This window comes from Janthinobacterium sp. 35, assembly GCF_002754575.1.
Taxonomy (GTDB): Bacteria; Pseudomonadota; Gammaproteobacteria; order Burkholderiales; family Burkholderiaceae_D; genus Janthinobacterium; species Janthinobacterium tructae.
Window position 1 is genome coordinate 4,237,215 of sequence record NZ_PEFN01000001.1, and the last position, 459,960, is coordinate 4,697,174.

406 protein-coding genes, 12 tRNA genes, 1 pseudogene and 2 riboswitches (2 of these 421 running past the window's edge) are annotated in these 459,960 nt (G+C 62.7%); of the genes and pseudogenes, 302 read left to right on the plus strand and 117 right to left on the minus strand.

Going from position 1 to position 459,960, the window contains the following annotated elements:
- From CLU93_RS18895 to cueR, 7 genes are all read left to right on the plus strand, one after another.
- On the plus strand, positions 1–21 hold the 3' end of the coding sequence (locus CLU93_RS18895; protein ID WP_099762860.1) for an HD domain-containing phosphohydrolase. The gene continues 1,623 nt to the left of window position 1, outside the view; only the last 21 of its 1,644 coding nucleotides appear in the window; its start codon lies beyond the left edge, outside the window; the stop codon is at positions 19–21.
- 17 nt (positions 22–38) lie between these two features.
- Positions 39–2,270, plus strand: coding sequence for a CHASE2 domain-containing protein (locus tag CLU93_RS18900; RefSeq protein WP_257225015.1), 2,232 nt, complete (start codon positions 39–41; stop codon positions 2,268–2,270).
- Positions 2,271–2,386: 116 nt separating this feature from the next.
- On the plus strand, positions 2,387–3,973 hold the full coding sequence (locus CLU93_RS18905; RefSeq protein ID WP_099762862.1) for a ShlB/FhaC/HecB family hemolysin secretion/activation protein: 1,587 nt from the start codon (positions 2,387–2,389) through the stop codon (positions 3,971–3,973).
- Positions 3,974–4,000: 27 nt separating this feature from the next.
- Positions 4,001–13,867 carry a YDG domain-containing protein gene (locus CLU93_RS18910; protein WP_099762863.1) on the plus strand — a complete coding sequence of 3,289 codons (9,867 nt, stop codon included), beginning with the start codon at positions 4,001–4,003 and terminating at the stop codon, positions 13,865–13,867.
- A gap of 4 nt (positions 13,868–13,871) precedes the next feature.
- On the plus strand, positions 13,872–14,609 hold the full coding sequence (locus CLU93_RS18915) for a FecR family protein (protein WP_099762864.1): 738 nt from the start codon (positions 13,872–13,874) through the stop codon (positions 14,607–14,609).
- A 72-nt stretch (positions 14,610–14,681) separates the two neighbouring features.
- Positions 14,682–17,069, plus strand: a complete 2,388-nt coding sequence (locus CLU93_RS18920) for a heavy metal translocating P-type ATPase (protein WP_099762865.1) — start codon at positions 14,682–14,684, stop codon at positions 17,067–17,069.
- 180 nt (positions 17,070–17,249) lie between these two features.
- Positions 17,250–17,669, plus strand: a complete 420-nt coding sequence (gene cueR / locus CLU93_RS18925; RefSeq protein ID WP_099762866.1) for a Cu(I)-responsive transcriptional regulator — start codon at positions 17,250–17,252, stop codon at positions 17,667–17,669.
- Positions 17,670–17,797: 128 nt separating this feature from the next.
- Here the strand turns inward: cueR and CLU93_RS18930 are convergent, their stop codons facing one another.
- Positions 17,798–17,998 (minus strand): heavy-metal-associated domain-containing protein, encoded by a 201-nt coding sequence (locus CLU93_RS18930; RefSeq protein WP_099762867.1) that lies wholly within the window; start codon positions 17,996–17,998, stop codon positions 17,798–17,800.
- Positions 17,999–18,080: 82 nt separating this feature from the next.
- Positions 18,081–19,022 (minus strand): bestrophin family protein, encoded by a 942-nt coding sequence (locus CLU93_RS18935; RefSeq protein WP_099762868.1) that lies wholly within the window; start codon positions 19,020–19,022, stop codon positions 18,081–18,083.
- Between the two features lie 330 nt (positions 19,023–19,352).
- On the opposite strand from CLU93_RS18935, the gene CLU93_RS27905 reads away from it, so the two are divergent.
- Together CLU93_RS27905 and CLU93_RS18940 are read left to right on the plus strand one after the other, a co-directional pair.
- The gene (locus tag CLU93_RS27905) at positions 19,353–19,553 is read left to right on the plus strand and encodes a hypothetical protein (protein ID WP_133250811.1); all 201 of its coding nucleotides are present in this window, start codon (positions 19,353–19,355) and stop codon (positions 19,551–19,553) included.
- A 156-nt stretch (positions 19,554–19,709) separates the two neighbouring features.
- A complete protein-coding gene (locus tag CLU93_RS18940) occupies positions 19,710–21,077 on the plus strand; it encodes an NAD-dependent succinate-semialdehyde dehydrogenase (protein ID WP_099762869.1) in 1,368 nt (455 codons plus the stop codon).
- Between the two features lie 24 nt (positions 21,078–21,101).
- Here the strand turns inward: CLU93_RS18940 and CLU93_RS18945 are convergent, their stop codons facing one another.
- The 10 genes from CLU93_RS18945 to CLU93_RS18990 form a co-directional block, all read right to left on the minus strand.
- Entirely contained in the window at positions 21,102–21,776 is a 675-nt protein-coding gene (locus CLU93_RS18945; protein ID WP_099762870.1) for a site-2 protease family protein, read from the minus strand.
- Positions 21,777–21,924: 148 nt separating this feature from the next.
- The gene (locus tag CLU93_RS18950) at positions 21,925–23,745 is read right to left on the minus strand and encodes a PhoH family protein (RefSeq protein ID WP_099762871.1); all 1,821 of its coding nucleotides are present in this window, start codon (positions 23,743–23,745) and stop codon (positions 21,925–21,927) included.
- Between the two features lie 300 nt (positions 23,746–24,045).
- Positions 24,046–24,516, minus strand: a complete 471-nt coding sequence (locus CLU93_RS18955) for a peroxiredoxin (protein WP_165829515.1) — start codon at positions 24,514–24,516, stop codon at positions 24,046–24,048.
- A 75-nt stretch (positions 24,517–24,591) separates the two neighbouring features.
- Complete coding sequence (locus CLU93_RS18960; protein WP_099762872.1) at positions 24,592–25,551, minus strand: polysaccharide deacetylase family protein; 960 nt, start codon at positions 25,549–25,551, stop codon at positions 24,592–24,594.
- Positions 25,551–26,603, minus strand: coding sequence for a bifunctional UDP-4-keto-pentose/UDP-xylose synthase (locus CLU93_RS18965; protein WP_099762873.1), 1,053 nt, complete (start codon positions 26,601–26,603; stop codon positions 25,551–25,553). The genes CLU93_RS18960 and CLU93_RS18965 overlap by 1 nt, the downstream gene beginning before the upstream one ends.
- Before the next feature lie 21 nt (positions 26,604–26,624).
- Positions 26,625–27,542: a formyltransferase gene (locus CLU93_RS18970; protein ID WP_099762874.1), complete on the minus strand. Its 918-nt coding sequence runs from the start codon at positions 27,540–27,542 to the stop codon at positions 26,625–26,627.
- A complete protein-coding gene (locus CLU93_RS18975; protein WP_099764475.1) occupies positions 27,542–28,537 on the minus strand; it encodes a glycosyltransferase in 996 nt (331 codons plus the stop codon). The genes CLU93_RS18970 and CLU93_RS18975 overlap by 1 nt, the downstream gene beginning before the upstream one ends.
- A gap of 11 nt (positions 28,538–28,548) precedes the next feature.
- Positions 28,549–29,685 carry a DegT/DnrJ/EryC1/StrS family aminotransferase gene (locus CLU93_RS18980; protein WP_099762875.1) on the minus strand — a complete coding sequence of 379 codons (1,137 nt, stop codon included), beginning with the start codon at positions 29,683–29,685 and terminating at the stop codon, positions 28,549–28,551.
- A gap of 205 nt (positions 29,686–29,890) precedes the next feature.
- Entirely contained in the window at positions 29,891–31,564 is a 1,674-nt protein-coding gene (locus tag CLU93_RS18985) for a glycosyltransferase family 39 protein (protein WP_099762876.1), read from the minus strand.
- Positions 31,561–31,953 (minus strand): Mth938-like domain-containing protein, encoded by a 393-nt coding sequence (locus CLU93_RS18990; RefSeq protein WP_099762877.1) that lies wholly within the window; start codon positions 31,951–31,953, stop codon positions 31,561–31,563. Before CLU93_RS18990 ends, CLU93_RS18985 begins: the two co-directional genes overlap by 4 nt.
- A 420-nt stretch (positions 31,954–32,373) precedes the next feature.
- On the opposite strand from CLU93_RS18990, the gene CLU93_RS19000 reads away from it, so the two are divergent.
- Both CLU93_RS19000 and CLU93_RS19005 read left to right on the plus strand, forming a co-directional pair.
- Positions 32,374–33,603, plus strand: coding sequence for a pyridoxal phosphate-dependent aminotransferase (locus CLU93_RS19000; RefSeq protein ID WP_099762879.1), 1,230 nt, complete (start codon positions 32,374–32,376; stop codon positions 33,601–33,603).
- A gap of 74 nt (positions 33,604–33,677) precedes the next feature.
- On the plus strand, positions 33,678–35,000 hold the full coding sequence (locus CLU93_RS19005; protein WP_099762880.1) for a homoserine dehydrogenase: 1,323 nt from the start codon (positions 33,678–33,680) through the stop codon (positions 34,998–35,000).
- Between the two features lie 156 nt (positions 35,001–35,156).
- On the opposite strand, the gene CLU93_RS19010 is transcribed toward CLU93_RS19005, so the two are convergent.
- From CLU93_RS19010 to CLU93_RS19020, 3 genes are read right to left on the minus strand one after another with little or no spacing between them, the layout of a single operon-like run.
- Positions 35,157–35,510 (minus strand): ribonuclease E inhibitor RraB, encoded by a 354-nt coding sequence (locus CLU93_RS19010; RefSeq protein WP_099762881.1) that lies wholly within the window; start codon positions 35,508–35,510, stop codon positions 35,157–35,159.
- Between the two features lie 36 nt (positions 35,511–35,546).
- The gene (locus tag CLU93_RS19015) at positions 35,547–37,049 is read right to left on the minus strand and encodes a sensor histidine kinase (RefSeq protein WP_257225016.1); all 1,503 of its coding nucleotides are present in this window, start codon (positions 37,047–37,049) and stop codon (positions 35,547–35,549) included.
- The gene (locus CLU93_RS19020; protein ID WP_099764477.1) at positions 37,046–37,768 is read right to left on the minus strand and encodes a response regulator; all 723 of its coding nucleotides are present in this window, start codon (positions 37,766–37,768) and stop codon (positions 37,046–37,048) included. The genes CLU93_RS19015 and CLU93_RS19020 overlap by 4 nt, the downstream gene beginning before the upstream one ends.
- A 202-nt stretch (positions 37,769–37,970) precedes the next feature.
- Here CLU93_RS19020 and CLU93_RS19025 point away from each other — a divergent pair, with 202 nt between their 5' ends.
- The 26 genes from CLU93_RS19025 (at position 37,971) to CLU93_RS19150 (ending at position 63,097) form a co-directional block, all read left to right on the plus strand.
- A complete protein-coding gene (locus tag CLU93_RS19025) occupies positions 37,971–39,032 on the plus strand; it encodes a porin (RefSeq protein ID WP_099762882.1) in 1,062 nt (353 codons plus the stop codon).
- A gap of 3 nt (positions 39,033–39,035) precedes the next feature.
- Complete coding sequence (locus CLU93_RS19030; RefSeq protein WP_373629855.1) at positions 39,036–40,022, plus strand: Bug family tripartite tricarboxylate transporter substrate binding protein; 987 nt, start codon at positions 39,036–39,038, stop codon at positions 40,020–40,022.
- Between the two features lie 46 nt (positions 40,023–40,068).
- Positions 40,069–41,166 (plus strand): ABC transporter substrate-binding protein, encoded by a 1,098-nt coding sequence (locus CLU93_RS19035; protein ID WP_099762883.1) that lies wholly within the window; start codon positions 40,069–40,071, stop codon positions 41,164–41,166.
- Between the two features lie 78 nt (positions 41,167–41,244).
- Positions 41,245–43,035: an ABC transporter permease gene (locus CLU93_RS19040; RefSeq protein WP_096237142.1), complete on the plus strand. Its 1,791-nt coding sequence runs from the start codon at positions 41,245–41,247 to the stop codon at positions 43,033–43,035.
- Between the two features lie 22 nt (positions 43,036–43,057).
- On the plus strand, positions 43,058–44,131 hold the full coding sequence (locus CLU93_RS19045; RefSeq protein WP_099762884.1) for an ABC transporter ATP-binding protein: 1,074 nt from the start codon (positions 43,058–43,060) through the stop codon (positions 44,129–44,131).
- 565 nt (positions 44,132–44,696) lie between these two features.
- Positions 44,697–45,458: a beta-ketoacyl synthase chain length factor gene (locus CLU93_RS19050; RefSeq protein WP_099762885.1), complete on the plus strand. Its 762-nt coding sequence runs from the start codon at positions 44,697–44,699 to the stop codon at positions 45,456–45,458.
- Positions 45,451–46,242, plus strand: coding sequence for a lysophospholipid acyltransferase family protein (locus CLU93_RS19055; RefSeq protein ID WP_099762886.1), 792 nt, complete (start codon positions 45,451–45,453; stop codon positions 46,240–46,242). Before CLU93_RS19050 ends, CLU93_RS19055 begins: the two co-directional genes overlap by 8 nt.
- Complete coding sequence (locus CLU93_RS19060; protein WP_071322591.1) at positions 46,235–46,489, plus strand: phosphopantetheine-binding protein; 255 nt, start codon at positions 46,235–46,237, stop codon at positions 46,487–46,489. The genes CLU93_RS19055 and CLU93_RS19060 overlap by 8 nt, the downstream gene beginning before the upstream one ends.
- Before the next feature lie 29 nt (positions 46,490–46,518).
- Positions 46,519–46,776: an acyl carrier protein gene (locus tag CLU93_RS19065; protein WP_034750398.1), complete on the plus strand. Its 258-nt coding sequence runs from the start codon at positions 46,519–46,521 to the stop codon at positions 46,774–46,776.
- Between the two features lie 3 nt (positions 46,777–46,779).
- Positions 46,780–47,325, plus strand: coding sequence for a hypothetical protein (locus CLU93_RS19070; RefSeq protein WP_099762887.1), 546 nt, complete (start codon positions 46,780–46,782; stop codon positions 47,323–47,325).
- Positions 47,318–49,162 (plus strand): AMP-binding protein, encoded by a 1,845-nt coding sequence (locus tag CLU93_RS19075; RefSeq protein WP_099762888.1) that lies wholly within the window; start codon positions 47,318–47,320, stop codon positions 49,160–49,162. Before CLU93_RS19070 ends, CLU93_RS19075 begins: the two co-directional genes overlap by 8 nt.
- On the plus strand, positions 49,156–50,244 hold the full coding sequence (locus CLU93_RS19080; RefSeq protein WP_099762889.1) for a class I SAM-dependent methyltransferase: 1,089 nt from the start codon (positions 49,156–49,158) through the stop codon (positions 50,242–50,244). The genes CLU93_RS19075 and CLU93_RS19080 overlap by 7 nt, the downstream gene beginning before the upstream one ends.
- Entirely contained in the window at positions 50,237–50,992 is a 756-nt protein-coding gene (locus CLU93_RS19085) for a glycosyltransferase family 2 protein (protein WP_257225017.1), read from the plus strand. Before CLU93_RS19080 ends, CLU93_RS19085 begins: the two co-directional genes overlap by 8 nt.
- Positions 50,989–51,960, plus strand: coding sequence for an LpxL/LpxP family acyltransferase (locus CLU93_RS19090; protein ID WP_099762890.1), 972 nt, complete (start codon positions 50,989–50,991; stop codon positions 51,958–51,960). The genes CLU93_RS19085 and CLU93_RS19090 overlap by 4 nt, the downstream gene beginning before the upstream one ends.
- Positions 51,947–53,515, plus strand: a complete 1,569-nt coding sequence (locus CLU93_RS19095) for an HAL/PAL/TAL family ammonia-lyase (protein ID WP_099762891.1) — start codon at positions 51,947–51,949, stop codon at positions 53,513–53,515. Before CLU93_RS19090 ends, CLU93_RS19095 begins: the two co-directional genes overlap by 14 nt.
- Positions 53,508–53,963, plus strand: a complete 456-nt coding sequence (locus tag CLU93_RS19100) for an acyl-CoA thioesterase (protein WP_099762892.1) — start codon at positions 53,508–53,510, stop codon at positions 53,961–53,963. The genes CLU93_RS19095 and CLU93_RS19100 overlap by 8 nt, the downstream gene beginning before the upstream one ends.
- A complete protein-coding gene (locus CLU93_RS19105) occupies positions 53,960–54,571 on the plus strand; it encodes a LolA family protein (RefSeq protein ID WP_099762893.1) in 612 nt (203 codons plus the stop codon). Before CLU93_RS19100 ends, CLU93_RS19105 begins: the two co-directional genes overlap by 4 nt.
- A gap of 5 nt (positions 54,572–54,576) precedes the next feature.
- Positions 54,577–56,961, plus strand: a complete 2,385-nt coding sequence (locus CLU93_RS19110; RefSeq protein WP_099764480.1) for an MMPL family transporter — start codon at positions 54,577–54,579, stop codon at positions 56,959–56,961.
- Positions 56,961–57,515 carry a DUF3261 domain-containing protein gene (locus tag CLU93_RS19115; RefSeq protein ID WP_099762894.1) on the plus strand — a complete coding sequence of 185 codons (555 nt, stop codon included), beginning with the start codon at positions 56,961–56,963 and terminating at the stop codon, positions 57,513–57,515. Before CLU93_RS19110 ends, CLU93_RS19115 begins: the two co-directional genes overlap by 1 nt.
- A complete protein-coding gene (locus CLU93_RS19120) occupies positions 57,516–58,706 on the plus strand; it encodes a beta-ketoacyl-ACP synthase (RefSeq protein ID WP_180287883.1) in 1,191 nt (396 codons plus the stop codon). It abuts the gene before it with no gap.
- A complete protein-coding gene (locus CLU93_RS19125; protein WP_099764482.1) occupies positions 58,703–59,176 on the plus strand; it encodes an ApeP family dehydratase in 474 nt (157 codons plus the stop codon). Before CLU93_RS19120 ends, CLU93_RS19125 begins: the two co-directional genes overlap by 4 nt.
- Complete coding sequence (gene fabG / locus CLU93_RS19130; protein WP_180287884.1) at positions 59,169–59,894, plus strand: 3-oxoacyl-ACP reductase FabG; 726 nt, start codon at positions 59,169–59,171, stop codon at positions 59,892–59,894. Before CLU93_RS19125 ends, fabG (CLU93_RS19130) begins: the two co-directional genes overlap by 8 nt.
- Positions 59,891–61,123 (plus strand): beta-ketoacyl-ACP synthase, encoded by a 1,233-nt coding sequence (locus CLU93_RS19135; protein ID WP_099762896.1) that lies wholly within the window; start codon positions 59,891–59,893, stop codon positions 61,121–61,123. The genes fabG (CLU93_RS19130) and CLU93_RS19135 overlap by 4 nt, the downstream gene beginning before the upstream one ends.
- Positions 61,124–61,196: 73 nt before the next feature.
- The gene (locus tag CLU93_RS19140; protein WP_099762897.1) at positions 61,197–61,646 is read left to right on the plus strand and encodes an excinuclease ATPase subunit; all 450 of its coding nucleotides are present in this window, start codon (positions 61,197–61,199) and stop codon (positions 61,644–61,646) included.
- A gap of 99 nt (positions 61,647–61,745) precedes the next feature.
- Entirely contained in the window at positions 61,746–62,342 is a 597-nt protein-coding gene (locus tag CLU93_RS19145) for a hypothetical protein (protein ID WP_099762898.1), read from the plus strand.
- A gap of 131 nt (positions 62,343–62,473) precedes the next feature.
- Complete coding sequence (locus CLU93_RS19150; RefSeq protein ID WP_143451770.1) at positions 62,474–63,097, plus strand: 4'-phosphopantetheinyl transferase family protein; 624 nt, start codon at positions 62,474–62,476, stop codon at positions 63,095–63,097.
- Here the strand turns inward: CLU93_RS19150 and CLU93_RS19155 are convergent.
- The 3 genes from CLU93_RS19155 to CLU93_RS19165 are packed head-to-tail and all read right to left on the minus strand — an operon-like array spanning position 63,094 to position 64,743.
- Complete coding sequence (locus CLU93_RS19155) at positions 63,094–63,879, minus strand: DUF2145 domain-containing protein (RefSeq protein WP_099762900.1); 786 nt, start codon at positions 63,877–63,879, stop codon at positions 63,094–63,096. The two genes, CLU93_RS19150 and CLU93_RS19155, sit on opposite strands and share 4 nt — an antisense overlap.
- A gap of 5 nt (positions 63,880–63,884) precedes the next feature.
- A complete protein-coding gene (locus CLU93_RS19160; RefSeq protein ID WP_099762901.1) occupies positions 63,885–64,295 on the minus strand; it encodes a hypothetical protein in 411 nt (136 codons plus the stop codon).
- A gap of 25 nt (positions 64,296–64,320) precedes the next feature.
- Positions 64,321–64,743, minus strand: a complete 423-nt coding sequence (locus CLU93_RS19165) for a hypothetical protein (protein WP_099762902.1) — start codon at positions 64,741–64,743, stop codon at positions 64,321–64,323.
- Between the two features lie 160 nt (positions 64,744–64,903).
- Here CLU93_RS19165 and CLU93_RS19170 point away from each other — a divergent pair, with 160 nt between their 5' ends.
- Positions 64,904–65,647 (plus strand): helix-turn-helix domain-containing protein, encoded by a 744-nt coding sequence (locus CLU93_RS19170; RefSeq protein ID WP_257225018.1) that lies wholly within the window; start codon positions 64,904–64,906, stop codon positions 65,645–65,647.
- 28 nt (positions 65,648–65,675) lie between these two features.
- Here the strand turns inward: CLU93_RS19170 and CLU93_RS19175 are convergent, their stop codons facing one another.
- Together CLU93_RS19175 and CLU93_RS19180 are read right to left on the minus strand one after the other, a co-directional pair.
- Positions 65,676–67,130 carry a DUF3999 domain-containing protein gene (locus CLU93_RS19175; RefSeq protein ID WP_099762903.1) on the minus strand — a complete coding sequence of 485 codons (1,455 nt, stop codon included), beginning with the start codon at positions 67,128–67,130 and terminating at the stop codon, positions 65,676–65,678.
- Positions 67,127–70,330 carry a DUF2339 domain-containing protein gene (locus CLU93_RS19180; RefSeq protein WP_099762904.1) on the minus strand — a complete coding sequence of 1,068 codons (3,204 nt, stop codon included), beginning with the start codon at positions 70,328–70,330 and terminating at the stop codon, positions 67,127–67,129. Before CLU93_RS19180 ends, CLU93_RS19175 begins: the two co-directional genes overlap by 4 nt.
- Positions 70,331–70,565: 235 nt before the next feature.
- Here CLU93_RS19180 and CLU93_RS19185 point away from each other — a divergent pair, with 235 nt between their 5' ends.
- Positions 70,566–72,452, plus strand: coding sequence for an MFS transporter (locus CLU93_RS19185; RefSeq protein ID WP_099762905.1), 1,887 nt, complete (start codon positions 70,566–70,568; stop codon positions 72,450–72,452).
- 3 nt (positions 72,453–72,455) lie between these two features.
- Here CLU93_RS19185 and CLU93_RS19190 read toward each other — a convergent pair whose 3' ends face one another.
- Complete coding sequence (locus tag CLU93_RS19190) at positions 72,456–73,997, minus strand: hybrid sensor histidine kinase/response regulator (RefSeq protein ID WP_099762906.1); 1,542 nt, start codon at positions 73,995–73,997, stop codon at positions 72,456–72,458.
- An 8-nt stretch (positions 73,998–74,005) separates the two neighbouring features.
- A complete protein-coding gene (locus tag CLU93_RS19195) occupies positions 74,006–75,538 on the minus strand; it encodes an ATPase domain-containing protein (protein WP_099764484.1) in 1,533 nt (510 codons plus the stop codon).
- 424 nt (positions 75,539–75,962) lie between these two features.
- Between CLU93_RS19195 and CLU93_RS19200 the strand changes: the two genes are divergently transcribed.
- From CLU93_RS19200 to CLU93_RS19220, 5 genes are all read left to right on the plus strand, one after another.
- Positions 75,963–77,174, plus strand: coding sequence for an efflux RND transporter periplasmic adaptor subunit (locus CLU93_RS19200; RefSeq protein ID WP_099762907.1), 1,212 nt, complete (start codon positions 75,963–75,965; stop codon positions 77,172–77,174).
- Between the two features lie 15 nt (positions 77,175–77,189).
- A complete protein-coding gene (locus CLU93_RS19205) occupies positions 77,190–80,354 on the plus strand; it encodes an efflux RND transporter permease subunit (protein ID WP_099762908.1) in 3,165 nt (1,054 codons plus the stop codon).
- Between the two features lies 1 nt (position 80,355).
- Positions 80,356–81,804 (plus strand): AdeC/AdeK/OprM family multidrug efflux complex outer membrane factor, encoded by a 1,449-nt coding sequence (adeC, locus tag CLU93_RS19210; protein ID WP_099762909.1) that lies wholly within the window; start codon positions 80,356–80,358, stop codon positions 81,802–81,804.
- 68 nt (positions 81,805–81,872) lie between these two features.
- Positions 81,873–82,487, plus strand: coding sequence for a TetR/AcrR family transcriptional regulator (locus CLU93_RS19215; RefSeq protein ID WP_099762910.1), 615 nt, complete (start codon positions 81,873–81,875; stop codon positions 82,485–82,487).
- Positions 82,488–82,591: 104 nt separating this feature from the next.
- A tRNA-Pro gene (locus CLU93_RS19220) sits at positions 82,592–82,668 on the plus strand.
- A 171-nt stretch (positions 82,669–82,839) separates the two neighbouring features.
- Here the strand turns inward: CLU93_RS19220 and CLU93_RS19225 are convergent.
- The 3 genes from CLU93_RS19225 to CLU93_RS19235 all read right to left on the minus strand — a co-directional run bounded on the left by CLU93_RS19225 (position 82,840) and on the right by CLU93_RS19235 (position 84,200).
- Positions 82,840–83,244 carry a BrnA antitoxin family protein gene (locus CLU93_RS19225; RefSeq protein WP_257225020.1) on the minus strand — a complete coding sequence of 135 codons (405 nt, stop codon included), beginning with the start codon at positions 83,242–83,244 and terminating at the stop codon, positions 82,840–82,842.
- The gene (locus CLU93_RS19230) at positions 83,225–83,512 is read right to left on the minus strand and encodes an ADP-ribosyl-(dinitrogen reductase) hydrolase (protein WP_099764486.1); all 288 of its coding nucleotides are present in this window, start codon (positions 83,510–83,512) and stop codon (positions 83,225–83,227) included. Before CLU93_RS19230 ends, CLU93_RS19225 begins: the two co-directional genes overlap by 20 nt.
- Before the next feature lie 286 nt (positions 83,513–83,798).
- Positions 83,799–84,200 (minus strand): hypothetical protein, encoded by a 402-nt coding sequence (locus CLU93_RS19235; protein WP_143451771.1) that lies wholly within the window; start codon positions 84,198–84,200, stop codon positions 83,799–83,801.
- 127 nt (positions 84,201–84,327) lie between these two features.
- Here CLU93_RS19235 and CLU93_RS19240 point away from each other — a divergent pair, with 127 nt between their 5' ends.
- From CLU93_RS19240 to CLU93_RS19265, 6 genes are all read left to right on the plus strand, one after another.
- Entirely contained in the window at positions 84,328–85,059 is a 732-nt protein-coding gene (locus tag CLU93_RS19240) for a TonB C-terminal domain-containing protein (RefSeq protein ID WP_143451772.1), read from the plus strand.
- A 2-nt stretch (positions 85,060–85,061) separates the two neighbouring features.
- Positions 85,062–85,577 carry an RNA polymerase sigma factor gene (locus CLU93_RS19245; protein ID WP_099762913.1) on the plus strand — a complete coding sequence of 172 codons (516 nt, stop codon included), beginning with the start codon at positions 85,062–85,064 and terminating at the stop codon, positions 85,575–85,577.
- A gap of 123 nt (positions 85,578–85,700) precedes the next feature.
- Complete coding sequence (locus tag CLU93_RS19250) at positions 85,701–86,699, plus strand: FecR family protein (RefSeq protein ID WP_099762914.1); 999 nt, start codon at positions 85,701–85,703, stop codon at positions 86,697–86,699.
- Positions 86,700–86,944: 245 nt separating this feature from the next.
- Positions 86,945–99,217: a filamentous haemagglutinin family protein gene (locus CLU93_RS19255; RefSeq protein ID WP_099762915.1), complete on the plus strand. Its 12,273-nt coding sequence runs from the start codon at positions 86,945–86,947 to the stop codon at positions 99,215–99,217.
- Positions 99,218–99,365: 148 nt separating this feature from the next.
- On the plus strand, positions 99,366–100,049 hold the full coding sequence (locus CLU93_RS19260) for an RNA polymerase sigma factor (RefSeq protein WP_099762916.1): 684 nt from the start codon (positions 99,366–99,368) through the stop codon (positions 100,047–100,049).
- A gap of 208 nt (positions 100,050–100,257) precedes the next feature.
- Positions 100,258–102,270, plus strand: a complete 2,013-nt coding sequence (locus CLU93_RS19265) for a S9 family peptidase (protein ID WP_099762917.1) — start codon at positions 100,258–100,260, stop codon at positions 102,268–102,270.
- 157 nt (positions 102,271–102,427) lie between these two features.
- Here the strand turns inward: CLU93_RS19265 and CLU93_RS19270 are convergent, their stop codons facing one another.
- The 11 genes from CLU93_RS19270 to CLU93_RS19320 all read right to left on the minus strand — a co-directional run bounded on the left by CLU93_RS19270 (position 102,428) and on the right by CLU93_RS19320 (position 113,069).
- Complete coding sequence (locus CLU93_RS19270; protein ID WP_099762918.1) at positions 102,428–103,144, minus strand: glycosyltransferase; 717 nt, start codon at positions 103,142–103,144, stop codon at positions 102,428–102,430.
- A complete protein-coding gene (locus tag CLU93_RS19275; RefSeq protein WP_099762919.1) occupies positions 103,141–103,785 on the minus strand; it encodes a class I SAM-dependent methyltransferase in 645 nt (214 codons plus the stop codon). The genes CLU93_RS19270 and CLU93_RS19275 overlap by 4 nt, the downstream gene beginning before the upstream one ends.
- On the minus strand, positions 103,782–104,552 hold the full coding sequence (locus tag CLU93_RS19280) for a PIG-L deacetylase family protein (RefSeq protein ID WP_218968344.1): 771 nt from the start codon (positions 104,550–104,552) through the stop codon (positions 103,782–103,784). Before CLU93_RS19280 ends, CLU93_RS19275 begins: the two co-directional genes overlap by 4 nt.
- Position 104,553: 1 nt before the next feature.
- A complete protein-coding gene (locus CLU93_RS19285; RefSeq protein WP_218968345.1) occupies positions 104,554–105,582 on the minus strand; it encodes an acyl-CoA dehydrogenase in 1,029 nt (342 codons plus the stop codon).
- Between the two features lie 144 nt (positions 105,583–105,726).
- A complete protein-coding gene (locus CLU93_RS19290) occupies positions 105,727–106,347 on the minus strand; it encodes a hypothetical protein (RefSeq protein ID WP_099762921.1) in 621 nt (206 codons plus the stop codon).
- Between the two features lie 145 nt (positions 106,348–106,492).
- On the minus strand, positions 106,493–108,571 hold the full coding sequence (locus CLU93_RS19295; protein WP_099762922.1) for a methyl-accepting chemotaxis protein: 2,079 nt from the start codon (positions 108,569–108,571) through the stop codon (positions 106,493–106,495).
- 56 nt (positions 108,572–108,627) lie between these two features.
- Positions 108,628–109,419 carry a TorF family putative porin gene (locus CLU93_RS19300; RefSeq protein WP_243420313.1) on the minus strand — a complete coding sequence of 264 codons (792 nt, stop codon included), beginning with the start codon at positions 109,417–109,419 and terminating at the stop codon, positions 108,628–108,630.
- A 241-nt stretch (positions 109,420–109,660) separates the two neighbouring features.
- Positions 109,661–110,074 (minus strand): hypothetical protein, encoded by a 414-nt coding sequence (locus tag CLU93_RS19305; RefSeq protein ID WP_099762924.1) that lies wholly within the window; start codon positions 110,072–110,074, stop codon positions 109,661–109,663.
- A gap of 63 nt (positions 110,075–110,137) precedes the next feature.
- Positions 110,138–111,157 carry a helix-turn-helix transcriptional regulator gene (locus tag CLU93_RS19310; RefSeq protein ID WP_099762925.1) on the minus strand — a complete coding sequence of 340 codons (1,020 nt, stop codon included), beginning with the start codon at positions 111,155–111,157 and terminating at the stop codon, positions 110,138–110,140.
- An 82-nt stretch (positions 111,158–111,239) separates the two neighbouring features.
- A complete protein-coding gene (locus CLU93_RS19315; RefSeq protein ID WP_180287885.1) occupies positions 111,240–112,262 on the minus strand; it encodes a GGDEF domain-containing protein in 1,023 nt (340 codons plus the stop codon).
- Positions 112,263–112,370: 108 nt separating this feature from the next.
- Positions 112,371–113,069, minus strand: coding sequence for a FadR/GntR family transcriptional regulator (locus CLU93_RS19320; protein ID WP_257225021.1), 699 nt, complete (start codon positions 113,067–113,069; stop codon positions 112,371–112,373).
- 154 nt (positions 113,070–113,223) lie between these two features.
- Between CLU93_RS19320 and CLU93_RS19325 the strand changes: the two genes are divergently transcribed.
- From CLU93_RS19325 to CLU93_RS19340, 4 genes are all read left to right on the plus strand, one after another.
- Positions 113,224–114,015: a (Fe-S)-binding protein gene (locus CLU93_RS19325; protein WP_099762928.1), complete on the plus strand. Its 792-nt coding sequence runs from the start codon at positions 113,224–113,226 to the stop codon at positions 114,013–114,015.
- On the plus strand, positions 114,012–114,728 hold the full coding sequence (locus CLU93_RS19330; RefSeq protein WP_099762929.1) for a LutC/YkgG family protein: 717 nt from the start codon (positions 114,012–114,014) through the stop codon (positions 114,726–114,728). Before CLU93_RS19325 ends, CLU93_RS19330 begins: the two co-directional genes overlap by 4 nt.
- A complete protein-coding gene (locus CLU93_RS19335) occupies positions 114,725–116,170 on the plus strand; it encodes a LutB/LldF family L-lactate oxidation iron-sulfur protein (RefSeq protein WP_099762930.1) in 1,446 nt (481 codons plus the stop codon). The genes CLU93_RS19330 and CLU93_RS19335 overlap by 4 nt, the downstream gene beginning before the upstream one ends.
- A gap of 93 nt (positions 116,171–116,263) precedes the next feature.
- The gene (locus CLU93_RS19340) at positions 116,264–117,970 is read left to right on the plus strand and encodes a lactate permease LctP family transporter (protein ID WP_099762931.1); all 1,707 of its coding nucleotides are present in this window, start codon (positions 116,264–116,266) and stop codon (positions 117,968–117,970) included.
- A gap of 58 nt (positions 117,971–118,028) precedes the next feature.
- On the opposite strand, the gene CLU93_RS19345 is transcribed toward CLU93_RS19340, so the two are convergent.
- The gene (locus CLU93_RS19345; protein ID WP_180287886.1) at positions 118,029–118,556 is read right to left on the minus strand and encodes an NADPH-dependent FMN reductase; all 528 of its coding nucleotides are present in this window, start codon (positions 118,554–118,556) and stop codon (positions 118,029–118,031) included.
- Between the two features lie 111 nt (positions 118,557–118,667).
- The gene (locus CLU93_RS28835) at positions 118,668–118,901 is read right to left on the minus strand and encodes a DUF3563 family protein (protein WP_096236965.1); all 234 of its coding nucleotides are present in this window, start codon (positions 118,899–118,901) and stop codon (positions 118,668–118,670) included.
- 304 nt (positions 118,902–119,205) lie between these two features.
- Between CLU93_RS28835 and fucP the strand changes: the two genes are divergently transcribed.
- On the plus strand, positions 119,206–120,507 hold the full coding sequence (fucP, locus tag CLU93_RS19355; RefSeq protein WP_099762932.1) for an L-fucose:H+ symporter permease: 1,302 nt from the start codon (positions 119,206–119,208) through the stop codon (positions 120,505–120,507).
- Positions 120,508–120,558: 51 nt separating this feature from the next.
- Here the strand turns inward: fucP and CLU93_RS19360 are convergent, their stop codons facing one another.
- On the minus strand, positions 120,559–121,452 hold the full coding sequence (locus CLU93_RS19360) for a LysR substrate-binding domain-containing protein (protein WP_099762933.1): 894 nt from the start codon (positions 121,450–121,452) through the stop codon (positions 120,559–120,561).
- A 159-nt stretch (positions 121,453–121,611) separates the two neighbouring features.
- Here CLU93_RS19360 and CLU93_RS19365 point away from each other — a divergent pair, with 159 nt between their 5' ends.
- A complete protein-coding gene (locus CLU93_RS19365; RefSeq protein WP_099762934.1) occupies positions 121,612–123,105 on the plus strand; it encodes an acetyl-CoA hydrolase/transferase family protein in 1,494 nt (497 codons plus the stop codon).
- A 90-nt stretch (positions 123,106–123,195) separates the two neighbouring features.
- Here the strand turns inward: CLU93_RS19365 and CLU93_RS19370 are convergent, their stop codons facing one another.
- Complete coding sequence (locus tag CLU93_RS19370; RefSeq protein WP_099762935.1) at positions 123,196–123,858, minus strand: TetR/AcrR family transcriptional regulator; 663 nt, start codon at positions 123,856–123,858, stop codon at positions 123,196–123,198.
- Between the two features lie 301 nt (positions 123,859–124,159).
- Here CLU93_RS19370 and CLU93_RS19375 point away from each other — a divergent pair, with 301 nt between their 5' ends.
- Positions 124,160–125,281: a M14 family metallopeptidase gene (locus CLU93_RS19375; RefSeq protein ID WP_099762936.1), complete on the plus strand. Its 1,122-nt coding sequence runs from the start codon at positions 124,160–124,162 to the stop codon at positions 125,279–125,281.
- Positions 125,282–125,293: 12 nt separating this feature from the next.
- Positions 125,294–125,758 carry a CYTH domain-containing protein gene (locus tag CLU93_RS19380; protein ID WP_099764489.1) on the plus strand — a complete coding sequence of 155 codons (465 nt, stop codon included), beginning with the start codon at positions 125,294–125,296 and terminating at the stop codon, positions 125,756–125,758.
- Between the two features lie 173 nt (positions 125,759–125,931).
- Here the strand turns inward: CLU93_RS19380 and CLU93_RS19385 are convergent, their stop codons facing one another.
- From CLU93_RS19385 to CLU93_RS19405, 5 genes are all read right to left on the minus strand, one after another.
- Entirely contained in the window at positions 125,932–127,185 is a 1,254-nt protein-coding gene (locus tag CLU93_RS19385) for a DUF2863 family protein (protein WP_099762937.1), read from the minus strand.
- A gap of 214 nt (positions 127,186–127,399) precedes the next feature.
- A complete protein-coding gene (acnA, locus tag CLU93_RS19390) occupies positions 127,400–130,120 on the minus strand; it encodes an aconitate hydratase AcnA (RefSeq protein ID WP_099762938.1) in 2,721 nt (906 codons plus the stop codon).
- A gap of 88 nt (positions 130,121–130,208) precedes the next feature.
- A complete protein-coding gene (locus CLU93_RS19395) occupies positions 130,209–130,763 on the minus strand; it encodes a hypothetical protein (RefSeq protein WP_099762939.1) in 555 nt (184 codons plus the stop codon).
- Positions 130,764–130,776: 13 nt separating this feature from the next.
- Positions 130,777–131,775 carry an HpcH/HpaI aldolase/citrate lyase family protein gene (locus CLU93_RS19400; protein WP_099762940.1) on the minus strand — a complete coding sequence of 333 codons (999 nt, stop codon included), beginning with the start codon at positions 131,773–131,775 and terminating at the stop codon, positions 130,777–130,779.
- Between the two features lie 111 nt (positions 131,776–131,886).
- Positions 131,887–132,876 (minus strand): malate dehydrogenase, encoded by a 990-nt coding sequence (locus CLU93_RS19405; protein ID WP_099762941.1) that lies wholly within the window; start codon positions 132,874–132,876, stop codon positions 131,887–131,889.
- 304 nt (positions 132,877–133,180) lie between these two features.
- On the opposite strand from CLU93_RS19405, the gene CLU93_RS19410 reads away from it, so the two are divergent.
- The 9 genes from CLU93_RS19410 to CLU93_RS19450 all read left to right on the plus strand — a co-directional run bounded on the left by CLU93_RS19410 (position 133,181) and on the right by CLU93_RS19450 (position 140,692).
- Complete coding sequence (locus CLU93_RS19410) at positions 133,181–134,065, plus strand: GntR family transcriptional regulator (protein ID WP_099762942.1); 885 nt, start codon at positions 133,181–133,183, stop codon at positions 134,063–134,065.
- 306 nt (positions 134,066–134,371) lie between these two features.
- Positions 134,372–134,794 carry a succinate dehydrogenase, cytochrome b556 subunit gene (gene sdhC / locus CLU93_RS19415; RefSeq protein ID WP_096236932.1) on the plus strand — a complete coding sequence of 141 codons (423 nt, stop codon included), beginning with the start codon at positions 134,372–134,374 and terminating at the stop codon, positions 134,792–134,794.
- Positions 134,794–135,159, plus strand: a complete 366-nt coding sequence (sdhD, locus tag CLU93_RS19420) for a succinate dehydrogenase, hydrophobic membrane anchor protein (RefSeq protein ID WP_071076254.1) — start codon at positions 134,794–134,796, stop codon at positions 135,157–135,159. The genes sdhC and sdhD overlap by 1 nt, the downstream gene beginning before the upstream one ends.
- A 2-nt stretch (positions 135,160–135,161) precedes the next feature.
- Positions 135,162–136,943: a succinate dehydrogenase flavoprotein subunit gene (gene sdhA, locus CLU93_RS19425; RefSeq protein WP_099762943.1), complete on the plus strand. Its 1,782-nt coding sequence runs from the start codon at positions 135,162–135,164 to the stop codon at positions 136,941–136,943.
- 9 nt (positions 136,944–136,952) lie between these two features.
- Positions 136,953–137,663, plus strand: a complete 711-nt coding sequence (locus CLU93_RS19430) for a succinate dehydrogenase iron-sulfur subunit (protein ID WP_034752075.1) — start codon at positions 136,953–136,955, stop codon at positions 137,661–137,663.
- Positions 137,664–137,780: 117 nt separating this feature from the next.
- A complete protein-coding gene (locus CLU93_RS19435; protein WP_034752073.1) occupies positions 137,781–138,062 on the plus strand; it encodes an FAD assembly factor SdhE in 282 nt (93 codons plus the stop codon).
- 122 nt (positions 138,063–138,184) lie between these two features.
- Positions 138,185–139,486: a citrate synthase gene (gene gltA, locus CLU93_RS19440; RefSeq protein ID WP_071076256.1), complete on the plus strand. Its 1,302-nt coding sequence runs from the start codon at positions 138,185–138,187 to the stop codon at positions 139,484–139,486.
- Positions 139,487–139,583: 97 nt separating this feature from the next.
- Entirely contained in the window at positions 139,584–139,925 is a 342-nt protein-coding gene (locus tag CLU93_RS19445; protein WP_099762944.1) for a winged helix-turn-helix transcriptional regulator, read from the plus strand.
- A 224-nt stretch (positions 139,926–140,149) separates the two neighbouring features.
- Complete coding sequence (locus tag CLU93_RS19450; RefSeq protein ID WP_099762945.1) at positions 140,150–140,692, plus strand: NAD(P)H-dependent oxidoreductase; 543 nt, start codon at positions 140,150–140,152, stop codon at positions 140,690–140,692.
- Between the two features lie 11 nt (positions 140,693–140,703).
- Here the strand turns inward: CLU93_RS19450 and CLU93_RS19455 are convergent, their stop codons facing one another.
- Complete coding sequence (locus tag CLU93_RS19455; protein ID WP_099762946.1) at positions 140,704–141,159, minus strand: hypothetical protein; 456 nt, start codon at positions 141,157–141,159, stop codon at positions 140,704–140,706.
- Positions 141,160–141,276: 117 nt separating this feature from the next.
- Between CLU93_RS19455 and CLU93_RS19460 the strand changes: the two genes are divergently transcribed.
- From CLU93_RS19460 to CLU93_RS19555, 20 genes are all read left to right on the plus strand, one after another.
- Positions 141,277–142,251 carry a LysR family transcriptional regulator gene (locus tag CLU93_RS19460; RefSeq protein WP_099762947.1) on the plus strand — a complete coding sequence of 325 codons (975 nt, stop codon included), beginning with the start codon at positions 141,277–141,279 and terminating at the stop codon, positions 142,249–142,251.
- Between the two features lie 256 nt (positions 142,252–142,507).
- Positions 142,508–145,360: a 2-oxoglutarate dehydrogenase E1 component gene (locus CLU93_RS19465; RefSeq protein ID WP_099762948.1), complete on the plus strand. Its 2,853-nt coding sequence runs from the start codon at positions 142,508–142,510 to the stop codon at positions 145,358–145,360.
- Between the two features lie 117 nt (positions 145,361–145,477).
- Positions 145,478–146,734: a 2-oxoglutarate dehydrogenase complex dihydrolipoyllysine-residue succinyltransferase gene (gene odhB, locus CLU93_RS19470; RefSeq protein WP_096236911.1), complete on the plus strand. Its 1,257-nt coding sequence runs from the start codon at positions 145,478–145,480 to the stop codon at positions 146,732–146,734.
- A gap of 94 nt (positions 146,735–146,828) precedes the next feature.
- Positions 146,829–147,200 (plus strand): PspC domain-containing protein, encoded by a 372-nt coding sequence (locus tag CLU93_RS19475; protein ID WP_071076263.1) that lies wholly within the window; start codon positions 146,829–146,831, stop codon positions 147,198–147,200.
- Complete coding sequence (gene lpdA / locus CLU93_RS19480) at positions 147,190–148,620, plus strand: dihydrolipoyl dehydrogenase (RefSeq protein WP_099762949.1); 1,431 nt, start codon at positions 147,190–147,192, stop codon at positions 148,618–148,620. The genes CLU93_RS19475 and lpdA overlap by 11 nt, the downstream gene beginning before the upstream one ends.
- A gap of 70 nt (positions 148,621–148,690) precedes the next feature.
- Complete coding sequence (gene zapE / locus CLU93_RS19485) at positions 148,691–149,788, plus strand: cell division protein ZapE (protein ID WP_099762950.1); 1,098 nt, start codon at positions 148,691–148,693, stop codon at positions 149,786–149,788.
- A gap of 19 nt (positions 149,789–149,807) precedes the next feature.
- Positions 149,808–150,518 (plus strand): hypothetical protein, encoded by a 711-nt coding sequence (locus CLU93_RS19490; RefSeq protein WP_099764490.1) that lies wholly within the window; start codon positions 149,808–149,810, stop codon positions 150,516–150,518.
- A gap of 145 nt (positions 150,519–150,663) precedes the next feature.
- The gene (locus CLU93_RS19495) at positions 150,664–150,864 is read left to right on the plus strand and encodes a YdcH family protein (protein ID WP_034752051.1); all 201 of its coding nucleotides are present in this window, start codon (positions 150,664–150,666) and stop codon (positions 150,862–150,864) included.
- 61 nt (positions 150,865–150,925) lie between these two features.
- Positions 150,926–152,962, plus strand: a complete 2,037-nt coding sequence (locus tag CLU93_RS19500) for an ATP-dependent DNA helicase (RefSeq protein ID WP_373629856.1) — start codon at positions 150,926–150,928, stop codon at positions 152,960–152,962.
- Between the two features lie 284 nt (positions 152,963–153,246).
- Positions 153,247–153,852: a toll/interleukin-1 receptor domain-containing protein gene (locus tag CLU93_RS19505; RefSeq protein ID WP_099762952.1), complete on the plus strand. Its 606-nt coding sequence runs from the start codon at positions 153,247–153,249 to the stop codon at positions 153,850–153,852.
- A 19-nt stretch (positions 153,853–153,871) separates the two neighbouring features.
- Complete coding sequence (locus CLU93_RS19510) at positions 153,872–156,340, plus strand: tetratricopeptide repeat protein (protein WP_180287887.1); 2,469 nt, start codon at positions 153,872–153,874, stop codon at positions 156,338–156,340.
- A gap of 94 nt (positions 156,341–156,434) precedes the next feature.
- The gene (surE, locus tag CLU93_RS19515) at positions 156,435–157,172 is read left to right on the plus strand and encodes a 5'/3'-nucleotidase SurE (protein ID WP_099762953.1); all 738 of its coding nucleotides are present in this window, start codon (positions 156,435–156,437) and stop codon (positions 157,170–157,172) included.
- Between the two features lie 9 nt (positions 157,173–157,181).
- A complete protein-coding gene (locus tag CLU93_RS19520) occupies positions 157,182–158,072 on the plus strand; it encodes a protein-L-isoaspartate(D-aspartate) O-methyltransferase (RefSeq protein ID WP_099762954.1) in 891 nt (296 codons plus the stop codon).
- 42 nt (positions 158,073–158,114) lie between these two features.
- Positions 158,115–159,029, plus strand: a complete 915-nt coding sequence (locus CLU93_RS19525) for a peptidoglycan DD-metalloendopeptidase family protein (protein WP_099762955.1) — start codon at positions 158,115–158,117, stop codon at positions 159,027–159,029.
- A gap of 8 nt (positions 159,030–159,037) precedes the next feature.
- Complete coding sequence (rpoS, locus tag CLU93_RS19530; protein WP_099762956.1) at positions 159,038–160,069, plus strand: RNA polymerase sigma factor RpoS; 1,032 nt, start codon at positions 159,038–159,040, stop codon at positions 160,067–160,069.
- 132 nt (positions 160,070–160,201) lie between these two features.
- Positions 160,202–161,542, plus strand: a complete 1,341-nt coding sequence (rlmD, locus tag CLU93_RS19535) for a 23S rRNA (uracil(1939)-C(5))-methyltransferase RlmD (RefSeq protein ID WP_099762957.1) — start codon at positions 160,202–160,204, stop codon at positions 161,540–161,542.
- Positions 161,543–162,083: 541 nt separating this feature from the next.
- The gene (locus CLU93_RS19540; protein WP_257225022.1) at positions 162,084–164,000 is read left to right on the plus strand and encodes a glycosyl hydrolase family 18 protein; all 1,917 of its coding nucleotides are present in this window, start codon (positions 162,084–162,086) and stop codon (positions 163,998–164,000) included.
- A gap of 78 nt (positions 164,001–164,078) precedes the next feature.
- Entirely contained in the window at positions 164,079–165,128 is a 1,050-nt protein-coding gene (locus CLU93_RS19545; RefSeq protein WP_099762958.1) for a cupin-like domain-containing protein, read from the plus strand.
- 296 nt (positions 165,129–165,424) lie between these two features.
- Positions 165,425–166,582, plus strand: a complete 1,158-nt coding sequence (gene cfa, locus CLU93_RS19550) for a cyclopropane fatty acyl phospholipid synthase (RefSeq protein ID WP_207781101.1) — start codon at positions 165,425–165,427, stop codon at positions 166,580–166,582.
- Positions 166,583–166,610: 28 nt separating this feature from the next.
- Complete coding sequence (locus CLU93_RS19555; RefSeq protein ID WP_099762960.1) at positions 166,611–167,456, plus strand: LysR family transcriptional regulator; 846 nt, start codon at positions 166,611–166,613, stop codon at positions 167,454–167,456.
- A 60-nt stretch (positions 167,457–167,516) separates the two neighbouring features.
- Here CLU93_RS19555 and CLU93_RS19560 read toward each other — a convergent pair whose 3' ends face one another.
- Positions 167,517–168,203 (minus strand): Bax inhibitor-1/YccA family protein, encoded by a 687-nt coding sequence (locus tag CLU93_RS19560; protein WP_034752039.1) that lies wholly within the window; start codon positions 168,201–168,203, stop codon positions 167,517–167,519.
- Between the two features lie 221 nt (positions 168,204–168,424).
- On the opposite strand from CLU93_RS19560, the gene ndk reads away from it, so the two are divergent.
- The 19 genes from ndk (at position 168,425) to CLU93_RS19655 (ending at position 187,068) form a co-directional block, all read left to right on the plus strand.
- A complete protein-coding gene (gene ndk, locus CLU93_RS19565) occupies positions 168,425–168,841 on the plus strand; it encodes a nucleoside-diphosphate kinase (protein WP_071076275.1) in 417 nt (138 codons plus the stop codon).
- A 125-nt stretch (positions 168,842–168,966) separates the two neighbouring features.
- Positions 168,967–170,142 carry a 23S rRNA (adenine(2503)-C(2))-methyltransferase RlmN gene (rlmN, locus tag CLU93_RS19570; protein ID WP_071076956.1) on the plus strand — a complete coding sequence of 392 codons (1,176 nt, stop codon included), beginning with the start codon at positions 168,967–168,969 and terminating at the stop codon, positions 170,140–170,142.
- An 11-nt stretch (positions 170,143–170,153) separates the two neighbouring features.
- Positions 170,154–170,930, plus strand: coding sequence for a type IV pilus biogenesis/stability protein PilW (gene pilW, locus CLU93_RS19575; protein ID WP_165829513.1), 777 nt, complete (start codon positions 170,154–170,156; stop codon positions 170,928–170,930).
- Positions 170,931–170,997: 67 nt separating this feature from the next.
- Positions 170,998–171,897 (plus strand): helix-turn-helix domain-containing protein, encoded by a 900-nt coding sequence (locus tag CLU93_RS19580; RefSeq protein WP_306594914.1) that lies wholly within the window; start codon positions 170,998–171,000, stop codon positions 171,895–171,897.
- Positions 171,898–171,935: 38 nt separating this feature from the next.
- A complete protein-coding gene (gene ispG, locus CLU93_RS19585) occupies positions 171,936–173,198 on the plus strand; it encodes a flavodoxin-dependent (E)-4-hydroxy-3-methylbut-2-enyl-diphosphate synthase (protein WP_099762963.1) in 1,263 nt (420 codons plus the stop codon).
- Positions 173,199–173,249: 51 nt separating this feature from the next.
- Positions 173,250–174,611, plus strand: a complete 1,362-nt coding sequence (gene hisS / locus CLU93_RS19590; RefSeq protein WP_099762964.1) for a histidine--tRNA ligase — start codon at positions 173,250–173,252, stop codon at positions 174,609–174,611.
- 54 nt (positions 174,612–174,665) lie between these two features.
- Positions 174,666–175,334 carry a tetratricopeptide repeat protein gene (locus CLU93_RS19595; protein WP_099762965.1) on the plus strand — a complete coding sequence of 223 codons (669 nt, stop codon included), beginning with the start codon at positions 174,666–174,668 and terminating at the stop codon, positions 175,332–175,334.
- Positions 175,335–175,419: 85 nt separating this feature from the next.
- Positions 175,420–176,565: an outer membrane protein assembly factor BamB gene (gene bamB / locus CLU93_RS19600; RefSeq protein ID WP_099762966.1), complete on the plus strand. Its 1,146-nt coding sequence runs from the start codon at positions 175,420–175,422 to the stop codon at positions 176,563–176,565.
- A gap of 4 nt (positions 176,566–176,569) precedes the next feature.
- Entirely contained in the window at positions 176,570–177,916 is a 1,347-nt protein-coding gene (gene der, locus CLU93_RS19605) for a ribosome biogenesis GTPase Der (RefSeq protein WP_034752028.1), read from the plus strand.
- A 240-nt stretch (positions 177,917–178,156) separates the two neighbouring features.
- The gene (gene hfq, locus CLU93_RS19610; protein ID WP_008450615.1) at positions 178,157–178,393 is read left to right on the plus strand and encodes an RNA chaperone Hfq; all 237 of its coding nucleotides are present in this window, start codon (positions 178,157–178,159) and stop codon (positions 178,391–178,393) included.
- Positions 178,394–178,507: 114 nt separating this feature from the next.
- Positions 178,508–179,731 carry a GTPase HflX gene (gene hflX, locus CLU93_RS19615; protein WP_099764492.1) on the plus strand — a complete coding sequence of 408 codons (1,224 nt, stop codon included), beginning with the start codon at positions 178,508–178,510 and terminating at the stop codon, positions 179,729–179,731.
- Between the two features lie 2 nt (positions 179,732–179,733).
- Positions 179,734–181,017, plus strand: coding sequence for an FtsH protease activity modulator HflK (gene hflK, locus CLU93_RS19620; RefSeq protein WP_099762967.1), 1,284 nt, complete (start codon positions 179,734–179,736; stop codon positions 181,015–181,017).
- Positions 181,017–181,904 (plus strand): protease modulator HflC, encoded by an 888-nt coding sequence (hflC, locus tag CLU93_RS19625; RefSeq protein WP_099762968.1) that lies wholly within the window; start codon positions 181,017–181,019, stop codon positions 181,902–181,904. Before hflK ends, hflC begins: the two co-directional genes overlap by 1 nt.
- A 272-nt stretch (positions 181,905–182,176) precedes the next feature.
- The gene (locus tag CLU93_RS19630; RefSeq protein WP_071076284.1) at positions 182,177–183,337 is read left to right on the plus strand and encodes an ATP phosphoribosyltransferase regulatory subunit; all 1,161 of its coding nucleotides are present in this window, start codon (positions 182,177–182,179) and stop codon (positions 183,335–183,337) included.
- 3 nt (positions 183,338–183,340) lie between these two features.
- A complete protein-coding gene (locus tag CLU93_RS19635; protein ID WP_071076285.1) occupies positions 183,341–184,654 on the plus strand; it encodes an adenylosuccinate synthase in 1,314 nt (437 codons plus the stop codon).
- A 66-nt stretch (positions 184,655–184,720) separates the two neighbouring features.
- Positions 184,721–185,266 (plus strand): phosphoribosyltransferase, encoded by a 546-nt coding sequence (locus CLU93_RS19640; RefSeq protein WP_034752020.1) that lies wholly within the window; start codon positions 184,721–184,723, stop codon positions 185,264–185,266.
- 67 nt (positions 185,267–185,333) lie between these two features.
- Entirely contained in the window at positions 185,334–185,843 is a 510-nt protein-coding gene (locus CLU93_RS19645) for a GNAT family N-acetyltransferase (RefSeq protein ID WP_099762969.1), read from the plus strand.
- A gap of 5 nt (positions 185,844–185,848) precedes the next feature.
- Positions 185,849–186,766: a WD40 repeat domain-containing protein gene (locus tag CLU93_RS19650; RefSeq protein ID WP_099762970.1), complete on the plus strand. Its 918-nt coding sequence runs from the start codon at positions 185,849–185,851 to the stop codon at positions 186,764–186,766.
- The gene (locus CLU93_RS19655) at positions 186,763–187,068 is read left to right on the plus strand and encodes an NIPSNAP family protein (protein ID WP_099762971.1); all 306 of its coding nucleotides are present in this window, start codon (positions 186,763–186,765) and stop codon (positions 187,066–187,068) included. Before CLU93_RS19650 ends, CLU93_RS19655 begins: the two co-directional genes overlap by 4 nt.
- A 30-nt stretch (positions 187,069–187,098) precedes the next feature.
- Here the strand turns inward: CLU93_RS19655 and CLU93_RS19660 are convergent, their stop codons facing one another.
- Complete coding sequence (locus CLU93_RS19660; protein ID WP_099762972.1) at positions 187,099–187,806, minus strand: hypothetical protein; 708 nt, start codon at positions 187,804–187,806, stop codon at positions 187,099–187,101.
- A 30-nt stretch (positions 187,807–187,836) separates the two neighbouring features.
- A complete protein-coding gene (locus CLU93_RS19665) occupies positions 187,837–188,898 on the minus strand; it encodes an AI-2E family transporter (protein ID WP_099762973.1) in 1,062 nt (353 codons plus the stop codon).
- A gap of 203 nt (positions 188,899–189,101) precedes the next feature.
- Between CLU93_RS19665 and CLU93_RS19670 the strand changes: the two genes are divergently transcribed.
- Entirely contained in the window at positions 189,102–189,728 is a 627-nt protein-coding gene (locus tag CLU93_RS19670; RefSeq protein WP_099762974.1) for a flavin reductase family protein, read from the plus strand.
- 157 nt (positions 189,729–189,885) lie between these two features.
- Here CLU93_RS19670 and CLU93_RS19675 read toward each other — a convergent pair whose 3' ends face one another.
- On the minus strand, positions 189,886–190,728 hold the full coding sequence (locus tag CLU93_RS19675) for a helix-turn-helix domain-containing protein (RefSeq protein WP_257225023.1): 843 nt from the start codon (positions 190,726–190,728) through the stop codon (positions 189,886–189,888).
- A gap of 56 nt (positions 190,729–190,784) precedes the next feature.
- On the opposite strand from CLU93_RS19675, the gene CLU93_RS19680 reads away from it, so the two are divergent.
- The 4 genes from CLU93_RS19680 (at position 190,785) to CLU93_RS19695 (ending at position 193,263) form a co-directional block, all read left to right on the plus strand.
- Entirely contained in the window at positions 190,785–191,285 is a 501-nt protein-coding gene (locus CLU93_RS19680; RefSeq protein WP_257225024.1) for a DUF3224 domain-containing protein, read from the plus strand.
- A gap of 93 nt (positions 191,286–191,378) precedes the next feature.
- Positions 191,379–191,663 carry an autorepressor SdpR family transcription factor gene (locus tag CLU93_RS19685; protein WP_099762976.1) on the plus strand — a complete coding sequence of 95 codons (285 nt, stop codon included), beginning with the start codon at positions 191,379–191,381 and terminating at the stop codon, positions 191,661–191,663.
- Positions 191,660–192,319: an SdpI family protein gene (locus CLU93_RS19690; RefSeq protein ID WP_257225025.1), complete on the plus strand. Its 660-nt coding sequence runs from the start codon at positions 191,660–191,662 to the stop codon at positions 192,317–192,319. Before CLU93_RS19685 ends, CLU93_RS19690 begins: the two co-directional genes overlap by 4 nt.
- Positions 192,316–193,263 (plus strand): alpha/beta hydrolase, encoded by a 948-nt coding sequence (locus CLU93_RS19695; protein ID WP_257225026.1) that lies wholly within the window; start codon positions 192,316–192,318, stop codon positions 193,261–193,263. Before CLU93_RS19690 ends, CLU93_RS19695 begins: the two co-directional genes overlap by 4 nt.
- 124 nt (positions 193,264–193,387) lie before the next feature.
- On the opposite strand, the gene uvrB is transcribed toward CLU93_RS19695, so the two are convergent.
- Positions 193,388–195,475: an excinuclease ABC subunit UvrB gene (gene uvrB, locus CLU93_RS19700; RefSeq protein ID WP_096236805.1), complete on the minus strand. Its 2,088-nt coding sequence runs from the start codon at positions 195,473–195,475 to the stop codon at positions 193,388–193,390.
- A 112-nt stretch (positions 195,476–195,587) separates the two neighbouring features.
- On the opposite strand from uvrB, the gene CLU93_RS19705 reads away from it, so the two are divergent.
- The 6 genes from CLU93_RS19705 to CLU93_RS28250 all read left to right on the plus strand — a co-directional run bounded on the left by CLU93_RS19705 (position 195,588) and on the right by CLU93_RS28250 (position 199,213).
- On the plus strand, positions 195,588–196,802 hold the full coding sequence (locus CLU93_RS19705; RefSeq protein ID WP_180287888.1) for an amino acid aminotransferase: 1,215 nt from the start codon (positions 195,588–195,590) through the stop codon (positions 196,800–196,802).
- Between the two features lie 131 nt (positions 196,803–196,933).
- A tRNA-Asn gene (locus CLU93_RS19710) sits at positions 196,934–197,009 on the plus strand.
- Between the two features lie 135 nt (positions 197,010–197,144).
- Positions 197,145–197,220, plus strand: a tRNA-Asn gene (locus tag CLU93_RS19715).
- Positions 197,221–197,343: 123 nt separating this feature from the next.
- Positions 197,344–197,670 (plus strand): Dabb family protein, encoded by a 327-nt coding sequence (locus CLU93_RS19720; RefSeq protein ID WP_099762977.1) that lies wholly within the window; start codon positions 197,344–197,346, stop codon positions 197,668–197,670.
- 88 nt (positions 197,671–197,758) lie between these two features.
- Positions 197,759–197,834: transfer RNA gene (locus CLU93_RS19725), tRNA-Asn, on the plus strand.
- A 548-nt stretch (positions 197,835–198,382) separates the two neighbouring features.
- Positions 198,383–199,213 (plus strand): hypothetical protein, encoded by an 831-nt coding sequence (locus CLU93_RS28250; protein WP_180287889.1) that lies wholly within the window; start codon positions 198,383–198,385, stop codon positions 199,211–199,213.
- Here CLU93_RS28250 and CLU93_RS19735 read toward each other — a convergent pair.
- Positions 199,188–199,466, minus strand: a pseudogene (locus CLU93_RS19735) (integrase core domain-containing protein); the annotation flags it as partial. The gene CLU93_RS28250 and the pseudogene CLU93_RS19735 overlap by 26 nt on opposite strands.
- Before the next feature lie 117 nt (positions 199,467–199,583).
- Between CLU93_RS19735 and CLU93_RS19740 the strand changes: the two are divergent.
- On the plus strand, positions 199,584–199,841 hold the full coding sequence (locus CLU93_RS19740) for an alpha/beta fold hydrolase (protein WP_133250809.1): 258 nt from the start codon (positions 199,584–199,586) through the stop codon (positions 199,839–199,841).
- Between the two features lie 16 nt (positions 199,842–199,857).
- Here CLU93_RS19740 and CLU93_RS19745 read toward each other — a convergent pair whose 3' ends face one another.
- On the minus strand, positions 199,858–200,766 hold the full coding sequence (locus tag CLU93_RS19745; protein WP_099764497.1) for an alpha/beta fold hydrolase: 909 nt from the start codon (positions 200,764–200,766) through the stop codon (positions 199,858–199,860).
- A gap of 545 nt (positions 200,767–201,311) precedes the next feature.
- Between CLU93_RS19745 and CLU93_RS19750 the strand changes: the two genes are divergently transcribed.
- The 5 genes from CLU93_RS19750 (at position 201,312) to CLU93_RS19770 (ending at position 207,020) form a co-directional block, all read left to right on the plus strand.
- On the plus strand, positions 201,312–201,971 hold the full coding sequence (locus CLU93_RS19750; RefSeq protein WP_099762979.1) for a sugar dehydrogenase complex small subunit: 660 nt from the start codon (positions 201,312–201,314) through the stop codon (positions 201,969–201,971).
- A complete protein-coding gene (locus CLU93_RS19755; protein ID WP_099762980.1) occupies positions 201,968–203,626 on the plus strand; it encodes a GMC family oxidoreductase in 1,659 nt (552 codons plus the stop codon). The genes CLU93_RS19750 and CLU93_RS19755 overlap by 4 nt, the downstream gene beginning before the upstream one ends.
- Positions 203,623–205,101 carry a c-type cytochrome gene (locus CLU93_RS19760; RefSeq protein ID WP_257225027.1) on the plus strand — a complete coding sequence of 493 codons (1,479 nt, stop codon included), beginning with the start codon at positions 203,623–203,625 and terminating at the stop codon, positions 205,099–205,101. The genes CLU93_RS19755 and CLU93_RS19760 overlap by 4 nt, the downstream gene beginning before the upstream one ends.
- Positions 205,102–205,244: 143 nt before the next feature.
- Positions 205,245–205,646 (plus strand): GtrA family protein, encoded by a 402-nt coding sequence (locus CLU93_RS19765; RefSeq protein WP_099762981.1) that lies wholly within the window; start codon positions 205,245–205,247, stop codon positions 205,644–205,646.
- A 75-nt stretch (positions 205,647–205,721) separates the two neighbouring features.
- Complete coding sequence (locus CLU93_RS19770; RefSeq protein ID WP_099400337.1) at positions 205,722–207,020, plus strand: NCS2 family permease; 1,299 nt, start codon at positions 205,722–205,724, stop codon at positions 207,018–207,020.
- Positions 207,021–207,102: 82 nt separating this feature from the next.
- On the opposite strand, the gene CLU93_RS19775 is transcribed toward CLU93_RS19770, so the two are convergent.
- A complete protein-coding gene (locus CLU93_RS19775; RefSeq protein ID WP_099762982.1) occupies positions 207,103–207,810 on the minus strand; it encodes a GntR family transcriptional regulator in 708 nt (235 codons plus the stop codon).
- Between the two features lie 258 nt (positions 207,811–208,068).
- On the opposite strand from CLU93_RS19775, the gene CLU93_RS19780 reads away from it, so the two are divergent.
- Positions 208,069–208,144 (plus strand) — tRNA-Asn (locus CLU93_RS19780).
- A 151-nt stretch (positions 208,145–208,295) separates the two neighbouring features.
- Here CLU93_RS19780 and CLU93_RS19785 read toward each other — a convergent pair.
- On the minus strand, positions 208,296–208,679 hold the full coding sequence (locus CLU93_RS19785) for a hypothetical protein (protein ID WP_243136511.1): 384 nt from the start codon (positions 208,677–208,679) through the stop codon (positions 208,296–208,298).
- A 338-nt stretch (positions 208,680–209,017) separates the two neighbouring features.
- Between CLU93_RS19785 and CLU93_RS19790 the strand changes: the two genes are divergently transcribed.
- Positions 209,018–209,809, plus strand: a complete 792-nt coding sequence (locus CLU93_RS19790; RefSeq protein ID WP_099762984.1) for an alpha/beta fold hydrolase — start codon at positions 209,018–209,020, stop codon at positions 209,807–209,809.
- Between the two features lie 5 nt (positions 209,810–209,814).
- Here CLU93_RS19790 and CLU93_RS19795 read toward each other — a convergent pair whose 3' ends face one another.
- Positions 209,815–210,486: a hypothetical protein gene (locus CLU93_RS19795; RefSeq protein ID WP_243420304.1), complete on the minus strand. Its 672-nt coding sequence runs from the start codon at positions 210,484–210,486 to the stop codon at positions 209,815–209,817.
- Between the two features lie 138 nt (positions 210,487–210,624).
- On the opposite strand from CLU93_RS19795, the gene CLU93_RS19800 reads away from it, so the two are divergent.
- From CLU93_RS19800 to CLU93_RS19815, 4 genes are all read left to right on the plus strand, one after another.
- Positions 210,625–211,464, plus strand: coding sequence for a M15 family metallopeptidase (locus CLU93_RS19800; RefSeq protein WP_099762985.1), 840 nt, complete (start codon positions 210,625–210,627; stop codon positions 211,462–211,464).
- 195 nt (positions 211,465–211,659) lie between these two features.
- The gene (gene tssM, locus CLU93_RS19805) at positions 211,660–215,472 is read left to right on the plus strand and encodes a type VI secretion system membrane subunit TssM (protein WP_099762986.1); all 3,813 of its coding nucleotides are present in this window, start codon (positions 211,660–211,662) and stop codon (positions 215,470–215,472) included.
- Positions 215,469–216,449: a type VI secretion system-associated protein TagF gene (gene tagF / locus CLU93_RS19810; protein WP_099762987.1), complete on the plus strand. Its 981-nt coding sequence runs from the start codon at positions 215,469–215,471 to the stop codon at positions 216,447–216,449. Before tssM ends, tagF begins: the two co-directional genes overlap by 4 nt.
- Positions 216,450–216,458: 9 nt before the next feature.
- The gene (locus CLU93_RS19815) at positions 216,459–217,238 is read left to right on the plus strand and encodes an OmpA family protein (RefSeq protein WP_099762988.1); all 780 of its coding nucleotides are present in this window, start codon (positions 216,459–216,461) and stop codon (positions 217,236–217,238) included.
- Positions 217,239–217,288: 50 nt separating this feature from the next.
- On the opposite strand, the gene icmH is transcribed toward CLU93_RS19815, so the two are convergent.
- From icmH to tssJ, 3 genes are read right to left on the minus strand one after another with little or no spacing between them, the layout of a single operon-like run.
- Positions 217,289–218,074, minus strand: a complete 786-nt coding sequence (icmH, locus tag CLU93_RS19820) for a type IVB secretion system protein IcmH/DotU (RefSeq protein ID WP_099762989.1) — start codon at positions 218,072–218,074, stop codon at positions 217,289–217,291.
- Positions 218,071–219,441: a type VI secretion system baseplate subunit TssK gene (gene tssK, locus CLU93_RS19825; protein WP_099762990.1), complete on the minus strand. Its 1,371-nt coding sequence runs from the start codon at positions 219,439–219,441 to the stop codon at positions 218,071–218,073. Before tssK ends, icmH begins: the two co-directional genes overlap by 4 nt.
- A gap of 36 nt (positions 219,442–219,477) precedes the next feature.
- Complete coding sequence (gene tssJ / locus CLU93_RS19830; RefSeq protein ID WP_099762991.1) at positions 219,478–220,065, minus strand: type VI secretion system lipoprotein TssJ; 588 nt, start codon at positions 220,063–220,065, stop codon at positions 219,478–219,480.
- Between the two features lie 278 nt (positions 220,066–220,343).
- Here tssJ and CLU93_RS19835 point away from each other — a divergent pair, with 278 nt between their 5' ends.
- From CLU93_RS19835 to CLU93_RS19890, 12 genes are all read left to right on the plus strand, one after another.
- The gene (locus CLU93_RS19835) at positions 220,344–220,946 is read left to right on the plus strand and encodes a hypothetical protein (RefSeq protein ID WP_257225028.1); all 603 of its coding nucleotides are present in this window, start codon (positions 220,344–220,346) and stop codon (positions 220,944–220,946) included.
- A 37-nt stretch (positions 220,947–220,983) separates the two neighbouring features.
- Positions 220,984–221,493 (plus strand): type VI secretion system contractile sheath small subunit, encoded by a 510-nt coding sequence (gene tssB, locus CLU93_RS19840; protein WP_099762993.1) that lies wholly within the window; start codon positions 220,984–220,986, stop codon positions 221,491–221,493.
- Between the two features lies 1 nt (position 221,494).
- Positions 221,495–222,994, plus strand: coding sequence for a type VI secretion system contractile sheath large subunit (gene tssC, locus CLU93_RS19845; RefSeq protein WP_099762994.1), 1,500 nt, complete (start codon positions 221,495–221,497; stop codon positions 222,992–222,994).
- 31 nt (positions 222,995–223,025) lie between these two features.
- A complete protein-coding gene (locus CLU93_RS19850; RefSeq protein ID WP_034750126.1) occupies positions 223,026–223,517 on the plus strand; it encodes an Hcp family type VI secretion system effector in 492 nt (163 codons plus the stop codon).
- 67 nt (positions 223,518–223,584) lie between these two features.
- A complete protein-coding gene (tssE, locus tag CLU93_RS19855) occupies positions 223,585–224,058 on the plus strand; it encodes a type VI secretion system baseplate subunit TssE (RefSeq protein ID WP_096236750.1) in 474 nt (157 codons plus the stop codon).
- Positions 224,055–226,694, plus strand: a complete 2,640-nt coding sequence (gene tssH / locus CLU93_RS19860) for a type VI secretion system ATPase TssH (RefSeq protein ID WP_099762995.1) — start codon at positions 224,055–224,057, stop codon at positions 226,692–226,694. Before tssE ends, tssH begins: the two co-directional genes overlap by 4 nt.
- 20 nt (positions 226,695–226,714) lie before the next feature.
- A complete protein-coding gene (gene tssA / locus CLU93_RS19865) occupies positions 226,715–227,746 on the plus strand; it encodes a type VI secretion system protein TssA (RefSeq protein ID WP_099762996.1) in 1,032 nt (343 codons plus the stop codon).
- 42 nt (positions 227,747–227,788) lie between these two features.
- On the plus strand, positions 227,789–228,580 hold the full coding sequence (locus tag CLU93_RS19870; RefSeq protein WP_243420302.1) for a substrate-binding periplasmic protein: 792 nt from the start codon (positions 227,789–227,791) through the stop codon (positions 228,578–228,580).
- Positions 228,581–228,614: 34 nt separating this feature from the next.
- Entirely contained in the window at positions 228,615–229,127 is a 513-nt protein-coding gene (locus CLU93_RS19875; RefSeq protein WP_099762998.1) for a lipocalin family protein, read from the plus strand.
- Between the two features lie 264 nt (positions 229,128–229,391).
- Entirely contained in the window at positions 229,392–231,143 is a 1,752-nt protein-coding gene (locus tag CLU93_RS19880) for a methyl-accepting chemotaxis protein (protein ID WP_099762999.1), read from the plus strand.
- 71 nt (positions 231,144–231,214) lie between these two features.
- Positions 231,215–231,922, plus strand: coding sequence for a tRNA-uridine aminocarboxypropyltransferase (locus CLU93_RS19885; protein ID WP_099763000.1), 708 nt, complete (start codon positions 231,215–231,217; stop codon positions 231,920–231,922).
- Positions 231,923–232,050: 128 nt separating this feature from the next.
- A complete protein-coding gene (locus CLU93_RS19890; RefSeq protein WP_099764500.1) occupies positions 232,051–233,190 on the plus strand; it encodes a PA0069 family radical SAM protein in 1,140 nt (379 codons plus the stop codon).
- On the opposite strand, the gene CLU93_RS19895 is transcribed toward CLU93_RS19890, so the two are convergent.
- Together CLU93_RS19895 and CLU93_RS19900 are read right to left on the minus strand one after the other, a co-directional pair.
- Positions 233,187–233,846: a gamma-glutamylcyclotransferase gene (locus CLU93_RS19895; protein ID WP_373629857.1), complete on the minus strand. Its 660-nt coding sequence runs from the start codon at positions 233,844–233,846 to the stop codon at positions 233,187–233,189. The genes CLU93_RS19890 and CLU93_RS19895 overlap by 4 nt on opposite strands.
- A 28-nt stretch (positions 233,847–233,874) precedes the next feature.
- Complete coding sequence (locus CLU93_RS19900; protein WP_099763001.1) at positions 233,875–234,840, minus strand: LysR family transcriptional regulator; 966 nt, start codon at positions 234,838–234,840, stop codon at positions 233,875–233,877.
- A gap of 126 nt (positions 234,841–234,966) precedes the next feature.
- Here CLU93_RS19900 and CLU93_RS19905 point away from each other — a divergent pair, with 126 nt between their 5' ends.
- From CLU93_RS19905 to maiA, 3 genes are read left to right on the plus strand one after another with little or no spacing between them, the layout of a single operon-like run.
- The gene (locus CLU93_RS19905) at positions 234,967–235,500 is read left to right on the plus strand and encodes a VOC family protein (protein WP_070311278.1); all 534 of its coding nucleotides are present in this window, start codon (positions 234,967–234,969) and stop codon (positions 235,498–235,500) included.
- Between the two features lie 50 nt (positions 235,501–235,550).
- A complete protein-coding gene (locus CLU93_RS19910) occupies positions 235,551–236,573 on the plus strand; it encodes a fumarylacetoacetate hydrolase family protein (protein WP_099763002.1) in 1,023 nt (340 codons plus the stop codon).
- Positions 236,574–236,593: 20 nt separating this feature from the next.
- Entirely contained in the window at positions 236,594–237,244 is a 651-nt protein-coding gene (gene maiA, locus CLU93_RS19915) for a maleylacetoacetate isomerase (RefSeq protein WP_099764502.1), read from the plus strand.
- Between the two features lie 27 nt (positions 237,245–237,271).
- Here maiA and CLU93_RS19920 read toward each other — a convergent pair whose 3' ends face one another.
- Positions 237,272–239,011, minus strand: coding sequence for a GGDEF domain-containing protein (locus CLU93_RS19920; RefSeq protein WP_257225029.1), 1,740 nt, complete (start codon positions 239,009–239,011; stop codon positions 237,272–237,274).
- Between the two features lie 265 nt (positions 239,012–239,276).
- Here CLU93_RS19920 and CLU93_RS19925 point away from each other — a divergent pair, with 265 nt between their 5' ends.
- The 12 genes from CLU93_RS19925 to CLU93_RS19980 all read left to right on the plus strand — a co-directional run bounded on the left by CLU93_RS19925 (position 239,277) and on the right by CLU93_RS19980 (position 248,448).
- On the plus strand, positions 239,277–240,056 hold the full coding sequence (locus CLU93_RS19925) for a uracil-DNA glycosylase (RefSeq protein ID WP_099763003.1): 780 nt from the start codon (positions 239,277–239,279) through the stop codon (positions 240,054–240,056).
- 38 nt (positions 240,057–240,094) lie between these two features.
- Positions 240,095–240,646 (plus strand): NADAR family protein, encoded by a 552-nt coding sequence (locus CLU93_RS19930; RefSeq protein ID WP_099763004.1) that lies wholly within the window; start codon positions 240,095–240,097, stop codon positions 240,644–240,646.
- Positions 240,647–240,835: 189 nt separating this feature from the next.
- Positions 240,836–241,312 carry a Fe-S cluster assembly transcriptional regulator IscR gene (gene iscR / locus CLU93_RS19935; RefSeq protein ID WP_034779566.1) on the plus strand — a complete coding sequence of 159 codons (477 nt, stop codon included), beginning with the start codon at positions 240,836–240,838 and terminating at the stop codon, positions 241,310–241,312.
- A 42-nt stretch (positions 241,313–241,354) separates the two neighbouring features.
- Positions 241,355–242,611: an IscS subfamily cysteine desulfurase gene (locus CLU93_RS19940; RefSeq protein ID WP_099763005.1), complete on the plus strand. Its 1,257-nt coding sequence runs from the start codon at positions 241,355–241,357 to the stop codon at positions 242,609–242,611.
- A 54-nt stretch (positions 242,612–242,665) separates the two neighbouring features.
- Positions 242,666–243,055, plus strand: coding sequence for a Fe-S cluster assembly scaffold IscU (gene iscU / locus CLU93_RS19945; RefSeq protein WP_010399775.1), 390 nt, complete (start codon positions 242,666–242,668; stop codon positions 243,053–243,055).
- Positions 243,056–243,106: 51 nt separating this feature from the next.
- Positions 243,107–243,427, plus strand: a complete 321-nt coding sequence (gene iscA / locus CLU93_RS19950; RefSeq protein WP_010399774.1) for an iron-sulfur cluster assembly protein IscA — start codon at positions 243,107–243,109, stop codon at positions 243,425–243,427.
- A gap of 66 nt (positions 243,428–243,493) precedes the next feature.
- On the plus strand, positions 243,494–244,009 hold the full coding sequence (gene hscB / locus CLU93_RS19955) for a Fe-S protein assembly co-chaperone HscB (protein ID WP_099763006.1): 516 nt from the start codon (positions 243,494–243,496) through the stop codon (positions 244,007–244,009).
- A gap of 88 nt (positions 244,010–244,097) precedes the next feature.
- The gene (gene hscA, locus CLU93_RS19960; protein ID WP_099763007.1) at positions 244,098–245,978 is read left to right on the plus strand and encodes a Fe-S protein assembly chaperone HscA; all 1,881 of its coding nucleotides are present in this window, start codon (positions 244,098–244,100) and stop codon (positions 245,976–245,978) included.
- A 71-nt stretch (positions 245,979–246,049) separates the two neighbouring features.
- The gene (fdx, locus tag CLU93_RS19965; protein ID WP_035820570.1) at positions 246,050–246,391 is read left to right on the plus strand and encodes an ISC system 2Fe-2S type ferredoxin; all 342 of its coding nucleotides are present in this window, start codon (positions 246,050–246,052) and stop codon (positions 246,389–246,391) included.
- Positions 246,392–246,404: 13 nt separating this feature from the next.
- A complete protein-coding gene (iscX, locus tag CLU93_RS19970; RefSeq protein ID WP_070288776.1) occupies positions 246,405–246,599 on the plus strand; it encodes a Fe-S cluster assembly protein IscX in 195 nt (64 codons plus the stop codon).
- Positions 246,586–247,503, plus strand: coding sequence for a class I SAM-dependent methyltransferase (locus tag CLU93_RS19975; RefSeq protein ID WP_099763008.1), 918 nt, complete (start codon positions 246,586–246,588; stop codon positions 247,501–247,503). The genes iscX and CLU93_RS19975 overlap by 14 nt, the downstream gene beginning before the upstream one ends.
- Positions 247,504–247,689: 186 nt before the next feature.
- Positions 247,690–248,448: an rRNA pseudouridine synthase gene (locus CLU93_RS19980; RefSeq protein WP_099763009.1), complete on the plus strand. Its 759-nt coding sequence runs from the start codon at positions 247,690–247,692 to the stop codon at positions 248,446–248,448.
- On the opposite strand, the gene CLU93_RS19985 is transcribed toward CLU93_RS19980, so the two are convergent.
- From CLU93_RS19985 to CLU93_RS20005, 5 genes are all read right to left on the minus strand, one after another.
- Complete coding sequence (locus CLU93_RS19985; protein WP_099763010.1) at positions 248,445–248,873, minus strand: group III truncated hemoglobin; 429 nt, start codon at positions 248,871–248,873, stop codon at positions 248,445–248,447. The two genes, CLU93_RS19980 and CLU93_RS19985, sit on opposite strands and share 4 nt — an antisense overlap.
- Positions 248,874–248,936: 63 nt before the next feature.
- Positions 248,937–249,479 carry an RDD family protein gene (locus CLU93_RS19990; protein WP_099763011.1) on the minus strand — a complete coding sequence of 181 codons (543 nt, stop codon included), beginning with the start codon at positions 249,477–249,479 and terminating at the stop codon, positions 248,937–248,939.
- Positions 249,469–250,230, minus strand: coding sequence for a DUF3106 domain-containing protein (locus tag CLU93_RS19995; RefSeq protein WP_099763012.1), 762 nt, complete (start codon positions 250,228–250,230; stop codon positions 249,469–249,471). Before CLU93_RS19995 ends, CLU93_RS19990 begins: the two co-directional genes overlap by 11 nt.
- A 2-nt stretch (positions 250,231–250,232) precedes the next feature.
- On the minus strand, positions 250,233–250,637 hold the full coding sequence (locus tag CLU93_RS20000; protein ID WP_034750051.1) for a DUF3619 family protein: 405 nt from the start codon (positions 250,635–250,637) through the stop codon (positions 250,233–250,235).
- On the minus strand, positions 250,634–251,203 hold the full coding sequence (locus CLU93_RS20005) for an RNA polymerase sigma factor (RefSeq protein WP_034750048.1): 570 nt from the start codon (positions 251,201–251,203) through the stop codon (positions 250,634–250,636). Before CLU93_RS20005 ends, CLU93_RS20000 begins: the two co-directional genes overlap by 4 nt.
- A gap of 494 nt (positions 251,204–251,697) precedes the next feature.
- Between CLU93_RS20005 and CLU93_RS20010 the strand changes: the two genes are divergently transcribed.
- The 9 genes from CLU93_RS20010 to CLU93_RS20050 all read left to right on the plus strand — a co-directional run bounded on the left by CLU93_RS20010 (position 251,698) and on the right by CLU93_RS20050 (position 261,398).
- A complete protein-coding gene (locus CLU93_RS20010) occupies positions 251,698–253,428 on the plus strand; it encodes an acetolactate synthase 3 catalytic subunit (RefSeq protein ID WP_099763013.1) in 1,731 nt (576 codons plus the stop codon).
- 2 nt (positions 253,429–253,430) lie between these two features.
- Positions 253,431–253,922 (plus strand): acetolactate synthase small subunit, encoded by a 492-nt coding sequence (ilvN, locus tag CLU93_RS20015; protein WP_010399754.1) that lies wholly within the window; start codon positions 253,431–253,433, stop codon positions 253,920–253,922.
- A 76-nt stretch (positions 253,923–253,998) separates the two neighbouring features.
- Positions 253,999–255,015, plus strand: a complete 1,017-nt coding sequence (ilvC, locus tag CLU93_RS20020) for a ketol-acid reductoisomerase (protein WP_096236700.1) — start codon at positions 253,999–254,001, stop codon at positions 255,013–255,015.
- A gap of 95 nt (positions 255,016–255,110) precedes the next feature.
- Positions 255,111–255,560 carry a hypothetical protein gene (locus tag CLU93_RS20025; protein WP_143451773.1) on the plus strand — a complete coding sequence of 150 codons (450 nt, stop codon included), beginning with the start codon at positions 255,111–255,113 and terminating at the stop codon, positions 255,558–255,560.
- Positions 255,561–255,737: 177 nt separating this feature from the next.
- The gene (locus CLU93_RS20030; RefSeq protein ID WP_099763015.1) at positions 255,738–256,964 is read left to right on the plus strand and encodes an MFS transporter; all 1,227 of its coding nucleotides are present in this window, start codon (positions 255,738–255,740) and stop codon (positions 256,962–256,964) included.
- 206 nt (positions 256,965–257,170) lie between these two features.
- Positions 257,171–257,926, plus strand: a complete 756-nt coding sequence (locus CLU93_RS20035; RefSeq protein ID WP_099763016.1) for an SIMPL domain-containing protein — start codon at positions 257,171–257,173, stop codon at positions 257,924–257,926.
- Between the two features lie 102 nt (positions 257,927–258,028).
- Positions 258,029–258,796 (plus strand): SIMPL domain-containing protein, encoded by a 768-nt coding sequence (locus CLU93_RS20040; protein WP_099763017.1) that lies wholly within the window; start codon positions 258,029–258,031, stop codon positions 258,794–258,796.
- 157 nt (positions 258,797–258,953) lie between these two features.
- Positions 258,954–259,805, plus strand: a complete 852-nt coding sequence (gene pssA / locus CLU93_RS20045) for a CDP-diacylglycerol--serine O-phosphatidyltransferase (protein ID WP_099763018.1) — start codon at positions 258,954–258,956, stop codon at positions 259,803–259,805.
- 48 nt (positions 259,806–259,853) lie between these two features.
- A complete protein-coding gene (locus tag CLU93_RS20050; RefSeq protein ID WP_099763019.1) occupies positions 259,854–261,398 on the plus strand; it encodes a 2-isopropylmalate synthase in 1,545 nt (514 codons plus the stop codon).
- A gap of 7 nt (positions 261,399–261,405) precedes the next feature.
- Here CLU93_RS20050 and bamE read toward each other — a convergent pair whose 3' ends face one another.
- Positions 261,406–261,903: an outer membrane protein assembly factor BamE domain-containing protein gene (gene bamE, locus CLU93_RS20055; RefSeq protein WP_099763020.1), complete on the minus strand. Its 498-nt coding sequence runs from the start codon at positions 261,901–261,903 to the stop codon at positions 261,406–261,408.
- A 185-nt stretch (positions 261,904–262,088) separates the two neighbouring features.
- On the opposite strand from bamE, the gene rpsO reads away from it, so the two are divergent.
- The 34 genes from rpsO to CLU93_RS20225 all read left to right on the plus strand — a co-directional run bounded on the left by rpsO (position 262,089) and on the right by CLU93_RS20225 (position 292,607).
- Positions 262,089–262,358, plus strand: coding sequence for a 30S ribosomal protein S15 (gene rpsO / locus CLU93_RS20060; protein ID WP_071076969.1), 270 nt, complete (start codon positions 262,089–262,091; stop codon positions 262,356–262,358).
- 221 nt (positions 262,359–262,579) lie between these two features.
- The gene (gene pnp / locus CLU93_RS20065; protein WP_071076349.1) at positions 262,580–264,697 is read left to right on the plus strand and encodes a polyribonucleotide nucleotidyltransferase; all 2,118 of its coding nucleotides are present in this window, start codon (positions 262,580–262,582) and stop codon (positions 264,695–264,697) included.
- A gap of 214 nt (positions 264,698–264,911) precedes the next feature.
- Positions 264,912–265,607, plus strand: coding sequence for a hypothetical protein (locus CLU93_RS20070; RefSeq protein ID WP_099763021.1), 696 nt, complete (start codon positions 264,912–264,914; stop codon positions 265,605–265,607).
- 6 nt (positions 265,608–265,613) lie between these two features.
- Positions 265,614–265,913 (plus strand): hypothetical protein, encoded by a 300-nt coding sequence (locus tag CLU93_RS20075; protein WP_218968346.1) that lies wholly within the window; start codon positions 265,614–265,616, stop codon positions 265,911–265,913.
- 121 nt (positions 265,914–266,034) lie between these two features.
- Positions 266,035–267,981 carry a methyl-accepting chemotaxis protein gene (locus tag CLU93_RS20080; protein WP_165829511.1) on the plus strand — a complete coding sequence of 649 codons (1,947 nt, stop codon included), beginning with the start codon at positions 266,035–266,037 and terminating at the stop codon, positions 267,979–267,981.
- Positions 267,982–268,135: 154 nt separating this feature from the next.
- A complete protein-coding gene (locus CLU93_RS20085; RefSeq protein ID WP_099763023.1) occupies positions 268,136–268,345 on the plus strand; it encodes a hypothetical protein in 210 nt (69 codons plus the stop codon).
- Between the two features lie 121 nt (positions 268,346–268,466).
- Positions 268,467–269,228: a GIN domain-containing protein gene (locus CLU93_RS20090; RefSeq protein ID WP_099763024.1), complete on the plus strand. Its 762-nt coding sequence runs from the start codon at positions 268,467–268,469 to the stop codon at positions 269,226–269,228.
- Positions 269,229–269,290: 62 nt separating this feature from the next.
- Positions 269,291–269,899 carry a tetratricopeptide repeat protein gene (locus CLU93_RS20095; protein WP_071076354.1) on the plus strand — a complete coding sequence of 203 codons (609 nt, stop codon included), beginning with the start codon at positions 269,291–269,293 and terminating at the stop codon, positions 269,897–269,899.
- A 70-nt stretch (positions 269,900–269,969) separates the two neighbouring features.
- Positions 269,970–270,950, plus strand: coding sequence for an NAD(P)H-quinone oxidoreductase (locus CLU93_RS20100; protein WP_099763025.1), 981 nt, complete (start codon positions 269,970–269,972; stop codon positions 270,948–270,950).
- A 72-nt stretch (positions 270,951–271,022) separates the two neighbouring features.
- A complete protein-coding gene (tpiA, locus tag CLU93_RS20105) occupies positions 271,023–271,772 on the plus strand; it encodes a triose-phosphate isomerase (protein ID WP_099763026.1) in 750 nt (249 codons plus the stop codon).
- Between the two features lie 28 nt (positions 271,773–271,800).
- Positions 271,801–272,205: a preprotein translocase subunit SecG gene (secG, locus tag CLU93_RS20110; protein ID WP_071076357.1), complete on the plus strand. Its 405-nt coding sequence runs from the start codon at positions 271,801–271,803 to the stop codon at positions 272,203–272,205.
- Positions 272,206–272,407: 202 nt separating this feature from the next.
- Positions 272,408–272,492 (plus strand) — tRNA-Leu (locus tag CLU93_RS20115).
- A 177-nt stretch (positions 272,493–272,669) separates the two neighbouring features.
- Positions 272,670–273,029 carry an NADH-quinone oxidoreductase subunit A gene (locus tag CLU93_RS20120; protein WP_071076971.1) on the plus strand — a complete coding sequence of 120 codons (360 nt, stop codon included), beginning with the start codon at positions 272,670–272,672 and terminating at the stop codon, positions 273,027–273,029.
- Positions 273,030–273,032: 3 nt separating this feature from the next.
- Positions 273,033–273,509, plus strand: coding sequence for a NuoB/complex I 20 kDa subunit family protein (locus CLU93_RS20125; RefSeq protein WP_010399733.1), 477 nt, complete (start codon positions 273,033–273,035; stop codon positions 273,507–273,509).
- A 17-nt stretch (positions 273,510–273,526) separates the two neighbouring features.
- Positions 273,527–274,120, plus strand: a complete 594-nt coding sequence (locus CLU93_RS20130) for an NADH-quinone oxidoreductase subunit C (RefSeq protein WP_099763027.1) — start codon at positions 273,527–273,529, stop codon at positions 274,118–274,120.
- Entirely contained in the window at positions 274,120–275,373 is a 1,254-nt protein-coding gene (locus tag CLU93_RS20135; protein WP_010399731.1) for an NADH-quinone oxidoreductase subunit D, read from the plus strand. Before CLU93_RS20130 ends, CLU93_RS20135 begins: the two co-directional genes overlap by 1 nt.
- A gap of 12 nt (positions 275,374–275,385) precedes the next feature.
- Entirely contained in the window at positions 275,386–275,865 is a 480-nt protein-coding gene (gene nuoE / locus CLU93_RS20140) for an NADH-quinone oxidoreductase subunit NuoE (protein ID WP_071076360.1), read from the plus strand.
- Complete coding sequence (nuoF, locus tag CLU93_RS20145; RefSeq protein WP_096236670.1) at positions 275,862–277,157, plus strand: NADH-quinone oxidoreductase subunit NuoF; 1,296 nt, start codon at positions 275,862–275,864, stop codon at positions 277,155–277,157. Before nuoE ends, nuoF begins: the two co-directional genes overlap by 4 nt.
- Positions 277,158–277,179: 22 nt before the next feature.
- A complete protein-coding gene (nuoG, locus tag CLU93_RS20150) occupies positions 277,180–279,513 on the plus strand; it encodes an NADH-quinone oxidoreductase subunit NuoG (protein WP_099763028.1) in 2,334 nt (777 codons plus the stop codon).
- Positions 279,513–280,595, plus strand: coding sequence for an NADH-quinone oxidoreductase subunit NuoH (nuoH, locus tag CLU93_RS20155; RefSeq protein ID WP_099763029.1), 1,083 nt, complete (start codon positions 279,513–279,515; stop codon positions 280,593–280,595). The genes nuoG and nuoH overlap by 1 nt, the downstream gene beginning before the upstream one ends.
- 14 nt (positions 280,596–280,609) lie before the next feature.
- Positions 280,610–281,098 carry an NADH-quinone oxidoreductase subunit NuoI gene (gene nuoI, locus CLU93_RS20160; protein ID WP_096236664.1) on the plus strand — a complete coding sequence of 163 codons (489 nt, stop codon included), beginning with the start codon at positions 280,610–280,612 and terminating at the stop codon, positions 281,096–281,098.
- Positions 281,099–281,164: 66 nt separating this feature from the next.
- A complete protein-coding gene (locus CLU93_RS20165; RefSeq protein ID WP_071076364.1) occupies positions 281,165–281,797 on the plus strand; it encodes an NADH-quinone oxidoreductase subunit J in 633 nt (210 codons plus the stop codon).
- Positions 281,794–282,102: an NADH-quinone oxidoreductase subunit NuoK gene (gene nuoK / locus CLU93_RS20170; protein ID WP_010399724.1), complete on the plus strand. Its 309-nt coding sequence runs from the start codon at positions 281,794–281,796 to the stop codon at positions 282,100–282,102. Before CLU93_RS20165 ends, nuoK begins: the two co-directional genes overlap by 4 nt.
- A 46-nt stretch (positions 282,103–282,148) precedes the next feature.
- Positions 282,149–284,263 (plus strand): NADH-quinone oxidoreductase subunit L, encoded by a 2,115-nt coding sequence (gene nuoL, locus CLU93_RS20175; protein ID WP_099763030.1) that lies wholly within the window; start codon positions 282,149–282,151, stop codon positions 284,261–284,263.
- Between the two features lie 29 nt (positions 284,264–284,292).
- Complete coding sequence (locus CLU93_RS20180) at positions 284,293–285,792, plus strand: NADH-quinone oxidoreductase subunit M (RefSeq protein WP_099763031.1); 1,500 nt, start codon at positions 284,293–284,295, stop codon at positions 285,790–285,792.
- 16 nt (positions 285,793–285,808) lie between these two features.
- A complete protein-coding gene (nuoN, locus tag CLU93_RS20185) occupies positions 285,809–287,311 on the plus strand; it encodes an NADH-quinone oxidoreductase subunit NuoN (RefSeq protein ID WP_096236656.1) in 1,503 nt (500 codons plus the stop codon).
- A gap of 3 nt (positions 287,312–287,314) precedes the next feature.
- Positions 287,315–287,638: a DUF2818 family protein gene (locus CLU93_RS20190; RefSeq protein ID WP_099763032.1), complete on the plus strand. Its 324-nt coding sequence runs from the start codon at positions 287,315–287,317 to the stop codon at positions 287,636–287,638.
- A gap of 75 nt (positions 287,639–287,713) precedes the next feature.
- Positions 287,714–288,271, plus strand: a complete 558-nt coding sequence (locus CLU93_RS20195; protein WP_099764505.1) for an NUDIX domain-containing protein — start codon at positions 287,714–287,716, stop codon at positions 288,269–288,271.
- A gap of 8 nt (positions 288,272–288,279) precedes the next feature.
- A complete protein-coding gene (locus tag CLU93_RS20200) occupies positions 288,280–288,978 on the plus strand; it encodes a hypothetical protein (protein ID WP_243420299.1) in 699 nt (232 codons plus the stop codon).
- A 16-nt stretch (positions 288,979–288,994) separates the two neighbouring features.
- Positions 288,995–289,705 carry a 2-C-methyl-D-erythritol 4-phosphate cytidylyltransferase gene (gene ispD, locus CLU93_RS20205; RefSeq protein WP_099763034.1) on the plus strand — a complete coding sequence of 237 codons (711 nt, stop codon included), beginning with the start codon at positions 288,995–288,997 and terminating at the stop codon, positions 289,703–289,705.
- A gap of 17 nt (positions 289,706–289,722) precedes the next feature.
- Positions 289,723–290,223: a 2-C-methyl-D-erythritol 2,4-cyclodiphosphate synthase gene (gene ispF, locus CLU93_RS20210; RefSeq protein WP_099763035.1), complete on the plus strand. Its 501-nt coding sequence runs from the start codon at positions 289,723–289,725 to the stop codon at positions 290,221–290,223.
- A gap of 37 nt (positions 290,224–290,260) precedes the next feature.
- Positions 290,261–291,424: a PQQ-dependent sugar dehydrogenase gene (locus tag CLU93_RS20215; RefSeq protein WP_099763036.1), complete on the plus strand. Its 1,164-nt coding sequence runs from the start codon at positions 290,261–290,263 to the stop codon at positions 291,422–291,424.
- Positions 291,425–291,481: 57 nt separating this feature from the next.
- A complete protein-coding gene (locus CLU93_RS20220; protein WP_165829510.1) occupies positions 291,482–291,784 on the plus strand; it encodes a hypothetical protein in 303 nt (100 codons plus the stop codon).
- Between the two features lie 211 nt (positions 291,785–291,995).
- A complete protein-coding gene (locus CLU93_RS20225) occupies positions 291,996–292,607 on the plus strand; it encodes a PEP-CTERM sorting domain-containing protein (RefSeq protein ID WP_218968347.1) in 612 nt (203 codons plus the stop codon).
- 7 nt (positions 292,608–292,614) lie between these two features.
- Here CLU93_RS20225 and CLU93_RS20230 read toward each other — a convergent pair whose 3' ends face one another.
- A complete protein-coding gene (locus CLU93_RS20230; RefSeq protein WP_099763039.1) occupies positions 292,615–293,823 on the minus strand; it encodes an MFS transporter in 1,209 nt (402 codons plus the stop codon).
- A 92-nt stretch (positions 293,824–293,915) separates the two neighbouring features.
- On the opposite strand from CLU93_RS20230, the gene CLU93_RS20235 reads away from it, so the two are divergent.
- Complete coding sequence (locus tag CLU93_RS20235) at positions 293,916–294,536, plus strand: TetR/AcrR family transcriptional regulator (RefSeq protein ID WP_099763040.1); 621 nt, start codon at positions 293,916–293,918, stop codon at positions 294,534–294,536.
- Here the strand turns inward: CLU93_RS20235 and CLU93_RS20240 are convergent, their stop codons facing one another.
- Complete coding sequence (locus CLU93_RS20240; protein ID WP_096236640.1) at positions 294,537–294,875, minus strand: MmcQ/YjbR family DNA-binding protein; 339 nt, start codon at positions 294,873–294,875, stop codon at positions 294,537–294,539.
- A 460-nt stretch (positions 294,876–295,335) separates the two neighbouring features.
- Between CLU93_RS20240 and CLU93_RS20245 the strand changes: the two genes are divergently transcribed.
- Positions 295,336–295,992: a CCXG family PEP-CTERM protein gene (locus CLU93_RS20245; protein WP_099763041.1), complete on the plus strand. Its 657-nt coding sequence runs from the start codon at positions 295,336–295,338 to the stop codon at positions 295,990–295,992.
- 89 nt (positions 295,993–296,081) lie between these two features.
- Here the strand turns inward: CLU93_RS20245 and CLU93_RS20250 are convergent, their stop codons facing one another.
- From CLU93_RS20250 to CLU93_RS20270, 5 genes are all read right to left on the minus strand, one after another.
- A complete protein-coding gene (locus tag CLU93_RS20250) occupies positions 296,082–297,062 on the minus strand; it encodes an FHA domain-containing protein (protein WP_099763042.1) in 981 nt (326 codons plus the stop codon).
- Positions 297,059–298,438 carry a S1 family peptidase gene (locus CLU93_RS20255; protein ID WP_099763043.1) on the minus strand — a complete coding sequence of 460 codons (1,380 nt, stop codon included), beginning with the start codon at positions 298,436–298,438 and terminating at the stop codon, positions 297,059–297,061. The genes CLU93_RS20250 and CLU93_RS20255 overlap by 4 nt, the downstream gene beginning before the upstream one ends.
- A gap of 74 nt (positions 298,439–298,512) precedes the next feature.
- On the minus strand, positions 298,513–299,166 hold the full coding sequence (ribA, locus tag CLU93_RS20260) for a GTP cyclohydrolase II (protein ID WP_035820484.1): 654 nt from the start codon (positions 299,164–299,166) through the stop codon (positions 298,513–298,515).
- 220 nt (positions 299,167–299,386) lie between these two features.
- Complete coding sequence (locus CLU93_RS20265) at positions 299,387–301,630, minus strand: PhoX family protein (RefSeq protein ID WP_099763044.1); 2,244 nt, start codon at positions 301,628–301,630, stop codon at positions 299,387–299,389.
- A gap of 223 nt (positions 301,631–301,853) precedes the next feature.
- Entirely contained in the window at positions 301,854–302,555 is a 702-nt protein-coding gene (locus CLU93_RS20270) for a pirin family protein (protein WP_099763045.1), read from the minus strand.
- Positions 302,556–302,722: 167 nt separating this feature from the next.
- Here CLU93_RS20270 and CLU93_RS20275 point away from each other — a divergent pair, with 167 nt between their 5' ends.
- Positions 302,723–303,649, plus strand: coding sequence for a LysR family transcriptional regulator (locus CLU93_RS20275; protein ID WP_099763046.1), 927 nt, complete (start codon positions 302,723–302,725; stop codon positions 303,647–303,649).
- Between the two features lie 165 nt (positions 303,650–303,814).
- On the plus strand, positions 303,815–305,974 hold the full coding sequence (locus CLU93_RS20280) for a putative bifunctional diguanylate cyclase/phosphodiesterase (protein ID WP_099763047.1): 2,160 nt from the start codon (positions 303,815–303,817) through the stop codon (positions 305,972–305,974).
- On the opposite strand, the gene CLU93_RS28255 is transcribed toward CLU93_RS20280, so the two are convergent.
- A complete protein-coding gene (locus tag CLU93_RS28255) occupies positions 305,971–306,129 on the minus strand; it encodes a hypothetical protein (RefSeq protein ID WP_180287890.1) in 159 nt (52 codons plus the stop codon). The two genes, CLU93_RS20280 and CLU93_RS28255, sit on opposite strands and share 4 nt — an antisense overlap.
- Before the next feature lie 69 nt (positions 306,130–306,198).
- On the minus strand, positions 306,199–307,089 hold the full coding sequence (locus CLU93_RS20285) for an EamA family transporter (RefSeq protein WP_099763048.1): 891 nt from the start codon (positions 307,087–307,089) through the stop codon (positions 306,199–306,201).
- Positions 307,090–307,166: 77 nt separating this feature from the next.
- Between CLU93_RS20285 and CLU93_RS20290 the strand changes: the two genes are divergently transcribed.
- Together CLU93_RS20290 and CLU93_RS20295 are read left to right on the plus strand one after the other, a co-directional pair.
- Positions 307,167–307,655 (plus strand): Lrp/AsnC family transcriptional regulator, encoded by a 489-nt coding sequence (locus tag CLU93_RS20290; RefSeq protein ID WP_099763049.1) that lies wholly within the window; start codon positions 307,167–307,169, stop codon positions 307,653–307,655.
- 123 nt (positions 307,656–307,778) lie between these two features.
- On the plus strand, positions 307,779–308,162 hold the full coding sequence (locus CLU93_RS20295; protein WP_099763050.1) for a glutaredoxin: 384 nt from the start codon (positions 307,779–307,781) through the stop codon (positions 308,160–308,162).
- A gap of 17 nt (positions 308,163–308,179) precedes the next feature.
- Here the strand turns inward: CLU93_RS20295 and CLU93_RS20300 are convergent, their stop codons facing one another.
- Positions 308,180–308,416: a DUF3820 family protein gene (locus CLU93_RS20300; RefSeq protein WP_071076391.1), complete on the minus strand. Its 237-nt coding sequence runs from the start codon at positions 308,414–308,416 to the stop codon at positions 308,180–308,182.
- A 144-nt stretch (positions 308,417–308,560) separates the two neighbouring features.
- Here CLU93_RS20300 and CLU93_RS20305 point away from each other — a divergent pair, with 144 nt between their 5' ends.
- The 17 genes from CLU93_RS20305 to CLU93_RS20390 all read left to right on the plus strand — a co-directional run bounded on the left by CLU93_RS20305 (position 308,561) and on the right by CLU93_RS20390 (position 339,669).
- Positions 308,561–309,772, plus strand: coding sequence for an MFS transporter (locus CLU93_RS20305; RefSeq protein WP_099763051.1), 1,212 nt, complete (start codon positions 308,561–308,563; stop codon positions 309,770–309,772).
- A 61-nt stretch (positions 309,773–309,833) separates the two neighbouring features.
- Positions 309,834–311,051, plus strand: coding sequence for a YeeE/YedE family protein (locus tag CLU93_RS20310; protein WP_099763052.1), 1,218 nt, complete (start codon positions 309,834–309,836; stop codon positions 311,049–311,051).
- A gap of 81 nt (positions 311,052–311,132) precedes the next feature.
- Positions 311,133–312,611: a sodium:solute symporter gene (locus CLU93_RS20315; RefSeq protein ID WP_099764506.1), complete on the plus strand. Its 1,479-nt coding sequence runs from the start codon at positions 311,133–311,135 to the stop codon at positions 312,609–312,611.
- A gap of 63 nt (positions 312,612–312,674) precedes the next feature.
- Positions 312,675–314,549 (plus strand): signal peptide peptidase SppA, encoded by a 1,875-nt coding sequence (sppA, locus tag CLU93_RS20320; RefSeq protein WP_099763053.1) that lies wholly within the window; start codon positions 312,675–312,677, stop codon positions 314,547–314,549.
- A gap of 100 nt (positions 314,550–314,649) precedes the next feature.
- Positions 314,650–314,931, plus strand: coding sequence for a GNAT family N-acetyltransferase (locus CLU93_RS20325; RefSeq protein ID WP_257225030.1), 282 nt, complete (start codon positions 314,650–314,652; stop codon positions 314,929–314,931).
- Between the two features lie 409 nt (positions 314,932–315,340).
- Positions 315,341–316,705, plus strand: a complete 1,365-nt coding sequence (locus tag CLU93_RS20330) for an efflux RND transporter periplasmic adaptor subunit (RefSeq protein ID WP_099763055.1) — start codon at positions 315,341–315,343, stop codon at positions 316,703–316,705.
- Positions 316,702–319,821 (plus strand): efflux RND transporter permease subunit, encoded by a 3,120-nt coding sequence (locus CLU93_RS20335; RefSeq protein WP_099763056.1) that lies wholly within the window; start codon positions 316,702–316,704, stop codon positions 319,819–319,821. The genes CLU93_RS20330 and CLU93_RS20335 overlap by 4 nt, the downstream gene beginning before the upstream one ends.
- The gene (locus CLU93_RS20340; RefSeq protein WP_099763057.1) at positions 319,818–323,054 is read left to right on the plus strand and encodes an efflux RND transporter permease subunit; all 3,237 of its coding nucleotides are present in this window, start codon (positions 319,818–319,820) and stop codon (positions 323,052–323,054) included. Before CLU93_RS20335 ends, CLU93_RS20340 begins: the two co-directional genes overlap by 4 nt.
- A complete protein-coding gene (locus tag CLU93_RS20345; protein WP_099763058.1) occupies positions 323,051–324,475 on the plus strand; it encodes an efflux transporter outer membrane subunit in 1,425 nt (474 codons plus the stop codon). Before CLU93_RS20340 ends, CLU93_RS20345 begins: the two co-directional genes overlap by 4 nt.
- 115 nt (positions 324,476–324,590) lie before the next feature.
- Positions 324,591–327,185 (plus strand): chemotaxis protein CheB, encoded by a 2,595-nt coding sequence (locus CLU93_RS20350; RefSeq protein WP_099763059.1) that lies wholly within the window; start codon positions 324,591–324,593, stop codon positions 327,183–327,185.
- Positions 327,182–329,311 (plus strand): PAS domain-containing sensor histidine kinase, encoded by a 2,130-nt coding sequence (locus CLU93_RS20355; protein ID WP_257225031.1) that lies wholly within the window; start codon positions 327,182–327,184, stop codon positions 329,309–329,311. Before CLU93_RS20350 ends, CLU93_RS20355 begins: the two co-directional genes overlap by 4 nt.
- 87 nt (positions 329,312–329,398) lie before the next feature.
- Positions 329,399–331,546, plus strand: a complete 2,148-nt coding sequence (locus tag CLU93_RS20360) for a S46 family peptidase (protein ID WP_373629858.1) — start codon at positions 329,399–329,401, stop codon at positions 331,544–331,546.
- A 107-nt stretch (positions 331,547–331,653) separates the two neighbouring features.
- A complete protein-coding gene (locus CLU93_RS20365) occupies positions 331,654–334,461 on the plus strand; it encodes a type VI secretion system Vgr family protein (RefSeq protein ID WP_257225032.1) in 2,808 nt (935 codons plus the stop codon).
- Between the two features lie 25 nt (positions 334,462–334,486).
- Positions 334,487–336,544, plus strand: coding sequence for a phospholipase D-like domain-containing protein (locus tag CLU93_RS20370; protein ID WP_099763062.1), 2,058 nt, complete (start codon positions 334,487–334,489; stop codon positions 336,542–336,544).
- A gap of 2 nt (positions 336,545–336,546) precedes the next feature.
- Complete coding sequence (locus CLU93_RS27910) at positions 336,547–338,139, plus strand: tetratricopeptide repeat protein (RefSeq protein ID WP_143451774.1); 1,593 nt, start codon at positions 336,547–336,549, stop codon at positions 338,137–338,139.
- A 130-nt stretch (positions 338,140–338,269) separates the two neighbouring features.
- Entirely contained in the window at positions 338,270–339,022 is a 753-nt protein-coding gene (locus CLU93_RS20385) for a substrate-binding periplasmic protein (RefSeq protein WP_180287891.1), read from the plus strand.
- A gap of 113 nt (positions 339,023–339,135) precedes the next feature.
- Positions 339,136–339,669 (plus strand): hypothetical protein, encoded by a 534-nt coding sequence (locus tag CLU93_RS20390; protein ID WP_099763066.1) that lies wholly within the window; start codon positions 339,136–339,138, stop codon positions 339,667–339,669.
- Positions 339,670–339,672: 3 nt separating this feature from the next.
- Here the strand turns inward: CLU93_RS20390 and CLU93_RS20395 are convergent, their stop codons facing one another.
- On the minus strand, positions 339,673–340,164 hold the full coding sequence (locus CLU93_RS20395; protein ID WP_143451775.1) for a hypothetical protein: 492 nt from the start codon (positions 340,162–340,164) through the stop codon (positions 339,673–339,675).
- Positions 340,165–340,200: 36 nt separating this feature from the next.
- Positions 340,201–340,842, minus strand: coding sequence for a TetR/AcrR family transcriptional regulator (locus tag CLU93_RS20400; protein ID WP_099763068.1), 642 nt, complete (start codon positions 340,840–340,842; stop codon positions 340,201–340,203).
- Between the two features lie 67 nt (positions 340,843–340,909).
- Between CLU93_RS20400 and CLU93_RS20405 the strand changes: the two genes are divergently transcribed.
- From CLU93_RS20405 to CLU93_RS20415, 3 genes are all read left to right on the plus strand, one after another.
- Positions 340,910–341,434, plus strand: a complete 525-nt coding sequence (locus CLU93_RS20405) for a DUF2867 domain-containing protein (RefSeq protein WP_257225033.1) — start codon at positions 340,910–340,912, stop codon at positions 341,432–341,434.
- 85 nt (positions 341,435–341,519) lie between these two features.
- Positions 341,520–342,131, plus strand: coding sequence for a nicotinamide riboside transporter PnuC (gene pnuC, locus CLU93_RS20410; protein WP_099763069.1), 612 nt, complete (start codon positions 341,520–341,522; stop codon positions 342,129–342,131).
- Positions 342,131–342,679 carry an AAA family ATPase gene (locus CLU93_RS20415; protein ID WP_099763070.1) on the plus strand — a complete coding sequence of 183 codons (549 nt, stop codon included), beginning with the start codon at positions 342,131–342,133 and terminating at the stop codon, positions 342,677–342,679. The genes pnuC and CLU93_RS20415 overlap by 1 nt, the downstream gene beginning before the upstream one ends.
- Here CLU93_RS20415 and CLU93_RS20420 read toward each other — a convergent pair.
- Both CLU93_RS20420 and CLU93_RS20425 read right to left on the minus strand, forming a co-directional pair.
- Complete coding sequence (locus CLU93_RS20420) at positions 342,676–344,820, minus strand: TonB-dependent siderophore receptor (protein WP_099763071.1); 2,145 nt, start codon at positions 344,818–344,820, stop codon at positions 342,676–342,678. The genes CLU93_RS20415 and CLU93_RS20420 overlap by 4 nt on opposite strands.
- Positions 344,821–344,905: 85 nt before the next feature.
- Positions 344,906–345,003, minus strand: a riboswitch (TPP riboswitch).
- A gap of 66 nt (positions 345,004–345,069) precedes the next feature.
- On the minus strand, positions 345,070–346,227 hold the full coding sequence (locus tag CLU93_RS20425; protein WP_096236574.1) for an iron-containing alcohol dehydrogenase: 1,158 nt from the start codon (positions 346,225–346,227) through the stop codon (positions 345,070–345,072).
- Between the two features lie 142 nt (positions 346,228–346,369).
- Here CLU93_RS20425 and CLU93_RS20430 point away from each other — a divergent pair, with 142 nt between their 5' ends.
- Positions 346,370–346,675, plus strand: coding sequence for a ferritin family protein (locus tag CLU93_RS20430; RefSeq protein ID WP_257225034.1), 306 nt, complete (start codon positions 346,370–346,372; stop codon positions 346,673–346,675).
- Positions 346,676–346,768: 93 nt separating this feature from the next.
- Positions 346,769–347,251, plus strand: coding sequence for an Imm26 family immunity protein (locus tag CLU93_RS20435; RefSeq protein WP_099763073.1), 483 nt, complete (start codon positions 346,769–346,771; stop codon positions 347,249–347,251).
- Between the two features lie 148 nt (positions 347,252–347,399).
- On the opposite strand, the gene CLU93_RS20440 is transcribed toward CLU93_RS20435, so the two are convergent.
- Together CLU93_RS20440 and ompR are read right to left on the minus strand one after the other, a co-directional pair.
- A complete protein-coding gene (locus CLU93_RS20440) occupies positions 347,400–348,758 on the minus strand; it encodes a sensor histidine kinase (protein WP_099763074.1) in 1,359 nt (452 codons plus the stop codon).
- Between the two features lie 13 nt (positions 348,759–348,771).
- On the minus strand, positions 348,772–349,473 hold the full coding sequence (gene ompR, locus CLU93_RS20445; RefSeq protein WP_232730910.1) for an osmolarity response regulator transcription factor OmpR: 702 nt from the start codon (positions 349,471–349,473) through the stop codon (positions 348,772–348,774).
- 264 nt (positions 349,474–349,737) lie between these two features.
- Between ompR and CLU93_RS20450 the strand changes: the two genes are divergently transcribed.
- Together CLU93_RS20450 and CLU93_RS20455 are read left to right on the plus strand one after the other, a co-directional pair.
- Positions 349,738–350,127, plus strand: coding sequence for a hypothetical protein (locus CLU93_RS20450; protein ID WP_099763075.1), 390 nt, complete (start codon positions 349,738–349,740; stop codon positions 350,125–350,127).
- A gap of 160 nt (positions 350,128–350,287) precedes the next feature.
- Positions 350,288–352,147, plus strand: coding sequence for a flagellar assembly protein A (locus CLU93_RS20455; protein WP_099763076.1), 1,860 nt, complete (start codon positions 350,288–350,290; stop codon positions 352,145–352,147).
- Positions 352,148–352,150: 3 nt separating this feature from the next.
- Here CLU93_RS20455 and arfB read toward each other — a convergent pair whose 3' ends face one another.
- Complete coding sequence (arfB, locus tag CLU93_RS20460; protein WP_034749850.1) at positions 352,151–352,549, minus strand: alternative ribosome rescue aminoacyl-tRNA hydrolase ArfB; 399 nt, start codon at positions 352,547–352,549, stop codon at positions 352,151–352,153.
- Between the two features lie 195 nt (positions 352,550–352,744).
- Here arfB and CLU93_RS20465 point away from each other — a divergent pair, with 195 nt between their 5' ends.
- The gene (locus tag CLU93_RS20465) at positions 352,745–353,227 is read left to right on the plus strand and encodes a chemotaxis protein CheW (protein ID WP_099763077.1); all 483 of its coding nucleotides are present in this window, start codon (positions 352,745–352,747) and stop codon (positions 353,225–353,227) included.
- Between the two features lie 40 nt (positions 353,228–353,267).
- On the opposite strand, the gene CLU93_RS20470 is transcribed toward CLU93_RS20465, so the two are convergent.
- From CLU93_RS20470 to dapC, 7 genes are all read right to left on the minus strand, one after another.
- Entirely contained in the window at positions 353,268–355,262 is a 1,995-nt protein-coding gene (locus tag CLU93_RS20470; RefSeq protein WP_099763078.1) for an ATP-binding cassette domain-containing protein, read from the minus strand.
- Between the two features lie 104 nt (positions 355,263–355,366).
- Positions 355,367–356,257, minus strand: a complete 891-nt coding sequence (gene prmB / locus CLU93_RS20475; protein WP_099763079.1) for a 50S ribosomal protein L3 N(5)-glutamine methyltransferase — start codon at positions 356,255–356,257, stop codon at positions 355,367–355,369.
- Between the two features lie 56 nt (positions 356,258–356,313).
- On the minus strand, positions 356,314–357,450 hold the full coding sequence (gene dapE / locus CLU93_RS20480) for a succinyl-diaminopimelate desuccinylase (RefSeq protein ID WP_099763080.1): 1,137 nt from the start codon (positions 357,448–357,450) through the stop codon (positions 356,314–356,316).
- A gap of 34 nt (positions 357,451–357,484) precedes the next feature.
- On the minus strand, positions 357,485–357,841 hold the full coding sequence (locus CLU93_RS20485; RefSeq protein ID WP_099763081.1) for an ArsC family reductase: 357 nt from the start codon (positions 357,839–357,841) through the stop codon (positions 357,485–357,487).
- A gap of 133 nt (positions 357,842–357,974) precedes the next feature.
- Positions 357,975–359,522, minus strand: a complete 1,548-nt coding sequence (locus CLU93_RS20490; protein WP_099763082.1) for an FAD-dependent monooxygenase — start codon at positions 359,520–359,522, stop codon at positions 357,975–357,977.
- Between the two features lie 122 nt (positions 359,523–359,644).
- A complete protein-coding gene (gene dapD / locus CLU93_RS20495; RefSeq protein ID WP_086145961.1) occupies positions 359,645–360,472 on the minus strand; it encodes a 2,3,4,5-tetrahydropyridine-2,6-dicarboxylate N-succinyltransferase in 828 nt (275 codons plus the stop codon).
- Positions 360,473–360,489: 17 nt separating this feature from the next.
- Positions 360,490–361,719 carry a succinyldiaminopimelate transaminase gene (gene dapC, locus CLU93_RS20500; protein WP_099763083.1) on the minus strand — a complete coding sequence of 410 codons (1,230 nt, stop codon included), beginning with the start codon at positions 361,717–361,719 and terminating at the stop codon, positions 360,490–360,492.
- A 186-nt stretch (positions 361,720–361,905) separates the two neighbouring features.
- Here dapC and tsaB point away from each other — a divergent pair, with 186 nt between their 5' ends.
- The 4 genes from tsaB to CLU93_RS20520 are packed head-to-tail and all read left to right on the plus strand — an operon-like array spanning position 361,906 to position 364,916.
- Positions 361,906–362,631, plus strand: coding sequence for a tRNA (adenosine(37)-N6)-threonylcarbamoyltransferase complex dimerization subunit type 1 TsaB (gene tsaB, locus CLU93_RS20505; protein WP_180287892.1), 726 nt, complete (start codon positions 361,906–361,908; stop codon positions 362,629–362,631).
- Entirely contained in the window at positions 362,628–363,137 is a 510-nt protein-coding gene (rimI, locus tag CLU93_RS20510; protein ID WP_099763084.1) for a ribosomal protein S18-alanine N-acetyltransferase, read from the plus strand. The genes tsaB and rimI overlap by 4 nt, the downstream gene beginning before the upstream one ends.
- Positions 363,134–363,997, plus strand: a complete 864-nt coding sequence (locus tag CLU93_RS20515) for a uracil-DNA glycosylase (RefSeq protein ID WP_099763085.1) — start codon at positions 363,134–363,136, stop codon at positions 363,995–363,997. Before rimI ends, CLU93_RS20515 begins: the two co-directional genes overlap by 4 nt.
- Entirely contained in the window at positions 363,990–364,916 is a 927-nt protein-coding gene (locus CLU93_RS20520) for a DUF1853 family protein (protein ID WP_099763086.1), read from the plus strand. The genes CLU93_RS20515 and CLU93_RS20520 overlap by 8 nt, the downstream gene beginning before the upstream one ends.
- Positions 364,917–364,953: 37 nt before the next feature.
- On the opposite strand, the gene lplT is transcribed toward CLU93_RS20520, so the two are convergent.
- Positions 364,954–366,216 carry a lysophospholipid transporter LplT gene (gene lplT, locus CLU93_RS20525; protein WP_071076427.1) on the minus strand — a complete coding sequence of 421 codons (1,263 nt, stop codon included), beginning with the start codon at positions 366,214–366,216 and terminating at the stop codon, positions 364,954–364,956.
- A 247-nt stretch (positions 366,217–366,463) separates the two neighbouring features.
- Between lplT and alr the strand changes: the two genes are divergently transcribed.
- The 4 genes from alr (at position 366,464) to fliD (ending at position 371,194) form a co-directional block, all read left to right on the plus strand.
- The gene (gene alr / locus CLU93_RS20530) at positions 366,464–367,543 is read left to right on the plus strand and encodes an alanine racemase (protein WP_099763087.1); all 1,080 of its coding nucleotides are present in this window, start codon (positions 366,464–366,466) and stop codon (positions 367,541–367,543) included.
- A 74-nt stretch (positions 367,544–367,617) separates the two neighbouring features.
- Positions 367,618–368,994 (plus strand): DNA repair protein RadA, encoded by a 1,377-nt coding sequence (gene radA, locus CLU93_RS20535; protein ID WP_099763088.1) that lies wholly within the window; start codon positions 367,618–367,620, stop codon positions 368,992–368,994.
- A gap of 261 nt (positions 368,995–369,255) precedes the next feature.
- Positions 369,256–369,576 carry a PilZ domain-containing protein gene (locus CLU93_RS20540; RefSeq protein WP_257225035.1) on the plus strand — a complete coding sequence of 107 codons (321 nt, stop codon included), beginning with the start codon at positions 369,256–369,258 and terminating at the stop codon, positions 369,574–369,576.
- A gap of 232 nt (positions 369,577–369,808) precedes the next feature.
- Positions 369,809–371,194 (plus strand): flagellar filament capping protein FliD, encoded by a 1,386-nt coding sequence (gene fliD / locus CLU93_RS20545; protein WP_099764510.1) that lies wholly within the window; start codon positions 369,809–369,811, stop codon positions 371,192–371,194.
- 112 nt (positions 371,195–371,306) lie between these two features.
- Here the strand turns inward: fliD and CLU93_RS20550 are convergent, their stop codons facing one another.
- Positions 371,307–372,107 carry an AraC family transcriptional regulator gene (locus CLU93_RS20550; RefSeq protein WP_180287893.1) on the minus strand — a complete coding sequence of 267 codons (801 nt, stop codon included), beginning with the start codon at positions 372,105–372,107 and terminating at the stop codon, positions 371,307–371,309.
- Positions 372,108–372,207: 100 nt separating this feature from the next.
- Between CLU93_RS20550 and CLU93_RS20555 the strand changes: the two genes are divergently transcribed.
- The 4 genes from CLU93_RS20555 (at position 372,208) to CLU93_RS20570 (ending at position 377,085) form a co-directional block, all read left to right on the plus strand.
- A complete protein-coding gene (locus tag CLU93_RS20555; RefSeq protein WP_180287894.1) occupies positions 372,208–373,458 on the plus strand; it encodes an MFS transporter in 1,251 nt (416 codons plus the stop codon).
- A gap of 32 nt (positions 373,459–373,490) precedes the next feature.
- Complete coding sequence (gene rraA, locus CLU93_RS20560) at positions 373,491–373,985, plus strand: ribonuclease E activity regulator RraA (protein WP_099763092.1); 495 nt, start codon at positions 373,491–373,493, stop codon at positions 373,983–373,985.
- Between the two features lie 152 nt (positions 373,986–374,137).
- Positions 374,138–374,788, plus strand: coding sequence for a choice-of-anchor C family PEP-CTERM protein (locus tag CLU93_RS20565; RefSeq protein ID WP_099763093.1), 651 nt, complete (start codon positions 374,138–374,140; stop codon positions 374,786–374,788).
- Positions 374,789–375,267: 479 nt separating this feature from the next.
- Positions 375,268–377,085 carry a DUF4153 domain-containing protein gene (locus CLU93_RS20570; protein WP_099763094.1) on the plus strand — a complete coding sequence of 606 codons (1,818 nt, stop codon included), beginning with the start codon at positions 375,268–375,270 and terminating at the stop codon, positions 377,083–377,085.
- Positions 377,086–377,102: 17 nt separating this feature from the next.
- Here CLU93_RS20570 and CLU93_RS20575 read toward each other — a convergent pair whose 3' ends face one another.
- The gene (locus CLU93_RS20575; protein WP_099763095.1) at positions 377,103–377,996 is read right to left on the minus strand and encodes a LysR family transcriptional regulator; all 894 of its coding nucleotides are present in this window, start codon (positions 377,994–377,996) and stop codon (positions 377,103–377,105) included.
- A 278-nt stretch (positions 377,997–378,274) separates the two neighbouring features.
- On the opposite strand from CLU93_RS20575, the gene CLU93_RS20580 reads away from it, so the two are divergent.
- The 3 genes from CLU93_RS20580 (at position 378,275) to CLU93_RS28260 (ending at position 381,108) form a co-directional block, all read left to right on the plus strand.
- Complete coding sequence (locus tag CLU93_RS20580; RefSeq protein WP_218968389.1) at positions 378,275–379,312, plus strand: alpha/beta hydrolase; 1,038 nt, start codon at positions 378,275–378,277, stop codon at positions 379,310–379,312.
- 102 nt (positions 379,313–379,414) lie between these two features.
- Positions 379,415–380,536: an MFS transporter gene (locus tag CLU93_RS20585; RefSeq protein ID WP_218968390.1), complete on the plus strand. Its 1,122-nt coding sequence runs from the start codon at positions 379,415–379,417 to the stop codon at positions 380,534–380,536.
- A gap of 20 nt (positions 380,537–380,556) precedes the next feature.
- Positions 380,557–381,108, plus strand: coding sequence for a cyclophilin-like fold protein (locus tag CLU93_RS28260; RefSeq protein ID WP_180287895.1), 552 nt, complete (start codon positions 380,557–380,559; stop codon positions 381,106–381,108).
- Between the two features lie 91 nt (positions 381,109–381,199).
- On the opposite strand, the gene CLU93_RS20595 is transcribed toward CLU93_RS28260, so the two are convergent.
- Positions 381,200–382,423, minus strand: a complete 1,224-nt coding sequence (locus tag CLU93_RS20595) for an MFS transporter (RefSeq protein ID WP_099763099.1) — start codon at positions 382,421–382,423, stop codon at positions 381,200–381,202.
- Between the two features lie 165 nt (positions 382,424–382,588).
- Between CLU93_RS20595 and CLU93_RS20600 the strand changes: the two genes are divergently transcribed.
- Complete coding sequence (locus CLU93_RS20600) at positions 382,589–383,188, plus strand: TetR/AcrR family transcriptional regulator (RefSeq protein ID WP_099763100.1); 600 nt, start codon at positions 382,589–382,591, stop codon at positions 383,186–383,188.
- Positions 383,189–383,269: 81 nt separating this feature from the next.
- Here CLU93_RS20600 and motA read toward each other — a convergent pair whose 3' ends face one another.
- Positions 383,270–384,133, minus strand: coding sequence for a flagellar motor stator protein MotA (motA, locus tag CLU93_RS20605; RefSeq protein WP_099763101.1), 864 nt, complete (start codon positions 384,131–384,133; stop codon positions 383,270–383,272).
- Positions 384,134–384,175: 42 nt separating this feature from the next.
- On the minus strand, positions 384,176–385,096 hold the full coding sequence (locus CLU93_RS20610; protein ID WP_099763102.1) for a LysR family transcriptional regulator: 921 nt from the start codon (positions 385,094–385,096) through the stop codon (positions 384,176–384,178).
- 99 nt (positions 385,097–385,195) lie between these two features.
- On the opposite strand from CLU93_RS20610, the gene CLU93_RS20615 reads away from it, so the two are divergent.
- Positions 385,196–386,365 (plus strand): mandelate racemase/muconate lactonizing enzyme family protein, encoded by a 1,170-nt coding sequence (locus CLU93_RS20615; protein ID WP_099763103.1) that lies wholly within the window; start codon positions 385,196–385,198, stop codon positions 386,363–386,365.
- Positions 386,366–386,368: 3 nt separating this feature from the next.
- On the opposite strand, the gene CLU93_RS20620 is transcribed toward CLU93_RS20615, so the two are convergent.
- Positions 386,369–386,731 carry a glyoxalase superfamily protein gene (locus CLU93_RS20620; protein WP_099763104.1) on the minus strand — a complete coding sequence of 121 codons (363 nt, stop codon included), beginning with the start codon at positions 386,729–386,731 and terminating at the stop codon, positions 386,369–386,371.
- A gap of 173 nt (positions 386,732–386,904) precedes the next feature.
- Between CLU93_RS20620 and CLU93_RS20625 the strand changes: the two genes are divergently transcribed.
- The 8 genes from CLU93_RS20625 (at position 386,905) to CLU93_RS20660 (ending at position 394,888) form a co-directional block, all read left to right on the plus strand.
- Entirely contained in the window at positions 386,905–387,963 is a 1,059-nt protein-coding gene (locus tag CLU93_RS20625; protein WP_180287896.1) for an Lnb N-terminal periplasmic domain-containing protein, read from the plus strand.
- 79 nt (positions 387,964–388,042) lie between these two features.
- Positions 388,043–389,314 carry a DEAD/DEAH box helicase gene (locus tag CLU93_RS20630; RefSeq protein WP_099763106.1) on the plus strand — a complete coding sequence of 424 codons (1,272 nt, stop codon included), beginning with the start codon at positions 388,043–388,045 and terminating at the stop codon, positions 389,312–389,314.
- An 87-nt stretch (positions 389,315–389,401) separates the two neighbouring features.
- The gene (locus tag CLU93_RS20635) at positions 389,402–389,872 is read left to right on the plus strand and encodes a hypothetical protein (RefSeq protein ID WP_133250804.1); all 471 of its coding nucleotides are present in this window, start codon (positions 389,402–389,404) and stop codon (positions 389,870–389,872) included.
- 136 nt (positions 389,873–390,008) lie between these two features.
- Entirely contained in the window at positions 390,009–390,875 is an 867-nt protein-coding gene (locus tag CLU93_RS20640) for a response regulator (RefSeq protein ID WP_099763108.1), read from the plus strand.
- Positions 390,872–391,216, plus strand: coding sequence for a hypothetical protein (locus tag CLU93_RS20645; RefSeq protein ID WP_099763109.1), 345 nt, complete (start codon positions 390,872–390,874; stop codon positions 391,214–391,216). Before CLU93_RS20640 ends, CLU93_RS20645 begins: the two co-directional genes overlap by 4 nt.
- Positions 391,213–392,052, plus strand: a complete 840-nt coding sequence (locus CLU93_RS20650; protein ID WP_099763110.1) for an HDOD domain-containing protein — start codon at positions 391,213–391,215, stop codon at positions 392,050–392,052. Before CLU93_RS20645 ends, CLU93_RS20650 begins: the two co-directional genes overlap by 4 nt.
- A 14-nt stretch (positions 392,053–392,066) precedes the next feature.
- Positions 392,067–393,530, plus strand: coding sequence for an ATP-binding protein (locus tag CLU93_RS20655; RefSeq protein WP_099764512.1), 1,464 nt, complete (start codon positions 392,067–392,069; stop codon positions 393,528–393,530).
- Positions 393,531–393,544: 14 nt separating this feature from the next.
- Positions 393,545–394,888, plus strand: a complete 1,344-nt coding sequence (locus CLU93_RS20660; protein ID WP_099764511.1) for an HD domain-containing phosphohydrolase — start codon at positions 393,545–393,547, stop codon at positions 394,886–394,888.
- On the opposite strand, the gene CLU93_RS20665 is transcribed toward CLU93_RS20660, so the two are convergent.
- The 5 genes from CLU93_RS20665 to CLU93_RS20685 form a co-directional block, all read right to left on the minus strand.
- Entirely contained in the window at positions 394,885–396,210 is a 1,326-nt protein-coding gene (locus CLU93_RS20665; RefSeq protein ID WP_099763111.1) for an ATP-binding protein, read from the minus strand. The genes CLU93_RS20660 and CLU93_RS20665 overlap by 4 nt on opposite strands.
- Positions 396,211–396,297: 87 nt before the next feature.
- Entirely contained in the window at positions 396,298–396,969 is a 672-nt protein-coding gene (locus tag CLU93_RS20670) for a hypothetical protein (protein WP_099763112.1), read from the minus strand.
- Positions 396,966–397,997: an MlaD family protein gene (locus CLU93_RS20675; RefSeq protein WP_099763113.1), complete on the minus strand. Its 1,032-nt coding sequence runs from the start codon at positions 397,995–397,997 to the stop codon at positions 396,966–396,968. Before CLU93_RS20675 ends, CLU93_RS20670 begins: the two co-directional genes overlap by 4 nt.
- Before the next feature lie 55 nt (positions 397,998–398,052).
- Positions 398,053–398,868, minus strand: a complete 816-nt coding sequence (locus CLU93_RS20680; protein ID WP_099764513.1) for an MlaE family ABC transporter permease — start codon at positions 398,866–398,868, stop codon at positions 398,053–398,055.
- Positions 398,869–398,938: 70 nt separating this feature from the next.
- Positions 398,939–399,805, minus strand: a complete 867-nt coding sequence (locus tag CLU93_RS20685; RefSeq protein WP_099763114.1) for a LysR family transcriptional regulator — start codon at positions 399,803–399,805, stop codon at positions 398,939–398,941.
- A gap of 122 nt (positions 399,806–399,927) precedes the next feature.
- Here CLU93_RS20685 and CLU93_RS20690 point away from each other — a divergent pair, with 122 nt between their 5' ends.
- Positions 399,928–401,298 carry an MFS transporter gene (locus CLU93_RS20690; RefSeq protein WP_099763115.1) on the plus strand — a complete coding sequence of 457 codons (1,371 nt, stop codon included), beginning with the start codon at positions 399,928–399,930 and terminating at the stop codon, positions 401,296–401,298.
- A 4-nt stretch (positions 401,299–401,302) separates the two neighbouring features.
- On the opposite strand, the gene ribB is transcribed toward CLU93_RS20690, so the two are convergent.
- Positions 401,303–401,950 (minus strand): 3,4-dihydroxy-2-butanone-4-phosphate synthase, encoded by a 648-nt coding sequence (gene ribB, locus CLU93_RS20695; RefSeq protein WP_099763116.1) that lies wholly within the window; start codon positions 401,948–401,950, stop codon positions 401,303–401,305.
- 96 nt (positions 401,951–402,046) lie between these two features.
- A riboswitch (FMN riboswitch) is annotated at positions 402,047–402,197 on the minus strand.
- A gap of 185 nt (positions 402,198–402,382) precedes the next feature.
- Here ribB and CLU93_RS20700 point away from each other — a divergent pair.
- The 5 genes from CLU93_RS20700 to CLU93_RS20720 all read left to right on the plus strand — a co-directional run bounded on the left by CLU93_RS20700 (position 402,383) and on the right by CLU93_RS20720 (position 409,311).
- Entirely contained in the window at positions 402,383–405,217 is a 2,835-nt protein-coding gene (locus CLU93_RS20700) for a M16 family metallopeptidase (RefSeq protein WP_099763117.1), read from the plus strand.
- Between the two features lie 93 nt (positions 405,218–405,310).
- The gene (locus tag CLU93_RS20705; RefSeq protein WP_010399555.1) at positions 405,311–405,508 is read left to right on the plus strand and encodes a hypothetical protein; all 198 of its coding nucleotides are present in this window, start codon (positions 405,311–405,313) and stop codon (positions 405,506–405,508) included.
- Positions 405,509–405,653: 145 nt separating this feature from the next.
- Positions 405,654–407,237, plus strand: coding sequence for a methyl-accepting chemotaxis protein (locus CLU93_RS20710; RefSeq protein WP_099763118.1), 1,584 nt, complete (start codon positions 405,654–405,656; stop codon positions 407,235–407,237).
- An 86-nt stretch (positions 407,238–407,323) separates the two neighbouring features.
- The gene (locus CLU93_RS20715) at positions 407,324–408,193 is read left to right on the plus strand and encodes a ThiF family adenylyltransferase (protein WP_071076461.1); all 870 of its coding nucleotides are present in this window, start codon (positions 407,324–407,326) and stop codon (positions 408,191–408,193) included.
- The gene (locus tag CLU93_RS20720) at positions 408,190–409,311 is read left to right on the plus strand and encodes a nitroreductase family protein (RefSeq protein ID WP_306594985.1); all 1,122 of its coding nucleotides are present in this window, start codon (positions 408,190–408,192) and stop codon (positions 409,309–409,311) included. The genes CLU93_RS20715 and CLU93_RS20720 overlap by 4 nt, the downstream gene beginning before the upstream one ends.
- Before the next feature lie 78 nt (positions 409,312–409,389).
- On the opposite strand, the gene pepA is transcribed toward CLU93_RS20720, so the two are convergent.
- A complete protein-coding gene (pepA, locus tag CLU93_RS20725; RefSeq protein WP_099763119.1) occupies positions 409,390–410,223 on the minus strand; it encodes a flocculation-associated PEP-CTERM protein PepA in 834 nt (277 codons plus the stop codon).
- 248 nt (positions 410,224–410,471) lie between these two features.
- Between pepA and CLU93_RS28265 the strand changes: the two genes are divergently transcribed.
- From CLU93_RS28265 to CLU93_RS20735, 4 genes are all read left to right on the plus strand, one after another.
- Complete coding sequence (locus tag CLU93_RS28265; RefSeq protein ID WP_180287897.1) at positions 410,472–410,645, plus strand: hypothetical protein; 174 nt, start codon at positions 410,472–410,474, stop codon at positions 410,643–410,645.
- 238 nt (positions 410,646–410,883) lie between these two features.
- Positions 410,884–411,021 (plus strand): hypothetical protein, encoded by a 138-nt coding sequence (locus CLU93_RS28270; protein WP_165829503.1) that lies wholly within the window; start codon positions 410,884–410,886, stop codon positions 411,019–411,021.
- A 129-nt stretch (positions 411,022–411,150) separates the two neighbouring features.
- Positions 411,151–411,519: a hypothetical protein gene (locus CLU93_RS20730; RefSeq protein WP_099763120.1), complete on the plus strand. Its 369-nt coding sequence runs from the start codon at positions 411,151–411,153 to the stop codon at positions 411,517–411,519.
- A 129-nt stretch (positions 411,520–411,648) separates the two neighbouring features.
- Complete coding sequence (locus CLU93_RS20735) at positions 411,649–412,107, plus strand: acyl-CoA thioesterase (RefSeq protein ID WP_096238581.1); 459 nt, start codon at positions 411,649–411,651, stop codon at positions 412,105–412,107.
- 87 nt (positions 412,108–412,194) lie between these two features.
- Here CLU93_RS20735 and CLU93_RS20740 read toward each other — a convergent pair whose 3' ends face one another.
- From CLU93_RS20740 to CLU93_RS20760, 5 genes are all read right to left on the minus strand, one after another.
- Entirely contained in the window at positions 412,195–413,601 is a 1,407-nt protein-coding gene (locus CLU93_RS20740; RefSeq protein WP_071076465.1) for a DEAD/DEAH box helicase, read from the minus strand.
- Positions 413,602–413,983: 382 nt separating this feature from the next.
- Complete coding sequence (locus CLU93_RS20745; protein WP_099763121.1) at positions 413,984–414,505, minus strand: helix-turn-helix transcriptional regulator; 522 nt, start codon at positions 414,503–414,505, stop codon at positions 413,984–413,986.
- Between the two features lie 5 nt (positions 414,506–414,510).
- Positions 414,511–414,783 carry a hypothetical protein gene (locus CLU93_RS20750; protein WP_099763122.1) on the minus strand — a complete coding sequence of 91 codons (273 nt, stop codon included), beginning with the start codon at positions 414,781–414,783 and terminating at the stop codon, positions 414,511–414,513.
- Positions 414,784–414,855: 72 nt separating this feature from the next.
- Positions 414,856–415,644 (minus strand): enoyl-ACP reductase FabI, encoded by a 789-nt coding sequence (fabI, locus tag CLU93_RS20755; protein WP_099763123.1) that lies wholly within the window; start codon positions 415,642–415,644, stop codon positions 414,856–414,858.
- 103 nt (positions 415,645–415,747) lie between these two features.
- On the minus strand, positions 415,748–417,160 hold the full coding sequence (locus CLU93_RS20760) for a transglycosylase SLT domain-containing protein (RefSeq protein WP_099763124.1): 1,413 nt from the start codon (positions 417,158–417,160) through the stop codon (positions 415,748–415,750).
- Positions 417,161–417,493: 333 nt separating this feature from the next.
- Between CLU93_RS20760 and CLU93_RS20765 the strand changes: the two genes are divergently transcribed.
- A complete protein-coding gene (locus CLU93_RS20765) occupies positions 417,494–418,072 on the plus strand; it encodes a DUF1415 domain-containing protein (RefSeq protein ID WP_373629859.1) in 579 nt (192 codons plus the stop codon).
- Positions 418,072–418,266, plus strand: coding sequence for a DUF1289 domain-containing protein (locus CLU93_RS20770; RefSeq protein ID WP_096236462.1), 195 nt, complete (start codon positions 418,072–418,074; stop codon positions 418,264–418,266). Before CLU93_RS20765 ends, CLU93_RS20770 begins: the two co-directional genes overlap by 1 nt.
- Before the next feature lie 65 nt (positions 418,267–418,331).
- Here CLU93_RS20770 and CLU93_RS20775 read toward each other — a convergent pair whose 3' ends face one another.
- Positions 418,332–418,838, minus strand: coding sequence for a DUF1993 domain-containing protein (locus CLU93_RS20775; protein WP_034779265.1), 507 nt, complete (start codon positions 418,836–418,838; stop codon positions 418,332–418,334).
- A gap of 261 nt (positions 418,839–419,099) precedes the next feature.
- Between CLU93_RS20775 and CLU93_RS20780 the strand changes: the two genes are divergently transcribed.
- Both CLU93_RS20780 and CLU93_RS20785 read left to right on the plus strand, forming a co-directional pair.
- The gene (locus tag CLU93_RS20780; RefSeq protein ID WP_099763125.1) at positions 419,100–422,237 is read left to right on the plus strand and encodes an EAL domain-containing protein; all 3,138 of its coding nucleotides are present in this window, start codon (positions 419,100–419,102) and stop codon (positions 422,235–422,237) included.
- A 10-nt stretch (positions 422,238–422,247) separates the two neighbouring features.
- Positions 422,248–424,521 carry a xanthine dehydrogenase family protein molybdopterin-binding subunit gene (locus CLU93_RS20785; RefSeq protein ID WP_180287898.1) on the plus strand — a complete coding sequence of 758 codons (2,274 nt, stop codon included), beginning with the start codon at positions 422,248–422,250 and terminating at the stop codon, positions 424,519–424,521.
- A 6-nt stretch (positions 424,522–424,527) separates the two neighbouring features.
- Here the strand turns inward: CLU93_RS20785 and CLU93_RS20790 are convergent, their stop codons facing one another.
- Positions 424,528–424,956 carry a thioredoxin family protein gene (locus CLU93_RS20790; protein WP_099763126.1) on the minus strand — a complete coding sequence of 143 codons (429 nt, stop codon included), beginning with the start codon at positions 424,954–424,956 and terminating at the stop codon, positions 424,528–424,530.
- A 276-nt stretch (positions 424,957–425,232) separates the two neighbouring features.
- On the opposite strand from CLU93_RS20790, the gene CLU93_RS20795 reads away from it, so the two are divergent.
- Entirely contained in the window at positions 425,233–426,150 is a 918-nt protein-coding gene (locus tag CLU93_RS20795) for a 23S rRNA (adenine(2030)-N(6))-methyltransferase RlmJ (RefSeq protein WP_071076471.1), read from the plus strand.
- A 65-nt stretch (positions 426,151–426,215) separates the two neighbouring features.
- Here the strand turns inward: CLU93_RS20795 and CLU93_RS20800 are convergent, their stop codons facing one another.
- The gene (locus CLU93_RS20800; RefSeq protein WP_099763127.1) at positions 426,216–426,965 is read right to left on the minus strand and encodes an SAM-dependent methyltransferase; all 750 of its coding nucleotides are present in this window, start codon (positions 426,963–426,965) and stop codon (positions 426,216–426,218) included.
- 18 nt (positions 426,966–426,983) lie between these two features.
- Complete coding sequence (locus CLU93_RS20805) at positions 426,984–427,592, minus strand: Maf-like protein (RefSeq protein WP_099763128.1); 609 nt, start codon at positions 427,590–427,592, stop codon at positions 426,984–426,986.
- A 222-nt stretch (positions 427,593–427,814) separates the two neighbouring features.
- On the opposite strand from CLU93_RS20805, the gene CLU93_RS20810 reads away from it, so the two are divergent.
- From CLU93_RS20810 to CLU93_RS20945, 28 genes are all read left to right on the plus strand, one after another.
- Entirely contained in the window at positions 427,815–428,312 is a 498-nt protein-coding gene (locus CLU93_RS20810) for a YceD family protein (RefSeq protein WP_099763129.1), read from the plus strand.
- A 248-nt stretch (positions 428,313–428,560) separates the two neighbouring features.
- Positions 428,561–428,743: a 50S ribosomal protein L32 gene (gene rpmF / locus CLU93_RS20815; RefSeq protein WP_010399517.1), complete on the plus strand. Its 183-nt coding sequence runs from the start codon at positions 428,561–428,563 to the stop codon at positions 428,741–428,743.
- Positions 428,744–428,953: 210 nt separating this feature from the next.
- A complete protein-coding gene (gene plsX / locus CLU93_RS20820; RefSeq protein ID WP_099763130.1) occupies positions 428,954–430,021 on the plus strand; it encodes a phosphate acyltransferase PlsX in 1,068 nt (355 codons plus the stop codon).
- A gap of 15 nt (positions 430,022–430,036) precedes the next feature.
- Positions 430,037–431,035, plus strand: coding sequence for a beta-ketoacyl-ACP synthase III (locus tag CLU93_RS20825; RefSeq protein ID WP_099763131.1), 999 nt, complete (start codon positions 430,037–430,039; stop codon positions 431,033–431,035).
- 151 nt (positions 431,036–431,186) lie between these two features.
- On the plus strand, positions 431,187–432,128 hold the full coding sequence (gene fabD, locus CLU93_RS20830; protein ID WP_099763132.1) for an ACP S-malonyltransferase: 942 nt from the start codon (positions 431,187–431,189) through the stop codon (positions 432,126–432,128).
- 49 nt (positions 432,129–432,177) lie between these two features.
- Positions 432,178–432,921: a 3-oxoacyl-ACP reductase FabG gene (fabG, locus tag CLU93_RS20835; protein WP_099763133.1), complete on the plus strand. Its 744-nt coding sequence runs from the start codon at positions 432,178–432,180 to the stop codon at positions 432,919–432,921.
- 178 nt (positions 432,922–433,099) lie between these two features.
- Positions 433,100–433,339 (plus strand): acyl carrier protein, encoded by a 240-nt coding sequence (acpP, locus tag CLU93_RS20840; protein ID WP_008449912.1) that lies wholly within the window; start codon positions 433,100–433,102, stop codon positions 433,337–433,339.
- Positions 433,340–433,368: 29 nt separating this feature from the next.
- Positions 433,369–434,619, plus strand: coding sequence for a beta-ketoacyl-ACP synthase II (fabF, locus tag CLU93_RS20845; RefSeq protein WP_099763134.1), 1,251 nt, complete (start codon positions 433,369–433,371; stop codon positions 434,617–434,619).
- Between the two features lie 130 nt (positions 434,620–434,749).
- On the plus strand, positions 434,750–435,268 hold the full coding sequence (locus CLU93_RS20850; RefSeq protein ID WP_099763135.1) for a hypothetical protein: 519 nt from the start codon (positions 434,750–434,752) through the stop codon (positions 435,266–435,268).
- Positions 435,269–435,334: 66 nt separating this feature from the next.
- Positions 435,335–435,958 carry an RNA polymerase sigma factor RpoE gene (gene rpoE / locus CLU93_RS20855; protein ID WP_071076481.1) on the plus strand — a complete coding sequence of 208 codons (624 nt, stop codon included), beginning with the start codon at positions 435,335–435,337 and terminating at the stop codon, positions 435,956–435,958.
- 72 nt (positions 435,959–436,030) lie between these two features.
- Entirely contained in the window at positions 436,031–436,354 is a 324-nt protein-coding gene (locus CLU93_RS20860; RefSeq protein ID WP_257225036.1) for a sigma-E factor negative regulatory protein, read from the plus strand.
- A gap of 249 nt (positions 436,355–436,603) precedes the next feature.
- Positions 436,604–438,100 carry a DegQ family serine endoprotease gene (locus tag CLU93_RS20865; protein WP_099763136.1) on the plus strand — a complete coding sequence of 499 codons (1,497 nt, stop codon included), beginning with the start codon at positions 436,604–436,606 and terminating at the stop codon, positions 438,098–438,100.
- Between the two features lie 125 nt (positions 438,101–438,225).
- Complete coding sequence (locus CLU93_RS20870) at positions 438,226–438,471, plus strand: glutaredoxin family protein (protein WP_099764517.1); 246 nt, start codon at positions 438,226–438,228, stop codon at positions 438,469–438,471.
- Positions 438,472–438,786: 315 nt separating this feature from the next.
- On the plus strand, positions 438,787–440,577 hold the full coding sequence (gene lepA, locus CLU93_RS20875; protein ID WP_096236434.1) for a translation elongation factor 4: 1,791 nt from the start codon (positions 438,787–438,789) through the stop codon (positions 440,575–440,577).
- 3 nt (positions 440,578–440,580) lie between these two features.
- Positions 440,581–441,498 (plus strand): signal peptidase I, encoded by a 918-nt coding sequence (gene lepB / locus CLU93_RS20880; protein ID WP_099763137.1) that lies wholly within the window; start codon positions 440,581–440,583, stop codon positions 441,496–441,498.
- Positions 441,499–441,572: 74 nt separating this feature from the next.
- Positions 441,573–442,388, plus strand: a complete 816-nt coding sequence (gene rnc / locus CLU93_RS20885; protein WP_099763138.1) for a ribonuclease III — start codon at positions 441,573–441,575, stop codon at positions 442,386–442,388.
- Between the two features lies 1 nt (position 442,389).
- On the plus strand, positions 442,390–443,292 hold the full coding sequence (gene era, locus CLU93_RS20890) for a GTPase Era (RefSeq protein WP_096236430.1): 903 nt from the start codon (positions 442,390–442,392) through the stop codon (positions 443,290–443,292).
- 28 nt (positions 443,293–443,320) lie between these two features.
- Positions 443,321–444,142, plus strand: coding sequence for a DNA repair protein RecO (gene recO / locus CLU93_RS20895; RefSeq protein WP_099763139.1), 822 nt, complete (start codon positions 443,321–443,323; stop codon positions 444,140–444,142).
- Between the two features lie 40 nt (positions 444,143–444,182).
- Entirely contained in the window at positions 444,183–444,944 is a 762-nt protein-coding gene (pdxJ, locus tag CLU93_RS20900; RefSeq protein ID WP_099763140.1) for a pyridoxine 5'-phosphate synthase, read from the plus strand.
- Positions 444,945–444,960: 16 nt separating this feature from the next.
- On the plus strand, positions 444,961–445,362 hold the full coding sequence (acpS, locus tag CLU93_RS20905) for a holo-ACP synthase (RefSeq protein ID WP_099763141.1): 402 nt from the start codon (positions 444,961–444,963) through the stop codon (positions 445,360–445,362).
- A gap of 7 nt (positions 445,363–445,369) precedes the next feature.
- Positions 445,370–447,250 (plus strand): excinuclease ABC subunit UvrC, encoded by a 1,881-nt coding sequence (gene uvrC, locus CLU93_RS20910; RefSeq protein ID WP_099763142.1) that lies wholly within the window; start codon positions 445,370–445,372, stop codon positions 447,248–447,250.
- Between the two features lie 125 nt (positions 447,251–447,375).
- The gene (pgsA, locus tag CLU93_RS20915; protein WP_071322919.1) at positions 447,376–447,960 is read left to right on the plus strand and encodes a CDP-diacylglycerol--glycerol-3-phosphate 3-phosphatidyltransferase; all 585 of its coding nucleotides are present in this window, start codon (positions 447,376–447,378) and stop codon (positions 447,958–447,960) included.
- A 131-nt stretch (positions 447,961–448,091) separates the two neighbouring features.
- Positions 448,092–448,167: transfer RNA gene (locus CLU93_RS20920), tRNA-Gly, on the plus strand.
- Positions 448,168–448,259: 92 nt separating this feature from the next.
- Positions 448,260–448,335, plus strand: a tRNA-Gly gene (locus tag CLU93_RS20925).
- A gap of 71 nt (positions 448,336–448,406) precedes the next feature.
- Positions 448,407–448,482 (plus strand) — tRNA-Gly (locus CLU93_RS20930).
- A 56-nt stretch (positions 448,483–448,538) separates the two neighbouring features.
- Positions 448,539–448,614 (plus strand) — tRNA-Gly (locus tag CLU93_RS20935).
- 90 nt (positions 448,615–448,704) lie between these two features.
- Positions 448,705–448,780 (plus strand) — tRNA-Gly (locus CLU93_RS20940).
- A gap of 42 nt (positions 448,781–448,822) precedes the next feature.
- A tRNA-Cys gene (locus tag CLU93_RS20945) sits at positions 448,823–448,896 on the plus strand.
- A gap of 61 nt (positions 448,897–448,957) precedes the next feature.
- Here CLU93_RS20945 and CLU93_RS20950 read toward each other — a convergent pair.
- Complete coding sequence (locus CLU93_RS20950; protein ID WP_143451776.1) at positions 448,958–450,244, minus strand: hypothetical protein; 1,287 nt, start codon at positions 450,242–450,244, stop codon at positions 448,958–448,960.
- Positions 450,245–450,590: 346 nt separating this feature from the next.
- Here CLU93_RS20950 and CLU93_RS20955 point away from each other — a divergent pair, with 346 nt between their 5' ends.
- Entirely contained in the window at positions 450,591–452,078 is a 1,488-nt protein-coding gene (locus CLU93_RS20955; protein ID WP_099763144.1) for a SulP family inorganic anion transporter, read from the plus strand.
- Between the two features lie 33 nt (positions 452,079–452,111).
- Positions 452,112–452,564, plus strand: a complete 453-nt coding sequence (locus tag CLU93_RS20960; RefSeq protein ID WP_099763145.1) for a hypothetical protein — start codon at positions 452,112–452,114, stop codon at positions 452,562–452,564.
- A gap of 25 nt (positions 452,565–452,589) precedes the next feature.
- On the opposite strand, the gene CLU93_RS20965 is transcribed toward CLU93_RS20960, so the two are convergent.
- Positions 452,590–454,296: a methyl-accepting chemotaxis protein gene (locus CLU93_RS20965; RefSeq protein ID WP_099763146.1), complete on the minus strand. Its 1,707-nt coding sequence runs from the start codon at positions 454,294–454,296 to the stop codon at positions 452,590–452,592.
- Between the two features lie 382 nt (positions 454,297–454,678).
- Here CLU93_RS20965 and CLU93_RS20970 point away from each other — a divergent pair, with 382 nt between their 5' ends.
- Both CLU93_RS20970 and fdnG read left to right on the plus strand, forming a co-directional pair.
- Positions 454,679–456,814: a TonB-dependent receptor gene (locus CLU93_RS20970; RefSeq protein ID WP_099763147.1), complete on the plus strand. Its 2,136-nt coding sequence runs from the start codon at positions 454,679–454,681 to the stop codon at positions 456,812–456,814.
- A gap of 279 nt (positions 456,815–457,093) precedes the next feature.
- On the plus strand, positions 457,094–459,960 hold the 5' portion of the coding sequence (gene fdnG / locus CLU93_RS20980; protein ID WP_143451777.1) for a formate dehydrogenase-N subunit alpha. It continues 205 nt past the right edge of the window; 2,867 of the gene's 3,072 nt are visible here — the first part of the coding sequence; the start codon lies at positions 457,094–457,096; its stop codon lies beyond the right edge, outside the window.

Below are 459,960 nucleotides of genomic sequence, written 5' to 3' on the forward strand. Positions count from 1 at the left end.
ATTCCCGGTTACGTACCCTGATGCGCTGGCTTGCGGTAATGAAAAAGCATGGCGCGCGGCTGCTGCTGGGCGCGCTGTTGACGCTGCTGGCCGCCTGCGCCAGCATCGGCCTGTTCGGCGTCGATACCCTGGGCCGGCTGGACGCCATGCTGGGCGACATGCGCATGCGTGCCGAAGTGCCGCAGCTCGACAAGCGCATCGTGATCGTCGATATCGATGAAAAAAGCCTGAACCAGATCGGCCGCTATCCGTGGGGCCGCGACGTGCAGGCGCGGCTGGTGACGCAATTGACGGGCCACTATGGCGTGGCCGCGCTCGGCTTCGATATCTCGTTTCCCGAACCCGACAGCAGTTCCGGCTATGGCGTGCTGGCCGACCTGGCCAAGGGCGAACTGGCCGGCGTGCCGGGCTTGAGCGAGCAGCTGGAACGCCTGAAACCGCAGATGGATTACGACGCCCTGTTTGCCGAGGCGATGCGCGGCCAGCCGGTGGTGCTGGGCTATAGCGTGTCGGACCGGCAAAAGAAAGGCATGCTGCCCAAGCCGGCGTTCAGCGTGCTTGATCTGAACGGGCGCACGGTGACGGCGTTTACGTCGCCCGGCTACGCAGCCAACCTGGCGCAGCTGCAACAGGCGGCGCAAGGGGCCGGCATCTTCACGGCCCTGACCGACAGGGACGGCGTGCTGCGCTCATCGACCCTGCTTGCGCGCATCGGCGACGCGTATTACCCGTCGCTGTCGCTGGCCACGGCCAGCGTGTACCTGAAGGCGCGCGCGATCGCGCCCGTGTTCGGCCAGACCGCCGACACGTTGTCCGAGGCCGAGCGCGAGCACGGCGGCCTGGACCGCATCGCCGTATTTACGCCGCGCGGACGCCTCGATATCCCGGTCGGCGAAGCCTTGACCACCACCATCGAGTTTCGCGGCAAGGGCGGCCCGGACGGTGGCGCCTTCCGCTATGTGTCGGCGGCCGACGTGCTGATGGGGACGGTGCCGACGGACGTGCTGCACGGCGCCATCGTGCTGGTGGGCACCACAGCTGCCGGCCTGAACGATATTCGCGCCACGCCCGTCAATGCAGAGTTTCCCGGTGTGGAAGTGCACGCCAACCTGATCAAATCCATCCTTGACGGCCATTTCAAGTCGCGCCCCGACTATGCGCTGGCGATCGAGTTCGGCCAGGTGGTGCTGCTGGGCTTGCTGCTCGGCGGCGCACTGGCGCTGGCCACGCCGGCGGCGGCCGTGTTGCTGGCAGGCGCGGCGCTGGCCGGCGCGCTGGGCCTGAACTGGTGCTTGTATCGCTACTTCGACGCGGCGCTCGATGTTGCCGTGTTGCTGCTGTTGATCGCGGCGCTGTTCGTCGCCAATCTGGCCTGGGGCTATTTTTTCGAAGTGCGCAAGGGCAGGGCGCTGGTGGCGCGCTTCGGCCAGTACGTGGCGCCGGAACTGGTGGCGCAGATGGCTGACAATCCCGGCCGCTACAGCATGGATGGCGAAAGCCGCGAGCTGACGGTGCTGTTTGCCGACGTGCGCGGCTTTACGGCCATTTCGGAACAGATGACGCCGCAGCAGTTGCGCGAATATATCAACCTGTACCTGACGGCCATGTCGGAAGACATCCGCGACAGCCACGGCGGCACGCTGGACAAATATATCGGCGACGCCGTGATGGCGTTCTGGGGGGCGCCGGTGGCGTTTCCCGATCATGCGGGCCGTGCCGTGGCCAGCGCCCTGCTGATGCAGCGCAGCGCCGGTCGATTGAACCAGCAATTCCAGGCGCGCGGCTGGCCGGCGCTGCAGATCGGCATCGGCCTCAACAGTGGCCTGATGCATGTGGGCGACATGGGCTCGCGCATCCGCCGCGCGTATACCGTGATGGGCGACGCCGTCAACCTGGGCGCGCGCCTGGAAGGCATGACCAAAGTGTATGGCGTGGGCATCGCAGTGAGCGAATTCACGCGTGCGCAAGCGCCGCAATTCGCCTACCGCGAACTGGACCGCGTGCGGGTCAAGGGCAAGACCGAACCGGTGGCCATTTTCGAGCCGCGCTGCCTGCTGGCCGAAGCCGATGCCGGCGAACTGGCGCTGCTGGCGCGTTGGTCGCGCGTGCTGGAACTGTTGCGTGCGCTCGACTGGGATGGCGCAGAGGCAATCTTATCGGAACTGCCAGGCGATGGGCTGCGCCGGCTGTACGCCGGACGCCTGCGCCAGTATCGCGCAACGCCGCCTGGCGAAGACTGGGATGGTGTGACCAACTTCGAGACCAAGTAAGCATCGCCAGCGGAGATATTTCTGACTGGAAATCAAAATCCGTCTAAACTTTGCTTTTAATTAATTGATGGCCCAGCCGCGCATGGCTGGCCATGCAACCACAAGAACTCTCTCTCATGAATTATCGTCTGGTGCGCCTGCTTGCAGGTTCCGCGCTGTTGTTCTGCGCGGCATGCGCAAACGCCCAAACCACCGCCGCCGACAGTGCCGTCCCGCTGTTTGATATTGCCCGCTACGAGGTCAGCGGCGACACCCTGCTGGGGCCGCAACTGGTGCAATCGCTGGTGGCGCCGTTCGCCGGCCGGCAGCGCGACTTTGGCGCCATCCAGCAAGCCGTCGAGGCACTGGAAAACGCCTACCGCGCGCGCGGCTACACGCTGGTGCAGGTGGCCTTGCCGGAACAGGAGCTGGCGCATGGCGCCGTGCGCCTGGAAGTGGTGCAGACGCAGCTTGGCAAGGTGGCCATCAGTGGCAACCAGTATGTCGATGACGCCAATGTACGGCGCGCCTTGCCGGCCCTGGTCGAAGGGCAGACGCCGAACATGGCGGCCCTGGGGCAAAGCCTGAAGCTGGCGAATGAAAATCCGGCGCGCAAGCTCGAAGTCAAGCTGGCTACCGGCGAGGCCGACGGCACGCTCGACGCCAGCATTGCGGTGGCGGACGAACGCGCCTGGAAAGCCACGCTCAACCTCGACAATACCGGCAGCAAGGACTCCGGCAAGACCCACGCCGGCGTGGTGCTGCAGCATGCCAACCTGTGGGGCCGCGATCATGTGGCCAGCCTGCAATACACCACCTCGATCGAGCACGCCAACCAGGTCGGGGTGTACGGCCTCGGCTACCACGTGCCGCTGTATGCGCTGGGCGACTCGCTGGACTTTTTTGCCAGTTATTCGAACGTCGATTCGGGCAGCGTCGCGGCCGGTATCTTCGACCTGGCCGTCAGCGGCCGCGGCACCACCGCCGGTGCGCGCTACAACCAGAACTTCGGCAAGCGCGACAACTATGAACCCAAGCTGGTGTATGGCCTGGACTTCAAGGCCTACCGCAACAGCCTGCAGTTCTTCGGCATGGAACTGGGCACCAACGTGACGGTGCACCCCGTCAGCATCGCCTATATCGGCGCCTGGAGCTTGCCACGTGGCGAGGCCAGCGTGGGCCTGACCCTGGCGCGCAATATTCCCGGCGGCAAGAATGGCAGCCAGCAGGATTTTACGCTGGCACGTGTCGGCGCCAAGGCCGGCTACAGCACCTTGCGCCTGAGCGCCAGCCATGCCCAGGTGCTGGACAACGACTGGCAATGGCGCGCGTTGTTCAACGGCCAGTACACGCCCGATGCGCTGGTGCCGGGCGAGCAGTTCGGCGTCGGTGGCGCGGCCACGGTGCGCGGCTTCCTGGAACGCGAAGTGGCGAACGATTCCGGCGCCAACCTGAATCTGGAACTGTACACGCCGAACTGGTGCGGCGATGGCGGCTACCAGTGCCGCGCGCTGGCGTTTTATGACACGGGTTGGGTGCGCCGCAATCATGCCTTGCCCGGCGAAATCGACAGCATGGCGATCGGTTCAACCGGCCTGGGCCTGCGCATCCTGCTGAACCGCTACGCCAACCTGCAACTGGACTATGCGCATGTGGTCAACCCCGGCCAGACGGGGCACCGCGACGCCAACCGCCTGCATTTCAGAGTTGCGCTGTCGTACTGATGTACTGAGTTCCAAGGATAAAACACCATGACCAAACAAAAACCATTGCGCAGCGTGCCTGCTGGCGGCCCTGTCGAGCCGCCGCTGCGCCGCACCGCGCTGGCGCTCCTGATTGCCGCCTGTTTCAGCGCCGCCCACGCCAATCCGGTCTTGCCGCAAGTGGTGCATGGCCAGGCCACGTTCAACCAGCAGGGCAATCTGTTTACGATCACGAACACGCCCAATACCATCATCAACTGGCAGAGCTTTTCCGTCAATCCGGGCGAAATCACGCGCTTTCTCCAGCAAAGCGCCGGTAGTAGCGTACTCAACCGCATTACGGGACAAGACCCCAGCAAGATCCTAGGCTCGCTGCAATCGAACGGCAAGGTCTTCCTGATCAATCCGAACGGCGTGCTGTTCGGCCGTGATGCGCGGGTCGACGTGGCGGGCCTGGTGGCGTCCAGTCTGGCGCTGTCGAACCAGGATTTCCTGGCCGGCAAGATGCATTTCAATGCCGGCGAGCAGGCCGGCGCCGTCATCAACCAGGGAACCATCCATGCCGGCAGCGGCGGGCAGATTCTGCTGATCGCGCCGAACGTGGAAAACAGCGGCATCATCACCGCGCCGAACGGCGACGTGCTGCTGGCCGCCGGTCACAGCGTGCAACTGGCCGACGCCGCCAACCCCGACTTGCGCGTGGTGCTGTCGGCCCCCGCGGACCAGGCCATCAATGTGGGCCAGATCGTGGCGCAGGGCGGGCGCATCGGCATGGCGGGCGCGCTGCTGAACCAGCGTGGCGTGCTCAACGCCAATAGCGCGGTGGTGGGAGAGAATGGCAAGATCGTGTTGAAAGCCAGCGGCAAGACATTGCTGGAAAACGGCAGCGTCACCAGCGCCACCAGTGCGGCGGGCAAGGGCGGCGAGATTACCGTGCTGGGCGACCAGATCGGCATGCAAGGCAACGCCAGAGTGGACGCCAGCGGCGCCACGGGCGGCGGCACGGTGCTGCTGGGCGGCGACTACCAGGGCAAGAACCCGGCGATTGCCAATGCGCGCCAGGTGGCCGTCGGCAAGGATGCCACCATCGCCGCCGACGCGAATCAAAGCGGCGACGGCGGCAAGGTCATCGTCTGGGGTAACGAGACGGCGCGCGTGTTCGGCAGCATTTCGGCGCGCGGCGGCGCGGCCTCGGGCAATGGCGGCCTGGTGGAAACGTCAGGTCATTACCTGGCGGTCGACGGCATCCGCGTCGACACCAGTGCGCGCCGTGGCAAGCGCGGCAACTGGCTGCTCGACCCTTACGATATCGAAGTGGTCGGCGGCTACCACGGCCAATTGGAAGACTTCGACCAATTTTCCGAAGAGCCGTCCGACACCACCATCGGCGCTGACACGATCTCCAGCGCCAGCAGCACTGTCACCTTGCAGGCAACGCACAGCATCACTTTCAGCAGCGCCATCAGCATGGGCTACGAAGACGCCGGATTGATCGCCATCGCCGGCGAGAGCATTTATGTGAATGCGCCGATCACCACCCAGCGCGGCGAGGTGACGCTATCGGCCAACGACGCCATCAGCAACCAGGCCAACGGCCCCAACGCCAATGTCTACCTGAACGCGGCCATCAGCACCAACAGCGGGACCGTTGCGCTGTCGGGCGCCAGCATTATCAGCGACATTGCCGGTGGCGGTACGGTCAATGTCGGCAGCGGCAAGCTGAGCTTGAAAAGCAACCTGGCGGGCGGTGCCATCGACCTGCAAGGCTCCGGCGATCAATTGGCTGGCAGCGGCGCGTCCGGACAGACGGTGCTGCTGCAGGCGGACAATATCCATTTTTCCGGCAACCTCAATTTCCGCGGCACCAGCAACCAGGCCGCGCTCACCTTCAAGCCGCTGAGCGATGGCCGCCAGATCGAGCTTGGCAGCCAATCGGATACGGCGCTGGCCTTGACGAACGACGAGCTCAACCGCGTTGCCGCCGGCACCATCAATATCGGCGACGCCAGTTCCGGCAATATCACCATCAGCGGTCCGGTGAACCTCGACCCGAGCAGCAGCATCGCGACCCTGAACCTGAAAACCGGCGGCACCCTGACCGCCTCGAGCAAGCTGGCCATGCGCCAGGCTGGCAGTGCGCTCAATGTGAAGGCCAGCAACGTCATTGTCGCCAGTGGCGGTGGCCTGTCTGCCGATGCCACGGTCAGCCTGGTGGCCGATAACATGAGCCTGGGCGGCGCGGCGCAATCGATCGCCGCCGGAACCGGGACCGGAACCGGGACCGGGACGGTCAGCCTGAAGCGCCGCAGCAACAGCGGCAGCATCGAGATCGGCAGCGCCGGGGAGGACAGCGCCGACAGCCTGGGCCTGAGCGACAGCGAACTGAAAACCATCAGCGCGCCGAGCATTGCCATCGGCGGCAGCGACTATGCGGGTACGCTGAACCTGCAGGGCGCGCTGGATCTGCGCACATCGAGCAACCTGAACCTGCTGGAACTGCGCACCGCTGGCAATATCAACCTGAACGGCGCGCTAGCTGTCGGGAAGGACCTGACGATTGGGGCCGGTACCTCCGGACCGGACTGGCTCGTCAACGCCTATGGCATCGTCAACGTCGGTGGCGCGTTCGTGCTCGACGGTGGCAACTGGGTACAGAACAATGCGAGTTTGCCCGCATTCACGGCCCACAGTTTCACTATCAATAATGGCACTTTCCTGCGCGTGAAGGGGGGCAATGGCGAGGCGGCGACGCCGTACAGGATTGCCGATGTGTACGGCCTGCAAGGCATCGGCACCCAAGGCTACAACAAGAACTACGCCCTGGTGGCCAATATCGACGCCAGCGGCACGGCCAACTGGAATCTGAGCGAAAGTCGCACCGGTTTCGCGCCGCTGTTCAGTGGCGACGAATTTGCCTATGCCGGCATTTTCGACGGCGGCAATCACAGCATCAGCGGCCTGACCATCAACGGCGGCGCCACCCCCTTGTTTTTTGGCAGCGGCCTGTTTGCCAGAACGCAGGGCGGCATCATTCGCAACCTGTCCATGCTGGGCGGCAGCGTGACTGGCGGTAATAACGTGGGCGCCGTGGTGGGTAACAATGGTGGCGCCACGATCAGCAACGTGAGCAGCAGCATGGCCGTCAGCGGCAACAACAATGTCGGTGGCCTGGTGGGCGACAACAACAGCGGCGGCACGATCACCGTGGCGCGCGCCAGTGGCACCGTCACGGCTTCCGGCGAACGGGTCGGCGGCCTGGTGGGCAATAACGATGGCACCATCTCGCAAGCGTATGCCACCGGTGCCGTGGGCGGCGGCGCCAGTGTCGGCGGCCTGGTCGGACGCAATGGCGGCGCTATCGAAGACGTCTATGCGACCGGTGCCATCGGCTTGTCCGCCGATAGCGCGGCGAGCCAGCAGAATCTGGGTGGTGTGATTGGCTGGAGCGTGGCGGGCAGCAGCGCCCGCCGCCTGTATTTCTCAGGCGCCGTATCGGGCAGCGGTTTTGCGCCGGACACGGTGGGTGCAGTGGTCGGACGCGCCGATTCGGGCGCGGTCGTGGGGCCGGCCTTTTTCGACTCGCAAAGCGCCGGCACCGTGAACGACCCCGGCGGATCTGCCGGGCGCAGTACGGCTGAAATGAAGCAGCAAAGCAGCTTCGGCGGCTTCAATTTCGGCCAGAATGCCATCTGGCGCATCTACGAGGGCCATACCACGCCGCTGTTGAAGGCTTTCCTGACACCCTTGACGGTAAGCGCCAGCGGCGCGGCCAGCCGGGTCTATGATGGCCAGGTGGCCAGCGTCGGCCAGCTCAGCTATATTGGCCTGCTCAATGGCGACCTGGCAGCCAGCGGTACGGCCAGTTACGGCAACGCGCGCAATGTCGGCAACTATGCGCTGGGCGGCCTGTGGTCGACCCAATACGATATCAGCTATGCCGGTACCTCCACCGTGGCCATCACGCCGCGCGCCCTCAGCGTTATTTTAAGCGGCAGCAAGGTGTATGACGGTCAGCTCGGCTTTGCCAACGCGACCCTCAGCCTGGGCAACACGGTCAGCGGCGATACCGTGGGCGTGACCGGCAGTGCGCAGTTCGTCGACAAGAACGCCGGCAGCGACAAGGCCGTCAATCTCAGCGAACTGACCTTGTCCGGCAGCGCGATGGGCAACTACAGCCTGGCTGCCACCGCCATCGGCACGGCCGAGATCACGCAACGTACCTTGAACCTGGCCTTTGCCGGCGCCAATAAAGTCTACGATGGCAACACCGCCGCGTCATTGACGATTACCGACAACCGTATCGCCAACGACGTGCTGACGGCAACGGCCATCGGCGCATTCGCTGACAAGAATGCCGGCAGCAGCAAAGCCGTGACGGTGCGCAACGCCAGCCTGTCCGGTGCGGATGCCGCCAACTATGTGCTGGCCTCGACCACCGGTGCCACCAGCGCCGCCATCACGCAACGCGAACTGGCGCTGGTCTTTGCGGCCGCAGGCAAGACCTACGACGGCAACACCGCCGCGTCGTTGACGATTACCGACAACCGTGTTGCCAACGACGTACTGACGGCAACGGCCATCGGCGCATTCGCTGACAAGAATGCCGGCAGCAACAAAGCCGTGACGGTGCGCAACGCCAGCCTGTCCGGTGCGGATGCCGACAACTATGTGCTGGCCTCGACCACCGGCGCCACCAGTGCCGCGATCACCCAGCGCGAACTGGCGCTGGTCTTTGCGGCCGCCGGCAAGACCTATGACGGCAACACCGCCGCGTCATTGACGATTACCGACAACCGTATCGCCAACGACGTGCTGACGGCAACGGCCATCGGCGCATTCGCCGACAAGAATGCGGGTGCCAACAAAGCCGTGACGGTGCGCAACGCCCGCCTGTCCGGTACCGATGCGGACAACTATGTGCTGGCCTCGACCACCGGCACCGCCAGCGCCGCCATTACCCAGCGCGAACTGGCGCTGGGCTTTGCGGCAGCAGGCAAGACCTACGACGGCAACACCGCCGCCACGCTCGCCATCACCGACAACCGTATCGCCAACGACGTGCTGACGGCAACGGCCATCGGCGCATTCGCTGACAAGAATGCGGGTGCCAACAAAGGCGTGACGGTGCGCAACGCCCGCCTGTCCGGTGCGGATGCCGACAACTATGTGCTCACCTCGACCACCGGTGCCACCAGCGCCGCCATTTCCCAGCGCGAACTGGCGCTGGGCTTTGCGGCCGCAGGCAAGACCTATGACGGCAACACCGCCGCCACGCTCGCCATCACCGACAACCGTGTTGCCAACGACGTGCTGACGGCAACGGCCATCGGCGCATTCGCCGACAAGAATGCCGGCAGCAACAAAGTCGTGACGGTGCGCAACGCCCGCCTGTCCGGTGCGGATGCCGACAACTATGTGCTGGCCTCGACCACCGGCGCCACCAGCGCCGCCATTACCCAGCGCGAACTGGCGCTGGTCTTTGCGGCCGCAGGCAAGACCTACGACGGCAACACTTCCGCCACGCTCGCCATCACCGACAACCGTGTTGCCAACGACGTGCTGACGGCAACGGCCATCGGCGCATTCGCTGACAAGAATGCGGGTGCCGCCAAAGCCGTGACGGTACGCAACGCCAGCCTGTCCGGTGCGGATGCCGACAACTATGTGCTGGCCTCGACCACCGGCGCCACCAGCGCCGCCATTACCCAGCGCGAACTGGCGCTGGGCTTTGCGGCCGCAGGCAAGACCTATGACGGCAACACCGCCGCGTCGTTGACGATTACCGACAACCGTGTTGCCAACGACGTGCTGACGGCAACGGCCAGCGGCGCATTCGCTGACAAGAATGCCGGCAGCAACAAAGCCGTGACGGTGCGCAACGCCAGCCTGTCCGGTGCGGATGCCGACAACTATGTGCTGGCCTCGACCACCGGCGCCACCAGCGCCGCCATCACGCAACGCGAACTGGCGCTGGGTTTTGCGGCCGCAGGCAAGACCTATGACGGCAACACTTCCGCCACGCTCGCCATCACCGACAACCGTGTTGCCAACGACGTGCTGACGGCAACGGCCAGCGGCGCATTTGCCGACAAGAATGCGGGTGCCAACAAAGCCGTGACGGTGCGCAACGCCAGCCTGTCCGGTGCGGATGCCGACAACTATGTGCTGGCCTCGACCACCGGTGCCACCAGCGCCGCCATCACGCAACGCGAACTGGCGCTGGTCTTTGCGGCCGCAGGCAAGACCTACGACGGCAACACCGCCGCGTCGTTGACGATTACCGACAACCGTGTTGCCAACGACGTACTGACGGCAACGGCCATCGGCGCATTCGCTGACAAGAATGCGGGTGCCACCAAAGCCGTGACGGTGCGCAACGCCAGCCTGTCCGGTGCGGATGCCGACAACTATGTGCTGGCCTCGACCACCGGTGCCACCAGCGCCGCCATTTCCCAGCGCGAACTGGCGCTGGTCTTTGCGGCGGCAGGCAAGACCTATGACGGCAACACCGCCGCCACGCTCGCCATCACTGACAACCGTGTTGCCAACGACGTGCTGACGGCAACGGCCATCGGCGCATTTGCCGACAAGAATGCCGGCAGCAACAAAGTCGTGACGGTGCGCAACGCCAGCCTGTCCGGTGCGGATGCCGACAACTATGTGCTGGCCTCGACCACCGGCGCCACCAGCGCCGCCATTTCCCAGCGCGAACTGGCGCTGGTCTTTGCGGCGGCAGGCAAGACCTACGACGGCAACACCGCCGCCACGCTCGCCATCACCGACAACCGTGTTGCCAACGACGTGCTGACGGCAACGGCCATCGGCGCATTCGCTGACAAGAATGCGGGTGCCGCCAAAGCCGTGACGGTGCGCAATGCCCGCCTGTCCGGTGCGGATGCCGACAACTATGTGCTGGCCTCGACCACCGGTGCCACCAGCGCCGCCATTACCCAGCGCGAACTGGCGCTGGTCTTTGCGGCCGCAGGCAAGACCTATGACGGCAACACTTCCGCCACGCTCGCCATCACCGACAACCGTGTTGCCAACGACGTGCTGACGGCAACGGCCATCGGCGCATTCGCTGACAAGAATGCCGGCAGCAACAAAGCCGTGACGGTGCGCAACGCCCGCCTGTCCGGTGCGGATGCCGACAACTATGTGCTGGCCTCGACCACCGGCGCCACCAGCGCCGCCATTACCCAGCGCGAACTGGCGCTGGGCTTTGCGGCAGCGGGCAAGACCTATGACGGCAACACCGCCGCCACGCTCGCCATCACCGACAACCGTATCGCCAACGACGTGCTGACGGCAACGGCCATCGGCGCATTCGCTGACAAGAATGCGGGTGCCACCAAAGCCGTGACGGTGCGCAACGCCAGCCTGTCCGGTGCGGATGCCACCAACTATGTACTCACCTCGACCACCGGCGCTGCCAGCGCCACGATTACCCAGCGCGAACTGGCGCTGGTCTTTGCAGCCGCCGGCAAGACCTATGACGGCAACAGCGCCGCGTCATTGACGATTACCGATAATCGTATTGCCAACGACGTGCTGACGGCAACGGCCAGCGGCGAATTCGCCGACAAGAATGCGGGTGCCAACAAAGGCGTGACGGTGCGCAACGCCAGCCTGTCCGGCACCGATGCGGCCAACTATGTGCTCACCTCGACCACCGGCGCCACCAGCGCCACCATCACGCAGCGCGAACTGGCGCTGGTCTTTGCAGCCGCAGGCAAGACCTATGACGGCAACACTTCCGCCACGCTCGCCATCACCGACAACCGTGTTGCCAACGACGTGCTGACGGCAACCGCCATCGGTGCATTCGCCGACAAGAATGCGGGTGCCAACAAAGGCGTGACGGTGCGCAACGCCAGCCTGTCCGGTGCGGATGCCGACAACTATGTGCTGGCCTCGACCACCGGTGCCACCAGCGCCGCCATTACCCAGCGCGAACTGGCGCTGGTCTTTGCGGCCGCAGGCAAGATCTACGACGGCAACACTTCCGCCACGCTCGCCATCACCGACAACCGTGTTGCCAACGACGTGCTGACGGCAACGGCCATCGGCGCATTCGCTGACAAGAATGCGGGTGCCAACAAAGCCGTGACGGTGCAAAACGCCAGTCTGTCCGGCCTTGACGCAGGCAATTACACCTTGGGCACGAGCGGTGGCATGGCAATGGCCAGCATCGCGCAGCGTGCGCTGAACCTGGGCTATACGGGTGTCGACAAGGTGTATGACGGCGTGACCGGCGCGCAGGTGGCGATCAGCGACGACCGCATCGCCGGCGATGTGCTGAGCGCATCGGCCAGCGCGGCGTTTGCCGACAAGAATGCTGGCAGCGGCAAGACGATCACGGTACAGAATGCCAGCCTGTCCGGTAACGATGCTGGTAACTACCGCCTGGCCAACACGACTGGCGCGACCACGGCCACTATTGCCCGCGCGGCATTGACCCTGGCCAGCGTCAGCGCCAGCGACAAGGTGTACGACGGCACGCAAGTGGCCAATGTCAGCGGCACCGTGGCGGGCGTGATCGGCCAGGATGCCGTCAGCCTGGTGGGCGGCAGCGGCACGTTTGCCGACCGCAACTATGGCAGCGGCAAGACGGTCAATGTCAGCGGTTTTGGCTTGTCGGGCGCGGATGCCGGCAACTACGCTTTGACCGCGAGCGGCGGCGTGGTCCAGGCCAGCATTGCCCAGCGCGCCCTGTCGACCTGGATCGGCGCGGCCGGAGGCTTGTGGAGCGACGCCGCCAACTGGGAAGGCGGCGTGGCGCCAAGCGGCGCCAATGTGCTGGCGGCCGATTTCGCGGCCAGCACCGGCAACGTGGTGTACACGGCGGCGGCCGGCGACACCGTGCTTGATCGCTTGAGCTCGCGCGGTGGCCTGAACCTCACCGGCGGCAGCCTGCTGGTCAATAATGCGCTGACGGTGGCCAACTATGCGCAGACCGGCGGCTTGCTGGGTGGCCTGGGTAATATGACGGTCAGCAACAGCTTCAACCAGAGCGCCGGCGCCATCCATATCGGCGGCAACCTGGCCGTGACCCAGGCCGCCGGCGACCTGCGTTTCGCGGCATTGACCGCCAATGCCATCAGCCTGAACGCTGGCGCGGGCGCCATCAGCCAGAGCGGCGCCGTGGTTGCCGGCAGCCTGGCCACGCAATCGCAAACCGGTACCGTGCTGAACGACGCCGGCAACCGTGTCAAGAACTTCAGCGCCAGCAACAGCGGCGCCGGTGGCATTGCCTTGACCAGCACCAGCGCGCCTGACGTTCTGGTGCTGGGTAGCCTGGCGACCGGCACCGGCGATGTGCGCATCGAAAGCACGGGTGGCATCGATAGCCACGCCATCACCACTGCCGGCGGCAACGTGAGCCTGATCGCACACAGCCCCGTCAATGTGCTGGGTGTCGTCCAAGGCAACGACGTCACCGTCGACGCCAGCACGGACGTGGCCTTCGGCGATGGCGCGCGCGTCAATGCGGCGCGCACCATCGCGGTCACGGCCGGTGCCGGCGTCACCTTTGCCGGCGCAGCCACCCTCGATGTGCAGGCCACGGGCGCTATCAATGTGCTGGCGAAAAACGGCGACCTGACCGCCGCCGAAACCGTGCGCATCAACAGCCGCGGCGCGCCCGTGTCGCTGCTGGCGCCGAATGGCCGGGTCATCGTGCCGGCCTCGGTGCTGGTGGCCCAGCCGGTGACGACGCCCGTGGTGCCGCCAGGCACCATCATCAGCGCCGTCAATACCTTGCCGGCGCTCAGCGAGCAATACAACCCGCTCAACCAGCTCACTAAGACCAACAACGTGACCACGCCGCTGCTGGCGGGCACGACATCAAAAGAATCGACGAAGGAAGCACCAGATGAACTTCAAAAAAGTATCAAGAAGACCTATTGCAACTAGGTCGATGCTGGCCGGTGCCATGCTGTGGCTGGTGCTGATGAGCATCAGCCTGCATGCGTTCGCCCAGGTGGCGGGCACGGTGACGCAGTTGAGCGGGCCGATGATGGCGAAAAAGGCCGACGGCAAGGTCAAGATATTGTCGCTCAAGTCCGAGGTGGAGGCTGGCGATACGCTTGTGACGGAGAAAAACACCTATGCCCTGGTGAAATTCATCGACAACAGCGAGATTACCCTGAAGCCTGGTACCACCTTTGTGGTCGAGCAGTTCGCTTACCAGGCCGATCAGCCCGAGGGCGACCAGGCCTCGTTCAACCTGGTCAAGGGAGGCTTGCGTTCGCTGTCGGGCTTGCTGGGCAAGCGCAGCAAGGAAAAGTTTTCTCTGAAGACGCCGGTCGCCACCATCGGCATCCGCGGCACGTATTTTACTGCCGAATATATCAGCGCCGGTGGCTATGCGGCACCAGTCTCGTCGCTACCCAAAACGGCGCCGTCGGCAGGGCCGACCCTTGTGCCAGGGCTGTACACGTCGGTGACCACCGGACAAATCGTGGTCAGCAATCCAGGCGGCACGCTCGATATCGCCGCCGGCCAGTTCGGCTTTACGCCGACAGGCAACAGTCCAACGATGCTGGTGCCGAAGAGTGCCGGCCCACAATTTACGCTGCCGTCCAAGTTGGGCGCACTCGGTCAGCCAGCCACTGCGTCCGAAGAGTCGAAAGGCCCGGAGTGCATTGTCCGGTAAATTCCGCTTGACCTTCCCATCATGGTAGGGCCGATCCTGTAGACATCACCTCTTATCTACAGGATCAGCGCCATGCAGCCAGCTTCCCCTTATGTGCAATCGTTCACGGTCGAAGGCATGACCTGCGCCTCGTGCGTGGCCCGCGTTGAAAAGGCGCTGGCGGCCGTGCCGGGCGTGACCAGCGCCAGCATCAACCTGGCGACCGATACGGCCAGAGTGGCGTCCAGCCAGAACGTTCCGCTGGCCACCTTGCAGGCGGCGGTGGACAAGGCCGGCTATGCGCTGGCCAGCACGGACATCGACCTGTTGGTGGCCGGCATGACGTGCGCCTCGTGCGTGGGCCGGGTGGAAAAAGCCCTGCTGAAAGTGCCGGGCGTGCTGGCCGCCAGCGTCAACCTGGCCACGGAAAGCGCGCGCATTAAGGTGACGGGCGGTGTGGCAGCGGGCACCCTGATCGCCGCCATCGACAAGGCCGGCTATGCCGCCACGCTGCCTGCCGCCAGCCGGGCCGGCGCGCCCGCCGCCGTGCCCAACCGCGACGGCATGAAAGTGGCGTTCGCGGCCGTGCTGGCCTTCCCATTGATGCTGCCCATGCTGCTGGAATGGGCCGGCATCCATCTGATGTTGCCAGGCTGGCTGCAATTCGCGCTGGCCACGCCCGTGCAGTTTTACTTTGGCGCGCGCTTTTACAAGGCGGGCTGGAAAGCGGCGCGCGCCGGCAGCGGCAATATGGACTTGCTGGTGGCGCTGGGCACGAGTGCCGCATATGGCTTGTCCGTCTATCAATGGCTGACGGCGGGCGAGATCTTGCCGCACCTGTACTTCGAAGCGTCAGCCGTCGTCATCACCCTGGTGTTGCTGGGCAAATGGCTGGAAAGCCGCGCCAAGCGCCAGACGGCCTCGGCCATCCGCGCGCTGCAAGTGCTGCGTCCGGAATCGGCCCGCGTACGGCGCGACGGCATCGAGATCGACTTGCCCGTGGAACAGGTGAAAGTGGGCGACCTGGTGGTCATCCGCCCCGGTGAACGGGTGGCTGTCGATGGCGTGGTGGTGGAAGGCGCCAGCCAGGTCAACGAGTCGCTGATCACGGGTGAAAGCTTGCCGGTCGATAAGCATCCGGGCGACAAGGTGACGGGCGGCGCCATCAATGCCGATGGCTTGTTGCTGGTGCGCACGCAAGCCGTGGGCGGCGAGACGACCTTGTCGCGCATCATTCGCCTGGTGGAAGACGCGCAGGCGGCCAAGGCGCCGATCCAGCATCTGGTCGACAAGGTCAGCGCGATTTTTGTTCCCGTGGTGCTGGTGCTGGCGCTGCTGACCATGCTGGGCTGGTGGTTCGCGACCGGCGAGCTGGAAAATGCCATTATCAATGCCGTGGCCGTGCTGGTCATCGCCTGCCCGTGCGCGCTGGGCCTGGCCACGCCGACTGCCATCATGGCCGGCACGGGGGTGGCGGCCCGTTACGGCATCCTGATCAAGGATGCGGAAGCGCTGGAAGTGGCGCACGCCGTCGATACCGTCGTATTCGACAAGACGGGCACCCTGACGGTGGGCAAGCCCGCCTTGGCGGCCCTGCATGCGCATGGCATCGACGAGGCACGGCTGCTGCAACTGGCGGCCAGCATCCAGCGCGGTAGCGAGCACAGCCTTGCCACCGCCGTACTGGATGCGGCCAGTGCGCGCCACATCGCCCCCTTGCCAGCCACTGGTCTGTCGGCCTTGCCGGGGCGCGGCCTGGCGGCCCAGGTCGATGGCCTGGAGTTGAAACTGGGCAGCTCGCGCCTGATGCAGGAGTTAAACGTGGACATGACGCCACTGGCGGCACAGGCTTTGTCCCTGGAAAACACGGGCAACACGATTTCCTGGCTGGCCTCGGGTACGCAATTGCTGGGGCTGTTCGCCTTCAGCGACCAGGTCAAGCCGAATGCGCAGGCGGCCATTGCCCATCTGCACAGCCTGGGCATCCGCACGGTGATGTTGACCGGGGACAACCAGGGCAGCGCCGACGCCGTCGGCAAGCTGCTGGGCATCGACACGGTGGCGGCGAAAATGCTGCCGGCCGATAAAACCGCTAAAATCAGCGCATTGAAAGGCGCGGGCGCCAGGGTGGCCATGGTGGGCGACGGCATCAACGATGCGCCTGCGCTGGCGGCCGCCGACGTGGGCATCGCCATGTCGACCGGCACGGATGTGGCCATGCATGCGGCCGGCATCACGCTGATGCGTGGCGATCCGGCCCTGGTGGCGGACGCCATCGATATCTCGCGCCGCACTTACAGCAAGATACGGCAGAATCTGTTTTGGGCATTTATCTACAATATGATCGGCATTCCGCTGGCTGCCTTCGGCCTGCTCAACCCCATGGTGGCGGGCGCGGCGATGGCCTTCAGTTCCGTCAGCGTGATCAGCAATGCCCTGTTGCTGCGCCGCTGGAAAGCCCGCAGTCATGCAGCTAAGTAGGTCGCAATAAATTATTGTGATTTCTGACTTCCATAACCGGCGCTCTGCGGTGTTGCCCGCTGCTAGCAGTGCTCGCACTGCGTCACAGCAGGCGCCTTGCAGAGCATCCGGTTCTGTTCGTCATAACTTCACAATAATTTCCCACGACCTACTTAGCACGCACACCAAGGAGCAATAAGAATGAATATCGGCCAGGCAGCCAGTGAAACGGGCGTATCGGCAAAAATGATACGCTACTACGAAAGCATTACCTTACTCAAACCCAGCGCGCGCAGCGACGCCGGTTACCGCATCTACACGCCGAACGACTTGCACGCCTTGCGTTTTATCAAGCGCGGGCGGGGGCTGGGGTTTTCGCTGGAACAGATCCGCGAATTGCTGTCGCTGTGGCAAAACGACCAGCGCGCCAGCGCGGACGTGAAAGGTATCGCCCTGGCGCACGTCGCCGAGCTCAACAAGCGCATCGCCGAACTGACGGAAATGCGCGATACCCTGGCTCACCTGGCGCAATCGTGCCATGGCGACGACAAGCCCGATTGTCCCATCTTGCAAAGCCTGGGGCTGGCTGGCGACACGGAAGCGAAAGCATGTTGCCACTGAGTTGAATCAACAGGAGTCGGGATGGATTGCATTCAATCAGGAAGGCATCTTCCGGCACTACCCTGAGCTGGACGGGTAAACGGAAACAGCCGGCGCGAAGGCCGGCTGTCTTGTTGATGCCACTGCTGTTACTGCGCGCTGGTGACGGGGTAGCCCGCCTCGACGATGGCGGCGCTGATGGCACCCAGTTCGGCGGGCGATTCCACCGTGACGCGCTTGCTGGCCAGGTCGATCTGCACCTGTGCGGCAGGATCGACGCCTTGCACCGCTTTCGTGACCGAGCCGACGCAATGGCCGCAGCTCATGTTTTCAACTTGTAACTGATACATGCAAGCACTCCTTGAATGATTAAGTGTTCCCACTGTAAGCCTTCCCCCGATGGTAAGGTCAAGGGGAAAGCTGGCGTGTGGATCAATTCAGCAGAAAATCGTCAGCTTGCATGGGCGGCGGCACATTCTCATCCTGCACGGATTCGCGCAAGCTGATTTCGATGGCGCGGCACATGGCTGACAGTGGTAAATCGTTGGCATCTTCGCCGAACGGTTCCTCGATCTCGTCGCCCAGGGCATCGAGGCCAAAGAAGGTATAGGCGACGATGGCGACGACGAACGGCGTCATGAAACCCAGCGAATCGACCAGGCCGAAAGGCAGCAGGAAACAGTACAGATAAGCTGTGCGGTGCAGCAGCAGCGAATACGAGAAGGGAATCGGCGTGCTGCGGATGCGTTCGCACGAGGCGCCCGCCGCTACCATGGCCGAGACCGTGTTATCGATCTGTGCGGTGAGGATGCTGTCGATACGCCCCTGCCGGACGCAGTCGGCCAGGTCGTGGCCCATCTGCAGCATCAGGTAGTCGGACGGGTTCGAGGCCTTGCAGGCCGCTTCCCATTCAGCCGGGCGCAGCAGCGGCTGCAAGTCGTCCGGTCCGCGCGTGTCGCGCAACTGGTGGCGCAGGGCGTGGCAAAAAGCGATGGTGCGGTAGATCATGCGCACGCGGACATCGTCCAGGCCCAGCCGGGCGTGGGCGGGCGTATCGCTGCGTATCATGGTCTGGCACTGGCGCGAGAAATTACGGCTACGCAATACCAGTTCGCCCCACAGCTTGCGCGCTTCCCAGTAGCGGTCGTAGGCGGCCGTGTTGCGAAAGCCCAGGAAGATGGCCAGCGGCAAGCCGATCAGGGTAAACGGGATGGTGGTGAGGATGATCTTGTGGTCGAACAGGGTACCGTGGCACCAGGTGACCAGGGTGGCGATCAGGGTGTTGACGATGAGGGTGGTGCGGATGCGCGGCAGGACGGAGCCGCGCACCACCAGGAACAGCCGTAGCGCCGATGGACGCTCGCGCACGATCATGCTGTGCTCCCGGTGTGGGGCTGGTGATCGGCAAGGGGGAAAAGACAGAATGGCAAAGGCCGGGAACAAAAAGCCCGCTGTGTGTGCGGGCTGAGCAGGGTGTGCATGGGAAACAATGTAGGGGAGACGGCTTGAGTATAGGCCGCAGACCTGTTTCCAGCCAATTCACAGTGACGATAGCGGTTATTCATTTCATGAATGAATATTTCATTTGTAGGAACTTGTGTGAATTTCAGTTCTCCGTATCCTGCCGTTGCCTGATCTTCTTGCGGTGCGCGGCCTGCTGCTGTTTCAACGTCTTGCTTGTTGTATAGCTGTTACGAAACCAGCTTGTATGTTTGTTGCGACCCGGTCATCTTCGCCCAGGTGATGGGTTTTCGCAAGCTGGCTATGCTGCCGATGAGCGAGACGGCTTTCTTCTCGAATGACGTCGATGCGGAAGTGCGCTTCAGCAAGGATGCCGATGGCAAGACGCAACAACTGGTGCTGCGTCAGGAGGGGCAGGACATGCCGGCCAAACGCGTGAACTGAGTTTCCCTGGCTGATTTTCCATCCGTGCACAGGCGCCGCAAGGTGCCTGTTGTCATTGACCGTTATGTTCGCGTGCGTACTGTCGCGCTGCCAGTCCTCCAGCATACTGCCCAGCTACCCCACGCAATCCCGGGGCGCCACGACCAAGGAAACCAGATGAGCTATCAGACCACGAATCCCTACAGCGAACAGATCGAGCAGACCTTCACTGCGCATAGCGATGCGCAAATGGACGGTATATTGGCCCAGGCCGCCACCACCTTCGAGAGCGACTGGCGCCAGCGCAGCTTTGCCGAGCGCAAGGCAGTGGTCAAGAAAGCGGCCATGCTACTGAAAGAACAACGCGATCACTTCGCCAAATTGATCACCGTGGAAATGGGCAAGCTGTTCCAGGAAGCGCAGCAGGAAGTGTCGCTGTGCGTGCAAATCCTCGACTACTACGCCGATAATGCCGAGAAATTCCTTGCGCCCAAGCAACTTGACGTCAAGCGCGGCGCGGCCAGCGTGGAAATTGCGCCGCTGGGCGTGATCTTCTGCGTCGAGCCGTGGAATTTCCCGTACTACCAGCTGGCCAGGGTCGCGGGTCCAAATTTGATGGCGGGCAATACCTTGGTCGTGAAACACGCGTCCAACGTGCCCCAGTGCGCACTCGCCTTTGAAAAACTGTTCCTCGACGCGGGTGCGCCAGCAGGCGCCTACACGAATGCATTCTTTTCCAGCGAGCAAGTGGCCACGGCCATCGCCGATCCGCGCGTGCAGGGCGTGGCGCTGACGGGCAGTGAGCGCGCCGGCGCTTCCGTGGCGGCCACGGCCGGCAAGGCCCTGAAAAAAACCACGATGGAACTGGGTGGCAGCGACGCCTTCATCGTACTGGACGACGCCGACATGGACCTGGCCGTCAAGCTGGCCGTCATCGGCCGTATCCAGAATGCGGGCCAGGTATGCGACGGCTCGAAACGCTTTATCCTGCTCGACAGCATTGCCGATACCTTCGTCGAACGCTTCCAGGCAGAACTGGCCAAGCTGCAGGCTGGCGACCCCATGGATGCCGCCACCACCCTGGCGCCGCTGTCGAGCAAATCGGCGTTGGATTTGGCCGTCAAGCAAGTCGGCCAAGCCGTGGAGGGCGGAGCGAAAGTGCTGCTGGGAGGCAAGCGCATCGAGCGCGCCGGCTACTTCATGGCGCCGACCATCCTCACCGAGGTGACGCCAAGCAATCCCGTCTACTACCAGGAATTCTTTGCCCCCGTTGCCATGATCTTCCGCGTCAAGGATGACGACGCGGCGATTACCCTGGCCAACGATTCGCCGTTTGGCCTGGGCGGCACCATCATCACGGCAGACGTTGCACGCGGAAAACGCCTTGCCAGCCGCATCGACACGGGCATGGTGTTCATCAATTCGCCGGCCATCACGGCGCCGGACCTGCCATTTGGCGGCGTGAAACATTCGGGTTATGGCCGCGAATTGTCCGATCTGGGCATCATGGAATTCGTCAACCGCAAGCTGGTGCTGGTCGGCTGACCGGGCGACCTCGGGGGCGCTGCCTCAGGCCCCCAGCGCTTGCCAGCCATACCAGCCGAACGCCACTACCCACGCCAGCAAGATCGCCAGTCCCGGCAACAGCATCCATTTCGTCAGCGGTTCTTCCCACGCCACAAAAGCGCGTCCGCCGCGCGCGATGGCCAGCAGCGCCTGTCCGCCGTTCAAGCCGGCGAACGGCAGCAGGTTGAAGGCGCACAGTTTCAATGAGAACAGGGCGAACACCAGCGCAAAACCGTGCGTACGGGCAAACGTTTCCCCTTCACCCAGCAATTCCTGCGCCGTCGACAGCGGCGCCAGCGCACCGCGGATGATCTGTCCGAAGGCGGCGCCAAAGCTGGCCCAGCCCGAGGCGCCCATGATGCCCAGCGACAAGGCCAGCAAGACGACCACGCCGCTCAGCGGTAACACGCATTGCTTCCACAGCGGCTGGAAGTTATAGGCGTCAAGGCAGGGGTCGTCGTCATACAGCGTTTCTTCACGCGTATCTTTCAGCACCACATTGCCGGCCAGGGGCAGCAGTTTGACGCGCACTTTGCCCCAGCTCAGCAAGGTCGGGCCCACGCCGTAGCTGATGCTGCGCACCGTGATGCCGAACAGCCTGGCGCAGGCCGCCATGACGGAAATGTGGATCAACATGAAGATGAGGAGGCAAAGCAGCAACTGGAAGGCGGGAGGCATCGGATACGGTGTCCTGGAGGAAAGAGAGCGGTATTAGACCATGTCGCAGGAAAAAGTCGCGCACACGAAAAAGCCCCGCCTGCATCGCTGCAGCCGGGGCTTTGAATGACTGGGGCAGCTTGCGCCGCCCGCTTTAAGTTACAGCACGTTACAGCACTTCGCTGGCGTGATCGGCCAGGCGCGAGCGCTCGCCGCGGGCCAGGGTGACGTGACCGCTGTGGGTCCAGCCCTTGAAGCGGTCGACCACGTAGGTCAGGCCGCTCGAGCCTTCCGTCAGGTACGGTGTGTCGATCTGCGCGATGTTGCCCAGGCACAGGATCTTCGTGCCGGGACCGGCGCGCGTGACCAGGGTCTTGACCTGTTTCGGCGTCAAGTTCTGTGCTTCATCGATGATGAGGAACTTGTTCACAAACGTGCGGCCGCGCATGAAGTTGAGCGACTTGATCTTGATGCGCGAACGGATCAGGTCTTGCGTTGCCGCACGGCCCCATTCGCCGCCATCGGAGTCGGACTTGTTCAGCACTTCCAGGTTGTCGTCGAAGGCACCCATCCATGGCGACATCTTTTCTTCTTCCGTACCTGGCAGGAAACCGATGTCTTCGCCGACGGGCACCGTCACGCGGGTAACGATGATTTCATTGTAGAGCTTGGTTTCCAGCACTTGTGCCAGGCCGGCGGCCAGGGCCAGCAAGGTCTTGCCGGTACCGGCCTGGCCCAGCAGGGTGACGAAGTCGCATTCCGGATTCATCAGCAAGTTCAGCGCGAAATTCTGTTCGCGGTTGCGCGCCGTCACGCCCCACACATTGTTCTTGGTGTGGCTGAAGTCGCGCAGGGTTTGCAGCACGGCGGTCTTGCCGTTGATCTGTTTTACCTGGCCGTAGAACGGCGTTTCGCCGTTTTTCGGTTCCAGGTAGATGAACTGGTTGACCAGCAGCGATGGAATGAACGGACCCGTCACGCGGTAGAACGTCGAGCTGTAGCCGTTCTTGCTTTCCTGCCAGGATTCCATGTCCTTGCCGTGCTTGTTCCAGAAGTCGTCCGGCAATTGCACGATGCCCGAGTACAGCAAGTCCGTGTCTTCCAGCACATGGTCGTTGAAGTAATCTTCGGCCGGCAAGCCCAGGGCGCGTGCCTTGATGCGCATGTTGATGTCTTTCGACACCAGCACCACGGGGCGGCCTTCCTGTTCCGATTCCAGCGAGCGCACGACGGCCAGGATCTGGTTGTCGGCCTTGCCCACTGGCAAGCCAGCCGGCAAGTCGGCGCTTTGCAGACGCGTCTGGAAGAACAAGCGGCCCTTGGCATCCTTGTTGCCCAGCTTGGACAGCAAGATACCGTGTTCGATGGCATCGTCATCCGTGTTGCTGATCAGGGCGTCGAGCGTGCGCGAGACCTGGCGTGCGTTGCGCGCCACTTCCGTCATGCCCTTTTTGTGGTTGTCCAGCTCTTCCAGGGTCATCATCGGCAGGTACACATCGTGTTCCTCGAAGCGGAACAGCGACGATGGATCGTGCATCAGCACGTTCGTGTCAAGCACGAACAGCTTGCTGATGCCGCGCTGGTCGGCGGCGCGGCTGGCGGACGACTTGAGCTGTACTTCGACCGCCTTGTGCTTGGCCGGATGTGGCTGCTCGACCTGCTGGACGGGCTTGATCGGCGTGACCTTGCCTTTTGCCGCCGGCCTGGCTTTCGCCGCAGGCGCGGCAACGGCGACCGGCGCGGCCACAACCGGCGCAGGTGCAGCAACGGCAGGCGCCGGCTTGGCGACCATCAGGGCCGCCACTTGCTTGATCTTCGTGGCCGCATTGCGGACCGGCTTGGCAACTTCGGCGATCGCCGCTTCAATGATCGGTGCAGCCACTTTCTTGGCTGCCGGGGTTTTGGTGGCCGGGCGCGCTGCGCCTGCGGTTGGGTAATCTTGGGTGGCCAGGATGGTGGCTGGCTTGCTCGGTAATTTTGGCAGTGGCATCAGGATCTCAATCAAAAAATTTCTGGAATGAATCGCCCATGGGCAGCCAGCTTCTGGCGGCACTTCTCATGGGGTGGATGCGGGGGAACAACAATGCTACAGGACGAGGGACTGCCGGAAGGCCGGCAACATGGCTGGTCATGGACGCCATCGGCGGGCTGCAGGCCCGCCTGGCGGAGTGGGTGGAGGCGCTTCGTTGACTCAAAATGGCGATAGGTACCGTGAACTGAACTGCGGTTGAGCTAATGTCGAACCAAGCTGGCTGGAGGCTGACAACGCGCATGCGATCAGAACAGATGATCAATTCAGACGCGCCACGAATTCCAGCACTTCTTCCACGTGAGTTGCGACCTTCACGCCTCTCCATTCTTTCACCAATCGGCCCTGGGCGTCAATCACAAACGTGCTGCGTTCGACGCCACGGACCGTCTTGCCATACATCTGTTTCATCTTCATGACGTTAAACAGCAGGCAAACGGCTTCGTCCGGGTCGGAAATGAGCTCGAAGGGCAGTTCCAGCTTGGCTTTGAAGCTTTCGTGCGAGCGCAGGGAATCACGGCTGATGCCGTAGATTTCCACGCCGGCGGCAACAAATTGCGCATGCGCGTCACGGAAGGCGATGTTTTCAGTGGTGCAGCCGGGGGTGTTGTCCTTCGGATAGAAAAACAGTACCGTGGCCTTGGCCGGACGGCCCAGCAACTGAAAGGTCTTGCCGCTGGTCATGGCGGCACTAAAGTCGGGTATGCTAACGAGGGATTGGCTATCAGCCACAGGTTCTCTCCTGAACGGTGATCATCAGCGCTGGTTTTTAATCTGGCAACGCATCCAGGTGCAACAATACAGCATTCAGGCCGCTTTGCCCTGCACAATCAGGCGTCCCGAACGTCCGGGCAACTCATCCCAGGTGATCGGGCAAACGGGCAAGTCCGCATTTTTTATCTTTTCATAATAATCGCCCATCGCTGCAAACTGGTAGCCCTGGGCTTTCCAGCCAGCCAGCAGTTGTTCGAAAATGGGGGCGAGTTTCTGTCCTTCAAGTTCCGCATGCAAGGTATACACGTGGTCGCGCGGATTGTCCGCCGTCAGCGACAATATATGTGCGGCAACATTGCCTGTCGTGATCAGCTTGCCGTCGATTTCGCAGCCCAGCAATTCATCCAGGGTGGGCAGGGTGGTGGGCAGTTGCACGCATTGCAGGATGGTGTTGCCGTTGCGTACGCGGTGCGGGCCTTGCGACGGCTGCGCCATGGCACCGCGCGCGTCGAGCATGGCGCGGCCGTCGGAGGCAAAGCGGTAGCCGGCCGTGTCGTGTTCGACAAAGGCGCTGACATTCATTTGCCAGCCGGCCGCGCCGTGCGTGTGCGGCTTGGTGCCAAACACCTGTTCGTAGCGGTTGGCGGCCTTGCGCATCATGTTGATGGTCCAGGCGGCGTTGCGCTTGGCCACGTTGTCTTGCCACAGGGTGTGATCCCAGGTGTGGATGCCGCACTCGAAACCGGCATCGCGCACGGCGCGCAATTGCGCCGCGCATTGCTTGCCGATATCGGGTCCCGGCAGCAAGGTGCCGTACATCAATGTTTTCAAGCCGTAGTGCTCGACCACCGAGGTGCGCGAGACCTTGCTGAAAAAGCCGGGCTTCAAGGCGCGGCGCAGGGCCCAGCCCGTGTGGTCAGGGCCCAGCGAGAACAGAAAGGTGGCCTTGGCCTGGTGCGTGCTCAGCATGCGCACCAGATTGCCCATGCCTTCACGGGTGCCGCGATAGGTATCGACGTCGATTTTCAGGGTCAGGAACGGCTTGCTCAACATTAATCCATCAGGGCTTTGGCTTGGGCTACCTGGCTGCGGTAGGCGTCGAAGATATTGCGCAGGGAATCGGCCATGGTGGTGCTTGGCGCCCAGCCCAGCTCTTCGCAGGTATTCGTGATTTTCGGCACGCGGTTTTGCACGTCCTGGTAGCCGGCACCGTAGTAGGCGCCCGACGTGGTTTCCACGATGTTCACGTGTTTCGCGCCTTCGGCATATTCAGGATACTCGGCAGCCAGGGTCAGCATCATGCCGGCCAGGTCGCGGATCGAGTAATTGTTGACTGGATTGCCAATGTTGTAGATCTTGCCGCTGGCGATGCCATTCTTGTTGGCGATGATGCGCATCAGCGCATCGATGCCGTCATCGATGTAGGTGAACGCGCGTTTTTGCGCGCCACCGTCGACCAGCGAGATGTTCTCGCCGCGCACGATGTGGCCGAAGAATTGCGTCACCACGCGCGAAGAACCTTCTTTTGGCGTGTGGATCGAGTCCAGGCCGGCGCCGATCCAGTTGAAGGGACGGAACAGGGTGAAGTTCAAGCCTTCCATGCCGTAGCCCCAGATCACGCGGTCCATCAGTTGCTTGGCGTTCGAATAGATCCAGCGCGGCTTGTTGATCGGGCCGCAGATCAGTTCCGAGTTTTCCGGATCGAATTCCTCGTCGTGGCACATGCCATACACTTCCGAGGTCGACGGGAACACCAGGTGCTTGCCGTACTTGGCAGCCGAACGGACGATAGGCAGGTTGGCTTCGAAGTCCAGTTCGAACACGCGCAGCGGCTGCTTGACGTAGGTCGACGGCGTGGCGATGGCGACCAGCGGCAGGATCACGTCGCATTTCTTGACGTGGTACTCGACCCATTCCTTGTTGATCGTGATGTCGCCTTCGAAGAAGTGCATGCGCGACTTGTAGTTGTCATCTTCCAGCAATTCCGTGATGCGGTCCGTGTTCATGTCCATGCCGTAGACATGCCAGTCGGTGGTTTCCAGGATGCGCTTGGACAGGTGGTGGCCGATGAAGCCGTTGACGCCTAAGATGAGGACTTTTTTCATGTGAGATTCTCTTGAGTGATATCAGTGTGTGCTGACGCGGGCGGTCAGACTTGCTTGCAATTGCTGAGCCGAAATCGGCTCCCCGGCAGCCCTCAGCGCGGAAATGGCCAGCATGCGGCCGTCTCCGCAGACGCCAAAGATGCAATTATCCACTACCGCCAAGCCCGCTGGCAAACTTCCTGCGGCACGCTTGCTCAAACGGGCAGTTTCGATGGTGTAAATGATATTGTTGACTTCGGTGAACGCGCCGGGATAGGGCGGGGCGACGGCCCGGTGCAGGTTGTATACCTGTTGCGCAGGTAACTTCCAGTCGATGCGGCCGTCTTCCGGCTTGCGCCCGCCAAAATAGCCGCCCTGGCGCAAATCGTTGAACTGGCGCGGCGCCGTACCGTCCAGCAAGGCCGGCAGCACACGCCACAGGGTTTGCTCCGCCGCCACCGTGACTTTGCCGAACACTTCGAAGGCCGTGTCGTCGGGCAGGATGGGCACGGCCGTTTGCGCCACGATGGCGCCGGCGTCGGGCTTGACCGTCATTTCATGCAGGGTAGCGCCCGTCTGCGTGGCGCCATGCAGCACGGCCCAGTTGACGGGCGCGCGGCCGCGGAACTGCGGCAGCAGCGAGCCATGCATATTGTAGGCGGGCGCCACCTCCAGAATGCTGGCCGGCAGCATGTGACGGTAGTAAAAGCTGAACAGCATGTCCGGCTGTGCCGCCTGCACCTGCGCCAGCAGCTCGGGCGCGCGCGCGTCCAGAGGCGTGATGTACGGGATGCCTTCGGCCTGGCACAGGCTGGCGACGGATTCGAACCACAGGTTTTCCGTGGGGCTGTCTTCGTGCGTGACGACGAGGGCGATATCGACGCCGCCAGCGAGCAGCACCTTGATGCAGCGCACGCCCACATTGTGGTAGCCGAAGACGACGGCGCGTGGGGCGCCCATCAGCGGCCCACCTGGCGCTTTTCCAGGCGCACATACGATGGCGCCTCGGCTTCCGCCTGGACCATGCCATCCTGCAAGATGGTCTGCACCACGTAGCGGGGACGGGCACGTACCTGCTGGAAGATGCGTCCCACGTATTCGCCCACCAGGCCGATGCCGAACAGGATCACGCCCATCAGGAAGAAGGCAATGGCGAACAGGGTGAACACACCCTGCGCCTCGGCGCCGAACAGGAAGCGGCGCGCCAGCAGATAGATCACCAGCACGGCCGAACTGAAGGACAGCAGCATGCCCAGCATGGAAAAGATTTGCAGGGGTATCAGCGAAAAGCCCGTGACCAGGTCGAAGTTGAGGCGGATCAGGCTGTACAGCGAGTATTTCGACTCGCCGGCCGAGCGTTCCTCGTGCTCGACGGTAATTTCCGTGGGCTTGCGGGCAAACGTGTAAGCCAGGGCGGGCACGAAGGTGTTGACTTCGGCGCACTGGTTGACCAGGTCGATCACATTGCGGCCATACGCGCGCAGCATGTTGCCCTGGTCGGTAATTTTGATATTCGTGATCTTTTCACGCAGACGATTCATCATCTTCGAGGCCAGGGTGCGCCAGGCGGAATCTTGCCGCTTGCGCCGGATCGAGCCCACGTAATCGTAGCCTTCGCGCATCTTCGCCACCAGGTTGCCGATTTCTTCGGGCGGGTTTTGCAGGTCGGCGTCGAGCGTGACCATGATCTGCCCGCGCGACGCTTCAAAACCGGCCAGGATGGCCATGTGCTGGCCATAATTACCGTTGAACAGGACGACGCGCGTGACGTCGGGGCGCTGGCGGAACTGTTCCGCCAGGATGGCCACCGAATTGTCGCGGCTGCCGTCGTTGATAAAGATGATCTCGTAGCTCGTCTGCAGGGCATCGAGTGCCGGATACAGGCGCGCGAACAGGCTGGCCAGGCCATCCTGCTCGTTGTAGATCGGAATGATAATGGACAGTTCAGGTTTCATCGGCGCGCTGCTCACTTGATGAGAATGGATTTGACGGTGGCGACGGCGCGTTCCACGTCCTGTGTCGTCATGGCGTAGAACATCGGCAAGGTCACGGTCAGGCGGCCGATCTTTTCCGAGACGGGGAACATGCCCTCGGTAAAGCCGCGTTCGCGGTACATGGTAAACAAGTGGATCGGTGCGTAATGATAGCCCGTTCCCACGTTTTGCTGCGCCATTTGCTGCATGAACGCGGCGCGCGTGCCGGGGCCATTGTCGGGCAGGATGATCTGGAACAAATGCCAGTTGCTGTTTTCAAAATCCTGTACCGGCAGCTGGGCGCCGCTCTGCGCTTCGAAGTCGCTGCCGAATTGCTCGAAATAGTGGCGCGCCAGCGCGCGGCGGTGGGCCGTGATGGCGTCGATATTGGCGAACTGGCCCAGGCCGATGGCGGCCATGATGTCGCTCATGTTGTATTTGCCGCCCAGCACATCGACATCGATGCCGTCGACGCCGCTGCGCGTGACGCCCTGCAGCCGGTATTTCTCGGCCAGCCTGGCTTCTTCCAGGTTGTTCAGGACGAGGCAGCCGCCTTCGCCCGTGGTGATGTTCTTGTTGGCCTGGAAGCTGAACGAGACGAAGTCGCCAAACGCGCCGATGCGCTTGCCCTTCCAGGTGGAGCCGAACGCCTGCGCCGCGTCTTCCACGACGCGCAAATTGTACTTTTCAGCAATCGCGTACAGGCGGTCCATGTCGACAGGCAGGCCCGACAGGTAGACGGGGATGATGGCGCGGGTGCGTGGCGTGATGGCCGCTTCCAGTTTGTCGAGGTCGATATTGCGCGTGACGGGGTCGATATCGGCAAACACGGGCGTGGCGCCCACTTCGATGATGACGTTGGCCGTCGCTACCCACGACACGGGCGTCGTGATGACTTCGTCGCCGGGGCCTATGCCGGCGATGCGCAGCGCGATTTCCATGGTGCAGGTGCCCGAATTGAAGGTACGCACGGGGCGTCCGCCGAAATATTCGGACAGCTGGGCTTCGAAGGCTTGCACTTTCGGGCCGCTGGTGATCCAGCCCGAGCGCAGCACCTCGCCGACGGCGGCGATGGTCGCTTCATCGATGGTGGGTTTGGAAAAAGGCAAAAAGGGCAGGGTAGAGGTCATGGGCGCGGTTCTTGGGTCTGTATTCTGTCAGGGTATCGGCGTCGCCGAGGCTGCCAATGCGGTCAAAGGCCGCTGGCAGGCATGGCTATTTTATCTTGTCAGTATGGCGGCGCAGCCAGTTCAGCGGTGAAAAATCCTGCTGATGCGGGGGCGGGGCAGGCTGGCCGGGGGCGCGATCCGTGCTGCTTCGCGCCCCTTTAAATATTTACTTGTTGGCAATGACCATGCGGCGCGCATCTTCGGCAACGACACGCATGGGTACGCCACGTTGTTGCAATTCCTTGTAACGGTTCAGGCTGATAATGGCCATGTCGTGCACGCCGGCGTTGGCATCGTTCGTCCACTGCGTGATGAAAGGCTCGATGCTCGGAATGGACAGTTCCGGCTGCTGTTTCAGGCCAAACGTGAACTCATCCCAGTAATCGACGAGGATCACGGGCCGCTGCAGATAATACGTCAGCGACTGTTCATAGATGCCGACCGAATAGAGCTTGGTATCGGCCTTCAGCTCGGCCTGGATCTGCGGCAGCATGTCGGTGCCCGCGCGGTTCTGGCCATACAGTTCGGAGCCGGCCAGGATGCAGTGCGTGGCCAGGAAGCCGGCGCCGGCGATGGTCAGCACGGTCATGTCGCGGCGCAGCTGGCGCGCATGCAGCAAGGCCAGGGCGCCGCCTGCCAGGGCGAAGAAGCCGGCTGCCATCAGCCACGGCTGGTAGCCTTTCAGCGCGATCAGGGCTTCCGCATCGCGCGCGCTGGCCTTGCCGAAGGCGATCGGTCCGCCGATCAGGATGGCGGCGCCCAGCACGCACAGCAGGCCGGCGGCCAGCATGCGCTGGCGGCGCGAGGCCGACTCCAGGAATAGCGCAATCAGCAGCGCCAGCGCGGGGAAGATCGGCACGATGTAGCCGGGCAGCTTCGAGGTCGAGTAGCTGAAGAAGAAAGTGATGAACAGGGCCCAGATCAGCACCATCAAACGGGGCTGGAAGGTGCCTTCCTGGCGCTTGAAGGCGGCAGCCAGGCTTTGCGGCAGCACGCCTAGCCATGGCAGGATGCCGGGAATGAGCAGGACCAGGAAGTAGTACCAGGCGCCTTCGCGCTTGTGACCCTTCATCAGGAAACGCTGGAAATGCTCGTGGATGAAGAAGAAATGCGGTTGCTCCGGATTGCGCAGGGCCACCAGCACGAACCATGGCGTGGCGATGGCGAAAAACACCAGCAAGCCCTTGACCAGATGCAAGCGGGTCCAGATGCGCCAGTCGCGCGCACACAGCGAATACAGCACCAGCACGGCGCCCGGCAGCACGACGCCGATCAGCCCCTTGGCCAGCACGGCCAGCGCCATGCCTGCCCAGCACAGCAGCATCCAGTTGCGCCGCTCGGTGGGGGTGGCCTCGTCGCGCTGGGCGATCAAGAGGCTCATCAGCACGATGGTCATCATGCCCGACAGGCCCATGTCCAGCGAATTGATCTGGCCGGAAGCGAGCCAGAACAGGCTCGACGCCAGCACCAGGCCGGCATACAAGCCCACGCGCGGCCCAAAGACCTTCTTGCCAGCATAGGCCGTCATGCACACGCCGATGATGCCGCACAGGCCCGTCCACAGGCGCGCCTGCCATTCGCCCAGGCCGAAGGCGGCAAAGCTGAGTGCATTCATCCACGTTTGCAGCGGCGGCTTTTCAAAGTATTTGATGCCGTTCAGGCGCGTGGTGATCCAGTCGCCCGTGACGAACATTTCGCGCGCCATCTCGGCGTAGCGGCCCTCGTCGGGCGGCACCAGGGTACGCACGCCCAGCGCATACAGGGTGACGACGATGAAGATGCCCAGCAAGGACCACATCAGCAGCCGCGAGCTGTGCAGTTCGTTGACATTGATTTTCATGTGGCGCTGCCTGCGCCGGGAGCCAGGATCAGGGCCAGGGTGACTTTGCGGCCTTCGCCCATCAGGATGTTGTAGGTGCGGCAGGCGGCCTGGCTATCCATGCACTCGACGCCGATGCGGCGCATGGTCAGCGCGGCCGTCAGCTTCGGATGCACGAAACGCTGGCGCTCGCCCGTGCCGAGGATGACCACGTCGGGCGCGTCGGCGAGGATTTGCGCGAAATGCGCCTCGGTCAATTCATCGAAACTGTCGACTTCCCACGCGCGTGGCGGCGTTTCCGGCATGACGATCAGGCTGTAGTTGTACGGCTGGGCATTGATCTCCACACCATTTTCATCGTAGCCTGTGACGGTTTGGTATTGTTGGGTGCTGCTGGCATGCAGTTTCATGGCGATGTCGGGGCTGTTCGTGTCGGTTGATCGGTGCGCGCGCTGTTCGGATGCGCGCTGCGGCCAAGGGCGTAAGCATGCCATAAATGACAGGAAAGAGCGACTGAAAAGCAACATCCTTTCCAATTTGCAATCTATGGGCAATTTTTTTGCGCAACAGTGGCAGGCAGTGCTTGCCATAGTAGTAGGCGAAGATTAAGAGAAGATGAAGAGCGTCCGCTGGGAAAAGCACGCACGTGCCGGACAGCGTGGCATAAACGGCGAGAAATGCTGCAATTTGCCATGTTTAATTTGATAAAATGGCCTGCTTTCGGCGAGAATGGTTGTTTTCGCATTGCAGTCTCACGGGTTCACAGTTCTGGCGCGGCTTTCATGCTGCAAGCGTAGGCCGGCCGCGCCGCATCACGACAGGGATTTATTTTGCGACCGATTCAGAAATCGAATAAATTGGCGGATGTCTGCTACGACATCCGCGGCCCGGTCCTGGAAAAATCCAGGCAAATGGAAGAAGAGGGCCACAAGATCACCAAGCTCAATATCGGCAATCTGGCCGTATTCGGCTTCGATCCGCCCGATGAAATCGTGCGCGACATGATGCTCAATCTGCAGAACGCGGCCGGCTATACGGATTCGAAAGGCATGTTCGCGCCGCGCAAGGCCGTCATGCATTACACGCAGGGCAAGAATATCGCCGGCGTGACCATCGATGACATTTACCTGGGCAACGGCGCTTCCGAACTGATCGTCATGTCGATGAACGCCCTGCTCAACAGTGGTGACGAAGTGCTGGTGCCGGCGCCCGACTACCCGCTGTGGACGGCCGCCGTCAGCCTGTCGGGCGGCAATCCCGTGCATTATGTGTGCGATGAGCAGAACGAGTGGTATCCCGACATCGAGGACATGCGCCGCAAGATCACGCCGCACACGAAAGCCATCGTCGTCATCAACCCGAACAATCCCACCGGCGCGCTGTACCCGGTTTCCGTGCTGCAGCAGATCGTCGACCTGGCGCGCCAGCACCAATTGATCATTTTCGCCGACGAGATCTACGACAAGGTGCTGTACGACGAAGCCGAGCACGTGTCGATCGCCTCACTGGCCGACGACGTGCTGTTCATCACCATGAACGGCCTGTCGAAGAATTACCGCTCCTGCGGCTACCGTTCCGGTTGGATGGTGGTCTCGGGCGAAAAGCGCCATGCAAAAGATTACATCGAGGGCCTCAACATGCTGGCCTCGATGCGGCTATGCGCCAATGCGCCGGGGCAGTTTGCCATCCAGACGGCGCTTGGCGGCTACCAGAGCATACAAGACCTGGTGGGGCCCGGCGGGCGCCTGTTGAAACAGCGCGACCTGGCGCACAAGCTGCTGACCGATATTCCGGGCGTCACCTGTGTCAAGCCGAAGGCCGCTCTGTACATGTTCCCGCGCCTGGACCCGGAGATCTACCCGATCGCCGACGACCAGCAGTTTGCCTATGAATTACTGGCCGAAGCGAAGGTCCTGATCGTGCAGGGCACGGGGTTCAACTGGATCGCGCCCGACCATTTCCGCGTCGTTTTCCTGCCCAACTCCGATGACCTGACCGAGGCCATGGGGCGCATCGCGCGCTTCCTCGAAGGTTACCGCAAGCGTCACGGCCGGGGCTGAATCAGCCAGCAGCAATCTCGATCAACCTGGCGCCGCCCAAAGGGGGCGCCACTTATGAGCAGTCAAGCACAACTATGAAATCCATCAAGATCGGCCTGCTGGGCCTGGGCAATGTCGGTTACGGCACGTTCAGCGTCCTGAAACGCAACCAGGAAGAAATCAAGCGCCGCGCGGGCCGCGGCATTGAAGTCGTCGCCGTCGCCGTGCGCGACGTGGCGCGCGCCGAAGCACTGGTCGCCGGCGCCTGCAAGGTCGTCAATGACCCGATGCTCATCGTCAACGATCCCGAGATCGACATCGTCGTCGAACTGATCGGCGGCTACGACCTGTCGAAAACCCTGGTGCTGCAAGCGATTGCCAACGGCAAGCACGTGGTGACGGCCAACAAGGCCCTGCTGGCCGTGCACGGCAACGAAATCTTTGCCGCCGCCCAGGACAAGGGCGTGATGGTGGCCTTCGAAGCGGCCGTCGCCGGCGGCATCCCCATCATCAAGGCGTTGCGCGAAGGCTTGACGGCCAACCGCATCGAATGGATCGCCGGCATCATCAACGGCACCACCAATTTCATCCTGTCCGAAATGCGCGACAAGGGCCTCGATTTCGCCACGGTGCTGAAACAGGCGCAGGAACTCGGCTACGCGGAAGCCGATCCCACCTTCGACATCGAAGGCGTCGACGCCGCGCACAAGGCCACCATCATGTCGGCCATCGCCTTCGGCATCCCGGTGCAGTTCGACAAGGCTTACGTGGAAGGCATCAGCAACCTCAATGCCGTCGACATCCGCTACGCAGAGCAGCTGGGCTACCGCATCAAGCTGCTCGGTATCACCAAGCGCGCCACCGTGAATGGCGTGGAAGGCATCGAGCTGCGCGTGCATCCGACCCTGATCCCGGCCAAGCGCCTGATCGCCAATGTGGAAGGCGCCATGAATGCGGTGCTGGTGCACGGCGACGCCGTCGGCGCCAGCCTGTACTCGGGCCGCGGCGCGGGCGCCGAGCCGACCGCCTCGTCGGTGATCGCCGACCTGGTCGACATCACGCGCCTGGCCACGGCCGATCCGGAACACCGCGTGCCGCACCTGGCGTTCCAGCCGAACGCGATGACCGACATCGCCATCCTGCCGATGTCGGAAATCACCACCAGCTACTACCTGCGCATGCACGTGGCCGACCAGCCGGGCGTGCTGGCCGACCTGACGCGCATCCTGGCCGAGCGCGGCATCTCGATCGATGCGATGCTGCAAAAAGAGCCGGCCGAGGGCGAGACGCATACGGACATCATCATGCTGACGCACCAGACGCAGGAAAAGAACGTCACGGCCGCCATCGAAAAGATGGAAGCGTTGAATAGCGTGGTGGGCACGGTCACCAAGATCCGCCTGGAAAACCTCAGCTGAGCGTTGTCAGCGAGCCACGCAAAACGGCGCCCGCGGGCGCCGTTTTGCGTTTGTGATGTAGGTCGGATTAGTGCGGCAAGGCCGCACGTAATCCGACAACATTGTTGGCGTGGCCGATGGTGCTGTCGGATTACGGTCCTTCGGACCTAATCCGACCTACGCTGCGGTACCGACCGGACCCACGTCCATGCCGTCATAGCTGGCCAACTGGTTTTCCTGGGCAAACGCCATCAATTCGCCATTGCGCGCGTGCAGGCTGTCGACGCTGTGTACTTCGGCCTTTTCCACGTGCAGCACCCACACGGGGGCGGCGGCCGGGTCGTCCAGTTCGGGCTGGTACAGTTCCACCGGGCGGTAGCCTTGCAGCGCCAGCAAGGTGGCGGCCTGCTCCAGCGGTTCGGACGTGGGATTGGTGAAGTAATAGCCCCACAGCAGCGGCTGGGACAGGTCCCACGGCGCGTTTTCGGCGATATTGGCAAACAGTTCGGTTACGTCTTCTTTGGTCATCATGGCAGTGGGCCTTCATTAAAATCTCAGGGCGCGATCTTAGCATCGACTGGCGCCGGGCGCGAAATACACGCCGACCTTCAATCCATGTCCATTCGCCGCCGTGGCCAGTTCCAGCCGTGCCCCATGCAGGGCAGCGATGTCGCGCACGATGGCCAGGCCCAGCCCCGCGCCGCCAGGGTTGCTCTCGAGTGCCGCACCGACCCGGTAGAACGGCGTCAGCACGCGTTCGCGTTCCGCAGGCGCGATGCCGGCGCCGCTGTCCTCCACTTCCAGTACCGCGCCGCGCCCCGCTTGTGCCGCGTGCACGCGCAGGATCACGCTGCCGCCGTGCGGTGTGTAGCGCAGGGCATTGTCGACCAGGTTGGCCAGCAGTTCGTGCAGCAGCAAGGCCTGGCCATGTACGGGCGCGTCGTCGGGCGCTTCCAGCGATAAATCGATATGCTTGCCGACGGCAGTCATGGCCATTTCCAGCCCTACCTGCTGTGCCACGTCGCGCAGCGCGACGGTATCCATGGCCAGGCTGTCGCCGCCATGCTCGATGCGCGCCAGGGTCAGCAGGCGGTTGGCCAGCAGCACGGTCGAATCGGTGGTGGCGGCGATCGAACGCACGATGTCGCGCAGGGCGGCCATGTCGGACGGCGTGCCGGCCTGGCGGTCGCATTCGCGCATGGCCAGTTCGGCCTGGGTTTTCAGCACCGTCAACGGCGTGCGCAGCTGGTGCGAGGCGTCGGCGATGAAACGGCGCTGGCTGGCGATCAGTTGCTGCAGGCGCGACATGGAGCCGTTCATGGCGCTCACCAGCGGGCGCATTTCCTTGTGCACCAGCGCGGGATCGACGTCGGACAGGTCGGACAGGGTGCGTGTCTCGACTTCCGTTTTCAGGCGCATCAGCGGCCGCAGCACCAGGCGCACGGCAAACCATACGAGCGCGCCCATCACCAGTATCATCGCCGCCTGCCAGCTCAGGGTATCGAACAGGATCTGGTTCGACAGGCCGCGCCGCGCATCGAGCGTTTCCGCCACCTGGATCAGGGCAATGCCGCGCATCGAGTCGTCATACACGGGTTGCAGCAGGGCGGCGATGCGGATCGGCTTGCCGTGGTAGTCGGCGTGGTAGAAGCGCACCAGGGCCGGGTAGTTCTGCGAGCGGGGCACGTTTTTCGGCACGGGCGGCAAGTCGCCATAGCCCGAGACCAGTTCGCCGTTGATGCCCGTGACCTTGTAATAGATGCGGCCCAGGGTGTCGGTCTCGAAGCTGTCGAGCGCCACGTAAGGCACTTCGGCCACCACCTTGCCGCCGACGATGGAGACTCTTTCGGCCAGCGCCCGCGTCGACGCCAGCAAGGAGCGGTCGTAGGCCATGTCGGCCGCGTCGAGTGCATTGCGGTAGACAAAAAAAGCGTCGAGCAGCACCAGCATCACCAGCGGGATGAGCAGCCAGCGCAGCAACTGGTTGCGCAGGCTGCCCAATGGCCGGCCCTGCGCCCAGCGCTGGCGCAGGCGCTCGAACAGGGGCAGGCGTGGGGCGCGCACGGTCATTTTGGCGTAGCCGGCGCCATGGCGCTGCGCGGCTGCAGCAGGTAGCCGATGCCGCGCAGGGTGGTGATGACGGCGCCGTCGGGCGAACCGGCTTCCACGCCGTTTTCAAGTTTTTTACGTACCCTGTGGATGTACAGTTCGATGGCGTCCAGGTTGACGTCGTCGGCCAGCGCGAAGACTTCGTCGAACAGCTTTTCCTTCGACACGGCGCGCCCCGAGCGCGTGATCAGCGCCTCGAGCACCGCGTGTTCGCGCGGGGTCAGGGGAAAAGGGGCGCCGGCATAGCTGAACATGCGCGTGACGGTGTCGAAACTGAGCGCGCCGCAGCTGTGCACCAGCGCCTCGTTGCCCTGGCTGCGGCGCAGCAGGGCTTTCACGCGCGCTTCCAGTTCGGCCAGTTCGAACGGCTTGGCCAGGTAGTCGTCGGCGCCCAAGTTCAGGCCTTGTACCTTGTCATCGAGGCCGCCGCGCGCCGTGAGTATCATGACGGGAGTCTTGCCGCGCGTGCCGCCGCGCGCGCGCAGGCGGCGCAGCACGTCCAGGCCGTCCATCTTCGGCAGGGTCAGGTCGAGCAGCACCAGCGAGTATTCCTGTGTGTGCAGCAGGGCGTCGGCATCGGCGCCGTTGTGGGCGGTCTCCACCGTCAGGTGCGCGTCGCGCAGGGCCTTTGCCAGCCAGTGCGACAGCTCCAGATGGTCTTCCACTAATAATATGCGCATGGTCTCCGCCATTCGTTGAAATGATGCAGTGTAAGCCTGGCGGCAGGGGCGGCGAGGAATATGTTTGCGCCCCTTGTGGCTGGCCGGCGACACCTGTCATGCTGAAAGCCAATTGAAAGGCTGGCGCTCATATAGTGTGATCCTGATTCACGAAATGAATCAGGCATATCACCAATAACTATATCTAAGGGAGACACTTTACATGAAAAAAACTGCATTCTCGCTGGCCGCCATGGCGGTGCTCGCCGCTGCCGGCAGTGCCCACGCCCAGTCGAACGTCACCCTGTACGGCCGCCTGGACGCCGGCATCAGCAATACCAGCAACGCCGGTCCGAACAAAAGCTCGGTGACGCAAGTGAGCTCCGGCGGCATGAACACCTCGCGCTGGGGCATCCTGGGCAGTGAAGACCTCGGTGGTGGCCTGAAAGCCGTGTTCAATCTGGAAGGCGGGATCCTGGTCGACACGGGCGCGGCCGATGGTGCGCTGTTCAAGCGCCAGGCCAATGTGGGCCTGGAAGGCGCTTTTGGCCGCGTCGTGCTGGGACGCTCGTTTACCACAGTGTATGACTTCGTGCTGCCGTTCGATCCGATGGCCTATGCGCCGTTCTACTCGTGGGCCACCTCGGCCAACGCGACGGGCCCGAGCAAATACGGCATGACGACGGCCTTCGACAACATGGTCAAGTACTCGGGCAAGACGGGCGGCTTCAGCTACGGTGCATCGTACGGCTTCGGCGAACAGTCGACGGGCAATTCGGACAGCGCCAAGCTGTCGACGGCCCTCACCTACAAGACCGGACCTGTCAGCCTGCTGGCCACGTATGAACAGGTGAACGGCAATGCCATCGCCGGCGGCGCGCGCGACAAGACCACCGTGTATCACCTGGGCGCCATGTATGACGACGGCCCGTGGAAAGTGCAGGCGGCGGCGCGCGACTACAAGCTCGATCCGGCAGCCGCCGGCAAGGCCGACGTGCGCGGCACCCTGTACTGGGGCGGCGTCAGCTACAAGACCACGCCGGTCATCACCCTGACGGGCGCCATCTACTACCAGGACGTGAAGAACGTGGCCGCCAATACGGATGCCGATCCGATCATGTACGTGGCGCGCGTGCGCTATGCGCTGTCCAAGCGCACCGACCTGTACGTGGCAGGCGCCTACGCCAAGGCCAAGCACAAGCAGCTGGTCAGCCTGTCGCGTGACGATGCCGGCTTCGGCGACACGCAGCGCGGCCTGATCGCCGGCATCCAGCACCGCTTCTAAGCCATGATCATGCTGCGCTCCCTGTTCCTGTTGCTGCCATGCCTGCTGCCCGTTCTTGCCGGGGCACAGGTGGCGACGCCAGCGCCGGTCGAATGCGTGGTGCCGTCCAAGCCGGGCGGCGCCATGGACCTGACGTGCAAGCTGGCGAAAAAAGGCCTGGCGCAGGAGGGCGTGGCAGCTGCTGCAGGTCCCATGCGCATCAGTTACCTGCCCGGCGGCATCGGCGCGGTGGCCTGGCACTCGATGGGCTCGCAGCGCCGCCGCGCGGAAGCGAACACCCTGGTGGCCTTTTCGGGCGGCTCGTTGCTCAATCTGGCGCAGGGCAAGTTCGGCAATGCGAAGGCGGGCGACGTGCGCTGGGTGGCGGCGCTGGGCGCCGACTACGGCATGATCGCCGTGCGCAGCGATTCGCCCTATAAAAGCCTGGCCGACCTGATCGCCGCGCTGCGCCAGCATCCGGACAAGGTGCTGATCGGCGTCTCCGGCACCATCGGCAGCCAGGACTGGCTGAAGATGGCGCTGGTGGCACGCCATGCCGGCATCGACCCGAAAGTGCTGCGCTTCGTCGCCCTCGAAGGCGGCGGCGAAGTGTTTACGGCGATGCAGGCCGACTATGTGCAGGTGGTCTCGGGCGACACGTCCGAAGCCACTCTGAACGCCGGCGCCAACCATGCGCGCGTGCTGGCCGTGCTGTCGGAAAAACGCCTGCCCGGTGTGCTGGCCGGTGTGCCGACGGCGCGCGAGCAGGGCGTCGACGTGGTCTGGCCCATCATCCGCGGCGTGTGGATGGGGCCGCAGGTGCCCGAGGCGGACTACCAGCGCTGGGTGGCCACCTTTGAGCGTGCCATGGCCACGCCGCAGTTCGCCGAATGGCGCGCGCAGGCAGGCCTGTACCCGTTTGCCCTGACGGGGCCGAAGCTGACCGCGTATGTCAGGAAAGCGGTCGACGAGTATGCGAGGCAGGCGAATGAGCTTGGCCTGATGCGCTGAACGGCATTCCATTTAAAAAAACTATTTCACAGACGGAGACAACCCCATGCAAACCAAGACCCTGCTTCAAGCCGCCATTGCCACCGCGTTTGCCAGCCTGGCCGGCGCCGCTGTTGCGCAAGTGCCGCCCGGCTATCCGGCCGATTACCAGAAGATCGTCGATGCGGCCAAGAAGGAAGGCAAGGTGGTGATCTACAGCGCCACCGACAGCAAGGCCGCCGCGCCGCTGATCAAGGACTTCAGCGCCCTGTATCCGGGCATTTCGGTCGAATACAACGACATGAATTCCACCGAGGTGTACAACCGCTTCATTTCCGAAGTGGCCGCTGGCGGCAACACGGCTGACGTGATGTGGTCGTCGGCGATGGATTTGCAGATGCGCCTGGCCTCGGATGGCTACGCGCTCAAGTACAAATCCGTCGAAGCGGCGAAAATTCCGGGCTGGGCCATGTGGGATGACCAGGCTTATGGCACCACGTTCGAGCCGGCCGCCATCGTCTACAACAAGCGTTTGCTCGACCCGAAGGAAGTGCCGAAGAACCACGACGACTTCGTCAAGCTGATCGCCACGCCGAAATTCAAGGACAAGGTCACCACCTACGACATCGAAAAGTCGGGCGTGGGCTTCATGTTCATGGCGCAGGATGCCAAGGAATATCCGCAATTCCTGGCGCTGGAAAATGCGTTTGGTACCGCCAAGGTGCGCGTGCAGTCGTCGACTGGCACCATGATGGAGCGTATCTCCTCGGGTGAAAACCTGATCGGTTACAACGTACTGGGCTCGTATGCCCTGGTGCGCGCCAAGACCGACCCATCGATCGGCGTGGTGCTGCCCAAGGATTACACCCTGATCCTGTCGCGCGTGCAGTTCATCAACAAGAACGCGAAGAACGTCAACGCCAGCAAGCTGTGGCTCGATTACATCCTGTCGCACCGCGGCCAGACCATCATCGCCAACGGCGCCAAGCTGTTCGCCATCCGCGCCGACGTCACGGGCGAAACCACGTCGGCTGACCTGATCAAGCAAATCGGCGCGGCCAACGTCAAGCCGATTCCCGTGCACCCGATCATCCTGCAATTTCTGGGACCGGCCAAGCGCATGGCCTTCCTGAAACAGTGGAAAGAAACAGCCGGCAAGAAGTAGGAATAGCCAACGCCGTCTTGGCCGCCCGCGAGCCTGGCTTGCGGGCACACGCAGCACCCTTCATTCATTGGATTCATCATGCAAACTGCCATCTTGCCGCTGCCTGCACGGTCGCGCTCTCCCTTGTCGCGCCTGAACTGGTCGCGCGGTGTGGTCGTGACGATCACGCTGATCGCCATTTTCCTGCCGCTGTTCCTGATTTTTTACCAGAGCTTTTTGAACGCGCCGTTTTTCATGCCGGTGCGCGAATTCGGCTTTGACTCTTACCGTTTCATCTTCGATGATCCCGATTTCGCCATGGCCTTCAAGAATGGCCTGATGCTGGCCTTCGGCCTGACCGTCATCGCCGTGCCGCTGGGCGGCATGCTGGCCTTCCTGATGGTGCGCACCGATTTGCCGGGACGCGGCTGGGTGGCGCCGATGCTGCTGGTGCCGATCTTTGTCTCGCCGATGGTGATGGGCTTTGGCTATGTCGTCTCGATGGGTCCCGTGGGCTTTTACTCGATCTGGGCCAAGGAGCTGCTCGGCTTCGTGCCCTGGAATATTTACTCGTTCACCAGCATCGTCATTATCGCCGGCCTGACGCACGTGCCGCACGTCTACCTGTATGCCTCGTCGGCACTGAAAAGCCTCGGTTCCGATGTCGAGGAAGCGGCCCGCGTGGCCGGTGCCTCGCCGATCCAGGTGATGCTCAATGTATCGCTGCCGATGATCATGCCGGCGCTGGCGTATGCGGGCGTGCTGGTGTTCTTCCTCGGCTTCGAAGTATTCGGCCTGGTGCTGGTGCTTGGTGATCCGGAAGGCCATCTGGTGCTGCCGACCTATCTGTACAAGCTGACGAACAAGCTCGGTACGCCGTCCTACCACCTGATGGCTGCCGTCGCCGTCTGCCTGGTGATGGTGACGATGCCGCTGGTGATGATACAGCGCTGGCTGCTCAAGTCCGCCAACAAGTATGTGTCGATCAAGGGCAAGGGCGCGCGCAGCAAGGCCATGCCGCTGGGCCGCTGGAAGTGGCTGGCCTTTGCCTTGCTGGCGGGCTGGCTGATTTTCACCATCATCCTGCCGCTGACGGGCATCGTGCTGCGCTCCTTCGTGCAGTACTGGGGCGAAGGCGTGCACCTGGCCGACGTGCTGACCCTGCAGCATTTCCGCGATATTTTCGACCAGCCGTCGCTGGTGCGCGGCATCGTCAACACCATCCTGATCGGCGTCGTCGGCGGCGCGCTGGCCGTCGGCTGCTACAGCTTCATCGCGCTGGCCATGCACCGCAAGCAGGACGGCATCACGCGCCTGCTCGACTACAGCGTGCTGGTGCCACGCGCCGTGCCGGGCCTGCTGGCCGGCCTGTCCTTCCTGTGGGTGTTCCTGTTCGTGCCGGCCTGGCTGGACGGCATGCTGAAAGGCATGGACAACGGCGTGGCCCTGTGGCTGAGCGGTCATGTGATCCCCGTGCTGCGCGAAGTGCGTTCCACCATCTTCGCCCTGTGGCTGGCGTATTCGGTGGTGTGGATGGCCTACGGCATGCGCCTCATTTCCACTGCGCTGCTGCAGGTGGGGCCGGAGCTGGAAGAGGCGGCGCGCGCCGTCGGCGCCAACCGCGGCCAGGTGACGCGGGACGTCACCCTGCCGCTGATCAAATACGGCTTGCTGGGCGCCTGGCTGATGGTCTTCCTGATCTTCGAGCGCGAATATTCGACGGGCGTGTACCTGCTCTCGCCGGGCACGGAAGTGATTGGCGCCATGCTGGTATCGCTGTGGGCCGGCGGCTCGACCGACCTGGTGGCGGCACTGTCCTTCATCAACATCACCCTGGTGGCCATCGGCCTGGGCATCGCGCTGCGCTTCGGCGTCAAGCTGCATAACTAAATACAAAGACTGAGACCACATCATGAATGAACTGACCGTCAATGAATTGCACCTGGACTACGGCACCGGCGCTGCCGCCAACCAGATCCTGAAAGGTGTCTCGATGCACCTGAAAAAAGGCGAAGTGGTCGCCTTGCTGGGGCCTTCGGGCAGCGGCAAGACCACCTTGCTGCGCGCCGTCGCCGGGCTGGAAAGCCCGAAGGCGGGCACCATCGAGATCGGCGAGCGCAATGTCTACGATGGCGCGAAGCACTTCGAGATGCCGGCCGAGCATCGCAATCTGGGACTGGTGTTCCAGTCGTACGCGCTGTGGCCGCACAAGACCGTGTTCGACAACGTCGCCTATGGCCTCAAATTGCGCAAGATGGGCAGCACGGAGATCGCCGCGCGCATCAAGGAAGTGCTGACGCAGCTGGGCCTGGGGCACCTGGGCGAACGCTATCCGCATCAGCTGTCAGGCGGCCAGCAGCAGCGCGTGGCGATCGCCCGCGCACTGGTGTACAACCCGCCCGTGATCCTGCTCGATGAACCGCTGTCGAACCTGGACGCCAAGCTGCGCGAGGAAGCGCGCGCCTTCCTGCGCGAACTGATCGTGCGCCTGGGCCTGTCGGCCCTGATGGTGACGCACGACCAGGGCGAGGCGATGGCCATTTCCGACCGCATCTTGCTACTGAATAACGGCAAGATCGAGCAGCAGGGCACGCCGCAAAGCATGTATGAAACGCCCGACACCTTGTTTACGGCCGAATTCATGGGCAGTAACAACCGCCTGCCCGGCAAGGTGGTGCAGCGCGATGGCAATCAGGTGCGCTTGCTGATCGACGGCGCCTCCATGCAGGGCGTGGCGCGCGGCGCCAACGTGGGCACGGACGTGACCACCATGATCCGGGTCGAGGAGGTGAAGATCAGCGCCACGCAGGTCGACAATGCCATCGAACTGCCGCTGCTGACCTGTATGTACCTGGGCGACCGCTGGGAATGCCTGTTCGAGCGCGGCGGTGCCGAGAATATCAGCCTGCGCGCGTATTCGCGCCACAAGCTCGACGCGGGCAAGTACTGGCTGCACATGCCGGCCGATAAACTCTGGGTGTTTTAACGGTAACGAGGTGGCCACGCCGGCGCGCAGTGTATTGCTCTTGCTGCGCGGCGCTGGCCGCCTGGCCGCCACAGTTGAATTGGCCGGCTGGCACTGGCATAAAGCAAACGCTCTGTATTGTCCTTGCTGTACACCCCATTCATCCTCGCTGCCGCCATATGTGGGTAGTATGTGCATCCCCTTTTTTCAGCTTTCCCTCTTGGCGGCAAACACAGTCATCCCCGATGACTGTGTTTGCCGCGCCGCTGCGCCTGCTGCGTGTGTTATCTAAAAATAATGCTCGCATGGGGTGCCTGTGCAGCTTATGGTGATCATGGATAAAAAATACTATTTCTGAGAATGCCGCTTTTCCATCGAAGATAATGGATGGAGGTGTTACAAATAGTAACTACAGCGGAGCATCTTTTTAAAAAACATTTTGTATTTACATTTAAAAAGTTGCTTCACGGCCATTTATTTTAGTTATTTTTTCTTCCATCGTTTATAATTTGAAAAGAACGCCGGCGGGGCTTTTTGCGCAGTTTTGACGTGAGTTCGCCCTTTTTTTGAACTCAGGAAAATGCATATGCGCACCGATGGTGTCCGTTTTTCAATTGTCAGACATGCCGCCTGGGCGCCAGGCCTGGAAACGCCGCAGCAATGGCACGCTTGGGCGCAGAGCGCCTTGCCCGTCGCGCCGATTGCTGCCGCTGGCGAGCCAGGCGTGCGTGCGATGGCGCCGATGCAGCGCCGCCGCGCCGGTCAGCTGGGCAAGATGGCGCTCGAAGTGGCGTACGCCTGCCTCGGCGAACAGCGCGATGTTCCGCTCGTTTTTTGTTCTCGCCATGGCGAGGTGGCGCGCGCCGTCGAACTGTTGTCGGCGCTGGCCCACGGCGAACCCTTGTCGCCGACGGCGTTCGGCATGGCCGTGCACAATGCCAGCGCAGGCTTGTTTTCCATCGCCCGCGCCGATATGGCCAATCAGCTGGCCGTCGCCGCCGGTGCGGCCAGCCTCGCGGCCGCGGTGATCGAAGCGTGCGGCTTGCTGGCCGATGGCGCGGCGCAGGTATTGCTGGTGCTGGCGGAGTGTCCCTTGCCAGTGCCATTTGAGGCCTTTGAAGACTGTCATGAGCAGCCGCATGCGTTTGCCTGGCTGCTACAGGCCGAGGAATCCCCGGGCACCGCTTTCAGTCTGACGTGGCGCGCCCGCGGCAGCGGCGATGCGTTGGCGCCAGCCGCCGGCGCCATGCCGGGCAGCCTGGCCGTGTTGCGATTCATGCTCGGTGAGGCCTGCGCGTTCGAGCATGCGGCCAATCGCCAGACATGGTGCTGGAGCCGCCATGCATAAGCTGGAGGCTGTTCGCGCCAGCCTGTCGATAGGCTGGCGTACCATCGCGACCGCGCTCAGTTTTGTCGCCTTCGGCCTCGGTGGCTTGCTGCTGCGCGTGCTGGTGTTCCCTGTGCTGCAGCTGCTGGTGTGGCGGCGCGAGACGCGCATTGCCTGCGCGCGCGCCATCATCGGCTGGAGTTTTCGCCTGTATATCGGCCTGATGCGTTTTCTCGGCGTGCTGCGCTATGACTTGCACGGCCTGGATAAGCTGAAGCGGGGCGGCTTGCTGATCCTGGCCAATCATCCGACCCTGATCGACACGATTTTCCTGATGGCGTATGTCAAACAGGCCGATTGCATCGTCAAGTCCGATTTGTGGAATAACCCGTTTACGGGCGGTCCCGTGCGCGCGGCCGGTTATATCAACAACACGGGCGGCGCCGAACTGGTGGACGCCTGCCTGGCATCGCTGGCACGCGGCAATAACCTGATCATTTTTCCGGAAGGCACGCGCACGCCATGTAGCGGCGAGGTCGTGCTGAAGCGGGGCGCGGCCAATATCGCCGTGCGCGGCCGCCGCGACGTGACGCCCGTGCTGATACGTTGCCTGCCCAGGACTCTGGGCAAGGGCGAGCCGTGGTGGCGCGTGCCGGCGCGCCGCGCGCATTTCGAGATCGCCGTGCAGGACGACCTGGCGATCGACGAGTTTACCGGCGGTGGCGCCAGCGACGTCATGGCGGCGCGCACTTTGACCACTCATCTGCAACATTATTTTAGCGGGAAACAGGAACAACATGCTTGAACAAGAAGTGAAGGAACTGATCATCGAGGCGCTGCAACTGGAAGACATGAGCGCTGCCGATATCGATACGGATGCGCCCCTGTTTGTCGAGGGACTGGGACTCGATTCGATCGATGCGCTGGAACTGGGCGTCGCCCTGCAAAAAAAATACGGCATTTCCCTGTCGGCCGATTCGGCCGATACGCGCCGCCACTTTGCCTCGGTACGGGCGCTGGCGGCCATGGTTGACACTCACAGAAAGAAGTAAGGAGCAGCAAAATGGTAGATATGAGCGCAATGAGCCGCGATGAACTGTACGCATGGGTAGTGCAGCTGCTGGCCGAAATGTTCGAGCTTGATCCAGCGGCGCTGACGCCGCAGTCGAATCTGTATGCCGAACTCGATATCGACAGCATCGACGCGGTCGACCTGGCGGTCAAGCTGAAGCAGCTGACGGGCAAGCGCCTGCAGCCGGAAGTGTTCAAGACCATCCGCACGATCGACGACGTGGTCGAGGCGCTGCGTGCGATGTCGGTGTCGGAACAGGCGGCATAACGCGTGCTGCTCAATGCCGTCGCGTTGCTGCTGACCGTACTGTATCCGTTGGCGATCTGGCTCGGTCACGGCCAGGTCGAACCGCGCTGGCTGGCGCTGTTGCTGTTGCTGGCCGTCGGCTGCCGCCTGCCAGCGCTGAAGTTGCAGCGCACCGCGCGCTGGTCGGTGGCCGCCGCGCTGCTGCTGGCCGCCATCGCCCTGTGGAGCAACCTGCTGCTGCCGCTGAAACTGTATCCGGTACTGGTCAATGTCGTCTTGCTGGCCACCTTCGGCTACAGCCTGTGGGCGCCGCCGTCGGTGGTGGAACGCCTGGCGCGCTTGCGCGAGAAGGATTTCCCACCTGCGGCCGTGCGCTATACGCGCCGCGTGACGCAGCTCTGGTGCGGCTTTTTCATCGTCAATGGCGGCATCGCGCTGGGCACGGCGCTGTGGGCCAGCGAAGCCGTCTGGTCGCTGTACACGGGCGTCATCGCCTATATCCTGATGGCCCTGTTATTTGGCGGCGAGTATCTCGTCCGCCTGCGTTTTAAGCGTTTGCACCATGCCTGAATCCTTTTTGCCGGAAGTCTCCGTACCTGCAGCACATCCGCCGATTTCCTCTCTGGCGCGCCTTGCGCTGGCCATGCATGACCGTACGCCAGCCATTCCTGTCGGCTGGCGCGATGGCGAGGTGCTCGATCACGCGTATTTTGCCGCGCGCATGGAAGCGTGGGCCGGCTTGCTGGAGCGCCAGGCAGGCCGCCATTTCGCCTTGTACCTGGATGACAGCATCGAGTTTGGCGCCGCCTTGCTGGGCGCCTGGCAGGTGGGCAAGACCATCTGGCTGACGGCCGATACGCTGCCGGCCAGTTGCGCCTCGCTGGCTGCATCCGTCGATGGTTTCCTGGGGCAGTTCCCGGCCGCGCTTGCGCCGTTGCCGCTGCCTGCCGACGGCCTGGCCGGGCGCGCATGGACCGTGCTCGCTGACGACTTTCCGGCGCTGGTGGTGCATACCTCCGGCAGCACGGGCGCGGCGCAAGCCATGCCGAAAAAACTCTCGCAGCTGTGCAGCGAAGTGGCCACGCTGGAGCTGCTGTTTGGCGGGCACGCCGATGGCGCCGCCGTCGTCGCCACCGTCACGCACCAGCATATCTACGGTTTGCTGTTCAAGGTCCTGTGGCCGCTGGCCGCCGGGCGTGCCGTGCATGCGCACAGCGTGGATTACCCGGAACAGCTGGCCGCCCTGCTGGCGCGCGGTCCGTGCGTGCTGGCCGCCAGTCCCGCGCACCTGAAGCGCCTGCCGGAACACATCGACTGGTCCGGCGCACGCGCGCAGCTGCGCGCCGTGTTTTCCTCGGGCGGGCCACTGGCCCGGGACAGTGCGCTGGCGGCGGGCAATCTGCTTGGCCGCGTGCCCTGCGAAATCTATGGTAGCTCGGAGACGGGCGGCGTGGCCTGGCGCCAGCGTGCTTCAGAGCGTCCTGACGACGAGAGCTGGCAAGGCTTTCCCGGCGTGGACTGGCGCCTGCTGGACGACGGCGCGCTGGAAGTGCGTTCGGCGCACCTGGCCGACGATGGCTGGCTATGTCTGGCCGACCGCGCGCGGCAAACGGCGCCAGGACGCTTCCAGTTGCTGGGGCGTAGCGACCGCATCGTGAAGATCGAAGAAAAACGCATTTCCCTCAATGCCATCGAAGCGGCATTGCTGGCCACGCCGCTGGTGCAGGACGCGCGCGTCCTGTTGTGCGATGCGCCGGCTGGCGAGCGTCAGAAAGTGGCTGCCTTTATCGTCTGCAGCGCTGCCGGCCGCGCGCTGCTCGACGCCGAAGGCAAGCTGGCCCTGAACCGCCAGCTGCAAACGGCGCTGGGCGGCCAGGTCGACCCCGTTGCCTTGCCGCGCCGCTGGCGCTACCTGGAACAGCTGCCCATCAATGCGCAGGGCAAGACGACGCAGGCGCTGTTGCTGGCCTTGCTGGCGCAGGTGGACCAGCCGCCCCGCCTGCCGCAGGTGCAGCTGATCGAACGTTCGGCCGAAGGCGAAACGCCACGGCTGCTGTTCGAACTGTACGTCCCCGCGAATCTGTTCTATTTCGATGGCCATTTCACGGGCGCGCCCTTGCTGCCCGGCGTGGTGCAAGTGGAGTGGGCGCTGCACTTTGCGCGCCAGCACCTGGCGCTGCCCGCGCGGTTCCGCGCCATGCATGCCCTGAAATTCCAGCAGCCGGTGCTGCCGGACCGGCCCGTGCGGCTGGCGCTGGAGTATGACGCGCTCAAGGCCAGCCTGCAGTTTCGTTATCTGTCGGACGCCGGCCAGCATGCCAGCGGCCGCATCCTGTTCCACCCGAATGCTGCTGCCGTTCCCGGTAGCGGCGCCGATACACCCCTTCCAGCAACGAGCGCATGTTAGATAAAAAATTCTCACCCGAACGCCAGACCGCCTTTGCCGCCCGTTTCGAGGCGCAAAAAATCGCTTTCGGTCCCGTCGTCTTTCAATGCGTGCGCTATGCCTGGAAGCGCGGCATGCTGCAGGCGCTGGCCGACACGGGCCACAGCGGCCTGACGATTTCCGACATGGCGGCCAGCGGCCGCTGGACCGAGTATGCGCTGAAGGTGGCGCTCGAATCGTGCCTGTCGGCCGGCGTCGTTTCGCTGCGCGACGGTGCGTATGTGCTCGACAAGGTAGGTTTTTGCATGTTGACGGACAGCATCACCCAGGTCAACCTGGACTTCATGCATGACGTCTGCTACCAGGGCTTGTTTGACCTGGACCGTTCGCTCGACGCCGAGCAGCCATTGGGACTGGCCGCGCTGGGCGACTGGCCCACCCTGTACCAGGGTCTGTCGGCGCTGTCGGAACCGGCCAAGGGCAGCTGGTTCGCCTTCGACCACCACTATTCGGACACCTCGTTCCCCGAGATTTTCCCGGACGTCTTTGCCACGGCGCCGCGCCGCATCATGGACATCGGCGCCAATACGGGCAAGTTCGCCAGTGCGGCGCTGGCCTACCATGCGGGCGTGGAACTGCACCTGGTCGATCTGGAGCGCCAGCTTGCCGTGGCCGATCAGACCCTGACGGATGCCGGCGTGCGCGAGCGCGCGCATTTGCACGCCTGCGACCTGCTCGACGACGCCGCGCCGCTGCCGACCGGCATGGACCTGATCTGGATGAGCCAATTTCTCAGCTGTTTCAGCGAGCCGGCCATCGCCAGCATCCTGCGCCGCGTGGCGCTGGCGCTGGTGCCGAACGGGCAGGTGCTGATCATGGATACCTTCTGGGACCGCCAGCAGTACGATATCGCCGCCTACTGCCTGATCAACACTTCGCCATACTTCACGGCCATGGCCAGCGGTAACAGCAAGATTTACCAGAGCGCCGACTATATCCGCCTGGCGCAAGCGGCCGGCCTGGAGTTGCTGACCACGCGCGACGGCATCGGCTATTGCCATTCGCTGCTGCGCTTTGGCCGCGCCGGAGCCCGCAGTGACTGAAGTGCGTTTTCACCCTTGCATCGTGATCCCCGTGTTCAACCATGAACACGCGATCGGCGCCGTGGTGCAGCGCCTGCTGCCGCATGGCGTGCCGCTGATCCTCGTCGACGACGGCAGCGCCGGCGCCGGCGCGCGCACCCTCGACGCGCTGGCCGCCGCGCATCCGTCGCGCGTGACCTTGCTGCGCCATGCGCACAACCAGGGCAAGGGCGGGGCGGTGCTGACCGGCTGCCGCCACGCGCATGCGCACGGCTACAGCCATGCGCTGCAGATCGATGCCGACGGCCAGCACGAAACGGACGATGTGCCGCGCTTCCTGGCGCAGGCGCAAGCCACGCCGGCGGCCGTGGTGATCGGCTATCCCGTGTACGACGCGTCGGTACCCAAGGCACGCTACTATGGCCGCTATGCGACGCACGTCTGGGTATGGATCAATACCCTGTCGCTGCAGATCCGCGACTCCATGTGCGGTTTTCGCGTCTATCCGCTGGCGCCGCTGATGGCGCTGGCGCAGCGGGGCGTGCTGGGACAGCGCATGAATTTCGATACCGATGTGCTGGTGCGCCTGTACTGGGATGGCTTGTCGATGGCGAATTTGCCCACGCGCGTCGGTTACCCCAGCGACGGCGTCTCGCATTTCGAGCTGTGGCGCGACAACGTGCTCATTTCGCGCATGCACGCGCGCCTGTTTTTCGGCATGCTGTGGCGCGCACCGCGCCTGCTGGCCCGCCACTGGCACGCGCGATGACGGCTGCGCCACAACAGCCGCGCGGACACTGGTCCGGCTTCAATGAAGTCAGCTTCGTGGCCGGCATGCGCCTGCTGTTCTGGATCTGCCGCGTCTTCGGCCGCTGGCCTTTCCGCATCGTGCTGTACCCGGTGCTGGCCTGGTACGTGCTGACCAAGCCGCGTGCGCGCCGCGTGTCGCGCAGCTACCTGCGTCGCGTCGCGGCCTGCGGCGGTCCGGCAAACCTGAGCGTGCTGCGGCACTTCGCCACGTTTGCCGAAACCATCCTCGACAAGATGCTGCTATGGGGCGGGCTGTATGACACGCGCAGCGTGAGCCTGCACGGCGTCGATGGCGACGATGGCGTCAACCGCTGCCTGGACGAGGGGCGTGGCGCCTTGCTGATCTGCGCCCACCTGGGCAACCTGGATTTGTGCCGCGTGCTGTCGCAGCGCAATGCGCGCCTGAAGCTGACGGTGCTCGTGCACACGCGCCATGCGCAGGCGTTCAACCGCATGCTCGAGCGTCTCAATCCCGACAGCCAGCTCAATCTGATGCAGGTGACGGAAATCACGCCTGCCACGGCCATGCTGCTGGCGGAAAAGGTGGCGCAAGGCGAGTTCGTGGTGATCGCCGGCGACCGCGTTCCCGTCTCGCCCCAGCCGCGCGTGGCCGTGGCGCCGTTCCTGGCCCAGCCGGCCGCCTTTCCGATCGGCCCGTATGTGCTGGCCAGCGTGCTGCAATGCCCGGTGTATCTGCTGTTTTCCATGCACATCGGCCAGCGCTCCGAAATACATTTCGAACTGTTCCGCAAGTCGCTGCATTTGCCGCGCAAGGCACGCGAGCCGATGCTGGCCGAACTGGCGGGCGCCTATGCGGCGCGCCTGCAGTACCACTGCCTGCGCGCGCCGCTCGAATGGTTCAACTTCTACGATTTTTGGCAACTCCCCGATACTTCAAGACTGGATACTCCCGATGCAACTCGCTGATCTGAAAAATACCCGGCGCGCCGTCCGCTTCGACCGCGAGCGCCTGCGCATCGAAGACATTACCGACATCGCGCATGGCCGGGCCAGCGCCGAACTGTCCAGCGACCCCGTCTTCCTGGCGGCAATCGCGCGCGGCGCCGATTTCCTCGACCGCCTGCTGCGCGAGGACGGCACCATCTATGGCGTGACCACGGGCTACGGCGATTCGTGCACCGTGACCGTGCCGCCGGAACTGGTGGCCGAGCTGCCGCACCACCTGTACACCTATCATGGCTGCGGCCTGGGCGAATTCTTCACGCCGGCGCAGACGCGCGCCATCATGGCCACGCGCCTGGCGTCGCTCTCCAAAGGTTTTTCCGGCGTCAGCGTGGAACTGCTGGCGCAGATCGCGCGCCTGCTCGATGCGGGCCTGCTGCCGCTGATCCCGTCGGAAGGCTCGGTCGGCGCCAGCGGCGACCTGACGCCGCTGTCCTATCTGGCGGCCGTATTGTGCGGCGAACGCGAAGTCTGGCGCGACGGGATACAGGTGCCGGCGGCACAGGCGCTGCGCGAAGCGGGCATCACGCCGCTGCGCCTGCGTCCGAAGGAAGGCCTGGCGATCATGAACGGCACGGCCGTCATGACGGCGCTGGCCTGCCTGGCGTATGAGCGGGCCGAGTATCTGATGCGCCTGACGACCCGCATCACGGCCATGGCCTCGTTTGCGCTCGATGGCAACGCGCACCACTTCGATGAAACCCTGTTCTCCGTCAAGCCCCATCCCGGCATGCAGCAAGTGGCGGCCTGGCTGCGTGCCGATCTGCCCACCGATTCCTGGGAACGCAACGGCAAGCGGCTGCAGGACCGCTATTCGATCCGCTGCGCGCCGCACGTGATCGGCGTGCTGGCCGACGCCTTGCCGTGGCTGCGCTCGTCGATCGAGAATGAACTCAATAGCGCCAACGACAATCCCATCATCGACGCCGAAGGCGAGCGCGTACTGCATGGCGGGCATTTCTATGGCGGCCATATCGCCTTCGCCATGGACAGCATGAAGAATACGGTGGCCAATCTGGCCGACTTGCTGGACCGCCAGATGGCCTTGCTGGTCGACAGCCGCTACAACCAGGGCTTGCCGGCCAACCTGTCGGGCGCCACCGGCCCGCGCGCGGCCATCAACCACGGCCTGAAGGCCTTGCAGATCAGCGCCTCCGCCTGGACCGCCGAAGCGCTGAAGCTGACCATGCCCGCTTCGGTGTTTTCGCGCTCGACCGAATGCCACAACCAGGACAAGGTCAGCATGGGCACCATCGCCGCGCGCGATTGCCTGCGCGTGCTGGAGCTGTGCGAGCAGGTCGCCGCGGCGCTGCTCATTACCGTGCGCCAGGGCGTCTGGCTGCGTTGCAAGGTCAATCCCGACGTGCCGCCGCAAGCGGCGCTGGCGGCGATGATGGCGGCGCTGGCCGCCGATATCGCACCCGTGGAGGAAGACCGCCGGCTCGACCCGGAACTGCGCGTGCTGCTCGAACGCATGCGCGCACAAGCCTGGCCACTGTACGGAGCCGGGAATGACTGAGACGCATAAAGTGCGCGGCAAGAAAGCCACGCCCAGCCGCTGGCACGCCGAAGTGGAGATGCAGGTGCAGTTCTTCGACCTGGACCCGATGGAGATCGTCTGGCACGGCCGCTACGTGAAATACCTCGAAGTGGTGCGCTGCGCGCTGCTCGACAGCATCGGCTACAACTACGTCGACATGAAAGCGTCCGGCTATGCCTGGCCCGTGATCGACATGCACTTGCGCTATGTGGCGCCGGCCACCTTTGGCCAGCGCCTGACCTTGCGCGCCGACCTGGTGGAGTGGGAACACCGCCTGAAGATCGAGTACCAGGTCAGCGACAGCGCGACGGGCAAGCGCCTGAACCGCGCCAGCACGACGCAGGTGGCCGTCGATATCGCCAGCGGCGAGATGTGTTTTGCCTCGCCGCCCATCTTGTTTGAAAAATTGGGATTGAAGGCCGTATGAAAAAACAATTCAAAATTCTGCTGGCGGGCCTGTGCCTGATGGCGATGGCGCCGCTGCACGCGGCCGCACCGGTGGCGAAGATCGAGGCCATGCTGGCCAAGCCGCAGCAGCTGTGCGGCCGCTTCGACCAGAGCAAGCAGCTGGCGGGCATGAAGAAGGCGCTGGCATCGAATGGCCGCTTTTGCGTGGTGGCCGGCAAAGGCGTCCTGTGGCGCACCTTGCAGCCGTTTCCGAATACCCTGCGCCTGACGCGCGACGAGATCGTGCATTTCCAGGGCGAGCGCGTGGCCATGCGCCTCGACGCGAAGACGGAGCCGGTGGTCAAGATGATCAACAGCGTGCTGTTTTCGCTGCTGGCCGGCGACCTGGCGCAACTCGATACGCTGTTTGAAGTGGACGGCAGCATCGATGGCGGCACCTGGCAAGTGGCGCTGAAGGCGCGCCAGCCGGCGCTGGCCAAGGCCATCGGCAGCATCCGCCTCGATGGCGGCGCTTTCGTGAAAAACATCAGCATCAGCGAGGCGAGCGGCGACCGTACCAGCATCGTGTTCTCGGCGATTGAAACGGGACCGTCCGCCATCACGGCGCAAGAGGCGGCCCTGTTTTGACTTCCCTGACAAACCGCGGCCGCAACGCATGGCGCCTGCTGGCCATCGCCTGGGCGCTGGTGGTGGCGCTGCTGCTGGCGCATAACGCCTATCTGTGGCTGGGCAAGCGCATCGCGCCCGAAACCGATATTCTCGCCTTGCTGCCGGTGCAGGAGCGCGACCCGGTGCTGCAGGCGTCATTTACGCACATGGTCGACGCGGCGCAGCAGCGCGTGGTGGTGCTGGTCGGCGCTGCCGAATGGAGCGATGCGAAGCGCGCGGCGGACGCCTACGGCGCCGTGCTGGCGCGCCATGCGGGCGTGTTCCAGTCCACCCCGCTCGACGAGCAGACGCAGAACGACTGGCTGGCGCTGTTCCAGCAGCATCGATTGACCTTGCTGACGGCGCCGCAGGAAACGCAGCTGCGCCAGGAGACGCCACAGTTCTGGCGCGATTCGGCGCTCAGTCAGCTCTACAGCCCCTTCGGCGGACCGAAGCTGGGCGCCTGGCAGGACGATCCCTTCGGCCTGTTTGGCGGCTGGGTGCAGGAACGCGCGCAGGAAACGCCCGTGCGTCCGCGCGACGGCCATTTGTTCGTCGCCGACGGCGAGCGCCAGTATGTGCTGCTGCCGATGACCTTGAGCCTGCCCGCTTTTTCGCTGGGTGCGCAGGAAAGCGTGATGCCCGCGCTGGCGCAAGCCGAAGCGGCGGCGCGGCAGGCCGTGCCCGGCGTGGAAATCATCAGCGCCGGCGTGATCCTGCATGCGGCGGCGGCCAGCAGCCAGGCGGCGGGCGAAATGTCGACCATCGGCCTGGGCTCCCTGGCCGGCATTATCCTGCTGACGTGGTTCACCTTCCGCTCGTTCAAGCCGATCTCGCTGATCCTGCTGTCGATCGGCATCGGCTGCCTGGGTTCCCTGTCCGTGTGCTGGCTGCTGTTTGGCAAAATACACCTGATGACATTGGTCTTTGGTGCCAGCCTGATCGGCGTGGCGCAGGATTACGGCATTTATTTTCTATGCAACCGCCTGGGCGCCGATCCGGCGCTCGATTCGCGCACCTTGCTGCGCCGTCTGTTGCCGGGCCTGTGCCTGACCTTGCTGGCCGCCGTCATCGGCTACATGGGCCTGGCGCTGACGCCATTCCCCGGCTTGCGCCATATGGCCGTATTTTCCGCCCTGGGCCTGGTGTTTGCCTGGCTGACGGTGGTGTGCTGGTTCCCCGCGCTGATTGGTGGCGGCACCTTGAAGAGCGGCGCCCTGGTCGCGCGTTACGGCGCGGCGCGCGCGCGCTGGCCGCTGATGCGGGCCAACCGCGCCACCCTGGTTGGCGGCGTGCTGTTTGCCCTGTTTGCGCTCTTTGGCATCAGCCGCCTGGGCGTCAACGACGATATCCGCTTGCTGCAAACGCCGCCCGCGCACCTGATACGCGACCAGATCAAATTGAGCAAATTGCTCGATGGGCCCACGCCGGTGCAGTTCTACCTGGTGCGCGGCGACAGCGCGGAAAGCGTACTGCAGCGCGAGGAAGCGTTGAAGCAGCGCCTGCTGCCGCTGATCGCGCAAAAGCACATCAGCGGCGTCCAGGCCATGTCGAACTGGGTGCCGTCGCTGCACACGCAGGCGGCGCGCCGGGCCTTGCTCGACACGGCCATCCTGCAGCCGGGCGCCGCGCTCGACTTGCTGGCGCAGTCCGTCGATGAAGGTCCCGAGTGGGCCGGCAAGGTACGCGCGCAGCTGGCGCAAGCCGGTGCGCCGCTGTCGATCGATGCCTTCCTGAAGGTGCCGGCCAGCGAGCCATGGCGCCATCTGTGGCTGGGCAAGGTGGAAGGCGGCTATGCCTCCATCGTCGCCTTGCGCGGCATGCAGTATGCGGCCATTCCCCTGCTGGCGCAGGCGGGCGAGGGCATGCCAGGCGTGCAGTGGGTCGACAAGGTGAGTGAAATTTCATCGGTGCTGGGCCGCTACCGCGTCTACATGGGCGCCGTGGTGCTGGGCGCCTATCTGGTGGTCTTCGGCTTGCTGCTGCCCCGTTACCGGCGCCGCACCTGGCGCGTGCTGGCGCCCACGGCGCTGGCCAGCGTGGCGGCCCTGGCCTTGCTGGGCTATTTGAACCTGCCGCTGCAGCTGTTCCACGTGCTGGCGCTCATGCTGCTGCTGGGCGTGGGCGTCGATTACGGCATCTTCATGCAGGAGCACCCTGACCGCCGCAACGACACGCCATGGCTGGCCGTGGGCCTGTCGGCGGCCAATACCATTCTGTCTTTCGGCTTGCTGGCGCTGAGCAAGACGGCCGCCTTGCAGGCATTCGGCCTGACCATGCTGATCGGCACGGCGCTGGTATGGCTGCTGTCGCCGTGCTTTGCCGAAGCCGACCCTCGTAGCGCGGCCGATGCCGCAGGAGAAATCTGATGTTTTTGCACTGTCAACGATGGGCGCCGGCACTGCTGCTGGCATTGGCCGGCTGCGCCAGCGTGCCGCCTTCGACGCCCGCGCGCCTGGGCCTGAAACTGGCGCCGCAGGCGCTGGGCGCCACGGTCAGCGTGCAGCAGCACCTGGTCGTCGAACGGGCGGGCCGCATCGACGAACTCGATGCGGCGCTGGAAGTGGAGCCATCGCATCTCGACCTGGTGGGACTGGCATTTGGCCAGCGCGTGCTGTCGCTGCATTACGACGGCAAGGAGATGACCTCCTGGCGCCACCTGATGCTGCCGGCGCAGGTGCGCGCCGAGGACGTGCTGGAAGACATGCAGCTGACCCTGTGGCCGCGCGAGGCGATCGCGCAAGCCCTGCCGGCCGGCTGGCGCATCGAGGATAGCGGCTTGCGCCGCACCCTGTTCCTGCATGACGAGGCGGTGACGGTGATCGACTACAGTGGCATGCCGCGCTGGAGCGGCACGGTGGTGCTCGACAACCTGCGCTACCGCTATCGCCTGACGATACAGAACGCCCCGGAAGGAAGCTGAATGACTGGCTTGACTGTGTACCTGAATGACTGCGGCATCGTCTGCGCGCTGGGCGCCGGCCGCGAAGCAGTGCGCGCGCGCCTGTTCGCCGCGCACAGCGGCGTGGTGCCCGTCGATACCTACACGCCGGGACGCGTGTTGCCGCTGGGCGTGGTCGACGCAGCCTTGCCATCGGTGGCGCGGCACGGCATCGCTGCGCGCAGCCGCAACAACCGGATGGCGCTGGCGGCGCTGGCGCAGATCCGCCCGGCCGTGGAGCAGGCCATCGCCCGCTACGGCGCGGACCGCGTCGCCGTGGTGATCGGCACGAGTACGTCGGGCATCGCCGAGACGGAAGGCGCGGTCGGCCAGCACGTGGCGGGCGACGGCTTGCCGGAGGCTTTCCACTATGGCCAGCAGGAGATGGCGTCGCCGGCGCTGATGCTGGCCGATGAATTGGGCATCGACGGCCCGGCCCTGGTGCACTCGAGCGCCTGTTCGTCGAGCGCCAAGGCGATGGCCAGCGCGGCGCGCCTGATCCGCATGGGCCTGTGCGACGCCGTGCTGGCGGGCGGCGTCGATACCCTGTGCGGCTTTACCGTGGCAGGTTTTTCCGCGCTGGCGTCTGTCAGCGCACGGCGCTGCAATCCGTTCGGCGCGAACCGCGACGGCATCAATATCGGCGAGGGCGCGGCCCTGTTCCTGATGACGGCGCAGCCGGCCGCCGTGGCCTTGCGCGGCTGGGGTGAATCGTCCGACGGCCACCATATGTCGGCGCCCGATCCCGCAGGCGGCGGCGCGCGGCTGGCCATCGCCCAGGCACTGGCGCGCGCCGGCATCACGGCGTCGCAAGTCGACTATGTGAACCTGCACGGCACGGCCACGCCGCAAAACGATGCGATGGAAGCGCGCGTGGTGTCCGACCTGTTCGGCGCCACGGCGATGATCAGTTCCACCAAGCCGCTGACAGGCCATGCGCTGGGCGCGGCGGCCGCCATCGAGGCCGCGCTGTGCTGGCTGGCGATGCAGGACGATAACGCCGAAGGCTTGCTGCCGCCGCACCTGTGGGATGGCGTGCCGGACGATGCGCTGCCGGCGCTGCGCCTGGCCTTGCCCGGCGCGCGGCTGGGGCGTCCGCTCGACTGGGCGCTGAGCAACTCGTTTGCCTTCGGTGGCTCGAACGCCGCCCTGCTGTTCGGGAGGGGAGCATGAGTTTTCCAGGTATCGGCGAGCTGGTGCCCCATTCCGGTGCCATGGTACTGCTCGACCGGGTGTTGTCGGCCGATGCGGAAAACCTGTGCGCCGAAGTGACCATCCATGCTGGCAGCGTGTTTTATGATGCGCCGTCGGCAGGTGTGGGCAGCTGGGTCGGCATCGAATACATGGCGCAGGCGATCGCCGCGCATGCGGGCTACCTGGCGCGGCTGGTCGGCGCGCCCGTGAAGATCGGTTTTTTGCTGGGGGCGCGGCGCTACGAAGCGCAGCTGCCCCTGTTTGTGGATGGCAGCGTGCTGCAGGTGCATGTGCAGCAAGCCTTGCAGGGCGAGAATGGACTGGGCGCGTTCGAGTGCCGTATCGAGATGGCGGGCGCCGTGCTGGCGCAGGCGACGATTACGGTATTCCAGCCCGAGGATGCAAAGCAATTTCTGCAGGAGAGTTTGAATGGAGCACAGCATGAGTAAAAGTGTATTGGTGACGGGGTCGTCGCGCGGCATCGGCAAGGCCATCGCCTTGCGGCTGGCGCGCGACGGTTTTGACGTGGTGCTGCATTGCCGCAGCGCGCGCGGCGAAGCCGACGCGGTGGCGCAGCAGGTGCGGGCGCTGGGACGCGCGGCGCGCGTGCTGCAGTTCGATATCGGCGACCGTGCCGCGGCAGCTTGCGCGCTGGAAGCGGACATCGCCGAACATGGCTGCTATTACGGCGTCGTGTGCAACGCCGGCGTGGCGCGCGACAATGCGTTTCCCGCCATGTCGGGCGAGGACTGGGACATCGTCCTGCAGACCAACCTCGATGGTTTCTACAATGTGCTCAACCCGCTGGTAATGCCGATGGTACAGCGCCGCAAGCCGGGGCGCATCGTCACCATGGCGTCCGTTTCGGGCCTGATCGGCAACCGGGGGCAAGTCAATTACAGCGCGGCCAAGGCCGGCATCATCGGCGCCACCAAGGCGCTGGCGCTGGAACTGGCCAAGCGCGCCATCACCGTGAACTGCGTGGCGCCGGGCCTGATCGAGACGGACATGATCAGCGAGGTGCCGCTCGACGAAGCGCTGAAGATGATCCCCGCGCGCCGGGTCGGCACGCCGGACGAGGTGGCCGCTGCCGTCAGTTTCCTCGTCGGCGAGGAGGCGGGCTACATCACGCGCCAGGTCATTTCCGTGAATGGAGGCATGGCATGAGCCGGCGGGTAGTCGTGACCGGCATGGCCGGCATCAGCCCGATCGGCAATGACTGGCCGGCCATCCGCCAGCGCCTGGGCGAATACCGCAACGCCATCGTGCACATGAACGAGTGGGCCGATTACGAAGGCTTGAATACGCAGCTGGGCGCGCCGGCCGCGCCGTTCGCGCTGACGGAGCGCTACAACCGCAAGGCCGTGCGCAGCATGGGGCGCATCGCGCTGATGGCCACGCGCGCCAGCGAACTGGCGCTGGAACACGCGGGCCTGGCCGGGCACCCCGTGGTGAAAAGCGGGCAGATGGGCATTTCCTTCGGTTCGTCCGCTGGCACGCCCAGCGCCATCGGCGACTTTGGCCGCATGATGGAAGAGCGCACCACCAAGGGCATCAACGCCACCACCTACATCAAGATGATGGCGCACACGGCGCCCGTGAATATCGGCGTGTTTTTCGGCGTCACGGGAAGAGTCATCACCACATCGAGCGCCTGCACCTCGGGCAGCCAGGGCATCGGCTATGCCTACGAGGCGATCGCCGGCGGCAAGCAGCTGGCGATGATCGCCGGCGGCGCCGAGGAACTGTGCGCCACCGAGGCGGCCGTCTTCGACACCCTGTTCGCCACCAGCACGCGCAACGACGCGGGCCACACGACGCCGCGTCCTTTTGACGCCAGCCGCGATGGCCTGGTGATCGGCGAGGGCGCCGGTTGCCTGATCCTGGAAGAGTTCGACCACGCGCAGGCGCGCGGCGCCACCATCCATGCGGAGCTGGTGGGCTTCGGCACGAACAGCGATGGCTGCCACGTGACCCAGCCGAACGCCGCCACCATGCGCCAGGCGATGCTGCTGGCGCTGGCCGACGCGGGCTTGCAGCCGTCCGATATCGGCTACATCAATGCGCATGGCACCGGCACGCAGCAGGGCGATATCGCCGAATCGCAAGCCACGTTCGAGGTGTTTGGCGACAGCACCCCCATCAGTTCGCTGAAAAGCTACATGGGCCACACCCTGGGTGCCTGCGGCGCGCTGGAAGCGTGGATCAGCATCGAGATGATGCGCGAAGGCTGGTTTGCGCCCACCATCAACTTGCAGCAAGTCGACGCGCAATGCGCGCCGCTCGACTACATCACCGGCGAAGGCCGGGCCATCGAATGCGAGTACGTGATGTCGAACAATTTTGCCTTTGGCGGCATCAACACGTCGCTGATTTTCAAGCGTTACCGGCCGTGACGCACGCTTGTGCTGGCGCAAACGGCGCAGGCGCTTCTTTTTGTACCATCTCTATCTTATCGAGGAAAACAGCATGAAAAAAATGATGATCCTGGCAGCAATGAGTGCAGCGCTGACAGTTGTCTTGCCGGCACAGGCAGGCGATACCAAACACATGATGCCGATCGCCAATGCGATGTCCGCCAACGATGCCCAGGCCCGTCTTGGCGATACCGTCAAATTCTATTTTGGCGACCAGGCAACGCCCGCGATTGCCACGCGCATCAGCAGCGACAAGACCAGCCAGAAAACCAATGGTGTTGGCAAGTCGGCAGAAACCTCGTGCAACTGGGCCTTCCTGTCGGCCATGCTGGCGCTGCAAAAGCGCGCCCAATCGGTGGGCGCCGACGCTGTCGTCAATATCGTCAGCAACTACAAGAATGTCGAACATTCCAGCGCCACGGAATTCGAATGCCATGAAGGCACGATGATGACGGGCGTGGCCTTGAAGGGCGAGTTCGTGAAGTTAAAAGCAGCTAAGTAAGCAGCGGAGTAGCAGGGAAATCGTCCATATCGCTCACCGGTGCCAGCTTGCAGGAAGGCTGGCCCGTGGAAGCCATTCGAATAAAAAGAGAAAGAGAACATGCAAAAAGTATCGAAAACCGTCATCCTGGCTGGCGCAGTGCTGGCGATGTCCATGCTGCAAGGCTGCGCCACACGCGTCAAGGCTTCGTCAACCAGCAATCCGGCACCGAGCGAGGCCTTCTCGTCGTTTGGCCGCATTGAAGTCAAGCCGACGGTGTTTGCCGAGGGTTACAAGGGTAACCAGGCTGGCCTGACAAAGATAGACGAGAATATCCGCAAGGACTTGGCCGAATCGCTGACCAGCTGGAATGCCGCCCGGGCCAATGGCCGCGTGCTGATCATCGAGCCTATCGTCGAAGAGATGCAGTTCAAGAGCGGCGCCAAGCGTGTATTCCTGGGCCCATTGGCCGGCAGCTCCGGCGTGCGCATGCGCGTCAAGATCCGCGACAACAAGGGCACCCTGGTCGCGACGCCAGAGTTCTTCCAGCGCGCGGACGCGATGGCGGCCGGCTTCACGTTTGGCGTGCACGATAACCTGATGCTGACCCGCATCGCCAACCTGACCAGCGCTTACATCAAGGCCAACTATGTACGTGCCGAAGGCGGCCCGACTGGCGCCGATAGTAAAGCGGTCGAAGCAGCAATGACGAACTAGAAGGGCGCGGCGCGCAAGCGCCTGCAGACCTGCTGAGAATGGCAGCGACGGGCAACCGCGCTGCCATTTTTTTGCCGCATGCATGCTGGCAATTTGTGGCAGACTGCGCCTTTGTCTATCGATTCGCTTTCATGTCCTCAGCCCTGCCCAGCACCGGCGCCAGCATCTGGCTGCTCGATTCCCGCAGCCTTGATCTCGCGCAGCTGACTCAGTATGAAACGTGGCTCGGGCCAGCGGAAACGGCCCGCTATGCGCACTTTGCGCGGCCGCTGCGCCGGCGCCAGTTCCTGCTGGGGCGCGCCTTGCTGCGCGTGGCCATGGGGAAAATGCTGCAAGTGGCGCCGGAATCGATCGCCCTGGAAGAGCGCGCCGGCCAGGCGCCGCTGCTGCTGTCGCCCGTCGAGGGTGCGCATTTCAGCATTTCGCACAGCGGCCACTGGGTCGCCTGCGCGCTGAGCAGTACGACGCGGCTGGGACTTGATATTGAGCTGCGCGACCCGCGGCGCGATGTGCTGGCGCTGGCGCGCCAGGCGTTTGGTGCTGCTGTGGCCGCCGAGCTGCAAGGCTTGCCGGAGGATGTGCGGCTGGCGCAGTTCTACCAGCGCTGGAGCGCAGCGGAGGCGCGCTACAAGCTGGGCATGAATGCCGCCGTTTGTGTGACGATCGCCCATGCCGAACTGTCCATCGTGCTGTGCAGCGCGGCGCCGCTGGCGCAGGCGCCCGCCTTGCTATTGTCCGGCCTGGCGCCGGACTAATTTCCTCGCACCACGATTTCCTGCGCCTTCGGTTCGCGCTGGCGCATGAAGCGCACGATGGAGTCGACGCTGACGACGTCGATCTGGCGCGTCATGCGGCGCTCGAACGGGTGATCGTCGAAAGCGATATTCGCGCGGAACATGCGCGCGCCCAGGCGCGTGGCGGCGGGGATGCTCAGCGTTTGCGGCGCGTAGCTGGCGCTGCGCAGCCAGCCTTGCGCTTCGGCGCGCGTTTCGATCTTGCCAGGCTCGTTGCTGGCCGCGGCCAGGGTTTCCAGCACCCATTGGTTCGAGTTCTGATACTTGGTGGAAAACGGGTAGGCCAGCATATTGTAGTGCGGCTCATGCAGACGCTTGGGCGTGTTGCTGGTCAGCAGGCGCGCCAGTTGCTGCTGCGTATCCTGGCCGGGAATCAGGATCAGGGTTTCATACATGAACACATCGTCCATGAAGAAATTGCCCAAGCCTTCGTTGTACAGCGACGATTGCGCCGTGCCGCACTCATTGAGTTCATGCACCACCAGCCAGCGCCCTTGCGGGTGGTCGCGCCAGGCCAGCGCCATGTGCGAATAGCGCAAATTGTACTTCGACAGGTCTTGCCCGGCGCGCGCCACCAGCGCCACTTGCGCGCCCGAGGCATCGAGCGCCTGCAGGGTTTTTTGTGCCAGTTCCATCGATTTGACGAGGGTGCTCGCATCCGTTGGCTTTTCCTCGCACGAGCGCCCCGCATGGGCGGCGCCGGCCAGGGCCAGGCTGATGATCATCACGGTCAGGCGTTTCATGGGATTCACGCTTTCGAATGGTGGAGGATGGCATTGCCGGCCGCGTTCGGCACATAGGCGATGGCCTTGCCCGACAGCAGCAGCATGTGGCCCGTCGAGACGGCCACCACCTTGAGCACCGTGCCGGCTGCCAGCGACAGGCCTTGCGTGGCTTTCTGGCTCAGCTTGACGGAGGCCGTGGCGGCGGAAGATGCGCCCCTGGCCGCGCTTTTCAGCACCAGGACGCTGCCGTCGGCCACGTCTTCCACCTTGTCGATGACGACTTCACCGGCGGCGGCCAGCACCGACATGGAGCCGACCAGCACGATGGCCGAGGCCATGCTGGCGCTGTCGGAGGCGTTGGTGGTGTCGGAGTTGGCGGCCTGAACATGCAGAGTGGCGGCGCACAACACGGCGATGGCGAGCAGATGTTTCATGGAATAGTGGTTTTTCATGGCTGATTTACACTTTGGAGTGGTGCAGCAGGGCCTTGCCCAGTTCGTTCGGAATAAAGGCGATGGCCTTGCCGGAAAGAACCAGCATATGGCCGGTGGACAGCGCCACCACGTTGACCACCGTGCCGGCCGCCAGCGACAGGCCCTTGGCTGCTTGCGTGCTCATCTGGATGGAAGCGCCGCCCGCTTCGGACGCGCCTTTCAGCACGATGACGATGCCTTCGCCCACCGTTTCCACGCTGGCGACGACCACCTGGCCGGAAGCGACCAGCATCGACATGGAACCTGCGACGACGACGGCGGAGCCCTGGCTGAGGTTTTGCGAGCCTTTCGACAGGTTCTCCGAGGCGGCGGCATGGACCAGGCCGGGAGTGGCCACGGAGAACGTCAACAGCGACAGGGACAGGCAGAGGGGCAGCAAGCGTTTCATGTGTTTCTCCTTCAAGTGTGCCAAGTGGCAACGCCATCATTGTAGACTGAGGGTAATTGGTCAATGAAAACGCTACTCGTAGCGGGCAGGCATACCGCAGGTAGCGTATTGCGCTACTTTTTTACCGCTGGAACCGATGCAATTTTTATAAAGGAAGTGCATGCCGCAAACCCACGCCCTGATCGAGGCCTTGAAACGCCTGTTGAAAGCGCGCGCCGTCACCTATGCCGAGCTGGCCCAGCGTATCGGCGTGTCCGAAGCCAGCGTCAAGCGGATGTTTTCGCAAAAGCAATTTACCCTGCAGCGCCTGGACCAGATCCTGGTCGCTATCGGCAGCGATTTCCAGCAGCTGGCGCTGGCCGTGCAGACGGCGCAGGCCGCGCCCACCCTGATCACGGGGCTGACGTATGCGCAGGAAAAGGAAATCATCGATGACACCCGCTTGTTCGTGGTGGCCGTGTCCGCCCTGAACCTGTTGCCGCTGGAGCAGATCATCGCCATCTATGACATCAGCGAGGCGCAAGCCGTCAAATATTTGCTGCGCCTCGACAAGATCGGTTTCCTGGAACTGCTGCCGAATAACCGGGTCAAACTGCTGGTGGCGCGCACGTTTGCGTGGATACCGAATGGCCCGATTCATACCTATTTCAAAAAGGAAGCGTATGGCGATTATCTCAATTCGCAATTCGATGGTGAGACAGAATTGCTGCGCCTGGTGAACGTGATGCTGTCGAAAAAATCCACGGCGGCCTTGCTGGAGCGTTTGAAGCAAGTGGCGGTGGAGTTTTCGCAGCAGCACCAGGAAGACGCGCGCCTGCCTGGCGATGAGCGCCTGGCCATCAGCTTCATGCTGGCGGCGCGGCCGTGGATGCCGCAGACGTTCAAGGCGCTGCTGCGGCAGTAGCGATGGCGATGGCGATGTCGCGGCCAGGCTAGTGCTCGTGCTTGTCGGTACTGCCTTGTTCCTCTTTCATCTGCGACAGCAAGCGCCAGGCAAAAAAGCCCAGCACGGCCACGCCCAGCAGCAGTGCGGCCCATAGCGCGGTCAGGCGCCATGGCGCCCCGTCCTTTGTGACGGGGGTTGGCGCAGCCACGCCCCCGTTGGGTTTGAGCGGACCGGCGCTGGCAGTCTTGAGCGCCAGCAGCTCGTCCGCCCTGAAACCGGGCGCCACCTGCGCCAGCGGCTGCGCAACGGCGGCGGCGTTGCCGTTGCCGAATGCCAACTGATAGGGCGGCTTGCCGCTGGCCAGGAAGACGACGGTGGCGGGTGTCCAGCCCAGGCGCAAGGCGGGTGCATTGTCGGCGGAGAGCGGGTGTTCCGTGGATGTCTGCAGCACCCATTCGTTTGTTTGCGTCACGGGCATGGCCAGGTCGCCCGAGATCCTCTCTTTGCCATCGAGGCCGATGCGGTAAAACGTCGTGCTCAGCAGGGGATCGAAATATGCGCCTTGCGCGGGACGCGCCTGCTGGCGCAGGTGCAGCCGGTGCCGGGGAACATAGCTGTTCTGGCGATACACGCCCAGGGTTACAGGCAGTACCGTATTGGTCTGCGTCAATTGCAGGGCGATGCTGTCGGCGGGCATGGCGAGAGGCGTGGCATAGCGCCATTCATTTGCCTGCTTGCCGGGCGTGCCTTGCAGCACGACGGTGGCGCGCGGCGCGGCGATGTCCGTTTCGCTGACGGCTTGCGCCGTAATCGCCGTAAAGGCCAGCGGTTCCCCCGCTTGCCAGCTCAGGCGCGCGTAGCGAAAAGCGCGCGGCGCAAAGGCGATGCTGTCGTTGGCCAGGGTTTGCGTGTCGTTGTTGCTGAGCCAATTCAGGGTGGTGGTGCCGATGGCGTCCCATTGCTTCAGGTCATCGCTCACTTCCAGCAGCACTTGCGCACTGTAATTGTCCGTGCGGGCCGGTGGCGTGAAACGCAAGGCGGCGATGCGCTTGTCTTGCGTTTGCTTGCCCAGGTCGAGGATCAGTGCTTGCAGCGACGCCGTGGCCGCTGCCGTGCCAGCCCGCGCGCTGACCGACAGCAGCCGGCCATCGTCGGCCGTGCGGATGTCGATGCCTTGCAAGCCGTCGCCAGTTGCCGGCGCGCCCGTCACGGGGAAAATGCGGGCGGGAATGTTCGTGCGCTGCGTGGCCGATTGCGCGGGCGGCGCGCCGATGGCATAGGCCAGGCGCTTGCCGTCGGCATCGAACAGGCGCAGGTCGGCCAGGCTGGCCGAGCTGGCGTGCAGGTAAACTTCCCTGGGCAATGTCAGCTGCACGATGCCGGCGCCGGCCGGCGACAAGATGGGCATGTTCCAGGCATAGTCCTGTGGCCGGTCCTGGCCAGGCGCGGCCAGCGCGGCGCCTGCCACCAGCAGGCTGCAGCAGATCAATGAGGCTTTCATGCGACTCCTTGTTGCGGTTCGGCTGGCGCTGGCGCGGCAGCCTTGGGGAAGGGCGCCAGGTAGCCGATCAAGACCATCAGCAAGCCGACACCGACAAACGAGATGATGCGTTCGATGCCGCCCACGTTCGACAGGTCGATCAGGAACAGTTTCAGCACGACCAGCCCCAGCAGCACGGCGCCCATGCTCCATTGCTGGCGCCGCTGCTGGCGCGCCGCGTGGCGCATCAGCAGCAGGGCCGTGACGCTCCACACCAGCGACAGCATGGCTTGCACAAACTGCGAGGCCAGCATGGCGTCAAAGGTGTACGGCACGCCCAGATAGTGCGAGACCGTGCGCAGCAGCATCAGGTTGAACCAGCCATATACGCAGCAGGCGGCCACGGCCGGCAAGCGCGCTTGCCACAGGGCGGGCAGCGGGAGCTGGCCGGCCGGGAACAAACGGTAGCTGGCGATGGCCAGCAGGATGGCAAAGCCCGTGCTCAAGTCCAGCGGATTGAGCAGTGGCAAATAGGGCAGCGGTGCCATGGCGCCGTCGTCGACAATATTCCATGCAGCAATCAGCAGCAGCGACCACAGCGCGCCCAGCGGTATCAGGGTGCCCTGGTACCACGCGGTAATCGGCGCCACCGGCCAGGCGCCCGCGCGGCAGCGGCGGATCAGCCAGGCCAGTGCCAGCATCATGGCCCAGGCTGGCAAGTAGCGGGCCCAGGCGGGGCTGACGCTGCCTTCGTGGCCAGCCAACCAGGCGTTGACGTGCATGGCACCCACGGGCCACAGCATCAGCCATGGCGCGGCCGTGCGCAGCGTATGCAAGAGCCGCAGCGCCCGCACGTCGAGTTGCCAGCCCGCTTGCGGCCAGGCCAGCAGCAGGTATTCGCCGGCCGCCAGGGCACAGGCCAGGGCCAGCCAGCTCAAGCCCGTCGGCAGGTAATCGCGCAGGTACAGCGCCAGCAGCAGGTTGGTGCTCCACAGGCCCAGGCCGAGCCAGGCAGCCACGCTGAACCAGCGTAACTGCGGCCACTCCAGGCGCCGCGCCAGGATGGCGAACACGGGCGCCGTGACGCATACGGCAATCAGATACAGCGCCAGCCAGTGCTCGCCCGCATGCGGCTGCATGGCGAGGTCGCCGTCGATCAGGCGCAGCAGCCAGCTGACGAGCGGCACGAGGATGGCGGCAAACCACAGCAAGCCGCTCCAGACCAGCAGGGGCCGTGCGACCAGGGCCAGCAGTTCGTCGCCGCCGCGCGCGCGCAGCGCCAGGAAACGGGCGCTGGCAAAGGCGGCGGCGCCCAGCAGCAGGGCGCTGAGGAAGGAACCGTGGAACAGGTTGGCCGGATGCTGATCCCAGACCCAGCTGGCGCGGCTCAGCATGACCATACCGGCCAGTACCTGCACGGCCAGCAGCAGGGCGCGCGGCGCATGCCATTGTTCGCGCCGCGCCAGCGCCGCCAGCAAGGCGGCCACGCCCAGGGCGCTGACGGTGAGCAGGTTCAGTTGCGTGGCAGCATCCGTGCGCAGCAGGATTTCATTCCACACGCCACCCAGCAGCCAGGCCGTGGCGGCCGTCAGGAAGAGCACGGACAGGCTGCGCATGAATTCCGGATGCAGGTGGCTGGCATGGCGGCGGAAATTGTAGGCCATCACCAGCGCGGCGGCGGCCAGCAGCAGGCAGCCGAGCCAGAGGTTGGCCTGCATGGCCCTAGCCGCATCAAGTCCCTGCAGGATGAACAGGAAGGAAATCCATGCGCCCGCCTGCACCAGCAGGCCGAAGGCCCAGGCCAGCGTCTGGCGCTGGCGCAAGCCGACCCAGACGATGCCCGCGCCTTCCAGCGCCCAGGCGGCCGACGTCCAGCGGCCGTCGAGGGCGAACGGGATGGCCAAGGTGCCAAACACGATGCCCAGCGCGAGGAAGGCTTCGGCCAGCAGGCGGAAGCCAACGCGGCGCCAGAGCGCCACGGCCAGGCCCGTGTAGGTCAAGCCGGCGACGAGCGCGGAAAATGCCAGGCCGAAGTCAAAGCGCCAGACCAGGCTGTATTGCAGGCCCATGGCCGCCAGCGGCGTGCCGAACACGAGAGTGCCATCCACGTAGTGCTTGAGGCGCGGCGCCTGGCGCGCGCAGTAGGCAATCGCGATGCCGATATAGAACAGCACGAACAGGATCAAAAACAGCTGCGTCGACAGGTAGTGCTCGGGCGTATAGCGCAGCAGGCCCCAGGTGGTGGCGACGACGAAGGTGAAGCCAAAGCTCAGTACATTCAGCACGCGCCAGGCGCGTTTCAGGGCGATGGCGAAGACGCCCGCGTTGAGCAGCGCGTAATAGCTGAACAGGCCGATATGGTTGCCGCTGCCCGTCGACACGAGCAGGGGCACGGCAAAACCGCCGACGATGCCGAAGACGGCCAGCCAGACGGCGTTTTGCAGCACGGCCAGCAAACACGTGAACGCCGTCAGCACGAACAGCACGGCAAACGCCAGGCCCGCCGGGATCAGTTCATACAGGCGGAAGGCGCCAAACGTCACCAGCATCAATATCGCCAGCGCCGTGCCCTGCAGCGGCAGGCTGATGCCAGGGCGTTGGAGCCGGATGCGCCAGGCCCAGGCCAGCAGCGCGATGTCGGCCAGCGCGATGCCGGCCAGACGCAGCTCGATGGGCACGGTGACCTGTGCCGACACGTATTTGAGCAGGAAGCTGACGCCGAGGAAGAGGATCAGCAAGCCCAGCTTGGCAACCAGGTTGCCGGTAAATAACCAGTTCTTCGCCTTGGCAACGAGGCCGTCCGGGTGGGCGATCCAGGATGGGGTGTTGGGGGTGGCAGGGGCGGGCTTGGAGGGAGCCGTTGGCGCTGGTTTCGGTGGCAAGGGTGCGGCAGGTGCGGGGACTGCAGCCGGCGCGACCTGCGCCAGCTCGGCCACCTTGATCGCGGCCGCTTGCGGCACGGGTGTGGGCGGCGGCAAGGGTGTCGGCACTGCCACTGGCGCCGCGCTATCGGGTACGGCGGGTGCAATGGGCACGACGGGCGTGGCCGGCGCTTCGGCCTGGCCTTCCAGTGCTCGCAGGCGCTGCCCGATGGCGTCGACTTCCTTGCGCAGGCGCGCCGTCAGCAATTCCAGATCGGCAACTTTCCTGCGGTGCTGCAGCACCAGCACGAAGGCGGTGATCAGCAAGCCAAATATGATCAGCGATATCAATCCAAACATGGGGGCAGCTTTCGGGGATGGTCAGGGCGAAGGCGCCCGATGTATGCGCACATTACCTTATTATCAAGAAACAGGCGATTTTTGTTGTGCCGGGGGAAAGTAGTAAAGTGCGAGGCCAGCATGGCGCAGTGCGGCATTTTCCGTATTGATACCAAGCAAGATGACGACATTCAGATTGTCGTGCGCAAGATAGTGCTGTATTTTAGCAATTCCTTAATTGCCAGTTCCCCATGCCATGAGTCAAAGCAGCCAGTTTTCCTTATTGTCGCAGCGCCGTTTCGGGCCCTTTTTCTGGACCCAGTTCTTTGGCGCCTTCAACGACAATCTGTTCAAGACGGCGCTGATGGTGATCCTCGCCTATGACGCGCTGAGCTGGACCACGCTCGACCCGTCCACCATCACCAACCTGATCCCCGGCCTGTTCATCCTGCCGTATGTCGTGTTTTCGGCCACGGCGGGCCAGCTGGCCGACAAGTTTGAAAAGGCGGGCCTGGCGCGTTTCGTCAAATGGATGGAACTGGCCATCATGGCCGTGGCCGCCGCAGGCTGGATGACGCATACCCTGTGGCTGCTGGTAGCGGCCGTGGTGGGCATGGGCGTGCATTCGACCCTGTTCGGCCCCGTCAAGTATGCGTATCTGCCGCAGCAGCTGAAACGCGAGGAGTTGGTCGGCGGTAATGGCTTGATCGAGATGGGCACCTTTGTCGGCATTTTATTGGGCGAAATCCTCGGTGCCGTCTTGATCGTGCACAAGCCGCTCGGCGTGGAACTGGTGGCCGGCGCGACGATTGCCGTGGCCATTTTCGGGCTGATCGCCAGCTACCGCGTGCCGCGCACGCCCGCGCCCGAGCCGGACTTGAAGGTGAGCCTGAACTTTATCGCCGAATCGTTCCGCAACCTGAATTTTTCACGCAAGAACCGTCCCGTCTTCCTGGCCATGCTGGGCAATTCCTGGTTCTGGTTTTACGGCGCCCTGATCCTGGCGCAGTTCCCCGTGTACTCGAAGGATTTCCTGCATGGCGACCACAGCGTCTTCGTGCTGCTGCTGACGGTGTTTTCCGTCGGCATCGGCACCGGCTCCTTGCTGTGCGAACGCTTGTCTGGCCACAAGATCGAGATCGGCCTGGTGCCGTTCGGCTCCATCGGCCTGTCGCTGTTCGGCATCGACCTGTATTTCGCCAGCAATGCGTATGTGAATACGCAAGTGGTCGACGCGCTGGCTTTTGTGGGCCAGGCGGGCGTGCCGCGCATTTTGCTCGACATCGTCATGATCGGCGTGTTTGGCGGCTTCTTCATCGTGCCCCTGTTCGCCCTGATCCAGACGCGCTGCGACCCGAAACACATTTCACGCACGATTGCCGGCATGAATATCCTGAATGCCCTGTTCATGGTGGCGGCGGCCGGCGTGGCCATCGTGCTGCTGGGCCAAGGTTTTACGATTCCGCAACTGTTCCTCGTCACGGCCATCCTGAATGCGCTGGTGGCGGCCTACATCTTCTCGCTGGTGCCGGAATTTCTCATGCGCTTCCTGGCGTGGATACTCATCCAGACCGTGCACCGCGTCAAAGTCGTCGATGGCGAGCGCATCCCGACGGAAGGGGCGGCGGTGCTGGTGTGCAATCACGTCAGCTATGTGGACGCCATCGTCATCATGGCGGCCAGCCCGCGCCCGATCCGCTTCGTCATGGACCACCGCATCTTCAAGATGCCGCTGATGGGCTGGATCTTCCGCACCGCCAAGGCGATACCCATCGCGCCGGCCAAGGAAGATCCGTTCCTCATGGAAAAGGCCTTCATCGACATTGCGCAAGCGCTGCACCAGGGGGAACTGGTGTGCATCTTCCCCGAAGGCAAGCTGACGCGCACGGGCCAGATCAGCGAATTCAAGGGCGGCATCGCCAAGATCGTCGAACGCAGCAAGGTGCCCGTGATTCCGCTGGCGCTGCGCGGCTTGTGGGGCCATCTGCTGAGCCACCGCAATGGCCATTTGTTCGAGCGCGCCTTCAAGGCGGGCTTGCGCTCGCGTCTGTCGCTGGCCGTGGGCATGCCCGTGGCGCCCGAGGCCGCCACGCCGGAGTTGCTGCAGCAAAAGGTGCAGGAATTGCGCGGCAAGTGGAAATAAACCTCATTCCTCTCGCGTAGCGGCGCCCGTGCGCCGCGCCAGGTGCGCGTGCAGCAGGGCGGCGATGGCGGCGAAGTCCACCGGCTTCGTCAGGTGGTGGTCGAAACCGGCTTGCTCCGTGCGTGCGCGCGCTTCGCCCTGGCCCCATCCCGTCAGGGCGATCAGCAGCACGTCGCGCCCTTGCGCGCGCTGGCGGATCTGGCGCGCCGCTGCGTAGCCATCCATGTCCGGCATGCCCAGATCCATCACGATCAGTTGCGGCCAGGCCATGTCGACCGCTGCCAGCGCCTGCGCGCCGCCATACGCGACCTTGGCGGCATAGCCCTCCAGCTGGAACAGGCTTTGCAAGGTATCGGCCGCATCGCGGTTGTCGTCCACTACCAGCACTTGCAGCGGCTGGTGTGCGCTGGCGGGCGACTCGCTGCCGGTGGCGGCCTGCGTGGCGGCCGGGATGTCGCTGGCGCTGGCCGGCAAGGTGACGATGAAGCGGCTGCCACGGCCGGGGCCGTCGCTGCGGGCGTCGATGCTGCCACCGTGCAGCTCGGCAAATTGGCGCGCCAGGCTCAGGCCAATGCCCAGGCCGCTGGTCATTTCTCCCGCCACCGTGCGTCCCTGTTCGAACATGGAAAAGATGCGTGCGATGGCGTCCGGCTCGATGCCGATGCCATTGTCTTCGATGACCACTTGCAACTGGTCTTGCGCCTGGTGTGCCGTGATGTGGATGTGGCCGCCGTCCGGCGTGAACTTCACGGCATTTGAGACGATGTTGGCAAAGATTTGTACCACCCTGGCGTAGTCGGCGTGCAAGGTCACGGCATGTGGCGGCAGATCGCGGGTGATGCGGATGTGCCGCTTGCTGGCTGCGGGCTGGCACAGCTCGCTCACATGGTTGAGCACTTGCTGTAGCTCAAAGTCCTTGCGTTGCAGCAACACCTTGCCGCTGGTGATGCGCGCCACGTCGAGCAGGTCATCCACCAGCCGCGTCAGGTGCGTCACCTGGCGCTCGATCACGTCGCTCACCTTGCCGACCTGCTCGGAGGCAGGGAACAGGTGCTTGAGCAGGGCCACGGAGGATTTGATGGGCGCCAGCGGGTTGCGCAGTTCATGCCCGAGGCTGGCAAGAAATTCATCCTTGCGCCGCTGCGTCTCGCGCACCTGGTACTGGCGCTGGCGCGCGCGCAGCATGGCGTGCGCCGACGTGATCAGGGTCAATATGTGCACGGGGCGTTCCAGCAGGGTCAGATTGCCAAGGGTGGCAATGGCTTGCCGCAAGGGCAGGGAATCGAGCCCCGCGTGCGTCAGCAGGATGATGGGCAAGTCGGACCAGTCCGGCTGCTGCCGGGCATACGCGTCGAGCACGGAGTAGACGCCTGCTTGCAGCGCTTCGTCCACCGTCAGCACGCCGCCGGCGCCCAGCGCCAGCTGCTCGGCCAGTTCGCCGAGCGAGCGGCAGGCATGGCTGGCGATGGCGCTGCCCGCCAATACGCTGCCGGCCAGGGCGGCATCCTGGCCGGCAGGCGCGTAGATCAGGATGCGCTGCTCCATGGCGTTTCCTAGGGCAAGGGCGTGCCGCCGATGGTGGGCAAGCCCGACAGGATGCCGTGAAAGCCGGCCAGGGCCGGGCCGATGCGGATGCCCTGCGTGCTGATTTCGAAGCGGCGGATGCTGCGTTCGTGCGCACTGCCGCGTTTCTTGAAGACGGAAATGGCTTGCCGCACCTCGCCTTCCGTTTCGTAATAGCGCAGCATGATGACGCCGTCGGCCAGGTAGCTGGCGTCGGCCGAGGTGGTCATCGCGGTGCCCAGCATGTTTTGCTGCACGCCGACGAGCAGGGTGGCCACGCCGCGCTGGCCCAGGTAATTGAGCAGTTCATGCAGATAGGTGCTCTGGAAGCGTTCGTCGGGCACCGCATGCATGTAGCCGTTCAGGCTATCGATGACGATCACGCGGGCGCCCTGTTCCGCCGCGTCGACCACGGCCTGGGCAAATTCTCCCGGTGTCAGCTCGGCCGGATCGATCTGCTGTGCGCGCAGCAAGCCTGTATCGAGCGCCGCCTGCAGGCGCATGCCCACGTTGTCGGCCCGGTTCAGCAGCTTGCTGCGCGCTTCTTCGAACAGGAACATGGCGCACGGTTCGCCGCGGGCCGTGGCCGCGTGCACGAATTGCGCCGCCAGAGTGGACTTGCCGCTGCCGGCGGGGCCGGAAATGAGGGTGCTCATGCCTTCTTCCAGGCCGCCGCCTGTCATGGCGTCGAGTTCGGGCACGCCGCTCGACAGGCGCCGATGGTCGCCATCGCGCCGCGTGTCGGCCGCCACCAGGCGCGGATAGACGACCAGGCCGTCACGGGCGATCTTGTAGTCGTGCGTGCCGCTGCGAAACGGCACGCCCCGGTATTTCACCACCCGCACGCGGCGCCGGTCATTGCCATACGCCTGGTTTTGCCGCTCCAGCGAGATCACGCAATGGGCCACGCTACGCACCTGCAAGCCGTCGTCGAGCGCGGAACGGTCGTCGATCAGCAGGGTAGTGCAGTGCCGGCTGGCCAGGTAGTGCTTCAACGCCAGCACCTGGCGCCGGTAGCGCAGGGGGTTTTCCGCCAGTAGCTGCAGTTCGGACAGCGAATCGAGCACCAGGCGCGCCGGGCGGTGCTTGTCGATGGCGGCCAGGATGCGCTGGTTGGTCGCGGCCAGCTCGATTTCGGACGGATGGAAGATGGTGTACTGGCGCTCCGGGTCGAGCATGTCGTCGCTGGGCGCCACCTCTTCGATGGCGATGCCGGCCAGGTCCCAGCCGTGCGACAGCGCCGCGCCGCGCAGCTCGATCTCGGATTCGGCCAGGGCGAGATACAGCACGGGTACGCCAATGCGCGCCCCTTCGGCCAGAAATTGCAGCGCCAGGGTGGTCTTGCCTGTGCCGGGTTCGCCTTCGACCAGGTACAGGCGCTCGGCCAGCAAGCCGCCCGTGAGTACGGTGTCGAGGCCGGGAACGCCCGTCGACAACAGTGGCGGCGCGTCCGGGCCGCTCGCGCCCCCGTGTTGCGCCGTTCCTTGCGCTCCTTGCACCTGCCCTTGCGCCTGTGCTGTCATCATCGCGCCCCCGCTGTGCCACGCCGTGGACAGGATAGTAGCGCGAATGCCTACGCATGTCTTTTCGATACCATTGGTAAATATTCATGGCGCTGGGCGTGGCCGTGCAGGGACGTGTTGCGCACATGATCGCCGCTTCAGCAAAAAACGGATTACCCTGCTACAGTATTCATTCAATCCACCTTTTCCGCCGTGCCGTTTTGGCCACCGCCCGCCAGGGTCCTGCTCCACTTTGCTGGTGTGCCGCCGCTGTTGCTGTCCTCATTTTATTGCCTCATTGATAATTAAATTCGTTTGATAGTTGCTTTGTTTCAATTGTAACGATGCTTGACGATTTTAGAATGATCGTTCATTCTTTGATCTGCGTTAATAAATTTAGTCATTTCTAACGACACTAGCCAGCTTCTTTTTCAGAAAGTCCAAGATGCAACCAACCTTTTCATTGACGTCGCCGCGTACGAGCGGCGCTATTGCCGTTCTGTGCGCCACTGTAATCATGGCCGGCTGCGGTAAAAAACAGGAAGCACCTCACGCGCAGCAAGCGCCACAGGTGGTCGTGTTTACTGTTAATCCGGCCGCGTTGCCGATGAGCGCCGAATTGCCCGGCCGTACGAATGCCTACCAGGTCGCCGATGTGCGCCCGCAAGTCGGCGGTTTGATCCAGAAGCGCCTGTTTGTCGAGGGTAGCGATGTGAAAGCGGGCACGGCCCTGTACCAGATCGATTCGGCCACCTACCAGGCGGCCACCAATTCGGCCAAGGCCGCGCTGTCGAAAGCCAAGGCCAACTTGCTGACGGCCGGTCCGAAAGCCTCGCGCTACAAGGAACTGGTTGCCATCGAAGGCGTGAGTCGCCAGGAATACGATGATGCCATCGCTGCGTTCGAGCAAGCCAAAGCAGACGTCGAGTCCGCCACTGCGGCGCTGGAATCGGCCAACATCAACCTGCGCTACAGCACCGTGACGGCACCGATCAGCGGCCGCACCAGCCGCTCGTCCGTGACGGCCGGCGCGCTGGTGACGGCAGGCCAGGCCGAAGCGCTGACCTCGGTGCAGCAACTCGACCCGATGTATGTCGACGTGACCCAGTCGAGCACCGACTTGCTGCGCCTGAAACGCCAGATGGCTGACGGCTCGCTGAAGAAAGTGGGCGAAGGCCAGGCCAAGGTCGACCTGATCCTGCCGGACGGCAGCAAGTACAGCGAATCGGGCAAGTTGCAGTTCGCCGGCGTGACGGTCGATCCGACCACCGGCAACGTGATCTTGCGCGCGCTGTTCCCGAACCCGAAAGGCGAATTGCTGCCAGGCATGTACGTGCGTGCGCAACTGGAAACGGGCGTCGATGAAAAAGCCATCACCGTGCCGCAAGTGGGCGTGACGCGCAACCAGAAGGGCCAGGCAACCGCCTTGATCCTGAACAAGGAAAACAAGGTCGAGCAGCGCGTGCTGACCACCAGCGGCACCGTCGGCACCAACTGGCTGGTGACGTCCGGCCTGGCCGCGGGCGACCGCGTGATCGTGGAAGGCTTGCAAAAAGTCAAGCCAGGCGCGCCGGCCGTCGCCGTGCCGGCCAAGGCCGAAGCTGCTCCTGCGCCCGCCGCCGCTTCTGCCGCCGCATCGGCTGCCAGCGCCCACTAATTCAGGAGAATATTAATGGCCCGTTTTTTCATTGACCGCCCGATTTTTGCCTGGGTGGTCGCGATCGTCATCATGCTTGCCGGCGTGATTTCGATCCTCAGCCTGCCGATCGCGCAGTACCCGAGCATCGCTCCGCCGTCGATTTCGATCAGCGGCTCCTACCCTGGCGCCTCCGCCAAGACCGTGGAAGATGCTGTCACCCAGGTCATCGAACAAAAGATGAAGGGTATCGACGGCTTGCGCTACATGGCCTCGTCGAGCGATGCCACTGGCGGCATCAGCATCACGCTGACGTTTAGCAGCGGCACCAATCCCGACATCGCCCAGGTGCAGGTACAGAACAAGCTGCAACTGGCCACGCCACTGCTGCCGACGGCTGTCACGCAGCAAGGCCTGGTCGTGTCGAAAGCGACGAAGAACTTCCTGATGGTGTTCGGCTTCATTTCCGAAAACGGCAAGATGGATCAGACCGACTTGAGCGACTATGTCGCCGCCAACGTCGTCGATCCGCTCAGCCGTGTTGCCGGTGTGGGCGATGTGACACTGTTCGGTTCGCAATACGCCATGCGTATCTGGCTCGACCCGGCCAAGCTGCAAAGCTTCAACCTGACCCCGGCGGACGTGATCACGGCCGTGCAGGCGCAGAATGCCGAAGTGTCGGCCGGTGAACTGGGCGGCACGCCGTCCGTCAAGGGCCAGCAGCTGAACGCCACCGTGTCGGCGCAAAGCCGCTTGCAAACGGTGGAGCAGTTCGGCGCCATCTTGCTGAAAACCACGACCAACGGTGCCATGGTGTACCTGAAGGACGTGGCCAGCATGGAACTGGGCCGTGAGAACTACAACACCGTGGCCCGCTACAACGGCCATGCGGCCACCGGCGTGGCGATCAAGCTGGCGACGGGCGCCAACGCGCTCGATACGGCCAATGCGGCGAAAGCCATGCTGGGCAACCTGAGCAAGCAATTCCCTGAAGGCATGAGCTATCAGGTGGCGTTCGATACCACCCCGTTCGTGAAACTGTCGATCGAGGAAGTGGTCAAGACGCTGGTCGAAGCGGTCATCCTGGTCTTCCTGGTGATGTATCTGTTCCTGCAAAACTTCCGCGCCACCCTGATCCCGACCATGGCCGTGCCGGTCGTGCTGCTCGGTACCTTCGGCATCCTGAACGCATTCGGCTATTCGATCAATACGCTGACCATGTTCGCCATGGTGCTGGCCATCGGTCTGCTGGTCGATGATGCCATCGTGGTGGTGGAAAACGTCGAGCGCGTGATGAGCGAAGAGGGCTTGTCGCCGCTGGAAGCGACGCGCAAGTCCATGACGCAGATCACGGGCGCGCTGGTCGGTATCGCCATGGTGCTGTCGGCCGTGTTCGTGCCGATGGCCTTCTTTGGCGGTTCGACGGGCGTGATTTACCGCCAGTTCTCGATCACGATTGTCTCGTCGATGGTGCTCTCCGTCATCGTCGCGCTGGTATTTACGCCAGCCTTGTGCGCCACCCTGCTGAAACCGGTCGAGAAGGGCCATCACGCCAGCAACAAGGGTTTCTTCGGCTGGTTCAACCGCAGCTTCGACAGCAGCAGCAACAAGTACCAGAGCCTGGTTGGCAGCATGATTCGTCACCGCGGCCGTTCGATGCTGTTGTATGTCATCTTGCTGGCCGGCCTGGTATTCGTCTTCATGCGCCTGCCGACCTCCTTCCTGCCGGAAGAAGACCAGGGCATCCTGTTTACGCAGATTCAATTGCCGACGGGCGCCACGCAAGAGCGCACCCTGAAAGTGATCGAACAGGTCGAAGACCACTTCATGAACAGCGAGAAAGACAACGTCGCTTCCGTGTTTGCCGTCGCCGGTTTCAGCTTCGGCGGTAACGGCCAGAACACGGGTATCGCCTTCGTGCGCCTGAAAGACTGGTCGCTGCGCAAGGACGTGGCGCAAAAAGCGCCGGCCGTGGCCGGTCGCGCCATGGGCAAGCTGTTGCAGATCAAGGATGCGATGGTGTTTACGTTCGCCCCGCCTGCCGTGCTGGAACTGGGTAACGCCACCGGTTTCGACATGCAGTTGCAAGATATCGGCGGTGTCGGCCATGACGCCCTGATGGCGGCGCGTAATCAGTTGCTGGGCATGGCGTCGCAGAATCCGGCCATGGTGGGCGTGCGCCCGAACGGCCAGGAAGATACGCCGCAGTACAAGATCGACATCGACCAGCAGAAAGCCACCGCACTGGGCTTGCAGCTCTCGGAAATCAACCGCGTGCTGAGCGTGGGCTGGGGTAGTTCGTATGTCAACGACTTCCTCGACCGTGGTCGCGTGAAGAAAGTGTTCATGCAAGGCAATGCCGAATCGCGCATGTTGCCGGAAGACTTGAACAAGTGGTTCGTGCGCAACACGGCTGGTCAGATGGTACCGTTCTCGGCCTTTGCCACCGGCAAATGGATTTACGCGTCGCCACGCCTGGAACGCTACAACGGCTTGCCGTCGGTAGAGATCCTCGGTACGCCGGCGCCGGGCCAGAGCACGGGCGCGGCCATGAATGCGATGGAAGAAATGGTCGCCAAGCTGCCGCCTGGCATCGGTTTCAGCTGGACCGGCGTCTCGCTGGAAGAGCGCGAATCCGGTTCGCAGACGCCGCAGCTGTACGCGCTGTCGCTGCTGATCGTGTTCCTGTGCCTGGCCGCGCTGTATGAAAGCTGGTCGATTCCATTCTCCGTGCTGCTGGTGGTACCGCTGGGCGTGATCGGCGCCGTGCTCGGTACGTGGATGTTCGGCCTGTCGAATGACGTGTACTTCCAGGTGGGCTTGCTCACGGTGGTAGGCCTGTCGGCGAAGAATGCGATTCTGATCGTCGAGTTTGCCAAGGAAATGCAGGAATCGGGCATGTCGCTGCTGGACGCGACCTTGCATGCGGTGCGTCTGCGTCTGCGTCCGATTCTGATGACCTCGATTGCCTTCGGCCTGGGCGTGTTGCCACTGGCCATCTCCAGCGGCGCCGGTTCCGGCAGCCAGAACGCCATCGGTATCGGCGTGCTGGGCGGTATGTTGACGGCCACCTTCCTCGGTATCTTCTTCGTGCCGGTGTTCTTCGTGCTGGTGCGCGGCTTCTTCTCGAAGCCGGACGCGCCCGCCACGCCGGCGACGCCTGGCTCGCCAGCCGTCACGCTTTCCAAGGATGCACATTAATATGAAAAAATCACTACTCTCCATGGCGGCACTGGCCTTGCTGGCCGGTTGCAGCCTGGCTCCCACGTACGAGCGTCCGGCAGCGCCGGCGCCCACGGCGTGGCCGACCGGTCCTTCCTACAAGGCCGACACGGCCGCCGCCGACGCCAAGCCGGTGGCGGACGTCGCCTGGCGCGAGTTCTTTGCCGATGCGCGTCTGCGCCAGGTACTGGAACTGGCGCTGGCCAACAACCGCGACCTGCGCGTCTCGATCCTCAACATCGAGAAGGCGCGCGCCACGTATGGCATCGAACGCGCCGCGCTGATCCCGACCCTGTCGGCGTCGGGCGGCCAGACGGCCAGCCGTGTGCCGAAGAACGCCAGCGCCAACGGCGAAGCGTCCATCAATCGCCAGTACACGGCGAACCTGGGCGTCTCGGCCTACGAGCTGGATTTCTTCGGCCGCGTGCGCAGCCTGTCCGACAGCGCGCTGGAGCAATACCTGGGCACGGAAGAAGCCCGCCGTGCACAGCAGATCAGCCTGGTGGCCGAAGTGGCCAGCACGTATCTGAACCTGGTGGCCGACCAGCAGCGCCTGCGCGTGGCGCAAGACACGTTGAAGAGCCAGCAGTCGTCGTATGACCTGGCCGTGCGCCGCTTCAGTGCTGGCGCGACTTCCGGCCTGGACAAGTACGATGCCCAGACCAGCGTCGAGTCGGCCCGTTCCGACGTGGCTGTCTTCACGAGCCAGGTGGCGCTGGATCAAAACGCGCTGGTCCTGCTGGTGGGCGGCCCCGTGCCGGCCGACTTGCTGCCGCCAGCCGAGTTCGGCACCGTGACGGCGCTGACGGACATCCCGTCCGGCGTGCCGTCGGACGTGCTGCAACGCCGTCCCGACGTGCTGGCGGCCGAGCGCACCTTGCGCGCGGCCAACGCCAACATCGGCGCGGCGCGCGCGGCCTTCTTCCCGCGCATTTCGCTGACGGCCACGGCCGGTTCGCTGAGCGACAACCTGTCCGGCCTGTTCAAGGCGGGCAGCGGCACGTGGAGTTTCATTCCGCAGATCAGCTTGCCGATCTTCGATGGCGGCGTGAACCGCGCCAACCTCGATATCGCCAAGGTGCAGCGCGAAATCTCCGTGGCGCAATACGAAAAGGCGATCCAGGTCGCCTTCCGTGAAGTGTCCGATGCGCTGGCCCAGCGCGGCACCATCGACGAGCGCCTGCAATCGCAGGTCTCGCTGGTCGAGGCGTCGACGAAGAGCTACACCATCCACGATGCGCGCTACAAGCAGGGCGCCGAGTCCTACCTGAACGCCCTGGTGGCCCAGCGCGCGCTGTACACGGCGCAGCAAAGCCTGATCACGGCGCGCCTGGCCAAATCGACCAATCTGGTGACCTTGTACAAGGTGCTGGGCGGCGGTTGGCAACCTGAGCAGACAGCCGTCGCGGCGGCTGGCAGCGTCCAATAATCACGGGGACGCCGACGCCGGCCTTGCCCTTGTCCGCAGGGGCAGGGCCGGCGCGCTACTGGAAAATCATGAACCAAGTTGAAAAGAAGCATCCGGATCCCGAGCGCGCCAACACGCGGCGCAAGCAGGTGCTCGATGCGGCCGAAAGCTGTTTCAGCCGCCGCGGCTTCCACGGCGCCAGCATGGCCGAGATCTCCAAGGCGGCCGGCATGAGCGCGGGCCACATCTATAATTATTTTGACAGCAAGGATGCGATCATCGCCGCCTTCGTCCTGAAGAACATGGAGCGGGTCACCAACCTGATGCAGGACCTGGCGCAGCGCGAAGACCCGCTGCAGGCCGTGGTCGATAATGCTGGCGAGCATGTGCTGGAAAGCCTGGACCCGAAAACCTGGGTGATGCCGCTGGAAATTTTTGCCGAAGCGTCGCGCAATCCCGTTATTGCTGAAATGTTGCACTGTGCGGACGTGCGCTCGCGCAAGCTGTTTCTCTCCATCATCCGGGATGCGCGCATCAAGCGCGGCTTGCCGGCTGACGCAGAGATGCTGGAAGGGCGGCTCAATACCATGATCGCCATGTACCAGGGCTTGCCCGTGCGGGCGGTGCACAATCCGGACATGAAGGTCGAACCCTTGATCGCCGGTTTCCGCATCGTCCTGACGGCATTGCTGCTGGGCGAGTAGAACGCTGTGCCCCCAGGCTGAAAAAAAACTTTACGCAGTTCGCTATGAATCATGCGCAAAGCATGGCAAAAACCTAAAAGCCTCTGCTATAATTCTCACCTCGTCGGGGCGTAGCGCAGCCTGGTAGCGTACATGCATGGGGTGCATGGGGTCGGAAGTTCGAATCTTCCCGTCCCGACCATTAGATTCAAGGAGTTACGGCGCAAGCTGTATAGAAACCCAGTACTGTATATTATACGTTTGTATAATATCGGTGCTGGGTTTTTTTGTTGGGCCGGAGTTTTCACGGAAGAGTTCGGTAACAAAAAACCCCGCACTATGACGGGGTTTTTGTTGCTTGGCGGCATTACGATTAAGCAGCAGCCCTCATTGGCGCTTCTCCCTCATGCTCTGCCAACACCTGCTGGCATGCTGCCTCCTTGGCGGCTTTTTCATTCGCAAGTTGTACTGCAATACGCTTGTATTCCGACTCTGCAAAGCGTCGCAGCGCTTCACGCATCAGCGGCTGGTAGCCCATGCCGTGCTGCTTAGCAATAAACTTAAAATCTTCAATCAGTTCTTTCTTCAGGCGAATCGAAATGGCCTGAAGCCCCTGTGCTTCATCCATTTGTTGCTCAAGTTCTTTTGGGGCTCGCTTAGCATGTGCTGGGTCGCGACCAAGTGCACCAGACTCCCAATTCTCTACACTACCTTCAATTTTGACGGGGGCGTTCATCATTTTCTCCATGTTGCTAATTTCATTTTCCTTCATTTTCATAGGTGTCGATATCTCCGGCACCTGGCTCGAAAGCTGATTTGAGGAAATATTTACCGTCACGGTAAACATAAATAATTTTGAGTAATCTACCTTTGTTTGTTTCTGCGATGAACCACAGCGAAGGTGGATCCGACTTGTGGTCTTCGCGATCATCAATTAAGTTTACGCCACATTTATTGTCGAAGCATTGATCCACCTCTTCGGGCGTTACGTCATGCTTAGCGTCTAATTTTTGATCAATGCGCGGTGTAATGACTATGATCCGCATCCTGTCCCCTTTGTATATACAAAATATAAGGCCGCACAGTATAAATTGCAATGTAGTTATCAACAGAAAACGGTGACAATTTTGTGTAAACTTGTAAAAAACTGTGGATAACTAGCATTTTTCGCTATTTTTTGTACTTTCCGAATCTGTCTCACCGCAGCGCAAGACCTGAACTTGCTGCGAAAGTATGCAGCGGACTGAGATCATAGCGTATATACGCGGTCTTTGCTGATCTTGGCGTTTTAGATCCATGGTAAGGCCATCGAAATCTCGGAAACATCCGCACTCACTTCCTTGATGTAGATTCCGTGGTCTTGCCTGACGTGTGCTCCAAGCGCTTTTGAATGTCGCTGCGGTTCTCGCCGCGCTGTGCCGCATCCGTGGCCGCCAGGGCCCGGATATCGCGCAATACCACATCATCCTTCATGCCAATGTGCTCCTTTGCGCGCTCCCTCATTGAACCAAGGCCGGAGCGCCCGAGCGCTTCGATCAGACGATCCTGCCGGCCTTCCACCAGCTTGATTCCGGCGAAAAATCTATGATGTGCTGCTGGCATTAAACTCTGATCTGCGTTGGCTAAATGAAACATTTCCGGACGCACGTCTTCGTCAAAGTGATCTGCCCCGTCAACTCCACATGCTTCCGCCAGCCCAAGGATTGATTGGTATTGATGTAACGACACCGTCACATTTGAATGCCACCATGCACCTTTTCAGAATGGTGTGCCTACCTTGCCGATTCGCTCCGTCCTCCTGCCATGGCCCTTGCAGCACCGTTGCGGGCGTGTGTACAGCGGCGCGTTGAGCTGTAGCGCGATGGCGCTCTTCTGGGTACTGGGTGGGCTTATCGGCTCAGCGGCAGACGCCCTTGGCGCCTCTCCGGATCTGCCGCTTGCGGGCGTTGCACGTGTCAATCCCGTTACTGACGCGGCTACGCCTGCGATTGCTTTCAACATTCCGGCGCAGCCGCTGAATGCGGCACTGAACCAGTATGCGGACACCACCGGACAACCAGCGTTGTTTCCCAGCGATCTCGTGCATGCCCGTACCTCCACGCCGGTACACGGCCTTTACTCGGCCGAAGGCGCATTGCGCATCCTGCTGCAAGGTACGGGGCTGATGGCGGACAAGCGCAGTTCTGGCCTGGGCCAGACATTCATTCTGAAAGAGGCCGGCATGGCAGCGGCAGCGCCGGCATCCGCAGTGGCTCGCCATGGCTTGGCCGAGCTGTTCCGTGAGGATGGGTACGCCGGACTGGTCCAGATGCGTATCTGGCAAGCGCTGTGCTCGGATGCGCGTACCCGGCCGGGAAACTATACTTCCTTGCTGCAGTTTTACCTGGAGCCGGATGGCCGCATCGGTGCCGTCCGACTTCTCGGCAGCAGCGGCGATGCCCGCCGCGATGCCGCGTTGCTGCACACGCTGCGCACCGTGCACATCGGCCGCCTGCCGCCAGCGGCGATCACGCGGCAGCGCTTGACCATGCTGGTTGCTCCGAATGCCCAGGATGTCGGGCCGCAGTGCGAGCGGCAACAGGGGGCGGGCTAGCCATGTCCGAAAGCACGCAGCTCTTCTTGCTGAACTACCTGGGCAAGCACTACACATCCATCAAGCAGCGCCTGACGCGCAAGCTGGGCAATGCGGAGGATGCCGGCGATGCGCTGCACGACACCTGGCTGCGGCTGAAGGGCAGCGAGGCCCACGGGCCGATCCAGAACCCGGGGGCCTACCTGTCCCGCATGGCGATCAACATTGCGGTGGATGTCCAGCGCCGGCACAGCCGCCTGCTGTCAGGCGATAATATCGATGCATTGCTGGAGGAAATGGTGGATCCGGCGCCCGGGCCGGCCCGGACCGCCGAGATACGCTCGGACCTCGATGGCTTGTTCCAGCTTCTTGATCGCATGCCCGAGCGCCGCCGGGCCATCGCGCTGCTCGTGCATGCGGAAGGCGTGACGCAAAAAGAGGCCGCACAACGGCTGGGCGTGTCGCTGCGGACGGTCGAGTACGAATTGAAGCGCGTGCATGAACGCCTTGATGCGTATCTGGCGGCGGAGCATAAATAATGCGGGTTTTCCGGGACGCCATTCGTCATCCAGTATGAGAGAGCAAAAAATACATGTACGCAACACGCGGCAGCCTGCCGGTTTCCTGCTTTACGGCCGAGTCTGGCCGCTGGATATGACACGATGAAGACGCCGCCGCCCAAGAACAGCAGTCACGCCACTTCGCCCTCCGGGCTGGAAGCCCAGGCGTGGGACTGGTTGCGCCTGCTCACTTCAGGCGACGCGCGCGAAGTCGATGCACAGCAGTTCAGGCGCTGGGTCAAAGCGAGTCCCTTGCATCAAGCCGCATACAACGATGTGAAGCGCCGCTGGGATGCGATTGAGGCCCCGGCCCGCGAGTTGCTGCGCGTTAAGCCGGAAGCGGCGACGCTGGGTGCGTGCCGTCCTCGCCTGGTGCCGGGTGGACGGCGGGCTTTCCTCGGTGCTGCCATCAGTGCGGCGGCGGTCGCTGGCGTGGCCGTGCTTCATCCGCCCCTTGGCTTGTGGCCGGCGCCGGATGAGTGGAATGCAGATGACCGCACCGCCACCGGTGAGCGGCGCACGCTGGCGCTGTCCGCCGGTGTCGATGTCATGCTGAACACGCGAACCAGTGTTCGCCGCCAGACCGATGGCGGCAAATTGGTCGGCCTGGATCTGATCACGGGCGAGGCCGCCATCGATTTGACAGGCGGCGGGGCTTTTGCGGTGGTGGCCGGCGTTGGCCGCAGCCTGCTCGAATCCGGCCGGCTCGAAGTACGTCATCTGAATGGCAAGGTCTGTGTCACCTGTATCGAAGGCAGCGTCCGCGTGCAACATCCTGCAGGCGCGCGTCAGCTCCATGCCCGCCAGCAAATGGTTTACGGCGCCAGTTCGGTGGGCGACATCGCCAGCATCGACCCGAAAACAGTGTCGGCCTGGCGTCAAGGGATGCTGGTGTTTGACCAGGCCCCTCTGGCCGAGGTGCTCGACGAAATCAATCGTTACCGCTCCGGTCGCGTGGTGCTGATGAACGATGCCGTGCGCAACAAGCCGGTCAGCGGGCGCTTTTTCACGGCGTCGCTGGATCTGGCACTGTGGCAGTTGCAGGAGTCGTTTCAGCTGCACGCCCGGCCGCTGCCGGCGGGCTTGTTGCTCTTGAGCTGAGCGCCATTCTTCATCGCCTGGCATGGCGGCTCCGTGCGACCTTGCACAGGGTATGTCGGGGGCTGCGAAAAAAGTTTCAAAAAAGTTTGCGGTATTTGCGTGGTGCTGTTCGTCACCCATACATAGGGGCTTTTTCTGTTGCAGACGCTACGCGGCTGCGCTGCGGAAAGCCTTCATGAATGTGGCTGGCCGGCGCGAGACGGTCAGCCGAACGGCATCGACTCAATGACCAGGCGGAAACTTACATGAACACACGCGGGCGCAGTGGCAGGGAAAATCAAACGATACGCAAACAGGATCGGGTATTCAGGCTGGCACCGCTGGCGCGGGCCATCGCGCTGACACTGGTCGCAGGCGCGGTAACGCTGCCGGCCCATGCGCAGCGCACGTTCAGTCCGGCATGGTTTGCCGACAAGGGCGCGCTCCGGGACACGGCGTCGCAAACGGGCCGGCTGCCCGGCGGCCAGCCCGCATCGAGCCTGACGAACCCGCTCGGACAGCAGCAGAAGGCCAATGAGCAACTGCAGCGCTCCATCAGCAATCTGAACCTGGCCGCGCGCGGTATCGCGGCGCAGCAGTCGGCCCAGGCCGCCGCCCGCCTGGCGGCCGCGAATGGGGCATCCGTCCCCGATGGCATGAGCGCGGGCGGCCTGAAAATCGACACCAACTCGCTGACGGCGGGCTGGCACAACGCGAATGCCCCGGAGCTTAGCCAGCTCGACGGTCGCAGCAACGTCGCCATTGCGCAGACCGGCGACAAGGCCATCCTGAACTGGGAGACCTTCAATGTCGGGCGCAACACGACGGTCGAATTCAGGCAGCAGAAGGATTGGGCCGTCCTCAACCGCGTCAACGACCCGAACGCACGGCCCTCGCAAATCCAGGGCCAGATCAAGGCTGATGGCACGGTGCTCATCGTCAACCGCAACGGCATCGTCTTCAATGGCAGCAGCCAGGTCAACACGCGCAATCTCATCGCTGCCGCCGCCGGGATCGGCGACGGCCAGTTCAAGACCAGCGGCATCTACACGGCCAACGCCAGCGAACCCAGCTTCACCAACGCCGAGGGCAGGGTAGAGATCCAGGCCGGCGCGCGGATCGCCACGCTGGCCCCGAAGACTTCCACCGAAGGCGGCGGCTATGTCCTGCTGCTCGGCAAAGAGGTGCACAACGCGGGCGACATCGCCACGCAGAAAGGCCAGACCGCGCTCGCGGCCGGCGACAGCTTCGTCATCAAGAAGGGTGTCGGCACCGACGGCAACCAGGCGTCGACCACACGCGGCAACGAGATCACCCCACAGTTCAGCAGCGACAGCCTGGCGGGCAAGGTCAGCAACACCGGCCTGATCCAGGCTCGCGAGGGCGACGTGAGCATGCTGGGGCGTGAGGTGCAGCAAAACGGTGTCGTACTGGCCACCACCAGCGTCAACACCCGCGGCAGCGTGCACCTCAATGCCATCGGCGCGGACGGCAAGGTCGCCTTTGGCCGGGGTGCCACTACCGCCGTGGTGATCGAGGACGACGGCAAGACCACTGCCTTGGACAGCCAGCGCGATGGCCTGCGGGGACCTGCCATCACGACTGCCGAGAACATCGTGGCCATCACGGATCGCCGCGACCAGTCGCGCATCGAGATCGGCAGCAGCGGCACAGTCGACTTCCAGAGCGACTCCCTGACCCTGGCCACCGGTGGTCAGATCGACATCCATGCAGCCCAGCGCAGCCTGGTGCGTGAGCGCGCCCGGATCGACGTCTCCGGCGCCGTGGGCGTGAACCTGGCCATGGAGTCGAACAACATCAAGGTCAACATCCAGGGCAACGAACAGCGCGATGCGCCGGTCAACCGGGATGGCAAGACCCTCAGCAGCAACGACGTGTGGATCGACCGCCGCAGCCTGGTGTTCGTACCCAAGGGCACGAACGGCTACGCCACCGACCGCTGGTACACCGCCGGCGGCCTGCTCGAAGTGGGCGGGTATCTGGGTACCCAGGGCCACACCGCAAGTGAATGGATGGCGCAGGGCGGCACGCTGAGCTTCGGCGGCAACGACGTGGTCACGCAGGCCGGCTCCAGCATCAACCTCTCGGGCGGCACGCTGAATGTGCAGAGCGGTTTCATCAATCAGACCTGGCTCAAGGGGAGCGATGGGCGGCTGTATGAAGTGAACAAGGCGCCCGGTGATCTGCTCTACAAAGGCATCTACAAGGGCTACGAATCGGACCACGAGCGCTGGCAGGTCTCGGAGCATTTCTACAACCCACTGATCGCACCGCAACGAAAATTGGAAAACGGCTACACGGTGGGGCGCGATGCCGGCACGCTGGTGATCGCCACCAACGCCGCCGTGCTCGAAGGCGACATCAGCAGTGTAGCCTTCCAGGGCGTGCGCCAGACGCAGGCTGCCCAAGCTGAGCTGGACGGCTACAACCAGTCGCACGACGCAGTGGCGCGACGCGGCCAGCTCATCATCGGGCAGCACTTGCCGATGTTCGACAAGAGCACTGGTTTGTTGAGCCACAGTGTGGGTGCAGTCATGAATGAGGTTGAGCTCAAGGACACGCAAGAGCGCATTGCGGCGGAACTGGACCTCACAACGGCCCTCCCGACGCAGAGGCAGGGCACGCTGGTGCTCGACACGGCGCAGCTCAATGGCTACGCGATGGGAACCATCAAGATCGCGGCCAAGGGCAAGATCGAGGTCAACAGCGATCTGCAAGTTGGGTCGGGCGGCGAGATCGTGCTGTACGCCCCGGTCGTGGATGTGACTGCCGACCTGACCGCGCACAGCGGCACCATCAGGCTGGGCAATGTGCTCAAGCAAGTCAGCGGCAACGCGCGTATCGAAGACATGAGCCTGGACGCCCCGAGTGGTGTGAACGCCGGTGTCACCGTGGCCGAAGGTATCACGGTGGACACCAGCGGCCTGTGGACCAATCTGCTGAAGGATCTGGCCGACACGCGTGGATTGGCGTTCCGTGACGGCGGCAGGGTATTGCTGCGCAGTACTGGCGACGTAGTGTTGCGCGAAGGCAGTACGCTCGACGTGTCTTCCGGCGCGGCACTGCTGGCCAGTGCGAAGCAGCAAGGAGGCAAAGGCGGCAGCGTCACCCTCGAAGCGGACGGCTTCAACACCGGCGATGGCCAGGTGCGGCTCGGTGGCGCCGTGCTGCTCGGCCATGGCGTGGACGGCGGCGGCACGCTCACGCTGCAGACGGGGCACATCGCCATCGGCAATCCCTCGGGTGCGGCGCTGGCCGACACGCTGATGCTCGGCGCGGATTTCTTCAACAAAGGCTTCGCTCGCTATGCGCTCATCGGCAACCATGGCCTTGCTGTGGCCGAGGGCGCGCAGATCGACGTGAGGATGCCGGTGGCCCGCTTCGGCACGTATGCGCAGGATGCCGTCACCGGCAGCCAACCGTCCGACGCGCTGGAACTGTGGACGCCGCCGCTGTATCAGGAAGACGCCGTCAAGGCCCTGCTCACGCAACGCAAGGGTGCGAGCCTGTCGCTGCAGGCCGGTACGGCCGGCACGTCTGCCGATGAACTGCAGGCGGTGCAGGCCGTGATCGGAAAAGGTGCTGTGCTCAGTGTCGACCCCGGCCAGTCCATCGATGTGCGCAGTGCCGGCCAGCTCACGATGGACGGCGCGCTCCATGCGTGGGGTGGCAGCGTGACGCTGGGGAACCTGGCGGCAGCCGGTTCCGAGACGGACAAGGCAGTCGGCCACGGCCGCTCGATCTGGATCGGAGACGAGGCGCTGATCGATGTGGCGTCGCGCGCCGTGAGCGCGCTGGACAACCGGGGCCGGAACTATGGCCAGGTCCGCGACGGCGGCACCATCGTCATCGGCGGCGGGATCGATCCGGAGAGCGGCATTGCCAGCGCTGGCGACCTGTTCGTGGTGGTGCGCGAGGGCGCGCGCCTCGAAGCTTCCGGTGCCCAGGCGGCGCTGGACATTCCGGGCCAGGGCCGGGTGCAGGTGGCCAGCAACGGCGGCAGCATCAGTCTGGCGTCCAACAATGGCTTGTACCTGGACGGCAGCTTCACGGCCCGGGCCGGGGGCGCCGGTGCCGCCGGCGGCAGCCTGTCCGTGGCACTGGAAAGCCCATACTACATCCGCACGTCGGTTACCGACCGCGTCACCAAAGTGCGCGAACTGCAGCTCGGCCAGGTGCGCCAGGGCAGCATGCTAGCGGACACGGCCGATGCAGCTGCCGCCAGCCTCGAATACGGCCACGGCCGGCTCGGGGTGGACCAGGTCAGCGCAGGCGGTTTCGACAACCTGGCCCTGCTGAGTAACGGCTTGCTGAGCTTTGACGGCGATGTGGCGCTGAACATGGGCCAGAGCCTGCGCCTGTACAGCGGCGCCTTCAACCTGAGCGAAAAAGCCGCGATCAATGCGCGGGTCCGTCTCTCCGCGCCGCATCTGCTGCTGGCGGGCATTCTTGCCGCGCCGGAACCCAACCGCGACCCATGGCTGCGTCCGGTGCTGGAGGTGCCGACGATGTCGCAGCGGGAGACCGAGGCGGTATTCGAGGCCAGCGGCAATCTGATCGATGTGCGCGGCAATGTGCTGTTCGGTGCCTTGGGCAACTTGCCGCAGGCAGATGGCAGTTCGATGAGCATCGAGCGTCGCGGTTACGATGGCGTGCAATTGACCAGTGCGGGCGACCTGCGCTTCCTCGCCGGGGCCAGCGCGAACGCGATCGCCACGGGCATCAGCACCCAGTTGATGACCAAGGGCGACCTGACCTTGCGGGCGGCGCAGCTGTATCCGGCGACGGCCGTCGGTGCCAGGGTGCTGGCGGGCTACCTGGACGGTGTGTCCGACGACTTCTACAACTACGACCGGACGCGCACGCTGACCATCGGCCGCACTGGCGATGGCGACGCAGCAGTGCCTTACTCCGCCTTCGGCCGCCTGCAACTGGGCGGCCCGAACATTGCGCAGGGTGGGGTGGTGCGCGCGCCACTGGGAATGATCGAGATCGGCGCCCTCGGCACCAGCGACGTCGAACTGCTGCCCGGCAGTCTGACATCGGTGAGCGGCAAGGGCCTGGCGATGCCTTACGGCGGCACGCTCGATGGTCAGGTCTACACCTACGACGGCAAGACAGTGACATGGCTCGGCCAGGGGGGGATGCCCTTCGGCCAACTGGAAGTCGGCATGATCCTGGGCGGTCGGTCGTTGCTGGTGCAACCGGGCGCCGTGGTGGATCTGTCCGGTGGGGGCGAGTTGCTGGGCGCCGGATTCATTTCCGGGCGTGGCGGCTCCACCGACGCCCGCTACCACCCTTTGCTTCAGACCGGCGTTAACGGCGGCTTCGTCCTGCCGGGACTTGGCAGCAACCCGGTCTATGCCGTGCTGCCCGGCGTGCAAGCCGCTTATGCGCCGGTGGCGCCCGAGGGTGGCGCGGCAGACCCGATGGTTGGCCGGCAGATCAGCATCGGCGCAGGGGTACCAGGGCTGGCAGCGGGTACCTATACGCTGATGCCGTCCACTTTCGCCTTGATGCCGGGCGCTTTCCGGGTTGAAATCAACGGCCTGGGCGGCCCCGCAAGCAACGGCCCGGCGCAGGCGCTGCGTAATGGCTCCTGGTCTACCGCCGGACGGCTGTCCATTGCCCATACCGGCATCAGCGACAGCTTGGCCAGCCAGATGACGCTGACGTCCGCCGACACCTTGCGCCGCTACTCCCAGTACAACGAAACCGGGTATGCGCAGTTTGCCATCGCGGACGCGGCGAGACTGGGCGTGCCTCGGGCGATGCTGCCGATCGATGCCAGAACCCTGCAGCTGTCGCTGCGATCGGGCGCCGGCGCGGACGCCTTCTCCTTCGAGGGCGTCGGTCGCTTCGATGCTGCGGCCGGTGGCTACGCCGGCAGCGTCGCACTGCTGAACATGGATCGCGGGGGCGGCGGGGGCATCGAAGTGGTGGCTGCAGGCCAGTCCGCCACCGATGGTTTCAGCGGCGTCAGCGTGGATGCCGACAGCCTCAATGGCATCGGCGCCGCACGGCTGATGATCGGCGGCATGACCTCGCTCCAGTACGGACAGACCGGCAACATCATCACGCAGGCCCAGGGAGTCAACGCCAGCGACGGCTCCATGATCCTGCGCGCAGGAGCGCAGTTGGCGGCACCGGAGGTGTTCATGATGAGCAAGGGCGCGTCGGGCGCAGTCATCGTGGAACAGGGGGCGTCGATCAACACCATCGGCCGTGGCAAGGCCAGCTATGATGCGCGAGATGGCTTTGTCTACCAGGTGGGCAACATGCTGGCCGTGTCCAACGGCTTGCTCAACGTGACCAGCCCGACGAACGTGCAAGCCAGTGGCGGCATCCGCCTGGGCGTGTGCAGCAGCGAGCCGTGCAGCGGGCAGACCGCCCTGTATTCCGAGGGCAGCATCGTTGCCATGACCGACAAGACCCTGGCAATGGGCGATGAAGTGCGCTACGGCACCCGTCACCTCAACCTGGGCCTGTCCAGCATCAACGTCGGCAGCGCGGAGGCGCTGGCCGCCGCAGCGGCCGGCAATCGCTTGCCCACCGGCCTGACCCTCACTCAGCCCGTGCTGGACCGCCTGCTGCGCGGCGACACGCAGTTCGGCGCGCCGGCCCTGGAAACCTTGCAACTCTCGGCGCGGGACAGCTTCAATTTCTACGGCACCGCCGCGCTGGACACTTACGACGCGGTGACCGGCAAGTCCCTGCTGAGCAAGCTGATGCTTTCCACCCCGGCGATCTATGGTGACGGCGGGGCCGGTGACGTGGCCACCATCCGCACCGCCAACCTGATCTGGCAGGGCGCCGCGACGCCGGCCTCGGCGGTGGTGGCGGGTGGCGCCGGCACTGGCGGCGGGCGGCTGAACATCAACACCGAGCGCATCGAGTTCGGCTACGGAGAGTTTGCCCAGCCCAGCACCATCAAGACCTTCGACCGCCTGGCCTTGGGATTTGCCGACGTCAAGCTGTCGGCGAGCGAACGCATCACCGCCAACCACAAGGGTAGCCTCTCGGTCTACCAGAGCCAGGGCGCGTACGACCCCCTCAAGGGCTATGCCTACAGCGGTGGCAACCTGAGCATCCTGACCCCGCTGATGACGGGCGAGGCCGGCTCGGTGAACCGCATCACCGCAGGCCGCGCCATTGAAGTCGCCGCTTCGGCTGGCCCCGCTGGCAAGGCCGATGGCCTGGGCGCGGAGCTGTCGCTGCAGGGTGACAGCATTCGCCTGGCCAGCGCCGTGGTGCTGCCCAGCGGCAAGCTCACGCTGGGCGCGCGCGGCGACGTGGTGTTGACCGACGCGGCATCGGTCGATGTGTCCGGCCGCGCCATCGCCTTCAACGATCTGACCAAGTACAGCGCGGGTGGCGAGGTGCGCCTGGACAGCCGCGCGGGCAACGTATTGCAGGCGGCGGGTTCGAGCATCGACCTGTCGGCGCAGCACAACCAGGCCGGCAAGCTGTGGGCGGTGGCCGTGGACGGCGCTGCCGGCACGGTCGATCTGGCAGGCAAGATCCTGGCCGGCAGCAGCGGTAACTACGATGCCGGCGGCACCCTGGTGCCTTACCTGGCCGGTGCGGTGGAGATCCAGGCCCAGCGCCTGGGCGCCAGTGGCGCCCTGAGCGACCAGTTCGCGGCCCTCAACGAACGACTGAACCAGGGCCAGGTCTACGGCGCCCGCAGCTTCCAGCTCAAGCAGGGCGACCTGCGCATCGCTGACGGACTCAAGGCCAGCAGCATCAACGTGTCGGTGGATAACGGCAGCCTGCGGGTCACGGGTCTGGTGGATGCCAGCGGTGCGCGGGTCGGCAGCATCACGCTGGCTGGCAAGCATGGCCTGACGCTGGACGGCAGCGCGGTGCTGGACGCCCATGGCAGCCAGTTGCGCGTGGACAGCTACGGAAAAATCATCGATGCACCCAACCGCGCCATCGTCGACCTGAGTTCCGGCACGGGTCAACTGGCGCTGGCTGACGGCGTGCGCATCGACCTGCGTCACGGCACCGGTGTGGCCGTGGGCAGCGCAGCGGGGCTGAACGACGGCCGCGCGCGCGGCACGCTCGAACTCTCGGCGCCGCGCATCGGCGCGAACGGCCTGCCGGCTTTGAACGATGCCGGCGATGCGGCCGTCTACGGCGACATCGCCATCGACGCGCGCGGCGTGCTCGACATCCGCGGCGCACGCTCCATCGCGGTCAACGGCATGCAACGCTACGACGATGCGCCGCTGGTCAGCACGGCGACTGCCAGCGGGCGGCCCTACCAGGAGATCACCCAGGCCTGGTTCAAGGCCAGGCACGACGACAGTGATGACTTCATCAACGCCGCAAAAGAGCGCGCCAGTCTCATGACCGGCAAGCTGGCCGGCCTGCGCAATCCGGCCTATGCCGATGCCTTTCATCTGCGTCCCGGCGTCGAGATCGTGAGCAATGCCGTGACCAATCCGGCTGGTGATATCGTGGTAGCGGGCGACCTGGACCTGTCGGGCTACCGCTACGCCAGCGTCAATCCGCACAACCAGAAAGTCGACAACGTCCGCGGTTCGGGAGAGGCCGGTCGCTTGACCCTGCGCGCCGGCGGCGACCTGACCGTCCACGGCAGCATCAACGACGGCTTTGCACCGCCGCCACCGACCGCCGATGACAATGGCTGGGTGCTGCGCTCCGGCGTTGACTACACCGGCGGCACGACGGTGGTGCCGGGCAGCGGCGTGACCCTGGCGGACGGCACCACGTTCCCGGCGGGCGTCACGCTCAACTTCGACCTGCCGATCAAGGCCCGTAACCTGATCGCCGGCACGCGGTTGCCGGTCGCGGCGACCCTGACCGCGGCTTTGGTCCTGCCCGCTGGCACGGTGCTGGCGGCCGCAGTAAGAGATCCCTCGGGCAATGTGCTGTTTGCTGCGGGCACCTTGCTGAGCCAGAGCGTAACGCTGCCGACCAACAGCACCCTGGACGCCGGCACCCTGCTGGGCAGTCTGACACGTGTGAAGGCCATGGTCTGGCCCAAGGGCGTGCCATTGCCCGGCAACCTGGGCACCACCGCCACCGTGATCCTCGATGGCAGCAAGGCGCTGCCGCGTGGCGCGCTGCTGCCGTCTGGCACCAACGTCAAGTTGGCGGGTGGTGCGACGTCGGTGAAGTTGCGCGTCGAGAACGCGGGCCGCCAGGGGCAGCTCTGGGCCGTGGCGCCCATGCTGGCCGAAGGGTCGCAGTCCTGGGCCATGCGCCTGGTGGCTGGCGCCGATACCGGAGCGGCCGACAGCCGCCTGCTGCAGCCTGATCCGCAGTCCGGTGACTTGCGTCTGGCCGACACCCACTCCGCAGTGTCCGGCCCCAAAAAGGTGGTGGGTGCCAGCACCCGCTTCAGCGTGATCCGAACCGGCGCGGCCGACCTCGACCTTCTGGCCGCAGGCGATCTGGGCATGGACTCGCTGTTTGGCGTTTATACCGCCGGCAGTTCTTCCGCCGGCACCTTCTCTGGCGATCCGTACAACCTTCCGCAAGCATTGCAAGCCTCAGGCAGCCTTGCCCGTGCCTGGTATCCGGACCAGGGCGGCAACCTGCTGCTGAAGGCCGGCGGCAACTTGAGCGGCAACATCGTCAATGTCTCGCGAGGCTCGTCGGGACGCCCCGTCAGCAACGACCGCGGCCACGATTCGGCCAACGTCGGCAACTGGTTGTGGCGTCAGGGCAACGGACTGAGCGGCAGTGATGCGCAAGCCACCGCCTGGTGGATCAACTTCGGTTCCTATGCCGCAGCCCTGATGGGCGGCGCCGACCAACTGGTAGGCTTCACCGGCTTCGGCACGCTGGGCGGGGGCAACCTGGATGTGGATGTCGGCGGCGACGCTGGCATCATCCGGCCTCTGGCGGAGAGCCACACGGCCTCGGCGACCAACGCGCGCAGCCAGGGGCTGGTGCTGGCGGTTGGCGGCAGCGGGCGGGTCGCCGCCGATGGCAGCCTGCAACTGGGTGGTGGCGGCGATCTGAATCTGCGGGTTGGCGGCGCCGTGAACCCCGGCAGCGAGATCGGCCGCTTCCAGATCAACGGTGTGCTGGCCGATCTACGTGGGCATGTGCAGTTGAGCGGTGGCGCCGTGGGCAGTCTGAGCTTGCGCTATGGCACCCGCAGCACGGAGATGAATCCAGGCGAAGTCCGCCCCGTCGATCCATACACTGCGGCGACGGCGTGGGCGAACGGAGGCCTGAGCCTGCTTGCCGGGGACGCCACCTTCAGCCTGGTCACCCGCAGGGATCTGGTGGTGCAGGAGGTGGCCGACCCCGGGCGCGCAGAGCAGAAGAATGGCTCGCTGTATGTGAGCGCCGATGGCGTCAGCGGTGTGGGACAAAGCTGGTTCAGCCTCTGGACCGGGCGCACGGCGGTGGACCTGTTGTCTTTAGGGGGCAACCTCACGCCGCTGGGCGATGAGGGTACGGCAACCGACATGGCGATGGTCTATCCCGCGACACTGCGCGCGGTCGCGGCCAGCGGCAACCTGTACTACGGCCGCGCTGCGGGCGTAGACCCCAGCACCTTGCCCACGCATGGCGCCCTGGTGCTGGCGCCGTCGGCCACCGGTCAACTGGAATTGCTGGCCGGGGGCTCGATCTACGGCGGTGATCTGGCCATCAGCCGTTCCAGTGCGGCGCCGGAGTCGCTGGCGAGCATTTTGAATCCTGCCTTCCAGGCTTTTGCCAGCGGTGCCCTGATTGCGGGCAGCGGCAATGTTACCAGCGATGGCAGCACGGCGGGCCTGGGGGGCACGCCGCTGTTCGCCTTCGGATCCAATACCGCGAGCCTGTCGTGGGGCGATGCGCTGGAGCCCGCGCGTTTCTATGCGCTGGGTGGTGATCTGATGGGGGTCAACAGTGGACGCTCGATCACCTTCAACAGCATGTATGACCCGCGTTTCGGAAAGACATTCCATGAAGGCGCCGGCCCGGTCTGGATGCTGGCCGGGCGCGACATCGTCAGCAGCGGCACGCTGCTGAGCGGTGCCAGCGGCGGCAGTGGAGACGCGACGTACAACATTGCCGGCAACCTGTTCGTGCACAACAGTCCCACCGACATCTCTGTCGTCAGCGCGGGGCGCGACATCATCTACAGCGGCTTCAATGTCGCAGGACCCGGCACCCTGGAACTGACGGCGGGCCGCGACATTCGCATGGACGACAAGGTCGGCGTCACCAGCCTCGGTGCCGTGGCCTCCGGGGACAAGCGCCCGGGCGCCAGCATCGTGATGCAGGCAGGCGCGGGTGCCAACGGCACGGACTACCGGCGCTTCGTCGAGGGCTATCTCGACCCGGTCAAGGTGGTACAGGCGGGCGAACCGCTGTCGCTCCAGGGCGGCAAGGTCGCCAGAACCTATGAAAACGAACTGCTCACCTGGCTGGGTGAACGCTTCGGCTTCGTCGGCAACAGCGAACAAGCTCGGACCTACTACGCGGCGCTGCCGGCAGAGCAGCAGCGAGTATTCGCCCGTGACGTGTACTTCGCCGAACTCAAGGCCGCCGGGCGCGAGTACAACCAGGACGGCGGCGTGCGCCAGGGCAGTTACGTGCGTGGCCGCGCGGCCATCGCCGCGCTGTTCCCGGACAAGAACGTGGCCGGCACCCTCGTCGCGTACAAGGGCGACATCAGCATGTTCGGTGGCGCGGGCGTGCATACCGATTTCGGTGGCGACATCCAGATGCTCACCCCGGGCGGCGCCCAGACCTACGGTATCGAAGGCGCGGCGCCACCGTCCACGGCCGGCGTGATCACCCAGGGCGCGGGCGACATCGCGATCTATTCGCTGGGCAGCATCCTGCTGGGCCAGAGCCGCATCATGACCACCTTCGGCGGCGCCATCCTGGGCTGGTCGGCCGCAGGCGACATCAACGCAGGGCGTGGGTCGAAGACCACGGTGGTCTACACGCCGCCCAAGCGTGTCTACGACCAGTGGGGCAACGTCACGCTGTCGTCCAGCGTGCCGAGCACGGGAGCCGGTATCGCCACGCTGGCACCGATTCCGGAAGTGCCGGCCGGCGACATCGACCTGATCGCGCCACTGGGCACCATCGACGCGGGCGAAGCGGGCATCCGCGTGTCGGGCAATGTCAACCTGGCGGCGCTGCAGGTGCTCAACGCGGCCAACATCGCCGTCAAGGGTGAGGCGATGGGCATGCCGAGCATTGCGGCGGTGAATGTCGGCGCATTGAGCAATGCCAGTGCGGCGGCGTCGCAGGCAACGGCCGCTGCGCAGGACGTCCTGCAGCGCGAGCGCAGCACGGCGCGTCAGAACCTGCCGTCGATTTTCACGGTGCGCTTGATCGGCTTTGGCAACGAGCCGATGGAGGGCGAGGGTGAGGCGCCGCCGCCACCCCGGGCCGGGCTGCAGTCGTCGGGCGGTCTTCCCTACGACGCTGCCAGTCCGGTGCAGTTCGTTGGCGTCGGCCGCGATTTTGATGCCAGGCAGCTGGCACGCTTGAGCCCCGAGCAACGGCGCGAGTTGCAGCAGGAGCGCTAGTCAGGTGGCATGCAGCGATGTTATCCAGCTGTTTCCTCGCCTGTTTCCTGCCCGTGCAGGGAACAGGCAGGGGAAGGCCATGCACACGCAGTGCCTGTGATCCCGTCCCCCCCCCATTCTTGCAGCCGAATACCGAGGCACACCCGTCATGAATCTGAGTACCCTGGATGGCCTGAAGGCGTCCCATATTGCCGATGAGTTCGCAGCAGAGCCATGCAGCGAGAGCGGCCAAGGCATCGTGCTGGGCGATTTCCTGGCGGCCAACTACGCCCGCCTGCACCGCCAATTGTTGCGCAATCTCGGTTGTCCCGACCTGGCCAGCGACAGCCTGCACGACGCCTGGCTGCGGCTGGCGGGCATGAGCGCCCCCGTGTTTGTGCAAAACCCCAACGCCTATGTCTACCGGGTGGCTTGCAACGTCGCGATGGACCAGCTGCGCGGCAAGCGCTCTGCGCAGTACGACGATGACGCTGCAATCGAGCATCTGACTGACCCGGCCCCCGGTCCGGACCTGATCGCCTTGGCCCGTTCCGAGTTGGCCGCGGTCGAGCGCGCGATGCAGCGCATGCCGTACCGGCACCGTTCTGTTCTGCTTGCCCTGAGGATCGACGAAAGGACGCGCCAGGAAGTTGCGGACGAATATCAGGTCTCCCTGACCAGCGTCGATACGATGCTGCGCCAGGCCCTGGACCACTGTGCCCAGGAAACCGGGCTGAATACGATCGGGGGCATCAGCCAGTCCCGGCGAGGTTTCTCGCGCCGCTGGCAGGCCAAGGTGCTCGCCGCAGAGCCCACTGCGATGGCGCAGGAACGACGCTGCATCCGGCACTGATAAGCGAGGCTGGCGGTGTTTGCTAAGTCCCCCCTGGCCGCGCCTGCGTCAGTGACTTGACGGACCTGCCATCCCGCGTTTTCACCCTTCTATCCCCCGATTTCCGTCCCCTGTCGCTGTCATCAACCTGGCAACACGGCTTTCGCCTATGATTTGCTGGCACATGTATGTGTGAGGTTTCCCTTCATCCAACAACCATGAGGTGTCCATGATTCGCTATGCCCTGCCTGCCCTGTTGTTTGTCGCCGCGCTGCCGGCGCACGCCCAAGCCCCTGTCGATCACCCGCCGCTGATCGAGCGGGCGAAGATCTTTGGCAATCCCAGCAAGTCCGGCGGGCGCATCAGCCCGGATGGCAAGTGGCTGTCGTGGATCGCGCCGCGCGATGGCGTGCTCAATGTATGGGTGGCGCCGGCCAGCGACCTGGCGCAGGCGCGTCCGCTGACGCAAGAGAAGGTGCGGCCCATCCGCAGCAGCTTCTGGTCGCCCGATTCGACAACCCTGCTGTTCATCCAGGACAAGGGCGGTGATGAAAACTTCCTGCTGTATGGCGTGAATGTCGTGAGCGGCAAGCAGGTCAATTACACGCCGTTCGAGAAGACCCGCGTGCGGATCGTCCAGATCAGCAGCAAGGTCAAGGAGCGCATCCTGGTGGGCATCAATAACCGCGATGCGCGCTGGCATGACGTGTACAGCCTGGAGCTGGCCAGCGGCAAGCTGACCCTGGTGCAGCAGAATGATGGCTATGGCGGCTACCTGGCCGATGAATTGCTCAATTTGCGTATGGCCAGCAAGGCGCGCGCCGATGGCGGCATGCAGTATTTCCGCCTGACGGATGGCAAGGTCGAGAGTACGCCGCTGACCGAGGTGGGCCTGGAAGACTCGCAGACCACGGCGCCGCTGGCGTTTACGGTCGATGGCAAGACCTTGTACTGGACCGACTCGCGCGGCCGCAATACCTCGGCGCTGCTGGCGCAGGATGTCGCCAGCGGCAAGACCACGCTGGTGGCGCAAGACCCGCGCGCCGATATTTCTGACGCCCTGTACGACACGCGCACGGGCAAGGTGCAAGCCTATTCCGTCGACTATCTGCAGCAGGAATACCTGCCGCTGACGGACGACCTGAAGGCCGACCTGGCCTTCCTGAAAAAGCATGTCAAGGGCCAGTTCAACGTGACGTCGCGCACGCAAGCCGACGACAAGTGGCTGGTGGGCGTCGACCCCGTCACGGCGCCGGCATCGAGCTGGCTGTATGAGCGCAAGACCAAGAAGCTGACGCAGCTGTACGTGACGCGCCCGGAGCTGGAAGGCGCGCCGCTGGTGCCCATGTACCCACAGGAAATCAAGGCACGCGACGGCCTGACCCTGGTCTCTTACCTGACCTTGCCGCAGGCATCGAAGGCGAGCGCCGGCGGCGTGCCATCGCAGGCGGTGCCGATGGTGCTGCTGGTGCACGGCGGGCCATGGGCGCGCGATACCTACGGCTACAACGGCTACCACCAGTGGCTGGCCAACCGCGGCTACGCGGTGCTGTCGGTGAATTACCGTGGCTCGACGGGCTTCGGCAAGCAATTCATCTCGGCCGGCGACCTGCAGTGGGGCCGCAAGATGCATGACGACTTGCTCGACGCGGTGCAATGGGCCGTGAAGAGCGGCGTGACCACAGCCGACAAGGTGGCCATCATGGGCGGCTCGTATGGTGGCTACGCCACCCTGGCCGGCATGGCATTCACACCCACCACGTTCGCCTGCGGCGTCGACATCGTCGGCCCGTCGAACCTGTTTACCCTGCTGCAAACGATTCCGCCGTACTGGGAAGCGGGCAAGCAGCAGTTCTACAAGCGCATGGGCGATCCGACCACGGAAGAAGGCCGCGCGCTGCTGAAGGAGCGCTCGCCGCTGAACTTTGCGCAGAATATCCAGCGCCCGCTGCTGATCGGCCAGGGGGCGAATGACCCGCGCGTCAACGTGGCCGAGTCGGACCAGATCGTCGCGGCCATGGCGGCGAAGAATATCCCCGTCACGTATGTGCTGTTCCCCGACGAAGGCCATGGTTTTGCCCGCCCCGTCAACAACATCGCCTTCAATGCGGTGACGGAAAACTTCCTGGGGCAGTGCCTGGCTGGCCGCGCCGAGCCGATCGGCGCGACCCTGAAGGCATCCACCGCGCAGGTCAAGCACGGCGCCGAGTTCGCGCCGGGTTTGCAGGAGGCGATGCGGTAAGAGCCTATCCCAGTAGTGAGCGTCTTCTGCAGGCAGTTCATCAGGAGTGCGGACAAGGCGTGAGGAGGACGCGTGGCGAGCCACGCGACGACGAGCAACGCAGTCCCCGCTTCGGAGGGGCGCCAGCAGGGGATGTATTCATCTACTAGGACAGGCTCTAAGTCTGCGTCAGGTGTGGTGACGCTTCCAGCGCCGCCACCACCTGCAGCAAGGTATCGCCAAAGCCGCCGCGTGCCCTGGCATGGCGGCGGGCGCTGGTGGTGACGCGCGGCGCGGCGCTCCATGCGATGTGCGCACCGCATTCTTGCAGCGCGGCGACCATGGCCACGTCCTCGCTGGAGGCCAATGGGGCAAAGCCGCCGGCGCGCAGGTAGGCGCTGGCGCGTACGCCGAAGTTGGCGCCATGGATGTGGCGGTGGCCGTCGGCATCGGTGTAGGTCTGGGCGAAGTGCCGGCGCAGCGCAGCGGCACTGGGCCCGTGCGGCGACCAGTCGTCCACCGCCACCGTGCCGCAGACGGCATCGGCGTCCAGGCCCAGCTGGGTGCTCAGCCAGGAGGGCGACACGCGCGTATCGGCATCCGTAAAGGCCAGCCAGCGGGCACCGCGCTGCAGCAGCTGCTGCGCGCCGGCGGCGCGCGCGCTGCCCACGTTCTGCGCATGGATGGCGAGGCAGTCGAGACGCCAGCGCAGGTCCGCCTGCATGGCATGCGCCAGCACGATGCGCTGCGATTGGTCGCTGCAGGCATCAAGCACGACGACGATGCACACCGCCTCGCCATGCAGCAAGGGGCAGGTGGCGGCAAGGCGCAACGCTTCCAGGCAGGCGCCCAGGCACGCTTCCTCGTTATGCACGGGCACCACCACGCCGATCATGCGAAGCCCTCGCGCTGCGCCACCGAGCGCGCATCGTTTGACCAGATCCCCAGCAGGAAGTCGCTTTCTTCGTGCCGCAGCACGCGGTGCAGGCCGGGCGCGTCCTGGAAGGCCGCATGTATGCGCACGGTCGAGACGATGCGCTGCGCGAACGGCGCGCGCCAGTGGCACAGGACGATGCTGCCGCCCGGCGCCAGGGTGGCGATGCTGTGTTCGACCACGCGCGCCAGCTCTTGCACCGACAGGTAATAGGCGATCTCGCTCAGGACGATCAGGTCGAACTTCTCGGCGCCCGGCAGGATGCGCGGCCAGTCCTGCGGCAGCCGGTGCTGCGCGAGGCTGACGTTGGCGCCGCACCCCGCGTCCAGCAGGCGCTGCTGCGCCAGCCCCAGCGCTTCGGCCGAGAGGTCGGCCGCCAGCACGCGCTCGCAGCGCCGCGCCAGTTCGGCCGTCAGTTCGCCATTGCCGCAGCCCGGTTCATAGGCGTGGCGGTAGCGCCGCTGCGGCAGGCTGGCCAGCAGCAGGGCGCGCTTTCTCTCCTCGTACCAGCGCTGGCGCACCCGCCACGGATCGGCATCCTGGCGATACAGTTGTTCGAAATAGCTGCCGCGCTGGTCGTCCGGCGTGGAAGATGGGTTCATAGAAAATACACCTCCCAGGCATGCAGCAGGCGCTGCAAGGCGTCGCCGGCGACGATGGCGGGGCGCCCCGTCGACGGGTCGTCTTGCATCTGGCTGGCGAAGCAGCGCAGGGCCGCGCGCTTGCGCTGCAGGATGGGGGCCGGCAAGGGCAGGCGGCGCGCGCGTTGCCACGGCACGCGCATGTCGCCCGGCGCGGCCCAATGCCAGGCCCAGACGGGCATTTCCACCAGGCTGGCACCGCTGGCCGCGCAGGCCGCAGCACAGGCCCGGCCGCATGCTTCATGGTCCGGATGGCCGTCCAGGCGCCAGGTGGTGAAGACCCTGTCGCCGGGACGCAGCTGCGCTGCCAATGTGGCGCCCAGCTGCGGCGTCATGCCGGCCACGCCGCCATCGGGCAGGTGCAGGCGCAGCCATGCGGGTGACGCCAGTCCCAGCGTGGCCAACGCCTGCGCGGATTCTTGCGGACGCACCTGGCGCAGGCGTTCCTGCGGCCAGAGGGGCGAGTCCGGGTGGCTGGCGTCGCCATCGGTGACGGCGATGAACAGCAATTGGCTGCCCTGCGCCGCCAGCAGTTGCAGCAAGCCGCCGCAGGCGAGGATTTCATCGTCGGGATGGGGCGCGACGATGACAGCGCGCGCGCCCGGCGGCACCAGGGCATGCGCGCCGATGGCGGGCAGCTCGTTCAGCCCCGGCCAGGATAGCCACACCTGGTCCGGCGTGCCGCTGCCTTCGATGCGGCGCGCTTGCATAGCGGATTGGGGCAGCATGTCAGAGCGCCCACGGATGGTCTTCGGCGCCGGCGACGATGCCGCCCAGCACGGCCTGGTCGCGTTCCGCATGGCTCTGGCGCAGGAAGACGGGCAGGTCGGCCGCCAGGCGCGCGAAGCGGGCATCGCGGCACAGGGGGCCGGCGCCCAGCGCACGCGTGGCCAGGTGCAGGACTTGGGTGGCGGCGTCTTCCACCGTCAGGCGCAGGCGCAGCGCCAGGGCCATGGCATCGCTTTGCGGATGCCTGTCGATCTCGGCGGCGCCTTCGCGCAGCAGGGCGCCGGCGGCGCGCAGCACGCAGTCGATCTGCCCCAGTTGCGCCAGGCGCACGGGATCGGGCGCGGCGTGCTGCGCGCGCGCATGCAAGTGGCTGGCGACGGCGCAGGCCGCGCCATACCAGGCGGCCGCGATGCCGGCGCCGCCATGCCAGAAGCCGGGACGCTCCAGGTAGGCGCCTGGAGCACCCACGGGAAAGGCCCGCGCGCCGGAAAAGGTCACGTCGACGCTGGCGCAGGCGAGCATGCCGACCGCTTGCCAGCCTTCATCCGTGACGTGCACGCCGGGTTGCGACAGCGCCACGGAAGCCAGGCAAGCCTGGCCGTCCTCATTCCAGCAGCTGATCAAGGCATGGCTGAGTCCATTCGCCCCGGAGCACCAGGCCTTGCGGCCCTCGAGCACATGGCGGCCATCGGCCGCCTGCTGCAACTGCACGCGCGCGCCCGGCATTTCCGCGCACCATACGCCCCAGCTGCTGCCGGCCGGGACGCCGGGGCCGTCGATTTCCGCCAGGATCGCCAGCGCATCGGTATGGCCTTCGTACAGCTTGAGCAGGGAAAGGTCGATGGCGGCGATGGCAGCCAGCATTTGCCAGCGCTGCAGGGTGGCGCCGTGACCGGGCAGGGGTAGTTGGTCGAGTCCCGCGTCGCGCAAACGCTGCAAGCCGTCGATCGGGTGGAAAGCGCCGTCCTGTGGCTGCAGCAGGGCGGCCAGCGCAGTGTTGGACGGCAGGGGGAAGGCGTTAAACGACATGGCAAGCTCCTGTTTTTCAACAGCATAGCTTTCTGTTTTCGCAATGTATGTTCGATTTTGCACATACACTCGCTAACGGCCTCAAGTTTATGGCGCGGCCGCGGCAAGCTGCAGGGCCGGGCGGCCCCGCAGCAGATTCAGCGCTTATTTTTTCATGTAGTGCATGTCCAGCACGTACACGCCCTTTTCCTTGTCCAGCATCACCGTGTACAGGTCGTTGCCGCGCAAGGACAGGCCGCCGGGAACGCTTTGTGCGGCCTGCATGCCGTCGTCCTGCATGCAGGACTCGCCATTGTCCACGGCGACGCACCAGTTGTTCTTGCCATCCCTCAGTACATATTGCACGGTGGTACCGGTCCGCTGGAAGGTATAGGCCGGGGCCGACGAGGTGATCTTATCGACGCGCAAGCTCGTTGCGGCGGCGTTTTCCGTCAGCTTGATCAGCATGTCGGCGGAGCCATCCGGCTTGCCGGTGATTTTCGCAGTCATGCTGTCTGTCGCGACCACGGTGCCGGAGCAATCGGCCTTGAAGTAGGTTTCGCCGGTTGGCGTCAGTTCCAGCGAACCGCTGCCATCGCTCTTGAACGCGATGACCAGCGTTTGACGGTCATGATGGTCGCAGGTCGACTGCCAGGTGCCGATATATGCGGCCAGTGGCGAGGCGCTGGCGGAATCGGCGGCAAGCTGCTGCTGCGTGCCGCCGCCGCCGCAACCGGCCAGGAGTGCAGCGGTCGAGCCGGTCAATACTGCCAATAGTTTTTTCATGCATCTTCCTTTTCATCCGGCAGCGGCGCGTGCCGTAAGCGCTGCCCGATTATAGGAGGACGAATGGGGTTCAATTCTCACCGAATCTATTGGTGACTTGATTTAAATCAAGAGCAACTCGCTGCCTGCAGGCCGGCAGGCACGCTTAAAACTCTTCCCAGTCGTCGCCAGCCGGTGCCTTGGCGGCCGCGCGCGGCGTGGCCTGCGGCTTGGCGACGCTCAGGCGCTTGGCGGGCGCCGGTGTTGTTGGCGTCACGCTGCGCGGCGTGGCCACGCTTGCTGCCGGCGCCGTCTGGCGCACCTGCTCGCCCAGCTTGAACACGCTGACTACCTGGGCCAGATGGCTGGCCTGGTCTTGCAGGCTTTCGGCAGCGGCTGCCGCTTCCTCGACCAGGGCCGCGTTCTGTTGCGTCACGCCATCCATCTGCGCCAGCGCCTGGTTGACCTGGGCGATGCCGTCGCTTTGCTCTGTGGTGGCGACGCTGATGTCGGCCATGATGGCGGTGACCTTGCGCACGCTGTCGACCACCTGCTCCATGGTGGCGCCCGCTTCATCGACGAGTTTGCTGCCGGCGGCCACCTTGCCAACGGAATCGTCGATCAGCAGTTTGATTTCCTTGGCCGCTGCCGCCGAGCGTTGCGCCAGGTTGCGCACTTCCGTGGCGACGACGGCGAAGCCGCGTCCCTGTTCACCCGCGCGCGCCGCTTCCACGGCCGCGTTCAGCGCCAGGATATTCGTCTGGAAGGCGATGCCATCGATAACGCTGATGATGTCGACGATCTTGTTCGACGAGTCATTGATCGAGGTCATGGTTGCGATGACTTTGCCGACCACCTCGCCGCTCTTCTGTGCCACGCTCGATGCGGAAGCGGCCAGTTGATTCGCCTGGCGTGCATGGTCGGCGTTTTCCTTCACCGTGCCCGTCAGCTCTTCCACTGAGGCGGCCGTCTCTTCCAGCGAACTGGCTTGCTGTTCCGTGCGCGCCGACAGGTCGTTATTGCCTTGCGCAATTTCCGCGCTGGCACGGGCCACGTTGTCGGCGCTCGCTTGCACTTGCAGCAGCACGGCGTGGATCTTTTCGACGAAGGCGTTGAAGCCCTTGCCGATGACGGCCAGCTCGTCGGTGCCCTTGACTTCCAGCTTCACGCGCAGGTCGGCGTCGCCGCTGGACAGGTCCGTCATGGTGCGCCCCAAGGTGCGCAGCGGTCGCGTCAGCTGGTTGACGACGAGGATCAAAATGCCGGCCGTGGCGGCCGCGCACAGCAGGGCGACGATCAGCGTGTAGATCATCAGGTCGCGTGCCGAGGCCGTGGCCACGCTTTTCGGGAAGTTCAGTTCCACGCTCCAGGGCGCAATATCGGGGTGGATCTGCAGCGGTTGCAGCAAATGGATGTAGCCCTGGCCATCCTCGTATTCATACGGCTGGCCCTGGCGTACCTTTTCCAGGCCGGCCGCCGGCACGTCGTCGGCCTTCTTGCCCAGTCGCTCAGGTACTGGGTGGCTGGCGTACAGGCCACCGTTCGAAATCAGCGCCAGCTTGCCGCCCTCAATCACTTTCAGGCCGGCCAGGATTTTCGCCAGGCGCGTGAGCATGAAGTCGGCGCTGGCCGTGCCCTTGAAGCCGCCATCGATCATGATGGGCGCCACCAGGGAAGCCATCAGCACATCCTTGCCGTCGACCGGGTAGATATACGGTTCCGTAAAGTACGTCTTGCCGGTGCGCTTGGGCACGTCATACCAGTCATTGGCGCCCGGCTTCGGATCGAAGACGATGGGTTCGACTTGCAGCTTGCCGCCGGCGCCCCGCGTCCAGTAGGGCATGAAGCGGCCGCTGGCGTCGTAGTTCGGTTTCTGGTTGGCAAATTCCGCATCCTTGCCGTCGAGCGCGTTGGGTTCCCAGGTCACGGCAGCGCCCAGCAAGTCTTCCGAACTGCTCAGGGTGGCCTTGGTCAGTTCATTGATCTGCTCGCGCTGCAGGGGCAGGCTGGCGCTTTTGGTGCCGCGCATGGCGCCAGCCAGGCTGGAAACGCTGGCCAGGTTGCTGGCGATGCGCGCCTGCAAGGCGCCCGACACTTCGCGTGCCGACGTGCGCGCCAGTTCCAGTGCGGCCGCCTCGGCGCTGGCGCTGCTCTTGTAGCCGATTACCGCCGCCGTGACGCCCAGGCTGAGGATGGCGAGCGCGGTGGCGGCGACGCAGATTTTGCTGTTGAGAGAAAGTTGCATGAGGCTGTTCCTTGATGGGGAGGATATCGGTGTCTCGGGCGGCGCGGGTAGCGCGCCTAGAACGTCTTGCTGATGGCCAGCACGAAGGTCGTCGCGGCGGGGTTCGAAGTGTCGAACTGGCCCGCCGCATTCGGGATGCCCAGCGTGTAATGATCGTAGGCGTCGGTGGCGCCCCAGGCGCGCGTCACGGCGCCACTCAGGCTCCAGCCGCCATCGAAGGCCCTGGTGACGCCGACCTTGGCGTCGCGCCAGTTCCAGATGGCATTACCCGTGCCCGCCACCCGGCCATTGCCGGCGTGCAGATTCAAGGTCCAGGCATTGCCCAGGTCGACATTCGCGCCCACGTCCAGATAGCCCGTGCCGCGCGCATGCGTGATGCCAAAGAAGTCCGGCGTGACGGTATGGTTGTACTTGGCGTACAGCATCTTGTAACTCAGGCCCAGCGACAGTTCGCCATAGTCGTACTTGACGCCTGTGGCGCGGTAGATGGCGCCCGGATACTTGTAGTAATACGCCAGGACGCTGTAGCCCAGTTCGCCCAGCGTGCCGCTGTAGCCACCGTACAGGTCCCATTCGACGCTTGCATCCTCGATATAGCGGTCGCTGACGGTGGATGCCCAGGTTCCCAGCGACCAGCCGCTCGGGTGCGCGTAGTCGGCACCCGCTTGCAGGGCCGGCTTACCCCAGGTCTGGCGAAAGCCGCGCGAAATGTATTGCGAGGTGAGGCTGGCATTGGCGCTGAAGGTGGCGGCGGTGCTGTCCGTGGTCTGCGCCTGCACGGGCAGGGCGGCGAGCAGGAAGACACAGCCCAGCAAGGATGTTGCAGGAAAATGGCGGTTCGATGGCATGGCAGTCGGCTCCGTATTTGCTGGCAGCGGCCGTCCAGGCGCGTTGCCCTGATGGTTGCGATAAATAAATGCGGGTTGGACTTTGCGCAAGCAAGGCGACGCCGTTTGCATGCTTGCAGCAACATGCACACATTCTCACCAAACGTAACTGAAAGGATAGGGGGTAGGGCTAGTGGAAGTCAACAAAGTTGCGCTGCGGAAATCGTAAGTTGTTGTTTCCTGGCACTTTTTCATGCGCCTGTCATATTGCGGGTGCGCCGCGGCTGGCGGCCTGTTGCAAGCTGGCCAGCAAGCCGGGCAGGGCCGCATGCAGGGCAGGCAGGTCGCCATCCAGTAGCTCGGTCTGCGCTTCCACCAAGCCCGATGGCTGGCCCCAGACGACCTGTGCGCTCAGCCGGGCGCCGGCGTCGAGTCCCGTGACGCTGACCAGCAGGGCGACTTCTTCCGGGGCATCCTCGGGCACGTCTGCGAGCAGGCAGGAAATGCCGAAATGATAATCCTCGAAAGCGCTGGCCGTACCGCTGGAAAAGGCGAATACGGAGGCGAGCACCTGCGGCGCGGCGGCCGCGAGTGGCGGCAGGGCGGCGCGGAACAGGGGCAGCAAGTCGTTTTCCAGCTGGAGTACCAGCGGATGCGTGTGGGCGAGGACGGTCATGCGAGGGAGAAGTAAGTGGCGGCGCGCGATGGTAGCAGTTTTTGCCGCCGCCGTGGGCCATCGTCAGGCGGCGTAGCGGCTGGCCATGCTGGCGATGGTGCTTTTCATCTGTTCGCGCAGGGCGGCAGGCGCCAGCACTTCCACTCCATCGCCCAGGCCCAGCAACCACCATTGCAGTTCGCGCGTGCTGGGCACGGTGGCGGTCAGGTGCAGCGAGCCATCGGCGCGCTCCTGCAATTGCTGGTCCGCGCTCAGTGGCGTCTCGTACAAGTGCTCGCCGCTGCGACGGGCAAACACGGCTTCCAGCAGCAGCGGTTCGCCCTCGCGGATGCCCATGGCGCCCGAAGCAATATAGGCATCGATGTCGAAGTCTGGCTGCACGCGCGCGGACAGATAAAGCATTTCCGCCTGCTGCACGCGGTGCAGGACCAGCGTGCGCACGTCGTGGTAGTCGGCGAACAGGCATACCAGGTAGAGCAACTGGCCGCGCTGCACGATGGCCAGCGGATGGACGGCGTCATAGCTGACGAGCTTGTCGTTGTCGCGCTTCTTGTAGCTCAGCTTGAGCTGGCGGTTCTGCATCAGCGCTTCATACACGGTGCGCTGGCAAGCTTCGTCGATGTCGGGCGCCAGCAGCCGCTGCATGGGGGCGATGACGCGTATCTTGCCCAGCCAGGCGGACGCGCTGGCGCGCTCGCTGGCCGCGTTCAGGGTCTGGCGGGCCGCGCTGAAATACGGCTGCATGCTGTCCAGGGTAGACGGCGGCAGCGCATGGCGCAGGTGCTGTTCCATCAGGGCCAGGGTCAGCGCGGCAGGCGTCGACAGGCCCGGCATGTCCATGCGCGCCGCATTTTCCATCCAGCACCAGCCAAACGGCTTGCTGTCGGCTGGATTGGTCAGCGGGAAAATCGTGGCCAGGTCCAGCAAGTCGCGCTGGATCGTGCGCACGCCGATGGCAAAGTCGATGGCCTTGAGCTTGTCGTGCAATTCGGCGACGGTGATGGTGCGGGGCGCCGGCGGTATCAGGCGCAGCATTTGCCATTGACGCATGATGGTGGAAGGGCGGGGCGCGTGTTCGGGCATAGTGATTCCGTTCTGTTTCAGTGGCAGGATGTGTACTGATGAGTACATAAGTTAACGAATGGTAACATTGATTCGATGGCAATTACAGGGTGTCGAGCATGGTCGCCCTGACGCAATTGCGTCCCGCGTGCTTGGCCTGGTACAGCAGGCGGTCGGCCGCCGCGACGAGGGCGGCGGCGCCGGGCGCCTCGCTGCCGGGTGCGCACGCGAGGGAGGCGACGCCGAAGCTGGCCGTTGTCCCGATGTGCTGTACCAGGCCGTTGCGCAGACGTTCGGCCAGGCGCACGCCGCCAGCCAGGTCCGTTTCGGGCAGGATCAGCAGGAACTCCTCGCCGCCGTGGCGCACCACGCTGTCGATGCCACGGCGCGTGGCGTTGCCGAGCAGGGCGGCAAAGGTGCGCAGCACGGCATCGCCTGCGGCATGGCCGTGGGCGTCGTTGATGCGCTTGAAGTGGTCGAGATCGCACAGGATGGCCGTCAGGCACAGGCCATGGCGTTGTGAACGTGCAAGTTCGGCGCCCAGCAAGTGTTCATCGAGGTAGCGGCGGTTGTAGCAGCCGGTCAGGTGGTCCCGCACGGCCTGTTCGGCGAGGATGGCGTGTTGCAGCAAGTGCTCGCGGTGCTGGCGCTGCTGGCCATGGCCGGCACAGAGGCCGGTCAGGTTGAGCAGCAGCAAAGTGGCGGCGCTGCCGGCCTGGAGTTCGTCCTGCAGGCCGAGCCAGGCCAGGCTCGCCACGATGGCCAGGCTGGCGCCGCCCAGCAGGTGCCGCGTGATGCCGGCATAGGGCGCGGCGAGCAGGATGCAAAAGGCGGCCGCATGCCAGCCGGCATCGGTTTCGCGCAAGGCATAGCAGAGCAGGAATACGGCCAGGTCCAGCGCCAGCAGCGCGCTGCCGGAGGCGGTGCTGCGGCCAGGCTGTGATGCTGGTGCGCGCCAGGCCCGCAGCAGCATGGCCAGGATAGCCAGGCAGCAGGCCAGAGCCAGCGGCCAGCCGGCCGGTGGCAACAGCGCGACGGCAAAGACGGCGCTGGCGCCGGCATGCAGGGCCAGCAAGGAATGCGGCGCAGGCCCGCGGATAGCGTCAGTGGCATGGTGCAAATGCATGGAAACCTGTCGGATAGCGAATCGGGCCCCCATTCTTGCCCGCCCCTGCGACAAGCCACGACGCATTGCCCCGCCATGCTGCATATCAAATTGGTCCTACCAGTAGCCCTATTCGTCGCTGGTGACGCGCGTGCGCACGAAATCGATGTGGCTTTGCATGGCCGTGCGCGCTTCCTCGGGCTGGCTGGCGCAGATGGCCTCGCACAGGGTGCGGTGCTGCGACAGCAGTTGCAGCGAGGTAGCGTCGTCCTGCTGGCGCAAGCCCGTGCCATTGAGGGTGATATGTTCGCGCAGCATGCCGATGATGCTGGTGTGCAGGTGCAGGAACATGGTGTTGTGCGACGCCTGCGCGATGACTTCGTGCAGCCGTGCATCGGCCTGCGCTTCGCCGTGCTTGTCGTCGCTGGCGCGCGCCTGTTCCAGCTCGGCCAGCAGCGCCATGATCTGCGTGCGCTCGTCCGTGCTGGCCCGCTGCGCCGCAAAATAGGCCGTCGCTCCTTCCAGCACGCGGCGAAATTCCAGGATGTCGTCGCGCAGGGCGGGGTGGTCGGCCACCAGCTGGCTCCACGGCGACGCCATGCCGGTGCGTAATTGATCCGTCACAAAGACGCCGGCGCCGCGCCGGCTGCGCACCAGCCCGCGTGCCGCCAGCCGCTGCACCGCTTCGCGCACGGTATTGCGCGAGACCCCATATTGCAGTGCCAGCAAGCGCTCGGCTGGCAGCTGTGCGCCCGCCGGCAAGCTGCCGTCCAGCAGGGCCGTCTCCAGCCTGCGCATCACCGTTTCGACCCTGCCCCGCGTTTGCATGCCTGTCGCCATCGCTGTTGTCTCGTTTGTTGTTTTCAAGTGGTCCGAGCAATTTGAAGTGGCTCGAAGAAGCTGGAATTATGCGTGAAGCAGTCATTCTTAACAACACACAGCGGCGCCGCAGCAACACACAGAGCGCCGGGGAGACACACTCATGCAGCCAGACCCGCGCCAGCCACACCACTACCCACCCGCACCGCTCCAGGTGTACCTGTTCGCCACCTGCCTGGTCGACCTGTTCGTACCGCAGGCGGGGCTCGACGCGGTACGCCTGCTGGAGCGGGAAGGCTTGCTGGTGCATTACCCGCGCGGCCAGAGCTGCTGCGGCCAGCCTGCCTACAGCAGCGGCAACCCGGAGCAGGCGCGTGCCGTGGCGCGTGCCCAGCTCGACCTGTTTGCGCAACCGTGGCCCGTGATCGTGCCGTCCGGCTCCTGTGCCGGCATGATGCGCCACCACTGGCCACAGCTGTTCCAGGATGACCCCGTGGCCGGTCCCAAGGCGCTGGAACTGGCCGAACGCGTGTATGAACTGAGCGAATTTCTCGTCTGCGTATTGAAACTCGACCTGGCCGGTATGGCCGCCGCCGGGCAGGCGGAGGAAAACGTGGTGCTGCATACTTCGTGCGGCGCGCGCCGTGAAATGGGCACGCGCCTGCATGGTGTGGCGCTGGTCGACGCCTTGCCCGGCGTAACGCGCATCGAGCACCAGCGCGAATCGGAATGCTGCGGTTTTGGCGGCACGTTTTCATTGAAACACCCGGACATTTCCGGCGCCATGGTCAGCGACAAGATCGCCTCGGCCTGCGCCACGGGCTGCGACCGGCTCGTCTCGGCCGACTGCGGCTGCCTGCTCAATATCGGCCACGCCGCGCAGCACCAGGGCGCGCCGCTGCCCGTCGAGCACCTGGCCAGCTTTTTGTGGCGCCGCACGGGAGGTGCGGCATGAGTACGGCATTGACTGCCCGCGAACGCATGCTGGGACGCCTGCGTGCCGCCGCGCCTTCCGCGCCCGCAGCGGTGGAGGCCATCGATACGGCCATCGACAGCCATTACCAGGCGCGCCGTGCCGCCGCGCCGCAGTCGCCGCGCCAGCAGCTCGACGCCATGCAGGCAGCCCTGCGCGCCTCGCATGCGCAAGTCGACTGCGTCAGCATGGACGCCTGGCCCGCCCTGCTGGCGCAGCGCCTCGGTGAACACGGCGTGCGCCGCTTGCTGATCGATCACGCCAGCGCCGAAGGGCAGGCCTTGCGCGCCGCCTTGCCGGCCACGGTGGAAACGCTGTCCTTTGAGCGTCCGCTGGCGCAGTGGAAGGGCGAATTGTTCGACAGCGTCGATGCGGGTTTCACCGTCGCGCGTTCCGGCATCGCCGCCACGGGCACCCTGGTCATCGCGCCAGACGCCGCCACGCCGCGCACGGTGTCGCTGGCGCCACCGCTGCATGTTTGCCTTGTCTATACCAGCACGCTGCACGCGGACTTGCATGCGGCGGCGCGCGCCGAGCGCTGGATGGATGGCATGCCGGCCAACCTGGTGCTGGTGTCGGGCCCCTCGAAAACCTCCGATATCCAGCAAACGCTGGCCTATGGCGCGCACGGCCCGCGCTGGCTGTGGGTGCTGATCATCGATGATCTGTCAGCCCATGAAGGAGGCCAGCCATGAACGCCAAGCCCTTGCAATTCGTCAAACCGGCAGACTTCCACGCGCGTGCCCGCGCCGCGCTGGACGATCCGAAGCTGCGCCAGAGCTTTCGCGGCGCCATGGATTTTTTACAGGACAAGCGCAGCGCCCAGTTTCCCGACGGCGACGAGCTGGAACGCCTGCGCGACATCGGCGAAGCCGTGCGCCAGCACGCGCTGGCGCGCCTGCCCGACCTGCTGGTGCAGCTGGAAGACAAGCTGACGGCGGCCGGCGTGCAGGTGCACTGGGCCGAGGATGGCGAGCAGGCCAACGCCATCATCCACGCCATCGCGCAGCGCAACCAGGCGACGCGCTTCATCAAGGGCAAGTCGATGGCCAGCGAGGAGATCGAGCTCAATCACTACATGGAAGCGCGCGGCATGACCTGCCTGGAGTCGGACATGGGCGAGTACATCGTGCAGCTGGCCGGCGAAAAGCCGTCGCACATCGTCATGCCGGCCATTCACAAGACCCGCGCGGACATCGCCGGCCTGTTCGCCGAGCACATTCCCGACGCGCCCTACACGGAAGACGTCGACAGCCTGATCCAGACGGGCCGGCGCGCGCTGCGCCAGGCCTTCGTCGAGGCCGACATCGGCCTGTCGGGCGTGAACTTCGCGGCGGCCGACACGGGCACCCTGTGGCTGGTGGAAAACGAGGGCAATGGTCGCCTGACCACGTCCGTGCCGGAGGTGCATATCGCCATCATGGGGATGGAAAAAGTGGTAGCCAAGCTCGAACACATCGTGCCGCTGGCCAGCTTGTTGACGCGCTCGGCGACGGGGCAAGCCATCACCACCTATTTCAACCTGATTTCCGGCCCGCGCCGCGAAGGTGAAAAGGATGGGCCGCGCGAAGTGCACCTGGTCTTGCTCGATAACGGCCGCAGCCAGGCCTACGCGGACGAGCAGCTGTGCGCCACCCTGCAATGCATCCGCTGCGGCGCCTGCATGAACCACTGCCCCGTCTACACGCGCATCGGTGGCCACGCCTACGGCACCACGTATCCGGGGCCGATCGGCAAGATCATTTCGCCCCATTTGCTGGGGCTGGACGCGACGGCCGACCTGGCCACCGCGTCGAGCCTGTGCGGCGCCTGCGGCGAGGTGTGCCCCGTGCGCATCCCGATTCCGCAGCTGCTGGTGCGCCTGCGCACGGAGGCCAACCGCAATCCGCATGAGGAAGTGACGCATCCGTTGCGCGGCCAGGGCGCCAAGTTCAGCCGCGGCGAAAGCCTGATCTGGCGTTTCTGGAGCGGCGCCTTTGCGCGCCCTGCCAGCTACCGTTTGTTCCGCTGGGCCGCCACGCGGTTGCGGCTGCTGACGCCGCGCGCGCAACTGGGCTGGACGCAGCACCGCAAGCCATTAAAACCGGCGCCGCGCAGCCTGGCCGACCTGCTCAATGCACGCGGGCAGGAAGAATAAACAGGCCCCGCTCAAGCATAAAAACACGCTACACAAAAAATACATCAACAGCCGTTTTTTTCATTAACCCGCATCCACCGGAGGAGACCCGACATGCAAACCTGGACCCAACTTTATACCCCGCTCGGCAGCTTGTGGCTGTCGTCACTGGCGGCAGCCGTTCCCATCATCTTCTTCTTCATCGCCCTGGCGGCGCTGCGCATCAAGGGCCACGTGGCGGCCGCCGTCACCCTGGCGCTGGCGCTGGCCGTGGCGATTTTCGCCTACGGCATGCCCGTGCCGCAGGCGCTGGCGGCAGCCGGCTATGGCTTCGCGTACGGCTTGTGGCCGATCGCCTGGATCATCGTCACGGCCGTCTTCCTGTACAAAATTGTCGTCAAGACGGGGCAGATCGACATCATCCGCGCCTCCGTGCTGTCGGTTACGGACGACCAGCGCCTGCAGGTGCTGCTGATCGGCTTTGCCTTCGGCGCCTTCCTGGAAGGGGCGGCCGGTTTCGGCGCGCCCGTGGCCATCACCTCGGCGCTGCTGGTGGGCCTGGGCTTCAACCCGCTGTACGCGGCGGGCCTGTGCCTGATCGCCAACACGGCACCCGTGGCCTTTGGCGCCATGGGCATCCCCATCATCGTGGCGGGCCAGGTGACGGGCATCGACCCGTTCCTGATCGGCGCCATGGCGGGCCGCCAGTTGCCGCTGCTGTCGCTGCTGGTGCCGTTCTGGCTGGTGTTCATGATGGATGGCTTCCGCGGCGTGCGCGAAGTGTGGCCGGCCGCGCTGGTGACAGGTTTGAGCTTTGCCGTCACCCAGTACTTCACGTCCAACTATATCGGCCCTGAACTGCCGGACATCACTTCGGCCCTCGTCAGCCTGGTGTCGCTGACCTTGTTCCTGAAAGTGTGGCAGCCGAAGAATGCAAAAGTGGCCCAAGCCGTCGGCGGCGGCACGGCCGCGCTGTCCGGTTTTGGCGGCGGCGCAGGTAATGCGGATGTGCGCGGCAGCGGCAGCCGCGCCGCCTCGCCCTATACGACGGCGCAGACCATGCGCGCCTGGGCGCCGTTCGGCCTGTTGACGGCCATCGTCACCGTGTGGAGCCTGCCTGGCTTCAAGGCCCTGTTTGCCGCCGGCGGGGCGCTATCGAGCCTGGTCATCAAGATCCACGTGCCATACCTGGACCAGCTGGTGATCAAGAGCATGCCCATCGTGACCGTGCCGAAGGCGTATGATGCCGTGTTCAAGCTGGACCTGCTGTCGGCCGTGGGCACGGCGATCTTGCTGACGGCCGTGCTGTCGATGCTGATGCTGCGCATGAAGCCGCGCGATGGCATCAAGGCCTTCGTGGAAACCGTGGTGGAATTGCGCCGTCCCGTGCTGTCGATCGGCCTGGTGCTGGCGTTTGCCTTCGTTGCCAATTACTCGGGCATGTCGTCCACCCTGGCCCTGCTGCTGGCCGGCAGTGGCGTCGCCTTCCCGTTCTTCTCGCCATTCCTCGGCTGGCTGGGCGTTTTCCTGACGGGTTCCGACACCTCCTCGAACGCCTTGTTCTGCTCTTTGCAAAATACCACGGCGCACCAGATCGGCGTGTCCGACACCTTGCTGGTGGCGGCCAATACGACGGGCGGCGTGACGGCGAAGATGATCTCGCCCCAATCGATCGCCGTCGCCTGCGCCGCAACGGGACTGGTGGGCAAGGAATCGGATCTGTTCCGCTTTACCTTGAAGCACAGCCTGTTGTTTGCCGTGATCATCGGCATCATCACCATGCTGCAGGCCTACGTTTTCACCGGCATGATCCCGCATTGAGCGGTCCGTAGAAGTACGTAGTAAAACTAGATGAATTAATAGTAAAACGTGCAGAGGGTCATGAAAATGACCTGATGCACTGCAGCATATCAAGGATGGCCCGGCGCAATGCCGGGTCCGCAGCGATGCCGTCGGCATCGAGACCCGATCCCAGTAAAGGCAGGCTGATGCAGGCCTCGTCGATCAGGCGCGCCGACATGGTGCGCACCGTTTCGCGCAGGGCCGCCTGCGCATGCGTGGCGCGCGGCGAGGCGTTCAGCAGCACCAGCGGCTTGTCGATGAATGATTCATTTCCCACCATCCAGTCCAGCGCGTTTTTCATCGGGCCGCTCACGCCATGCGCGTATTCGGGGCTGGCCAGCAGCAGCACGTCGGCCGCCAGGATGGCGTCGCGCAGGCCCGTCACGGCCGGCAGGCCGTCGGCATCGAGGTCGGGATTGAACAGGGGTAGTTCACCCAGTCCCGGATAGATGTGGATGGCATATTCCGCTGGGGCAAGCCGGGCGATGGCGTGCAGCAGGGCGGTGTTCAGGGAAGCGGCGCGCAGGCTGCCGGCGATGGCGAGGATGGTAATGGGCGTTTTCATAGCGCCTGTATAGCCCATCCTGTGCTCAAGCGCAAGGCGAGCAGGATGGCGCTATGGATAGTGCAACAGCCTGTGATGGGCTGCAATGCGTGGCCGGATACGGCGCTACTCTTAACGGCTCAGGCCGCTCATCCAGCTTGGCTGCGGGTTGGCGCGGGCCAGTTCGCGCATGCGGTATTCCAGGTCGTAACGGTCGGTCGATTCGGCCAGGTAGGCTTCTTCGTAAGCACGTTCGCGGCGGTCGCTGCTGTGGTTCAGCCAGGCACCGACGCGCTTGGCGGCGTGCACCAGGGTGGCGATGATGTTGCTGTTTTGCGTGGTGTGGTAAGTAAATGCGGTAGACATGGCAGACTCCTTTGAGTGGCGTGCCGCGTTGTGCTGCACTGCAATATAAGTATAGCGGTTTCAAGTTATAAGGCTACTTTTGATTTCGAATGTCAGCTATTCAATTATCCAATAACTGATGGGAAACCTGCGCAATCCGGGGCCTTTCGGGCATAATGCGGCCGCAGCAAGGTAGTTTTACTACGCGCTCGACCTTGCGAAGATGTTGCTTTCAAACACGAGCGCTGCCGCTGTCTGGCGGTGCCCACGCAAGCGATGGGCCAGGGCAGGGCACGACAATCTTGGATAGAACAATGGAGAAAGTATGGAACACGTAAAGCAGGGCATGAGCGCATCGCGCGCACAGGCCGGCACGCAAAACAATACAGGCGCCCTGATCATTGTCACGGTGCTGTTTTTCATGTGGGGATTGCTGACCTCGCTTAATGATGTGCTGATTCCCCATCTGCGCTCGATCTACACCCTGACCTATGTCCAGGCGATGCTGGTGCAGTTCTGCTTCTTTGGCGCCTACGCCATCGTCTCGCTGCCAGCCGGCATGCTGATCAAGAAAATCGGCTACCAGCGCGGCGTCGTCGCCGGTTTGCTGATCGCGGCCGCCGGCTGTGCCATGTTCTACCCGGCATCCACCGGCAGCTATGCGCTGTTCCTCTTGTCCTTCTTCATCCTGGCGGCCGGCATCACCGTGCTGCAGGTGGCGGCCAACCCGTACGTGACGGAACTGGGCGACCCGCAGACGGCGTCGAGCCGTTTGACCCTGACGCAAGCGTTCAACGCGCTGGGCACCACCGTGGCTCCAGCGCTGGGCGGCGTGCTGATTTTGTCGGGCACCGTGCTGACGGTGCAGCAGTTCGACCTGCTGCCTGCCGCCGAGCAGCTGGCTTACCGCGCCAAGGAAGCCGCTTCCGTGCAAGGCCCGTACCTGGTGCTGGCCGCCACCCTGGTGATCCTGGCGGTGCTGTTCGCGCTGGCAAAATTGCCGAAGATTTCGCATGCCGACGATGCGGCCGCCCTGGCGCAGGATGGCCACAAGGTCTCGATCTGGTCGCACCGCCACCTGGTGCTGGGCGCGCTGGCCATCTTCCTGTATGTGGGCGGTGAAGTCAGCATCGGCAGCTTCCTGATCAACTTCCTCGGCGAGAGCCATATCGCAGGCCTGAGCCACGCCGACGCCGCCTATTTCGTCAGCTATTACTGGGGTGGCGCCATGCTGGGCCGCTTCGTCGGCTTTGCCGTGATGCGCTACGTCAGCCCGGGCAAGACGCTGGCCTTCAACGCCGCCATCGTCATCGCGCTGATCCTCGTCGCCGTATTCTCCAGCGGTCACACGGCCATGTGGGCATTGATCGCCGTCGGCCTGTTCAACTCCATCATGTTCCCGACCATCTTCAGCATGGCCCTGAACAAGCTGGGTGCGCAAACGGGACAAGGTTCGGGCATCCTGTGCATGGCCATCGTCGGCGGCGCCATCGTGCCGTTCATCCAGGGCTTCCTGGCCGACCACATCAACCTGCAGCTGTCGTTCCTCGTGCCGGCCCTGTGCTACACGTTTATTCTGTACTTCGGCTGGAAATACGCCAGCATGTACAACGACGACGCCAAGTAAGCAAGGTAGCGTTATCAATATAAAGGGTGGCCTCGGCCACCCTTTTTTACGTCAGTGCGCGAACTGCGTGCCCAGCACGTCCTGGCATACCTCGAGCCAGGCGCGCGCCGCGTGCGACAGATAGCGTCCGCTCCAGACGTGCGCCACCTGCCACGCCACTTCCGGTTCGACGAGGCGCACGGCCTCCAGAGGTTCGCCGGCCAGGCGGTGGATGAACGGCTCGGGCAGCAGCGCCACGCCCAGGCCGGCCGAGGCCATCGCCACCAGCCAGTCCCACTGGCCGCTCTGCGCCGCGATGGTCGGCGTGAAGCCCGCCTGCGCGAAATGCTGGCGCAGGCTGCGCGTGAGGGCGAAATCATCCTTCAATAACACCAGCGGCAGCTCGGCCAGCGCCTTGAAGGGGAGGGTCGTGCGGTTTTTCTGGAACGTGCCCGGTTCGGCCAGGGCCCAGATCGGGTAGCTGGCCACTTCCACGGCCACGAGATCGAGTTCCGGGTCGGCCGGCAGCACCGTCATGCCAATTTCCAGCTCGCCGGCCGCCACTTTGCGCTCGATCTGCTGGCCCGTGTCTTCCTGCAGGGTCAGGCTGATGTGCGGGTGGCGCGCGCGGAAGGCCTTCAATACGGGCGTAAACAGCACATTGATCATGGGCGGAATGCCGACCGTCAGGCTGCCGCGCTGCAAGGCCTGGGTGTCGCGCACTTCCAGGGTCAGCTGGCGCATGTTCGCCAGCATTTCCTGGCCGTGCTGGTAGACGATGCGGCCCGTGTCGGTGAGCGTCAGCTTGCGCCCGTCGCGCACCAGCAGCTGGGCGCCCACTTCCTCTTCCAGCTGGCGCACCATCTTGCTGATGGTCGACTGGGTCAGGTGCAGCGATTCTGCCGCCTGCGTAAAGCTCGACAGGCGCACGGTTTCGACAAAATAGCGCAGGGAACGGATATCCAAGATGGGGCTCGCCTCGGCGAAGCATGAAAATATCGACTGGACTTGGCGAAATTAATTCATGCCATGCATGTAAGCGGGATTTTATACTGAATCCACTTATGGGGTTGGTGTATGACAGCCATCCAGTTTGAGAATATTAAGAATATCAGGAGCATCACGATGTACGAGGACCGTATCCGCCACCCAGGCTTGCTCAGCAAAATCATGAGCGCCGATGAGGCAGCCAAATTGTTCCACAACGGCATGCGTGTCGGCATGAGCGGGTTCACCCGTGCCGGCGACGCCAAGGCCCTGCCGCGCGCGCTGGCCGAGCGCGCCCTGCAAGATCCCTTGAGCCTGACCCTGATCACGGGCGCTTCGCTGGGCAATGGCAGCGACGGCCTGATGGCCGAGGCGGGCGTGCTGGCGCGCCGCATGCCGTTCCAGGTCGACCCTGTGCTGCGCGGCAAGATCAACAAGGGCGAAGTCATGTTCATCGACCAGCATCTGTCGGAAACAGCCGAGCAATTGCGTTCCGGTAACCTGGCCGCCGTCGACATTGCCGTCATCGAAGCGACGGCCATCACGGCCGCCGGCGCCATCATCCCGACCATGTCGGTGGGCAACTCCGCCGCTTTCGCCCAGCAGGCAACGCAGGTCATCATCGAAATCAACCTGTCCACGCCGCTGGCGCTGGAAGGCTTGCACGACATCTATGTGCCCCAGGCCTTGCCGGGGCGCGAGCCGATACCGCTCACGCGCGTCGACCAGCGCCTGGGCAGCACGGCGATTGCCATCGATCCGGCCCGCATCGCCGCCATCGTCATCACGGACAGCCCCGACAGCCCGTCGAACGCCTTGCCGCCCGACGCGGAAACGCAGGCGATTGCCGGCCACGTGATCGCCTTCCTCGAAGGCGAAGTGGCGGCCGGGCGCATGGGTCCGGAATTGCTGCCCCTGCAGGCGGGCATCGGCACCATCGCCAACGCCGTGCTGCACGGTCTGATCGGCTCGCCCTTCCAGAACATGACGATGTATTCGGAAGTGCTGCAGGACAGCGCCATCGAGCTGCTCGACTCGGGCCAGCTGGCGTTTGCCTCGGCCTCGTCCATCACCCTGTCGGCCGCCGTGCATCAAAAGCTGATGGACAATATCGACCATTACCGCTCGAAAATCGTGCTGCGCCCGCAAGAGATCAGCAACCACCCGGAAATCGTGCGCCGCCTCGGCATCATCGCCCTGAACACGGCACTCGAGTTCGATATCTACGGCAACGTCAATTCCACCCACGTGTGCGGCACGCACATGATGAACGGCATCGGCGGCTCGGGCGACTTTGCGCGCAATGGGCAAGTATCGATGTTCGTGTCGAAATCGGCGGCCAAGGGCGGACGCATTTCCAGCGTCGTGCCGATGGTCTCGCATGTGGACCATACGGAACATGACGTCGACGTGCTGGTCACGGAGTGGGGCTATGCGGACTTGCGTGGCCTGGCGCCGCGCGAACGGGCGCCGCTGATCATCGAGCGCTGCACGCATCCCGACTACCGCGCTCAATTGCGCGCGTACTTTGACGCGGCATGCCAGCGCGGCGGCCACACGCCGCACCTCCTGGAGCAGGCGCTGTCGTGGCATACGCGCTACCAGGAAACGCAGAGCATGCTTGAAGCGTAATAAATCTGGTCAGCGCAGATAAGGGCAGGACAGGGCAGGGCGGTGCATCACCGCGCCTGCCCTTTTTTACGTCGGTGTCGAATGGTGTTGTCAGGAAGCCGGCGCAAAGCGCAGGCCGATACCTTGCGTGACGACGGCCAGCAAGTCGTCGATATGCGCATGCATTTCCGGGTGCGGCGTCCATGGGTCGCCCGCATCCATGACGATGCGCAGCGACACGAGGCCATGCAGCGATTGCCAGAAGATTTGCGTCATCGTATGCAGCGCCGGCTCGTCCTGGCGTACCTGGCCCGCCTGTGCCAATTCGCCGAACAGGTGCAGCGCGTAGGCATACGGGTCTTGTTCGATATTGCCGTGTTCCACTTCGACGGCGTCGATTGCCGCATGCGGGCGCAATTCCATGAAAATCAGCGAATATTCGTCCGGATGCTGGAAACCGTACTCGATGTAGGCGCGGCCGACCAGGCTGATGCGCTCCCAGGGGTCAATGCTGTTGGCGCAGGCGGCACGCATGGCGCGCACCAGTTCCAGCAAGTCCTTGTCCATGGCCTGGGCGATCAGGGTGGCTTTGTCGCGGAACAGGGCGTACACGACGGTGGTGGAAAAACCGGCCGCTTCGGCCACCTTGCGGATGGAGACGGCGCGCGCGCCGCCCTTCTTGATGAGGTCTTTCACGACGTCGATGATGTGCTCGCGCCGCGCCTGGGCCTCGCGCAGCTTTCTTTCTTGAATATTGGTCAACTTCTTGTCCACGACTCTTTCCTGGCGACTCAATGAAAGCAAGAATTATAGGATGGCGATGGGCTGCCAATGTGTCTGGCATTGTTACAATTCAGTTTTTTGTCCGGTCCAGGCGACAGAGCACCGATTTTTCGCCCTTTTGCCCGGCGCTTTGCCATTGATGCCCCGGATTGGTGCATAAATCGCCCTTCCAGGCTTTGCGAACGGTGCCAAAGGGCGGAAAATAGCGGGATAGCTTACACTGCGTTTTTAGCGCGACGGCGCCAGCCCACGAGGCGACGCTGGAACTCTTACATTTGGACGGGATCATTACATGACCATTAAAATCAGCCAGAACTTCGACTCGGGCGCCATCGAGGTGGTAAGCGCCACCAGTGCCGGCGCCATCGACCTGAACTTGCGCAAGGATAGCCACGCCGACATCCATCAGTGGTTCCACTTCCGCCTGCAGGGCGCGCGGGACCAGGCATGCACGCTGCGCATCCTGAACGCGGGCCAGGCCACGTATCCGGCCGGCTATGAAGACTACCAGGCCGTGGCCAGCTACGACAGCGAAAACTGGTTCCGCGTGCCGACCGCGTTCGACGGCCAGGTGATGACGATTTCGCATACGCCGGAACTCGACAGCGTGTACTACGCGTATTTCGAACCGTATTCGTGGGAACGCCATCTGCGCCTGCTGGGTGAAGTGGCCGAGCATCCGCTGGCGCGCGTGTCCGACCTGGGCAGCACGGTCGACGGCCGCGACATGAACATGGTCACCATCGGCAACCCGCAGGCGGAAAAGAAGATCTGGGTCATCGCGCGCCAGCATCCGGGCGAATCGATGGCCGAATGGTTTGTCGAAGGCCTGATCGACTCGCTGCTCGACGATGCCAATCCGATCGCGCGCAAGCTGTTGCAGCGCGCCGTATTCCATATCGTGCCGAACATGAACCCGGACGGTTCCATTCGCGGCAACCTGCGCACGAATGCGGCTGGCGCCAACCTGAACCGCGAATGGATGACGCCTTCGCTGGCGTCCAGCCCGGAAGTGCTGTGCGTGAAAAACAAGATCCACGAAACGGGCGTCGACATGTTCTTCGACATCCACGGCGATGAAGCGTTGCCGTACAACTTCGTGGCCGGCAACGAAATGCTGGAAAACTTCACGCCGGAGCAAGCGGCGCACCAGAAAGCCTTCATCGAGCGCTACAAGCAGGCCAGCCCCGACTTCCAGGACAAGTTCGGCTACGCGGCCAGCAAGTACAAGTCGGACATGCTGACCCTGGCGTCGAAATACATCGGCCACCACTTCGGCTGCCTGGCGCTGACGCTGGAAATGCCGTTCAAGGAAAACGCCGACTTGCCTGACCCAAGCGTAGGCTGGAACGGCGCGCGCAGCGCGGCTCTGGGCGCAGCCATGCTGCAGCCTATCCTGCTGTCGCTGGATTGAACGGCGTTGATCATGGGCGTCGAGATCGAGCGTAAATTCCTGTTGCAAGGCGATGCCTGGCGCGGCCTGGGCCAGGCGGTGCTGCTGCGCCAGGGTTATCTGTCGTCCGCGCGCGAGCGCGTGGTGCGCGTGCGCATCGAAGGCGAACAGGCGATGCTGACCATCAAGGGCGCGAACGTGGGCGCGACGCGCGGCGAGTGGGAGTATCCGATTCCGCTGGCCGACGCCGTCGAACTGCTCGACGGCCTGTGCGAACAGCCGCTGATCGAAAAAGTCCGCCACCGCATCGAGCACGCGGGCATGGTGTGGGAAGTCGACGAGTTCCTCGGCGCGAATGCGGGTTTGATCGTGGCCGAGATCGAACTGGCCTCGGAAGACCAGCCTTTCGAGAAACCTGACTGGATCGGCGCGGAAGTATCGGGCGATGCGCGCTACTACAACGCGAACCTGATCCGCCACCCGTTTTCACAGTGGTGATGGTGTTGTAAATGACGTTGCAATGAAAAAGGCGGAACCTCGGTTCCGCCTTTTTTGCATGCGCTGGTGGTGTTGTCGGATTACGCGCTGCGCGCTAATCCGACCTACGGCTCGTACCGGCAGCGTAGGTCGGATTAGCCGGTACGGCGTAATCCGACAACACCGCTACAGCATCAGTGGAAATGCTCTGTACCCTGCGGCGTATCCTCGGGCATTTCCGCATGCGCCAGCTCACCGACCGGGTCGGCAAACAAAGGCGCGCCGCAATCGTCGCAGTATTCGCCGACAAAACGTTCCGCGTGGCGCTTGATCTGCGTCACGCCGGCGGCGTTCAGGTGCTCGATGATTTCATCGACGGGCGTCTTTTGCTTGTCCAGCGCGGCGATGCCGACCTGGATCAGGCCTTCGATCGGCGTGCCATCCTCGTCTTCCTGGCCATACAGTGGCCAGACGATGCCGTAGATGACGTCCGGCGCCTGGCGCAGGGTAAAGGCGATGCGGTACTCGTCGACCTGGCTATCGGCCGCTTCTTCGCCGAAGCCGGCGATGACGGCGCGCAGTTCCGACGGCTCGATGGCCAGCGTGTGCGTCAGGTAGTGCACGGCGGCGCGCACGGAGACGGGGCGGATCAGCTTGTCCGCTTCGCGGCAAGCCACGTAGTACGCTTCCGGCAGCAGCAGTTCCAGGCCGCAGCCGGGCAGCAGGCGGGCGATGGTCGGCGTCGCCTGCTCGCGCCATTGTTCCAGGGCGGCGCTGCGCTCGGCGATGAAGTCGAGCTGGCTGGCCGGCGTCTGCCAGCGGAACAATGGGGCGCCGCTTGGGGCCACCACGGCCACCAGCAGGTAGCGCGTGTCGGCCAGGAAGGGCGCCGTTTCCGCCTCTTTGCTCGACGGCTTGACGGCCGTGCCTTTCAGCGCGGCCAGTGCCAGCTTCTGCGTCTTGACATACGTCTCGACGTGGCTGCGCGGCAGCTGGTCGATCGAATACAGGGTCGGCGCCATGGCCATCTTCGTGCCGTCGGCCAGCAGGTGGGCGGCGAAATGCGCGGACAATACGCCGTGCGCATCGCCGGCCATCGGGCCGGAAGCGATGGAAAAGCGCGTCCACGCGAGGATGGGCACGGCCACCAGCAGGGCGTCGTAGCGCACGTCTTCATGCGTGACGACGGTCGATTCACTGACGGCTTCAACGCAGTCCATCAGCACGTCGTAGGCGTTCAAGTCTTCCTTGAACAGGCTGCCCAGGGTGTTGTCGATGGTGTCCTGGTGGCCGGTTTTGAGTAATTTCTGGAGCTGCGTATCCAGGCTGTGTTCCCAGGACCGCTCTTCGAGACGGCTGGCTGCCTGTACGATCGCCTGGGCAAAGGTGACCAGGCGCTGGCTGTCGGCAGTCAGTTTATGGGATGAATCTTTGGAAGGACGACGCATAGCGGGATAAGAGTCTCGGAAAGTGAAAAAAATGGATCAGTCAAACAATGATAAACCCTTATAACCGTATTGTAGAGGATTCGGCCGCACGCAATACGTAAGCTGTTCCTAGATCATGCCAATAGTCGAAAATTCAAGTAAGAACGGGGCAGCAGGACGAAAAAAAAGCGCCGGTCGGAACCGGCGCTTTGATCTTGCATCACAGCTGGGCTGATTACTCGGCCAGCAGTTGACGCAATACGAATGGCAGGATACCGCCATGTTTGTAGTAATCGACTTCGATCGGCGTATCGATGCGCAGCAGGACTTTGACTTCCTGGCTGGAGCCGTCGGCGCGGTGGATCACCAGGGTAGCCAGTTGCTGTGGCTTGATTTCGCCTTCGAGGCCTTTCAGGTCGAAGGTTTCATTGCCGGTGATGCCCAGGGTTTGCACGCTGTCGTCGCCGATGAATTGCAGCGGCAGCACGCCCATGCCCACCAGGTTCGAGCGGTGAATACGCTCGAACGAACGGGTGATCACGGCTTTCACGCCCAGCAGTTGCGTACCTTTGGCTGCCCAGTCGCGCGACGAGCCCGTACCGTACTCTTCGCCGCCGAAGACCATGGTTGGCGTGCCTTCAGCAACATATTTCATCGCTGCGTCGTAGATCGACATTTCTTCGCCGGAAGGCTGGTGGATCGTGATGCCGCCTTCGACCGCCGAACCGTCTGCCTTGGCAGGGATCATGCGGTTTTTGATACGCACGTTGGCGAACGTGCCGCGCATCATGATTTCATGGTTACCGCGACGCGAGCCGTAGGAGTTGAAGTCCGCTTTCAGGACGCCGTTTTCCTTCAGCCATTTGCCTGCAGGACCGTTTTCCTGGATCGAGCCGGCTGGCGAGATGTGGTCGGTGGTGATGGAATCGCCGAACACGCCCAGTGCGCGCGCGCCTTCGATGCCGGTGGCCACTGCCGCTGGCGTCATCGAGAAATTGTCGAAGAACGGTGGTTCCGCGATGTAGGTCGATTTCGGCCAGTTGTAGACTTGACCGGAAACGGTCGTGACTTTTTCCCACAGCTTGCCTGGTGCGCCCTTGACGTCCGCGTAGTTGTCCTTGAACACCTTGGCGTTCATGGCGAACTTCATCATGGCCGACACTTCAGCCGAGGTCGGCCAGATGTCGCCCAGGTAGACGTCCTTGCCGCCCTTGCCCTTGCCGACAGGTTCCGTCATCAGGTCGCGCGTCATGTTGCCAGCGATGGCGTAGGCGACGACCAGCGGTGGCGAAGCGAGGAAGTTCGAGCGGATGTTCGGGTGAATACGCGCTTCGAAGTTGCGGTTGCCCGACAGCACGGCCGAGGCGACGATGTCGTGCGTGGCAATCGCTGCGTTCAGCTCAGGCGTCAGGTCGCCGGCATTGCCGATACAGGTGGTGCAGCCGTAGGCGGTCACGCCGAAGCCCAGTTTTTCCAGGTACGGCAGCAGGCCGGCAGCGGTCAGGTACTCGGTGACGACGCGCGAGCCAGGGGCCAGCGAGGTCTTGATGTGCGGCGCGACTTTCAGGCCGGCTTCGACGGCTTTCTTGGCCAGCAGGCCGGCAGCCAGCATCACGCTCGGGTTCGAGGTGTTGGTGCACGAAGTGATCGCGGCGATCAGCACGTCGCCGTTCGATACCTTGACGTTGTTGGTGGTTTCGTACACGGCGTTCAGGTCGGCCGGGTTCTTGTTGAAGCCGTTTTCCGAAGTCGGCTTGGCGAACAGTTCGGCGAAGTTCGCCTTGACGTTGCCGATTTCGATACGGTCTTGCGGGCGTTTCGGGCCGGCCAGCGACGGTGCGACCGTGGCCAGGTTCAGTTCCACCACGCGGGTGTAGTCGATGTCGCCGGCTTTTGGAATGCCGTACAGGTTTTGCGCCTTGAAGTAGCTTTCGAACGCGGCGATTTCAGCCTTGCTGCGGCCGGTGCCCTTGAAGTAATCGATGGTCGCGTCGTCGACCGGGAAGAAGCCCATGGTCGCGCCGTATTCCGGTGCCATGTTGGCGATCGTCGCGCGGTCCGTCAGGGTCAGCGATTCGGTGCCTTCGCCGAAGAATTCGACGAACTTGCCGACGACTTTCTCTTTGCGCAGCAATTCGGTGATGGTCAGTACCAGATCGGTGGCGGTGCAGCCTTCGCGCAGCGCGCCGGTCAGGTTCACGCCGATGACGTCAGGCGTCAGGAAGTAGACCGGTTGGCCCAGCATGCCCGCTTCCGCCTCGATACCGCCCACGCCCCAGCCGACCACGCCGATGCCGTTGATCATGGTGGTGTGCGAGTCGGTGCCGACCAGGGTGTCAGGGTAGTACACGTCGCCGGCTTTCTTGCCTGCGTGGTGCACGCCGCGTGCCAGGTATTCCAGGTTGACCTGGTGGACGATGCCGAAGCCTGGTGGCACGACGCCGAAGGTGTCGAAGGCCTGCATGCCCCATTTCATGAACTGGTAACGCTCGTTGTTACGCGAGAATTCCAGTTTCATGTTCAGGTCCAGCGCTTTCTTTTCGCGGTAGTGATCGATGGTCACCGAGTGGTCGACCACCAGGTCGACCGGCACCAGCGGTTCGATTTTCTTGGCGTCGATACCCATCTTGGCGGCCACGTTGCGCATCGCTGCCAGGTCGGCCAGCAATGGCACGCCGGTGAAGTCTTGCAGCACGACGCGCGCCACTACGAACGGGATCTCGTCGGTGCGCTCGGCGGTCGGGCCCCAGCTCGCCAATTGCTTGACGTGTTCTTCGGTGACTTTTTTGCCGTCGCAGTTGCGCAATACCGATTCGAGCACGATGCGAATCGACACTGGCAGGCGGGAGACATTGATGCCCAGGCTTTTTTCCAGTGCCGGCAGGGAATACAGCTTGCCCTTTTTGCTATCCGAAATATTAAAGTCCTTGAGCGTGTTCAGAGTGTTGCGGGACATGACCTCTCCTTGTTGGGTATCGTCTATTTATTGATGATTCAAATTACAAAACATGACTGAGCCCCCGAAGAGGCCCTTGCTACGCACATCAGCCGCCAGTGACTGGCAAGACGCCCAGCGAAGGCGCCGCTTCCAGCACTGCCGCCGGCTTGGCTTGCTCCGCATCCTTGCATTCATTGGCCAACTGGCGGCCCTGCTTGGAATCGAGCAGCATGCCTTTGGCCGGGATGCCGATCCAGACCAGGCCGTACAAGCGGTTTTCGAAGCGGTTGGCGCCGGTGGTGGTGCCAACGCGGCTCAGGCGGTGCAGGCGCTTCTTCCAGCGCAGGGCGATGTGTTTGTCGTCAGTAGCATTGGTGTAGATGGTAATTTTATTACCAAGTTCGCAATTGAAATCGGTGGAGGCCGAGCCTGCGGTGTTCGGTTCATCGGCTTCTTCCTTGTCGGCGACCGACATGGCGAGCGGATGGGCTTCCTTGACGGCCGCCTTGGCCTTGGTGGTCTTGGCCTTTGGCTTGGCCTTGACTGCCTTGACTGCCTTGGGATTTGCCTCTGCCGTGGCGGCGAAGCTGGCTGGTGCCAGCGTGAGGGTCATGGCGCCCAGCGCGACGCTGCAGGCAATGGCTAATTTGGAGAGGGACATCGTGTAATTCCTGTCAGTTTTCAGTGGTGCTGGAAGAGGGGGTGTTGAGTAATGCAGCAGCCGCCTCGGGCAGGCCGAGGCCTGCCAGTTTGGCGCGTTGCAAAACGGTCCAATAATATCGGTAGCTGGCGCGGTCATGCAAGCGGCCATTTTGCGCAATCGGTCCCCAGTTGGCGCGCAGCGCTTCATTGAGGATGTTGCTCGCTTCGTTGACTTCGGACAGGCGCGGCGTAAAGGCCTTGATGATGGGCTTGATCTGGTCCGGGTGGATACTCCACATGCGCGTGTAGCCGAACTCGGCCGTTGCGCGCTGGGCGTCATTCGCCACCACGGCCGAATCGCGCACGTCCGTCGTCACGTTATGCGACGGCACCTTGCCGTGCGCGTGGCAGGCGGCCGCCACTTCGAGCTTGGCGCGCACCACCAGCGGGTGCGTAAACTGGCCCGGCGTACGCATGGCGGCGGCGGGAATGGCGCCGTAATGGGCCGAAACGAAATCCATGATGCCGAAGGACAGGCATTCGACCTGGGGCAGGGCGGCGATGGCGTAGGCGTCGCGCAGTGCGCCGTGCGTCTCGATCAGGATATGCACGGGCAGGTTGTCGCGGCCGGCGCGGCGCGCGTGCAGGTTGATCAGGTCGATGGCCAGCATGGCATCTTGCACGCCGCCCACCTTGGGCACGGCGATGTAGGCCAGGCGGGCCGCGGCGGCGCAGATGATTTCCACGTCGCGCGCGAAAAACGGGCTGTCGACGTCGTGCACGCGCACGCCGATGCGGTTGAACTGGTTCTCGTCGCTGGCCAGCAGGCCGGCGATCATGTGGGCGTGCGACTCTTCATTGCCGGCGCTGGCGCCGTCTTCGCAGTCGAACGTGATGTCGAACAGGGGCCCAAGCTCTTGTTGCAAAGCAATCGATTTACGCATCAGCTTTTCAGAGCCGGCGTAGTGGTCGCAAGCGGCGAGCAACAGCGGCTGGCGTTTGCCTTGGAATAAAACCTCGGAAGGGTGCATGCTTAAGGCATTTCTGCAGGTAAAAACTACTTGATAAAACAGCCGCGCCGCGAATCTCGCGGGGCGGCCTTCTTGGCGGGCGGCGCTCAGGCCGCGCCGCCAATACTGGATTTATGCCAGCAGGTGTTTCACGCCTTCGCGCTCTTCGGTCAGTTCTTTCAGGGTCAGGTTGATGCGCTCTTGCGAGAATGCATCGATTTCCAGACCTTGAACGATGGTGTACTCACCGTTGTCGGTGGTGACCGGGAAGCCGAACACGGTGCCTTCAGGAATGCCATACGAGCCATCGGAAGGTACGCCCATGGTGGTCCACTTGCCAGCCGTGCCCAGCATCCAGTCATGGATGTGGTCGATGGCGGCGTTCGCTGCCGACGCTGCCGACGACAGGCCGCGCGCTTCGATGATGGCCGCGCCGCGCTTGCCGACGGTCGGCAGGAAGGTGTTGGCATTCCATTCCTGGTCGTTGATCAGGTCTTTCACAGCCTTGCCGTTGACGGTGGCGAAACGGTAGTCGGCGTACATGGTTGGCGAGTGGTTGCCCCAGACGGTCAGCTTCTCGATATCCTTGACGGCGGTGCCGGTCTTGGCCGCGACTTGCGACAGCGCGCGGTTGTGGTCCAGGCGCAGCATGGCGGTGAAGTTTTTCGCCGGCAGCGACGGTGCCGATTTCATGGCGATGTAAGCGTTGGTGTTGGCAGGGTTGCCGACCACCAGGACTTTGACATTGCGCGAAGCGACGGCGTCGAGCGCCTTGCCTTGTACCGTGAAGATCTGCGCGTTCGCTTCCAGCAGGTCCTTGCGTTCCATGCCTGGGCCGCGTGGACGCGCGCCGACCAGTACGGCCACGTCGGCATCCTTGAATGCGGTCAGTGGATCGGAGTGGGCGGTCATTTCCGTCAGCAGCGGGAAGGCGCAGTCGTCGATTTCCATCATCACGCCCTTGAGCGCCTTCTGGGCTTTTTCGTCCGGGATTTCAAGCAGTTGCAAGATGACAGGCTGGTCTTTGCCGAGCATGTCGCCATTGGCGATGCGGAACAACAGGGCGTAGCCGATCTGGCCGGCGGCGCCGGTCACTGCAACACGCATTGGGGTTTTAGCCATGATGAATCTCCAAAGTGGGAAAGAAAACGGGCTTGAAGCTGGGCTTACGCTTATCCGGAAAAACTATAATGATACCAAAACCGGCACGCGCCACCGAATTGCTGGTGTACGCTGCCGTCACGCTCGTGCTGCACGAGGCCAGAGTGGCTGGCCGACAACATAAAACGCTGGCTCAGAAGTTTTATCGAGGGCAGTTTAGGCCTCCGATCTGTATCTGTCAATCATATCTTATGTCTTATATAAGACAGATAACTACGAGTGTTTTACTGGACGCGGGCAGTGATTTGTGTTGAAATGTCGGACTATGAATCCCGCCTCGTCCAATCTGACCAACAATGCCACTGCTGCAAGCGGGGCGGTCAGTCCGACCGCGGGCACTGCGGCCACGCCCGTCGCCGCAGCGGCCAGCACGCCCGTCACCGCGGTGGCCAGCAGCAATACCACTACGCCGGCGATGCCCGTCGCCAGCGCTGCACCCACCTTCAGTCCCCTGTACCAGCAGATCAAGGCGCTCATTACGCAGAGCCTGCAATCGGGCGAGTGGAAGCCGGGCGAGCTCATTCCCAGCGAAGTCGAGCTGGCTGGGCGCTTCAAGGTCAGCCAGGGCACGGTGCGCAAGGCCATCGATGAACTGGCCGCCGAGAACCTCGTCATGCGCCGCCAGGGCAAGGGCACCTTCGTTTCCACGCACCATGAGGCGCGCGCGCATTTCCGCTTCCTGCGCCTGGTGCCGGACGAAGGCGTGCCGCATTATCCCGAAAGTAAATTTATCGAAGTCAAGCGCGTGCGCGCGCCGGCCGACGTGGCGCGCCTGATGGACCTGAAGTCCGGCGACGCCGTCATCTTCATCAAGCGCGTTCAGTATTTCGACGGCGTGCCGACCATCGTCGAGGAGCTGTGGCTGCCCGGCCTGATCTTCAAGGGGCTGACGGCCGAGCGCCTGGTGGAATACAAGGGGCCCATGTACGGCCTGTTCGAAACGGAATTCGGCACGCGCATGATCCGTGCGTCCGAGCAGATCCGCGCCGTGTGCGCCGACGCGGGCGCCGCGCAATTGTTAAATATTGACCTCGGCACGCCCTTGCTCAGTTCCGAGCGCGTGTCGTTTACCTATGGTGACAAGCCGGTCGAACTGCGCCGCGGCTTGTATCTGACCAGTCGCCATCATTATCAGAATGAACTCAGCTGAAGCGGCGGGGGGCCTGCGGGTACCCGGACAAGCAGCAAGGCTGAAGTGCATCGCTTGCAAGATGCCTGCCGCAAGGCGGGCAGCGGAGACAACAGAAAGCGCAGCTAAAGCATGGCCCGCTCCGGCGGGCCGTGCTTTGCCGGCGATTCTGTAATTAAATTACGTGAACTACGGAAAGTAGCGCGATATTTTGTAGTAAAAAACCATTTTGGTTATATGCAACAATAGATATTGGTGTGGGTTGCGAAAATCGGCGAAAATCGCGGCTTCGCTTCAATATTTAGTTATCAAGGGGAGGTTTTTGTTATGTCTGAAGCCGTAAGAGAAGTACCAAAAAAAGAACGGCCGGAATTCCGTAACATTCATGTTACCGAATTGTCGAACTACCGCATGGCCGTCGGCGCCATCGTCTCGATCCTGCATCGCATCAGCGGTTTCATCATGTTCGCCCTGCTGCCCTGCATCCTGTACATGCTGGAACTGAGCTTGCGTTCCGAAATGTCCTACGCTTACTTCCAGGGCATCGCCTCGCACTGGTTCGTCAAGCTGATCACCCTGGCTCTGGTCTGGGCCTTCCTGCACCACTTCTGCGCCGGCATCCGCCACCTGTTCATGGATGTGCACGTTGCTATCGAAAAAGATTCGGCTCGCAAGACCGCCACGTCCGTACTGGTCGTGAGCGTGGTGTTGACGGCATTGGTCGCTTTGAAACTGTTTGGAGTATTTTAATGGCAGACAATAACATCGGACCGAAACGCCTCGTCGTCGGTGCCCATTACGGCTTGCGCGACTGGCTGGCGCAACGCGTCACCGCCATCGTCATGGTGGCTTATGTGGCCATCCTGCTGATTTCCTTCCTCACCGGCAGCAACTTCAGCTATGAAGGCTGGGCCGGTTTGTTTGCGCAGCAGTGGTTTAAATTGTTCAGCCTGGTGACTTTCGTCGCCCTGTTTTACCACGCATGGGTTGGCGTACGCGACATCTGGATGGACTACGTGAAAAGCGCTGGCCTCCGTCTGACGCTGCAAATTGCCACCATGCTGTGGTTGATCGCTTGTGCCGCTTGGACGGTGCAGATACTCTGGAGTGTGTAATCGTGGCAGCATATAAATCTGCAATTCCTACCCGCCGCTTTGATGCGGTCATCGTTGGCGCCGGCGGTTCCGGCATGCGCGCGTCGTTGCAACTGGCTGAAGCCGGTCTGAACGTCGCTGTTTTGTCGAAAGTTTTCCCGACCCGCTCGCACACCGTGGCGGCGCAGGGCGGTATCGGCGCGTCGCTCGGCAATATGGCCGAAGACAACTGGTTCTGGCACATGTTCGACACCGTCAAGGGTGGCGACTATCTGGGCGACCAGGATGCCATCGAATTCATGTGCCGTGAAGCACCGAAAGTCGTGTACGAACTGGAACACTTCGGCATGCCGTTCGACCGCAACCCTGATGGCACCATCTATCAGCGTCCCTTCGGCGGCCACACGGCCCACTTCGGCGAAAAGCCGGTGCAGCGCGCTTGCGCGGCAGCCGACCGTACCGGTCACGCCCTGTTGCACACGCTGTACCAGCGCAACGTCCGTGCGCGTACGCACTTCTTCGTCGAATGGATGGCAATCGACCTGATCCGTGACGCCGAAGGCGACGTGATCGGTGTTGTGGCGCTGGAAATGGAAACCGGCGAATGCATGATCCTGGAAGCAAAGACGACGGTGATGGCAACGGGTGGCGCAGGCCGCATCTTCGCCGCCTCGACGAATGCCTTCATCAACACCGGCGACGGCATGGGCATGGCAGCACGCGCCGGCCTGCCGCTGCAAGACATGGAATTCTGGCAGTTCCACCCGACCGGCGTGGCCGGCGCGGGCGTCTTGATCACCGAAGGCGTGCGCGGCGAAGGCGGCATCCTGATCAATAGCGAAGGCGAACGCTTCATGGAGCGCTATGCGCCGACCCTGAAGGATCTGGCGCCGCGCGATTTCGTCTCGCGTTCGATGGACCAGGAAATCAAGGAAGGCCGCGGCTGCGGTCCGAACAAGGACCACGTGATGCTGGACCTGCGCCATATCGGCGCCGACACCATCGCCAAGCGCCTGCCGTCGATCCTGGAAATCGGCCACAAGTTCGCCAACGTCGACGCCACCAAGGAACCGATTCCTGTCGTGCCGACGATTCACTACCAGATGGGCGGCATTCCAACGAACATCCACGGCCAGGTCGTCACCCCGACCGGTCCGGACAATTCGGCGAAGGTCGTCAACGGCCTGTACGCGATCGGCGAATGTGCCTGCGTGTCGGTGCACGGCGCCAACCGCCTGGGCACGAACTCGCTGCTTGACCTGGTGGTCTTCGGCCGCGCGGCCGGCAATCACATCGTCAACAGCGGCCTGAAAGCCAAGGAAAACAAGCCTTTGCCAGCCGACGCTGCCGAATTTGCCATGGGCCGCCTGGCGCGCCTGGAAAACTCGACCGGCACGGAAACCGTGCAGGGCGTGGCGAACGACATCCGCGCAACGATGCAGAAGTACTGCGGCGTATTCCGTACCGACGAGATGCTGAACAAGGGCGTCGAAGAAATCATGAAGCTCGACGAGCGCCGCAAGCACGTCTCCTTCAAGGATAAATCGATGGTCTTCAACACGGCCCGCGTGGAAGCGCTGGAACTGGACAACCTGATCGAAACGGCGAAAGCGACCATCGTTTCGGCAGCAGCCCGCAAGGAATCGCGCGGCGCCCACGCCCAGGACGACTATCCGCAACGTGACGACGACAACTGGATGAAGCACACTCTGTGGTATTCGGAAGGCAACCGACTGGCATACAAGCCAGTCGTGACCAAGCCGCTGACGGTTGATACCTTCAAACCGAAACCACGTACTTTCTAAGGCTATACCATGGCACGCACTCTCAAATTCAAAATCTACCGCTACGATCCTGACCAGGATGCCAAGCCGTACATGCAAGACCTGACGGTCGAACTGAAAGACACCGACAAGATGCTGCTCGATGCACTGCAGCGCATCAAGGCGGACGTCGATGACTCGCTGGCCCTGCGCCGCTCGTGCCGCGAAGGCGTGTGCGGTTCGGACGCGATGAACATCAACGGCAAGAACGGCCTGGCATGCACCACCAACCTGAACGAACTGTCGGAGCCTATCGTGCTGCGTCCGTTGCCAGGTTTGCCGGTCATCCGCGATCTGATCGTCGACATGACGCAATTTTTCAAGCAGTACGATTCGATCAAGCCGTTCCTGATCAACGATTCGATCCCGCCTGAAAAAGAACGCCTGCAGTCGCCGGAACAGCGCGAAGAACTCGATGGCCTGTACGAGTGCATCCTGTGCGCATGCTGCTCCACGTCGTGCCCGTCGTTCTGGTGGAATCCGGACAAATTCGTCGGCCCGGCAGGCCTGCTGCAAGCCTACCGCTTCATCGCCGATTCGCGCGACGAAGCCACCGGCGCGCGTCTGGACAACCTGGAAGACCCGTACCGCCTGTTCCGCTGCCATTCGATCATGAACTGCGTCGACGTTTGCCCGAAAGGCTTGAACCCGAACAAGGCGATCGGCAAGATCAAGGAATTGATGGTCCGCCGCGCGATCTGATTCGTCTGATCGCGTCCGCCGGGCGCCGTTTGCGGGAAGAGGGTATCCTCTCTTGCCTGCAGGCGGCGCCTGCAAAGCAGTACCGTGCCGCAAGGCACCCGTAAAGTGGTAAACCAAATGACAGAATCAATTTTGTCCTCGCATCAGGCCGACCCGGCCAACCGCGCCCGCCTGCGCTGGCGTTCACGCCGTGGCCTGCTGGAAAACGACATTATCCTGACCCGTTTTCTCGATGCGTATGAAACCGAATTGACCGATGAAGAAGTTGACGCGCTGACGCGTTTGCTGGATTTATCGGACAATGCGTTAATGGATCTGGTACTGGCCCGTAAAGAGCCGGAAGGCGAAGTCGATCTGCCGCATGTGCGCGCACTGCTGCAACGACTGCGCATTGCCTAGACGCCTGGGCGATATATTGCAAACGGTGCGAGTGGCGCGCTGTAGCACTGCCGAGTGCGGTGCGAATTGCAGCCAGAATTTTTGATTTTTTATTTCGACTCACTCCCGAGAAGGAAGAGCCCATGAATATCTCTGACACAAAAGCTACCCTGTCGTTCTCCGATGGCAGCCCATCGCTTGAATTTCCAATCTACAAAGGCACGGTTGGCCCGGACGTCATCGACATCCGCAAACTGTACGCCGGTAGCGGCAAGTTCACCTACGACCCAGGCTTTATGTCGACGGCCGCCTGCAACTCGTCGATCACCTACATCGACGGCGACAAGGGCGAGCTGCTGTACCGTGGTTACCCGATCGAACAGTTGGCCGTCAACGCCGACTTCATGGAATCGTGCTACCTGCTGCTGAACGGCGAACTGCCGAACGCGGCGCAGAAAGCCAAGTTCGTCGACACCGTCACCAAGCACACGATGGTGCACGAACAGATGCAATTCTTCTTCCGTGGCTTCCGCCGCGACGCGCATCCGATGTCGGTCCTGGTGGGCACCGTCGGCGCGCTGGCATCGTTCTACCATGATTCGCTGGACATCAACGACCCGCATCACCGCGAAGTGTCGGCCATCCGCCTGATCGCCAAGATGCCAACCCTGGTCGCCATGACCTACAAGTACTCGGTCGGCCAGCCGTTCGTGTACCCACGCAACGACCTGTCGTACAGCGCCAACTTCATGCACATGATGTTCGCCAATCCGTGCGAAGAGTACAAGGTCAACGACGTGCTGGTGCGCGCCCTGGACCGCATCCTGATCCTGCACGCGGATCACGAGCAAAACGCCTCGACATCGACCGTCCGTCTGGCCGGTTCGTCGGGCGCCAACCCGTTCGCCTGTATCGCTGCCGGTATCGCCTGCCTGTGGGGCCCTGCCCACGGCGGCGCGAATGAAGCGGCACTCAACATGCTGAAAGAAATCGGCACCGTCGAGAACATCCCTGCCTTCATCGAGCAAGTCAAGGACAAGAACTCCGGCGTCAAGCTGATGGGCTTTGGCCACCGCGTGTACAAGAACTTCGATCCACGCGCCAAGCTGATGCGTGAAACCTGCTACGAAGTGCTGCAAGAACTGGGTCTGCAAGACGACCCGCTGTTCAAGCTGGCGATGGAACTGGAAAAGATTGCACTGAACGACGACTACTTCGTGTCGCGCAAACTCTACCCGAACGTCGACTTCTACTCGGGCATCGTGCAATCGGCGCTGGGCATCCCGGTGTCGCTGTTCACCGGTATCTTCGCTATGGCCCGTACGATCGGCTGGATCGCCCAGTGGAACGAAATGATCGCCGACCCAGAGCAAAAAATCGGCCGTCCGCGCCAGCTGTTCGTCGGTTCGACGACGCGCGAAGTACTGCCACTGGACAAGCGTTAATCCAGAGCGGTATCGAGCAATCAAAAACGGGCTTCGGCCCGTTTTTTTATGCCGGGCTGTTAGGCTCAACCCCCGGATCAACAGGAAGCACAACGCGATGAATGAAGAAACCTGCGCCCCTGGCGGCGTGGCCCTGGGCGATACGGCATTTGGCTACACCTTGTCGCTGATCGGTGGCAAATACAAGATGCTGATCCTGTATGCGCTGGCGGAAAACACCGTGCTGCGGCACAACGAACTCAAGCGCCATCTCGGCGGCATCGCCTTCAAGACCCTCAGCGTCGTGCTGAAGGAGCTGGAGGCCGATGCGCTGATCGTGCGCAAGGAGTATCCACAAGTGCCGCCCAAGGTTGAGTATTCGCTCTCCAGCAAGGGCATATCGCTGATCCCCGTGCTGCATACCCTGTGCGCGTGGGGCGAGCGGCACCAGCCAGTCTGATACGGAGGCGCTTGCTCAAGGGACTTTCTGCGGTCTTGCAGCTTACTTTTCTTCCTGTATGAGCAGTCAATGTGCGTACTTGTGAAAAGTACCCGGTATGGCTATGCTGTTTCTGCCTCTGCAGGCGCGCAGCCACATGCTGCGCGCCACGGGGCAGGGTACCGGCTTGCCTGCTTTCCTGAGAGTGTGGGGCCGGTGCATCCATTTCACTTCAGGAAAGCAGCATGATGAAAACCCTCGTAATCGTCTTCCATCCCTCGATCGCCACGTCAGTGGCCAACAAGCGCTGGCTGCAGGAACTGGCGCAGTATCCTGACCGTTACACCATGCATGATGTGTACCAGGCTTATCCGGAAGGAAAAATCGATGCGGCGCGCGAACAGGCGCTGGTGGAGGCGCACGCCAATGTGGTCTTGCAGTTCCCCGTGTACTGGTTTAACTGTCCGCCCATGATGAAACAGTGGCTCGATGAGGTGCTGGCGTATGGCTGGGCTTACGGCACGGGCGGTGACGCCTTCCAGGGCCGCAAGGTGGCGCTGGCCGTCACGGCCGGCATCCGGCAGCAGGACTTCACGCCGCAAGGCAAGTGGAACGTCACCCTGGCGCAGCTGCTGGCGCCGTTCGATGTCACCCTGGCGTATATCGGCGCCGACAAGCGCCGCTTCTTTGCCTTTTATGGCGCGGAAGACGGTCCGAAGGAGGTGGGCTATGCCGAGCGGCTGGCGCACAGCGCGCAAGCGTATGAACGCTACCTGGCGGCCTTGTAAGACGCGGCGTGTCAGTCGAATGCCGCTTCCAGCTGGCGCAAGGCAATCTGCCGGCCCTCGAGTTGCAGGCTGTCGCCCTCATAGGGCTGGGGCATGACGATGCGGCGCGGCGCATTGTGCTTGAGGATGCCGCCCCAGTGGGCGACCCTGGCGCCGGCCTGGCGGCGGATCGCCTCGACCGTGGCGCCGCTGGCGAGGATGTGGGCGTGCGGAAAGGCTTGCTGCAATACGCCCAGGCCGAAATAGGCTTGCGGTTCGGCCGCACTGATATAGATGGTGGTCAGGCGCTTGCCGCTGGCGGCGATGGTGTGCGCTAACTGCGTCGCATCGTTGCGCAGGAACTGGGCGTTGATCAGGATGGCGTCCGCTACGCCGCTCAGCAGCAGCGAAGTGGCCGGTGCGCAGCCCAGCACGTCCAGTTGGAAGGTTTCCAGCGTGCGGAAAGGAAGGGTGGCGCGTGCCAGCATAGGATTCTTTCGCTATTCGATACTCTTGCTGCATATTATCCTTTCGACCAAATGCGACAAATAGGGTAGATTGCAATACTTAGTTGCATGGATCGGATGAATCAAGGGAGTATCCGCATGGACCGCATCACCGCCGCACAAGTATTTGTCGCCATTGCCGAGCGCGGCAGCATGGTGGCTGCCAGCGAGGCGCTCGACATGTCGCGCGCCATGGTGACGCGTTACCTGGCCGAGATGGAGCAGTGGGCGGGGGCGCGTCTGCTGCATCGCACCACGCGTCGTTTGAGCCTGACGGATGCGGGCGAGGCGACCCTGGCGCGCTGCCGGCAGATGCTGGAAGTGGCCGGCGCCATGGCCGTCGCCGCGCCGGAAGGCGCCGACACGCCGCACGGCCTGCTGCGCATTACCTGCTCGCAATCGCTGGCGCAGACGGCGCTCGCTGGCGCAGTGACCGCTTACCTGCAGCGCTACCCGCGCGCCGCCGTCGACCTGCAGATGGAGAACCGCGCCGTCAACCTGGTGGAGCAGCGCATCGACCTGGCGATCCGCATCACGAACGCGCTCGAACCGAACCTGATCGCGCGCCAGCTGGCCAGTTGCGCCTCGGTGGTGTGCGCTGCACCATCGTATCTGGCGGCGCATGGCACGCCGCGCCGGGCGGAGGACCTGGCCCTGCATAACTGCCTGACCTATACGTATTTCGGCAAGAGCCTGTGGCAGTTCACGCACGACGGGGAAGCGCTTACTGTCCCCGTCAGCGGCCGCCTGTCGGCGAATGAATCGCTGGTGCTGCTGGTGGCGACGGTGGCGGGGGCGGGCATCGCCATGCAGCCGCGCTATTCGGCCGCGCCGCTGATCGCCAGCGGGCAACTGGTGGAACTCTTGCCCGCGTATCAGCCGCAGGACATGGGCATCTACGGTATCTACACCTCGCGCCAGCACATGTCGCCGCTGCTGCGCACCATGCTCGACTTCCTGGTGGACTGGTTTGCCGGCGATGCCGATTGGCTGGCGGCCATCGCGGCGGCGCCGTCATCGGGCAGACCAGTCGGGCGCAAGCGGCACGCCAGCGCGGGTGTGAAAGTGCCGTAAGCACAACAGTAACAGGCTGGCAAGCCCGGGAAAATCAAGCACCCGGCTTACATTTGCTTGCCAAATAAATTCAACTAGCCGTTGTTGCGTTACAATACCGCGTGCTATTCTAAATGACGGTATGCAGAATGCTGGTGCAATAAAAAAGCCCTTCCCCACAACTTGATGTGCAATCCGCTAACCGGTCAGGCCGTGTCGCGGAAGGTTAGATTAACCCGCTAATTCCTCGCGAAACGCGAAGAAAGGTGAGCAATATATGCAGCAATTAACGACCAACTCCTACCTGTTCGGTGGGAATGCTCCGTACGTGGAAGACCTGTACGAAGCGTATCTGAACAATCCAGGCTCGGTACCCGATAACTGGCGCTCCTACTTCGACGCGATGCAGCACGTGCCTGCCGTCGATGGCAGCAACAAGCCTGACGTGGCGCATGCCTCCGTCGTCGCCTCGTTCGCCGAGCGCGCAAAAGCAGGTCCGATCCGCACGGTGACCGCTTCCTTCGATGCTGAAATGGGCCGCAAACGTGTTGCTGCAACGCAACTGATCGCCGCTTACCGCTACCTCGGTTCGCACTGGGCCAATCTGGATCCGCTGCAACGCCAGGAACGTCCGATGATCCCTGAGCTCGAGCCGAGCTTCTACGGTTTCACCGACGCTGACATGGACACCGTGTTCAACATCAGCAATACCTATTTTGGCCCCGAGACCGCCACCCTGCGCGATCTGCTCAACTATCTGCGCGACACCTACACGCGTTCGATCGGTGCCGAATTCATGTACATCTCCGATCCGGCCGAAAAGCGCTGGTTGCAAGAGAAACTGGAATCGATCCGCTCCACCCCGAATTTCACCCCAGAGAAAAAAATCCACATCCTCGACCGCCTGACCGCGGCTGAAGGCCTGGAACGCTATCTGCACACCCGTTACGTGGGCCAGAAGCGCTTCTCCCTGGAAGGCGGCGAAACCTTTATCGCCTCGATGGATGAAACCATCCAGCGCGCCGGCGAAAAAGGCGTGCAGGAAATCGTCATCGGCATGGCCCACCGCGGCCGCCTGAACGTACTGGTGAACACCCTGGGCAAGGCGCCACAGGAACTGTTCGAAGAATTCGAAGGCAAGCATGGCGACGACCTGCCTGCCGGCGACGTGAAGTACCATCAAGGCTTCTCGTCGGATATCTCCACCGCAGGCGGCCCGGTCCACCTGTCGCTGGCGTTCAACCCGTCGCACCTGGAAATCGTCAACCCTGTGGTCGAAGGTTCCGTCAAGGCCCGCATGGATCGCCGCGGCGACGCGCAGGGCGCGCAAGTGCTGCCTATCCTGGTGCACGGCGATGCCGCTTTCGCCGGCCAGGGCGTGGTCATGGAAACGCTGAATCTGGCGCAAACCCGCGGCTACCATACGGGCGGCACGGTGCATATCGTGATCAACAACCAGATCGGTTTCACCACCTCGGATCCGCGCGATGCCCGCTCGACCCTGTACTGCTCGGACGTCGTCAAGATGATCGAAGCACCGGTCCTGCACATCAATGCCGATGATCCTGAAGCCGTGGTGCTGGCGACGCAAATCGCGCTCGACTACCGCATGGAATTCAAGAAGGACATCGTCCTCGACATCATCTGCTACCGCAAGTTGGGCCACAATGAGCAGGATACGCCGGCACTGACGCAGCCACTGATGTACAAGAAGATCGGCCAGCATCCAGGCACCCGCAAGCTGTACGCGGACAAGCTGGTAGCGCAAGGCGTGATCCCTGCCGATGGCGGCGACAAGATGGTGGCCGCTTTCCGCGACGCCATGGACGCCGGCAAGCATACCGTCGATCCGGTCATCTCGAACTTCAAGAACAAGTACGCCGTCGACTGGCTGCCGTTCCTGAACAAGAAATGGACCGATTCGGCCGACACCGCCGTGCCGATGACGGAACTGAAACGCCTGGCCAGCCGCATCACCAGCGTGCCGGACGACTTCAAGGTCCACTCGCTGGTTGAAAAAGTACTGGGCGACCGTGGCACCATGGGCCGTGGCGAAATGAACCTGGACTGGGGCATGGGCGAACACCTGGCCTACGCATCGCTGGTCTCGTCCGGCTACGCCATCCGCCTGACGGGCCAGGATGCCGGCCGCGGCACCTTCGTGCACCGCCACGCCGTCCTGCACGATCAGAACCGCGAGCGCTGGGATGCAGGTACCTACATTCCGCTGCAAAACGTCTCGGACAACCAGGCGCCGTTCACCGTCATCGACTCGGTGCTGTCCGAAGAAGCCGTACTGGCCTTCGAATACGGCTACTCGACCGCTGAACCGAACACCCTGACGATCTGGGAAGCCCAGTTCGGCGACTTCGCCAACGGCGCGCAAGTGGTGATCGACCAATTCATCAGCTCCGGCGAAGTGAAGTGGGGCCGCGCTTCTGGCCTGGTCATGATGCTGCCGCACGGTTACGAAGGCCAGGGTCCTGAGCACTCGTCCGCGCGTCCAGAGCGTTTCCTGCAGCTGTGCGCAGACAACAACATGCAAGTGGTGCAGCCGACGACGGCTTCGCAGATCTTCCATTTGCTGCGTCGCCAGATGGTGCGCCAGTTCCGCAAGCCGCTGGTCATCCTGACGCCGAAGTCGCTGTTGCGCAACAAGGATGCCGGTTCGCCGCTGACCGACCTGTCCAAGGGTGGTTTCCAGACCGTGATCGGCGAAGTCGACGACAAAATCGATGCCAAGAAAGTCAAGCGCGTCGTCGCCTGCTCGGGCAAGGTCTACTACGACCTGGTCAACGCACGCAAGACACGCGGCCAGACCGACACGGCCATCGTGCGCCTGGAACAGCTATATCCGTTCCCGCACAAGTCGTTCGCTGCTGAACTGAAGAAGTTCCCGAACCTGGTCGAAGTCGTATGGGCCCAGGACGAGCCGCAAAACCAGGGCGCCTGGTTCCAGATCCAGCACAACATCTTCGAAGGCCTGGAAGCTGGTCAGCGTCTGGCTTACGCCGGCCGTCCTGCTTCGGCGTCGCCTGCTGTCGGTTACTATGACAAGCACTACGCCCAGCAAAAAGATCTGCTGGAAACGGCATTCTCGAAGCTGAAGGGTTTTATCCTGACCAAGTAAGTGGCAGGATAAGAGGCGCCATGTGTATGCATGGCGCCTGCTCGCATACATCATGACGGAGCGCCGCCCTTGCTACGCAGGGGCGGCGCCGCAATAACAAAATAAACGGAGTTTTACATGGCACAAATCGAAGTCAAAGTTCCCCAGTTGTCGGAATCGGTTGCAGAAGCGACCCTGCTGGCATGGCACAAGAAAGTCGGCGAACCAGTTGCGCGCGACGAAAACATGATCGATATCGAAACCGATAAAGTGGTGCTGGAACTGCCGGCGCCCGTCGCTGGCGTGATCGTGCAGATCATCAAGGCTGACGGCGCCACCGTCGTCGCCGGCGAAGTCATCGCCATCATCGACACCGACGGCTCGGCCAAGGTCAGCCCGATGGAAGTGTCGGCCGTGCCTGCGCCAGCCCTGGCTGCTGCAGCCCAGGATACCGCTAACGCGTCGGCACCAGCCGCTGCGACCAAAGGCGATGTCGCCATGCCTGCCGCTGCCAAGATCCTGTCCGAAAAAGGCCTGTCCGCTGGTGACGTCGCCGGTTCCGGTAAAGATGGCCGCGTGACCAAGGGCGACGCCCTGGCCGCTTCCGCCAAGCCAGCTGTTGCGCCACTGGCGCCAGCCGCTGCCAAGCCAGCGCTGCAGCAAGTCGCCACGCCGACCATCGCCAGCCTGGGCGACCGTCCGGAAGAGCGCGTGCCGATGAGCCGCCTGCGCGCACGTATCGCCGAGCGCCTGCTGCAATCGCAATCGACGAACGCCATCCTGACCACGTTCAATGAAGTGAACATGCAGCCGGTCATCGACCTGCGCAACAAGTACAAGGACAAGTTCGAGAAAGAGCACGGCGTCAAGCTGGGCTTCATGTCCTTCTTCGTCAAGGCTGCCGTCGCCGCGCTGAAAAAATACCCGATCATCAACGCTTCCGTTGACGGCAACGACATCCTGTACCACGGCTACTTCGACATCGGCATCGCTGTCGGTTCGCCACGTGGCCTGGTCGTGCCTATCATCCGCAATGCGGACCAGCTGTCGATCGCCGACATCGAGAAAAAAATCGGTGAATTCGGTGCGAAAGCCAAGGAAGGCAAGCTGACCCTGGACGACTTGACGGGCGGCACGTTCTCGATCTCGAACGGCGGCACCTTCGGCTCCATGCTGTCGACCCCGATCATCAACCCGCCACAATCGGCCATCCTGGGCGTGCATGCGACCAAGGACCGCGCCGTGGTCGAAAACGGCCAGATCGTGGTACGTCCGATGAACTACCTGGCCATGTCCTACGACCACCGCATCATCGACGGCCGCGAAGCCGTCCTGGGCCTGGTGGCGATGAAAGAAGCGCTGGAAGATCCTGCACGCCTGTTGCTGGACCTGTAAGCACCGTAGTCCCCCGGCGTCGCCGCCGGGGCAATGTAGCTGATACCCCTTGCCAGAAGACGCAGCTGGCTGATCTCAATGAAAGAGGATTCTCATGAACGTCTCTGAAGAAATCAAGCGTCTGCACGAGTTGCACCTGGCGGGCGCCCTGAGCGACGCGGAATTCGCGCAAGCGAAAGCCAAGCTCCTGAGCAATATCAACCTGGACAAATCGGACAGTCCCTCCGACTCCGCTCCGTCGAACGACCTGGTGCAGGAATTCAACCGCCTGCGCCGTTCGCGCAACGACCGCTGGCTCGGTGGCGTCTGTGGCGGCCTGGGCCGCGCTTCCGGCATGGAAGCGTGGATCTGGCGCCTCGTCTTCGTCCTGTTTACATTGACCTTCGGCTTCGGCGTGGTGATTTACCTTCTATTGTGGATTTTCGTACCAGACGAAGAGATTGGAATAACAAAACATGAGTACTAAACAATTTGACGTAGTCGTCATCGGTGCGGGCCCTGGCGGCTACATCGCCGCCATCCGCGCAGCGCAGCTGGGCTTTTCCGTCGCTTGCGTCGACGAGTGGTCGAACGCCAAGGGCGGCGCCGCGCCTGGCGGTACCTGCACCAACGTCGGCTGCATCCCGTCGAAAGCGCTGCTGCAATCGTCCGAGCATTTTGAACACGCGGGCCACAGCTTCGCCGAGCACGGCATCGACGTCGCCGGCCTGAAGCTGAACCTGGGCCAGATGCTCAAGCGCAAAGACACCGTCGTCAAGCAAAACAACGACGGCATCCTGTACCTGTTCAAGAAGAACAAGATCGCCTTCTTCCACGGCCGCGCCGCTTTCGCTGCCGCCGCCGCTGGCACGTATGACATCAGCGTGACGGGCGCAGCCAACGAAACCCTGACGGCCAAGCATGTGGTCATCGCCACGGGTTCGAACGCGCGCGAATTGCCGGGTGCACCATTCGACGAGAAACTGATCCTGTCGAACACGGGCGCACTGACCATCGACGCCGTTCCAGCCAAGCTGGGCGTCATCGGTGCCGGTGTGATCGGTCTGGAAATGGGCAGCGTCTGGCGCCGCCTGGGTTCCGACGTCACCGTGCTCGAAGGCCTGCCGGTCTTCCTGGGCGCCGTCGACGAGCAGATCGCCAAGGAAGCGTCGAAGCTGTTCATCAAGCAAGGCTTGAAGATCAACCTCGGTTGCAAGATCGGCGCCATCACGCCAGGCAAGAAAGACGTCACCGTGGAATTCGTGGACGCCAAGGGCGAAGCGCAAAAAGCCGTGTTCGACAAACTGATCATCTCGATCGGCCGTACGCCGAACACGAATGGTCTGGGCGCGGACAAGGTCGGCCTGCAGCTGGACGAACGCGGCTTCATCGCCGTCGACGGCGACTGCAAGACCAACCTGCCGAACGTGTGGGCAGTGGGCGACGTCGTGCGCGGCCCGATGCTGGCGCACAAGGCCGAAGAAGAAGGCGTTGCCGTGGCCGAGCGTATCGCCGGCCAGCACGGTCACACCAACTTCAACACGATTCCGTGGGTGATCTACACCTCGCCGGAAATCGCGTGGGTCGGCAAGACCGAGCAAACCCTGAAGGCCGAAGGCATCGCCTACAAGGCCGGTACCTTCCCGTTCATGGCCAACGGCCGTGCACGCGCGCTGGGCGACACTTCGGGCATGGTGAAATTCCTGGCCGATGCGACCACCGATGAAATCCTCGGCGTGCACATCGTCGGCCCGATGGCCTCCGAACTGATTTCCGAAGCCGTCGTGGCGATGGAATTCAAGGCCTCGGCAGAAGACATCGCGCGCATCTGCCACGCGCACCCATCCTTGTCGGAAGCGACCAAGGAAGCGGCACTGGCGGTTGACAAGCGCACGTTGAACTTTTAATTGTAGTTAGTCCTACAGGGGCGCTCGCGGATTTTTTCCGCCGGCGCCCTTGTGCGTTAAAGCGAATCCCATGAACGTAGAAGAGTTTTACCAGCACGCGTTGCAGAAGCGTGATTTCAAGGCCGATGCCGCCCAACGGCGCGCGGTCGACCGCCTGCAGCTGTGCTATGACGAGTGGGTGGCCTACAAGGGCCAGCGCTCGAGTACCTTCAAGCGCCTGCTGAACCGTCCTGCCGTGCCGAAAGGCGTGTACATGTGGGGCGGCGTGGGGCGCGGCAAATCGTTCCTGATGGACAGTTTTTACTCGGTCGTGCCGGTAGTGCGCAAGACGCGCTTGCACTTCCACGAATTCATGCGCGGCGTGCACCAGCAGCTCGACGAATTGAAGGGCGTGGCCGATCCGCTCGACGATGTGGCCAAGCGCATCGCCAAGAAATACCGCCTGATCTGCTTCGATGAATTCCACGTCTCGGACATCGCCGACGCGATGATCCTGTACAACTTGCTGTCGGCCCTGTTCGCCAATGGCGTGTCCTTCATCATGACCTCGAATTACGATCCCGACCTGCTGTATCCGGACGGCCTGCACCGCGACCGCATGCTGCCGACCATCGCGCTGCTGAAGGACAAGCTCGACGTGATGAACGTCGACGCGGGCGTCGATTACCGCGGCCGCGCGCTGGAACAGGTGGAAAGTTACTACACGCCGCTGGGCGCCGCCACCGACAAGGCCTTGCGCGATGCCTACACGCGCATCGCCGAGACGGCCGATGAAGACGCGCGCATCCGCATCGAGAGCCGCGAAATCCATTGCCTGCGCCGCGCTGGCGGCATCATCTGGTTCGATTTCGCCACCCTGTGCGGCGGACCCCGCTCGCAAAATGATTACCTGGAAATCGCCAGCCGCTTCCATACGGTGATATTGTCCGGCATACCGGCCATGTCGGCGGCGCAGTCGTCCGAAGCGCGCCGCTTTACCTGGCTGATCGACGTCTTTTATGATCAAAAGGTCAAGCTGGTCATGTCGGCCGAAGTGGCGCCCGAGCAGCTGTACACGAACGGCATGCTGGCCAACGAGTTTCACCGTACCGTTTCGCGTATCATCGAGATGCAATCGCGCGAATACATGGAAAAAGAACAGCGCGGCGCGGCCGACGCGATCGTTTGAGGCAGGGATAATGAACATCATGGCAAATACACTATACAAGCTGGGTGCGGCGCTGGGCCTGGTCCTGGCATTGTCCGCCTGCGCGCACCAGGGTGCCGCAGCATTGGATGAGGTTGGCGCACCGCAGGTGCCCGCGACCTTGTCGGTGGAAGAAGCGGACGCCAAGCTGAAGCAGTCAGCCAGCGAACGCGCGGCGGCCGAAAATGAGTTTGCCGCGCGCGAACTGGAGTGCTACGACAAGTTTTTCGTGAATAACTGCCTGGACCAGGCCAAGGAAAAGCGCCGCCTGATCCTCGTGCGCCTGCGCGCTGTCGAGGCGGAAGCGAATTACTTCAAGCGGGCCGAATCCGTGCGCCTGCGCGATATCGATCTGGCCAGGACGCAGGAAGATGCGCGCCTGGACGCCGAGCAGCGCACTGCGGCCATGCCCAAGCCCGTGAAAGTGGTCACGCCCGAGCCGGCGCCGCCCAAGCCGGAAGGCAAGAGCCTTGCCGAGCGCGAGGCTGCGCAAGCGGCGAAGGTGGCGAAGCAGGCCGCTGCCGCAGCCGCCGAAGCGCCGCGCCGCGCAGCCCGCGAAGCAGACTATGCGCGCAAGCAGGCTGACGCCGCGGCGCGCCAGAAAAGAGTGGCGCAACGCCTGGCCGAGCGCCAGGCTGAAGCGCAGGCCAAGGCGGCCAAAGCGGCTGCCAGCACGCCGGCCGTCGCTGTGCCTGTGCCGCCGGTCAAATAACACCGCCGTGCTTAGGGCATGCCGGAAATGGCGTGCCCTAACGCGCGTGGCAGGTTAAACTACGCACTTGCCGGTGATGCCGGCGTCAATGGCTGCCTGCGTATGTTGCGCGCGCCTGTTACCAACACTGCCTGGAACGCAACACATGAGCGATGCACAGCAAATAGAGCGGCGCCTGATTGAACTCAACGTGGAGCACCGTGACCTCGATGCCGTCATCGAGTTGCTGATACTCGATGGTCACCATGACGAGCTGCAGCTGCGCCGCCTGAAAAAGCGCAAATTGCAATTGAAGGATCACATCACCTTGCTGAAAATGCAGTTGGTGCCCGACGTTCCCGCCTGAGGGGCGCCAGCAGCGTCCAGTCCAGCCTTCACTTAAGTATATTTTGACCGATCACAATTTATTGCCTGTAAACCCAGATGGCCAGCCTGCCGATTTGCACGCCAGTCTGCCAGCCGAACCCCAGGCGGCCCCTGGCAAGCACGATGCCGACATCGAGCGCCTGTTCGGCGCGGGCGGCCCGCTCGGTCCCGCCGTGGGCAGCTACAAGCCGCGCCGTTCGCAAACGGAAATGGCCAAGGCCATCGCCCACGCCATCGACAGCCAGACCACCCTGATCGCCGAGGCGGGCACGGGCACGGGTAAAACTTTCGCCTACCTGGTGCCGGCCCTGATGTGGGGCGGCAAGACCATCGTGTCTACCGGCACGAAGAACTTGCAGGACCAATTGTTCCTGCGCGATATCCCTACCGTGCGCGCCGCGCTGCAGGCACCGGTCTCCGTGGCCCTGCTGAAGGGCCGCTCGAACTACGTCTGCCACTATCATCTGGAACGTACCTTGCAGAACGGGCGCATGACCTCGCGCGATGACGTGGGGCATTTGCGCGAAATTTCGCGCTTCATCAAGATGACCAACTCCGGCGACAAGGCGGAACTGGCCAAGGTGCCGGAAAACGCCATGATCTGGAATCTGGTGACGTCCACGCGCGACACCTGCATGGGCGCCGAGTGCCAGTATTACCAGGATTGCTTCGTCATGAAAGCCCGCAAGGAAGCCCAGCAGGCCGACGTGGTGGTGGTCAACCACCATCTGTTCTTTGCCGATGTGGCCCTGAAGGACACGGGCGTGGCCGAATTGCTGCCTTCGGCCAATACCATCATCTTCGATGAGGCACACCAGTTGCCCGATACGGCCACTTTGTTCTTTGGCAACACGGTGTCGACCTCGCAAATCCTGGAACTGTGCCGCGATGTGCTGGCCGAGGGCCTGGCGCATGCGCGCGGCATCGACTGGGCCAAGACGGTGACGGTGGTGGAAAAGGCGGCGCGCGACCTGCGTTTGACCTTCCCGCAGGATATCGTGCGCCTGTCCCTGCCGCAAATCGCCCCGTCGAGTGATTTCTTTCCGGCGCTGGACACGCTCAAAGATGAGCTCGACGGCATGGTGGCGGTGCTGGAAACCCAGGCGGAACGGGCGGAAACGCTGGAACAGTGCCGCGTGCGCGGCGTCGAACTGGCGCAGCAGCTGAGCGGCTGGAAGTTCGATCCGAAGGCCAAGGTCGCGGCCGGCGAAGAAGCCGTGTTCTGGGTGGAGGCGTTTTCCAGCTCCTTGCAGTTGCATAAAACACCATTGTCGATCGCGCCGATCTTCAACAACCAGCGCGAAGGCACGCCGCGCAGCTGGATTTTCACGTCCGCCACCCTGGCCGTGAAGAATGATTTCAAGCATTTTTCGGAACAGATGGGCTTGACGGGCGAACCGTCGCACACCTGGCCAAGCCCCTTCGACTATGGTCAGCAGGGCTTGCTGTTCGTGCCGCAAAACCTGCCGCAGCCGAATTCGCTGGGCTACACGGACGCCGTCATCGACTGCGCCTTGCCCATCATCGAGGCGGCGGGCGGGCGCACCTTCTTCCTGTGCACCACCTTGCGCGCCGTCAAGCGGGCCGCCGAGCGCCTGGCCGACGAATTCAAGCAGCGGGGCCTGAACTACCCCCTGTTCGTGCAGGGCGACAAGGGCCGCACGGAATTGCTGGACCAGTTCCGCGCCGCCGGGAATGGCGTGCTGATCGGCAGCCAGAGCTTCTGGGAAGGCGTCGACGTGCGCGGCGATGCGCTCTCTCTGGTGATCATCGACAAGCTGCCATTTGCGCCGCCCGACGATCCCGTGCTGGCGGCGCGCATCGAAGTGATGGAAAAACAGGGCAAGAACGGCTTCATGCACCATTCGCTGCCGGAAGCCATCATCAACCTGAAGCAGGGCGCGGGCCGATTGATCCGTGACGAGGGCGACCGCGGCGTGCTGATGATCTGCGATCCGCGCCTCATTTCCAAGCCGTACGGCAAGCGCATCTGGCAAAGCCTGCCACCGTTCAAGCGCACGCGCGATGCGGCCGAAGTGGTGGAGTTCTTCCGCAATCTGCCCGTCAAGGGCGCTTAAGTCCTCGCTTGAGTCCTGCTTGCCGGCGCCAGTTGCGCGCCGGCATATTTCCCTTTGTTATCAAGCCACTAGCGCTTCCAGTGCGGCGCTTGCCTGCGCGCCTGGTATGCCAGAAATGGGCGTGATCGTGCCAGTTTCTGGCTTTTTCTGCCATGTCCAGGACGCCAGACACATCTTTGCGCCAGCGCAAACTGAGCTGTTGCCGGGCGGTCTACAGTGAGTTCATGCCTTGCAGGATGAAGGCGCGGCGTTGGCAGGGCCGCACGGGGAACAGGGGGGATGCCATGGAGATCCGCTACGGCTGTTTCTTGAGCTATGCACACGGCCAATATGCGTTCATGAACAAGTTCAAGAATGATCTCATCGAGGCGCTGGCTTGCTATCTGGAACCGCACCTCGACCGTGAAGAAGTGCTGTTCATCGACAGCGAGCAACTCGGCGGTGGCGACGATATCGACCTGCGCGTGGCGCGCGCCATGTGCCAGAGCGTCTGCATGATCGTGCTGTACACGCCCAAATATGAAGCACACGGCTATACGCGGCGTGAATTTGCTGCCATGCAACTAATCGAACAGGAGCGGCGCGCCTGGTATGCGCTGCCCAGCCACCTGATCATCCCCATCATCATGACGCGCCATCCGGACGGCTTGCCGCCGCAAATCACGGAGTCGGGGTTGTACGTCGATTTCTCCGGCTATACGCTGGCCAGCGGCGACCTGAAGTCGAATCCGCAATACCTGCCCGACATCGACCGCATCGTGCAGCGCATCGCCACGCATTACCACTTGCTCAAGCGGTCGACACCGCCCGGCCACGATTGCAGCCGTTTCGTGTTGCCCGCTATTCCACCGGAATGGCGCGCCATTCCGCCTCCCCACTTTCCGCGTTAATCACGTAAAAGGTCCTGTCATGGAATGCCAACGCCTCTCCCTGCCGCCTTTGAGCGCCCCTGGCGAAGTCGTCACCTTCTATTCCTACAAGGGCGGTACCGGCCGCACCATGGCCCTGTCGAACATCGCCGTCCTGCTGGCGCGCCGTGAAAACGCCAGCGTGCCCGTGCTGATGCTGGACTGGGACATGGAAGCGCCGGGCCTGCACCATTATTTCGAGCAGCACGAGGAGCGTCCCGGCGTACTGGAATTCTTCGAGGCTTGCCGCCAGCAGCTGGAACGCTTCAGCCTGGAAAGTGGCGGCGGGCAGGCCAGGGGGCGCGACGATGCGGGCCGCGACGATGCGGCGCTGGCGCAGCGCGTGCTCGACGCCATCGACTGGCAGCAATACGTGGTGCGCGTCGATCAGGGCAGCCCGCTGTACCTGATGCGCGCGGGGCGTTTCGATGCCAGCTATAGCGAACGCCTGGCGCAGATGCGCTGGGATCAGCTGTTCGACACTTGCCCAGCCCTGTTCCGCTGCTTCGCCGATACCCTGGCCCAGCATTTCCGCTACGTGCTGGTCGATTCGCGCACGGGCCGCACGGACAGTGCCGGCATCTGCACCACCTTGCTGCCGAAAAAGCTGGTGGTGGTCTTCACGCCGAACCGGCAAAGCCTGGAAGGCGTCGATGCGCTCGTCACCCGGGCCATCGAATACCGCCGCAGTCATGAGGATGAACAGCGTCCGCTGCTCGTCTACCCCTTGCCCTCGCGCATAGAAATGGGCGATGGGGCGCAGCGCGCCGAGTGGCGCCGCGGCGACGCGCACAAGGGCATCGCCGGCTTCCAGCCCATGTTCGAGCGCCTGCTGCGCACTTCCTACGGCTTGTCGCAGATTGCCCTCGACAGCTATTTCGACGAAGTCCAGCTGCAGCAGACGAAAACCTTTGCCTATGGCGAGCAGCTGGCCGTGCGCATCGACCAGGGCGGCGACCGCTTTTCCCTCACGCGTACTTTCGAAGCCTTTTTGCACTGGCTGACGGGCGGCTACTTTCCCTGGCAATCGAGCCGTGAAATCGCCTTGCTGGGCGCCATCAGCGAAGCGCGCCAGGCCTTGCTGCTCGAACCGGGCCGCGCCGTGGCCCTGCCGCTGGCGCGCGACCTGGCCCGCCTGGGCGAGCTGTACCGCAAGGAGGGGCGCAGCGCGCAGGCGCTTGACGCCTTTCGCCAGAGCGTCGAGATCCGCGTACGCCTGCTGGGTGAGGAACATCCCGACAGCCTGGCGTGCAAGAGCGGCATGGCGCGCCTGCTGCGCCAGCTGGGCAAGCTCGATGAAGCGCGCTTCCTGGAAGAGGACGTGCTCGACGTGCGCGAGCGCGTGATGGGCAGCGAGCATCCCGACACCCTGGCCGCCCGGGCCTGCCTGGCGCAAACCCTGTTGCTGCAGGGGGAAATGGCGGCGGCGCTGCTGTTGCAAGATGCCGTGCTGGCAAGCTATGTGCGCCAGCTGGGCGGCGAGCATCCGCTGACCCTGGAAGCGATGGATCGCCGCGCCGCCACCTTGCTGCGCATGGGCCGGCTGGCGCAGGCGCAGCAAGTGCTGGGCACGGTGGTGGCGGCGCGCGAGCGCCTGTTTGGTGCCGAGCATGGCGATACCTTGCGCAGCAAGCTGGCCCTGGCGCAGGCCCTGGGGCGCGCAGGCGACCTGGAAGGCGCGCGGCGCCTGCTCGCTGCCGTGCTGCAGGTGCAGGAGCGGCGCCTGGGCAGCGACCATGCGGCCACCCTGGCCACGCGCGACTTGCTGGCCGATATCGTGGCCGGGCAGGGCGACTGGGCCGGTGCGCGCCAGCTGCACGAAGACCAGGTGGCGGCGCGCGAGCGCACGCACGGGCTCGACCATCCTGAAACCCTGATGAGTCAGCGCAAGCTGGCCGAGGCGCTGTTGCGGCGTGGCGAGCTCGATGCGGCGCGCAGCGTGCAGGAGCAAGTGCTGGAAGTGCATGCGCGCCTGCTGGGCGAAGACCACCTTGATACCTTGCACAGCAAGAAGCAATTGGCCGGTACCCTGCAGCAGCAGGGCGAGAGCGAGGCGGCGCGCCTGCTGGAAGACGCGGTGCTCAGCGGCAGCGACCGCTTGCTGAATGCGCCCGTCACGGGGCATGCGGACAGCGTGCTGGACGGCGCCCGGCATTTGCAGGAAACCATCCTGGCCGGCCGCGCCAGCGGGCACGACGTGGCCGAGCCGGACACCCTTGCCAGCATGATCTCGATGTTGCAAGGCATGATCGAGCGCGAACAGTATGCGCAGGCGGGCGAACTGGCCGAACATTTGAAGTCCGGTCTGCTGCGCCCTGGCGTGCCGGGCAAGCTGCGCAGGCGCGGCATGGCGCAGCTGAAAAGAATGTATAAATTGCAAGGTGATCTGAATGCCTTGCTGGCCTTGCAAGAGGATGAAGTGCAGGCGCTGGAAGGGGCGTTATCGGAAGCGGGCATCGAGCCGCGCTGACGCTGTGTGCCATGTCAGCGCGGCGGCATAAATAATGCTGCCATTCGGCGCGTGGCACGCGCAGTGTTGGCATTGCTTCAGGTAAAATCTCGTTATGAGAATTCTTATCAGTAACGACGACGGTTACCTGGCGCCAGGCCTGGCGGCCCTGGCCGACGCGCTCGCGCCCATTGCGGAAATCGTCGTGGTGGCGCCCGACAGCAATCGTTCGGGCGCGTCCAATTCGCTGTCCCTGGACCGGCCCCTGTCCGTGCACAAGGCGGCCAACGGCTTTTATTTTGTCAACGGCACGCCCACCGACTGCGTGCACGTGGCGTTGACGGGCATGCTCATCGAGCGGCCCGACCTGGTGGTCTCCGGCATCAACAACGGTCCCAACATGGGCGACGACACCCTGTATTCGGGCACCGTGGCGGCCGCCACGGAAGGCTATCTGTTCGGCATTCCCGCCATCGCCTTTTCCCAGTCGCAATTCGGTTGGGCCAACCTGGACGCGGCCGCCCGCGTGGCGCGGGAAATCGTCGAGCGCCAGTTTGACGCCCTGCAGAAACCGTATTTGCTGAATGTGAACATCCCCGCCATCCCTTACGAGCAATTGCAAGGCATGGCGGCCACGCGGCTGGGCAAGCGCCATTCGGCCGAGCCCGTGATCCGCGCCCTCGATCCCCGTGGCCGTGAAATCTTCTGGATCGGCCCTGCCGGTGCCGCCAAGGAAGGCGGGCCGGGCACGGATTTTTACGCCGTTGAACATGGACAAGTCTCGATCACGCCGTTGCAGATCGACCTGACCCATACCACCCAACTCGATGCACTGGCAAAAGGCCTGGCATGACCGCTCACTATGACTGACAAGCCGCGTACCTTCCCCCTGACCCTCGATTCGCTGGCCGGCAAGCCCGCCAGGCAGGGCGGGGGGCCGTCGCTGGCGCAGTCGCGCATTGCCACGCCGCAGACGGCGACGCAAAATGCGGCGCAAAATGCGGCCAGGGGAGGCGCGCCGTACCACGCTGCCACGCTGCCCATCGCGCCGTCACGGGCCCAGGCCATCGCCAATGAGCGGGCGCAACCGGCGGTGCCGTCGCCGCCACGGCAAAATCCGCTGGTGTCGGAGGCCGTACGCCGAGCCATGGTGGCGCGCATCGCGAAACAGGGCGTCAAGGATCAGGTGGTGCTCGACGCCATGCAAGCCGTGCCGCGCCATCTGTTCATGGACGAGGCGCTGGCGTCGCAGGCGTATATCGACGCCTCCTTGCCCATCGGCCATCACCAGACCATTTCGCAGCCGTATATCGTGGCGCGCATGATCGAAGTGATGCGCCAGGGCGGCAACTTGCAGCGCGTGCTGGAGATCGGCACGGGCTGCGGTTACCAGGCGACGGTGCTGTCGCTGGTGGCGAAAGAGGTGTATTCGATCGAGCGCATCCGGCCCCTGCACGAGCTGGCGAAGGCCAACCTGCGCCCGCTGCGCGTGTCAAATCTGCGCTTGCAGTACGGAGATGGTATGCTTGGCTTGCCGCAGGCGGCGCCCTTCGACGGGATTATCCTTGCCGCAGCCGGCCTGGAAGTCCCGCAAGCCCTGCTGGAACAGCTGGCGCCCGGCGGGCGTCTGGTTGCGCCGGTGGGGGCTAAATTGCAACACTTACAACTCATTACCCGGGTGGGGAAAATGGAATGGACCAGCCAGACCCTGGAAGACTGCCATTTCGTACCTTTGCGCCCGGGCACCATATGATCCCCGGATCAGCTAGCAAGCAGGACATACAATTACATGCGAATGATTAAGAAAAGTAACATACTTCTATGTAGCATCACCTTGGCCGCGCTGTTGAGCGGTTGTGGCACCACGGGCGTCCAGGCGCCCGTCGTGGAGCGCCATCCATCGAGCAGCAGCGCCGCCGCCAGCGATCCGCGCGACCGCGACCCGGCTTACTACACGGTCAAGCGCGGCGACACCCTGTTGCGCATCGCTCTGGAACACGGCCAGAATTACCGCGACCTGGTGGCCTGGAATGACTTGAGCAACCCGAACGACATCAAGGTCGACCAGGTATTGCGCGTGCTGCCGCCGAATGGCGACACGGGCGGCGCGCAAACGTCGGCCATCGTCATGCCGCCTGTCACGGAGATCAAGCCGGCCGCGCCTGTCGTGCCGAAGAAAACCGGCCCGCGCGGCGAGAAGCGCGCGTATTCCGACGCCACGCTGGCCGAGCTGCGCGCCGATGGCGGCAGCAGCGACGTCAAGCCTGCGCCAGCGCCGGCAGCAACTGTCGCCGCCGCACCGGCCGCTGCGGCAGCGCCTGCAGCAGCGGCGCCTGGCGACGAGAAGATCAGCTGGATGTGGCCTTCCGAAGGCAAGGTCATCGGCACTTTCGACGAAGGCAAGAACAAGGGCGTCGACATCGCCGGCAAGGCGGGCCAGCAAGTGGTGGCGGCCGGCGCGGGAAAAGTCATGTATGCCGGGAGCGGAATCCGTGGTTATGGTAATCTTGTCATCGTGAAGCACAGTAATAGTCTGTTGTCGGCTTATGCGCATAACCGCAGCATCCTGGTGAAGGAAGGGCAGAACGTCAACAAAGGCCAGGCCATCGCCGAAATGGGCGATTCCGATGCCGACCGCGTGAAGCTGCACTTTGAAATCCGCCAGCAGGGCAAGCCTGTCGACCCTTCGAAATTCCTGCCTAACCGTTAGGTAAAGCAATGACACACGCGCCGCACGATCAGCTGGACGATGAGCCGGAACTGCCGGAAGACGGGGCAGACGAAGTCGTGACGGACGAGGCCGGCGAACTCGACGGCATTGATGCCGTCGACGCGGCCGAGGGCGCCGAGGTGGCCAGCGTCAGCGTGCTGGTCGAAAGTGTCGATGAACTGAAAAAGGTGCTGGCGGCCGAGCTGTCGACCGATACCACGCAGCACTATCTGAACCAGATCGGCACGCGGCCCCTGCTGACGGCGCCGCAAGAGGTGCATTACGCCACCCTGGCCAAGCAGGGCAACTTCGAAGCCCGGCAAACCATGATCGAGCACAACCTGCGCCTGGTCGTGTCGATCGCCAAGCATTACATCAACCGCGGCGTGGTCTTGCTCGACATGATCGAGGAGGGCAACATCGGCCTGATGCGCGCCATCGACAAGTTCGAGCCTGAACGCGGATTCCGTTTTTCCACGTATGCCACCTGGTGGATACGCCAGAGCATCGAGCGCGCCATCATGAACCAGGCGCGCACGGTGCGCCTGCCCGTGCACATGGTGCGCGAACTGAACCAGATTTTGCGCGGCAAATACCACCTGGAAGCCCAGCATCACGACGGCAAGGACGCCACTGCGGAAGACATCGCCCACCTGGTGGGCCGCCCCGTGGAAGAGGTGCAGGATATCCTGGCCCTGTCCGAGCACGCCACCTCGCTCGACGCGCCGCTCGACAACGACCCGCAATCGTCGCTGATGGACATGCTGCCTGGCGCCAGCGAAGACAGCCCCGACGCGCGCGCGGAACACCATGAAATGACGGTGCTGGTGCGCGACTGGCTGACCAAGCTGCCCGACAAGCAGCGCGTGGTGATCATGCGCCGTTTCGGTCTCGACAACGACGATCCGGCCACGCTGGAAACCCTGGCCGAAGAAATGGGCGTGACGCGCGAGCGCGTGCGGCAGATCCAGCAGGAAGCGCTGATTAAGTTGAAGCGCGCCATGGCCGCACGCGGGGTGGTGCGCGACTCGTTATTGTAAGACGCCCGGTCCCGGTATTTCCGGGGCCGCATCTGCTATCATACGCCCCGCTCGCGGCGCCTGACCTTTCCCCCATTCTTTCAAGTTCCAGCGCGGCCCTGCGTCCTGGCCCACTCTTACCTATTGATCGCTATGCAAGAAAATATCATCGAAATCAAATCGCTCGACATGGACGCCCGTGGCGTTGGCCATATTGAGAACGAAGACGGCTCGCCGGGCAAGGTCGTGTTTGTCGAAGGCGCATTGCCGGGCGAGCGCGTCAGCTTTGTGACGTACAAGAAAAAGAAAAACTGGGAAATGGCCCGCATGACGGTGCTGCACCGCGAATCATCGATGCGCGTGACACCCAAGTGCAAGCATTTCGATAACTGCGGCGGCTGCTCGATGCAGCATCTGGAGCCGTCGGCGCAGGTGGCGATCAAGCAGCGCGTGCTGGAAGATAACTTGTGGCATATCGGCAAGGTGCGTCCGCAAAGCATCATGCGCCCCATGTATGGACCGACGTGGGGCTACCGCTACCGCGCGCGCCTGTCCGTGCGCCACGTCAAGAAGAAGGATGCCGTGCTGGTGGGCTTCCATGAAAAGAAATCGGCTTTCGTTGCCGACATGGATAGCTGCGAAATCTTGCCACCGCACATCTCCGCCATGCTGCTGCCGCTGCGTGGATTGATTGCTTCGCTGTCGATCTTCGACCAGATGCCGCAGATCGAGCTGGCCGTGGGCGAAGACGTCACGGCGATGGTGCTGCGCATCATGGCGCCATTGACGGCGGACGACGAAACAAAACTGAAAGCCTTTGCCGACGAATACGGCGTGCAATGGTGGCTGCAGGTGAAAGGGCCGGAAACGGCCGTGCCGTTCTATCCGCTGGACAAGCAATTGCACTACCTGCTGCCGGAATTCGGCGTCAAGATGCCGTTCAAGCCTGTCGATTTCACGCAGGTGAACCACCACATCAACCGCGTGCTGGTATCGAAAGCCCTGCGTTTGCTGGAAGTGCAGCCGACCGACCGCGTGGCCGACCTGTTCTGCGGCCTGGGCAATTTCACCTTGCCGCTGGCCACGCAAGGCAGCGCAGTGGTGGGCATCGAAGGCAGTACCACGCTGACGGAACGGGCGCTGGAAAACGCGCTGGCCAACGGCCTGGCGGAAAAAACCTCGTTCTCGACGCGCAACCTGTTCGAAGTCACGACGGACGACCTGATCGCGCTGGGCAAGTTTGACCGCATCCTGGTCGACCCGCCGCGCGATGGCGCCATGGCCCTGTGCCAGGCATTGGTCGGCCTGTCGCAAGTGCGTCCCGACTTGTTGCCGAAACGCATCGTGTACGTCTCGTGCAGCCCGTCGACCCTGGCGCGCGACGCCGGCATCCTGGCGCTGGAAGCGGGTTATGTGCTGAGCAAGGCGGGCGTGGTGAACATGTTCCCACATACCTCGCACGTAGAGTCGATGGCGGTATTTGATTTGCTCTGAGGGCACACCTGAGAAAACGTCCATAGCTGCGTTGCCTTGCCTAGCCGTACTTACGTACTGTCTTTGGCAAGGTGACTTGCTCTGAACGTGGAAAAACGTCCATAGCTGCGTTGCCTTGCCTAGCCGTACTATTCGCACTGTCTTCGGCAAGGCGCCTTGCTCTGAATGTTTTTCAGGCGCGCCGAGGCTATCCATGTGCTGGCCCGGATTCCGCGCTAATACCACTTACAGCGTGTTATAAAACTGGTCTGTCTTTTCCTGATCCAGCGTCTTTTTGCATCCTCCCTCTGCCGTTTTTCATTGTCCAGTAGGACAACACGCCGTTTGCCTGTGCCGCTGCGCTTTCTGCGCGAAGTGGTATTGCCCACTTTGAGGCCACTTCAAAACCACTTGACCGCCTATTTTTTCAGCAGCATGCTGTTCTTGCAACTGCAAAAAACAAAATCACAGGGTAGCTTTTCATTGAAGCAGAGTTGTATTTCCGCAAACCTGAACAGGAGACAGCGTGGAAAATTTGATACTCAAAAAAACGATCAGGAACATGATGGTATGTCTGGCCAGCGGTGGCGTGCTGGCAGCATGCGGCGGTGGCGGCGACGCCAGCGCGCCGGCTGGCTCGCAATTGCTGGCGGCCAGCACGGTGGTCGCCTGCGTGCCATGGCAAGAGGGCGGCACCTATAATGCCGGCACGGTGGTCAGCTACCTGGGCGCCAACTACACGGCCCTGGTGACGCAGACCGATCACGTGGGTTCCGGTTGGAATCCCGTCTCCACGCCTAGCCTGTGGAGCGCAGGCGGCACTTGCGATGGCGGAACTACGCCAATTCCTACGCCGACCCCAACGCCGACTCCGACACCGACGCCCACCCCGACACCGGCGCCAACGCCGAACCCGACGCCCACCCCGACACCAACGCCAACCGGCGGCACGTGCGCGCTGGCATGGGTGGCCGGCACGGCTTACAGCGCGGGCGCCACCGTCAGCCATGCGGGCACGAATTACCGCGCCAACTACTGGACGCAGGGCGACAACCCGTCGACCAGCAGCGGCGCCGCCGGGACGGGCAAGCCATGGACCAGTCAGGAGATCTGCAGCACCACGCCGACACCGACGCCCACTCCGACGCCCACTCCTACCCCGACACCGACACCGACACCGACACCAACGCCAACGCCAACGCCAACGCCGACCGGCCGCGAAGTCGGCTCCTATTTCGCGCAGTGGGGTGTGTATGGCCGCGACTATGAAGTGGCGAACGTGCACTCCAGCGGCGTGGCCGACAAGCTGACCTTCATCAACTACGCTTTCGGCAACATCTATCCGAAAAACGGTGGCTACGAGTGCGCCATGATTACCAAGACGGAGCCGGGCGCGACGAATCCGAATTCGCCGGACGCGGGTACGGGCGGCGATGCCGAGGCCGACTACATCCGCACGCCGAAGCGCACCGTCGATGGCCAAGCCATCCCATGGGACGCTCCATTGTCGGGCAATTTCCTGCAGCTGAAAAAACTGAAGGCGGCGCACCCGAACCTGAAACTGTTCATCTCGCTGGGCGGCTGGAGCTGGTCGAAGAACTTCTCCGTCGGTTCGGCCACCGATGCGCTGCGCAAGCAGATGGTGCGCTCGTGCATCGATATCTACATCAAGGGCAACTTGCCGGTGCAGGGCGGTCGCGGCGGCGCGGGTGCGGCGGCGAATATTTTTGACGGCATCGACATCGACTGGGAGTATCCGGTGGGCGGCGGCCAGCCGTACAACACGGTCAGCCCGAACGACAAGCGCAACTTCACCTTGCTGATGGCGGAATTTCGCAGCCAGCTCGATGCGCTCGGTGCCGCCAACGGCAAGCGCTACCTGTTGACGGCGGCCGTCGGTGCCGGCAAGGACAAGATCGACAACACGGAACCGGCCCTGTACTCGCAGTACATGGATTGGATCAACCTGATGACCTACGACTTCCACGGCGGCTGGGAAACGAGCACCAACTTCAATGCCCAGCTGTTTGCCGACCCTGCCGATCCGTCGACGGGCATGGCGCGCGAATACGTGGGCGACAAGGCGGTGCAGTACATGATTGCCGCCGGCGTGCCGCGCGACAAGCTGCTGCTGGGCATACCGTTCTATGGCCGCGGCTGGACGGGCGTGGCGCCGGGACCGAATGGCGATGGCCTGTACCAGGCGGCCACGGGCACGGCGCCAGGCACTTACGAGTCGGGCATCGAGGACTATAAAATCCTCGTCGCCAAGACCGGTACGCGCTACTACCATCCCGTGACCAGGCAGCTGTACCTGTACACGGGGGCGGGCGGCCAGTGGTGGAGCTATGACGACCCGACTGTCATCGGCACCAAGGTGAAATATGTCAAGGACCAGGGCTTGCGCGGCGCGTTCTCGTGGGAACTCGATGGCGACGCGAATGGCGTGCTGGCGACGGAGGTGTGGAAGGTGCGGTAATGCTGATGTAGCGTAAGACGCGGCCGGATAGCCATGCTGTCCGGCCGGTTGGTCATAAAAATACACAGGAGGCGGGCGATGGCGGCGGTATCGACATTCGGAGTCAAGCAGCACCAAGAGCAGCAGCAGGAACAGGAGCTGAGCCGCGAGTGGCGCAGCTGGATCGCGGAAAACCTCATGCTGGGCAGTCATCCGTCGGCGCTGATGCCGGTGCTGCAACAGGCCGGCATCGCCGAGCCCCTGGCGCGCCGCGAAATCGAGCTCGCGCTGCACAGTCCCTACCTGGCCGGCGCCGTGCGCCTGTCGAACCGGCTGGCCAAGCACGACTGGGTGATCGACATCCAGCGCAAGCTGAACCAGTTGCGTCCACCCGAGATACCGCGTCGCGAGAAATTGACGGCGCAGGAATTCCTCGACGAGTACTACTCCACCAACCAGCCCGTGATCATCACCGGCATGCTCGATGACTGGCCGGCGCTCCGAAAATGGAGTCCGGCCTATTTTCGTGAACACTACGCGCAGCGCGAAGTGGAAGTGCAGTGCGGCCGCGAAGCGGACGCCCAGTACGAAATGAACAGTGTGGCGCACAAGCGCAAGATGGCCTTTGGCGAGTACGCCAGCCTGGTCGAGAACAGCGGCGCGACCAACGATTTCTATATGACGGCGAACAACAATTCGCAAAACAGGCAGGCGCTGCGCGAACTGTGGGACGATATCGGCCAGCTGCCCGAATACCTGAAGCCCGATGGCGCTCCCACGGGCTTTTTATGGTTCGGCCCGGCCGGCACCGTGACGCCATTCCACCACGATCTGACGAACAACTTCATGGCGCAGGTCAAAGGGCGCAAGCGGCTGCGCATCATGGCCGCCTGCGAGGTGGCGCGCGTGTACAACCAGCGCCACTGTTTTACCCCCGTCGACGGGCGCGATATCGACCTGCGGCGCTACCCGCTGATGGCCGACGTGCAGGTGCGCGAATGCGTGCTGGCGCCGGGCGAAATCCTGTTTTTGCCCGTCGGCTGCTGGCATTTTGTCGAAGCGCTCGATATTTCCCTCACCGTGGCGTTTACCAACTTCAAATGGGATAACGATTTTTATAGCAAGTACCCATCGAATCACGACTTTTGATCGTAGTGTGGATGGCGCGAACTTGCCGCGAACAGCCGTCGTACAGGCGGCTTTTTTCATGCTACGGTAGGTATCTTGTATAAGATATTTCCACAAAATAATTTATTCAAATCATTTTACGGCAATTATTTTGATATGAATGGTCATGATGTTTCATTATCCAGATGCGGATGAGGGGTAGATAATTTTATTGCTGGTGCGCCGCCGGGCCTCCGAGTAGACGTGCCGGCGCGCCAGCACCCACAACCATCTGGAGGCGGCAGGGCATGAACACGCAGCAAACGACACAAGCAGCAATGCAGTTGCAACAAGCACAGGCCGGTAGCGCCGGACTCCAGCTCGACACGCGGCTGACGCGCGAAGCGGCCGAATTGCTGGCCAGGGCCGGCATCCACCTGAACGGGCGCGCCGCCTGGGACATGCAGCTGCGCAAACCGGGCGTGCCCGAGCGGGCTTTCGCCAGCGGCAACCTGGGCCTGGGCGAAGCGTACATGGATGGCGACTGGGATGCGAGCCAGCTCGACGAATTCTTTTGCCATCTGTTGCGCGCCAGAGTGGCCGACGACGTGCGCCCGATGCGCCTGGTCTTCCACGCCCTGACTGCGCGCCTGTTCAACTTGCAGACGGAGCGCCGCGCGTGGATGGTGGGAAAGGAACACTACGACCTGGGCAACGCCTTCTATGCGGCCATGCTCGATGCGCGCATGACCTATACTTGCGGCTACTGGAAGGATGCCAGCAACCTGGCCGAGGCGCAGGAAGCCAAGCTTGATCTGATTTGCCGCAAGCTCAGGCTGGAGCCGGGCATGCGCGTGCTCGACATCGGCTGCGGCTGGGGCAGTTTCATGCGCTATGCGGCGGAAAAATACCAGGTGCAGTGCGTGGGCGTGACCATCTCGCAAGAGCAGGTCGCGTACGCGCGCGGCATGCCGGGCGGGGACAAGCTGGACTTCCGCCTGCAGGATTACCGCGACACCGATGAAAAATTCGATCGCATCGTCAGCATCGGCATGTTCGAGCACGTGGGACACAAGAACCACCGCACCTTCATGGAAGTGGCGCACCGCTGTCTGGAAGACGACGGCCTGTTCCTGCTGCACACGATCGGCAAGAACAAGCGCCAATCCGCGTGCGACCCGTGGATCGACAAATACATCTTCCCGAACGGCGACTTGCCGTCGATCGGGCAAATCGGCGACGCCATCGACGATCTGTTTGTGGCCGAAGACCTGCACAACTTCGGCGCCGACTACGACCAGACCCTGATGGCCTGGCACGCCAATTTTGAGCAGGCGTGGCCGCAGTTTTCCGCCCAGCTGGGCGAGCGCTTCCACCGCATGTGGTCCTACTATCTGCTGTCCTGCGCCGGTGCCTTCCGCGCGCGCGACTTGCAGCTGTGGCAATGGGTCTTGTCGAAGCAGGGCGTGCTGGGCGGTTACGAGCGTGTCAGTTGAGATGCGCGGCAGCTGATATCATGGCTTGATGGATATCAATCAAGCGCGTACCTTCCTGGAAGTGGCTTCCTGCGGCAGTTTCATCATGGCGGCCGAGCGCATGCACGTGACGCAAACGGCCGTCAGCGCCCGCATCCGCACCCTGGAGCAGCAGCTGGGGCGCCAGCTATTCGTGCGCAACAAGGCGGGCGCGCGTCTGACGTCGGCCGGCGAGCGCTTCATGCGCCATGCGGCCACGATGGTGCAGGTGTGGGAGCGGGCGCGCCACCAGGTTGCGCTGCCGCCGGGGCGCGACGACGCCGTCAGCATCGGCTGCGAACTGAGCCTGTGGCAGCCGCTGCTCGGTGACTGGCTCATACGCATGAGCCGCGATTGCCCCGAGATCGCCTTGCGCGCGGAAGTCGACAGCCCGGCACGCCTGCTCGACGCCGTGCACGACGGCTCGCTCGACCTGGCCGTGCTGTACAACCCGCCGCAGCGCCCGGGCCTGGCCAGCGAATTGCTGGCCGAGGAAAAACTGGTGATGGTGACCACGCACGCCGATGGGCAGATGCATGCCGATACGTATGTGTATGTGGACTGGGGGCCCAGCTTTGCGGCCAACCACCAGGCGACGTATCCGGAGCTGAGCAGCCCGCCCGTCTCGATTTCGCTGGGGCCACTGGCCCTCGTGTACCTGCTGGAAGTGGGCGGCGCCAGTTACTTTCGCATCGGCAGCGCGCAACCTTACCTCGATGCGGGCCTCTTGTACCGCGTGCGCGACGCGCCCGAATTCTCGCATTCCGCCTACGCCGTGTATGCGGCCCAGCGCGACAACCCGACCCTGGACCGCGCCCGCGCCTGCCTGCGCGAGGTGGCGGAGAAGAGCAAGTAATGCTGCAGACGTAAAAAAGCCGACCCGAGGGTCGGCTTTTTGCTGTTTCAAGCGCAGCGCTTAGTCGCGGCTGCCGCCTGCAAAACCTAAAAGCGACAGCAGGCTGGTGAAGATGTTGTACACGTCCAGGTAGATGCGCAGGGTGGCCGAGATGTAGTTGGTCTCGCCGCCGTTGATGATTTGCTGCACGTCATACAGGATGTAGGCCGAGAAGATGGCGATGGCGACCATGGAGATCACGATCGACAGTGCCGACAGGCCCAGGAAGATGTTCGCCACCGATGCCAGGATCAGCACGATCACGCCGGCGAACAGCCATTTGCCCATGGCCGAGAAGTCGCGCTTCGATACCGTGGCGATGGTCGCCATCACGGCCAGGATGGTGGCCGTGCCGCCGAATGCCGTCATGATCAGCATGCCGCCGTTCGAGTAGCCGAGCGTGCGCGTCAGGATAGGCGTGAGCATCAGGCCCATGAAGAAGGTAAAGCCCAGCAGGACGGCAACGCCGAGGCCCGAGTTCTTGGTTTTTTCGATCGCGTACATGAAGCCGAATGCGACGGCCATGAAGATGATGAAACCCATGCCGCCGGTCAGCATCGGCAAATGCATTTGCACGCCGATGAAGGCGCCCAGCACGGTCGGTATCATGGACAGTGCCAGCAGCCAGTAAGTGTTGCGCAAGACCTGATGGCGGACTTGCTGCATGCCCCCCGACAGGTCAAAGGTGCGTTGCATGTTCTGATTCATAGTGCCTCCGTGTTGTCAATTCAAATTACTGCTTTACCCAAGGATAGCATGAGGGCCGGAATTTGCCAAAAAAGCAGCTTAAGATTTCATTAAACTCAAGCGGCAGGGAAGCATGCCCCCTGCCTGTCTGGGTGATATGGGGTGGAGTATGGTAAAATCAAAGGTTGATTGAGTTATCAATTTACCGTTTTAAACCTTACTTTTTATTGGAGTTTTCACACATGGCAATCGAACGCACCCTGTCGATCATCAAACCAGACGCAGTTGCAAAAAACGTCATCGGTCAAATTTACACCCGTTTTGAAAACGCTGGCCTGAAAATCGTTGCAGCACGCATGACCCAACTGTCGCGCGAACAAGCTGAAGGTTTCTACGCAGCGCACAAAGAACGCGGCTTCTTCAAAGATCTGGTCGACTTCATGGTTTCCGGTCCCGTCATGATCCAGGCCCTGGAAGGCGAAAACGCCGTTCTGGCCCACCGTGACCTGATGGGCGCGACCGATCCGAAGAAAGCAGAAAAAGGCACGATCCGCGCCGATTTCGCCGATTCGATCGACGCTAACGCCGTACACGGTTCCGACGCTGTCGAAGCTGCTCAAGTGGAAATCGCTTACTTCTTCCCAGAACTGAAGGCTTAATTGCCTTAGATAACGTTATTTCCTGGCGTTATCTGTGAAATAACTTATCACCCCCTGTTCCCGCTGCGCTGTGGAGTTTTCGCTCCTGATGCGCGCGGGGACGGATTTTTAGAATAGACAAGATCATGAATACGACGACCCTCACCAACTTGCTGGACCTCGATCCCGCGCAACTCATCGCCTACTGCGCCGAGTTGGGAGAGAAACCGTTTCGTGCGAAACAATTGCAACGTTGGATACACCAGTTCGGCGCTTCCGATTTCGACGCCATGACGGACCTGGCCAAGTCGCTGCGCGACAAGCTGGCCACGCGCGCCGAAGTGCGCGCCCCGGCCATCATCAGCGACCATACGTCGACGGACGGCACGCGCAAGTGGCTGGTCGACGTGGGCAATGGCAATGCCGTGGAAACCGTGTTCATTCCGGAAGAAAACCGCGGCACCCTGTGCATCTCGACCCAGGCCGGCTGCGCCGTGAACTGCCGTTTCTGCTCGACGGGCAAGCAAGGCTTCAACCGCAACCTCAGCGTTGGCGAAATCATCGGCCAGCTGTGGATGGCGGAATTCGAATTGCGCCGCACCAAGGGCATCGAGCCGGGCCCGAAAGGCGAGCGCCAGATCACCAACGTGGTGATGATGGGCATGGGCGAACCGCTGCTGAACTTTGAGCCGACCGTTACGGCCCTGAAATTGATGCTCGACGACAACGCCTACGGCCTGTCGCGCCGCCGCGTGACCCTGTCGACCTCGGGCGTGGTGCCGATGATGGACAAGCTGTCGCAGGAAGTGCCGGTGGCCCTGGCCGTCTCGCTGCACGCCTCGAACGATGCCTTGCGCGATGGTTTGATTCCACTGAACAAGAAATACCCGCTGAAAGAATTGATGGCGGCCTGCAAGCGCTACCTGGAATTCGCCCCACGCGACTTCATCACGTTTGAATACTGCATGCTCGATGGCGTCAACGACAGCGACGAGCACGCGCACGAACTGCTGGCGCTGGTGCAAGACCGCGAGTTCGGCGTGAACTGCAAGTTCAACCTGATTCCATTCAACCCGTTTCCCGAGTCGGGCCTGTTCCGCTCGAAAAACCCGCGCATCAAGGCGTTTGCCCAGGTGCTGATGGATGGCGGCATCATTACCACCGTGCGCAAGACGCGCGGCGACGATATCGATGCGGCCTGCGGCCAGCTGGCCGGCGAAGTCAAGGACCGCACGCGGGTGCAGGAACGCATGGAAAAGATGACCGAGTATCAGCAAAAATTCGGCGCCAATTTCGGCAAGATCGTGGAGATCCGCTCCTGATGCGGGGAAGCATGGCTTATCCTGGCGCACTTGCCGCGGCTGTTGTCAGCCTGGGCGTGCTGCTGGCCGGCTGTGCTTCCACCGCGGACAAGCAGCAAGCTGCTTCTGTCGAGCAGCGCGCCGCCTTGCGTTTGCAGCTGGCCAGCGCCTATTATATGCAAGACCAGTTTGTGGTGGCGTTGGCCGAAGCGGAGCAGGCGGTGCAGCTGGTGCCGGACAATGCCCAGGTGCGCGGCATGCGCGCTCTGATTTTTGCTGCCCTGCGCCAACCTGTGGCTGCCGAAAAAGATTTTCTTTACGCATTGCGCCTCGCGCCCCACAATCCTGAGTTGAGCAATAATTATGGCCTGTTTCTGTGCCAGACCGGGCGCGCGGCGCAGTCGTTGACGTATTTTGATGCTGCATTGCAAGATGTCGCCTATGGCACGCCTGAACTGGCGCTGCATAATGCGGCGGCGTGCAGCCTGGTCATGCAAGATTACCCGCGCGCCGCCAGCTACTGGCTCAAGGCGGAGCGCATCGCACCTGGTACGGCCATCACGTATGCCGGCCTGGTGCGCGTGTATTACCAACAGCAAGACTACCGGCAAGCGGCTCATTACCTTGAGCGGCTCGGTAAAGTAGCGACAATGGAGAGCCAGGCGGCCGATGTGCTGTGGCTCGGGATCAAGGTGCAGCATAAGCTCGGGGATGCGGGTGCGGAAGCTGGCCTGGGGGCGCATTTGCGCAACCACCATTCCGGCTCCCCCGAATATGCTGCTTATCAAAATGGGGCGTTTGATGAGTGAGACAGGGATACCAATGAATTCAGAGTGGGCAGAAACGCCTCAGCAGCAGCCCCAGGGCAATCTTGCGTTGGCAGGCGCACAGTTGAAGGCGCAGCGCGAAGCGCTGGGCTGGCCGGTGGAACAGGTGGCCGACCAGCTCAAACTGGCGCCACGCCAGGTGATCGCGCTGGAAGCGGGCGACATGGCGGCCTTGCCGAACCTGGCCGTGGTGCGCGGTTTCGTGCGCGCCTATGCCAAGGTGGTCAAGCTCGACGCGGCGCCGCTGGTGGCCATGATCGAAGTCCATCCGGCGCCGGCGCAAGACCCGGCTATCGCGCCCGTGCGGCGTGAAATTTCCGCCACGTTTTCCGAATCGCGCTTCCCGTCGATGACGCAGCGCTCGTCGAACCAGACTCCGCTCTGGATCGCCGGCGCCGTGGCTGTCGTCGTGGCCGCCGCCTTTGGCGCTTACAAGCTCGGCTATGTACCCGCCAGCCTGGTGTCCTCGCACGCCGAGAAAGAAACCGCGCATGCGGACGTGGGCCCCGTGGAAACGACCCTGATCAAGCCGGGCCAGGACTTGACGCCCGTGCAGACGCCATCCGTGCCGCTGATTTCCGTCCCGCCGCCGCCAGGCAACGATACGCAGACGGGCGCACCGGCTTCTGCCGTCGCTTCGGCGCCGGCCGCCGCGCCAGCAGTTGAGCCAGCGACAACGGCTGCCGTCGCGCCGGCCGCTGCTGCCGTGGGTGCGAATACGCTGGTGTTGAAGGTGGAGCAGGATTCCTGGGTGGAAATCCGCCGCCCAGGCAGCTCGCCGCTGATTTCGCGCATGGTCAAGGCGGGCAGCACGGAAACGTTCGATATCGCGGGACCGGCCACCCTGGTGGTGGGCAAGCCGGGTGCCGTGCAGGCAACCTTGCGCGGTGCCAAACTGGATCTGCCGACCGTTGCCGGTGGCACGATTTCCCGTGTCAGCATCAAATAATTGCAGTAACCGTTCAAGCAAACTCAGAAGATAATATTATGGCTACCTCGAAAACAGCGATCGGCTCCGGTCCTTCCGGCCGCCGCGACAGCCGCAAGGTGCTGATCGCGCACGGCCAGCGCCAGATCTGGGTGGGCGGCGACGCCCCCGTGGTGGTGCAGTCGATGACGAACACGGATACGGCCGACGCCATCGGCACGGCGATCCAGATCAAGGAACTGGCGCGTGCCGGTTCGGAACTGGTGCGCCTGACGGTGGACCGGCCGGAAGCGGCCGCCGCCGTGCCATACATCCGCGAGCAGCTCGACAAGATGGACATCGACGTGCCGCTGGTGGGCGATTTTCACTATAACGGCCACACCCTGCTCAACGACTACCCCGATTGCGCGCGCGCGCTGTCGAAGTACCGCATCAATCCGGGCAACGTGGGCAAGGGCGCCAAGCGTGACACGCAATTTGCACAAATGATCGAAGCGGCTTGCAAGTACGACAAGCCGGTGCGCATCGGCGTGAACTGGGGCAGCCTGGATCAAGCCTTGCTGGCGCGCATCATGGATGAAAACGCGGGCCGCGCCGACCCATGGCCGGCGCAAGCCGTCATGTATGAAGCGCTGGTGACGTCGGCGATTGAAAACGCCGTGCGCGCCGAAGAGCTGGGCCTGGGCCGCGACAAGATCATCCTGTCGTGCAAGGTCTCTGGCGTACAAGACCTGATCGCCGTGTACCGCGAGCTGGCGCAGCGCTGCGACTATCCGCTGCACCTGGGCCTGACAGAAGCGGGCATGGGCAGCAAGGGTATCGTGGCGTCCACCGCGGCGCTGTCCGTGCTGCTGCAAGAGGGCATCGGCGACACCATCCGCATCTCGCTCACGCCTGAACCGGGCGGCGACCGCACGCGCGAAGTGATTGTCGGCCAGGAAATTTTGCAAACCATGGGCTTGCGCAAGTTCGCGCCGATGGTGATCGCCTGTCCGGGCTGTGGCCGCACCACGTCGACCACTTTCCAGGAACTGGCCGACAACATTCAGACGTATCTGCGCGAGCAGATGCCGGAATGGAAGATAGCGTATCCGGGCGTGGAAGCGATGAACGTGGCCGTCATGGGCTGCATCGTCAACGGCCCCGGCGAATCGAAGCATGCGAACATCGGCATCAGCCTGCCCGGCACGGGCGAGTCGCCGGCCGCGCCCGTGTTTGTCGACGGCGAAAAAGTCGTCACCCTGCGCGGCGAACGCATCGTCGAGGAATTCCAGGACATCGTCCTCAATTATGTTAAAAGCCATTATGGCGCAGCAGCGTAGGTCGGATTAGCGCTACGCGCGTAATCCGACAATCAAGTTAAAGAGAACACTATGTCCGAAAATAAAAAGCTCGATAAAATCACCGCCGTCAAAGGCATGAATGACGTGCTGCCCGCCGACGCCCCGCTGTGGGAATTGTTTGAAAATACGGCGCAATCCGTGCTGCAAAGCTATGGCTTCCAGCAGATCCGCACGCCGATCGTGGAAGAAACGAAATTGTTCGCGCGCGCCATCGGCGCCGTGACCGATATCGTGGAAAAGGAAATGTACTCGTTCACCGATTCGATGAACGGCGACAATCTGACCCTGCGTCCTGAGGGCACGGCCGGCGTGGTGCGCGCCGTGGTCGAGCACAACCTCGTCTACGAAGGCCCGAAACGCCTGTGGTACAAAGGCCAGATGTTCCGCCACGAGCGCCCGCAAAAGGGTCGCTATCGCCAGTTCCACCAGTTCGGCGCGGAAGCCATCGGCTTTACGGGCCCGGACATCGACGCCGAGCTGATCATGATGACCCGCCGCCTGTGGGATGACCTGGGCCTGGAAGGCATCCGCCTGGAACTGAACTCGATCGGCGACGCGGACGAGCGTCTGCGCCACCGCGCCGACCTGATCGCCTACCTGGAAAGCCACAGCGAGCTGCTCGACGAAGAAGCCAAGCGCCGCCTGCACAGCAATCCGCTGCGCATCCTCGACACCAAGAACCCTGCCATGCAGGACCTGGTCAATGGCGCGCCGAAGCTGCTGGACTACCTGGGCGAGGAATCGCTGGCCCACTTCCACGGCGTGCAGAAGATCTTGAACCACAACAATATCCCGTTCACCATCAATCCACGCCTGGTGCGCGGCCTCGATTACTACAACCGCACGGTGTTCGAGTGGGTCAGCGACAAGCTGGGCGCGCAAGGTACGGTGTGCGCCGGTGGCCGCTATGACGGCATGGTGGAAATGTTCGGTGGCAAATCGACGCCAGCCGTCGGTTTCGGCATGGGCGTCGAACGCCTGGTGCTGCTGATGAAGGATGCGGCTGAGCCTGAAGCGCCGGCCCAGTGCGACGTGTATCTGGTGCACCAGGGCGAGCAGGCAGGCTTGCAAGCTTTCGTGCTGGCCGAGCGGATTCGCGATGCGGGCCTCGACGTTGTGCTACATTGCGCAGCGAGCAACGGCGGCGGCAGCTTCAAGACGCAAATGAAAAAGGCCGATGCCAGCGGCGCGGCGTTTGCCGTGATCATGGGCGACGATGAAATCGCCAACAATGTCGCCACGGTGAAAGCCATGCGCGAAGCCGATGCAGGCGCGCAGCAGAGCACGGTGCCGTTCGACGATGTCGTCGATTACGTGGTGGACCAGATCATCGGCGACCACGATTGCGGCCACGACCACGGTCCTGGCGGCCACGTGCATCACCACCATTGATTTGAAGTAAGACCGTACTACCCTCGATCAACTACTCATTAAAACTGACGACCCATGGCATACGATCACGAAGAACAAGAACAACTGGCAACCCTGAAGGCCTGGTGGCAGCGCAATGGCAATCTGACCTCCTGGGTCCTGATCGTGGCGCTGGCAGGCTATAGCGGCTGGGCTGGCTGGCAGTACTACCAGCGCACGCAGGCTGCGCAAGCGGGCCAGCTGTACGACGAACTGCAAAACGCCATCGCCGCCAAGGACACGGCCAAGGTGATGCGCGCGGCCGGCGACATGCAATCGCGTTTCGGCGGCACGGCATATGCGCAGATGAGCGCGCTGGCCGCGGCCAAGGTGGCGTTCGACGCGAATGACCTGAAAACGGCCAAGACCCAGCTGCAATGGGTAGCCGAGCACGGCACGGAAGAGTACAAGGCCATCGCCAAGCTGCGCCTGGCCGGTGTCTTGCTGGACGAAAAAGCCTACGATGAAGCGTTGAAAGTGCTGGCGACGGCCACCGTGGCGCAATTTGCCGGCGCCGTGGCCGACCGCAAGGGTGACATCCTGGTGGCGCAAAACAAGCTGGCCGATGCCCGCACGGCCTACCTGGCCGCGATAGCCGCGACGGACAAGAACAATCCAGGCCGTCAACTGATCCAGGTCAAACTGGAAGCGATTGGCGGTACGGTGCCGGAAGACAAGGCCAAGGCTGACAAGGCCGCCGCCTGACAGGCACACTGATGGTGCGGCCGCGCGGCGTTGTGCGCCGCCTGCCTTGCCCTTACAAGTACAAGAAAAAGGTTGGATAACACTTATGCGTGTCACTGAAAAGCTGGTAGCTGCAAGTCTGTTGGCCCTGATGGCCGGTTGCTCGTCCTGGAATCCGTTCGCCTCGAAAGACCCGAAAGTCGAACCGGCCAAGCTGGTCGAGTTAAAATCGAGCATTGCCGTGCGCGACGCCTGGAAGTATTCGATCGGCAAGGCCGGTGTGTACGCGTTTACGCCTGCGCTGGCCGGCAACAGCCTGTACGTGGTCAATGCTGATGGCGCGCTGGCGCGCCTGGATGCGGCCAGCGGCCGTGAAACCTGGCGCGTCAAGGCCGGCAGCGACATCACGTCGAGCGCCGGCAGCGATGGCAGCGTGGTGGCCGTGGGCGCCGCCAAGGGCGTCGTGCTGGCGTTTGATGCCGATGGCAAGCAGCTGTGGAAGGCACAGGCGTCCAGCGAAGTATTGACGGCACCCGTCGTGGGGCAGGGCGTGGTGGTGGTGCGCAGCGTGGATAACCGCATCGTCGGCTTCGATGCCAAGACGGGCGAGCGCAAGTGGACGGTGCAGCGCGCCACGCCGGCACTGACCCTGCGCAATGCGCCGGGCATGGTGCTGGGCGGCGCGAATGTCTACGTGGCCCAGCCGGGCGGCAAGCTGCTGGCACTGACGGCGGCCACCGGTGTGGTACGCTGGGAGATCGTCGTCAGCGAACCGCGCGGCGCTACCGAACTGGAGCGCGTCTCCGACATCGCCGGTACGCCGGTGGTGTTCGAGGGTGAAGTGTGCGCCGTCACGTACCAGGGCAAGGCAGGCTGCTTCGATGCCGCCACAGGCGTGCCGCGCTGGACCAAACCGATCTCGTCCGATGTGGGCGTGGCTGTCGACCAGCGTTTCGTGTTTGCCGCCGACGCCCAGGGCGCCGTGGTGGCGTTCAGCCGCGAAGGCGGCCAGAGCGCCTGGAAGAATGAGGCGCTGGCGCGCCGCCGCCTGTCGACGCCGGCCTCTTTCGGCCGCAGCGTCGCCGTCGGTGACTATCAAGGTTATATCCACTTCCTGTCACGGGAAGATGGCGCATTAATAGGTCGTGTCAGCACCGACGGTAGCCCGATTGTTTCGGCTCCCGTTGTTGCCGGTTCGAATTTGATTTTTCAAACCCAATCAGGGACAGTGACCGCTCTCGCGGTCGAGTAATACAATGAAGCCGGTAATTGCACTAGTAGGTCGACCCAATGTTGGGAAATCGACTTTATTCAATCGTCTGACCCGCTCGCGCGATGCGCTGGTGGCGGATTTGCCTGGGTTGACGCGCGATCGTCACTATGGCGAAGGCCGTGTCGGCGAACGTCCCTTCCTGGTCATCGATACGGGTGGTTTCGAACCCGTCGCCAAGGAAGGCATCATGCACCAGATGGCACTGCAGACCAAGCAGGCCGTGGCCGAGGCCGACGTGGTGGTGTTCATCGTGGACGGCCGTCAAGGCCTGACCCCGCATGACAAGACCATCGTTGACTTCCTGCGCAAGAGCGGTCGCCCGGTCTTGCTGGTGGTGAACAAAAGCGAAGGCATGCGCTATACGGCCGTCGTGTCCGAATTCTATGAATTGGGCATGGGCGATCCGTATGCGATTTCGTCGGCGCACGGCGACGGCGTCAACGACCTCGTCGAAGTGATGCTGGACCTGGCGTTCGCGCAGCGTCCGGATGAGCCTGAAGAGCTGGAAAAGACCGACCGCGGCATCAAGATCGCCCTCGTCGGCCGTCCAAACGTGGGCAAGTCGACCTTGATTAACACGCTGCTGGGCGAAGAGCGCGTGATCGCCTTCGACATGCCGGGCACGACGCGCGACTCGATCGAGATTCCGTTCGAGCGCGATGGCCAGCAATACACGCTGATCGACACGGCCGGTATCCGCCGCCGTGGCAAGGTATTTGAAGCGATCGAGAAATTCTCGGTGGTGAAAACCCTGCAATCGATTTCCGAAGCCAACGTGGTCGTGCTGATGCTCGACGCGCAGCAGGATATTTCCGAGCAAGACGCGCATATCGCCGGCTTCATCCTGGAATCGGGCCGCGCGCTGGTGGTGGCCGTGAACAAATGGGATGGCTTGCAATCGCACGAACGCGACGAAATCAAGATCGATATCGACCGCAAGCTCGATTTCCTGTCGTTCGCGCAGATGCATTTCATTTCGGCGCTGAAGGGCACCAACATCGGTCCATTGATGAAGTCGCTCAACGCCGCGTATGCAGCCGCCATGTGCGACCTGTCGACGCCGAAGCTGACGCGCGCCCTGATCGAGGCCGTGGAGAAGCAGGAGCCGCGCCGCAAGGGCTCGATCCGTCCGAAGCTGCGCTACGCCCACCAGGGCGGCATGAACCCGCCGGTGATCGTGATTCACGGCAATGCGCTCGACGCCGTCGGCGATCCGTACAAACGCTATCTGGAAAAACATTTCCGCGATACGTTTGCGCTGGTCGGCACGCCGCTGCGCATCGAACTGCGCACGGGTAAAAACCCGTTTGCACGCACGCCGAGCAAGTAATGCGTTCATCGCTGGATTAAGTGCATATTAAGGCGCCGCAGAGATAATGCGGCGCCGACAACCATTCATGGCTGTTTGCACGGAAATAATAAAGTGTTAATGCGCCATGCGCGACAGCGATCGCGAAAACAGGTTACAGTAGCTAAGACGCATCTTTCTTTCTTTGAAAGGTGTGAGAGCACTTGAAATCAAGCGAGTCGCCTCCAATTCTTACACAACAACATAAACAACGGAGCTGTTATGAGCAACAAAGGGCAACTGTTACAAGACCCATTCCTCAATGCATTACGCAAAGAGCATGTTCCTGTCTCGATCTACCTGGTCAATGGCATTAAATTGCAGGGCCATATCGAATCATTCGATCAATATGTCGTATTGCTGCGCAATACGGTGACACAGATGGTGTACAAGCATGCCATCTCGACAGTGGTGCCGGCCCGTGCCGTCAATCTCAATATTGAATCTGAAGCGGAGTAAAGCGTTGAGCTTGAAGGCCCAGCGCCTTTCACCCTCCATCGCCTCCGTCCGCGCCAGCGGCGCTGATGCGTTTGCATCGGCGTCGGCGTCCGCCGCAACTTGTCTGATGCCATCATGCGCGCCGTACTAGTCGGGGTTGACTTCGGTCACAGCGACTTCGCCGCCAGCATGGAAGAACTCATGCTGTTGTCGCGTTCGGCTGGCGCGGACCCGATTTCCACCATCACGGCCAAGCGTTCGAGTCCCGATTCCGCGTATTTCGTCGGTAGCGGCAAGGCCGATGAAATTGGCGACATCGTCGTCAACGATGGCCTGGAAATCGTCATCTTCAATCACGCCCTTTCGCCCGCACAGCAGCGCAATCTGGAAAAGCGCCTGAATGTGCGCGTGCTCGACCGTACCAGCCTGATCCTCGACATCTTTGCGCAGCGCGCCAAGAGCCACGAGGGCAAGCTGCAAGTCGAGCTGGCCCAGCTGCAGCATCTGGCCACGCGCCTGATCCGCGGCTGGACCCACCTTGAGCGGCAAAAGGGCGGTATCGGTTTGCGCGGTCCCGGCGAGACGCAGCTCGAGACCGACCGCCGGCTGATCGGCGACCGTGTCAAGGCCTTGCGCGCGCGCCTGGAAAAGCTGCACAAGCAGCGCGAAACGCAGCGCCGCGCGCGCGGCCGCAATCACACATTCTCGGTGTCCCTGGTCGGCTATACCAATGCCGGCAAGTCGACCCTGTTCAATGCCGTGACCAAGGCCGGCGTGTATGTCGCCGACCAGTTGTTCGCCACGCTCGATACCACCTCGCGCCGGGTTTACCTGGGCCAGGAAGTGGGCAATGTGGTGATCTCGGACACGGTCGGCTTCGTGCGCGAATTGCCGCATCAGCTGGTGGCCGCATTCCGCGCCACGCTCGAAGAAACCATTCATGCCGATTTGCTGCTGCATGTCGTCGACGCTGCGTCGCCGGTACGCATGGAGCAGATCGAGCAGGTCAACCTGGTCTTGAAAGAGATCGGCGCCGATCACATTCCGCAAATCCTCGTGTGGAACAAGATCGACGCAGCCGGGCTGGAACCTTCGGTGGAGCGCGACGAATATGCTACGATCAGTCGCGTGTTCGTGAGTGCGCAGAAGGGCAGCGGGCTCGACCTGCTGCGCGATGCGATTGTCGAGATGGCCAGGAAGGCGCCTCGTTCGGCGCACCTGTATCAGAACGACGCAGCACCGCAGGAAGATCAGTTGGACGGTCAGTACGACCAGCACGATGGCGCCGCCCCGGACCAGGACGAAGAGCCTGGCGAGGACGATACGATTTCCACCCACTCCCAAGTCGGAACACGATAGTTATGCTTGTCTCCCTACTCAAAAAAACAGGCTTGAAGTTGTCCCTGAACGATCCCCGCTGGGGCAATCGCAAGGACGACGGCAAGAAAGCCCAAGAAGGCAAAAAGCCCGGCGAAGGTCCGCCGGACCTCGATCAGCTGTGGCGCGATTTCAATCAGCGCCTGAACGCCTTTTTCGGACAGAAGAACCGTCCCGACAACGGCGGCAATAACAACGGCGGCGGCAGCGGCCCGCGTCCCGACATGAAGGGCGCCGGCATCACCGCCGGCGTGGTCGGCGTGATCGCCGTCTTCATCTGGCTCGCCAGCGGCGCCTTCATCGTGCAAGAGGGCCAGAGCGGCGTGGTGCTGACGTTTGGCCAATACACGCGCACGGCGCCGGCCGGTCTCAACTGGCGCTGGCCGTATCCGTTCCAGACCGATGAAACCGTCAACGTGTCGCAGGTGCGCACGGTGGAAGTCGGGTATCGCACGTCGCTGCGCAACAAGCAGGCCAGCGAGTCGCTGATGCTGACGGACGATGAAAACATCATCGATATCCAGTTCGCGGTGCAGTACACCTTGAAAGATCCCGTGGAATGGCTGTTCAGCCTGCGCGACCAGGAAGACACCTTGCGCCAGGTCGCCGAGACGGCGATCCGCGAAGTGGTCGGTCGCAGCAAGATGGACTTCGTGCTGTATGAAGGCCGCGAAAAAGTGGCCTTCGACACGCAGAAATTGATGCAGCAGATTCTTGAAGATTACAAGGCTGGCGTGTTGATCAACAACGTGACGATGCAGGCCGTGCAGCCGCCGGAGCAGGTGCAAGCCGCCTTCGACGATGCCGTCAAGGCAGGCCAGGACCGTGAGCGCCAGAAGAATGAAGGCCAGGCTTACGCCAATGACGTCATTCCAAAAGCACGCGGCGCAGCATTCCGCCTGGTGCAGGAAGCCGAGGCCTACCGGGCCATGGTGACCGAGAACTCCGAAGGTAACGCGTCGCGCTTCAAGCAGGTGCTGGTCGAGTACCAGAAGGCGCCGGCCGTCACGCGCGACCGCATGTACCTGGAAACGATGCAGCAAGTGTTCAGCAGTGCCAGCAAGGTCATGGTTGATGCCAAGACGGGTAGCAATCTGCTGTATCTGCCGCTCGACAAGCTGATCGCCCAGACGGCTGCCACCGATGCCGCCGCCCGTGCTGCCGCGACACCCGCAGCCAACACCGTTTTGCCACAGGAAGCCATGCCGACAGTAGAAGTCAATCAGCGCCGTGACAGCCGCTCTTCGCGTGAACGGGAGAGCCGCTAATGAACCGTATCGTTGCCGCCCTGATCGCGGGCTTTATCGCGATCATGCTCTTGTCTTCGACCGTGTTTGTCGTCGATCAGCGTAAATACGCCATCGTCTTCGCCCTCGGTGAAGTCAAGGACGAGATCAGCAAGCCTGGCCTGTATTTCAAGCTGCCGCCGCCGTTCCAGAACGTCATCTACCTGGACAAGCGCATCCTGACGCTCGACACGCCGGAGCCGGAACGCTTCATCACGGCCGAGAAGAAGAACATTCTCGTCGACGCGTATGTGAAGTGGCGCATCGTCAATCCGAAGACCTATTTCCGCAGCTTCGGCGGCGATGAAAGCCGCGCCCGCAACCGCATGTCGCAAATCGTCAAGGCCGCCCTGAACGATGAAATCACCAAGCGCACGGTGCGCGAAGTGATCTCGGGCGAGCGTGGCAAGGTGATGCAGGCGATCAAGGCCAAGGTGGCGGCCGAGGCCGAGGCCATCGGCGTGGGCATCGTCGACGTGCGCCTGAAACGCGTCGATTACGTCGAGCAGATCAATAACTCCGTGTACGAACGCATGAAGTCCGAGCGCGTGCGCGTGGCCAACGAGCTGCGTTCGACCGGTTCGGCTGACTCCGAGAAGATCCGCGCCGACGCCGACAAGCAGCGCACGGTGATCCTGGCCGAAGCCTACCGCGAAGCCGAGAAGATCCGCGGCGAGGGTGATGCCAAGGCGTCGCAGGTGTATGCGGAAGCGTTTGGCCGGAATCCGGAGTTCTACAAGTTTTATCGTAGCCTGGAAGCCTACCGTGCCACGTTCAAGGACAAGGGCGATGTGATGGTGGTCGATCCGAGTTCGGAATTCTTCAAGTACTTCAAGGGTAACGGCGCGGCCGCTCCATCCAGGAAGTAAGGCAGCATCGAGACTGCACCTGGCCGCAAGGACGGGTGGCAGCAGCAGCGGGGCCGGCGTCAATGCCGGCCCCGTTTTTTTTGGTGCGCCCAGGCTGTTGCGGGAAGGCGTAAAATGCGGTGTTTTTAGGGCTGTGTGGCAGCTATTCGGAGAACTTGTCCCTAAAGGCCCGTGTTTTCGCGTAAAATATCAGGTTCGGCCTCTTGCCTGGCGCGCTCGCCGCTGCCTCGCATGATGCATTTTTTCAACTTTCTTCCGTATCTCGCTCCCTCATGCCGAATTGGCTTTTGCCCGAAAATATTGCCGATGTTCTGCCGTCGGAAGCGCGCAAGATCGAAGAGCTGCGCCGCCTCATGCTGGATAATTTCCGTTTGTACGGATATGAACTGGTGATGCCGCCGCTGCTCGAGTATCTGGAATCGCTGATGACCGGCGCTGGCAAGGATACCGACCTGCGCACCTTTAAACTGGTCGACCAGCTGTCGGGCCGCATGCTCGGCCTGCGTGCCGACATGACGACGCAAGTGGCGCGCATCGACGCGCACCTGCTGAACCGTGCCACCGTGACCCGCCTGTGCTACGCCGGCAGCGTGCTGCATACCCGTCCGTCGGGTCTGCATGCCACCCGCGAACCGCTGCAGATCGGCGCCGAAATCTATGGCCACGCCGGCCTGGAAGCCGATGCCGAGATCCAGGAACTGGCGCTCGCTTCGCTGGCACTGGCCGGTTTCGACTCCGTCCGCCTGGATTTGTCGCACGTCGGGCTGTTGCGCGCTATCATTGCGCAAGACGCCGCTGCCGTGCGCGACGAGGCTGCGCTGTACACCTTGCTGCGCGCGAAAGATGCGCCGGGCCTGCGTGCGCTGACTGCCGCCTACGATCCCGTCACGCGCGATGCTTTGCTGGCCTTGCCGAACCTGTACGGTGACATCGACGTGCTGGCGCGTGCGCGCGAAGTGCTGCCGCCGCTGCCGGGCGTGCTCAAAGCGCTGGCCGAGCTGGCCGCGCTGGCCGGATCTGCGTTGGGTCGCGCCGAAGTGGCGATCGACCTGGCCGACCTGCGCGGCTACCAATATGAAAGCGGCGCGATGTTTGCGCTGTATGTACCTGGCTTGCCGAACGCGGTTGCGCGCGGCGGCCGTTATGACCACGTCGGCGAAGCGTTCGGCCGGGCTCGTCCCGCGACCGGCTTCTCGCTCGATTTGCGCGAACTGGCGCGCCTGTTGCCGACCGCGGAACGGAAGCATTCGATCCGCGCGCCGTGGGGCAGCGCGCCAGAATTGAAGGAAAAAATCGCCGAGTTGCGCAAGGCGGGCGAGGTCGTGATCCAGAGTATGCCGGGTCACAGTAATGAACAAGACGAGTTCGAGTGCGATCGCGTGCTGGTACTTGCCGATAATGGTAGTAGCTGGATTCTTAAAAACTTAGGTTGAGTGATGTCAAAGAAAATTATGGCAAAGAACGTCGTTGTCATCGGCACCCAATGGGGCGATGAGGGTAAAGGCAAGATCGTCGATTGGTTGACCGATCACGCCCAAGGTGTGGTGCGCTTCCAGGGCGGCCACAATGCAGGCCACACGCTGGTCATCGGCGGCGTGAAAACCGCGCTGCAGCTGATCCCGTCGGGCATCATGCGTCCAGGCGTCGCCTGCTACATCGGTAACGGCGTGGTCGTTTCCGTGCCGGACGTGCTGCGCGAAATCGACAAGCTCGAAGCTGTCGGCGTCGAAGTCGCCTCGCGCCTGAAAGTGTCGGACGCGGCGCCCGTGATCCTGCCGTACCACACCGCGATCGACCTGGCGCGTGAAGTCAAGCGTGGCGATGCGAAGATCGGTACCACCGGCAAGGGCATCGGCCCGGCCTATGAAGATAAAGTGGCGCGCCGCGCGATCCGTATCGCCGACCTGCTCAACGAGAAGCGCTTCGCTGAAAAGCTGGCCGAAAACCTCGATTATCACAACTTTGTGCTGGAAAACTACCTGAAAGCGCCGAAAGTCGACTATCAGAAGACCCTCGACGACGCGCTGGCCTATGTGCCGCGCCTGCGTCCGATGGTCACCGACGTGTCGAGCGCGCTGTACAAGGCGCACAAGGCCGGCGCGAACCTGCTGTTCGAAGGCGCGCAGGGTTCCCTGCTCGACGTCGACCACGGCACCTATCCGTTCGTCACCTCGTCGAACTGCGTGGCCGGCAATGCCGCCGCCGGTTCGGGCGTGGGCCCAGGCATGCTGCACTACATCATGGGCATCACCAAGGCTTACACGACGCGCGTCGGTTCCGGTCCCTTCCCTTCGGAACTGCCAACGGATGCGGGCGTCGGCCACCACCTGGCGCAAGTCGGCCATGAATTCGGCACCGTGACGGGCCGCGCCCGCCGCTGCGGCTGGTTCGACGCCGCCTTGCTGCGCCGCTCCGTGCAGATCAACGGCGTGACGGGCATGTGCCTGACCAAGCTGGATGTACTGGACGGTATCGAAACGCTGAAACTGTGCACCGGCTACACCATCGATGGCGTGTCGGTCGACATCTTCCCATCGGGCGCTGAAGAAGCCGCACGTTGCGTACCGGTGTACGAAGAGATGCCAGGCTGGACGGAAAGCACCGTCGGCGCGAAATCGCTGGCGGCCTTGCCGGCAACGGCGCGCGCTTACATCAAGCGCATCGAAGAACTGGTCGGCGTACCGGTGGACATGGTTTCGACCGGTCCCGATCGTGAAGAAACGATCGTGCTGCGCCACCCATTCGAGTAAGCTGCTGGACACAATCCGCCGCAAGGCGGATTTTTTTAATCACGCTAATAATAAGATTCCACTATCATGACTACCCCACAATCGAACGATCAACATCTCTGGGTCAACTGGGAAGAGTACCACCGCCTGATCGAGCGCCTGGCGCTCAAGGTCTACGAATCGGGCTGGAAATTTGACCAGGTACTGTGCCTGGCGCGCGGCGGCGTGCGTCCCGGCGACGTGTTCTCGCGCATTTTTGATTTGCCGCTGGCCATCCTGTCGACCAGCTCCTACCGTGAAGACGCGGGCACCGTGCGCGGCGACCTCGATATCGCCAAGTACATGACCATGACCAAGGGCCCGCTGGCCGGCCGCATCCTGCTGGTCGACGACCTGGCCGATTCCGGCGTCACGCTGGACAAGGTCACGCGCCACCTGAAGGAAAACTTCCCTGACGTGACCGAAGTCAAATCGGCCGTGATCTGGCTGAAAGGCTGCTCCGTCGTGCGTCCCGACTACTTCCTCGACGAACTGCCGCACAACCCGTGGATTCATCAGCCGTTCGAAGACTACGACGGCCTGCGTCCGCACCAGCTGGCGGCGTGGATCAAGAAGGGCGAAGCAGGCAAGTAATTGCGTGCGCTCTTGCAAAAAAAAGACGATCATGTATCGTCTTTTTTTTCGTCTGAAGGAATCTGGCATGACCATTCTGCACACGGCGCGGCTGCGCCTCGAACCCGTCACCGAGCAGCATTACGACGCCATGCACGCCATGAACTCGGATGCCGAAGTGATGACCTACCTGAATGCGGGCCAGCCGGAGACGGAAGAGCACACGCGCGCCGCCGTTGCCCGCATCATGGGGCGCTGGGCCGAGTGGGGCTATTCGTGGTGGGCCTTGATGCGTACCGAAGATGAGGTGCTGGTGGGGCTGGCCTGCTTGCAGCATATCGGCGGCGACAAGGCCAAGCCGCATGAAATCGGCTGGCGCCTGGCGCGCTCTGGCTGGGGCAAGGGCTATGCCAGCGAAGCGGCGCAAGCCATCGTCGCGCATGCCTTCGACGTCGTCGGCGCGCCCGAAGTGGTGGCCGTGGCGCACCCGGACAATGCCGCCTCGATCAAGGTCATGACGCGCCTGGGCATGCAATACGTGGGCATGGAACGCCATTACGACCTCGACAGCGTGGTGTACCGCTTGCCGCGTCCATGACGGCAATGCAGAAGCCCCTGAAGCTGGGTTGCAGCTACGGCGTACGGTTTTCGCCCGATGGCACGCGCCTGGCCGTGCTGGGGCGCGACCTGGTCCTGTGGGACGTGGCGGCACGAACCAAGCTGTGGCGTGGCAAATTCATCGCGCACATGTCGGGCATGGCCTTCTCGCCCGATGGCAGCCGGCTGGCCATCAAGAGCACCACGGGCCAGATGGCCGTGGTGGATGCGCAGGCGGGCCAGTTGCTGCTGAACTTACAGAACAAGAAGGATGGCGAAGGCTGCGGCCCCGTTTGGTCGCCGTGCCGGCAATATCTGGCCGACGGCGGCTGGGATGGCCGTCTGCGGCTGCGCGCGGCGCAAACTGGCGAGACGCTTTTCACGCAGGAGCATCCGGGCGAGATGCTGCGGGGGCTCTGCGCCATCGATGGCGGGCGGCGTCTGCTGCTCCAGCATGGCGTCAAATCGGTGGACGAGGGGCAGGTGCAGCCGCTTGACTACTGCAGTGTGTGGGATTGGCCCTTGCAAGACGGCGGCGGGCGCGTGGTGCTGTCGCTGCCAGGCATGATGTCGTGCGCGCCGTCGCCGGATGGGGAGTCTCTGGCCGTGCTGCACCACGCGGGCGGCACGCAGTATCTGTCCGTGTACGCGCTGGACGACGGCAGTTGTCTGGCCAAGGTACCCGTGGAGGCGGGCGGCGGCACGGGCAACGCCTTGCGCTGGCTGCCAGACGGCAGCGCGCTGGGGCGCATCGGCAAGGGCAAGCTGCTGTTTTATGGCTGGCCCGGCTTAAACGTCGTGGCGCAGGAATATTTTATCTACCCCTGCGCGCTGGACTTTTTGCCTGGCTCGCCAGTGGCCGCCATCGGCTCCTGGGGAGCTGGCACGCTGATGAATCTGAATCTTCACAAGGAAACCGCATGATCACCTGTTACCTGCGTTACATCATCGACCCGTATAGATTGCGGGAATTCGAAGCCTACGGCAAGCTGTGGATACCGCTGGTCGAACGTTTCGGCGGCCAGCACCACGGCTATTTTTTGCCGTCGGAAGGCGCCAGCAACGTCGCCCTGGCCATGTTCTCGTTTCCCAGCCTGGCCCTGTATGAACAGTACCGCAGCGACTCGATGCAGGACGCCGAGTGCCAGGCCGCCTTCCGCTACGCGGAGGAGACGCGCTGCATCGTCAGCTACGAGCGCAGTTTTTTCCGCCCCGTGTTTGGCTGACACGGCGCGCTTTCGCGCGATCGACCGCCATTAAAACCGGATGGGACAAGGCGCCGCAGTCCCTTCGCCAAAACCGGCGTAGCCGGATCGCGCGCTGAGGTTGAGCGTCATGTTGCCTTTGTCCGGCAAATAGATGCAGTATTCACCGGTCGCCGTGATGACGCGGTAGATGCGTTTGGGATCGTTTGGTGCGCTCCACAGTTCGATACGCGCTGCTTCGAACCACTTCGGCTTGACCGCCGCATGCGCTTCCGAGAAGCCTTTCGCCAGGCGCGTGTGCGCCGTCTCGGGCGGCGCCACGAACTCCTGCGGATGCTCTGCGCGCAGCTGGCGGTCGATGGCGCCGGCTGCCTGCAGCGCCTGTTGCGCCAGGGGGAGGGGGGCGGCCTTGGGTGCGGCAGGCACCGGTTCTGCCGGTAGCGCATCGTCTTGCGGCGGGTCCTGCACCGGTGCCGTCGCCTCCTTCGGTGGCGACACGCTTGCCACGCTCGATGGACGGGCTGGCGGACGTGCCGGCGCCGGATCGGGTTCGGCGGGTGGAGTGAACCCTCTTGTCGGCGGCAGTGGTGGCGTCAGCTGCAGCCAGACCCGGCCATCGTGCTCGATTCTGGTGTGTACGGGCTGCGTGGCGGCCCAGAACAGCGCCAGGTGCACCAGGATAATCGCGGCGATGTACCGGCCATGGGGACGCTGGCCGAGAGAAAAATCATGCTCCTGTCGTGCAAGGTTGATGCGCATCTGTTTCCCGTTTGGTCAGGTCGCCACGCCTCAATCCTCGGCCTGGAATTCGCTGGCCGAGACGAACAGATCCCACGAAGCGATGAACAGGGCCGCCACCACGGGGCCGATGACGAAGCCGTTCAGGCCAAACAGGGCCATGCCGCCCACGGTCGACAGCAGCACCACGTAGTCGGGCATCTTGGTATCCTTGCCGACCAGGATGGGACGCAGCACGTTGTCGACCAGGCCGATGACGAAGACGCCGAAGGCGGCCAGGCCTGCGCCTTGCCAGATGGCGCCCGTGGCCAGGAAGTAGACGGCCACGGGTGCCCAGACCAGGGCGGCGCCGACGGCCGGCAGCAGCGACAGGAAGGCCATCAGCACGGCCCACAGCAGGGGGGCTGGCACGTCGAGGAACCAGAATGCCAGCCCACCGAGGGCGCCCTGGGCGATCGCCACGAGGATGTTGCCCTTCACGGTGGCGCGGATCACCGTGGTGAAATTGGTAAACAGGCGCTGCTTGTACTTGCGGCTCAGCGGCACGGCGCCCTTGATGCGGGCCGACAGGGTGGAGCCATCGCGCATGAGAAAAAACAGCAGGTACAGCATGATGCACAGGCTGGTGAGGAATTCGAAGGTGTACAGGCCCACATTGATGGCTTTCACCGCCACCACCTGGCTCACCTGCGTGGCGCCCTCGGCCAGTTTGTCCTGCAGGCTGGCCAGGCTGCTCAGGTGGAAGCGGTCGAGCAAGTTGATCGACCATTGCGGCAGTACCGCCATGATTTTATTGAAGAACATGCCAACCGTGATTTCGCCCGAACGTACCATCTCCACGACGCTGGCCGCCTGGTTCACCAGCGACACGGAAATGAGCGACAGCGGCAGGATTACGATGACGACGATGAGCAGCAAGGTCAGCAGCGACGCCAGGCCGGCGCGGCCCCTGGTTTTCCGCAGCAGCCAGCGGTACACGGGCGCGAACAGGATCGCCAGGACGACGCCCCAGAAGATGGCACCCGCATACGGCGCCAGTATCCAGCCGAAGCCGATGGTGACGATGCTCAGGAGGAGCAAGAATACTTTCTGGTGCAGCGTGAGGGTATGCATGGGCGGTAGCGCAATGATAAGGGTTGAGTTGTCTCATCATAAACGAGGCCGCGTGCCGCGTGCCATACAATTGTCGCGCTGGTCACCTTGGTCGCCTTGGTCGCCGGCGCGCCGGCAACGCGGTGGCGGCAATTCCAGTAAGCTGTCGTTCCAGGCATTCCATCCCCGGGTGCCTTTGATTTCTTTTGTCTTCAGGAGCGCGCGTGCTTGAGCCCATTCACTTTTATGAACCTGCACAGGGCCACGGCCTGCCGCATGATCCGTTCAACGCCATCGTGGGGCCGCGGCCCATCGGCTGGATCGCCACGCGCAGCAGCGCAGGCGTGCTCAATCTGGCGCCCTACAGCTTTTTCAACGCCTTCAATTACACGCCGCCGCTGATCGGTTTTTCCAGCATCGGCCGCAAGGATACCTTGCGCAATATCGAGCAGACGGGCGAATTCGTGTGGAACCTGGCAACCCGTCCGCTGGCCGAGGCGATGAATGCCAGCTGCGCGCCGGCGCCGCCCGAGGTCGATGAATTCGCGCTGGCCGGCCTGACGCCGGCCGCCTCGCGCATCGTGAATGTGCCGCGCGTGGCCGAAAGCCCCGTGTCCTTCGAATGCCGGCGCACGCAGATCATCGAGCTGCAGGGCGTCAATGGCGCTGGTGTCGGCAGCTGGCTGGTACTGGGGGAAGTGGTGGGCGTACATATCGCGCGCCATCTGCTCGTGGACGGTGTGTACGACACGGCCGCAGCTGCGCCTGTCTTGCGTGGCGGCGGCCCGGCCGATTATTTCGAAATCGGTCCGGACAGCTTGTTTCACATGCGCCGGCCAGTCTGGCCTTAGAGACTATCTCAGTAGATGAATACATCCCCTGCTGGCGCCCCTCAGAAGCGGGGACTGCGTTGATCGTCGTTGCGTGGCTCGCCACGCGTCCTCCTCACGCCTTGTCCGCGCTCCTGATGCGCTGCCAGCAGAAGACGCTCCCTACTGGGATAGTCTCTTAGGCGCCTGCCGCCAGCTGCGAGCGGCGATAGTCGAACGGCGTGCTGCCCACCAGTTCCGCAAAACTGCGGCTGAAATGGGCCTGGTCAAAAAAGCCCAGTGCCTGCGCCAGGCTGGCCAGGTCGGGCGCGTCGGGCTGCGCCAGGCGCCAGATCGCCTCCTGCAGGCGGTAGCGCTGGATCACCCATTTCGGCGGCACGCCCACGTAGTTGGCAAACAGGCGCTGCAGCCTGCGTTCACCAATGGCCATGGTTTCGCACAGCTGCGCCACGCTTGCCGGGCCATTGTGGGCCGCCGCCGCCGCGGTCAGCCTGGCGGCCAGCAGGGCGGCGGCGTCGACCTGCGGCAGCCTTGCCAGCAGCAGTGCCTGTGCCTGCGCCACCATGGCCAGATCGTCGGACTCGCCTAACACCCGCGCCTCGGCCTGCGCTCCCGGCATGCCCAGCAGCGCATCGGCCGCGATGGTCGTGTCGGTGAAGGTCGACAGTGGCTGCGTGATGAACGGGCGCAGGCCGCCCGGCGCGAAACGCACGCCCAATACTTTGCCGGCACCGGTCAACGGCCGGTCAAAGGCGCCGCGCACCACGCCATGAATGGCGGTGCGCTCAAGGTCGAAGACCAGGTGGGCGTTCGGGTAGGGCAGCACGCGCTGCGTCTCCGGCGCGCAGCCCCGCCGGTCCCATTCCACCACCCAGAAGTAGTCGACAAACGGCGCCAGCGCGGCAGCCGGTGGATAGGTTGCCAGGCGTATGCGGCGCGCCGCTGCCTGCGGGTCGACGATGCCTTTCGGCGCCTGGCCGCGCGCGGCGAGCAGATTCATCGTGCTGTCGGGTTTATCCAATATTTGTCTCCTGCGCGGCCTTAAGCTGGCCCTCTCGCATTGATCGGAAGGGAATCATGAAATTACACAGTTGGTCGGGCCTGATGCTGGCCGCATGTTGTCTATCGGTGGCGCCAGCCGGCGCCGCCTCGTCTGTATCTACAGAAGGAGATCATCGCATGCACGCGCACGCTACGGGAAGTTTTAGCATCAGCATGACGCCGGCCACGGCGCCGCAACGCGCGGGGCGCACGAGCTTGGGAAGGGTGCTGCTTGAGAAGGTGTATGCGGGCGACCTGGTCGCCACGGCCAAGGGCGAAATGCTCAATGCCGTGACCGACACCCAAGGCGCGGCCGGCTATGTCGCCATGGAAGCCATCACGGGCGTGCTGCAGGGCAGGCAGGGCAGCTTCGTGGCGCAGCATTTCGGCACCATGGCCGACGGCAAACAGCAGCTGACTATCGTCATCGTGCCGCATTCCGGCACGGGGCAGCTGACGGGCATCAGCGGCACGCTGGCCATCCGCATTGAGAATGGCCAGCATTTCTACGACATCGATTACTCGCTGCCGGAGTAGGGGAAGGGACGAGGCAGGCGCTGGAAATCGCTTGACCTCCGTCGCACTTGCCTCTATATTTAGATAATTGACTAATTAGATGTTTGTCTCAATATGAATGCCACCAACAGCGCCTTCAAGGCCATTGCCGATCCTGCGCGGCGCGAGATACTGCGGTTGCTGCGGACAGGTGAAATGACGGCCGGCGACCTGGCCGCCCGGTTCGACGTGAGCAAGCCGACCATGTCGCACCATTTTGCCGTGCTAGCCGACGCGGATCTGATCACGCGCCGGCGCGAAGGGCAGACCATCTGGTATGGCTTGAATACCACGGTGTTGCAGGACGTACTGGCCTGGATGCTGGACTTGACCGATACCGACCACAAGGAGAGCAAATGATGAAAGCGCGCTTTGTCGCCCTGAGCCTGTTGATGATCGTGGCCGTCAGTGCTGCCATCGTGTATGCCTGGCCGCAGTTGCCCGAGGTGGTGGCCGTGCACTGGAACTGGCGCGGCGAGGCCGATGGCTATGCGCCGCGCGCCGTGCTGTGGCTGCTCGGGCCGGGCCTGATGGCGTGCATGCTGATACTGGCGCTCGTGCTGCCCTCGCTGTCGCCGCGCCGCTTCGAGGTGCAGCCGTTCGAGTCGACCTTCTACTACAGCTTTGGCGTCGTGCTGGGCCTGCTGGCGTATGTGCATGGCCTCGTACTGGCCAGTGCCGCTGGCGTGGCGGTGCCCATCGGCCGGGCGGTACCGGCGGGCCTGTGCGTGATGCTGATCCTGGCAGGCAATCCCATGGGCAAGGTGCGGCGCAATTTTTATCTGGGTATCCGCACCCCGTGGACCTTGTCCAACGAACGGGTCTGGTATGTAACGCACCGTTTTGCGGCCAGGTTGATGGTGGGTAGTGGGCTGCTGGGCTTCTTTATGCTGGCGGCGGGCGTGCCCGGATGGCTGCTGCTCGTGCCAGCGATAGCCTGGGTGCCGGTGGCCGTGCTGTACTCGCTGCTGCAGTACAAACGGCTGGACATTCGTTCCCAGGGAGAAGAGCAATGATGCGATGGATATGCAGCGTAGTTGTCATGATGCTGGCCTTGCCTGCGCATGCCGCCGGTAGCGAACAGGAGGCGACGCTGGCAGTGCACGGTGGTGTGCTGCACGGCACCTTGTCGATGCCGGATGGGCAAGGGAAAGTGCCAGTGGTGCTGCTGCATGCGGGCTCCGGTCCGACTGATCGCAATGGCAATAGCGCCATGTTGCCGGGCCAGAATAATGCGCTGCGCATGCTGGCCGAGGCGCTGGCACGCAATGGCATCGCTACGCTGCGCTATGACAAGCGCGGGATCGGCGCCAGTGCATCGGCGGGGCGGCGCGAAGCCGACCTGCGCTTGGATGACTATATCGATGACGCCACGGCGTGGTTGCGGCAGTTGCGCGCCGACCCGCGCTTTACGAATGTGCTGATGGCCGGGCATAGCGAAGGGGCGCTGATCGCGATGGTGGCTTGCCAGAAAGCGCAGCTTGATGGCTGTGTGCTGATTGCCGGCGCCGGCAACGCGCTCGACGATATCCTGCGCGTGCAATTGAAGCCGCGTCTGCCGCCCGAGCTGTATGCGCAAAACGAGCGCATCCTGCTGGCGCTTAAGCGGGGCGAGCAGGTAAGCGACGTGCCGCCAGCCTTGCTGGCGCTGTACCGGCCTTCGGTGCAGCCGTATCTGATTTCATCGCTGAAGGTCGATCCGCGCGCGGCAGTTGGCGCCTTGCGCATGCCGCTATTGATACTGCAGGGGGCGACCGATTTGCAGGTGTCGGTGGCCGATGCGCAGGCCCTGTCGGCCGCCGCACCGGCGGCCAGACTGGTGATTGTGCCGGGCATGAACCATGTATTGAAAATGGTCAGTGGCGATTTGGCGCAGCAAATGCCGTCGTATGGCGATCCTGTGCTGCCGCTGGCGCCCGCGCTGGTCGACGCGGTGACGGCGTTTGTTCAGGGACGGTGAAATGTGGGGTCGTCGCGTAGGTCGGATTAGCGCTTCGCGCGTAATCCGACACCACCACCAGCGCCAACAATGTTGTCGGATTACGGCCCGCAGGGCCTAATCCGACCTACGCATGGCGTGGTATTCATTTGCCCAGTATCGACGCCACATTGTCCGTGCCCGGTGCGCCGAACAGCTGCTGCTTGAGGATGTGCAGCTGGTCGCGCACTTGCGCCGCCTTTTCGAACTCCAGGTTCTTGGCGTGGTCGAGCATCAGTTTTTCCAGGCGCTTGATTTCCTTGCTGACCTGTTTTTCGCTCATGGCTTCGAACTTCGCCGCTTCCTGTGCTACTTGCAGGTTGTCGCGCGCTTCCTGCGGGCTGTAGACGCCGTCGATCATTTCGCGGATCGATTTTTTGACGCCGATCGGGATGATGTTGTTGGCCGTATTGAAAGCGATCTGCTTGGCGCGGCGGCGTTCCGTCTCGTCGATGGCGCGGCGCATGGAGTCCGTGATGCGGTCGCCGTACAAAATCGCCGTGCCGTTCAGGTTACGCGCGGCGCGACCGATGGTCTGGATCAGGCTGCGCTCGGAGCGCAAGAAGCCTTCCTTGTCCGCGTCGAGGATGGCGACCAGCGACACTTCCGGCAAGTCCAGACCCTCGCGCAGCAGGTTGATCCCCACCAGCACGTCGAAAGTGCCCAGGCGCAGGTCGCGCAGGATTTCCACGCGCTCCACCGTTTCGATATCGCTGTGCAGGTAGCGCACCTTGATGCCGTGGTCGCCCAGGTATTCCGTCAATTGCTCCGACATGCGCTTGGTGAGCGTGGTGACCAGCACGCGCTCGTCCTTCTTGATGCGCTCGACGATTTCCGACATCAGGTCGTCCACCTGCGTGCTGGCGGGGCGCACGATGATCTGCGGGTCGACCAGGCCAGTGGGGCGCACCACCTGTTCGACCACCTGGTCGGAATGGTTTTTTTCGTAGTCGCCCGGCGTGGCCGAGACGAACACCGTCTGGCGCATCTTCTGTTCGAATTCCTCGAATTTCAAGGGCCGGTTGTCCAGCGCCGACGGCAGGCGGAAACCGTAATCGACCAGATTCGTCTTGCGCGAGCGGTCGCCGTTGTACATGGCGCTCAGCTGGCCCGTCAGCACGTGCGACTCGTCGAGGAACATCAGCGCGTCGGGCGGCAGATAGTCGACCAGGGTCGGCGGCGGTTCGCCCGGCAGCGCGCCGGACAGGTGGCGCGAGTAGTTCTCGATGCCCTTGGTGAAACCGATTTCGGCCATCATTTCCAGGTCGAAGCGCGTGCGCTGCTCGATCCGCTGTTCCTCGATCAATTTGTTTTCCTTGCGGAAGAACTCGAGGCGTTCGCGCAGCTCGTCCTTGATGGTTTCCACGGCGCGCAGCACGGTGGAGCGGGGCGTCACATAGTGCGAACCCGGGTACACGGTGAAGCGGGGGATTTTTTGCCGCACGCGGCCCGTCAGCGGGTCGAACAGCTGGATCGATTCGATCTCGTCGTCGAACATTTCCAGGCGCACGGCCAGTTCCGCATGCTCGGCGGGGAAGATGTCGATGGTATCGCCGCGCACGCGGAAGGTGCCGCGGCCGAAGTCGACCTCGTTGCGCGTGTATTGCATCTGGATCAGGCGCGCGATGACGTCGCGCTGGCTGACTCTGTCTTTTACGCGCAACGTCAGAATCATCTGGTGGTATTCGTTGGGGTTACCGATACCGTAGATGGCCGAGACGGTGGCGACGATGATGACGTCGCGCCGTTCCATCAGCGACTTGGTGCACGACAGGCGCATCTGCTCGATATGCTCGTTGATCGACGAGTCCTTTTCGATGAACAGGTCGCGCTGCGGCACGTAGGCTTCGGGCTGGTAGTAATCGTAGTAGCTGACGAAGTATTCGACCGCATTTTGCGGGAAAAAGTCGCGGAACTCGCTGTACAGCTGCGCCGCCAGCGTCTTGTTGGGGGCGAAGACGATGGCGGGCCGGCCCATGCGCGCGATGACGTTGGCCATGGTGTAGGTCTTGCCCGAACCGGTCACGCCCAGCAGGGTCTGGAAGGCCAGTCCGTCGGCAATGCCCTCGGATAACTGGGTGATCGCCGCTGGCTGATCACCGGCCGGAGAGAAGGGCTGGTGCAGCTTGAAGGGGGAATCCGGGAAAGAGATAATTGCGCTTTCCGCCTCGCTGGCGGTAGATAATTCGGGCATGTGAATCAGACCTTTGTTAGAATAGTGCTCTGCTGGCGGCCCTGGCGTTGTATTTTGGGGCGCTGTCTACAACTCCGCTGTGAACCTGCTTCCAATCGAATCCAATCTTATCATGACGAACCCAACTGTTTCTGCCAGTCTGTTTAGCGCCATCGAGATGGCCCCACGCGACCCGATCCTGGGCATCACCGAAGCATTTAACGCGGACCAGAATCCCGCCAAAATCAATCTGGGCGTTGGCGTCTATTATGACGACAACGGTAAAGTGCCTCTGTTAGCTTGCGTACGCAAGGCGGAAGCCATCCTGATCGAACAGGCCTCGCCACGCACCTATCTGCCGATCGAAGGCCTGGCTGCCTACGACAAGGCGGTGCAAGAACTCGTATTTGGCGCCGATAGCGCCGTTATTCAAGAGCGCCGCGCCGTGACCGTGCAAGCCATCGGCGGCACCGGCGCACTGAAGATCGGCGCCGACTTCCTGCAGCGCTTCGCGCCGGGTGCGCAAGTCTACATCAGCGACCCGAGCTGGGAAAACCACCGCGCGCTGTTCGAAAGCGCCGGTTTCGTCGTGAATAACTACACGTACTACGATGCCGCCACCCATGGAGTGAACTTCGACGGCATGCTGGTCAGCCTGAACGCCATGCCAGCGGGCTCCATCGTCGTGCTGCACGCCTGCTGCCACAACCCGACCGGCGCCGACCTGAGCGTGGCCCAGTGGGATCAGATCATCAGCGTGGTCACGTCGCGCGGCCTGGTGCCGTTCCTGGACATGGCTTACCAAGGCTTCGCCAACGGCATCGCCGAAGACGGCGCCGTGGTGCGCCGCTTCGCCGACGCGGGCGGCCCGCTGCTGGTGTCGAACTCGTTCTCGAAATCGTTCTCGCTGTACGGCGAGCGCGTGGGCGCCCTGAGCGTCGTTGCATCGAGCGCCGACGAAGCGGCCCGTCTGCTGTCGCAATTGAAACGCGTGGTGCGCACCAACTACTCGAACCCGCCAGTACACGGCGGCAAGGTGGTCGCCACCGTCCTGGCCACGCCGGAACTGCGCCAGCTGTGGGAAGAGGAGCTGGCCGGCATGCGCGTGCGCATCCGCGAAATGCGCAATGCCTTCGTGGAAAAACTGAAGGTCAAGGCACCGGGCCACGACTTCGAATTCGTGCGCCAGCAAATCGGCATGTTCTCGTACTCGGGTCTCACCAAGGAGCAGGTAGCGACCTTGCGCGAGCAATCGATCTACGCCGTCGACACGGGCCGTATCTGTGTGGCAGCGTTGAATTCGCGCAATATCGACATCGTCATTGACGCGATCGCCAAAGTGCTTTAAGATCTTGCTTCTTCGGCGCTGCATGCAAGTGTGGCGCTGATGGCAGTGGAAAGTCGGCGAAGACCGTGTTTATCGAGATGCAGTATGAGTCTTGCAAATACGAAGCAGCCGACATATAATATTGCCTCTTTTCCCTGATAGCTCAGTTGGTAGAGCGACGGACTGTTAATCCGCAGGTCCCTGGTTCGAGTCCAGGTCGGGGAGCCAGAATTCGAAAGGCCACGTTGAAAAACGTGGCCTTTTTTGTTTTTGCGGCGCCAGTGCGTAGCTTGGGGCAAGATAAGATTTCCCCTATGGAAATCTGGACAGCGCCAGGTTTGGCCTATATAATACGGCCTCTTTTCCCTGATAGCTCAGTTGGTAGAGCGACGGACTGTTAATCCGCAGGTCCCTGGTTCGAGTCCAGGTCGGGGAGCCAGAATTCGGAAGGCCATGTTGAAAAACATGGCCTTTTTTGTTTTCCGGCGCCGTCAGCAGGGCTGGTCTGTGCGTGATCGCGTTTTGCGCTATCCTGAATGCATCACTTCAGGAGCCTCTTCCCATGACTTGTACCTCCGCCTTGCGCCATATCGTCCTGTGCGACTTTCTCGACGGCATCACGTCTGCCAAGCATGCCGAACTCGTCTACGAGTTCTCCCAGCTGAAACACCGCATTCCCGGCGTGCGGCAATTTGAATGGGGGCCGAACGTCAGCCCGGAAGGCCTCGATGATGGCTTTACCGATTGCTTTACGCTGACCTTCGATGATGCCGGCGCGCGCGACGTGTATCTGACCCATCCGGCCCACCTGGCCTTTGTCGAACAGCTCAAGCCATGGCTGGGTCGCGTGCTGGTATTTGACTACTATCCGCAAGAGCATCCGGCCTGACCGCCGGGCAAGGTAAGGCAGGAAAAGACATCTTTTTCCGGGGAAATCTGGACATCACAAAATTTACCCTATAAAATGCGGCCTCTTTTCCCTGATAGCTCAGTTGGTAGAGCGACGGACTGTTAATCCGCAGGTCCCTGGTTCGAGTCCAGGTCGGGGAGCCAGAATTTTTGTAAGACCTAGAGCCCAGCCCTTACCCGGTTGGGCTTTTTGCATTCGTCCTGGTTAGGTTGCAGCGGTATAGTCTTTTCTGCCGACAGCTAGCCGGTGGCCAACATCTGTATGACGCCTGCTGGGCTAAAGATATCTACGCGTGTGACGTTATAGAGGTACTCCTAGTCTGGATTTAGCGCCGAATGTTGGAAATTTGCTTCTGATATGTCAAACAGGATGAGTGTTGAAAAGCAGCGCTACCAGTTCGATGGTCGGTCTGAAGTCATGGTAAGGGTCACGAAGTGGTTTCAAAATGAAGCTTGCTTATCCTCTGACGCAAGAAGTACCTTGGCAGCAAGACGTTGAACCTGAGCTCAAAAGTCCCCTGCCGGACCAGCACGGGAACAGTATTGACTCTTCTAACGCTGCTTGTGATGCCTAAATCACAGAGTTCGGAGCGCTTTGTGCGCTGACTCTATCCATTTTGAAATCACGTAATTCTGCAGTTCTCAAAATCGCCAGTTGAAAGATCTTACCAGGTGAATTTTTTAGGGATACTATGAGCATAGCGATTAAGTCTTATGCGGCGCCTATTCCGGCCTACGTTCCTATACGAGATAAATTTTCCTCTGAAAATTCCGACAGCACTTCTGCGCTGGCCCCCAATTCGAACGCAGCCGTCACCTTATCAATATCCGACGCTGCACGGGCGCTTTACAGCTTAGGTAGCGAGGATGAGCCACCGGTTCAAATCTCCAATAAAGAGTTAAAAGACTCATACGTCAAGGGACAGCTTGATGTTTATAATTTTGGACAGCTTATTGCAGGCCGGAACTACAATAAAGAAGACCTACTCCCCAAGACTGACGATTCTGAGCGTTCGAAATTAGGTCAGGAATCATTAAACTACGCCATCGGCCTATCTCAAATTCCAACCAAAAATGTTCCGAATCCATTTAGCGGAATGGCACGAAACGATTTAAGCGCGATTGTTTACAGTGATAATGGTAGCTATACGGATGCCGAGCGATATGCCGCTTATGGTGAGCTGAGCAAGCAGGATGAAGCATACTTTTCTCAGTTGTATGCCAAAGTGACGAATGGAGGCGACAATCGGGATATATTCAAGGGTATTATGGACTATTTCGATGAACTACCTCCTGTGGAGAAATCTGCTTATCGTGAAGGTTTTAGAGAGAGTATCGACAGTCTTTATCAAGAGCAGACAGAACAGTGGGGGGCGCTTGCTCTCATGAAACAACCTGCTGGTGGCAACGACGCGGAGTTATCCGAAAACGCTACTAACGAGGCGCATGCACGTAATGCGACGTTACGGTCAGTTCTGGAGAGGGCGTTTGTAGTGGTCAACCCATCCCGGACACTACGTTAAGTTCTTCTTCGGTGACGGCCGGTGCCAATCCCTCATTGAACTGATGTGGCCGTATCCAGTTATACCGGTGCATCAGGTAGTGGCTGATGTCCCGTTGTGCTTCTTGTGCCATCATGCAACCTGTTGACGGCAGCCATTCCGTTTTGAAGCTGCGGAACAGCCGTTCCATCGGGGAGTTATCCCAACAATTTCCCCGGCGACGCATACTTTGTCGTATCCGATAGCGCCACAAGCGCTGACGGAGTAAACGACTGACTTTGAAACGGCCAATTGCCGTGCCCTCCTCGCGCATCATGCCCATGATGCTGCGGCTTCCCGCCGAACTGCGACTCTCGACGAACAGCTCGTGCACGCGGCTAAGACCAGCTTCATGGCGGTATCGCAAGTGCCCTGGGGCATAGCCGCCCTGACTGGCGTGGTCGAAACGCCGGCCTGGAGGCACAAGCCCAGCTGGTATCTGGTCGCGACCGGCGACAAGATGATTGCACCGGCGATGCAGCGCGAGATGGCCCGACGAGCGGGCTCGAAGGTGGTCGAAGTTGTCGGCAGCCATGCCATTTACATTTCGCAAGCCCATGCGGTGGCGTCGCTGATCCGCAAGGCCGCTGCGAGCATTGCCGACGATTAGGCTACGGGACGTTACATCAGGAATTGGCAGCCGTATCCAATGTCTGGATGATGGTTTCTTGAAATTTTGCAGGTTCATCCTGGTGTATCTGATGCCCGGAATGGTCAAAGAAAAACAGCCCCTTCCTTGGCGCCTTCAATGCCTCGAAATACGCTTGCGTGATCCTGGTCGAGGTCTGGATATCGTTTTTTCCGACGAAAAAATACACGGGGCAGTCAACGCTTTTCAAGGTCTTGGGCAGATCAATGTGCATGACCTCGTTCCAGACTGGCGACCAGGTTTTTGACCATTGAAGAAAGCCCGTCTTGAAACCCGCCGTCGTTGCAAATGCCTTGCCATCCTTGTAAAAAAGCCATTTTCTTAAATAAAACATGCTGTCGTCACTCGTAAACGGGAAACTGATGCTGTCCAGTTCCTGGCTGGCGAGGGCATTGTCCTTGAAGTGGGCTTTCAAGGCTTGCAGCAATTCTTTCTCGCTGTCCAGCTGGCTCACGACAGGATTCGATGCAAAATAAGCATGCAGCAATTCCGGATGATGCTTGACGATGTAAAAGCCCAGGACGTTGCCCCAGGAACTGCCCAGCAAGTAAATTTTTTCCTGTTTGAATTCTTTGCGCAGGAATTGGATGACTTGATACGTGTCCTGCTCCATCTGCCCGACGGATGGCTGCGTGGGGGAGGGATTCAGTTTCAAGGTTTTCCCGGCGTCGCGCTGATCCCATTGCACAATCGTAAATCGGCTTTTCAACACATTGGTAAAGGCATCCGCGCCCTTGATCATGGAGCTTCCCGGCCCGCCGGACAAGAACAGGAGCACGGGTTTGGTCGCGTCGTCAGTCTTGATTTCCAGCACTTGCTTGATGCCGCCGATGTCGGGTGTCAGGGTGGTGGTGACTTCGGCGGAAACGGGTTTCGTTTCTGCCATGGTTTGCGCCTGGCATCCGTAGAAGGGAATCAGGGCGGCAAAGAGTACTGCCAAGGTCATTTTTTTTATCATGGTTTGAGGATCAGTTTCAGGTTACTTGCACGGGCGCATTCCGCGCCGCGGTTGAACAGCTATAGATCGCATGGCCTCCATCGGGTACGTCGATATGCCTCCTTGTCAGAAACCTGGTTTCATGGAAAATGACCTTGCCCGGCATGCAGCCATTTTATTTGCCATGCTGCCAAGTTTTCCGCGTATGCGCAATCATTTCCAGGAGGCCGCAGGCTTTCTGTCTTTATCCCGCACCGCCAGCGGGTCTGTGCATGAATCGGCCAAAAGCGAAACGGGCCGCCATGATGCCTGCGCGAAACGCCGGGATCCATGCAGAATCAAGGCAACAATCAAAGAGCAATCGCCAGTCCTGATACTCCATTGGCAAACAATTTATTTATGTAGGATAATGTGGAACCGGTTCCATTTATTGCGTAAATGCAATGTAACGCAATCATCCAAGTCAACAAAACAACAAGTCTTGCGGGAGTCTCATGAACCATCCAGGCAGCGAACCATCTGCAACATCCGTTTCATCCCTTCCCAGCATCAGCCGCCGCCACGCCCTGATCGGTCTGGCCGCCTTGCTGGCGCAGGCCGGTTTCTGGAGCAATCCCCTGTCCGCCGCCATGCAGGCGCCGGCCAGCGCTGTGGCGCCCGGGCTGGCGCCGGCCAGCATGCTGTTCTATACCTTGTCGCAAACCATCACGGGCCACCGCGACCTGTCCGCCGGTACGGCGGCGCGCATCGAGCAAGCCATGCGCAGCAACGTGCCCGGCTTTGCCGATCATTTGCCACGGCTGGGCGCGCTGCTCGTCACGGGCCAGGAAGCGAAGGCCCTGCTGGCGGCCGCCACCGCCGCAGACGCCGGCTTGCGCGAGCTGGCGCTGGCCATCGTGGCCGCCTGGTACACGGGCACCGTCGCCGGCAACGCGGCGCAGGGCACGAAGTCCATCGTCGTCGCGTATGCGGAAGCGTTGATGTACCGCACGGTGGCCGATGGCCAGGTCGTGCCCACCTATTGCAACTACGGCCCCCTGTGGTGGCTGAAGGCGCCGCCGGCCGTGCGCGTCTCCGCGCCCGTGGAAGCGAAACCCGTACCGGCCCCGGCCACTACCGGCACCCCTGAAACTAAAGGCAAGCAAGCAAAATGAAATCACCCCAATTCAAGAGTAATGGCGACGTCGTCGCCGATGTCGTCATCGTCGGCACGGGCGTCGTGGGCGCCATGATGGCCGACCAGCTGGCCGCCCAAGGCCATTCCGTAATCATGCTGGAAGCGGGCTTGCGCATCGAGCGGGGACAAGCCGTGGAAAACTGGCGCAACATGCCGTTCGAGAACCGCGTCGGCTCGGACTTCCAGGGCCTGTATCCGCAGGCGGACAATGCGCCAGCGCCCCTGTATTTTCCCAAAAACAACTATGTGGAATTGTCCGGCCCCAGCGGCAGCAGTTTCCAGCAGGGCTATCTGCGCACGGTGGGCGGCACCACCTGGCACTGGGCCGCATCGTGCTGGCGCCATTTGCCGACCGACATGCGCATGAAGAGCGATTACGGGGTAGGGCGCGACTGGGCCATTTCCTACGCTGAGCTGGAACCGTACTATTGCCGCGCCGAGCAGGAAATGGGCGTGGCCGGCCCCAACGATCCGGCGCTGCAGTCGCCGAGCGAGCGCAGTGCGCCGTATCCGATGGACATGGTGCCCTGGGGCTATGGCGACAAGCGCTTCGCCGAAGTGGTCAACCCGCACGGCTACCGCTCCGTACCGATTCCGCAAGGCCGCTCGACGCGCCCATGGCAGGGCCGTCCCACCTGCTGCGGCAATAATAATTGCCAGCCGATCTGCCCCATCGGCGCCATGTACAACGGCATCCACCATGTGGAACGGGCCGAGCTGAAAGGGGCTGGCGTGCTGGCCGAGGCCGTCGTCTACCGCATCGACACGGACCAGAACAACCGCGTCACCGCCGTGCATTGGTATGACGCGAAAAAACAGTCGCACATGGCGACCGGCAAGGCTTTCGTCATCGCCTGCAACGGCATCGAAACACCGCGTTTGCTGCTGCTGGCGGCGAACCAGAACAATCCGAACGGCATCGCCAACAGTTCGGACCAGGTCGGCCGCAACATGATGGATCACTCGGGCTTCCACTGTACCTTCCTCGCCAATGAACCGATCTGGACGGGCCGTGGCCCCGCGCAGAGCAGCTGCCTGGTGGGACCGCGCGACGGTGCCTTCCGCGCGCAGTATTCGGCCAACAAGATGATCCTGAATAACATTACCAGGGTGGGACCTGCCACGCAGCAATCCTTGAAGCTGGGCCTGGTGGGCAAGGACCTCGACGATGAAATTCGCCGCCGCGCTGCATTTGGCGTGGACCTGTCGATCAGCCTGGAACCGCTGCCCGAGGCGCACAACCGCTTGACCTTGAGCAAGACGCGCAAGGATCCGCTGGGCCTGGCCTGTCCCGACATTTATTACGACGTGGGCGATTACGTGCGCAATGGCGCGAAGGCCGCGCATGCGCAGCTCGAGCACATCGGCAAGCTGTTCGGCGCCGTGGAATTCCATATCACCGACAGCCTGAACGCGAACAACCACATCATGGGCGGCGTCATCATGGGTTCGAACCGTCTTGACTCCGTGGTCGACGGCAATTGCCGCGCCCACGATCATGCCAATTTGTGGCTGCCGGGCGGCGGCGCCATGCCGTCGGCCAGCGTCGTCAACACCACCCTCAGCATGGCCGCGCTCGGCTTGCGCGCGGCCGACGACATCGCCCGCACCCTGGCAAGGGAGGCAGCATGATGCGCCGCCTCTTGCTGACGCTGACCCTGGCGGCCGGCTTGCCGCTGGCCGCGCATGCTGTGCCACCTGTGTCACCTGTTCCGCCCGTCACCCTGACGCCGGACCGCCCGGCCGTGCCGGCCGCAAGTACAGCCGCCAAGTCAGATGCACGGCTGGAGCGGGGCCGCTACCTGGCCATCGCCGCCGACTGCATGGCCTGCCACACGGCAGCGGGCGGCAAGCCGTATGCGGGTGGCTACGCCATCGACTCACCGCTGGGCACGATTTACGCGACGAATATCACGCCGTCGAAAAAAGGCGGCATCGGGCATTACAGCGAAGCCGATTTTGCGCGCGCGCTGCGCGACGGCGTGCGCGCCGATGGCAGCCATCTGTACCCGGCCATGCCCTACACCAGCTATGCGATGCTGACGGATGCGGACGTAGGCGACCTGTATTACTACTTCATGCAGGCCGTCCAGCCCGTCGATGAGCCGGCGCGCCAGACGGCCCTGCCATTTCCGTTCAATGTGCGCCTGTCCATGCTGGGCTGGAATACCTTGTTCCTCGACAATAAACGCTTCGTGCCCGATCCGGCAAAGAGCGCGCAGATCAACCGAGGTGCCTATCTGGCCGAAGGCCTGGCGCACTGCAGCGCCTGCCATACGCCGCGCAACGCGCTGATGGCGGAAATCGGCAGCCAGACCCTGGCCGGCGCGTCGCTCGGTTCCTGGCATGCGCCGAACATCACGTCCGACAAGGTCAGCGGCATCGGCGCCTGGACGGATGCAGAACTCACGGCTTACCTGAAGACGGGCCACGTGGAAGGCAAGGGGCAGGCAGCGGGCGGCATGGCCGAAGCCATCCAGAACAGCCTGCAATTTTTGCGCGACGACGACGTGGCCGCCATCGTGGCGTACTTGCGCACGGTGCCGGCCGTGCGCGCGCCGGGCCAGACCAAGGCTGGTTTCAGTTACGGCAGCGCCGCCAGCGAAGAAGCGGCGCTGCGCGGCATGGCCGGTTCCACCGAGCATCACTCGCTGAACAGCGGCGCGGTGCTGTTTTCCGGCTATTGCGCCAGTTGCCATTCGGCCAGCGGCGCCGGCAGCACGGGCCAGGCCTATCCGGCCCTGTTCCACAACACGGCGACGGGCGGCAGCACGCCGGCCAACCTGGTCTCGGCGATTTTGTTTGGCGTCGAGCGCAAGATCGAAGGGGAGGAGCACGAAGCGTTCATGCCCCGTTTCGACCAGCGTTCCTATGTGCAGCCCTTGACGGACGAGCAGATCGCCGCTATCGCCAACTACGTGCTGAAGCAGTACGGCAACCCGGATGTGTCCGTCACGCCCGCGTACGTGGCGCAGGCGCGCAGCGGTGGCGAGAAGCCCGTGCTGGCACGCATGCAGCCGTTCATGCTGCCGGGCGGCATCGTGGGCATCTTGCTGCTGATCGCGCTGTTCATGTGGCTGCGCCGGTGCCGCCAAGTCAAGAAATAGGCGTCGGAGCCGTGGAGTATCGGCGGCGAATATGAACGTTGGGCGCAACTTGCAGTAAAATGCAGGCTGAAAAATGGTTACGAGCAATCGTAGCCATTTTTTATTCTGGTCCGATCCTGCTTTCGCTCATTTGAAAATTGACAATGTCCCATTCCCTGCATCACCAATTTTTACGTTTCGCCGCCGTCGGCGCTTCCGGCACGGCCGTGCAATACAGCGTGCTATGGGGCGGCGTGGAATGGGCCGGCATCAGCGCCGCCTTTGCATCCGGCATCGGCTATATCCTCGGTTCCGTCGTCAACTACCTCCTCAATTACTTTTTCACGTTTAAAAGCGACAAGGGCCATGGCGAGGCGGCTTCCAAGTATTTCACCTTGCTGGGCATAGGCTGGTGCATCAATACGGGCCTGATGTGGCTGCTGGTACACCAGCTGGGCTGGTATTACTGGCTGGCGCAGGTGCTGGCGACCGGTATCGGGCTGGTCTGGAATTTTGCGGGCAGCCGCTGGTGGGCCTTCAAGCCGGCCAGCGTAACGACCAAGTAAACAGTTGTTGCAAGAAAAAAAGATGCGCATGGGCCAAGACCCGGCGCGCGGTTTTACCAAAACAAGGGGTTAATCATGCAGTTCCTGGAACGCTATTTCAAACTGAAGGACAACGGAACCAATGTGCGCACGGAGCTGCTGGCCGGCCTGACCACGTTCCTGACGATGGCCTACATCATCTTCGTCAACCCGTCCATCCTCGGCGACGCGGGCATGCCGAAGGATTCCGTCTTTGTCGCCACCTGCCTGGCGGCCGCCATCGGCACCCTGATCATGGGCTTGTACGCGAACTATCCGATCGCGCTGGCGCCGGGCATGGGCTTGAATGCGTATTTCTCGTACACGGTGGTCAAGGGCATGGGCATGAGCTGGGAAGTGGCGCTGGGCGCCGTCTTCATTTCCGGCTGCCTGTTCATCCTGGTCAGCCTGTTCAAGGTGCGCGAGATGATCATCAACAGCATCCCGCCCGCGCTGCGCACGGCGATCACGGTCGGTATCGGCCTGTTCCTGGCCATCATTTCCCTGAAAAGCGCCGGTATCGTGGTATCGAACCCCGCCACCATCATCGCGCTGGGCGACTTGCACCAGGCGGCGCCCATCCTGGCCATCCTCGGTTTCTTCATCATCGTCGCGCTGGACCGCCTGAAAGTGCCGGGCGCCATCCTGATCGGCATCCTCGCCATCACCATCGCCAGCTTTTTCTTTGGCGGCAACCAATTCAACGGCATCGTCTCGGCGCCGCCCGCCATCGAGCCGACCCTGTTCAAGCTCGACATCATGGGCGCGCTGTCGATCGGTATCGTCAACGTGGTGCTGGTATTTTTCCTGGTGGAATTGTTCGATGCGACGGGCACCCTGATGGGCGTGGCCAACCGTGCCGGTTTGTTGAAAGACGGCAAGATGGAACGCATGAACAAGGCCTTGCTGGCCGACAGCACGGCGATTGCCGCCGGCGCCTGCCTGGGCACATCGAGCACCACGGCTTTCGTGGAAAGCGCGGCCGGCGTGCAAGCGGGTGGCCGCACGGGCTTGACGGCCGTGGCCGTCGCGCTGCTGTTCCTGGGCAGCTTGTTCTTCGCCCCGCTGGCGCATACGGTGCCGCCGTACGCGACGGCACCAGCATTGCTGTACGTGGCGTGTCTGATGCTGCGCGAACTGACCTTCATCGATTGGGATGACAGCACGGAAAGCATTCCGGCCGCCATCACGGCGCTGATGATGCCATTTACCTATTCGGTGGCCAGCGGCGTGGCCTTCGGCTTCATCACCTATGCGGTATTGAAACTGTTGACGGGCAAGGGCAAGCAAGTGTCGGTGGTGGCTTACATCATCGCCGCCATCTTCCTGTTCAAGTTTATTTACCTGGGCGAATAGCCCGGTTGCTGGCAAGCAGTTGCCGGCGCAATGACAAGGCCGCCCGTGCATCCGCATCGGCGGCCTTTTTTGATGGGGCGGCTTACATCAGCAGCGCCGCCACCAGGTCCTTTCTGGCGTCGCTGGCGCTGCCATCGAAGCGCAAGGCCGCTTCCACGTGCGACAGATGTTCGACCATCAGGCGCGCCGCCAGGTCCGCGTCGCCGCTGCGCGCCGCCTCAAGAAAACGGCCGTGTTCGTCGTACGAGCAGGCGGCAGCATGGCCGGACTGGTACAGCATGGTGATCAGCGAGCTGCGCCCCACCAGTTCGCGCACGATATCGCGCAGCACGGCGTTGCCGGCGATGTCGGCCAGCAAGACGTGGAAGTCGCCCAGCAGTTGCGAGCGCAGCGGCGTCGCTTGTGCCAGCGCCAGGCGTTCCGCTTTCAGGTGCCGCTCCAGCATGCGGTAGTCGGCGGGTTTGGCCCGCGCGACGAATTCGCGCGCCAGGGCAGCTTCGATGATGCGCCGCGCGGCGAAGATGTCGCGCGCTTCCGCTTCGGTGGGCTGGCTGACGAAGGCACCCTTGTCGGGCACCATGCGTATGAGTTTGTCTTTCGAGAGTATCAGCAGGGCGGCGCGGATCTTGGTGCGGCTGACTCCATACAGCCGGCACAGCGCCTCTTCGCGCAGCCGCGTACCGGGCGGCAATTGGCGCGCCACGATGGCGGCCGCCATATGCTCGGCAATTTCCGCCGAGCTGTCGCCGCTGCCGGGCTTGTCCACCAGGGATGCGCTTGATTCTGTCATGTCGAGTGAGAGCAGTCAGCCAGGGGCAAGGATGAGCCTTGCAAGCGCATGCTGGCAGCGCGGTGGTCGACGCCCCGCTGCCGGCATGCCGTTAGCGCCTTGCGTGTCGGCAAGGCTTGGCTATTCTACTATCTTGCGTGGCGCCGCGCAGACGGACGCAGCCACCTGGCAAGGCTTGTTCCCTGGCGGCGTATTTTGCTGGCCATGCAGATTGAAACTGGACATGAGAAATTTTGACGTATATAATTCGGCCTCCTTTCCCTGATAGCTCAGTTGGTAGAGCGACGGACTGTTAATCCGCAGGTCCCTGGTTCGAGTCCAGGTCGGGGAGCCAGAACAAGCAGTAGCAAAGGGCCACGTGGCAACACGTGGCCCTTTTGTTTGCGCGCACGGTTTCCCGTTCACGCTGGCCTTCCCATCAGTGTCTTAACGACATGCGTGGTGCCGGCCTGCTGGTGGCAGGGGCACGCGCAGTGTTTCCCGGATCAGGGATCGACAAACACGTCGAAACGCACCTTGAGCGGGCTGCCCCACGAGATATCCACCCAGGCACGGAAGCCGCCGTTATATGGCGCGATGTTGTACACGGCCATGCGGGCGGCGCCGATGAAACGGTCCTGGGCATTCGCGCCAAATTCGCTGATGTTGAGCAGCACGCGCGAATTGGCCTTCACGTTGGCATTGGCGAAGTTGACCGAAGGATGCACGCCATTCGCGGTCCACGTGTAATAGGTGGTGAAGGCGGCAGCGCTCAGGTTCAAGTCCTGTGCGGCCGCGCCTTTGGCGCTTTTTCCTTCCTGCTCCATCGGTGCATCCGTTTCTTCCAGTGCCAGGTTGCTGCCGGTACGATGTTCTACTTTCATATCCATGATGTACTCCTGATCGATAGTTTGGATGCCGCGCCTGTCGTCGTGCGGCAAGACGCCCTATCTGTTGCCGTGACGGCCAGTGTCACGTCCTGGCTGATAAGGTAGCCGCCTGCTCCATGCTGTTGGAGTAAGCCATTCTAGGCAAACGCGCGGGCAAAAAGCGCGCGAGGCCACCGGAAAAACGGCGCTAACTTGTGCTGGCGCAAACACCTTGCAGGCAAATCGCAAGATCTTTTCCCACAGGCTATTTTTATGGCGGCGTCACGCATGCCGTGCTGGACAATGGCACAATAGGCGCAGCCGACCTGTCGATACGCAACCCGTTGCGAGCTTAGCCCATGCCGATACTGAACCTGAGTGCCGAAACCGATATCTATTACGAATTGATCGAGGGTGACCCCGCCAAGCCTTGCCTGGTATTCCTGCACGAGGGGCTCGGCTGCTGTGCGATGTGGAAAGATTTTCCCGCGCAGCTATGCCAGGCGACAGGCTGCCGCGGCTTGCTGTATGACCGCCACGGCTATGGGCAGTCGTCGCCTCTGGCGGCGCGCCGTCAACTCCATTATTTGCACGACTACGCGCTGTGCGAGTTGCCGCAAGTGCTAGCCGCACTGCTGCCGGGGCAAGACCATTTTCTCATCGGCCACTCCGATGGCGGCAGCATCGCCCTCATTTATGCGGCGCAGCAGCCACCGCGCTTGCGCGGCATCATCACCGAAGCGGCGCACGTGTTTGTCGAGGGTGTCACGCTCGATGGTATTCGCGTGGCGGACGCGGCGTTTGGCGCGGGCAAGTTGCGTGCGCTGGCGAAATACCATGGCGACAAGACGGAATCCATCTTCAAGGCCTGGTCGGATACCTGGCTCAGCTACGGTTTCCAGTTCTGGAACATCGAATACCTGCTGCCTTCCGTCGAATGCCCTGCGCTGGTGCTGCAGGGCAGCGAGGACCAGTACGGCAGCGCGGCCCAGGTCGACACGATCGTGGCGCAGGCCCTCAACGCCGTGCCCGCCATGGTCGAACAATGCGGGCATGCACCGCACCAGGAGCAGCCGCAGGCATTGCTGGCGCTGATGGAAGGCTTTTTGCAAGGCCGCATGGACGCGGCCACTCACCCGCGAAACACCTGAGTTTCTCAATGGCAGGCGGGATCGCTGTCCCAGCGGCCCGAGCAGATGCGCGAGCGGCACAGCATGCCTTCGATCAGGCCCAGCTGCTTGCAGCGCTGCAATAGTTCCGCCGTTTCTTCTTCCTGCCTGCGCAGCACCACGTCGCGCACGGGTTTTGCTGTACCTTCCTGCCGGTGCGCATGGGCCACCATCGCCGTCAGCAAGGCGACGTCGCTGTCGCCGGGCGCGGCAGCCGGCCTCGGCCCCTGCGGGCGCGCGGGCGGTGCTGTCTTGCGTGGCGCACTGGAGCGCGCGCTTGCCGTTGGGGCTGCGACCGCAGGCAAGGGCGGGGCCGCCGTATTGACGATGGTGGCCGCCTGCGCCGCATGCGGGGGCACACTTGGTGCGGCTGGCGCCGGCAGTGCGGGCGGAGCCACCGCCACGGCCGTGGCGGGCGCGGGCGGCATGATGCTCGTGTCATAAGCGAGCACGGCCAGCACCGCCAGGCACAGCGCGCCAGCGGCCCAATACCGCCAGTCGGGGTACCAGCGCAGGGCGGGCCTGGCCGCAGGCGCGGCGACGCCGTGTTCGAGCTGCGACAGGATGCCCTTGCCGTCGCTGTGCGCGCCAGCCGCGCCGGCCTTGCTCAGCAGGTCAGGACCGTGCGCCTGGCCATCCCCGGGTTTCAATAGAGACAAAATATCACCTCCGCAGTGGATCAAACTCGACTGACCTTGATGTAAACCGCGCTCATGCGGGCCGCGGACGCCTACGATCTAGCGATACCGCCGGGAAATTGCTGTCCGGCCCAGACTACCCCTGTCACGGAGCGCCCCATGTTTGTCGCCCTGGTCCTGATGTATTTCCTGCTGGCCTGTTTTGCCTGCTGGCTGCTGCTGTTTCCCGGCGGTCGCGCCATCGTGCTGCACACGCTCGTCAACCTGGGCTGGCGCGTGCAGCGGCGCGCGCAGCATCTGAAGGGCGGCAGCGGTGCGCAGTGGCAGCGCATGCGGCAGCACACGGGCTCGGGCATGGCGCGCGCCTGGCAGCTGCTGTTGCGGCATCGTTGGCTGAGCCTGGCAGGCAGCGTGCTGGTCATCGTGCCGCCCCTGCTGGCGTGGTTGTCCAGCGACCGCATCGCCCTGCGCGGCTATGCCGATCGGCAACACGTCATCAACGACCAGGTCAGCGACTTGCTGAAAGGCGAGCAACTGGTGCCGCCGCCAACCTTGCCGCCGCTGCTGTTTTCCACGGCGGAAGTGACGCAATTGCGTCCGCTGCTGGGCGGTGCCAGCCGCAACTGGCAATTGCTCGACCACGACTACGCGCAGCGCCTGTTGCTGGTCTTCAAGATCATGAAGGACGTGCATGGCTACGACATGGTCTTGCTGGAAGGCTACCGCAGCCCCGCGCGCCAGGACCAGCTGGCGGCGGCCGGCCCGAACGTGACCAACGCCAGGGCGTTTCAAAGCTATCACCAGTATGGCCTGGCGGCCGATTGCGCATTCATGCATGAAGGAAAGCTCATCATTTCTGAAAAAAATGCCTGGGCCATGCGTGGCTACCGTTTATATGGCGTGACGGCCGAATCGGTGGGCCTGCGCTGGGGCGGTCGCTGGACCATGATGGATTTTGGCCACACGGAATTGCCGCAACCGCGCGTGCTGGGCAAGTAAGCCGCGCCAGCCATTCTAGCGCCGCACCGCGCCATCATTTTCACAGCTGCAAGCTTGCTTGCGCAGCGTCAATGGCACGCCAGCGCCTGCCGTGCGCTGGCGCCTGGTACTTGTCATATGTCAACAAAGGCGCGCCGACTTGCTGTCAGCATGGGTCGAATCCGCCTTGCTTTGCGACCTCACCCTGGGCTTATCATGCTGCGACGAATCTGGTATTTCCTCACCGACAGCCGCAATCTGACCATCCTCGGCTTCGTGGCGCTGGCCGTGTTCCTGTATCTGGGGGCCGAGGTGCTGGAAGTGGCGCTGATCTGGGCGCTGGCCTTGCTGCTGCTGGCCTTTGTCACCTGGCTGGGCCTGTGGCTGTGGCGTCGGCGCCGCGCGCGGCGCAATGCCCAGGCGCTGGGGCAAGCCATCCTCAACGAGGCCGAGATCGCCGCCGCGCAAGCGGCCTCGGCCCCGACGGCCAACAGTACCCATCACGGTGAACTCGACGCCGTGCGCACGGGCATGCTGGCCGCCATCGAGACCATCAAAACGTCCAAGCTGGGCCTCAAATCGGGCGCCGCCGCCCTGTACGAATTGCCGTGGTACATGATCATCGGCAATCCGGCCGCCGGCAAGAGCAGCGCCATCCTGCATTCAGGCCTGCAATTTCCCTTCGCTGACGGCAAGGTCGTGCAAGGCGTGGGCGGCACGCGCAACTGCGACTGGTTTTTCACCACGGACGGCATCGTGCTCGACACGGCGGGACGTTATTCCGTCGTCGACGAGCATCGCGGCGAGTGGTTCGGCTTTCTCGATCTGCTGAAAAAATACCGGCGCAAGGCACCCATCAACGGCATCCTCATCGCCGTCAGCATCGCCGAACTGGGAGGCAACCCCGACGTGGGCATGCAACTGGCGCGCAGCCTGCGCAAGCGCGTGCAGGATGTCATCGAACGCCTGGAAGTGTTCGCGCCGCTGTACATCGTGTTTACCAAGGCAGACCTGATCGCCGGCTTCACGGAGTTTTTTGCCGATGCCGAACGCAGCGAACGCGAGCGTGTCTGGGGCGCCACCATGCCCTATCAGCGCAAGCTGCCCACGGCGGACTTGCTGGCGTTTTTCGACCAGAGTTTCGATGAATTGCACGATGGCTTGACGGAGCTGAGCCTGGCCAACATGGCGCACCGGCAACGCAAGACGATGGCGCCCGGCGTATTTACCTTTCCGCTGGAATTTGCCGCCATCAAGCCGGCCTTGCGCGCCTTCATCGCCACCCTGTTCGAGGAAAATCCGTTCCAGTTCCTGCCCGTGTTCCGCGGCTTTTACTTTACCAGCGCGCTGCAGGAGGGCGAGCCCGTGAGTGCCTCCTCGCAGCAGGTGGCACGCCGCTTCGACCTGGCCTTCGCGCCGGCCCCGGCCGTGCTGCCTGCGGGTGTGCGCCAGCATGGTTATTTCCTGCTGGAGTTGTTCCGCAAGGTGATTTTTGCCGACAAGCACCTGGTGGCCAACTATGCCAACCGCGCCAAGCTGCGCTTCAAATATGCCGTGTTCTTTGCCGCCACCGTGTCGCTGGGCGCCTGCCTGGGCGGCTGGAGCTGGTCTTACCTGGGCAACCGGCAACTGGTGGCCAATGTCGAGGCCGATCTGAACAAAGTGGTGAAGCTGCAGGAGCGCCGGCTGGACTTGCAGTCGCGACTGGAAGCGCTGGAGATCTTGCAGGACCGCATCGAGCAGCTGGAAGCGTACCGCACGCAACGGCCGTGGTCCTTGCGCCTGGGCCTGTATCAGGGCGATTTACTTGAGCGCAAGCTGCGCGAGGAGTATTTTGCCGGCGCGCGCCAGGTCATGCTGGACCCCGTGGCGGGCGCGCTGGAAGCCTTGCTGTTCGAAATGAACGCCAGCGCCGACCAGCTGCAGCCCACGGCGCGCACACCGCAGACACCGGCCGCCGCATCCTCTGCGCCACGCAATGTTCAGTACCAGGCGGCCAGCGCGACGAATGTGGAAGATGCCTACAACGCGCTGAAAACCTATCTGATGCTGGCCGACAAGACGCATGCCGAAAGCAGCCACCTGAACGACCAGCTGACGCGCTTCTGGCGCGGCTGGCTGGAAGGCAACCGGGGCGCCATGCCGCGCGAGCAGATGATACGCAGCGCCGAACGGCTGCTGACGTTTTACCTGGCGCAGATCGGCGATCCGTCCTGGCCGCGCATCGAGCAGAAGTTGGCGCTGGTCGACCAGGCGCGCGAAAACCTGCGCCGCGTGGTGCGCGGCATGCCGGCGCGCGAGCGCGTGTATGCCGACATACGCGCGCGCGCCTCGACGCGTTTTCCCGGCATGACGGTGGCGCGCATCGTCGGCGAACAGGATCAGGCGCTGCTGGCGGGCAGCTACGCCGTCTCCGGCGCCTTTACGCGCCAGGCGTGGGAAAAGTTCGTCGAGGGCGCGTTTCGCGACGCCGCCAACCGCGAGCTGCAAAGCGCCGACTGGGTGCTGAAAAGCGCCTCCACCGACGACCTGACCCTGGAAGGCAGTCCGGAGCAGATCGAGAAAAACCTGGTGGCCATGTACAAGGCCGACTACGCGCGCGAGTGGCAGAAATTCGTGCAGGGCGTGGCCGTCGCCGACCTGAAAGGCTTCGACGGCGCCGTGCAGGCGATGAACCGCCTGGGCGACCCGCAAGCGTCGCCGATCTCCAAACTGCTGACGACGATTTACGATGAAACCTCGTGGGACAATCCGGCGCTGCAGAATGCGCAATTGCGCAAGGCCGAGCGGGGCATCATCGCCTGGTTCAAGGAAACCGTGCTGCGCCGCGCGCCGTCGCAGTTGACGGCCAATCCGGGCGTGAATGCGCAGATCGACCCGGCCCGCCTGGATAAACCCATGGGCCCCGTGGGACGCGAATTTGCCGGCGTGGGCAAGCTGGTGGCGGCCAGGGACAACAATGCCTCGCTGATGCGCGCCTACCTGGAAGCGCTGTCGAAACTGCGCAGCCGTTTGAACTTGCTGAAGAACCAGGGCGACGCGGGGCCGGGTGCGCGCCAGTTCATGCAGCAGACCCTGGAAGGCAGTGGTTCCGAGCTGGCCGACGCCCTGAAGCTGGTCGACGAGCAGGTACTCACGGGGATGAGCGACGCGCAAAAGCAGGCGATTCGACCCATCCTCGTGCGCCCGCTGATGCAGACCTTTGCCGTCATCGTCGCGCCGGCCGAACTCGATATCAACAAGACCTGGGCGGCGCAGGTGTACGAACCGTTCCAGAAATCGCTGGCCAACAAATATCCGTTCGCGCCCACGGCGCGCATCGAGGCGAGCAACCTGGAAATCGGCCAGTTCTTCGGCCCGGAAGGCCTGGTGGCGAAATTCGTCACGACGTCCATGGGACCATTGGTGGTGCGGCGCGGCGACGTGCTGGCACCGCGCACCTGGGCCGACATGGGTATCAGCCTGTCGCCGCAGGTGGTGGCGCGCTTTCCAGGCTGGATCGCGCCGCTGGGCGCGGGCGGTGTGGCGGCCACCTCGACGGCGGCGCAAACCGTGTTCCAGATCCAGCCGTCACCCGCGCCCGGTACCCTGGAATACACGGTGGAGATCGACGGCCAGCAGCTGCGCTACCGCAACACGCCGGCGCAGTGGACGAACATGGTGCATCCTGGCCCGCAAGGCGCGTCGGGCATGCAAGGGGCGCGCATCACGGCCGTCACCTTCGACGGGCGCACGGTGGAGTTGTTCAACGAACCGGGGCAATTCGGCCTGAAGCGCATGATCGATGCGGCGAGCAAAAAACGCAAGGATGGCGGCGTGTTCGAACTGCGCTGGGTGCGCGGCGAGGTGGCCGTGGCGGTCGACCTGAAAATCACCAGCAGCGCGGAAACGACGGGCGCCGGTGCGGGCGGGACTACGGCGCTGCAGGAGCAGGGCTTTCGCGGCATGCAGCTGCCCGAGACCATCGTCGGTGCTGCGGCACCCGCGCCGGCCATGGCCGCAGTTGCGGCGGCGGGAGTGTCGCCATGACGCGCGCGCAACAGCAGGTGCGCCTCGGCTACTTCGGCAAGATCCCTGCGCGCGGCGATTTCATCAAGGCTTGCGACAATCACGCGCTGGTACAGCTGCTCGACGACTGGCTGGCGCAAGTCATGAACGCCCTGACGGTGGAACCGCGCTGGAAGCTCAATTACGACGCCTTGCCGCCGCTGCGCTTCGCCTTTGTCGGCACGCGCAGCCGGCGCGCCATCGCCGGACGCCTGGAAGCGAGCAACGACCAGTCGCAGCGGCGTTTTCCCTTCATGGCCATGGGCGCGCTGGAAGTCGATGACGCCGACGCCTTTGTCGCTTGCAGCCCGCTGGCGCTGGCGCCCCTGTGGCAGCGCGTGGAGCAGCTCTCGCAAGGCATTGTTTCCAGCGCCGAACCGGGGCCGGCGCTGCTGGCGCTGGCCGGCAACGTGGTCGAAGTCGAACCGGCCGCCCCGTGCCACGCGGCGCGGCTGGCCGCCTTTTTGCAGGCGCAGACCGTGCACGGCCTGCAAACGATGCTGGCCTCACCCGCGTTCCCCGTGACGGTGCGTGAATTGCTGCTGGGTCTGGGCCTGTTGCTGCAGCCGGTGCGCCAGAGCGGCTTGCCGCGCCTGGAGAAAAGCCTGGTGCTGCCGCTGCCGCAGGACGTGCAGCTGCGCGAGCTGGTGGCCAGCTTCTGGCTGCATTTGATTGCGCCTTTCCTGCGCCAGGCCGATTTCGAACTGGCGCTGTTTTTTTCTCACCTCGACGAGGCGCCCGTGCTGGTGATCGGTTTTTGCGGCGCCGACCCGCACGGCTTGCAAGCGCTGATCGATCCGCAGGCTGGCAGCGAACGGCTGATCGTGTTCGACCAGCTCGACTGGGTCGAGGAGCAGCTGGGAGACGATGCGGCGCTGCGCCAGTTCTCCGCCTGCCTGCAGCAGGAGCAGTTGTCGCTGCGCTCGGCCTGCGCCATGTTTGCCGACACCTTTGCCTGAAGGATTGCGATGAAATCTCACATTTTCATGCTGCCGCTGCTGCTTTCTGCGGCCGTTCCCTGCCACGCGCAAGCGCCCCAGACGCCGATGCCGGGACAGATCCTCGTCACGGGCACCCTGGCCGACGAGGCGGGCAAGGCGGCCGTGCTGGCCCGCCTGCGCGAACTGTATGGCGCCGAGCGCGTGGTCGACCAGATCGCCATCGGCAACGTGGCCGTGCCGGCCAACTGGAACGCCTATGTGCAAAAACTGATCGCGCCGAACCTGAAGCTCATTTCGCGGGGGCAGATCAGCATCGCCGGCAACAACGTCAGCGTGCGCGGCGAAGTGGCGAACGAGGCGCAGCGCCAGCAGATCGCCAGCGACATTGCCACCAGCCTCAATCCCACTTACACCGTCAACAACGGCTTGCGCGTCAAGGCGGCCGAGGCCGAGCAGGGTCTGCTCGATGCGGTGCTTGACAAGCGCATCATCGAATTCGACAGCGGCAAGGCGTCCATCACGCCGGCCGGCCTGGCCATCCTCGACGAGATGGCGGCCGTCATGCTCAAGCTGCGGGGCCGGAAGGTGGAGGTGATCGGCCATACGGACGACACGGGCCTGCGCGCCAGCAATGTGGCCCTGAGCCAGGCGCGCGCCGAAGCCGTGCGCACCTACCTGGCCGGGAAGGGCATCGTGGCCGATTCCGTGCTGGTGTCGGGCCAGGGCCCGGACCGTCCCGTGGCCAGCAACGCCACGGCCGATGGCCGGGCGCGGAACCGGCGCATCGAGTTCAGGATGGCGCAGTAGATTGGGTTGACACCTCACAAAACCGACGCGCAGTAGGTTTTGTGAGGTGTTCAGGGCAGGGTGATGGTCAGGTGCGCCGGGCTTGGCGCCAGCTTGACCAGGTCCGCATACGCGGCCAGCGTCGTTTGCGTGCCGCGCGTCAGATGCGTTTTCAAACCCAGGTAGGCGCAGATGGCCAGCAGGGCGAAAAAGCTCGACAGCGCCCACAGCGGCACATCGCTGCCGCGTTTGTTGACCACCTGGTCGGGGCGTTCCGCGCGCGGCGCGAAGCCACGGCTCTTGCCCTTGATGTGGGCGATTTCGTCGCCCAGGCGCGCCGTCAGGTAGTTGAGTTTTTCGCCGCCGTCGATCGCATACTTGCCCTGGAATCCCAGTAATAAACACATGTGGAAGACCTGCAGCGCCTGTACGCGCATGGCGCCCTTGCCGCGCAAGGCGTCGAGGCGGTCGAAAAAGTGTTCGCCGGCCAGCTGGTCGCCAAAGATCAGCAGCTGCAGCGGGCGCCTTTCCCACTGCTTGCGCAGGGTGAAAGGTGAGGCCAGGATGATTTCATCGACGGCCGCGCAGAATGCATACTTGGCCGCCTCGATATCGTCGCCATCGGCGCGGATCTTTTTCGCTTCGCGTTCGAAGTCGCCAAGAAAGGCCGTGATGCGCTCCATGAAGCTTTGCTCGTCGCCAGGCGCCGAACCGTGCTTCAGCATGAACAGCATGTAAAAGCCTTCGTGCATCAGGTCCAGCAGGGCGCTGCCGGCATGCCGGCTGTTGCCTGCAGGGGCGGCACCACGTGGTCCCAGCAGGGAGGGCGCCGCGCGCCGTTCGATGAGCTGGCTCATGCCGTCACCGCGATCAGTTCCAGCTGCAGGTCGCGTATGCCGGCCGGCACGTAGACGGAAATCGACTGCGCCTTGAGCATCTGCTCATACAGCGCGCCGCGGTTTTCAAGCGCAAAATAATAGGTGTCGGGGCGCACGGGAATGGCCGCCGGCACTTGCGGCGCATGCGACAATTTGAGACCGGGCATGGCCGTGAGCACGCATTTTTCCACGTCGTCGGGCGCGCCCACTTTCACGCGCAGCGGCACCACATCGACCAGTTCGATGGCGGGCATGGCGGCGCGTATCGCCAGGTACAAGGTGGTGTGCTGGTCGATCTTGCCCGAATCGAGCTTGCCCAGGTAATACGACGGCTTGTCCTCCAGCAGGGCGATGGAAAAGTACTTCGACGAGATGACGGTGTCGAGCAGTTCGCGGATGATGCCATCGATGGCGTCGAAGCAGGCGCCCGGCTGCGCGTGGTCGTAGGCGGGCAGGCTGGCCAGGGTGTAGTGCTTGGAGTAGCTGAGCAAGCCACCCGCCAGGCCCAGCAGCGCCTCGTACAGGCGCTCCGGATGCAGGGCCGGATGGCGCACATAGTGCATCAGCGCGGCGGCGGCCGTGCTGACCGTGTGCAGCAGCCAGAACGAGGACACGTCGCCCGAGCGGAATTCGATCACGTTGCGGCTCGGCTCGCGGTGGTGGCCGTGCAGCGCGCTCACCTTTGCCTGCAGCGCGTCGAGCAGGTGTTCCAGCACGCCTTGCAGGCGCGGCGCGCCGGCGATCGCCAGGCTGGGCGCCATGAACGAGGGCACGGGCTCGAAGCCGCCCGACACCGTGCGCCGCAGGGCGATCAGCGGCAGGCAGTCGTAGGAGCCGCGCGCTTCGCTGTCGGGAATCAGGCGCACGGTCTTCTTCAGGTACGCCACGTCGGCCACGGCGGACTCCGTAAACAGGTCGGGCGTGGCGCGCATGGCGTGCGCAAAGCGCGTGGTGGCCGGCGTGCCTGCCGTTGACGCCTGCGCCGTGTAATTCATGCCTTCGCGGTTGAGGATGGGCAGCGCCGCGTAGTACGTCACTTCCTGCACCGCCGGCGGCAGCGCTTCCAGATCCACCGGCGGGGGCAGGGTGTCGCTGCCTGGCGCGCCGTCGCCCAGCGCCTCGAACACTTCGCCATCGCGGAAGATCGCCGACAGGGCCAGCAGGCGCAAGGTGCCCGTCTGCAGCGCCGCCAGGTCCCACTGCAGTTGCGCCACGCCCCACAGGTAGGGATGCAGCGCGCTGGCCGTGTGATGCAGGCGCGCTTCGTGATATTGATCCTGGCGCTGGAAATGCTGCGGCCGCAGGAACAGGCCTTCTCCCCACAAGACTTTCGCTGCCATGCCCATCGCGTTTCTCCTTTGAATGTGTGGCGTGTGTTTGCGCTACTGGCAGCGCGGGCTTGACAGTGTGGCCATGCCGCTGACGCTCAGCGCGCAGGCATGCAGGCCGACGGTGATGCCACCGCGTTCCGCGTCGGCAGCGCCAAAGGTGGCGCGCCAGCGCTGCGCCGCTGGCGCGCGGAACAGCGCCACGACGCCGATGAAATACGCTTCCTTGCTGACTTTTTCCTGCACTTCGTAGCGCTGGCCCGGTACCAGCAGCACCTCTTTGACTTCCATCAGGTCGGCGCCCAGTGCGGCCTTTTCGCGCTGCGCGTCGAGGAAGCTGTCGTAGGGGGCCTGCTCGAAGGCTGCGCTCTGGCGCAGTTTGTAGATGCGCGCCACCAGCGCCAGCGGCCGGCCTTCGGCATCGGTGTTGAGGCGCTGCGCCGCGTGCAGGCGGATGCTGACGTTGCGCGGCGGTTTTTGCGCGTCCGGCAGTTCGGGCGGCGGTTTGGCCACGCCGGCCATTTGCAGCGCCGCGTTGGCCAGTGTGCCGATGGCGCCGCCCGCGCAGCCAGCCAGCAAAAGGGTTGGCAGCAGTAGTGCGGTGGCGCGGACCAGGCGGCGGAGCGGGGCGTCAGATGGCATGGAGGATCTTTGCAAAAATGGTGAGTGGAAATAAAAGTCTTGCAGTCATTTAAACGCATGTGCCAGCGGCCTGCTTGCGTTGGCGCAAAGTCCGCCTGCGATCAACGCAGTTCCTGCGCCAGATCAGGATTCATGGCGCTGTCCGCCGCTGTGGCGTGGAACTTCTTCTTTGCTGATTAATCTCAATCTGGCAAAAAAATTGGCGATCAATAATGGCCTCCACCAAGGCGCCGCCCATCTTTCCCAGCGGTAGCGTCCTCCACGTGAAGGAATGCCCGATGAAGCCAGCCACCATGTTGCCCCGTATTGCCTGCCTCGCCAGCGCCTTGCTGCTGGCCGCCTGCGCCACGCCAGACCAGCCGGTACCCACCAAACCTGCCGCGCCGAGCCTGGCGCAAGTGATGAGCGAGGCCGATGCGGCCGCGCGCGCCGGCCAGTACGAACGCGCCATGACCCTGCTCAAGGGCGGCGGCAGCAGCTACCCGGCCGACAAGGCGCCGTGGCTGCAAATGGCGCAGATGAAGTTCGACCGCGCCCAATACGGCGACGCCATCGGCCATGCGCTCGAAGCGCTGGAACGCGATCCGGACGACAAGGTCGCCAACAGCATCGTCGCCGTCAGCGGTTTGCGCCTGTCCGGCAAGGCGCTGGCCGACCTGTCGCGGCAAAACAATCTGAATGGCTCGCTGCGCTCGGAAGCGCAGGAGTTGGCCAAGCTGCTGCGCGCCAGCATCGGCGAAGACGTGCTGGTGCCGCCGGCCAGGCGTGCGCCGGCGGCCGGTAAGCGCGCTGCCAGCTCCAGTTCCAGCGTCGGCGCGCCGGCGGCGAAGGGCGCGGCAGCGCCAGGCAGCGCGGCCGACCCGTTCAGCGGCTTGAAATAAGCCAGCATCCCCACCATCCCTTTGAAAAGGAAGCGACATGCCCAAGTCCGACAGCGTGCAAAAACGCCTGCAAAAGATACGCGCACCGCGCGTGCAAATGACCTATGACGTCGAGATTGGCGACGCGATTGAAAATAAGGAGCTGCCCTTCGTGGTTGGCGTATTGGGCGACTTTGGCGGCAATCCGGACAGCGAAAAAAAACGCCTGAAGGACCGCAAGTTCGTCGCCATCGACAGCAACAACTTCGACGAAGTGCTGGCCGGCGTGGAGCCGGTGGCGCGTTTCGCCGTGCCGAACCGCATCAGCGAGGCGGGCGGCACGTTCGCCGTCGACCTGCACTTCCGCTCGATGGATGACTTCCGCCCGGAATCGGTGGTGCGCCAGGTCGATCCCTTGCGCAAGCTGCTCGAGGCGCGCACCAAGCTGGCCGACTTGCGCAACAAGCTGGCCGGCAATGACAAGCTGGAAGACTTGCTGACGGAAGTGCTGAACAACACGGACAGCCTGGCCAGCCTGAAACCGCAGTTCCCTGCACAGGAGGATTGAGATGAGCGCCCAGGCAGAAGCCCCAGAAGCCCTCGCTGTATCCGTATCCGATGGCCCGGCCGCGACCGACTTGCTGGACCAGATCGTCGAGCAGAGCCGCGTCGCCAAGTCCGGCGCCGAGCATGCGCGTGCGCGCGACCTGATCTCGGAACTGGTGGCGCAGGTGCTCGACGGCACCGTGCTGATGTCGACCAGCCTGTCGGCGACCTTGGACGCGCGCGTGGCAGAAATCGACCGTTTGATCTCCACCCAGCTCAGCGAAATCATGCACGCGGCGCCGTTCCAGCAGCTCGAACAAAGCTGGACGGGGCTGCGCTACCTGGTCGGCAATTCCGATACGGGCACGCGCCTGCAGATCCGCATGTTCAACGCCACCAAGCGCGAACTGGTGAAGGATTTCCAGGCCGCGCTGGAGTTCGACCAGAGCAGCATGTTCAAGAAGGTGTATGAAGAGGAATTCGGCACCTTCGGCGGTGCGCCGTTCGCCGCGCTGCTGGGCGACTTCGCCATCTCGCGCCAGCCGGAAGACATGTATTTCGTCGAGCAGATGTCGCACATCGCCGCCGCCGCGCACGCACCGTTCATCGCATCGGCCGCGCCGGAACTGTTTGGCCTGGAAAGCTACGGCGACCTGGGCAAGCCGCGCGACCTGGCCAAGGTGTTCGACACCATCGAGTACGCGAAATGGAAAGCCTTCCGCGAATCCGAGGATGCGCGCTACGTGGGCCTGACCTTGCCGCGCTTTCTGGGCCGGTTGCCCTTCAATCCCGTCGACGGCACCACGGTCGAAGGCTTCAACTTTGTCGAGGAAGTCGACGGCAGCGACCATCACAAATACCTGTGGTGTAACGCCGCGTATGCGTTCGGCAGCAAGCTGACGCGCGCGTTTGCCGATTACGGCTGGTGCGCCGCCATCCGCGGCGTGGAGGGCGGCGGCCTGGTGGACGACCTGCCGACCCACACCTTCAAGACGGACGAGGGCGACGTGGCCCTGAAATGCCCGGCCGAAGTGGCGATCACCGACCGCCGCGAAAAGGAACTATCGGACCTGGGCTTCATCTCGCTGGTGCACTGCAAGAACACGGCGTATGCGGCGTTTTTCGGCGCGCAGTCGGCGCAGAAGAGCCGCAAGTACAACAGCGACGCGGCCAACGCGAATGCGGTGCTGTCGTCGCAGTTGCAGTACATCTTTGCCGTCTCGCGCATCGCCCACTACATGAAGGCCATGATGCGCGACAAGATCGGCAGCTTTGCCGCCGCTTCCAACGTGGAAGATTTTCTGAACCGCTGGCTGATGCAGTACGTGCTGCTCGACGATAACGCCAGCCAGGAGCAGAAGGCGCAGTTCCCGCTGCGCGAGGCGTCCGTGCAGGTGCATGAAGTGCCGGGCCGGGCCGGCGTGTACCGCGCCGTATCGTTCCTGCGTCCCCATTTCCAGCTCGATGAGCTGTCCGTTTCGCTCCGACTGGTCGCGGAGTTGCCGAAGTCGACCAATTCATGATCCACCCATCTTTCAACCAGAGGAGCACACCATGGCAATCGATGTATATCTGCAGATAGACGGCATCAAGGGCGAGTCCACCGATGACAAGCACAAGGACTGGATCGAGTGCAAATCGGTCAGCTGGAGCGTCGAGCAGCCGAAGTCCGCCACCGCCTCGACGGGCGGCGGCCACACGGCCGAACGCTGCGAGCACAAGGACATCGTCATCTCCAAGCTGGCCGACCTGGCCTCGCCGGTGCTGCTGCAGACCTGCTCTGCCGGCAAGACCATTCCCAAGGCGCGCTTCGAATTCATGCGCGCCGACGGCCAGGGCGAGCGCGTCAAGTACTTTGAAATCGAAATCGAGAATGTCTTGATCGGCGCCGTCACGCCGAACGTGGAAGAAGGCGACATCCTCGGTGAACACGTCGGCTTCAAGTTCTCGAAAGTGAAGTGGAAATACACACAGCAAAAAGTGACGGGCGGCGCCGGTGGCAATACCTCGGGCGGCTGGGACCTGGCCGCGAACCGCGTGGCTTGATCCATCCTTGCGCGGCGCGCGGCGGACATCCTCCTGCGCGCGCCGCGCCGACTTTTCAGGAGAGCGCATGGACAGTTATGTACCCGGCCTGTTCGACCGCCTGATGGGCGACGGCGCTGCGGCGGGCGGCGTGGCGGCGCGCCTGTCGCTGGAACAATTGAAGGATGCGGTGGCGCGCGACCTGGAAGAGCTGCTCAACACGCGCGTGGCCCTGCCGCCTGGCGCGCTCGACGCCTATCCGGAATGCGCGGCGTCCATCGTCAACTATGGCTTGATCGATTTCGCCGGCATGTGTTTGTCCAGCAGCGAGGACCGCGCCCGCATCTGCGCCGCGCTGAAGGCCGCCATCGAACGCCACGAACCGCGCTTGCGCAATGTGCGCGCCCGCCTGGAGCGCGAAGCGGGCAGCATCAACCGCGTCGGCTTCGTCATCAGTGGCACCCTGGCCGTGATGTCCGGTGGCGAGACGGTCAATTTCGACGCCGTGCTGCAGCCGTCGTCGCTGCGCTATTCGATCAACCGCAAGGGAGCCGCCGCATGAGCAATCATTTGAAAACCCTGATCGCCAAACTGAATGACACGGCGCGCACGGCCGCCACCCGCGCCGCCAGCATCTGCGTGGGACTGGGGCAGTATGAAGTCGATATCGAACACCTGTTCCTGGCGCTGCTGGAACAGGAGCGCAGCGATTTCGTCACCATCGCGCGGCGCAGCGAAATCAGCCTGACGGCGCTGGAGGCGGATCTGCGCCGCGAGATCGGCAGCTTCCGCACGGGCAGCGCGCGCACGCCCGTCTTCTCTCCCCATTTGCCGCTGCTGTTCGAACACGCCTGGCTGGTCGCCTCGCTCGATACGGCGCAGCCGGGACCCATTCGCAGCCGCCATCTGTTATTGGCGCTGCTGACGGAGCCGGAACTGTCGCAGCTCGCGTACCGTGGCTCGAAGCTGTTCGCCCGCTTCAGCGTGGAGCAATTGAAGCACCATCCGGACAAGCTGACGGCCGGCTCCGGGGAGGAAAGCGCGGCCGTGCCGCAGCTTTCCGAGACATCCGACGATCCGCTTGCGACTTTGGCCAGCAAGACCCCGGCGCTGGACCAGTTCACCACCGACCTGACGCAGCTGGCGCGCGACGGCAAGCTCGATCCCGTGATCGGCCGCGAGGGCGAGATACGCCAGGCCGTCGACATCCTGCTGCGCCGGCGCCAGAATAATCCGATACTCACGGGCGAGGCGGGCGTGGGCAAGACGGCCGTGGTGGAAGGCCTGGCCTTGCGCATCGCCGCGGGCGACGTGCCCGAGGTGCTGCAGGGGGCGCACATCCACGCGCTCGACATGGGCTTGCTGCAGGCTGGCGCCAGCGTGAAAGGAGAATTTGAAAGCCGCTTGAAGAATGTCATCGACGAGGTGGCGAAAAGCCCGCACCCCGTCATCCTCTTCATCGACGAGGCGCACACCATGATCGGCGCCGGTGGCCAGGCGGGGCAGAACGACGCGGCCAATCTGCTGAAACCTGCGCTGGCGCGCGGCGCCCTGCGCACCATTGCCGCCACCACCTGGAGCGAGTACAAAAAATACTTTGAAAAGGATGCGGCGCTGGCGCGGCGCTTCCAGGTGGTGAAGGTGGAAGAGCCAAGCGAGGACATCGCCTGCGCCATGCTGCGCGCCATGGCGCCGCTGATGGAGCGCCATTTCGGCATCCGCGTGCGCGACGCCGCCATCGTCGAGGCGGTGCGCCTGTCGCACCGTTACATCAGTGGGCGCCAGCTGCCCGACAAGGCCATCAGCGTGCTCGATACGGCCTGCGCCAAGGTGGCGCTGGGCCAGCGCGCCACGCCGGCGCAGCTGGAAAACGCGCACCGGCGGCAGGAACGCATCGGCGCGGAAATCGCTGCCCTGGCGCGCGAGGCGGCCGATGGCGAAGCGCCCGATAAAGCCGCTGCCGCGCGCCTGGTGCAGCTGCGGCGCGAGCATGACGAAGGGCAGGCGGCGATCGCGGCGCTGGCGCAGCGCTGGGAGCGCGAAAAAACGCTGGTGGCGCAGATCGGCGACCTGCGCGTGCAGTTGCGCGGCGAGCGGCCGGGCGAGATCGGCGCGGCGCGCCTGCTGGCGTTGAAGGAAGAACTGGCGGCGCTGCAGGGAGAAGCGCCGCTGTCGCCGCTGGAAGTCGATGCCCAGGTGGTGGCCGGCATCGTCGCCGCCTGGACCGGCATCCCGCTGGGGAAAATGCTGAAGGACGAGATCCGCACGGTGCTGACCCTGGATGGCGCGTTGCGCGAACGGGTGCTGGGGCAGGACCACGTCATCGCGGCGGTGGCGCAGCGCGTGCGCACGGCGCGCGCCAGCCTGGACGACCCGAACAAGCCGCAAGCCGTGTTCCTGTTCACGGGACCGTCCGGCACGGGCAAGACGGAAACGGCGCTGGCGCTGGCCGACCTGCTGTATGGCGGCGAGCGCAAGCTCATTGCCATCAACATGAGCGAATACCAGGAGGCGCACAGCGTGGCCGGCCTGAAAGGCTCGCCGCCCGGCTATGTCGGCTATGGCGAGGGTGGTGTGCTGACGGAAGCCGTGCGGCGCCAGCCCTACAGCGTGGTGCTGCTCGACGAAGCGGAAAAAGCCCATCCCGACGTGCTGGAATTGTTCTTCCAGGTCTTCGACAAGGGCGTGCTCGATGATGCGGAAGGGCGCGAAGTCGATTTTCGCAACACCGTCATCATCGCCACCTCGAACCTGGGTTCGGGCGCCATGATGGCCGCCTGCCTGAACCGGGCAGCGCAAGACTTGCCCACGCCGGCCGCGCTGGAAGAACTGGTGCGCCCGCAACTGGTGGCGCATTTCAAGCCGGCCTTGCTGGGACGCCTGAAGGTGCTGCCCTTCTATCCCCTGAGCGACGCGGTGCTGGCCGAGATCATCGCCCTGAAACTGGCGCATATCGGGGCGCGCATCGCACGCAACCACCAGGCGCAGTTCAGCCATGACGCGGGCCTGGTCGATGCCGTGCTGGCGCGCTGCACCGAGGTCGATTCGGGCGCCCGCAATGTCGATCAAATTCTCAACGGCAGCCTGCTGCCGGCGATTGCCGAAGCGGTGCTGGCGCGCATGGCAGAAGGCGAGCCGATCGCCTCGATACGCGTCAGCGCCGGCAAGCAGGGGCAGTTCAAGTATACGATCCGATAATCCACCTTGCGGAGAGTGCCATGTTCAACCTGGAGCAGTTGCTGCATCCCGTCAGCGCCGTCAGTCCCTGTGGCGAAGACATCACCTTCAGCCAGGAGCTCGACGCCATCGCGCGCGCGCGCCAGCACGATGACCCGAGCCTGGACCAGGGCGAGTGGGTGACGGCGCTGAAGGAAGCCGACTGGCCTTTCGTGGCGACGCGCTGCGAACAGCTGATCGCCGCGCGCAGCAAGGATTTGCGCGTGGCCGTGTGGCTGGCCGAGGCGCACGCGAAGACGCGCCACTTCCGTGGCCTGGGCGATGGCTACGCGCTGCTGGCCGGCCTGTGTGAGCGCTATTGGGAAGGCCTGTATCCGCCGGCGGAAGAGGGCGATCAGGAACAGCGCATTGGCAATGTCTTCTGGCTGCTGTCGCGCACGCCGCAACTGCTGCGCGAGATACCGCTGACCGAAGGCGCCGATGGTCTGTTTTCACTGCAGGATTTCGATGCGGCGCGCCAGCGCGCGGCGGCCAGCCTGGCGCAAGGCGCAGCGGAGCAGGGCTGGGGCGATACGCGCCACGACGACGCAGCGACCCTGGCGCAGATGGAGGCGGCGCGGCAAAGGAATACGCGCGCCTTTTCCGACGGCTTGCTGGCCGATGCACAGTACTGCATGCAGTCGCTGCTGGCGTTCGAACGCAGCGTCGATGCGCGTTTCGGCGCCGATGGTCCGAGTTTTCGCGCCGCGCGCGAAGCGCTGGAAAACGTCATTCATTTCATCGCGCCGCTGTCGCCTGGCGCGGACTTCGCTGCTGCGCCGGCCGCCGCCGGCCAGGGCGCCGACGGGGGCGGGGGTGTCATCGTGCAGCGCCAGCAGGCGCTGGCCCAGCTGCGCCAGGTGGCCGATTTTTTCCGCCGCACGGAGCCGCACAGCCCCGTTGCCTACCTGGCGGACAAGGCCGCCAGCTGGGGTGAGCTGCCGCTGCACCTGTGGCTGCGCGCCGTCGTGAAGGATTCAAGCACCCTGGCGCAGCTCGACGAGATGCTGGGGACGAACAGCGCGAACGGATGATCGCTTGTCGCGCTTCCATGCTAATCTGCGGGCATGCCCAGAATGTCCATGTTGCCTGCCGCGCTATGCCTGTTCATCGCTGCCAGCGCGCAGGCCGGTACGGCGACGCCGCTGGTGATCTATGGCGACGACGATTATCCGCCGTACTCCTACGTCGAGAATGGCCAGCTGAAAGGCATCTACACGCAGATCGTGCGCGAAGCCGTGCAAGCGATGCCGCAGTATGCGGTGCAGCTGCGCCCCGTGCCCTGGAAGCGGGGGCTGTTGATGCTGCAGACGGGCGAGGCGTTTGCCCTATATCCGCCATATTCGTGGCGCAGCGAACGGCCGTATGTGCGCTATTCCGTGCCGCTGCTGATGGAGCAGCTGGTGGTGCTGTGCAATCAGGACGTGCTGGCCAAGCGCGCGCTGCGGCAGTGGCCCGCCGACTATGGCGGTCTGCACATCGGCGTGAATGCGGGTTTCCTGCCCGGCGATGCGACGCTGATGGCTGCCTTGCGCGCCGAAAAAATCGTGCTCGACCCGGCCAAGGGCACGCGCACGAATCTGCTCAAGCTGATGCGCGGGCGCATCGATTGCTATGTCAGCGACCGCCTGTCGGCGCAGTGGGAATTGCAGCGCATCCGGCGCGAGAGTCCATCGGGCGCGCCGATGCAGGCAATCGAGGAAACGGCGCAGCTGGCCAGTCAGCAGGGCCACCTGGGTTTTACGGCGCGCCGGCCGGCCACCTACCCTTATCGCGATGACTTTATCGAGCAATTCAATGCCGCCATCGTGCACATGCAAAATAGTGGCGCGATCCGCCGCATCGTCGACCACGCATTGCTACCGTGACGTTGCTACCCTGATTTTAGCTATGGAGAAGACCATGAAAAAACTGTTGTTCCTGAGTGTGCTCGTGCTGGCCGGCTGTGTCGGCCGTCCCGAGAATATCGTGCCTGTCAACAACTTCGAGACGACCCGCTATCTGGGGAAGTGGTATGAGATCGCGCGCCTCGACCACTCATTCGAACGGGGCCTGAGCCGCGTGACGGCCGACTACAGCCTGCGCCAGGATGGCGGCCTGAAAGTGCTCAACCGCGGCTACAAGGAGGCGGACGCGCAGTGGAAGGAAGCGGAAGGCAAGGCGTATTTCGTCGACAAGAAAGACGTGGGCTACCTGAAAGTGTCGTTTTTCGGTCCCTTCTATGGTTCCTACATCGTGTTTGACCTGGACCAGCAAGATTACAGCTATTCCATGATCAGCGGCCCCGACAAGTCATATTTGTGGTTGCTGTCGCGCACGCCGAGCATGGACCCTGCCTTGCAGCAGCGCCTGGTCGAGAAAGCCCGGGGGCTGGGTTTCGATACGTCAAAATTGATCTATGTGAAGCAAAACTGACGATGCTTGCCTGCCGCCCGTGCGTGGCGGCATAGCTCCTTGTAATTGTTGCTTTTCTGCATGTTATTTCTTGCAATACCATCCTGATTCACTCACAATCTGCTCCAAAGTGGTGCGCTGCGGCGCGCTGCCATTCTGGCGACGCTGGGTAGCGTTGCGTCGCCGCTCGTGATTGCCGCACGGCAGATGCCTGCTATATTGGTACGTAGCAGCAAGTCGGTTTCGTGGCGTCTGTGCATTGTTTTTTCAGATAGGAATCACGCAATGAAAAACCTCAAAATCGGCGTACGCCTCGGTGGCGCTTTTGCCGCCGTCCTGCTGCTGTTGACGAGCCTGACCGTGGTGGGCATCGTGCAGATGCAAAGCGCCAGCAAGGAAACCGATGCGCTCGTCAACGTCAAGGTGCGCAATGAACGCCTGATCGGTGAGTGGACCAAGGTCATCGAGGTGAACGCGGCGCGCACGGCGGCCGCATGGAAAGTGAGCGATCCCGAACACCAGAAGCAGTTTGAACAGGAAATGTCGGTCTCGTCCGCACGCGCCACGGAAATCCAGAACGCTATCGGCAAGAGCGAGCTGAACGCCGAAGAGCAAGCGCTGTACCAGGAAGTGCTGAGCACGCGCAAGGCTTACACGGACGTGCGCAAGAATGTGTTCAAGGCCAAGAATGCGGGTGACCTGGAACTGGGCAAGCGCCTGTATGAAGGCGACATGGCAGTCAAGCGCGACATTTACCTCGCGTCGCTGAACAAGATGGCCGTGCTGGAAACCAGATTGCTCGATGAAGCGGCCGCGCGCATCCGTTCGCGCTACGAAAACGGCCGTTTGCTGCTGATCTCGCTGGGCGCGGTTGCCATCTTGCTGGGCATCGCCTGCGCCTACTGGATCACGCGCTCGATCACGCGTCCCATCACGCGCGCCGTCGAGGTGGCGGAAGCCGTTTCCGCCGGCGACCTGACCAGCCATATCGTGGTGGACAGCCGCGATGAAACGGGGCAGCTGATGCATGCGCTGAAAAACATGAACGATAAACTGGTCAGTATCGTCGGCCAGGTGCGCGTCGGCACCGAATCGATCAGCACGGCGTCGAGCGAAATTGCCGCCGGCAACCTGGACTTGTCATCGCGCACGGAAGAGCAGGCCAGCTCGCTGGAAGAGACGGCGTCTTCGATGGAAGAGCTGACCTCGACCGTGAAACGCAATGCCGACAATGCGCGCAGCGCGAATCAACTGGCCATCGACGCCTCGCAGATCGCCAGCAAGGGCGGCGTGGTGGTGTCGGAAGTGGTCAGCACCATGGGCTCGATCAACGATTCCTCGCGCAAGATTGTCGACATCATCAGCGTCATCGACGCCATCGCCTTCCAGACGAATATCCTGGCCCTGAACGCAGCCGTGGAAGCGGCCAGGGCCGGCGAGCAGGGCCGCGGTTTTGCCGTGGTGGCCTCCGAGGTGCGCAACCTGGCGCAGCGCTCCAGCGCGGCGGCCAGGGAAATCAAGGGCTTGATCGACGATTCCTTGCAAAAGGTCGAGGCCGGTTCGCAACTGGTGGACAAGGCGGGTCGCACCATGGACGAAATCGTGCAAAGCATCAGCCACGTGACGCAGATCATGAACCAGATCACCGATGCCAGCGATGAGCAGCGCGCCGGCATCGAACAAGTCAACCAGGCCATCGGCCAGATGGATCAGGTGACGCAGCAAAACGCGGCCCTGGTGGAAGAGGCCGCCGCAGCGGCCGAATCCATGCAGGAACAGGCGGCCAAGCTGGCCGAGGTCGTGGGCGTGTTCAAGCTCGATGCCACGCAGCACTCTGTTTCCACCACTGCTGCCCTGTCTGTGAAAGCGCCTGCGCCGCTCAAAACCGCCGTGCGGCCTGTCGTGCAAGCGGCGGTACGGCGCGCGCCAGCACAGCCCGCAGCCGCGCCGGGCAAGGCGGCGCCGGCGGACGCTGTGCGGGCACGCGCGCCGAAGGCACCGGTGGCGTCTGGCGCCGACGAATGGGAAGAGTTTTAAGCGCAGATTCCCCGTGGCATGGCGCGGGCGCTACAATCGCGGCTTGAAGACAGCCGCGAACGCGCTCCGCCATGACCACCCGTCGTACCTCAAGCTCTACCTCCAGCCATCCCTCCAGCCCTGCCGCTGCATCGTCCTCCGAGGCTGAACCCGCCAAACGCGCGCGCTGCCCAGCCTGCCTGCGCGCCGCATCCAGCTGCATCTGCCGCTGGATCGCCCCCGTGGCCCATGCAGTGGACGTGCTGATCCTGCAGCATCCGCTGGAAGTCCATAACGCCAAGGGCAGTGCCCGCTTGCTGCACCTGAGCCTGCCCAACAGCCGCATGCTGACGGGCGAGCAGTTTGCCCCGGACACGCTCGCCGCACTGCTGGCCGACAAGCACAACGTGCTGCTGTACCCAGATACGCCCGGCGACCGTTCGCTGGGCATCGCGCCCCCGCCCCCGCTCAACCCCGCCATCTTGCTCGATCCGGCCCGATTTTTGAGCCAATTGCGGCTGGTGGTGCTGGACGCCACCTGGCGCAAGAGCCGCAAGATGCTGTACCTGAATCCCCAGTTGCAACAGTTGCCGCGCCTGCCCCTGCGCGACACGCCCGCTTCCCATTACCTGATCCGCAAGGCGCACGCGCCAGACCAGTTATCGACCCTGGAAGCGACCTGCTATGCCCTGATGCAGTTGGAGCAGGACGCGTCCCGCTTCGTTCCTCTGATCACGGCATTTGACGGCTTTGTCGCACAGCAGTTGAGTTATGTCATACCGCATGCTGAAAAAGCGTGAAACAGCAGCACGCCAGCCCTTGATCTTGCCCGCATAGCGGCATAGTATACTGTACGTATATACAGTTGATGGGGCCGTTCATGAAAGCAATCATTCCAGAGCACGATGACAGCTTCGCCGGGCAAGCCATGTTGCCGCCGCAATCGCTGAAAGCCCACAAGGGGCGCGGCGCCGTGTCGAACCTGCAAGGGCGCTACGAGGCGCACGCGCGCGCCGGTTTCGATGACGGCTGGAGCGTGGGCGGCCTGGATGGGGCGGAGGGGGAGGCGGCGCCGGGCTGGAAAACGCAGGTCAGCGACGAGCAGGCGCGCACCATCCTCACACGCAACGCTTCGCCCGATTTGCCGTTCAACGTTTCCCTGAATCCATACCGGGGGTGTGAACACGGCTGCATTTACTGCTTTGCCCGTCCCACGCACAGCTATCTGGGCCTGTCGCCGGGCCTGGACTTCGAAAGCCGCATCTACGCCAAGGTGAACGCCCCCGAACTGTTGCGGCGCGAACTGGCCAAGCCGTCGTATGTGGCCGAGCCGATCGCCGTGGGCGTCAATACCGATGCGTATCAGCCGTGCGAACGCGAACGGCAGCTGACGCGGCGCGTGCTGGAAGTGCTGCACGAGTGTGACCACCCCGTGGCGCTGATCACGAAATCGTCGCTGATCGAGCGCGATATCGATATCCTGGCGCCGATGGCGGCCAGGCGCCTGGCCGCCGTGGCCGTCACTGTCACCACGCTCGACCCCGTCATCGCGCGCACGCTGGAGCCGCGCGCGGCGGCCCCTGCGCGGCGGCTGCGCACCATCCGCACCTTGACGGAGGCGGGCATCCCCGTGGGCGTGAGCATCGCGCCCATCATTCCTTTCGTGACGGAGCCGGAAATCGAGCAGCTGCTCGAAGCCGTGCGCGACGCGGGCGCCATCCACGCCCATTACGTGGTGCTGCGCCTGCCGTGGGAAGTGAGCCCCTTGTTCCAGCAATGGCTGGAAGCGCACTTCCCGGAGCGGGCCCAGCGCGTGATGAACCGCGTGCGCGAAATGCGCGGCGGCAAGGATTACGACAGCGCGTTCGGCACGCGCATGCGGGGCGAGGGCGTGTGGGCCGACCTGATCCACCAGCGCTTTGAAAAGGCCGTGCATCGGCTGGGCTTGCACGGCAAGGGTGGCCGCTTCAAGCAGCTCGATTGCACGCAGTTCCGCCGGCCGCTGGTGGTGCCGCCGTTGGGGAACTCGGCAAAAGGGGGCAATGCCGGGCAGCTGGATTTGTTTTAAGTTGAACCAGCGTCAGCGCTGATGCTGCCGGGGTACGCTGCGGCGCTGTCTTGGGCAGGTGCCTGGAGCTGCGCCAGATGTTGCTCGATGGCAAAGACATGCGGGTCGCTCTTGCCCAGTTCGCGCAGGGCGCTGGCCAGGTGCAGCAGGTATTCGCTGTTCGGGCCGCTGGGGCCGTTTGATCGGGCGATCTGGCGCGCGATATCGAGTTCCGGCGCGGCGCCGAGGAAGGCGGCGTTTTCTTCGTTGGCGATGTACACCAGGCCTTCGACCTTGCCGCCATCGTCGAAGGTGATATCGGTGGCCAGGCGCAAATAGCCGTTCTTTTCGCGGTGGTCGAGGTGGTCGAAGACTTCGGGCGTGATCAGATAGGCCATGCCGTCGCACACGGCGCCCGCCTGGGGCACGATGGTGGCCACCCGGCCCGGCGCCATCGGCGTGCCCCGGTGGTCATGCGAGCCTTGCCAGAAGCGCCGCGTCCAGCCGGCGATGCTGGCGGGGCGGCGTTCAATATAGGGAAAGTCCGCCTTGTAGATCAGCGAGCCGTAGCCGAACAGCCAGACCTGGTCGTGACCGTCGAATTTGTTCATGCGCTGGTTGATGGCGATGGTGGCGGCGTCGATGGCGGACAGGTCGTGCTGGTCGGGCTGGGTCATGGCGTGTTTGCTGAAGGGCGATGCGCCATTATAAGGCGCTGCCCGCCGCGCTGCCCGCCGGCAGCGCGGCGCGTGCGCCGTTGTTTCCGCCGACGTTCCACTCATGCGTCTCGACGAACTGGAACAGGAAGGCCATGAAGCTTTCGGCCGCCGGCGACAGCGAACGGCCCGTCTTCGTGTAGACGAAAAAGCGCCGCGTCAGTTCCGGCTGGTGCAGGGCGCGCATGTGCAATTTGTATAGTTTGACCATCGGTTCCGCGTACGGCAGGCAGACCGTGATGCCCAGGTTGGCGCTGACCATGGCCAGCGCCGTCGTCATGAAGGTCACTTCATTGTAGGGATTGAGCGACAGTTCGCGGAACGCGCCGTGCATGTCGCGCAGCAGGCGTTCCGTGAACTGGCCCTGCAGCGAAATGAACGGGTAGTCGCCCACGTCGGCCCAGGTGACGCGCTCTTTCTGCTGCAGCGGGTGCTGCTCGGGGAAGACCAGCACGAAGGGCATTTCGAACAGCACTTGCGCGGCGATTTCCGCCGTCGGGTCGCGCTCGGGGCCGATGCCGAAATCGACTTCGCCGCTGAACACGCGCGCCGACACGTTTTCCACGGGGCAATCGACCAGGCGCAGTTGCACCTCCGGGTGCGCCTGGCGGTAGGCGGCGATCACTTCCGGCAGCAGGGTGCACGCCATCATCTGCGGCGCGGCGATGCGCACCAGGCCCGTCTTCAGGGCCTTGCGCTGGGCGATGCCGGCCATGGCGCCGTCGAGGTCCTCGATCATCTTTTCAAACAGCGGATACAGCTCGCGGCCGATTTCCGACAGTTGCGTCTTGCGCGTGCTGCGCTCGACCACGCGCACGCCCAGCACGCTTTCCAGCTCCTTGATCAAGCCGCTCAAGGCCGATTGCGTCACGTGCAGATATTCGGCGGCCAGGGTAAAACTGCCGGTCTTGGCCAGCGCCACGAAGGCGCGCATTTGCCGCAGGCTGGGACTCATAAGATAATCCGATAAATCAATGGTTAAAAATTGTTTGTATGATAGCTGGAACTCGATTCTAATGGTGAAAAGCTGAAAAACAGGCCAGCCATCGCGCCTCGGGCGCATCCATTGGAGACAAACACCATGAAGATCAAGCAAATCCACCACGTCGCCTACCGCTGCATCGACGCGAAGAAAACCGTCGAGTGGTACGTCAAGCATTTGAACATGAATTTCGTCCTCGCCATCGCCGAAGACCTGGTGCCGTCGACCAAGGCGCCGGACCCGTACATGCACGTCTTCCTCGACGCGGGCCAGGGCAATGTGCTGGCCTTCTTCGAGCTGCCGACGCAGCCGCCGATGGACCGCGACCGCAATACCCCGGCCTGGGTGCAGCACCTGGCGCTGGAAGTGGGCAGCATGGAAGAACTGCTGGCGGCCAAGGAGCGCCTGGTGGCCGCCGGCATCGAGGTGCTGGGCCCCGTCAACCACGCCATCTTCCAGTCGATCTATTTCTTCGACCCGAACGGTCACCGCCTGGAACTGGCGGCCAACGTGGGCACGCCCGAAATGATGGCCAAACTGGACGCCGTCAAATGGGAAATGCTGGAAGAATGGTCGCAGACGCGCCGCGCGCCGAAGCATGCCGCCTGGATGCACGCGCCGGCCGACGCCTGAGCGCCCCGGATCGGCAACCTCTCTGAAACAACCACCGAACAAGGAACACCATGAAACTCGCAACCCTGAAAAACGGCAGCCGTGACGGCGCCCTGATCCTCGTCAGCCGCGACCTGCGCCATTACCAGCGCGTGGCCGCCATCGCCCCCACCCTGCAGGCAGCGCTCGACAACTGGGACGCCATCGCGCCGAAACTGGAACAGGCCTACGCCGACCTGAATGCGGGCCAGGCGCCGGACGCGCAGCCGTTTGACGCCAAGCTGTGCCACTCGCCGCTGCCGCGCGCCTACCAGTGGGCCGACGGTTCCGCCTACATCAACCATGTGGAACTGGTGCGCAAGGCGCGCAACGCGGAAGTGCCGGCCTCGTTCTACACGGACCCGCTGATGTACCAGGGCGGCTCGGACAGTTTTATCGGCCCGCGCGACCCCATCTTCGCCCTGTCGGAAGAGTGGGGCATCGACCTGGAAGCCGAAGTGGCTGTCGTCACGGGTGACGTGGCCATGGGCGCCAGCGTGGACGATGCGGCGCAAGCGATTCGCCTGGTGATGCTGGTCAACGATGTCTCGCTGCGCAACCTGATTCCGGGCGAACTGGCCAAGGGTTTTGGTTTTTTCCAGTCGAAGGCGGCCAGCGCGTTTTCGCCCGTCGCCGTCACGCCCGATGAACTTGAAGGCCACTGGGCCGACAGCAAGCTGCATTTGCCGCTGCTGGTGGACTTGAACGACAAACCGTTCGGCAAGCCGAATGCGGGCGAAGACATGACCTTCAATTTCGCCCAGCTGGTGGCCCATGCGGCGAAGACGCGCGAACTGGGCGCCGGCACTATCGTCGGCTCGGGCACCGTGTCGAACAAGCAGGGCAACCTGTTCGGTTCCAGCATCGAAAATGGCGGTGTGGGTTATTGCTGCCTGGCCGAGGTGCGCATGTATGAAACCATCGAACACGGTGCGCCGAAGACGGCGTACCTGCAGTTCGGCGACACGGTGCGCATCGAGATGCGCGACGCGGCCGGTGCCAGCATCTTCGGCAGCATCGAGCAGACGGTCGCGCTGTACGCCGGCCGCGCCTGAAAGGACGCCCCGCCATGAGCATGAAGCTGTACACCTATTTCCGCAGTTCGGCAGCCTACCGCGTGCGCATTGCCTTGAATGTGAAGGGCATCGATTACGACAGCATTCCCGTGCACCTGCTGCAGGATGGCGGCCAGCAGTTGCTGCCGGCCTACCGCGCCGTCAACCCGTCGGCGCTGGTGCCGGCGCTCGATGACGACGGCGCCATCCTGACGCAGTCGCTGGCGATGCTCGAATACCTGGACGAAACGCGGCCAGCCGTGCCGCTGCTGCCGGCGGACGCGCTGGGCCGCGCCCGCGTGCGCGCGCTGGCGCTGGCGATCGCCTGCGATGCGCATCCGCTGACGAATCTGCGCGTCCTGAAATACCTGAAAAATACGCTGGGCCTGTCGGACGAGGCCAAACAGGAGTGGTACCGGCACTGGATGGCCGAGGGACTGGCCGCCGTCGAAGCGCTGCTGGCGCAGGGCGACCCGGCCGGCACGGGCCTGTTCTGCCATGGCGACAGCCCGACGATGGCCGACTGCTGCCTGGTGCCGCAAGTGTTCAATGCGCAGCGTTTCGCCATCGACCTGGCGCCGTACCCACGCGTGGCGCGCATCCACGCGCATTGTGCCGGCTTGCCGGCGTTTGCCGCCGCCCATCCGTCGCAGCAGCCTGACGCCGAATAGGGCATCAGGTCAACAAGGGGAGCAGGTTCAGCTCCACTCAACCCTGTCCCGTCCGCCATGTTTGGCGCGGTACAGGGCCTGGTCGGCGCGGATCAGCAGATCGGTCATGTTGTCCGCTTCCCGCCTGGTTGCTGCGGTCGATTGCGGCGTGTTGCATGTCACGCCGATGCTGATGGTCAGGCTGACCAGTTGGCCGTCATCGCATTCCACGCGCAAGCTGGCTGCCGCCAGGCGCAGGCGCTCGGCCGCTTCCAGCGCCACTGGCAGCGGCGTCTCCGGCATCAGCAGCACGAATTCCTCGCCCCCGAAGCGCGCCGCCGTATCCATGCCCCGTGTGATGCTGCGCAGTACTTGCGCGACGGCAGCGATGGCGCGGTCGCCCGCGTCGTGGCCATGGTCGTCATTGATGCGCTTGAAGTGATCGATATCGATCATCAGCAGCGACAGCGTATGGCCGAAGCGTTGGGCGCGTTCAAGCTCCTCTGTCAGCCGCAGGGTCATCATGCGGCGGTTCCCCAGGCCAGTCAGCGGGTCGGTCGTGGCTTGCTGCTCCAGCCGGGAGTTGGCCACCAGCAGTTCCAGGGTGCGCTGCAAGACCCGTTCCTCGAGCATGTCGCGCTCCGCATGCAGCGCCGCCACGCTGGCGCGGCGGCTGCGCTGGGCCAGTAGCAGGGCCGTGATCAGCGCCGCTTGCAGCGCGATCAGCGACAGTCCGGCGATGATCTGCCAGTGATATTGCGCCCATACACCCTGTGGCCGGTTCAGGATGCGCGACTCGCCGGGCAGATTGCGCAAGCCGAAACGCTGTACCGCGGCATCGTCGAAGATAGTTGCCTGCATGCCATCCGGGTTCGGCGTTTTGCCCAGCAGGATGCGCGCAATGGTGCGCCCCACTTTCTCTCCGCTGATGACATACCCGCCCACCACGCCGGGCAGTATCAGCGATTCCACGCTGGTGAAAATGGGCACGGCGCTACGCGAGGCCAGGTCGCGCGCCATGGCGGGCGGCGTGGTGCGCTGCCCCAGTTCGTCGCGATACACGGGCAGCAGGTAGATGGCGCTGCCCGGTCCCAGCGTGCCGGTGCGGCGCCACAACTCTTCCTGGCTCAGGTGATCCCAGAAGTCGACCTTGAGACGGTCCTGGTAGGGTGCGATGGCGGCGCGGATGGCGGCGATCCACGCCTGGCCGCGTGCGCTGCCGTCGCCGACGACTGCGATATGGCGCAGTCCTGGCGTCACTTGCAGCATGACGGCGATGGCCTTGCCGAAATCGTGGCGCACATCGAGATTGATGCCGTCGGCAGGCGTCCAGTCCTGCCTTCCCTGATTCACATAGTAGCGCGGCACGCCGGGAAACAGCTGCGGATGCTGGCTCAGGAACTGGGCCGCCAGGTAGTTTTCCGTGATGATGGCATCGAATTGCACCATCCTGTACTTGGTTTGCAGATAGGTTTCCAGCCCGGCGACGGCAGGCTGTTCGCCCACGCGTACGGAATCGAGCCGTTCCTCATAGATGCCGGGCGCGAGGTGCCAGTTCTCGTTGGCCAGTTCAGCGCTCATGCCCTTGTGGATCAGCGTTTGCCACTGCGAGGAGGCATCGCTGCCCAGCGAATACAGTACCAGCACTTGCCTTGGCGCAAAACGAGGTGCGCTGATCTCCGCCAGGTCTAGCGCATGGACGGGGGCGTTGCAGCATAGCCATAGCAGAAAGCTCAGGCAGGGCAGGCGTAGCGCGGCGCGCAATCGGATGAGGCAGGGACGTGGCATGGGCAGGGCAGTGTGTTGAGAACTTGCCCAGGCGCAATGAGCGTTAGTGGATCGAAGAAGCCGGCAAGCACTACATCTTGATGCGGCTCAAGTTCCAAGGAAACCAGTCTAGCATTGCCGGCCTCGATTGGCGCAGGTGGCGTGCAATTTTTGATACGGTTGTGGCGATATTGGTATTGCTGTGCAATGTGGGAATGGTGCCCATTCAACAACGCAGGCGTATCGGTGCGCTACAATTTGCGTTTGCCCCAATACTTCACGCCTCATGACCGCAACCACCGTTCCTGCCAGCATCATCGATGCCCTGTCCCTGGCGCATGCGTCCTGGCGTCCCATCCTGCTGCGCGGCTTGCACGCCGTGATGGTGGCCGATCCCGCCTACCTGCCGGCGCTGGCCGCCGATGATTATCTGCCCACGCAGGGCCGGCTGTTCGCCGCCTTTGCCCTGCCGCTGGCGCAGGTGCGCCATGTGCTGGTGGGCGAGGGGCCGTATCCGCGCGCCGACAGCGCCACGGGCGTGTGCTTCATGGATGGCGCCGTCGGCAGTTTATGGTCGGCCACGGGGCTGTCGAAACCCGTCAACCGCGCCACGTCCCTGCGCAATTTCATGAAGATGCTGCTGGTGGCCGATGGCCAGTTGCAGGGTGGTGACACGTCCGGCGCGGCCATGGCGCCCGTGGCGGCCGCCGCGCTGCAAGCCGGCAGCGGCGTGATCCAGACCCTGCCCGACTTGCAGCGCAAGATGACGGAGCAGGGTTTCTTGCTGCTCAACGCGGCGCTGGTGTTCCGTTCCCACGTGCCGCCCGTGCAGGATGCGCGCGGCTGGCTGCCCTTCCTGCAGGTGGTGCTGGAAGCGCTGGCGCAGCAGGGCGGGACGGCCTTGCCGCAGCTGGTGCTGTGGGGCAAGATTGCCGAGCTCATCAAACGCCTGCCGGTGGCGGCAATGCTGCCGCAGGTGACGGCGGAACATCCGTATAATCTGTCCTTTATCGGCAACAGCGACATGCAGGCCTTGTTTGGCCCGATGCAACTGTTGCGTGCTTGAGATTGAATCATCGCCTGTCTGGCGGAAGTGCGGGGAATATGCAAATCAGTAATGTGGAAGAATTGAAGGCGTGGATAGCGGCGGGCGGCGTGCCCGACTATCTGTATTTCTGGGGACACACGCCGGCGCAGCCGCAGGTGCCCGATAAAAGTTGCTTCAGCCAGTGGTTTCCGTCGCCGTTTAGCCTCGCCGGCGTGACGTATGCGACGGCCGAGCACTACATGATGGCGCAAAAGGCGGCCCTGTTTGGCGATACCTCGGTGCAGGCGCGCATCGTCGCAGCCGGGCGGCCGTCGGAAGTGAAGAAGCTGGGGCGCGAAGTGGCCAATTTTGACGCCAAGGTATGGGAAGCGGCGCGCGCCGGCATCGTCTTCGATGGCAATTTTGCCAAGTTCTCGCAAAGGGCCGCGCTGCGCAAGTTTCTGCTGGGAACGGGCGAACGCGTCATCGTCGAAGCCAGTCCCGTTGACCGCATCTGGGGCGTGGGCCTGGCGTCGGACAATTCGCGCATCCTGGACCCCGCCACCTGGGACGGCTTGAACCTGCTGGGTTTTGAACTGATGAAAGTGCGCAGCGCTTTACGCGCCTGAGCCCTGCTGTTGTTTTCCTGATGCCGCCGCGCCTGGCGCGGCCGGCTATGCCCCTGCCAGCCCTGTGGTCATCGAGGGGCGCTCTGACAAACCCCGCCGAATTTGTTATACTTGACTAAATCATTCAACTACTCAGGGTTTGAGAAGTTGAAAAGCCGCAATATTTTAAACTAGTTGAACCGAGGATGTATGCGTCTGACTACAAAAGGCCGTTTTGCCGTGACTGCAATGATCGATCTTGCCCTGCGCCAGGGCAAGGGACCGGTCACCTTGTCCGGCATCAGCCAGCGCCAGTCGATTTCCCTGTCCTACCTGGAACAGCTGTTCGGCAAGCTGCGCCGCCATGAGATCGTCGAATCGATCCGTGGTCCGGGCGGCGGCTACAGCCTGGCGCGCCGTGCCGACAAAGTAACGGTGGCCGACATCATCATCGCCGTCGATGAGCCGCTGGACGCCACGCAGTGCGGCGGCAAGGAACATTGCCACGGCGCCGACGCGGCCACGGGTGCGCGCTGCATGACGCATGAGCTGTGGTCCACACTCAACGAAAAAATGGTCGATTATCTGGATTCTGTGTCCTTGCAGGACCTGGTCGACCAGCAGAGACAAAAGATTGCCGAGCAAAGCGTGATGGTGATGCACCGTAACCACGCCGCCCTCGGTTGATAAATACAAAATACTAAGTTGCTGATTGCATTGGAGTTATTGATGAACGCCCCTGAAAAAAACGTAGGCCAAGTGCACTTTGAAACCGCACCGCATTTCCCGATCTACATGGATTACTCGGCCACCACGCCGATCGATCCACGCGTCGCCGACAAGATGATTCCTTACCTGCGCGAGCAGTTCGGCAATCCGGCATCGCGCAGCCACATGTATGGCTGGACGGCGGAAAAAGCCGTGGAAGAGGCACGTGGCTACGTGGCGGCCCTGGTGAACGCCGATCCGCGCGAAATCATCTGGACTTCCGGCGCGACGGAAAGCAACAACCTGGCCATCAAGGGCGCGGCGCAGTTCTACAAGACCAAGGGCAAGCACATCATCACCGTCAAGACCGAGCATAAATCGGTGCTCGACACGGTGCGCGAACTGGAACGCATCGGCTTCGAAGCGACCTATCTGGAACCGCAGGACAACGGCCTGATCACCGTCGAGCAGCTGGCTGCGGCCGTGCGCCCCGACACCATCCTCGTGTCGGTGATGCTGGTGAACAACGAAATCGGCGTGATCCAGCCGATCGACGAGATCGGCGTGTTCTGCCGCTCGAAAGGCATCATCTTCCATTGCGACGCCGCGCAAGCGACGGGCAAGGTCGTCATCGACCTGCAAAAGACCAAGGTCGACCTGATGACCTTCACGGCGCACAAAACCTACGGCCCGAAAGGCGTGGGCGCCCTGTACGTCTGCCGCAAGCCGCGCGTGCGCCTGGAAGCGCAGATGCACGGTGGCGGCCATGAGCGCGGCCTGCGCTCGGGCACCCTGCCGACGCACCAGATCGTCGGCATGGGCGAGAGCTTCCGCATCGCCAAGGAAGAAATGGACAGCGAAATCGGCCGCATCAAGGCATTGCGCGACCGCCTGGCCAAGGGCTTGCAAGAGATCGAAGAAGTCTACATCAACGGGGACATGGAGCACCGCGTGCCGCACAACCTGAACGTCAGCTTCAACTACGTTGAAGGCGAGTCGCTGATCATGGCGATCAAGGACATCGCCGTGTCGTCCGGTTCGGCCTGCACCTCGGCCAGCCTGGAACCATCGTACGTGCTGCGCGCCCTGGGCCGCAGCGACGAACTGGCGCACAGTTCGATCCGTTTCACCATCGGCCGCTTCTCGACCGAGGAAGACATCGACTTCGCCGTGAACCTGCTGAAATCGAAAGTACACAAGCTGCGCGAACTGTCGCCGCTGTGGGACATGTTCAAGGACGGCATCGACATTAATTCCATCCAATGGGCCGCGCACTAACCAACACCCTGACCTCGTGAATGGGGCCGGCAAGAATATTTAAGGAGCATCAAAATGGCTTACTCGGACAAAGTACTCGATCACTACGAAAACCCGCGCAACGTGGGCGCTTTCGACAAGGGTGATGACACCATCGGCACCGGCATGGTGGGCGCGCCTGCCTGCGGCGACGTGATGAAACTGCAGATCAAGGTCGGCGCCGATGGCCTGATCGAAGACGCGAAATTCAAGACCTATGGCTGCGGTTCGGCCATCGCGTCGAGCTCGCTGGTGACCGAATGGGTCAAGGGCAAGACCCTGGACCAGGCGCTGGCCATCAAGAATACGCAGATCGCCGAAGAACTGGCCCTGCCACCAGTGAAAATTCACTGCTCCATCCTGGCGGAAGACGCCATCAAGGCGGCAGTGCTGGATTACCAGACCCGCCATCCAGTAGCAGCTTAAACGTTGGCAGCCCGCCCCAGCCGCAAGGCCGGGGCAGTTGCGGAGAAATACATGATCACACTGACCGAAAAAGCGGCGAAACACATCAACCGTTATATCGAACGGCGCGGCAAGGGCATGGGCTTGCGCTTTGGCGTGCGCACCACGGGCTGCTCGGGCCTGGCTTACAAGCTCGAATATGTCGATGAAGTGGCGGCCGAAGACAGCGTCTTCGAATCGCACGGCGTGAAGGTCTTCGTCGACCCGAAAAGCTTGCCTTACATCGACGGCACGGAACTCGATTTCGCGCGCGAAGGCTTGAACGAAGGCTTCAAGTTCCACAATCCGAACGAAAAAGACGCCTGCGGCTGCGGCGAGTCCTTCAGGATTTAAACAGCTGGCAAGACCCCGGTCGGTGCGCTGTACCCATCGATTGCGGTACAGCGACCACCGACCATTATGCAAAATCACTTCGAATTATTCCAGTTGCCGGCGCAGTTCGGGCTCGACATGAGCGCGCTCGACTCTGCCTACCGCGACGTGCAGGGCAAGGTCCATCCGGACCGTTTCATCAACGCCAGCAGTGCTGAAAAGCGCGTGGCGATGCAATGGGCCACGCGCGCCAACGAAGCCTATCAAACCCTGAAAAGCCCGCAAAAGCGCGCGCAATACCTGTGCGAACTGAATGGCGTCGATTTGCAGACGGAATCGAACACGGCCATGCCCGTCAGCTTCCTGATGCAGCAGATGGAGTGGCGCGAGGAACTCGGCGATGCGCGTGCCGGCAAGGATGCCGATGCGCTCGACGCCCTGGACCGCCAGCTGCGCGGCGAACGCAAGGCGCTGCTGGCCCAGGTGGCGGCCCAGCTTGACGCCGGCGACTATGTGAATGCCGCGCAAAGCGTGCGCGCCCTGATGTTCCTCGACAAATTTGGCGAGGAAGTCCGTTTTGCATACGAAGCCATGGAAGCCTGACTGACCAAGCGCCAGTCCGGCGCGCGTCTTATAATGCGCGACAGGCATCAGCAGCACCACGCACAAAATTAATCGAGGCACGAATACAATGGCACTTCTGCAAATTTCCGAACCAGGCATGTCGACCGCGCCGCACCAGCACCGCCTGGCCGTCGGCATCGATCTGGGCACCACCAATTCCCTGGTCGCCACCGTGCGCAACAGCATTCCCGAGGTGCTCAACGACGAAGACGGGCGCTCCCTGCTGCCTTCCGTCGTGCGCTACCTGCCGAACGGCCATGCGAACATCGGCTACAAGGCCCTGTCTGCGCAAACCACCGACCCGAAGAACACCATCGTGTCCGTCAAGCGCTTCATGGGCCGTGGCCTGGCCGACATCGCCTACGCGGAAAACCTGCCCTACGACTTCCAGGATACGCCTGGCATGGTGCAGCTGAAAACCGTGGCCGGCGTGAAAAGCCCCGTCGAAGTGTCGGCGCAAATTCTCGCCACGCTGCGCCAGCGCGCGGAGGATTCCCTCGGTGACGACCTGGTGGGCGCCGTGATCACCGTGCCCGCCTACTTTGACGATGCGCAGCGCCAGGCGACCAAAGATGCGGCGCAGCTGGCCGGCATCAATGTCTTGCGCCTCTTGAGCGAGCCGACGGCCGCCGCCATCGCGTATGGCCTCGACAACGCCTCCGAAGGCGTGTACGCCGTGTATGACCTCGGCGGCGGCACCTTCGACATCTCGATCCTGAAACTGAGCAAGGGCGTCTTTGAAGTCTTGTCCACGGGCGGCGATTCGGCCCTGGGCGGCGACGATTTCGACCGCCGCCTGTTCTGCTGGATCAGCGAGCACGCCAAACTGGCGCCGCTGTCGGACGAAGACACGGCCATCCTGATGGTGAAAGCGCGCGAAATCAAGGAAACGCTGTCGACCAAGTCGGAAACGATGATCGACGCGGCCCTGAACTCGGGCGAAGAAATCCACCTGCGCATCACGGCGACGGAATTTGCCGCCATGACGCAGCACCTGGTGGGCAAGACCATGAATGCCATCAAGAAAGCCTTGCGCGACGCGAACGTGGATGCGGACGACGTCGACGGCGTGGTGATGGTGGGCGGCGCCACGCGCATGCCGCACGTGCAGCGCGCCGTCAGCGAATTCTTCCACACGACGCCGCACGCGAATATCGACCCGGACAAAGTGGTGGCGCTGGGCGCGGCCATCCAGGCGAACTTGCTGGCTGGCAACCGCGCCGCCGGCGACGACTGGCTGCTGCTGGACGTGATCCCGCTGTCGCTGGGTATCGAAACCATGGGCGGCCTGGTGGAAAAGATCATTCCGCGCAATTCGACCATACCGTGCGCGCGTGCGCAGGAATTCACGACATTTAAAGATGGCCAGACGGCGCTGGCCGTGCACGTGCTGCAGGGCGAGCGCGAACTGGTCAGCGATTGCCGCTCGCTGGCGCGCTTTGAACTGCGCGGCATTCCACCGATGGTGGCGGGCGCCGCGCGCATCCGCATCACGTATCAGGTCGATGCGGACGGCTTGCTGTCGGTGTCGGCACGCGAATTGCGCTCGGGCGTGGAAGCGTCGATCAGCGTCAAGCCGGCGTATGGCCTGGGCGACGACGATATCGCGCGCATGCTGCAGGATTCGTACACCTCGGCCGACGTCGACATGGTGGCGCGCGCGCTGCGCGAAGAACAGGTGGAAGCGGAGCGTATCCTGCTGGCCACGCAGTCGGCGCTCGATGAAGACGGCGGCTTGCTCGACGATGCCGAGCGCGCCACCGTGGATGGCTTGATGAACAAGGTGCGCGACGCCATTGCGCAATCGCAAAGCGGCGCCATCGACCACCAGGCATTAAAACTGGCGATCGAGGCGCTGGCCGACGGCACCGAGGATTTTGCCTCGCGCCGCATGGACCGCAGCGTGCGTACTGCTCTGAAGGGCAAATCGCTCGACCAGGTTGTTTAAAGATAACTGAAATGCGCGCCGCGTGCACTTGCCGCGGCCGCGCTCCGAATGACAGACTGAAAGAAGAAACCATGCCCCAAATCGTTATTCTGCCGCACGCCAAGCTTTGCCCGGACGGCGCCGTCATCGAAGCCCCGGCCGGCAAGTCCATCTGTGACATCCTGCTGGAAAACGACATCGACATCGAGCACGCCTGCGAAAAATCGTGCGCCTGCACCACCTGCCACGTGCTGGTGCGTGAAGGCATCGAATCCTTGAACGAAGCGACGGAACTGGAAGAAGACATGCTGGACAAGGCCTGGGGCCTGGAAGCCGTGTCGCGCCTGTCGTGCCAGTCCATCGTGGCCGACGCCGACCTCGTCGTCGAAATCCCGAAATACACGATCAACCAGGTCAGCGAAGGCAGCCACTAATATGGCAACTAAGATGAAATGGTCCGACATACACGCGATCGCCGAGGCTTTGTTCGACGCGCATCCGGACATCGATCCCCTGACCGTGCGTTTTACCGACCTGCATAACTGGGTGGTGGAACTGGACGGCTTCGACGATGACCACACGCGCGGCGGCGAAAAAGTGCTCGAAGCGATACAGATGGCGTGGATCGATGAAGCGCGCTAAGGGCGCGGCAGCCGCCGCCACCGCAGCCGTTGCGCCGAAAGACGTCATCACGGCCGCCAGCAACATGCCCGAGATCAAGGATGGCCAGTCGGTCGCCTTGCTGCAGGAATTGCACATCCTGACGCGCGACGGCAAGATGAACCAGGACAGCCGCCGCAAGCTCAAGCAGGTGTACCACCTGACGCAGTTCATCGAGCCGCTGCTGCGCGAAGTGCAGCTCGACCACCCCGGTGTCTCCTTGGTCGACCACGGCGCCGGCAAGTCCTACCTGGGTTTCATTTTGTACGACCTGTTCTTCAAGAACGGCAACGACGGTTCGCACATCTACGGCATCGAGACGCGCGAAGAGCTGGTGCAGCGCTCGCAAGAGCTGGCGAAGAAATTCAAGTTCCCCGGCATGTCGTTTTTGCCGCTGTCCGTGGCCGAATCGACGGAGTCGAACCTGCTGCCGCAACAGATCGACATCGTCACGGCCTTGCATGCGTGCAACACGGCTACCGATGACGCCATTCACTTCGCCCTGAAGAAAAAGGCGAAGTTCATGGTGCTGGTGCCGTGCTGCCAGGCCGAAGTGGCTTCCGTCCTGAAGAAGAACAAGGGCAAGAGCCTGGGCAAGAGTGCCTTGACGGAATTGTGGCGCCACCCGCTGCACACGCGCGAGTTCGGCAGCCAGATCACCAACGTGCTGCGCTGTCTGCAGCTGGAAGCGCACGGCTACCAGGTCAGCGTGACGGAGCTGGTGGGCTGGGAGCATTCGATGAAGAATGAGCTGATCATCGCCAGCTATAAAAACTTGCCGCGCCAGCGTCCGACGGAGCGCCTGCAGGAAGTGCTGCAAACGCTGGGCCTGGAAGAGATGGGGCACCGCTTCTTTGCCGAGGAACTGGCCAAGGCGCAGGCCTGATTGTTGGATTACGCGTTCCGCTAATCCAACCTACCAAAGCCGCCACCGCCGCGCAGGTCGGGTGGGTCGGATTAGCGTAGCGTAATCCGACAACCACCGGGCAATCAGCAACAACGTCAACAAGAGGGGAGGAGCGGGTCGGTTACAATACCGGCTTTCTCCTCCTCTTGCTTTTTGCGCCTCCCCATGACCACACCACACGAAATGCCCACCGTCCGCCTGGCCAAGCGCCTGTCTGAAGACGTACCCTGTTCGCGCCGCGAGGCCGAGCTGTATATCGAGGGCGGCTGGGTTACGGTCGATGGCGTGCTGGTGGAAGAGTCGGGCGCGCGCGTGGCTGACAATCAGGCGGTGGTGCTGCTGCCGAACGCCACCCTGGAAGAAATGCCGCCCGTGACGATTCTGGTGCACAAGCCGGCAGGGATCAATGGCGGCGTGGGCAGCGAAGGCAAGCCGGCCCTGAGCTGTTTGCGTCCCGAAGAGCTATTCACACCCGAAAACGTGCTGCCCAGCGCCGTCACGCGCTTCCTCAAGCGTCACCTGATCGGCCTGACCATCACCAATCCGCTCGACACCATGGCGTCCGGCCTGCTGGTGTTCACGCAGGATTTCCGCGTCGCCCGCAAGTTGGTCGACGAAGCGAAAACGGTGGAGCAGGAATTCATCGTGGAAGTGTCGGGCGCCATCGCGGAAAACGGCCTGGCGCTGCTGAATCACGGCTTGCCCTTCAATGGCAAGCCTTTGCCGCCGATCAAGGTCAGCTGGCAGAATGAAACGCGCTTGCGCTTCGCCCTGAAAAACGTGCAGCCGGGCCAGATCGCCCATATGTGCAAGATGGTGGGACTGGAAGTGGTCGCCATGAAGCGCTTGCGCATCGGGCGCATCCCGATGGGCGCCATGCCCGTGGGGCAATGGCGTTACTTGCAGGGTTACGAACGATTTTAAAGCTGCGGCGCCACGATGGTGTGGCTTTCTGCAAAACTTTTCCATAGCCGTTCGGCAATATTCAAGGCGATGGTATCGGCCTTCTCTTGCAGGGCCGGGTTGCCCATGCTCTCGGTCGTGGCGAAGAACAGGGTCAGCCAGCGGCGGAACATGCACGGCGTCAGGTGTTCCATTTTCGCGTGCTGGGCCAGCGGCTTGCCGTGGTAGCGCATGGTGCCGCGCAGCAAACCTGACCAGAAATCGACCAAGGTTGCCAGGTGGGCATCCCAATCCTTGACCTCGGCGGCAAAGATGGGGCCCAGCATGGCGTCATCGCGCGCGGCCGCATAAAAGGTGTGGACGAGGTGCTTGACGTCGTCTTCGCTGCAGACTTCCTCGCGGTAGGGAGCGAAGCGTGTGTGGGGGAGGGGGGCGGGATTATTCATGGCATGCCATGATCTCAGAGCCCCCGCGGCGCTTCAATGACCCAGGTCAAGCCGCGTAAAAACTCAGGCGGCGACTTTCTTCGACTTCTTCGCGGGGGCGGGCAATTGCACGATCTGCGTGCCCGCCAGCTTGTCGTGCAGGAATTGTCCATTGCCCGTCAACAGGGCCGTGGCCGACCAGGCCAGAATGCCCACGCCGATGGCGCCCAGGGCAGTCCAGTGCTGCAAATCGAATGCATACGACACCAGCAGGGCCGGCAGCAGCCACATCCATGACAGGATGTAGCGGAAGGCGGCCACGCGCAGCGGCACGTGGGCGTGGCCCGCCAGCACCAGTTGCAAACGCCAGGTCTTCATGGCCAGTGTTTGCCCTTCGCGGCTCCATTGATGGATGAAATACGCACCCATGACGAGGAAGGCCAGGCACTGGCGCATGTGTTCCGTCAACGGCGTATGCGCGCCTTGCACTACCAGCTCGAATATCAGGAAAGGCAAGAACAGCACGGCCAGGGCCAGCAGCGATTCGTACACCATGGAAATCAGGCGGCGCTTGATCGTGGGATGGGTGATGCTGGCGGCAGGCGTGCTAGTGGTGCTATTTGGCATTGGTAGTCAGTGGGGCAGGCGTGGCAGGTGGCGTGACGGGCACGGTGGCGGGGGCCGCGGCAGGATCGCTGGCCGGCACGGTGGCCGCTGCGGCAGCGGGCGGCAGGACGGGCGCGGCGACGGCAGGCGCTGTTGGCATGGCCGGTGGCACGATCACGGGCGGTTTGCTCGTATTCGAATTGATTGCAGGCACCTTGCCCAGCGGTTTTTTCGGCACCAGTTCCGTCGCCAGCTTTTTCTTTTGATCTTCCGGCAATTGCTGATATTGCTCCCACTGCGCGGTTTTTTGACCAGGATCAATCTTCTTCGTGCGCGTATAGTTTTCGCGCACCAGGCGGCGCTGTTCCGGCGTCAGCTTGATCCATTCGCGCATGCGTTCATGCACGCGGTTTTGTTCGTCGGGCGACATGGACGCAAAGCGGCTGGCGATATCGAGCCATTTCTGCTTGCGCAGCGGTTCCAGCTTGTTCCATTCGCCCGCCAGCGGCTGCAGCGCTTGCTGCTGCGCGTGCGACAGCTTGTTCCAGGAAGGGTTGTCGCTGGCCTTGGGCGGCGTGCCGCCTTTGCCGGCCGTGCGCGGCGAGCCGGGCTTGACGGCCGGCGCCGGCGCCACCACGGACGCTGGCGCCACGGCAGTGGTCGCGGGTGCAGGATGTTGTTGCGCGCCTACCCAGGCGGCGCCAGCCAGGGCGCAGGCGCCCAGACCGATGCCGCCAGCCAGCCAGCCTTTGCGTACGCTCAAGCGTGCCATGCTTATTGCTCGCGTTTCGTCAGGTAGGCGTTGAAGCCGTGGTCCATATAGGCCGAGAGCGGCAATTCGTCCGACAGCACGGCGGCGTCGATTTCTGCCAGTTCGGCAATATGTTGTTCTTGCTCAAACTGATAGATGCCCACCAGGCCGCCGACCAGCAGCAGCAGGGGGATGATCACGCTCATGCGGCCCAGCCACGACAGCGGTTCGACAAACAGGCTGCTGGCGACGCCGGCGAACACGTTCTGGCGCACGGCAACGGCGGCGGGCGCGTCCGCCTTCTTGCGCGACAGAGCCAGCTTGCGTGCCGCTGCCAGGCGATCGGTGGCCGATGCGGGCAGGTCGTCGAGTTTTTCGTTCAGTGCATGGCGCACTTTGTAAGCGAAATTGAGATCGTCGGTGTTCATAATTTTATTCCCTTGGCTTTCAGCGATTCGGCGAGCGTGTGGGTAGCTCTAGAGCAATGTGTTTTCACGCTACCTTCGGAGCAACCCATCGCTTCCGCTGTTTCAGCCACATCCATGTCCTGCCAGTAACGCATGAGGAAGGCTTCGCGTTGACGTGACGGCAGTTTTTGTACCTCTGCATCAATCAAATCAAGCATTTGCGCGCGTTCGACCTGGTCGGCCGACGATTCGGCAGCGCTCGAACCCTGTTCCGATTCATACGTGTCAAGTATATCAAAATCTTCATGCTCGTCGCCCGAGGGCTTCATGCCGGAGAACAGGCTGACCCAGGTGTTGCGGACTTTTTCACGGCGGAAATAATCAAGGATGGTGTTTTGCAAGATGCGCTGGAACAGCATCGGCAGCTCGGCGGCCGGCTTGTCGCCGTACTTCTCGGCCAGCTTGATCATGGCATCCTGCACGATGTCGAGTGCCGATTCTTCTTTGCGGACCGCGTAGGCGGCCTGCTTGAAAGCGCGCCGCTCGACATTTTCTAGAAAGTCGGATAATTCTTTGTCTGTTGCCATGCGGTATGGGGATCTTAGCGGGCTGCGGGGCGGTGGGCGAATTGGGGCGGGTATGCTTTTTGCAACCCCGTGCATGCTAGCAAAAAATGTGCATTTCCGCAGGGTTTTTGCACGTCGTGCGAGCAAAAATGCAGCGGGGTTGACATTTTCCTTGACCATAATGGTGCAACGCGATAACGTATGGGACGCTTTGAACACCCCAAAGCTCTATGGTCAGGTCGCGACCGGCACACAAGGCCATCCGCGGCAAGACGCGCTTTCATTTGTAGGCAGTTTGTTCTAACCCGTGCCACAAGCGCGAGCGGTTCGTACAGGCGCCACAGAAACTCCGGCCAAACGAGTTGCGTTAAGCGTTGTTTTGTAAGGTATCTATGGGTGCCCAAAGAAATGGCGTGACCGCATGAAAAGGGAAGCAGGAGCACTGTCGCGCACAGCGAACTTCGTCAGGAAAGAACATCCGATCAATCTCCAATGGACCTTGAAAGGAATGTTTCATGAATACCGAAGCAGCAGCAGGACCAATTACCGGCGCAGAAATTGTCGTGCGCTGTCTGGCTGAAGAGGGCGTCGAGCACGTCTTTGGATACCCGGGCGGAGCCGTACTCTACATCTACGACGCCATCTTCCAGCAAAACAAATTCCAGCATATCCTGGTACGCCACGAGCAGGCCGCGATCCACGCCGCCGATGCCTATTCGCGCAGCTCGAACAAAGTCGGTGTCGCCATCGTCACGTCCGGTCCGGGCGTCACGAATGCCGTCACGGGCCTGTCGACCGCGTACATGGACTCGATTCCCATGGTGGTGATCTCCGGCCAGGTGCCGAGCCACGCCATCGGACAGGATGCGTTCCAGGAATGCGACACGGTCGGCATCACGCGCCCCGTGGTCAAGCACAACTTCCTCGTCAAGGACGTCAAGGACCTGGCAGCGACGATCAAGAAAGCCTTCTTCATCGCCCGTACCGGCCGTCCGGGACCCGTGCTGGTCGATATCCCCAAGGATATCAGCATGCACAAATGCCATTTCGACTATCCGAAGGAAGTCGAGATGCGTTCCTACCGTCCCGTCGACAAGGGCCACTCGGGCCAGATCCGCAAGGCCGTGCAGCTGTTGCTGCAAGCCGAACGCCCGATGATCTACACGGGTGGCGGCGTCATCCTGGCGAATGCGGCTCCCGAGCTGAACAAGCTGGTCGACCGCCTGGGTTTCCCGTGCACCAACACCTTGATGGGCCTGGGCGGCTACCGCGCCTCGAGCGAGCAGTATGTCGGCATGCCCGGCATGCACGGCACCTACGAAGCGAACATGGCGATGCAGAATTGCGACGTGCTGATCGCCATCGGCGCCCGTTTCGATGACCGCGTGATCGGCAACCCGAAACATTTCGCCTCGCATCCGCGCAAGATCATCCACGTGGACATCGATCCATCGTCGATTTCCAAGCGCGTCAAGGTCGATATTCCCATCGTCGGCAACGTCAAGGACGTGCTGATCGAGTTCCTCGCGCAACTCGACGCGGCCGAAGCCAAGCCGAACGTCAATGCGCTGAGCAACTGGTGGAAGCAGATCGCCGAATGGCGTGGCCGCGAATGCCTGAAATACCCGACTTCCGACCTGGTCATCAAGCCGCAATCGGTGGTGGAAAAAGTCTTCCAGATCACCAAGGGCGACGCTTTCATCACCTCCGACGTGGGCCAGCACCAGATGTGGGCCGCGCAATATTATGGTTTCGACAAGCCGCGCCGCTGGATCAATTCCGGCGGCCTGGGCACCATGGGTGTCGGCTTGCCGTACGCCATGGGCGTGCAGATGGCCAATCCGGACGCCACCGTTGCCTGCATTACCGGCGAGGGCTCGATCCAGATGTGCATCCAGGAACTCGCCACGTGCAAGCAGTACCACCTGACGCCGAAGATCATCATGCTCAACAACCGTTTCCTCGGCATGGTGCGCCAGTGGCAGGAAATCGATTACGGTTCGCGCTATTCCGAGTCGTACATGGATTCGCTGCCCGACTTCGAAAGGCTGGCGGAAGCCTATGGCCACGTGGGCATGAAAATTGAAAAGCCGGGCGACGTCGACGGCGCCCTGAAAGAGGCGTTTGCGATGAAAGACAGGCTGGTATTCATGAATTTCATTACCGACCAGTCCGAAAACGTGTGGCCCATGGTGAAAGCCGGCAAAGGCCTGTCCGAAATGATGCTCGGTTCGGAGGATCTCTAATCATGCGCCATATTATTTCTGTCTTGCTGGAAAACGAAGCGGGTGCCCTGTCGCGCGTGGTGGGCCTGTTCTCGGCACGCGGCTACAACATCGAAACCTTGACCGTGGCGCCGACGGAAGACTCGACCCTGTCGCGCATGACCATCGTCACCAGCGGCTCGGACGACATCATCGAGCAGATCACCAAGCACCTGAACCGTCTGATTGAAGTGGTGAAGGTGGTGGACCTGACCGAAGGCCAGCATATCGAACGCGAGTTGATGCTGATCAAGGTTCGTGCCGTGGGCAAGGAGCGCGAGGAAATGAAGCGCACCGCCGACATCTTCCGTGGCCGCATCATCGATGTCACCGAAAAGACGTACACGATCGAACTGACCGGCAACAAGGTCAAGCTCGACGCGTTCATCGATTCGATCGACCGCGCCGCCATCCTGGAAACCGTCCGCACGGGTGGTTCCGGCATCGGCCGCGGCGAACGCATCCTCAAAGTATAAAAGCACAGACGCAGCACTACGCGGCCCACGGGCCGCATTTAAAACAACAACGCATCATCAAATTATAGGAAATACCATGAAAGTTTTTTACGACAAAGACGCTGACCTCTCCTTGATCAAAGGCAAAAACGTTGCCATCATCGGCTATGGTTCGCAAGGCCACGCGCACGCACAAAACCTGAACGATTCGGGCGTCAACGTCACCGTCGGCCTGCGCAAGGGCGGCGCTTCGTGGACCAAGGTCGAGCAAGCTGGCCTGAAAGTAGCGGAAGTCAACGACGCCGTGAAAGCGGCCGACGTCATCATGATCTTGCTGCCAGATGAAAACATCGCTCAGGTCTACAACGAAAACATCGCCCCGTTCGCCAAGCAAGGCGCCGTACTGGCCTTCGCCCACGGCTTCAACGTGCATTATGGCCAAGTCGTGCCACGCGCCGATCTGGACGTGATCATGGTCGCGCCGAAAGCCCCGGGCCACACCGTACGCGCCACCTACACCCAGGGCGGCGGCGTACCCCACCTGATCGCCGTGTACCAGGACAAATCGGGCATCGCCCGCGATATCGCCCTGTCGTACGCCTCGGCCAACGGCGGCGGCCGTGCCGGTATCATCGAAACGAATTTCCGTGAAGAAACCGAAACGGACTTGTTCGGCGAACAAGCCGTGCTGTGCGGCGGTGCCGTGGAACTGATCAAGGCCGGTTTCGAAACCCTGACGGAAGCCGGTTACGCGCCTGAAATGGCGTATTTCGAGTGCTTGCACGAACTGAAACTGATCGTCGACCTGATCTATGAAGGCGGCATCGCCAACATGAACTACTCGATCTCGAATAACGCCGAATACGGCGAATACGTGACCGGTCCTAAGGTTGTGACCTCGGCCACCAAGGATGCGATGCGTCAATGCCTGAAAGACATTCAAACGGGCGAATACGCGAAGAGCTTCATCCTGGAAAACAAGGCAGGCGCACCGACCCTGATCTCGCGCCGCCGTTTGACGTCCGAGCACCCGATCGAAGAAGTGGGCGCCAAACTGCGCGCCATGATGCCTTGGATCGCCAAGAACAAGATGGTTGACCAGTCGAAAAACTAAGCAGCTATCGTAGCAACTATCGTTCTTCACAAGAAGCCGGCGCAAGCCGGCTTTTTTCATTACAATCAGGGCCATTCAACCATACCGTGAGCACCATGCTTGTTTTTTCTAAAGTTTTTGTCGGCAATCTTCATGTGGTCAAGCGCCCCGTCTCCGTTGCCATCAGCTGCTGGTTTCTGGTCCTCGGCTCGCTGTCAGCACTGGTGTCGTCCTACCTCGGCCGCAACGATCCCGCCATGCTGGCCGGAATGGGGCACAGCGTGATTTCCGCCGAGGTGCAATACGCGATTTTTCTTTTCAGCCAGGGCATTACCCTGGTGGCTGCGCTGGCCATGCTGCAAAGGCAGCGTGGCGCGCGCACGGTGTATCTGGTGTGGGGCGTGATCGACATTGCGTTCTGCCTGGCGACCTTGCCGCTCAAGATGCACGTCTTGCCTGGCGCGCTACTGTTCGCCGTCATCTGCGCCTTGCTGTACAGTCCAAAATCGAATGCCTGGTTTTCGCCACGCAAGGCGGCCAATGATGCCTGCATGACGCCAGCTTGAGCACGGTTGTTTGAGCACGCACGCTGTTGGTGCGTTTGCTTTACAATTCCGCCCTTCCTTTGCAGTTTCCTATGGACTGCATCTGTTTCGGTATCTGCCGACCGCAACGCGCATCACCGCTTTTGTCGCACGCCAGGCGCTAATTGATCAGCCGCTTGCGCAAGTAGAAGGACCCCCATGACTGACCGTATCACCGCCACGGCGCCCTCGCAGGCTGCTGTTGACTCTTCCATTCCTATCCTGGCCTTGCTGGCCCTGGCCATGACGGCGTTCCTTGCCCTCCTGTCGGAAACCTTGCCGGCCGGCTTGCTGCCGCAGATCGCCCAGGGCCTCGGCATTTCCGAAGTCATGACGGGCCAGCTGGTGACCGTGTACGCCATCGGCTCCATCCTGACGGCGATTCCCCTGACGGCGCTGACCAGCACCTGGCGCCGGCGCAATGTCTTGTTGCTGGCCATCATCGGCTTCCTGATCTTCAATACGGCGACGGCCCTGGCACCCAACTATATGGTTGCACTGATCGCGCGCTTCGTGACGGGCATGGCCGCCGGGCTGGCCTGGGGCTTGATGGCAGGCTATGCGCGCCGCATGGTGCGTCCCGAGCAGCAGGGCAGGGCGATGGCCATTGCCATGATCGGCACGCCGCTGGCCTTGTCGCTGGGCGTGCCGCTGGGCACCCTGATGGGCGGCGTGCTGGGCTGGCGCAGCATCTTTGGCATCATGTCCGGCCTGGCCGTGGTGCTGGTCGCGTGGGTGTTGCTGGTCGTGCCCGATTATCCGGGGCAAAAGCGTGGCGAACGCCTGTCGATCCGCCAGGTGTTCGTGACGCCGGGCGTGCGGCCGATTCTGTTTGTGATCGTCGCCTGGATGCTGGCGCATAACATTCTGTATACCTATATCGCGCCGTTCCTGGCGCCGTCCGGCTTGCGCCCCCGCGTCGACCTGGTGCTGCTCGTGTATGGCGTGGGTTCGCTGGCCGGTATCTGGCTGGTCAGCCAGCTGATCGACCGCTGGCTGCGCCCGCTCGTGCTGGGCTGCATCGCCGCCTTTGCCCTCGTGGTGGTGGTGCTGGGGCTGGCGATGGATTCCCCCATCGTCATCTATGTCAGCATGGCCATCTGGGGCATCACCTTCGGCGGCGCCGGCACCTTGCTGCAGACGGCGTCGGCGGACGCGGCCGGCGATGGCATGGATGTGGCGCAAGCGATGGTGGCGACCATCTGGAATGTGGCCATCGCGGGCGGCGGCCTGGCGGGCGGCATGCTGCTCGACGGCTATGGCGCGGCATCGTTCCCGTGGGCCATGCTGGCCTTGCTGCTGGTGGCATTGACCATCGCCTGGCGCGCGCACCGCCACAGTTTCAAGCCGGGCCGGCGCAGCGGTGGCGCGGTGATTGGCCACTAATAACATTGTTATTTATGATCACAGTGTGTTGAAATGTGAGCAGATGTGACTGCCAAGCGCATTTTGTGACGATTTGTTAATTTGCGCCACGGGAATGAATGAGGCGTTAGAATCTACACAGTTTGACAAGTTTCTCAGGCGAAAGGGATGGAAAAAGCGTCCCTTTCGCGGGCTGTCAGCCATATTAACTACCTAGGAGTACCCCCATGACCGTGATGAAATCCATCCTTGTTGCTGCCGCAGCCACCGTTGCCCTGAGCGCACAAGCGCAAACCTTGCCAACTTCCGGCACCCTGGTGGTCGTCCCCGCATTTGGCGAAGTCAAGCATGTCAATGACCAGGTGGTCGCTACCCTGGCCATCGAAGAGCAGGACAAGGACAAGGCTGCCGCCGCGTCGAGAGTCAACCAGAAGATGAACAAGGGTATCGCCATCGTCAAGCAGGCTGACCCGTCGGCAGCGCTGAAATCGTACGGCTACTACACCTATCCCGTGTATCCGGAAGAGCGCCCATTGCCAGCCGGCGCTGTCGCCAAGCCACGTTTGCCAACGGCCTGGAGAGTCGGCCAGTACCTGGAAGTGACGACGGCCAACCTGGCGTCCTTGCCAAAAACCGTGTCGGCGGCGCAAGGCGTGCTGACCCTGAATGGTTTGAATTTCGGCCTGAAGCCGGAAACCATCCGCCTGCTGGACGACCAGCGCATTGCCGCCACGTACAAAAACCTCAATGAGCGCGTGGCCGCCATCGCCAAGGCCATGGGCCGCAATGTGTCCGACGCCGTGCTCGATACGGTGGACTTCGAAGGTTCGGGCAACTACGCCACCGAAAGCCGTCCTGCTGCCGCACCGATGATGATGCGCAGCGCCAAGATGGCCGAAGACAGCACCGTCGCCGAACCGAGCTTCGAACCGGGCGAAACGACGCTCGACATGCGTGTCGTCGGCAAGGTCAAGTTCAAGTAAGCACGCCAGCGTGGAAATATTTCCGCATTAGCATGTGTTAAAAAATCATGGGGCTGTTGGCCCCATGCTCGTTTTTGCCCCATTATTTTCCAGGAGAACACCATGACCGTCATGAAATCGATGCTGGCTGCTGCCGTTGTTGTTACTGTCGCTACCGTTGCCCTGAGCGCACACGCCCAGACCTTGCCCACCTCCGGCACCCTCGTGGTGGTGCCCGCGAATGGCGAAGTGGTGCATGCGAACGACCAGGTGACCGTCACCCTGGCCATCGAAGAGCAGGACAAGGACAAGGCCGCCGCCGCCTCGCGCGTGAACCAGAAGATGAACCAGGGCGCGGCCATCGTCAAGAAAGCCGATCCGCAAGCCGTGCTGAAAACCCAGGGCTACTACACGTACGCCGTGTACCCGGAAACGGCGCCCCTGCCGCCCGGTGTCGCCGCCAAACCGCGCGTGCCGACCAGCTGGCGCGTAGGCCAGTACTTGCAAGTGACGACGACCAATCTGGCCGCCTTGCCGAAAACAGTTTCCGCAGCGCAAGGTGTGCTGACCCTGAATCGTTTGAACTTCGGCCTGGCGCCCGCCACCGTCCGCAAGCTCGACGACCAGCGCATCGCCGCCGCCTACAAGAACCTGAATGAACGCGTGGCCGCCATCGCCGGCGCCATGGGCCGCAATGTCAATGAGGCCGTGATCGACACCATCGATTTCGAGGGTTCGGGCAACTACGCGCAGCGCGTCAGCGTGACGGGTGCGCGCAACATGAGCGCCGACTCCATGGGCTATGGCGGCAACCAGGTGGCCGAACCGAGCTTTGAAGCGGGCGAAACGACCCTGAACATGGGGCTGGTGGCGAAGATCCGCTTCAAATAAAGCTTGAATCGGCGTCAATATTGCCAGCTTGACGCCGCCGCGCTTTTCTTTGGCGGCAGCTCCTCTATAATGGCAACATCGGCAGGCGCATGCCGCGAGACGAATGCGCCTGCCATCTGGCACCGAATCCCCCGCAGTACACAAGATATGGAACAACATGGCAAACTTCCCCCGTCGTAGAGGCAAGAACGGCACTCCCGCAGTCTCCAAAGCGTCCCGCTTCAGCAAATTCGTGCGCCAGCCGGTGAACGAGGGTACTGGCAAGAAAACCTTGCGCCGCCGCGGCATCTACTTGTTGCCGAATGCCTTCACGACGGCAGCCCTGTTTTGCGGCTTCTACGCCATCGTCATGGCCATGAACCAGAAATTCGAACATGCAGCCTGGGCCATCTTCATCGCCATGATCCTCGACGGCCTCGATGGCCGCATCGCGCGCCTGACGAATACGCAGAGCGAATTCGGCGCCCAGTACGACAGCCTGTCCGACATGGTCTCGTTCGGCGCCGCGCCCGCGCTGGTGATCTATGAATGGTCGCTGCGCGGCATGGGCAAACTGGGCTGGCTGGCCGCCTTCGTGTATTGCGCCGGCGCCGCCTTGCGCCTGGCCCGTTTCAACACGAATATCCAGGTCGTCGACAAGCGCTTCTTCCAGGGCTTGCCCAGCCCGGCGGCGGCGGCCATGGTGGCCGGCTTCATCCTGCTGATGAACGACCTGGAATTTGCCGGCAACCAGCTGGCCTGGGTTTCGTGGACGATCGCCCTGTTCGCCGGCCTGACCATGGTGACCAACGTGCCGTTCTACAGTTTCAAGGATGTGAATTTCCGCAAGTCCGTGCCCTTCATCGTGGTATTCCTGCTGGCACTGTTCTTCGCGCTCATTTCCATCGATCCGCCGAAAGTGCTGTTCCCGATTTTCGTCGCCTATGGCCTGTCCGGCTACGCCGTGTTTTTCTGGCGCATGGCGAAGGGCAAGCCCGTCAGCATCATCCAGACCGACCCCGAGCATTAAGGCGCTGAGTCGGTAGCGTCGCCAGTCTTCAGCCAGCCAGGAGCAGCCATGAACACCAGCAACCGACTCATCATTTTTGACACCACCTTGCGCGACGGCGAGCAATCGCCGGGCGCCTCCATGACGCGCGAGGAAAAGCTGCGCATCGCCAAGCAGCTTGAGCGCATGAAGGTCGACGTGATCGAAGCGGGCTTCGCCGCCGCCTCGCAAGGCGACTTCGAGTCGATACGGGCGATTGCCGGCGCCGTGCGCGAGTCCGTCATCTGCTCGCTGTCGCGCGCCAACGACCGCGACATCGCGCGCGCCGCCGAAGCGCTGGCACCTGCCGAACGCAAGCGCATCCACACTTTCATCGCCACCTCGCCCCTGCACATGCAGATGAAGCTGCGCATGACGCCTGAGCAAGTGCTGACGCAGGCGCAGAACGCCGTGCGCTACGCGCGCCAGTTCACGGACGACATCGAATTCAGCCCCGAAGACGGCAGCCGCTCCGACGAAGATTTTCTGTGCCGCGTGCTCGAAGCCGTGATCGCCGAGGGCGCCACCACCATCAATTTCCCCGATACGGTCGGTTATGCCGTGCCTGAGATCTTCGGCAATACCATCAAGCGTTTGCGCGAACGCATCCCGAACTCGGATAAAGCCATCTGGTCTGTCCATTGTCATAACGACCTGGGCCTGGCCGTGGCCAATTCGCTGGCCGGCGTCATGATCGGCGGCGCGCGGCAGATCGAGTGTACCGTCAATGGCCTCGGTGAGCGGGCCGGCAACACGGCGCTGGAAGAGGTGGTGATGGCGCTGCGCACGCGCGCCGCCTATTACAATTTGACGGTCGGCATCGACACGACGCAAATCGTGGCGGCCTCCAAAATGGTGTCGCAGATCACGGGCTTTGCCGTGCAGCCGAACAAGGCAGTGGTCGGCGCAAACGCCTTTGCGCACGCGTCCGGCATCCACCAGGACGGTATTTTAAAGGCGCGCGAGACGTATGAAATCATGCGCGCCGAAGACGTGGGCTGGACCGCCAACAAGATCGTCCTCGGGAAATTGTCGGGCCGCAATGCCTTCAAGCAGCGGCTGCACGAGCTGGGCATCGCGCTCGAATCGGAGGCGGAAGTCAACGCCGCCTTCCTGCGCTTCAAGGAGCTGGCGGACCGCAAATCCGAGATTTTCGATGAAGATATCATGGCCCTCGTCAGCGAAGAACAGCAGGCGCAGGAGAGTGAGCACTACCGTTTTATTTCCCTGACACAGCAATCGACGACGGGCGCCGTGCCCCACGCGCGCGTGGAATTTCTTGTCGGCGGCGTGCAGCGCAGCTGCGAAGGGCAGGGCGACGGCCCCGTCGACGCCACCGTCAACGCCATCGAAAGCGCGGCCGCCAGCGGCGCGGAGCTGGTCTTGTTCTCCGTCAATGCCATCAGCACGGGCACGCAGTCGCAGGGCGAAGTCACCATGCGATTGTCGCGCGACGGGCGTATCGTCAATGGCGTGGGCGCCGACCCCGACATCATCGTCGCGTCGGCCAAGGCGTATTTGTCGGCGCTGAACAAGTTACATGCCAAGGATGAGCGGATCGACCCGCAGCCTTAGCCATGTATCACCAGAAAAAGCGCCGCTCTTCCTTGGCCGGATCGGGGCCGTTCATCATCATGCGCACGATGCCGTCGTGGTCGAAGTGCACGTGCATCATGGAATCCCACACGCCCGATTCCTTGTAGCGGTAGGACCAGACGTGCAGTTTCGGCAGCGACAGATACGATGTTTCCGTCGGGCGGCCCAGGGTGTGCAGCACGTCTTGCTGGGTCGACACGCCCACCTTGATGCGGGCAAAGCCCGGCGTGTCGAGCACTTGCTCGTAAGAAAGCAGCTTGTCGTCGGGGCCGAAGCGGGCCATATACGTGTACTGGCCGTACGGCCCCGTGGCGTATTCCAGTTCCGGGCCCGTGGGCAATGAGTAGATGGCCGTGGGACGGCCCAGGCGCGCTTCCATGGCGGCGCGCGGCTCGCCCGGCTGCGGCGGCGGGACGTTCCAGCTGGCGCAGCCGGCCAGCGCGGCCAGCAGCACGGGTGTTGCCAATTGGCGCAGTTTTTTCATGGTTATCCTCCTGAAATGCGGGAAAATCCTATCATGCACCGAGAAAAGAGCGCACGGCAGGATACAGGCGGGCTTTTTTCCGATATACTTGCGCGTCTGGTTGGAAGCATAGGCCAGTATTTTAATAATCGTAGTTCACGGTGGATAGGGTTCAGACTCTGTGCACCGCATGTGAAAGGTTTATCATGACAGTAGAAAACATCAACAAAGCCGCTATTATCGCGGACAACGCACGTGGTCAAAACGACACCGGCTCCCCTGAAGTGCAAGTTGCACTGCTGACAGCTCGCATCAACGAACTGAACGGCCACTTCAAAGCCCACTCGAAAGATCACCACTCCCGCCGCGGCCTGATCATGATGGTCAACCGTCGTAAGAGCCTGTTGTCGTACCTGAAGTCGAAAGACGCTACCCGTTATCGCGACCTGATCGCTAAACTTGGTCTGCGCAAGTAATTTTTGCCGTACAAGGTTTATACAGAAATGCCTGCGCCAGTTCGCTGACGCGGGCATTTTGTCATTTGAATTCCGGATTTATGTCGGTAAGTGCAGTATGCTCCTACCGATATCATGCTTTAAAAGTAAAGTAGTAAAGGCGGCAACGGTTTTTTCACCGCCTGTGGTGAGGTGAACGACAGCCCCTGAAAATCTGTCGGCAATTAGAAAAGGGATACCCCATGTTTAACAAAGTTACGAAAACCTTCCAGTACGGTCAACACCAAGTGACCCTGGAAACCGGCGAAATCGCACGTCAGGCATCCGGCGCAGTGCTGGTGTCGATCGAAGATACCGTCGTGCTGGCAACGGTAGTGGCACGCAAAGATGCCAAACCAGGCCAGGATTTCTTCCCTTTGACGGTAGATTATGTTGAAAAAACCTATGCTGCCGGTAAAATCCCGGGCGGTTTTTTCAAGCGCGAAGGCCGTCCTTCCGAAAAAGAAACACTGACATCGCGTTTGATCGACCGTCCTATCCGTCCGCTGTTCCCGGAAGGCTACCTGAATGAAGTGCAAGTCATCATTCACGTGTTGTCGGTCAACCCTGAAATCGATCCGGACATCGCCGCCATGATCGGCGCCTCGGCTGCCCTGTGCGTATCGGGCGTGCCTTTCAGCGGCCCGATCGGCGCAGCGCGCGTCGGTTACGCGAATGGCCAGTACATCCTGAACCCGACCGTCCAGCAACTGAAAACGTCGGAAATGGACCTGGTGGTCGCCGGTACCGAAACGGCCGTGCTGATGGTCGAATCGGAAGCGAAACAGCTGTCCGAAGAAATCATGCTGGGCGCCGTGGTCTTTGGCCACGACCAGATGAAAGTCGTCATCGACGCAATTCACGACCTGGTGCGTGACGGCGGCAAGCCGGAAGTGGAATGGGCGCCTGCGCCGAAAAACGAAGCACTGATCGCCCGCGTCGCGCATTTCGCCAACGCCAAGATCAATGACGCGTATCAAACCAAGGACAAGCAAGAGCGTACGGCCAAGCTGAAAGCGGCGACGTCGGAAGTGATCGCCGACCTGTCGGCTGAAGCTGCCGCCAACGGTGGCGCGTCCATCGACAGCGCCGAAGTGAACAACATCCTGTTCGACATCGAAGCGAAAATCGTGCGTACGCAAATCCTGGACGGCGAGCCACGCATCGACGGCCGCGACACGCGCACCGTGCGTCCGATCTCGATCCGCACCAGCGTGCTGCCACGCACCCACGGTTCGGCCCTGTTCACGCGCGGCGAAACGCAAGCGCTGGTCGTCGCTACCCTGGGCACTGCCCGCGACAGCCAGAAGATCGATGCGCTGATGGGCGAGTTCACCGATTCGTTCATGCTGCATTACAACATGCCTCCGTTCGCCACCGGCGAAACGGGCCGCGTCGGTACGCCAAAACGCCGCGAAATCGGCCACGGCCGCCTGGCCAAGCGCGCGCTGATCGCCGCTCTGCCAGCAGCTGAAGAGTTCAGCTACTCGGTGCGTCTGGTATCGGAAATCACGGAATCGAACGGTTCTTCGTCGATGGCTTCGGTCTGCGGCGGCTGCCTGGCACTGATGGACGCCGGCGTGCCGATGAAAGAACACGTGGCCGGTATCGCCATGGGCCTGATCAAGGAAGGCGGCAAGTTTGCCGTGCTGTCCGACATCCTGGGCGACGAAGATCACCTGGGCGACATGGACTTCAAGGTAGCCGGTACCCGCAACGGTATCACGGCGCTGCAGATGGACATCAAGATCATGGGCATCACCAAGGAAATCATGCAAGTGGCACTGGCGCAAGCCAAGGAAGGCCGCGAGCACATCCTGGGCGAAATGCAAAAAGCCATGCCGCACGTCAAAACCGAACTGTCCGATTTCGCACCGCGTCTGATCACCATCAAGATCAACCCGGAAAAAATCCGTGACGTGATCGGCAAGGGCGGCGCCGTGATCCGCGCGCTGACCGAAGAGACGGGCACCCAGATCGACATCAGCGACGAAGGCGTGGTCACCATCGCTTCCGTCGACGCTGCTGCCGGCCAGGAAGCCAAGCGCCGCATCGAAGAACTGACGGCCTCCGTCGAAGTGGGCAAGACCTACGAAGGCACCGTGCTGAAACTGCTGGACTTCGGCGCCATCGTGCAAGTCATGCCAGGCAAAGACGGCTTGCTGCACATCTCGCAGATCGCCAACGAGCGCGTCAACGCCGTGGCCGACTACCTGAAAGAAGGCCAGCTGGTCCGCGTCAAGGTTCTGGAAACGGACGACCGCGGCCGTCTGAAGCTGTCGATGAAAGCTGCTGAAGGCAACGAAGCGCCAGCCGCTTAAAGTTGTCTAAGTTCGACTGACTGCGGCCTCGGCCGCATGCTCAACAACCGCCAGCGCGCAAGCCCTGGCGGTTTTTTTTGCGCCGCGTTTGTGTTGCATCAAGATAGATGCCGCTTTGCGCATCGGCCTTGATCCAGCGCGCATTGGCCAGTTGTGCGCCTTGTAGATTCGGGAGGGGATCTTCCCCTGAACGAGTCTTCCAAGGAGATGCAGCATGCGCACATTCTGCGGGCTGGCCGCCGCCTTTCTGCTTGCCGTCGCGCCCGGCGTCCGGGCCCAGCTGGACAACGCGCCCATGCCGGTGCCGCTGCCCATCCCGATTGCCGGCGCGTCCACGGCCATGCCGGCGCAGGAGATCGACGCCTTGCGCGCCGTGCATGCGCGCGAAATCAACGACCTCAGCACGTTCAAGACGGCGGGCGTGCCGCGGCAAGCTATCGACTCCTATCTCGATAGCGGACCAGGGCAGCAGTTCCTGCGCGAACTGCGCGCCGCCGATCCGGCCGCACCGGCCGAGACGATTTATGCGCGCGCGGTCGAGCAGCTCGCTTCCGGCAGCACCTTGCCCGACTTGCTAGCCATGTCGGCCGCATTGGTAAAAATCGTGCCGCATGGCCAGAATGTGTCGCCGTATTCGCCGTATTTCACCACCAGCGCGCAATTGCAGCTGGTATCTAGCCAGTGCGCCAGCCTGGCCGACTGTTTCGGCTTGCCCCTGAAGAGCGAGGCGCCGCTGTATGATGTGTACCAGATCATGCCCAAGGGCACGGTGAACGTGTTCGTCAGCCAGGTGGCGCCCACGCAAGAGCTGGGCGGGCTGGTGCGGCGCCGTGGCGGGGCGCAACAGTATTTATTGCCAAATCGCAACTTGTGGTCGGCGCCCGTGCTGATCGGCACGATCAGGAACTGAGGAGAGATGATGGACCAGCAGCGCTTGCAAGCCCTGGCTACCGAACTGGAACAGTTGCTGGCGCGCCTGGCGCTCGCCGATGCGGAGGTGGCCGACCTGCGCAGCGCGCTCGAGCCGCTGCTGGCCCTGGCTGGCAGCGGCGCCTTGAGCGCGCCCCTGGCATGGGGCGACATCCCCGGCGGACGTTATTTTACGGAAGGCAGCCTGCGCCGCTACCCCGCGCTGGAACAGGCGTTTGCCCGCTTCCGCATCGAGGCCACGGGCGGCGAATCGCCGGCCTTGCGCAAGCTGCGTGGCGAGATGTAATTAATATTTGGTATCAATTGTTGTTTCTGGGTAATTGAGAGTCAGTATTGCTTGACGACAAAATCTTATTCCCCGACCATGGTGCATCCCTCCCGATTTCCCCTTTTTTATTGGATGCACCATGTTGTCCTCCCTTAAGGCGCGGCTGATCGCCATCGCCGTTTCCATCGTCGTGCTGGCCATGCTGGCTGTGGCCATCGCCAATTTCTTCACCACGCGCTCCAGCACCCTGGCCGCGCTCGACACGCAGATGCTGCAGTTGTCGCACAGCCATGCGCAAGCCATCGCCGAATGGCTGCGTTCCAAGCAGGCCGTGGTCGCTTCGCTCAAGCAGGGCGCCACGGCGGCCGATCCGCTGCCGGCCCTGAAGGCGGCCGAGCAGGCGGGCACGTTCGACATGGCGTACATCGGCTTTGCCGACAAGCGCGCCGTCTTTTCGCAGGAGCGCAAGCGCGCCGCCGACTATGATCCCACGGCGCGCCCCTGGTACAAGCTGGCGTCCGAAACGGGCGGCCCCGTCATTACGGCGCCGTATATCGGCGCCAGCACGGGCAAGCTGGTGGTGACGTTTGCCGAGCCGCTGGGCGGCAAGGGCAGCGTGACGGGCGTGATGGCGGCCGATGTGATGATGGATGCCGTGGTGCAAAACGTCGCCTCGATCAAGCCGACGGCGTCCAGCTACGGCTTTCTCGTCGATGGCGGCGGCAAGATCATCGCCCATCCTGACGGCAAGCTGACCCTGAAACCGCTGGCCGAGCTGGACCCGGGCCTGAGCGCGCAGGCGCTGGCCGATATTGAAAAGAGCGGCGACGGCGCCGCCATTCGCCTCGGCGAGCGTAACGGCATCTTGCATGTGAGTAAAGTGCCGGGCAGCGACTGGCTGCTGGCGACCGTGCTCGACCGCGCCGAAGCGACGCAAGCATTGACCTCCATGCTGCGCGCCTCGGCCCTGACGGCCTTGCTGGTGCTGGCTCTGGCCGCGACGGTATTGAGCGTGCTGGTGGCGCGCGCCCTGCGCCGCCTGGGCCTGGTGCGCGATGCGATGGAAGCGATCGCCACGGGCGACGGCGACCTGACCAGCCGCCTCGACGCGGAAGGTAGTGACGAACTGGCGCAGATCGCCAAGGCCTTCAATTTGTTCGTGGAAAAGATTGCCACCGTGCTGGTACAGATCCGCAGCATCAGCATCCTGGTGCGCAGCGAGTCGGCCGATATTGCCGCCGGTAACGCCGACCTGTCCTCGCGCACGGAAGCCCAGGCAGGGGCGCTGGAACAGACGGCCAGCTCGATGGATGAGCTGACCTCGACGGTGAAACAGAATGCGGAAAACGCGCATGCGGCCAACGAACTGGCCATGTCCGCCTCGGAAGTGGCGGCCAAGGGTGGCCGCGTGGTGCAGCAGGTGGTGGGCACGATGGCCGGCATCCAGGAAAGTTCGCGCAAGATCGTCGACATCATCGGCGTGATTGACGGCATCGCGTTCCAGACGAATATCCTGGCCTTGAACGCGGCCGTCGAGGCGGCGCGCGCGGGCGAGCAGGGCAGGGGCTTTGCCGTGGTGGCATCCGAAGTGCGCAACCTGGCGCAACGCTCCGCAGGCGCGGCGAAGGAAATCAAGGAATTGATCGGCGACTCGGTGGAAAAAGTCGATGCGGGTGGGCGCCTTGTCAATGAAGCGGGCCTGACCATGGATCAGGTGGTGGCCTCGGTGCAGCAATTGACGACCATCATGAGCGAGATCACGGTGGCCAGCCGTGAACAGAGCGCCGGCATCGGCGAGATCAACACGGCCGTCACGCACATGGATACCATGACGCAGCAAAATGCGGCCCTCGTCGAGCAAGCGGCCGCCGCCGCGGAAAGCTTGCAGGAGCAGGCGGTGGATCTGGCACAGGCCGTTGGCATGTTCCGCCTCGGCGATGCCGGCCCTGCCGCAGCACCCGCGCCCGTGACGCGCCTCAAGGCCCGGCCCGCGGCGCCGGCGCCGCGTGCGCCGACCCGTGCGCTCTCGCCGGCCAAGCCCGTCAAGGCGGCCAAGTCCGGCGCCGACGAATGGGAAGAGTTTTAAGTTGCAAGCGTAGCGACCTGCGCGTTTATCCGCGTTTTTGTCAGGCCAGCCTGCCAAAAGCGCAGTTCGTCGCAATCGGCGTGTTGGCCGGGGGCGGTATGGCTATAGTGACACCATACCGCAAGCCCACTGCCAGACACCCGAGGAGAACAACATGAACGTCGCTCAAAACATGGAAGTCATCGCCGTTGCCGCCGCCATCGTGCTCGGCGTCAGCTGCTACGCCATCGCCCCGGCCGCCCCGGCCCTGCAAGTGGCCAGCTCCACGGCCACCGTGGCCGCGCCAGCGAACAAGGCTGACATGCACGTGGTGGTGGTCAAGGCCAAGCGCCTGAGCGCTACCGAAAAAGCCCGTTTCGCCTGATTGATTGTCAGCCCGATTGTCAGCCCTTTTCTGCGCTGCTACAGTGGTGGTCAATGGCAATGCGCGCAAGCCCCACGAGGGCGCCGCGACACATAAAAACAAGATACCGAGGATGCACTACATGAAAAAGATACTGCAACTGGCGCTGCTGTTCCTGGCGACTTTTGGCCTGGTGCGCGGCGTGGCGGCCGAGACCCGCTTGCTGGAAATGCGCAACATCGACGCCCGCGTGGTACGCGTCAAGCTCGACGGCGTGATGGAAGTGCGCATTCGCCAGGGCAACGTGGCGTCCTTGAGCATCACGGCCGACAAGCGCTACATCGCCGATGTCAGCACGGCGCAAAGCGGCGATACCCTGCACATCGAAACGGAAGTGCGCGGCTTCAAGATCGGCCCTTCATCGATCCGCGCCGACCTGGTGCTGCCGAATTTGCGTGAAGTCAGCTCGGAAGGCTTTGGCAGCACGGACATCACGGGTTTCAAGGGCGAGGAACTGACCCTGTCGCTGGAAGGGGCGGGCAGCATCAAGCTGGTGGGCGACTACCGCAAGCTCAATGCCAGCCTGGGCGGCGTGGGCAGCATGCAACTGTGGATCGGCAACAATGAGCGGGCCGAGCTGGACTTGCAGGGCGCCGGCTCGGTGGTGCTGGGCGGACGCGGGCGCATCCTGAAAGCCAGCCTGGGCGGCCTGGGCAGCCTGAATGCGCAGCAATTCGAAGCGGACGCCGTGAACCTGGAATTGAGCGGCCTCGGCAATGCCACGGTGAATGCCCATACGAATGCCAAGCTGAACCTGAGCGGACTCGGTTCGGTGGTGGTGTACGGCAAGCCGGCCAACCGCGATGTCAGCGTCGAGGGCCTGGGCAAAGTCAGCTGGAAGTAAAAGCATCCTGCCGCATGCCTTCGGCAGGACAAGAACAAGTAGTCAGACCACATCCCATTCCGATGAAAAAACTGATCATTACATTACTCATGCTGTTGACGATACAGCTACCCGCGCGGGCTGGCTTCGCCGAAGGCGCCAGCGCCTACAACAACAAGAATTACGCGCTCGCCTACAAGGAAATCCTGCCACTGGCCAAGACCGGTAACGCCGATGCCCAGCATTTGCTGGGCTTGATGTATTACATGGGACGGGGCTTGCCACAGGATTACAAGCAAGCCATGTTCTGGCACCGCAAGGCGGCCGAGCAGGGCAAGGCCGATGCCCAGTATGTGGTGGGCGCCATGTATTACACGGGCAATGCCGTGCTGCAAGACCACAAGCAGGCCGTGGGCTGGTTCCGCAAGGCGGCCGAGCAGAACCATGCGGAGGCGCAGCAGGTGCTGGGCCTGATGTACCGCTACCACATGGGTGGCGTGCCGCAGGATAACGTCATCGCCTACATGCTGTGGAACCTGGCGGCGGCGAATGGCAACGCGAATGCGGCCGACCAGCGCGCCGCCGTGGTGCGCAAGATGACGCATGAGCAAGTCGAGGAAGGGCAAGCCCTGTCGGCGAAATGGAAGCCGGGCACGCCCTTGCCGCGCCAGTCGAAGACGGGCGCCGGTTAAGAGCGGCGCTGGTCTGCAGGGGAGGGCGGCTTGGCGTACAATCGCCGTTTTCCCTTGAAAGAGTCCCGCCATGCGTGCAGTTGCCATCAGCCAGCCAGGTCCCGCCGACGTTTTGCAGATCGCCGAACGTCCCATGCCGCAATACAAGGCGGGCGAACTGCTGATCAAGGTGCACGCGGCCGGCATCAACCGCCCTGACGTGCTGCAGCGCCTGGGCAAGTATGCGCCGCCGGCCGGCGCGTCCGACTTGCCGGGCCTGGAAGTGGCGGGCGAAGTCGTCGATGGCGATTTCAGCAACACTGAATTCAAGAAGGGCGACCTGGTCTGTGCGCTGGTACAGGGCGGCGGCTATGCCGAATACTGCGCCGCGCCCGCCGGCCAGTGCCTGCCCTTGCCCAAAGGCTTGACGGCGCTGGAAGGCGCCTCCTTGCCGGAAAACTTCTTTACCGTGTGGAGCAATGTGTTCGACCGCTGCGCGCTGGCCGACGGTGAAACCTTATTGGTGCAGGGCGGCACGTCCGGCATCGGCGTGACGGCCATTCAATTGGCGGCCGCGCTCGGCCATCGCGTCTTCGCCACGGCCGGCAGCGACGAGAAGGCCCGCGCCTGCGAGGCGCTGGGTGCCGAACGGGGCATCAATTACCGCACGGAAGATTTCGTTGCCGTCGTCAAGGAATTGACTGATGGCAAAGGCGTCGACGTCATCCTCGACATGGTGGGCGGCGACTATCTGCCGCGCGAGATCGATTGCCTGGCCGACGACGGCCGCATCGGCCTGATCGCCGTGCAGGGCGGCAGCAAGGCCACCCTGGACCTGGGGCAGGTGCTGCGCCGCCGCCTGAGTGTCAGCGGCTCGACCTTGCGTCCGCGCCCGGTCGCCTTCAAGGCCGCCATTGCAAACCACTTGCGCACGACCGTCTGGCCGCTGATCGAGGCGGGCAAGATCAAGCCCGTCATCTATCAGACTTTCCCGTTGGAAAAAGCCAACGAGGCGCATGCCTTGATGGAAGCGAGCACGCACGTGGGCAAGATCATGTTGCAAGTTGCCTGAAACGGGGCGCTGCCTGTTTGACCGGCATCGGTGCCGGGGTTAGAATGACGGGTTATTAAAATTTAGGCTACTATGCGTCGCAAACTCGTCGTCGGAAATTGGAAAATGAACGGCAGTCGCACCTCGAACGCGGTGTTATTGTCTGAAATAGTTGCTGGCCTGGCCGCCTCTGGCGCCGCCAGCGCCGTCTGTGTGCCCGCGCCATATCTGGCGCAGTGCCAGGCGCAATTGGCAGGCTCGCCTCTCGGCTGGGGTGCGCAAGATGTTTCCGCGCACGCCAGCGGTGCCTACACGGGAGAAATCTCGGTTGCCATGCTGCAGGATTTCGGCTGCGGCTATGTGGTGATCGGGCATTCCGAGCGCCGCGCCTACCATGGCGAGAGCGATGCACAGGTGGCGGCCAAGACGGTTGCAGCGCTGGCGGCGGGCATTACGCCTATCGTCTGCATCGGCGAGACGCTGGCGCAGCGCGAAGCGGGCCAGACCGACGCGGTCGTGGCGCAGCAGCTGGGTGCCGTGCTGGCGGCGATTTCCGCCGACGACGTGGCGAAACTGGTGCTGGCCTATGAGCCGGTCTGGGCCATCGGCACGGGCAAGACAGCCACGCCGCAAATGGCGCAGGACGTGCATCAGGTATTGCGCGCGCAACTGGCGACAAAGAATGCGGTAGCGGCGGCCGGCGTGCAGATCCTGTACGGCGGCAGCATGAAGCCGGAGAACGCAAAAGAATTGATGGCGATGCCGGATATCGATGGCGGTCTGATCGGTGGGGCGGCATTGAAGGCGGCGGATTTCCTGGCGATTATTCACGCCGCTGATTGAATTAATTTAAACTAAGAATGGAATTGCAATGAACATGATGTTCAATCTGGTAGTGGTAGTACAGGTTATTTCGGCATTGTCGATTATCGCGCTGGTGTTGCTGCAGCACGGCAAAGGCGCCGACATGGGTGCCGCGTTTGGTTCGGGTGCCTCGGGCAGCCTGTTCGGTGCGACGGGTTCGTCCAACTTCATGTCCAAGTCGACGGGCGTTGCCGCCGCGATCTTCTTCGGCGCCACCCTGGCCCTGTCGCTGATGGCCAATCAGCGCGCCACCACGGTGGGCGGCGGCGTGATGGATAAAGTCGTCAAGCCAGTGCCAGTCACCGGCGCGGGCGCGATCCCGACGGCGGTACCTGCTGCGGCTCCAGCGGCCAGCGCTCCAGCAGCGGCAGCCCCTGTTGCCAGCACCCCGGCAGGCGCGATCCCGAAGTAATTTAGTATTTACTGAGTAATAACTCGATACCTCATCGAGAGTAATTCTCATTACGGGCAGATTATTGCTCAATGTTTTGGCAGCGCGGCAGGAAAAAATCGTGGCGCGCTGGAAGATGTAAAAATTTATCGTTTTTATCTGTGTTTTGATGCATTTGTGCATTAACTTTAGCGGCAAAGCAGAGTAGAATACGGGCCTTACCGCCGACGTGGTGAAATTGGTAGACACGCTATCTTGAGGGGGTAGTGGCGCAAGCTGTACGAGTTCGAGTCTCGTCGTCGGCACCAGAAATCAGAAGCCAGCAACGGCGCACGAGCCATGGCTCGTACAAAGTTGCTGGCTTTTTTTACGAGGATGTGTCGTTCGATCCTGGTCTTAGCTTTGATTGGGGTCGTGCGTTAGATACGCTGCAAATGATCGCAGCGTCCTCATTTAACCGATCGTTCAATATAAGCTTATCAATCGTGAACCTCGAAAATTACTTCCCCGTCCTGCTGTTCATTATTATCGGCCTTGGTGTCGGTATCGCTCCCCAGCTCCTGGGGCGCCTGTTAGGCCCTCACAAGCCTGACGCAGCAAAACTCTCCCCGTACGAATGTGGCTTTGAAGCATTCGAAGACGCGCGCATGAAATTTGATGTGCGCTACTATCTGGTCGCAATCCTGTTTATTTTGTTCGATCTGGAAACGGCATTCTTTTTCCCATGGGGCGTTGCAATGCGCGACCTGGGCTGGGCCGGTTTCGTCACGATGATGGTGTTCATCGCTGAATTCGTGGTCGGATTTTGGTACATTTGGAAGAAAGGTGCCCTTGACTGGGAATAAGCCATGGCTATTGAAGGCGTATTAAGCGAAGGTTTCATCACCACCTCGGCCGACAAGCTGATCAACTGGGCGCGCACCGGGTCTATGTTCCCGATGACGTTCGGTCTGGCCTGCTGTGCGGTCGAAATGATGCATGTGGGCGCAGCCCGCTACGATATGGACCGTTTCGGCGTCGTGTTTCGTCCGTCGCCGCGTCAATCCGACGTCATGATCGTTGCCGGCACCCTGTGCAACAAGATGGCGCCGGCCTTGCGCAAGGTCTACGACCAGATGGCAGAGCCACGCTGGGTCATCTCGATGGGTTCCTGCGCCAATGGCGGCGGGTACTACCATTACTCCTATTCTGTGGTGCGCGGTTGCGACCGCATCGTGCCCGTCGACGTGTATGTGCCTGGCTGTCCTCCGACCGCTGAAGCCTTGCTGTACGGCATCATGCAGTTGCAGAACAAGATCAAGCGTACCAGTACGATCGCACGCTAACCGGGCCGCTTCAGATTATGACAACACATTTAGAAGTATTGCAAAACGCCCTCGGCACTGCCCTGGGCGATCGCGTTAGTACCACGGTTGCACTGGGCGAAGTCACCCTGGTCGTCAAGGCCGAGGACTACCTGGCCGTGATGCAGACCTTGCGCGACGATCCGACCCTGCATTTCGAGCAAATGCTCGACCTGTGCGGCGTCGACTACTCGACCTATGGCGACGGTAGCTGGGATGGCCTGCGTTTCGCGGCCGTCTCGCACTTGCTGTCGGTCAAGCACAACTGGCGCGTGCGCGTGCGCGTGTTCGCGCCCGATGACGACATGCCGCTGCTGCCGTCCGTGGTGAACATCTGGCGTGCCGTCAACTGGTACGAGCGCGAAGCGTTCGACCTGCTGGGCATCCTCTTCGAAGGCCACAACGACTTGCGCCGCCTGCTGACCGACTACGGTTTCATCGGCCATCCGTTCCGCAAGGATTTCCCCGTCTCCGGCTATGTCGAGATGCGTTACGATCCGGAACAAAAGCGCGTGATTTACCAGCCCGTGACGATCGAGCCGCGGGAAAACGTGCCGCGCGTGATCCGCGAAGAACATTACGGGATGAAATAATGGCTGAGATTAAGAACTACACCCTGAACTTTGGGCCACAGCATCCGGCCGCGCACGGTGTGCTGCGCCTGGTGCTGGAGATGGATGGCGAAGTCATCCAGCGTGCCGACCCGCATATCGGCCTGCTGCACCGCGCCACCGAAAAGCTGGCCGAACAAAAGACCTATCTGCAATCCGTACCGTACATGGACCGTCTCGACTATGTGTCGATGATGTGCAATGAACATGCGTACGTGATGGCCATCGAAAAGATGCTGGGCCTGGAAGTGCCGCTGCGCGCGCAATACATCCGCGTCATGTTTGACGAGATGACGCGCATCCTGAATCACCTGATGTGGCTCGGCACCCACGCGCTGGACGTTGGCGCCATGGGCCCGTTCCTGTATTGCTTCCGCGACCGCGAAGACTTGTTCGACGCCTACGAGGCAGTCTCGGGCGCGCGCATGCACGCGGCCTACTACCGTCCGGGTGGCGTGTACCGCGACTTGCCCGATGCGATGCCGCAGCACAAGGCCTCGATCATCCGCAACGCCAAGGCGATTTCCAAGCTGAATGAAAACCGCCAGGGTTCGCTGCTGGACTTCATCGAAGACTTCGCGCGCCGTTTCCCGAATTCCGTGGACGAGTACGAAACCTTGCTGACCGACAACCGTATCTGGAAACAGCGCACGGTTGGCATCGGCGTGGTCTCGCCGGAAGATGCGCTGGCCATGGGCTTTACGGGCGCCATGCTGCGCGGCTCCGGTGTGCAGTGGGATTTGCGCAAGAAACAGCCGTACGAAGTGTACGACCTGATGGATTTCGACATTCCTATCGGCACCAACGGCGATTGCTACGACCGCTACCTGGTCCGCGTGGAAGAGTTGCGCCAGTCGAACCGCATCATCAAGCAATGCGTGGAGTGGCTGCGCAACAATGAAGGTCCTGTCATGACCAGCAACCGCAAGGTGGCGCCTCCGGGCCGCGTCGACATGAAGACCAACATGGAGTCCTTGATTCACCACTTCAAGCTGTTCACGGAAGGTTTCCACGTGCCGCCAGGCGAGGCCTACAGCGCCGTGGAACATCCGAAGGGCGAGTTCGGCGTGTACCTGGTGTCCGATGGCGCCAACAAGCCGTACCGCATGAAACTGCGCGCGCCAGACTACGCTCACTTGCAGTCGCTCGACGAGATGGCGCGTGGGCACATGCTTGCCGACGCCGTGACCATCATCGGGACGCAAGATATCGTGTTCGGCAGTATTGACCGCTAAGAGGCAAAAAGTATGTTGTTATCAGAGCAATGCTATAAGAAAATTGACCGCGAGCTGGCCAAGTACCCGGCCGACCAGCGTCAGTCGGCCGTCATGGCCGCGCTGGCCCATGCCCAGGATGAACTGGGCTGGCTGGCGCCGGACACCATGAAGGAACTGGCCGATTACATCGGCATGCCGGCGATTGCCGTGCAGGAAGTGGCCACGTTCTACAATATGTACAACGTGAAACCCGTGGGCAAGCACAAGATCACCGTGTGCACCAACCTGCCATGCGCCCTGTCGGGCGGCGTGCGCGCTGCAGAGTACCTGAAGCAGAAACTGGGTATCGATTTCCGCGAAACCACCGCAGACGGCCAGTTCACGCTGGTTGAAGGCGAGTGCATGGGTGCTTGCGGCGATGCGCCAGTCTTGCTGGTCAGTAATAAAACCATGTGCAGCTGGATGTCGAACGAGAAAATCGACGCCATGCTGGAGGAACTCAAGAAATGACGTCACTCCACAACCGCCATATCGATCCATTGATCCTGAAGGATCTGGATGGCAAGAACTGGCATTTGCAAGATTATGTGAACCGCGGCGGCTATAGCGCCCTGCGGCGTATCCTGGAAGAGAAAATCACGCCGGAACAGATCATCGCCGACCTCAAGGCTTCGTCCTTGCGCGGCCGTGGCGGCGCGGGTTTTCCTACCGGCTTGAAGTGGAGCTTCATGCCGCGCCAGTTCCCGGGTCAAAAATACCTCGTCTGCAATACAGATGAAGGCGAACCGGGTACTTTCAAGGACCGCGACATCATTCGTTACAATCCCCATGCGCTGATCGAAGGCATGGCCATTGGCGCTTATGCGATGGGCATCACCGTCGGCTATAACTATATCCACGGCGAAATCTGGGCCGAGTACGCCCGTTTCGAAGAAGCGCTGGAAGAAGCGCGCGCCGCCGGTTTCCTCGGCGACAAGATCATGGGCAGCGAGTTCTCGTTCCAGTTGCATGCGCACCATGGTTATGGCGCCTACATCTGCGGCGAAGAAACGGCCCTGCTCGAATCGCTGGAAGGCAAGAAAGGCCAGCCGCGCTTCAAGCCGCCTTTCCCTGCCTCGTTTGGCCTGTACGGCAAGCCGACGACGATCAACAACACGGAAACCTTCGCGGCCGTGCCATTCGTGCTGAACATCGGCCCAGAGAAATACCTGGCGATGGGCAAGCCGAACAATGGCGGTTCGAAGATCTTCTCGATCTCGGGCGACGTGGAATTGCCGGGCAACTACGAAGTGCCGCTCGGCACGCCGTTCGCCACACTGCTGGAACTGGCAGGTGGCATGCGCGGTGGCAAAAAGATCAAGGCCGTGATCCCTGGCGGCTCGTCCGCGCCGGTGATCCGCGGCGACATCATGATGCAGACCGACCTGGACTATGACTCGATCGCGAAAGCCGGTTCGATGTTGGGTTCGGGCGCCATCATCGTGATGGACGAAACACGCTGCATGGTGAAGGCGCTGGAGCGCCTGTCCTACTTCTACTTTGAAGAATCGTGCGGCCAGTGTACGCCTTGCCGTGAAGGCACAGGCTGGATGTACCGCATGGTGCACCGCATCGAGCAGGGGCAGGGTCGTCCAGACGACCTGGACATGCTCAACTCGATCGCCGACAACATCCAGGGCCGCACCATTTGCGCGCTGGGCGATGCGGCCGCCATGCCGGTACGGGCCTTCATTAAGAATTTCCGTGAAGAATTTGAATATCATATCGAGCACAAGCATTGCTTAGTGCCCGCATATATCTAAGCTGCGTCAGGTAACGATCACCATGGTTGAAATCGAAATAGACGGCAAAAAAGTCGAAGTCCCTGCTGGTAGCATGGTGATGGACGCCGCCAACAAATTGGGAACCTACATTCCGCACTTCTGCTATCACAAGAAATTGTCGATCGCAGCGAACTGCCGCATGTGCCTGGTCGAAGTGGAAAAGGCGCCGAAGCCTTTGCCCGCTTGTGCGACCCCGGTCAGTGCCGGCATGATCGTGCGCTCCGCCAGCGATAAAGCTGTGCAGGCGCAAAAGTCGGTCATGGAATTCTTGCTGATTAACCACCCGCTCGATTGCCCGATCTGCGATCAGGGCGGCGAGTGCCAGTTGCAAGACTTGGCAGTGGGCTACGGCAAGAGCGAATCGCGCTACAAGGAAGACAAGCGTGTGGTGCAGCCGAAGGAAGCCGGTCCGCTGGTGTCCATGCAAGAAATGTCGCGCTGCATCCAGTGCACCCGCTGCGTACGCTTTGGCCAGGAAGTGGCCGGCGTGATGGAGCTGGGCATGATCGGCCGCGGCGAACACTCGGAAATCGTGTCCTTCGTCGGCCAGACGGTCGACTCGGAACTGTCGGGCAACATGATCGACCTGTGCCCCGTTGGCGCACTGACCTCGAAGCCGTTCCGCTACAGCGCCCGTACGTGGGAACTGTCGCGCCGCAAATCGGTCAGCCCGCATGACGGTCTGGGCACCAACCTGATCGTGCAAGTGAAAGCTGGCAAGGTCAAGCGCGTCCTGCCGCTGGAAAACGAAGCCGTCAACGAGTGCTGGATCTCGGACAAGGACCGTTTCTCGTACGAAGCGCTGGACAGTGCCGAACGCCTGACTTCCCCGATGCTGAAACAGGGCAACGAGTGGAAAGAAGTCGATTGGCAAACCGCGCTGGAATACGTGGCGCACGGTTTGAAAAACATCAAGCACGAGCATGGCGCTGACGCCATCGCCGCGCTGGCCACGCCGCATTCGACGGTCGAAGAGCTGGTCCTGCTGCAAAAAGTCGCCCACGGCCTCGGTTCCGAGCACGTCGACTTCCGCCTGCGCCAGACCGACTTCGCACTCGACGCCAGTGTGAAACCATGGCTGGGCATGCCGATCAGCGAATTTGGCCAGATCAAGCGCGCCTTCGTCATCGGCTCGTTCCTGCGCAAGGATCACCCATTGCTGGCGACGCGTTTGCGCGCGTCCGTCAAGGGCGGCGCCAAGCTGTCGATCCTGCACGCGTCCGACGATGATCAATTGATCAGCATCGCCAACAAGATGATCGTCGCGCCGAGTGATTGGCTGGCGGCCTTGTCGGAAGTGCTCGTCGCTGTTGCTCAAGCCAAAGAAATCGCCGCACCAGCCGGTTTTGAAGCAGTTGTTGCTTCGGACGTGGCAGTGGCCATCGCTGCCAGCCTGATGGCCGGCGACCATGGCGCCGTGCTGCTGGGTAACGCGGCAACGCAACACCCGCAAGCGTCGCAACTGCATGCTGCCGCGCAATGGATCGCCGAACAGACGGGCGCCAAGCTCGGTTACCTGACGGAAGCGGCCAACACGGTAGGCGCGCACCTGCTCGCCAAGCCGCGCGCCAATGTGCAAGCAGCGTTTGCCGTGCCGAAAAAAGCTTACGTGCTGCTGCACGCCGAGCCGGAACTCGATGCCGCCAATCCACAAGCGGCCCGCGCCGCCCTCGATGGCGCCGACATGGTCGTGGCCATGTCCGCCTTCAAGCACGGCATGGATTACGCCGATGTCTTGCTGCCGGTCGCCCCGTTCGCTGAAACCTCGGGTACTTTTGTGAACTGCGAAGGCCGCGCGCAAAGTTTCAACGGCACCGTCAAACCGCTGGCCGATACCCGTCCAGCCTGGAAAGTGCTGCGCGTCCTGGGCAACATCCTGGGCCTGGCCGGTTTCGACTACGACACCTCCGAAGCGATCCGCGACGAAGCGTTTGGTGCCGGCGTGACCGATCTGTCGGCACAGCTGAACAACATCGCCAAGAACGCACCGGAAGCGGCAAGCTACGCACCGGCCTCGCCGGCACTGCAACGCATCGCCGACGTGCCGATCTACTTCGCCGACGCGCTGGTACGCCGCTCCGAACCGCTGCTTCGCACGGTCGATGGCGCCGCGCCGCAAGCGCACCTGTCCCTGGCGCTGGCTGAAAAGCTGGGCATCAAGGCGGGCGACAAGGTCAAAGTGGCGCAAGGCTCCGGCAGCGCCATCCTGGTGGCGGCAATCCATGCCGGCTTGCCAGCCAATGTGGTCAAAGTGTCGGCGGCGCATGCCTCGACGGCTAGCCTGGGCGGCATGTTCGGTGACATCACAGTTGAAACAGCAGAGGGGAAAATCTGATGGCTCTGCCTGAATTTGTAAACGTCATCAACAGTACCGGCCAGGATTTGCTGGGCGGTACCTGGCCGTTCTTCTGGACCCTGATCAAGATCCTGTGCGTGCTGTTGCCACTGATGGGTCTGGTTGCTTACGCCACCCTGTGGGAGCGCAAGCTGATCGGCTGGATCCAGATCCGCGTCGGTCCGAACCGCGTCGGTCCATTGGGCTTGCTGCAACCGATCGCCGATGCGCTGAAACTCTTGTTCAAAGAGATCATCATCCCGGCCAAGGCCGCCAAGGGCCTGTTCGTGATCGGCCCGATCATGACCATCATGCCGGCCCTGGCCGCCTGGTCGGTCGTGCCGTTCGGTCCGGAAGCCGTGCTGGCCAACGTCAACGCGGGCTTGCTGCTGCTGCTGGCGATTACCTCGATGGAAGTCTACGGCATCATCATCGCCGGCTGGGCCTCGAACTCGAAGTACTCGTTCATGGGCGCCATGCGCGCTTCGGCACAGATGATTTCGTATGAAATCCCGATGGGCTTCGTGATGGTCATCGTGCTGATGGTCTCGGGCAGCCTGAACTTCATCGACATCGTCGGCGGCCAGCAAATCGGCTACTTCGCCGACAAGGGCGTGAACTTCATGTCGTGGAACTGGCTGCCGCTGCTGCCGATGTTCGTCATCTACCTGGTGTCGGGCCTGGCTGAAGCCAACCGTCACCCGTTCGACGTCGTCGAAGGCGAGTCGGAAATCGTCGCCGGCCACATGGTCGAGTACTCGGGCATGGCCTACGCCATGTTCATGCTGGCCGAATACGCCAACATGATCCTGATCGGCGCGCTGGCTGCGATCATGTTCCTCGGTGGCTGGTCCGCACCATTTGCCTTCCTCGAGTTCTGGGGTGGTTTCGGCGGCTTCTTCTGGCTGTTCGCCAAGACCTTCTTCATCGTCTCGGTGTTCATCTGGGTGCGCGGTACTTTCCCACGCTACCGTTATGACCAGATCATGCGCCTCGGCTGGAAAGTGTTTATCCCGTTGACGCTGGTCTACCTGGTCTTCGTCGCTGCCTGGATGCAGACATCCTGGAATATTTGGAAGTAAGAGAGTGCATACGAATGGATAAGGTAAAAGATTTCCTCAGCAGCCTGTTGTTGGGCGAGCTGATCAAGGGCATGGCGCTGACAGGCAAGTACATGTTTTCGCGCAAGATCACGGTGCAATTCCCGGAAGAGAAGACACCGATCTCGCCGCGTTTCCGTGGCTTGCACGCGCTGCGCCGCTACCCGAACGGCGAGGAACGTTGCATCGCCTGCAAGCTGTGCGAAGCGGTTTGCCCGGCGATGGCCATCACGATCGAATCGGAACAGCGTGACGACGGTTCGCGCCGCACCACGCGTTACGATATTGACTTGACCAAGTGCATCTTCTGCGGTTTCTGCGAAGAGTCCTGCCCGGTCGATTCGATCGTCGAGACGCAAATCCTGGAATACCACGGCGAGAAACGCGGGGATTTGTATTACACGAAAGAGATGTTGCTGGCCGTGGGTGATCGTTATGAAAATGACATCGCCGCTGCGCGCGCCGCCGACGCACCTTATCGCTGATGGATGCGCCGCAGCCCCAAAGCTGCGGCGCGCCCCTCGTTCATCTGTACGTCTATTGGGTTTTTTATGGACTTTAAAACAATTTTGTTTTACGCCTTCGCGCTGATCTTGATTCTGGCAGCGACGCGCGTCATCACGGCCCGTAATCCGGTCCACGCAGTACTGTTCCTGGTGCTGTCCTTCTTTTCCGCAGCGGGCATCTGGATGCTGCTGCAAGCTGAATTCCTGGCCATCGTGCTGGTATTGGTGTATGTCGGCGCCGTGATGGTGCTGTTCCTCTTCGTCGTCATGATGCTCGATATCAATATCGACCGCATGCGCGAAGGCTTCTGGGGCTACCTGCCTTTGTCCGTGACGGTGGGCGTGATCATCGTGCTGGAAATGGCCGCTGTCCTGTGGCACGGTTTCCGCAACTTTACGCCTAGCATCGCTCCGGTGAACGTCAACCTGGGCGGCACCAAGGAACTGGGCCTGCTGATCTACACGGAATATGTGTTCGCCTTCGAGATCGCTGCCGTCGTGCTGCTGGTGGCCATCGTTGCCGCGGTTGCACTGACCCTGCGCAAACGCAAGGACACCAAGCATTTTGCTCCAGGCGATGCGGTACGCGTCAAGCGTAACGACCGCCTGAAGATCATCAAGATGGACGCGGTGGTCGAGCGTCCTGCGGCTGAGCCGGAAGTTAAGGAGGCACCATGACATTATCGCTCACACATTTTCTGGTCCTGGGCGCGATCCTGTTCGCAATCTCGATCGTCGGTATTTTCCTGAACCGCAAGAACATCATCGTATTGCTGATGGCAATCGAATTGATGCTGCTGGCGGTGAATATGAATTTCATCGCGTTCTCCCATTTCATGGGCGACGCGGCCGGTCAGATCTTCGTTTTCTTCATCCTGACGGTTGCCGCCGCTGAGTCGGCTATCGGTCTGGCTATTCTGGTGGTGATGTTCCGTAATCTGGATACCATCAACGTCGAAGACCTGGACAGCCTCAAAGGCTGATGTTTTTCAGACTCGATCTCTCGAATAATAACGATTAAGGTTCATCATGGCGGGGCAACTCCTCAACCCTAACCTCCTTCTTGCCGTACCGCTGGCGCCGCTGGCCGGTGCCGCGATTGCAGGTTTGCTTGGCACCCAGTTCCTGGGTAATTTGGTCGGACGCAAGACGTCGCATACCGCGACGATCCTGGGCGTACTGATAGCGTTCATCCTGTCCGTGCAGACACTGCTGGCAGTGATGGATGGCGCGACATTCAATGGCACGATCTATAACTGGATGACGATCGGCACCCTGAAGATGGAAGTGGGCTTCCAGATCGATTCGCTGTCGGCGATGATGATGTGCGTGGTCACCTTCGTCTCGCTGATGGTGCACATCTACACGATCGGCTACATGAAGGACGACGAAGGCTACAACCGCTTCTTCGCCTACATCTCGCTGTTCACGTTCTCGATGCTGATGCTGGTCATGGCCAACAACTTCCTGCAACTGTTCTTCGGTTGGGAAGCCGTGGGCCTGGTCTCTTACCTCTTGATCGGTTTCTGGTACCAGCGTCCGACGGCCATCGTGGCCAACATGAAGGCTTTCCTGGTCAACCGCGTAGGCGACTTCGGCTTCATCCTGGGCATCGGCCTGCTGCTGGCGTATGGTCAATCACTGGATTACCAGGAAATCTTCGCCAAGAAGGAAGCCTTGTCCGTCCTGACATTGCCAGGTACCGACTGGGCCCTGCTGACCGTTGCCTGCATCTGCCTGTTCATCGGCGCGATGGGCAAATCGGCGCAGTTCCCGCTGCACGTGTGGCTGCCTGACTCGATGGAAGGTCCTACCCCGATCTCGGCACTGATTCACGCCGCGACGATGGTGACGGCCGGTATCTTCATGGTCTCGCGCATGTCGCCGCTGTTCGAATTGTCCGACACGGCACTGTCCTTCATCCTGGTGATCGGTTCCATCACGGCGCTGTTCATGGGCTTTTTGGGCATCATCCAGAACGACATCAAGCGCGTCGTCGCTTACTCGACCCTGTCGCAGCTCGGCTACATGACCGTGGCGCTCGGTTCGTCCGCGTACTCCGTGGCCGTGTTCCACCTGATGACGCACGCCTTCTTCAAGGCACTGCTGTTCCTGGGCGCCGGTTCCGTCATCATCGGCATGCACCACGACCAGGACATCCGCAACATGGGTGGCCTGCGCAAATACATGCCGATCACCTGGATCACGTCACTGGTCGGTTCGCTGGCCCTGATCGGCACGCCGCTGTTCTCCGGTTTCTACTCGAAAGACAGCATCATCGAAGCCGTCGAAGCGACGCACATCTGGGGTGCTGGCTTTGCCCAGTTCGCCGTGCTGGCTGGCGTGTTCGTCACCGCCTTCTACTCGTTCCGCATGTATTTCCTGGTCTTCCACGGCAAGGAACGTTTCGGCCAGGCGCATGCGCACGGCCATGACGACCATCACGCACCGAAAGCGGCCCATGGCGCGCACGGCGATGCGCATGACGACCATCATGAAGAGGAATCGCATGACGATTCCGAAGACGACCACGCGCACCACGGTCTGGAACCTGGCCAGAAGCCGCATGAATCCCCATTCGTGGTGTGGTTCCCGCTGGTGATGCTGGCGATCCCGTCGCTGCTGATCGGTTACCTGACGATCGGCCCGATGCTGCATGGCGATTTCTTCAAGGGCGTGATCTTCGTCGGCGAAAACCATCCAGCAATGGAAGAGTTGTCGCATGAATTCCACGGCGCGATGGCGATGGCGATCCACGGCCTGTCGACGGCACCGTTCTGGCTGGCATTGTCCGGCGTGGTGGCAGCCTACTACTGCTACATGGTCAACCCGCGTGTACCGGCCTGGTTCTTTGCCAAGTTCCACGCGATCCACACCCTGCTGGACAACAAGTACTACCTGGACAAGTTCAATGAAGTCGTGTTCGCCGGCGGTGCCCGTTTGCTGGGTAATGGCCTGTGGAACTTCGGTGACAAGAAGCTGATCGACGGTTTCGTCGTCAATGGCAGCGCCAAGGTTGTCGCCTGGCTGTCCTCGCTGTCGCGAGGCTTGCAGACCGGCTACATCTATCACTATGCATTCGTGATGATCCTGGGCGTGCTGGGCTTCCTGATCTATTTCCTGCCATTCTGGCCCGCTAAGTAAGCTGACCTGATAAAAGAATACTGAGAACCATGATGCAGTCTACGATTTCTACATTACCTCCTTACCTGAGTCTGTCGATCTGGGTGCCGATCATTTGCGGCGTCCTGGTCCTGGCTCTTGGCCGTGACAGCAAAGCGGGCTTTACCCGCTGGCTGTCGCTGGCTGGCGCCGTGCTCAGCATGCTGTGCACCTTGCCGCTGATCCAGCATTTCGACAACGCCGCACACGGCATGCAATTCGTCGAAAAAGCACCGTGGATTGAAACTTTCAATATCTGGTACTCGCTGGGTATCGATGGCCTGTCGCTGTGGTTCATTCCACTGACGGCCTTCATCACGGTCATCGTCGTCATTTCGGCCTGGCAAGTGATCGAGAACCGCATCGCCCAGTACATGGGTGCCTTTTTGATCCTGTCGGGTCTGATGATCGGCGTGTTCTGCGCGCTGGACGGCTTGCTGTTCTACTTCTTCTTTGAAGCAACCCTGATCCCGATGTTCATCATCATCGGTATCTGGGGCGGTTCGAACCGCGTGTACGCGTCGTTCAAGTTCTTCCTGTACACCTTCTTCGGTTCGCTGCTGACCCTGGTTGCCATCATCTACTTGCGCAACGTGACGGGTAGCTTCGACATCCTGGCCTGGCATGCGTTCAAGCTGACGATGAACGAACAGATCTTCATCTTCCTGGCCTTCCTGATGGCGTTTGCCGTGAAGGTGCCGATGTTCCCCGTCCACACGTGGTTGCCGGACGTCCACGTGGAAGCGCCTACGGGCGGTTCCGCCGTGCTGGCCGCCATCATGCTGAAACTGGGCGCCTACGGCTTCCTGCGTTTTTCGCTGCCGATCACGCCGGACGCCAGCCACTACCTGTCGGGCTTCATGATCGCCTTGTCGCTGATCGCCGTCATCTACATCGGTCTGGTTGCCCTGGTGCAAACCGACATGAAAAAACTGGTCGCCTATTCGTCGATCGCGCACATGGGTTTCGTCACCCTGGGCTTCTTCATGTTCAACGACATCTCGGTGCAGGGCGGTATCGTGCAGATGATCTCGCACGGTTTCATCTCCGGCGCGATGTTCTTGTGCATCGGCGTGCTGTATGACCGCATGCATACCCGCAACATCGCCGACTACGGCGGCGTCGTGAACCGCATGCCGAAATTTGCCGCCTTCTTCGTGCTGTTCTCGATGGCCAACTGCGGTCTGCCAGCGACTTCCGGCTTCGTCGGCGAGTTCATGGTGATCCTGGGCGCGGTGCAATACAACTTCTGGATCGGTCTGCTGGCTGCAACGGCACTGATCTGGGGCGCGGCGTACTCGCTGTGGATGGCCAAGCGCGTGGTGTTCGGCAAGATCAAGAACAAACACGTGGCCGAATTGACCGACATTAACAAACGTGAATTCTTCATGCTTGCTTTGCTGGCCATCGCCGTGCTCGTGATGGGTCTGTACCCAGCCCCGTTCACCGACACGATGCAAACTTCGGTTGCCGACCTGCTGCAGCATGTCGCCACCAGCAAGTTGCCTTAAATAGAAGACCGATAACATGACTAATGCACCTAATCTGGTACCGCTGTACGCGGAAATCTTTCTGCTGATCGCCACGTCGGCGCTCTTGCTGATCGATATGTTCTTGCCTGCGGCGAAGCGTTCGATCACTTATGCGCTGTCCTTGCTGACCCTGGCCGGCTGCGCCTTGCTGACCGTGGGCGACTTCAACGCGGGCACCACCGTCTACACGTTCCATAACATGTTCGTGTCGGACCCGATGTCGCAGCTGCTGAAACTGTTCTCGTACGGCGCCGTGGCGCTGACCCTGATCTACTCGCGTGCCTATGCCACCGACCGCAGCATGCTGTCGGGTAACCTGGGCGGCGAGTTCTACGTGCTGGCCCTGTTTGCACTGCTGGGCCAGATGATCATGATCTCGGCCAACAACTTCCTGATCATCTACCTGGGTCTGGAACTGATGTCGCTGTCGCTGTACGCACTGATCGCTCTGCGCCGTGACAATGCCAAGGCCACGGAAGCGGCCATGAAATACTTCATCCTGGGCGCACTGGCTTCCGGTTTCATGTTGTACGGTATCTCGATGCTGTACGGCGCCTCCGGCACGCTGGACCTGGGCGAACTGCGCGTGGCGCTGGAAAACGGCAAGACCAACGGCACCATCATGGTCTTCGGCCTGGTGTTCCTGGTAGCGGGCCTGGCCTTCAAACTGGGTGTCGTGCCATTCCACATGTGGGTGCCTGACGTGTATCAAGGTTCGCCAACGGCCGTGACCTTGCTGCTGGGCGGCGCGCCGAAACTGGCCGCGTTTGCCATCACCCTGCGTTTGCTGGGCGAGGGCTTGCTGCCGATGGCGCATGACTGGCAGCAAATGCTGCTGGTGCTGGCCGTGATGTCGCTGGCCATCGGTAACTTCACCGCCATCGCGCAAACCAATTTGAAGCGCATGTTGGCGTACTCGACCATCGCGCAAATGGGCTTCGTGCTGCTGGGCCTGCTGTCCGGTACCGTCGATGCGCCGAACAACACCCTGAACGCGGCTGGCGCAGCCACCGCCTACGGCGCTTCGATGTACTACGTCATCACCTACGTGTTCACCACGCTGGGTACCTTTGGCGTGATCATGTTGCTGGCGCGTAATGGTTTCGAAGCAGAAGAACTGGCCGACTTCAAGGGCCTGGGCAAACGCAGCCCGATCTTCGCGCTGGTGATGACCCTGTTCATGTTCTCGCTGGCCGGCGTGCCGCCGCTGATGGGCTTCATGGCCAAGTATTCGGTGCTGGCCTCCGTGCTGGCCACCGGCCAGCTGTGGCTGACCATCGCTGCCGTGCTGTTCTCGCTGATCGGCGCCTTCTACTACCTGCGCGTCGTGAAAATGATGTGGTTCGACGAGCCGACCGACACCAACGCGCTGGTCGTGCATGGCGACATGCGCGTCGTGCTGGCCCTGAACGGCGTGTTCGTCCTGGCCCTCGGTGTGATGCCTAACAGCATCCTGGCTGCCTGCGCGACGGCCATCACCAAGACCCTGGCGTCCTGATCGATGGATGTCACCGCATCGAGCTGGCTGGTGATCGCCCTGGGTATCCTGGGCGCCAACCTGCCATTTCTGAATGAGAAACTGTTTGCCGCCGTGCCGCTGAAAAAAGCGGCGCAGTCAGAGCAGGGCTGGCGTAAGCCGCTGGCACTGCGCCTGCTGGAGATGGTGATTCTGTACTTCATCGTCGGCGCCGTGGCGTTCGCGCTCGAAGCGCGCATCGGCAACGCTTTCCCGCAGACGTGGGAGTTCTATGCCATCACCGGTTGCCTGTTCCTGGTGCTGGCTTTCCCCGGCTTTGTCGGACGCTACCTGCGCAAGCGGCGCTAGCCCCATCGACCGAAAGCGGCGCCTCTGGCGCCGTTTTTTTTTATTGAGCATAATCAAGGTATGGATACAGAACGCATGGATATGAACTTAACTGAAACCAAGGTGGACGGCGAGCTCGTCTACCAGGGCGGCTTCCTGCGCGTGCAGCGCGACCGCGTGACCCTGCCGGACGGCAAGATCACGGCGCGCGAATTCATCCTGCACCCGGGCGCCGTCGTCATCCTGCCGCTGCTCGACGATGGCACGGTGCTGATGGAACGCCAGTATCGCTATCCGCTGGACCGTGTCTTCATTGAATTCCCGGCCGGTAAGATCGATGCGGGAGAATCGCACCTGGCCTGCGCCCAGCGCGAGTTGCTGGAAGAAACGGGCTACACGGCCAGCGACTGGCAATTCGTCTCCACCATCCATAACGCCATCGCGTATTCGGATGAACACCTGGAACTGTTTTTGGCACGGGGCCTGGTAGCCGGCGAGCGCCGCCTCGACGAGGGCGAGTTCCTGGAAACGTTTACGGCCACCGTGCCGCAGCTGCTCGACTGGGTCAAGGATGGCACCATCACCGACGTGAAAACCGTCATCGGCATCTTCTGGCTCGACAAGATCACCAGCGGCGCCTGGCAAGCGGCTTGATCTTGCGCATGCGTAACGCGATTTTCCTGCTGCTTGCCTGTGTCACCCTGGGTGCGCAGGCGCAGGCGCGCACGCCGTTCCAGGTGCGCTGCGAAGACACGATCAGCAAGACGGTGTCCGTGCTGACGGCGCAGCAGAACGGCTACAGCATCGATACGCATCTGCCGTACAAGGCGCTGACCGTCATGAAGGGCACGGCGCGCGCGAATACCTGGGTGCTGGGCCTGACGAAGACCGATTCGCGCGTGGCCATCGCCCTGGCCGGTCCCATGCTGCAAGACCCGGCCAGCGGCTATGAATGCGTGGCGCCGCAGATTACCGTGACCCTGACGTATGCGCCCGTGGTGATCTATATCGGCCGTGAATTTGCCCCGGGCACTTGCGCGTATGATGAGATACTCGCGCATGAACTGCGGCACATGAAGACCTATATGGAACACTTGCCGCGCGTGGAAAAGACCGTGCGCGCGGCGCTGGCCAGGCGTTTCGAGGCGCGGCCCCTGTACGCGCCCAGCGGCACGGCCAAGGCGGCGCTGGCGCGCGAGATCGATACGGGCTGGTTGCCCTACGTCAAGGCCGAGATGCGCAAGGTGGAAGCCTTGCAGGCGGCCATCGATTCGCCGCAGGAATATGCGCGCCTGGGCAAGGCGTGCAAAGGCGAAATCCAGAACATATTGGCGGGCAAGGTACAGCCCGCCCAGCAGTGACAAGACAAGGAATGGCATGACAGCAGCATCGAACACCGTCCGCTACTTTGCGCTGATCCCCGCCGCCGGCGTGGGCGCGCGCATGGAAGCGGGCAGTCCCAAGCAATATTTAGCCATCGCCGGCAAGCCCATGCTGCGCCACGCGCTCGACGCCTTTCTCGTCAGCCCCCTGATCGCGCATACGTATGTCGTCGTCAGCGCGGAGGATGGCCAGATAGATGCGGTCGTGCCGCAAGGGAACAATAGCGGCGTGACTGTGCTGCGCTGCGGCGGCGCCACGCGCATGGAAACGATCTTGAATGGCCTGCAGGCGCTGCACGGCAGCATCGATGCACACGACCATGTGCTGGTGCACGACGCGGCGCGGCCTGGCCTGACGCCGGCGCTGATCGCAAAGCTCATTACCGAAGTCGGTGAACATCCGGCCGGCGGCTTGCTGGCCTTGCCCGTGGTCGACACCGTCAAGCGGGCGGGGCCAGGCAGTCTGTCGGTGCAGACGGTGCCGCGCGACGGCCTGTGGCTGGCGCAGACGCCGCAGATGTTCAGCTATGCCTTGCTGCACCGGGCCTTGTCGCAAGCGCCCGATCCGCAGGCCATCACGGACGACTCCAGCGCCGTCGAAGCGCTGGGCCTGGCGCCCAGGCTCATTGAGGGCCACCCGCGCAACCTGAAGGTAACCCTGCCGCGCGACATACACACGGCCGAGCTGTACTTGGCTAATCCTTGAATTCCAGAGAGACCCGCATGCACACAACGACACCCGTACTCCCATTTCGCATCGGCCAGGGCTATGACTGCCACGCGCTGGTGGAGCACCGCGACCTGATCATCGGCGGCGTGAAGATTCCCCATCATTTGGGCTTGCTCGGCCATTCCGACGCGGACGTGCTGCTGCACGCGATTACCGACGCCATCTTCGGCGCCGCCGCCCTGGGCGACATCGGCCGCCATTTCCCCGACACGGATGCGCAATTCAAGGGCGCCGATTCGCGCACCCTGCTGCGCGAAGCTGTGCGCCGCGTGCAAGTCACCGGTTATATCATCGGCAATATCGACGCCACCATCATCGCCCAGCGCCCGAAAATGGCGCCGCACATCGCCGCCATGTGCGCCAACGTGGCCAACGACCTGGGCGTCGCCGTGGGGCAGGTGAACATCAAGGCCAAGACGAATGAAAAGCTGGGCTACCTGGGCCGCGAAGAGGGCATCGCGGCCGAAGCCGTGGCCTTGTTGCTGCGCGCCTGAACCACCACCTTCGCAGCATCCACCGACAGGAGAGAGCATGTTCCAGTTACGCCGCACCAGCATCTTGCTTGCATGGGCACTGACCGCTGCGCCATCGGCCTGGGCCGAACTGCAAGCCACGGGCGAGCCGCCCGCCGCCAGGCAGGGCTGGAAGGCCGAGACCGTCGCGCAGGGCGTGCGCCAGCCGTGGGGCATCGCCTGGCTGGGCGAGGGCCGCGCGCTGGTCACCAGCAAGCAGGGCACTTTGCATTTGCTGAATGGCAAGAGCTTCGAGGATGTGGCGCTGGAAGGCATGCCCAAAGTCTTCACGGGCGGGCAGGGCGGCTTGCTCGATATCGTCATTCACCCGCAGGATACGGGCAAGCCGAATCCGCGCGTGTACATGACGGTATCGACGGGCACGAATGACGCGAACCGCACGACCCTGGTGCGCGGCGTGTTCGACGGCAAGAAGGTGACGGGCATCCAGACCCTGTTCAAGGTCGCCACGGATAAAAGTGGCGGCCAGCACTTTGGCTCGCGCCTGCTGTGGCTGCCGGACGGCACTTTGCTGATGAGTGTGGCCGACGGTGGCAATCCGCCGCTGCGCATCGGTGACCGCCTGGCGCGCGAGCAGGCGCAAAACCTGGCCACGCATCAGGGCTCCATCCTGCGCCTGACGGAAGAGGGAAAACCGGCGCCCGGCAACCCGCTGGCGGCCAAGGGCGCCTTGCCGGAAATCTGGTCGTACGGCCACCGCAACGTGCAGGGCCTGGCGCTCGATCCTGTTTCCGGCCGCGTATGGGCCACGGAACATGGTCCGTATGGCGGCGACGAGCTGAACCTGGTGGTAGCAGGCGGCAACTATGGCTGGCCCCTGCAAAGCTATGGCGCCGACTACAAGACGCACGAGCCCGTCGGCAAGCACGAAGTGGCCGGCATGCTCAATCCGGGCGTGGCCTGGGTGCCATCGCCGGCGCCGTCGGGCCTGGCCGTCTACACGGGCGACAAGATTGCCGCCTGGCGCGGCAGCATCTTCAGCGGCGGCCTGGCGGCCAGGGATATCCGCCGCATCGCCGTCGATGCGAACGGCAATGTGACGGGGCAGGACCGCCTGGCCATCGGCGCGCGCGTGCGCGACGTGCGCCAGGGTCCGGATGGCTATCTGTATGCGCTGACGGATGAAGACAATGGCCGCTTGCTGCGCATCGTGGCGCAGTAGCACGGCCGGCGCCCACTTCGCTTAAGATGGCGCCTTTACTTCATTCAAGGTGGCGGCATGGCCCGTGATACTTATGCATACCGGCACGTCGCCGTCGAATCGCGCGCGATTCATGGCCGCGTGGAAATCCGTCCCGTGCCGGGCCAGGCATTCTCTCCCGAACTGGCCGTGCAGTGTTCGCGCCGCCTGGTCGACCTGCAGCGCTACCCGCTCGGCAGCCGCTTTTTACTCTTTGCCAAGCTGACGGATCGCCTGGGCGGCACGCCTTTCCTGTACGCATATCATGGCGACGCGGATGTGCCAATGACGCCGGCCGACGTGACGAAATTCCTCGGCGAATTTCGCCGCGGGCGCATCTGAGCCGACGGGTTTCCCGTATTTCCCCCGCATGACCGCATGACCGCTTGCGCGGTGCGCGTCGTGGCTGTGTGGCGCGCGGCATACACTGCATGATGGCTGTTATTTTATTGACACTGGGAAATATCTATATGTTACTATTAAAATAGTAACTTATAGTGACAATAAAATAATCAGGCCTGCTCGATAGGCTGCCATCAACAAGGGAATGCAAATGAAAAATTCTTGGAAATCCTGGCTCTGCAGCATGGCCATGCTCGCCGCAGCGCCGCTGGCCGGCGCGACGCCCCTCATCGATCAGGAAGCCAATGTCCATGCGGTGAACATGGCTAATTTTTGGCAGGGAGACCTGGCCCAGTCGTTCCAGCAATCGGTGGCGACGATTGCGGGCGCGGGCATCTTTTTGGCGCCGGGCATGGGCAGCACGGATACCGTGACCATTTCCTTGTGGAATAATTTACCGAACGCCGCCGGCACCATGCTGGCGCAAGCTTCCGTTGCCGGGACCGCCGGCCAATGGGCGGACGTGTTCTGGTCGCCTGTTTCCATCGCCGCCAATACGACGTATTACCTGGTGTTCGGCGGCAATAATACCTTGGGCATCGCCGGCGACACGAGCAATGGTTACGGCCTGGGCCAGGTCTATGCGAACACGGGCTATCAAAGCTTTGCCAACTTCGACTATGCCTTCCGCACGTTCGCCGCTCCCGTGCCGGAGCCGACCACGGTGTATCTGCTGCTGGCTGGTCTGGGCGTGCTGCTGCTGGCCCGCCGCCAGCATGCCGGCAAGTCATTGCGTGTGAAAGCGGCAAGCCAGCCGGCTTGAGCGACGCTCAGGCGCCGCAGGCGGCAGCCTGTTTGACCGGCTGTTGCTTGCCGAATGTCCCTATCGTCAGCGCGCAGCCGAGGGCGAACACGCCGCCCACCACCATCGCGCTGGACACGCCCAGCCGGTCGACAGCCATGCCGCCGAGCAAGGCACCGGACGCCAGCGACACTTGCACGATGGCGACAAACAGCGCGCTGCTGCCTTCCATCAAGTGTGGCGCCGCCTTGAACATCCACGTTTGCACGGCGATCGGCATGGCGCCGAAACCGAAGCCCCACACGGCTACCAGCAGCATCGCCGTCACCGAATGGCTACCCAGCGCGGCCAAGGCCAGGGTGGACAGGCCCAGCACGGCGCCCGTCAGCATCAGCGCGGCGCGTTCGTAGCGGCCGGCGGCCCAACCGCCCAGCAGATTGCCGATGAAGCCGGACGCGCCATACACCAGCAGCATGGCGCTGACCGTGCCGGCGGCCAGGTGCGAAACCTGTGTGAGGAAGGGCGCGATATACGTGTAGGCGGCGAACTGGCCCGTGAAGAGCATGGCCGTGGCGATCAGGCCCAGCCTGGCTTTGCGGATGCCGAAGATCATCGGCAACTGGCGCAGGCGGATGGCCTGTGTCGGCGGCAGCCTGGGCAACAGCAACAGCTGCCCGAGGAAGACCAGCACGGCAATGGCGCTGGCTGCGCCGAAAGCGACCCGCCAGCCCACCAGTTCGCCCACCAGCGCACCGGCCGGCACGCCCGCCACCGTACCCAGCGAGACGCCGGCAAAGATGATGGACATGGCGCGCGACGCATGTTGCGGCGCCACCAGGCGCGGGCCGATGGCGCTGCCGATGGCCCAGAAGCCGCCCACACCCACGCCCAGCATGGCGCGGCCCAGCAGTATCCACGCATACGAGGGGGCCAGCGCCACCAGCAGGTTCGATGCGACCAGCAGGGCAGTGAGGGCCAGCAGCACGATGCGGCGGTCCAGGCGGCCCGAGCCGACGGTGACGAAGATGGCGGCAAACGCGGCAACGATGCCGGGCGTGGTGATCATCAGTCCCGCCTGGCCCTTGCTGATGGCCAGTTCGGCGGCCATCGCCGGCAGCAGCCCGACGGGCAGGAATTCGGACGTGACGAGGGCGAAGGCGCCGATGCCGACCGATAAGACGGCCAGCCAGGGCGCCACGGTGGTATCGTCGCTGGCAGTGTTGGAAAGTGTTTGCATGTGAGGTTCCTGAAAAGCCGAGAGGTTTTTAACCGGTCGGTATATAATCAGGCCAGGCAGACAGTGTTGTCAATAATTTTTTACCGAACGGTATGAAACAAGATAAAAAAGAGGAAGCCGTCAAGGCGAAAACGGGCCGGCCACGCACCTTCGACGCGGAGGAAGCGCTCGATTGCGCCATGAAAGTGTTCTGGGAAAAAGGCTATGAAGGCAGTTCCCTGCCGGAATTGACGAAAGCCATGGGCATGAACCGGCCCAGCCTGTATGCCGTCTTCGGCAACAAGGAGCAGCTGTTCCACAAGGCGCTCGAACGCTACAGCGACACGCGCATGCAGTTTTTCGATGCGGCGCTGGAACAGCCGACGGCGCGCCAGGTGGTGGAAGCCTTGCTGACGCAGTATGTCGATGCGCAAACCATGCCGGACGGCCCGCACGGCTGCATGGGCGTCAATGCGGCGCTCGCCTGCAGCGACGATGCCTTGCCGATCCGCGATGAATTGTTTGCGCGCCGGCTGCGCGGTGAAATCAAATTGCGCGACCGCTTGCGGCGCGCCAGGGAGGAGGGCGATTTGCCACCCGATTCCTGTCCCGAGCAGCAGGCGCGCTTTGTCGTGACCTTGTCGCAGGGCATGGCCATCCAGGCGGCGGCGGGCGTATCGCGCGAGCAATTGCAGCAGATGGTGGGCTTGCTGCTGCGCAATTGGCCGATGTAGTTACCCGGTCGGGGCGATGGTCTTGGCCAGGTCGCTGGGCGCCTTGCGCCGCCAGGCGGCCGTCAGGGCGGCGGCCAGCATGTCCAGCTCGGCATCCGCCAGGCGCACCGTGATACCGGCCAGGCGTTCGCCCCACCACAGCTTTTGACAGCCGGACGGCGTGATGACGGTGGCGATATGCGCCGCTTCCGCATCGAGCAGCACGTTGATGTGCTCGTCGTCGGGCAGGGTGGCAAAGATCTTCCCGCCCACGCGGAAGGCTGGACGGTCGTGGTGTTCTTCCTCGGTGGTGTCGGGAAACGACAGTGCCAGATAGCGTAGTTCTTCCAGGTCGACCATTTCCTCTTTCCCCCTCATCGGACAGATAGCTGCATGTATGCATTTTGCCATGCTGTTTCGCCCCGTGGTGCAGCGGCATGTGAAAAGAAATGCGCAAGATGCGACAGTGGCGGCGCCATCTGTGGCGTGGTCGCGACAATCGGGGCAGGGGATGATGCTTGTTATAATAGAATCTTTAGTGGTTAAAAGAAAAATACTTTTCTTAAAAGAAAATTAGGATAAAATAGCTTCATCGTCTTGCCCGACCCGTCAACCGTCTGAACCTGTCCCGGAAACCCGACCCTTTTCCTGGACGCTTGCAGCGCAGTCAATTGCGTAGCAAGTCTGCGCTCTTGCGCGGTAGTTCCAGCCCCCGACCGCTCATCTTTGCAGTCTCTAGCGCTCCCACCGACACGCCTCAGTGCAGCGTGCATTGAGTCCAAGCACCCGCACGCCTACTGAATAACTACTGGATATCATCATGAAAAATTTGCCTAAAATCGCCCTGTCCCTGATCGCTGTCGGTGTGTTTGCCCACGCGAACGCCAGCACCATCACCGTGTCCACCGGTTTCTCGAACGCCAGCGCGCAAGCTTCCGCCGCCGCTTACCAGTCCGTGGTGAATACCGCCGTGGCTACGCCGGGTGCAGGTTATGGCACGACGACGATTGCCAGCTACAACAATGTCACGAATAGCAGCCTGTTCGGCAATGGTTCGAACATCGCCTTCAAGTCGGTGGTCAATTTTGGCGTCAGCGCAGCCGATGCGGGTGCCTGGAGCTTCCGTACCGGCGTCGATTTCGGCAAGGGCGGCGCCCTGTTCCTCGACGGCGTGGCGCTGGACTTCAAGAGCAACGACATGTGGTGGGCAGGCAACTACAACAATGGCAGCCAGTTCCTCAGCGGTTCGAGCTTGCTGGCGGCCGGCAACCATACTTTGAGCATCTATGGCCTGGAAAACTGCTGCGATGGCGGCCAGCAAGCGCAGTTCAAGGCGGGCAACAGCAATTTCACCAGCTTTTCCAGCACCGATGGCCTGGTCTCGGCCGTGCCGGAACCGACTACCTACGCCATGCTGCTGATCGGCCTGGGCCTGCTGGGCTTTACGGCGCGCCGCAAGCAGGAAGCCAAGTTCTAAGTTTTATCGCCGACATCCGCGCCTGAGGGCGCGCGATAAAAAGCCCGCCGGTCTGTCAGGACACGGCGGGCTTTTTGCATATCGAGCTATTAATCGCCGCTGTCTTCGTCTTCGTCGGCGCCTCTGGCCGCCTTGCCCCGCTCGGCGTCGACGGCGCGCTGCAAGCCGGCCGCATCGCGCAAGAACGCCTCCGTCGTGTGATCCTGGCTCAGGCGCAGGGCTGGCGGGTAGATCACCGACATGTAGGCTTCGTCGGCCAGGCGGCCGCTGATCTGCAGGTTGCTCAGCAAAATCAGGGTCGAGCCAAGAATGGCCAGCACGACGGCAACGAGGCCGAAGCGGCGCGGATGCTGCGGTTTAATCGTGCACAAATGGTAGTAGATCATGGCACAGACGATGACGACGAACATATGCCGTCCGTAGCGCGTCAGCACTTCCAGCGACAGTGCATACGCCGCCACATTGCTGCCCAGTTCCCACACTTCCATGGCCAGCAAGCCGCAGCCGATGATGAACAGGTGGCGGCCGAAACGCGCCACATGGCCGAACAGGCGGTTCGCCACGGCCCAGATCGACGCCCACACGAGGCCGCCGGCCAGCGCGTAGGCGATGATCATCAGGTAGGAAATCGGCTCGAAGGCGTCCGCATCACTGAGCCAGTTGCTGAAGGCGGCCGAGGCGCCGATCATGGCCAGGCCGGCGACGGCGGGGCGCAAGCCTTCCCAGTCGTGCCTGGTGGTATCGCTCAATTCGGGCGCAACAGGGTGGTCGCTGGCGCGCACGCGCAGGCGCGTGTGGCCCAGGCGAACGACGCTGTTGCCGTTCAAGGCCACTTGCAGTTGCCGTTGGCCCCGGTGGATCACGCCATTCTGGCTGCCCAGGTCGCGCAGCAGCAGGCCGCCTGCGCCGTCGTCTTCGACGATGGCGTGGCGGGCGGCCGTATGCGCGTCGTCGAGGATGAAGTCGTTGTCGTAGCCGCGGCCTATGCGGATCGGCAAGGTGGCGATGCGCTGGCGCCGCTGTACTTCGCCATTCTCGGCGAGGATTTCGATGAAATACGGTGCAGTCATGGCTTGCGCGTCCCGGTGGTCGATGGTGCGCGCGACAGCGCTTCGAGGAAGGTACGCGTGACGCGCATGCCATTGGCGTAGGACACGCCGCGCGCGTCGATGCGGCTTTGCAAGCTCATGAGTGGCTCATCGGTGCTGGCGGCCAGCAGGGCAAAGTCGTACAGTCCCGTAAACTTGCGGTAGGCGCGCACGCACAGCACGGCGCGCAAGGGCAGGGTGGCATTCTTGACGAACTGTTCGGTGCATTGCGGGCCCGTCAGATTCACGCTCTTGTAGCTGCCGAAACTTTCATTCTTGAACGAGGCGCTGGCCAGTTCGGAAAAGCGCAGGGCGCCCAGTTCGCTGCTGCGCAAAAATTCGTGGCGCATCGACACTTGCCCCGTCTGCAGGGTGCCGGAAATGAAGATGGCCGATTCCATGGCGCAGCTGGTGTTGTCGAGCATGTAGGGCTTGTCGGACTTGACGTTGGAGCGGCCCCAGCAGCGCATCTGGTCGGACTCGCGCACGGGCACGCGGTACGGCCCCATGGCTTTCAGGCTCAGGGGCGTGCCCAGCAGGCGCGCCAGCATCACTTCCTGGTGCGCCAGCAGCTGCGCCGTCACCAGCGGCTTGAAGTCTTTCGGCGCCTTGCCTTGCAAGGCCACCCTGGCCAGCAATTGCTGGGCATAGCGGGCGGGCACGAGAAAACTCACGAGTTCGCCATCGAGGCGTTTCGAGACATTGATGCCGGCGACGTCGCCATTCGCCGTGACGCTGGGGCCGCCGCTCATGCCGGCATTGATCGGTCCAGTAAACATCAGCTGGTCGTAGAAGCTGCGCGTGACGACGCCGTTGTACGAGCCTTCCGAAATGGCGAAGCCCAGGTCCAGCGGATTGCCCATCGAATACAGGTACTGACCCTGGGTCAGGGGCGTCAGCGCTTCCGGCATCTTGAAAAAGCCCGTGCCGTGGCGGTTCACGCGCAGCACGGCCAGGTCGTGCAGTACGTCGACGGCCAGCAATTCCACATTGCCGCGCTGGCCGCTGGTGTCGACCCATTCGCCCACATAGGTATCGGGGTCGAGCGCGAATTGCGACACGACGTGATAGTTGCTCACCACCAGGTCGCCCGTGCCGATCAAAAAGCCCGAACCCACCGACGATTGCGTGCGGCCGTTTTTCAGCAGCACACGTACTTGCAGGATGTCGGCGCGTGCGGCCGTGTACAGTTTTTGCGCGGCCGACGAGGGCGGCGGCAAGGCTGCATGTTCGGTGGCAGCGGGTGCGGCGGTGGCCGGCGGCGGTTTGATGGGGGGAGTCGAGGCGGTGGGAGCCGCGTGGGCGCCTGTGGCAGCGCACAGACTGGCCAGCAAGAAGGCGAAGTTAGCTAATTTCATGCATCCTTTGTGCGTGAGCAGGAGCGAGGCCGGCCCGGCGCGGCAGCGTGCACGCGCTGCGCCAGCCCGGGCAATTACAGGGCGCCGTCTTCCAGCGCCGGCGCCGTTTCCGGCGTCATCATGTGACCGAGCTTGCTTTGCTTGGTGTTCAGGTAGTGCTGGTTGAAGGCGTTGCGGTTGACCAGCAGCGGCACCCGTTCGGCCACCGTGATGCCCAGCGCTTCCATGGCGGCGATCTTGCGCGGGTTGTTCGTCATCAAACGCAGGCTGTGGATGCCGAATTGCGCAAACATGGGTTTGCACAAGGTGTAGTTGCGCGCATCGGCCTTGAAGCCCAGCTGTTCATTCGCCTGCACCGTGTCGGCGCCTGCCTCTTGCAGGCGGTAGGCGCGGATTTTGTTGATCAGGCCAATGCCGCGCCCTTCCTGGCGCAGATACAGCAAAATGCCGCGGCCTTCCTCGGCGATGCGTTTCAAGGCGCCTTCGAGCTGGGCGCCGCAATCGCAGCGCTGGGAAAACAGCACGTCGCCCGTCAGGCACTCGGAATGCACGCGCGCCAGTACCGGTTCGCCGTTGCCGACATCGCCCAGCACCATGGCCAGATGTTCCTTGCCCGTGGCGTGTTCGACAAAGGCGTGCAGGGTGAACTGGGCCCACGGCGTCGGCAGTGCGCAGGAAGTCGTGTAATCCAATTCGCCTGTCGCCAGGAGGTCTGCGCCGCTTTGCATGGTTGTGCTCATATAGGTAATTGTCAAAAATAAAAGGCGCGCGACACCACTGCGGTGCCGACGCGCCTTGCCATCATACCAAAAAGCAGGGAAACGTTTTCCCTGACTGCCTTTCGGTCGTTGCAATATCTGGTGATGAGCCTTACTTAGGGGCACTTCCTCCTTTTACAAGGTGAATGGCTGGCTTTGCCTGGCGGATGCCTCCGCCAGGCACGGGACATCAGCTGCCGATGCGTCCGCCATCGTTCTTGGTGATCACGATGGTGGCCGAGCGGGGGCGCTTGCCGGCCCCATAGCCGGCGTTGGCTGGCCACTGGCTCGTGTATTTGGATGGATCGCCGATATTTGCCAGCTTGGTGTTTTCGCCCGGATGCTGGATGTTGATGAACATGGTCTTGCCATCGGGCGTTTCGCTGATGCCCGTGATTTCCGAGCCGACCGGCCCCACCAGGAAGCGCTTGAGCGTATCGGCCGTGGGTTTCTTGCCGATGAAGGTGTCGACAGCCAGGTTGCCGCCGGCCGCCGTGGCGTAGTTCAGGGTCGACTTGGCGCCATCGCCGACCTTGCCGGGGATGGCCGCCAGCATCATGCAGTTGGTCACATCCGTGTACGCGCCATCGTCGGTCTGGATCCAGCAGATGCCCGTGTAGGGGCTGAAGGCCAGGCCGTCCGGGCTCGAAAAGTCCTGCTCGGCCGTCAGGTTCGACAGGTTGATCTTGCTGGCGTCGGCGCCGCTCTCGGCGCCGAACAGGTAGACATCCCAGGTAAAGCTGGTGGCCGCGGCCGCGCCCGTGCCTTCCTTGAAGCGGATGATGTGGCCGTTCGGATTGCCGTTTTGCGCGCTGCTGCCCTTCATGTCCGTGTAGGCGCGCGGGTTGGCGCTGTCCGGCGCCAGCTGCGACGAGCCGCTCGGATTGACGGTGCGGTTCGAGTTGTTGGTCAGCGTGTAGTAGATCTCGCCATTCGCCGGGTTGACCGAGCACCATTCCGGGCGGTCCATCTTCGTCGCGCCCACGGCGTCGGCCGCCAGGCGGGCATTCACCAGCACATCGGCCAGGTCGGCGAACTTGTAGGCGCTGTACGCCTGGATCAGCGCGTTCGACATGGCCAGTTCGATCCACTGGCCCGTGCCGTCGGCAGCCAGCTTGGCCACGTACAGCTTGCCCGAATCGAGGTATTTGTCGCCGGTGGCCATGCGGTCAGCCGGGTTGGCGTCCGCGGCGGCCCAGACGGCGGTCGTGACGAATTTGTAGATGTATTCGTTGCGCGAATCGTCGCCCATGTAGACAGCCAGTTGCTGGCCCACGGCCGGCACGCTGAAGGCGGCGCTTTCGTGTGCGTAGCGGCCCAGGGCCGTGCGCTTGCGGATGGCGCGGGTCTTGTCGTACGGGTCCATCTCGACGATGTAGCCCATGCCGTTCAATTCATTGCGGTAGTCGTCGCTGCCGTTGCTCGATGCGCCGATCTTGCTCAGATTCCAGCGCGCGTACTTGTCGTCGCTGCCGCCCGTTTCCCAGCCGTGGCGCGAGCCGGCGCCCTGGCTGCGGCCATAGCGGTTCAGCGAAACGACGGACTTGTCGCCGCGCGCGGCGTTGTCGGTGGACGAGCGGGTGAAGTAGCCGGCCCAGTTTTCTTCGCCGGACAGGTAGCTGCCCCAGGGCGACTTGCCCGTGCCGCAGTTGTTGATGGTGCCGCGCGTCTTGGTGCCGGTCGGCGAATACTTGGTCACCACGAGGGCGTTGCCGCGCACGGGGCCGGCAAGCTCGATGTCCGTCAGCGGCGTGACGCGGCGGTTGAAAGCGGAATCGTTGACGGTGGCCCAGGCGCTGCCCGTTTTTTTGACTTCCACCACGCTCAGGCCGTGGACGGCCACTTCCTTGTCGACTTCGGCGGCGGGGCGCGGCAGCGAGGTGGTGCCGCCATTCACGTGCAGGAAGTGCGAGGACAGTGTTTCGTCCGTGGTCGCTTCGTGGTTCATCGCCAGCAAGCCCCGTTCGGCGCCGGACGCCAGCGGCGCGCCGGCGGCGGACAGGCCGTAGTATTCCATGCCGTCGTGGTGGTCGCCGGCGCGGTTGTCGAAATCGGTATCGCTGCCGTCGTTCTTGTAGGCTGGCGTGGCTGCGCGCAGCGAGTCGCCCAGCGCATACAGGGCCGTGGCCGTGTAGCCGGCCGGCACCGACACGACGTCGGCCAGGCTTTTCGGCACGGCCGTGAAGGCCAGCAGTTTTTCGGGCGTTGGCGTCGGCGTCGGCGTGACGGCGACCGCATCGCTGCCGCCGCCGCAAGCGGACAGGCCCATCGACCCCATGACGGCGGTCGCGGCCGTGACGGCGCTGCCGCGCAGCCAGTTGCGCCGGCTCAGGCGGGCGTTCAGGATGCTGTTGAAATGGTTGTCGTGGGACGCGTTGCTGTCAATGTCGTTCAGATCGGTGGCGCTGATGGCCAGATCGTTGGGCTTGTTCATGGGCTGCGATGTCCTGTGGTTGCGTGATTTAAAGGCAACCGCATGATAGTTGTCGAATGTGACAGCGCCATGTCAGCTTGATGACAAGACGGTGACAGGCCCCCGGCCGGGCGGGCCGCGTCGATGACGGGCCTGTCCGGTCAGGCAGCCTTGGGCCTTACCGGGCCTGGCGACAACCGCGCTCCACCAGCAACAGCATGCCGCCGCAGATGGCCAGGTACCATCATTTAGGCAAGTCGAAGAGCAGAAATTCCGCATCTTCCGGTTGCGTAATTGTCACGGCCGCTTCCTGCGTCAATTTCAGCGCATCGCCCGCTTTCAAGGGCGTACCGTTGACCACCAGGCTGCCGCGGATCAGGTGCACATACGCAATGCGGCCTTCGTCCAGCGCATGTGCGGCTTGCTCGCCTTCCTGCAGGATGCTGGCGTAGATGGCCGCATCCTGGTGGATCAGCACGGAACCCTGGCGCCCGTCGGACGAGGCGATCAGGCGCAGCTTGCCCCGTTTGCTTTCCGGCGTAAAATGTTTCTCTTCATAGCTGGGGGCAATGCCCGTCACGTTCGGCTGGATCCAGATTTGCAGGAAGTGCAAGCCATCCGTGGCAGAATGGTTGAACTCGCTGTGGCGCACGCCGCTGCCGGCGCTCATGCGCTGCACATCGCCGTAGTGCAGCACGGAACCGGTGCCCATGCTGTCCTTGTGTTCCAGCGCGCCGTCGAGCACATACGAAATGATTTCCATGTCGCGGTGGCCGTGCGTGCCGAAGCCCTGGCCTGGCGTGACCCGGTCTTCATTGATCACCAGCAAGGGGCCAAAGCCCATGTGCAGCGGATCGTGGTAGCTGCCGAAAGAAAAGCTGTGGTGGGAATTGAGCCAGCCGTGGTTGGCGGCGCCGCGTTCTTCGCTATGACGAATCTGTAACATGGTGGACTCCGTTTCTATAAGTTAATGTGCGATAATTTCGAAGGGCCGTTGCCTGGCGCTGCGCCGTGGCTTCTTTTCTTCCCTTCGCTGTACGATGAACAAAGTATAGGCCCCTGTTCGGCGAAAGAAAAACGGAAAATCTTGCGACCTATGATCGAAAAAATCGAATGTTAAGACTGAGCCTGGAAGCCCTGCAAATCGTCGACGCCATCGACCGCCGCGGATCGTTCTCGTCGGCCGGCAAGGAATTGCACAAAGTGCCGTCCACCATTTCCTATACGGTGGCCAAGCTGGAAGACGACCTGGGCGTGCAAGTGTTCCGGCGCAATGGTCCGAAAGTCATGCTGACGGCGGCCGGCCAGGAGTTGCTGAAAGAGGGCCGCTATTTATTGAAGGCGGCACAGGACCTCGAACACCGCGTACGCCGGGTGGCGTCCGGCTGGGAAACGGAATTGTCCATCGGCATCGATTCCATGTTTTCCGCCGTGGCCCTGGCCGACGACGTGCGCGCCTTCTACGAGGTTGCGCAACAGACGCGCTTGCGCCTGTCGCAAGACACCTTGTCGGGCACCTGGGAAGCGTTGCTGGACCGCCGGGTCGACTTGCTGGTGGGCGCGCCCGGCGACGGGCCGGCGGGCGGCGGCTATATCGCGCAGCCGATCGGCATGCTCGACTTCGTCTTTGCCGTGGCGCCCACGCATCCGCTGGCGCAGGTGGCAGAGCCCCTGTCGCGCGGCCATCTGCAGCAGTACCGGGCCGTGGTGGTGGCTGACTCGGCGCGCCAGATGGCGCCGCGCACCGTGGGGCTGCTGCTGGGGCAAGATGCCTTGAGCGTGCCGAGCATGCAGGTCAAGTTCGACTACCAGGTGCTGGGACTGGGTTTTGGCTTCCTGCCGGGACCGTGCGCGCGCGCCGCCATTGCGCGCGGCCAGCTGGTGGAAAAGGCCGTGGAAGAACCAAAACCGTCGGAAACGTTTTACCTGGCGTGGAGAGTGGGCGAGGATGGCGCCGCGCTGCGCTGGTGGATGGCGCGCATGCGCGAACCGGATGTGTTTGCCCGCCTGGCGCAGCATCTGCCGGGCCATTCGGCGTAGGTCTTAAAATGTTGACATATGCCAACATTTTTAAGTTACCATATTCATAGTATTTCGACCGTCTTTCTGCTCCGACCTGCATGCCCCATAGTGGGATTTTGATGATGACACACACCGCAGCGCCCCTGATATGTTCCCCTGACCTGGCACGCGCGCGGGGTTGCCATGCTTGAGGCGAAGGTCGCGCTGTGCCTGGGCCTGGCCCAGGACGCCCGTGAACAGGCGGGGCCGCAGCAGGCCGCCACGCTGGCGCGGCTGCAGGAAGAGCTGGAGCGGCTGCGCGGCGTCAGCCGGCCCGTGGTGCGCGTGGCGCTCGCCGACGCCTTGCTGGAAATCGATCCCGATGGCTTCCTGATCGGCTGGAACCATGGCGCTGAACAGATGTTCGGCTATTCCGAACTGGAAGCGCTGGGCCAGCACATCCTGTTTTTGTATCCGGAAGACGATGCGGAAGCGAGCGTGCTGGAACTGCATTTCAAGCAGGGCGACGTGGCCACCGATGTGCGCCGGCGCAAGAAGTCGGGCATGGTAACGTGGCTGCGCATGCACCGCCACGTGATCCACGATCAGGCGGGCAAGGCTTGCGGCATGGCCGTGCGCCTGTCGGCCATGAGCGAACCGCTGTCCGACGTGGACAAGGTGAGGTTGCACGCACGCATCATCGAAGACAGCGAGCAAGCCGTGCTGATCACGGACTCGGAAGAGCGCATCGTCTCCATCAACAGTTCGTTTTCCCGCATTACCGGCTATTCGCCGGCCGAAGCCATCGGCCGCACGCCGGACTTGCTGCGCTCGGGCGTGCACGATCCCGATTTCCGCGCCAAGGTGCGCGCCGCCATGCGCGGACACGGCTCCTGGCGCGGCGAAATCATCGGCAAGCGCAAGAATGGCGAACTGTTCCCGCAAGATGTCACCATCAGCGTCGTGCGCGACGAGTATGGCGAGATCAGCCATGTTTTTTCCCTGTTTTCCGATATCTCGGTGCACAAGGATGCCGAGGCGCGCATGCAGCGCATGGCCAATTACGACAGCCTGACGGGCTTGCCCAACCGCTGCCTGCTGAACCAGCTGGTGGGCCAGGGCCTGGCTGAAGCGAAACGGCAAGGCACGCATGGCGCGCTGATGGTGATCGACATCAGCCGCATCGGTTCCATCAGCGACACGCTCGGCCACGAAGTGGGCGACCAGCTGGTGATCGCCATCGGCCAGCTGTTCCGTGGCGCCTTGCGCGACGCGGACATCCTGGCGCGGGTCGACAACAGCAAGTTCGTCGTGGCGCTGTTGCATATCGAAAAGCGCGAACATGCGGCGAACGTGGCGCAAAAACTGCTCAACCTGTTGGAAGCGCCCATCAATATCGATGCGCACGCGCTGCACGTGGGCGCCAGCATCGGCATCACCGTGTATCCGGAAGATGGCCTGGAAGCGCCGGCCCTGTTCCGCTTTGCCGACGTGGCCGTGGCCAAGGCGGGGCAGACCATCGAATCGACCTTCCTGTTTTACCGTGAAGACATGAACCGGCGGGCCAAGGAACATTTGCGCCTGGAAAGCGAAATGCGTCTGGCGCTGGGCGACAAGGAGCTGGAATTGCATTACCAGCCGAAAGTGAGCCTGGCCAGCGGGCGCATCGTGGGCGCGGAAGCCTTGCTGCGCTGGAAGCATCCGATGCGCGGCATGGTCTCGCCCGGCCTCTTCATTCCCGTTGCCGAGGAAACCAGTTTGATTCTCGAACTGGGTACCTGGGTGCTGGACGAGGCTTGCCGCCAGATCCGCAACTGGGAAGACCGTGGCCTGCACATGCCAGCCATCGCCGTCAACCTGTCGGCGCGCCAGTTCGATGAACAGTTGCCGGCGCGCATAGCGGCCGTGCTGGAACGCTACGGCGTGCGGCCCGACCAGATCATGCTGGAAATCACGGAAAGCCTGCTGATGCGCGGCGCCGACAAGGTGATCGACATCATGAACCAGCTGGTGGCCATGGGCCTGGCGCTGGCGCTGGACGACTTCGGCACCGGCTATTCCAGCCTGGCGTATTTGAAGAAATTCCCCATCAGCACCCTGAAAATCGACCGCTCGTTTGTCGTCGGCTTGCCGTTCGATGAAAACGATTGCGCCATCGCCCGCGCCATCGTCACCATGGCGCAGCAACTGCGCCAGGAAATCGTCGCCGAAGGGGTGGAAACGGCCGAGCAGATGCGCTTCCTGCGCGAACTCGGCTGCGACCAGCTGCAAGGTTATCTGTTCAGCCCGGCCGTGACGGCGGCGGAATTCGAAGTGATGCTGGGCGATGGGCGGCAGCTGCGCCTGGAAACGGCGACCGTTTAATCGTCGCCCAGCTGCACGTGTTCCAGCAGATAGTCGAGTATCACGCGCACGCGGGCCGGCACTTGCTGGCCCGGTCCCGCGAAGACGGCGTGCACGCGACCACGGTCGCGCGGATTGTAGCCCTGCAGCACGGCCATCAAATTGCCTTGCTCCATATTCGCGCAGCACGTGCTGGCGCGCCGCAACCTGGCTGCCCCTGTGCGGGGGCGCCCGCGCACTGAGGTTCAGGTATGCACGGCGGCGCACGGCGCATTGCGTCTCTGGCGCTGCGCCATGTAGGAGCTGCCCATCGACGCGGCCATGATCATGGCGATGGCCAGCCACTGCCCGGCACCCAGGCGCTCGTCAAGCAGGATGTACGCCAGCATGGCGGCCACGGCCGGTTCCATGCTGCTCATGATGCCGAACGCTTGCGGCGTCAGCCGCTTCAGGGCCACCATTTCCAGCGAGATCGGTATCGCGCTGGAAATGAGCGCTACCCCTAAGCCCACGCCCAGCACGACGGGCGAGAGCAGGGCGGCGCCGCTGTGCATCACCCCCACGGGCACCACCACCAGCGCGGCCATCGCCAGGCCCAGCGATACCGAATGGCCTGCATGCAAATGGCTGGCGCGTTTGCCGAAGAGGATATAGCTGGCCCAGCAGACGGCGGCGCCCAGCGCGAACAGCACGCCCGTGGGGTCCAGATTGCTGACGTCGTGGCCGAGCGGCAACAGCAACGCCAGTCCCGCCACGGCCAGTGCCACCCAGACGAAATCGACCGGCCGGCGCGAGGCCAGCAGGGCCACGGCCAGCGGGCCGGAAAACTCGATCGCCACGGCGATGCCGAACGGAATCGTGCGCAGCGCCATATAAAAACACAGGTTCGTCAGCCCCAGCGCCGCGCCGTACAGGGCCACCGTGCGCAGGTCGGCGCGGCTCAGCTGCCAGCGCCAGGGGCGCCAGAACAGCAACAGCAGCAGGGCGGAAAAGCCCACGCGCACGGCCGTCGTGCCTTGCGCACCGACCAGCGGGAACAGGCTGTGCTTGGCCCATGAGGTGCCCAGTCCCAGGCAGGTGACGGAGCCGAGGATGGCGAGCAGGGGAATCAGCGAGGAATAGCGGCGTAATGGCATGGTGATAAAAGGCTTGATATCGGAATAGTGAAAGTTTATTGTGTCTACTCTGATATTTGCACTGTATTTTGACCCTCATGGCGCAACTTTCGCTCACGCCTTCCCTCGCCCTCGATGCCTTCGACCTGGCGATCCTCGACATCTTGCAGCGTGATAACACGACTTCGCAGCGCGAAATCGCCCAGGCCGTGCATTTGTCCGCACCGGCCGTGCAGCGGCGCATCCGCCGCCTGCGCGAAAGCGGGGTGATCCGTCAGGAAGTGGCCGTGCTCGACGCCAGTCGCCTGGGCCGCCCCTTGATACTCACGGTGGAAGTGCATCTGCACGACGAGCACCCGCTGCGCACGGCCGGCCTGCGCGCGCGCATCATGGCCGAGCCTGCCATCCAGCAGTGCTACGGCATCACGGGCGAGGCCGACTACCTGCTGGTGATCACGGCCAGCAGCATGGCCGAGTACGAGGCGCTGACGGAACGCCTGTTCGGCGGCGACGACAATATCCGGCGCTACCGCACCTCGGTGGCCTTGACCTGCCTCAAGATGGGCTTGCACGTGCCGCTGGGATAGAGTGATCGGCGCTGCACGGCTATCTGCCCCGCGCGCCCGTATCGCCCACGCCGACCTGTGCGCGTGGCACACGTGTCACAATGCGTGACCCGCACGCCCCGTGCCACTCATCCCAGGACTTTCATGACCCGCGCCATCCTCGACGAAGCCCAGATCCATCCCGCCGCCCGCCCTTTGATCGGCAGCAAGCACCAGGACATCGTGTGCGAAGTGCAAGCGGCCATTGCCGCGCATCAGGTGGTGGTGGTCGGCATGGCGCTCAATCCGTTTCCGCGCAAGGCGCGCAAGATCCTCGACGTGCTGGGCACGCCCTACCAGTACCTGCAGTACGGCAGTTATCTGAACCAGTGGCATCGCCGCAATGCGCTGAAAATGTGGACGGGCTGGCCGACGTTTCCCATGGTCTTTGTCAACGGTGTGCTCATCGGTGGCGCCAGTGAGCTGCAAACGCTGGTGGGAAATGGCGAGTTCAGCGCCCTGCTGGCGAAGAAGGTACGCCAGTTTTAAGACCCGCCTGACTTCTCTTACTCGCCCGGCCGCCACGGCGACTTGCGCGTGCGCAAGGGGTCGAGCAAGCCGCGCAAATCATTGTGGTCGAGCTCGTACATCAGCGCAATTAAACTGCCCAGTTCGCCCGAGGGGAAGCCCTCGCGCGCGAACCAGCCCAGGTAGTGTCCCGGCAAGTCTGCCAGCAAGCGTCCTTGATATTTTCCATACGGCATTTCGCGCGTAACCAGCAGCGCCAGTTTTTCTGAATTCATGGTGGTGACCCCGTGTTGATGCGGCCAGTGTAGCAGACCATTAGATTGTTGATTTGAGCGCAACTATCTTCTGCCTGATGAGGTATTTTTAGAAACAAAGAAAACCCCGATACTGCATGCCACCATCATTTATCGGAGTTTGTCATGCCCATTGCCTTGCTCGCGCTGACCCTCAGCGCCTTTGCCATCGGAACCACCGAGTTTGTCATCGTCGGGCTGTTGCCCACCATCGCCGCCGACCTGGGCGTCAACCTGCCGTCGGCCGGCTTGCTGGTCAGCCTGTATGCGCTGGGCGTCGCCGTCGGCGCGCCCGTGCTGACTGCCTTGACGGGCAAGATCCCGCGCAAAACCTTGTTATTGTCGCTGATGGTCCTGTTCACCTTGGGCAATTTGCTGGCCTGGAAGTCGCCCGGCTACGAAACCCTCGTCATCGCCCGCATCCTGACGGGGCTGGCGCATGGCGTGTTCTTTTCCATCGGCTCGACCATCGCCACCTCGCTGGTGCCGAAGGACAAGGCGGCCAGCGCGATTGCCATCATGTTTACGGGCTTGACCGTGGCCCTGGTGACGGGCGTGCCGCTGGGCACCTTCATCGGCCAGCATGCCGGCTGGCGCGAAACCTTCCTCGCCGTCTCGGCGCTGGGACTGGTCGCCTTTGTCGGCAGCCTGCTGTACGTGCCATCGAGCATCAAGCACGGCAAGCCCGCGTCCCTGCTGCAGCAAGTGCAGGTGCTGGGCCAGCCGCGCCTGCTGCTGGTGTACGCCATGACGGCCGTCGGCTATGGCGGCTCCTTCATCGCTTTTACCTATCTGGCGCCGATCCTGCAGCAAGTGTCGGGTTTCAGCGCCGGCGCCGTGGGCGCGGTGATGCTCGTGTATGGCGTCTCCGTGGCCTTCGGCAATATCTGGGGCGGCAAGCTGGCCGACAAGCAGGGCCCGGTGCGTGCGCTGAAACGTATCTTCCTGCTGCTGGCAGCCGTTTTGCTGCTGTTGACCTTCACGGCGCCGCATCGCGTGCTGGTCGTCATCACCGTGCTGCTGTGGGGCGCCGTGGCTTTCGGTAACGTGGCTGGTTTGCAAGTGTATGTGGTGCAGCAAGCGGAGCACTTCACGCCCCGCGCCGTCGATGTGGCCTCGGGCTTGAATATCGCCGCTTTTAATCTGGGCATCGCCGGCGGCGCCTGGGGCGGCGGCCTGATCGTGGAACACCTGGGCCTCGTGCATACGGGCTGGATCGGTGCCCTCGTCGTGCTCGGTGCGTTCGGCTTGACGGCCCTGAGCGGCCGGCTGGATCGGCGCTATCCCATCCCCGTGCGTGCCGGCGGCGAAAAGTCGATGCATGCGGTGGGGCATTAAGCTGGCACGGGCGAGCGTAGGGTTTACAATAGTGCTTACCTTTCTCTCGCCCATACTCCCCATGTCCGATACAGCAATGTCACCGCTGCGCCTGCGCGCCGCCATCAATCCGAAACCGCTGGGCGTCGCCCTGTTGCTCATCGTGCTCGGCGCCTGGTACCTGGCGCAAACCGTCGGCGCCACGCTGTCCGCGCTGTACGTGGTGGGCGCCTTGCTCGGCGTCACCCTGTATCACGCGGCCTTCGGCTTTACGTCCGCCTGGCGCGTCTTCATCGCCGATGGCCGCGGCGACGGCTTGCGCGCGCAAATGCTGATGCTGGCTGTGGGCGTGGCGCTGTTCTTCCCCGCGCTGTCGGCCGGCACCCTGTTCGGCACGCCCGTCGCAGGCCTCGTCTCGCCGGCCGGCACCTCGGTGATCTTCGGCGCCTTCATCTTCGGCATCGGCATGCAGCTGGGCGGCGGTTGCGCCTCCGGCACCTTGTACACGGTCGGCGGCGGCAGCACGCGCATGCTCATCACGCTGGCCGCCTTCATCGTCGGTTCCGTGATTGGCACGGCGCACATGCCGTTCTGGACGGCGCTGCCGCAATTGAAACCCATTTCCCTCGTCACAAGCCTGGGCCTGGTACCCGCGCTGGCGCTGAACTGGATCGTCTTCGCGCTGATCGCCGGCATCACGGTGCTCGTCGAAAAGCGCCGCCACGGCAAGCTCGTCGCCACGCCGCTGCGCCCGGCGCAGGCGTCGCCCTGGCTGCACGGCCCCTGGCCGCTGGTGGCGGGCGCCGTCGCGCTCGTCGTGCTGAACTTCGCCACCCTGGCGCTGTCGGGCAAGCCGTGGGGCGTGACGTCTGCGTTTGCCCTGTGGGGCGCGAAAGCGGCGTCCGTGGTCGGCATCGACACGGCCAGCTGGGCTTACTGGTCGACCAAGGCCAATGCTGCCGCGCTGGCCGCGCCATTGACGCAAGACAAGACTTCCGTGATGGATATCGGCATCGTGCTCGGTGCCATGCTGGCGGCGGCGCTGGCCGGCCGCTATGCGCCCGTGTGGCGCATCCCGCGCCGCTCGATCATCGCCGCCATCGTCGGCGGCTTGCTGCTCGGCTACGGCGCGCGCCTGGCGTATGGCTGCAATATCGGCGCGTATTTCAGCGGCATCGTCTCGGGCAGCCTGCACGGCTGGCTGTGGCTGGTGTGCGCTTTCGTTGGCAACGTCGTCGGCACGCGCTTGCGTCCGTGGTTCGGCCTGGAAGTGGAGCGCGTGAAACCGACCGGCTGCTGACACCGGCGTCAACAGGGGCTTTGCTGTACGCTTTCCTGTATATTGCTGCCCCTGTTCACCTTTGGCGCCAGCGCAACGTTCATGTCCCCAGTCACCCTGTTTGCCGTCATCCTCGCGTATTTCCTGATTTTGCTGGGCGTGGCGTGGCGCACCTCGCGCCACGCCACCAACGACAGTTTTTTCATCGGCAACAAGGACAGCAACTGGATGCTGGTAGCCTTCGGCATGGTGGGCACGACGCTCACGGGCGTGACCTTCATCAGCGTGCCCGGCGCCGTGGGCAGCAACGGATTCGGCTACATCCAGCTGATGCTCGGCTATGTGCTCGGCTACCTGGCCATCACATTCATCTTGCTGCCGCTGTACTACCGGCTGCAGCTGACCTCGATTTACCGCTACCTGGAATGGCGCCTTGGCCGGCGTGCCTACCAGAGCGGTGCCGCATTCTTTATCCTGTCGCGCCTGCTGGGCGCCACGGCGCGGCTGTATCTGGTGGTCAATATCCTGCAAGCGACCATACTCGACAGCCTGGGCGTGCCGTTCTGGCTGACGTCGTGCGTCGTGCTGCTGCTGATCCTGCTCTACACCTACGAGGGCGGCGTGAAAACCATCGTCTGGACCGATACCCTGCAAACGGCGTGCATGCTGGCCGGTCTCATCATCTGCAGCGTGTTTTTGTTGCGCGCAATGGATCTGTCCTTCATCGACAGCCTGGAGCGCATGCGCGCGCAAGGCCTCACGCGCATCTTCACCGTCGACCCGGACAGCCCCGCGTATGTGTGGAAGCACATCGTGGCCGGCATGTTCATCACCATCGCCATGACGGGCATGGACCAGGAAATGATGCAAAAGAACATTTCCGTGCGCACCTTGCGCGATTCGCAAAAGAACATGCTCAGCCTGACCGTGGTGCTGACGGGCGTGCTGCTGCTGTTCCTGTTTTTGGGCGGACTGCTGCACCTATACGCGCCGCTGGCCGGCGTGACGGCCACGGGCGATAAACTCTTCCCCGCCATCGTGCTCGGGCATTTCCCCGCCGTGGTGCAGCTGATCTTCTTCATCGCCCTCATTTCCGCCCTGTTTCCCAGCGTGGATGGGGCGCTCACTGCCCTGACGTCCACCTTCTGTATCGATATTTTGGGCGTGCAGCGCAGGCCGGAGTTGAGCGCGGCGGCGCAGATGCGCTGGCGCCGCCGTGTGCACCTGGGGTTTGCCGCACTGTTCCTGATATTGATCATGGCCTTCAAGTGGCTGGACGATCCCAGCATGATCGGCGTGATCCTGAAGCTGGCCAGCTATACCTATGGTCCGCTGCTGGGCCTGTTCGCCTTCGGCCTGCTGAGCCGGCGCGGCGTGCGCGACCGCTGGGTGCCGCTGGTGGCTGTGGCGGGGCCGCTGCTGTGCGCGCTGATCGAGCAGGAGCAGGCGCGGCTGTTCGAGCATTACCGCATCGGCCTGGAATTGCTGATCCTGAATGGCGCCCTGGTGCTGGGCGGCCTGTTCCTCATTTCCACGCAGCCAGGGCAGGCCATCAAGGGCGCGGCACACTTGTCAAAATAAGACGATTTCGGCCATTTTCAGTTATATTGGTTTCCTTTCGGTACACAACCCCACGGAGCATCAATGTCACTCAACCCCTTCCCGCCGCTGCGCCGCGGTTTTGGCGCATTCTGGCGCGCGCTGGACGCCACCCGCCGCGCGGTCATCAATCTGATTTTCCTGCTGATCGTCATCGCCATCCTGATCGCCATCTTTGGCGGCGGCGCCAAGCCCCTGGCGGAAAAGACCACCCTGGTGCTGGACTTGCAAGGCCCGCTGGTCGAGGAAACCCCGGGCGGCGTGCGCGAGGCGGTGCTGGCTAATGTCAGCGGCGAAGTCAAGAAAAACGTGCAGTTGCGCGACGTGCTGGCGGTGCTCGACACGGCGGCCAAGGACAAGAACATCGGCTCCATGGTGATCCTGCTCGACGAGCTGCAGGGTGGCGGCCTCGCGTCGCTGCGCGAAGTGGCGGCCGGCGTGGAGCGTTTCCGCGCCACGGGCAAGAAAGTCACGGCCTGGGGTTCCAGCTACAACCAGCGCCAGTACCTGGTGGCGGCCAAGGCCGACGAGGTATTCCTGCACCCGATGGGCGGCGTGATGCTGGAAGGCTTTGGCCGCTACCGCAATTACTACCGCGACGCGCTCGACAAAGTGGGCGTGACGGTGAACCTGCTGAAAGTGGGCACGTACAAGAGCGCGGCCGAGCCGTTCATCGCCAACGGCCCGTCCGAAGCGGCGGCCGAAGCGGACCGCTACCTGAACAACGGCCTGTGGACCACCTACACGACGGACGTGGAAAAGGCGCGCAAGCTGCCGGCCGGCGCCATCATGCAAACGATCGACAAGCTGCCCGAGCTGATGACGGCCGCTGGCGGCGACCTGGGCAAGCTGTCGCTCAATGGCAAGCTGGTCGACGGTCTGAAAACGCGCGATGAACTGCGCCAGTTCATGATGGCGCGCGGCGCGAAGAACACGGAAGGCACGAACTTCCGCCAGATCAATTACACGGATTACCTGGCGCGCCTGCGCCCCGTGCATATCGGCGACGCCGTCGGCGTGGTCATCGCCTCCGGTGAAATCGGCGACGGCATCGCTTCGCCGGGCGCCATCGGCGGCCTGTCCACCTCGCGTCTGATCCGCCAGGCACGCGAAGACAAATCGATCAAGGCCATCGTGCTGCGCGTCGATTCGCCTGGCGGCAGCGCCTTCGGCTCGGAACTGATCCGCCGCGAACTGGAACTGACGCGCGCCGCCGGCAAACCGGTGGTCGTTTCGATGGGCAACGTGGCCGCTTCGGGCGGTTACTGGATCAGCACCTCGTCCGATGAAGTGATTGCCGACGCGGCCACCATCACCGGTTCCATCGGCGTGTTCGCGATTTTGCCGACGGCCGACAAGGTGGTGGAAAAGCTGGGCATCCACACGGCCGGTTCGCCGACCACCTGGCTGGCCGACGCGGGCAACCCATTGCGTCCGCTCGATCCCCGCTTCGCGCAAGTGATCCAGGGCTCGATCAACCACGTGTATGGCGACTTCCTGAACCTGGCCGCCAAGGCGCGCAAGACGACGCCGGAAAAGATCGATGAAGTGGCGCAGGGCCGCGTCTGGACAGGCTTGCAGGCGAAAGAGCGCAACCTGGTCGACCGCATCGGCAGCTATGGCGATGCGCTGGCCTCGGCTGCCAAGCGCGCCAAGCTGGGCAGCGATTACCGCGTGACCTACCTGGAGCAGGAAACCTCGAACGTGGACCGGCTGATCGGCATGTTCGGCTCCAAAGCCATGGCCTCGCTGGGTCTGGGCGAGCACGTGAAGCTGGGCCTGGCCACGACGGGCTTGCCGGCCGACGCGGCGCTGGGCATGGCGCAGGACCTCTCCTGGCTGTCGGGCATCACGCGCGAACACAAACCGTTCATGGCGCTCACGCACTGCCTGTGCGAGGTGCCGTTGGGCGGCAAGTAAGGTAGGCCGGGGTCGGACCCGCCGGGTCCGACCCCATACATGAAGCACAGCATGGCAAACGACATGAGCACACACTGACACGGCGATCACCAGCCTGCCCGTGGCGGACCCGCATCCGCAAGACCTGGAAATCAAGCGCATCTGCCTGCTGCACCGCTTCCAGGGCCAGCGCATGGGCCAGCGCATGGGCCAGCGCCTGATGCAGGCGGCGCTGAGCCAGGCGCGCGCCAGCGGGGCAGGGCGCGTGCTGCTGGGCGTGTACGCGGAAAACCACGATGCGCTGGCGTTTTATGCGTGCCGCGGCTTTGCGCAAGTGAGCCGGCGCACCTTCCGCGTGGGCCGCACCGATTACCAGGATGTCATCCTCGGCATGACCTTGTAAGCGCAAACGGCCCGCATGGTGCCAGGTCAAGGCCGATGGCGGGAGATTTGTAGCGAGTTTGTATCTGCATGCGAGTCGCCCGCGCACCGCTGGCGCCGGGCCGCGAGGCCCCGCAAGCCTGATTTTTCCACCGTTCCCTCACAGCGCAGGCACGCCAGCCTGTCCTCCTGATCCTCCCATGCCAGCCTGGCTGTGTGTAATTGTTTCAAGTAGAAATGAAACAGATACATGACTATGCTAGAGTCGTTTCGCGCTAGGGAGCGATGTTTTTTCAGCTGATTTTCAGCTCTTGACTCCCTGACGCTTTGTAGCTCATTCAACCCCGAAAAACGGTCGTCCGGCCTGAGTGTGTTCCACCTCGGCCGGCGCCACAGACTCGCCGTGCCAGCGGCGTATACAAGGATAAGCGATGGATTCGCAGACAACACACCCTACCCCGCGGCGCAGCCGCCGTTCGAAAATCGTCGGCACAGTCATCGCGCTGGCCGTGATGGCTGCGCTGGGGGGCGGTGCCTGGTACCTGACCCACTCGGGCACCAGCGTCCAGGGCGGCCCCGGCATGGGTGGCCCTGGCGGGCCAGGTGGCCCGGGCGGGCGCCGTGGCGGCCCATCGACCACCGTGGGCGTGGCCACGGCCGTCAAATCTGACTTGCCCGTGGTGCTCGATGCGCTGGGCACGGTGACGGCCGCGTCCACCGTGACGGTGCGCCCGCAAGTGTCGGGCATTTTGAAAGAGCTGAAATTCAAGGAAGGCGGCATGGTCAAGGCGGGCCAGGTGGTGGCGCAGATCGACCCGGCGCAGTTCGAGATGGCGCTGATGCAGGCCACGGGCCAGCGCCAGCGCGATGAAGCGCAGCTGGAAAACGCGCGCCTGACCCTGAAGCGCTATCAAACCCTGCTGGGCCAGGATTCCATCGCGCGCCAGGAGGTCGATACGCAGGCCGCATTGGTGAAACAGCTGGAAGGCACCGTCATGACGGACCGCGCCGCCGAAGGCACGGCCAGACTGAACCTCGGTTATACAAAAGTGGTGTCGCCGATCAGTGGCCGCGCAGGCCTGAAGGTGGTCGATATTGGTAATCTGGTCAGCACCAGCGACGCCGGCGGCGTGGTGGTGGTGACGCAGCTGTCGCCCATCGACGTGCAGTTTTCCGTGTCACAGGATAAAGTGCAGACCATTCAGGAGCGCCTGAATGCCGGCTCGGCCCTGCCGGCGCTGGCGCTGGACCGCACGCGCACCCATACGCTCGACAAGGGCAGCTTGAGCGCGCTCGATAACCAGGTCGACGTGCAGACGGGTACCGTGCGCGCCAAGGCCCGCTACGCGAATGACAAGATGGCCCTGTTCCCCAGCCAGTTCGTCAACGTGCGCCTGGAACTGGGCAATATCACGGGCGCCGTGCTGGTGCCCGTGACGGCCCTGCGCCACAGTAACAACGGCGACTTCGTGTATGTGCTGAAAGCGGATAAAACCGTCACCGTGCGCATGGTCACGCGCGGCCAGGCCACCACCGACATGGTGGAAATCCGCGCCGGCCTGGAAGCGGGCGAGCAAGTCATCACGGAAGGCGCCGACCGCCTGAAGGAAGGCGCCAAAGTCACCCTGGCGGGCGACAAGCCTGCCGGCGCGCGCGGTGCAGGCGCCGGTGGCGCAACGGGCGCGAACGGCGAACGCCGCCACCGCCGCCAGCAGGCTGACGGCGCGGCCAGCGCATCGGCATCCGCGCCAGCTGCAGTGCCAGCCGCCGCGCCAGCGAAGGGCGTAGCGCAATGAGTCCATCGACTCCCTTCATCCAGCGCCCCGTCGCCACGGCGCTGCTGATGCTGGCCATCGTGCTGGCGGGGCTGGTCGGCTTCAAATTCCTGCCACTGGCCGCCTTGCCGCAGGTGGACTTCCCCACCATCCAGGTGCAGACCCTGTACCCGGGCGCCAGTCCCGAAGTCATGGGGCAGACCGTCACGGCGCCGCTGGAACGCCAGTTCGGACAGATGTCGGGCTTGCAGCGCATGAGTTCCACCAGCGCGGCCGGCGTCTCCCTCATCACCCTGCAATTCACGCTGGGCCAGACGCTGGACGTGGCCGAGCAGGAAGTGCAGGCCGCCATCAACGCGGGCGGCTCGCTGCTGCCGACCGACTTGCCGGCGCCGCCCGTGTACGCGAAGATCAACCCGGCCGACGCGCCCGTGCTGACCTTGGCGATTACCTCGGACACGATGCCGCTGACGCAGGTGCAAAATATCGTCAACACGCGTCTGGCGCTGAAGATCAGCCAGGTCAACGGCGTGGGCCTGGTGTCGCTGTCGGGCGGCCAGCGTCCCGCCGTGCGCATCCAGGGCGACACCAAATTGCTGGCCTCGTATGGCCTGGGCCTCGACAGCCTGCGCACCGCCGTCGCGGCGGCCAACGTCAACAGCGCGAAGGGCAGTTTCGACGGTCCCACGCGCTCGTTTACCATCAACGCCAACGACCAGTTGGTGACGGCGGAAGACTACAAGCGCCTGATCATCACCTATAAAAACGGCGCGCCCGTGCGCTTGGCTGATGTGGCCAATGTCGTCGACAGCGCGGAAAACACGCGCCTGGGCGCCTGGTCGGGCAAGCGGCCGGCCATCATCCTGAACGTGCAGCGGCAGCCCGGCGCCAACGTCATCAAGACGGTCGACGCCATCAAGGCCCTGCTGCCGGACTTGCAGGCCAGCCTGCCGGCGGCCATGAAGCTCGATGTGCTGAGCGACCGCACCACGGGTATCCGCGCCTCCGTCGAGCACGTGGAAATGGAACTGCTGTTGTCCGTGCTGCTGGTGGTGCTGGTGATCTTCGCCTTTTTGCACAGCATGCGCGCCACCGTGATCGCCAGCCTGTCCGTGCCGATTTCGCTGATCGGCGCCTGCGGCGTCATGTATTTGCTCGGCTACAGCCTGAACAACCTCTCCTTGATGGCCTTGACCATCGCCACCGGCTTTGTCGTCGATGACGCCATCGTCATGATCGAAAACATCGCCCGCTACATCGAAGAGGGCGAAACGCCGATGGCCGCTGCCCTGAAGGGCGCGTCGCAGATCGGCTTTACCATCATCTCGCTGACGGTGTCCTTGATCGCCGTGCTGATTCCCCTGCTGTTCATGGGTGACGTGGTGGGCCGCTTGTTCCGCGAATTTGCCATGACCCTGGCCATCACGATTCTGATTTCCGCCGTCGTCTCGCTGACCCTGGTGCCGATGATGTCGGCGCGCTGGCTGAAAAGCCGTGCCGATGAAAAGGTCAGCGCCATGGGCCAGCGCATCCAGGCTTTCCTCGACCGCGTGATTGTGCAGTACGACCATGCGCTGGTGTGGGTATTGAAACGCCAGGGCTTGACCCTGCTCGTCGCCCTGGCCACCTTGCTGCTGACGGTGATTCTGTACATCACGATTCCGAAAGGCCTGTTCCCCACGCAAGACACGGGGCAGCTGAAGGCGCGCATCGAAACCTCGCAAGCCGTTTCCTACGAACGCATGGCGACCTTGCAGCAGGCCGCCGCCAGCGCGCTGCTGGAAGACCCCGCTGTCGATACCTTGAGTTCCCTCGTCGGCGTCGATGCGGCCAACAACACCATGCTGCACACGGGCAGCATGCTGATCAACCTGAAGCGTCCGCGCAGCGGCAATCAGGACGAGATCATGGAGCGGCTGCGCAACCGCGTGGCCAAAGTGGCCGGCGTGACCTTGTATCTGCAGCCGACGCAGGATCTCACCATCGATGCCGAATCGGGACCCACGCAGTACCGCGTCTCGCTCGAAGGGGCCGACACGGCCACCGTCACCGAGTGGGCCGGCAAGCTGGCCGCGCGCATGCGTGAAAAAACGCAGCTGCGCAACGTTGTCACGGATGCGGGCGCCACGGGCGCCGCCGTCACCGTGGCGATTGACCGAGACAGCGCCGCGCGCATGTCGGTGACCACGGCGACCGTCGACGATGCGCTGTACAACGCCTTCGGCCAGCGCATCATCTCGACCATTTTCACGGAAACCAACCAGTACCGCGTGATCCTCGAAGCGCAGCCGGGCATCGTCACCACGCCGGCCGATCTGGCGGAACTGCAGGTGCGTACGGGTTCCGGCAAGTCGACGCCGCTGTCCGCCTTTGCCAGCGTCAGCGAAAAACAGGCGCCGCTGCAAATCACGCACGTGGCGCAGTATCCGGCCACCACCCTGGGTTTCGATACGGTGCAAGGCGTGGCGCTGGGCAGCGCCGTCGACGCCATCCGCCAGGCGGCCAAAGACATCGCCTTGCCGCCATCGGTGACGTTGACCTTCCTCGGCGCGGCCGGCGCGTATGAAAATTCACTGTCGAACCAACTGTGGCTGATCCTGGCCGCCGTCGTTTGCGTCTACATCGTGCTGGGCGTGCTGTACGAAAGCTACATTCACCCGCTGACGATTCTGTCGACGCTGCCGTCGGCCGGCGTGGGCGCCTTGCTGGCGCTGATGATTTCCGGGCAGGACCTGGGCGTGATCGGCATCATCGGCATCATCCTCCTGATCGGCATCGTCAAGAAGAACGCCATCATGATGATCGACTTCGCCATCGAGGCCGAACGCGATGAAGGAAAAAGCCCGCAGGAAGCCATCCACCAGGCGGCCCTGCTGCGTTTCCGCCCTATTTTGATGACGACCCTGGCGGCGCTGTTCGCGGCCGTGCCGCTGATGCTGGGCTGGGGCGAGGGCGCCGAGTTGCGCCGTCCGCTGGGCCTGGCCATCTTCGGCGGCCTGATCGTCAGCCAGGTGCTGACCTTGTTTACCACGCCCGTCATCTACCTGGGCTTCGACCGCCTGGGCCAGCGTTTCGCGCGCAAGACACCTGGGGTGAACCTGGACAAGCCGGCCGATAATGCGGGGAGCGCTGCGTGAACCTGTCCGAACCGTTCGTCAAGCGCCCCATCGCCACCGTGCTGCTGACCATCGGCATCGCGCTGGCGGGCATCGGCGCCTTCTTCGTGCTGCCCGTCTCGCCGCTGCCGCAGGTCGACTATCCGACCATTTCCGTCAGCGCCAGCCTGCCCGGCGCCAGCCCCGCGACCATGGCCACCTCGGTGGCCACGCCGCTGGAGCGGCGCCTGGGCGTGATCTCGGGCGTGAACGAGATGACGTCGTCGTCGGGCACGGGTTCGGCGCGCATCAACCTGCAGTTCGACCTGAACCGCAAGATCGATTCGGCCGCGCGCGAAGTGCAGGCGGCCATTGCCGCCGCGCGCGTGGACTTGCCGGCCACCCTGCGCAGCAACCCCACCTACCGCAAGGCCAATCCGTCCGACGCGCCCGTGATCATCCTGGCGCTGACGTCGAAAACGCGCACGCCGGGCCAGATCTACGATGCTGTATCGAATCTGGTGCAGCAAAAGGTGGCGCAAGTGAAGGGCGTGGGCGACGTGGAACTGGGCGGCGGTTCGCTGCCGGCCGTGCGCGTGGAATTGCTGCCCTACCAGCTCAATCACTACAGCGTGTCGATGGAAGACGTGCGCGCGGCCATCCAGGCCAGCAATGCCAACCGTCCCAAGGGGGCGATTTCCGGCGATGCGCGCAGGCTGCAGATCTATTCGGGCGCCAGCACGGCCTCGGGCGGGCGCAGCGCCGCCGACTACCGCAGCTTGGTGGTGGCCTGGCGCGATGGCGCCGCCATCCGCCTCGACGACGTGGCTGAAGTGGTCGACGGCGTGGAAAACAACAATACCCTGGGCCTGTTCAATGGCGACCCGGCCGTCATCGTGCTGATCACGCGCCAGCCGGGCGCCAACGTCATCGCCACGGTGGACGGTGTGCGCGCGCTGCTGCCGCAACTGCAGGCGCAGCTGCCCGGCGACATCAAGCTGCAGGTGGCGTCCGACAGCACCAACTCCATCCGCTCGTCCCTGCACGAGATCGAATTCACCTTGATCCTGTCCATCGTGCTCGTCGTGCTGGTGGTCAGCGCTTTCCTGCGCAGCGTGCGCGCTACCATCATCCCGGCCGTGGCCACCATCGTCTCCTTGCTGGGTACCTTTGGCGTGATGTACATGCTGGGTTTCAGCCTGAACAACCTGTCGCTGATGGCGCTCACGGTGGCCACCGGCTTTGTCGTCGACGATGCCATCGTGGTGCTGGAAAACACGCAGCGCCACATCGAGGCGGGTATGGACCGCTTCAAGGCGGCCCTCTTGGGCGCGCGCGAAGTGGGTTTTACCGTACTGTCGATCAGCCTGTCGCTGGTGGCCGTTTTCATCCCGCTGCTGTTCATGGGCGGCCAGGTGGGGCGGCTGTTCCGCGAATTTGCCGTCACCTTGTCGGCCGCCGTGATGATTTCGCTGGTGATCTCGCTCACGACCACGCCGATGATGTGCGCCTGGCTGCTGAAAAGCGGCCAGCAGCATAAGAAGCCGGGTGTGGTGGCGCGCTGGTTCGAGCGCGGTTTCGAGCGCATGCTGAAAGTGTATGAACATTGCCTGGACTGGGCTTTGTCGAGCGCCGCGCTGGTGATGACGATCCTCGTGTTCGTCGTCGGCCTGAACGTGTACCTGTTCGCGGCCGCGCCCAAGGGCTTCTTCCCGCAGCAGGACACGGGCCAGATCAATGGCGGCATGCGCGCCGACCAGAGCATCTCGTTCCAGGCCATGCAGGGTAAATTGCGCCAGCTGGTCGACATCATCAAGGACGATCCGGCCGTCGCCACCGTCGTCGGCTTTACGGGCGGCGGACGGGCAGGGGGCGGCTTCATGTTCATCGATTTGAAACCGGCCTCGCAGCGTACCGACAAGGGCCAGGCCGTGATCGCCCGTTTGCGCCCGCAGCTGGCCAAGGTGACGGGCATTTCGCTGTTCCTCAACCCCGTGCAGGATTTGCGCATGGGCGGGCGTTCCAGCAATTCCACCTACCAGTACACCCTGATCAGCGACAACCAGGCGGACCTGAAGAAATGGGCGGCGAAACTGGCCGACCAGATGAAACTGCAGCCGGCCCTGATCGACGTCGACACGGACCAGGCGGAAAACGGCGTGGAAACGTTTGTTTCCATCGACAAGGACCGCGCCACGCAGCTGGGCGTGCAAGTCAAGGATATCGACAATGCGCTGTACAACAGCTTCGGCCAGCGCCAGGTGGCGACCATCTACGATGAGCTGAACCAGTACCACGTGATCATGGAAGTGGCGCCGCGCTATGCGCAAAGCCCGGAAGCGCTGCGCTCCGTGTATGTGCCGGCCTCCAACGCGGCCGGTGTCAGCACGACCACCAGTGTAGTCACATCAGCCGTCACCGCGACGACGTCCAATACGACGGCGGCGCGCGATCCGTCCAGCGGCTCGGCCCTGTCCACGACCCTGGCGCACATGGTGCCGCTGTCCTCGTTCAGCAGCTTTGCCGAAAGCTCGACGGCCACCTCGATCAACCACCAGGGCGGGGAGCTGGCCACCACCGTGTCGTTCAACCTGGCCGACGGTTATCCGCTCAGCGACGGGCAGGCGGCCGTGGCCCAGGCGGAGTCGGAAATCGGCATGCCGGTGAATGTGCGCGGCAGCTTCCAGGGTTCGGCGAAGAGTGCCCAGGACAGCAACAAGGAGCAGCCGTTGTTGATCCTGGCGGCCATCGTGGTGATCTACATCGTGCTGGGCATCCTGTACGAAAGCCTGATCCACCCGATCACCGTGCTGTCGACCCTGCCCTCGGCGGGGGTGGGCGCCGTGCTGGCCTTGCTGCTGTTCCGCATGGAGTTTTCCATCATCGCCCTGATCGGCGTGTTCCTGTTGATCGGTATCGTCAAGAAAAATGCTATATTGATCATCGACTTCGCGCTGGAGGCCGAGCGTTCGCGCGGCTTGACAGCGGTGGAAGCGGTGCGCGAGGCATGTTTGCTGCGTTTCCGCCCCATTCTGATGACCACTCTGGCGGCGGCGCTTGGCGCCTTGCCGCTGGCGATCGGTTTCGGCGAGGGGTCGGAGCTACGCCAGCCCTTGGGGGTCGCCATCATCGGCGGCCTGATTGCCAGCCAGTTACTCACATTGCTGACCACCCCGGTGGTCTACATCCTGCTCGACAAGCTGCGCACGCGCAGCGCCGACGAGCAGCAATTGAGCCGCATTCCTGGGCCAGATAACCCGAGCACACAATCATGAAGCAAGTAAAACCTATTCCATCCGCCGTCCCCGCACGCCACCTGCTGGCATTGGCGGCGGCCGCAGTTCTCCTGGCCGGTTGCGCCGTCAGCCCCGCGTATGAAACGCCGACGGCCGCCGCGCCGCAAACGTTCAAGGAAGCGGCCGGCTGGCAACCTGCCGTGCCGGCCGATACCCTGGAGCGCGGTCCCTGGTGGACCCTGTTCGGCGACGCGCAGCTGAACCAGCTGGCCGAAGGCATCGACATCTCGAATCAGAATGTGGCCGCTGCCATCGCCTCGTACGAGCAGGCGCGCGCGCTGGTGCGCGAACAGCGCGCCTCGCTGTTCCCGACGGTGAACCTGACGGGCAGCGGTGCCCGTTCCGGTGGCGGGGGCGAGCAGCAGACGAACAACAACTTCAAGGCCGCCATCGGCGCCTCGTGGGAACCGGACGTGTGGGGCAAGCTGCGCGCCGGCGTGACGGGGGCCGATGCCAGTGCCGCCGCCAGCGCGGCCGACCTGGCTGCGGCGCGCCTGTCGGCGCAGGGCGAGCTGGCCATCAATTATTTTTCGCTGCGCCAGAGCGATGCGCAGATCGCGCTGCTGAACGCCACCATCGATGGCTACAAGCGCGTGCTCGACATCACCAGCAACCGCTTCAATTCCGGCATCGCCGCCAGGTCCGACCTGCTGCAGGCGCAGACGCAGCTGGCCAATGCGCAGATCGATCTGTCCAGCCAGACGCGTTCACGCGCGCAGCTGGAACACGCGATCGCCATTCTGCTGGGGAAGGCGCCGTCCGACTTCAGCCTGGCCGTGGCGCCGTGGACCCTGACCGTGCCCGAGGTGCCGCTGGGCGTGCCGTCGACCCTGCTGCAGCGCCGTCCCGACATCGCGGCCGCCGAGCGCAGGGTGGCCGTGGCCAACGAGCAGATCGGCATCGCCCGCTCGGCCTACTACCCAAGCCTGAACCTGACGGGATCGTATGGTTCCGGCGCCAGCAAGGTCGGCGACCTGTTCAATGCTTCGTCGAGCCTGTGGTCGCTGGGCGTGTCGGCCGCGCAAACGCTGTTCAACGCGGGCGCCACCACGGCCAGCGTGGACGCGGCCAGGGCGGGGCATGAGGCGGCCGTGGCGCGCTACCGCCAGACGGTATTGAGTGCCTTTGGCGCCGTGGAAGACCAGTTGTCGGCCACGCGCGCGCTGGCCGAGCAGCTGGCCTTGCGCCAGCAGGCCTCGTCCGCCGCCGACCAGGTGGAGCAGCAGATGCTGAACCGCTACAACGCGGGCCAGGTCGGCTATACGGACGTGGTGACGGCGCAAGTGACGGCGTTGTCGGCGCGCCGTTCGCTGGTGCAGGCGCAGGCGGACCGCCAGACGACGGCCGTGGCGCTGATCCAGTCGCTGGGCGGCGGCTGGCATGTGCCGCAGGCGCAGTAAGGGGTAGGCAGCCCGCGCGCCAAATTCGCGTTTTGCCGTGCGTCTTGGGTGCTAGAATGCCAGATTATCTATCCGCCAGCCAGGCGCACGTGCCGCGGCTGCATTCTTGCCGACGATGACACGCAGCAAACAGAGCAATACTTCCGTTCCCGAGTTGGCCACCATCGTTTTCCCTGTGGTGGCCATCGGCGCTTCCGCTGGCGGGCTCGATCCCATCGTCGCTTTCCTGGCGAACGTGCCGCAGGAAAGCGGGATTGCCTATGTGGTGATCCAGCATCTTGATCCCACGCAAAAGGCCATGCTGCCGGAATTGCTGCAGCGCGCCACCAGCATCCCCGTCACCGAAATCACGCACCAGGCGGAATTGCGGCCCAACCATATCTATGTGATACCGTCGAACGCGGACCTGACTCTGTCCCGGGGGCGTTTCCTGCTCAGCGAGCCGCTGCAGCTGCGCGGGCACCGCCTGCCCATCAATACTTTTTTCGAGAGCCTCGCCAGTGAGCTGGGCGAACTGGCCGTGGGCGTGATTTTTTCCGGCATGGGCAGCGACGGCACGCGCGGCTTGCAGGCCATCAAGCAGGCGGGCGGCCTGACTCTGGCGCAGCACCCGGATGCGGCCAAGTTCGACATGATGCCGCAGAGCGCTATTTCCGCAGAAGTGGTGGACCTGATTGACTTTCCCGACAAGATGCCGGAGAAGATCATCAGCTATCTGTTCCGCAGCAGCTTTCTCAGCTTGCCGGGGCACGAACCGGGCGGGCGCAATTCTCTGCAAGAAATTGTGGGCTTGCTGTCGGCGCACACGGGCAACAGCTTTACCGACTACAAGATCAATACGGTGCTGCGCCGCATCGAGCGGCGTATGAGCTTGTATCAAATGACGTCGATGGAAGAATATGTGCCGTATTTGCGCGCCAATCCCGCTGAAATCGATTTATTGTTCAAGGAATTGCTGATCGGCGTGACGAGCTTCTTCCGCGACCAGAAGGTGTGGGAGTACCTGAAGATGGTGGTCTTGCCGCAAATGCTGGCGGCCCATCCGGACGGGCGCGCCTTCAAGGCATGGATACCGGCCTGTTCCACGGGAGAGGAAGCGTATTCGCTGGCCATGGTCTTCCATGAAGTGGTGGCCAGCAGCAACCCGCCATCGAAGTACAGCCTGCAGATTTTTGCCACCGACCTGTCGGGCGACGCCATCGACCGCGCGCGCCAGGGGCGCTTTCCGCACAGTATCAGCAGTGATGTATCTGCCGAGCGCCTGGAGCGTTTCTTCTTGCGCGACAAGAACGACTACCACGTGAAAAAAGAGATCCGCAACTCGATCATCTTTGCCCAGCAAAACATCATTTCGGACCCGCCGTTTACCAAGCTCGACATCCTGTGCTGCCGCAATCTGTTGATTTATCTCAATGCCAAGTTGCAGCAGCGTTTGATACCCTTGTTTCATTACGCCTTGAACCGGGACGGAATTTTGTTGCTGGGAAGCGCAGACACGCCCGGTCATTTTTCCGACCTGTTTTCGCCGCTGACCACGTCGACCCGGCTGTACCGCCGTCTCGACAACCTGGCGCGCCAGCGCCTGCCCACGTATTTTCCTACCAAGGTATCGTTGGCATCCCCACCTACACCTAGCGACACGAGAGAAGTCAGCATGACCGGAAAGATACAATCCCATGTCGAGCAATTATTGCTCCAGAAATATTCACCGGCTGCCGCGCTGCTGAACCAGGATGGGGACATCCTGTACATCAACGGCCGCACGGGCGCGTTTCTGGAACCGGCGGCAGGCAAGGCCAACTGGAATATTCACGCGATGGCGCGCGAAGGCTTGCGCTATGAGTTGGCAGGACTCATCAAGCAAGCGCTGCAAAGCGAAAGCGTGGTGCGCCTGAAGGGCCTGGTGGTCAAGGACCATATGGGCCAATCGCTGGGCGTGGACCTGAGCGCGGAAGCGCTGAGCCAGCCTGAATCCTTGCGCGGCATGGTGTTCGTGACGTTTTCCAGCGCGCCACTGGTGGCCGAAGTGCGCCGCGGCCGCTCGCCGAATCCGAAGGTGCTGGAACTGGAGCAGCAGCTGATCCAGGCGCGCAATGAAATCCAGGCCGTGCGCGACGAGATGCAGACCTCGCGCGAAGAACTGAAATCGGCCAACGAGGAATTGCAGTCGACCAATGAAGAATTGCAATCGACGAACGAGGAACTGACGACGTCGAAGGAAGAAATGCAGTCGCTCAATGAAGAGCTGTACACGGTCAATGCCGAGCTGCAATCGAAGGTCGATGATTTGTCGCTCGTCAACAGCGACATGAAAAACCTGCTCAATAGCACCGATATCGCCACCATCTTCCTCGACAGCGAGCTGCGCATCCGCCGTTTCACGGCGCCGGCCACGCAAATTTACAAGCTGATCCAGACGGACTTGCGCCGCCCGCTCAGCGACATCGTCAACGACCTGACCTACCCGAACCTGGAAGCGGACGCACTGGAAGTGATCCGCAGCCTGGTGTTTTGCGAGCGGCAAGTGGAAACCAAGACGGGACGCTGGTACAACGTGCGCATCATGCCGTACCGCACGATCGAGAATGTGATCGATGGCGTGGTGGTGACCTTCATCAACATTACAGAATCGAAACTGCTGGAAGCCCAGTTACGGCAAATCCAGTCCGGCGCGGCGGCAGACGGGAAAGCGGGAGAGAGCGCGTCATGAGCGAACCATTCGACGACGGGAGCGGGCTGGCCAGGTTGCGAGAGCAGGCCGAGCAATTGGCGGCGCAGCAGCGCCAGTCCGTAGCGCCGCCGCAGTCGAATGAAGAGGTGATGCGCCAGCTGCATGAATTGCAGGTCAGCCAGATTGAGCTGGAAATGCAGAGTGCGGCCCTGGCCGAGCTGGAACAGCTGAAGAATGAGTTTGAAAGCAGCCGTGACCGTTATGCGCAACTGTATGAACAGGCGCCCGTCAGCTATTTTTCGCTGGCGCGCGAGGGCGTCATCACGCGTGTCAACGTGGCGGCCTGCGGCTTGTTGCAGCGCGACAAGAACCAGCTGCTGGGGCGGCGTTTCGAGCAATTCGTCGCGCCGCATGCGCAGGGCGGCTTCCGCCGCTTCCTCGATGCCGTCTTTGCCAGCGGCGCGCGCCAGGTGCTCGAGGCAAAACTGTTCGAAGGCGAAGCGGGCGGCATGGGCGGCATGGTGCGCATCGAGGCCAATGTCGACGCGGCCAGTGCCACGGCGCGCATGCTGGTGACGGACCTGGGCGACGAGCATGCGCGCGAATCGGCCTTGCGGCGCGCCTTCGTCATCCTCGACAGCATCCGCGAAGGCGTGCTGGTGACGGACAGCGGCAACCGCATCATTTCCGTCAATCCCGCCTTCACCACCATCACCGGCTACCAGGCGGAGGAAGCCATCGGGCGCGATCCGTCCTTCCTCGGCGGCGGCACGCATTTGCCGCATTTTTATGCAGCCATGTGGCGCAGCCTGCACCAGGATGGCAGCTGGTATGGCGAACTGGTGAACCGGCGCAAGAATGGCGAGCGCTTCGTCGAATCGCTGTCGATCACGCCCATGCGCAGCCCGGACGGCGGCATCAGCCACTTTGTCGGCGTGTTTTCCGACATCACGGAGCGCAAGCTGGCCGAAGCGGACTTGCGCGAACTGCACCGCGAACTGGATCAGCGCGTCATCGACCGCACGGCCGAATTGCTGCGCGCCAACCAGCATCTGCAGCTGGAAGTGCAGCAGCGCGAGCGGGCACAGGAAGCCTTGCGCGATGCCGAGCGCTTCTTTCACGCCACCATCGATTCGCTGACGGACCGGGTGCTGGTGCTGGACCAGGCGGGCAGCCTCGTGCATGCCAACCAGGCGTGCCTGGCCTTCGTCGGGCAAACGCCACGGCCGCTGCAATACCTGGAATTCTGCGAGACGGACCCGCGCTGGCAGCGCAGCGCGGGACGCGAGCTGTCCGCCGGCATTCGCGCCGTGATTGCGGGCACGGCCGACACGTTTGCGCTCGAGTATGAATTTGCCACGCGCTCAGGCCCCCGCTGGTCGCAGGCCAGGATCAGCCGTTTCCTCGGCGAAGGGCCGCTGCGCGTGGTGGTGGCGCACACGGACATTACCGAGCGCAAGCTGATGGATGGCGCGTTGCGCCAGTCGCATGCGCAGCTGCGCCAGCTGGCGCTGCACCTGGAAACGGCCAAGGAAGACGAGCGCAAGCGCATTTCGCGCGATATCCACGATGAACTGGGGCAAAACCTGCTGGCGCTGCGCATCGATATTTCCATGCTCAGCGCGCGCACGGAAGGTTCCCATCCGCGCCTGCACCGCCGCGTTGGCGCCGTGCTCAGCAATGTCGACACCACCATCAAGAGCGTGCGCGGCATCATGAACGAGCTGCGCCCGATGGCGCTGGACCTGGGCTTGCAGGCCGCTATCGAATGGCAGGTGGGTGACTTCCGCAAACGCAGCGGCGTCGTTTGCCGCCTGCTGATACGCGACGAGGCCCTGTTTGCCGCCATCGGCAGCCAGGTCGAGATCGTGCTGTTTCGCATCGTGCAGGAAGCGCTCAGCAACGTCATGCGCCATGCCCAGGCCAGCCAGGTCGAGATCGAGCTCAGTTCGGATGCCTGTGCCGTGTATGTGGTCATCAGCGACAACGGCATCGGCATCACGCCGCAGCAGCAGCGCAAGAAGCAGTGCTTTGGCCTGATCGGCATTACCGAACGCGTGACGGCGCTGGGCGGCCACTTCGAGGTGGGCATGCCGGCCGCGGGCGCCGGTTGCCGTTTGTCCCTGCAGATTCCCTTGCCGGGAGCGGGGCGGCCGGCCGCCTGATACAGAAATTGCAATGCGTTAATTTTTGCCGACTCAGGCCCCTGTGACAGGCTATACTTTCGCCTGCTATTTATGGAGGGGCATATCTTGTTCAAAACAATCGTTTTACCAGTCGCCTTGTTGGGCGCGTTCGCCGGCGCACACGCCGACGAAGGGCAGTGGCAACCACACCAGCTGCCACAGCTGAAAGCTGACCTGAAACGGGTCGGCATCGAAATACCTGCGGAAAAACTGGCCGACCTGAGCAAGCATCCGATGAGCGCCATCGTGTCGCTCGGCGGTTGCTCGGCCGCTTTCGTCTCCGACGCGGGCCTGGTGGTGACGAACCACCACTGCGCGTATGGCGCCGTGCAGCGCAATTCCACGCCGGAACACAATTACATCACCAACGGTTTCCTGGCCAAGACGCGCGCCGCAGAGCTGCCGGGCGGTCCGAACAGCCTCGTGTATGTGACCGACAAGGTCGAGAACGTCAGCGAGCGCGTGCTGAAAGGCTTGACGGCCGACATGACGGGCCGCGCGCGCCACGAAGCGGTGGAAAAGCGCGTCAAGGACTTGATCGCCGAATGCGAAACGGACAAGATGTACCGCTGCTCCGTGCCCGCTTTCCACCGCGGCCTCGAGTACTACCGCATCCGCCAGATGATGATACGCGACGTGCGCCTGGTGTACGCGCCATCGGACAAGATCGGCAACTTCGGCGGTGACATCGATAACTACGAATGGCCGCGCCACACGGGCGATTACTCGTTCCTGCGCGCCTACGTGGGCAAGGATGGCCGTCCGGCCGATCCGTCGCCCGACAACGTGCCGTACAAATCGAAGGACTTCCTGGTGGTCTCGGCTGAAGGCTTGAAGGCCGGCGACGGCATCTTGCTGGCGGGCTACCCCGGCCGCACCAGCCGCTACAAGCTGCCGGCGGAAATCCGTTTTGCACGCGACACGGCTTTCCCATTGAAAGTATCGGAACTGCAGGCGGACCTGGCCGTGATGGCCGACGCCACCCATGGCGACGCGGCCGCTGCCGTGCGCTATGCGAGCGTGGTGAAAAGCATCAACAACGTGCTGAAGAAAACCCAGGGCTTGCTCGACGGTTTCGCGCGCAAGGACATCGCCGCCATCAAGGACGTGCAGGATGCCGAATTCCGCGCCTGGTACGCCAAGCAGCCGAATGTCTCGGCTACCCTGCTGGCCGAACTGGACGCGGCGATCGCCAGCGACATGGCCCTCAGCGAAGAAGAGTTCGCCTGGTCCGTGGCCACCAACAGCGACTTGCTGAAAAGCGCGCGCACCATCTACCGTTTGTCGCTGGAGCGCCAGAAAACGGACGCCGAGCGCGAATCGGGCTTCCAGCAGCGCGACCTGGCCTTCATCAAGGCCCGTCTGGCTCGCCTGGAACAGTCGTACGTCAACCAGGTCGACCAGGCGCGTTTTGCAGCGGGCCTGAAACGTTACGCGCAACTGGCCGCGAAGAGCCATCCGCAAGGCCTGGACGCGCTGCTGCCGGCGCCAGCGGCCGTGGCGGCCCTGTACCAGCAGACGCAACTGGCTGACACGGCCAAGCGCCTGGCCTGGCTGGAAAAGGATCAGGCTGCCGTGGCCCGCTCCGACGACGCCTTCATGCAGCTGGCCGTCAAGTTGCAGCCGGTGGAACTGGCGCTGGAAGAGCGCCGCAAGGAAATCGACGGCAACCTGGAACGTGTGATTCCGCAATACATGCAAGCGGTGATTGCCTGGAAAAAGTCGCAAGGCAAGCCGGTGTATCCTGACGCCAACTCCACCCTGCGCGTGACCTACGGCACGGTCTCGCCGTACTCGCCGCGCGACGGGCTGACCAAGGGCCCGTTCACGACCGTGGAAGGCATCGTCGAGAAAGTCACTGGCAAGGCCCCGTTCGAAGCGCCGCAAGGCCTGATTGATGCCGTCAAGGAAAAACGCTATGGCCAGTTCCGCGACCCGGTGCTGGGCACGGTGCCCGTCAACTTCCTGACCAGCGCGGACACCACGGGCGGCAATTCCGGCTCGGCCGTGATGAACAAGCGTGGCGAGCTGATCGGCCTGAACTTCGATTCGACGTATGAATCGATCACCAAGGACTGGTACTTCGACACGGCCATCACGCGCGCCATCCACCTCGACATCCGCTACATGCTGTGGGTGATGCAGGAAGTGGACCATGCCGATAACTTGCTCAAGGAAATGACGATCAAGTATCCGAAAGCTGCCAAGAAGTAATTTTCGACGCTAAACAAGCCGCATCAGCCGTAAGGCCGATGCGGCTTTTTTACGTATGGGCAACTAGTTTGAGTTCCATCAAGATGCCAGCGTTCAGCATGGTTAGCATGGGCCAGGGGAACAAGTTTGAAGGGGGCGATATGGATGATGGCGGGCTGGCAGCCGATCTGGCGCGCCTTTTCGGAGCGGGCTGGAGAACCCAGGACAGCCGCTTGCTGCGCATGGATTTTCCGCGCGACGATGGTCCGCCCGATACCGCGCTGCTGGTCAACAGTTTGCGGGCACACGAGGAAATGTCACGCGACTTCCGCTTCGACGTCGAACTGCTGTCGGACAATCTCCACGTTCCCCTGGCAGCGATGATGGGACGCATGGTCACGATTTCGATGGTGCGCGATGACGGCAGCTTGCGCCATTTTAATGGTTACGTCGGCGAATTTCGCTTGTTGCGCAGCGATGGCGGTTTCGCTTTCTACCAGATGGTGCTGCAACCCTGGCTGGCGTTGTCCAGGCTGCGCATGGATAACGTCTCGTTCCACGAACGCACGGTCATCGACATCAGCGAAACGACCTTCGATCATTATTTGCAGCGCGACTGGCAAAACCGGTTGCATGAGGAAAAAGCGATATTAAGCTGCGCCAACCAGCATAATGAAACCGATTACAACCATCTGCACCGGCGCTGGGAAGACCAGGGTATTCATTACTGGTATGAACATCGCGCCGACGGCCATACACTCTGTTTGGGCGACAATACCTGGCTGACGGACAGCATCGATCCAGGCGACGGCGATGCCAGTGTAGCCGACGAGATGGTGTTTCGCAGCGGCGCGGGCTCGCAGGAGGGCGACGGCATACGCGATTGGCAGGCAATACGCAAGATCGCTTCAGGCTCGCTCACGCTGGCCAGCTTCAACTACAAGCAGCCGTATGCCAGCCGCGCCAGCGGCTATGCGCTGCACCAGCAGGGCGACGTGTTTGCCCATGAACTGTATCAAAACACCGGCTATGGCTATGCCGACATGGGCGATGGCGAAGCGCTGGCGCAACGCCGCCTGGAGGAGCAGAACTGCCAGGCGCAATACTTCGACGCTAGCGGCAATCACCGCTGCGCCCAGGCCGGGCGCAGTTTCACGCTGGACGGACACTTCAGCGGCAAGCAAGCCATGCCGGCCAGAGGTGAAGCGGCGCGCCCGGACATCGGCTCGCGCGAATACCTGATCCTGTCGGTCGATCATATCGCCAGCAACAATTACCAGGCAGGGATGGGCGCGAAGTCGCATTATGAAAACCGTTTTCGCTGCATCCGCAAGAGCATCCGCTGGTATCCGGGGCGGCAGTTCAACAGCACGCCTTGTGCCTTGCCCGGCGTGCAGACGGCGATCGTCACCGGACCGGCAGGCGAAACCATCCATACCGACGCGCTGGGCCGGGTGAAGGTGCAATTCCACTGGGACCGGCTGGGCAAGTTCGACGCGGGCAGTTCGCCATGGATCAGGGTCATGACGCCATGGGCGGGCCAGGCCTTCGGCCAGATCGCGTTGCCGCGCATCGGCCAGGAAATGCTGATCCAGTTTCTCGACGGCAATATCGACCGTCCCGTCATTGTCGGTGCGGTGTACAACGGCAACCATGCGCCGCCGTGGAATTTGCCGGGGCAACGCGTACTCGGCGGCTGGCGCAGCGCCGAGCTGATGCCTGGCGGCGGCTACGGCGTGCGCGGCAACCAGTTGGTACTCGACGATACGCACCAGCACATCCAGGCGCAACTGAAAAGCGATCATCAGCACAGCCAATTGTCGCTCGGCTGCATCAGCCGCATCGAAGACGCCAGCGGGCGCAAGGATGCGCGTGGCGAGGGCTGGGAACTGGCGTCAGATGCCTGGGGCGTGGCGCGCGCCGGCCGCGGCATGTTGCTGACCACCGAAGCGCGCCCTGGCGCCGCCTCGCATATCAAGAGCATGGATGAGACCTTGCGCCGGTTGGCCGAGGCAGCTGAGCGGCACAAGGCGCTTGCCGCCTTGGCGCAGCATTACGGCGCGCAAGAAAGCGCCGCCCAGCAGGGCGCCGCCGCCGATGTGCTGAAAGCCCAGCATGCCGCGATCAAGGGCGGTGGTGGCAATGGCGAAAACGCATTTCCCGAATTGTCAAAGCCGCATCTGGTGCTGGCCAGTCCGGCCGGTATCGAAACGACGAGCGCGCAATCGACGCACATCGCCAGCGCCGAACACACCGCGCTGACGACCGGGTGCGACCTGTCGCTGGCGGCCGGCGGCGGCCTGTTCGCCAGCATCGGCGCAGCGCTGCGCCTGTTCGTCCACAAGGCGGGCATGAAACTGATCGCCGCAGCTGGCCCGGTGCAGATCGCGGCGCAAACCGATGCGGTCGAAATCGTCGCCAACAAGGTTCTGGAATTGATCAGCCAGGCCGACTGGGTGAATATTCGCGGCCGCAAAGGCGTGCGCCTGCATGGCGCCGATTGCATGCTTGAAATTAGCGACAAGGTACAGTTTTTTACCGCGTCGCCGACGCTGTTCCATGGAAACCTGGAAACGCTGGCGCCCAAGAACCGGCCGCAACCGGAGCTGGAACCGCCCGTCGCGCCGGTAGCGGGGCAATTGCAGCATACGATCCAGGCCCATGCGGATGGCGGCCTGTATGCCAATGTGCCGTACACGCTGTACAACGGGGAGGCCGAAGTCGAGCAAGGCCTGACCGACGAATTCGGCCGCATCCTGATCGCGCACCAGGACGGCACGCCGCGCTACCGTGTCGTCCTTGGCAATGGCGAAGAGTTTTCATTGCAAGCGAGCGCACGCTTCGACCCGAACGCGGCGCCGGACGGCGAACAGAAGCTGTCGAACCGCGGCTTGCGCGCATTCGACGACACCGCTGATGGCCGCGGGGTTCAATGATTCACGACACTGACGGGAGAGCACCATGCCGGAATCGAGCGGCCGCATCGAAACCACCCATGTCGACGAAGTCGGACGCACTGCGACGAGTTCGCTCCAGTGGCTGCTGGAAAATCGTAACCTGAAAGGCAAGGCCAGCCACCCGATCACGCACAACAACAAGCTGACGCTGTTCATTTGCGGACAGGAGGGGTTCGCCGACATCGCTGGCGAGATCGCCAAGGCTAAAGATTCCATCGACTTGTGCTGCTGGGGTTTCGATCCGGGCATGGAACTGGTGCGCGGCAACAGCGCCACCTGGCCGCGTGGCGATACGTTTGGCGACTTGTTGATCGCCGCCACACGGCGTCACGTCAGGGTGCGCCTGCTGATCTGGTATGACCGGATCGGTTCGCCGATGGTGCACAATATGCCGGGCCATTCGCACGGCACCTCGCCATGGAAAACCGGCGGACAGCGCGCCGACGACATCAGCGCCAGAGCCAGCCTGGCGATGTTGAACGATGCGGTCCAAAAAAAGAAACCGATTGCAGGCAATGGTTATTGGGGCGAGTACGTCCGGCCCGAGGACATCCCGATGCTGGCGCGTGAAGAATATTGCCACAGCTGGTATGCGGCCGCGTTCCATGGCTTGTTGGAGGGCCTGGAGATTCGCTTGCGGCACGGCGACAGCGCCGCGATCAGCAAGAGTATCGCGACCGAAATAAACCAGCCGCACGGCTTGACGATGGGGGAAATTGAAAAGCCCGGCATGCAATACCTGGGCACGCACCACCAGAAGCCGGTCTTGATCGATTTCTCCCACGAAAAGGGATCCAAGGCCGTCGGTTACGTGATGGGCCTGAACTCGGTGACCGATTATTGGGACACGACGGCCCATCTGCTCGACGACACGCGCCGCGAACAGGGCGGTGCCAACGAGCGGCGCGAGTGTTTGCAAGGAATGGCGGCGGACGGCGGCTTTGCCACGCTCAAGCCCTATCAGGATTATGCCTGCCCCATCGACGGTGGCAAGGCGCTCATCGCGCTCTATAACAATTTCGTGAAGGCATGGGATCGCGCGATCGACGACCGCACGCATCAGGCCGCCGGGGAATGCGTGAGTTGGTATTCGTCATGTAAAAACCCGCCGGCCCAGCTGTTGCGCGAGGCCGGGCCGGACGACTCCACCGTGCAGATCGTCTTGACCCAGCCCGAGGAACAAGACAAGACGATCAAGGAAACCTATTTTCGCGCGGTGACCCAGGCCAGCCTGGCGGCCGGCTACCTGTATGTGGAAAACCAGTATTTCCAGTATGAAGAATGGGCGCGGCATTTGCTGGCCGAGCGCAAGAAGGTGGTCGCCGCCTGGAAGGCCGGCAGTGTCAAGGCGGGCAAGAGTCTTGAAGATATGCCGGTCATGCACGTGTTCATCGTCATCCCGGTGCCCGAACGGGCGCAGATGGTGCCGCGCACCCACGACACGCTGGCTGCGCTGGGGCAGCACGATGGCATGACGGGTCAAAACAAGATGATCGATGACTACAACAAGCAGCCGAAAACCCGGCGTGTCACAGGCAGATTAGGCATTTCCACCGAGGTGGAAGTCCAGTTGCCCGACGTGGTGCGGCATTCCAACAGCATCAACAAACCCGGCGTGATGACGCTCGAAAGCGAATTCGGGCTGAAGGTATCGGTGGCCATGCTCAATGTCAGCGCGTTTGACAACGACCGCTGGCGTTACCGTGAAATCTACATCCATTCCAAATTGATGCTGGTCGACGACGTGTTCATGACCTTGGGCAGCGCCAACCTGAACCAGCGCAGCATGGCCGTCGACAGCGAAATCAATATCGCCACCATCGACCGCCGCGTGGCCCTCGATTTGCGCAAGCGGGTGTGGCGCCTGCATAGCGGGGGATTGGTCGATGGAGGGGGTGGGACGAAGGGGGAGATTGTGGATGCTTATCGGAAGTGGGTGGAGCTGATGGGCGCAAATCGCAGGAAAAAATTCGATAAATCTGAAAATGCAATTTTAAAGAAAATGACCGGTTTCTTGCTGCCTCTGGAAGACAAACGCAGCTCCACCATACGTCTGGGTTGATCATGAGTAAGAAAAATACCGTCTGTTTTCGCCTGCCATTTCTTGCGTTGGCAGTTATTCTCTTTGTTCCTTTGATTGCCTGCAAAATGCCTAACGACAAAGTCCTGCCACGTAACCAAAGTTTGCCGCTCTTCAATCCGCATGTTCCTGATTTCATTTGCGAAATTGAGGCGAGCAAGGTACCGCCCATCGATGCACAAGCGGAGGACTGGTTTCTCGAAGCGCGCGCCATGGAAGATCCTGAAATTTTCGTGGAAGACCGCGATTATAAAAAAATCGTCGATCTGACGCGTCAAGCGGCAGAGCGATTGCACTGGAAGGCGATGCTCAATCTGGCCAGCCTGTATGTGGAAGGACGCGATCCTTTATATGGTGAGGAAGAAGCGGTTCAACTGGTGGAAAAGGCGATGCGACTGGGCATACCAGCGGCCTATGACAGGATGGGGACGTATTATGCGAATAGCACTGGCGTTGACGGCGACAGCACTCGCGCTTATGCCTTCTGGCAAAAGGCGGCGCAAATGGGCAACCCCCAAGCGCTGGGTTTTTTAGGAGAAAAACTAACCGCAGGAAAAGATTATCCTGGTGCCGAAATGTGGGGTAATATTCCTGTGGCAATCAAGATGATGGAGTGCGCGCTGGGGCAGGGATATGGCCCGTCCGCATATGATTTATCTTATTTATATGTTGTATTAAGAACGCCTGACGGCACGTCTGATGGGGAAAGAACTACTGAAACCAAAGAACGTGCTTTGCAAGTATTACATACCGGAGTAAGGCTGGGCTGCGAGAAATGTGCAAACAAACTCACGATTGAATTCGGCGATCCGTTTGATCTTGCAAATATGCTGGTTCCGTATATTGATAAGGCGCGAGCGGAACGTTACGGCGTACTTAGTCGTGCCCTCGGCTTCAACCCCAATCGCCGCTTCCCCAACCTCGATAAAATCCTGCCATTGCCGCCGGCCGATCTGCCGCCCTGGGATGGTCAACGAAAGAGCCTGCTCGACGCCGCCATGGGCGTGCGCCCACCGCCAGCCATCCCGCAGCCAAGCGCCGCCTCGCTGTTACAAAAACCGTATTTCCTGGCAGCCGACTATGCGCTGCGCCCTGCCGGCTTGCATAGCGATGCGCCGACCACGCCATTTTCCGCATATTGGCAACCCGCCGCTGGGCAGGGCTTGACGGAGCCGAGCCGGCTGCTGCGCAAAGGCGAAGAGTTCCGCCATTTCAGCGTGCTCGATGCCGATGGCAAGAGTCGTTATGGCAGCGTGACGTGGGAGCAGTGCCTGACGATACGGCACAACCATGGGGCAGTGGAACCGCGCGCGGCGCGCGGCTTGCTGCGCGAGGTGGCGCGGCCCGAGCCTTTGTTGAGCTGTGCTTGCGGGCAAGCCTGTCCCGTCAGTGGCGTCTGGCAACCGTGGGTAGCGGCCGACCATCCGCTGCAGGCCATCGTCAACCAGTACTGGCGCCAGGCCTGGCTGACCCAGGGCGCGCCGTTCCCGCGACCGCGCCGCGACTGGCTGCTCGATTTGCCTGACGACGAGTTGACGTGGCATTTGATGGATATGTCCCTTCCTGAAATCGGATAGGGCGGCGCACCAGGCGCGGCCTTTCCAGCAGTACAAAGCTGATGGAAAATTGATCGTCATGTAGTGCATCCAGGCAAATCGGGCATACACTATGCGCGGGATCCATGGACTTCACGCATCTAAAAAAGTGATGAAAATGAAAGTTGTCAGGCTGTTTGCAATTCTCGCTATCTTGCTGGCGCTGCCTGGCCAGGCGCTCGGCGAACCGCTCAAGATTGCCACCATTCTCGGCCCGCCATGGGGATTCATGGGGAGCGACGGCCAGCCCACCGGCATGATGTACGAAATCGGCAATCGCATCGCGGAAGTTGCAGGCTTGCGCTACACCAATTCCCTTGTCCCTTATCCCAGAACCGCCGCCGATATTGAAAACGGGAGCGCCGACATGACCATACGCTTCGGCAACGATCAAATGACGCGCGGCGCCGTGCCGGCAGGCGTCGTCGTGTCCATGCCTGTCATCCTCGTGGGCCCCTCCGGCAAGAACTACAGCAAGCTGAGCGAATTGCGCGGCAAGACCGTCGGCGTGGTACGCACCAGCAAATATGTGGAGCAATTCGACACCGACAATGCGATCCAGAAGTATCCCGTCAATGACTATGTCACCATGGCAAAAATGTTGGCGATGCGACGTTTGGACGCGGGAGTGGGATCGAGTATGGGCCTGTTTTATGGCGCGTACATGGCCGGCGTGAAACCGGAAGACATAGGCGTTCCGCTCGTCCTGGGTAGCAACGATTTCATTTTGTTTGTTTCCAAGAAAACCGCAAAGCCGGAAACGACTCGGGCACTGAGAGAGGCGCTCGATAAGCTCTCGGCTAGCGGTGAGATCAAACAGATCATGAGCAAGTACAGCAAGTCCTTCAGTCTGCCACAGAGATAAACCGTCCCCTGACGCCCATGCGCGCACTGCACACATGCTGCCGTCTGCCGCGCGGGAAGTGCCACGTATAATTGCTTTTACCATTTACCGCTATTCTTTTCCGACAGGCCCCCATGCCCCAGACTCCCGATTTTCCGCCGGATTGGCACGCGTTTGAAACGGCCTATGACGTTGAAGCAAGCTGGTTCAGACTGACCAGCGCCTCGCTGGCGCTGCTGGGCGCGTCCGCTTTCAAGGATCAGGCATTTTCAGCCTTTGCCTTCAATGCCGTATCGTTCCCATCCCTTTCGCTGAGCTTTGACACCGATCCCGGTAACCGGCAGCGCGGAGACTACCCGCCGGACTGGTCGAACGAGTGCATGGAAGCCGACGTGCCGGAAATTGGCCAACTGTGGGAGGAGGGCCACGCAAGGATCGAAGGTGCGCTGCGCGAGCTGATCGACGCCGCCGATGACGAATTGCTCTGCGCCATCGAGGAGGGTTATCTGCACAGCCTCAGGAAAACGATGGTGCGGCTGGAAACGAGCCATGCTTTCGAGCAAATCAAGACGTGCACGCCGTTCTGGACCGTGGTCACGCAAGTCGATGCCGATACGGATGAAGAGGAGCGCCTGCTCGGGCAGGCGCGCCAAGGCCTTCTGGCGTGAGCGCTATAGCAAGGCTTGCCAGGCGCGGACTTCTGCGTCCGTAAGTACTGGTCCCCAGCCGCCGCGCAGCGCCGCATCGTGCTGCACATAGTGTTCAAGCTGCGGTACAGCCACCGCATGCCGGACGCAGATGGCAAAGACGGCTTCCAGCTGCCGCCGACTTGCCGGCAGGTCCTCGCCATGCCAGCTACAGGCGCTCGTTTCCAGTACATGCTGCACCAGTTCCTGCAGCGCGCCGAACAGGTGCCCGGGTATTGCCAGGCGTATGTCATCCGGCCAGGGGTCGCCCATGCCCGTCACAGGCAAGGACGCAAAGCCGCGTTCCCAGGCAGCAAAATCCCCAGGCCCGACCTGTGCCACGTTCCACACGTGAGCGGCGAACGCGGACAGCGCGGGATGATCAATATCAAAGCGCTGGCAAAAGCGTTGCAGGCACGTCACGGCCATGCATTGCCTGGCAATCACGGAGAGTGCATCTATCGATATGTTGTGCATGAAAGTTCCTGAAGGTGGCGCCTGCCGATAACTGCTTCAATTTGACTGGATTGCGGTGGTCCCGCCAGGCAAGGCAGCCTGCCGCAGCGCCTCGACCGGCAACTGAAAAAAGCGCGGCACCATCGCTGGCGACAAATCGTCGCCGCCGTCGGCCATGGCCAGGCGGCCACTCAGCAGCAGCATCACGTAGCCATGGCCCAGCGACCATCCGGCGCTGGCGGCGGCCTTGTCCCAACGCGCATCGAGGCCCGCTTCGCGCACGGCGGCGCCGGCCGTCTGCAGCACATACTGGAAGCACGCTTGCGCCGCTTTCTGCAGGGCGGGGAACTGGCGCACGTCCTGGTGCTCGAACATCAGCCGGTAGTGGGCAGGCGCGGCCAGGGCGAATTCGATGTATTGCTGGCCCAGCAGCTGAAAACGCTGCTCGGCGGGCAGGCTGCCCGGCAGCGGCAATTCCGTTTCCCATTTGGCGATCAGGCTGGCGAAGCCAGCCGCCGCCACGTCGGCCAGCAAGGCTTCCTTGCTGGGGAAGTGGCGGTACACGGCGGCGATCGATACGCCCACCGTGCGCGCCAGTTCGCGCAGCGACAGGGCGGCGTCGTGCTGCTGCGCAAGTTGCGCGATGGTGGCGGCGACCAGGGTGTCGCGCAAGTTGCCGTGATGATAGGTGCTTGTCATTCTATGTTATCGCTGTTCACATTGTCATGTATGATGGCCATGTTATCACTGAACACATGGAGAGCACATGCAAGAGATGAACATCGCCGTTCGCGCCGTGGCCTTGCCGCCCGGCGCCAGTATCGCCGCCTTGTACCCGGGCAGCAACCTGGCCGATGCGTATGCCGTCGACCTGCCGACTGCACGCGCCCGCGAACTGGACATGGAAAGCCTGGCGCGCCAGTTGCTGGGCAGCCAGCCGGGCTGGGCGCGCAAGCTGATGGTGGTGCGCGACGCCATCGTGGCGCGCTTCGGCATCCGGACGGCAAAGCAGATGGAAGCCAGGCCAGGCAAGCGCATCGGCATCTTTCGCATCTTTGCCGTCAGCGACGACGAAATCATCGTGGGCGAGGACGACAGCCACCTGGATTTCCGCATCTCGGTGCTGCGCCAGCGCGACGCGGGGCAGGAACAGTTCGGCAGCGTCACCGTGGCCAGCGTCGTGCATTGCCACAACTGGGTGGGACGCGCCTACATCCTGCTGATCCGGCCTTTCCACAAGCTGATCGTGCAGCGTTCGCTGGCGCGCGCCGTCAAGGGCGGCTTTGCCTGAGGGGGAAGGGGCGTGACGGCGCGGGCAATCTTGCTTATTCATGCCCGGTATTGCATACTGCGCCACCAGCCTCATCACGATTCCCATGAACGATACGCTTCTCCTGCTGGGTTTTGCCACCACGCCGCTTGAACTGATTTCCTTTGTCCTGGCACTGACAACCGTTGCGCTGAACATCCGCCAGAACCACTGGGCGTGGCTGTTCGCCATCATTTCCTCGGCCGCTTACGGTGTCGTGTTTTTCGAGTCGCGCCTGTATGGCGACATGGCCTTGCAACTGCTGTTCATCAGCGTCTCGTTCTGGGGCTGGTATCAGTGGCTGCATCCGGCCAGCGGCGGCAAGACGCTGCCCGTGACGCGCCTCGATGGCCGCGGCTGGCTGGCTTGCGCCGCGGGCTGGCTGATCGGTTTCCTGCTGATTGCCTGGCTGCTGACGACGACGGACACGGACGTGCCGCATGCGGATGGTTTCCTCACGGCAGGCAGCCTGGTCGGGCAATTCCTGTTGTCGCGCAAGAAGCTGGAAAACTGGATCGCCTGGATCGTCGTCGACGTGCTGTATGTCTGGCTGTACCTGCACAAGGGCCTGACCCTGACGGCCGTGCTGTATGGCTTCTTCGTCGTGATGGCCATCATCGGCTTGCTGGCGTGGAAAAAGTCGGCACCGGCCGCGCCCGATGCGATGGTCCTCAAGTGATGGCGCCTTGCGTGCGCGTGGCCATCCTTGGCGCGGAATCGTCGGGCAAGTCGACCCTGGCGGCCGCCCTGGCCGAGCGCTACGGCACCGTCTGGGTACCGGAATACTTGCGTGAATTCGTGGCAACCCAGGGCAGGGTGCCCGTCGCGGCCGACCAGTTTGGTATTGCGCAGACACAAGTCGAACGCGAAGCGGCAGCCGCCGCGCAAGCCCGGAACTATCTGTTTTGCGACACCACGCCCTTGATGACGGCCGTCTACAGCCGCCATTATTTTGATGGTGCGGACGCGCAGCTGGCGGCGCTGGCCGATGCCACGCAGTACGACGTGACGTTGGTGACGGCGCCCGACAGCCCGTGGGTGGCTGACGGCTTGCAGCGCGAGTCGGAAGCCGTGCGCCAGCTGATCTACCGCTACCTGCTCGACGAGCTCGACGCGCGCGGCATTGTCTACCACGTGCTGCACGACAACCTGGAGGCGCGCCTGGAACAGGCGGCGCCTTTGCTGCAGCAGGCGCTCGCTGCGGCGCCTGCCATTTCCCTCAATTAAAAGTCAAACTGCGCTGAAAGCTTGAACGTGCGGCTGGCGCCCGGGAACAGGTAGCCGCCGGCTTCCGGCGTCACGTCGCGCCAGTAGAACTTGTCGGTCACGTTGTTGACGGCGGCGCGCAGCACGGTGCGCGTGCCGGCGATGCGCGTGGCGTAGGCGGCGCCCAGGTTGAATACGTTGTATGACGGCACGAAGGTCGTGTTGTTGTACTCAAACGCTTTCTTGCCCGCATATTCCCAGCTGCCATTCACGCTCAAGCCTGCTACCTGTTGCACGGCGTAGTCCGCATGCACGGCGGCCTTGAAGGCGGGCACGTTGGGTACGCGCTTGCCATCGTAGTCCGCATTGCCCGTGCCTGACTGCTGGCTGTTCAGGGCCGTCACGGACGCGCCCAGGCTCAGGTTGGCTGTTGCCTTGCCCTGGGCCGATAATTCCAGGCCGCGGTGCTGGGCCTGGCCATTGCGGACGAAATAATTCTCGGCATTGACATATTCGAGACCTTTGCGTATCTGGAACAGGCTGGCCGCCAGCATGAAGTCCGGCGTCACATCCATCTTCACGCCCAATTCGATCTGCTTCGAACGGCTGGGCGTCAGCTCTTCGTTGGCGTTGTTCTCATAGATGCTGGCTGTGCCGCCATGTTCCATACCCTGCGAATAGGCCGCATACATGGAGACGTTGTCGAGCGGGGTGTAGACGAGTGAGACGTTGGGCAGCAGGAAGTCGTGCTTGGCGCGGATTTCCTTGTCGGCCTTTAAAACATATTGGTAGCCGTCGACATCGATATGGCGCAAGCCGCCATGCAGTTTCCAGTTCGGCGCCAGGCTGATAATGTCCTGCACGAAGACGGATTTTTCCTTGTCGTTGCGCACCAGGCGCACGGGACCCGTGACACCGTCGGATGGGGCGACGATGACTGGACGGTAGATATTGCTGATGCCCACTTCGTCGTAGACGTACTTGCCGGCCCGGTCCTTCCGGTTGAAATACGACACGCCCACCGTGACTTCATGGCGCAGGCTGCCGGTGGCGAACTTGCCCTGGATCATGGCTTGCGCGCTCAGCGGTTTTTTCGTTTCGCCCAGGCTGCGGAAATCCCACACGGAGAAATCGCCATTGCTGCAGAACACAGGCATCCAGCCTTCCGGGCTGCAGCCATACGGATAGGCCGTGTAGTCGTCGCGTTTGAACGAGTGCTGGTTGGCGGACAGGGTGGCGTGCCAGTCGTCATTGAAGGCGTACTGGAAGCGCAGGCCGATGTTGCTGGTGACCGTTTCCACGGGATGTGTCCACGGTTGCTTGTTGAGCATGGCGTCGGCGCTGACGTTGGCGGGCAGGCTGCCGTTGCTCAGCAGCTGGAAGCCGGGCGCCGTCACTTGCGCCTTGTCCTGGTAGTCGGCATCGAGCTGCAGCAGCGCTTGCGGCGAGATTTGCCAGTCGAAGGCGCCGGAAATGAACTTGCGGTTGCCGTCGGCACCCTTGATGTAGGAGCGCAGGCGTTCGGCTGCCACGTTGACTCGGTAGCCGAAGCGCGTGTCTTCCAGGCGGCCGCCCAGGTCGACGGCGCCGTACAGGGTGCCTCGCTCGCGCGTTTCCACGGTGACCGTGCGCAGCGGCGCGCTAGTCGGGCGCTTGACGATGAAGTCGATCACGCCACCGGGCGCGGCCACGCCTGCCTGCAAGCCGGCCAGGCCCTTCAGCACTTCGATGCGTTCCTTGTTTTCCAGCGGAATTTGCGTGTCGCCGGGAATGGCCACGCCATCCTTGCGGTAGCTGGAATTGGTGTCGAGCTTGAAGCCGCGGATGGTGAACTGTTCCGCATAGCCGACGGCGTTGTAGGAATCGTTGATGCTGGCGTCGAGCTTGACGGCATCGCTGAGATTGCGGATCTGTAAATCCTGCATGTCTTTTTGCGAAATGACGGTGACGGACGCGGGCGTCTGCAGCAGCGGCGCGTCGGCAAAGCCGCCCACGGAAGCGCGCTTGGCGGCAGGCGCCTTGCTGGCCGTGACGACGACTTCAGCCATGCTTTGCGTGTCGGCCGGCGCTTCGGCGCTGTCATTCGCGGCCAGGGCGGGCGCGGCAAACGCGTGCAGGATGGCCAGGGTCAGAACGGAAATAGATAAATTCGGTGTGGACATAGATTGCTCGTGGTTCAAGCCGTCTCGGGAAAGAGCACGGCAGGCTGCTTGTTCGGCTGGCGCCAACGCAGGAGCTATCAAAGGAGGGAGGTACTTTGCGCTTTCCTTCGCTGGCATTATCCAGATCAGGTACGAAGGGTATCTCTCACCCGGATGACTGCTCCAGGACCCCTAGCGAAATGACAGCTTAGCATGAAGCACGGCCAGCTGTCCCGCTGGCTGACCGTTTTACAACAGTGCGGTGCGAATCTACAAACTGAGTTCGAGCACCTTGCGGCTGACGGCGGGCGTCACTTCGCGCTGTTCGCCCAGCGCCGTCATGCCGTGCGCTTCCAGGGCAGCGACGACGGCGTCCACGCTGGCATGGTTCAGGCCGTAGTCGGCCAGGCGCGTCTTGACGCCCATGTGGCGGAAGAAAAATTCCGTGCGCGCGATGGCTGCCTCGATGCGGCCATCCTCGTCGCCGCCATCGAGGCCCCAGACGCGGGCTGCGTATTGCAACAGCTTGGCGCGCTTGGCCTGCTTGCGCACGCGCAGCATGCTGGGCAGGATGATGGCCAGCGTTTGCGCATGATCGAGCTCGTACAAGGCCGTCAATTCGTGGCCGATGGCGTGCGTGGACCAGTCTTGCGGCACGCCCACGCCGATCAGGCCGTTCAAGGCCAGGGTGGCACTCCACATCACGTTGGCGCGCACGTCGTAGTCGTCCGGGTGCGACAGGGCTTTCGGGCCTTCCTCGATCAGGGTCAATAAAATGCCTTCGGCGAAGCGGTCTTGCACGGACGCGTTCACGGGGGTGGTCAGGTATTGCTCCATCACATGCGCAAACGCATCGACGACGCCATTGCCCACCTGGCGCAGCGGCAAGGTGAACGTTTTCGACGGGTCCAGCACGGAGAACTTCGGATACACCTTGCGGCTCATGAACGAGCGCTTTTCCTGCGTGGCCTTGCGCGTGATCACGGCCGAGCCATTCATTTCGGAACCGGTGGCCGGCAAGGTGAGCACTGTGCCGAAGGGCAGGGCGGCCTCGACGATCTTGCCGCCTTTCGCCAGGATGTCCCACGCCTCGCCTTCATGCAGGGCGGCGGCGGCGATGAACTTCGTGCCATCGACCACGGAGCCGCCGCCGACGGCCAGCAGGAAATCGATGCGCTCGCTTTTCACGAGGGCCACGGCCTGCATCAGGGTTTCATAGCTGGGATTGGGTTCGATGCCGGCAAATTCCAGCACCGTGTGGCCAGCCAGCGCCGCCCTGACTTCATCGTAGACGCCGTTGCGCTTGATGCTGCCGCCGCCGTAGGTCATCAGGACCCGCGCCTGCGGCGGGATCAGGCCGGCAATGGCGGCGATCTGGCCCTGGCCGAAGAGGATTTGCGTCGGATTGTAAAAGTCGAAATTGAACATGGGGCTCCTGCCGCTGAGGTTTAGGCTGTTGCTGAGCCATGATTATGGCCGAACGGGTGGAAACGTGTCGTGGACGCTTGAGCTTTTCGCCCGCGCGGTGGAGAATGCAGCCGATGTCTCCACCACGCGAAAAGGAATGCGCATGACCACCGTCCCACTGGAAGAATCGGGCTTGCCGGCCACGGCACTCGACATGCACCGCGCCATCGGCGCCACCATCGCCGCGCTGCAGGCGCTGGACTTGAACGGCCAGCGTTTCGAGGCCTGCACGGACCCGGAATTGCGCCGCGTGCTCGCGCATGCGGGCGACACCAGCCGCAAGGAAGCGGCCATGCTGCTCGAATGGATGCGCCGCCGCGACGCGCGTCTGGATACGGCCATGAAGGAAGCGCTGTTCAAGGCGGGGCCGATTGTTGCCCAGTATCACTATGACGAGAAAATAGGGTAACTATTGGTTTGTTGCTGTGGCGTACCATGCGCCACATAGCCCTTGCTTCGCGTAGACTGTGCCCCGAACACGATTTTGGGGGAGTTTGCAGAAATGAAATCATTACCATACCGGGAAGGCAGCTGGTTTGCTGTGCCCTTGCCGGGCGGCGGCTATGCCGCCGGCGTGGTGGCGCGCCGGGCGCCTGCCGGGCGCATCATGCTGGCGTATATGTTCGGGCCGAAGCGCGACAGCCTGCCTGCGCTGGAAGAACTGGAAGGCTTGCGACCGGAACAGGCCGTGCGCCGCCTGCGCACGGGCGACATGGCCCTGCTCAACGAGCGCTGGCCGCTGCTGGGCGACAGCCTCCACTGGGAGCGCGATGCCTGGCCCATGCCGGCCTTTATCCGCCGCAATGAATCCCTGCAGCGCGCCTGGCGCGCCAGCTATGCGGATGCCGACCCCGCCAAGCTGAACCGTGAAGAGTCGATCCCCTTCGATACGCCGGGCATGGAAAGCGATTCCCTCTACGGCTACGGGGCGACGGAATTGTTGATGAATAAATTGCTGGCGCAGGAAGCGGCGTCGGCAGCGTAGGTCGGATTAGGTGGGGCCGCCGAGGCCGCAAGGCCGTAATCCGACAACATTGTTGGCTGTTCTTGTCGGATTACGCGGTTCCCGCTAATCCGACCTACATCGCCTGCACCGCTGGTGTAAACACCGGAGTGAGCAGGCCCGATTATTTTTACGCCGCTGGCAAGCTGATCTGAAACGCCAGGCCGCCGCCTTCGCGGTTGCGTACCTGCAAGTCGGCGCCATGGCGCAGCAGCACGCGGTCGACGATGGCCAGGCCCAGGCCGGCACCGTTGGCTTGCCCGCGCGCCGTGTCGAGGCGGGTGAACGGTTTCATCAGTTGCTCGATCTTTTCCGCCGGCACGCCCGTGCCGTGGTCTTGCACCTCGATAATCACCTTTTTCGCGCCGTGGCTGGTGCGCAGATGGCAGGCGATATCGATTTCCGTCACATCGCTGTCCGGCGTCTTGCCATAGCGGCGCGCATTCTCGATCAGGTTGTTCAGCACGCGGCGCAAGTCGGTGGGGTTGCCCATCGCATGCGCGCCTTCGGCGATGCTGGCATTGATCTTCACATCCGGCAGGCGCATCGCTTCGCGCGTCATGTCGAGCAGCAAGCCGCTCAGGTCCACGTCCGTAAAGCTCGACGTTTCCGTCGGCTTGGCATAGTCGAGGAACTGGCCGATGATGGCGTCCATTTGCCCGATATCGGACTGGATGCCTTCGCGCGCCTCGTCCGACAGGTTGGCCATTTCCACTTCCAGCTGCATGCGCGCCAGCGGCGTGCGCAAGTCGTGCGAAATGCCGGCCAAAATCACGGCGCGGTCCGATTCCACCTGTTTCAAGTCATCGACCATCTGGTTGAAGCTGCGGTTCGCCTCGATGATTTCGATCGGACCTTTTTCCGGCAGCGGCGCCGGCTGCTTGCCCTTGGCGATGTCGCGTGCGGCCGCCGTCAAGCGCGACAGCGGCAGATTGATCAGGCTGGAAATGATGGCCGCGCCCAGTAGGGACAGCAGGGACACCAGGCTGGCCCAGCCCAGCCACTGGAAACCCGTCAGGCCGCGCAGGCGCTCGCGGTCCAGCATCAGCCAGTACTCGTCGTCGTCGATCTTGAAGCTGACCCAGAAACCGGCCACGCCGTTGACGCGCGCGGAAAAGCGCGTGTCCTTGCCCAGCTTGGCTTTCACCTGCGCCTCGATCTCGGGCATCAGGTAATTGTCGGGCGGCGGCTCGATGCGGTCGTCCTCTTCCAGCGAGAAGATGCGGATGCCTTCGTTGCTGACGAGGTCGAACAGCAGCTCGCGCCGCAGCTCGGGCGCCGAGTGCGTCAGTGCCGCATGCGTGATGGTAACGACGGAAATGATCTGGGCGGAAATCTGCTGCGCCTGCGGCTCGCGCTGGATGACGGAAATCATGCCGATCCAGGTGATCATGCTGACCGTGGTCAAGGTGCCGAGCAGCAAAAAGGTGCGCCAGAACAGGCCGCTTTTCAGCCGCGCCAGGCTGATATCGGGAACAAGCTTCATCATGCCTCGCCTGCGATCAGCGCGGCTGTCCGTCCGGGATGAAGACGTAACCGAGGCCCCACACGGTCTGGATGAACAGCGGGCTCGACGGATCGGGTTCGATCAGTTTGCGCAGGCGCGAGATTTGCACGTCCAGGCTGCGGTCGAACACTTCGTACTCGCGGCCGCGCGCCAGTTCCATCAGTTTTTCACGCGACAGCGGTTGGCGCGCATGGCGGGCAAACACTTTCAGCACAGAAAATTCACCGGTGGTCAGCGGCACCGTTTCGCCACTCTTTTTCAAGGTGCGCGTGCCCAGGTCCAGCACGAAGTCGCCGAATTCGAAGGTTTGCGGTGTTTCCGACGGTGCGCCCGGGATTTCATCGGGACCCTTGCGGCGCAGCACGGCGCCGATGCGGGCCACCAGTTCGCGCGGGTTGAACGGTTTCGGCAGGTAGTCGTCGGCGCCCATTTCCAGGCCCACGATACGGTCCACGTCCTCGCCCTTGGCCGTCAGCATGATGATCGGCGTCTGGTCGCCCGCGCCGCGCAGGCGGCGGCATATCGACAGGCCGTCTTCGCCGGGCAGCATCAGGTCGAGCACCAGCAAGTCGTAGCGTTCGCGCAGCCACAGCTTGTTCATGGCCGTCGCGCTCTCTGCCGTGAAGACATTGAAACCCTGTTCGGTCAGGTAGCGGCGCAGCAAGTCGCGCAGGCGCACATCGTCATCGACCACCATGATTTTTGCCTGGTGGCCGTGGATCGATTGCGTAGGCGTGTTGCTGCCGGAGGTGGAGGTTGTGGTCATTTAAGGTGTCGTGTTATCTTATATTAGTTGCTATAGTAACGCCTCGCGTGGCGTCGGCAAGGGGGTATGGCGACCCATTACAAAGTGTTACAAACTTTACCCAATTACTCTTACTGCACCGTGTAAAGCATCATACACTGGGGCCACAGTGGAAATCAGCTTTAAGTTTATACGGCATCGCGGAAGAGGAACTCAATGAATATCTTTACTAAAAAAATTCACACCGCTCCCAGCGCAGCTATTGCCGCACGTACGACTGTGCTGTCCGCATTTGCCGTTTGCTCCGTGTTTGCCGCGAGCCTGGCGCTGGCACAAAACCAGCCGCCGCCACGCCGTGACGACCAGCCGCAAGTGCAGGCCCAGCGCTATGAACAGGTACAGCGCAGCAATAGCAATGATACGCGACTGCGCGAACAGCGTGACGCACGCAGTTTCGACACGCGCGCCGAAGAGCAGCGCCGCGCCAGCGAAGGCGCCGACGCCTCGCGCCGCACGGGCCGCATGACGCCCGACGAGCGGCGCGACCTGCGCCGCCAGATCAATGAAGTGGGGCAAGACATTTACTCGAATCCCCCACGCCGCTAGTTACTTAGGCATCGCACCTCCCATCCGACAGGGCCATCTCGCAAGACATGGCCCTGTTGGCATCTGCCCACCAACATTGTTGCTCAGTCAGGCACACCGCCACGCCCCGTGATATTGTTCTAGTGCACTGAGACAATTCCTGGTTTTGGGGAGGCAAGTGGTGAGCGACGACGACACACCCGTTCCTGAGGCGGTCCCCGCAGGCGGCTTGCCGCGCGGCCTGGTGCAGCGCGACGAGGGCGTGTGTCTCGACCTGTCGCTGGCGCCCGCGCAGTTGCGCGCCGCCGTCGACCAACTGTTCCAGTCGGGGCAGCTGCTGGCCGGTCTCGACTACGCTTTGTTCCTGCTGACCCTGTTCCATGCACCCGCGCCCCGCGCCGCGCCCAAGAGCGACGCCTTGCTGCGCATTGCCGCCCGCGTGGCGCCATTTCCGCCCCAGCGCCGTGCGCTGTATAAACAAATCAAGATCCGCGGCGACAGCGCCGAGTTCTACTTTGAAGCGCTGTCGCCTGACGCGGATGGCCAGGTGCCGGCGCGCCGCGAGTTTGACGAGCTGGTGGCTGACCTGTGGTGCAAGGGCGTGCGCTATGGCATCGATGGCGCGGCCGTGCGCGCCATTCTCGGCAGCGGCAAGGCCGAGCGCATCACCGTGGCGCGGGCGCTGCCGCCACAGCCGGGCCGCGACGCGCAACTGGTCGAAGTGTCGCAAGGCATCCACCGCGACGATGCGCCGCGCGAACGCTCCGATGGCCGCCTGGATTTGCTCAGTTTCAAGAACCGTTTTCCGCAAGTGAAAAAACACGCGCGCCTGCTGCGGCTGCTGCCCGGTGCCCCCGGCTTGCCCGGCTACGACCTGGACGGTACGCTGCTGCCGCCGCCCGCGCCGCTGGAGCTGGACCCGGCAGCGGTGGCAGGGGCGGGCACGGCGGTCGAACGCTTCAGCGATGGCGATTACGTGGTCGCCACCCAGGATGGCTATGTGAATGTCGATGCGCACGGCAAGCTCTCCATCGACAACAAGATCGTCAGCCGCGAAGGCGTCAGCAGCCGTACCACGGGCAATTTGAAGCTGCGCGCCGCGTACGAGGAATATGGCGAAGTGCAGGAGCAGCGCCAGCTCGACGGCAGCGACATCACCATCCATGGCGACGTGTACGGCCATCTGCACTCGCATGGCGGATTAATATGGCTACAGCGCAACCTGGTGGGCGGCACGGCCTTCAACGAGCACGGCGACGTGCGCGTCGAGGGCGTCGCTTCCGGTTCCGTGCTGCAGGCGCTGAGCGGCGAAGTCCACATGAAGCGCGCGGAAAGCTGCGTCATCGCCGGCACGCGTGTGGTGATCGAGCATGCCAGCAATTGCGAGATCATCGCCGACGAGGTTGTCATCGAGCTGGCCGAAGGCTGCGCCGTGGCGGCACGCACCATCCGCATCGGCAGCGCCGGTCCGCGCAAGCAGGTGGAAATGCTGCTGTTCCCGCTGGTGCCCGATTTGAGCGTGCTGGACCAACAGATCGCGGAAAGCCTGGCCAGGGCCGCGCACTATCAGCAGATGCAGCACAAGCGCCAGCAGGAAATCGATGCCATTGCGCATTTGCCCGAAGTGCGCAACTACCTGACCCTGGCGGGCCAGCTGCGGCGCGCCGAGCTGCAGCTGCAGCCGGCGCAGCAGCTGCAGTACGACAAGCTGGCGGCGCGCATCGCTCCCGTATTGAAGGAAGTGGCGCGCCTGCGCGTGGAAGTCAAACAGTCGGAAATCCTGCACGGGCAAATGCTGGCCCTGGTGGCGCAAGTGCGCCAGCAGCGCCAGGCGACGGCCGGCCAGTCGCGCTGCAGCCTGGGACTGGTCGACGGTGAAACGGTCGTGCGCGCGATGGTCGTGCCGCCCGGGCCAGCCAAGGTCTACGACCGGCCGCCGAAGGAGATCAAGGCGCTGTTGCGCAGCGCCACGCCGGCCACGCAGAGCGTGTTTGCGGACAGCACAGGCAGCCTGGAGTGGACGTATGCACCGCCGCCGTAACGTTTAGTCGGTGACCTTGCCACGTGATTGCTTGAGCACGCTGTGCGTACTCTTGCTATCGAGGCGGCGCCGCTGCGAGCTGCGCGTGGGCTTGGTGGCGCGCCGCACGGCGGGCAAAAAGGTGACGCTGTCGATGATTTCCTGCAAGCGCCGCAAGGCTTCTTCCTTGTTCTGCTCCTGGCTGCGCGACTGCTGTGCCTTGAGCACCAGCACGCCATCCTTGCTGATGCGGCTGTCGCGCAGGGCCAGTAGCCGCTCCTTGTACGCTTCCGGCAGCGACGAGGCGGCGATGGGGAAGCGCAAATGGATGGCGCTGGAGACCTTGTTGACGTTTTGCCCGCCCGGCCCCTGGGCGCGGATGGCGGAAAATTCAACTTCAGCGGGATTGACGAGGTGTTGCATGGCCTGCCTGTGGGGAAACGATGTGGGTATTGTAAGGGAAGATGGCTGCGCCGGCGCAAGCTGGGCAGTGAGAGTACGCGTGCCTTCCGGGAAAGTTGATGTTTCTCAACGCCGCCTGCGGTGATGCTGGTTAGCATGGGGCCAACGTTGCGCCACTGCGCATCCTGGCAGCGCTTACCGGATGAAAGGAACACCATGCAGCCCACGACGACGCCTGACGCCGCAACCGCGCAATGCCTGACGCAGTACTTGAGCTTCCGGCTGGGCGGCCTGGAATACGGCCTCGATTACCGCTGCGTGCGGGAATTGCGCCCGTTGAAGGAACTCGACCGTTTTTCCTCGGAAGGAGAGGTGCTGCGCAGCGTGGCCGTCTCGCGCGGTGTGATCATCCCCATCGTCGACATGCGCGCCGCGTTCGGCAGCGTCCAGGGTACGCCCGACCCGTCCACCGACGTGATCATCTTGCAGCTGAGCAATGGCGTGATGGGCATGGTGGTCGATGGCGTCACCGATATCGTCAGCCTGGCCGCCAGCGACATCGCCGCCGTGCCCGGCCTGGGCGCGGCGGAAGCCGATTATCTGCTGGGCCTGGGCACGCTGGCGGGACGTCGGTTGATCCTCGTCGACATCGACCGCCTGATGGCCATCCGCAGCCCCGGCCCCATGCAGGCAGCCTGAAAAAAAGACGACCCGGAGGTCGTCTTTTGTCGTTGCCTGATTAGCCGAGTTTCTCTAACTGATCCTGCAGATCGAGCCATTCCGCTTCCAGCTGCGCCAGGTCCTTGGTGAAGAAGGTCTGGTCGGCCAGCAATTGCTTCAGCTTGGCCTTGTTGGCGGCGTCGTAGATGGTTGGCTCGCCCAGCTTAGCTTCCGTTTCCGCCTTTTGCGCGTTGCGCTTGGCAATCTGCTCTTCCTGGCGCTTGATCTTGTTTTCGATCGGCTTGCGCAGGGCGGCGGCCTTCTGGCGGTCTTCCGCTTCCTGGCGCTTGTCGCGCACGGGCGCGGCAGGAGCGGCTGCCGCTACCGCTACCGGTGAGACGACAGGGAAGTCCGTCTTGTTGGCCTTGCCGGCGGCCGGCAGCACATCGGTACCTTTACCCAGCTTGGTCTTGAACAGCCAATCCTTGTAGTCGTCCAGGTCGCCGTCGAACGGTTGCAGCTTGCCGTCGGCCACGATGATGAATTCGTCGGTGGTGGCGCGCAGCAAATGGCGATCATGGGAAACGACGACCAGCGTGCCTTCGAACTGCGCCAGCGCTTCCGTCAGCGCTTCGCGCGTTTCCAGATCCAAGTGGTTGGTCGGTTCATCGAGCAACAGCAGGTTCGGACGCTGCCAGACGATCAGGGCCAGCGCCAAACGGGCTTTTTCGCCGCCCGAGAATGGGGCGATCGAGGCGGTGACCATGTTGCCGGGGAAGTTGAAGCCGCCCAGGAAGTTGCGCAGTTCCTGCTCGCGCACGGTCGGGGCGATCTTCGACAGATGCCACAGCGGCGATTCGTCGTGGCGCAGCATTTCCACCTGGTGCTGGGCGAAGTAGCCGATGTTGAGGCCCTTGCCCATGGTGGCGTCGCCCGTCAGCGGCATCAGTTCGCCGGCGATGGTCTTGATCAGCGTCGACTTGCCGGCGCCGTTCTGGCCCAGCAAGCCGATACGCTGGCCGATCTGCAGCGAAAACTTGATGCCGTTGACGATGGTTTTATGCGTGATTTCGCCCGTCGCTTCGTTTTCGATCTTATAGCCCGCGTCGACGTCTTCCATCACCATCAGCGGGTTCGGCGCGGAGAGTGGCTCGCGGAATTCGAACGAGAATTCGGCGGCGGCGCGCAATGGCGCCAGCTCTTCCATCTTCGCCAGCGCCTTCATGCGGCTTTGCGCCTGGCGCGCCTTCGAGGCTTGCGCCTTGAAGCGGTTCACGAACGATTCCAGATGGGCACGCTTGCGCTGCTGCTTTTCCAGCGCGCCGGCGGCCAGGATCATCTGCGCCGCACGCTGGCGCTCGAAGCTCGAATAGTTGCCCGAGTAGCGTTTCAGCTTGCGTTCGTCGATATGCACGACGACGTTGACCACTTCATCGAGGAAGTCGCGGTCATGTGAAATGATCAATAAGGTGCCGGCATAGCGCTTGAGCCAGTCTTCCAGCCAGATGATGGCGTCCAGATCCAGGTGATTGGTCGGTTCATCGAGCAGCAGCAGGTCGGACGGGCACATCAGCGCTTGCGCCAGGTTCAAGCGCATGCGCCAGCCGCCGGAGAAACTTGCCACCGGTTGCTGCATCTGGTCCAGCGTGAAGCCCAGGCCCAGCAGCAACTGTTCGCCGCGCGACTGCACCGTGTAGGCGTCGGCATCGGCCAGCGCGCTGTACATGTTGCCGATGGCGATGCCGTTTTCCGTGCTTTCCGGTTGTGACTCGAGATGCGCCAGCTCCGCTTCCAGTTTGCGCAGGGTGATGTCGCCATCGATCGCATAGTCGAGCGCGGCACGGTCCAGCGGCGGGGTTTCCTGCGCCACGTAAGCCACGCGCCATTTGGCGGGAAAATCGATCTCGCCCTGGTCAGGGTGCAATTCGCCACGCATCATGGCGAACAGGCTCGATTTGCCCGCGCCATTGGCGCCGATCAGGCCGATCTTGTCGCCCGGATTGAGGGTGACATCGACTTGTTCGAGCAACGGTTTGATGCCGCGCATCAAGCTTACTTGTAGGAAACGTATCATTTTTTTCTTTGCGTTTTAACCCAAAGGCGCAAACCTGGGGTCGGACCCTGAGGGTCCGACCCCGGCATTTGCAGTTGGGTTGAGTGAGGTAGTGCGTTTGTCAATTAACCTAGCTTGAGCTGCTCGGCCGTCAGCAGGAATACCATGTCGTCGCCAGCGCTCGTCGTCAGCCAGGTCAGGCCCAGCTCGCCGAAGGCCGCTTCCGCGTAGGCGCGTTCGTTGCCGATTTCAATCATCAGGATGCCATCGTCCGTCAGGCGCTCGGCCGCGCCGGCGATGATCTTGCGCACCAGGTCCATGCCGTCGCTGCCGCCGTCGAGGGCGATTTGCGGTTCGGCCAGGTATTCCTGGGGCAGCGTGCCCATCGACGCGGAATTCACGTACGGCGGGTTGCTGATGATCAAATCATATTTCTTGGCCGGCACGTTGGTGTACAGGTCCGATTCGATCAGCTTGACGCGATCCTGCAATTTGTACGTGTCGACGTTGCGCTTGGCCACGGCCAGCGCGTCGGCGGAAATGTCCACCGCGTCCACTGCGGCGTTGGGGAAGGCGTCGGCCATCATGATCGACAGGCAACCCGAGCCGGTGCACAGTTCCAGGATGTTTTCCACCGCTTCCGGTTCCGCCACCCATGGCGAAAAGTATTCAGGGATCAGTTCGGCGATGAAGGAACGGGGCACGATCACGCGTTCGTCGACATAGAAATTGTAGGTGCCCAGCCAGCCTTCCTTGGTGATGTAGGCGGCCGGCACGCGGTCGATGCTGCGGCGGTCGATGACCGTCATGACGCTGGCGATTTCCGACGGCAGCAGCTTGGCGTCGAGAAACGGTTCGAGCTTGTCGAGCGGCAACTTCAACGTGTGCAGGATCAGATAGGCCGCTTCGTCGAACGCTTCGGCGCTGCCGTGGCCGAAAAACAGCTTGGCGGTATTAAAACGGGTAACGGCGTAGCGCAGCAGGTCGCGTGGCGTGGAAAACGGGTTCGGGGTCATGGCATTCTCGAAAAGACGGTGTTCTGGCCCGCCGTGACGGGCCTCGGTATTCTGGTTCAGACGGGCAGCAAATGCTCCAGCGTGCGCCGGTAAATATTCTTCAGGGGATCGATGTGGCGCAGTTCGATGTGCTCGTCGATCTTGTGAATACTGGCATTGGGCGGCCCGAATTCTATCACTTGGGGGCAGATTTGCGCGATAAACCGGCCATCCGAGGTGCCGCCCGTGGTCGACAGCTGCGTCAGAATGCCCGTTTCCGCGTGAATCGCGGACGACAGCGCATCGGACAGGGTGCCGCGCGGCGTGAGGAAGGGCAGGCCGCTCAGGGTCCAGTGCATATCGTATTGCAAGTCATGCCTGTCGAGGATGGCGTGCACGCGCGCTTGCAAGCTTTCCGCCGTGCTGGCCGTGGAAAAGCGGAAGTTAAAGTCGATCACCATGTCGCCCGGAATCACGTTGTTGGCGCCCGTGCCTGCGTTGATGTTGGACATTTGCCACGAGGTCGGCAGGTAATACTCGTTGCCCGTATCCCATTTTTCCTCGACCAGATCGGCCAGCGCCTGCGCCGCTTCATGGATCGGGTTTTTCGCCAGGTGCGGGTAAGCGATATGCCCTTGCACGCCCTTGATTGTCAGCCGGCCCGACAGCGAACCGCGGCGCCCGTTCTTGATCATGTCGCCCAGCTGCGCGCTCGACGTCGGCTCGCCCACCAGGCAATAGTCGATCTGCTCGCCGCGCTCTTTCAACTTGTCGCAGACGATGACGGTGCCGTCCGTGGCCGGGCCTTCCTCGTCGCTGGTGATCAAAAAGGCGATCGAACCCGTGTGGTCGGGCGTGGCGGCGATGAATTCTTCGCAGGCCACCACCATGGCGGCGATCGAGGTCTTCATGTCGGCCGCGCCACGGCCGTACAGCTTGCCGTCGCGCTGCGTGGGGATGAACGGCAGCGAGCGCCATTGTTCGACGGGGCCGGTCGGCACCACGTCCGTATGGCCGGCAAAGACGAACACGGGGGAACTCAATCCACGCCGCGCCCACAGATTGGTGACGTCGTTCGACTGGATCGTCTCGCAGACAAAGCCCAGCGGCGTGAGGATGTCGATCAGGTGCTGCTGGCAGCCCTTGTCATCGGGCGTGACCGAAGACAGGGCGATCAGTTTTTCGGTCAGGGCGAGGGTTTTGGAGGTGGTCATGGTGTAGAGCGGGGTGCTTCTGTCTAAGTAAAAATTACAGCCCGAAAATGGCTGCGTACTGTGCATCTGAAAACGCCACGCTGAACTTGCCATCCTTGTCCAGCACGGGGCGCTTGATGATGGACGGGTTTTCCAGCATCAGTTCCACGGCGCTGGCTGCATCGGTGATCGAAGCTTTGCGCTCGTCGGACAGGGCGCGCCAGGTCGTGCCTTTCCTGTTGACCAGCACATCCCACGGCAATTGTTGCAGCCATGCCTCGACGGTGGCGCGTTCCAGGCCCTGCTTCTTGAAGTCGTGGAAGGTGAAATCGAATTGCTGCGCAGCCAGCCAGGTGCGGGCCTTTTTGACGGTATCGCAATTGGGGATACCGTAGAGTGTAATGGTCGTCATGGGTAGGGCCAAGGGGAATGAATGCGGTTCGCTTGATCGCGGCGCTTGCGCCAGGACGAAATGCGATGGTAGCCGCCATTATACAGTCGATGCGCAGTCGATGCGGCAGTGCAACACGGCCCAGTGATTTCCCCTACACAGGCCGTGGCGCCGTCTTGCCTGTCTCCGCCGGACCGAAATGCAGGCCCAGTCGCAAGGCCAGGGCGCGCAGGGCGCCGCTTTCCTGCAGGTGCAGGGCCAGCGCGATGTGGCCGTCGGGGCGCACCAGGTAGGCTGCGTCGCGCCCAAGGCCGGCCAGCTTGGCGGCCACATTATAGGTGTAGCAATGCACGGGCAGTTTCAGCACGCGCGCCTCGTTCAACAGTTCGGGCGCCGGCTCGCCATAGATGTGCAATTGCCACTCCATGCTGCGCAGGGCCGTGAAATTGTCTTGCGTGCCATCGGAGAACCACGGCAGGCGGTCGCCGCCGCGCAGGTACTGCGCATGGCCCGCGGACAGGGCGCTGTCTTCATAGCTGATCTCGATTTGCGACACGGTCTGGAACAGCAAACGGCGCGCCCGTTCGAAGCCCGAGAGGAAGGGCAGCGCGTGCGGCACCAGCCAGCGCCGCAGGAATTGCCCGGCCATGCCTTGCGCGACGATGGCCTGGAAGGCGCGGTCGGTGGTGGCGACGAGCTTGCGGGCAAACACGATGCGCTCGCTTTCATAGGTGTCGAGCAGGGCGTCGTTGCACTGGCCATGCAGCTTTTGCGCCAGTTTCCAGGCCAGGTTGACGGCGTCGCCCAGGCCCGTGTTCATGCCCTGGCCGCCCACGGGGCTGTGCAAATGGGCCGCGTCGCCGAGGATGAAGCAGCGCCGCGCGCGAAACTGCGCCGCCACGCGGTGGTGCACTTTATAGGTGGAAAACCAGTTCACCTGCTCGACCTGGATGCCCAGCAGGGTTTGTACCTGTTCGCGCACATCGTCAAACACGGGCGCCGGCGCGCCATCGGCGCGGTCGGGCAGGATGCCGATCAGGCGCTGCATGCCGCTGGTGCGCACGGGCAACATCAGCGCAAATGCGTTCGCGCCCAGGTGGGCGTGCAAATCCGTATTGCTGCCGGTCACTTGCGCATCGGCCACGTAGTACAGGTGGTCGTAGGTGCCGCCGGAAAAGTCGACACCGGCGATCTCGCGCACCTTGCTGCGGGCACCGTCACAGCCGCAGATATAGTCAAACGTGCAATATTGGCGTTCGCCATCTTTCAGTAGAATGGCTTGCACTTCGCTATCGTCCTGCGTCCACAGGTCCAAAGTGACGTTCCATTCCACGTGCACGCCGGCCGCCGCCAGCTTGCTGATGAGAAAGCGTTCATGCTCGTCCTGGGGCAGGCTCAGCACGAAAGGATAGGGGCTCAGGCCTTCGCCGATCTCGCCCAGCGCCAGTTTCACCAGCTCCTCGCCGCCTTCGTGGATGTGCATGGCATTGATCTTGATGCCCAGGCTGACCAGTTCGTCGGCAAAGCCCAGCTGCTGGTAAAACTCCAGGGTGCGCGCATGCACGGCCATGGCCCGCGACGCCTGCCCGGGGCCGCTGTTTTTATCGATGATGCGGCAAGCTACGCCATGGCGCGTCAGGCGCAGGGCAAGCATGAGGCCGGTAGGACCGGCGCCGACGATCAATACGGGAGGAGTATTCATGCCATCCAGTATAGGACAGGATGAGAAGCGGGGGCGGGACGATTGACGTTGCTCGCCAGAAATGAAAATGTCCCGCCGAAGCGGGACATTCATGGTGCGGCGTGCGCCTTGCGGCGCAGTAATTAGATGCCGCGCAGCAGTTCGTTGATACCGGTCTTGGCGCGGGTTTTTGCATCCACGCGCTTGACGATGACGGCGCAGTACAGCGAGTACTTGCCATCTTCCGAAGGCAGGTTGCCCGAGACCACGACGGAACCGGCTGGCACGCGGCCGTAGGTCACTTCGCCCGTGGCGCGGTCGTAGATCTTGGTCGACTGGCCGATGTACACGCCCATCGAGATGACCGAGTTTTCTTCGACGATCACGCCTTCGACGATTTCCGAGCGGGCGCCGATGAAGCAGTTGTCTTCGATGATGGTCGGGTTCGCTTGCATCGGTTCCAGCACGCCGCCGATGCCGACGCCGCCGGACAGGTGGACGTTCTTGCCGATCTGGGCGCAGGAGCCGACGGTGGCCCAGGTATCGACCATGGCGCCTTCATCGACGTAGGCGCCGATGTTGACGTAGGACGGCATCAGCACGACGTTCTTGGCGATGAAGCTGCCGCGGCGGGCAACGGCTGGCGGTACCACGCGGAAACCGCCCTTGGCGAAGTCTTCGGCCGTGTAGTTGGCGAACTTGGTCGGCACCTTGTCATAGAACTGCATCGTGCCATCGGATGGCAGGACGACGTTGTCTTCCAGGCGGAACGACAGCAGCACGGCTTTCTTGACCCACTGGTTGACAACCCAGTCGCCCGTGGTTTTTTCCGCCACGCGGATGCTGCCGTTGTCCAGGCCATTGATGACGTGGGAGACGGCGTCGCGCAGTTCGGCCGTGCCGTTGCGCGGATTGATCTCGGCGCGGTTTTCCCAGGCCTGGTCGATGATGGTTTGCAGTTGTTGGCTCATGATGATGTCTTGTTTATTTAGTTGGTTGATGCGGATGCGGAAAGCTGCTGGCAGAATTTTACTATGCGCAATGCGGCTTCCAGCCCTTCGGCCGTTTCGGCCACCAGGGCCATGCGGATGCGGTTGCGGCCCGGATTGATGCCGTGCGCGTCGCGCGCCAGATAGCTGCCAGGCAATACCGTCACATTATATTCGGCGTACAGGCGCTGCGCGAATTCGGTGTCGGACAGTCCCGTGCGGCTGACGTCGGCCCACAGGTAGAAGCCGGCGTCCGGCAATTGCACGTCCATCACCGCTTGCAGCAGCGGCGTGATGGCGTCGAACTTGGCGCGGTACTTGGCGCGATTTTCCTCGACATGGGTTTCGTCGTTCCAGGCCGCGACGGAGGCCGCCTGCACGGCGGGGCTCATGGCGCCGCCGTGGTAGGTTCGGTAGAGCAGGAATTTTTTCAGCACTTCGGCGTCGCCGGCGACAAAGCCCGAGCGCATGCCCGGCACGTTCGAGCGCTTCGACAGGCTGGAAAACACCACCAGGCGCGCATACGGACGTTCGATCGTGGACAGGCCCAGCATGTGCGCCGCCTGCAGCGCGCCCAGCGGGGGCGTGTCGCCGTGGTAAATTTCGGAATAGCACTCGTCGGCGGCGATGACGAAGTCGTAGCGCTCGGACAGGGCGAACAGGTGTTCCCAGTCCGTCAGGGTCAGCACGGCGCCCGTCGGGTTGCCGGGCGAGCACAGGAACAGCAGCTTGACCTTTTCCCACACGGACGCGGGCACCGCGTCGTAGTCGCAGCCGAAATTGCGTGCCGGGTCGGAATTGACGAAATACGGTTCGGCGCCGGCCAGGTAGGCCGCGCCTTCATAGATCTGGTAAAACGGATTCGGGCTGATCACCAGCGAACCGGCCGACGGATCGATCACCGTTTGCGCCAGCGCAAACAGCGCTTCGCGCGAACCGTTCACGGGCAGGATTTGCGTGGCAGGATTGAGTTTGGGGATGCCATAGCGGCGTTCCAGCCAGCCGGCGATGGCGGTACGCAAGGCTTCCGAGCCGATGGTGGTCGGATAGCTGGCCAGGCCGTGGATATTGTCGACCAAGGCCTGCTCGATGAAGGCTGGCGTCGGGTGCTTGGGTTCGCCCATGCCCAGGCTGATGGGCGCATACTCGGGGTTGACCGTCACGCCGGCAAACAACTGGCGCAGCTTTTCGAATGGATATGGTTGCAGTTTGGCAAGAAGTGGATTCACGGAGCGGACCAGGGCAAGAGTGGGGTGATAGTGTCGCGTATAGATTGCCAGGCATGGCGCAATGACGCCAGTCAAGCAATCAGCTTAGCCTTTTATTATAGCCGTCCTCACGCACGGGCTGTGCAAGTGGGCTGTTGTTGGCCTGCACGGCGTGCCGCTCCCGGGCCTGGCAAGGTAAAATACGCCATGCCTATCTTACTTCCCACCCTGCTTGCCATTGAAACTTCGTCCGAACTCGCTTCCTGCGCCTTGCTGCGCGGCGATGTCATCCTGTCCCGCGCCTCGTCAGGCGTGCGCACGCATTCCCAGTCGATCTTGCCGATGGTGCAGGAATTGCTGGCCGAAGCGGGCGTGACCCTGGCCGACGTCGACGCCATCGCTTACGGCTCCGGCCCCGGCTCGTTTACGGGCGTGCGCACGGCCTGCGGCATCGCGCAAGGCCTGGCGTATGGCGCCAAGCTGCCTGTCGTGCCCGTCGTCACGCTCGACGCCATGGCGCTCGCGTGCCACCAGCAGCATGGCGCGCAACACATCGTGACCGTGCTCGACGCCCGCATGGGCGAAGTGTACTGGGCGCAATATGAATATCAAAATGGCTTGCAAGCCGTCCTGCCGCCGGCTCTGAGCGCGCCGGCCGGCGTGGCGCCGCAAGGCGACGTCGTCGGCTGCGGCAACGGTTTTGGTGCCTACGCCGAAGCGCTGGCCGCGTTGCCGTGCGCCGCCACGGCTGACGCCGCCATCATGCCGCACGCCGTGCAAGTGGCGCAGCTGGCGCGCATCGCCTTTGCGGCCGGTCAGTTCGTAACGGCGGCCGAGGCGCAGCCTTTGTATTTGCGCAACAAGATCGCCTATACGAGCGCGGAACGGCACGAGATGCAACTGGCCAAGGCCGCTGCGGAGTCGGCGCAATGATGGAGGAGGGCAAGGACGCAGTGACGCAGGACGACAGCGCGGCAGGCTGGGACTTGCTGCGCCTCGACTATCAGCCGATGCTCGAAGCGGACCTGGCTGAGGTGCTGGCGCTGGAACAGCGCGTGTATCCGCATCCCTGGACGCACGGCAACTTCGTCGATTCGCTCAAGAGCGGCTACCCGGCCTGGGTGCTGCGTGACGTGGACGGCACCCTGCTCGGCTACTTTTTATTGATGCTGGTGGTCGACGAGGCGCACTTGCTGAATGTGGCCGTCGAGGGCGCCATCCAGGGCCAGGGGCTGGGTCGCTTCCTGCTGAACCAATCCTGCGCCTGCGCGCGCCAGCTGGGCATGGAATCGATGCTGCTGGAAGTGCGCCCGTCGAACGCGCGCGCGCTCGATATTTATCAGCGTTATGGATTTGAACAGATCGGCCGGCGCAAGGGATACTATCCGGCGGCCAACTCGCAACGTGAGGACGCCATCGTGATGCGTTATACCTTATGAACCGCAGCGCCGTTTTCCTCGATGAAATGGGCGTCGGCCCCCTGTGGCGCTTGCGCCAGGGCGCCGCACCCGAGGCGGTTGACGCCGTTGAGACCGTCGCCGTGGCTGCCATGGAGGTGGCCGTGGCCGAGGTTGCTGCGCCTGCGCCTGCACCTGCTGCCGCAGTTGAAGTGCTTGCCGAGGTGGAAGCCGAGGCATTTGTCGCCATTGCCGCTACGCCAGTCCCTGACGACACGGCCTGGTTCGACGATGCGCCCGCGCCGCCACCGGCCAGGCAGCTGAGCGACGCCGATATCGCCACCCTCGACTGGGATGGCTTGACTGCCGCCGTGGCGAAATGCGCGCGCTGCGACTTGTGCAAGACGCGCAAGGGCGTCGTCATGGGCCGTGGCGACCGCCAGGGCGCCTGGCTGATGCTGGCCAGCAGTCCGTCGCGCCTGGAAGAACGGGAAGGGCGCGCCTTGCCGGGAGAGCAGGGCAAATTGCTCGACAATATGCTCAAAGCCATCGGCCTCGAGGCGGGCCGCGATGTCTATATTACGCACTTGCTGAAATGCCGTCCGCTCGACGAGGCGGGGCAGGAACGCTTGCCCACCGAATCCGAGTCGGCCGCCTGCCGCCCGTATTTCGAGCGCGAACTGGCCCTGCTGCAACCGCGCACCATCGTCACCCTCGGTTCCATGGCCGCTGCCGGCATCAATCCCGGTGAAAAGCCCGTGCGCGGCAAAGTGCGCCAGCTGGGCAGCGTGTCCGTCGTGGCCACCTTCCACCCAGAGCAAATGCTGCAGGACGGGACGGGCAAGGCCAAGGCGCGTGCCTGGGCCGACCTGTGCCTGGCGAAAAGCACGCACGGTGGTTGACACATTTCAGGTCCGCTTCGAGCGCCGCTGGGGCCATCTGACGCACCCCCGCGTGCGTGCGCTGGCCTGGCTGCTCGACTCGCCCGACTTGCTGGACCCGGCCAGCGCCCACTGGGGCGGGCGCATCGCCAGCTTGCCTTCCGTTACGCCTGCCGTGGCGGCATGGCTGGGGGCGCTGCAAGATGACCCGTCGCCGCTCGATGCGGCGCTGGGGCCGAAATTTTATTCCCGCCTGGGCCTGTACGCTGAAAAGCTGCTGGCCTTTTATTTTGAGCAGCACGGCGTGCTCGCTGCGCATGGCTTGCAAGTGCAGGTGAACCGCAACGATACGGTGGGCGAGTTCGACTTCCTGCTGCGTGACGGGAATGAGTTGCTGCACTGGGAATTCGCGACCAAGTTCTACCTGCTGGAAGGCGCGCCCGATCCCGGTGTCTTCAACCACTTGATCGGCCCCAACCTGGCCGACACCTTGGGATTGAAGATGCGCAAGATTCTCGACAAGCAACTGGCCTTGTCTCGCCATCCGGCTGCACAAAGCTTGCTGGCGCAGCCCGTGCGCGCGGCGCAGGCGCTGGTCAAGGGCTGGCTGTTTTATGCTCCAGACGCCACGCCCTCCCTGGACGGTATTTCCCAGGAACATGGACACGGCTTCTGGTGCACCCCAACACAATTGCCGGCGCAGCGCTATGCAGTGCTGCCGCGATTGCAATGGCTGGCGCCGTTCAAGGGGCGCGAGGTGGCAGTGCTGGAGGTAGAGGCCTTGCGCGCGCAGTTGTCTGATCTGGCGCAACCGGTGATGGTGGCCACGGTGGACCATGTCGAAGGCTGGGAAGTGGAGCGCACGCGCGGTTTTGTCGTGCCCCATGACTGGACGGAGCAGGCCGCCGCACGGCGGCTGGCAGGCACGCTACCTGCGTAGGTCGGATTAGCGCGTAGCGCGTAATCCGACACCACCGTTAATGCTTATGCTCGCCGATCAAGGACAGACTGTCGTGTTCCAGCTGGTTCAGCTTGTGCCGGCGCATGATCATGTACATGGTGCCGGCGACGAACAGGCCGAACAGGGTGATGATGATATTGAGCGGCAGGTGCAGGCGGATCATGATGGAATACACGGCCAGCATGGTGAGAATCGACAGGTTTTCATTGAAGTTCTGCACGGCGATGGAATGGCCCGCACTCATCAGGACGTGGCCGCGGTGTTGCAACAGGGCATTCATGGGCACGACGAAGAAGCCGGACAGGGCGCCGATCAGTATCAGCAGCGGGTAGGCGATCCACACGGAGTGCACTTGCGTCATCATCATGACGATCACGCCCATGGCGATGCCCAGCGGAATGACGGTCAGCGACTTGCGCAGCGGAATGAAACGTGCCGACAGCACGGCGCCGGCGGCCACACCGATGGCGACCACGCCCACCAGGCTGGTGGCCTTGTCGAACGGCATGTTCAGCGACTGCTTGGCCCATTCCAGCACGATCAGTTGCAAGGTGGCGCCAGCGCCCCAGAACAGGGTCGTCACGGCCAGGGTGATCTGGCCCAGCTTGTCTTTCCACAGGATGGAATAGCAATTGGCAAAATCGGTGATCAGTTTGATAGGATTGCGTTCCTGATGCGCATACACGCAGCCCGTGTCGGGAATCTTCAGGTTGGCCAGGGTTGCCAGCACATAAATGCCTACCACCACGCACAGGGCCGCTTCCGTCTTGTTGGCGATGCCCGTGTCGATCAGCGGGATGTCGATCGACAGCAGCATGTCGGACACGTGGCCGCTGACCAGCGCGCCGCCCATGACGGTGCCGAGGATGATGGAGGTGACGGTCAAGCCTTCGATCCAGCCATTCGCCGCGACGAGCTTTTCCGGCGGCAGCAGTTCCGTCAGGATGCCGTACTTGGCGGGCGAATACACGGCCGCGCCGAAGCCGACGACGGCGTAGGCCAGCAAGGGGTGCACATGGAAGAAGACGAGGGCGCAGCCGAAGATCTTGACCATGTTGGCGATGAACATGACCTTGCCTTTCGGCAATGCATCCGCGAAGGCGCCGACAAAAGCGGCCAGCAGTACGTAAAACAGCACGAACGACAATTTGAGCAGCGGCGTGATCCACGCCGGGGATTTCATGGACACCAATAAATCGACGGCGACAAAAAAGAGGGCGTTATCTGCCAGCGAGGAAAAGAACTGCGCCGCCATGATGGTATAAAAACCACGATTCATTCTGGATTGCCTGAAATCATATCTGGCTTGCTTTATACCACGAAAAAACGGCAAACCCCAAGTTTGGGCGGGGTCGCTTTGCATAGTCTTGCCTAAGCGAAGCTTAATTTTTCTGCCGTAGAAAAATACACATAGATGTGAGCATTTTATAAATGATGTCCTCTGCACATGATCGTGGGCGCCTGCAGTGTCCGCTTACTGTGCATCCGGTAAAATACGGCTTTCCCACCCGCCGTGAACGACGCATATGCCCAGGCCCCTCATCGCCACCATCCATCTGGATGCCATGCAACAGAATCTGGCGCGCGCGCGCGCCTGCGCCCGCGGCGCCAAGGTGTGGGCCGTCGTCAAGGCGAATGCCTATGGCCACGGTCTGGAACGGGCCATGCGGGGCTTTGCCGACGCCGATGGCCTGGCGCTGGTCGAGGTCGATTACGCCGTGCGCTTGCGCGAACTGGGCTGGACCAAGCCCATCTTGCTGCTGGAAGGCTTTTTCGACGCCAGCGATCTGCCGGTCATGGCGCAATATGGCTTGAATGGCAGCGTGCATTGCGAAGAACAGATCGCCATGCTGGCAGCGGCGCGCTTGCCGCACGCCATCGATGTGCATCTGAAGATGAATACGGGCATGAACCGCCTGGGTTTTACGCCAGATGCCGTGGCGGCTGCGTATGCGCGCCTGCGCGCCATGCCGCATATCGGCACGATCACCCTGATGACGCATTTCGCCAATGCGGACGAGGCGGCGCCCACGCGCTTGCCACTGTCCCAGCAGATGCTGCGTTTTGAAGCGGGCGCGGCCAGTATAGATGCGGCCTTGCCGCGCAGCCTGTGCAATTCGGCCGGCTTGCTGCTGCACCATCTGGACAGCGACTGGGTGCGCCCCGGCATCATGCTGTATGGCGGCACGCCCAGCGGCACGTCGGCGCAGGCGTTCGGCTTGCTGCCCACCATGACCTTACGCAGCAGCATCATCGGCATCCAGGATATCGCCGCTGGCGAAGTGGTGGGCTATGGCAGCCGCTACGAAGCGGCCGGCAATATCCAGGTGGGCGTGGTGGCTTGCGGCTATGCGGATGGCTATCCGCGCCATGCGCCCGAAGGCACGCCCGTGCTGGTCGACGGCGTGCGCACGGGGCTCATCGGCCGGGTCTCGATGGACATGCTGATGGTCGACCTGACGCACGTGCCCGGTGCGCGGGTCGGCAGCAATGTAACCTTGTGGGGGCAGGGCCTGCCGATCGACGAGGTGGCGCTGGCCGCCGGCACCATCGGCTACGAGCTGATGTGCGCGCTGGCGCCGCGCGTACCGGTGAGCGAAGCGTAGGGTGACGCGGCAGCGCGGTTTGTATATACTGTATATATAACCAGCTGTTTCATTTTACCTGAGCAAAGTACACCATGGCAAAAGTCAAGACCATCTATACCTGCAGCGATTGCGGCGCCATCAGTAATAAATGGATGGGGCAATGCACCTCGTGCAACCAGTGGAACACCATGGTGGAAACCCTGCCCGAGACGGGCGGCAACAACCGCTATTCGAACCCGCAGCACATGTCGCTGGCGCAGACGGCGCCCGTGCTGTCGCTCGACGATATCGATGCCATCGACGTGCCCCGCTTCGGCACGGGCATCGAAGAATTCGACCGCGTGCTGGGCGGCGGCATGGTAGCGGGCGGCGTGGTGCTGATCGGCGGCGATCCCGGCATCGGCAAGTCGACCCTGCTGCTGCAGGCGCTGGCCAACATGTCGCACCACAAGCGCGTGCTGTATGTCAGTGGCGAGGAATCCGGCGCGCAGATCGCCCTGCGCGCCAAGCGTCTCGTCATCGATGCCAAGGAACTCAAATTGCAGGCCGAGATCCAGCTGGAAAAAATTCTCGGCACCCTGGCTGACCTGAAGCCGGAAGTGGTGGTGATCGATTCGATCCAGACCGTGTATTCCGACGCGCTCAGTTCGGCGCCCGGTTCCGTGGCGCAAGTGCGCGAATGCGCGGCGCAGCTGACGCGCGCGGCCAAACAGACGGGCGTGACCATCATCCTGGTGGGGCACGTGACGAAAGAGGGCGCGCTGGCCGGTCCCCGCGTGCTCGAACACATCGTCGACACGGTGCTGTATTTCGAGGGCGACGCCCATTCCAGCTTCCGCCTGGTGCGCGCCATCAAGAACCGTTTCGGCGCCGTCAACGAGCTGGGCGTGTTCGCCATGACGGAAAAGGGGCTGAAAGGGGTGTCGAACCCGTCGGCGCTGTTCCTGTCGCAGCACGACAACCAGGTGCCCGGTTCCTGCGTGATGGTGACGCAGGAAGGCACGCGTCCGCTGCTGGTGGAAATCCAGGCCCTGGTCGATACCAGCCACTTGCCGAATGCGCGCCGCCTGTCTGTCGGCCTGGAGCAGAACCGCCTGGCCATGCTGCTGGCCGTGGCGCACCGCCACGCGGGCATCGCCGCGTTTGACCAGGATGTGTTCATCAATGCCGTCGGCGGCGTCAAGATTACGGAACCGGCGGCCGACCTGGCCGTGTTGTTGGCGATTAACTCGTCGATGCGCAACAAACCCTTGCCGCGGGGATTGGTCGTGTTTGGCGAAGTGGGCCTGGCCGGCGAAATCCGTCCTGCGCCACGCGGCCAGGAACGCTTGCGCGAAGCGGCCAAGCTGGGCTTTACCCTGGCCGTGGTGCCGAAGTCCAACCTGCCCAAGCAAGTCATCGAGGGCCTCAAGGTTATCGGCGTCGAACGCATCGACGAGGCGTTTAACAAACTGCGCGACCTGGAGTAAGAACACCGAACCAAACCTGCTGCGCGTCGCGCTTTGCGGCCGGCGATGCTCACCGTACTAAAGTACGGTTGCGCTTCTCGGCCACAAATCACTGCCGCTCGCTACGGTTTTGTTCGGTGTTCCAGGGCTCAACTTGGTATGGTGTAAATGCCAAGCTTGAGACAAGTCAAACGGAATTTCCGTTTGGAACTATAATATTCGTCCGATGGATTCGCGCAGCGAGTTCGCATCGACAATGCATAGTTAGAGAAGCGGAATACAGTGTCAGTTGAACAAAGGCAGGGCGCACGCAAGATATTGCGTGCCAAGGCAATGTTGGTAATGGATGGCGCGGGCCCGGTGGCGGCGCGCACCCTCGATGTGGGGCCGGGCGGCATGGCGGCCGTCATCGCGGAACCGGTGCCGACAGGCAAGCAGGGCAAGGTGCTGTTCGAGTTGTTTTACGATGGCTCGGCACACATTATCGAGGCGCGCGCGTCTGTCTCGCACTGCATTTTCAGCAGTGCAGGTTTCAAGGTGGGACTCACTTTCCTGCAACTGGACATGGCTGTCAGCAGCGCCATTTCGAAATTCATGCGCTGAGGCATGCCCGCAGAGGGGTGGCACATGAAATGCGCTATCATGGTGCATATGGGTTTGCAGTCAGGAAAAACTTGTTCTGTTCGCTGTTTTGATATTCCGGTAATACTGCATAATTATCAACCAGAAGAGGGACCTTGCCGCGCCACGCGCGCTTGCTGTCCGTTTTCAGCGCAGCGCGCGGTCATGACCTGAACCGTGTGCCATGACCTTACACCCGACGGGAATGCCCACCATGTTTAATTCGACCATCAACAGCAAGGCTTACACCAACAACACGCAACAGACGACGCAGGGTAGTATCTCGGCCGATGTGTATGCGAAGGTGGAGCGCCAGATGCAGTCGCAGAACACGGGCGTCGTCAAGCTCAATGCCAGCCTGGCGCGCGACCAGGCCAAGTTCTCGGGCCTGGGCCAGTTGCAATCGGCGCTGGCGAAATTCCAGACTGTGGCCAAGAACATGGCCGGCAGCGGCCTGGCCACTTCGGCCACCTCCAGCAGCAAGGATGTGCTGAGCGCCACCACCACCGACAAGGCTGTCAGCGGCAGCTATGCATTGAACGTCAAGCAGCTGGCACAGGGACAGACACTGGTCAGCGGCGCGCAGAAAACCTCGAGTGCAGCGATCGGCACGGGGGCGCCCGCGCTGGTCAAGATCGAAGTGGGCGCGACCGACGGCAAGCAATTTACCCCCGGCAGCGGCAAGGTCATTTCGCTGACGATAGACAGCAGCAACAATAGCCTCGACGGCATCGCCGCCGCGCTCAAGCAGCAGGGCATCGACGCCAGCGTGGTGAAGGGGCCGGATGGCTATGCGCTGGCCCTGAACGGCAAGAGCGGCGCCGACAGCAGCATGCGCATCAGCGTGTCCGGCGACGCGGCCGTCAGCAACCTGCTCAGCTATGCGCCTGGTGCCGGCAAGGGCTTGCAGCAGACGGCCGCCGCGCAGGATGCGCTGCTCACCGTCGACGGCAAGGACATCAAGAGTGCCACGAATACCCTGACGACGGCCGTCGAGGGCACCACCATCGAATTGAAGAAAACAGGCACGACGGACCTCGTCATCGCCAAGGACAGCAGCCAGATCGCCAGCAACGTGGCCAGCTTCGTCACGGCCTACAATGAGCTCAACAGCAAGCTGCAGAGCCTGCAGCAGGGCGATTTGAAATCCGATACGGCCCTGGGCCAGGTGCGTTCGCAGATGGAGCAAGTGCTGCGCACCGCCAGCACGGGCGTGCCCGCTTCCATCCTGGCCAGCGCTGGCGTGACCCTGGGCAAGGGCGGCGAGCTGGTACTCGACGATAAAAAACTCAAGGCCGCCATCGCCGCCGATCCGGACGCCGTCAGCAAGCTGTTTACGAATAACGGCAAGGGCGTGGCGGATCAGTTTTCCAGCAAGATCGGTGAACTGACGGGCGAAACGAGCATCATTCGCAAGGAAGTGCAATCGGTGGGCAAGGACATCACCACGCTGAACAACAAGAAAGCCGTGCTGGCCAAGGCGCTGACGGCGCAGGCGCAGGCGCTGGTGAAGGCGTATTCGGCCCAGGAGCAGATGGGCACGAACTCGGCCTTGCCGGGTTATACGGGCAAAAATTCGCTCTTCGACTTCATGGCTTAAGGGCGCACCGCTAAAGCGCCCATGGCGGCGTTGCACCGCCTTGCCGTACTAGCGTACTGCCTGCGGCGCTGCGCCTTGCCCTGAGCGCTGTATCGGCGCGCTTTCCAGTTGGCTAGATTCTGTCGCCCTGCGCAAAGAAGGCCGATGGCGAACTGCCGAAAGTCTTCTTGAACATGGCGGAAAAGGCCGACTGGCTGGCGTAGCCCAGCTCTTCGGCCACCTGCGACAGCGGCACGCCGCGCGCGATCAGGGGCGCCGCGTGCGCCAGGCGCACCTGCTGGCGCCACTGGCCAAAACTCATGCCCAATTCCCGTTCGAACAGCCGCGCCAGGGTACGCTCCGAGGCGCCGACCTGCTGCGCCCAGTGTTCCAGCGTCTGGTTCAAGCCGGGCTTGTCGATCAGGCTGTCGCACAGGGTCTTCAGGCGCTTGTCGCTGGGCAAGGGTACACGGATGGGACGCGTGTCCGAGCGTTTCAGCTCGTCGAGGATCAGTTCGGCCAGCAGCGCCTCGCGCGCCGGCTCCTGGCCCGGGTCCAGCTGTTCCAGCGCCATGATCAGCTGGCGCAGCAGGTTCGACACTTCCAGCACCTTGCAGTCGCGGCCCGCGAACGGCGCGCGCGCGGCATGGATGCACAGGGGGCGCAAGCGGGTTTTTTCCAGTATCGTGACGGCATGCTCCACGTTCGGCGCGATCCAGATGGCGCGCATGGGCGGCAGCACCCAGCTGCTGTTGTTGGCGGTAATGCGCAGCACGCCTTCGAGTGCCATCGTCACCTGGCCCCAGTGGTGGCTGTGCGGTAATAAAAATTCATCGGGTTGCAGGTCGCGCGCGACCATGGTCACGGGGATGGTCGCACTGGGCGCCTCCCTTGGCGGACACATGCGGGTATGGTGGAGGATAGGTACACCCATCAGCTTGGCCTTAATTCGATAAATTATGTCGTTCTGTCGGAAAACAGGCGATAGTATTTTGCATACACTTGAGCTTCACCAGTATAAGACAGGGTATGACATGATAACAACTAACTCGGCAAGGCACGTGCCACCGCAGTCACCGCCAACCTTGCGCAGCGACGCGCGCGTCATCGCCCTGGTGGGCCTGGCGCATGGCATTTCGCATTTCTACCACCTGATCCTCGCGGCCCTGTTCGTCTGGCTGAAGCCCGCCTTTGGCCTGTCGTATGCGGAGCTGGGCTTGCTGATGACGGTGTTTTTCATCATCTCGGGCGTGGGGCAGGCGCTGGCCGGCTTTGTCGTCGACCGCTTCGGTGCCCGCGCCGTACTGTTTTCCGGCATATTCTTGCTGGGCGTGTCGGCGCTGGCCCTGTCCACCGCGCACAGCTATGCGGCGCTGATGCTGGGCGCCATGCTGGCCGGCATGGGTAACAGCGTGTTCCATCCGGCCGACTATACGATCCTCAACCAGCGCGTCTCGGCGGCCCGCGTGGCCTACGGCTTTTCCGTGCATGGCATCAGCGGCAACATCGGCTGGGCCCTGGCGCCCCTGTTCATGACGTATGTTGCCACCCAGTATGACTGGAGAATCGCGCTGCAGTGCGCGGCCGTGCTGCCGTTCGGCGTGCTGCTGATCCTGTTTTTGAACCGCCACGCCATCCGTCCCGAGCCGTTGAAAAAGGCTGTGCCGGGCCAGGCGGGCGGCGGCGAAGGCACGCTGGACTTTTTGCGTTTGCCGGCCGTGTGGATGTGTTTTGCCTTCTTCTTCATTACCGCAATCGCCCTGGGCGGCATCCAGAGCTTTGCCAGCGTGGCCCTGGTCAAGCTGTACGGCATGAGCCTGGCGCTGGCCACCAGCGCCTACACGGCCTACATGCTGGCCTCGGCCGTGGGCATGCTGGCCGGCGGCGTGGTGGGCGCGCGCAGCAAGCAGCCGGACCGCAACGTGGCGATCGCCTTTTCCGCCGCCGCGCTGCTGGCCGTGCTGCTGGCCATGGCCGTCGTGCCGGCCTGGGGCGCAGTGCTGCTGATGGGTGCCATCGGCCTGACGTCCGGTGTGGCGGGGCCGTCGCGCGACCTGATGATACGCGCGGCGGCACCGAAGAATGCCACCGGGCGCGTGTATGGCGTCGTGTATTCGGGCCTCGACAGCGGCCTGGCCGTGGGGCCCCTGTTCTTTGGCGCGCTGATGGATGGCGACCATCCGGCCTTGCTGTTCGTCTTCATCGGCGTATTCCAGGCGCTGGCGATTGCCACGGCCGTGGGCGTGGGCGGTAAAACACGCGCCGCGGCGCTGCAAAAGGCATAGAATCGTTGCCATCTGCCACTCAAGGAGTTCCCATGACCTTTGCCACCACCGATCTGTGCGACGACCATGCAGCCATGCTGGACGATGGCACCCTGGCCGTGCTGCCGCCCGTGTACCGCGCTTTTGGCCAGCGCGCGCGCTTCAGCGGCCCGGCCACCACCTTGCAAGTGTTCGAAGACAATGCCCTCGTGCGCAGCACCCTGGAAACGCCGGGCCAGGGCCATGTGCTGGTGATCGATGGCGGCGGCAGCCTGCGCCGCGCGCTGGTGGGCGGCCAGCTGGGCGTGCTGGCGGAGAGCAACGGCTGGGCCGGCATCGTCGTCGATGGCTGCATCCGTGACAGCGAGGAAATCAATGTCTGCCAAATTGGCGTGCGTGCGCTGGCCACGCATCCACGCAAGAGCAACAAGACGGGCGCCGGCCAGCGCGACGTGCGCGTGCAGCTCAGCGGCGTGGCCGTGCATCCGGGCGACTGGATCTACGCCGATGCGGATGGCATCCTGGTGGCGCGCCAGGAACTCGATTGAAATGTTCTCCTCCGGGACGGGAAGTGTGCCGGAAGGCGTTGCATATTGCCCACGTTAAATATATTTTTGCAAAGTTCTTTGATTTTCATCATGGCTGAGATATGATTTCACTTAAGGTAACTTTAATATCAACAAAGCAAGGAAGTCAGACCATGAAAATCGCCACCATCGCAGCAGTTGTCGCTCTGTTTGCAGCCGGCACCGCCAGCGCCAGCGCCAGCCCCGTCAACCTGATCACGAATGGCAATTTTGAAACGGTCGCTACCGGCTATACCTTCAACAGCGGTTTTAAAGTCATCAACAGCGGTTCGTCGGCCCTTACGGGCTGGACCGTGGGCGCCAGTTCCGTCGACCTGATCCGCAATGCCTACAATGCCATCGATGGCTACAGCGTCGATATGCTGGGCACACCTGGTCCAGGTTTCCTCTCGCAAAGTTTCAGTGTCATTGCCGGCCAGACGTATAACCTGAGCTTTGACATGGCGCGCAATTCCGGCGGCCCCGCAGGCCAGGGCGTGGCCGTCAGCTTCGGTGGCGCGGCAGGCAATTTCTACTCGACGGCTGCCGCCTCGAACACCTTGTACAGCAGCAATACCCTGAGCTTCACGGCTGCCACCACTGGCCTGGCGACCCTGTCGTTTGCCAGCGCCGCCAAGGCCGGCACGCCGCTCGACAAATTCTCGGGCGCCGTGATCGACAACGTGTCCGTGATGACCGCCGTGCCGGAACCGGAAACCTACGCCATGCTGCTCGCTGGCCTGGGCCTGATGGGTTTCCTGCGCCGCCGCAAGGCCGCCAAGTAAGTCTGGTTTTGTCCGCAATCAAACCGCCTGCTGCCATGCACAGGCGGTTTTTTTACGCCAGGTGTAGTTGCGCTGCATCGGTCTCTCCCCGTAACGGACACGCCGCCGCGCAACTGCGTCAATCCCGCGATGCGCGCATCGATGTCAAGCAGCTCGCGCGCCAGCGCCATTGATGCTGTGCTCATGAAGGCCGCGTTCGCCACGCCGTCGACTTTTTTCTGCTGCGCGAGCAACTGAGTTCCCTCAACGTCTCCCTGGGCGGCGTGCCGCTGCCCCTCTTCGTGCCGGAACTGGCCTGGGGCCGGGTGCAAAGCCTGCCATTGCCCCCCGGCGAAGGCGCGCGGGGAGGGCGGCCGCACGAATCGCTGTTGAGATGACGATAACGAAATGCAATAATGGCCGTGCTCGCAGTACAGCAATGACTGCAATGAACGACTATTAAGAGGATGACTATGCAGCAGGATGCCGCAGGAAAAAAAATGGCGTTGCTCGATCCGGTGGTGGCGCCGCGCATCGCGGTGACGCGCCTGGTGACGGGCCTGCTGCAAGGCTTGCTGCTGTACTGGCTGTACAGCACGGCGCAAGACAAGGTGTGGCCCGCCACGGAAGCCTACCTGCTGGGGCCATTGATGCTGATCAGCCTGCTGTTGCCCATCCTGCTGGTGTCCAGCCTGGGCCACATGTCGGCCAAGCGCATCGGCCTGTGGATGGCCGGCGCGGCCGTCGTGCTGGCCGTGCTGGCCTGGCATGACGTGGCGCGCGGCGCGGAACACGTGATCTGGGGCAATTACAAGCCCGGTGCGCCGCTGCGCGTCATTTCCGCCCAGCTGTTCGGTTTTTGCGTGGTCGGTTTGTATATCGCCCACGCGCTGGTGCTGGCCGGCGCCCAGGATGGCCAGCGCATCGCCCGCTATCCCACGTATTTTGAAATCGCCTGGAAGCTCGGCATCCAGCTGCTGTTTTCCCTGCTGTTCGTGCTGGGCCTGTGGCTGGTGCTGTGGCTGGGCGGACAATTGTTCCTGCTGATCAAGCTCAGTTTCCTGAAAAAATTGCTGAGCCAGGCGTGGTTCGTGATTCCCGTCATCTGCTTCGCGTTCTCGTTCGCCATCCATATCACCGACGTGCGCCCGTCCATCGTGCGCGGCATCCGCACCCTGTTGCTGGTGCTGCTGTCGTGGCTGATGCCGATTGCCGCCGTGCTCGTCTCCGGTTTCCTGCTGACCCTGCCCTTCATCGGCTTCGAGCGCCTGTGGGCCACGCGCCATGCGGCCTCCGTGCTGCTGGGCATGGCCGGCGTGCTGGTGGTGCTGATCAATGCCGCCTTCCAGAATGGCGAAGTGGGCCATGGCGTGGCGCGCGGCATCCGCCTGGGCACGCGCCTGGCCTGTCTGCTGCTGCCGTGGGTGGTGGGCATCGCCATCTATGCACTGACCCTGCGCGTGATGTCGCATGGCTGGACGGCCGATCGCCTGATCGCCGCCGCCTGCCTGCTGGTCGCCACCTGCTACGCCGCCGGCTATGCCTGGGCGGCCAGCAAGTATGGCGACTGGCTGCACCTGATCGCCAACGTCAACGTGGCCACCGCCTTTGTCACCCTGCTGGTGCTGTTCGCGCTGTTCTCGCCGCTGGCGGACCCGGCGCGCATTTCCGTGGCCAGCCAGATGGCGCGCCTGGACAGCGGTAAAGTGAGCGTGGACAAGTTCGATTTTGAATACCTGCGCTTCCAGGGCGCCCGCTATGGCCAGGCGGCCCTGCAGGAATTGAGCAAACGCACGACGGGGCCGGATGCGGCCATCGTGCGGGCCCGCGCCGAGGCCATGCTCAAGCGCCAGAACCGCCTCGACGAGACGGGCGCGCTGAGCGACGTGTCGATCAACCTGACCCTGCGCCCGGCCACGGCGAAGTTGCCGGACAGTTTCCTGCGCCAGGACTGGACACAAGTGAGCCCGGCCTGGCGCCTGCCCGCCTGCTTGAAGCGGGCGGGGCCACAATGCGATGCGTATTTGCTCGATTTCGATGGCGATGGCAAAGAGGACGTGCTGCTGATCAGCAATGACCCGCGCGCCTCGTCGGTGTTGCTGGCGGAAAAGGAAGATGGCAGCTGGACCGCGCGCGGGCAAATCCCTGTGGACGCCCTGCGCTGCAAACCGCTGCGCGAGAAACTGCAGGCGGGCGAGTTCCAGCTGGTGCCGCCAAAGGTGCGCGAGCTGGAAGTCGACGGCCAGCGCGTGCCGATGACTTTATATACGCCAGAGGACGAGGTCAGCTGCCCGGATGAGACGGTGCCGGGCCCATAAATGGCAGGGAGAGGAAATTACTCCTTGTGACGGATAGCTTCTACAACAATGCGTAGCGCCCTCGATGCGTGGCGGCGGCTGGGATAGTAGGCATGGAGGCCAGGAAACTTTCCACACCAGTCTTTCATGACGCTGATTAATCGGCCTTCACGTATGTGCTCCGCCACCAGGTCTTCCGTGACGAACGCCAGGCCATTGCCGCTCAAGGCCGCTTGTACCATGGGCACGGCGCTGGTAAATACGGCTTGGCCGCTCACCCGTGCTTCCACGTTGCGTCCATCATGCTGCAGCTCCCACGCATAAATGCCGCCACTGCCTGCGAGCCGCAGCGTGATGCAATTATGTTTCATGAGATCTTGCAGGTTGACTGGTGGCGAATGCCAGGAGAAGTAGTCAGGCGAGCCAACGATCATGGTAGGAATGTCCGGCGTGAGCCTGACTGCAATCATGTCCTCCTCGACCTGATCTCCATAACGCACTCCGATGTCATAGCGGTCCGCCGCGATATCGATCAGCTTGTAATCTGATTGAATCTCGATATGCAGGTCGGGATAGTGAGGCAGCACCGGCGCCAGCCTTGGCCACAGCAGGGTATCAATAATATGGTCGATGGCGGTGATGCGCACAGTGCCCGCCGGCTTGCCATTCAAATCGCTGACAGCGGCGATTTCGGCATGGACCTCCTCAAGCCGCGGCGCGACATTGGTCAGCAGGCGCTCGCCTGCCTCGGTCGGCGAAACACTCCTGGTCGTCCGATTGAGCAGCCGCACGCCCAGCCGGGCTTCCAGATCCCGAATGATGTGACTGAGAGTGGATTGGGACATGCCCAGCTTGATGGCGGCACGGGTGAAACTGCGTTGGCGAGCGACCTCGAAAAATATAAGAATATCAATAATATTATCTCTGGCCATGTGAATAATTCCTGAAACCGGTTGTTAAGGGTATCCCGTGGTGTTGCCTTGCGACAGATGATAGCAAGTGAAGTGTGCGATTTTCAATATAAATATACACAACATTCATGGCTGTCACACATATACCTGTTCGAGATTTCGGTGCGCAGCCGCGTTAAGCGCGACGTACGATGCACGTCAACACCTACAACGTGCCCCATACCGAACGAACTGGAGAAACAGACATGACCATAGATGATGTAGCACGCCGTGATTTCTTAAAGACTGCCGGCTCCGGCATGGCCGTGCTGGGCAGCCTTTCCGTTGCCGGCAGTTCGGCGTTCGCCGCCGATAACAAGCCCGTGCCGGACATGTCCAACAACGCTGACAACTTCTACAGGAGCGCGACAGTCACTGCGCGCAAGGTCAGTTTCAACAACCAGTACCAGATGCAGCTTGTCGGCAATCTTTTCACGCCCAAGGATCTCAAGCGCAATGCCAGGCATCCCGCGATCATCATCGGCCACCCGATGGGCGCGGTAAAGGAGCAAAGCTCGAATCTGTACGCGCAGAAACTGGCCGAGCAGGGTTTCGTCACCCTGGCCATCGATCAGTCGTTCTGGGGCGAAAGCGCCGGCCAGTCGCGCAATGCCGTAGCGCCGGATATCTACGCCGAAGCCTTCAGCGCGGCGGTAGACTATCTGGGTACCCAGCCATTCGTCGACAGGGAACGGATCGGCGTTCTCGGCATTTGCGGCAGCGGCAGTTTCGTCATCAGTGCCGCCAAGATCGATCCGCGCATGAAGGCGATTGCCACTGTCAGCATGTACGATATGGGCGCTGCCAACCGCAATGCGCTGCACCATTCGCAGACGCTGGAGCAACGCAAGCAGATCATTGCCGAGGCGGCGCAACAGCGCTATGTGGAATTTACCGGTGGCACCATCAAGTACACCGGCGGAACCGTGCACAAACTCGATGGCAATACGCATCCGATCCAGCGCGAGTTCTACGACTTTTATCGCACCGCGCGCGGAGAGTTCACCCCGGCAGGGTCGTCGCGCGAACTGACGACGCACCCGACGCTGGCCAGCAACGTCAAGTTCATGAACTTTTATCCATTCAACGACATCGAGACGATTTCCCCTCGTCCCATGCTGTTCATCACGGGCGACCAGGCGCATTCCCGGGAATTCAGCGAAGAGGCATACCGGCTTTCGGCCCAGCCCAAGGAACTGGTGATCGTGCCAGGCGCGGGGCACGTTGATCTGTATGACCGGGTGAAACTCATCCCTTGGGCGAAGCTGAATGCATTCTTCCACAAGAATCTGGCATAGGTCCATACCATGACAGCACCAATAAGCAGCACGATCCCGGATGGCGTGCAAGGGCGCGCTGACGCCGGTACGCAGGCGGCCATGTGGGGCGGCGTCTTCGCCATGACACTGTGCGTTTTCGCGCTGATCGCCTCGGAATTCATGCCCGTCAGCCTGTTGACGCCCATGGCGAGGGATCTACTCGTCAGCGAAGGATTGGCAGGGCAGGGCATTGCCATCTCCGGCGCCTTCGCCGTGCTCACCAGCCTGTCGATTTCCACCATCGCTGGCAACATGGACCGCAAGACGCTCCTGCTGGGGCTGACCGCACTGATGGCCGCTTCCGGGGCCGTCGTCGCGATGGCGCCGAACTATCTTCTGTACATGGTGGGACGTGCGCTGATCGGCGTGGTGGTTGGCGGCTTCTGGTCTTTGTCGGCCGCCACCGCGATGCGCCTGGTGCCTTCCCATCAGGTGCCGCGCGCGCTGGCCATCTTCAATGGCGGCAATGCGCTGGCGACCGTCGTCGCCGCGCCCCTGGGCAGTTACCTCGGTTCTGTCATCGGATGGCGTGGTGCTTTCTTTTGCCTGGTGCCAGTGGCCTTGATTGCCTTTGTCTGGCAGTCGATCAGCCTGCCTTCCATGCCGCGACAGGCTGGCCCGGCGGCTTCGCGCAACGCCTTCAGACTGCTGCGGGACCCGAAGGTTGCCCTGGGCATGCTCGCTGTCAGCACCTTTTTCATGGGACAGTTTGCCTTGTTCACCTATTTGCGTCCATTCCTTGAAAGCGTGACGCGCGTAGACATATCCACGCTGTCGCTGATACTGCTGGCGATTGGCGCAGGCGGCTTTATCGGCACTACCGTCATCAGCAAGTTCCTGAAGTGGAATTTTCCCCGGACGCTGGTTGCCATTCCCGTCCTGATGGCATTGATCGCCATGGCGCTGCCCCTCTTCGGCAGCAAGGTTGCTGCAGTGACGGTACTGCTGGGCATCTGGGGCGTTGTCGCGACCGCCGCGCCGGTGGGTTGGTGGTCATGGCTGGCGACGACGTTGCCCCGGGATGCAGAGGCGGGTGGCGGGCTGATGGTGGCCGTCGTACAACTCGCCATCGCCCTCGGTTCCACGCTCGGCGGTCTGCTGTTCGACAGGAGTGGATACCAGAGCACGTTCATCGCCAGTGCGGCCGTACTGCTGCTGGCCGCCATTCTGACCTCGCGTGCGCTAGCGCTGCGGGCAAGCTGATCCATGCACCGGAGCAAGCAATGACTGCGCGCAAGCCAGCGGTTCGTAACGGCGCACGGCATCCAGTGGCCGGCAAGAGCGAACGCCGCCTATCTGATCGCCTGCATGGACTGGGCCTGTTGCTTGGCCTGCTCTTCCTCGGCGCTTGCGAAGCCCGACAGCAATCTGCCTGCGTGCCATGCGCTTCTTCCGCGGCTGCGGTACCTCTGAAGCCGGAGGAGTCGCGCATGTGGATGATCGTTGGAGAACGTTGCTTCGTCGTCACCTTGTCCGACAACGCGACTGGGCAAGCCTTTGCCAAGATGCTGCCGCTGACGCTGGATATGGCCGAACTCAACGGAAACGAGAAGCATGCAGAGCTGCAAAAGGCGCTGCCGGCTAACGCAACCAGGATGGAAATGATCAGCAATGGCGACCTCTTGCTGTACGGCTCGAAGACCTTGGTTATCTTCTATCAGGCATTTACTTCACCGTATTCCTACTCAAACGTTGGTGGCGTGGCAAATCCGCTTGGGCTGGCCCATGCACTGGGCGAGCACGGCGTTAGGGTCCAGTTTCTTAAATATAAATGAACGCCCACAAGGCTTGCACAATGACCGCTTCGGGGCGGAACCCGGCAGCGACGGCAAGCCGCCAGAAGCTTTCATGACAGACTGTATTCCGTCAATCCGTTGCCGAGCCAAGCTGCTTGCCGGCAGCCTTCATGGCGTGTTCAACAAAGCGGATCCTGAACGACAGCAGCAAGGCAGCAGCGGCGAATCCTGCGGCGAGCCAGAGGTTGGCGGACAGGCCCAGCCCGTCGACGGCCTGTCCGCCGGCCCATGCCCCGAGTGCAATGGCAACGTTGAATACGCCCACATACAGCGCGGCGACTATTTCCACGGCCCGGGGCGCCGCCTTCATCATCAAGGTCATCAGTCCGACCGACACGCCACCGTAAGCTAGTCCCCAGGCCAGCAACACCGCGCCGCCGCCGCTGCGCGAGTCGCCGAGCGCCAGGAAGAGTAGCGGCGTGAGCAGCAGTCCAGCCGAGATGGCGATGATGGTGGGCGCCGTGCGCCGCACCGCAACGGCACCGGCCAGGAAGTTTCCAATGATGCCTGCGAAGCCATAGAAGAACAGCAGTGCGCCCAGCCATTGCGCATCAAACCCCGACACTGACAGCAACAACGGACGCACAAAGGTGAAGGCCACGAAATGGCTCGTCACCAGCAACAGGGTCAGAAGCAGCCCCGCTTGCAATTGCCGGTTGCGCAACTGCTTGCCGAATTGGCGCAAGGTCGCCGCACTGGCAGCAGGCAGCGCTGGCATGACGGCCAGATTCAGCGCCAGTACCAGGCCGCTCAACAGCGCCATGGCGCCAAAGGCCCAGCGCCATCCTGCAACGTCGCCGAGTTGTGCGCCAAGCGGCACGCCCAGCACAGAAGCGATCGCTACTCCGCCGAAGATAATCGACGTTGCCACACCGATCGAGGGTGCCGGAACAAGGCGGGCAGCCAGCCCGCCGGCAATGGCCCAGATGCCGCCCATGCAAAAACCGACGAGAACACGTGCAGCCAGCATCCACGCCATGTTTTGTGCCAATGCCGAGGCAAGGTTCGCGATCACCAATAGACTCAGCAAACCACAGAGAATTTTGCGCCTGTCCAGGCTTCCCGATGCGATCACCAGCAGCGGCGCGAACAAGGCCGCCAGCAATGCTGGCAACGAGATCATCAGGCCGGCGGTTCCGGTGGAGGTGTCCAGCGTGTCAGCTATCGGCGTCAACAGGCCGACGGGAAGCATTTCCGTCGTCACTACCGAGAAGGTGGCCATGCCTATGGCGGTGACCGCCAGCCACGGGTGACGGACAGCGGTTTCTGTTGCGGCGCAGGGAGACGTACTCATGGGTAATATCCTTCATTCGATCATGCGAAAAATGGTTTGTGCCGGCATGCCCAGCTTGCAATGGAGACACGTCGCAGTGATAATACATACATCGCGTATGAATAAGTATATATTCATACGCACTGTATGTAAACAATCATGCGCTACGTATGTAAGGAGAAAGCAATGGTTCGCCGCACCCGTGCCGAAATGGAAGAAACCCGTGCATCGTTGCTGGCCACTGCCCGCAAAGTGTTCAGCGAGCACGGTTATGCCGACACATCGATGGATGACCTCACCGCGCAGGCAGGGCTGACGCGTGGTGCGCTGTATCACCACTTTGGCGACAAGAAGGGCTTGCTGCTCGCGGTGGTGGAACAGATCGACGCGGAAATGGATGACCGCCTGCGAACCATCTCCGAACGCGCCGACGATCTGTGGGAGGGTTTTCGCAGTCGCTGCCGTGCCTATCTGGAGATGGCCCTGGAACCGGAAATTCAGCGCATCGTTTTACGCGATGCCAGGGCGGTCCTCGGTGGTGCCTCACCGGACTCGCAGCGCCATTGCGTTGCGTCGATGCAAGGCATTCTCCAGGAGCTGATTCATCAAGGCATCGTGGCAGACGCCAGCCCGAGGGCACTGGCTTCGCTGATTTACGGCAGTCTGGCAGAAGCGGCGTTCTGGATCGCAGACGGTGACGAAGGCACGGCGCGCTTGATCGAGGGAGTTGCTGCCTTGGAATTGCTACTACGCGGGCTGTTGGTTACAAGGTCATCGCGCCAATGACAGCAAGCCGCCAGAAGCTCACTGGCGTATCCGCTGCCGTCGCCGGAAGCCTGACGCGCCGGGCAAGTGAAACAGGCCGTATCAGTTCTTCGTGCGCACCTGGCGCACGTGGTTTTCCAGTTCGCTGAACGAGGGGCGTTCCGTGGCGGAAATGACCTTGCGGCCGAATTCCACGGCCAGCGCCGGCGCATAGCCGTTCAGGCTGGCCAATAAGGTCACTTTCACGCACTGGTACATCTTTGCCGTTTCATGGTGCTTGCGGCGCAGCAAGCTGGCCAGCGGGGCGATGAAGCCGTAGGCCAGCAAGATGCCGATGAAGGTGCCCACCAGCGCCTGCGCGATCAGCACGCCCAGCTCGGCCGGCGGCAAGCCGACGGACGCCATGGTATGCACCACGCCCATCACGGCGGCCACGATGCCGAAGGCGGGCATGGCGTCGGCCAGCTGCGAAATCGTCTGGATCGGCATTTCCGCATCTTCATGGTGCGTCTCGATCTCGTTATCCATCAGGTTTTCGATCTGGTAAGCATCCATATTGCCCGACACCATCAGGCGCAAATAATCGGTGATGAATTCCAGGATGTGCTCGTCGCCAAGCGTGTACGGGTATTTCACGAAGATGGCGCTGCGGTACGGGTCGTCGATATCGTCCTCGACCGACATCAAGCCTTCCTTGCGGATCTTGCTGAGGATTTCATACATCAGCCCCATCAGCTCCATGTAGCGCGCTTTCGTGTATTGCGAACTGTGGAACAGGGTGGGCAGGGCGGCGAACGTGGCGCGGATGGCCTTGGCGTCGTTGCCGATAAAGAAGGTGCCCAGCGCGGCGCCGCCGATCATCAGCAGTTCCAGCGGCTGGAACAGGGCCGCCAGGTGGCCGCCCTGCATGGCGAAGCCGCCGAAGACGGAAAACAGCACGACGAGAAATCCGAGGATGACTAGCAAAACTTACTCCTTCATAACATTGCCATATCGCAATATTGTAGTTTAACCTGATTCGGCCGCCGTGGCCGCTTCCGGCTGCAACTGCTGGCCGAGAAAATTGATAAAAGCGCGCACTTTGGCGGGCAACTGGTGGCGGCTGGGGTAGTAGGCGTACAGGTCGGCAGGCGCCAGCGCGTAGTCTTCCAGCACCACGCGCAGGCGGCCACTGTCGAGGTAGCGGGACAAATCCCATTCCGAGCGCAGCAGGATGCCGTGCCCGTCCAGCGCCCAGCCCAGCACCACGTCGCCATCGTTGCTGGCCACGGTGCCGCGCACCTTCACCGTGTGGGTGGCGCGGCCACGACTCAAACGCCAGATGCCGTAGGCGTCGTCGTTCTGCCGGTGCACGATGCAGCGGTGCCGTGCCAGGTCGTCGGGCGTTTGCGGCGTGCCATGCGCCTGCAGGTAGGCGGGCGAAGCGCACAGGAAACGCCGGTTCGACATGATCTTGCGCGCGGAAAGGCGCGTGTCGGGCAAGTCGCCGAAGCGGATGCCCAGGTCATATGCCTGCTCGACCAGATTGATGGGGCTGTCCGTCAACTGCAGCTGCACTTCCAGCTGCGGGTGGCGCAGGGCGAATTGCGACAGCAGGGGCGCGATCACCGTGCGCCCGAAGCCCAGGGTGGCATTCACGCGCAGCAGCCCGCGCGGTTCCGCGCTGCCGCTGGCCAGGGATTCTTCCATGGCGCGGATATCGTCGAGGATTTGCCGCGCCTGCTGCAGATAGCTTTCGCCGTCGCCCGTCAGGCTGATGCGCCGCGTGCTGCGGTTCAGCAAACGCACGCCCAGGCGCTGCTCCATCAACTGCAGGCGCTTGCTGACAGCGGGCGGCGTGATGTCCAGCTCGCGCGCCGTGGCCGACAGGCTGCCCAGCTTGGCCAGCAGCACAAAGAAGGCCATTTCCGTGGTGGCGTCGCTTTTCATTATTAACTTCAAGTGAAGAATGGTTTAAATTGCCATCGATTATACGACTCAAAATCGCGGGTAAGCTGGCGTCATTGTTTTCACCCACAGGAGAGCCGCATGAAAATCGTCGATATCCGCGAAAAGACCATCCCCATCTCATCGCCCATCCGCAATGCCTACATCGATTTCACGAAGATGACATTGAGCCTGGTGGCCGTCGTCACGGACGTGATGCGCGACGGCAAGCCCGTCGTCGGCTATGGTTTCAATTCGAATGGCCGCTACGGCCAGGGCATGCTGATGCGCGAGCGTTTCATTCCCCGCATCCTCGATGCCGATCCGGCCAGCCTCATGACGGAGGACGGCGGCAACCTCGACCCGCACAAGGTGTGGGATTGCATGTACACCAATGAAAAGCCGGGCGGCCACGGCGAGCGCTCGGTGGCCATCGGCACCATCGACATGGCCATCTGGGACGCCGTGGCGAAGATCGAACACAAGCCGTTGTTCCAGCTGCTGGCCGAACGCCACGGCGCCGGTGCGCCGGACAAAAAAGTCTTCGTGTATGCGGCGGGCGGCTATTACTATCCGGGCCAGAGCTTGAGTGCCCTGCAGGACGAGATGCGCAGCTATGTCGACCGCGGCTATACGGTGGTCAAGAAGAAGATCGGCGGCGCTTCTCTGGACGAGGATTTGCGCCGCATCGACGCCATCATGGACGTGCTGCAGGACGGGCAAAAGCTGTGCGTGGACGCCAACGGCCGCTTCGACCTCGACACCTCGATCGCCTACGCCAAGGCGCTGCGCCAGTACGATCTGTTCTGGTACGAGGAGGCGGGCGATCCGCTCGATTTCGAGTTGCAAGCCACCCTGCGCAGCTATTACGACAAGCCGATGGCGACGGGCGAGAACCTGTTTTCCATGCAGGATGCGCGCAATCTGATCCGCTACGGCGGCATGCGCGCCGACCGCGACTGGTTGCAGTTCGACTGCGCCCTCAGCTACGGCCTGGTGGAATACCTGCGCACGCTGGACATGCTGCAGCAGCACGGCTGGTCGCGCAGCCGCTGCATCCCGCACGGCGGCCACCAGATGTCCTTGAATATCGCGGCGGGCCTGGGCCTGGGCGGCAATGAATCGTATCCGGATTTATTCCAGCCGTTCGGCGGCTTCCCCGATGGCGTGCGCGTGGAAAACGGCCACATCACCATGCCGGACCTGGTCGGCATCGGCTTCGAGGGCAAGGCGAACCTGTATGCGGAAATGCGGGCGCTAAGCGGCCAGTAAGCGTTATGCGCTGCGCTGCCAGAAGCGCAGCCGGTTGCCGAACGGATCCGCCACTTCCAGGATGCGGCCCCAGTCCTCGTCGCGGATGCCGGGCCGCGCATACGGGTAATCCTTGCCCTGCAGCTCCGCGTGCAGGGCGGCGATGTCGTCGACGGGGATCAGCAGCGCCGTGCCGGGCGTGGCGTCGCCGTAGTGCTCGCTCAAGTGCAGTACCAGCTCGCCCCGCGTCAGCTGCAGGTACAGCGGCGCCGTGGGCTCGAAGCGATGCTCCCAGTCCAAAGTAAAGCTGAGGAAGCCGAGGTAGAACTCGCGCGCCTTTTCTTCCGAGAAGATGCGCAGGATGGGGATGGCAGGGGACAGCTGCATGGCGGCCCTTTCAACAATGGTGGCGATCCCACCATTCTAGCCGTGCTGCGATAGATGTGGCCGCATGCCCTGGTCGAAATCGAGTCCGGTTCCAGCGCCGGCCCGGCGCCAACGATGACAGGCCGACACGTCTGAAATACTTGCACATCATCACTTGCCCCTATAATTGCGGCATGACTTTCTTATCACTACGTGCCCGCTCCGTGCTGGCCACCCTCGGCAAAATGGCCGTTTCCCTGATTCTCCTGTTGACTGCACTGTGGGGCGCGCTGGCGCTGTGGTACCAGCTGTCCGGCGGCACGGCGGCGCAAGCCATCGGCGCCCTGTTGTGGGGCGCGCTGGGCGTGGCCAGCGTGGTGCTGTGGTGGATGCGCGGCGATGTGCGCGTGCTGCTGCCGTATGCGGCCGGTTTTATCCTGCTGCTCCTGTGGTGGAGCCTGATCACGCCGAAGCAACAGCGTGTGTGGGCCGACGACGTGGCGCGCAATGTCACGGGCACCGTCAAGGGCAGCATCGTCACGCTGGAGAACGTGCGCAATTTCGACTGGCGCAGCGATGACGACTACACGGTCAAGTGGGAGCAGCGCAGCTACGACCTCGACGAGCTGCGCACGGTGGACACGGCCCTGTCGTACTGGACGGGTCCCTACATCGCGCATACCTTGATTTCCTTCGGTTTTGCGGACGGGCGCTTTTTGACGTTTTCCATCGAGATCCGCAAGGAAAAGGGCGAGAGCTTTTCCGCCATCGGCGGTTTCTTCAAGCATTTCGAGATGAGTCTGATCGCTGCCGACGAGCGCGACATCCTGCGCGTGCGCACGAATGCGCGCGGCGAGGACATGCATCTGTACCGCGTGATGATGCCGAAAGCGGCCATGCGTTCGCTGTTCCTGGCCTACCTGGACGAAGCGCAGGCGCTGAAGGCCAAGCCGCAGTTCTACCATACCCTGACGGCCAACTGCACCACCATCGTCTTCGAGATGGTGCGCCGCATCGTGCCGGGCCTGCCGTTCGACTACCGCCTGCTGGCCTCGGGCTACCTGGACCGCTATCTGTTCGACGTCAAGGGCCTGGTGCCCGGCCAGAGCTTCGAGCAGCTGCGCACAGGGGGCCACGTCACGGCGCGCGCGCGGGCGGCGAATGACGATGCGGACTTTTCGCACGCGATCCGCCGCGGCATGCCGGGCTACGATGAAGCGGGCTTTCCGAAGCTGCAAATGCCACGCCAGTAGCGGTCTGCCTTATACTGTCGCAATTCCGACCGGCCGCCTTTCGCGGCCGGTCTCACTTTACGAATAAAGAAGGCCCGCTATGCCATTTTCCTCACTGGGTCTGATTCCCGCCCTGGTCCGTGCCGTCGACAAGGCCGGCTATGCCGTGCCGACGGCCATCCAGGCCGCCGCCATTCCCGCCATCTTGCGCGGCAGCGACGTGCTGGGCGCGGCGCAGACGGGTTCCGGCAAGACGGCCGCCTACGCGCTGCCGCTGCTGCAGGCGCTGATGGCGCCCGCTGCCGGCCCGCGCCAGGTGCGCGCGCTGATCCTCGTGCCCACGCGCGAGCTGGCCGCGCAGGTGGGGCAGACGGTGCACGCGCTGGCCAAGCCGCTGCCGATCAAACTGAAGATTTCCGTGCTGTTCGGCGGCGTGTCGATCAATCCGCAGATGATGGACTTGCGCGGCGGCGCCGATATCGTCGTCGCCACGCCGGGCCGCTTGCTCGACCTGGTGCGGCAAAATGCCGTGAAGCTGGGCGGCGTGTCGCTGTGCGTGCTCGACGAGGCCGACCGTTTGCTCGACATGGGTTTTAGCGAAGAAATCAACGCCATCCTGGCGCTGCTGCCGGGCAAGCGTCAAAACCTGTTCTTTTCCGCCACCTTCCCCGACAGCGTGCAGGCGCTGGCCGACAGCCTGCTCAAGGAACCCGTGCGCATCGAAGTGGCGTCCGAAGCGCAGGACAAGCCCGACATCGTGCAGCGCGCCATCACGGTCGACGTGCCGCGCCGCACGCAGCTGCTGCGCTACCTGATCCTGCAGCAGCAGTGGGATCGGGTGCTGGTGTTCGTCGCCACCAAGTATGCGGCCGAACATGTGGCCGACAAGCTGCAGCGCGCGGGCCTGCATGTGGGCGCCTTCCACGGCGAATTCAGCCAGGGCACGCGCAGCCAGCTGCTGGCCGACTTCAAGGCGGGGCGCTTGCAGGTGCTGGTCGCCACCGATGTGGCCGCGCGTGGCATCGACATCGCCGGGCTGCCGGCCGTCGTCAATTACGACTTGCCCCGCTCGGCCGTCGACTACACGCACCGCATCGGCCGCACGGGCCGCGCGGGCGAAAGCGGCACGGCCATCAGTTTTGTCACGGCCGACTCGGAAGCGCATTTCCGCCTGATCGAAAACCGCAACGACTTGCGCATCGTGCGTGAAGTGGTGGCCGGTTTCGAACCGACGGAACTGCCCGCGCCGGTAAGCGCCGTCACGGATACGGTAAACGGCGGCGTGAAGGGCGCGCGCAAAAGCAAAAAGGATAAATTGCGCGAAGCTGCTGCCATGGCTGCCATGGCGGAAAAAGCGGCCGGGGGCAATTAAATCCCCCTTATGTGCGCTGGCCGCTTGAACGGCCAGGTTTCCCGGACTAAGATTGTGTTTCTATAAAGCAAGGGGATGGGAATGCACATGACATTCATCACGCGCGCGGGCGCACTGGTTGGCGCGCTGGCGCTGGCTGCTTGCGCCGGCATGGGCGGAAGCGGTGACAAGCCCGATGGCACGAACGGCATGCAGATGCCGGGCAAGACAGCGGCTGATGCCGCCGTGGCCGCCACCTGGTACAACCCGCCCAGCGAATTTCCCGGCATTTGCCTGACCCAGTTCAAGGATGGCAGCTTGCGTTTCGACGGCGGCTTCGCTTTCTACAACCCCGGCCGTTGGGCGTATGACGCCGGCAGCGGCGAATTGCGCCTGGCGCTGGCGCCGACGCCTTCGCTGGAGCTGTCGCACGCGCAAATCGTGCAGCACCAGAATCTGCTGCGCATCGAGGCGGACAAGAATACGCTGGTCTATGGCGTGAAAGCCGACACCAAGGCCATCGGTCTGGGCGGCTTTGTGTTTTACCGCGACACGCCTTGCCCGGCGCGGCACGGATAAGTGGCGGATAAGTGCAGGATTAGTGTCATACGGGAATATTTAGTCGTATAATTTTAGCGCAAGCCGATTGCCGCGCAAGATGATGCCGCGCTCCAGGCAAGCTTCCATATCGCCTTGGCGATGAGAGGATGGTCCGATGGATTTGCACGACGAGCATGGTATGCCGGGTACTGCGGTGCTGGCGGCGGATGCCGTACAGCAGCCTGCGGCGCAGCGGCGCACCTTGCTGCTGGTCGATGACGAGCCGAATATCCTCGCTTCCCTCAAGCGTCTGCTGCGGCGCGATGGCTACCATATCCTCACGGCCAACAGCGGCCAGGAAGGATTGGACGTGCTGGCCAGCAATGCGGTCGACGTGATTGTGTCGGACCAGCGCATGCCCGGCATGCTGGGCGCCGACTTCCTGCGCAAGGCCAAGCTGCTGTGTCCGCAAACCATCCGCATCATGTTGTCGGGCTATACCGAGTTGCAGGCCGTCACGGACGCCGTCAACGAGGGCGCCATCTTCAAGTTCCTCACCAAGCCCTGGGAAGACCATCAGCTGCGCGAGCATATCGCCGAAGCCTTTCGCCTGAAGGGCATCGACGACGACAATGTGCGCCTGAATGCGCAACTGCGCGACGCCAACCAGGCGCTGGCGGCGGCGAATGCCGCCATGCAGGCGCTGGTGAGCCAGCAGCAGCACCAGATCAGCCGCGATGAAGTCAGCCTGGGCATCGCGCGCGAAGTACTGCAATTTCTGCCGCTGGCCGTGATCGGGCTCGACGACGAAGGCATGATCGCCTTCATCAATGCGTCGGCAGCCAACCTGTTCGAGCGGGGCGCGGCCCTGCTGGGCAGCGAGGCGGCGCTGGTCTTGCCGCAACTGTTCGACGGGCAGGACACGCCCCGCCTGGCCGCCATCGACGGTCAGCCGTATGTCGTGGCAGTCCATCCCATGGGCTTGCATTCGCGCTCGCGCGGCAGCCTGGTCACCCTGAGTCGTCATGGAGCCGATACATGAGTGAAAGCGTGAGTGAAAGCGGACGCGAGATTTCGATGGAGCAGGCGCAGGAAGGCATGGTGCTGGCGCAGGCGTTGAGCGACGCCAGCGGCACCGTGCTGCTGGCCCGGGGCGCCACCCTGACGGCGGCCAGCCTGACGGCCTTGCGCAGGCGTAATGTGGAGCGCTGCCATGTCGTCATGGACGAGGCGCCGGACCCCGCCGCGCAGGCGCATGCCGAGCAGGAACGCTTGCGCCGCCTGGAACGGCTGGCCGTGCTGTTCCGCGCCACGCCGCCCGATTCCGCCGGGGCGGAACTGCTGGCGCTACTGCAGCGCTACCGGCAAGGGGGCGCGGCATGACACGGCTCAGTTTTGAACATATCATCCGCCAGATACAGGAATTGCCGTCGCTGCCGGTGGTGGTGCTGGAGTTGCTGTCGAGCATGGACCAGGACGACACGGATGTGCATGTGCTGGCGCAAAAGATCGAGCTGGACCAGGCCTTGGCGGCAAAGACCTTGCGCATCGCCAACTCCTCGTTCTACGGCATGCAATCGAAGGTCACCAGCATTCCGCAAGCCGTTTCCGTGCTGGGCTTTCACAGCATCCGCACCGTCGTCACGGCCTGCGCCCTGACGGGCAGCTTCGCGCCCGTGGCCGGCGGCTTCGATTTCAAGGCGTTCTGGCGCCATTCGCTGGCCACGGCCATCGCCGCGCGCCTGCTCGCGCCGCACTTGCGCATCAATCCCGAGACGGCGTTCACGGCCGGCCTGCTGCACGATTTGGGCACGCTGGTGCTGGTGACGCGTTTCCCGGCCGAGTACGCGCTCGTGCGCAGCTACCGCCAGGCGCATGACTGCCAGATGGCCGAGGCCGAACTGGCCGTCATCGGCATCGATCACGCGCAAGTGGGCAGCGCCCTGGCCGCCTACTGGAAGTTTCCCGAGGCGATACAGCAGGCGGTGGCCGACCACCACGCCATCGACCGCCTGGAGGCGGGCGGCTTGCCGCTGGTCGTGCACATGGCCAACGCCGTCGCCCTGGGGCTCGACCTGGCCGGCGTCGACGATGCGCTGGTGCCGGCCCTGTCGCCCACGGGCTGGCGCAGTATCGCGCTGGACGAGCCGGCCTGGCTGGCGCTGCTGGGGCAAACCGAACACACCTTCGATGAAATGTCGCGGATCATGCTGGCATGAACAAGAAAGAGGCCATGGAAACAGACGCAGGAAAGGCATTGCCCGCCACGCCGGAACGCCGCCAGGGCGATACCATCGCGCTATCGGCGTTTTTCGACGGCCATCCCGTGGCCACCTTCGCCATCGATACGGACCATGTGGTGACGCACTGGAACAGCGCCTGCGAACAGTTGCTGGGCTTTACGGCCGCCGAGATGGTTGGCACGCGCGAGCACTGGAAGGCGTTTTATCCGCAGCCGCGCGCCTGCCTGGCCGACCTGCTGGTGGCCGACGATATCGCGCTCGGCGAAAATGACCTTTACCTTGGCAAGCTGAAGCGTTCACCCGTCATCCCCGGCGCCTTCGAGGCCGAGGATTTCTTTGCCGATATCGGCCCCGACGGCCACTGGCTGCATTTCACGGCGGCGCCCCTGCGCGATCGCCAGGGACGCCTGGTGGGCGCCATCGAAACCCTGCGCGATGTGAGCGAGCGGCGCCTGGCCGAACTGGCGCTGCGCAAGGCGCACGACAACCTGGAACACCTGGTGGCCAAGCGCACGGCCCAGCTGGCCGAAATGAACGAGCGCCTGGCCGACGATATCCGCCAGCGCCAGATCGCCGATCTGGAATTGCGCGAGCGTAACCTGGCCCTGACGGAATTGAACAGCAAGCTGTCGCTGGCCCAGCAAAAGCTGCTGCAGTCGGAAAAGCTGGCCTCGATCGGCCAGCTGGCCGCCGGCGTGGCGCACGAGATCAACAATCCCATCGGCTATGTATTTTCGAATTTCGGCACGCTGGAAGGCTACCTGGACGACCTGTTCAGCATGCTCGACGCCTACGAGGAAGCCGAGCCGGCCGTGGCCGACGCCGTGGTGGCGGCGCGCCTGCGCGCGCTGCGCGAACAGATCGACCTGGACTTCCTGCGCACCGACATACCGCTGCTGATGGGCGAGTCGAAGGAAGGCATTTCGCGCGTGCGCCGCATCGTGCAGGACCTGAAGGATTTTTCGCGCACGGATGCGCACCAGGAGTGGGTCTGGGCCGACCTGCGCCAGGGCATCGATACCACGCTCAATATCGTGAATAACGAGGTCAAGTACAAGGCCGACGTGGTGCGCGAATATGGCGACATTCCCGATATCGAATGCCAGCCTTCCGAACTGAACCAGGTGATCATGAACCTGGTCGTCAACGCGGCCCACGCCATGGGCGAGGAGCACGGACGCATCACCTTGCGCACCGGTAGCGATAATACGACGGAAGTGTGGATCGAGGTCGAGGACACGGGCGGCGGCATCGCGCCCGAACACCTGTCGCGCATCTTCGATCCGTTCTTTACCACCAAGGCCGTCGGCAAGGGCACGGGACTGGGCCTGTCGCTGGCTTACACCACAGTGCAGAAACACCACGGCCGCATCGACGTGCGCAGCGTCATCGGCCGCGGCACCACCTTCCGCATCACCTTGCCCGTGCGCCAGGCGCAGGCCGCCGTACCATGACCGAACAGGACAGCATGAGCACCAGTACCAGTACCAGCGCCAGCACCAGCGCCAGCACCGCGGCCGCGCCGCCGACCATCCTGTGCGTCGACGACGAACCGAATATCCTTTCGTCGCTGCGGCGGCTGTTCCGCCCGCACGGCTACCGCGTGCTGACGGCCGACGGCGGCGCGGCGGGCCTGGCCCTGCTCGAGAGCGAGACGGTGGACCTGGTCATCTCCGACATGCGCATGCCGCACATGGATGGCGCGCAATTCCTGGCCCAGGTGCGCCAGCGCTGGCCCGGCACCATACGCTTGCTGCTGACCGGCTATGCCGATATCCAGTCCATCCTCGACGCCATCAACCAGGGCGAGATCTACCGCTACGTGACCAAGCCGTGGGACGAGAACGATATCGTGCTGGTGGTGCGCCACGCGCTGGAACGGCGCGCGCTGGAACAGGAAAAACTGCGCCTGGAAGCGCTGACGGCCAGCCAGAACGTGCAGCTGCAGGCGCTCAACGCCAGCCTGGAAGCGAAGGTGGCCACGCGCACGCAGCAGCTGAAACAGTCGCACGACGAGGTGCAGGCGGCCAATGAGCGCCTGAAGGCCACGTTCGTGACGACCATCAAGGTGTTTTCCAACCTGATCGAGATGCGCGGCGGCAAGCTCGTCGGCCATGCGCGGCGGGTGGCCGAGCTGTCGCGCAAGCTGGCGCAGGCGCTGGGTCTGGAAGGGCAGGAAGCGCGCGACGTGTTCATCGCGGCCCTGCTCAAGGATATCGGCAAGCTCAGCCTGAGCGACGATGTGCTGGAACTGCCGGCCAGCGCCTGGACGGGCGAGCAGCTGGCCGCCTTCCGCAAGCATCCGCTGCGCGCCGAACAATTATTGATGGCGCTCGACGAGTTGCGCGCCGTCTCCGTCATCCTGCGCTCGCAGCTGGAGCGCTTCGACGGCGGCGGCTTTCCCGATGCCATGGTGGGCCTGGCCATTCCACTGGGCGCGCGCATCCTGGCGCTGGCGTCCGACTATGACGGTTTGCAGATCGGCGCCATGGTGCAGCGCAGCCTGCGCGCCGACGAAGCGCGCACCCTGATCTACGACAGCGTCGGCAAGCGCTACGACCCGGCCGTGGTGGCTGCTTTCCGCAGCATCATGGAGGAGACGGAGCCGGCGGCGCGCGACCTGACCGTGTTGTCGGGCCAGCTGGAGCCGGGCATGACGCTGTCGCGCGACCTGATCAGCCGCGATGGCTTGATGCTGCTGGCGGCCGAACACGTGCTGACGGCCCGCGTGATTGCCCAGTTGCTCGATTTCGAAGGCAAGAATGGCGGGCGCCTGAGCATCCGCGTGTACGCGCCGCCGAAAGACGCCTAGGCCTTCACGGCGCCAGTGGGCTGCAGCGGCAGGTGTACGGTAAAGCGCGTGCCCTGGCCCACTTCGGACGCCACCTCGATGCGCCCGCCATGCTTGTTGACGATGCCGTACGACAGCGACAGGCCCAGGCCCGTGCCGCTGCCGACGGCCTTGGTGGTGAAGAACGGCTCGAAGATGCGGTGCAGGTGCTCGGGTGCGATGCCGGCGCCCGTGTCGCCGATTTCCACCCACACCCAGTCGCCCGCGTGACCCGTGCGGATGCTGATCACGCCGTCGCCGCTGATGGCCTGGCCCGCGTTGACGAGCAGGTTCATGAACACCTGGTTCAGCTGCGAGGCCAGGCACAGTATCGGCGGCAGTTCGCCATAGTGTTTTTCGATGCGCGCCTTGTATTTCAATTCGTTGGCGACGATATTGAGGGTGCTGTCCAGGCCCGCGTGCAGGCTGGCCACTTGCCAGTCCGTCTCGCCCACATGGGAAAAATCCTTCAGCGCCTGCACGATGTCGCGCACGCGCTTCAAGCCATCCATCGATTCGCGCACCAGGTCCACCATGTCGTCCTGCAGGAAGGCCAGGTCGGCTTGCGCGCGCACCTCGGCCACGCGTGCGGCCAGGGACGGGCCGTCGGGCGTCTCGCGCATCGCCGTTTCATATTGCCCGATGACGCCGAACAGGGTGCCGACATAGCCTTGCAGCGAACTCATGTTGGAATTGACGAAGCCGATCGGGTTGTTGATTTCATGCGCGATGCCGGCCGCCAGCTGGCCGATGGAGGCCATTTTTTCCGATTGCAGCAACTGGTCGTGCGCTTCCTGCAACTTGCTGATCAGTAGTTGCTGTTCTTCGCCGCGCGCCTGCAGCATCGCTTCCATGCGCTTGCGTTCCGTGATGTCCGTCAGCGAGCCGATCACCTCGAACGGCACGCCATGCTCGTCGCGCACCAGGCGCAGGCTGTCGTGCATCCACAGATAGCTGCCGTCGCGTACGCGGAAACGGTATTCATAGGCGCGCGCGCCTTCGACGAAGATCTGCGCCAGGCTGGAAAAAATACCGGGGGCATCGTCGGGGTGGATGTGGTCGAACCAGAAGTTGGGGTCGGCCACCATGTCTTCGGGCTGGTAGCCCAGCACGTTCAAGGCATTGTTGCTGACGAAGGTCATCTTGAAGTCGCCGCTGGGCACGGTGCAATAGATGATGGAGGGCGTATTGTCGAGCAGGTATTGCAGGCGCACGGCCGTGGCGGCCGGTGTGTCATCGGCAGGTGGCCCCTCGCCGTGCTTGCCGGCCTCGGGGTTGGAAAAGTCGAAATCCTCGAACTGCATCGTCACACCTCGCTACCTGCACCGCATTGCCGTCATCCTGGCTGAATTATGCCTGATTCTGCCTGCCTTGGGCCGCCATCGGCACGCTCAGGGGGCCAGCGGCTGCTCGACGATCGCCATGCGCCGCGCGATGCGCTGCGCCGCTTGCGTGTCGCCCGCCTGTTCGGCGCGCAGGCGCTGCACGCCCAGCCACGCCAGCAGCGGGCGGCGCCAGCCCTGGTCCGAGGCGATGGCCACGGCCGTGTCGAGCAGCGCCGGCGTGGCGCGGCCCGAGCGCAGCAGCACGCCGGCCGCCACCAGCTGCGACAGCGGGTCGTCGATGGCCGCCACGGCGCTGGCGGCGGCCGTGTCCGAGCCGGCACCGGCTGGCGCGCGCTGCGCTTGCGGCAGCAGGGCGATGTCGGACGCTTGCGCCTTGCCGGCCAAGTAAGCCGCATACGCGCGGTCGGCGTCATTCGCGTCCGCTTGCAGGGCGTCGAAGCCGGCACAGTCCTCGAAGGCCAGACTGGCCACGCGCGCGGCGCAGCGCAGCAGTTCGATGCGCGCCACGAGCTCGAGCTTGCCCGTGCCGGCCACCTGGCTGCGGGCGCGGCGGAATTCCGTCTGCTCGACCAGGGCGTTGCCATTCAGATAGGCGGCCTGGAAGCGTTCGATGGAACTTTGCGCATTCATTTTCCAGTCCGGCACGGGCGGGCCGCTGGAGCAGGCGGCGAGCAAGGTGCACAGCAGGGCGGCGATGGCGGGGCGGGATATTGTCATGGCAGTTTGATCTCCGGATTGCGCTTGAACGGCCATTTGCGGTTGATGTCATTGACCAGCTGCTCGACCTTGCGCAGATTGCTTTCCACGTCCGCGCGCAGCGGGCCCAGGTCGGCTGTCGCCGCCCTGGCGTTGGCGCCCACGGCTTGCGCCTCGACCAGCACGGCGTCGACCTTTTTCAGGCTGTTGCGGGTGTCGGCCAGCAGGGCGTTCAGCTGCACGATGGTGGCCTGCGCATCCGTCATCACGCCCTTGTCGCCAAAGACGCGCGTGTCGGCATTGGCCACCAGGCCATCCGTGCGGCGTGCCAGCTGGTCCGCCGTGACCAGCAGGGCGTTGGCCCGTTCGACCAGCAGGCGCGACTGCTTGTCGTCGCCCGTCAGCAAGCCCATGGCGCCGCCCGGGCCGCTCAGCTTGCCCGTCACGGCCTGCACATTGCGCAGGGTGCCGTCGAGCGGAGAATCGGTGCCCGTCAGGCTGCCCAGGTTGTTCAGTAAGTCTTTCGCGGCGGCCAGCAGGCGCGGGATTTCCGCCGCCATGTCGCCCACCAGCAAGTCGCGCGTGGCGTCGTCGGGCAGCGGCGGGTCCGTCAGGATGCCGCTGTAGGCGCGCAGCTTGGCGCCGCCGACGATGCCCCGTTCCAGGGTGAAGATGGAGCTGCTGCGCAGCCAGTGCGCGTCTTTGCGCGGCACGTCGATGATGACGCGCGCGCGCCCGTCCGGCGCCAGTTCGATGCGTTGCACGCGGCCGATGGGAAAGCCGGAAAAGGTCAGGTCGGCGCCCACGCCCACGCCGTCCGAGTCGTCGGCCGTCAGCACCAGCGTCTGCGTGGCTTCGAAGGCGCCGCGCGCATACATCAGGTAGACGACCGAGCCGACCAGCAGCACGAACATGAAGACGAGCAGGATGGCCGCCTTCAGTTCGGCATGGCGCACGGGCGGCGGGGCGGGCAGCACGGCATCTGGCGTGAGACCGGCGGGCGCGGTGACGTCGACCTGGTCGGGATTGGGGGGCTGGCTCTGGCTCATGGATTCTGGCTCTCGTATGGGTGGTTCGGGGATCGCTGGCGGTGGCGGCGGGGCATCAGTAGTAATTGCCCATCAGCGAAGCCACTTCGATCAGCAGGATGACGGAAAACAGGCGCAGCATTTCGGACAGGCCATGCGCGGCCCATAGCCGGTTGCGCCGGCTGTGCGGCTCTTCCGGATAGTAGGAAGAGGCCAGCGGGATCAGGGCCACGGCAAAGCTGAAGAAGATGACTTTGAGCATCAGGATCAGGGCCACGGCCGGATTGAAAATTTGCCCCACGACGCGCGTGTAGCCTTGCAGCGCCCACGGCGTAAAACCGTAGATGGTGAGGTAGGCGAGGATCAGCGAGGTGACGCAGCTGACGATGGCCAGCATCCACACGGCGAAGATGCCCGACATGACGCGCGGAAAGTACTCGCGGCGCAGCAGGTCGACGCCCTGGCGCTGCATGGTATCGAGCATGCCGGAAGAGCGCATTTGCGCAAACGCAATGCCGTCGGGCAGGGTCAGGCGCAAGGCCACGAACAGGGCAGCCGTCAACGGTATCAGTTCCAGCACCAGCACGCGCACCACCATTTCCAGCGCATAGCGCGACAGGCCGTAGCTTTGCGCACTGACGACGACGATGCGGATGAGCACCAGGCTGACCAGCGCGCAGGCCACGCTGAACCACACAAGATTGGGCGCCGTATTCGTCACCAGACGGTGCGCGAGGATGGGGCGGTTGTCGCGGTTATAGCTCGACGGCGACAGGGCCAGCGAAAACACGAGGATGGCGAAATGCAGCATGCGCCACCAGCTGACCAGCCAGGCCATGGTAGCCCGGTGCAGGCGGCGCAGGCTGATGATGAGGGAGACGGATAGGGTCATCATGGCATCTTAACATTGGATGCGTTCGATACAAGCGATTGTCCAGTCGTGCAGCCGTGCGCGGGCTACCCTATTGCCCGGCTACGCTGTGGATAATCGCATCGGCCGCCGCGCGCACGCGTGCAGAGCGGTTCAGGTCCGCATGCATGACCAGCCAGACGTCGTAGCTTTCCGCCCGCTCGGGCCAGATGCGCACCAGTTGCGGGTCGATATCGCCCAGGTGGGTGGCCAGCTCGGCCACGCCCAGGCCTGCGCGCGTGGCTTCCTGCAGCATCGCCGCCGAGTTCACTTCCATGGCGACGCGGGCGTTGGCGACGGGCTCGCCGGCAATTTTTTCCCCATGACGGGGCGTCACGGACTGGTGGTAGATGACGATGTCGTGCCCGGCCAGCGCCGTGCCGCGCACGGGCTCGCCCCGTTCGGCCAGGTAGCTTTTCGACGCATACAAGCCCAGGCTGCGCTTGACCAGGTGGCGGGAAATGAGGTCCGGGTCGGTGGGACGCACGCCGCGCACGGCCAGGTCCGCCTCGCGCCGCGTCAGGCTGGCCAGTGCCGGCGCCACGTTGAGCACGATGCGGATGTCCGGGTGGGCCGCGTGCAGCTGCTGCATGGCGCGGATGACGAAATGGCTGGCCATGGTGTCGGTGGTGGCCACGCGCACCAGGCCGCTTAAACGGTTGTCGACGCCCTGCATCTCGCGTTGCAGCTTGTCGGCCGCCCGCTCCATGGCTTCGGCCGCCGTCAGCGCCAGCTCGCCGGCCGGCGTGGGCACATAGCCGGACGGCGTGCGCAGGAACAGCGTGGCGCCCAGCGAGCTTTCCAGCGCGGCCAGGCGGCGCCCGCAGGTGGCCTGGTCGATGCGCAGCAGGGCGGCCGCGCCGCGCAGGGTGCCGGCGCGGCCGATGGCCAGAAAGATGCGCGCGTTGTCCCAATCCATGAGCCCAGTCCTTGTCCCTGTTTGTTGATGCATTTTTGCATCAAGGTGCTGATTTTATGCCTGTTTACTGCATTATTCAACGCTCGCATAATGGCTGCCCGCTGTCCCTGCAAGGAACTATCATGTCTGCCCCCACACCGCACCGCGCCAGCGGCCTGATCCTGCTGACCCTGGCCTTCGGCTTCGTCATGGCCATGCTCGACGTCACGGCCGTCAACGTGGCGCTGTCCGATATCGCCCTGGACCTGGCCATACCGCTGACGGGCCTGGTGTGGGTAGTCGACGGCTACACCTTGACGTTTGCCGCGCTGCTGCTGGCCGGCGGCGCGCTGGCCGACCGCTACGGGCCGAAAGCCGTGTACCAGGGCGGCCTTTGTATCTTCATCCTCGGCTCGGTGTTGTGCGGCGCCGCGCCGGACGGGCATTTTTTGACGGCGGCGCGCTTGCTGCAGGGCGCGGGTGCGGCCCTGTTCATGCCCAGTTCGCTCAGCCTGCTGACGCACAGCTTTGACGACGAGCGCGAACGCACGCGCATGCTGGGCGCCTGGTCGGCACTGGTGGGCGTGGCCGGTGCGTCCGGCCCCCTGATCGGCGGCATTCTCGTGCACCAGTTCGGCTGGCGCAGCGTATTCTGGGTCAACGTGCCGCTGGGCGTGCTGGCCATCGTCATGGCGCAGCGGCTGCTGGCCGCGCCGGCGCGCCAGCCGCGCGATTTGTCGCTGTTCAGTCATGCGCTCGGCGTGGCGGCGCTGGCGGGCCTCAGTTTCGTGCTGATCGAAGGCCCCGTGCTGGGCTGGCTGTCGCCCGGCGTGCTGGCGGCGGGTTCCTTGACGGTGCTGTCGGCCTGGCAGTTGCTGCGGCGCGAACGCAGCGGCAGCCATCCGCTGTTGCCGCGTGAACTGTTTCACAGCAGCAGCTTTGGCGCGGCCAATGGCGTGGGTTTTTTGATCAATTTCTGCGTCTTTGGCCAGCTGTTTTTATTGAGCCTGTTCCTGCAGCAGTCGGGCGGCGCCGATGCCTTGCAGTCGGGCTTGCGCCTGCTGCCCATGATGGCAGCCTATACGGTGGGGAACTTCATGGCAGGCGGTATCGCGGCGCGCCATGGCACGCGCCTGCCCATGCTGGCGGGCTTGCTGGTGGGGGCCGTGATGGCCTTGCTGCTGATGGGCTTGCGCCCGGGCACGCCGTATGGCTGGCTGGCGCTGGGTACGGCCGTGATGAACGTGGCTATCGGCATCGCCATACCCGCCATGACGGCCACCGTGATGCGGGTGGCCGGCAAGCAGCATGCGAACAGCGCGGCGGCGGCCCTGAACGCCAATCGCCAGATTGGTGCGCTGGTGGGCGTGGCCCTGATCGGCAGCATTCTGCACATGCTGCCGGACTGGTCGCTGCGCTTGCCGCTGGCCTACGCGACGATTGCCGCCGCGTATGGCCTGGCGGCGGGCCTCGTCTACCGGCACGTGCATCTGCCCAAGGCCGTGGCCGCCTGACGCTTTATTGCTCGCGCGTGCTGCGCCACTCCACCAGTTCTTCGATGGTCAGAATCGGCATGCCATGCAGTTCGGCGAAGCGTTCGATATCGTCGCCGCGCATCATGCTGCCATCCGGGTTCATCAGTTCGCACAGCACGGCGGCCGGGTTCAGGCCCGCCATGCGCGACAGGTCGACGGAGCCTTCCGTGTGGCCACGACGCTCGAGCACGCCACCGGGTGCGGCGCGCAGGGGGAACACGTGGCCGGGGCGCACCAGATCGGCGGGCTTGGCGTTCGGCGCGATGGCGGCGCGGATGGTGGTGACCCGGTCGGCGGCCGACACGCCCGTCGTGACGCCGTCGCGCGCCTCGATGGACACCGTGAACGGCGTGCCGTAGCGGCTGCCGTTGTCGGGCGACATGGGCGGCAATTCCAGCGCGCTGACGACGTCCGTGGGCAGGCACAGGCAGACGATGCCGCTACATTCGCGGATCAGCAGGGCCATGGTTTCATGCGTGAGTTTCTCGGCCGACAGGATCAGGTCGGCTTCGTTTTCACGGTCGAAATCGTCGAGCAGGATGACGGGAATGCCGGCGCGCATGGCGGCCAGGGCGGATTGAATGCGACCTTCCAGGTCGTTGGAAAGCAGGGTATAGCTGTTGACTAACATGGTGAAACGCTCCTCGCATAGGCGAAAAACGCTGCAGGGCAAGCGAATAGACGCAGCCGGCCGCATCGACAGGTCGATGGGACAATCGCGTTTACTGCACATCTTCTTTCATCCGGACTATACCGTCGGCTCTGGAGTCACACCAGATCTGCTGACCTCATCAGGCGAAACCTGACAAGCGCTCGCGGGCTTGACCGTTGCCGGTCTTACCGCCGGTGGGGAATCGCACCCCGCCCCGAAGACGTATTGTTGTGCCGGTCCACATGACCGGCGGCAATACTTTAGCACAATTGAAAAAAGCTGGCAGGGCACTGCTGAGTTTGTCATTCGGTAAAGTTGCCTGGGAAAAGCAGGTTTTTCTAAGCTGTTTTTAATGGCGGAAAGACGATTTCAGTGTAAGGTACGCTTACTGAATCTTACCGTTGAGAATACATGAAGCTGAGTAAATTACGCCTGATCTCGGGCGCCGTCTTGCTGGCGTGCGCTTGCATGGCCCAGGCGGAAATCCGTTTGAGCGATCCCCTGCCGCTGGCACCGGAAGTGACTGTAGGAAAATTGCCAAACGGCTTGACCTATTACATCAAGAAAAATGCCCGTCCCGCCCAGAAAGTGGAATTGCGCCTGGTGGTGAAAGCCGGCTCCATCCTGGAAGATGACGACCAGCAAGGCCTGGCGCATTTCACGGAACACATGGCCTTCAATGGCTCCACGCATTTCAAGCGCAATGAGCTCATTTCCTATTTGCAATCGATCGGCGTGAAGTTCGGCGCCGACCTGAACGCCTACACGAGTTTCGATGAAACCGTGTACGTGCTGCCGATTCCGACGAACAAGAAGGAAAACCTGGAAAAGGGTTTTCTCGTGCTGGAAGACTGGGCGCATGGCTTGAAATTCAATCCGGCCGACATCAACAGCGAGCGCGGCATCGTGCTGGAAGAAGCGCGCCTGGGCAAGGGTGCCAGCGACCGCATGAACAAGGTGCTGTATCCGAAGCTGCTGAACGGTTCGCGCTATGCGCAGCGCATGCCAATCGGCAAGGAATCCGTCTTGAAAACGTTCAAGCCGGAAGCCATCAAGCGTTTCTACAAGGATTGGTACCGGCCCGACCTGATGGCCGTGATGGTGGTCGGTGACGTGGAGCCGAAACAGGCTGAAAAACTGATTCAGCAGCATTTCGGCAAACTGAAAAACCCCGCGAAACCGCGGCCGCGCCTGTATGCGGAAGTGCTGCAGCGCTCGCAGACGGAAGCGCTGGTGATCACGGACAAGGAAGCGCCGGACGACACGGTCTTCATCCGCTACCCGATCCGCGCCGCGCAGGAGCCCGTCACCATTGCCGACTACCGCCGCCAGATGATCGAAAACCTGTATGGCCAGATGCTCAGCGCGCGCATGCAGGAATTGACGCAGCAGGCGAACCCGCCCTTCATCCAGGGCGGCAGCAGCATGGGCAAGCTGGTGCGTGGCTACGAGTCGTTCAGCGCGTATGCCTTGCTGGGCAAGGGCGGCGTGCAGCCGGCCGTCGACGCGCTGGTGCAGGAAGATGAGCGGGCGCGCCGCTTCGGTTTCAGCCAGGATGAGCTGGACCGCGCGCGCAAGAACATGCTGCGCAATTACGAGCGCGCGTACAGCGAACGCGACAAGTCCGATTCGTCCGGTTTCGTGGCCGAGTATTCGCGCAACTTCCTGGAGCAGGAAGCCATCCCCGGCATCGCCAATGAATTGCTGTACGCGCAGGAACTCTTGCCGCAGGTGACCTTGCAGGAAATCAATGAAACGGTGGCCAGGGTCATCCCCGACCAGCAAAAGAAACTCGTCGTCTTCATGGGCGCCGAGCCGAAAGCGGGCGCCAGCGTCCCGACGCAGCAGCAATTGCTCGACGCCGTGGCGCAAGCCGAGCGGCAGAAGGTCGAGCCGCGCACGGAAAAAGTGCTGGCCAGCAAGCTGATGGATGGCCCGCCGGCCGGCGGCAGCATCGTTTCGGAGAAGTTGAATAGCGCCATCGGCGTGACGGAGCTAACCCTGGGCAATGGCGTGCGCGTGCTGCTCAAACCGACCGATTTCAAGAATGACCAGGTGCTGATGGGTTCGACCCGCTTCGGCGGCCAGTCGCTGTTCGGCGACGCCGACATCTACAGCGCCCGCTATGCCAGCGCCGTGGTCGGCAGCATGGGCTTGAAGGACCTGGCGCCGCTGGACTTGCAAAAGGTATTGGCCGGCAAGACGGTCAATGTGGGCGCTTCGCTGGGCGAACTGAGCGAAGGCTTTGGCGGCTCGGCCAGCAGCGCCGACGTGGAATCCATGCTGCAACTCGTGACTCTGTATTTCCATGACGTACGCAAGGATGCGGGCCTGTACCAATCCTTCATCGGCAAGCAGCAGGATCTGGCGAAAAACAGCATGGCGCAGCCGGAAGCCGTGTTTTACGATGCCGTCCAGCACGCCACGTTTGGCGACAACCCGCGCGTCGATGGCGTGCCGCGCGCGGCCGACTTCGACAAGGTGGGCCTGGACCGTTCGCTGGACATTTTCCGCCAGCGCTTTTCCAGCGCGCGCAACATGACCTTCATCTTCACGGGCAGCTTCGAGCTCGAGAAGATCAAGCCCCTGATCGCCAGCTACCTGGGCACCTTGCCCGTGGCCGAGGTGCCGCACGCCTACCGTGACGTGGGCATGCGCCCGGTGACAGGGATCGTCAAGAAAGATATCTACATGGGTAGCGAGCCGAAGAGCACGATTTCCATCACCTTCAATGGCGACGTGGCGTATTCGGACGAGCAAAAGCTGACCCTGCAGGCGCTGGGCGAGGTGTTGAACCTGAGAGTCATCGAAGTGCTGCGCGAAAAGATGAGCATGATCTATGGCGGCGGCTTCGAAACGTCCATGGGCCAGCATCCGTACGGCCATTATTCGGTGGCGCTGAACTTGCCGACGGGGCCGGAAAACGTGGACAAGGTGATCGCCGCCGCGTTTGCCGAAATCAACAGGATGAAGGCCGAGGGGCCGTCTGTGGCCGACCTGGAAAAGGTCAAGCTGAACTGGATCACGCGCCAGCAGAAATCCATGCGGGAAAATAATTACTGGATGAAGCAGTTGATGGGTTCGGTGACGCAGGGCCGCGATCCCGCGCAGATCCTGCGCTACGAGCAGCGCGTGCGCGCCATCACGCCGCAAGCCGTCAAGCTGGCGGCGCAGCGCTACCTGGACATGCACAATTATGTGCAGGTGGTGCTGTATCCGGAACGCAAGAACGTTGCAGTGAAGTAATCTTCATTGTTGAACTGCAGCGGCGGCAACGTGGCGAAGCTGTTAAACTGCTGCTGATTGATGTGATCGCAATTTGACAAGCAAGGAAATACGATGGCTAAGAAAGAAGAACTCGATCCGGAAACCCTGGAATTGATCAACTGGTGTATCGAGGTTGAAGGCTTTCTGGTGGCCGGCGGCGCCACCGTGGCACAGGCGCAAGACCACATCGAAGAGCAGGTCGAGTGGTTTACCGACCAGTTCTACGACGGCTTGACGCCGGAAGAGGCGGCCAAGGAAGCGCTGGCGTGATGCGCCAGTAACAAGCGAGCAGTAACAAAGCGGGCGGTGCCTGCCGGGCATCAGCCTGGTAGCGCCGCCCGCTTTGCTTTTCTGAAAAGATTCCCGCAGGGAAATTGTTTATAATTCTACGCTTTATTTTCCATCCCAGGCTCCCATGACACTCCGTTCACGCATTCTCCTCCTGTGTTTCAGCACCTTGCTGGGCATCGTCCTTATCGCGTCATTCTCTCTGTATTCCCTGCGCCAGACCATGATGGCTGAAAGGGTGGAGCAATTGACGGTGCTGGTGGAATTGGCCAACGCGTCCGTGGAAAAGGCGTATGCGCTGGAACAGTCGGGCAAGCTCACGCGTGAGCAAGCCCAGCAGCAGGCCAAGCTGGCCATCGGCAGCTTCGTCAAGGACGATATGTATTATTTTGTGCGCGACTTCAGCACGGACTTGCTGTACGTGCATCCGAATGCGTCGCGCATCGGTGTGCCGCAAAAGAACATGCAGCAGTCGGGTGACCGCTACCGCGCCGCGCTGGCCACCAGCCGTATCGGTCTGGTGCAGGCGGACGGCACGCGTCCCGGCGTGAAGGACCCGGTGGCGAAGATGTATGCCGTGGTGAAATTTGCGCCATGGGACTGGCTGATCGGCACGGGCACCTACATCGATGACATCAACCACAAGTTCTGGGCCCAGGCGGGCGTGCTGCTGGCCATCGGCGGCGCGCTGATGCTGGTGGTGGGCGCCCTGGCGGCGCTGATGCTGCGCCGTATCCTGGCCCAGCTCGGTGGTGAACCCGACTATGCAGCGGCCATCGTGGCGCAAATTGCCCAGGGCGATCTGACCACGCAGATCGATACGCGCCCCGGCGACACGTCGAGCTTGCTGATGGCGATCAAGGCCATGCGCGACAACCTGGCGCATCTGGTGAGCCAGGTGCGCAACGATGCCGATGCCATTTCTACGGCGTCCGGCGAGATCGCTTCCGGCAACCACGACCTGTCGGCGCGCACGGAGCAGCAGGCGGGCTCGCTGGAAGAAACAGCCTCGACCATGGAAGAAATGACCTCGACCGTGCGCCAGAATGCGGACAATGCGCGCCAGGCCAACCAGCTGGCTATTTCTGCCTCGCAAGTGGCGACGCAGGCGGGCGGCGTGGTGAGCCAGGTGGTCGATACCATGGGCGCCATCAATGCCTCGTCGAAAAAGATCGGTGACATCATCGCCGTCATCGACGGCATCGCGTTCCAGACGAATATTTTGGCCTTGAATGCGGCCGTGGAGGCGGCGCGCGCGGGCGAGCAGGGGCGTGGCTTCGCCGTCGTCGCCAGCGAGGTGCGCAACCTGGCGCAGCGTTCGGCCGCCGCCGCCAAGGAAATCAAGCAATTGATCGATAGTTCCGCCGAGCAAGTGGGTGCCGGTGAAAAACTGGTGGCGCTGGCGGGCGAGACGATGGAGAAAGTCGTTTCCAGCGTGCAGCATGTGACCGATATCGTGGCCGAGATTTCCTCGGCCAGCGCAGAGCAGAGCGCCGGCATCGAGCAGATCAACCAGGCCATCGTCGAGATGGATAACATGACGCAGCAAAACTCGGCCCTGGTCGAGCAGGCGTCGGCGGCGGCGCAGGCCATGAACGAGCAGGCGGCCGGGCTGGCGCAGATCGTCAGCGTGTTCAAGGTCGGTGCCGTGGCGCCGGCAGCGGCGGCGCTACAGCGCAGCGTGCCTGCGGCGCGACGCCTGGCGCGCTAAGCACTTTTTCTGTCATGGGGGGAACTTATCCCTGGCTCACCTGTCCAAACTTTTTCGTCCGCAAGGGACGCACAGAAGAGGTGAGCATGACAGACGGTTTTTCGTATCACGCGGCATTTGCCCGCAACCTGGGCTGGGTCACGCAGGCGGAGCAGGACAGCTTGCGCGGCAAGCGCGTGGCCATTGCCGGCATGGGCGGCGTGGGTGGCGTGCATTTGCTGACCCTGGCGCGGCTGGGCATCGGCGCTTTTCACATCGCCGATTTCGATACCTTCGATATCGCCAACTTCAATCGCCAGGCCGGCGCCATGGTCTCCACCCTGGGCCAGCCCAAGGTGGCCGTGCTGGCGCAGATGGCGATGGACATCAATCCCGAACTGGAGATTAAACAATTTCCTGACGGCATACACGACAGCAACCTGGCGGAGTTTTTTGCCGGTGTCGACCTGTATGTGGACGGCCTGGATTTCTTTGCCTTTCCCGCGCGCCAGGCCACCTTCGCCACCTGCGCGCGCCTGGGCATCCCCGCCATCACGGCCGCGCCGCTGGGCATGGGCACGGCCGTGCTCAGCTTCATGCCCGGCGGCATGACGTTCGAAGAGTATTTTGGCTGGGGCGACTTGCCCGAAGAAGAAAAAGCCCTGCGCTTTCTCGTCGGGCTGGCGCCGGCCGGCTTGCACGGCCCCTACCTGGTCGACCCGTCGGCCATCAACCTGAAGGAGCGGCGCGGACCGTCGACCATCATGGGTTGCCAGCTGTGCGCGGGCGCGGCCGCCACCGAGGCGCTGAAAATACTCTTGAAGCGCGGCAAGGTGATGGCGGCACCGCACGGCATGCATTTCGACGCCTACCGCAACAAGCTCGTGCGTACCTGGCGTCCCGGCGGCAACCGTCATCCGCTGCAACGCCTGACGATGGCCATCATCAAGCGCCGGCGCGCGGCGCAGGGGGCATGATGGCACAAGCACCGCTGATCGCGCAGATCGATTCTGTGCTGGAAGACATCCTCGACCAGGCGCGCTGGGCACCCAGCGGCGACAATACGCAGCCGTGGCGCTTTGAAGTCGTGGCCCCGCGCCATGTCGTGGTGCATGGCTTCGATACGCGCAGCCACTGCGTGTATGACCTCGACGGCCATCCCAGCCAGCTGTCGCTGGGTGCCTTGCTCGAAAGCATGGCGCTGGCGGCCAGCAGCCATGGTTTGCGCATGGAAGCGCGCCGGCGCGGCGGCTTGCCCGACACCTTGCCCACGTTTGACGTGCGCTTTGTCGACAGCCCCGGCATGCTGCCCGACCCGCTGGTGGCCTTCCTGCCGCAACGCAGCGTGCAGCGGCGACGGCTCAGCACGCGCCACCTGCGCGCCAGTGAAAAAGCGGCGCTGGCGGCCAGCTTGCCGCCCGGCTACAGCGTGCAGTGGTTCGAAGGCTGGCGCATGCGCCTGGCCTGTGCGCGCCTGATGTTTGACAATGCGAAGCTGCGCCTGACCATGCCCGAAGCGCACAAGGTGCACCGCGACGTCATCGAATGGGGCGCGCGCTTCAGCGCCGACCGCATCCCGGAACAGGCGCTCGGTGTCGACCCGATGACGGCGCGGCTGATGCGCTGGGTCATGCACAGCTGGCGCCGCGTGGATTTTTTCAATACCTGGCTGGGAGGCACCATTGCCCCGCGTCTGCAGATGGACTTGCTGCCGGGCCTGTATTGCGCCGCGCATTTCGTGCTGCTGGCCGAGGCGCCGCCGCGTCACATCGACGATTACGTGGCGGCGGGCAGGGCCATGCAGCGCTTCTGGTTGACGGCCACGCAGCTGGGCCTGCAGTTACAGCCGGAACTGACGCCGCTGATCTTCGCCCGTTATGTGCGCGAACGGCGGGCCTTTTCGCGCACCGACGGCATGCTGGAACTGGCGCAGGAACTGGCGCTGCAATGCCAGGCCGTGCTGGGTGCGGTGGCGTTTGATCGGGCCGTGTTCCTTGGCCGCATCGGCGCCGGCCCGGCAGCCCAGGCGCGCTCCTTGCGCCGGCCGTTGCAAGACTTGCTGGTGGCGCCGGTCAACGGGAGGACGCTTGCGTGAGCGGCATGGGCTTGCCGCTTGCCGCAGCGAAAAAAGCCGCTGAGGACATCAGCGGCTTTCAGACTGGATGATCGCATGTCAGGCCTGGCGTTGCCCGCGTTGCTGGCGGCGCGCAGTCATGCCCAGGCCAAACAGGCCGATACCGAGCAGGGCGATGGTGCCTGGTTCAGGTACAGCGGCCTGGAATAATTCCAGGCCGCCACCGTCGGCCATCGCGACGAAACTGTCGGTCAGGCTGCCGCCGATGAAGCTGTTGGTATTCCCGCTGAGGGACTCCAGCGGGAAAAACGGGTTGGGGTTGACGAAGAACAACTGTCCTTGCGGCGTCAATGTGGCGTTCAGCAAGGCCTTGAAGTCGCCCTGGGCCAGGCCGGCGAAAATGTGTGCTTCGCCCACGTCGAGCGTGTAGGTCACGATCGCATAGTCATCCCCGGAGACGCCACCCACATTCACCGGCGAGCCTGCGACGTTACTGACCGACAGTGCCGTATCCTGGTTGGGGTCGATGTACAAGGTCATGGTCAGGGTTTGAAAGGTAGCGAAGATCCCGCCAGCCAGCGTATCGGACTGACCGGTGATGGAAAACAGGCCATAGATGCCATAGCCATTCAGGGCGTTCAGTTGCGATGGCACGCTGCCGCCATTGGGACTGCCGAAAGCGGCCTTGCTCAGAAAGCCTGTCTGAGTGAAGGGATCGTTGCCACCACCCAAACCGCCAACGATGGTTTGTTCGACGCGCGCGTGATATTCAAAGCTGATGCGGTCGGCCACCACCAGATTGGCTGCGGCACCGGGGACGGAACCTTCATTGACGGTAAACAAAGGACCAGCGAATGCGGGAGCACTGATCAGCGCGGCGCCGATGGTGGCCGCGGAGAGAGCGAGACGCAGAAACGAGGACAGCGTTTTCATGGCATTTCCTTCAGCGTGAGGGTTGATCGGACCAGGTCACTGTGGCGGCTGCCTCAGATAACCTCATACGCCCTTGAAGCAGAATTCGTACCATGTAATATTTGTATTTAAATTCAACAGCTTATAAAAACAGGGATGGCGTTTTTCGTGCTTGTGTAAAAAAAATCGACGTTTTACCCGGCCGATGGCGCGGCTCGCGGGCGCCAGTCTTTCCTGTCATCGGCTAGAGTGGGGCAAAGGAGGTCACCATGCAACTACCATCCCGTCATGCCCCGCTGCGTGCGCACAGCACGCCTGAACCGGATATCCCGCCGCCGCCCGAAGGCGATCCGCTGACGCCGCCGCCGGACAAGCCGCCGCACACGGACCCCGTGCCCGTCGAGGAACCGACACCACCCCCGCCGCCCGTCAGGATGGGCTGACCAAGTCGTCGCGCACCTGGGCACACCTGAGCGGCGATGCCACTGCCGCGCGCTGTTTATTTCTGGTCGGAAATGAATTGTGCGGGCGGCGGGGTTGTCACGCCAATTAAACAACAAAAATGCCAATAAACATTGCCGAGTGGATACAAATTAAGCGCTAACTGCTGTGTGTCATGTGGCCGTCACGATTCTGTTCTTATAATGAGACATCATAAAAATTCTTGTACAGGAGACCATCATGGGCAATTCCTTGCATAACAAAATCTACCTGGGCCGGCGCCCAGTGATCACCGGCAAAAACCTCGCGGCGCTGGCGCTGGCGGGCGCCGTGGCTGGCTGCGGCCTGGCGTGGCTGCTGCTGCGCAGCTACAAATAAGCGCGCTTCACGCGCATTTTCAGTACGCCATCCGTGGGGTGGGCGGCGACTGAATCACGTTGCCTGTTGCCGATGCGCAGCGGGGCGCGTACCATGGGGGCCGAACACCTGGCCTTTTATGGAAAAGTAATGAAGAACGAGAAATTAACAACCGATGAATATGACGCGCTGGAGCAAGTTGCACGCGGCATCAAGACCGAGCGCCCCAGTGCTTGCGTTGCCCGCAATGCCAAGCGCCTGTCCGGCCTGAAGCTGCTCAGCTATGCACGCGATGGCCGTTTGTCCATCACCGAGAAAGCACAACAGCTGCTTTTCCTGCGCCGCTGCATCATGGGGCTGCGCGCCGTGGCCGCCGATCCGCTGACCAGGCTGGAATCGGACGTGGCCTATTTCCTGGGCAAGAAAGCCCACATCGTGGCGCGCGCCGAAGGCGAGGGCTACGACATTTCCGACAAGGGCCGCGACTCGCTGGCCGACATCGACACCCTGGGCCTGTAATAACCTATCCCGGCAGAAGACGCTCCCTACCAGGATAGACTCTGCGCTTTGCCACCGGCCCCTGGGGCCGGTTTTCACATCCCCACTCTTTCTATTCATTTCCCTTTGGAGAACACTTTGGACAGCGCGATGAACTGGTCGGCCCACGAATTGACGATGACGGTCCTGATGACGCCCGATATGGCCAACTTTTCCGGCAATGTGCACGGCGGCACCATCCTGAAATACCTCGACAGCGTCGCCTACGCCTGCGCCAGCCGCTATTCGGGCAGCTATGTGGTGACCCTGTCGGTGGACCAGGTGATGTTCTTGCAGCCCATCCACGTCGGTGAGCTGGTGACGTTCCTCGCCTCGATCAATTACACGGGCACGACCTCGATGGAAGTGGGCATCCGCGTGGTGACGGAAAACATCCAGCAGCGCCTGGTGCGCCACGCCAACAGCTGCTATTTCACGATGGTGGCCGTGGACGCCAACCGCAAGCCCGTGGCCGTGCCGCCGCTGGTGCTGGAAACGCCGGAGCAGCAGGTGCGCTTCGAGCAAGCCAAGCTGCGCAAGCTGTCGCGCCAGAAGGTGTCGAAGAAATAAAGGCAGCGGACATGAAAAAACGGCCACCAGAGCGATCTGGTGGCCGTTTTCTATTGCCTGCCGCCTGCTGGCGGCATGGCGCCGTGATTAACGGTCGCCGTAGCTGCGGCGTGCGCCGTCGGTGCTGCGCGGGTTGGAACCCTTGTAGCCGCCGCCGGTGCTAGGTGCGCCGTCTTTGCGTGGTGCGCCTGGCTTGCTGAACGTGCGTTGCGCTGGCTTCGCGCCGCCACGGTTGTCGCCTGGTTTCCAGCCGCCTGGACGGGCGCTCGAGCGTGGTGCCGACGCCGTTTTCTTAGGCTCGAAACCTTCGATGACATTGACCGGGATCAATTGCTTGGTGAAGCGTTCGATGCGCTTGACGTTCATGCCTTCAGCGTGGTTCACCAGCGAGATGGCCAGGCCATTGCGGCCAGCGCGGCCGGTACGGCCGATGCGGTGGACGTAGTCTTCCGGGAACTTCGGCAGATCGTAGTTGAACACGTGGGTGATCGTCGGTACGTCGATGCCGCGGGCGGCAACGTCGGTGGCGACCAGCACTTTGACCTGGCCGCGGCGCATGCCGTCCAGGGTGCGGTTACGCGCGCCCTGATGCATGTCGCCGTGCAAGGCGGCAGCCGAGAAACCGGCGATATTCAGACGGTCGGCGATGGTGTCGGCGTCACGCTTGGTGGCGGTAAACACAACAGCCTGGTCCAGGGTTTCGTCGCGCAGCAGGTGGTCCAGCAGGCGATTCTTGTGCGACAGATCGTCGACGAAGTGGACGCGCTGGGTGATGTTTTCATGCTTGTTCGACGAACCGGCGATCTGGATGACCAGCGGGTTTTTCGTGATGCGGCGGGCCATGTTGCCAACCACGCCGTCCAGCGTTGCCGAGAACAGCATGGTTTGACGGCCTTCTGGCGTCGCGTCCACGATTTTTTCGATGTCGTCGATGAAACCCATGTCCAGCATGCGGTCGGCTTCGTCCAGCACCAGGATTTCCAGTTGCGAGAAGTCGATCTTGCCCGAATCCATGTGGTCGATCAGACGGCCAGGGGTGGCGACCAGAATCTCAGGATTCTTGGCCAGCAATTGCATCTGTTTAGGGTAAGGCATGCCACCCAGGATCGACACAGCCTTGATGCGGCGGATGCCGGTACTGTACTTGTCGGTGTTGGTGGTCACTTGCAGGGCCAGTTCGCGCGTTGGCGTCAGCACCAGCATTTTTGGCTGGGCAGCCTTGAAGCGTGGACGCTCGCCGCGGGCGCGCGATGCTTGCATTTCCTGGTTCGGCGTCTTGCTGGCGGCGCTTTGTTCGGCGCTGGCCAGTTTGTGCAGCGACGGCAGCATGAACGCTGCGGTCTTGCCCGAACCGGTCTGCGACGAGACCAGCAGGTCACGGCCTTCGATCGCGGCTGGAATCGCTTGCGACTGTACCGCGGTTGGCGCGGTGTAGCCCGATTCGGTCAGAGCGGCGATGATGGACGGATGCAGGCCTAAGGATTCAAATGTCATTCTTTTCTTTCGTAAAAATCAGCGTTCTTGCAAAAAGCAGAACGCAAAATAGCAACGCCAACCAAAACGAAATGACTCAACTAGAAAGAAATTTCGGCACAAAAGCTTTGCGCCGGGACGGTGTCAGGTGCGACACACAAGGCGGGAGGGCTTTATAAGCGGCATCCTGTGGATGCGCTAAGGCTTGCGAAGCTGCTAAGTTTGTAATTGCATGTTACTGCGGTGTTGCCATCGCTTCAAGCGAACATATTGCAGCGCACAACGACACTATACCGTATTTGCCGCCGTTTTGCACGGCCTAAATGGGAAGAAACGACAGTCCTACCACGTTTTGAACATGTTTCCTATGCGAAATAAGTAAGAATACGTAGTTTTCGTTGATTTAATTGAGCATGGCCACGATGTCGGCGGGCAGTTGGGGTGCCTGTGCCGTTTCCCTGGCCAGGTTGATTTGCCGGGTCACCTGCGCCAGTTCGGCCAGGCCGGGTTCCAGCTGATATGTGCCCTTGGCATGCAGCCATGCCAGCACGTCGGCCAGGTGCCAGATGCTGGCGCTGCCCTCATGCACGGGCACGGGGAAGCTGTGGCGGTGTTTGCTCATCAGCTTGTGCAGGTTTTGCCGGGACAGGCCCAGTACCTGTGCCACGTCCGTCAAGCCCACGAAGTCGGGCGCGGCCTCGACCAGCACGGCTTCGGGCACGATGGCTTTGACGTCGGCCAGGGCGCTCAGCAGCGCTTCGTTGGCATTGCTGGCCTCGCGCGTGAATTCCAGCGCCAGCCGTCCCGCTTGCCCGATGCCCGCCAAGGCGTCGTCGCAGCCGCCGTTGCCCAGGCGCTCGGCCAGCGCGTCGAGGTCGTGTTCGTGGTCGGGCAGGCGATACTTGAGCGTAAAGATGTAATCCATGACGGTTATCTCCTGCGTTGCATGCAGTCGTGCATCAGTTTATTGAAAGTACAATTATCTACTACTCGCCGGATCGCCCGTGCGTGGTTGCCGGGATTTTTCGGCGTGCTCCAGATGCAGGCGATGCAAAACTCGCCACAGCGGCAGCCGTCGTCATTGTAGGGGCAATAGATTTTCCCCAAAGCATGGCTGCCACCCACTTCCACTCTCCAGCCCTGGCTTTCCGCGTGGCGCAGCGCTGCTTCGATTTCTTTCTTCGGGTGCGAGGAGCGCGCCATGTGATGTCTCCAATGTAGGTCAATATTTTTCGGTTGTCAAGTGACAACCGAAAAATACCGACCATCACCGCATCACTCTACTTCGGGATTGACGGCCATCACTTGCGAAAAGCCGCCATCGACGTAGGTAATCTCGCCCGTGATGCCCGAGGCCAGGTCGGACAGCAAAAAGGCCGCCGTGTTGCCCACCTCCTCGATGGTGACGTTGCGGCGCAGCGGTGCGTGTTCCGCCACAAAGCCCAGCAGTTTACTGAAATCCTTGATGCCGGAGGCGGCCAGGGTCTTGATGGGGCCGGCGGAGATGCCGTTGGCGCGGATGCCGCGCGGGCCCAGCGATTCGGCCAGGTAACGCACGGACGCTTCCAGCGACGCCTTGGCCAGGCCCATGGTGTTGTAATAGGGCACGGCGCGCACGGCGCCCAGATACGTCAGGGTCAGGACCGAAGCGCCCGGATGCAGCAGGGGCAGGGCGGCCTTGGCCATGGCAGGAAAACTGTAGGCGGAAATATCGTGTGCGATGCGGAAGCTGTCGCGCGACAGGCCGTCGAGGAAGTCGCCGGCGATCGCTTCGCGCGGCGCAAAGCCGATGGCGTGCACCAGGCCATCCAAATGTTCCCAATGCTGCGCCAGGTTGCTGAAGACGGCGCTGATCTGTTCATCGCTGGACACGTCGCAGTCGAATACCAGTTCGCTGCCGAATTCGGCCGCAAATTCCGTGATGCGTTCCTTGAAGCGCTCGCCAACATAGGTGAAGGCGAGGGTCGCGCCTTCGCGGTGGCAAGCCTTGGCGATGCCGTAGGCGATGGAGCGGTTCGACAGCAGGCCCGTGATGAGGATTTTTTTGCCTTGCAAGAAAGCCATGACGACTCCTGTCTGGGGTGGTGGGCGGGTAGGGCGGATGTGCAACCGGCCGCGACAGCAAAGCTGTGGCGGCCGGTGACGTGCGTCAATACAACTCAGGCAATCAGTGACGCGCTTTTGCCCGGCTGTTGCTGCCACCGCGCTGGATGCGCGGTTTCACCAGGGAAATTGGCGCGGCTTGCACCTTGCCGCCCTTGGCGACGCGGCGCAGTGCCTTGGCGGCCCGTTCCGGACGGTCCGCTTCCAGCAGCATGGTGGCGCTGTCGGCGATTTCCTGGGTGATGTCCTTGTTCATCGTGGCCGAAGTCTTCGGCACGAGGATAGTGGAGCCGGCGCGCAGGCTGGTGCGCTGGGGAATGTTGTTGGCCTGGCGCAGCACGTCTGCCGTGGTGCCGAATTTCGACGCCAGCGTTTCGATGCGTTCGCGCGCATTGGTGATCTTGTGCGTCGTCCAGCTCGACAAGGCATGGCCCCATTGCGCCAGGTTGGTGGTGAACTTGGCCGCATTTTCCTGTGGCAACAGAATCTTGGTCTTTTCGCCGCCGATGATGACGGGGCGGTTGAATTGCGGATTCAAGGCCTTGAATTCGTCGGTCGACAGTTCGGCCAGCTGGGCCGCGACGGTGATGTCGATGTCGCTGGTCTTGTCGATGGCCGTGAAATACGGCTGGTTGTCGACCACAGGCAGGGTCAGGCCGAACTGGGCCGGATTGGCGATGATGTTTTTCACCGCTTGCAGTTTCGGCACGTAGTTGCGCGTTTCAGCCGGCATCAGATCGGCCAGGCTTTCGAAGTCGGTCGGCTTGCCCAGCGCCTGGTTTTTCTTGATGGCGCGCTGCACCGAGCCTTCGCCCCAGTTGTAGGCGGCCAGCGCCAGTTGCCAGTCGCCAAACATGTCATACAGGCGCTGCAGATACGTCAATGCCGCATCGGTCGAGGCCAGCACGCCGCGGCGGTCGTCCTTGAACATGTTTTGCTTGAGGTTGAAATCGCGTCCGGTGGCGGGCACGAATTGCCACAGGCCGGCCGCACTGGCGCTGGAGAAAGCCTGCGGGTTGAAGGCGGACTCGATAAACGGCAGCAAGGCCAGTTCCGTCGGCATGCCGCGCTTTTCCAGTTCCTGCACCACGTGGAAGATATAACGCGAGGCGCGCGCCGTGGTGCGCGCCAGGTGGTCGGGGCGGGTGGCATACCAGTTGACGTGGTTCGCCACCAGCTGGTTGTTGATGTCGGGAATCGCATAACCGCTGCGGATGCGGCCCCAGACGTCGGCTTCGCGCAGCGGATCGGAATTGTCGCTGAGGTTTTTCAGCAGACGGTCGGTCTTTTGCAGGCGGTTGTCGAGGGTGGGGAGTTTCGCCGTGACCTGGGCGGTCATCGGGATCAGGGCAGGTGTGGTTGCAGCGACTGGCGCGTTATCGCTCTCAACACCGGCTTCGTACGCCTGGCTGAGGGCGGGCGCAAGCGCCAGGGCCAACGCCGCCAGGACGGTAGATTTAAAGGAGTTTTCGTGCATAGTGTTCCATTGTTGTCGTCGGAGAAACATCGGACAGACCCATGATCAAGCTGCGAGTGTACGTATATCCACATGCCGGAGTCAAGAATTATGTCAGCATGATGACAGGAAATACGCGGTAATAAGTGGGAAACGCCTAGGTTTCCATTCGCAGATGCTGTCATTATTGCAAATTTAATTTGCCCGATGCGTGATTCGGCCGCTGTTATAGCATACGTGGCGAGGGCGATGGCGCAAGCCTGGCAGCCGTCCAGTATGAGACTGCGCAAAGAGTGCGTACAATTTGGCTTTGGCCGGCCATTCGGCTGCCGGCTGCCATATTGATAGAGAGTCATGCATATGAACACCCCGCCGCGCCACGACGACGACAACGCCGTCATCATCGCCAATACCGTTGCCTGGCTGGAAAAGGCCGTGATCGGCCTGAACCTGTGCCCGTTCGCCAAGGCCGTGCACGTCAAGAAGCAGATCCGCTATGTGGTGTGCGAGTCGAGCAATCCGGAAGATTTGCTGGCAATGCTGATGGACGAGCTGCAAACGCTGGCCGACACGGACCCCGAGCAGATCGACACGACCTTGCTGATCCATCCGTACACCCTCAACGATTTCCTCGACTACAACGAGTTTCTCGATGTGGCCGATGCGGCCGTGGAAGACATGCACCTGGCCGGCGAACTGCAAGTGGCCAGTTTCCATCCGCACTACCAGTTTGCCGAGACGTTCGAGGACGACATCAGCAACTACACCAACCGCTCGCCGTATCCGACCCTGCACCTGCTGCGCGAAGACAGCATCGAGCGCGCCATCGAGGCGTTCCCGGAAGCGTCGGAAATTTTTGACAAGAATATTGCCACGCTGGAAGCGCTGGGCACCGAAGGCTGGGAAAAGCTCGGCTTGCCGAAGGTATCCTGATGGCTGACAAGGAATTGCCGCCGCGTCCCGATACGCCGTGCGTGGCGGTCTGCTCGACCACCTTCGACGAAATCTGCCGCGGCTGCGGTCGCAGCGTGGTGGAAGTGGCCCACTGGGTGTCGATGACGGAGGAAGAGAAGGAAGTGGTGTGGGTGCGGATTCTTTCTCAAGGGTATCCGCGCCGGAATACCTGATTTAACCCAACTGCAACTGCTGGGGTCAGACCCGACGGGTCTGACCCCATTTTCACAGCTAACGATCAATAGCTGCCGATAAAATCTTTTTTGCCCACTTCAATGCCATTGTGGCGCAGGATGTCGTAGGCCGTCGTCGCGTGGAAGAAGAAGTGCGGCAGCGCGTAGTGGAACAGATACGTCTGGCCCGTGAAGTGCTTGGTCTTTTCGCCGCTGCCGGTGGTGATGGCGCGCGTTTCGCTGCCGTCGATGTCCGCTTGCGGCAGGCTTTCCAGGAAGGCGATGGTTTTCACGATGCGCGCTTTCAGCTCTGCAAAGCTCTGTTCGCTGTCTTCATACGGTGGCACTGCCACGCCGGCCAGGCGTGCGCCGCAGCCCTTGGCGAAGTCGGTGGCGATCTGGATCTGGCGCACGAAGGGCAGCATGTCCGGGAACAAACGGAATTGCAGCAGGGCGTTCGGGTCGATTTTCTTGTCTTGCGCGTGCGTTTCCGCCTTGTCCAGGATGGCGGCCAGGCTGCCCAGGATCTGTTTGAAGACGGGGATGGAAGCGGAGTAGATGGAGAAGGTCATGGTGGTTCCTCGAGGTAAAGTGGCGCGATGATAGCAAGCTGCGCGTTTTTCTGCTGGCGCTGGCCCGGCGCGCTGGCCCGCGTGTGGTTTTTCAGCCCTGTGTATATGGCATCAGGTCGCCGTTGGCACGTGTTTATTGGTGACTTCCCCCGCTTTTTCCATGCATAATTGCTCCTGAAAAAGTTTCTTCCCGCCTTATCACCCGGATTCCCCTGTAAAGTTCCATGACCGCCTGCCTGATCCCTGTTGCCCTGTTGCCGCATGTTTAATTCGCCCTCTCAGCGCTTGCGCGCCAGCCTGCGTGTGCTGTACGGCTCGTCGATCTATGGCGCCTTGCTGCTGGTGGTGTTTGGTGGCCTGGTCGTGCCCGCCATTTTCGGCAGCTATCTGCTGGTCGGCGTGCATGAACGCCAGTCGGCGCGCACCAGCCTGAACGAAGCCTTGCAGCGCAATGCCGACATCCTGGCGCTGGGCATGCAGGAATCGCTGTGGAACATGAATGCGGAATCGGCCCATTCGCTGGTCGAGTCGGTGATGCGCGACCGCGCCGTGCTGCTGGTGCAGGTGCTGGGGCAGGGCGACACGGAATTCATTCGCCTGCAGGCGCCGCAGCGGCCCGTGGGCAATCTGTACCGCGCCGAGCGCGACATCCTCGTGCGCGGCGAGCGCATCGGCCACATCGTCGTCGAGATGGATGATGCGCGCAGCCAGCAGGAGCTGCGCGAAAAGCAGAGGTCCTATATTTTCGTGCTGGGCGCACAGCTGGCCGTGTCGATGGCGCTGATCGTGCTGTTCCTGAACCGCCGCCTGTTGAAACCCCTGCGCCGCCTGACGCGCTTTTCCGACCGCCTGTCGCACGGCGATTTTGACACGCCGCTGGCCTCGCACAGCAATGACGAGCTGGGTCGCCTGACGGCCCAGCTTGAGCAAATGCGCGCGGCCATTCGCCAGCTGTTCGAGGATGTGGGGCAGCGCGAAGAGCGTTTCCGCACCATCGTCACGCAGGTGCCGGGCGCCGTCTTCCGCTACCGGCCCGACGGCCCCATCGATTTCGTCAGCGATGCCATCGAAGACATCGCCGGCTATTCGGCGCGCCAGTTCATGCGCGGCCGCACGCACGCCTGGGCCGACCTGATCTGCCCGGAAGACCGCCGCGAACACCGCCGCGCCGTGCGCCAGGCGGTGCTTGAGGTGCGCCCGTATGCGCTGGAATACCGCATCATCGACGCCTTCGGCATCGAGCGCTGGGTGGCCGAGAATGGCCAGCCGCAGGCCGGTGAACAGGGCGTCGTCTGGGTCGACGGCATCATTGCCGACATCAGCCAGCGCAAGCACCACGAGATGCGCATCGAGGCGCTGCTGACGGAGCAAAGCGCCATCCTCGACAATGTGATGTTCGGCGTGATGTTCGTGCGCCACCGCCGCATCATTTCCGTCAACCGCCGCTGCGAGGAGCTGTTCGGCTACGCTCACGCCGAAATGACGGGCTGTTCGACCGCCATCGTCTTCCCCACGCACTTCGAGTTCGAGGCGGCGGGCGAGCGCCAGTATCCGGCCCTGGCCGCTGGCGGCGACTTCAGCGAGGAGCGCCACTACCTGCGCCAGGATGGCAGCCAGTTCTGGGCCCTGGTCAGCGGTTGCGCGCTCGATCCGCTGCACCCCAACGATGGCAGCATCTGGGTGTATGCCGACATCACCTCGCGCAAGGAAGCCGAGGAAAAGCTGCGCCTGTCGGCCACCGTGCTGGAACATATCGCCGACGGCGTGATGATGGTCGATCCCGCCGGCATCATCGTCGCCGTCAACCCGGCCTTCACGCAGATCACGGGCTACCAGGAAGCCGAGGCGCTGGGGCGGCACTCGTCGCTGACGCGTTCGCAGCGCCACGACGCGGCGTTTTACCAGGCCATGTGGGATGCATTGATCGCCTCGGGCTTCTGGCGCGGCGAGATCTGGCACCAGCGCAAGAACGGCGACATCTACCTGGAGTGGCTGACCATCAGCGCCGTGCGCGACACGCAGGGCGTCACCACGCATTTTGTGGGCGTGTTCAGCGATATCACCCTGCTCAGGGAATCGCAGGAAAAGCTCGACCACATGGCGCACCACGATCCGCTGACGGCGCTGCCGAACCGCCTGCTGTTCCACGACCGCCTGCAGCACGCCTTGCTGCGCGCCGCGCGCGACCAGGAGCAGCTGGCCATCCTGTTCATCGACCTGGACCGCTTCAAGAATGTCAACGACACGCTGGGCCACCATATCGGCGATGAATTGCTGAAGAAGGTGGCCGGCCAGCTGGCGGCCCGCCTGCGCGAAGGCGACACCCTGGCGCGCCTGGGCGGCGACGAATTCATCGTGCTGCTCGAGCGCGTCGATGGCGAGTATGGCGCCACGCAGGTGGCGGAAAAGCTGATGACCATGTTCGAGCAGCCGTTCACGGTGGCCGACCATGAATTGTTCGTCACCTGCAGCGTGGGCATCAGCCTGTATCCGGATGACGCGCTGGACTTGAACATGCTGATCCGCAATGCCGACGTGGCCATGTACCAGGCCAAGGCGCGCGGTCGCAACGGCTACCGTTTCTATGCGCCGTCGATGACGGGCGAGGGCGTCGAGCGCCTGCGCCTGGAAACCTTCCTGCGCCGCTCGCTGGAAAAGAACGAGATGTTCCTGAATTACCAGCCACAGGTGGAAATCGACACGGGCCGCCTGGTCGGCGTGGAGGCGCTGGTGCGCTGGAACCACCCGGAACTGGGCCTGGTGCCACCGGTGCGCTTCATCCCGCTGGCCGAGGACAGCGGTTTCATCAACCAGCTGGGCAAATGGGTGCTCGACGAAGCGTGTCGCCAGATGATGCGCTGGCAGGCGCAGGGCTTGCGCGTGCCGAAGATGGCCGTCAACCTGTCCGTGAAACAGTTCGAGCGGGGCAGCATCGCCGGCATGGTGGCCGATATTTTGAAGGAAACGGGCCTGGAGCCACAGCGCCTGCAGCTGGAGGTGACGGAATCGGTGATCATGAACACGGGCGACGCGCTCGGTTTCATCAACGATCTGCACGCCATCGGCGTGGGACTGGCCATCGACGACTTCGGCACCGGCTATTCCTCGCTCGCGTACCTGAAACAGCTGCCCGTGCAGACCTTGAAGATCGACCGCTCCTTCATCAAGGATATCTCGACGGACGTCAATGATGAAGCGATTGCGATTGCCATCATCCAGCTGGGCAAGAGCATGCACTTGTCGGTGATCGCCGAGGGCGTGGAGACGGAAGAGCAGGCCGCTTTCCTGCTGCGCCATGGCTGCAAGCTGGCGCAAGGTTATTTTTATAGCCGCCCGGTGCTGGCGCAGGATATGCTGGAGCGCTGGCGCGACCCGCTGGAACCACCACTAACTAATTAAAGGGTATCCCATGGCCGCAGAAAAAAACACCTCGCGTCGCCGTTTCCTGCTCGGTGGCCTTGGCCTCGGCGTGGCCGGCGTGGGCGCCCTGGTGCTGGGCTGGGGCGTGCTGCCGCCGCGCCAGCGCCTGCACGGCAGCGCGCCGCTGCCGCTGCAGGATGGCGCCGTGGCGCTGAACGGCTGGCTGGCTATTCAAGCCGACGGCAGTGTCCTCCTGGCCATGCCGCGCAGCGAGATGGGGCAGGGTGTGCATACGGCCTTGCCCATGCTGGTGGCCGAGGAGCTCGACGTACCGCTGGCCAGCGTCAAATTGATCCAGGCGCCGATGGATAAAATCTTCGGCAATGTGGCCATGCTCAAGGATGGCCTGCCGTTCCACCCGGACGACCAGGGCCGCGTCAAGGCGTTGGCGCAATGGACGGTGGCCAAGGCGGCGCGCGAACTGGGCGTGATTGTCACGGGCGGCTCGTCGAGCGTGAAGGATGGCTGGGGGCCCATGCGCGAAGCGGGGGCCTCGGCGCGCGCCATGCTGGTGGCCGCCGCCGCCGCGGCGTGGCAGGTGCCGGCCGCGCAATGCCGCACGCACGATGGTGAAGTGCTGCACCCCGATGGCCGGCGCGCCAGCTACGCCAGCCTGGCGCAGCGCGCCGCCGCCATCGATCCGGGCACGCCCGTGCTGAAACTGCCCCAGGATTTCAAGCTGATCGGCCAGCCGGCGCCGCGCCGCGACACGCCGTCAAAAGTCAATGGCAGCGCGCGCTTCGGTATTGACGCGCGCCCGCCCGGCATGCTGTACGCGGCCCTGCATCTGCCGCCGCGCCTGGGCGACACTTTGGCCGCATTCGACGCGGCACCCATCCTGGCCATGCCCGGCGTCAAGAAAGTGCTGGACCTGACGCCGCAGCTGGCTCAGCGCAGCGTCTCGTGCGCCGCCGTGGTGGCCGACACCTGGTGGCGCGCGAAACAGGCGGCCGCCGCCTTGCCGACGCAGTGGAAGGCCGGTGCCCAAGCGAACCTGTCCAGTGCCGACGTGTATGCGCAGTTTGCCCGCCTGTTGGACAGCGAAGCCGGTTATGTCTACCACGCCAGCGGCGAGGTCGAGGGCAAGGTCGCGCAGGGCTTGCGGCAGGTCAGTGCCGAGTACCGCGCGCCGTTCCTCGCGCACGCCGCCATGGAACCCGTCAACTGCACCGCGCAGGTAAAAAATGGCAAGGTGATGCTGTGGGTCTCGACGCAGGCGCCCGGCATCGCCGTCGACGTGGCGGCGAAAGTGGCCGGCGTCGATGCGAAAGACGTCGGCATCGAAGTGCTGCTGCTCGGTGGCGGTTTCGGCCGCCGCCTGGAGGTGGATATGATCGCGCAAGCCGTGGCCATCGCGTTGCAGTGCGATGGCGCACCGGTACAGCTGGTGTGGACGCGCGAGCAGGATACCCGGCACGATATGTACCGTCCCGCCGCGCTGGCGCGCTTTGCGGCGCGCCTCGACGAGCACGGCCGCATCGCTTCCTGGGACAACAAATCCGTCAGTGGTTCCATCACGCACCAGTTTTTGCAGCGCAACTTCGGCTTGCCTGGGGCGGGGCCGGACAAGACCACGGCCGAAGGCGAATTCGACATGCCGTATGAAATCGCCAACCAGCGCATCGCCCACGTGATCGCCGACAGCCCCGTTCCCATCGGCTACTGGCGCTCCGTGGGGCATTCGCACAATGCCTTCTTCAAGGAAAGTTTTATCGATGAGCTGGCGCATGCGGCCGGGCAGGATGGCATCGCCTTTCGCCGCGCCATGTTATTGAAACATCCGCGCCACCTGGCCGTGCTCGATGCGGCAGTGGCCAGGGCGGGCAGTGCGCCGCCCGGCCATGCGCACGGCGTGGCCTTGCACCAGTCGTTCGGCAGCATCGTCGCGCAAGTGGCGCAGGTATCGGTGGAAAATGGCGAAATCCGCGTGCAGCGCGTGGTGTGCGCCATCGATTGCGGCATCGCCGTCAATCCGAACATCATCGCCCAGCAGATGGAGTCGGCCGTGCTGTTCGGCCTGTCGGCGGCGCTGGGCGGCGAGATCACCTTCAAGGATGGCAAAGTGGAACAGGGCAATTTCCACGATTATCCCGTGCTGCGCATGGGCCAGACGCCCGAGGTGGAAACCATCATCATCGCCAGCGCCGAGCATCCGGAAGGCGTGGGCGAGCCCGGTACGCCGCCGATTGCGCCGGCCGTGGGCAACGCCATCTTCATCTTGACGGGGAAACGGCTGCGCAGCCTGCCGCTGCGCCTCGCTTGAGGTGGCTCAGGCGAGGGTGGCGGCCAGCATGTGGCGCAAATTGCAGTCGCGCTGCCAGTCGCGCCGCTCCTGCGTGCTGCCGGCCAGCGCCGCCAGTTCCTCGGCGCTGAGCGCCTGCTGCGCCTGCACCATGCGGTGCGCCAGGCCGCCGTCGGGCAGCACCGTGCCGAAGAAGGCGACATGGTCCTCGCGCTGGATCAGCAGGGTGGGGAAGTTGTCGATGTCGAGGTCGCCCACCACGTCGGCCTGGTCTTCGATGTCGATCCAGACGAAGACGGTATCCGGATGGCGCGCGGCCAGTTCCTCGAACGTGGCGCGGTAGCTGCCGCAGGTGCCGCACCACAGTGCGCACAGGCAAGCCACGGTCCAGCGTGGGCCGGCCAGGGCTGCCGCGACGTCGGCGCGGTTATCGGTCGTGAGGGTCAGGCTGTGCATGCTCGTATCTATTAGTGGACGGATGGGCGCGGGGCGCCCGATGCGCGTATTCTACCGCGCCCGGCCCCCTCGGTCCTGAGAATGCATGTGCTTGTTTAGCGGTGTTTTTTGATGCAATCGCCCTTTCTGGTGGATAATGCTGATAATTGCGCGCTGATTACGCTGGTCCATGCTGTTTCCTGGCCCCGCAGCCTGACCCCTCCAGTCTGTTTTCATGCCCTGCCCGGTGTCAGCGCTCCCGCCTTTATTTATTTTTATTATGGAATTAGCCAGCTTATGTTGAGTTACCGCCACGCCTTTCACGCGGGTAATCACGCCGATGTGTTGAAGCATTATGTGCAGATTCAGTTGTTGCAATATCTGAATCAAAAAGATACCGCCTATAGTTATATCGATACCCACTCCGGCGCGGGTGTGTATGCGCTCGACGGCGGTTATGCCGCGAAAAACGCGGAATACGAAACGGGCATCGCGCCCCTGTGGGACCGCACGGACTTGCCAGCCTCGCTGGCCGAGTACATGAAGCTGATCAAGGAAATGAATCCGAGCGGCAAGATGCGCTACTACCCGGGTTCGCCGTACTGCGCCGACAAGGTCAGCCGCGAACAAGACCGGTTGCGCCTGTTCGAGCTGCATCCTGCCGATGCAAAAATTCTGGCCGACAACTTCCGCAAGGTCGAGGCGCATGCGCTGGCCCAGGGCGAGCGTCCGACCGTGCGCGGCAAGCGCGTGCTCATCACCAAGGCCGACGGCTTCCAGAGCCTGAAAGCGCTGCTGCCGCCGCCATCGCGCCGCGCGCTGGTGCTGATCGACCCGCCATATGAAGACAAAATGGATTACCGCAAGGTCAAGGATACCCTGGCCGACGCCCTCGTGCGCTTCCCGTCGGGCATCTACGCCGTCTGGTACCCGGTGCTGCAGCGCATGGAATCGCGCCAGTTCGCCGACAAGCTCAAGCAACTGCCCAGCTCGGACTGGCTGCACGTGACCTTGACGGTCAACACGCCGTCGCCGGACGGCTTCGGCTTGCATAGCAGCGGCATGTTCATCTTGAACCCGCCGTATACGCTGGAGCCGATGTTGCGCGAAGTCATGCCGTACCTGGTCAAGGTATTGGGTCGCGACGATGGCGCCAAGTTCGTATTGGAAACGGGCAAGGGCGGCCAGAAAAACACCGGAACAAGAAGAGTGTAATCGTACTTGTCCTGGTAGGGCTGCAATCAAAAACGCCACGGATAATTGTCCGTGGCGTTTGTCGTTTACTGTCCCAGTAACAGGAACACGGTCGGTTTCTTGTGGAAGTCCGGTGCCTTGCCGGCCGCCAATTGTTTCTTCCACTGCGCGCCATTCCACGTTTGCACGCTTTCCGTGTCCAGGCTCAGGTCGGTGGCGACGCAGATCAGGGTCGACGGCGCGCATTGCGCCACGAGCGCTTCGAGCATGGCGGCGTTGCGGTACGGCGTTTCGATGAATAGCTGGGTCTGCTTTTCCGTGCGTGACCGCACTTCCAGTTCCTTCAGGCGCTTGGCGCGCAGGGCCGCATCGGTGGGCAGGTAGCCGTTGAAGGCAAAGCTCTGGCCATTCAAGCCGCTGGCCATCACGGCCAGCAGGATCGACGACGGGCCCACCAGCGGGCGCACTTTAATGCCGTGCTGATGCGCCAGGCGCACCAGGTCAGCGCCGGGGTCGGCCACGGCGGGCACGCCCGCTTCCGAGACGAGACCCGCATCGCGTCCCGCCAGCAGCGGCGCCAGCAAGCCGGCCAGCGCTTGCGCCGGGGTATTGACGTTGAGTTCGGAAATCGTGATTTCCTGCAGCGGCTTGGCCAGCGGATGCTGGTTGCCGATCAATTTCAGGAAGGCGCGCGCCGTCTTGGCGTTTTCCGCAACGAAATAATCGAGTTGCGAGGTAATTTGGCGCACCTGCTCGGGAATGAGGTGGGCCAGCGGGTCGATTGCGCCTTCGGACAGGCCGAGGTGGTTGGGAATCAGGTACAGGGTGCCGGTCATATTCTTCTTGTCGGTAAATTAAATGGTAAAAAACGTCACGCCAGCCTTGCGCAGCATGCCAGTCAGGGCGATCAGCGGCAAGCCGGTGAGGGCGGTCGGGTCGGTGGTGGCGATGCATTCGAGCAGGGCGATGCCCAGGCCCTCGTTCTTGGCGCTGCCGGCGCAATCATACGGCTGCTCGATGCGCAGGTAGGCGTCCAGCTCGGCATCGGGCAAATCGCGCACGGTGACGCGGGTCTGGATGTCTTCCACCTGCGCCACGGCGGGCGACTGGCGTCCGTCGAGCAGGCACAGGGCCGTATGGAACACGGTCTGGCGCCCGCGCATGGTTTGCAGTTGCAGCAGGGCGTACGCATGGTTGCCCGGCTTGCCGATCTGCGCGCCATCCAGGGTGGCGACCTGGTCGGAGCCGATGACGAGGCTGCCAGGGTAGCGGTCGAGCACGGCCTGCGCCTTGGCCTGGGCCAGGCGCAGGGCCGTGGCGCTGGGGCTTTCACCGGGCAGGGGGCTTTCGTCGAGATCGGGCACGGCCACCTCGAAAGGCAGGCGCAAGCGTTGCAGCAATTCCTTGCGGTAGGTCGAACTCGATGCAAGAATCAAGCGCAATGGGGCGGAAGTTGGTATCATTCGGTAGTGGATGGCGGCCGGCATGGCCGCGCTGGTCGATGTCAGTGGAATGTCACGTGGTTCCAGGGCGCAGAGCCCATAACTGAGGCTCCATGCGGCATGACGGTGTTGATGAAGTTGTCATGTTAATGGCAAAGATTGCGTCAAAAAAGATGCTTAGCCTTTGACTCCGTGCTCAAAACCCTGTTATTATCGCAGGTTTTCCGGGGAAATTTTCTACCAATGAATGCTTTTGTGATCGACGCCTTTGATTTTTGTCGTATCAGCGGGAGCCGCGAGGGTGTAACTCCTGTCGCTGAAATGACCCGGTTGACCAAGGATTGTGCAGATGCTTCCGGCGACATCGCCTGGAAGATCGTCGGCGGCACCAGCAAGCTGGGCTACCCACAACTGACCTTGTCGGTCAACGGCGCCGTTCAGCTGGTTTGCCAGCGCTGCCTGACTCCGTATGCTTACGCAATTGATTCGACGACTACTCTGATGCTGGGCAAGGATGACGAACAGGCCGACGAGATCGAAGAAATCATCAACGATGAATCGATCGACGTGATCGTCGGCAGCCGCAGCATGGATGCCGCGGCCCTGATCGAAGATGAAGCCTTGCTGGCCCTGCCGCAGGTACCCAAACACGACGTCTGCCCCGATACGGCGCAGCTCGATGCTCTCAAGACTGAAAAGCAGTCGCCGTTTGCGGCACTGAAGGATTTGAAGCCAGAATAAAGTAGTAAAAAGGAAGCTTTAAAAAAACCGTAGCGAGCGGGCAGCGCAACAGGTTTTTGATGCTTCCTGTAAAAGACGTGTCAAACGCGTGTTGTAATCGAGTATGGCAAGTGTAGTGAAATGTAATTGTAATAAACGATGTCGGTCCGGGCTATTTTCGGGTAGTCTTTGCCGCTGGGATACTCGATTCGCATGTATTTGCCTATCGATTGTGCTAAAATTTTAGAACTTATGTATTAGGAGTCATCATGGCAGTTCAACAGAACAAGAAAACCCCTTCCAAGCGCGGCATGCACCGTTCGCACGACTTCCTGGTCGCGCCGCAATTGAGCGTCGAGCCAGTTACCGGCGAAACACACCTGCGTCACCATATCAGCCCTAACGGCTTTTATCGTGGCCGTAAAGTGTTGAAGACCAAAAACGACGAGTAATCGACGTTTTTGTTGGGTAAGATGAAAGCGGTGTTGCGTGGTTATTCGGCGTGGCGCCGCTTCTTCTTTTTTATCGGCTGCAATTCATCTTGCGCACCCGTCATTTTGAATCACGCTGTCCAGGTCTGTGCATGACATGCTGCGCCCTGCATATGCTCCAGTCCGATTCACATCTTGCCGCACGCCCGCAGCGGTATTGAATCAACACAAATGACAATCAAAATTTCTATCGACTGCATGGGCGGAGATCATGGTCCCTCAGTCACTATCCCTGCAGCAATTTCCTTCGTAAAACATGAGCCTGAAGCCGAACTGATCCTTGTTGGATTGGAAGACGTGATCCGTGCCGAACTGAAAAAACATAAAGCCGACACGCATCCGCGCCTGTCGGTATTGCATGCCTCCGAACAAGTTACCATGGACGATCCCCTGGAAGTGGCCCTGCGCCGCAAGAAGGATTCCTCCATGCGCGTGGCCATCGAACAGGTCAAGAGCGGCGCGGCGCAAGCCTCCGTTTCCGCCGGTAATACGGCAGCCCTGATGGCCGTGTCGCGCTATGTCTTGAAAACCATGTCCGGCGTCGACCGCCCGGCCATCTGCAGCATCTTGCCGAATCAAAAGAATGGCCCCACCTACATGCTGGATCTGGGCGCCAATGTCGATTGCGAACCGCATCACTTGCACCAGTTCGCCATCATGGGTTCCGTGCTGGTGTCCGCCATGGAAGGCATCGCCCGCCCGACGATCGGCTTGCTGAACGTGGGCACGGAAGATATCAAGGGCAATGAAGTGGTGAAGCTCACTTCGAAGCTGTTGCAGGCCGACCACGAGCGTGGCGCGCTGAACTTCTACGGCAACGTGGAAGGCAACGATATCTTCAAGGGCACCACCGATATCGTCGTCTGCGACGGTTTTGTCGGCAATGTCACCCTGAAAGCCATCGAGGGTTTGGCGCGCCTCATGAAGGACGTGCTGACTACCGAATTCAAGCGCAATCCGATCACCATGCTGGGCGCGCTGATTGCCCGCGGGGCCCTGAAAGCCATCGGTAATCGCCTGAATCCTTCGCGTTACAACGGCGCCAGCCTGCTGGGCTTGCGTGGCCTCGTCTTCAAGAGCCATGGCAGCGCCGATGCCTATTCGTTTGAATGGGCCTTGCGCCGCGCCTTTGATGCGGCAAAAAATGACGTGCAAGCACAGTTGGCCAGCCTGATCGCCGAGCTGATGCCGCGCACGCCAGTACCGGACGAACCTACTTCAACAAGCTCTACCATTTAGTGGACGGGTACTTGCATGACTGTTTTTAGCAAAACTTACAGCAAAATTATCGGCACTGGCAGCTACCTGCCGGAGAGGCGCGTCACCAACCAGGACTTGACCGAGCAGCTCGCCGCCAAGGGCATCGAGACATCGGATGAATGGATCGTCTCGCGCAGCGGCATCTCGGCGCGCCATTACGCGGCACCAACCCAAAACTCCTCGGACCTGGGCGTGGAAGCGGCCAAAAAAGCCCTGGAGATGGCGGGCCTGAGCGGCAACGACCTGGACCTGATCATCGTCGCCAGCTCGACCCCCGATTTCTTCGGCAGCTTCCCCAGCACCGCCTGCATCGTGCAGAGCAAGCTGGGCATCACGAATCACTGCGCCGCCGTCGACGTGCAAGCCGTCTGCAGCGGTTTTGTGTATGCAGTCGCCACGGCCGACAGCTTCATCCAGTCGGGCATGCATAAAAACGTGCTGGTGATCGGTGCCGAAGTGTTTTCGCGCATCCTCAATTTCGACGACCGCGGCACCTGCGTGCTGTTCGGCGACGGCGCCGGCGCCATCGTCATGACGGCCTCCACCGAGCCGGGCATCCTGGCCACCAAGCTGCACGCGGACGGCCGCCACTCGAACATCCTCAGCGTACCGGGCAGCGTGGCTGGCGGCGCGCTGGCCGGTAGCGCCTTCCTGTACATGGATGGTCCGGCCGTGTTCAAGCTGGCCGTCTCCGTGCTGGAAAAGGTCGCGCACGAAGCATTGGCGCACGCCAACATGACGGCGGACCAGATCGACTGGCTGATCCCGCACCAGGCGAACATCCGCATCATGAACAGCACGGCCAAGAAACTTGGCTTGCCGTTGGAAAAGATGGTCGTCACCGTCGACCAGCATGGCAACACCTCGGCCGCTTCGATCCCGCTGGCGCTCGACATCGCCGTGCGCGATGGCAGGGTCAAGAAGGGTGACAACGTCATGATGGAAGGCGTGGGCGGCGGCTTTACCTGGGGCGCCGTGCTCGCAAGAATGTAAACTGGTTAGCACCGGGGTCAGACCCGTTGGGGGAATGCGCTCCAATGGAGCGTATTCCGATCCCGCAGGGACTGACCCCAGCCTTTGCCGTTGGGGGTAAAGGTATAAAGATCACCGAACCTAAGTACCAAAAAATTCAAACGGAGTCACCATGACACAATTTGCATTTGTTTTCCCAGGCCAAGGCTCGCAAGCGATTGCGATGCTCGACGGTTTCGCCGGCAACCGCGTGGTGGCCGATACCGTGGCCGAAGCGTCGGACGCCCTGCAATTTGACCTGGGCAAGCTGATCGCCGAAGGTCCGAAGGAAGAACTGGATCTGACCACCAACACGCAACCGGTGATGCTGACGGCGGCCGTGGCCTTTTACCGCGCCTGGCTGGCAGCGGGCGGCCCCGTGCCGAACGTCGTGGCCGGCCATAGCCTCGGTGAATACTCGGCGCTGGTCGCCGCCGGCGTCATCTCGTTCAAGGATGCCGTGCCGCTCGTGCGCTTCCGCGCGCAAGCGATGCAGGAAGCCGTGCCCGTGGGGCAGGGCACGATGGCTGTCGTGCTGGGCCTGTCGGATGACGACGTGCGCGCCGCCTGTGCGGAAGCGACGGCGGAAAACCCGGCCCTGGTGGTCGAACCCGTCAATTTCAATGCGCCTGCGCAAGTGGTCATCGCCGGCCACACGGCTGCCGTCGAGCGCGCCTGCGAACTGGCCAAGGCCAAGGGCGCCAAGCGCGCCATGAAGTTGCCTGTTTCCGCGCCATTCCACTCGTCGCTGCTGAAGCCTGCCTCGGACCGCTTGCGCGAGTACATGGCCGGCCTGACATTCGCCGCGCCGCAGATCGCCCTGATCAACAACGTCGACGTGGCCATCGTCAACGATGTCACCGGCATCAAGGAGGCGCTGGTGCGCCAGGCAGCGAGCCCCGTGCGCTGGGTGGAAACGATGCAGAAAGTGGCGGCGGACGGCATCACGCAAGTGATCGAATGCGGTCCGGGCAAGGTCCTGATGGGCCTGGCCAAGCGCATCGATCCCGTGCTGGTGGGCGACGCCATCGTCGACCAGGCCTCGCTGGAACGCATTTTGACGCAGCTCAAATAAACATCAGATCGCGGCAGCCTGCCTGCCGCGCTTGCTTTTAAGGATACTCATGAATTTAGCAAATCAAGTCGTGCTGGTCACGGGCGCCTCGCGCGGCATCGGCCGCGCCATCGCCACCGAACTGGGCAAGCAGGGTGCCACCGTCGTTGGCACCGCCACCTCGGAAAGCGGCGCGCAAGCCATCACCGATTACCTGGCCGCCGAAGGCGTGGCGGGCAAGGGCCTGGTGCTGAACGTGACCGATGCGGCGCGCTGCGCGGCCGTCGTCGATGAAGTGCAGAAAACCTACGGCAGCCTGTCGATCCTGGTCAACAATGCGGGCATCACGCAAGACCAGCTGGCCATGCGCATGAAGGATGACGAGTGGGATAGCGTCATTTCCACCAACCTGTCGGCCGTCGGCCGCCTGTCGCGCGCCGTACTGCGTGGCATGATGAAAGCCAAGGCTGGGCGTATCATTAATATTACGTCGGTGGTGGCTTCGTCGGGTAATCCGGGACAAATGAATTACGCGGCGGCCAAGGCCGGCGTGGAAGGCATGAGCCGCGCCCTGGCGCGCGAAATCGGCAGCCGCAACATTACCGTGAACTGCATCGCCCCCGGCTTCATCGATACCGACATGACCAAGGCCCTGAGCGAAGAGCAGCACGCGGCCCTGTTGACGCAAATTCCCCTGTCCCGCCTGGGCAAACCGGAAGACGTGGCAGCGGCGGTGGCCTTTCTGGCCTCGCCACAAGCGGCGTATATCACGGGCACGACCCTGCACGTGAACGGCGGAATGTACATGAATTGATGTGAAAGCTAGACAGGGCGGGCGTTTGTGGCATGATTCAACGGTCGTTTTTGTCTATAATCGCATCTTTTAGCAGCAGCTTCGGTCGAATTAGCAGCAGACACCGAAATTAGTATTCGGACGCGCAAACCTGATAAAATGCGCGCACTTTCCGTAACACACACTTTGGAGCCATAACATGTCGGATATCGAACAACGCGTTAAGAAAATCGTCGCTGAGCAACTGGGCGTTGCAGAAGCAGACATCAAAATCGAATCCTCCTTCGTCGACGATCTCGGCGCCGATTCCCTGGACACCGTGGAACTGGTCATGGCCCTGGAAGACGAATTCGAAATGGAAATCCCTGACGAACAAGCTGAAAAAATCACCACCGTGCAACAGGCGATCGACTACGCCACCGCACACGTCAAGGCCTAAGCCTGTTTGACCGACTTCAGGAGAATCGCTTGAGCCGTTCTAAAAACCGTCGTGTTGTTGTAACCGGCCTGGGCTGTGTTTCACCTGTCGGCAATACTATTGCCGAGGCGTGGAGCGCAATTACCGAAGGTAAATCCGGCATTGCCACGATTACCAAGTTTGATGCATTGCCCTTCACCACGCATTTTGCCGGTGAAGTCAAAGGTTTCAATATCGAAGAGTACATCTCCGGTAAGGAAGCCCGCCACATGGATACCTTTATCCATTACGGCATGGCTGCAGGCATCCAGGCGATGCAGGACTCCGGTCTGGAAGTGACCGAGGAAAACGCCGAGCGCATCGGCGTGATCATCGGTTCCGGTATCGGTGGCTTGCCGCTGATCGAGGAAACCAAATCCGAGTACGAAAAGCGCGGTCCGCGCCGTATCTCGCCATTTTTCGTGCCTGCCTCGATCATTAACATGATTTCTGGCAATCTTTCGATCAAATATGGTCTGAAGGGCCCGAACCTGGCGATCGTGACGGCGTGTACCACCGGTTTGCACAGCATTGGCGCTGCCGCGCGCATGATCGAGTACGGCGATGCCGACGTCATGATTGCCGGTGGTGCTGAATCGACCGTGTCGCCGCTGGGCCTGGGCGGTTTCGCCTCGGCACGTGCCTTGTCGACCCGCAACGACGATCCGGCAACGGCATCGCGTCCGTGGGATACCGACCGCGACGGCTTCGTGCTGGGCGAGGGTGCTGGTGTCATGGTGCTGGAAGAGTACGAGCACGCGGTGGCCCGTGGTGCCAAGATCTATGCCGAAGTGCATGGTTTCGGGATGAGCGCAGATGCTTATCACATGACCTCGCCGCTGGAAGATGGTAGCGGCGGCAGCAAATCGGTGATCGCGGCCCTCAACAACGCAGGCTTGAACCCGGATCAGATTCAGTACCTGAACGCGCACGGCACGTCGACCCCGCAAGGCGACGTGGCGGAAGTGATGGGTATCAAACGCACCTTCGGCGAGCATGCCAAGCATATGGTCGTCAACTCGACGAAGTCGATGACGGGCCATTTGCTGGGCGGCGCGGGCGGTCTGGAAGCGGTGTTTACGGTCCTGGCATTGCACCATCAGGTGTCGCCACCGACCATCAACATCTTCAACCAGGATCCCGCTTGCGATCTCGATTTCTGTGCCAACACGGCGCGGGACATGAAGATCGATTATGCAGTGAAGAATTCGTTCGGCTTCGGCGGAACGAATGGCACGCTGATTTTCGGTAAAGCGAAATAAGCAGGAACTTTCAAGCGCTCACTACGGTCAAATCGTAGTGAGCGCTGATTCGGTCCCAACGTTCGTTGGTGCCTGAATTTGCCCGGCATGGTGCCGGCGCGCCTGATGTTTTTCCCTTTGAGTTGGCAATATGTCGATCGCTGTAGCGGCTGTCATTCGCACGCCTGTCTGTTTGCGCCTGCTGCAAGCGCTACTGGGGCTGTGCGCGCTGCTGGCCGCCTGGCCCTTGAGCGGCGCGTGGCACGTTGCGGCCCTGTCTGGCTCTGGCCTCGGCCCCGCCCAGCTGGTGGGCGGCTATGCGCTGGGCTGGCCCGGTGCGCTATCGAGTGCTGCTGGCGGCGTGTTTTTGCTGGCTTTGCTGCGCCAGCGCAGAAAGCCGCAGGTGCTTGATATTTCGCCGGTCGGCCAGTTGCGGCTGGCGTTATATCTGGAGCATGGCGCGGCGCCGTCCGGCGCGGGGCCGTTGGTGCCGCCAGTGCTGCGCCTGTTGCCGGGTTCGACTCTGTGGCCCTCGCTGCTGGTGCTGTGCCTGGCCAATGCCGCAGGGCGGCGCACGCAAGTGCTGGCGCAACGTGGCAGCGCTTGCACCGCCTTCCGCCCGCTGGCCGTGGCGTGCCGGGCCATCGCGGCGCGCAGTGGGGAAGAATAAAAATGGGGCGAACACTGAACTTCTTGCAGCGGGCCAACTCTATATCCATACAGGCGCCCACGCTGCATGCGAACAGGGGCATCGGGCGTGAGGACAGAGCGCGAGTATGATCAGTTACTGGTCGAGCGGGTGCAGGCTGGCGACAAACGGGCATTCGATGTGCTGGTATCGAAATATCAGCGCCGCTTGATGCGCCTGGTATCGCGACTTGTGCATGACCCGGCGGAGGCCGAAGATGTGGTGCAGGAAACCTTTATCAAGGCATACCGGGCGCTGCGCCATTTTCGCGGCGATGCCGCCTTCTATACCTGGTTGTATCGCATCGGCATCAATACGGCCAAGAATTATCTCGTCACGCAGGGGCGGCGCGCCGCCACGTCCAGCGATGCCGACGCCGAGCAGGCGGAGTCCTTCGATGATGGCAATAAATTGCGTGACAACAATACACCCGAATCGGTGCTGGCCAGCAAGCAGATTGCCGCCACCGTCAACGCGGCCATGGAGGTGCTGCCCATCGAGCTGCGCACGGCCATCGTGCTGCGCGAGATCGAGGGCCTCAGCTATGAAGAGATCTCGGAGATCATGGCGTGCCCCATCGGCACCGTGCGCAGCCGCATTTTTCGCGCGCGCGAAGTGATCGCAGAGAAATTGAAACCGTTGTTGGATATGCCGATTGACAAGCGCTGGTAATCTGCGGAGTATGAGCTTGGCATGGCTGCGTCCGGTTTCCGCAACTATCCTCTTGAAATGGCAGGACCCATCATGGATACGCATACACGATTGCACGAGACGATTTCCGCCCTGGCCGATGGCGAGCTGGCTGCGAGCGAACTCGAACTGGCTTTTGCCGCCCTCGACACGGATGAGGGGCGGCAAGCCTGGGATGCCTATCGCCTGATCGGCGACGTGCTGCGCTCGGAGCAGTGCGGCCATGCCCTGAGTGCCCAATTCGACGCGCGCCTGGCCAGCCGGCTGGCCGCCGAGGCGGCGCCTGACGAGCCGCTTATCCGCGCGGAGCCCCTGCTGCCCATCGTGCCGCCGGGCGCTGCCGAGCCGCTGGAGGCGGGGCCGCTGGCGCAACGCTAGCGCGGCATCTGCGACATCTTATGCCCGGCGGGTCTTGACCCTTCACCTGTTCCTGGCCCTCTTGACACTGGACTTCGCTACGATTGACACTGTGTGCAGGCAATATCTTGCTTTTGCGATATATTATTGCTGCCATGCGCGCGACCAGGTGTGTTTGCCCCCGGGATTCCGTCATGACACCCAATCATGCACGCAGGCAATCGCCGATCCGCGTGTTGATCCGTTTATATACTCGAAAAGATCCTTTCCATGAAAAAAAACATGTGTGCCGCCAGCAAGTCGTTTTCAGTGAAGACGCTTTCCGCCTTATTGTTCGGTACGGCTGGCGTCTTTTTCGCCCCGACCATGCTCGGCCTGGTGCCACAGGCGCAGGCCGCCGTGCCGGCCGTGAAACTGCCTGATTTCTCGGACCTGGTCGACGCCGTTGGCCCGGCCGTGGTGAATATCCGCACCACCGAGCGCCTGAAGATGACTGCGCCCGGCGCGGGCGGCCAGGATGAGCAGGAAATGCAGGAATTTTTGCGTCGCTTCTTTGGCGGCGCCATGCCCACGCCGCGCCAGCAGGCGCCGCGCGGCGGCCGCCGCGGCGTGCCGCAAGAGCAGGAAGTGCAGCGCGGTGTCGGTTCCGGCTTCATCATCTCAAACGATGGCTACGTGCTGAGCAATGCCCACGTGGTCGACGGCGCCGATGAAGTCTACGTGACCCTGACGGACAAGCGCGAATTCAAGGCCAAGGTCATCGGCGCCGATGCGCGCACCGACGTGGCCCTGCTGAAAATCGAGGGCGCCAACCTGCCGCGCCTGACCATCGGCGACTCGAACAAGATCCGCGTGGGCGAGTGGGTGATCGCCATCGGCTCGCCATTCAATCTGGAAAACACGGTGACGGCCGGCATCATTTCCGCCAAGTCCCGCGACACGGGCGACTACTTGCCGCTGATCCAGAGCGATGTGGCCGTCAACCCGGGCAACTCGGGCGGTCCCCTGATCAATATGCGCGGTGAAGTGATCGGCATCAATTCGCAGATCGCCACCCTGTCCGGCGCCTACAACGGCATTTCGTTTGCCGTGCCCATCGATGAAGCCATGCGCGTGGGCGAGCAGCTGAAAAAGACGGGTAAAGTGGTGCGCGGCCGTATCGGCGTGCAGATCGGCGAAGTGAGCAAGGACGTGGCGCAATCGCTGGGCTTGCCCAACGCCAAGGGCGCGCAAGTGTCGATGGTGGAAGAGGGCGGTCCTGCCGACAAGGCGGGCATCAAGCCGGGCGACATCATCCTGAAATTCAATGGCGCCCAGATCGAGCGTTCGTCCGACCTGCCGCGTCTGGTAGGCGGCGCCGCCGTCAACGGCAAGTCCACGGTCACCGTCTGGCGCAAGGGCGCGCAGCAGGATATCGCTGTCACCGTCGTCGAGCTGGAAGCCGAGAAGACGGCGAAGAAGGGCGCCCGGGAGCCGGAAGCGCAAGCCGTCAATGCACTGGGACTGAAGGTCAGTGACGTGCCAGCCGCGAAGAAGCAGGAGTTGAAGATCGACGCGGGCGTGCTGGTCGACGACGCGGTCGGCGTGGCGGCCCTGGCCGGCCTGCAGCCTGGCGATGTGATCTTGCAATTGAACAACGTTGCCGTGAAAGATGCCAAGCAGTTCAATGCCCTGGTGGCCAAGCTCGATCCGAAGAAGTCGTCGGCCGTGCTGGTGCGCCGTGGCGATGTGGCGCTATTCGTTTCGCTGCGTCCGTCGGCGAAGTAACTTTTCAACCCGCACCCCGCAAAGGCTGGGGTCGGTCCCTTCAGGATCGGAATTCAAGCCACTGGCTTGAATTCCCCCGTCGGGTCCGACCCCGGTCGTCGTTCTTGGGGTTATTCCAGTATTCCATGCATTTCACTCTCTATTCCCGCAGTTATTGCCACCTTTGCCAGGATATGCTCGACGCGTTGCTCCTGCTGCAGCCGCCTGACAAACCGTTTACGGTCGAGGTGATCGATATCGATACGTCGCCCGATACATCGCTGCTGGCGCGTTTCGATGAGCTGGTGCCGGTGCTGTTCGGCGACCTGGCGCAACCCGATCTATGCCATTATTTCCTGGACGAGGCCGCCGTCCGGCGCTGCCTGGTGTAGCTTAAATACCAATATTGTCACTGCATTGCAGCATTCCGCTGCTGGAAACAGCTGAAAATGTCGGCTTGCCCGCTGCCAGCCTCTGAAAGACGGGCTTTCCGCTCTGAAATCCGGTAAAATGGGGAGGTCGAAAAAGCTACTGTCCGAGGCAGCAGCTTCTGTCGCTTCAAAAGCGCTCGCCTGGGCATGCAGATGTCCTGCTCGGAGCGCTTTTTTCATCATGAGTGGGGCGCCTGGTTTCGGCCCTGTTTGGCCCGGACATGATCCCCTTGATTCCTGTTAAAGCAGTGTTGTCACTCGCACATATATTAGTTAATGAATAACATACGCAACTTCTCCATCATCGCCCATATTGACCACGGTAAATCGACCCTGGCTGACCGCATCATTCAATTGTGCGGCGGCTTGTCCGACCGCGAGATGGAGGCGCAGGTGCTCGATTCGATGGATCTGGAGCGCGAGCGCGGCATTACCATCAAGGCGCAAACGGCGGCCCTGCACTACAAGGCGCGCAATGGCCAGATCTACAACCTGAACCTGATCGATACGCCAGGCCACGTCGACTTCAGCTATGAAGTGTCGCGCTCGCTGTCGGCGTGCGAAGGCGCGCTGCTGGTGGTGGACGCATCGCAAGGCGTGGAAGCGCAAACGGTCGCCAACTGCTACACGGCGCTGGACCTGGGCGTGGAAGTGGTGCCCGTCCTGAACAAGATCGACTTGCCTAACGCAGACCCACCGAACGCCATTGCCGAGATCGAAGACGTGATCGGCATCGACGCGGCCGACGCCGTGCATTGCTCGGCCAAGACGGGCTTCGGCGTGCTGGACGTGCTCGAGCAACTGATCGTCAAGGTACCGCCACCGAAGGGCGACCCCGATGCGCCGCTGCAGGCGCTGATCGTCGACTCCTGGTATGACGCCTATGTGGGCGTGGTGATGCTGGTGCGCGTGGTCAACGGCACCCTGAAACCGAAAGACAAGATCCGCCTGATGGCCACCGATTCGGTGCAACTGGTGGAAGACATCGGCGTATTTTCGCCCCGTTCGCAATCGCTGCCGCAATTGTCGGCAGGCCAGGTGGGTTTCATCATCGCCGGCATCAAGGAATTGAAAGCGGCGAAAGTGGGTGATACCGTCACCCTGGTCAGCCGTCCTGCCGCCGCGCCATTGCCTGGCTTCAAGGAAGTGCAGCCGCAAGTGTTCGCCGGCCTGTTCCCGGTCGAAGCGAACCAGTACGACGCGTTGCGCGACTCGCTGGAAAAGCTGAAACTGAACGACGCGGCCCTGATGTACGAGCCGGAAGTGTCGCAGGCGCTGGGCTTCGGCTTCCGCTGCGGCTTCCTGGGCTTGCTGCACATGGAAATCGTGCAGGAACGCCTCGAGCGCGAATTCGACATGGACCTGATCACCACGGCGCCCACCGTGGTGTACGAAGTGATCCAGCGTGATGGCACCTTGATCAACGTCGACAATCCATCGAAGATGCCCGATCCGTCGCGCATCGAGGAAGTGCGCGAGCCTATCGTCACGGTCAATCTGTACATGCCGCAGGAATACGTGGGCTCCGTGATTACCCTGTGTATCGGCAAGCGCGGCATCCAGATGGACATGAGCTACCACGGCCGCCAGGTCAAGCTGGTCTACGAAATGCCAATGGCCGAGATCGTGCTGGACTTCTTTGACCGCCTGAAATCGACGTCGCGCGGCTATGCCTCGATGGATTACGAGTTCAAGGAATACCGCGCGGCCGATGTGGTCAAGGTCGACATGCTGATCAACAGCGAAAAAGTCGATGCGCTGGCCATCATCGTCCACCGTTCGAACAGCCAGTACCGTGGCCGCCAGGTGGCCGCCAAGATGCGTGAACTGATCCCGCGCCAGATGTTCGACGTGGCCATCCAGGCGACCATCGGCGCCAACATCATTTCGCGCGAGAACGTGAAAGCCTTGCGCAAGAACGTGCTGGCGAAGTGCTATGGCGGCGACATCAGCCGCAAGAAAAAATTGCTGGAGAAACAAAAAGCGGGTAAGAAACGCATGAAGCAAGTGGGTTCCGTGGAGATCCCGCAAGAGGCATTCCTGGCAATTTTACAAGTGGATGGTTGATCAATGAACCTGCAAGTGATTTTAGGAAATTTCGCTTTAATCCTGTTCGTGCTGATGCTGTTGACGGGCCTGGTCTGGTGCCTGGATGTATTTTATCTGTCCAGGCAGCGCCGCCAGGCGGCCGACCTTGCCCTGGCCGAGTTCGACGCGCGCCAGTCCAAGCTGGCCGCCGAGGGCATCAAGTCCGATGCGGGCGGCAGCCGCGCGACCATCGAGGCAGCGCTGTTGCGCCAGCCGACCTGGGTCGAGTATTCGGGTAGTTTCTTCCCCGTCATCGCCCTGGTGTTCTGTCTGCGCTCGTTCCTCTACGAGCCATTCAAGATCCCGTCGAGCTCGATGGTGCCGACCTTGCTGGTGGGCGACCTTATCCTGGTCAACAAGTTCACTTATGGCATCCGTTTGCCGATCATCAACAAGCGTATCATTGAAGTCAACGATCCGCAGCGCGGCGACGTGATGGTGTTCAAGTACCCGAAAGATATGTCGCAAGACTACATCAAGCGCGTGATCGGCGTACCCGGTGATAAAATCACCTATGAAAACAAGCGCTTGACGGTCAACGGCAAGGAAGTGCAGTACACCCCGCTGGACGACTACCTCGATGACGAAAGCACGGTGTACCACAAGCAGCTGGAAGAAAATCTGACGGGCGTGAGCCACCGCATCCTCAACGACGAGCCTGCTCCCACGTTGAACTTGCGCGAAGTGAAGGATTTCCCGCACAAGGATGCGTGCAACTACAACGAGGATGGTTTTACGTGTGTGGTGCCACAAGGCAATTACTTCATGATGGGCGATAACCGCGACAATAGCGCGGACAGCCGCTACTGGGGCTTCGTGCCGAACGAGAACATCGTCGGCAAGGCTTTCCTGGTGTGGATGAACTTCAGCAACCCGAAACGCGTGGGCGGCATCCACTAGGCCGCTCCTATGGCTGCCGCGCCGACTCCCCGCGCGGCGGCCAGCCGAATTACTCAGATGATACAGAAACAACAATGAATCTTCAGCTATTGCAAACCCGTTTAGGCTATACGTTCCAGGATGCTGGCCTGTTGCAGCAAGCCTTGACGCATCGTAGCCACAGCAGTTTGCATAATGAGCGGCTGGAATTCCTCGGCGACTCCATTCTCAACTGCGTGGTCGCTTCCATCCTGTACGAACGCTTCAAGACCATCGACGAGGGCGACCTGTCGCGCTTGCGCGCGAATTTGGTGAAACAGCAGTCGCTGTATGAAATCGCGCAAAAGCTGGAATTGTCGCAATTCCTGCGCCTCGGTGAAGGTGAGCTCAAATCGGGCGGTTTCCGCCGTCCTTCGATCCTTGCCGATACGCTGGAAGCCTTGCTGGGCGCGATTTTCCTCGATACGGGCTTCGATGCGGCCAGCACGGTGATCCGCGCCTTTTACATACCCATCCTCGACTCGGTCGATCCGCAAACCCTGGGCAAGGATGCCAAGACCCTGCTGCAGGAGTTTTTGCAAAGCAAGAAAATTTCGCTGCCACAGTACAACGTGGTGGCCACCCATGGCGCCGCCCACAGCCAGGAATTCGAAATCGAATGCCTGGTGCCGAAATTGAATATCCAGGTCTACGGCCGTGGCGGAAGCCGCCGCGCCGGTGAGCAAGCCGCCGCCAAACTGGCGCTGGACGTGGCCGAGCAGGCGCTGTTGAAGTCGCCTGCCGCCAGCCGCAAGCCCAAACCGCGCGCCGCCCAGCTCAAGCTGGCCGGCATTGCCACCATCCAGAGCGACAACGCGCAAGCTCCTGCAGCCCCGGCGATCGCCGCTCACACTAAACAGAATCGACACTAGCATGACAGCCACCAAAATGCCCGACAACTTCCGCTGTGGCTATATCGCCATCGTGGGCCGCCCCAACGTGGGCAAATCGACCCTGATGAACGTGCTGATCGGCGCGAAGGTCAGCATCACTTCGCGCAAGGCGCAAACCACGCGTCACCGCATCACGGGCATCCAGACGGTGCCGGACGCGCAATTCATCTACGTCGACACGCCTGGCTTCCAGACGCGCCACTCGAACGCGCTGAACAAGACGCTGAACAAGACCGTCACCAACACGCTGATTTCCTCGGACGTGATTTTGTACGTCATCGAGGCGGGCACCTTCGGCCCGGCCGACCAGCAAGTGATGGACCTGCTGCCGAAGGAAGTGCCATGCATCTTGGTCATCAACAAATCCGACCGCGTGAAGGATAAGGCCGTATTGTTGCCGTTCGCGCAAAAGATCGCCGCCATGCGCGACTTTGCCGCCATCGTGCCCGTGTCCGCCAAGCTGCATTTCCAGCTGGAAGGCTTGCAGAACGAAATCAAGCGCTTCTTGCCGGAAAACCAGCCGATCTTTGGCCCGGATGACATCACGGATCGCAGCGAAAAATTCCTCGCCTCGGAAATCGTGCGCGAAAAACTCTTCCGCTTCGTGGGTGACGAACTGCCGTACACGAGCACCGTGCTGATCGAGAAATTCGAGCAGGAAGGCGATCTGCGCCGCGTGTTCGCCGCCATCCTGGTCGAGCGCGACACGCATAAATCCATGGTCATCGGCAACAAGGGCGCGCGCCTGAAGGAAGTCTCCACCCAGGCCCGCCTGGATATGGAAAAGCTGTTCGGCGGCCCCGTGTACCTGGAAATCTGGATCAAGGTCAAATCGGGCTGGGCCGATAACGAGGCGGGCTTGCGCGCCTACGGCTACGAGTAATCCGCAACCCGGGGGCGACGCTACACGCATGAGCACCACCACGCCAGCGCAGCCTGACTTCGCGCCAGCCTCACTCGCCCCCTCTACGCCGGCTGCACCTTCCGCAGCGCCTCCCCGGCGCAGCCGTCCGCCCGCGCGCGACGGCCGCATCACGGGCCAGCCAGCCTTCGTGCTGCACAGCTACCCGCATAAAGAAACCAGCCTCATCGTCGACGTGTTTACACGCGAATACGGCCGCATCGCGCTCGTCGCCAAGGGCGCCAAGCGCCCCCATTCGCAGTTGCGCGGCGTGCTGCAGACGTTTCAACCGCTGCAGGCGGGCTGGACGGGCAAATCGGAGCTGCGCATACTGACGGGCGCCGAATGGGTGGGCGGCATGCTGCCGCTGGAAAAGACGGCGCTGTTGTGCGGCTTTTATCTGAACGAATTGCTGGTCAAATTGCTGGCGCGCGACGATCCGCATCCTGTCCTGTTCGACCACTACGTTGCCACCTTGAATCAGCTGGCGCACAATGAGCCGCCGCCGATCGTGCTGCGCAAGTTCGAGCGCGCTCTGCTCAAGGAAACGGGCGTGGCGGCCGACCTGACGCGCTGCACGGGCACGCGCCAGGCCGTCGAGGCGGGGCAGGTCTACGTGGTCGACCCGGAACGGGGACCGCGCCCGGCGCGCGCCAGCGATGCCTGGCCGAAGATCACGGGCAAGACCCTGCTCGACATGGAGCGCGAAGATTATCTTGACGTGGCCACGCAGGCGCAAAGCAAGCTGCTGATGCGCTTTTTGCTGGCCCATCAACTGGGGGGCGCCACCTTGAACACGCGCCAGATACTGATCGATTTAATGCAGCTGTAGCGGCGGTTTGCAGCACGACAGCACTTTACGGATACCAACTATGAGCTTTTTGCAGCCTTCCGGCCCCGTCATCGACCTGGGCGTCAATATCGACCACGTGGCCACCTTGCGCAATGCGCGCGGCACCGCTTATCCGGACCCGATCCGCGCGGCCCTGCTGGCCGAGCAGGCGGGCGCCGACGCCATCACCCTGCATTTGCGCGAAGACCGCCGCCACATCAAGGATGCGGATGTGATCGCCATCGCGCCGCAATTGCTCACGCGCATGAATCTGGAAGCGGCCGTGACGGCCGAGATGATCGCTTTCGCCTGCCGCATCAAGCCGGCGGACGTGTGCCTGGTGCCGGAAAAACGCACGGAAGTGACCACCGAAGGTGGCCTCGATGTGGTGCGCTATTTCAAGGAAGTACAGGCGGCCGTCCAGCAGCTGCAAGGCGAGGGCATCCGCGTGAGCCTGTTCATCGACGCCGACGAGCAACAGATTGCCGCCGCTGCCGAACTCGGCGCACCCGTGATCGAGCTGCACACTGGCCGCTACGCCGATACGCAAGGCGCCGAGCAACTGGCCGAGCTGGAACGCATCAAGGCGGGCGTGCTGTTCGGCGTGGGCCGTGGCTTGAAGGTCAACGCGGGCCACGGCTTGCATTACACCAATGTGCAGGCGATTGCCGCCATTCCGGACATTACTGAGCTGAACATCGGTCACGCCATCGTCGCGCACGCCGTGTTTGTCGGCTGGGAAAACGCCGTGCGCGAAATGAAGGCCATCATGGTGGCTGCGCGCCTGGGCAACAAAGCATAAGGAACAGGACAAGCCCATGATCTACGGCATCGGCACCGATATCTGCAAGATCCCCCGCATCGAGGCGGCGCTGGCGCGCCATGGCGAGCGTTTCGCGCAGAAAATACTGGGGCCGCAGGAGATGGAGAAATTCCGCGCCCGCAGTGCGAAAAACGCCGTGCGCGGCGTGCGCTTCCTGGCCACCCGCTTTGCGGCCAAGGAGGCGTTTTCCAAGGCCATCGGCCTGGGCTTGCGCATGCCGATGACCTGGCCTGCCGCGCAGATGCTGAATCACCCCAGCGGCAAACCGATGATCGTCTGCAGTGGCGTGCTGGCGGACTTCATGGAGAAAAACCGGCTGAGCGCGCAAGTGACCATCAGCGATGAAGAAGAGTACGCGGTCGCGTTCGTGATCGTGGAGCAAGCAGCGCAAGAATGAGCCAGCAATGACCGAAGCAAGCCCAGAACCGAACTTGGCGGAAACGCCACCCGACCCGCGCGCACAGGTGCTGGCCACCGTCGCCAAGCTGCCGAATTTGCCCGGCGTGTACCGCTATTTCGACGCCACCGACAAGGTGTTGTATGTCGGCAAGGCGCGCGACCTGAAAAAGCGCGTTTCCAGCTATTTCCAGAAAAACCTGGCCAGCCCCCGCATCGCCATGATGGTCGAGCGCATCGCGCGCCTGGAAACCACCGTCACGCACAGCGAAGCGGAAGCCCTGATCCTGGAAAACAACCTGATCAAGGCGCTGCAGCCGCGCTACAACATCCTGTTCCGCGATGACAAGTCGTATCCGTATTTGAAGATCACGAATGGCGATGCGCCGCGCATGGTGTATTACCGGGGCGCGGTGGACAAGAAAAATCAGTATTTCGGGCCGTTCCCCAGTTCCTGGGCCGTCAAGGAATCGATGCAGATCCTGCAAAAGGTGTTCCTGATCCGCACCTGCGAGGACAGCGTCTACGCGAATCGCACGCGGCCCTGCCTGCTGCACCAGATCGGCCGCTGCAGCGCGCCGTGCGTGGACCTGATCAGCAAGGAAGACTATAAAAACGACGTGGAAAACGCGGCGCGCTTCCTGCGCGGGCGCCAGAGCGAAGTGATGGCCGACCTGGAAAAGAAGATGCACGCCTTTGCCGCCGAGCTGAAATTCGAGCAGGCCGTGGTGGTGCGCAACCAGATCGCTTCGCTGTCGCGCGTGCTGCATCAGCAAAGCATGGAAACGACGGGCGATGCCGACGTCGACATCCTCGCCGTGCTGGTGCAGGGCGGGCGCGCCTGTGTCAATCTGGCTATGGTGCGCGGCGGGCGCCACCTGGGCGACCGCGCCTATTTCCCCAGCCAGCTCAGCGATGCGGCGGCGATTGCCGAAGAGCCGATCGAGGTGGAAGTGCTGGCCGCCTTCCTGGCGCAGCATTACACGGAAAAATTCATCCCCGGCACCCTGATCCTGAATATCGAGTTCGATCAGCCGGCCCTGATGGTGGCGCTGATGGAGCAGTGCGGCCACCGCATCAACCTGATCTTCCAGCCGCAGGGGCAGCGCCGCCAGTGGCTGGAGATGGCGCAAAAGGGCGCCGAGATTTCGCTGGCGCGCTTGCTGTCCGAGCAAGGTTCGCAGCAGTCGCGCACGCGCGCGCTGGCCGAAGCGCTGCGCCTGGAAACGGAAGACCTCGACAGCCTGCGCGTCGAGTGTTTCGACATCAGCCACACGCAGGGCGAGGCGACGCAAGCCTCGTGCGTGGTGTTCCACCACCACGCCATGCAGAACGGCGAATACCGGCGCTACAACATCAACGACATCACGCCCGGCGACGATTACGCGGCCATGCGCCAGGTCTTGATGCGCCGCTACGAGAAGGTGGCGAATGGCGACGGGGTGATGCCCGACGTGGTGCTGATCGATGGCGGCAAGGGGCAGATCGAAATGGCGCGCCAGGTGTTCGCTGAACTGGGACTCGATATCAGCTTGATTGTCGGCGTGGCCAAGGGAGAAGGGCGCAAGGTGGGCCTGGAAACGCTGCTGTTCGTCGATGGCCGCGCGGCGCAGGAACTGGGCAAGGAATCGGCGGCGCTGATGCTGATCGCGCAAATCCGCGACGAGGCGCATCGCTTCGCCATTACCGGCATGCGCGCCAAGCGCGCCAAGACGCGCCAGACCTCGCGCCTGGAAGAGATCGAAGGCATCGGCGCCAAGCGCCGGCAGAAGCTGCTGTCGCGCTTTGGCGGCTTGCGCGGCGTGGTCGATGCCAGCGTCGAGGATCTGATGTCGGTGGAGGGGATTTCCACGCAACTGGCAGAAGAGATTTACAAGCAGTTGCATTAATGCATACAGGTCTGGTCCGGCGCTGCGGCAAGCGGACTAGGCTAATACCCTGGGGCCATGTAGACTAGTGGCGCTTCTTCACGCTTTCTTCATGTTCAATTTACCCGTCGGCCGATTGCTTCCTTATGCCTTTTAATATTCCCATTCTTTTGACCTGGCTGCGCGTGGCCCTGATCCCGCTTGTCGTCGGTGTGTTTTACCTGCCGCCGTCGATGCTGCTGCATGGCGACCAGAACCTGGTTGCCACCCTGGTCTTTATCGTTGCCGCCGTCACCGACTGGTTCGATGGTTTTCTGGCGCGGCGCTGGAACCAGACCTCAGCCTTCGGCGCCTTCCTCGACCCCGTGGCCGACAAGCTGATGGTGGCCGGCGCCTTGCTGGTGCTGGTACAGCTGGACCGTGTCAATGCCGTGCTGGCCTTCATCATCATCGGCCGCGAAATCACCATTTCCGCCTTGCGCGAATGGATGGCGCAGATCGGCGCATCGAAATCGGTGGCCGTCAGCTCGATCGGCAAGATCAAGACGGCCGCGCAAATGACGGCCATTCCCTTGCTGCTGTACCACGAAGTGATCTTCGGCGCGATCGATACGCACGTGTGGGGCGAACGCCTGCTGTGGATCGCCTGCGTGCTGACGGTGTGGTCGATGTTCTATTACCTGCGCCTGGCATGGCCCTTGATCAAGGAAAAGGCCGGCAATTTGCATTGAAGCGTTTAGCCCAAACGCAAGAGCTGGGGTCAGACCCAAAGGGTCTGACCCCAAATATTTTGCAAAAGACCAGATATTGACCGTTGACAGCACCTGGAATCCCTCTATAATGCTGGCCTGTTGTTGATGACGCGGGAGTAGCTCAGTTGGTAGAGCGCAACCTTGCCAAGGTTGAGGTCGAGAGTTCGAGCCTCTTCTCCCGCTCCAGTTTTCTGGATCGTGTCATAGGTAAAAACAGCAGATGCAGTAAAAAGTAGTACTGGCGATGTAGTAGAGCTTCTGATACAATGTTGTCCACTGCGGGAGTAGCTCAGTTGGTAGAGCGCAACCTTGCCAAGGTTGAGGTCGAGAGTTCGAGACTCTTCTCCCGCTCCAGTGAAGACTGGATCAGCAGTAAAGCAGCACTGGTAAACGGTAGCAAAAAGCAGTAAAATAGCGGTTCGTATGCGGGAGTAGCTCAGTTGGTAGAGCGCAACCTTGCCAAGGTTGAGGTCGAGAGTTCGAGACTCTTCTCCCGCTCCAGCGCAAGCTGGAAACAGTACAGCAAGATGGCAGTAGCAGAAAATAGAAGCTCCAATGCGGGAGTAGCTCAGTTGGTAGAGCGCAACCTTGCCAAGGTTGAGGTCGAGAGTTCGAGACTCTTCTCCCGCTCCAGAATTCTAAAGGGAAGCTAAGCTGGCTTCCTTTTTTTATCCGCCGCAAAGCAGTTGGCGCGGTGCGATTAAGTGGTAAACAAGCTCCAATGCGGGAGTAGCTCAGTTGGTAGAGCGCAACCTTGCCAAGGTTGAGGTCGAGAGTTCGAGACTCTTCTCCCGCTCCAGTTTTCAAGGTGGGCCGCAAGGTGCATCGAAGCAGTTCCTCTGGCGAGGTAGCAAAGAGGTTATGCAGCGGCCTGCAAAGCCGTTTAGACGGGTTCGATTCCCGTCCTCGCCTCCAGATGAAAAAAATAGCCCACTTTCGAGTGGGCTATTTTTTTGTCTCTCGCCCTGCTGTGGTGTCAATCGCCCATGACCCGCAGAACCCATTGTTCATAATAATCTGCATGCTGTGCTTCTGGAAAGCCTTGTGCATCGCTGCGTCCTTCCGCCACTTTCTTGTTGTTCTTGAACATCATGTAGCGATGGTGCGAGGCCGCCTCGCCGTTGGCCGTTAGCAAACGGGTGCGATACACCAGTTTGCTCTCCTCCCGTACCGCTGTGGTCTTGCGCTGTGGCACGGTGGCGTCGGGCATATTGGCTCTTATCTGGAATAGCGGCGTGGAGGAGCCTTGCTGCGCTCGTAGCCACTGCAGGAATGCGGCATCGGCACTATCGTTCGAGGCCTCTGCCATAGGCCAGATATGAAAAAAAATGGCTGGCGTAAAGGGATCGCCTGCGCGAGCAGGGCGATACCATTCGTAAAGCAGCCTTTTGCCTTTCTCTGTTGCCAATGGGCTGATGTTGGATATGCCGCTGATTTGATCCTTCCTGACCTCGGCAGTGCCCGTGTTCGGGAGTGACGGTAAGAACTCGATGACCTCCATGGGCGTGGTCAAGGCGATGCGCTGATTTTCCAGTGCAGCTTGATTATGTGCTTCCGACTGCAACACCTGGGTGCGCAAGCTGAAATGATAGCCATGTCCGTTCACCTGGAAATCGCCCTGGATTTCGTTGGACTCGAACCAGCCAGGCAAGGGCGCCAGCATGGCATTGCCATACATTAGGCAAAAGCCTGGTGCCGGTGCCTCGTTCGTGAATGGCCTGGGCGTACCGCTGACCGATTGCAGGATTTGCCTGGCGCGCAGTTGGGCAGTCTGTTGCAGGCGGCTAAGCGCTGTTTTTTTGTATTGGAAGGTGGTGCCGCCGTGGTGGGCGTAGGCTTCGATGGTCACGACATGTGGATCAAGCGGCAGTGACTCATGTTCACGCAATACCAGTAACAGGCCATCATTCGGGGTAAAAGAGGCAGGCGGCAATACGCGCTCGCGCAGCGGATTCTTGTTCGATGAGCTGACTGCGGCGTGCAGCCGGTGCGCATACTGCTTCCGCGTTTCGCGTAAAGTGATGAGCTCACCCCAGTAGAATTGCGCTTTATTACGTCGGATATGCACAGTTTCTTGCGTCGTCAGTGCGAGGCGTCCGACGCAATAATTGCTTGTGAGGGGTGTTGGCGGCGCAGCCAAGGTCACAGGAGGCGAGAGAGCTTGGGCCAGGGGCGCGGCTGCGTGTGACGAGCAGCATGCCTGCAGTAGCAGCATGAGCGCCAGCGCCCAGCAGTGCCTGGTCTTGGTGGTGCCTGTTTGCATGATATTCCCCCTGAGTAAGTAATATCTACTGTGCAGGAATTTGGTACGTGGATATTGTTTTTTCTCATCATCATGTGCCTTAGGCTGGTGGCAAGGCTGGCCTTGTGCTGAAGAAAGCGCCAGAGTGCCGGTCCTGCCGCATCTTGTATAATGCTGGCAAGCTCAGCCGCGCCGCCTGGCGCCTTGATGAAACTTCCCCCTTTCCGCCGTACCGACGTAGTCACTGACGACTTTTCTGCTCCGATCAAGCTCAGCGCAGCTTTTCTGTGACGCCCGCTGGCATGGCTTTGTCTGATTATTTTCCATCAGGCCGGCATTTTCCTGTTCCGACTTTGGATACGCATCAATGATCAACACAACTTTTCGGGATGAGTGGTTCCCGAACCTGCAAAAAAACATCCTGGCGGGCCTGACCACCTCGTTTGCCCTGGTGCCCGAATGCATTGCCTTCGCCCTGGTGGCGCAGTTGAATCCCCTGATGGGCCTGTATGGGGCCTTCATCATTTGCGCAATGACGGCGATCTTTGGCGGACGCCCCGGCATGATTTCGGGCGCGGCCGGGTCCATGGCCGTCGTCATCGTGGCGCTGGTGGCCCAGCATGGCGTGCAATATCTGCTGGCCACCGTGGTGCTCAGCGGCATCCTGATGGCGCTGTTCGGTATCTTGCGTCTCGGTAAACTGATCCGCATGGTGCCCTACCCGGTGATGCTGGGCTTTGTGAATGGCCTGGCCATCGTCATCGCCATGGCCCAGCTGGAACATTTTCGGCAAGCCACGCCGCAAGGCGAAACCTGGCTGCAAGGCACGCCCTTGCTTGTGATGGGTGCGCTGGTGGCGCTGACCATGGCCATCGTCTACGTGCTGCCGCGCATCACGAAGGCTGTGCCGCCCGCGCTGGTGGCCATCCTGGGCGTGGGCGTGCTCAGCCATGTCTTGCACTTGCCCACGCGCACCCTGGGCGACCTCGCGCATATCGCCGGCGGCTTGCCTGCCCTGCATTGGCCCACCGTGCCGCTGGATATGGCGACCTTGCACATCATTTTTCCGTATGCGGCGCTGATGGCCATGGTGGGCTTGCTGGAAACCTTGCTCACTTTCAATCTCACCGATGAGATGACGGAAACGCGGGGCCAGCCCAACCGCGAATGCATCGCCCTCGGTGCCTCGAATGTCGTGTCGGGCCTGTTTGGCGGCATGGGTGGCTGCGCCATGATCGGGCAGACCATGATCAACCTGAGTTCGGGCGGGCGTTCGCGCCTGTCGGGCGTGACGGCCGGCGTGATGATTTTATTGTTCATCCTGTTCCTGTCGCCCTTGATCGAGCGCATCCCGCTGGCCGCCCTGGTGGGCGTGATGTTCGTCGTGGCGCAGCAGACGTTTGCCTGGGGTTCCTTGCGCGTGCTGGGCAAGGTGCCGCCGCAGGATGCGCTGGTGATCGTCGCCGTGACGGTCATCACGGTGTTCACGGACCTGGCGACGGCCGTGCTGTGCGGCATCGTCATCGCCGCCTTGAATTTTGCCTGGCAACATGCACGCGACATGCGTGCCGACATCGATGACAGCAGCCCTGGCATGCGCGTGTACCTGCCGCACGGCACCCTGTTTTTCGCCTCGGCCACGCATTTCCAGGAACTGTTCCAGTTGGCTTCGGACCCGGCCCGCGTCATCCTCGATTGCCGGCACCTGCACATGGCCGATCACTCGGCCATCGCCGCCATCGAAGCCCTGTATGAACGCTACGACAAGGCCGGCAAGCACCTGCAGGTGACGCAGTTGTCCGCTCGCAATGAGGCCTTGCTGCAGCGGGCCGGGGTGGATGTGAGCGTGGCGTAAAATAGGGGATTGTTGAATGCCTGTGGAGTGTGAATGCTGTCGAACGAACAAGAACAATTATTGCAACAAAGCCAAACGGCTTTTGACGCCTACTATGACGCGCTGGGCGCCTCGCTGGTGAGCTTCGTCGAGCGCCTGGGCATCCAGCCGGCGCACGAAGTGTTGACGAACGCGGCCGAATACCTGCCGTACATCGATGCGGCCATGCGCACCATCGTCATCCGCGACGAGAGCTGGCAGTGGGTGAAAACCATGCTCGGCTACTTTATCGGTGAATACTTCGTGCAGGGCCATGCGGGCTGCTGGTACGTGGAAACGCGGGCCGAATCGCCGCATTTTTGCCGCACCATGGTGGGGGGCTTCGAGCATGGCTTGCCGCCGGATGCCGCCATCGATCCAGAACAACTGGCGCTGGAATTTCTGGGGCAATCCGTGCCGCGCGAGCTGGCGGCACTGATCGCCAAAGCGCAAGCCAGCGCGGCTTGATGCCGCACGGCTTGCTTAAGCAGATTTAAAACTCTTCCCACTCGCCTTCGGCCGGCGCCGGCGCCTTGCCGCTCTTGCGCGTCACGGGCAGGCGCAGGGCAGGGGCCGAGGCTTTGCGGGCAGGCGTGGCCGGGGCTGCCGACACGCTGCGCTGTGCTGCTTTCATGCTGAAACGGTCGGTCGCGGCCGCATTCGCGTCCAGGCGGAAGACGCTGACCACCTGCGCCAGTTCGCTCGCCTGTTCCTGCATCGCTTCGGCTGCGGCCGAGGCTTCTTCCACCAGGGCCGCATTTTGCTGCGTCACCTGGTCCATTTCGGAAATGGCCTGGTTGACTTGCTCGATGCCTGCGCTCTGCTCTTCGCTGGCGTTGCTGATCTCGCTCATGATGGAGGTGACGAAGCCGATGCTTTGCACGATTTCTTCCATCGTCTTGCCGGCCTTGTCGACCAGATCCGTGCCCACGTCGACCTTTTGCACGGAGTCGTCGATCAGTCCCTTGATTTCCTTGGCCGCCGCTGCCGAGCGCTGCGCCAGGTTGCGCACCTCTGTTGCCACGACGGCAAAGCCGCGACCCTGTTCGCCGGCGCGCGCCGCTTCCACGGCCGCGTTCAAGGCCAGGATGTTGGTCTGGAAGGCGATGCCGTCGATGACGGAAATGATGTCGACGATTTTCTTCGACGAGGTATTGATCTCGCCCATGGTAGCCACCACTTCGGCCACCACGGCGCCGCCGCGGCTGGCGATGCCGGCGGCGTCGCCGGCCAGTTTATTTGCCTGGCGCGCATTGTCCGCATTCTGCTTCACGGTACTGGTCAATTCTTCCATCGACGACGCGGTTTCTTCCAGCGAGCTGGCTTGCTGTTCCGTGCGCGACGACAGGTCCTGGTTGCCGGCGGCAATTTCTGCCGATGCCGTGGCGATGGTGTCGGTGCCGCTGCGTACCTGGCCGACGATGCCGACCAGGCTGTCGTTCATGGTTTTCAGTGCATGCATCAGCTGGCCCGTTTCATCGCGGCCTTGCACCGTGATGATACTGCTCAGGTCGCCTGCCGCCACGGTTTCCGCCACTTTCACGGCATCGCGGATGGGGCCGGTGATCGAGCGCGTGATCCACCAGGCGAAACCGATGCCCATCAGTACGGCCAGCACGCCCATGGTGATCAGGAAGATACGGGTGCTGCTGTAGGCTTCGATGATGCTGGCGCCGACGCCGTCGGCGGCCTTGATCTGCATGCCGGCAAAATGCTTCACTTCGGCCAGATAGGCCACGGTGATCGGCGCGACTTCCTTGTCGAACACTTCCTTGGCGCCCGCCACGTCGCCGTCGGCCTTCATCTTGAAGGCGCGTGCGCGCGTCGTCACGTAGTCGGTGCGCACCTTGCGCACGACCTTGAACTGCTCGATCACGGCCGGGTTGCGCAGCGAGGCGATGATGTCGTCCTGCAGCTTGCTGGAACGCTCGGCATCGACTTTCAAGTCTTGCTCGATCTTGGCGCGCACGACGGGATCGGGGATTTCAAACGAGGCGACGCCGCGCACGCTGTTCAATTCAATGATCTTCGACCATTCGGCCACCATGCGTTGGTTCTTGATGCTGGTATTGATGAGGCGGTAGGTCAGGTCGCTGGCCGTTTGCATGCGCACCAGGGCGGTGATGGTCAAGGCGGCAAGCAACAGCAATACGACAGCAAAGCCGACGCCAAGGCGGCTGCCGATGTTCAGGTTTTTCATGTAAGTCCTAACAATGTAATAGTCATGATCGCCGCCGCCAGCAGGGGCGGACAGGCGCCGCAAGGCGCAGGGGATCGGGGTCTTCGGGTGCCGCGTGATGGCTGTGCGGCGCGCCACGCTGAGCGTGGCGATGGAGGTAAAGCAAGGGGCACGTCGGTCAGGCTGACCGCTGTCCAGCAAGCCGCAAGTATAGCATTGACGCAGAGAAATAGTTTTTCAAGGCAATTTTAATTGCCTTTTGATATCTATTTCCTGTTGTGTTTTTACGTCAAGTACCTAGTCCATAAGTACTATCACTTACATTTCGCCTTACTTTTCGCCGTGCCGGCTGATAAAATACTAATGATAATCATTCGTATTAAAACATCGACCAGGGAATTGTATGCAGCAACAGCGCAAGCCAGGATGTAAACCGATCACCATCGCCGTACTGGGCGCCCTGACCTTTGGCGCCACGCCATTGGCGGCCTGGGCACAGGAAAGCTTGCCCGCCGTCACCGTGACGGCATCGAAGGACAAGGATGGCTATGTCGCCGCCACCTCCGCCAGCGGTACCAAGACGGAAATGGCCCTGCGCGACGTGCCGCAGACGATCAATGTGGTGCCGGCCGCCGTCATCCGCGACCAGAACGCCATGTCGATCCAGGACATCATGAAGAACATCCCCGGTGTGGGCTTGTCCACGGGTGACGGCCAGCGCGACCAGGTGTTCATCCGCGGCTTCACGGCCATCGGCGACCAGTTCGTCGACGGCTTCCGCGATGACGCGCTGTATTTCCGCGACCTGTCGAACGTGGAGCGGCTGGAAGTGATCAAGGGACCGGCCGCCGTGCTGTACGGCCGCGGTTCCTCGGGCGGCCTGGTGAACCGCATCACCAAAAAACCGGGCGTGGATATCACGGACTTGGCCCTGAGCCTGACGAATACAAAAGGGCGTCGCGGCGAAGTCGACGTGGGCCGCGTCGGCGAGACGGTGGACTGGCGCGTCACGGGCGCGCGCGAAGTGTCGGACAGCTACCGCGAGCAGCAATTCATCAACCGCACGGCGCTGGCGCCATCGGTGGCCATCCGCCTCTCTGGCGCCACCAAATTGCTGCTGCAGGGCGATTACCTGGAAGACCGCCGCCTGACGGACTTCGGCATCCCGTCCTGGCATGGCCGCGCTGTGGCTGTCGATGCGAGTACTTACTACGGTGCCGCCAACGCCCGCGATGCGGACTTCAGCCAGTCGCGCGTGGTCTCCACGGCCGCGACGCTGACGCACAAGTTCAGCGACAGCTTGTCGCTACGTAATGCCTTCCGCTATTACGACTACCACCTGGACCGCAACAACACGAATATTTCCGGCAACGTCAACGAAGTCAATGGCACGATGAAGCTGGGCCACGCCAAGCTGAACCGCGACGAGAGCGGCTGGTTCAACCAGACGGAACTGACGCAAAAGCTGGTCACGGGTACCTTGCGCCATGAAGTGCTGTACGGTGCCGAGTTCGGCAAGCAAAACAAGGATGCGTCGAACTGGGCCTCGACCGTGGTGGCGCCGAATGTGTCGATCTTCAACCCTGTCCTGCCCGTCGTCGACCGCAGCAAGCTGGGCGCGCGCAGCGATACCTTCGGTACCTACGACACGGCCGCCGCCTACGTGCAGGATGCCATCAGCTTCAGCGACGAGTGGAAGGCGCTGGCCGGCTTGCGCTATGACCGCTATAAGCAGCAGTCGCGCCTGGCCAATGCGCTTGGTGTGACGACGGCAGACCTGTCGCGCACGGATGCGGCGTTCAGCCCCCGCGCCGGCCTCGTCTGGCAACCGAGTGCCGTGCAATCGTACTACGCCTCGTGGAGCCGTTCCTTCCAGCCCAGCGGCGAGAACTTCGCCCTGGCCGCGAATAACGCCGATCTGGCGCCGGAAACCACGCGCAACACGGAAGTGGGCGCCAAGTATGACCTGTGGGGCGGCCGCGCGAATGCCACCGTGTCGCTGTTCCGCCTGGAGCGCGACAATATCAAGAGCAGCGAACCGATCACGAACCGCATCGTGCCCATCGGCACGCAGCGCACGGATGGCCTGGAACTGACCTTCAATGCGGACTTGCACGATGGCTGGAAGATGATGGCCGGCTACGCTTGGCTGGACGCCACCATCACGGACTCCATCGCCAAGGACACGAGCGTGAATGCGGCTGGCTCCGTTGACGTCAAAGGCAAGCGCGCCACGCTGACGGCGCGCAATACGGCCAATCTGTGGCTGACGAAAGACCTGGGCCACGGCTTCACCGTGGGCGGCGGCGCGAATGCTGTCGGCAGCCGTTTTGCCAATGCCGGCAACACGGTGGTCTTGCCCGGCTATGTGACGGCCGACGCCATGGCCGCATACCGCACGGGCCGCTATGAAGTGCAGTTGAACGTCAACAATATCGGCGATACGCGCTACATCGTTTCCGGCCACGGTTCCAGCCCGAACCTGAGCTTGCCGGGCGCGCCGCGCAACGTGGCGCTGACCTTGCGCTACAGCCTGTAAGTTAGCATGTAAGTTCGGCCGCTTCCTCAAAACCCGCTCGCGAGCGGGTTTTTTCATGGGGGAGCTGGGTCGGGCAGGCCGGCATTGTTTAGAGGAACTGCTCAGTACTGATCAAATAATGTTGACTATGTGCAATTTTCTCCGGCGGACTGAGCCTTGACGGGGTTTGAGGGGTAAAATACTGTCATACGGCACAGGCATGGTGCTTATATCTTGGCGATATGACACCACCACGACGTTGTATGACTTTTTATTTACTCACATCATAGAGGCCTGAATATGGTTCAGATGTCCAGGCGCCAGTTCCTTCGGGTAACTGGCGCGACCATTGCTGGTTCCAGCCTCGCCCTGCTCGGTTTCGCACCGGGCCAGGCGATGGCGGAAGTGCGGCAATACAAGCTGTCTCGCACCACCGAGACACGCAATACCTGTCCTTACTGTTCGGTAGGATGTGGCGTCCTGCTGTATGGTCTGGGCGACGGCGCGAAAAATGCCGTTTCCAGCATCATCCACGTGGAAGGCGATGCCGATCACCCGGTGAACCGCGGCACCTTGTGTCCGAAGGGCGCCAGTCTGGTCGACTTCATTCACAGCCCGAACCGCCTGAAAGTGCCCGAATACCGCGCCCCGGGCGGCACGGAATGGCAACCGATCTCCTGGGATGTGGCGCTCGACAAGATCGCGCGCCTGATGAAGGATGACCGCGACGCCAACCTGATCGAAAAGAATGCCGACGGCAAGACCGTCAACCGCTGGCTCTCCACCGGCATGCTGGCCGCGTCCGCCGGCAGCAACGAGGTCGGTTATCTGACCCACAAGACAGTGCGCAGCATGGGGATGCTGACCTTTGATAATCAGGCGCGTGTATGACACGGACCGACGGTGGCAGGTCTTGCCCCGACGTTTGGCCGTGGCGCGATGACGAATCATTGGGTCGATATCAAGAATGCCGATGTGATTTTGGTCATGGGCGGCAATGCAGCAGAAGCACATCCTTGCGGATTCAAATGGGTCACGGAAGCGAAGGCGCATAACAAGGCCAAGCTGATCGTTGTCGATCCGCGTTTTACCCGTACCGCATCCGTGGCAGATTACTACTGCGCCACGCGTACCGGCACGGACATCGTCTTCCTCGGCGCGATCATCAATTATCTGCTGACGAACGACAAGATCCAGCATGAGTACGTGCGCAACTACACGGACATGCCTTTCATCGTGCGCGAAGACTATGCGTTCGAAGATGGCCTGTTTTCGGGTTACGACAAAGAAAAAGGCAAGTACACCAACAAGGCCACCTGGGATTACGAGATCGGCGACGACGGCTATGCCAAGGTCGACCCGACCCTGGAACACCCGCGCTGCGTCTACCAGATGATGAAGAAGCACTACGCACGTTACACGACCGAGATGGTCGAACGGACGTGCGGCGTGTCGCCCGACAAGTTCCACAAGGTGGCCGAAGCCCTGGCTTCGACCGCCGTGCCGGGACGCGCCGGCACCATCCTGTACGCACTGGGCTGGACGCACCATTCGACGGGCGCGCAAACCATCCGCACGGGCGCCATGGTGCAGCTGTTGCTGGGTAATATGGGTATCGCGGGCGGCGGCATGAACGCCTTGCGCGGCCACTCGAACATTCAGGGCTTGACCGATCTGGGCCTGATGTCGAACCTGTTGCCAGGTTATATGACCCTGCCGAACGAAGCCGAGCAGGACTTCGATGCGTATATCGGCGCGCGCGCCACCAAGCCGCTGCGGCCGAACCAGCTCAGCTACTGGAGCAATTACCGCAAGTTCCACGTCAGCTTCATGAAGACGTGGTGGGGTGATTTCGCCACGGCCGAGAACAATTACGCCTTCGACTACCTGCCGAAACTCGACAAGCCGTATGACTTGATGCAAGCCATCGAGAACATGCACCAAGGCAAGATGACGGGCTATATCTGCCAGGGCTTCAACGTGCTGGCGTCCGCGCCGAACAAGCAGAAGGTCACGGAAGCGCTGGCTAAGCTGAAGTTCCTCGTCATCATGGACCCGCTGGCCGTGGAAACGGGCGAATTCTGGAAGCCGCATGGCCAATACCACGAAGTCGATCCCACCAAGATCATGACGGAAGTGTTCCGCTTGCCGACCAGCTGCTTCGCCGAAGAGCGCGGTTCGCTGGTGAGTTCCTCGCGCGTGCTGCAGTGGCACTGGCAGGCGGCCGAACCGCCGGGCCAGGCGCGCAGCGACCTCGAGATCATGTCGGGCCTGTTCTTGCGCATGCGTAGCATGTACCAGAAAGAGGGCGGCAAGTTCCCCGATCCTATTCTCAACCTGACGTGGAATTATGCGCAGCCGCATAACCCGCAGCCGGAAGAAATCGCCCGCGAATTCAACGGCAAGGCGCTGGTTGACTTGTACGATCTGAAGGATCCGACCAAGCTGCTGGTGAAAAAGGGCGAGCAGCTGGCCTCGTTTGCGCAATTGCGCGACGACGGCACCACCACCAGCGGTTGCTGGATCTTCGCCGGCAGCTGGACGCAGGCGGGCAACCAGATGGGACGGCGCGACAATAGCGACCCGACCGGCATCGGCCAGACGCTGGGCTGGGCCTGGGCGTGGCCGGCCAACCGCCGCGTGCTGTACAACCGTGCTTCGTGCGACTTGAAGGGCAAGCCTTTCGACCCGACGCGCAAGTTGATCGAGTGGAATGGCACCAATTGGAGCGGGGCCGATATTCCCGACTTCAAGGTCGACGAGCCGCCGGAAAACGGCATGGGTCCGTTCATCATGCTGGGCGAGGGTGTGGCGCGTTTCTTTGCGCGCGGCGCCATGGCCGAAGGACCGTTCCCCGAGCATTACGAGCCGTTCGAAAATCCGCTGGGCTACAACCCCATGCATCCGAAAAACCCGCTAGCGACCAGCAATCCGGCCGCGCGCGTGTTCGCCGATGACCGGAAATTGTTCGGCACGCACGAGGAATATCCGCATGTGGCGACCAGCTACCGCCTGACCGAGCATTTCCATTACTGGACCAAGCATGCGCGCCTGAACGCCATCATCCAGCCGCAGCAATTCGTTGAAATCGGCGAAGAGCTGGCCAAGAGCATCGGCGTCGTCGCCGGCGGTGAAGTGCGCGTCAGTTCCAAACGGGGCCACATCAT

Excerpts from the sequence above, each read along its gene's own strand:
- CLU93_RS20665 (WP_099763111.1), bottom strand. The coding sequence starts at position 396,210 with ATGCAGTTCGAGGATTTCGACTTTTCCAACCCCGAGGCCGGCAAGCAC.
- CLU93_RS20655 (WP_099764512.1), top strand. The coding sequence starts at position 392,067 with ATGGAAACAGACGCAGGAAAGGCATTGCCCGCCACGCCGGAACGCCGC.
- CLU93_RS20290 (WP_099763049.1), top strand. The coding sequence starts at position 307,167 with ATGGCGCAACTTTCGCTCACGCCTTCCCTCGCCCTCGATGCCTTCGAC.
- CLU93_RS20465 (WP_099763077.1), top strand. The coding sequence starts at position 352,745 with ATGCAGCCCACGACGACGCCTGACGCCGCAACCGCGCAATGCCTGACG.
- rpoS (WP_099762956.1), top strand. The coding sequence starts at position 159,038 with ATGACACACGCGCCGCACGATCAGCTGGACGATGAGCCGGAACTGCCG.
- CLU93_RS19195 (WP_099764484.1), bottom strand. The coding sequence starts at position 75,538 with ATGACAGCACAGGCGCAAGGGCAGGTGCAAGGAGCGCAAGGAACGGCG.
- CLU93_RS19410 (WP_099762942.1), top strand. The coding sequence starts at position 133,181 with ATGAATCCCGCCTCGTCCAATCTGACCAACAATGCCACTGCTGCAAGC.
- CLU93_RS19105 (WP_099762893.1), top strand. The coding sequence starts at position 53,960 with ATGAAAAAACAATTCAAAATTCTGCTGGCGGGCCTGTGCCTGATGGCG.
- CLU93_RS20430 (WP_257225034.1), top strand. The coding sequence starts at position 346,370 with ATGACCACCGTCCCACTGGAAGAATCGGGCTTGCCGGCCACGGCACTC.
- CLU93_RS19270 (WP_099762918.1), bottom strand. The coding sequence starts at position 103,144 with ATGATCGGCGTGGTGGTGCCCGTGCATAACGAGGAAGCGTGCCTGGGC.
- CLU93_RS20395 (WP_143451775.1), bottom strand. The coding sequence starts at position 340,164 with ATGCACAACATATCGATAGATGCACTCTCCGTGATTGCCAGGCAATGC.
- CLU93_RS19695 (WP_257225026.1), top strand. The coding sequence starts at position 192,316 with ATGATGCGATGGATATGCAGCGTAGTTGTCATGATGCTGGCCTTGCCT.
- nuoE (WP_071076360.1), top strand. The coding sequence starts at position 275,386 with ATGTTGTTATCAGAGCAATGCTATAAGAAAATTGACCGCGAGCTGGCC.
- CLU93_RS20790 (WP_099763126.1), bottom strand. The coding sequence starts at position 424,956 with ATGCACAGCCTGACCCTCACGACCGATAACCGCGCCGACGTCGCGGCA.
- tssE (WP_096236750.1), top strand. The coding sequence starts at position 223,585 with ATGGACAGTTATGTACCCGGCCTGTTCGACCGCCTGATGGGCGACGGC.
- CLU93_RS18945 (WP_099762870.1), bottom strand. The coding sequence starts at position 21,776 with ATGCCTCCCGCCTTCCAGTTGCTGCTTTGCCTCCTCATCTTCATGTTG.
- CLU93_RS19365 (WP_099762934.1), top strand. The coding sequence starts at position 121,612 with ATGTACGAGGACCGTATCCGCCACCCAGGCTTGCTCAGCAAAATCATG.
- iscR (WP_034779566.1), top strand. The coding sequence starts at position 240,836 with ATGCGTCTGACTACAAAAGGCCGTTTTGCCGTGACTGCAATGATCGAT.
- CLU93_RS28250 (WP_180287889.1), top strand. The coding sequence starts at position 198,383 with ATGAGCATAGCGATTAAGTCTTATGCGGCGCCTATTCCGGCCTACGTT.
- CLU93_RS19925 (WP_099763003.1), top strand. The coding sequence starts at position 239,277 with ATGACCGCAACCACCGTTCCTGCCAGCATCATCGATGCCCTGTCCCTG.
- tssJ (WP_099762991.1), bottom strand. The coding sequence starts at position 220,065 with ATGCCATCTGACGCCCCGCTCCGCCGCCTGGTCCGCGCCACCGCACTA.
- sppA (WP_099763053.1), top strand. The coding sequence starts at position 312,675 with ATGTCACTCAACCCCTTCCCGCCGCTGCGCCGCGGTTTTGGCGCATTC.
- CLU93_RS19765 (WP_099762981.1), top strand. The coding sequence starts at position 205,245 with ATGTCCCATTCCCTGCATCACCAATTTTTACGTTTCGCCGCCGTCGGC.
- pssA (WP_099763018.1), top strand. The coding sequence starts at position 258,954 with ATGGCAAACTTCCCCCGTCGTAGAGGCAAGAACGGCACTCCCGCAGTC.
- CLU93_RS19080 (WP_099762889.1), top strand. The coding sequence starts at position 49,156 with ATGTTAGATAAAAAATTCTCACCCGAACGCCAGACCGCCTTTGCCGCC.
- CLU93_RS20625 (WP_180287896.1), top strand. The coding sequence starts at position 386,905 with ATGACTTTCTTATCACTACGTGCCCGCTCCGTGCTGGCCACCCTCGGC.
- CLU93_RS19905 (WP_070311278.1), top strand. The coding sequence starts at position 234,967 with ATGAAGATCAAGCAAATCCACCACGTCGCCTACCGCTGCATCGACGCG.
- CLU93_RS19445 (WP_099762944.1), top strand. The coding sequence starts at position 139,584 with ATGAATGAAGAAACCTGCGCCCCTGGCGGCGTGGCCCTGGGCGATACG.
- CLU93_RS20095 (WP_071076354.1), top strand. The coding sequence starts at position 269,291 with ATGAAAAAACTGATCATTACATTACTCATGCTGTTGACGATACAGCTA.
- gltA (WP_071076256.1), top strand. The coding sequence starts at position 138,185 with ATGAATATCTCTGACACAAAAGCTACCCTGTCGTTCTCCGATGGCAGC.
- CLU93_RS20240 (WP_096236640.1), bottom strand. The coding sequence starts at position 294,875 with ATGGTCGACCTGGAAGAACTACGCTATCTGGCACTGTCGTTTCCCGAC.
- CLU93_RS19720 (WP_099762977.1), top strand. The coding sequence starts at position 197,344 with ATGACTTGTACCTCCGCCTTGCGCCATATCGTCCTGTGCGACTTTCTC.
- CLU93_RS18905 (WP_099762862.1), top strand. The coding sequence starts at position 2,387 with ATGAATTATCGTCTGGTGCGCCTGCTTGCAGGTTCCGCGCTGTTGTTC.
- CLU93_RS19980 (WP_099763009.1), top strand. The coding sequence starts at position 247,690 with ATGACCACACCACACGAAATGCCCACCGTCCGCCTGGCCAAGCGCCTG.
- iscA (WP_010399774.1), top strand. The coding sequence starts at position 243,107 with ATGATCACACTGACCGAAAAAGCGGCGAAACACATCAACCGTTATATC.
- CLU93_RS20285 (WP_099763048.1), bottom strand. The coding sequence starts at position 307,089 with ATGCCATTACGCCGCTATTCCTCGCTGATTCCCCTGCTCGCCATCCTC.
- nuoH (WP_099763029.1), top strand. The coding sequence starts at position 279,513 with ATGGCTCTGCCTGAATTTGTAAACGTCATCAACAGTACCGGCCAGGAT.
- fabD (WP_099763132.1), top strand. The coding sequence starts at position 431,187 with ATGACACAATTTGCATTTGTTTTCCCAGGCCAAGGCTCGCAAGCGATT.
- CLU93_RS19185 (WP_099762905.1), top strand. The coding sequence starts at position 70,566 with ATGAGTCAAAGCAGCCAGTTTTCCTTATTGTCGCAGCGCCGTTTCGGG.
- alr (WP_099763087.1), top strand. The coding sequence starts at position 366,464 with ATGCCCAGGCCCCTCATCGCCACCATCCATCTGGATGCCATGCAACAG.
- CLU93_RS20250 (WP_099763042.1), bottom strand. The coding sequence starts at position 297,062 with ATGACTGCACCGTATTTCATCGAAATCCTCGCCGAGAATGGCGAAGTA.
- CLU93_RS20610 (WP_099763102.1), bottom strand. The coding sequence starts at position 385,096 with ATGAAAAGCGACGCCACCACGGAAATGGCCTTCTTTGTGCTGCTGGCC.
- lepB (WP_099763137.1), top strand. The coding sequence starts at position 440,581 with ATGAACCTGCAAGTGATTTTAGGAAATTTCGCTTTAATCCTGTTCGTG.
- rpmF (WP_010399517.1), top strand. The coding sequence starts at position 428,561 with ATGGCAGTTCAACAGAACAAGAAAACCCCTTCCAAGCGCGGCATGCAC.
- CLU93_RS20030 (WP_099763015.1), top strand. The coding sequence starts at position 255,738 with ATGACTGACCGTATCACCGCCACGGCGCCCTCGCAGGCTGCTGTTGAC.
- CLU93_RS20705 (WP_010399555.1), top strand. The coding sequence starts at position 405,311 with ATGGCTAAGAAAGAAGAACTCGATCCGGAAACCCTGGAATTGATCAAC.
- CLU93_RS20195 (WP_099764505.1), top strand. The coding sequence starts at position 287,714 with ATGGATATGAACTTAACTGAAACCAAGGTGGACGGCGAGCTCGTCTAC.
- CLU93_RS20760 (WP_099763124.1), bottom strand. The coding sequence starts at position 417,160 with ATGCACGAAAACTCCTTTAAATCTACCGTCCTGGCGGCGTTGGCCCTG.
- CLU93_RS20580 (WP_218968389.1), top strand. The coding sequence starts at position 378,275 with ATGGCCGTGCTGGGCAGCCTTTCCGTTGCCGGCAGTTCGGCGTTCGCC.
- CLU93_RS19755 (WP_099762980.1), top strand. The coding sequence starts at position 201,968 with ATGAAATCACCCCAATTCAAGAGTAATGGCGACGTCGTCGCCGATGTC.
- pilW (WP_165829513.1), top strand. The coding sequence starts at position 170,154 with ATGGCTTATCCTGGCGCACTTGCCGCGGCTGTTGTCAGCCTGGGCGTG.
- CLU93_RS19560 (WP_034752039.1), bottom strand. The coding sequence starts at position 168,203 with ATGAATCAGAACATGCAACGCACCTTTGACCTGTCGGGGGGCATGCAG.
- CLU93_RS19525 (WP_099762955.1), top strand. The coding sequence starts at position 158,115 with ATGATTAAGAAAAGTAACATACTTCTATGTAGCATCACCTTGGCCGCG.
- CLU93_RS19900 (WP_099763001.1), bottom strand. The coding sequence starts at position 234,840 with ATGAGTCCCAGCCTGCGGCAAATGCGCGCCTTCGTGGCGCTGGCCAAG.
- CLU93_RS19160 (WP_099762901.1), bottom strand. The coding sequence starts at position 64,295 with ATGAAACATCTGCTCGCCATCGCCGTGTTGTGCGCCGCCACTCTGCAT.
- CLU93_RS20400 (WP_099763068.1), bottom strand. The coding sequence starts at position 340,842 with ATGACAAGCACCTATCATCACGGCAACTTGCGCGACACCCTGGTCGCC.
- CLU93_RS19760 (WP_257225027.1), top strand. The coding sequence starts at position 203,623 with ATGATGCGCCGCCTCTTGCTGACGCTGACCCTGGCGGCCGGCTTGCCG.
- CLU93_RS19405 (WP_099762941.1), bottom strand. The coding sequence starts at position 132,876 with ATGGCTAAAACCCCAATGCGTGTTGCAGTGACCGGCGCCGCCGGCCAG.
- CLU93_RS19640 (WP_034752020.1), top strand. The coding sequence starts at position 184,721 with ATGACTACCCCACAATCGAACGATCAACATCTCTGGGTCAACTGGGAA.
- ompR (WP_232730910.1), bottom strand. The coding sequence starts at position 349,473 with ATGGTGGTCGATGACGATGTGCGCCTGCGCGACTTGCTGCGCCGCTAC.
- CLU93_RS19495 (WP_034752051.1), top strand. The coding sequence starts at position 150,664 with ATGAGCGATGCACAGCAAATAGAGCGGCGCCTGATTGAACTCAACGTG.
- CLU93_RS20180 (WP_099763031.1), top strand. The coding sequence starts at position 284,293 with ATGATGCAGTCTACGATTTCTACATTACCTCCTTACCTGAGTCTGTCG.
- CLU93_RS19010 (WP_099762881.1), bottom strand. The coding sequence starts at position 35,510 with ATGATGACCAAAGAAGACGTAACCGAACTGTTTGCCAATATCGCCGAA.
- hflX (WP_099764492.1), top strand. The coding sequence starts at position 178,508 with ATGCGCGCCGTACTAGTCGGGGTTGACTTCGGTCACAGCGACTTCGCC.
- CLU93_RS20785 (WP_180287898.1), top strand. The coding sequence starts at position 422,248 with ATGGCCGCAGAAAAAAACACCTCGCGTCGCCGTTTCCTGCTCGGTGGC.
- CLU93_RS20585 (WP_218968390.1), top strand. The coding sequence starts at position 379,415 with ATGACACTGTGCGTTTTCGCGCTGATCGCCTCGGAATTCATGCCCGTC.
- CLU93_RS19995 (WP_099763012.1), bottom strand. The coding sequence starts at position 250,230 with ATGGCACGCTTGAGCGTACGCAAAGGCTGGCTGGCTGGCGGCATCGGT.
- CLU93_RS19230 (WP_099764486.1), bottom strand. The coding sequence starts at position 83,512 with ATGCGGATCATAGTCATTACACCGCGCATTGATCAAAAATTAGACGCT.
- CLU93_RS20300 (WP_071076391.1), bottom strand. The coding sequence starts at position 308,416 with ATGAATTCAGAAAAACTGGCGCTGCTGGTTACGCGCGAAATGCCGTAT.
- CLU93_RS18970 (WP_099762874.1), bottom strand. The coding sequence starts at position 27,542 with ATGGGCGCCCCACGCGCCGTCGTCTTCGGCTACCACAATGTGGGCGTG.
- CLU93_RS19790 (WP_099762984.1), top strand. The coding sequence starts at position 209,018 with ATGCCGATACTGAACCTGAGTGCCGAAACCGATATCTATTACGAATTG.
- CLU93_RS19040 (WP_096237142.1), top strand. The coding sequence starts at position 41,245 with ATGCAAACTGCCATCTTGCCGCTGCCTGCACGGTCGCGCTCTCCCTTG.
- icmH (WP_099762989.1), bottom strand. The coding sequence starts at position 218,074 with ATGAGCCAGCTCATCGAACGGCGCGCGGCGCCCTCCCTGCTGGGACCA.
- CLU93_RS19200 (WP_099762907.1), top strand. The coding sequence starts at position 75,963 with ATGCAACCAACCTTTTCATTGACGTCGCCGCGTACGAGCGGCGCTATT.
- CLU93_RS18935 (WP_099762868.1), bottom strand. The coding sequence starts at position 19,022 with ATGATCGTGCGCGAGCGTCCATCGGCGCTACGGCTGTTCCTGGTGGTG.
- nuoL (WP_099763030.1), top strand. The coding sequence starts at position 282,149 with ATGGCGGGGCAACTCCTCAACCCTAACCTCCTTCTTGCCGTACCGCTG.
- odhB (WP_096236911.1), top strand. The coding sequence starts at position 145,478 with ATGGCACAAATCGAAGTCAAAGTTCCCCAGTTGTCGGAATCGGTTGCA.
- CLU93_RS20635 (WP_133250804.1), top strand. The coding sequence starts at position 389,402 with ATGACATTCATCACGCGCGCGGGCGCACTGGTTGGCGCGCTGGCGCTG.
- pnp (WP_071076349.1), top strand. The coding sequence starts at position 262,580 with ATGTTTAACAAAGTTACGAAAACCTTCCAGTACGGTCAACACCAAGTG.
- CLU93_RS28255 (WP_180287890.1), bottom strand. The coding sequence starts at position 306,129 with ATGGAGCAAGGCAATTTGATGGCCGTGCTGCAGGGCTACAATCCGCGC.
- CLU93_RS19375 (WP_099762936.1), top strand. The coding sequence starts at position 124,160 with ATGACCATTAAAATCAGCCAGAACTTCGACTCGGGCGCCATCGAGGTG.
- CLU93_RS19245 (WP_099762913.1), top strand. The coding sequence starts at position 85,062 with ATGTCCGAAAGCACGCAGCTCTTCTTGCTGAACTACCTGGGCAAGCAC.
- rpoE (WP_071076481.1), top strand. The coding sequence starts at position 435,335 with ATGCGAACAGGGGCATCGGGCGTGAGGACAGAGCGCGAGTATGATCAG.
- CLU93_RS20130 (WP_099763027.1), top strand. The coding sequence starts at position 273,527 with ATGACAACACATTTAGAAGTATTGCAAAACGCCCTCGGCACTGCCCTG.
- CLU93_RS18960 (WP_099762872.1), bottom strand. The coding sequence starts at position 25,551 with ATGTTGAGCAAGCCGTTCCTGACCCTGAAAATCGACGTCGATACCTAT.
- CLU93_RS20570 (WP_099763094.1), top strand. The coding sequence starts at position 375,268 with ATGGCGTTGCTCGATCCGGTGGTGGCGCCGCGCATCGCGGTGACGCGC.
- CLU93_RS19045 (WP_099762884.1), top strand. The coding sequence starts at position 43,058 with ATGAATGAACTGACCGTCAATGAATTGCACCTGGACTACGGCACCGGC.
- fabG (WP_180287884.1), top strand. The coding sequence starts at position 59,169 with ATGAGTAAAAGTGTATTGGTGACGGGGTCGTCGCGCGGCATCGGCAAG.
- CLU93_RS20515 (WP_099763085.1), top strand. The coding sequence starts at position 363,134 with ATGAACCGCAGCGCCGTTTTCCTCGATGAAATGGGCGTCGGCCCCCTG.
- CLU93_RS20305 (WP_099763051.1), top strand. The coding sequence starts at position 308,561 with ATGCCCATTGCCTTGCTCGCGCTGACCCTCAGCGCCTTTGCCATCGGA.
- CLU93_RS20270 (WP_099763045.1), bottom strand. The coding sequence starts at position 302,555 with ATGTTACAGATTCGTCATAGCGAAGAACGCGGCGCCGCCAACCACGGC.
- CLU93_RS19660 (WP_099762972.1), bottom strand. The coding sequence starts at position 187,806 with ATGCGCATCAACCTTGCACGACAGGAGCATGATTTTTCTCTCGGCCAG.
- CLU93_RS20125 (WP_010399733.1), top strand. The coding sequence starts at position 273,033 with ATGGCTATTGAAGGCGTATTAAGCGAAGGTTTCATCACCACCTCGGCC.
- dapE (WP_099763080.1), bottom strand. The coding sequence starts at position 357,450 with ATGACCACCTCCAAAACCCTCGCCCTGACCGAAAAACTGATCGCCCTG.
- CLU93_RS20965 (WP_099763146.1), bottom strand. The coding sequence starts at position 454,296 with ATGAAAAACCTGAACATCGGCAGCCGCCTTGGCGTCGGCTTTGCTGTC.
- CLU93_RS20215 (WP_099763036.1), top strand. The coding sequence starts at position 290,261 with ATGTTCCAGTTACGCCGCACCAGCATCTTGCTTGCATGGGCACTGACC.
- CLU93_RS19630 (WP_071076284.1), top strand. The coding sequence starts at position 182,177 with ATGCCGAATTGGCTTTTGCCCGAAAATATTGCCGATGTTCTGCCGTCG.
- CLU93_RS20075 (WP_218968346.1), top strand. The coding sequence starts at position 265,614 with ATGATGGACCAGCAGCGCTTGCAAGCCCTGGCTACCGAACTGGAACAG.
- CLU93_RS20050 (WP_099763019.1), top strand. The coding sequence starts at position 259,854 with ATGAACACCAGCAACCGACTCATCATTTTTGACACCACCTTGCGCGAC.
- rraA (WP_099763092.1), top strand. The coding sequence starts at position 373,491 with ATGACCTTTGCCACCACCGATCTGTGCGACGACCATGCAGCCATGCTG.
- CLU93_RS19035 (WP_099762883.1), top strand. The coding sequence starts at position 40,069 with ATGCAAACCAAGACCCTGCTTCAAGCCGCCATTGCCACCGCGTTTGCC.
- CLU93_RS19975 (WP_099763008.1), top strand. The coding sequence starts at position 246,586 with ATGAAGCGCGCTAAGGGCGCGGCAGCCGCCGCCACCGCAGCCGTTGCG.
- CLU93_RS19380 (WP_099764489.1), top strand. The coding sequence starts at position 125,294 with ATGGGCGTCGAGATCGAGCGTAAATTCCTGTTGCAAGGCGATGCCTGG.
- CLU93_RS19020 (WP_099764477.1), bottom strand. The coding sequence starts at position 37,768 with ATGCGCATATTATTAGTGGAAGACCATCTGGAGCTGTCGCACTGGCTG.
- ribB (WP_099763116.1), bottom strand. The coding sequence starts at position 401,950 with ATGTTAGTCAACAGCTATACCCTGCTTTCCAACGACCTGGAAGGTCGC.
- CLU93_RS19490 (WP_099764490.1), top strand. The coding sequence starts at position 149,808 with ATGGCAAATACACTATACAAGCTGGGTGCGGCGCTGGGCCTGGTCCTG.
- CLU93_RS20200 (WP_243420299.1), top strand. The coding sequence starts at position 288,280 with ATGCGTAACGCGATTTTCCTGCTGCTTGCCTGTGTCACCCTGGGTGCG.
- CLU93_RS19930 (WP_099763004.1), top strand. The coding sequence starts at position 240,095 with ATGCAAATCAGTAATGTGGAAGAATTGAAGGCGTGGATAGCGGCGGGC.
- der (WP_034752028.1), top strand. The coding sequence starts at position 176,570 with ATGAAGCCGGTAATTGCACTAGTAGGTCGACCCAATGTTGGGAAATCG.
- CLU93_RS20640 (WP_099763108.1), top strand. The coding sequence starts at position 390,009 with ATGGATTTGCACGACGAGCATGGTATGCCGGGTACTGCGGTGCTGGCG.
- CLU93_RS18930 (WP_099762867.1), bottom strand. The coding sequence starts at position 17,998 with ATGTATCAGTTACAAGTTGAAAACATGAGCTGCGGCCATTGCGTCGGC.
- CLU93_RS20190 (WP_099763032.1), top strand. The coding sequence starts at position 287,315 with ATGGATGTCACCGCATCGAGCTGGCTGGTGATCGCCCTGGGTATCCTG.
- ndk (WP_071076275.1), top strand. The coding sequence starts at position 168,425 with ATGGCAATCGAACGCACCCTGTCGATCATCAAACCAGACGCAGTTGCA.
- CLU93_RS18975 (WP_099764475.1), bottom strand. The coding sequence starts at position 28,537 with ATGAAACCTGAACTGTCCATTATCATTCCGATCTACAACGAGCAGGAT.
- CLU93_RS19985 (WP_099763010.1), bottom strand. The coding sequence starts at position 248,873 with ATGAATAATCCCGCCCCCCTCCCCCACACACGCTTCGCTCCCTACCGC.
- nuoF (WP_096236670.1), top strand. The coding sequence starts at position 275,862 with ATGACGTCACTCCACAACCGCCATATCGATCCATTGATCCTGAAGGAT.
- CLU93_RS19060 (WP_071322591.1), top strand. The coding sequence starts at position 46,235 with ATGCTTGAACAAGAAGTGAAGGAACTGATCATCGAGGCGCTGCAACTG.
- CLU93_RS18965 (WP_099762873.1), bottom strand. The coding sequence starts at position 26,603 with ATGAAAAAAGTCCTCATCTTAGGCGTCAACGGCTTCATCGGCCACCAC.
- secG (WP_071076357.1), top strand. The coding sequence starts at position 271,801 with ATGAACATGATGTTCAATCTGGTAGTGGTAGTACAGGTTATTTCGGCA.
- ispG (WP_099762963.1), top strand. The coding sequence starts at position 171,936 with ATGGCTACCTCGAAAACAGCGATCGGCTCCGGTCCTTCCGGCCGCCGC.
- iscX (WP_070288776.1), top strand. The coding sequence starts at position 246,405 with ATGAAATGGTCCGACATACACGCGATCGCCGAGGCTTTGTTCGACGCG.
- CLU93_RS19460 (WP_099762947.1), top strand. The coding sequence starts at position 141,277 with ATGGACCGCATCACCGCCGCACAAGTATTTGTCGCCATTGCCGAGCGC.
- CLU93_RS19740 (WP_133250809.1), top strand. The coding sequence starts at position 199,584 with ATGGCGGTATCGCAAGTGCCCTGGGGCATAGCCGCCCTGACTGGCGTG.
- CLU93_RS20230 (WP_099763039.1), bottom strand. The coding sequence starts at position 293,823 with ATGCAAACACTTTCCAACACTGCCAGCGACGATACCACCGTGGCGCCC.
- dapD (WP_086145961.1), bottom strand. The coding sequence starts at position 360,472 with ATGAGCCAACAACTGCAAACCATCATCGACCAGGCCTGGGAAAACCGC.
- CLU93_RS19050 (WP_099762885.1), top strand. The coding sequence starts at position 44,697 with ATGCGCACCGATGGTGTCCGTTTTTCAATTGTCAGACATGCCGCCTGG.
- CLU93_RS19285 (WP_218968345.1), bottom strand. The coding sequence starts at position 105,582 with ATGTCGTTTAACGCCTTCCCCCTGCCGTCCAACACTGCGCTGGCCGCC.
- CLU93_RS19005 (WP_099762880.1), top strand. The coding sequence starts at position 33,678 with ATGAAATCCATCAAGATCGGCCTGCTGGGCCTGGGCAATGTCGGTTAC.
- tssC (WP_099762994.1), top strand. The coding sequence starts at position 221,495 with ATGAGCGCCCAGGCAGAAGCCCCAGAAGCCCTCGCTGTATCCGTATCC.
- CLU93_RS18915 (WP_099762864.1), top strand. The coding sequence starts at position 13,872 with ATGCTGGCCGGTGCCATGCTGTGGCTGGTGCTGATGAGCATCAGCCTG.
- CLU93_RS20245 (WP_099763041.1), top strand. The coding sequence starts at position 295,336 with ATGAAAAATTTGCCTAAAATCGCCCTGTCCCTGATCGCTGTCGGTGTG.
- bamE (WP_099763020.1), bottom strand. The coding sequence starts at position 261,903 with ATGAAAAAACTGCGCCAATTGGCAACACCCGTGCTGCTGGCCGCGCTG.
- CLU93_RS18900 (WP_257225015.1), top strand. The coding sequence starts at position 39 with ATGAAAAAGCATGGCGCGCGGCTGCTGCTGGGCGCGCTGTTGACGCTG.
- CLU93_RS20040 (WP_099763017.1), top strand. The coding sequence starts at position 258,029 with ATGACCGTCATGAAATCGATGCTGGCTGCTGCCGTTGTTGTTACTGTC.
- CLU93_RS20440 (WP_099763074.1), bottom strand. The coding sequence starts at position 348,758 with ATGATGAAGCTTGTTCCCGATATCAGCCTGGCGCGGCTGAAAAGCGGC.
- CLU93_RS20090 (WP_099763024.1), top strand. The coding sequence starts at position 268,467 with ATGAAAAAGATACTGCAACTGGCGCTGCTGTTCCTGGCGACTTTTGGC.
- CLU93_RS19305 (WP_099762924.1), bottom strand. The coding sequence starts at position 110,074 with ATGACCGTCCTCGCCCACACGCATCCGCTGGTACTCCAGCTGGAAAAC.
- CLU93_RS19450 (WP_099762945.1), top strand. The coding sequence starts at position 140,150 with ATGATGAAAACCCTCGTAATCGTCTTCCATCCCTCGATCGCCACGTCA.
- CLU93_RS19120 (WP_180287883.1), top strand. The coding sequence starts at position 57,516 with ATGACTGGCTTGACTGTGTACCTGAATGACTGCGGCATCGTCTGCGCG.
- CLU93_RS19340 (WP_099762931.1), top strand. The coding sequence starts at position 116,264 with ATGCAAACCTGGACCCAACTTTATACCCCGCTCGGCAGCTTGTGGCTG.
- CLU93_RS19475 (WP_071076263.1), top strand. The coding sequence starts at position 146,829 with ATGAACGTCTCTGAAGAAATCAAGCGTCTGCACGAGTTGCACCTGGCG.
- fucP (WP_099762932.1), top strand. The coding sequence starts at position 119,206 with ATGGAACACGTAAAGCAGGGCATGAGCGCATCGCGCGCACAGGCCGGC.
- radA (WP_099763088.1), top strand. The coding sequence starts at position 367,618 with ATGGCAAAAGTCAAGACCATCTATACCTGCAGCGATTGCGGCGCCATC.
- CLU93_RS20135 (WP_010399731.1), top strand. The coding sequence starts at position 274,120 with ATGGCTGAGATTAAGAACTACACCCTGAACTTTGGGCCACAGCATCCG.
- CLU93_RS20670 (WP_099763112.1), bottom strand. The coding sequence starts at position 396,969 with ATGACAATATCCCGCCCCGCCATCGCCGCCCTGCTGTGCACCTTGCTC.
- iscU (WP_010399775.1), top strand. The coding sequence starts at position 242,666 with ATGGCTTACTCGGACAAAGTACTCGATCACTACGAAAACCCGCGCAAC.
- CLU93_RS19875 (WP_099762998.1), top strand. The coding sequence starts at position 228,615 with ATGAAAAAACTGTTGTTCCTGAGTGTGCTCGTGCTGGCCGGCTGTGTC.
- CLU93_RS19100 (WP_099762892.1), top strand. The coding sequence starts at position 53,508 with ATGACTGAGACGCATAAAGTGCGCGGCAAGAAAGCCACGCCCAGCCGC.
- hscB (WP_099763006.1), top strand. The coding sequence starts at position 243,494 with ATGCAAAATCACTTCGAATTATTCCAGTTGCCGGCGCAGTTCGGGCTC.
- CLU93_RS20280 (WP_099763047.1), top strand. The coding sequence starts at position 303,815 with ATGCTTGAGGCGAAGGTCGCGCTGTGCCTGGGCCTGGCCCAGGACGCC.
- rnc (WP_099763138.1), top strand. The coding sequence starts at position 441,573 with ATGAATCTTCAGCTATTGCAAACCCGTTTAGGCTATACGTTCCAGGAT.
- CLU93_RS20850 (WP_099763135.1), top strand. The coding sequence starts at position 434,750 with ATGTCGATCGCTGTAGCGGCTGTCATTCGCACGCCTGTCTGTTTGCGC.
- CLU93_RS19705 (WP_180287888.1), top strand. The coding sequence starts at position 195,588 with ATGACGAACCCAACTGTTTCTGCCAGTCTGTTTAGCGCCATCGAGATG.
- CLU93_RS19125 (WP_099764482.1), top strand. The coding sequence starts at position 58,703 with ATGAGTTTTCCAGGTATCGGCGAGCTGGTGCCCCATTCCGGTGCCATG.
- lplT (WP_071076427.1), bottom strand. The coding sequence starts at position 366,216 with ATGAATCGTGGTTTTTATACCATCATGGCGGCGCAGTTCTTTTCCTCG.
- CLU93_RS19320 (WP_257225021.1), bottom strand. The coding sequence starts at position 113,069 with ATGCAAACGCGGGGCAGGGTCGAAACGGTGATGCGCAGGCTGGAGACG.
- CLU93_RS19655 (WP_099762971.1), top strand. The coding sequence starts at position 186,763 with ATGATCACCTGTTACCTGCGTTACATCATCGACCCGTATAGATTGCGG.
- CLU93_RS19345 (WP_180287886.1), bottom strand. The coding sequence starts at position 118,556 with ATGAAAACGCCCATTACCATCCTCGCCATCGCCGGCAGCCTGCGCGCC.
- CLU93_RS19260 (WP_099762916.1), top strand. The coding sequence starts at position 99,366 with ATGAATCTGAGTACCCTGGATGGCCTGAAGGCGTCCCATATTGCCGAT.
- acnA (WP_099762938.1), bottom strand. The coding sequence starts at position 130,120 with ATGTCCCGCAACACTCTGAACACGCTCAAGGACTTTAATATTTCGGAT.
- CLU93_RS19510 (WP_180287887.1), top strand. The coding sequence starts at position 153,872 with ATGGAATGCCAACGCCTCTCCCTGCCGCCTTTGAGCGCCCCTGGCGAA.
- CLU93_RS20660 (WP_099764511.1), top strand. The coding sequence starts at position 393,545 with ATGAGCACCAGTACCAGTACCAGCGCCAGCACCAGCGCCAGCACCGCG.
- CLU93_RS19635 (WP_071076285.1), top strand. The coding sequence starts at position 183,341 with ATGTCAAAGAAAATTATGGCAAAGAACGTCGTTGTCATCGGCACCCAA.
- CLU93_RS20370 (WP_099763062.1), top strand. The coding sequence starts at position 334,487 with ATGCCGGAATCGAGCGGCCGCATCGAAACCACCCATGTCGACGAAGTC.
- CLU93_RS19255 (WP_099762915.1), top strand. The coding sequence starts at position 86,945 with ATGAACACACGCGGGCGCAGTGGCAGGGAAAATCAAACGATACGCAAA.
- CLU93_RS19395 (WP_099762939.1), bottom strand. The coding sequence starts at position 130,763 with ATGTCCCTCTCCAAATTAGCCATTGCCTGCAGCGTCGCGCTGGGCGCC.
- CLU93_RS19140 (WP_099762897.1), top strand. The coding sequence starts at position 61,197 with ATGAAAAAAATGATGATCCTGGCAGCAATGAGTGCAGCGCTGACAGTT.
- CLU93_RS19770 (WP_099400337.1), top strand. The coding sequence starts at position 205,722 with ATGCAGTTCCTGGAACGCTATTTCAAACTGAAGGACAACGGAACCAAT.
- CLU93_RS19190 (WP_099762906.1), bottom strand. The coding sequence starts at position 73,997 with ATGGAGCAGCGCATCCTGATCTACGCGCCTGCCGGCCAGGATGCCGCC.
- CLU93_RS19465 (WP_099762948.1), top strand. The coding sequence starts at position 142,508 with ATGCAGCAATTAACGACCAACTCCTACCTGTTCGGTGGGAATGCTCCG.
- CLU93_RS18980 (WP_099762875.1), bottom strand. The coding sequence starts at position 29,685 with ATGACCTCTACCCTGCCCTTTTTGCCTTTTTCCAAACCCACCATCGAT.
- CLU93_RS19650 (WP_099762970.1), top strand. The coding sequence starts at position 185,849 with ATGCAGAAGCCCCTGAAGCTGGGTTGCAGCTACGGCGTACGGTTTTCG.
- tssM (WP_099762986.1), top strand. The coding sequence starts at position 211,660 with ATGCTGCGACGAATCTGGTATTTCCTCACCGACAGCCGCAATCTGACC.
- fabI (WP_099763123.1), bottom strand. The coding sequence starts at position 415,644 with ATGGCTTTCTTGCAAGGCAAAAAAATCCTCATCACGGGCCTGCTGTCG.
- CLU93_RS18950 (WP_099762871.1), bottom strand. The coding sequence starts at position 23,745 with ATGCCACTGCCAAAATTACCGAGCAAGCCAGCCACCATCCTGGCCACC.
- CLU93_RS20070 (WP_099763021.1), top strand. The coding sequence starts at position 264,912 with ATGCGCACATTCTGCGGGCTGGCCGCCGCCTTTCTGCTTGCCGTCGCG.
- CLU93_RS20615 (WP_099763103.1), top strand. The coding sequence starts at position 385,196 with ATGAAAATCGTCGATATCCGCGAAAAGACCATCCCCATCTCATCGCCC.
- CLU93_RS19135 (WP_099762896.1), top strand. The coding sequence starts at position 59,891 with ATGAGCCGGCGGGTAGTCGTGACCGGCATGGCCGGCATCAGCCCGATC.
- CLU93_RS19315 (WP_180287885.1), bottom strand. The coding sequence starts at position 112,262 with ATGCATTTGCACCATGCCACTGACGCTATCCGCGGGCCTGCGCCGCAT.
- CLU93_RS20950 (WP_143451776.1), bottom strand. The coding sequence starts at position 450,244 with ATGCAAACAGGCACCACCAAGACCAGGCACTGCTGGGCGCTGGCGCTC.
- CLU93_RS19870 (WP_243420302.1), top strand. The coding sequence starts at position 227,789 with ATGTCCATGTTGCCTGCCGCGCTATGCCTGTTCATCGCTGCCAGCGCG.
- CLU93_RS19205 (WP_099762908.1), top strand. The coding sequence starts at position 77,190 with ATGGCCCGTTTTTTCATTGACCGCCCGATTTTTGCCTGGGTGGTCGCG.
- CLU93_RS19055 (WP_099762886.1), top strand. The coding sequence starts at position 45,451 with ATGCATAAGCTGGAGGCTGTTCGCGCCAGCCTGTCGATAGGCTGGCGT.
- CLU93_RS20675 (WP_099763113.1), bottom strand. The coding sequence starts at position 397,997 with ATGAGCCAGAGCCAGCCCCCCAATCCCGACCAGGTCGACGTCACCGCG.
- CLU93_RS19455 (WP_099762946.1), bottom strand. The coding sequence starts at position 141,159 with ATGCTGGCACGCGCCACCCTTCCTTTCCGCACGCTGGAAACCTTCCAA.
- CLU93_RS19990 (WP_099763011.1), bottom strand. The coding sequence starts at position 249,479 with ATGCCAAATAGCACCACTAGCACGCCTGCCGCCAGCATCACCCATCCC.
- CLU93_RS20630 (WP_099763106.1), top strand. The coding sequence starts at position 388,043 with ATGCCATTTTCCTCACTGGGTCTGATTCCCGCCCTGGTCCGTGCCGTC.
- CLU93_RS20295 (WP_099763050.1), top strand. The coding sequence starts at position 307,779 with ATGACCCGCGCCATCCTCGACGAAGCCCAGATCCATCCCGCCGCCCGC.
- CLU93_RS19815 (WP_099762988.1), top strand. The coding sequence starts at position 216,459 with ATGAAATCTCACATTTTCATGCTGCCGCTGCTGCTTTCTGCGGCCGTT.
- CLU93_RS20550 (WP_180287893.1), bottom strand. The coding sequence starts at position 372,107 with ATGGGTGTACCTATCCTCCACCATACCCGCATGTGTCCGCCAAGGGAG.
- CLU93_RS19680 (WP_257225024.1), top strand. The coding sequence starts at position 190,785 with ATGAAATTACACAGTTGGTCGGGCCTGATGCTGGCCGCATGTTGTCTA.
- surE (WP_099762953.1), top strand. The coding sequence starts at position 156,435 with ATGAGAATTCTTATCAGTAACGACGACGGTTACCTGGCGCCAGGCCTG.
- CLU93_RS19155 (WP_099762900.1), bottom strand. The coding sequence starts at position 63,879 with ATGAAACGCCTGACCGTGATGATCATCAGCCTGGCCCTGGCCGGCGCC.
- CLU93_RS19785 (WP_243136511.1), bottom strand. The coding sequence starts at position 208,679 with ATGGATATGAAAGTAGAACATCGTACCGGCAGCAACCTGGCACTGGAA.
- CLU93_RS20035 (WP_099763016.1), top strand. The coding sequence starts at position 257,171 with ATGACCGTGATGAAATCCATCCTTGTTGCTGCCGCAGCCACCGTTGCC.
- rimI (WP_099763084.1), top strand. The coding sequence starts at position 362,628 with ATGATGGAGGAGGGCAAGGACGCAGTGACGCAGGACGACAGCGCGGCA.
- cueR (WP_099762866.1), top strand. The coding sequence starts at position 17,250 with ATGAATATCGGCCAGGCAGCCAGTGAAACGGGCGTATCGGCAAAAATG.
- CLU93_RS19775 (WP_099762982.1), bottom strand. The coding sequence starts at position 207,810 with ATGACAGAATCAAGCGCATCCCTGGTGGACAAGCCCGGCAGCGGCGAC.
- CLU93_RS20600 (WP_099763100.1), top strand. The coding sequence starts at position 382,589 with ATGGTTCGCCGCACCCGTGCCGAAATGGAAGAAACCCGTGCATCGTTG.
- CLU93_RS19835 (WP_257225028.1), top strand. The coding sequence starts at position 220,344 with ATGAAGCCAGCCACCATGTTGCCCCGTATTGCCTGCCTCGCCAGCGCC.
- CLU93_RS20355 (WP_257225031.1), top strand. The coding sequence starts at position 327,182 with ATGAGCGAACCATTCGACGACGGGAGCGGGCTGGCCAGGTTGCGAGAG.
- CLU93_RS20420 (WP_099763071.1), bottom strand. The coding sequence starts at position 344,820 with ATGTCCACACCGAATTTATCTATTTCCGTTCTGACCCTGGCCATCCTG.
- CLU93_RS20085 (WP_099763023.1), top strand. The coding sequence starts at position 268,136 with ATGAACGTCGCTCAAAACATGGAAGTCATCGCCGTTGCCGCCGCCATC.
- CLU93_RS20365 (WP_257225032.1), top strand. The coding sequence starts at position 331,654 with ATGGGCCAGGGGAACAAGTTTGAAGGGGGCGATATGGATGATGGCGGG.
- CLU93_RS18910 (WP_099762863.1), top strand. The coding sequence starts at position 4,001 with ATGACCAAACAAAAACCATTGCGCAGCGTGCCTGCTGGCGGCCCTGTC.
- nuoI (WP_096236664.1), top strand. The coding sequence starts at position 280,610 with ATGGATAAGGTAAAAGATTTCCTCAGCAGCCTGTTGTTGGGCGAGCTG.
- CLU93_RS19850 (WP_034750126.1), top strand. The coding sequence starts at position 223,026 with ATGGCAATCGATGTATATCTGCAGATAGACGGCATCAAGGGCGAGTCC.
- CLU93_RS20220 (WP_165829510.1), top strand. The coding sequence starts at position 291,482 with ATGGCCCGTGATACTTATGCATACCGGCACGTCGCCGTCGAATCGCGC.
- CLU93_RS20025 (WP_143451773.1), top strand. The coding sequence starts at position 255,111 with ATGCTTGTTTTTTCTAAAGTTTTTGTCGGCAATCTTCATGTGGTCAAG.
- CLU93_RS19555 (WP_099762960.1), top strand. The coding sequence starts at position 166,611 with ATGGATATCAATCAAGCGCGTACCTTCCTGGAAGTGGCTTCCTGCGGC.
- CLU93_RS27910 (WP_143451774.1), top strand. The coding sequence starts at position 336,547 with ATGAGTAAGAAAAATACCGTCTGTTTTCGCCTGCCATTTCTTGCGTTG.
- rlmN (WP_071076956.1), top strand. The coding sequence starts at position 168,967 with ATGAATACGACGACCCTCACCAACTTGCTGGACCTCGATCCCGCGCAA.
- CLU93_RS20565 (WP_099763093.1), top strand. The coding sequence starts at position 374,138 with ATGAAAATCGCCACCATCGCAGCAGTTGTCGCTCTGTTTGCAGCCGGC.
- CLU93_RS20715 (WP_071076461.1), top strand. The coding sequence starts at position 407,324 with ATGACAGACGGTTTTTCGTATCACGCGGCATTTGCCCGCAACCTGGGC.
- CLU93_RS19330 (WP_099762929.1), top strand. The coding sequence starts at position 114,012 with ATGAGTACGGCATTGACTGCCCGCGAACGCATGCTGGGACGCCTGCGT.
- CLU93_RS20470 (WP_099763078.1), bottom strand. The coding sequence starts at position 355,262 with ATGATACGTTTCCTACAAGTAAGCTTGATGCGCGGCATCAAACCGTTG.
- CLU93_RS20955 (WP_099763144.1), top strand. The coding sequence starts at position 450,591 with ATGATCAACACAACTTTTCGGGATGAGTGGTTCCCGAACCTGCAAAAA.
- CLU93_RS20390 (WP_099763066.1), top strand. The coding sequence starts at position 339,136 with ATGCCCCAGACTCCCGATTTTCCGCCGGATTGGCACGCGTTTGAAACG.
- CLU93_RS19385 (WP_099762937.1), bottom strand. The coding sequence starts at position 127,185 with ATGCGTCGTCCTTCCAAAGATTCATCCCATAAACTGACTGCCGACAGC.
- CLU93_RS20720 (WP_306594985.1), top strand. The coding sequence starts at position 408,190 with ATGATGGCACAAGCACCGCTGATCGCGCAGATCGATTCTGTGCTGGAA.
- cfa (WP_207781101.1), top strand. The coding sequence starts at position 165,425 with ATGCAGTTGCAACAAGCACAGGCCGGTAGCGCCGGACTCCAGCTCGAC.
- hscA (WP_099763007.1), top strand. The coding sequence starts at position 244,098 with ATGGCACTTCTGCAAATTTCCGAACCAGGCATGTCGACCGCGCCGCAC.
- CLU93_RS20315 (WP_099764506.1), top strand. The coding sequence starts at position 311,133 with ATGTCCCCAGTCACCCTGTTTGCCGTCATCCTCGCGTATTTCCTGATT.
- CLU93_RS19150 (WP_143451770.1), top strand. The coding sequence starts at position 62,474 with ATGTCCTCAGCCCTGCCCAGCACCGGCGCCAGCATCTGGCTGCTCGAT.
- CLU93_RS19325 (WP_099762928.1), top strand. The coding sequence starts at position 113,224 with ATGCAGCCAGACCCGCGCCAGCCACACCACTACCCACCCGCACCGCTC.
- CLU93_RS20690 (WP_099763115.1), top strand. The coding sequence starts at position 399,928 with ATGTCTGCCCCCACACCGCACCGCGCCAGCGGCCTGATCCTGCTGACC.
- CLU93_RS20275 (WP_099763046.1), top strand. The coding sequence starts at position 302,723 with ATGTTAAGACTGAGCCTGGAAGCCCTGCAAATCGTCGACGCCATCGAC.
- CLU93_RS19145 (WP_099762898.1), top strand. The coding sequence starts at position 61,746 with ATGCAAAAAGTATCGAAAACCGTCATCCTGGCTGGCGCAGTGCTGGCG.
- CLU93_RS20700 (WP_099763117.1), top strand. The coding sequence starts at position 402,383 with ATGAAGCTGAGTAAATTACGCCTGATCTCGGGCGCCGTCTTGCTGGCG.
- CLU93_RS20770 (WP_096236462.1), top strand. The coding sequence starts at position 418,072 with ATGGCTGACAAGGAATTGCCGCCGCGTCCCGATACGCCGTGCGTGGCG.
- fdx (WP_035820570.1), top strand. The coding sequence starts at position 246,050 with ATGCCCCAAATCGTTATTCTGCCGCACGCCAAGCTTTGCCCGGACGGC.
- CLU93_RS20805 (WP_099763128.1), bottom strand. The coding sequence starts at position 427,592 with ATGATACCAACTTCCGCCCCATTGCGCTTGATTCTTGCATCGAGTTCG.
- CLU93_RS20740 (WP_071076465.1), bottom strand. The coding sequence starts at position 413,601 with ATGACATTTGAATCCTTAGGCCTGCATCCGTCCATCATCGCCGCTCTG.
- recO (WP_099763139.1), top strand. The coding sequence starts at position 443,321 with ATGAGCACCACCACGCCAGCGCAGCCTGACTTCGCGCCAGCCTCACTC.
- CLU93_RS19225 (WP_257225020.1), bottom strand. The coding sequence starts at position 83,244 with ATGAAAATGAAGGAAAATGAAATTAGCAACATGGAGAAAATGATGAAC.
- tssB (WP_099762993.1), top strand. The coding sequence starts at position 220,984 with ATGCCCAAGTCCGACAGCGTGCAAAAACGCCTGCAAAAGATACGCGCA.
- CLU93_RS28265 (WP_180287897.1), top strand. The coding sequence starts at position 410,472 with ATGCAACTACCATCCCGTCATGCCCCGCTGCGTGCGCACAGCACGCCT.
- CLU93_RS20860 (WP_257225036.1), top strand. The coding sequence starts at position 436,031 with ATGGATACGCATACACGATTGCACGAGACGATTTCCGCCCTGGCCGAT.
- CLU93_RS20330 (WP_099763055.1), top strand. The coding sequence starts at position 315,341 with ATGGATTCGCAGACAACACACCCTACCCCGCGGCGCAGCCGCCGTTCG.
- CLU93_RS19885 (WP_099763000.1), top strand. The coding sequence starts at position 231,215 with ATGACCACCCGTCGTACCTCAAGCTCTACCTCCAGCCATCCCTCCAGC.
- pnuC (WP_099763069.1), top strand. The coding sequence starts at position 341,520 with ATGAACGATACGCTTCTCCTGCTGGGTTTTGCCACCACGCCGCTTGAA.
- CLU93_RS19505 (WP_099762952.1), top strand. The coding sequence starts at position 153,247 with ATGGAGATCCGCTACGGCTGTTTCTTGAGCTATGCACACGGCCAATAT.
- CLU93_RS19030 (WP_373629855.1), top strand. The coding sequence starts at position 39,036 with ATGATCATGCTGCGCTCCCTGTTCCTGTTGCTGCCATGCCTGCTGCCC.
- CLU93_RS19165 (WP_099762902.1), bottom strand. The coding sequence starts at position 64,743 with ATGAAACGCTTGCTGCCCCTCTGCCTGTCCCTGTCGCTGTTGACGTTC.
- CLU93_RS20680 (WP_099764513.1), bottom strand. The coding sequence starts at position 398,868 with ATGACCCTATCCGTCTCCCTCATCATCAGCCTGCGCCGCCTGCACCGG.
- CLU93_RS20490 (WP_099763082.1), bottom strand. The coding sequence starts at position 359,522 with ATGAATACTCCTCCCGTATTGATCGTCGGCGCCGGTCCTACCGGCCTC.
- CLU93_RS20800 (WP_099763127.1), bottom strand. The coding sequence starts at position 426,965 with ATGACCGGCACCCTGTACCTGATTCCCAACCACCTCGGCCTGTCCGAA.
- CLU93_RS19800 (WP_099762985.1), top strand. The coding sequence starts at position 210,625 with ATGTTTGTCGCCCTGGTCCTGATGTATTTCCTGCTGGCCTGTTTTGCC.
- CLU93_RS19540 (WP_257225022.1), top strand. The coding sequence starts at position 162,084 with ATGATGGTATGTCTGGCCAGCGGTGGCGTGCTGGCAGCATGCGGCGGT.
- CLU93_RS19895 (WP_373629857.1), bottom strand. The coding sequence starts at position 233,846 with ATGACCCAGCCCGACCAGCACGACCTGTCCGCCATCGACGCCGCCACC.
- zapE (WP_099762950.1), top strand. The coding sequence starts at position 148,691 with ATGAACGTAGAAGAGTTTTACCAGCACGCGTTGCAGAAGCGTGATTTC.
- acpP (WP_008449912.1), top strand. The coding sequence starts at position 433,100 with ATGTCGGATATCGAACAACGCGTTAAGAAAATCGTCGCTGAGCAACTG.
- CLU93_RS19880 (WP_099762999.1), top strand. The coding sequence starts at position 229,392 with ATGAAAAACCTCAAAATCGGCGTACGCCTCGGTGGCGCTTTTGCCGCC.
- CLU93_RS20310 (WP_099763052.1), top strand. The coding sequence starts at position 309,834 with ATGTCCGATACAGCAATGTCACCGCTGCGCCTGCGCGCCGCCATCAAT.
- CLU93_RS19065 (WP_034750398.1), top strand. The coding sequence starts at position 46,519 with ATGAGCCGCGATGAACTGTACGCATGGGTAGTGCAGCTGCTGGCCGAA.
- CLU93_RS19940 (WP_099763005.1), top strand. The coding sequence starts at position 241,355 with ATGAACGCCCCTGAAAAAAACGTAGGCCAAGTGCACTTTGAAACCGCA.
- CLU93_RS19090 (WP_099762890.1), top strand. The coding sequence starts at position 50,989 with ATGACGGCTGCGCCACAACAGCCGCGCGGACACTGGTCCGGCTTCAAT.
- CLU93_RS19280 (WP_218968344.1), bottom strand. The coding sequence starts at position 104,552 with ATGCTGCCCCAATCCGCTATGCAAGCGCGCCGCATCGAAGGCAGCGGC.
- CLU93_RS20010 (WP_099763013.1), top strand. The coding sequence starts at position 251,698 with ATGAATACCGAAGCAGCAGCAGGACCAATTACCGGCGCAGAAATTGTC.
- CLU93_RS20795 (WP_071076471.1), top strand. The coding sequence starts at position 425,233 with ATGTTGAGTTACCGCCACGCCTTTCACGCGGGTAATCACGCCGATGTG.
- CLU93_RS18920 (WP_099762865.1), top strand. The coding sequence starts at position 14,682 with ATGCAGCCAGCTTCCCCTTATGTGCAATCGTTCACGGTCGAAGGCATG.
- CLU93_RS20405 (WP_257225033.1), top strand. The coding sequence starts at position 340,910 with ATGCAAGAGATGAACATCGCCGTTCGCGCCGTGGCCTTGCCGCCCGGC.
- CLU93_RS20645 (WP_099763109.1), top strand. The coding sequence starts at position 390,872 with ATGAGTGAAAGCGTGAGTGAAAGCGGACGCGAGATTTCGATGGAGCAG.
- CLU93_RS19240 (WP_143451772.1), top strand. The coding sequence starts at position 84,328 with ATGGCGCTCTTCTGGGTACTGGGTGGGCTTATCGGCTCAGCGGCAGAC.
- CLU93_RS20485 (WP_099763081.1), bottom strand. The coding sequence starts at position 357,841 with ATGACGACCATTACACTCTACGGTATCCCCAATTGCGATACCGTCAAA.
- CLU93_RS19310 (WP_099762925.1), bottom strand. The coding sequence starts at position 111,157 with ATGCCCGAACACGCGCCCCGCCCTTCCACCATCATGCGTCAATGGCAA.
- nuoG (WP_099763028.1), top strand. The coding sequence starts at position 277,180 with ATGGTTGAAATCGAAATAGACGGCAAAAAAGTCGAAGTCCCTGCTGGT.
- CLU93_RS19215 (WP_099762910.1), top strand. The coding sequence starts at position 81,873 with ATGAACCAAGTTGAAAAGAAGCATCCGGATCCCGAGCGCGCCAACACG.
- hflC (WP_099762968.1), top strand. The coding sequence starts at position 181,017 with ATGAACCGTATCGTTGCCGCCCTGATCGCGGGCTTTATCGCGATCATG.
- hisS (WP_099762964.1), top strand. The coding sequence starts at position 173,250 with ATGTCCGAAAATAAAAAGCTCGATAAAATCACCGCCGTCAAAGGCATG.
- pgsA (WP_071322919.1), top strand. The coding sequence starts at position 447,376 with ATGCCTTTTAATATTCCCATTCTTTTGACCTGGCTGCGCGTGGCCCTG.
- CLU93_RS19920 (WP_257225029.1), bottom strand. The coding sequence starts at position 239,011 with ATGCCACGTCCCTGCCTCATCCGATTGCGCGCCGCGCTACGCCTGCCC.
- CLU93_RS20825 (WP_099763131.1), top strand. The coding sequence starts at position 430,037 with ATGACTGTTTTTAGCAAAACTTACAGCAAAATTATCGGCACTGGCAGC.
- tssH (WP_099762995.1), top strand. The coding sequence starts at position 224,055 with ATGAGCAATCATTTGAAAACCCTGATCGCCAAACTGAATGACACGGCG.
- CLU93_RS19545 (WP_099762958.1), top strand. The coding sequence starts at position 164,079 with ATGGCGGCGGTATCGACATTCGGAGTCAAGCAGCACCAAGAGCAGCAG.
- CLU93_RS20415 (WP_099763070.1), top strand. The coding sequence starts at position 342,131 with ATGGCGCCTTGCGTGCGCGTGGCCATCCTTGGCGCGGAATCGTCGGGC.
- CLU93_RS19265 (WP_099762917.1), top strand. The coding sequence starts at position 100,258 with ATGATTCGCTATGCCCTGCCTGCCCTGTTGTTTGTCGCCGCGCTGCCG.
- ilvN (WP_010399754.1), top strand. The coding sequence starts at position 253,431 with ATGCGCCATATTATTTCTGTCTTGCTGGAAAACGAAGCGGGTGCCCTG.
- CLU93_RS28835 (WP_096236965.1), bottom strand. The coding sequence starts at position 118,901 with ATGTCTACCGCATTTACTTACCACACCACGCAAAACAGCAACATCATC.
- fliD (WP_099764510.1), top strand. The coding sequence starts at position 369,809 with ATGTTTAATTCGACCATCAACAGCAAGGCTTACACCAACAACACGCAA.
- CLU93_RS19275 (WP_099762919.1), bottom strand. The coding sequence starts at position 103,785 with ATGAACCCATCTTCCACGCCGGACGACCAGCGCGGCAGCTATTTCGAA.
- CLU93_RS20235 (WP_099763040.1), top strand. The coding sequence starts at position 293,916 with ATGAAACAAGATAAAAAAGAGGAAGCCGTCAAGGCGAAAACGGGCCGG.
- CLU93_RS19095 (WP_099762891.1), top strand. The coding sequence starts at position 51,947 with ATGCAACTCGCTGATCTGAAAAATACCCGGCGCGCCGTCCGCTTCGAC.
- CLU93_RS19115 (WP_099762894.1), top strand. The coding sequence starts at position 56,961 with ATGTTTTTGCACTGTCAACGATGGGCGCCGGCACTGCTGCTGGCATTG.
- CLU93_RS19665 (WP_099762973.1), bottom strand. The coding sequence starts at position 188,898 with ATGCATACCCTCACGCTGCACCAGAAAGTATTCTTGCTCCTCCTGAGC.
- CLU93_RS20595 (WP_099763099.1), bottom strand. The coding sequence starts at position 382,423 with ATGAGTACGTCTCCCTGCGCCGCAACAGAAACCGCTGTCCGTCACCCG.
- CLU93_RS19300 (WP_243420313.1), bottom strand. The coding sequence starts at position 109,419 with ATGCCATCGAACCGCCATTTTCCTGCAACATCCTTGCTGGGCTGTGTC.
- adeC (WP_099762909.1), top strand. The coding sequence starts at position 80,356 with ATGAAAAAATCACTACTCTCCATGGCGGCACTGGCCTTGCTGGCCGGT.
- acpS (WP_099763141.1), top strand. The coding sequence starts at position 444,961 with ATGATCTACGGCATCGGCACCGATATCTGCAAGATCCCCCGCATCGAG.
- CLU93_RS20005 (WP_034750048.1), bottom strand. The coding sequence starts at position 251,203 with ATGGCAACAGACAAAGAATTATCCGACTTTCTAGAAAATGTCGAGCGG.
- hfq (WP_008450615.1), top strand. The coding sequence starts at position 178,157 with ATGAGCAACAAAGGGCAACTGTTACAAGACCCATTCCTCAATGCATTA.
- CLU93_RS20265 (WP_099763044.1), bottom strand. The coding sequence starts at position 301,630 with ATGAACAAGCCCAACGATCTGGCCATCAGCGCCACCGATCTGAACGAC.
- CLU93_RS20435 (WP_099763073.1), top strand. The coding sequence starts at position 346,769 with ATGAAATCATTACCATACCGGGAAGGCAGCTGGTTTGCTGTGCCCTTG.
- CLU93_RS20650 (WP_099763110.1), top strand. The coding sequence starts at position 391,213 with ATGACACGGCTCAGTTTTGAACATATCATCCGCCAGATACAGGAATTG.
- hflK (WP_099762967.1), top strand. The coding sequence starts at position 179,734 with ATGCTTGTCTCCCTACTCAAAAAAACAGGCTTGAAGTTGTCCCTGAAC.
- CLU93_RS20450 (WP_099763075.1), top strand. The coding sequence starts at position 349,738 with ATGAATATCTTTACTAAAAAAATTCACACCGCTCCCAGCGCAGCTATT.
- nuoK (WP_010399724.1), top strand. The coding sequence starts at position 281,794 with ATGACATTATCGCTCACACATTTTCTGGTCCTGGGCGCGATCCTGTTC.
- CLU93_RS19435 (WP_034752073.1), top strand. The coding sequence starts at position 137,781 with ATGACAGAATCAATTTTGTCCTCGCATCAGGCCGACCCGGCCAACCGC.
- CLU93_RS19075 (WP_099762888.1), top strand. The coding sequence starts at position 47,318 with ATGCCTGAATCCTTTTTGCCGGAAGTCTCCGTACCTGCAGCACATCCG.
- CLU93_RS18985 (WP_099762876.1), bottom strand. The coding sequence starts at position 31,564 with ATGAAAATCAATGTCAACGAACTGCACAGCTCGCGGCTGCTGATGTGG.
- CLU93_RS18940 (WP_099762869.1), top strand. The coding sequence starts at position 19,710 with ATGAGCTATCAGACCACGAATCCCTACAGCGAACAGATCGAGCAGACC.
- CLU93_RS19335 (WP_099762930.1), top strand. The coding sequence starts at position 114,725 with ATGAACGCCAAGCCCTTGCAATTCGTCAAACCGGCAGACTTCCACGCG.
- CLU93_RS19745 (WP_099764497.1), bottom strand. The coding sequence starts at position 200,766 with ATGGCAGAAACGAAACCCGTTTCCGCCGAAGTCACCACCACCCTGACA.
- lpdA (WP_099762949.1), top strand. The coding sequence starts at position 147,190 with ATGAGTACTAAACAATTTGACGTAGTCGTCATCGGTGCGGGCCCTGGC.
- maiA (WP_099764502.1), top strand. The coding sequence starts at position 236,594 with ATGAAGCTGTACACCTATTTCCGCAGTTCGGCAGCCTACCGCGTGCGC.
- uvrB (WP_096236805.1), bottom strand. The coding sequence starts at position 195,475 with ATGCCCGAATTATCTACCGCCAGCGAGGCGGAAAGCGCAATTATCTCT.
- plsX (WP_099763130.1), top strand. The coding sequence starts at position 428,954 with ATGACAATCAAAATTTCTATCGACTGCATGGGCGGAGATCATGGTCCC.
- CLU93_RS20620 (WP_099763104.1), bottom strand. The coding sequence starts at position 386,731 with ATGCAGCTGTCCCCTGCCATCCCCATCCTGCGCATCTTCTCGGAAGAA.
- CLU93_RS28260 (WP_180287895.1), top strand. The coding sequence starts at position 380,557 with ATGACTGCGCGCAAGCCAGCGGTTCGTAACGGCGCACGGCATCCAGTG.
- CLU93_RS20225 (WP_218968347.1), top strand. The coding sequence starts at position 291,996 with ATGAAAAATTCTTGGAAATCCTGGCTCTGCAGCATGGCCATGCTCGCC.
- CLU93_RS19015 (WP_257225016.1), bottom strand. The coding sequence starts at position 37,049 with ATGACCGTGCGCGCCCCACGCCTGCCCCTGTTCGAGCGCCTGCGCCAG.
- CLU93_RS20685 (WP_099763114.1), bottom strand. The coding sequence starts at position 399,805 with ATGGATTGGGACAACGCGCGCATCTTTCTGGCCATCGGCCGCGCCGGC.
- tssA (WP_099762996.1), top strand. The coding sequence starts at position 226,715 with ATGTTCAACCTGGAGCAGTTGCTGCATCCCGTCAGCGCCGTCAGTCCC.
- CLU93_RS20000 (WP_034750051.1), bottom strand. The coding sequence starts at position 250,637 with ATGAACACCGACGATCTCAATTTCGCTTACAAAGTGCGCCATGCACTG.
- CLU93_RS20960 (WP_099763145.1), top strand. The coding sequence starts at position 452,112 with ATGCTGTCGAACGAACAAGAACAATTATTGCAACAAAGCCAAACGGCT.
- CLU93_RS19295 (WP_099762922.1), bottom strand. The coding sequence starts at position 108,571 with ATGCAACTTTCTCTCAACAGCAAAATCTGCGTCGCCGCCACCGCGCTC.
- CLU93_RS20750 (WP_099763122.1), bottom strand. The coding sequence starts at position 414,783 with ATGGCGCGCTCCTCGCACCCGAAGAAAGAAATCGAAGCAGCGCTGCGC.
- tssK (WP_099762990.1), bottom strand. The coding sequence starts at position 219,441 with ATGGGCATGGCAGCGAAAGTCTTGTGGGGAGAAGGCCTGTTCCTGCGG.
- CLU93_RS19595 (WP_099762965.1), top strand. The coding sequence starts at position 174,666 with ATGGCATACGATCACGAAGAACAAGAACAACTGGCAACCCTGAAGGCC.
- arfB (WP_034749850.1), bottom strand. The coding sequence starts at position 352,549 with ATGCAACACCTCGTCAATCCCGCTGAAGTTGAATTTTCCGCCATCCGC.
- pepA (WP_099763119.1), bottom strand. The coding sequence starts at position 410,223 with ATGAAAACGCTGTCCTCGTTTCTGCGTCTCGCTCTCTCCGCGGCCACC.
- CLU93_RS20780 (WP_099763125.1), top strand. The coding sequence starts at position 419,100 with ATGTTTAATTCGCCCTCTCAGCGCTTGCGCGCCAGCCTGCGTGTGCTG.
- CLU93_RS19175 (WP_099762903.1), bottom strand. The coding sequence starts at position 67,130 with ATGAAAGCCTCATTGATCTGCTGCAGCCTGCTGGTGGCAGGCGCCGCG.
- CLU93_RS19025 (WP_099762882.1), top strand. The coding sequence starts at position 37,971 with ATGAAAAAAACTGCATTCTCGCTGGCCGCCATGGCGGTGCTCGCCGCT.
- CLU93_RS20730 (WP_099763120.1), top strand. The coding sequence starts at position 411,151 with ATGAAGAACGAGAAATTAACAACCGATGAATATGACGCGCTGGAGCAA.
- sdhD (WP_071076254.1), top strand. The coding sequence starts at position 134,794 with ATGGCAGACAATAACATCGGACCGAAACGCCTCGTCGTCGGTGCCCAT.
- ribA (WP_035820484.1), bottom strand. The coding sequence starts at position 299,166 with ATGCAAAGCGGCGCAGACCTCCTGGCGACAGGCGAATTGGATTACACG.
- CLU93_RS20345 (WP_099763058.1), top strand. The coding sequence starts at position 323,051 with ATGAAGCAAGTAAAACCTATTCCATCCGCCGTCCCCGCACGCCACCTG.
- CLU93_RS20080 (WP_165829511.1), top strand. The coding sequence starts at position 266,035 with ATGTTGTCCTCCCTTAAGGCGCGGCTGATCGCCATCGCCGTTTCCATC.
- CLU93_RS20335 (WP_099763056.1), top strand. The coding sequence starts at position 316,702 with ATGAGTCCATCGACTCCCTTCATCCAGCGCCCCGTCGCCACGGCGCTG.
- tpiA (WP_099763026.1), top strand. The coding sequence starts at position 271,023 with ATGCGTCGCAAACTCGTCGTCGGAAATTGGAAAATGAACGGCAGTCGC.
- CLU93_RS20765 (WP_373629859.1), top strand. The coding sequence starts at position 417,494 with ATGCATATGAACACCCCGCCGCGCCACGACGACGACAACGCCGTCATC.
- rpsO (WP_071076969.1), top strand. The coding sequence starts at position 262,089 with ATGACAGTAGAAAACATCAACAAAGCCGCTATTATCGCGGACAACGCA.
- CLU93_RS20970 (WP_099763147.1), top strand. The coding sequence starts at position 454,679 with ATGCAGCAACAGCGCAAGCCAGGATGTAAACCGATCACCATCGCCGTA.
- CLU93_RS19645 (WP_099762969.1), top strand. The coding sequence starts at position 185,334 with ATGACCATTCTGCACACGGCGCGGCTGCGCCTCGAACCCGTCACCGAG.
- CLU93_RS20100 (WP_099763025.1), top strand. The coding sequence starts at position 269,970 with ATGCGTGCAGTTGCCATCAGCCAGCCAGGTCCCGCCGACGTTTTGCAG.
- CLU93_RS28270 (WP_165829503.1), top strand. The coding sequence starts at position 410,884 with ATGGGCAATTCCTTGCATAACAAAATCTACCTGGGCCGGCGCCCAGTG.
- lepA (WP_096236434.1), top strand. The coding sequence starts at position 438,787 with ATGAATAACATACGCAACTTCTCCATCATCGCCCATATTGACCACGGT.
- ispD (WP_099763034.1), top strand. The coding sequence starts at position 288,995 with ATGACAGCAGCATCGAACACCGTCCGCTACTTTGCGCTGATCCCCGCC.
- CLU93_RS19685 (WP_099762976.1), top strand. The coding sequence starts at position 191,379 with ATGAATGCCACCAACAGCGCCTTCAAGGCCATTGCCGATCCTGCGCGG.
- CLU93_RS20865 (WP_099763136.1), top strand. The coding sequence starts at position 436,604 with ATGAAAAAAAACATGTGTGCCGCCAGCAAGTCGTTTTCAGTGAAGACG.
- CLU93_RS20710 (WP_099763118.1), top strand. The coding sequence starts at position 405,654 with ATGACACTCCGTTCACGCATTCTCCTCCTGTGTTTCAGCACCTTGCTG.
- CLU93_RS19290 (WP_099762921.1), bottom strand. The coding sequence starts at position 106,347 with ATGAAAAAACTATTGGCAGTATTGACCGGCTCGACCGCTGCACTCCTG.
- era (WP_096236430.1), top strand. The coding sequence starts at position 442,390 with ATGACAGCCACCAAAATGCCCGACAACTTCCGCTGTGGCTATATCGCC.
- bamB (WP_099762966.1), top strand. The coding sequence starts at position 175,420 with ATGCGTGTCACTGAAAAGCTGGTAGCTGCAAGTCTGTTGGCCCTGATG.
- CLU93_RS20385 (WP_180287891.1), top strand. The coding sequence starts at position 338,270 with ATGAAAATGAAAGTTGTCAGGCTGTTTGCAATTCTCGCTATCTTGCTG.
- uvrC (WP_099763142.1), top strand. The coding sequence starts at position 445,370 with ATGACCGAAGCAAGCCCAGAACCGAACTTGGCGGAAACGCCACCCGAC.
- CLU93_RS20810 (WP_099763129.1), top strand. The coding sequence starts at position 427,815 with ATGAATGCTTTTGTGATCGACGCCTTTGATTTTTGTCGTATCAGCGGG.
- prmB (WP_099763079.1), bottom strand. The coding sequence starts at position 356,257 with ATGACCCCGAACCCGTTTTCCACGCCACGCGACCTGCTGCGCTACGCC.
- CLU93_RS19520 (WP_099762954.1), top strand. The coding sequence starts at position 157,182 with ATGACTGACAAGCCGCGTACCTTCCCCCTGACCCTCGATTCGCTGGCC.
- CLU93_RS20165 (WP_071076364.1), top strand. The coding sequence starts at position 281,165 with ATGGACTTTAAAACAATTTTGTTTTACGCCTTCGCGCTGATCTTGATT.
- CLU93_RS19690 (WP_257225025.1), top strand. The coding sequence starts at position 191,660 with ATGATGAAAGCGCGCTTTGTCGCCCTGAGCCTGTTGATGATCGTGGCC.
- rlmD (WP_099762957.1), top strand. The coding sequence starts at position 160,202 with ATGCAAGAAAATATCATCGAAATCAAATCGCTCGACATGGACGCCCGT.
- CLU93_RS20425 (WP_096236574.1), bottom strand. The coding sequence starts at position 346,227 with ATGTTCAATTTCGACTTTTACAATCCGACGCAAATCCTCTTCGGCCAG.
- CLU93_RS20745 (WP_099763121.1), bottom strand. The coding sequence starts at position 414,505 with ATGGATTACATCTTTACGCTCAAGTATCGCCTGCCCGACCACGAACAC.
- pdxJ (WP_099763140.1), top strand. The coding sequence starts at position 444,183 with ATGAGCTTTTTGCAGCCTTCCGGCCCCGTCATCGACCTGGGCGTCAAT.
- CLU93_RS20350 (WP_099763059.1), top strand. The coding sequence starts at position 324,591 with ATGACACGCAGCAAACAGAGCAATACTTCCGTTCCCGAGTTGGCCACC.
- sdhC (WP_096236932.1), top strand. The coding sequence starts at position 134,372 with ATGTCTGAAGCCGTAAGAGAAGTACCAAAAAAAGAACGGCCGGAATTC.
- CLU93_RS20575 (WP_099763095.1), bottom strand. The coding sequence starts at position 377,996 with ATGGCCAGAGATAATATTATTGATATTCTTATATTTTTCGAGGTCGCT.
- CLU93_RS20555 (WP_180287894.1), top strand. The coding sequence starts at position 372,208 with ATGATAACAACTAACTCGGCAAGGCACGTGCCACCGCAGTCACCGCCA.
- CLU93_RS19890 (WP_099764500.1), top strand. The coding sequence starts at position 232,051 with ATGTTGCCGCCGCAATCGCTGAAAGCCCACAAGGGGCGCGGCGCCGTG.
- ispF (WP_099763035.1), top strand. The coding sequence starts at position 289,723 with ATGCACACAACGACACCCGTACTCCCATTTCGCATCGGCCAGGGCTAT.
- nuoN (WP_096236656.1), top strand. The coding sequence starts at position 285,809 with ATGACTAATGCACCTAATCTGGTACCGCTGTACGCGGAAATCTTTCTG.
- CLU93_RS20870 (WP_099764517.1), top strand. The coding sequence starts at position 438,226 with ATGCATTTCACTCTCTATTCCCGCAGTTATTGCCACCTTTGCCAGGAT.
- CLU93_RS19910 (WP_099763002.1), top strand. The coding sequence starts at position 235,551 with ATGAAACTCGCAACCCTGAAAAACGGCAGCCGTGACGGCGCCCTGATC.
- ilvC (WP_096236700.1), top strand. The coding sequence starts at position 253,999 with ATGAAAGTTTTTTACGACAAAGACGCTGACCTCTCCTTGATCAAAGGC.
- fabG (WP_099763133.1), top strand. The coding sequence starts at position 432,178 with ATGAATTTAGCAAATCAAGTCGTGCTGGTCACGGGCGCCTCGCGCGGC.
- tsaB (WP_180287892.1), top strand. The coding sequence starts at position 361,906 with ATGCCTATCTTACTTCCCACCCTGCTTGCCATTGAAACTTCGTCCGAA.
- CLU93_RS19430 (WP_034752075.1), top strand. The coding sequence starts at position 136,953 with ATGGCACGCACTCTCAAATTCAAAATCTACCGCTACGATCCTGACCAG.
- CLU93_RS20735 (WP_096238581.1), top strand. The coding sequence starts at position 411,649 with ATGAACTGGTCGGCCCACGAATTGACGATGACGGTCCTGATGACGCCC.
- CLU93_RS19170 (WP_257225018.1), top strand. The coding sequence starts at position 64,904 with ATGCCGCAAACCCACGCCCTGATCGAGGCCTTGAAACGCCTGTTGAAA.
- CLU93_RS18990 (WP_099762877.1), bottom strand. The coding sequence starts at position 31,953 with ATGAAACTGCATGCCAGCAGCACCCAACAATACCAAACCGTCACAGGC.
- CLU93_RS20775 (WP_034779265.1), bottom strand. The coding sequence starts at position 418,838 with ATGACCTTCTCCATCTACTCCGCTTCCATCCCCGTCTTCAAACAGATC.
- tagF (WP_099762987.1), top strand. The coding sequence starts at position 215,469 with ATGACGCGCGCGCAACAGCAGGTGCGCCTCGGCTACTTCGGCAAGATC.
- CLU93_RS19180 (WP_099762904.1), bottom strand. The coding sequence starts at position 70,330 with ATGTTTGGATTGATATCGCTGATCATATTTGGCTTGCTGATCACCGCC.
- CLU93_RS19250 (WP_099762914.1), top strand. The coding sequence starts at position 85,701 with ATGAAGACGCCGCCGCCCAAGAACAGCAGTCACGCCACTTCGCCCTCC.
- CLU93_RS20255 (WP_099763043.1), bottom strand. The coding sequence starts at position 298,438 with ATGAAATTAGCTAACTTCGCCTTCTTGCTGGCCAGTCTGTGCGCTGCC.
- CLU93_RS19750 (WP_099762979.1), top strand. The coding sequence starts at position 201,312 with ATGAACCATCCAGGCAGCGAACCATCTGCAACATCCGTTTCATCCCTT.
- CLU93_RS19400 (WP_099762940.1), bottom strand. The coding sequence starts at position 131,775 with ATGCACCCTTCCGAGGTTTTATTCCAAGGCAAACGCCAGCCGCTGTTG.